General features: G+C 44.3%; 405 protein-coding genes, 9 tRNA genes, 1 pseudogene, 2 riboswitches and 1 other annotated feature (1 of these 418 cut by a window edge). Of the genes and pseudogenes, 156 read left to right on the plus strand and 259 right to left on the minus strand.

The window, feature by feature from the left end:
• From OCV56_RS09595 to nrfB, 14 genes are all read right to left on the minus strand, one after another.
• Window positions 1-356: the 5' portion of a YcbK family protein gene (locus tag OCV56_RS09595; protein WP_086713594.1), read on the minus strand. The gene continues 193 nt to the left of window position 1, outside the view; the window shows 356 of its 549 coding nt (coding positions 1-356); the start codon lies at window positions 354-356; the stop codon falls past the left edge of the window.
• 199 nt (window positions 357-555) lie between these two features.
• Complete coding sequence (locus OCV56_RS09600; RefSeq protein WP_086713595.1) at window positions 556-2,094, minus strand: L,D-transpeptidase family protein; 1,539 nt, start codon at window positions 2,092-2,094, stop codon at window positions 556-558.
• Window positions 2,095-2,175: 81 nt separating this feature from the next.
• Window positions 2,176-3,264, minus strand: a complete 1,089-nt coding sequence (locus OCV56_RS09605; protein WP_086713596.1) for a DUF1513 domain-containing protein — start codon at window positions 3,262-3,264, stop codon at window positions 2,176-2,178.
• Entirely contained in the window at window positions 3,254-4,315 is a 1,062-nt protein-coding gene (locus tag OCV56_RS09610) for an imelysin family protein (RefSeq protein WP_086713597.1), read from the minus strand. The genes OCV56_RS09605 and OCV56_RS09610 overlap by 11 nt, the downstream gene beginning before the upstream one ends.
• Window positions 4,316-4,636: 321 nt before the next feature.
• Window positions 4,637-6,025 carry a di-heme oxidoreductase family protein gene (locus OCV56_RS09615; protein ID WP_086713598.1) on the minus strand — a complete coding sequence of 463 codons (1,389 nt, stop codon included), beginning with the start codon at window positions 6,023-6,025 and terminating at the stop codon, window positions 4,637-4,639.
• 112 nt (window positions 6,026-6,137) lie between these two features.
• Window positions 6,138-7,397: an imelysin family protein gene (locus OCV56_RS09620; RefSeq protein ID WP_086713599.1), complete on the minus strand. Its 1,260-nt coding sequence runs from the start codon at window positions 7,395-7,397 to the stop codon at window positions 6,138-6,140.
• 177 nt (window positions 7,398-7,574) lie between these two features.
• Window positions 7,575-8,171 carry a GTP cyclohydrolase II gene (locus OCV56_RS09625; RefSeq protein WP_009848836.1) on the minus strand — a complete coding sequence of 199 codons (597 nt, stop codon included), beginning with the start codon at window positions 8,169-8,171 and terminating at the stop codon, window positions 7,575-7,577.
• Window positions 8,172-8,418: 247 nt separating this feature from the next.
• Window positions 8,419-8,595, minus strand: coding sequence for a hypothetical protein (locus tag OCV56_RS09630; RefSeq protein WP_017060980.1), 177 nt, complete (start codon window positions 8,593-8,595; stop codon window positions 8,419-8,421).
• Between the two features lie 89 nt (window positions 8,596-8,684).
• The gene (gene nrfF / locus OCV56_RS09635) at window positions 8,685-9,125 is read right to left on the minus strand and encodes a heme lyase NrfEFG subunit NrfF (RefSeq protein ID WP_086713600.1); all 441 of its coding nucleotides are present in this window, start codon (window positions 9,123-9,125) and stop codon (window positions 8,685-8,687) included.
• Window positions 9,122-9,676: a DsbE family thiol:disulfide interchange protein gene (locus tag OCV56_RS09640; protein ID WP_086713601.1), complete on the minus strand. Its 555-nt coding sequence runs from the start codon at window positions 9,674-9,676 to the stop codon at window positions 9,122-9,124. Before OCV56_RS09640 ends, nrfF begins: the two co-directional genes overlap by 4 nt.
• Window positions 9,657-11,573, minus strand: a complete 1,917-nt coding sequence (locus OCV56_RS09645) for a heme lyase CcmF/NrfE family subunit (protein WP_086713602.1) — start codon at window positions 11,571-11,573, stop codon at window positions 9,657-9,659. Before OCV56_RS09645 ends, OCV56_RS09640 begins: the two co-directional genes overlap by 20 nt.
• A 167-nt stretch (window positions 11,574-11,740) precedes the next feature.
• A complete protein-coding gene (gene nrfD, locus OCV56_RS09650; RefSeq protein ID WP_086713603.1) occupies window positions 11,741-12,715 on the minus strand; it encodes a cytochrome c nitrite reductase subunit NrfD in 975 nt (324 codons plus the stop codon).
• A gap of 2 nt (window positions 12,716-12,717) precedes the next feature.
• Window positions 12,718-13,404 (minus strand): cytochrome c nitrite reductase Fe-S protein, encoded by a 687-nt coding sequence (nrfC, locus tag OCV56_RS09655; protein WP_086713604.1) that lies wholly within the window; start codon window positions 13,402-13,404, stop codon window positions 12,718-12,720.
• A 3-nt stretch (window positions 13,405-13,407) separates the two neighbouring features.
• Window positions 13,408-13,992: a cytochrome c nitrite reductase pentaheme subunit gene (gene nrfB, locus OCV56_RS09660; protein ID WP_086713605.1), complete on the minus strand. Its 585-nt coding sequence runs from the start codon at window positions 13,990-13,992 to the stop codon at window positions 13,408-13,410.
• Between the two features lie 481 nt (window positions 13,993-14,473).
• Between nrfB and nrfA the strand changes: the two genes are divergently transcribed.
• Both nrfA and OCV56_RS09670 read left to right on the plus strand, forming a co-directional pair.
• A complete protein-coding gene (gene nrfA, locus OCV56_RS09665) occupies window positions 14,474-15,904 on the plus strand; it encodes an ammonia-forming nitrite reductase cytochrome c552 subunit (RefSeq protein ID WP_190960462.1) in 1,431 nt (476 codons plus the stop codon).
• Window positions 15,905-16,031: 127 nt separating this feature from the next.
• Window positions 16,032-16,376, plus strand: a complete 345-nt coding sequence (locus OCV56_RS09670) for a rhodanese-like domain-containing protein (RefSeq protein ID WP_086713607.1) — start codon at window positions 16,032-16,034, stop codon at window positions 16,374-16,376.
• A gap of 120 nt (window positions 16,377-16,496) precedes the next feature.
• On the opposite strand, the gene OCV56_RS09675 is transcribed toward OCV56_RS09670, so the two are convergent.
• Together OCV56_RS09675 and gyrA are read right to left on the minus strand one after the other, a co-directional pair.
• Entirely contained in the window at window positions 16,497-17,126 is a 630-nt protein-coding gene (locus tag OCV56_RS09675) for a TPR domain-containing protein (RefSeq protein ID WP_086713608.1), read from the minus strand.
• A 188-nt stretch (window positions 17,127-17,314) separates the two neighbouring features.
• On the minus strand, window positions 17,315-19,975 hold the full coding sequence (gyrA, locus tag OCV56_RS09680) for a DNA topoisomerase (ATP-hydrolyzing) subunit A (RefSeq protein ID WP_086713609.1): 2,661 nt from the start codon (window positions 19,973-19,975) through the stop codon (window positions 17,315-17,317).
• Window positions 19,976-20,233: 258 nt separating this feature from the next.
• Between gyrA and ubiG the strand changes: the two genes are divergently transcribed.
• The 4 genes from ubiG (at window position 20,234) to yfaE (ending at window position 25,283) form a co-directional block, all read left to right on the plus strand.
• Window positions 20,234-20,977 carry a bifunctional 2-polyprenyl-6-hydroxyphenol methylase/3-demethylubiquinol 3-O-methyltransferase UbiG gene (gene ubiG, locus OCV56_RS09685; protein ID WP_086713610.1) on the plus strand — a complete coding sequence of 248 codons (744 nt, stop codon included), beginning with the start codon at window positions 20,234-20,236 and terminating at the stop codon, window positions 20,975-20,977.
• A gap of 508 nt (window positions 20,978-21,485) precedes the next feature.
• Window positions 21,486-23,768 carry a class 1a ribonucleoside-diphosphate reductase subunit alpha gene (gene nrdA / locus OCV56_RS09690; protein WP_086713611.1) on the plus strand — a complete coding sequence of 761 codons (2,283 nt, stop codon included), beginning with the start codon at window positions 21,486-21,488 and terminating at the stop codon, window positions 23,766-23,768.
• A gap of 103 nt (window positions 23,769-23,871) precedes the next feature.
• Window positions 23,872-25,005 (plus strand): class Ia ribonucleoside-diphosphate reductase subunit beta, encoded by a 1,134-nt coding sequence (gene nrdB / locus OCV56_RS09695; RefSeq protein WP_086713612.1) that lies wholly within the window; start codon window positions 23,872-23,874, stop codon window positions 25,003-25,005.
• Complete coding sequence (yfaE, locus tag OCV56_RS09700) at window positions 25,005-25,283, plus strand: class I ribonucleotide reductase maintenance protein YfaE (RefSeq protein WP_086713613.1); 279 nt, start codon at window positions 25,005-25,007, stop codon at window positions 25,281-25,283. The genes nrdB and yfaE overlap by 1 nt, the downstream gene beginning before the upstream one ends.
• Window positions 25,284-25,468: 185 nt before the next feature.
• Here the strand turns inward: yfaE and napF are convergent, their stop codons facing one another.
• A complete protein-coding gene (gene napF / locus OCV56_RS09705; RefSeq protein WP_086713614.1) occupies window positions 25,469-25,984 on the minus strand; it encodes a ferredoxin-type protein NapF in 516 nt (171 codons plus the stop codon).
• A complete protein-coding gene (locus tag OCV56_RS09710; RefSeq protein ID WP_086713615.1) occupies window positions 25,984-26,550 on the minus strand; it encodes a TorD/DmsD family molecular chaperone in 567 nt (188 codons plus the stop codon). Before OCV56_RS09710 ends, napF begins: the two co-directional genes overlap by 1 nt.
• A gap of 199 nt (window positions 26,551-26,749) precedes the next feature.
• On the opposite strand from OCV56_RS09710, the gene OCV56_RS09715 reads away from it, so the two are divergent.
• The 3 genes from OCV56_RS09715 to OCV56_RS09725 are packed head-to-tail and all read left to right on the plus strand — an operon-like array spanning window position 26,750 to window position 30,667.
• On the plus strand, window positions 26,750-29,188 hold the full coding sequence (locus OCV56_RS09715; protein WP_086713616.1) for a DmsA/YnfE/YnfF family dimethyl sulfoxide reductase: 2,439 nt from the start codon (window positions 26,750-26,752) through the stop codon (window positions 29,186-29,188).
• 11 nt (window positions 29,189-29,199) lie between these two features.
• Window positions 29,200-29,820, plus strand: coding sequence for a DMSO/selenate family reductase complex B subunit (locus OCV56_RS09720; protein ID WP_004733360.1), 621 nt, complete (start codon window positions 29,200-29,202; stop codon window positions 29,818-29,820).
• Between the two features lies 1 nt (window position 29,821).
• Window positions 29,822-30,667 carry a dimethyl sulfoxide reductase anchor subunit family protein gene (locus OCV56_RS09725; RefSeq protein ID WP_086713617.1) on the plus strand — a complete coding sequence of 282 codons (846 nt, stop codon included), beginning with the start codon at window positions 29,822-29,824 and terminating at the stop codon, window positions 30,665-30,667.
• Window positions 30,668-30,831: 164 nt separating this feature from the next.
• On the opposite strand, the gene OCV56_RS09730 is transcribed toward OCV56_RS09725, so the two are convergent.
• On the minus strand, window positions 30,832-32,070 hold the full coding sequence (locus OCV56_RS09730; protein WP_086713618.1) for a CinA family nicotinamide mononucleotide deamidase-related protein: 1,239 nt from the start codon (window positions 32,068-32,070) through the stop codon (window positions 30,832-30,834).
• 210 nt (window positions 32,071-32,280) lie between these two features.
• Here OCV56_RS09730 and OCV56_RS09735 point away from each other — a divergent pair, with 210 nt between their 5' ends.
• From OCV56_RS09735 to OCV56_RS09750, 4 genes are all read left to right on the plus strand, one after another.
• Window positions 32,281-33,189: a DUF3943 domain-containing protein gene (locus tag OCV56_RS09735; RefSeq protein ID WP_086713619.1), complete on the plus strand. Its 909-nt coding sequence runs from the start codon at window positions 32,281-32,283 to the stop codon at window positions 33,187-33,189.
• Between the two features lie 253 nt (window positions 33,190-33,442).
• Window positions 33,443-33,955: a glycine cleavage system protein R gene (locus tag OCV56_RS09740; RefSeq protein ID WP_086713620.1), complete on the plus strand. Its 513-nt coding sequence runs from the start codon at window positions 33,443-33,445 to the stop codon at window positions 33,953-33,955.
• A 192-nt stretch (window positions 33,956-34,147) separates the two neighbouring features.
• A complete protein-coding gene (locus tag OCV56_RS09745; RefSeq protein WP_086713621.1) occupies window positions 34,148-35,767 on the plus strand; it encodes a DUF1566 domain-containing protein in 1,620 nt (539 codons plus the stop codon).
• A complete protein-coding gene (locus tag OCV56_RS09750) occupies window positions 35,767-36,306 on the plus strand; it encodes an Lcl C-terminal domain-containing protein (RefSeq protein ID WP_086713622.1) in 540 nt (179 codons plus the stop codon). Before OCV56_RS09745 ends, OCV56_RS09750 begins: the two co-directional genes overlap by 1 nt.
• Before the next feature lie 76 nt (window positions 36,307-36,382).
• Here OCV56_RS09750 and nspC read toward each other — a convergent pair whose 3' ends face one another.
• From nspC to uvrY, 10 genes are all read right to left on the minus strand, one after another.
• On the minus strand, window positions 36,383-37,516 hold the full coding sequence (nspC, locus tag OCV56_RS09755) for a carboxynorspermidine decarboxylase (protein ID WP_086713623.1): 1,134 nt from the start codon (window positions 37,514-37,516) through the stop codon (window positions 36,383-36,385).
• Between the two features lie 241 nt (window positions 37,517-37,757).
• Complete coding sequence (locus OCV56_RS09760) at window positions 37,758-39,008, minus strand: carboxynorspermidine synthase (protein ID WP_086713624.1); 1,251 nt, start codon at window positions 39,006-39,008, stop codon at window positions 37,758-37,760.
• Window positions 39,009-39,016: 8 nt separating this feature from the next.
• Window positions 39,017-41,968 (minus strand): pyridoxal phosphate-dependent class III aminotransferase, encoded by a 2,952-nt coding sequence (locus OCV56_RS09765; protein WP_190960461.1) that lies wholly within the window; start codon window positions 41,966-41,968, stop codon window positions 39,017-39,019.
• Between the two features lie 871 nt (window positions 41,969-42,839).
• A tRNA-Gly gene (locus OCV56_RS09770) sits at window positions 42,840-42,915 on the minus strand.
• A 32-nt stretch (window positions 42,916-42,947) separates the two neighbouring features.
• Window positions 42,948-43,034: transfer RNA gene (locus OCV56_RS09775), tRNA-Leu, on the minus strand.
• A gap of 80 nt (window positions 43,035-43,114) precedes the next feature.
• Window positions 43,115-43,190, minus strand: a tRNA-Gly gene (locus OCV56_RS09780).
• Between the two features lie 37 nt (window positions 43,191-43,227).
• Window positions 43,228-43,301 (minus strand) — tRNA-Cys (locus OCV56_RS09785).
• A gap of 266 nt (window positions 43,302-43,567) precedes the next feature.
• A complete protein-coding gene (gene pgsA, locus OCV56_RS09790; RefSeq protein WP_019821134.1) occupies window positions 43,568-44,125 on the minus strand; it encodes a CDP-diacylglycerol--glycerol-3-phosphate 3-phosphatidyltransferase in 558 nt (185 codons plus the stop codon).
• A gap of 46 nt (window positions 44,126-44,171) precedes the next feature.
• Window positions 44,172-46,004, minus strand: a complete 1,833-nt coding sequence (gene uvrC / locus OCV56_RS09795; RefSeq protein ID WP_086713625.1) for an excinuclease ABC subunit UvrC — start codon at window positions 46,002-46,004, stop codon at window positions 44,172-44,174.
• A 15-nt stretch (window positions 46,005-46,019) separates the two neighbouring features.
• Window positions 46,020-46,664 carry a UvrY/SirA/GacA family response regulator transcription factor gene (gene uvrY, locus OCV56_RS09800; protein ID WP_004729778.1) on the minus strand — a complete coding sequence of 215 codons (645 nt, stop codon included), beginning with the start codon at window positions 46,662-46,664 and terminating at the stop codon, window positions 46,020-46,022.
• A gap of 426 nt (window positions 46,665-47,090) precedes the next feature.
• Between uvrY and OCV56_RS09805 the strand changes: the two genes are divergently transcribed.
• Window positions 47,091-49,454: a DNA polymerase II gene (locus tag OCV56_RS09805; protein WP_086713626.1), complete on the plus strand. Its 2,364-nt coding sequence runs from the start codon at window positions 47,091-47,093 to the stop codon at window positions 49,452-49,454.
• A gap of 85 nt (window positions 49,455-49,539) precedes the next feature.
• On the opposite strand, the gene OCV56_RS09810 is transcribed toward OCV56_RS09805, so the two are convergent.
• Window positions 49,540-50,307: a nucleotidyltransferase family protein gene (locus tag OCV56_RS09810; RefSeq protein ID WP_086713627.1), complete on the minus strand. Its 768-nt coding sequence runs from the start codon at window positions 50,305-50,307 to the stop codon at window positions 49,540-49,542.
• A gap of 137 nt (window positions 50,308-50,444) precedes the next feature.
• Here OCV56_RS09810 and efpL point away from each other — a divergent pair, with 137 nt between their 5' ends.
• The 3 genes from efpL (at window position 50,445) to OCV56_RS09825 (ending at window position 51,984) form a co-directional block, all read left to right on the plus strand.
• Window positions 50,445-51,014, plus strand: a complete 570-nt coding sequence (efpL, locus tag OCV56_RS09815) for an elongation factor P-like protein EfpL (protein ID WP_086713628.1) — start codon at window positions 50,445-50,447, stop codon at window positions 51,012-51,014.
• A gap of 10 nt (window positions 51,015-51,024) precedes the next feature.
• The gene (locus OCV56_RS09820) at window positions 51,025-51,354 is read left to right on the plus strand and encodes an HI1450 family dsDNA-mimic protein (RefSeq protein WP_086713629.1); all 330 of its coding nucleotides are present in this window, start codon (window positions 51,025-51,027) and stop codon (window positions 51,352-51,354) included.
• Window positions 51,355-51,501: 147 nt separating this feature from the next.
• Window positions 51,502-51,984, plus strand: coding sequence for an RNA methyltransferase (locus OCV56_RS09825; protein WP_017061495.1), 483 nt, complete (start codon window positions 51,502-51,504; stop codon window positions 51,982-51,984).
• Window positions 51,985-52,204: 220 nt separating this feature from the next.
• On the opposite strand, the gene rluB is transcribed toward OCV56_RS09825, so the two are convergent.
• From rluB to rnm, 3 genes are all read right to left on the minus strand, one after another.
• Window positions 52,205-53,236: a 23S rRNA pseudouridine(2605) synthase RluB gene (rluB, locus tag OCV56_RS09830; RefSeq protein WP_086713630.1), complete on the minus strand. Its 1,032-nt coding sequence runs from the start codon at window positions 53,234-53,236 to the stop codon at window positions 52,205-52,207.
• Between the two features lie 159 nt (window positions 53,237-53,395).
• Entirely contained in the window at window positions 53,396-54,016 is a 621-nt protein-coding gene (locus OCV56_RS09835; RefSeq protein ID WP_076654692.1) for an L-threonylcarbamoyladenylate synthase, read from the minus strand.
• 62 nt (window positions 54,017-54,078) lie between these two features.
• Window positions 54,079-54,933, minus strand: coding sequence for an RNase RNM (gene rnm, locus OCV56_RS09840; protein WP_086713631.1), 855 nt, complete (start codon window positions 54,931-54,933; stop codon window positions 54,079-54,081).
• A gap of 120 nt (window positions 54,934-55,053) precedes the next feature.
• Here rnm and OCV56_RS09845 point away from each other — a divergent pair, with 120 nt between their 5' ends.
• The 7 genes from OCV56_RS09845 (at window position 55,054) to trpA (ending at window position 62,157) form a co-directional block, all read left to right on the plus strand.
• Window positions 55,054-55,179: a trp operon leader peptide gene (locus OCV56_RS09845; RefSeq protein ID WP_009848753.1), complete on the plus strand. Its 126-nt coding sequence runs from the start codon at window positions 55,054-55,056 to the stop codon at window positions 55,177-55,179.
• Window positions 55,126-55,240, plus strand: a sequence feature (Trp leader region). (Overlaps the previous gene by 54 nt.)
• A 125-nt stretch (window positions 55,241-55,365) precedes the next feature.
• Entirely contained in the window at window positions 55,366-56,955 is a 1,590-nt protein-coding gene (locus OCV56_RS09850) for an anthranilate synthase component 1 (protein ID WP_086713632.1), read from the plus strand.
• A gap of 2 nt (window positions 56,956-56,957) precedes the next feature.
• Window positions 56,958-57,548: an aminodeoxychorismate/anthranilate synthase component II gene (locus tag OCV56_RS09855; RefSeq protein ID WP_010438041.1), complete on the plus strand. Its 591-nt coding sequence runs from the start codon at window positions 56,958-56,960 to the stop codon at window positions 57,546-57,548.
• A gap of 9 nt (window positions 57,549-57,557) precedes the next feature.
• The gene (trpD, locus tag OCV56_RS09860) at window positions 57,558-58,553 is read left to right on the plus strand and encodes an anthranilate phosphoribosyltransferase (protein WP_150330741.1); all 996 of its coding nucleotides are present in this window, start codon (window positions 57,558-57,560) and stop codon (window positions 58,551-58,553) included.
• A 25-nt stretch (window positions 58,554-58,578) separates the two neighbouring features.
• Window positions 58,579-60,018, plus strand: a complete 1,440-nt coding sequence (gene trpCF, locus OCV56_RS09865) for a bifunctional indole-3-glycerol-phosphate synthase TrpC/phosphoribosylanthranilate isomerase TrpF (RefSeq protein ID WP_086713634.1) — start codon at window positions 58,579-58,581, stop codon at window positions 60,016-60,018.
• Between the two features lie 142 nt (window positions 60,019-60,160).
• Window positions 60,161-61,351, plus strand: coding sequence for a tryptophan synthase subunit beta (trpB, locus tag OCV56_RS09870; protein WP_086713635.1), 1,191 nt, complete (start codon window positions 60,161-60,163; stop codon window positions 61,349-61,351).
• On the plus strand, window positions 61,351-62,157 hold the full coding sequence (gene trpA / locus OCV56_RS09875) for a tryptophan synthase subunit alpha (protein WP_086713636.1): 807 nt from the start codon (window positions 61,351-61,353) through the stop codon (window positions 62,155-62,157). The genes trpB and trpA overlap by 1 nt, the downstream gene beginning before the upstream one ends.
• A gap of 88 nt (window positions 62,158-62,245) precedes the next feature.
• Here the strand turns inward: trpA and OCV56_RS09880 are convergent, their stop codons facing one another.
• Window positions 62,246-63,043 carry a slipin family protein gene (locus OCV56_RS09880; RefSeq protein WP_086713637.1) on the minus strand — a complete coding sequence of 266 codons (798 nt, stop codon included), beginning with the start codon at window positions 63,041-63,043 and terminating at the stop codon, window positions 62,246-62,248.
• An 82-nt stretch (window positions 63,044-63,125) separates the two neighbouring features.
• Window positions 63,126-64,532, minus strand: coding sequence for an NfeD family protein (locus OCV56_RS09885; protein WP_086713638.1), 1,407 nt, complete (start codon window positions 64,530-64,532; stop codon window positions 63,126-63,128).
• Window positions 64,533-64,942: 410 nt separating this feature from the next.
• Between OCV56_RS09885 and OCV56_RS09890 the strand changes: the two genes are divergently transcribed.
• Complete coding sequence (locus OCV56_RS09890; RefSeq protein WP_370779784.1) at window positions 64,943-66,262, plus strand: dicarboxylate/amino acid:cation symporter; 1,320 nt, start codon at window positions 64,943-64,945, stop codon at window positions 66,260-66,262.
• A 108-nt stretch (window positions 66,263-66,370) separates the two neighbouring features.
• Here OCV56_RS09890 and OCV56_RS09895 read toward each other — a convergent pair whose 3' ends face one another.
• From OCV56_RS09895 to hisC, 6 genes are all read right to left on the minus strand, one after another.
• Entirely contained in the window at window positions 66,371-66,952 is a 582-nt protein-coding gene (locus OCV56_RS09895; protein WP_086713640.1) for a TetR/AcrR family transcriptional regulator, read from the minus strand.
• A 286-nt stretch (window positions 66,953-67,238) separates the two neighbouring features.
• The gene (locus OCV56_RS09900; RefSeq protein WP_086713641.1) at window positions 67,239-67,634 is read right to left on the minus strand and encodes a phosphate ABC transporter substrate-binding protein; all 396 of its coding nucleotides are present in this window, start codon (window positions 67,632-67,634) and stop codon (window positions 67,239-67,241) included.
• Window positions 67,635-67,645: 11 nt separating this feature from the next.
• Window positions 67,646-68,896 (minus strand): hypothetical protein, encoded by a 1,251-nt coding sequence (locus OCV56_RS09905; protein ID WP_086713642.1) that lies wholly within the window; start codon window positions 68,894-68,896, stop codon window positions 67,646-67,648.
• 12 nt (window positions 68,897-68,908) lie between these two features.
• Window positions 68,909-70,528: a methyl-accepting chemotaxis protein gene (locus tag OCV56_RS09910; protein WP_086713643.1), complete on the minus strand. Its 1,620-nt coding sequence runs from the start codon at window positions 70,526-70,528 to the stop codon at window positions 68,909-68,911.
• A gap of 294 nt (window positions 70,529-70,822) precedes the next feature.
• Window positions 70,823-71,596 (minus strand): ABC transporter substrate-binding protein, encoded by a 774-nt coding sequence (locus OCV56_RS09915; RefSeq protein WP_086713732.1) that lies wholly within the window; start codon window positions 71,594-71,596, stop codon window positions 70,823-70,825.
• Window positions 71,597-71,606: 10 nt separating this feature from the next.
• Window positions 71,607-72,740: a histidinol-phosphate transaminase gene (gene hisC, locus OCV56_RS09920; protein WP_086713644.1), complete on the minus strand. Its 1,134-nt coding sequence runs from the start codon at window positions 72,738-72,740 to the stop codon at window positions 71,607-71,609.
• Between the two features lie 181 nt (window positions 72,741-72,921).
• Here hisC and OCV56_RS09925 point away from each other — a divergent pair, with 181 nt between their 5' ends.
• The 6 genes from OCV56_RS09925 to OCV56_RS09950 all read left to right on the plus strand — a co-directional run bounded on the left by OCV56_RS09925 (window position 72,922) and on the right by OCV56_RS09950 (window position 76,582).
• The gene (locus OCV56_RS09925; RefSeq protein ID WP_150330740.1) at window positions 72,922-73,809 is read left to right on the plus strand and encodes a LysR substrate-binding domain-containing protein; all 888 of its coding nucleotides are present in this window, start codon (window positions 72,922-72,924) and stop codon (window positions 73,807-73,809) included.
• 279 nt (window positions 73,810-74,088) lie between these two features.
• Complete coding sequence (locus OCV56_RS09930) at window positions 74,089-74,337, plus strand: hypothetical protein (protein WP_086713646.1); 249 nt, start codon at window positions 74,089-74,091, stop codon at window positions 74,335-74,337.
• Between the two features lie 109 nt (window positions 74,338-74,446).
• Window positions 74,447-75,028 (plus strand): septation protein A, encoded by a 582-nt coding sequence (locus tag OCV56_RS09935; protein WP_086713647.1) that lies wholly within the window; start codon window positions 74,447-74,449, stop codon window positions 75,026-75,028.
• A 266-nt stretch (window positions 75,029-75,294) separates the two neighbouring features.
• Complete coding sequence (gene yciA, locus OCV56_RS09940) at window positions 75,295-75,693, plus strand: acyl-CoA thioester hydrolase YciA (protein WP_017098521.1); 399 nt, start codon at window positions 75,295-75,297, stop codon at window positions 75,691-75,693.
• Between the two features lie 195 nt (window positions 75,694-75,888).
• Complete coding sequence (locus tag OCV56_RS09945) at window positions 75,889-76,185, plus strand: YciI family protein (protein WP_004741234.1); 297 nt, start codon at window positions 75,889-75,891, stop codon at window positions 76,183-76,185.
• A gap of 1 nt (window position 76,186) precedes the next feature.
• A complete protein-coding gene (locus OCV56_RS09950) occupies window positions 76,187-76,582 on the plus strand; it encodes a GspS/AspS pilotin family protein (RefSeq protein ID WP_086713648.1) in 396 nt (131 codons plus the stop codon).
• Between the two features lie 78 nt (window positions 76,583-76,660).
• Here the strand turns inward: OCV56_RS09950 and metE are convergent, their stop codons facing one another.
• Window positions 76,661-79,012, minus strand: coding sequence for a 5-methyltetrahydropteroyltriglutamate--homocysteine S-methyltransferase (metE, locus tag OCV56_RS09955; protein WP_086713649.1), 2,352 nt, complete (start codon window positions 79,010-79,012; stop codon window positions 76,661-76,663).
• Between the two features lie 281 nt (window positions 79,013-79,293).
• Here metE and OCV56_RS09960 point away from each other — a divergent pair, with 281 nt between their 5' ends.
• A complete protein-coding gene (locus OCV56_RS09960; protein ID WP_086713650.1) occupies window positions 79,294-80,205 on the plus strand; it encodes a LysR substrate-binding domain-containing protein in 912 nt (303 codons plus the stop codon).
• 139 nt (window positions 80,206-80,344) lie between these two features.
• Here OCV56_RS09960 and OCV56_RS09965 read toward each other — a convergent pair whose 3' ends face one another.
• Together OCV56_RS09965 and OCV56_RS09970 are read right to left on the minus strand one after the other, a co-directional pair.
• Complete coding sequence (locus OCV56_RS09965) at window positions 80,345-80,545, minus strand: DUF4250 domain-containing protein (protein ID WP_004741624.1); 201 nt, start codon at window positions 80,543-80,545, stop codon at window positions 80,345-80,347.
• Window positions 80,546-80,657: 112 nt separating this feature from the next.
• Window positions 80,658-81,338 carry a hypothetical protein gene (locus tag OCV56_RS09970; protein ID WP_086713651.1) on the minus strand — a complete coding sequence of 227 codons (681 nt, stop codon included), beginning with the start codon at window positions 81,336-81,338 and terminating at the stop codon, window positions 80,658-80,660.
• A 237-nt stretch (window positions 81,339-81,575) separates the two neighbouring features.
• Here OCV56_RS09970 and OCV56_RS09975 point away from each other — a divergent pair, with 237 nt between their 5' ends.
• Window positions 81,576-83,966: a YgiQ family radical SAM protein gene (locus OCV56_RS09975; protein ID WP_086713652.1), complete on the plus strand. Its 2,391-nt coding sequence runs from the start codon at window positions 81,576-81,578 to the stop codon at window positions 83,964-83,966.
• Between the two features lie 119 nt (window positions 83,967-84,085).
• Here OCV56_RS09975 and OCV56_RS09980 read toward each other — a convergent pair whose 3' ends face one another.
• The 3 genes from OCV56_RS09980 to OCV56_RS09990 are packed head-to-tail and all read right to left on the minus strand — an operon-like array spanning window position 84,086 to window position 87,022.
• Window positions 84,086-84,550, minus strand: a complete 465-nt coding sequence (locus OCV56_RS09980) for a GtrA family protein (RefSeq protein WP_086713653.1) — start codon at window positions 84,548-84,550, stop codon at window positions 84,086-84,088.
• Window positions 84,537-86,006 (minus strand): ArnT family glycosyltransferase, encoded by a 1,470-nt coding sequence (locus OCV56_RS09985; RefSeq protein ID WP_086713654.1) that lies wholly within the window; start codon window positions 86,004-86,006, stop codon window positions 84,537-84,539. Before OCV56_RS09985 ends, OCV56_RS09980 begins: the two co-directional genes overlap by 14 nt.
• Window positions 86,003-87,022 (minus strand): glycosyltransferase family 2 protein, encoded by a 1,020-nt coding sequence (locus tag OCV56_RS09990; protein WP_086713655.1) that lies wholly within the window; start codon window positions 87,020-87,022, stop codon window positions 86,003-86,005. The genes OCV56_RS09985 and OCV56_RS09990 overlap by 4 nt, the downstream gene beginning before the upstream one ends.
• Before the next feature lie 125 nt (window positions 87,023-87,147).
• Between OCV56_RS09990 and OCV56_RS09995 the strand changes: the two genes are divergently transcribed.
• From OCV56_RS09995 to OCV56_RS10010, 4 genes are all read left to right on the plus strand, one after another.
• A complete protein-coding gene (locus OCV56_RS09995; protein WP_086713656.1) occupies window positions 87,148-87,825 on the plus strand; it encodes a response regulator transcription factor in 678 nt (225 codons plus the stop codon).
• Window positions 87,822-89,120, plus strand: coding sequence for a sensor histidine kinase (locus OCV56_RS10000; RefSeq protein ID WP_086713657.1), 1,299 nt, complete (start codon window positions 87,822-87,824; stop codon window positions 89,118-89,120). The genes OCV56_RS09995 and OCV56_RS10000 overlap by 4 nt, the downstream gene beginning before the upstream one ends.
• A gap of 92 nt (window positions 89,121-89,212) precedes the next feature.
• On the plus strand, window positions 89,213-90,160 hold the full coding sequence (locus tag OCV56_RS10005) for a pyridoxal-phosphate dependent enzyme (protein ID WP_086713658.1): 948 nt from the start codon (window positions 89,213-89,215) through the stop codon (window positions 90,158-90,160).
• Window positions 90,161-90,362: 202 nt separating this feature from the next.
• On the plus strand, window positions 90,363-91,100 hold the full coding sequence (locus OCV56_RS10010) for a dienelactone hydrolase family protein (protein ID WP_086713659.1): 738 nt from the start codon (window positions 90,363-90,365) through the stop codon (window positions 91,098-91,100).
• Window positions 91,101-91,178: 78 nt separating this feature from the next.
• Here the strand turns inward: OCV56_RS10010 and OCV56_RS10015 are convergent, their stop codons facing one another.
• From OCV56_RS10015 to OCV56_RS10040, 6 genes are all read right to left on the minus strand, one after another.
• Window positions 91,179-92,432: a D-amino acid dehydrogenase gene (locus tag OCV56_RS10015; RefSeq protein WP_086713660.1), complete on the minus strand. Its 1,254-nt coding sequence runs from the start codon at window positions 92,430-92,432 to the stop codon at window positions 91,179-91,181.
• A 296-nt stretch (window positions 92,433-92,728) separates the two neighbouring features.
• The gene (locus tag OCV56_RS10020) at window positions 92,729-93,655 is read right to left on the minus strand and encodes a LysR family transcriptional regulator (protein ID WP_086713661.1); all 927 of its coding nucleotides are present in this window, start codon (window positions 93,653-93,655) and stop codon (window positions 92,729-92,731) included.
• Window positions 93,656-93,911: 256 nt separating this feature from the next.
• The gene (locus tag OCV56_RS10025) at window positions 93,912-94,697 is read right to left on the minus strand and encodes an HAD-IIB family hydrolase (protein ID WP_086713662.1); all 786 of its coding nucleotides are present in this window, start codon (window positions 94,695-94,697) and stop codon (window positions 93,912-93,914) included.
• A gap of 35 nt (window positions 94,698-94,732) precedes the next feature.
• Window positions 94,733-96,016, minus strand: coding sequence for a TRAP transporter large permease (locus OCV56_RS10030; RefSeq protein ID WP_086713663.1), 1,284 nt, complete (start codon window positions 96,014-96,016; stop codon window positions 94,733-94,735).
• Between the two features lie 9 nt (window positions 96,017-96,025).
• The gene (locus tag OCV56_RS10035; protein WP_050651502.1) at window positions 96,026-96,490 is read right to left on the minus strand and encodes a TRAP transporter small permease; all 465 of its coding nucleotides are present in this window, start codon (window positions 96,488-96,490) and stop codon (window positions 96,026-96,028) included.
• Window positions 96,491-96,597: 107 nt separating this feature from the next.
• Window positions 96,598-97,611, minus strand: a complete 1,014-nt coding sequence (locus OCV56_RS10040) for a C4-dicarboxylate TRAP transporter substrate-binding protein (RefSeq protein ID WP_086713664.1) — start codon at window positions 97,609-97,611, stop codon at window positions 96,598-96,600.
• A 273-nt stretch (window positions 97,612-97,884) separates the two neighbouring features.
• On the opposite strand from OCV56_RS10040, the gene OCV56_RS10045 reads away from it, so the two are divergent.
• Window positions 97,885-98,589 (plus strand): glycerophosphodiester phosphodiesterase family protein, encoded by a 705-nt coding sequence (locus OCV56_RS10045; RefSeq protein ID WP_086713665.1) that lies wholly within the window; start codon window positions 97,885-97,887, stop codon window positions 98,587-98,589.
• Window positions 98,590-98,598: 9 nt separating this feature from the next.
• Entirely contained in the window at window positions 98,599-99,351 is a 753-nt protein-coding gene (locus OCV56_RS10050) for a DeoR/GlpR family DNA-binding transcription regulator (RefSeq protein WP_086713666.1), read from the plus strand.
• 50 nt (window positions 99,352-99,401) lie between these two features.
• Here OCV56_RS10050 and OCV56_RS10055 read toward each other — a convergent pair whose 3' ends face one another.
• The 13 genes from OCV56_RS10055 to OCV56_RS10115 form a co-directional block, all read right to left on the minus strand.
• On the minus strand, window positions 99,402-100,379 hold the full coding sequence (locus tag OCV56_RS10055; protein ID WP_050651506.1) for a DHH family phosphoesterase: 978 nt from the start codon (window positions 100,377-100,379) through the stop codon (window positions 99,402-99,404).
• Between the two features lie 58 nt (window positions 100,380-100,437).
• Window positions 100,438-101,244 carry an ETEC_3214 domain-containing protein gene (locus OCV56_RS10060; RefSeq protein WP_373959268.1) on the minus strand — a complete coding sequence of 269 codons (807 nt, stop codon included), beginning with the start codon at window positions 101,242-101,244 and terminating at the stop codon, window positions 100,438-100,440.
• A 2-nt stretch (window positions 101,245-101,246) separates the two neighbouring features.
• Entirely contained in the window at window positions 101,247-101,417 is a 171-nt protein-coding gene (locus tag OCV56_RS10065; RefSeq protein ID WP_086713668.1) for a hypothetical protein, read from the minus strand.
• Between the two features lie 64 nt (window positions 101,418-101,481).
• Window positions 101,482-102,936 carry a transglycosylase SLT domain-containing protein gene (locus OCV56_RS10070; RefSeq protein ID WP_086713669.1) on the minus strand — a complete coding sequence of 485 codons (1,455 nt, stop codon included), beginning with the start codon at window positions 102,934-102,936 and terminating at the stop codon, window positions 101,482-101,484.
• 78 nt (window positions 102,937-103,014) lie between these two features.
• Window positions 103,015-103,626 carry an LPP20 family lipoprotein gene (locus OCV56_RS10075; RefSeq protein WP_086713670.1) on the minus strand — a complete coding sequence of 204 codons (612 nt, stop codon included), beginning with the start codon at window positions 103,624-103,626 and terminating at the stop codon, window positions 103,015-103,017.
• 147 nt (window positions 103,627-103,773) lie between these two features.
• Window positions 103,774-105,174, minus strand: a complete 1,401-nt coding sequence (locus OCV56_RS10080; RefSeq protein WP_086713671.1) for a hypothetical protein — start codon at window positions 105,172-105,174, stop codon at window positions 103,774-103,776.
• Window positions 105,156-106,334 (minus strand): hypothetical protein, encoded by a 1,179-nt coding sequence (locus tag OCV56_RS10085; protein WP_086713672.1) that lies wholly within the window; start codon window positions 106,332-106,334, stop codon window positions 105,156-105,158. The genes OCV56_RS10080 and OCV56_RS10085 overlap by 19 nt, the downstream gene beginning before the upstream one ends.
• Window positions 106,334-107,050, minus strand: coding sequence for a hypothetical protein (locus tag OCV56_RS10090; protein WP_086713673.1), 717 nt, complete (start codon window positions 107,048-107,050; stop codon window positions 106,334-106,336). The genes OCV56_RS10085 and OCV56_RS10090 overlap by 1 nt, the downstream gene beginning before the upstream one ends.
• Window positions 107,051-107,061: 11 nt before the next feature.
• A complete protein-coding gene (locus OCV56_RS10095; protein ID WP_086713674.1) occupies window positions 107,062-108,003 on the minus strand; it encodes a hypothetical protein in 942 nt (313 codons plus the stop codon).
• Window positions 108,004-109,173: 1,170 nt separating this feature from the next.
• The gene (gltS, locus tag OCV56_RS10100; protein ID WP_086713675.1) at window positions 109,174-110,388 is read right to left on the minus strand and encodes a sodium/glutamate symporter; all 1,215 of its coding nucleotides are present in this window, start codon (window positions 110,386-110,388) and stop codon (window positions 109,174-109,176) included.
• Window positions 110,389-110,642: 254 nt separating this feature from the next.
• A tRNA-Ser gene (locus OCV56_RS10105) sits at window positions 110,643-110,733 on the minus strand.
• A gap of 178 nt (window positions 110,734-110,911) precedes the next feature.
• A complete protein-coding gene (locus OCV56_RS10110) occupies window positions 110,912-111,361 on the minus strand; it encodes an L-alanine exporter AlaE (RefSeq protein WP_086713676.1) in 450 nt (149 codons plus the stop codon).
• 248 nt (window positions 111,362-111,609) lie between these two features.
• On the minus strand, window positions 111,610-114,096 hold the full coding sequence (locus OCV56_RS10115; RefSeq protein WP_455432266.1) for an ATP-binding protein: 2,487 nt from the start codon (window positions 114,094-114,096) through the stop codon (window positions 111,610-111,612).
• A 138-nt stretch (window positions 114,097-114,234) separates the two neighbouring features.
• Here OCV56_RS10115 and OCV56_RS10120 point away from each other — a divergent pair, with 138 nt between their 5' ends.
• Window positions 114,235-114,804 carry a UPF0149 family protein gene (locus OCV56_RS10120; RefSeq protein WP_017062064.1) on the plus strand — a complete coding sequence of 190 codons (570 nt, stop codon included), beginning with the start codon at window positions 114,235-114,237 and terminating at the stop codon, window positions 114,802-114,804.
• Window positions 114,805-114,879: 75 nt separating this feature from the next.
• On the opposite strand, the gene OCV56_RS10125 is transcribed toward OCV56_RS10120, so the two are convergent.
• The 18 genes from OCV56_RS10125 to aspS all read right to left on the minus strand — a co-directional run bounded on the left by OCV56_RS10125 (window position 114,880) and on the right by aspS (window position 132,613).
• Entirely contained in the window at window positions 114,880-115,911 is a 1,032-nt protein-coding gene (locus tag OCV56_RS10125) for a potassium channel protein (protein WP_086713678.1), read from the minus strand.
• A 174-nt stretch (window positions 115,912-116,085) separates the two neighbouring features.
• Window positions 116,086-117,147 carry a quinolinate synthase NadA gene (gene nadA, locus OCV56_RS10130; protein WP_017062067.1) on the minus strand — a complete coding sequence of 354 codons (1,062 nt, stop codon included), beginning with the start codon at window positions 117,145-117,147 and terminating at the stop codon, window positions 116,086-116,088.
• A gap of 146 nt (window positions 117,148-117,293) precedes the next feature.
• Window positions 117,294-118,082, minus strand: coding sequence for a tol-pal system protein YbgF (gene ybgF / locus OCV56_RS10135; protein ID WP_029405341.1), 789 nt, complete (start codon window positions 118,080-118,082; stop codon window positions 117,294-117,296).
• Between the two features lie 33 nt (window positions 118,083-118,115).
• The gene (gene pal / locus OCV56_RS10140) at window positions 118,116-118,658 is read right to left on the minus strand and encodes a peptidoglycan-associated lipoprotein Pal (RefSeq protein ID WP_017062069.1); all 543 of its coding nucleotides are present in this window, start codon (window positions 118,656-118,658) and stop codon (window positions 118,116-118,118) included.
• A gap of 111 nt (window positions 118,659-118,769) precedes the next feature.
• Window positions 118,770-120,122, minus strand: a complete 1,353-nt coding sequence (gene tolB, locus OCV56_RS10145; RefSeq protein ID WP_086713679.1) for a Tol-Pal system beta propeller repeat protein TolB — start codon at window positions 120,120-120,122, stop codon at window positions 118,770-118,772.
• 12 nt (window positions 120,123-120,134) lie between these two features.
• Window positions 120,135-121,202, minus strand: coding sequence for a cell envelope integrity protein TolA (tolA, locus tag OCV56_RS10150; RefSeq protein ID WP_086713680.1), 1,068 nt, complete (start codon window positions 121,200-121,202; stop codon window positions 120,135-120,137).
• Window positions 121,203-121,215: 13 nt separating this feature from the next.
• Window positions 121,216-121,659 (minus strand): protein TolR, encoded by a 444-nt coding sequence (gene tolR, locus OCV56_RS10155; protein ID WP_017062072.1) that lies wholly within the window; start codon window positions 121,657-121,659, stop codon window positions 121,216-121,218.
• Window positions 121,660-121,662: 3 nt separating this feature from the next.
• Window positions 121,663-122,346 carry a protein TolQ gene (tolQ, locus tag OCV56_RS10160; protein ID WP_017062073.1) on the minus strand — a complete coding sequence of 228 codons (684 nt, stop codon included), beginning with the start codon at window positions 122,344-122,346 and terminating at the stop codon, window positions 121,663-121,665.
• Window positions 122,336-122,773 (minus strand): tol-pal system-associated acyl-CoA thioesterase, encoded by a 438-nt coding sequence (gene ybgC / locus OCV56_RS10165; protein WP_017067533.1) that lies wholly within the window; start codon window positions 122,771-122,773, stop codon window positions 122,336-122,338. Before ybgC ends, tolQ begins: the two co-directional genes overlap by 11 nt.
• A gap of 172 nt (window positions 122,774-122,945) precedes the next feature.
• Window positions 122,946-123,248: a cyd operon protein YbgE gene (gene ybgE, locus OCV56_RS10170; RefSeq protein WP_086713681.1), complete on the minus strand. Its 303-nt coding sequence runs from the start codon at window positions 123,246-123,248 to the stop codon at window positions 122,946-122,948.
• Window positions 123,241-123,348 carry a cytochrome bd-I oxidase subunit CydX gene (gene cydX / locus OCV56_RS10175; protein ID WP_000270284.1) on the minus strand — a complete coding sequence of 36 codons (108 nt, stop codon included), beginning with the start codon at window positions 123,346-123,348 and terminating at the stop codon, window positions 123,241-123,243. Before cydX ends, ybgE begins: the two co-directional genes overlap by 8 nt.
• A 31-nt stretch (window positions 123,349-123,379) precedes the next feature.
• Window positions 123,380-124,516 (minus strand): cytochrome d ubiquinol oxidase subunit II, encoded by a 1,137-nt coding sequence (gene cydB, locus OCV56_RS10180; RefSeq protein ID WP_086713682.1) that lies wholly within the window; start codon window positions 124,514-124,516, stop codon window positions 123,380-123,382.
• A gap of 14 nt (window positions 124,517-124,530) precedes the next feature.
• The gene (gene cydA / locus OCV56_RS10185) at window positions 124,531-126,117 is read right to left on the minus strand and encodes a cytochrome ubiquinol oxidase subunit I (RefSeq protein WP_061032863.1); all 1,587 of its coding nucleotides are present in this window, start codon (window positions 126,115-126,117) and stop codon (window positions 124,531-124,533) included.
• 552 nt (window positions 126,118-126,669) lie between these two features.
• A complete protein-coding gene (ruvB, locus tag OCV56_RS10190) occupies window positions 126,670-127,686 on the minus strand; it encodes a Holliday junction branch migration DNA helicase RuvB (protein ID WP_017062078.1) in 1,017 nt (338 codons plus the stop codon).
• 103 nt (window positions 127,687-127,789) lie between these two features.
• Window positions 127,790-128,401, minus strand: coding sequence for a Holliday junction branch migration protein RuvA (gene ruvA, locus OCV56_RS10195; protein WP_017062079.1), 612 nt, complete (start codon window positions 128,399-128,401; stop codon window positions 127,790-127,792).
• Window positions 128,402-128,493: 92 nt separating this feature from the next.
• Window positions 128,494-129,954: a methyl-accepting chemotaxis protein gene (locus tag OCV56_RS10200; RefSeq protein WP_086713683.1), complete on the minus strand. Its 1,461-nt coding sequence runs from the start codon at window positions 129,952-129,954 to the stop codon at window positions 128,494-128,496.
• Between the two features lie 210 nt (window positions 129,955-130,164).
• A complete protein-coding gene (gene ruvC / locus OCV56_RS10205; protein WP_086713684.1) occupies window positions 130,165-130,686 on the minus strand; it encodes a crossover junction endodeoxyribonuclease RuvC in 522 nt (173 codons plus the stop codon).
• Between the two features lie 154 nt (window positions 130,687-130,840).
• Window positions 130,841-132,613 carry an aspartate--tRNA ligase gene (gene aspS, locus OCV56_RS10210; RefSeq protein WP_017630636.1) on the minus strand — a complete coding sequence of 591 codons (1,773 nt, stop codon included), beginning with the start codon at window positions 132,611-132,613 and terminating at the stop codon, window positions 130,841-130,843.
• A gap of 314 nt (window positions 132,614-132,927) precedes the next feature.
• Here aspS and OCV56_RS10215 point away from each other — a divergent pair, with 314 nt between their 5' ends.
• The 6 genes from OCV56_RS10215 to OCV56_RS10240 all read left to right on the plus strand — a co-directional run bounded on the left by OCV56_RS10215 (window position 132,928) and on the right by OCV56_RS10240 (window position 139,418).
• On the plus strand, window positions 132,928-133,833 hold the full coding sequence (locus tag OCV56_RS10215; protein ID WP_086713685.1) for a DUF72 domain-containing protein: 906 nt from the start codon (window positions 132,928-132,930) through the stop codon (window positions 133,831-133,833).
• Window positions 133,834-133,972: 139 nt separating this feature from the next.
• Complete coding sequence (cmoA, locus tag OCV56_RS10220; RefSeq protein WP_076652675.1) at window positions 133,973-134,701, plus strand: carboxy-S-adenosyl-L-methionine synthase CmoA; 729 nt, start codon at window positions 133,973-133,975, stop codon at window positions 134,699-134,701.
• A 182-nt stretch (window positions 134,702-134,883) separates the two neighbouring features.
• On the plus strand, window positions 134,884-135,855 hold the full coding sequence (gene cmoB / locus OCV56_RS10225) for a tRNA 5-methoxyuridine(34)/uridine 5-oxyacetic acid(34) synthase CmoB (RefSeq protein WP_086713686.1): 972 nt from the start codon (window positions 134,884-134,886) through the stop codon (window positions 135,853-135,855).
• Between the two features lie 315 nt (window positions 135,856-136,170).
• A complete protein-coding gene (locus OCV56_RS10230) occupies window positions 136,171-136,911 on the plus strand; it encodes an ATP-dependent zinc protease family protein (RefSeq protein ID WP_086713687.1) in 741 nt (246 codons plus the stop codon).
• Between the two features lie 17 nt (window positions 136,912-136,928).
• A complete protein-coding gene (locus tag OCV56_RS10235; RefSeq protein ID WP_086713688.1) occupies window positions 136,929-138,434 on the plus strand; it encodes an inactive transglutaminase family protein in 1,506 nt (501 codons plus the stop codon).
• Between the two features lie 3 nt (window positions 138,435-138,437).
• Window positions 138,438-139,418, plus strand: coding sequence for an alpha-L-glutamate ligase-like protein (locus OCV56_RS10240; RefSeq protein ID WP_026084277.1), 981 nt, complete (start codon window positions 138,438-138,440; stop codon window positions 139,416-139,418).
• Window positions 139,419-139,530: 112 nt separating this feature from the next.
• On the opposite strand, the gene fdhF is transcribed toward OCV56_RS10240, so the two are convergent.
• From fdhF to cmoM, 5 genes are all read right to left on the minus strand, one after another.
• Window positions 139,531-143,760: a formate dehydrogenase subunit alpha gene (gene fdhF, locus OCV56_RS10245; protein ID WP_086713689.1), complete on the minus strand. Its 4,230-nt coding sequence runs from the start codon at window positions 143,758-143,760 to the stop codon at window positions 139,531-139,533.
• A gap of 255 nt (window positions 143,761-144,015) precedes the next feature.
• The gene (gene mukB, locus OCV56_RS10250; protein ID WP_086713690.1) at window positions 144,016-148,476 is read right to left on the minus strand and encodes a chromosome partition protein MukB; all 4,461 of its coding nucleotides are present in this window, start codon (window positions 148,474-148,476) and stop codon (window positions 144,016-144,018) included.
• Entirely contained in the window at window positions 148,473-149,279 is an 807-nt protein-coding gene (mukE, locus tag OCV56_RS10255; protein WP_086713691.1) for a chromosome partition protein MukE, read from the minus strand. Before mukE ends, mukB begins: the two co-directional genes overlap by 4 nt.
• Window positions 149,260-150,597 (minus strand): chromosome partition protein MukF, encoded by a 1,338-nt coding sequence (gene mukF / locus OCV56_RS10260; RefSeq protein WP_017055049.1) that lies wholly within the window; start codon window positions 150,595-150,597, stop codon window positions 149,260-149,262. Before mukF ends, mukE begins: the two co-directional genes overlap by 20 nt.
• A 125-nt stretch (window positions 150,598-150,722) precedes the next feature.
• A complete protein-coding gene (gene cmoM, locus OCV56_RS10265) occupies window positions 150,723-151,508 on the minus strand; it encodes a tRNA uridine 5-oxyacetic acid(34) methyltransferase CmoM (protein WP_086713692.1) in 786 nt (261 codons plus the stop codon).
• Window positions 151,509-151,623: 115 nt separating this feature from the next.
• Between cmoM and elyC the strand changes: the two genes are divergently transcribed.
• The gene (elyC, locus tag OCV56_RS10270; protein WP_086713693.1) at window positions 151,624-152,472 is read left to right on the plus strand and encodes an envelope biogenesis factor ElyC; all 849 of its coding nucleotides are present in this window, start codon (window positions 151,624-151,626) and stop codon (window positions 152,470-152,472) included.
• Window positions 152,473-152,657: 185 nt separating this feature from the next.
• Here elyC and torR read toward each other — a convergent pair whose 3' ends face one another.
• On the minus strand, window positions 152,658-153,371 hold the full coding sequence (gene torR / locus OCV56_RS10275; RefSeq protein ID WP_086713694.1) for a two-component system response regulator TorR: 714 nt from the start codon (window positions 153,369-153,371) through the stop codon (window positions 152,658-152,660).
• A 285-nt stretch (window positions 153,372-153,656) separates the two neighbouring features.
• Between torR and torD the strand changes: the two genes are divergently transcribed.
• The 5 genes from torD (at window position 153,657) to OCV56_RS10300 (ending at window position 157,759) form a co-directional block, all read left to right on the plus strand.
• Window positions 153,657-154,304: a molecular chaperone TorD gene (torD, locus tag OCV56_RS10280; RefSeq protein ID WP_086713695.1), complete on the plus strand. Its 648-nt coding sequence runs from the start codon at window positions 153,657-153,659 to the stop codon at window positions 154,302-154,304.
• Between the two features lie 315 nt (window positions 154,305-154,619).
• Window positions 154,620-155,624 (plus strand): HTH-type transcriptional repressor PurR, encoded by a 1,005-nt coding sequence (gene purR / locus OCV56_RS10285; protein WP_086713696.1) that lies wholly within the window; start codon window positions 154,620-154,622, stop codon window positions 155,622-155,624.
• Window positions 155,625-155,794: 170 nt separating this feature from the next.
• Window positions 155,795-155,880, plus strand: a riboswitch (cyclic di-GMP riboswitch).
• Between the two features lie 127 nt (window positions 155,881-156,007).
• The gene (locus tag OCV56_RS10290) at window positions 156,008-156,598 is read left to right on the plus strand and encodes a TfoX/Sxy family DNA transformation protein (protein ID WP_086713697.1); all 591 of its coding nucleotides are present in this window, start codon (window positions 156,008-156,010) and stop codon (window positions 156,596-156,598) included.
• Window positions 156,599-156,731: 133 nt separating this feature from the next.
• The gene (locus OCV56_RS10295) at window positions 156,732-157,412 is read left to right on the plus strand and encodes a TVP38/TMEM64 family protein (protein WP_086713698.1); all 681 of its coding nucleotides are present in this window, start codon (window positions 156,732-156,734) and stop codon (window positions 157,410-157,412) included.
• Between the two features lie 29 nt (window positions 157,413-157,441).
• Window positions 157,442-157,759, plus strand: a complete 318-nt coding sequence (locus OCV56_RS10300) for a putative signal transducing protein (RefSeq protein WP_086713699.1) — start codon at window positions 157,442-157,444, stop codon at window positions 157,757-157,759.
• Between the two features lie 115 nt (window positions 157,760-157,874).
• Here the strand turns inward: OCV56_RS10300 and OCV56_RS10305 are convergent, their stop codons facing one another.
• From OCV56_RS10305 to topA, 4 genes are all read right to left on the minus strand, one after another.
• Entirely contained in the window at window positions 157,875-158,672 is a 798-nt protein-coding gene (locus OCV56_RS10305; RefSeq protein ID WP_086713700.1) for an alpha/beta fold hydrolase, read from the minus strand.
• 285 nt (window positions 158,673-158,957) lie between these two features.
• Entirely contained in the window at window positions 158,958-160,412 is a 1,455-nt protein-coding gene (gene glgA / locus OCV56_RS10310) for a glycogen synthase GlgA (RefSeq protein WP_086713701.1), read from the minus strand.
• Entirely contained in the window at window positions 160,402-161,619 is a 1,218-nt protein-coding gene (gene glgC / locus OCV56_RS10315; protein WP_017062102.1) for a glucose-1-phosphate adenylyltransferase, read from the minus strand. Before glgC ends, glgA begins: the two co-directional genes overlap by 11 nt.
• Before the next feature lie 536 nt (window positions 161,620-162,155).
• The gene (gene topA / locus OCV56_RS10320; protein ID WP_086713702.1) at window positions 162,156-164,786 is read right to left on the minus strand and encodes a type I DNA topoisomerase; all 2,631 of its coding nucleotides are present in this window, start codon (window positions 164,784-164,786) and stop codon (window positions 162,156-162,158) included.
• A gap of 439 nt (window positions 164,787-165,225) precedes the next feature.
• Between topA and OCV56_RS10325 the strand changes: the two genes are divergently transcribed.
• A complete protein-coding gene (locus tag OCV56_RS10325) occupies window positions 165,226-165,471 on the plus strand; it encodes a YciN family protein (RefSeq protein ID WP_017062104.1) in 246 nt (81 codons plus the stop codon).
• Between the two features lie 62 nt (window positions 165,472-165,533).
• Here the strand turns inward: OCV56_RS10325 and aroA are convergent, their stop codons facing one another.
• Entirely contained in the window at window positions 165,534-166,814 is a 1,281-nt protein-coding gene (gene aroA / locus OCV56_RS10330) for a 3-phosphoshikimate 1-carboxyvinyltransferase (RefSeq protein ID WP_086713703.1), read from the minus strand.
• 162 nt (window positions 166,815-166,976) lie between these two features.
• Window positions 166,977-167,432, minus strand: a complete 456-nt coding sequence (locus OCV56_RS10335; RefSeq protein WP_048664677.1) for an outer membrane lipoprotein — start codon at window positions 167,430-167,432, stop codon at window positions 166,977-166,979.
• A 53-nt stretch (window positions 167,433-167,485) separates the two neighbouring features.
• Here OCV56_RS10335 and aat point away from each other — a divergent pair, with 53 nt between their 5' ends.
• From aat to infA, 3 genes are all read left to right on the plus strand, one after another.
• Window positions 167,486-168,196: a leucyl/phenylalanyl-tRNA--protein transferase gene (gene aat, locus OCV56_RS10340; protein ID WP_086713704.1), complete on the plus strand. Its 711-nt coding sequence runs from the start codon at window positions 167,486-167,488 to the stop codon at window positions 168,194-168,196.
• Window positions 168,196-168,894 carry an arginyltransferase gene (locus OCV56_RS10345; RefSeq protein ID WP_086713705.1) on the plus strand — a complete coding sequence of 233 codons (699 nt, stop codon included), beginning with the start codon at window positions 168,196-168,198 and terminating at the stop codon, window positions 168,892-168,894. The genes aat and OCV56_RS10345 overlap by 1 nt, the downstream gene beginning before the upstream one ends.
• Window positions 168,895-168,975: 81 nt before the next feature.
• Complete coding sequence (gene infA / locus OCV56_RS10350) at window positions 168,976-169,194, plus strand: translation initiation factor IF-1 (protein ID WP_001040192.1); 219 nt, start codon at window positions 168,976-168,978, stop codon at window positions 169,192-169,194.
• Between the two features lie 193 nt (window positions 169,195-169,387).
• On the opposite strand, the gene clpA is transcribed toward infA, so the two are convergent.
• Together clpA and clpS are read right to left on the minus strand one after the other, a co-directional pair.
• Window positions 169,388-171,661 carry an ATP-dependent Clp protease ATP-binding subunit ClpA gene (gene clpA, locus OCV56_RS10355; RefSeq protein ID WP_048616250.1) on the minus strand — a complete coding sequence of 758 codons (2,274 nt, stop codon included), beginning with the start codon at window positions 171,659-171,661 and terminating at the stop codon, window positions 169,388-169,390.
• 39 nt (window positions 171,662-171,700) lie between these two features.
• Window positions 171,701-172,021: an ATP-dependent Clp protease adapter ClpS gene (clpS, locus tag OCV56_RS10360; RefSeq protein WP_004737430.1), complete on the minus strand. Its 321-nt coding sequence runs from the start codon at window positions 172,019-172,021 to the stop codon at window positions 171,701-171,703.
• Between the two features lie 586 nt (window positions 172,022-172,607).
• Between clpS and cspD the strand changes: the two genes are divergently transcribed.
• On the plus strand, window positions 172,608-172,829 hold the full coding sequence (cspD, locus tag OCV56_RS10365; protein WP_004736548.1) for a cold shock domain-containing protein CspD: 222 nt from the start codon (window positions 172,608-172,610) through the stop codon (window positions 172,827-172,829).
• Window positions 172,830-173,151: 322 nt separating this feature from the next.
• Here the strand turns inward: cspD and OCV56_RS10370 are convergent, their stop codons facing one another.
• Window positions 173,152-175,377 carry an NADP-dependent isocitrate dehydrogenase gene (locus OCV56_RS10370; RefSeq protein ID WP_086713706.1) on the minus strand — a complete coding sequence of 742 codons (2,226 nt, stop codon included), beginning with the start codon at window positions 175,375-175,377 and terminating at the stop codon, window positions 173,152-173,154.
• Between the two features lie 321 nt (window positions 175,378-175,698).
• Here OCV56_RS10370 and OCV56_RS10375 point away from each other — a divergent pair, with 321 nt between their 5' ends.
• Window positions 175,699-176,427, plus strand: a complete 729-nt coding sequence (locus OCV56_RS10375; protein ID WP_086713707.1) for a pseudouridine synthase — start codon at window positions 175,699-175,701, stop codon at window positions 176,425-176,427.
• A gap of 133 nt (window positions 176,428-176,560) precedes the next feature.
• Here the strand turns inward: OCV56_RS10375 and OCV56_RS10380 are convergent, their stop codons facing one another.
• On the minus strand, window positions 176,561-177,607 hold the full coding sequence (locus OCV56_RS10380; protein ID WP_086713708.1) for a porin: 1,047 nt from the start codon (window positions 177,605-177,607) through the stop codon (window positions 176,561-176,563).
• A gap of 514 nt (window positions 177,608-178,121) precedes the next feature.
• Between OCV56_RS10380 and dinG the strand changes: the two genes are divergently transcribed.
• From dinG to OCV56_RS10405, 5 genes are all read left to right on the plus strand, one after another.
• Window positions 178,122-180,197 (plus strand): ATP-dependent DNA helicase DinG, encoded by a 2,076-nt coding sequence (gene dinG, locus OCV56_RS10385; RefSeq protein ID WP_086713709.1) that lies wholly within the window; start codon window positions 178,122-178,124, stop codon window positions 180,195-180,197.
• A 128-nt stretch (window positions 180,198-180,325) separates the two neighbouring features.
• Window positions 180,326-181,105, plus strand: a complete 780-nt coding sequence (locus OCV56_RS10390) for a sulfite exporter TauE/SafE family protein (RefSeq protein WP_086713710.1) — start codon at window positions 180,326-180,328, stop codon at window positions 181,103-181,105.
• Window positions 181,106-181,127: 22 nt separating this feature from the next.
• On the plus strand, window positions 181,128-181,676 hold the full coding sequence (locus OCV56_RS10395; RefSeq protein WP_086713711.1) for a primosomal replication protein: 549 nt from the start codon (window positions 181,128-181,130) through the stop codon (window positions 181,674-181,676).
• The gene (gene rsmS / locus OCV56_RS10400; protein WP_017055021.1) at window positions 181,666-181,836 is read left to right on the plus strand and encodes a pleiotropic regulatory protein RsmS; all 171 of its coding nucleotides are present in this window, start codon (window positions 181,666-181,668) and stop codon (window positions 181,834-181,836) included. The genes OCV56_RS10395 and rsmS overlap by 11 nt, the downstream gene beginning before the upstream one ends.
• 50 nt (window positions 181,837-181,886) lie before the next feature.
• A complete protein-coding gene (locus tag OCV56_RS10405) occupies window positions 181,887-183,020 on the plus strand; it encodes a ribosomal protein uL16 3-hydroxylase (protein ID WP_086713712.1) in 1,134 nt (377 codons plus the stop codon).
• 111 nt (window positions 183,021-183,131) lie between these two features.
• Here OCV56_RS10405 and OCV56_RS10410 read toward each other — a convergent pair whose 3' ends face one another.
• On the minus strand, window positions 183,132-185,249 hold the full coding sequence (locus OCV56_RS10410) for a methyl-accepting chemotaxis protein (protein WP_086713713.1): 2,118 nt from the start codon (window positions 185,247-185,249) through the stop codon (window positions 183,132-183,134).
• 554 nt (window positions 185,250-185,803) lie between these two features.
• On the opposite strand from OCV56_RS10410, the gene emrD reads away from it, so the two are divergent.
• From emrD to xthA, 3 genes are all read left to right on the plus strand, one after another.
• Window positions 185,804-187,009 carry a multidrug efflux MFS transporter EmrD gene (emrD, locus tag OCV56_RS10415; RefSeq protein ID WP_086713714.1) on the plus strand — a complete coding sequence of 402 codons (1,206 nt, stop codon included), beginning with the start codon at window positions 185,804-185,806 and terminating at the stop codon, window positions 187,007-187,009.
• A gap of 331 nt (window positions 187,010-187,340) precedes the next feature.
• Window positions 187,341-189,431 (plus strand): S9 family peptidase, encoded by a 2,091-nt coding sequence (locus OCV56_RS10420; protein ID WP_167373176.1) that lies wholly within the window; start codon window positions 187,341-187,343, stop codon window positions 189,429-189,431.
• A gap of 170 nt (window positions 189,432-189,601) precedes the next feature.
• Window positions 189,602-190,408 carry an exodeoxyribonuclease III gene (gene xthA / locus OCV56_RS10425; RefSeq protein ID WP_057621890.1) on the plus strand — a complete coding sequence of 269 codons (807 nt, stop codon included), beginning with the start codon at window positions 189,602-189,604 and terminating at the stop codon, window positions 190,406-190,408.
• Between the two features lie 37 nt (window positions 190,409-190,445).
• Here the strand turns inward: xthA and OCV56_RS10430 are convergent, their stop codons facing one another.
• From OCV56_RS10430 to OCV56_RS10455, 6 genes are all read right to left on the minus strand, one after another.
• Window positions 190,446-193,178 (minus strand): ImpA family metalloprotease, encoded by a 2,733-nt coding sequence (locus tag OCV56_RS10430; protein ID WP_086713716.1) that lies wholly within the window; start codon window positions 193,176-193,178, stop codon window positions 190,446-190,448.
• Between the two features lie 154 nt (window positions 193,179-193,332).
• Window positions 193,333-194,010, minus strand: coding sequence for an ABC transporter permease (locus OCV56_RS10435; RefSeq protein WP_086713717.1), 678 nt, complete (start codon window positions 194,008-194,010; stop codon window positions 193,333-193,335).
• A 2-nt stretch (window positions 194,011-194,012) separates the two neighbouring features.
• The gene (locus OCV56_RS10440; RefSeq protein WP_048659692.1) at window positions 194,013-194,753 is read right to left on the minus strand and encodes an ABC transporter permease; all 741 of its coding nucleotides are present in this window, start codon (window positions 194,751-194,753) and stop codon (window positions 194,013-194,015) included.
• 79 nt (window positions 194,754-194,832) lie between these two features.
• Entirely contained in the window at window positions 194,833-195,603 is a 771-nt protein-coding gene (locus OCV56_RS10445; RefSeq protein ID WP_086713718.1) for an ABC transporter substrate-binding protein, read from the minus strand.
• A 136-nt stretch (window positions 195,604-195,739) separates the two neighbouring features.
• Window positions 195,740-196,510 (minus strand): ABC transporter ATP-binding protein, encoded by a 771-nt coding sequence (locus tag OCV56_RS10450; protein ID WP_004736532.1) that lies wholly within the window; start codon window positions 196,508-196,510, stop codon window positions 195,740-195,742.
• Window positions 196,511-196,747: 237 nt separating this feature from the next.
• Entirely contained in the window at window positions 196,748-198,211 is a 1,464-nt protein-coding gene (locus OCV56_RS10455; RefSeq protein WP_086713719.1) for a hypothetical protein, read from the minus strand.
• A gap of 436 nt (window positions 198,212-198,647) precedes the next feature.
• Between OCV56_RS10455 and OCV56_RS10460 the strand changes: the two genes are divergently transcribed.
• From OCV56_RS10460 to OCV56_RS10480, 5 genes are all read left to right on the plus strand, one after another.
• On the plus strand, window positions 198,648-200,189 hold the full coding sequence (locus OCV56_RS10460) for a DUF3360 family protein (protein WP_086713720.1): 1,542 nt from the start codon (window positions 198,648-198,650) through the stop codon (window positions 200,187-200,189).
• 307 nt (window positions 200,190-200,496) lie between these two features.
• The gene (pflB, locus tag OCV56_RS10465; RefSeq protein WP_086713721.1) at window positions 200,497-202,773 is read left to right on the plus strand and encodes a formate C-acetyltransferase; all 2,277 of its coding nucleotides are present in this window, start codon (window positions 200,497-200,499) and stop codon (window positions 202,771-202,773) included.
• A 200-nt stretch (window positions 202,774-202,973) separates the two neighbouring features.
• Complete coding sequence (locus OCV56_RS10470; protein ID WP_086713722.1) at window positions 202,974-203,975, plus strand: lipid A deacylase LpxR family protein; 1,002 nt, start codon at window positions 202,974-202,976, stop codon at window positions 203,973-203,975.
• Window positions 203,976-204,138: 163 nt separating this feature from the next.
• On the plus strand, window positions 204,139-204,879 hold the full coding sequence (gene pflA / locus OCV56_RS10475; protein WP_010437353.1) for a pyruvate formate lyase 1-activating protein: 741 nt from the start codon (window positions 204,139-204,141) through the stop codon (window positions 204,877-204,879).
• Between the two features lie 221 nt (window positions 204,880-205,100).
• Window positions 205,101-205,601, plus strand: coding sequence for a YfbU family protein (locus OCV56_RS10480; protein WP_086713723.1), 501 nt, complete (start codon window positions 205,101-205,103; stop codon window positions 205,599-205,601).
• Window positions 205,602-205,704: 103 nt separating this feature from the next.
• Here OCV56_RS10480 and OCV56_RS10485 read toward each other — a convergent pair whose 3' ends face one another.
• A complete protein-coding gene (locus OCV56_RS10485) occupies window positions 205,705-206,460 on the minus strand; it encodes a MipA/OmpV family protein (RefSeq protein ID WP_086713724.1) in 756 nt (251 codons plus the stop codon).
• Window positions 206,461-206,814: 354 nt separating this feature from the next.
• Between OCV56_RS10485 and OCV56_RS10490 the strand changes: the two genes are divergently transcribed.
• The 3 genes from OCV56_RS10490 to OCV56_RS10500 all read left to right on the plus strand — a co-directional run bounded on the left by OCV56_RS10490 (window position 206,815) and on the right by OCV56_RS10500 (window position 211,715).
• A complete protein-coding gene (locus OCV56_RS10490; protein ID WP_086713725.1) occupies window positions 206,815-208,749 on the plus strand; it encodes a PrkA family serine protein kinase in 1,935 nt (644 codons plus the stop codon).
• A gap of 102 nt (window positions 208,750-208,851) precedes the next feature.
• Window positions 208,852-210,123 (plus strand): YeaH/YhbH family protein, encoded by a 1,272-nt coding sequence (locus OCV56_RS10495; protein ID WP_086713726.1) that lies wholly within the window; start codon window positions 208,852-208,854, stop codon window positions 210,121-210,123.
• A gap of 11 nt (window positions 210,124-210,134) precedes the next feature.
• The gene (locus OCV56_RS10500) at window positions 210,135-211,715 is read left to right on the plus strand and encodes a SpoVR family protein (RefSeq protein ID WP_086713727.1); all 1,581 of its coding nucleotides are present in this window, start codon (window positions 210,135-210,137) and stop codon (window positions 211,713-211,715) included.
• A 175-nt stretch (window positions 211,716-211,890) separates the two neighbouring features.
• On the opposite strand, the gene sohB is transcribed toward OCV56_RS10500, so the two are convergent.
• Entirely contained in the window at window positions 211,891-212,952 is a 1,062-nt protein-coding gene (sohB, locus tag OCV56_RS10505) for a protease SohB (protein ID WP_004737399.1), read from the minus strand.
• 143 nt (window positions 212,953-213,095) lie between these two features.
• Here sohB and OCV56_RS10510 point away from each other — a divergent pair, with 143 nt between their 5' ends.
• From OCV56_RS10510 to OCV56_RS10530, 5 genes are all read left to right on the plus strand, one after another.
• Window positions 213,096-213,836: a YciK family oxidoreductase gene (locus OCV56_RS10510; RefSeq protein WP_086713728.1), complete on the plus strand. Its 741-nt coding sequence runs from the start codon at window positions 213,096-213,098 to the stop codon at window positions 213,834-213,836.
• A 109-nt stretch (window positions 213,837-213,945) separates the two neighbouring features.
• Window positions 213,946-215,150, plus strand: a protein-coding gene (locus OCV56_RS10515; RefSeq protein ID WP_261901408.1) for an IS3 family transposase whose coding sequence is annotated in 2 segments (ribosomal slippage) — window positions 213,946-214,333 and window positions 214,333-215,150 — 1,206 coding nt in all. Because the reading frame shifts where the segments join, the coding sequence is not laid out codon by codon here.
• 135 nt (window positions 215,151-215,285) lie between these two features.
• Complete coding sequence (gene imuA, locus OCV56_RS10520) at window positions 215,286-215,993, plus strand: translesion DNA synthesis-associated protein ImuA (RefSeq protein WP_086712903.1); 708 nt, start codon at window positions 215,286-215,288, stop codon at window positions 215,991-215,993.
• Window positions 215,994-215,996: 3 nt separating this feature from the next.
• On the plus strand, window positions 215,997-217,469 hold the full coding sequence (locus OCV56_RS10525; protein ID WP_086712904.1) for a Y-family DNA polymerase: 1,473 nt from the start codon (window positions 215,997-215,999) through the stop codon (window positions 217,467-217,469).
• A 114-nt stretch (window positions 217,470-217,583) separates the two neighbouring features.
• Window positions 217,584-220,676 (plus strand): error-prone DNA polymerase, encoded by a 3,093-nt coding sequence (locus tag OCV56_RS10530; RefSeq protein WP_086712905.1) that lies wholly within the window; start codon window positions 217,584-217,586, stop codon window positions 220,674-220,676.
• 310 nt (window positions 220,677-220,986) lie between these two features.
• Here the strand turns inward: OCV56_RS10530 and OCV56_RS10535 are convergent, their stop codons facing one another.
• A complete protein-coding gene (locus tag OCV56_RS10535) occupies window positions 220,987-221,928 on the minus strand; it encodes a chemotaxis protein CheV (RefSeq protein WP_086712906.1) in 942 nt (313 codons plus the stop codon).
• Between the two features lie 168 nt (window positions 221,929-222,096).
• On the minus strand, window positions 222,097-223,314 hold the full coding sequence (mlc, locus tag OCV56_RS10540; RefSeq protein WP_048607464.1) for a sugar metabolism global transcriptional regulator Mlc: 1,218 nt from the start codon (window positions 223,312-223,314) through the stop codon (window positions 222,097-222,099).
• Between the two features lie 319 nt (window positions 223,315-223,633).
• On the opposite strand from mlc, the gene pyk reads away from it, so the two are divergent.
• A complete protein-coding gene (gene pyk, locus OCV56_RS10545) occupies window positions 223,634-225,079 on the plus strand; it encodes a pyruvate kinase (protein WP_086712907.1) in 1,446 nt (481 codons plus the stop codon).
• A 145-nt stretch (window positions 225,080-225,224) separates the two neighbouring features.
• Here the strand turns inward: pyk and OCV56_RS10550 are convergent, their stop codons facing one another.
• Together OCV56_RS10550 and cydH are read right to left on the minus strand one after the other, a co-directional pair.
• The gene (locus OCV56_RS10550) at window positions 225,225-226,439 is read right to left on the minus strand and encodes a patatin-like phospholipase family protein (protein ID WP_086712908.1); all 1,215 of its coding nucleotides are present in this window, start codon (window positions 226,437-226,439) and stop codon (window positions 225,225-225,227) included.
• A 41-nt stretch (window positions 226,440-226,480) separates the two neighbouring features.
• Entirely contained in the window at window positions 226,481-226,570 is a 90-nt protein-coding gene (cydH, locus tag OCV56_RS10555) for a cytochrome bd-I oxidase subunit CydH (protein WP_102308674.1), read from the minus strand.
• Between the two features lie 145 nt (window positions 226,571-226,715).
• On the opposite strand from cydH, the gene OCV56_RS10560 reads away from it, so the two are divergent.
• On the plus strand, window positions 226,716-227,309 hold the full coding sequence (locus tag OCV56_RS10560) for an outer membrane beta-barrel protein (protein WP_086712909.1): 594 nt from the start codon (window positions 226,716-226,718) through the stop codon (window positions 227,307-227,309).
• A gap of 78 nt (window positions 227,310-227,387) precedes the next feature.
• Here the strand turns inward: OCV56_RS10560 and OCV56_RS10565 are convergent, their stop codons facing one another.
• The 15 genes from OCV56_RS10565 to yceD all read right to left on the minus strand — a co-directional run bounded on the left by OCV56_RS10565 (window position 227,388) and on the right by yceD (window position 240,472).
• A complete protein-coding gene (locus tag OCV56_RS10565; RefSeq protein WP_086712910.1) occupies window positions 227,388-227,792 on the minus strand; it encodes a hypothetical protein in 405 nt (134 codons plus the stop codon).
• A gap of 228 nt (window positions 227,793-228,020) precedes the next feature.
• The gene (gene ptsG, locus OCV56_RS10570; protein ID WP_086712911.1) at window positions 228,021-229,451 is read right to left on the minus strand and encodes a PTS glucose transporter subunit IIBC; all 1,431 of its coding nucleotides are present in this window, start codon (window positions 229,449-229,451) and stop codon (window positions 228,021-228,023) included.
• Window positions 229,452-229,895: 444 nt separating this feature from the next.
• The gene (locus OCV56_RS10575) at window positions 229,896-230,663 is read right to left on the minus strand and encodes a TatD family hydrolase (protein ID WP_086712912.1); all 768 of its coding nucleotides are present in this window, start codon (window positions 230,661-230,663) and stop codon (window positions 229,896-229,898) included.
• Entirely contained in the window at window positions 230,654-231,619 is a 966-nt protein-coding gene (locus OCV56_RS10580; protein ID WP_086712913.1) for a DNA polymerase III subunit delta', read from the minus strand. Before OCV56_RS10580 ends, OCV56_RS10575 begins: the two co-directional genes overlap by 10 nt.
• Before the next feature lie 6 nt (window positions 231,620-231,625).
• Complete coding sequence (gene tmk, locus OCV56_RS10585) at window positions 231,626-232,258, minus strand: dTMP kinase (protein WP_086712914.1); 633 nt, start codon at window positions 232,256-232,258, stop codon at window positions 231,626-231,628.
• A 10-nt stretch (window positions 232,259-232,268) separates the two neighbouring features.
• Window positions 232,269-233,285, minus strand: a complete 1,017-nt coding sequence (mltG, locus tag OCV56_RS10590) for an endolytic transglycosylase MltG (RefSeq protein WP_086712915.1) — start codon at window positions 233,283-233,285, stop codon at window positions 232,269-232,271.
• Complete coding sequence (gene pabC / locus OCV56_RS10595; RefSeq protein WP_086712916.1) at window positions 233,282-234,142, minus strand: aminodeoxychorismate lyase; 861 nt, start codon at window positions 234,140-234,142, stop codon at window positions 233,282-233,284. The genes mltG and pabC overlap by 4 nt, the downstream gene beginning before the upstream one ends.
• 104 nt (window positions 234,143-234,246) lie before the next feature.
• The gene (gene fabF / locus OCV56_RS10600) at window positions 234,247-235,491 is read right to left on the minus strand and encodes a beta-ketoacyl-ACP synthase II (protein ID WP_019821243.1); all 1,245 of its coding nucleotides are present in this window, start codon (window positions 235,489-235,491) and stop codon (window positions 234,247-234,249) included.
• Window positions 235,492-235,584: 93 nt separating this feature from the next.
• Window positions 235,585-235,818 carry an acyl carrier protein gene (gene acpP / locus OCV56_RS10605; protein ID WP_004737381.1) on the minus strand — a complete coding sequence of 78 codons (234 nt, stop codon included), beginning with the start codon at window positions 235,816-235,818 and terminating at the stop codon, window positions 235,585-235,587.
• Window positions 235,819-235,984: 166 nt separating this feature from the next.
• Complete coding sequence (gene fabG / locus OCV56_RS10610) at window positions 235,985-236,719, minus strand: 3-oxoacyl-ACP reductase FabG (protein WP_029235138.1); 735 nt, start codon at window positions 236,717-236,719, stop codon at window positions 235,985-235,987.
• 24 nt (window positions 236,720-236,743) lie between these two features.
• Window positions 236,744-237,667 (minus strand): ACP S-malonyltransferase, encoded by a 924-nt coding sequence (fabD, locus tag OCV56_RS10615; protein WP_017630537.1) that lies wholly within the window; start codon window positions 237,665-237,667, stop codon window positions 236,744-236,746.
• Between the two features lie 80 nt (window positions 237,668-237,747).
• Window positions 237,748-238,698, minus strand: coding sequence for a beta-ketoacyl-ACP synthase III (locus OCV56_RS10620; RefSeq protein ID WP_010437276.1), 951 nt, complete (start codon window positions 238,696-238,698; stop codon window positions 237,748-237,750).
• Window positions 238,699-238,703: 5 nt separating this feature from the next.
• Window positions 238,704-239,729 (minus strand): phosphate acyltransferase PlsX, encoded by a 1,026-nt coding sequence (plsX, locus tag OCV56_RS10625; protein ID WP_017062152.1) that lies wholly within the window; start codon window positions 239,727-239,729, stop codon window positions 238,704-238,706.
• A gap of 9 nt (window positions 239,730-239,738) precedes the next feature.
• On the minus strand, window positions 239,739-239,909 hold the full coding sequence (rpmF, locus tag OCV56_RS10630) for a 50S ribosomal protein L32 (RefSeq protein ID WP_004737376.1): 171 nt from the start codon (window positions 239,907-239,909) through the stop codon (window positions 239,739-239,741).
• A 35-nt stretch (window positions 239,910-239,944) separates the two neighbouring features.
• Window positions 239,945-240,472 (minus strand): 23S rRNA accumulation protein YceD, encoded by a 528-nt coding sequence (yceD, locus tag OCV56_RS10635; RefSeq protein ID WP_046222705.1) that lies wholly within the window; start codon window positions 240,470-240,472, stop codon window positions 239,945-239,947.
• Between the two features lie 149 nt (window positions 240,473-240,621).
• On the opposite strand from yceD, the gene OCV56_RS10640 reads away from it, so the two are divergent.
• Window positions 240,622-241,203, plus strand: coding sequence for a Maf family protein (locus OCV56_RS10640; protein WP_086712917.1), 582 nt, complete (start codon window positions 240,622-240,624; stop codon window positions 241,201-241,203).
• Between the two features lie 263 nt (window positions 241,204-241,466).
• Here the strand turns inward: OCV56_RS10640 and rluC are convergent, their stop codons facing one another.
• On the minus strand, window positions 241,467-242,411 hold the full coding sequence (gene rluC / locus OCV56_RS10645) for a 23S rRNA pseudouridine(955/2504/2580) synthase RluC (protein WP_086712918.1): 945 nt from the start codon (window positions 242,409-242,411) through the stop codon (window positions 241,467-241,469).
• Window positions 242,412-243,029: 618 nt separating this feature from the next.
• Between rluC and rne the strand changes: the two genes are divergently transcribed.
• Together rne and OCV56_RS10655 are read left to right on the plus strand one after the other, a co-directional pair.
• Window positions 243,030-246,149, plus strand: a complete 3,120-nt coding sequence (gene rne / locus OCV56_RS10650; RefSeq protein WP_086712919.1) for a ribonuclease E — start codon at window positions 243,030-243,032, stop codon at window positions 246,147-246,149.
• Window positions 246,150-246,407: 258 nt separating this feature from the next.
• Entirely contained in the window at window positions 246,408-247,955 is a 1,548-nt protein-coding gene (locus OCV56_RS10655; protein ID WP_086712920.1) for a SulP family inorganic anion transporter, read from the plus strand.
• Between the two features lie 110 nt (window positions 247,956-248,065).
• Here the strand turns inward: OCV56_RS10655 and OCV56_RS10660 are convergent, their stop codons facing one another.
• Window positions 248,066-248,515, minus strand: coding sequence for a low molecular weight protein-tyrosine-phosphatase (locus OCV56_RS10660; protein WP_086712921.1), 450 nt, complete (start codon window positions 248,513-248,515; stop codon window positions 248,066-248,068).
• An 84-nt stretch (window positions 248,516-248,599) separates the two neighbouring features.
• Here OCV56_RS10660 and cobO point away from each other — a divergent pair, with 84 nt between their 5' ends.
• The gene (gene cobO / locus OCV56_RS10665; RefSeq protein WP_048610567.1) at window positions 248,600-249,205 is read left to right on the plus strand and encodes a cob(I)yrinic acid a,c-diamide adenosyltransferase; all 606 of its coding nucleotides are present in this window, start codon (window positions 248,600-248,602) and stop codon (window positions 249,203-249,205) included.
• A 209-nt stretch (window positions 249,206-249,414) separates the two neighbouring features.
• Here cobO and OCV56_RS10670 read toward each other — a convergent pair whose 3' ends face one another.
• The 3 genes from OCV56_RS10670 to apbC all read right to left on the minus strand — a co-directional run bounded on the left by OCV56_RS10670 (window position 249,415) and on the right by apbC (window position 253,623).
• Window positions 249,415-251,541, minus strand: a complete 2,127-nt coding sequence (locus OCV56_RS10670) for an AsmA family protein (RefSeq protein WP_086712922.1) — start codon at window positions 251,539-251,541, stop codon at window positions 249,415-249,417.
• A 106-nt stretch (window positions 251,542-251,647) separates the two neighbouring features.
• Window positions 251,648-252,289: a uridine kinase gene (gene udk / locus OCV56_RS10675; RefSeq protein ID WP_086712923.1), complete on the minus strand. Its 642-nt coding sequence runs from the start codon at window positions 252,287-252,289 to the stop codon at window positions 251,648-251,650.
• 257 nt (window positions 252,290-252,546) lie between these two features.
• On the minus strand, window positions 252,547-253,623 hold the full coding sequence (apbC, locus tag OCV56_RS10680) for an iron-sulfur cluster carrier protein ApbC (RefSeq protein WP_086712924.1): 1,077 nt from the start codon (window positions 253,621-253,623) through the stop codon (window positions 252,547-252,549).
• 156 nt (window positions 253,624-253,779) lie between these two features.
• On the opposite strand from apbC, the gene metG reads away from it, so the two are divergent.
• Window positions 253,780-255,840, plus strand: a complete 2,061-nt coding sequence (metG, locus tag OCV56_RS10685; RefSeq protein ID WP_086712925.1) for a methionine--tRNA ligase — start codon at window positions 253,780-253,782, stop codon at window positions 255,838-255,840.
• 220 nt (window positions 255,841-256,060) lie between these two features.
• Window positions 256,061-256,540, plus strand: coding sequence for a YehS family protein (locus tag OCV56_RS10690; RefSeq protein WP_010437231.1), 480 nt, complete (start codon window positions 256,061-256,063; stop codon window positions 256,538-256,540).
• Window positions 256,541-256,660: 120 nt separating this feature from the next.
• Here OCV56_RS10690 and fadR read toward each other — a convergent pair whose 3' ends face one another.
• The gene (fadR, locus tag OCV56_RS10695; protein WP_086712926.1) at window positions 256,661-257,500 is read right to left on the minus strand and encodes a fatty acid metabolism transcriptional regulator FadR; all 840 of its coding nucleotides are present in this window, start codon (window positions 257,498-257,500) and stop codon (window positions 256,661-256,663) included.
• A gap of 640 nt (window positions 257,501-258,140) precedes the next feature.
• On the opposite strand from fadR, the gene nhaB reads away from it, so the two are divergent.
• Window positions 258,141-259,733, plus strand: a complete 1,593-nt coding sequence (gene nhaB / locus OCV56_RS10700; RefSeq protein ID WP_086712927.1) for a Na(+)/H(+) antiporter NhaB — start codon at window positions 258,141-258,143, stop codon at window positions 259,731-259,733.
• Between the two features lie 146 nt (window positions 259,734-259,879).
• Window positions 259,880-260,389 carry a disulfide bond formation protein DsbB gene (gene dsbB / locus OCV56_RS10705; protein WP_086713014.1) on the plus strand — a complete coding sequence of 170 codons (510 nt, stop codon included), beginning with the start codon at window positions 259,880-259,882 and terminating at the stop codon, window positions 260,387-260,389.
• A 127-nt stretch (window positions 260,390-260,516) separates the two neighbouring features.
• Here dsbB and OCV56_RS10710 read toward each other — a convergent pair whose 3' ends face one another.
• A complete protein-coding gene (locus OCV56_RS10710; protein ID WP_086712928.1) occupies window positions 260,517-261,137 on the minus strand; it encodes a YecA/YgfB family protein in 621 nt (206 codons plus the stop codon).
• A gap of 211 nt (window positions 261,138-261,348) precedes the next feature.
• On the opposite strand from OCV56_RS10710, the gene OCV56_RS10715 reads away from it, so the two are divergent.
• Both OCV56_RS10715 and dusC read left to right on the plus strand, forming a co-directional pair.
• Window positions 261,349-261,903 (plus strand): type II secretion system protein, encoded by a 555-nt coding sequence (locus tag OCV56_RS10715; RefSeq protein WP_086712929.1) that lies wholly within the window; start codon window positions 261,349-261,351, stop codon window positions 261,901-261,903.
• A gap of 71 nt (window positions 261,904-261,974) precedes the next feature.
• Complete coding sequence (dusC, locus tag OCV56_RS10720; RefSeq protein ID WP_086712930.1) at window positions 261,975-262,931, plus strand: tRNA dihydrouridine(16) synthase DusC; 957 nt, start codon at window positions 261,975-261,977, stop codon at window positions 262,929-262,931.
• A 30-nt stretch (window positions 262,932-262,961) separates the two neighbouring features.
• Here dusC and OCV56_RS10725 read toward each other — a convergent pair whose 3' ends face one another.
• The 4 genes from OCV56_RS10725 to yfbV all read right to left on the minus strand — a co-directional run bounded on the left by OCV56_RS10725 (window position 262,962) and on the right by yfbV (window position 268,393).
• Window positions 262,962-264,428: a GGDEF domain-containing protein gene (locus OCV56_RS10725; protein WP_086712931.1), complete on the minus strand. Its 1,467-nt coding sequence runs from the start codon at window positions 264,426-264,428 to the stop codon at window positions 262,962-262,964.
• A 191-nt stretch (window positions 264,429-264,619) separates the two neighbouring features.
• Window positions 264,620-266,467, minus strand: a complete 1,848-nt coding sequence (gene malZ / locus OCV56_RS10730; RefSeq protein ID WP_086712932.1) for a maltodextrin glucosidase — start codon at window positions 266,465-266,467, stop codon at window positions 264,620-264,622.
• Window positions 266,468-266,657: 190 nt separating this feature from the next.
• Window positions 266,658-267,623, minus strand: coding sequence for an ABC transporter substrate-binding protein (locus tag OCV56_RS10735; RefSeq protein WP_086712933.1), 966 nt, complete (start codon window positions 267,621-267,623; stop codon window positions 266,658-266,660).
• A 317-nt stretch (window positions 267,624-267,940) separates the two neighbouring features.
• Window positions 267,941-268,393, minus strand: a complete 453-nt coding sequence (gene yfbV, locus OCV56_RS10740) for a terminus macrodomain insulation protein YfbV (RefSeq protein ID WP_017099049.1) — start codon at window positions 268,391-268,393, stop codon at window positions 267,941-267,943.
• A gap of 341 nt (window positions 268,394-268,734) precedes the next feature.
• On the opposite strand from yfbV, the gene OCV56_RS10745 reads away from it, so the two are divergent.
• Together OCV56_RS10745 and pta are read left to right on the plus strand one after the other, a co-directional pair.
• Window positions 268,735-269,931 (plus strand): acetate kinase, encoded by a 1,197-nt coding sequence (locus OCV56_RS10745; protein WP_017107306.1) that lies wholly within the window; start codon window positions 268,735-268,737, stop codon window positions 269,929-269,931.
• 147 nt (window positions 269,932-270,078) lie between these two features.
• Complete coding sequence (pta, locus tag OCV56_RS10750; protein WP_086712934.1) at window positions 270,079-272,244, plus strand: phosphate acetyltransferase; 2,166 nt, start codon at window positions 270,079-270,081, stop codon at window positions 272,242-272,244.
• Between the two features lie 103 nt (window positions 272,245-272,347).
• Here pta and OCV56_RS10755 read toward each other — a convergent pair whose 3' ends face one another.
• From OCV56_RS10755 to moaA, 11 genes are all read right to left on the minus strand, one after another.
• Window positions 272,348-273,295, minus strand: a complete 948-nt coding sequence (locus OCV56_RS10755) for a glutathione S-transferase family protein (protein WP_086712935.1) — start codon at window positions 273,293-273,295, stop codon at window positions 272,348-272,350.
• A 206-nt stretch (window positions 273,296-273,501) separates the two neighbouring features.
• The gene (gene oppF / locus OCV56_RS10760; RefSeq protein ID WP_060982296.1) at window positions 273,502-274,488 is read right to left on the minus strand and encodes a murein tripeptide/oligopeptide ABC transporter ATP binding protein OppF; all 987 of its coding nucleotides are present in this window, start codon (window positions 274,486-274,488) and stop codon (window positions 273,502-273,504) included.
• The gene (oppD, locus tag OCV56_RS10765; protein ID WP_012603544.1) at window positions 274,485-275,456 is read right to left on the minus strand and encodes an ABC transporter ATP-binding protein; all 972 of its coding nucleotides are present in this window, start codon (window positions 275,454-275,456) and stop codon (window positions 274,485-274,487) included. Before oppD ends, oppF begins: the two co-directional genes overlap by 4 nt.
• A gap of 42 nt (window positions 275,457-275,498) precedes the next feature.
• Window positions 275,499-276,401: an oligopeptide ABC transporter permease OppC gene (gene oppC / locus OCV56_RS10770; protein ID WP_050647432.1), complete on the minus strand. Its 903-nt coding sequence runs from the start codon at window positions 276,399-276,401 to the stop codon at window positions 275,499-275,501.
• Between the two features lie 15 nt (window positions 276,402-276,416).
• A complete protein-coding gene (gene oppB / locus OCV56_RS10775) occupies window positions 276,417-277,337 on the minus strand; it encodes an oligopeptide ABC transporter permease OppB (RefSeq protein WP_017062174.1) in 921 nt (306 codons plus the stop codon).
• A 114-nt stretch (window positions 277,338-277,451) separates the two neighbouring features.
• Window positions 277,452-279,083 carry an ABC transporter substrate-binding protein gene (locus OCV56_RS10780; protein ID WP_086712937.1) on the minus strand — a complete coding sequence of 544 codons (1,632 nt, stop codon included), beginning with the start codon at window positions 279,081-279,083 and terminating at the stop codon, window positions 277,452-277,454.
• A gap of 653 nt (window positions 279,084-279,736) precedes the next feature.
• A complete protein-coding gene (gene moaE / locus OCV56_RS10785; RefSeq protein ID WP_086712938.1) occupies window positions 279,737-280,192 on the minus strand; it encodes a molybdopterin synthase catalytic subunit MoaE in 456 nt (151 codons plus the stop codon).
• Window positions 280,193-280,194: 2 nt separating this feature from the next.
• The gene (gene moaD, locus OCV56_RS10790; protein ID WP_055319720.1) at window positions 280,195-280,440 is read right to left on the minus strand and encodes a molybdopterin synthase sulfur carrier subunit; all 246 of its coding nucleotides are present in this window, start codon (window positions 280,438-280,440) and stop codon (window positions 280,195-280,197) included.
• On the minus strand, window positions 280,437-280,916 hold the full coding sequence (gene moaC / locus OCV56_RS10795) for a cyclic pyranopterin monophosphate synthase MoaC (RefSeq protein WP_086712939.1): 480 nt from the start codon (window positions 280,914-280,916) through the stop codon (window positions 280,437-280,439). Before moaC ends, moaD begins: the two co-directional genes overlap by 4 nt.
• A gap of 12 nt (window positions 280,917-280,928) precedes the next feature.
• Window positions 280,929-281,441, minus strand: a complete 513-nt coding sequence (gene moaB, locus OCV56_RS10800) for a molybdenum cofactor biosynthesis protein B (protein WP_004734027.1) — start codon at window positions 281,439-281,441, stop codon at window positions 280,929-280,931.
• A gap of 90 nt (window positions 281,442-281,531) precedes the next feature.
• A complete protein-coding gene (gene moaA, locus OCV56_RS10805; protein WP_086712940.1) occupies window positions 281,532-282,521 on the minus strand; it encodes a GTP 3',8-cyclase MoaA in 990 nt (329 codons plus the stop codon).
• Window positions 282,510-282,662: riboswitch (molybdenum cofactor riboswitch) on the minus strand. (Overlaps the previous gene by 12 nt.)
• Before the next feature lie 194 nt (window positions 282,663-282,856).
• Here moaA and OCV56_RS10810 point away from each other — a divergent pair.
• The gene (locus OCV56_RS10810) at window positions 282,857-283,744 is read left to right on the plus strand and encodes a YvcK family protein (protein WP_086712941.1); all 888 of its coding nucleotides are present in this window, start codon (window positions 282,857-282,859) and stop codon (window positions 283,742-283,744) included.
• An 84-nt stretch (window positions 283,745-283,828) separates the two neighbouring features.
• Here the strand turns inward: OCV56_RS10810 and luxU are convergent, their stop codons facing one another.
• From luxU to uvrB, 3 genes are all read right to left on the minus strand, one after another.
• Entirely contained in the window at window positions 283,829-284,173 is a 345-nt protein-coding gene (gene luxU, locus OCV56_RS10815) for a quorum-sensing phosphorelay protein LuxU (protein ID WP_048611583.1), read from the minus strand.
• 24 nt (window positions 284,174-284,197) lie between these two features.
• Window positions 284,198-285,586, minus strand: a complete 1,389-nt coding sequence (gene luxO / locus OCV56_RS10820; protein ID WP_004734031.1) for a quorum-sensing sigma-54 dependent transcriptional regulator LuxO — start codon at window positions 285,584-285,586, stop codon at window positions 284,198-284,200.
• Between the two features lie 303 nt (window positions 285,587-285,889).
• Window positions 285,890-287,920, minus strand: coding sequence for an excinuclease ABC subunit UvrB (gene uvrB, locus OCV56_RS10825; RefSeq protein WP_086712942.1), 2,031 nt, complete (start codon window positions 287,918-287,920; stop codon window positions 285,890-285,892).
• 509 nt (window positions 287,921-288,429) lie between these two features.
• On the opposite strand from uvrB, the gene OCV56_RS10830 reads away from it, so the two are divergent.
• From OCV56_RS10830 to OCV56_RS10875, 10 genes are all read left to right on the plus strand, one after another.
• Window positions 288,430-288,505 (plus strand) — tRNA-Asn (locus OCV56_RS10830).
• A 474-nt stretch (window positions 288,506-288,979) separates the two neighbouring features.
• A complete protein-coding gene (gene rsxA, locus OCV56_RS10835) occupies window positions 288,980-289,558 on the plus strand; it encodes an electron transport complex subunit RsxA (RefSeq protein WP_004734039.1) in 579 nt (192 codons plus the stop codon).
• 2 nt (window positions 289,559-289,560) lie between these two features.
• Window positions 289,561-290,154 carry an electron transport complex subunit RsxB gene (gene rsxB, locus OCV56_RS10840; protein WP_004734040.1) on the plus strand — a complete coding sequence of 198 codons (594 nt, stop codon included), beginning with the start codon at window positions 289,561-289,563 and terminating at the stop codon, window positions 290,152-290,154.
• Window positions 290,155-290,161: 7 nt separating this feature from the next.
• Complete coding sequence (gene rsxC, locus OCV56_RS10845) at window positions 290,162-292,945, plus strand: electron transport complex subunit RsxC (protein ID WP_086712943.1); 2,784 nt, start codon at window positions 290,162-290,164, stop codon at window positions 292,943-292,945.
• Window positions 292,945-293,991 (plus strand): electron transport complex subunit RsxD, encoded by a 1,047-nt coding sequence (rsxD, locus tag OCV56_RS10850; protein WP_086712944.1) that lies wholly within the window; start codon window positions 292,945-292,947, stop codon window positions 293,989-293,991. Before rsxC ends, rsxD begins: the two co-directional genes overlap by 1 nt.
• Before the next feature lie 12 nt (window positions 293,992-294,003).
• Window positions 294,004-294,633: an electron transport complex subunit RsxG gene (rsxG, locus tag OCV56_RS10855; protein WP_086712945.1), complete on the plus strand. Its 630-nt coding sequence runs from the start codon at window positions 294,004-294,006 to the stop codon at window positions 294,631-294,633.
• Window positions 294,633-295,325 carry an electron transport complex subunit E gene (locus OCV56_RS10860; RefSeq protein WP_076656929.1) on the plus strand — a complete coding sequence of 231 codons (693 nt, stop codon included), beginning with the start codon at window positions 294,633-294,635 and terminating at the stop codon, window positions 295,323-295,325. Before rsxG ends, OCV56_RS10860 begins: the two co-directional genes overlap by 1 nt.
• A 183-nt stretch (window positions 295,326-295,508) precedes the next feature.
• Entirely contained in the window at window positions 295,509-296,144 is a 636-nt protein-coding gene (gene nth, locus OCV56_RS10865; protein ID WP_010437137.1) for an endonuclease III, read from the plus strand.
• Between the two features lie 125 nt (window positions 296,145-296,269).
• Window positions 296,270-296,686 carry a lactoylglutathione lyase gene (gene gloA / locus OCV56_RS10870; RefSeq protein WP_086712946.1) on the plus strand — a complete coding sequence of 139 codons (417 nt, stop codon included), beginning with the start codon at window positions 296,270-296,272 and terminating at the stop codon, window positions 296,684-296,686.
• A gap of 200 nt (window positions 296,687-296,886) precedes the next feature.
• A complete protein-coding gene (locus OCV56_RS10875) occupies window positions 296,887-297,321 on the plus strand; it encodes a DUF2753 domain-containing protein (protein WP_004734047.1) in 435 nt (144 codons plus the stop codon).
• A gap of 102 nt (window positions 297,322-297,423) precedes the next feature.
• On the opposite strand, the gene motY is transcribed toward OCV56_RS10875, so the two are convergent.
• Window positions 297,424-298,305: a flagellar protein MotY gene (gene motY, locus OCV56_RS10880; protein WP_017632535.1), complete on the minus strand. Its 882-nt coding sequence runs from the start codon at window positions 298,303-298,305 to the stop codon at window positions 297,424-297,426.
• A 188-nt stretch (window positions 298,306-298,493) separates the two neighbouring features.
• On the opposite strand from motY, the gene rnt reads away from it, so the two are divergent.
• From rnt to OCV56_RS10900, 4 genes are all read left to right on the plus strand, one after another.
• On the plus strand, window positions 298,494-299,138 hold the full coding sequence (gene rnt / locus OCV56_RS10885; protein WP_017061178.1) for a ribonuclease T: 645 nt from the start codon (window positions 298,494-298,496) through the stop codon (window positions 299,136-299,138).
• Between the two features lie 65 nt (window positions 299,139-299,203).
• Window positions 299,204-300,529, plus strand: coding sequence for a Na+/H+ antiporter family protein (locus OCV56_RS10890; protein WP_026084414.1), 1,326 nt, complete (start codon window positions 299,204-299,206; stop codon window positions 300,527-300,529).
• A 689-nt stretch (window positions 300,530-301,218) separates the two neighbouring features.
• Window positions 301,219-302,562 carry a response regulator gene (locus tag OCV56_RS10895; protein WP_086712947.1) on the plus strand — a complete coding sequence of 448 codons (1,344 nt, stop codon included), beginning with the start codon at window positions 301,219-301,221 and terminating at the stop codon, window positions 302,560-302,562.
• A gap of 46 nt (window positions 302,563-302,608) precedes the next feature.
• Complete coding sequence (locus tag OCV56_RS10900; protein ID WP_086712948.1) at window positions 302,609-306,943, plus strand: transporter substrate-binding domain-containing protein; 4,335 nt, start codon at window positions 302,609-302,611, stop codon at window positions 306,941-306,943.
• A gap of 41 nt (window positions 306,944-306,984) precedes the next feature.
• On the opposite strand, the gene OCV56_RS10905 is transcribed toward OCV56_RS10900, so the two are convergent.
• Together OCV56_RS10905 and OCV56_RS10910 are read right to left on the minus strand one after the other, a co-directional pair.
• Window positions 306,985-307,614 carry a DsbA family protein gene (locus OCV56_RS10905; protein WP_086712949.1) on the minus strand — a complete coding sequence of 210 codons (630 nt, stop codon included), beginning with the start codon at window positions 307,612-307,614 and terminating at the stop codon, window positions 306,985-306,987.
• Between the two features lie 98 nt (window positions 307,615-307,712).
• Entirely contained in the window at window positions 307,713-308,051 is a 339-nt protein-coding gene (locus OCV56_RS10910; protein ID WP_004741702.1) for a Grx4 family monothiol glutaredoxin, read from the minus strand.
• Window positions 308,052-308,320: 269 nt separating this feature from the next.
• Here OCV56_RS10910 and sodB point away from each other — a divergent pair, with 269 nt between their 5' ends.
• The 3 genes from sodB (at window position 308,321) to OCV56_RS10925 (ending at window position 310,614) form a co-directional block, all read left to right on the plus strand.
• Entirely contained in the window at window positions 308,321-308,905 is a 585-nt protein-coding gene (gene sodB, locus OCV56_RS10915; protein ID WP_004734050.1) for a superoxide dismutase [Fe], read from the plus strand.
• A 246-nt stretch (window positions 308,906-309,151) separates the two neighbouring features.
• On the plus strand, window positions 309,152-309,655 hold the full coding sequence (locus OCV56_RS10920; RefSeq protein WP_261901409.1) for a VC2046/SO_2500 family protein: 504 nt from the start codon (window positions 309,152-309,154) through the stop codon (window positions 309,653-309,655).
• A gap of 275 nt (window positions 309,656-309,930) precedes the next feature.
• Window positions 309,931-310,614: an SDR family oxidoreductase gene (locus tag OCV56_RS10925; protein WP_086712951.1), complete on the plus strand. Its 684-nt coding sequence runs from the start codon at window positions 309,931-309,933 to the stop codon at window positions 310,612-310,614.
• A 189-nt stretch (window positions 310,615-310,803) separates the two neighbouring features.
• Here OCV56_RS10925 and adhE read toward each other — a convergent pair whose 3' ends face one another.
• Window positions 310,804-313,518: a bifunctional acetaldehyde-CoA/alcohol dehydrogenase gene (adhE, locus tag OCV56_RS10930; protein ID WP_086712952.1), complete on the minus strand. Its 2,715-nt coding sequence runs from the start codon at window positions 313,516-313,518 to the stop codon at window positions 310,804-310,806.
• Between the two features lie 640 nt (window positions 313,519-314,158).
• On the opposite strand from adhE, the gene OCV56_RS10935 reads away from it, so the two are divergent.
• Both OCV56_RS10935 and OCV56_RS10940 read left to right on the plus strand, forming a co-directional pair.
• Entirely contained in the window at window positions 314,159-314,797 is a 639-nt protein-coding gene (locus OCV56_RS10935) for a YchE family NAAT transporter (protein ID WP_004734056.1), read from the plus strand.
• Window positions 314,798-314,946: 149 nt separating this feature from the next.
• Window positions 314,947-315,792 carry an ion transporter gene (locus OCV56_RS10940; protein WP_086712953.1) on the plus strand — a complete coding sequence of 282 codons (846 nt, stop codon included), beginning with the start codon at window positions 314,947-314,949 and terminating at the stop codon, window positions 315,790-315,792.
• A gap of 62 nt (window positions 315,793-315,854) precedes the next feature.
• Here the strand turns inward: OCV56_RS10940 and OCV56_RS10945 are convergent, their stop codons facing one another.
• Together OCV56_RS10945 and asd are read right to left on the minus strand one after the other, a co-directional pair.
• The gene (locus OCV56_RS10945; RefSeq protein WP_086712954.1) at window positions 315,855-316,376 is read right to left on the minus strand and encodes a prepilin-type N-terminal cleavage/methylation domain-containing protein; all 522 of its coding nucleotides are present in this window, start codon (window positions 316,374-316,376) and stop codon (window positions 315,855-315,857) included.
• A gap of 120 nt (window positions 316,377-316,496) precedes the next feature.
• A complete protein-coding gene (gene asd, locus OCV56_RS10950) occupies window positions 316,497-317,615 on the minus strand; it encodes an aspartate-semialdehyde dehydrogenase (RefSeq protein WP_017629874.1) in 1,119 nt (372 codons plus the stop codon).
• A 500-nt stretch (window positions 317,616-318,115) separates the two neighbouring features.
• Between asd and nhaC the strand changes: the two genes are divergently transcribed.
• Window positions 318,116-319,552 (plus strand): Na+/H+ antiporter NhaC, encoded by a 1,437-nt coding sequence (nhaC, locus tag OCV56_RS10955; RefSeq protein ID WP_017063453.1) that lies wholly within the window; start codon window positions 318,116-318,118, stop codon window positions 319,550-319,552.
• A 97-nt stretch (window positions 319,553-319,649) separates the two neighbouring features.
• Here the strand turns inward: nhaC and OCV56_RS10960 are convergent, their stop codons facing one another.
• The 3 genes from OCV56_RS10960 to yejK form a co-directional block, all read right to left on the minus strand.
• The gene (locus OCV56_RS10960; RefSeq protein ID WP_086712955.1) at window positions 319,650-320,828 is read right to left on the minus strand and encodes a chemotaxis protein; all 1,179 of its coding nucleotides are present in this window, start codon (window positions 320,826-320,828) and stop codon (window positions 319,650-319,652) included.
• A gap of 76 nt (window positions 320,829-320,904) precedes the next feature.
• Window positions 320,905-322,305 carry an Hpt domain-containing protein gene (locus OCV56_RS10965; protein ID WP_086712956.1) on the minus strand — a complete coding sequence of 467 codons (1,401 nt, stop codon included), beginning with the start codon at window positions 322,303-322,305 and terminating at the stop codon, window positions 320,905-320,907.
• A gap of 105 nt (window positions 322,306-322,410) precedes the next feature.
• The gene (yejK, locus tag OCV56_RS10970) at window positions 322,411-323,415 is read right to left on the minus strand and encodes a nucleoid-associated protein YejK (RefSeq protein WP_086712957.1); all 1,005 of its coding nucleotides are present in this window, start codon (window positions 323,413-323,415) and stop codon (window positions 322,411-322,413) included.
• Window positions 323,416-323,499: 84 nt separating this feature from the next.
• On the opposite strand from yejK, the gene OCV56_RS10975 reads away from it, so the two are divergent.
• The 3 genes from OCV56_RS10975 to OCV56_RS10985 all read left to right on the plus strand — a co-directional run bounded on the left by OCV56_RS10975 (window position 323,500) and on the right by OCV56_RS10985 (window position 325,793).
• A complete protein-coding gene (locus tag OCV56_RS10975) occupies window positions 323,500-323,727 on the plus strand; it encodes a YejL family protein (protein WP_017068253.1) in 228 nt (75 codons plus the stop codon).
• 28 nt (window positions 323,728-323,755) lie between these two features.
• On the plus strand, window positions 323,756-325,564 hold the full coding sequence (locus OCV56_RS10980) for a DUF3413 domain-containing protein (protein WP_086712958.1): 1,809 nt from the start codon (window positions 323,756-323,758) through the stop codon (window positions 325,562-325,564).
• Between the two features lie 138 nt (window positions 325,565-325,702).
• A tRNA-Ser gene (locus tag OCV56_RS10985) sits at window positions 325,703-325,793 on the plus strand.
• Between the two features lie 697 nt (window positions 325,794-326,490).
• Here the strand turns inward: OCV56_RS10985 and OCV56_RS10990 are convergent.
• Together OCV56_RS10990 and OCV56_RS10995 are read right to left on the minus strand one after the other, a co-directional pair.
• On the minus strand, window positions 326,491-327,675 hold the full coding sequence (locus tag OCV56_RS10990) for an NnrS family protein (RefSeq protein WP_086712959.1): 1,185 nt from the start codon (window positions 327,673-327,675) through the stop codon (window positions 326,491-326,493).
• A gap of 28 nt (window positions 327,676-327,703) precedes the next feature.
• Window positions 327,704-328,147, minus strand: a complete 444-nt coding sequence (locus OCV56_RS10995; RefSeq protein WP_086713015.1) for an RrF2 family transcriptional regulator — start codon at window positions 328,145-328,147, stop codon at window positions 327,704-327,706.
• A gap of 268 nt (window positions 328,148-328,415) precedes the next feature.
• Between OCV56_RS10995 and OCV56_RS11000 the strand changes: the two genes are divergently transcribed.
• Window positions 328,416-328,506: transfer RNA gene (locus tag OCV56_RS11000), tRNA-Ser, on the plus strand.
• 65 nt (window positions 328,507-328,571) lie between these two features.
• Here OCV56_RS11000 and OCV56_RS11005 read toward each other — a convergent pair.
• The gene (locus OCV56_RS11005; protein WP_086712960.1) at window positions 328,572-329,492 is read right to left on the minus strand and encodes a histone deacetylase family protein; all 921 of its coding nucleotides are present in this window, start codon (window positions 329,490-329,492) and stop codon (window positions 328,572-328,574) included.
• Between the two features lie 261 nt (window positions 329,493-329,753).
• Between OCV56_RS11005 and OCV56_RS11010 the strand changes: the two genes are divergently transcribed.
• Together OCV56_RS11010 and OCV56_RS11015 are read left to right on the plus strand one after the other, a co-directional pair.
• The gene (locus OCV56_RS11010) at window positions 329,754-330,440 is read left to right on the plus strand and encodes an SDR family oxidoreductase (RefSeq protein ID WP_086712961.1); all 687 of its coding nucleotides are present in this window, start codon (window positions 329,754-329,756) and stop codon (window positions 330,438-330,440) included.
• Window positions 330,441-330,447: 7 nt separating this feature from the next.
• A complete protein-coding gene (locus OCV56_RS11015; protein ID WP_086712962.1) occupies window positions 330,448-331,449 on the plus strand; it encodes a DUF3080 domain-containing protein in 1,002 nt (333 codons plus the stop codon).
• A gap of 18 nt (window positions 331,450-331,467) precedes the next feature.
• Here the strand turns inward: OCV56_RS11015 and OCV56_RS11020 are convergent, their stop codons facing one another.
• The 3 genes from OCV56_RS11020 to OCV56_RS11030 form a co-directional block, all read right to left on the minus strand.
• Window positions 331,468-333,444: a DNA topoisomerase III gene (locus OCV56_RS11020; protein ID WP_086712963.1), complete on the minus strand. Its 1,977-nt coding sequence runs from the start codon at window positions 333,442-333,444 to the stop codon at window positions 331,468-331,470.
• 115 nt (window positions 333,445-333,559) lie between these two features.
• Window positions 333,560-334,108, minus strand: a complete 549-nt coding sequence (locus OCV56_RS11025; protein WP_086712965.1) for an NAD(P)H nitroreductase — start codon at window positions 334,106-334,108, stop codon at window positions 333,560-333,562.
• A 208-nt stretch (window positions 334,109-334,316) separates the two neighbouring features.
• Window positions 334,317-336,326 (minus strand): NADPH-dependent 2,4-dienoyl-CoA reductase, encoded by a 2,010-nt coding sequence (locus tag OCV56_RS11030; RefSeq protein ID WP_167373163.1) that lies wholly within the window; start codon window positions 336,324-336,326, stop codon window positions 334,317-334,319.
• Window positions 336,327-336,605: 279 nt separating this feature from the next.
• On the opposite strand from OCV56_RS11030, the gene sppA reads away from it, so the two are divergent.
• Entirely contained in the window at window positions 336,606-338,456 is a 1,851-nt protein-coding gene (gene sppA, locus OCV56_RS11035; protein WP_086712966.1) for a signal peptide peptidase SppA, read from the plus strand.
• Between the two features lie 118 nt (window positions 338,457-338,574).
• Window positions 338,575-339,591 (plus strand): asparaginase, encoded by a 1,017-nt coding sequence (gene ansA / locus OCV56_RS11040; RefSeq protein ID WP_048611533.1) that lies wholly within the window; start codon window positions 338,575-338,577, stop codon window positions 339,589-339,591.
• A 145-nt stretch (window positions 339,592-339,736) separates the two neighbouring features.
• On the opposite strand, the gene OCV56_RS11045 is transcribed toward ansA, so the two are convergent.
• Window positions 339,737-340,018 carry a YeaC family protein gene (locus tag OCV56_RS11045; RefSeq protein WP_010437067.1) on the minus strand — a complete coding sequence of 94 codons (282 nt, stop codon included), beginning with the start codon at window positions 340,016-340,018 and terminating at the stop codon, window positions 339,737-339,739.
• A 113-nt stretch (window positions 340,019-340,131) separates the two neighbouring features.
• On the opposite strand from OCV56_RS11045, the gene OCV56_RS11050 reads away from it, so the two are divergent.
• Window positions 340,132-340,938 carry a DUF2989 domain-containing protein gene (locus tag OCV56_RS11050; protein WP_086712967.1) on the plus strand — a complete coding sequence of 269 codons (807 nt, stop codon included), beginning with the start codon at window positions 340,132-340,134 and terminating at the stop codon, window positions 340,936-340,938.
• A 173-nt stretch (window positions 340,939-341,111) separates the two neighbouring features.
• Here OCV56_RS11050 and msrB read toward each other — a convergent pair whose 3' ends face one another.
• A complete protein-coding gene (msrB, locus tag OCV56_RS11055; RefSeq protein ID WP_086712968.1) occupies window positions 341,112-341,549 on the minus strand; it encodes a peptide-methionine (R)-S-oxide reductase MsrB in 438 nt (145 codons plus the stop codon).
• Window positions 341,550-341,868: 319 nt separating this feature from the next.
• On the opposite strand from msrB, the gene gap reads away from it, so the two are divergent.
• Window positions 341,869-342,864 (plus strand): type I glyceraldehyde-3-phosphate dehydrogenase, encoded by a 996-nt coding sequence (gene gap, locus OCV56_RS11060; RefSeq protein WP_017056468.1) that lies wholly within the window; start codon window positions 341,869-341,871, stop codon window positions 342,862-342,864.
• A 241-nt stretch (window positions 342,865-343,105) separates the two neighbouring features.
• Window positions 343,106-343,990 (plus strand): D-hexose-6-phosphate mutarotase, encoded by an 885-nt coding sequence (locus OCV56_RS11065; protein ID WP_086712969.1) that lies wholly within the window; start codon window positions 343,106-343,108, stop codon window positions 343,988-343,990.
• Window positions 343,991-344,092: 102 nt separating this feature from the next.
• On the opposite strand, the gene OCV56_RS11070 is transcribed toward OCV56_RS11065, so the two are convergent.
• Entirely contained in the window at window positions 344,093-345,061 is a 969-nt protein-coding gene (locus tag OCV56_RS11070) for a nucleoside hydrolase (protein WP_086712970.1), read from the minus strand.
• Between the two features lie 206 nt (window positions 345,062-345,267).
• On the opposite strand from OCV56_RS11070, the gene rlmA reads away from it, so the two are divergent.
• From rlmA to OCV56_RS11095, 5 genes are all read left to right on the plus strand, one after another.
• Window positions 345,268-346,083, plus strand: coding sequence for a 23S rRNA (guanine(745)-N(1))-methyltransferase (rlmA, locus tag OCV56_RS11075; RefSeq protein ID WP_086712971.1), 816 nt, complete (start codon window positions 345,268-345,270; stop codon window positions 346,081-346,083).
• Window positions 346,084-346,158: 75 nt separating this feature from the next.
• On the plus strand, window positions 346,159-347,118 hold the full coding sequence (locus OCV56_RS11080) for a ChaN family lipoprotein (RefSeq protein ID WP_086712972.1): 960 nt from the start codon (window positions 346,159-346,161) through the stop codon (window positions 347,116-347,118).
• Window positions 347,119-347,383: 265 nt separating this feature from the next.
• Entirely contained in the window at window positions 347,384-347,737 is a 354-nt protein-coding gene (locus tag OCV56_RS11085; RefSeq protein WP_086712973.1) for a hypothetical protein, read from the plus strand.
• Window positions 347,738-347,859: 122 nt separating this feature from the next.
• The gene (locus OCV56_RS11090) at window positions 347,860-349,746 is read left to right on the plus strand and encodes a BCCT family transporter (RefSeq protein ID WP_086712974.1); all 1,887 of its coding nucleotides are present in this window, start codon (window positions 347,860-347,862) and stop codon (window positions 349,744-349,746) included.
• Between the two features lie 193 nt (window positions 349,747-349,939).
• A complete protein-coding gene (locus tag OCV56_RS11095) occupies window positions 349,940-351,517 on the plus strand; it encodes an alkaline phosphatase (RefSeq protein WP_086712975.1) in 1,578 nt (525 codons plus the stop codon).
• 1,002 nt (window positions 351,518-352,519) lie between these two features.
• Here the strand turns inward: OCV56_RS11095 and OCV56_RS11100 are convergent.
• The 24 genes from OCV56_RS11100 to OCV56_RS11215 form a co-directional block, all read right to left on the minus strand.
• Window positions 352,520-353,437, minus strand: a complete 918-nt coding sequence (locus tag OCV56_RS11100) for a hypothetical protein (protein WP_143691564.1) — start codon at window positions 353,435-353,437, stop codon at window positions 352,520-352,522.
• A 118-nt stretch (window positions 353,438-353,555) separates the two neighbouring features.
• Complete coding sequence (locus OCV56_RS11105; RefSeq protein WP_086712977.1) at window positions 353,556-353,753, minus strand: hypothetical protein; 198 nt, start codon at window positions 353,751-353,753, stop codon at window positions 353,556-353,558.
• A gap of 1 nt (window position 353,754) precedes the next feature.
• On the minus strand, window positions 353,755-354,450 hold the full coding sequence (locus OCV56_RS11110; protein WP_086712978.1) for a hypothetical protein: 696 nt from the start codon (window positions 354,448-354,450) through the stop codon (window positions 353,755-353,757).
• Complete coding sequence (locus tag OCV56_RS11115; protein WP_086712979.1) at window positions 354,441-355,130, minus strand: hypothetical protein; 690 nt, start codon at window positions 355,128-355,130, stop codon at window positions 354,441-354,443. Before OCV56_RS11115 ends, OCV56_RS11110 begins: the two co-directional genes overlap by 10 nt.
• 9 nt (window positions 355,131-355,139) lie before the next feature.
• Window positions 355,140-355,676: a baseplate complex protein gene (locus OCV56_RS11120; RefSeq protein ID WP_086712980.1), complete on the minus strand. Its 537-nt coding sequence runs from the start codon at window positions 355,674-355,676 to the stop codon at window positions 355,140-355,142.
• Window positions 355,677-355,726: 50 nt separating this feature from the next.
• Entirely contained in the window at window positions 355,727-358,195 is a 2,469-nt protein-coding gene (locus OCV56_RS11125; RefSeq protein ID WP_228761213.1) for a phage tail-collar fiber domain-containing protein, read from the minus strand.
• Window positions 358,196-358,207: 12 nt separating this feature from the next.
• A complete protein-coding gene (locus tag OCV56_RS11130) occupies window positions 358,208-358,810 on the minus strand; it encodes a phage tail protein (protein WP_086712981.1) in 603 nt (200 codons plus the stop codon).
• Window positions 358,797-359,984 (minus strand): baseplate J/gp47 family protein, encoded by a 1,188-nt coding sequence (locus tag OCV56_RS11135; protein WP_086712982.1) that lies wholly within the window; start codon window positions 359,982-359,984, stop codon window positions 358,797-358,799. Before OCV56_RS11135 ends, OCV56_RS11130 begins: the two co-directional genes overlap by 14 nt.
• Window positions 359,977-360,324 (minus strand): DUF2590 family protein, encoded by a 348-nt coding sequence (locus tag OCV56_RS11140; RefSeq protein WP_060641563.1) that lies wholly within the window; start codon window positions 360,322-360,324, stop codon window positions 359,977-359,979. Before OCV56_RS11140 ends, OCV56_RS11135 begins: the two co-directional genes overlap by 8 nt.
• Window positions 360,324-362,210, minus strand: a complete 1,887-nt coding sequence (locus OCV56_RS11145; RefSeq protein ID WP_086712983.1) for a phage tail tape measure protein — start codon at window positions 362,208-362,210, stop codon at window positions 360,324-360,326. The genes OCV56_RS11140 and OCV56_RS11145 overlap by 1 nt, the downstream gene beginning before the upstream one ends.
• 25 nt (window positions 362,211-362,235) lie before the next feature.
• Window positions 362,236-362,379, minus strand: a complete 144-nt coding sequence (locus OCV56_RS11150; RefSeq protein ID WP_167332346.1) for a DUF6890 family protein — start codon at window positions 362,377-362,379, stop codon at window positions 362,236-362,238.
• A gap of 41 nt (window positions 362,380-362,420) precedes the next feature.
• On the minus strand, window positions 362,421-362,684 hold the full coding sequence (locus OCV56_RS11155) for a putative phage tail assembly chaperone (RefSeq protein ID WP_086712984.1): 264 nt from the start codon (window positions 362,682-362,684) through the stop codon (window positions 362,421-362,423).
• Window positions 362,681-362,959: a hypothetical protein gene (locus tag OCV56_RS11160; RefSeq protein ID WP_016791732.1), complete on the minus strand. Its 279-nt coding sequence runs from the start codon at window positions 362,957-362,959 to the stop codon at window positions 362,681-362,683. The genes OCV56_RS11155 and OCV56_RS11160 overlap by 4 nt, the downstream gene beginning before the upstream one ends.
• The gene (locus OCV56_RS11165) at window positions 362,960-363,481 is read right to left on the minus strand and encodes a hypothetical protein (protein WP_060641565.1); all 522 of its coding nucleotides are present in this window, start codon (window positions 363,479-363,481) and stop codon (window positions 362,960-362,962) included. It abuts the gene before it with no gap.
• A gap of 5 nt (window positions 363,482-363,486) precedes the next feature.
• Window positions 363,487-363,909, minus strand: coding sequence for a DUF5675 family protein (locus OCV56_RS11170; RefSeq protein WP_053321692.1), 423 nt, complete (start codon window positions 363,907-363,909; stop codon window positions 363,487-363,489).
• Window positions 363,906-364,124, minus strand: a complete 219-nt coding sequence (locus OCV56_RS11175; protein WP_060641566.1) for a TraR/DksA C4-type zinc finger protein — start codon at window positions 364,122-364,124, stop codon at window positions 363,906-363,908. The genes OCV56_RS11170 and OCV56_RS11175 overlap by 4 nt, the downstream gene beginning before the upstream one ends.
• A 12-nt stretch (window positions 364,125-364,136) precedes the next feature.
• Complete coding sequence (locus OCV56_RS11180; RefSeq protein WP_086712985.1) at window positions 364,137-364,592, minus strand: phage protein; 456 nt, start codon at window positions 364,590-364,592, stop codon at window positions 364,137-364,139.
• A 3-nt stretch (window positions 364,593-364,595) separates the two neighbouring features.
• Window positions 364,596-365,717, minus strand: coding sequence for a DUF2586 domain-containing protein (locus OCV56_RS11185; RefSeq protein WP_086712986.1), 1,122 nt, complete (start codon window positions 365,715-365,717; stop codon window positions 364,596-364,598).
• A gap of 15 nt (window positions 365,718-365,732) precedes the next feature.
• Window positions 365,733-366,389 carry a phage virion morphogenesis protein gene (locus OCV56_RS11190; protein ID WP_086712987.1) on the minus strand — a complete coding sequence of 219 codons (657 nt, stop codon included), beginning with the start codon at window positions 366,387-366,389 and terminating at the stop codon, window positions 365,733-365,735.
• Entirely contained in the window at window positions 366,373-366,867 is a 495-nt protein-coding gene (locus OCV56_RS11195) for a phage tail protein (protein WP_032551937.1), read from the minus strand. Before OCV56_RS11195 ends, OCV56_RS11190 begins: the two co-directional genes overlap by 17 nt.
• Window positions 366,864-367,283, minus strand: coding sequence for a head completion/stabilization protein (locus tag OCV56_RS11200; protein WP_086712988.1), 420 nt, complete (start codon window positions 367,281-367,283; stop codon window positions 366,864-366,866). The genes OCV56_RS11195 and OCV56_RS11200 overlap by 4 nt, the downstream gene beginning before the upstream one ends.
• Window positions 367,284-367,406: 123 nt before the next feature.
• Entirely contained in the window at window positions 367,407-368,123 is a 717-nt protein-coding gene (gene gpM / locus OCV56_RS11205) for a phage terminase small subunit (RefSeq protein WP_086712989.1), read from the minus strand.
• Between the two features lie 11 nt (window positions 368,124-368,134).
• Window positions 368,135-369,139 carry a phage major capsid protein, P2 family gene (locus OCV56_RS11210; protein ID WP_029852564.1) on the minus strand — a complete coding sequence of 335 codons (1,005 nt, stop codon included), beginning with the start codon at window positions 369,137-369,139 and terminating at the stop codon, window positions 368,135-368,137.
• Window positions 369,139-370,008, minus strand: a complete 870-nt coding sequence (locus OCV56_RS11215; protein WP_032551934.1) for a GPO family capsid scaffolding protein — start codon at window positions 370,006-370,008, stop codon at window positions 369,139-369,141. Before OCV56_RS11215 ends, OCV56_RS11210 begins: the two co-directional genes overlap by 1 nt.
• Window positions 370,009-370,184: 176 nt before the next feature.
• On the opposite strand from OCV56_RS11215, the gene OCV56_RS11220 reads away from it, so the two are divergent.
• Together OCV56_RS11220 and OCV56_RS11225 are read left to right on the plus strand one after the other, a co-directional pair.
• A complete protein-coding gene (locus OCV56_RS11220; protein ID WP_086712990.1) occupies window positions 370,185-371,963 on the plus strand; it encodes a terminase large subunit domain-containing protein in 1,779 nt (592 codons plus the stop codon).
• Window positions 371,960-372,985, plus strand: a complete 1,026-nt coding sequence (locus OCV56_RS11225; RefSeq protein WP_086712991.1) for a phage portal protein — start codon at window positions 371,960-371,962, stop codon at window positions 372,983-372,985. Before OCV56_RS11220 ends, OCV56_RS11225 begins: the two co-directional genes overlap by 4 nt.
• 38 nt (window positions 372,986-373,023) lie before the next feature.
• Here OCV56_RS11225 and OCV56_RS11230 read toward each other — a convergent pair whose 3' ends face one another.
• Window positions 373,024-373,161, minus strand: coding sequence for a hypothetical protein (locus tag OCV56_RS11230; protein ID WP_158094621.1), 138 nt, complete (start codon window positions 373,159-373,161; stop codon window positions 373,024-373,026).
• Window positions 373,162-373,383: 222 nt separating this feature from the next.
• Here OCV56_RS11230 and OCV56_RS26145 point away from each other — a divergent pair, with 222 nt between their 5' ends.
• A complete protein-coding gene (locus OCV56_RS26145) occupies window positions 373,384-373,824 on the plus strand; it encodes an ogr/Delta-like zinc finger family protein (protein ID WP_086713017.1) in 441 nt (146 codons plus the stop codon).
• Here the strand turns inward: OCV56_RS26145 and OCV56_RS11245 are convergent.
• A complete protein-coding gene (locus OCV56_RS11245; RefSeq protein ID WP_010436991.1) occupies window positions 373,766-373,990 on the minus strand; it encodes a hypothetical protein in 225 nt (74 codons plus the stop codon). The two genes, OCV56_RS26145 and OCV56_RS11245, sit on opposite strands and share 59 nt — an antisense overlap.
• A 235-nt stretch (window positions 373,991-374,225) precedes the next feature.
• On the opposite strand from OCV56_RS11245, the gene OCV56_RS11250 reads away from it, so the two are divergent.
• A complete protein-coding gene (locus OCV56_RS11250; RefSeq protein WP_086712992.1) occupies window positions 374,226-374,582 on the plus strand; it encodes a helix-turn-helix transcriptional regulator in 357 nt (118 codons plus the stop codon).
• Window positions 374,583-374,596: 14 nt separating this feature from the next.
• Here the strand turns inward: OCV56_RS11250 and OCV56_RS11255 are convergent, their stop codons facing one another.
• The 11 genes from OCV56_RS11255 to OCV56_RS11305 all read right to left on the minus strand — a co-directional run bounded on the left by OCV56_RS11255 (window position 374,597) and on the right by OCV56_RS11305 (window position 380,760).
• Window positions 374,597-374,731 (minus strand): hypothetical protein, encoded by a 135-nt coding sequence (locus OCV56_RS11255; RefSeq protein WP_261901411.1) that lies wholly within the window; start codon window positions 374,729-374,731, stop codon window positions 374,597-374,599.
• Window positions 374,732-374,740: 9 nt separating this feature from the next.
• Window positions 374,741-374,932 carry a hypothetical protein gene (locus tag OCV56_RS11260; protein ID WP_086712993.1) on the minus strand — a complete coding sequence of 64 codons (192 nt, stop codon included), beginning with the start codon at window positions 374,930-374,932 and terminating at the stop codon, window positions 374,741-374,743.
• A gap of 13 nt (window positions 374,933-374,945) precedes the next feature.
• Window positions 374,946-377,648 (minus strand): replication endonuclease, encoded by a 2,703-nt coding sequence (locus OCV56_RS11265; protein WP_086712994.1) that lies wholly within the window; start codon window positions 377,646-377,648, stop codon window positions 374,946-374,948.
• Entirely contained in the window at window positions 377,648-377,872 is a 225-nt protein-coding gene (locus OCV56_RS11270) for a hypothetical protein (RefSeq protein WP_086712995.1), read from the minus strand. Before OCV56_RS11270 ends, OCV56_RS11265 begins: the two co-directional genes overlap by 1 nt.
• Window positions 377,869-378,096: a hypothetical protein gene (locus tag OCV56_RS11275; protein ID WP_086712996.1), complete on the minus strand. Its 228-nt coding sequence runs from the start codon at window positions 378,094-378,096 to the stop codon at window positions 377,869-377,871. Before OCV56_RS11275 ends, OCV56_RS11270 begins: the two co-directional genes overlap by 4 nt.
• Window positions 378,097-378,498, minus strand: coding sequence for a hypothetical protein (locus tag OCV56_RS11280; RefSeq protein WP_086712997.1), 402 nt, complete (start codon window positions 378,496-378,498; stop codon window positions 378,097-378,099).
• Window positions 378,495-379,076, minus strand: coding sequence for a 3'-5' exonuclease (locus OCV56_RS11285; RefSeq protein WP_167373164.1), 582 nt, complete (start codon window positions 379,074-379,076; stop codon window positions 378,495-378,497). Before OCV56_RS11285 ends, OCV56_RS11280 begins: the two co-directional genes overlap by 4 nt.
• The gene (locus OCV56_RS11290; protein ID WP_086712998.1) at window positions 379,073-379,651 is read right to left on the minus strand and encodes a hypothetical protein; all 579 of its coding nucleotides are present in this window, start codon (window positions 379,649-379,651) and stop codon (window positions 379,073-379,075) included. The genes OCV56_RS11285 and OCV56_RS11290 overlap by 4 nt, the downstream gene beginning before the upstream one ends.
• A gap of 68 nt (window positions 379,652-379,719) precedes the next feature.
• Window positions 379,720-380,055 carry a hypothetical protein gene (locus OCV56_RS11295; RefSeq protein WP_086712999.1) on the minus strand — a complete coding sequence of 112 codons (336 nt, stop codon included), beginning with the start codon at window positions 380,053-380,055 and terminating at the stop codon, window positions 379,720-379,722.
• Between the two features lie 9 nt (window positions 380,056-380,064).
• The gene (locus tag OCV56_RS11300) at window positions 380,065-380,604 is read right to left on the minus strand and encodes a phage regulatory CII family protein (protein ID WP_086713000.1); all 540 of its coding nucleotides are present in this window, start codon (window positions 380,602-380,604) and stop codon (window positions 380,065-380,067) included.
• A 9-nt stretch (window positions 380,605-380,613) separates the two neighbouring features.
• The gene (locus OCV56_RS11305; RefSeq protein WP_167373165.1) at window positions 380,614-380,760 is read right to left on the minus strand and encodes a hypothetical protein; all 147 of its coding nucleotides are present in this window, start codon (window positions 380,758-380,760) and stop codon (window positions 380,614-380,616) included.
• Window positions 380,761-381,147: 387 nt separating this feature from the next.
• Here OCV56_RS11305 and OCV56_RS11315 point away from each other — a divergent pair, with 387 nt between their 5' ends.
• The 3 genes from OCV56_RS11315 to OCV56_RS11325 are packed head-to-tail and all read left to right on the plus strand — an operon-like array spanning window position 381,148 to window position 383,328.
• A complete protein-coding gene (locus OCV56_RS11315) occupies window positions 381,148-381,747 on the plus strand; it encodes a helix-turn-helix domain-containing protein (RefSeq protein ID WP_086713001.1) in 600 nt (199 codons plus the stop codon).
• Window positions 381,748-381,771: 24 nt separating this feature from the next.
• Window positions 381,772-382,254: a hypothetical protein gene (locus OCV56_RS11320; RefSeq protein ID WP_086713002.1), complete on the plus strand. Its 483-nt coding sequence runs from the start codon at window positions 381,772-381,774 to the stop codon at window positions 382,252-382,254.
• Window positions 382,255-382,269: 15 nt separating this feature from the next.
• Window positions 382,270-383,328, plus strand: a complete 1,059-nt coding sequence (locus tag OCV56_RS11325; RefSeq protein ID WP_086713003.1) for a phage integrase — start codon at window positions 382,270-382,272, stop codon at window positions 383,326-383,328.
• 119 nt (window positions 383,329-383,447) lie between these two features.
• Here the strand turns inward: OCV56_RS11325 and OCV56_RS11330 are convergent, their stop codons facing one another.
• Complete coding sequence (locus OCV56_RS11330) at window positions 383,448-383,888, minus strand: YcgN family cysteine cluster protein (RefSeq protein WP_086713004.1); 441 nt, start codon at window positions 383,886-383,888, stop codon at window positions 383,448-383,450.
• A gap of 159 nt (window positions 383,889-384,047) precedes the next feature.
• On the opposite strand from OCV56_RS11330, the gene OCV56_RS11335 reads away from it, so the two are divergent.
• Together OCV56_RS11335 and aqpZ are read left to right on the plus strand one after the other, a co-directional pair.
• Entirely contained in the window at window positions 384,048-384,296 is a 249-nt protein-coding gene (locus OCV56_RS11335; protein ID WP_017059389.1) for a YkgJ family cysteine cluster protein, read from the plus strand.
• A gap of 100 nt (window positions 384,297-384,396) precedes the next feature.
• Window positions 384,397-385,086: an aquaporin Z gene (gene aqpZ, locus OCV56_RS11340; RefSeq protein ID WP_086713005.1), complete on the plus strand. Its 690-nt coding sequence runs from the start codon at window positions 384,397-384,399 to the stop codon at window positions 385,084-385,086.
• 83 nt (window positions 385,087-385,169) lie between these two features.
• On the opposite strand, the gene recR is transcribed toward aqpZ, so the two are convergent.
• The 7 genes from recR to OCV56_RS11375 form a co-directional block, all read right to left on the minus strand.
• On the minus strand, window positions 385,170-385,769 hold the full coding sequence (gene recR / locus OCV56_RS11345; RefSeq protein ID WP_019823189.1) for a recombination mediator RecR: 600 nt from the start codon (window positions 385,767-385,769) through the stop codon (window positions 385,170-385,172).
• Between the two features lie 77 nt (window positions 385,770-385,846).
• Window positions 385,847-386,176: a YbaB/EbfC family nucleoid-associated protein gene (locus tag OCV56_RS11350; protein ID WP_017062338.1), complete on the minus strand. Its 330-nt coding sequence runs from the start codon at window positions 386,174-386,176 to the stop codon at window positions 385,847-385,849.
• A 150-nt stretch (window positions 386,177-386,326) separates the two neighbouring features.
• Entirely contained in the window at window positions 386,327-388,555 is a 2,229-nt protein-coding gene (gene dnaX, locus OCV56_RS11355) for a DNA polymerase III subunit gamma/tau (RefSeq protein ID WP_086713006.1), read from the minus strand.
• 18 nt (window positions 388,556-388,573) lie between these two features.
• The gene (gene apt, locus OCV56_RS11360; RefSeq protein ID WP_086713007.1) at window positions 388,574-389,119 is read right to left on the minus strand and encodes an adenine phosphoribosyltransferase; all 546 of its coding nucleotides are present in this window, start codon (window positions 389,117-389,119) and stop codon (window positions 388,574-388,576) included.
• 161 nt (window positions 389,120-389,280) lie between these two features.
• Window positions 389,281-389,652 carry a YbaN family protein gene (locus tag OCV56_RS11365; protein ID WP_086713008.1) on the minus strand — a complete coding sequence of 124 codons (372 nt, stop codon included), beginning with the start codon at window positions 389,650-389,652 and terminating at the stop codon, window positions 389,281-389,283.
• A gap of 74 nt (window positions 389,653-389,726) precedes the next feature.
• Entirely contained in the window at window positions 389,727-389,864 is a 138-nt protein-coding gene (locus tag OCV56_RS11370) for a hypothetical protein (protein ID WP_017067606.1), read from the minus strand.
• 148 nt (window positions 389,865-390,012) lie between these two features.
• Window positions 390,013-391,116 carry a response regulator gene (locus OCV56_RS11375; RefSeq protein WP_086713009.1) on the minus strand — a complete coding sequence of 368 codons (1,104 nt, stop codon included), beginning with the start codon at window positions 391,114-391,116 and terminating at the stop codon, window positions 390,013-390,015.
• 228 nt (window positions 391,117-391,344) lie between these two features.
• Here OCV56_RS11375 and OCV56_RS11380 point away from each other — a divergent pair, with 228 nt between their 5' ends.
• Complete coding sequence (locus OCV56_RS11380; protein WP_086713010.1) at window positions 391,345-392,220, plus strand: LysR family transcriptional regulator; 876 nt, start codon at window positions 391,345-391,347, stop codon at window positions 392,218-392,220.
• Window positions 392,221-392,323: 103 nt separating this feature from the next.
• Here OCV56_RS11380 and purF read toward each other — a convergent pair whose 3' ends face one another.
• The 9 genes from purF to OCV56_RS11425 all read right to left on the minus strand — a co-directional run bounded on the left by purF (window position 392,324) and on the right by OCV56_RS11425 (window position 405,969).
• A complete protein-coding gene (gene purF, locus OCV56_RS11385; RefSeq protein ID WP_086713011.1) occupies window positions 392,324-393,838 on the minus strand; it encodes an amidophosphoribosyltransferase in 1,515 nt (504 codons plus the stop codon).
• A 34-nt stretch (window positions 393,839-393,872) separates the two neighbouring features.
• Window positions 393,873-394,364 (minus strand): CvpA family protein, encoded by a 492-nt coding sequence (locus tag OCV56_RS11390; protein ID WP_009848678.1) that lies wholly within the window; start codon window positions 394,362-394,364, stop codon window positions 393,873-393,875.
• 61 nt (window positions 394,365-394,425) lie between these two features.
• On the minus strand, window positions 394,426-394,998 hold the full coding sequence (locus OCV56_RS11395) for an SPOR domain-containing protein (RefSeq protein ID WP_086713012.1): 573 nt from the start codon (window positions 394,996-394,998) through the stop codon (window positions 394,426-394,428).
• Complete coding sequence (gene folC, locus OCV56_RS11400; protein WP_086713013.1) at window positions 394,999-396,261, minus strand: bifunctional tetrahydrofolate synthase/dihydrofolate synthase; 1,263 nt, start codon at window positions 396,259-396,261, stop codon at window positions 394,999-395,001. It abuts the gene before it with no gap.
• A gap of 42 nt (window positions 396,262-396,303) precedes the next feature.
• Window positions 396,304-397,230, minus strand: a complete 927-nt coding sequence (accD, locus tag OCV56_RS11405; protein WP_010436898.1) for an acetyl-CoA carboxylase, carboxyltransferase subunit beta — start codon at window positions 397,228-397,230, stop codon at window positions 396,304-396,306.
• A 176-nt stretch (window positions 397,231-397,406) separates the two neighbouring features.
• Complete coding sequence (gene truA, locus OCV56_RS11410; RefSeq protein WP_004734161.1) at window positions 397,407-398,201, minus strand: tRNA pseudouridine(38-40) synthase TruA; 795 nt, start codon at window positions 398,199-398,201, stop codon at window positions 397,407-397,409.
• Between the two features lie 145 nt (window positions 398,202-398,346).
• Window positions 398,347-403,602, minus strand: a complete 5,256-nt coding sequence (locus tag OCV56_RS11415; protein WP_150330752.1) for a FimV/HubP family polar landmark protein — start codon at window positions 403,600-403,602, stop codon at window positions 398,347-398,349.
• Between the two features lie 207 nt (window positions 403,603-403,809).
• A complete protein-coding gene (locus tag OCV56_RS11420; protein ID WP_010436890.1) occupies window positions 403,810-404,823 on the minus strand; it encodes an aspartate-semialdehyde dehydrogenase in 1,014 nt (337 codons plus the stop codon).
• Between the two features lie 12 nt (window positions 404,824-404,835).
• Window positions 404,836-405,969, minus strand: coding sequence for a 4-phosphoerythronate dehydrogenase (locus OCV56_RS11425; protein ID WP_086715364.1), 1,134 nt, complete (start codon window positions 405,967-405,969; stop codon window positions 404,836-404,838).
• Between the two features lie 86 nt (window positions 405,970-406,055).
• Between OCV56_RS11425 and OCV56_RS26115 the strand changes: the two are divergent.
• Window positions 406,056-406,346: pseudogene (locus OCV56_RS26115) on the plus strand (hypothetical protein).
• Between the two features lie 79 nt (window positions 406,347-406,425).
• Here the strand turns inward: OCV56_RS26115 and fabB are convergent.
• The gene (fabB, locus tag OCV56_RS11430) at window positions 406,426-407,637 is read right to left on the minus strand and encodes a beta-ketoacyl-ACP synthase I (protein ID WP_048660829.1); all 1,212 of its coding nucleotides are present in this window, start codon (window positions 407,635-407,637) and stop codon (window positions 406,426-406,428) included.
• 56 nt (window positions 407,638-407,693) lie between these two features.
• Here fabB and mnmC point away from each other — a divergent pair, with 56 nt between their 5' ends.
• Window positions 407,694-409,844 carry a bifunctional tRNA (5-methylaminomethyl-2-thiouridine)(34)-methyltransferase MnmD/FAD-dependent 5-carboxymethylaminomethyl-2-thiouridine(34) oxidoreductase MnmC gene (gene mnmC, locus OCV56_RS11435; RefSeq protein ID WP_086715366.1) on the plus strand — a complete coding sequence of 717 codons (2,151 nt, stop codon included), beginning with the start codon at window positions 407,694-407,696 and terminating at the stop codon, window positions 409,842-409,844.
• A 146-nt stretch (window positions 409,845-409,990) separates the two neighbouring features.
• Here mnmC and OCV56_RS11440 read toward each other — a convergent pair whose 3' ends face one another.
• From OCV56_RS11440 to OCV56_RS11450, 3 genes are all read right to left on the minus strand, one after another.
• Window positions 409,991-410,512, minus strand: coding sequence for an NADPH-dependent FMN reductase (locus OCV56_RS11440; RefSeq protein ID WP_086715368.1), 522 nt, complete (start codon window positions 410,510-410,512; stop codon window positions 409,991-409,993).
• Window positions 410,513-410,686: 174 nt separating this feature from the next.
• The gene (locus tag OCV56_RS11445; protein ID WP_086715370.1) at window positions 410,687-410,950 is read right to left on the minus strand and encodes a YfcL family protein; all 264 of its coding nucleotides are present in this window, start codon (window positions 410,948-410,950) and stop codon (window positions 410,687-410,689) included.
• Window positions 410,951-410,959: 9 nt separating this feature from the next.
• Window positions 410,960-411,490, minus strand: a complete 531-nt coding sequence (locus OCV56_RS11450) for an elongation factor P hydroxylase (protein ID WP_086715396.1) — start codon at window positions 411,488-411,490, stop codon at window positions 410,960-410,962.
• Between the two features lie 299 nt (window positions 411,491-411,789).
• On the opposite strand from OCV56_RS11450, the gene OCV56_RS11455 reads away from it, so the two are divergent.
• Complete coding sequence (locus OCV56_RS11455; protein WP_004734183.1) at window positions 411,790-412,413, plus strand: trimeric intracellular cation channel family protein; 624 nt, start codon at window positions 411,790-411,792, stop codon at window positions 412,411-412,413.
• Window positions 412,414-412,478: 65 nt separating this feature from the next.
• On the opposite strand, the gene aroC is transcribed toward OCV56_RS11455, so the two are convergent.
• Window positions 412,479-413,564, minus strand: coding sequence for a chorismate synthase (gene aroC, locus OCV56_RS11460; protein WP_086715372.1), 1,086 nt, complete (start codon window positions 413,562-413,564; stop codon window positions 412,479-412,481).
• Window positions 413,565-413,834: 270 nt separating this feature from the next.
• A tRNA-Arg gene (locus tag OCV56_RS11465) sits at window positions 413,835-413,911 on the minus strand.
• A 211-nt stretch (window positions 413,912-414,122) separates the two neighbouring features.
• Here OCV56_RS11465 and folD point away from each other — a divergent pair.
• Complete coding sequence (folD, locus tag OCV56_RS11470; protein WP_017629535.1) at window positions 414,123-414,980, plus strand: bifunctional methylenetetrahydrofolate dehydrogenase/methenyltetrahydrofolate cyclohydrolase FolD; 858 nt, start codon at window positions 414,123-414,125, stop codon at window positions 414,978-414,980.
• A 78-nt stretch (window positions 414,981-415,058) separates the two neighbouring features.
• Here folD and OCV56_RS11475 read toward each other — a convergent pair whose 3' ends face one another.
• The 5 genes from OCV56_RS11475 to OCV56_RS11495 form a co-directional block, all read right to left on the minus strand.
• The gene (locus OCV56_RS11475; RefSeq protein WP_086715374.1) at window positions 415,059-416,864 is read right to left on the minus strand and encodes a cation:proton antiporter; all 1,806 of its coding nucleotides are present in this window, start codon (window positions 416,862-416,864) and stop codon (window positions 415,059-415,061) included.
• 215 nt (window positions 416,865-417,079) lie between these two features.
• Window positions 417,080-418,279 carry a NupC/NupG family nucleoside CNT transporter gene (locus OCV56_RS11480; RefSeq protein WP_086715376.1) on the minus strand — a complete coding sequence of 400 codons (1,200 nt, stop codon included), beginning with the start codon at window positions 418,277-418,279 and terminating at the stop codon, window positions 417,080-417,082.
• A gap of 205 nt (window positions 418,280-418,484) precedes the next feature.
• Window positions 418,485-419,405 carry a LysR family transcriptional regulator gene (locus tag OCV56_RS11485; RefSeq protein ID WP_086715378.1) on the minus strand — a complete coding sequence of 307 codons (921 nt, stop codon included), beginning with the start codon at window positions 419,403-419,405 and terminating at the stop codon, window positions 418,485-418,487.
• A 160-nt stretch (window positions 419,406-419,565) separates the two neighbouring features.
• Complete coding sequence (locus OCV56_RS11490) at window positions 419,566-420,564, minus strand: lytic murein transglycosylase (protein WP_086715380.1); 999 nt, start codon at window positions 420,562-420,564, stop codon at window positions 419,566-419,568.
• A 30-nt stretch (window positions 420,565-420,594) separates the two neighbouring features.
• Complete coding sequence (locus OCV56_RS11495) at window positions 420,595-420,885, minus strand: YcgL domain-containing protein (RefSeq protein ID WP_086715382.1); 291 nt, start codon at window positions 420,883-420,885, stop codon at window positions 420,595-420,597.
• A gap of 220 nt (window positions 420,886-421,105) precedes the next feature.
• Between OCV56_RS11495 and minC the strand changes: the two genes are divergently transcribed.
• The 3 genes from minC to minE are packed head-to-tail and all read left to right on the plus strand — an operon-like array spanning window position 421,106 to window position 422,872.
• Window positions 421,106-421,768 carry a septum site-determining protein MinC gene (minC, locus tag OCV56_RS11500; RefSeq protein WP_017063419.1) on the plus strand — a complete coding sequence of 221 codons (663 nt, stop codon included), beginning with the start codon at window positions 421,106-421,108 and terminating at the stop codon, window positions 421,766-421,768.
• Window positions 421,769-421,789: 21 nt separating this feature from the next.
• Complete coding sequence (gene minD, locus OCV56_RS11505) at window positions 421,790-422,602, plus strand: septum site-determining protein MinD (RefSeq protein WP_009848498.1); 813 nt, start codon at window positions 421,790-421,792, stop codon at window positions 422,600-422,602.
• A gap of 6 nt (window positions 422,603-422,608) precedes the next feature.
• Window positions 422,609-422,872, plus strand: a complete 264-nt coding sequence (gene minE / locus OCV56_RS11510; RefSeq protein ID WP_004737949.1) for a cell division topological specificity factor MinE — start codon at window positions 422,609-422,611, stop codon at window positions 422,870-422,872.
• A gap of 106 nt (window positions 422,873-422,978) precedes the next feature.
• Here minE and rnd read toward each other — a convergent pair whose 3' ends face one another.
• The 8 genes from rnd to OCV56_RS11550 form a co-directional block, all read right to left on the minus strand.
• Window positions 422,979-424,097, minus strand: coding sequence for a ribonuclease D (gene rnd / locus OCV56_RS11515; RefSeq protein WP_086715384.1), 1,119 nt, complete (start codon window positions 424,095-424,097; stop codon window positions 422,979-422,981).
• A 144-nt stretch (window positions 424,098-424,241) separates the two neighbouring features.
• A complete protein-coding gene (fadD, locus tag OCV56_RS11520; protein ID WP_019826145.1) occupies window positions 424,242-425,936 on the minus strand; it encodes a long-chain-fatty-acid--CoA ligase FadD in 1,695 nt (564 codons plus the stop codon).
• A gap of 107 nt (window positions 425,937-426,043) precedes the next feature.
• Window positions 426,044-426,895 (minus strand): alpha/beta fold hydrolase, encoded by an 852-nt coding sequence (locus tag OCV56_RS11525; protein WP_086715386.1) that lies wholly within the window; start codon window positions 426,893-426,895, stop codon window positions 426,044-426,046.
• Window positions 426,896-426,944: 49 nt separating this feature from the next.
• On the minus strand, window positions 426,945-427,505 hold the full coding sequence (locus OCV56_RS11530; protein WP_086715387.1) for a Slp family lipoprotein: 561 nt from the start codon (window positions 427,503-427,505) through the stop codon (window positions 426,945-426,947).
• A 35-nt stretch (window positions 427,506-427,540) separates the two neighbouring features.
• Window positions 427,541-427,846: a chromosome partitioning protein ParA gene (locus OCV56_RS11535; protein WP_086715388.1), complete on the minus strand. Its 306-nt coding sequence runs from the start codon at window positions 427,844-427,846 to the stop codon at window positions 427,541-427,543.
• A gap of 72 nt (window positions 427,847-427,918) precedes the next feature.
• The gene (gene tsaB, locus OCV56_RS11540; RefSeq protein WP_086715389.1) at window positions 427,919-428,620 is read right to left on the minus strand and encodes a tRNA (adenosine(37)-N6)-threonylcarbamoyltransferase complex dimerization subunit type 1 TsaB; all 702 of its coding nucleotides are present in this window, start codon (window positions 428,618-428,620) and stop codon (window positions 427,919-427,921) included.
• A gap of 59 nt (window positions 428,621-428,679) precedes the next feature.
• On the minus strand, window positions 428,680-430,608 hold the full coding sequence (locus OCV56_RS11545) for an ATP-dependent DNA helicase (RefSeq protein WP_086715390.1): 1,929 nt from the start codon (window positions 430,606-430,608) through the stop codon (window positions 428,680-428,682).
• Between the two features lie 161 nt (window positions 430,609-430,769).
• Window positions 430,770-430,970 (minus strand): hypothetical protein, encoded by a 201-nt coding sequence (locus OCV56_RS11550; RefSeq protein ID WP_086715391.1) that lies wholly within the window; start codon window positions 430,968-430,970, stop codon window positions 430,770-430,772.
• Window positions 430,971-431,252: 282 nt separating this feature from the next.
• Here OCV56_RS11550 and purU point away from each other — a divergent pair, with 282 nt between their 5' ends.
• Complete coding sequence (purU, locus tag OCV56_RS11555) at window positions 431,253-432,086, plus strand: formyltetrahydrofolate deformylase (RefSeq protein WP_086715397.1); 834 nt, start codon at window positions 431,253-431,255, stop codon at window positions 432,084-432,086.
• A gap of 290 nt (window positions 432,087-432,376) precedes the next feature.
• On the opposite strand, the gene OCV56_RS11560 is transcribed toward purU, so the two are convergent.
• Window positions 432,377-432,973, minus strand: coding sequence for a VOC family protein (locus OCV56_RS11560; RefSeq protein ID WP_086715392.1), 597 nt, complete (start codon window positions 432,971-432,973; stop codon window positions 432,377-432,379).
• Between the two features lie 347 nt (window positions 432,974-433,320).
• On the opposite strand from OCV56_RS11560, the gene argS reads away from it, so the two are divergent.
• The 3 genes from argS to OCV56_RS11575 all read left to right on the plus strand — a co-directional run bounded on the left by argS (window position 433,321) and on the right by OCV56_RS11575 (window position 436,601).
• Window positions 433,321-435,054: an arginine--tRNA ligase gene (gene argS, locus OCV56_RS11565; RefSeq protein WP_086715393.1), complete on the plus strand. Its 1,734-nt coding sequence runs from the start codon at window positions 433,321-433,323 to the stop codon at window positions 435,052-435,054.
• A 453-nt stretch (window positions 435,055-435,507) separates the two neighbouring features.
• Window positions 435,508-435,936 carry an HIT family protein gene (locus OCV56_RS11570; protein ID WP_086715394.1) on the plus strand — a complete coding sequence of 143 codons (429 nt, stop codon included), beginning with the start codon at window positions 435,508-435,510 and terminating at the stop codon, window positions 435,934-435,936.
• A 137-nt stretch (window positions 435,937-436,073) separates the two neighbouring features.
• On the plus strand, window positions 436,074-436,601 hold the full coding sequence (locus OCV56_RS11575; RefSeq protein ID WP_086715395.1) for a YqhA family protein: 528 nt from the start codon (window positions 436,074-436,076) through the stop codon (window positions 436,599-436,601).
• A gap of 66 nt (window positions 436,602-436,667) precedes the next feature.
• Here the strand turns inward: OCV56_RS11575 and OCV56_RS11580 are convergent, their stop codons facing one another.
• From OCV56_RS11580 to OCV56_RS11590, 3 genes are read right to left on the minus strand one after another with little or no spacing between them, the layout of a single operon-like run.
• Complete coding sequence (locus OCV56_RS11580) at window positions 436,668-436,898, minus strand: FeoC-like transcriptional regulator (RefSeq protein WP_004737929.1); 231 nt, start codon at window positions 436,896-436,898, stop codon at window positions 436,668-436,670.
• Complete coding sequence (gene feoB / locus OCV56_RS11585; protein WP_190960470.1) at window positions 436,895-439,168, minus strand: Fe(2+) transporter permease subunit FeoB; 2,274 nt, start codon at window positions 439,166-439,168, stop codon at window positions 436,895-436,897. Before feoB ends, OCV56_RS11580 begins: the two co-directional genes overlap by 4 nt.
• The gene (locus OCV56_RS11590) at window positions 439,169-439,390 is read right to left on the minus strand and encodes a FeoA family protein (protein ID WP_008221191.1); all 222 of its coding nucleotides are present in this window, start codon (window positions 439,388-439,390) and stop codon (window positions 439,169-439,171) included.
• Window positions 439,391-439,911: 521 nt separating this feature from the next.
• Between OCV56_RS11590 and OCV56_RS11595 the strand changes: the two genes are divergently transcribed.
• Window positions 439,912-441,083 (plus strand): IS3 family transposase gene (locus OCV56_RS11595; RefSeq protein WP_261901412.1). Its coding sequence is split into 2 segments (ribosomal slippage): window positions 439,912-440,194 and window positions 440,194-441,083, totalling 1,173 coding nucleotides; the frame shifts between segments, so codons are not numbered across the junction.
• 255 nt (window positions 441,084-441,338) lie between these two features.
• Here OCV56_RS11595 and OCV56_RS11600 read toward each other — a convergent pair.
• Together OCV56_RS11600 and znuA are read right to left on the minus strand one after the other, a co-directional pair.
• Window positions 441,339-444,701, minus strand: coding sequence for an AraC family transcriptional regulator (locus OCV56_RS11600; protein ID WP_228761244.1), 3,363 nt, complete (start codon window positions 444,699-444,701; stop codon window positions 441,339-441,341).
• Window positions 444,702-444,969: 268 nt separating this feature from the next.
• Window positions 444,970-445,860 (minus strand): zinc ABC transporter substrate-binding protein ZnuA, encoded by an 891-nt coding sequence (znuA, locus tag OCV56_RS11605; protein ID WP_086716352.1) that lies wholly within the window; start codon window positions 445,858-445,860, stop codon window positions 444,970-444,972.
• Window positions 445,861-445,943: 83 nt separating this feature from the next.
• On the opposite strand from znuA, the gene znuC reads away from it, so the two are divergent.
• The 3 genes from znuC (at window position 445,944) to OCV56_RS11620 (ending at window position 448,742) form a co-directional block, all read left to right on the plus strand.
• On the plus strand, window positions 445,944-446,726 hold the full coding sequence (znuC, locus tag OCV56_RS11610; RefSeq protein WP_086716354.1) for a zinc ABC transporter ATP-binding protein ZnuC: 783 nt from the start codon (window positions 445,944-445,946) through the stop codon (window positions 446,724-446,726).
• Entirely contained in the window at window positions 446,726-447,511 is a 786-nt protein-coding gene (znuB, locus tag OCV56_RS11615) for a zinc ABC transporter permease subunit ZnuB (protein ID WP_086716355.1), read from the plus strand. Before znuC ends, znuB begins: the two co-directional genes overlap by 1 nt.
• Before the next feature lie 59 nt (window positions 447,512-447,570).
• A protein-coding gene (locus OCV56_RS11620) for an IS3 family transposase (RefSeq protein ID WP_261901412.1) occupies window positions 447,571-448,742 on the plus strand; the annotation gives its coding sequence in 2 pieces (ribosomal slippage) (window positions 447,571-447,853 and window positions 447,853-448,742; 1,173 coding nt in all).
• A gap of 152 nt (window positions 448,743-448,894) precedes the next feature.
• Here the strand turns inward: OCV56_RS11620 and sucD are convergent.
• From sucD to sdhC, 8 genes are all read right to left on the minus strand, one after another.
• A complete protein-coding gene (gene sucD / locus OCV56_RS11625; RefSeq protein ID WP_004734209.1) occupies window positions 448,895-449,767 on the minus strand; it encodes a succinate--CoA ligase subunit alpha in 873 nt (290 codons plus the stop codon).
• Window positions 449,767-450,933 carry an ADP-forming succinate--CoA ligase subunit beta gene (sucC, locus tag OCV56_RS11630; RefSeq protein ID WP_010436793.1) on the minus strand — a complete coding sequence of 389 codons (1,167 nt, stop codon included), beginning with the start codon at window positions 450,931-450,933 and terminating at the stop codon, window positions 449,767-449,769. The genes sucD and sucC overlap by 1 nt, the downstream gene beginning before the upstream one ends.
• A 206-nt stretch (window positions 450,934-451,139) precedes the next feature.
• Window positions 451,140-452,342 carry a 2-oxoglutarate dehydrogenase complex dihydrolipoyllysine-residue succinyltransferase gene (gene odhB, locus OCV56_RS11635; RefSeq protein WP_086716137.1) on the minus strand — a complete coding sequence of 401 codons (1,203 nt, stop codon included), beginning with the start codon at window positions 452,340-452,342 and terminating at the stop codon, window positions 451,140-451,142.
• 21 nt (window positions 452,343-452,363) lie between these two features.
• Window positions 452,364-455,180 (minus strand): 2-oxoglutarate dehydrogenase E1 component, encoded by a 2,817-nt coding sequence (gene sucA, locus OCV56_RS11640; protein ID WP_086716135.1) that lies wholly within the window; start codon window positions 455,178-455,180, stop codon window positions 452,364-452,366.
• A 97-nt stretch (window positions 455,181-455,277) separates the two neighbouring features.
• The gene (locus OCV56_RS11645; RefSeq protein ID WP_010436773.1) at window positions 455,278-455,991 is read right to left on the minus strand and encodes a succinate dehydrogenase iron-sulfur subunit; all 714 of its coding nucleotides are present in this window, start codon (window positions 455,989-455,991) and stop codon (window positions 455,278-455,280) included.
• Window positions 455,992-456,003: 12 nt separating this feature from the next.
• Complete coding sequence (gene sdhA / locus OCV56_RS11650) at window positions 456,004-457,770, minus strand: succinate dehydrogenase flavoprotein subunit (protein WP_017061947.1); 1,767 nt, start codon at window positions 457,768-457,770, stop codon at window positions 456,004-456,006.
• The gene (gene sdhD, locus OCV56_RS11655; RefSeq protein ID WP_010436768.1) at window positions 457,771-458,118 is read right to left on the minus strand and encodes a succinate dehydrogenase, hydrophobic membrane anchor protein; all 348 of its coding nucleotides are present in this window, start codon (window positions 458,116-458,118) and stop codon (window positions 457,771-457,773) included.
• The gene (gene sdhC / locus OCV56_RS11660) at window positions 458,112-458,504 is read right to left on the minus strand and encodes a succinate dehydrogenase cytochrome b556 subunit (RefSeq protein WP_010436766.1); all 393 of its coding nucleotides are present in this window, start codon (window positions 458,502-458,504) and stop codon (window positions 458,112-458,114) included. The genes sdhD and sdhC overlap by 7 nt, the downstream gene beginning before the upstream one ends.
• A gap of 416 nt (window positions 458,505-458,920) precedes the next feature.
• On the opposite strand from sdhC, the gene OCV56_RS11665 reads away from it, so the two are divergent.
• Window positions 458,921-460,210, plus strand: coding sequence for a citrate synthase (locus OCV56_RS11665; protein WP_017630646.1), 1,290 nt, complete (start codon window positions 458,921-458,923; stop codon window positions 460,208-460,210).
• Window positions 460,211-460,582: 372 nt separating this feature from the next.
• On the opposite strand, the gene OCV56_RS11670 is transcribed toward OCV56_RS11665, so the two are convergent.
• Window positions 460,583-461,341 carry a Nif3-like dinuclear metal center hexameric protein gene (locus OCV56_RS11670; RefSeq protein ID WP_086716133.1) on the minus strand — a complete coding sequence of 253 codons (759 nt, stop codon included), beginning with the start codon at window positions 461,339-461,341 and terminating at the stop codon, window positions 460,583-460,585.
• Window positions 461,342-461,373 lie beyond the last annotated feature (32 nt).

Raw genomic sequence — 461,373 nt, forward strand, 5'->3', positions numbered from 1 at the left:
GCTGCATTCGTCGCCGGAGAACGATAGCCAGATATGATTTGAACTTCTTTTTGAATACCCAGTACATTTTGAATCTGAGTGATCTGGTCAAACAGGTTCTTATCCATTGGGTGGATTTCATTGCGGCGGAAATCACGGCATAGTTTGCTCAGGCGTGCCATCTCGTCACCAACATAGTTAGTGCCATCGAAATAACAAGTCTTTAATCGTTCACCAGTGTGAAGATTATTCATGCTAATCGTTCTTGGTTGATCAGGGTATGAAGCAAAAGCGATAGAAGGAGTAAGAGAGGCGACAACAGCAGTACCACCAGCGTAAGTCAGAAACTGACGGCGTGAAAATAAACTTTGAGACATACAGCAAAAAAACCAATTAGATCGAACGAAAAATGCACGATACATAATGGAATTTGCTGCGTCAACGTACAAAAACCGCGCAAAACGTTAGTATTTGTAACCTTTGCACGGTTAGTTATTGATAGTCATTATAATTTTATCAATAGAAGCTTGGTTGTCATTTTTTGGTCAAGATCACCTTATGAATTAATTAGGTCAATCAGCCCCCTTCTTTGTCGTACTGGTAAACATCGCCACGATACTGGATGCCTTCTTCTTCAAACAACACTGTCTGATAGATGATATGCACGGGGATTCGCTTCTTGAGTCGCACCTTAGTATTAGGAGCAAGGTCATCACTCTGGTTCGGTACTTTCCTTACCTTGGTAGCAAACAACAACTCAGCCAACTCCTCTGCATGTTCAACACGTATGCAACCGGAGCTATAAGCACGGAAGTCGTCATTAAACAAACCTTTACTTGGTGTATCGTGCAGATAGATCGCTCGCTTATTAGGAGTATTAAACTTATACAAACCGAGGGCGTTACGAGATCCTGCCTGCTGACGCATGCGATATGGGAACGAGTTAAAGTTGATGGTTTGCCAATCAATTTCTGTGGTATCAACCGTTTCCATTGTGCGCCAACCGTCGATCACTTGAAAGTCATGCGTCTCTAGATAGCTTTCGTCAGCCTTTACTTTCGGTAAAATGTCTTTCACCATGATCTTCCACGGCACATTCCAAGTCGGATTTAAGATCACTGAATCAAGGTTTATCTCTAAGAGAGGTGTTTTTCTTGATTTCCTACCGACAACCACCTTAGATTCGAAGACTGCCTCCCCATCCTCCCAATACTTCATGTCAAAACTCGGTACGTTGACGACAATAAGTGAATCCCTGTCTCTTGGCCACAAACGAACACGCTCAGCATTCAGAGCCAATGACGTTAATCGATCATCAAAGCCCATGTTGATCCACTTCATCGTATCCGGCCCGACGATCCCATCATCTGTAAGACCGTGCATACGTTGAAAGGACTTAATCGCCGTTTGCAGATCTCGATCAAACTCAGGGAAATCGACCGCGATCATCGAGGTATCAACACCAACCAAGGCAATACGCTCAACAAGAATGGCTTTGTCTGAGAGTGAGTCCCCCAAGCGTTTCAAGCCTTTCTGTCTGTATCGCTTAATATTGAGCTCAGACGCCGTTTCTAACACTGAATAAGTCGCTTTGAATTGGTCGAAGTCCCCTACAGGTGGCGCGTAAGACAACACCATCTCTAACAAGTAGTCATTAGCGACACTGCTTTTCAGTCTCATCAGAATATGGGGAGAAGGCGCTGGCAACTTGGAATGCAACTTACCTGAGAAATACCACTCCTTACCGGCAAGTGGCGCATTTTCAACGTAGCTTAAGTAATAGATAAAGGTATCGGTGAGTAAGATGTCTAACTCTTGCCATTGACCACGAGATTGGTACTGGCGAATTTGTTTCACTTGTCGATCAAAAAGCGGTGCCATTTGCGCTTGTTCTAACAGTGACAGTTGGAACTCAAACGCTTTAACAAGTTCAGGCGAATCCCAAAGGATAGGAAGAGAGGAGTCTTGATAGATACTCTGGGTGAGCTCTGGATAAATCAGCATAAAAGAGAGTTCTGAGTCAGCCGGAATGAATCGGCTCTCGTCAGAACTCGTATAGCTCCATGCATGCACAGAAACTAACACCAATAATCCACAGAAGTATTTCGCTAACATGCTTAACTCCGTCACCAGTAATCCCATAAGTATGGCAAAGAAATGGGAGTAAGCATGTTATTTTTTAAGGGATTTTATGAATCAGATTGCACTCCAGTGATTATCCCACTGGACGGATGATTGCTGGCTTGATTTCTCATAAGGTTTGCGTTGGCTAACCACACTGCCCGCTCCAGAACTGAGTCTAAACTCGCCATCAAGAAGCACAGCACCAGAAGCATCGGATAGCGCAGACAGTTCCACTAACTCTTTCGTCTCTTTAGACCAGATACCGTAGCAATTACCTCGCGGTGAGGTAGCAATAATCCAATCATCTGACGCCGCAATACTTGCGATATAGTGATTAAACCTTGCCCACTGCTCAGGCTCTGCGTTCAATGATTCAAACTGCCCACCTTTAGTATGCATCGCCAACAGCGAAGGATACTCGTCAGGCTCGCCACGATATTGCTGACCACAAAGCACAGTTTCAGCGCCATCATGTGCTAAGTGTCGGATACTCAGTTTCTTGTCCAGCAATTCAACCTGATCAAGTAACACACCCTCAGGAGAAACGTAACTCAAGCTCGGTTGCATTGAATCCAAGTTTTTCGGTGTTCTGCCATCCGTATGAACGCCACCAACACCAATCGCGAGGTTACCATCGGGCATGATGATTACTTCATGAGGACCAATACCAAAACCTGTGAATTCTTCGACCTTACGGTAACCTTGTGCGACATCGTAAACGCCGACCACACCTTGGCTACTGTCCATTTTACCTTCAGTGGCATACAGTAACTTGCCATCTAATGAGTAAACGCCATGACCATAGAAGTGACGGTTGTTCCCTTTCACCACCATTTTAATCTGCTCGCCCTTTTTATAGTCAAACACCATAAAATAGTCACCAGGGCGACGAGCAAAAACCACAGCATGCGATGAGGTTGGGCAAATAGCGACGCCATGACCACGATCGGGAATCGGCAATTGACTCAATGGCATGCCATATTCATCAGCCACAACCGCGGAATACTGGCCTCGACCATTAAGCGCACAACCAATCAACTGGGGATCGTTCGACGCACTCGCCTCACCCTTTCGAGTCGCACAGCCAAATGGAAGTACTGGAACAGCTGCACAACCCAGTGCAGCCTTGAGTAGCGTTCTTCGCGTAGTATCAGTCACCATCGGTAGCATTAAATCCTATTACAACACCAAGCTCTATCGCCACTTCTTCATGAATCAGGTACTTCAAACGTTCTAGTTTGTTGTATTGAGTCAGCACTTCTCGGTAACCTTCTTTGCTCTGCAGTAAACTGAACAAGCTTGAATCCGTTGGCCAAGTCTCTAATGTCAATGTGAACTGGTCAGCAACACGATCAGCAAGGTCGTTTAAGCCTTTCTCTCTCAATAATCCGTCTAGGCCATTGCCATCAGCAAGGTACAAATTCTCTAGAGCAGCAACGTTCGCTTTTAGTTGAGTCATCGAGGTTTGTGCACGCCATGATTCTGAGAAGTAAGGACGCGGATGACCGATTTTCGCCATCGGACGACTCAGCTTTTTCATGCTGTAATCAAGTTGGTTAGTCAATAAAGCAATGTATTCAGACTCCCAACGCATCTCGTCCAGTGCTAACCATGGGTTAACCTGCCAAGCTTCAGCAATAGAGGCTGATTTCATTGCCAAGTTTTGTGCAATCGCTTGTGAAGATAGACAGCCTAATGCTTTATCTTGAAGCAATGGAGATTGCTCGTCGTAAAGGGACCACTCCAAAGCACCAAGCCCTTGAACAGTCACACTCTGCTGTGCGATTTCGTCTTGTGACCAAGCTTTATCTTGCTGAGTCAACTGACGCATTTTTAGGCCTGTAGTGTTCTTTTTGTCTGGCCAGAATTGAACATTCCAGCTCTCTTCAAGTGCCGCTGTTGGGCCTCTTTCTTGGCCTTGCAGTGCCATCCAACTGTTCATGGTTAGCTGCCACTGATTTTTCAAAGTATCTAACTCAACATCATTAGTTTGGCAGTAACCCTGCATCAAGACTTCCAGCTCACTGGTTTGCTTAGCGAATAGGACTGCTGAATCAAACTCTTGCTGGTACACACTACGACTGATGTGATCCGTCGTGTCTGCTTGATAAGACACGCCATTAACCTCAGATGAAGCGGCTTGCTCACCCGATGACTGGCAGCCTGCCATGATTAATACCGATAAAGGCATTAACAAAAATTTATGTGCCATGCTGTTACCTTACTTCCTAGTTTTTCTTTTAATTATATGAGTTAAATACATATGAAACGACCGCTGAGCTCGTATTCCTACAAGTTCAGCGGCTGTGTGTTTTAATACCAATCGTAGTAAATAACTGGTCATCCTAGCTGGTTAAAACTCTCAATAACTGCGTTAGAAATTTTAATTGTAGAATAACTACTTATCGAAAATTTCTGCCTTGTTCTTAAGCCTTTTTCCTGCGCTATTTATGATCACTTACTTACTGTGATTGGTATAAGTTACTTATTATTCGTGCTAACTCAGTCGTTGAGACGCTTAGCTTCCGACTGCCTATAGCGAGTTCAAAAATGCCAGCAATGCTTCGCGCTCATTCGCATTCAAAGACAGAACCTTCTGTTTCGCCATTTCAGCTTCACCACCGTGCCAAAGCACCGCTTCCATAACGTTTCTTGCTCGTCCATCGTGCAGCAAGAAGGTGTGACCATTCACTTCTTTGGTATAACCTAACCCCCACAATGGTGTGGTTCGCCACTCGCGTCCATTCGCTAGATACTCTGGACGATTATCCGCTAGTCCTTCGCCCATATCATGCAACAACATATCGGTATAAGGGCTGATTAACTGCTTAGATAGCGCAGGCAAACCTTCGCGCTTAGCTGTACGAATTTCAGCTTGGTGACAGCTTTGGCAACCAATATCTTTGAACAATTGTTTGCCTTGAACAACTTCAGAGTCATCAACATTACGACGAATTGGAACCGCTAAATGCTGAGAATAGAACTCAACGAAATCGAGGATATTATCGCTAACTTCTGGTTCACCGCCATTGGGGAAATCGTCACAGGTTGATTGGGCTGAGGTGCAGTTTTCGTTCGGGAATAAGCTGCTTGTTAAGCCCAAATCACCGTTAAACGCTGCCGCATTTTGCTGCATTAGGTTTGGCTGCCCGGCCTTCCAACCGAAACGACCCAGTGCCATTTCGTTTGTTTGAACATCAAGAACGTAATTGGCTTTGCCTGATACGCCTTGATTGTCCGCGACTTGTTGCTTCGCGAAGCCAAGAATCGTTTCTTGTGGAATGCTCTCAAGCAAACCGAGGCCAATCATTGGCGGCGCAACACGAGCTGAAAATTCTGTTTTAGGGTGCATCTCACCGAACGCGAGTTCAGTGATTTTTAAAGTTGGTTTACGCAGAGTAACGACCGTGCCATCTTTGAAGGTAACAGGCACATCAGTGTAGCTGATGTTCACTTTACCTTCTGGTTTTACCCCTTGAAGTGCAAAGTCTTGTAGCTGACCGCCGTAAGTTGGCTCAGGAATACCGCCATCTCGAATAAAGGCTTGTCTCTGCTCCGGTGTTTCTGCCGGAATGCTTAGACGAACCAACATGGATACGGCGTTCTCATCACCTTTTTCTGGTGCGTGACCACGACCATCTTTAATGTGACAGTTTTGACAACCGTTGGTGTTGAACAGTGGGCCAAGTCCATCACGAGCATCGGTTGATGACGGTGCAGGCACCCAAGGGTTTCTAAAAAAACTGTTACCTACGCTGAAATCTAAGCGTTTACTCATTGGTAGGTTGGCTGCAGGAAGGGAAAAAGCATTCGCTCCCTCTTTCTTCACGGTTGTTTTGCCACCCGAGTAGGTTTCATGGGCGTGTAACGGAGATAAGAAAAACAGTGCGGTTAATAGTGAGGCTGAAAGATACGACTTCATACATTGCCTTGCTGTGTTTTTGATTTTAGTTTTTATGAGGGAATGACTTTCTTATATAGCAAACAATTAAGGGCTCAATGAGAGCCCTTACATTCGTTTTAGCTTCGGGTTCTTAGAACTCGTGATCAGCCGTGTCTGGGTTTAGGCTATCAATGCCAATCACACCAGCAGCGCGCTCAATTGCAGCAGTTTGAGACACTAGCGCAACAATTGTTTTGTTTACTAGCGCGTTACCTGCGGCGTTGTCAGCAGCGATTAGCTGATCGAAGTGCTGGTTGTTTTTTTCAGCAGATGTTACTAGTTGGCCTACTTGTGCACGTGCTAGGTCAAACTGCTTTTGAATCTCTTTCGCCGCTTGCTCGTCTTTTTGCTCAACTAGATCAAACAGGCTTGGGCCTGAAAGTAGAGTACCGTCTTCACGTTTGTATAAACCCGTGTAAACGTTGTAGATGCCTTGCTCGTTGTAGTAGTGAGAGTTGTGCGTGTTATCAGAGAAACAATCGTGCTCATCTTCTGTAGAGTTTGCTTCTAATGCCACCTTCATACGCTCGCCCGCTAGCTCACCTAGAGAAAGTGAACCCATGCCGAAGAGCATTTTACGTAGACCGTTTTCGCTAGATTCAGAAAGAAGCTCTTGACGGTAGTTACCTTTCTCGCCTTCAGCCCATTGCTTTTCCATCCACTCCAGGTCTTGGATAAGTAGCTCAGCAGATGCTTTTAGGTATGCGCCACGGCGGTCACAGTTGCCGTTAGTACACTCAGCGCCAACAACGAAATCAGTGTAAGCACGCTCACCTGCACCGCTGTTTGTGCCGTTTAAATCTTGACCCCAAAGTAGGAATTCAATTGCGTGGTAGCCCGACGCTACGTTCGCTTCAGAACCGCCAATCTCGTTCAAATCTGCAATTAGCTCTGGAGTAATGTTGGTTGCATCAACGGTAGTCTGACCAATTTGAAAAGTCTTGTTAGCAACGATGTTTGCGCTAGCGCCTTCATTACCAAGCTCATATTGGTAATCAGAAGATACGTAATCAATCAAACCTTCATCTAGCGGCCATGCGTTTAGTTGACCTTCCCAATCATCAACAACAGCGTTACCAAAGCGGAATACTTCTGACTGTTGGTATGGTACGCGAGACTCAAGCCAAGCTTGTTTTACTTGTTCGAAGTTGCCAGCAGAAGGAGAAGCTAAGAAGGTATCAATAGAAGAGTTCAACGCTTTTGCTGTGATTACTGAATCTGCAAATACCGCATGTGCAATATCTGCGTAATGTTCTACAACTTGATCTTGAGTTACTGCAGCGAAAGAAGAAGCAGAGGCAAAAATGAGTGACGAAGTTACGGCTTTTGTCACTAAAGATTTGATAGTCATGAAGCATCCTTGTTGAGCTTTAAATTATTATTCGTAGTAATAGTGCAAACCATTATCATTTGCACTATGGATTCGAATAATACAAACTTACAATTTTATTGCAAGACAAATACAAAAAAACCTCACATTTGTGAGGTCTTTGAACATTTTTGTGTTAAGCGTAACAAAGAAGGCTAATCAGATATCCAAATTATGCTTACCGTGTGAGACTTTTGCCTTCAAGTAGCTTTCATTACCCGACTTGATATGAGCAGAGGTATTCACCACTTCTTCAATCTCAATACCAAAGGACTTCAGCTCGTTGATCTTCTTAGGGTTGTTAGTTACTAAACGGATTTTTGTCGTACCTAAAGCACGTAGCATTTCAGCAGCTTCGGTAAAATCACGTAAGTCATCGCCAAAACCTAGATGGTTATTGGCTTCGTAGGTATTCATACCTTCACTTTGCAGTCGGTACGCATCGATTTTGTTGTATAAACCAATACCACGACCTTCTTGGCGTAAGTAAAGAATCACGCCGCCAGTCTCGCCCATAATTCTAATGGTTTCGTCGAGCTGCTCGCCACAGTCACAGCGAGAAGAATGGAAAACATCACCAGTCAGGCACTCAGAGTGCATACGAACAAGAGGTATGTCTTGTGTCTTGTCTGCTGATTTAAATATCACAGCAACATGCTCTTTATCTGTTTTCAACCCATGGAAAGACAGAAGTTCAGCATCAATACTGCTTGTAACCCCTACTTTGAAATCTATTCTGGCACGCACTTCCGCCATATCTATACTCACTTGAATTAGGTGTGTTTAACATCACTACACTATATGTCTAGGCAATATTTTGTAGCTAACTATCTAATAATAGACACTATGGGGCTGTTAACAATTTTTTTCAAGGTCGACCACGCACAAATTGTTATAATATAACAATAATTTTTCAAGCAAGAAAAAACCCCACATTGGGATGACCAACATGGGGTTATAAATTAAACAGTTTCGGCTAAAACTACACTTTTTTACAGAACGCTTAACTTACTTGAGTTTGCTTCCAGATGACAAGTTGCACCCAAGCATTCTCTAATTCGGTTAACTCTTCTTGCGTTAGCGTAGAAATGCTCGACTTAGCACTGTATCTCTCTGCCCATTTGTCTGACTGGACATGAGTATGGAACTCTTTCTTTAAATTTGAGATTACATTATCCACAGATACATCCTTATATAGCAGTGCTTAGCCTTTATAATTCTTTAATGTTACAAAATACAGATCAATTGGTAAACACCAATGCACAATTTTTATGAGCGCTTTCTAACACTTTTTACTGATAAATATATAAATAAGAGAAATAATACGCTCGGTAGCAACCAAAGTAATAGATTTGAAACCTTCATCGGCGGTTTATAAAGTACAAACTCACCAAACCTTTCTGTCATATATTGAGTAATTTCACTATTACTCTTCCCTGTTTTCACCATATTAAACACAACAAGGCGTAAGTCCTTTGCAATCGGAGAGTTTGATTCAATCAGGTTCTGGTTTTGGCATTGAGGACAGCGCAACGTTTTCGCTAAGCTAATAGCACGTTGTTGTTGTTCTGGGCTTTCAAATTCAAACAACTCAACTTGAATACTGGTGCTCTTATCACTGGGAGTAAACAAATCTTCTGCGACTGCGGGCAAGCTCATCGTAATAATCATAGAGATTAATAATGTTATTTGGGCTAAAGATCGCATCATCCATCCACACCATCAAAATATATGGCGAGTTCATCTTGCCATACAGATTCGTTAATAACGCCCATTAACTTCTTCACAATATTTCCTTTGGCATCAACTAAATATGTCTCTGGGGTCCCTATTACACCGAGTTCTAGCGCCAGCTTACCTTGAGGATCGCTAATTACTTTTGAATAAGGGTTTCCATCATTCGATAGCACGTTAATAGCGGCGGCTGGGTTATCTCTGTAGTTAAGTCCAATAATTGGAATGCCTTGGTCTTGAAGCTCCAATAAATACGCATGCTCCGTTTTACAGATCCCGCACCATGAAGCCCACACATTCACTAACTGGTAAGGGTGCTGAGTTACGTCCTTTAGCGTCAGTTCCTGTTTACTTCTGATGCCTTCGCTATCCACTAACGCTGTAGAGGTGAATACAGGAAAAACTCTTTGTTGTGTCGATACTGTGGTGATTTGCTGTTTGTTATCAAGCGCAAAGACAAACCCCAGCACCACAATTAATGCTAGGACAATTAGACCAATTAACTTGTTACGAACGCTGGTATGCATACTGAGACGCCTTAACTGTTTTCTTTTTACGATGAGCTAATGAGAGTAAAGCGCCGATGATGGAGAACAACCCACCAAACCAGATCCAGCGCGCATACGCCTTGTACTGAACACGAAACGCGTAAGCGGTGGAATCTACTTTCTCGCCCATAGTTATATAAACATCGCCATGCCAGAACCATTTCATTGCAGGTTCACTCATGTTCATGACACGAACTTGGTAGTGTCTTCTTTCTGGCTCGATGAAAAAGCTTTTCTCATCAGCTTCTAAGCCTAGTATCGCCCTCTCTGCGGTAAAATTTGAGGCGACATATAGCTCAGTATTGCGGTGAGAAAGGGTCCAATCCATGAACTCTACTTGTGTACCTGGGCTTAGTTTATAGCTGCGCTCAAACGAGTGGTAGCTATTCATTGCAGCACCTACCGCTAATACCGAAACCCCGACATGAGCAAAGGTCATCACCCAGACTTTACGTTGGAACTTGGTTTGGCGCGTCACCATCAAGCCATAAACATGAGTGAGTAAAACCCAAAATGCCAGTGACCATGTTATCAGAGCCATCACTTGGATCTTCTCTACTTGCAAACCGTAACAGGCGAACCCGAGACAAATAGATACTAGAGCTATTAACGTAATAGCGCCTTTCGATGCTTGAGGCTTGATACTCAACAAAGGCGCTAAGCCCACAACGGCTAACGCAAGCAAAGCCAAAGGTGCAATTAATAGATTAAAGTAAGGAGCACCGACCGAGATATTACCCAGCCCAAGCAGCTCGAATACCATTGGATAAAACGTGCCAAACACCACGATAGCAGTCGCCAGTACAAAAATAAGCACCGCGACTAAACTCAAAAAGCTCTTACTGGCGAAACTGGTAATCGGGCTTGATTCAAAAGACTCTCCTCTGACGATAAGCAGAGAAAATGAGCTCACGAGCACCAAAACCAATATAAGCAGCAGTGCGATACCTTTGGTTGGGTCGACAGCAAAAGCATGTACCGATGTTAGTACGCCAGAACGAACAATAAAGGTACCCAAGATACTCAAGCAAAACGTAATAAAAGCAAGGCTTAGAGACCATTTCAGGAGCTGTTGTTTGCCCTTAGCTACGCCTAGGCTATGGAGTAAAGCTGTTGAAGTCAGCCACGGCAACAAGCTGGCATTTTCAACAGGATCCCAGAACCACCAACCGCCCCAACCTAATTCGTAATACGCCCACCAAGAGCCAAGAATGATCCCTGCGGTTAAAAAGATCCAAGCGACTAAACACCAACTGCGACAATGAGTAACCCAATCAAACTCAATAGGATCAACTAGCAAAGCAGCAACAGCAAATGCCAATACAACAGAAAAACCAACATAACCCAAATACAAGAGAGGCGGATGGAATATCAAACCGACGTCTTGCAGCATTGGGGTTAGGTCACGCCCTTCTAGCGGCAAAATCGAATTCATTTCAAATGGGTTTGATGCGAATAAGGTGAACCAAGCAAATATCGCGAGTAACATATTCATTACCCATAACACACGGCTCTGATACTCCGTAGAATATTGCTTTTGTAAGGCAATCACACCCGACCAACAACTAATGGTTAACACCCAAAATAGCAATGAACCTTCATGGCCTGCCCATACGGCTGCGAGCTTAAAAAATGAGGGCAGTTGAGTATTCGAATGTTCAGCAACATAGAGGATAGAGAAGTCATCAGTGACGAAGGCATAGCCAAGCAGTGCGACAGAAGTGAGAGAGAACAGTGCACTTGAAAGAGAGAAACTGCGGATTAAACCTATATTTTGCGTCCGTTTGCTTAGCATTTGATAAAACGAATGCACACCAATAATGCTACTGAGTACAGCAACCAACACTAAACTAAACAGCCCCAAAGAACCGACCATATCACCTCAATAAGGCTCTACCTAAGCAGAGCCAAGTTAAACCATTATTAGCATTTATTGCTCAACTAGCTCATGTTACTCGACTAGCTGTCGTTACTCAGCGAAAAGAAATTTAGTGAGCAGATGTTCAGTATCCAACATCCACTCACTAATAAACTTGAGCGAAATTAAGCTATCGTTAACTGCCCTGCATAAAGGACAAAAGTTCGTAGCATTAACACGCCCATTAGGCTTAGCGAAGTCACCGAGAAAATATACAGCGAGCTATGGCGAATTGAAGTTGGTGTCACTGCATTCAACAACAATGGTAAAACCATGCCGACACCGATAACGCCGTACCAGAACCAACTCGCCCAGAAACCACTGCCAATTGCGTTCCATACTGCTTGCTCACTTTGACCACCAGCGAAAATAAGCCCAGTAAAGAAAGTAATAAGAACAAACAACTCAAACATCACGACCGGGCGTTCGAATCCGTGGATCCATGAAATACTTGGGCTATGAGGCGACTCTTTAAAGACCAGTACGCCAAATAAAATACATGCTGCTGCACCCGAAGATAAGCTCGAGAATAAGAACAAAATCGGCAGCACTGGGTTATTCAACAGTGGGAAGGTATTTAGAGCGGAAAGCAGGAATCCTGTATAAGCAGCAAGCATCAGAGCAAGAACAGCTAAGAATATTTCTAAAGCATTCTCAAACACTTCTAATTTGCCAATCCAGCTACCAACGAAATCGAGTCGTCCTTTTAACCATGTTTGGTCATTCAAGAACACGACGATTTGATCTCTAAAGATAATGCCGATCCAAAGGAACAAGATCACCATATACACTTGGAATAAGATCACACCCATCGACATCACAGACGTTGGATTATAGAAGATCATGATCTTCCAAAAGGATAACGGTTTTGTTAGGTGGAAAACCAAGATCAGCAGACCTGAAATGATCCCAAATGGTGCAAGAAAAGCCGTGGCCTTTAACACACCATTATGGGCAGGATCACCTTCAATGACTTTACGTTTTAGGTAAATGGAGATCATTACGGCCCCTGCCGACATCCCCGCGAGAAATAGATAGATTGCTATAATCCAGTCCCATACCACGGTACCAGACTGAAAAGCTGTGTCCCATGCACTCATAATCAGATCTCCCCTTTTTGGTGTGGCACTTTATAGAGTTTTGGCTGAGTACCTAGATAAGCTTTATCTCTGTAAACCACCTCAGATTTAAGCACCTGGTTTATCTCACTCTTAGGGTCATTTAAATCGCCAAATATCAGCGCATTGGTAGGGCAAGATTCAACACAAGCAGGCAATTTACCTTGTGCAAGATTGGTATCGCGACAGAAGTTACATTTATCGGCCGATTTATTCTCAGGATGGAAAAAGCGCACTTGATAAGGGCATGCCAATAGACAATAACCACAGCCGACACATTTCTCTTTATGCACATCAACGATGCCCGTTTTTTCATCTTTGTAGGCCGCCCCTGTTGGGCAAACCATCACGCAGGGCGCATTATCACAATGTTGACAAGAGTTACGAGTAAAACGGTAATCAACATTCGGATATTCGCCTTGAGGCTCGCTCTTAATAATTTCTAAACGCGATACACCTTCTGGCACTTTGTTCACTTCGCGACATGCTTCTGTACAAGCAGTACAACCAATACAAGCGGTTTCGTCATGAATCATTCCATAACGCTTGGCACCATCTTCTTGAACATTAGCCAATGTTTTACGACTTGTTACCGCCGCCGTTCCTGCAACACCAGTGGTGAAGATAACGGCACCAGCACCTGCTAAAAAGTTTCTTCTTGAGCAGCTCATAGATTACTCCCCTTCTTTCTTCTGGTTGAAGTCTGAATGGCAATCCACACATAGCTTAATGGTTTGCTTTTTATCTAAGCCCAGCACCTTCGCTTCGGTCGCATGAACATCGTGGCAATTTGAACACGTTAAGTTTTGTGCGTGAACATCGTGAGTCCAGCTAGCTTCACGAAGATCATCCGGTTTATGACAATCTATACATTGACTATTCGCATCTAAAATTAAGCTTGGATCTAGGAAAACCTTCTCAGTTCCCGGTTGTGATTGAGCCGAGCGATACTTCACCACTTCAGGTGCACCTTCACGGTGATCGGGGCCAATAGAGGTATGACAATCAGTACAATTCACTTCGCGGCCAAGTAAAGCGTGTGCGCTTTCACCGTGAGAGCCCAATACCGTTTCTTTGGAATCTTTATGGCATTGAACACACTTGTAATCTTTGTCGCGGATTAATTCGACTTCATGTCTTGTTGATTCTCCTACTGGCGTAACAGCAGGCTCAGCAACAGCATGAATGGAATAACCATAGAGGCAGAATGCTAGAAGGGATTTAAGCATTATGACTATGGCCAATTTAATATTGCCCATTTTATCCTTTCCTTATACCGGCATTATTTAACTCTCAACTAAATAATATTCCGGTTAAACAAAAGTACCCTTAAACGATATTATTACCGCTTAAATGATATCAATTCTTATTTTGGATAAGCCACAACGCTTTCTATGGTTAGAATATACCTCTAATTAGGTAATACGAAATTTGAATGGGTTAATCTGTGAACGCAATCACCCTATTTATACCATGGTCAATTGAGGCAAATGATTGTTATATATGATAATAATTCTCAATTAAATTCCAGTACCACTCGCCACCAATACCCCTAAAGGGGTATATAAACTTCAACGTGATTAAAGTCACTGTCATTAATTGATCTAAAACAAGCAATACCCAAGACGTAACAAAATGTGTTTGTTTATGAATTAATATAAACAGCAATTCTCCAATTCTTAATTTGAATAGCAAACTCACAACGCTTGGTATAAGAATCAGTATATTGGAGATATCACTGTGAAAAAGCATTGGATACGTAATTCGATCACAGCACTATTAATGGTTAGCGCATCACTAGCAAGCGCGACCAGTTTTGCTGCGTCTGAACAAAAAGAAATTGGCGACCCTCGTAACGACCAGTTCGAGCAAAACCACCCAGATCAATATCATTCATGGAGACAAACTTCAGAAAGCGAAACAATAGAAGACGCACTAAAAGAAGATCCCAACATGGTTATCATGTGGGCTGGCTACGGCTTCGCAAAAGATTACAACAAAGCACGTGGTCACTTTTATGCGATTGACGATGTACGACAAACGCTTCGTACTGGCGGCCCAACGGATGAGAGCTCAGGCCCAATGCCAATGGCATGTTGGAGCTGTAAGAGCCCAGACGTAGCACGTGTTATTGAAGAGCGTGGCGAAGACGGTTACTTCGAAGGTAAGTGGGCGCGTCTTGGCAGCGAGATCATTAACCCTATTGGCTGTTCAGACTGTCACGATACCCAAAGCGAAGGCTTTAAAAATGGTGAACCAGCACTGAAGGTGACTCGTCCTTATGTTGAGCGCGCATTTGATGCGATTGGTAAGAAGTTTGAAGACCAAGGTCGTTTAGATCAGCAAGCGTCCGTTTGTGCTCAGTGCCACGTGGAATACTACTTCACAGGCCCAACAAAAGGCGTGAAGTTCCCTTGGGACAAGGGGACTCGTGTTGAGCAAATGGAAGAATATTACGATGAAATAGGCTTTAAAGATTGGACGCACAAAGTATCTAAAGCGCCAATGCTTAAGGCACAGCACCCTGGCTATGAAACATGGCGTGAAGGTATCCATGGCAAGAACAAAGTCGCTTGTGTTGACTGTCATATGCCAAAAGTAACCAAAGAAGACGGCACGGTTTATACCGATCATAAAGTGGGCAACCCATTTGACCGCTTCGAAGATACCTGTGCAAACTGCCACACTCAGTCTAAAGAGACCATGCGTAACATCGTTTCAAGCCGTAAAGCGCAAGTACTGAACATGAAGTTAACTGCTGAGAAGCAAATCGTTGCCGCTCACTTTGAAGCTGGCGCGGCATGGGACGCAGGTGCAACAGAACAAGAGATGGAACCTATCCTGCTGGATATCCGTCATGCTCAATGGCGTTGGGACTACGCTATCGCATCTCATGGTGTTCATATGCACGCTCCTGAAATCGCTCTAGAAGTGCTAGGTACAGCTGTCGACCGCGCGGCAGATGCTCGAACTAAGATAGTTCGTCTACTGGCGAAGAAAGGCATCACTGATCCAATCGAGATTCCAGATATCTCAACCAAAGAAGCGGCTCAAAAAGCGCTTGGAATGGATATGGATAAGATGAACGCTGAGAAACAGCATTTCTTAGACACGGTTGTTCCTAAATGGGAAGAGCAAGCTGAAAAGCGTGAAGCCAACTACGAATACTAGTTTCTTCAATTAGACCATTACGTAAAAACCAGTCACACTATTACGATGTGGCTGGTTTTTTTAGGTTTTAGACATTCAACAAAATGTTTAGCTGAAAATACCCATTTGCTAACTCAAGGAATCAAGAATGAAGACCTTACTTTCGCTTTCAGCATTATGCCTGACACTACTTAGTTCAAGCGTTCACGCCTCTGAGCGCGCTGAAACAGGGTGGGATTTAATAGAGAAAGGCGCATTAGTCGTTGATGTCAGAACACCTGCAGAGTTCGAACAAGGACATCTAGACAACGCCATCAACTACCCTCTTTCTGAAGTGGCGACTCACTTCGCTAAGATAGATAAAGATACACCCATCGTTTTGTATTGCCGCAGTGGTAATCGTTCAGGACAAGCCTATCAATTCTTGCGAGCTCAAGGGTTTACTCAAATCCATAACGCAGGTGGATTAATCGAAATGCAAGAGAGCCAATAGCAATAGAGATTAATGGCTTTAAAGGCTAATCGCCTCAAAGGTAAGTCGTTTCAAAGGCTAATCGCCTCATAGACAAATAGCTTCAAAAGCCAATCAGTAAGAACAGCCGATTAACTAAGCCTAGCGGATCATCTGTTTGGCTTGGTTGATCGAATGAATAATAGAAACACGATCAATCCCCTTTTGATTGGAATCGAGGATTTGAGTCCATGCATCGATCGCTTGTTGATAGCGCATACTGATGAAGTGATCGGTCGCAATCAGCATCAATGCTGTACGATCATTGGGATCAAGCTGCATTGACTGATCCAATAATGCATTCACGTCATCGCTCATGGCTTGAGAACTAAGATAGTAAAGTGCCGTTGCTTTGGCCGCATAGAGACCAGAGGGGGCTTGTGGATCTAAACGAATCGCGTAGTCGTAACAGGTGAACGCTGCATCAAACTCCCCTTTCTGCATGTACACACCACCAAGCTTAAACCACAAATCGGATTGATTCGGGTCTTGCTCTAAGCTTTGCTGAAGCTCATCTTGGAAATCTGTTGCCGTGTAATTATTGTTGTCGTCCAAAGGAAGTTTAGGTACCTCTTGTTTTAGTTGAGACCAAACAAGCACGCTCAAAGTCACAGCAGTAAGCGAAACCACTACATTGCTTTTTAGATGACTGCTGTTTTTATTCGCCGCAATTACGACCACAATCAAAAACAGGCTCATTAACACCAACGCAATCAACAACCAGATGTCCATTCCACACTCCTTTCTATCCAGTCCCTACTCTATCGTTTTCCTCTCATCTCTATATTGATCAAGGTTTGCTATCGAGATTTTAGCGATCACAAATTCAGACCACGCCCCACAAATAACAGGTAATAAAAAACCGAGCACTTAGGCTCGGTTTTTTTAATGGTAAGCTTAATTACTTAACGTAATAGAGATTACTCAGAGTCTTGCTCGCTATCACTTTCAAAGTCAGAAGCATCTGATGCTTGCTCTTCACTTGATTCGGAAACTTCAGCGTTGGTAGTTTCAGCATTAGCTTCTTCAGCTTCGCCTTCTACAATCTCAGCTTCTTCTACTTCGTCGATACGTTGTAGACCTACAACATTCTCGTCTTCAGCAGTGCGAATCAGTGTTACACCTTGAGTGTTACGACCGACTTGGCTTACTTCCGCTACGCGAGTACGTACTAGCGTACCTGCGTCGGTGATCATCATCATCTCATCGCCTTCTTCAACTTGAACAGCGCCAACAACTGGGCCATTACGTTCAGAGACTTTGATAGATACTACACCTTGCGTTGCACGGCCTTTCGTTGGGTATTCTGCTAGCTCAGTACGCTTACCGTAACCGTTTTGAGTCACAGTTAGGATATCGCCTTCGTTAGAAGGAACAATCAGTGAAACCACTTGATCGTCTTCTGGAAGCTTCATACCACGAACACCAGAGGCAGTACGGCCCATTGCACGTACCTTGTCCTCGTTAAAGCGAACAACTTTGCCCGATTTAGAGAACAGCATGATGTCGCTATCACCGTTAGTGATATCAACGCCAATCAGTGAATCGTCGTCACGTAGGTTAACTGCGATTAGGCCGTTAGCACGTACGTTTGCGAATTGATCCAGTGATGTCTTCTTAACGGTACCGTCACCTGTTGCCATGAAGATGAATTTCTCGTTAGAGAACTCAGAAACAGGCAGGATAGCTGTAATACGCTCACCTTCTTCTAGAGGAAGAATGTTAACGATAGGCTTACCACGAGCAGTACGACTTGCTAATGGTAGTTGGTAAACTTTCAGGCGGTATGTCTTACCACGAGTAGAGAAACATAGGATGTTATCGTGAGTATTAGCAACAAGCAGACGCTCAATGTAATCCTCATCTTTCATCTTAGTTGCACTCTTACCTTTACCACCACGACGTTGAGATTCGTAGTCGCTTAGGATTTGGTACTTAACGTAACCTGCGTTAGAAAGCGTTACTACAACGTCTTCTTGAGCAATCAGCTCTTCCATGTCGATGTCATGAACTGCCGCTGTAATTTCTGTACGACGCTCGTCGCCATAGATCTCACGTACCGCTTCAAGTTCTTCACGGATTACTTCCATCAAACGCTCAGTGCTTGCAAGAATGTGCATTAGCTCAGCGATTTCTTCTAGAAGTGCTTTGTACTCGTCTAGAATCTTCTCGTGCTCAAGGCCAGTTAGGCGGTGAAGACGAAGTTCTAGAATAGCTTGCGCTTGTGTTTCCGTTAGGAAGTACTGGCCATCGCGGATGCCGTATTGGTCTTCCAACCAATCAGGACGAGCCGCATCTGTACCAGCACGCTCAAGCATTGAAGCAACGTTACCAAGATCCCAACCACGAGACACTAAACCAACTTTAGCTTCTGCTGGTGTTGGCGCGCTCTTGATCAGTTCAATGATTTCATCAATGTTAGCAAGTGCCAGAGACAATGCTTCAAGGATGTGTGCACGGTCGCGCGCTTTCTTCAGTTCGAAGATAGTACGACGAGTCACAACTTCGCGACGGTGGTCTACGAAGCACTTAAGCATGTCTTTAATGTTGAACAACTGTGGTTGACCGTTGTTCAACGCAACCATGTTGATACCGAAAGTCGTTTGCAGTTGAGTTTGAGCGTATAGGTTGTTAAGAACCACTTCGCCTACTGCATCACGCTTACATTCAATAACAATACGCATACCGTCTTTATCAGACTCGTCACGCAGTGCACTGATGCCTTCTACTTTCTTATCTTTAACCAGTTCAGCAATCTTCTCGATCAAACGAGCTTTGTTTACTTGGTAAGGGATCTCAGTAACGATAATGGTCTCTTTACCATTCTTCTCTACTTCGATATCCGCTTTTGAACGCATGTAAACCTTACCGCGGCCAGTCTTGTATGCATCTACGATGCCTTTACGACCACTGATAAGTGCTGCTGTTGGGAAGTCAGGACCAGGGATATAGTCCATTAGCTCATCAATAGTAATATCTTCATTATTGATAAATGCTAAACAGCCATCAACAACTTCACCAAGATTATGTGGTGGGATGTTGGTAGCCATACCTACTGCGATACCAGAAGCACCGTTTACCAATAGGTTAGGAATTTTTGTAGGAAGTACTGCTGGAATTTGTTCTGTACCATCATAGTTCGGTACGTAATCCACAGTTTCCTTATCAAGGTCAGCCAGGAGCTCGTGAGCAATTTTCGCCATACGAACTTCGGTATAACGCATTGCAGCCGCGGAGTCGCCATCGATAGAACCAAAGTTACCTTGGCCATCAACTAGCATGTAACGCAGTGAGAACGGTTGAGCCATACGAACAATTGTATCGTATACAGCACTATCACCATGCGGGTGGTATTTACCGATTACATCACCTACTACACGAGCAGACTTTTTATATGGTTTGTTCCAATCATTACCTAGTACATTCATCGCGAACAAAACGCGGCGGTGTACTGGTTTTAGGCCATCACGCACATCTGGAAGGGCACGACCAACGATGACGGACATCGCGTAGTCTAGGTATGAACCTCTAAGCTCATCTTCAATATTTACGGGCGTGATCTCTTTCGCTAGATCGCTCATAGAGCCATTTTCCCTCTATAGTCAGATCGTATTTTTGAATACGTATAAGACCGAAAAATATAACACAAATTTACCTACGGAGGCATCACTTTCCCACTCCTTTTACCATCTTGTGACCCTTGTAGCCAATCAATTGATGAGAAATTGCACCTCCGCATCATATCTTGCTGAAACATGGTCACTTTACATCCAATAAACTAGCAAAATTGTAGATCTTCTGGTCAGCGCGAAAAGGCAAGTTATAATGCCTGCAATTTCATGGATGCATTATTTAACTTGGAAATGCCGATTATGACTAAATCACAGAACGTAGACCCAGCAGAAATCAAGAAATTCGAAGACATGGCGTCACGCTGGTGGGATCTAGAAGGCGAATTTAAGCCGCTACATCAAATCAACCCACTGCGCCTAAATTACGTATTAGAGAAGGCTGAAGGCCTATTTGGCAAGAAAGTCCTCGATGTTGGCTGCGGCGGCGGCATTCTAGCTGAAAGCATGGCGGTTGAAGGTGCGATAGTGACTGGCCTAGATATGGGTAAAGAGCCGCTAGAAGTAGCACGCCTTCACGCATTGGAAACAGGCACCAAACTCGATTACATCCAGAGTACGATAGAAGACCATGCAGAGCAGAACCCACACACCTACGATGTGGTAACGTGCATGGAAATGCTTGAACACGTACCTGACCCACAATCTGTTATCACTGCCTGTTCGAAGCTGGTGAAACCTGGCGGCCATGTATTCTTTTCTACGTTAAACCGTAACTTCAAATCTTACTTGTTTGCGATTGTTGGCGCAGAGAAGCTATTGAAGATTGTTCCAGAAGGTACTCATGAACACGATAAGTTCATTCGCCCTGCCGAACTTATCAAAATGATTGATAACACGCCGCTGCAAGAATTAGGCATTACGGGACTGCACTATAATCCGTTAACGGACACTTACCGTTTAGGCACAAATGTAGACGTAAACTACATCGTTCACACTCAAAACTTTGGCTAAAAAATATCGGTAGCCCTACCGTAAAACCTTTTGTAAAAAAGACGAATGAAAAGAGTTGCAATTACCATAAGTTTGCGACTTTTTTCAGTCTAAATTTCGTGCTCTAGCTTCCATTTTGACCATCTCGATTTAAATTTAATCGCCCAAAGTCCATCGCCCATTTTGGCCAAAGATCAAGGGATTTTTTTTTATGACCGTGCAAAAATAAAGCATCATTAAAAGCCGACTTTTATACAATCAAGTGACATCTAACCTCATCAGTTAGTGGTCACTTACAGTTTTTTTTCAATCCACCACTTATCCACAAGCAACCCCATTTCTTTACCTTGAAAAATATCAGTTGTAGCACTATCTTGTAACCCAACAAACAAATGACCCCTATATGTTGTGTTTGAACTACAATATATGGGTAGACCAAGATCACAAAGCCGAAACGTAATTTACAAAAATTACACAGAAATACACAAAAACACGGCCTTGTTCAGTTTTGTTAGGGAAATTAAGCAGAATGAACCAACAACTTACTGTTACCAAGCGTAACGGGCGCAAAGAAACGATCGATTTAGAAAAAATCCATCGCGTGATCACATGGGCAGCTGAAGGCTTGCACAATGTTTCTGTATCACAAGTAGAATTGAAAGCTCACATTCAGTTTTACGATGGCATTACCACTACTGATATCCATGAGACAATCATCAAGTCAGCAGCGGATCTAATCTCTGAAGAGACTCCAGATTACCAATATCTTGCAGCACGTCTTGCAGTATTCCACCTACGTAAAAAAGCGTACGGCGAATACGAGCCGCCTGCACTGTTTGACCACGTTGCAAAACTGGTTGATATGGGTAAATACGATAGCCACCTTATGGAAGACTACACGAAAGCTGAATTCGAAGAGCTTGACGAGTATATCGACCACAAACGTGACTTAGACTTCTCTTACGCGGCGGTTAAGCAGCTTGAAGGTAAATACTTCGTGCAAAACCGTGTAACGAAAGAAATCTACGAGAGTGCTCAGTTCCTTTACATTTTAGTTGCTGCGTGTCTATTCGCTAAATACCCGAAATCGACTCGTCTTGACTACATCAAACGTTTTTACGACGCATCGTCTACGTTTAAGATTTCTCTACCTACACCGATCATGTCTGGTGTACGTACGCCTACTCGTCAATTCAGTTCTTGTGTACTGATCGAGTGTGGTGACAGCCTTGATTCAATCAACGCAACAGCAAGCTCAATTGTTCGTTACGTATCTCAACGCGCTGGTATTGGTATCAACGCAGGTCGTATCCGTGCGCTTGGTTCTGAAATCCGTAATGGTGAAGCGTTCCACACTGGCTGTATCCCTTTCTACAAATACTTCCAAACAGCAGTAAAATGTTGTTCTCAAGGTGGTGTTCGTGGTGGCGCAGCAACAGTGTTCTACCCACTATGGCACGGTGAAGTTCAGTCTCTACTAGTACTGAAAAACAACCGCGGCGTTGAAGAGAACCGTGTTCGTCATATGGACTACGGTGTGCAGCTGAACAAGCTTATGTACTCACGTCTTGTTCAAGGTGGCAACATCAGCCTGTTCTCACCTTCTGACGTACCTGGCCTTTACGATGCATTCTTCGAAAACCAAGACCGTTTTGAAGAACTATACGTTAAGTACGAAAACGATCCATCAGTGAAGCGTGAAACAGTAAAAGCTGTTGAGCTATTCTCTCTGCTAATGCAAGAGCGTGCTTCTACTGGTCGTATCTACATTCAGAACGTTGACCACTGTAATACACACAGCCCGTTTGATTCTGAAGTTGCCCCTGTTCGTCAATCGAACCTATGTCTAGAAATCGCACTACCAACTAAGCCGCTTTCTAATGTAGAAGACGACGAAGGCGAAATTGCACTATGTACGCTTTCAGCATTCAACCTTGGCGCAATCAATGAACTTGACGACCTAGCAGAGCTTTCTGAGCTGGTTGTTCGTGCTCTAGACGCACTTCTTGATTACCAAGATTACCCGCTTCCAGCGGCATACAAGTCGACAATGAACCGTCGTACTCTAGGTGTGGGTGTTATCAACTACGCATACTACCTAGCGAAGAATGGTGTTAAGTACTCTGATGGCAGCGCAAATGGCCTGACTCACCGTACTTTTGAAGCGATTCAATACCACTTGCTAAAAGCATCTGTTGAACTAGCGAAAGAGCAAGGTCGTTGCCCATCTTTCCACGAGACCAACTACGCGAAAGGCCTACTGCCAATCGATACTTACAAAAAAGATATCGACTTAGTATGTGAAGAGCCATTGCACTACGATTGGGATTCTCTACGTGAAGAGATTATGGAGCACGGTCTGCGTAACTCTACGCTAACAGCGCTTATGCCTTCTGAGACATCGTCTCAAATCTCGAACGCCACTAACGGTATCGAGCCACCACGTGGTTACGTATCTGTAAAAGCATCGAAAGACGGTATCCTGAAGCAAGTTGTTCCAGATTTCCTAAATCTTAAAGAGAACTACGAGCTACTTTGGAACATTGGTAATAACGATGGTTACTTGCACTTAGTGGGTATCATGCAAAAATTCGTTGACCAAGCTATCTCTGCAAACACTAACTATGATCCAAGTGTTTACGACAGCGGTAAAGTACCAATGAAGAAGCTGCTTCAAGACCTACTGACAGCGTACAAATACGGTGTTAAGACCCTTTACTACCATAACACTCGTGATGGTGCTAAAGACGACCAAGGCGATGCAGTTCAAGTGCCGGAAGAAGATTGTGAAGGCGGCGGTTGTAAGATCTAAACCGCAATAAATATTAAGACCCCAGAGAAGAGCTATCTTCTCTGGGTTTAAAGCATTAACAGGGTCCGTTTTATTACGGGTCTTTAAAGGATTTGAGGCATTTATGGCTTACAGTACTTTTTCTCAGCAAAAAAATGACCAACTAAAAGAACCAATGTTCTTGGGTCAGTCGGTTAACGTTGCACGTTACGACCAACAAAAATTCGAAATCTTCGAAAAGCTTATCGAGAAGCAGCTTTCTTTCTTCTGGCGTCCAGAAGAAGTAGACGTGTCTAGCGACCGTATCGACTACAACAAACTTCCTGAGCATGAAAAACACATCTTCATCTCTAACTTGAAGTACCAAACGCTTCTAGATTCTATCCAAGGCCGCAGCCCTAACGTTGCCCTACTTCCATTGGTATCACTACCAGAAGTGGAAACTTGGATTGAGACATGGTCTTTCTCTGAAACGATTCACTCTCGTTCTTACACGCACATCATCCGTAACATCGTGAACGATCCAGGTGTAGTATTTGATGACATCGTTGAAAACGAAGAGATCCTTAAGCGTGCTAAAGACATCGCTTTCTATTACGACGACCTAATCAAGCTAACGGCTGACTACCACCGCTACGGTGAAGGCAACCACAGCATCAACGGCGAAGACGTTAAGATTTCACTTCACGACCTGAAGAAGAAACTTTACCTATGTCTAATGTCGGTAAACGCGCTAGAAGCAATCCGTTTCTACGTTAGTTTTGCTTGTTCATTCGCATTCGCTGAGCGTGAGCTAATGGAAGGTAACGCTAAAATCATCAAGCTAATCGCTCGTGATGAAGCACTTCACCTTACTGGTACTCAGCACATGATCAACTTGCTACGTAACGGTCAAGACGACTTCGCATTCATGCAAATCGCTGAAGAGTGCAAGCAAGAGTGTTTCGACCTATTTAAAGAAGCCGCAGAGCAAGAGAAAGAGTGGGCAGAATACCTATTCAAAGATGGCTCTATGATTGGTCTGAACAAGGACATTCTGTGCCAATACGTTGAGTACATTACCAATATTCGTATGCAGGCTGTTGGTCTAGGTACCGCTTACCCAGAAGCAACGTCTAACCCAATTCCATGGATCAACGCTTGGTTGTCTTCAGACAACGTGCAAGTTGCTCCACAAGAAGCAGAAATCAGTTCTTACCTAGTTGGCCAAATCGACAACGAAGTAAAAGCTGACGACTTTGAAGGGTTTGAGCTGTAATGCCAACAATCAAGATCAACAAGCTGACTTCGATTGAATCTAACCCGTCAAATACTCTATTGGAAACAATGGAACAAGCGGGCTTAGAACCAGAATACAACTGCCGAGATGGCCACTGTGGTGCATGCCGCTGTACGTTGGATTCTGGTGAAGTCGAGTACGTTGGTTTTGCTATGGCTTACACGCAAGGCAATGAAATCTTGCCTTGTATCTGTAAAGCAAAAACCGATTTATCGCTGAGTAATGTGATCCATCGAAGTAAACAGAAGCGCGCCTGAACTATTCGGCTCAAGTTCACTTGGCTTTATTTAGAATGACCGTTTAATCAGAGATGATAAGTATTAAAAAGGGTCCGCCTCCAATTGGAATGCGGACCCTTTTTCTATTGGTGTCTTTGGTATAGGAGACCAACTCACCGATAACAAAACCTGAGTCTTACTGGCGTTCACAACCAAACCAACGTTTATTGCTGAGTCAGGTTAAGAGTCACAGAACCAATATAACAAGCGCTTCGGCACTCCCCACAACCATTACACGTATCTTTTTCCACCGTAGGCAACTCTCCTATTTCGATGTGTATCGCACCTGCTGAACACGCGGTCTGGCACGCATTGCAATCCATTTGCATGTAATTGTTACAGCTATCAGCAAAGCTAGGCTTGAGGTCGATATAAGGTGTGACTGTTGGATGAAGTGCGCCAGTCGGACACACTTCAGTGCATTTGTTACACATAGAACAACTGTTGTAATCCAAATTCAGTAGCGCACTGCCCTCTAGCATCTCAATAACGCTATTCGGACACGCTTGCTCACACAACCCGCAACCGTCGCAAAGACGCTCAAACAGCACCTCATCGACCGCTTTTGGTGGTCTTGCATGCAAGCGCTGTGATATCTCTTCATAACTCGCGGCTGCTTTAACCGGTTTAGAAAGTCGAGTTAAGAAACCGCGTCTATTTGAATTTATTTGTTCAGACATTAGTCGATATATAACTTTTTAGTGGCAACGTTTAAATTATATTCAGATGTTAATTGTTCAAGCCAATTTATCACATCAATTGATAGCTTCTTATAAAATGATAAATCTGATGCTGTATTTAATTTGTCTAAATAAGCAGAAGACCAAGGTAATAAGTGACGCTCAAGTAATTCACGAGCTGAATCGATATTATTATTCCCTAACAAATACGCATGAGCGAATAACATTAAACCAAATTGATCTTCCGGCTCTCTTAACCCTGTATCTAATTCAATCTGATTAAATTCTAAAAACTGGCGATACTCTACTGTAGAAGCGCCGAACACAACGCGATCTTTATCTAGGTACACAGAACCCCAAGGCGGAGCTGGCATGTCTCCAACCCCTTCAAATAGGCGACTAAACTCCGCTGAGAGTGCTTCTTCCTGTTCGCTTCTCAGTGCCAGCAAACAACCTTCTGAGAGCACTTTACTCTCCACCAAAGCTTCGACAATGGTGATTAACTGTTCTTTACTTGTCGCTTGATAAAATAGCGAACCCAATAGCTTATGCGTATCGATAATCATTATTATTTATGCCGTAATAGGTTTTAAATACAATTATATTAGTAAAACTATTTCATTCTTTGATCTAATTTATACATTAAATTCATAACCTTTAAATTTAATTCTTATTTGATACCTATCAATCAATATTTAAATATTAAAAGACAAAAACAAAACTACCTATAAAGTGCTAGACTTCAATAACAATAGGCATCTTAGAATGACGAATAAGAAAGAATCTGGGGTAATGAATCTTACTCGAAGAAGCTTCATGAAAGCTTCTTCTGCGGTAGGTAGTGCAGCCGCACTCGCAGGCGGTATCGCTTTACCTTTCAAATCCAAACCAGTAGCGGCTGCGGTTGCTGAAAACGTGGACGAGAAAGTCGTATGGAGTGCATGTACAGTAAACTGTGGCTCTCGTTGCCCGTTACGTATGCATGTACAAAACGGTGAAATCAAATACGTAGAAACAGACAACACCGGTACTGACGAATACGGTCATCACCAAGTTCGTGCGTGTTTACGTGGTCGCTCTATGCGCCGCCGTGTTTACAACCCAGACCGCCTAAAATACCCAATGAAGCGTGTGGGTAAGCGTGGTGAAGGTAAGTTTAAGCGTATTAGCTGGGAAGAGGCTTACGACGAAGTCGCTGGCACCATGCAACGCCTTATCAAAGACTACGGTAACGACACTATCTACCTAAACTACGGTACCGGGACGCTGGGCGGGACGGTCACTAAGTCTTGGCCACCAGCTCAAACGCTAATTGCTCGTCTAATGAACCTAAGTGGTGGTTATCTAAACCATTACGGTGACTACTCAACAGCGCAAATCGCGAAAGGTTTGAGCTACACCTACGGTGGTTGGGCAAACAACAACTCTTTCTCTGACCTAGAGAACACTAAGCTTAACATCCAGTTTGGTAACAACCCTGCTGAGACACGTATGTCTGGCGGCGGTCTAATCCACCACTACGTTGAAAGCAAAAATAAATCAAACGCAAGAACGATCATCATCGATCCACGTTACACCGATACTGCCGGTGGCCGTGAAGATCAATGGATCCCAATTCGCCCTTCTACGGATGCTGCATTGGTTGCAGGCCTTGCGCATGTGATGATCACTGAAGACTTGGTCGATCAACCATTCCTAGACAAATACTGTGTCGGTTACGATGAGAAGACCCTTCCTGCATCAGCGCCGAAAAACAGCGACTACAAATCCTACATCCTAGGTTTAGGTGATGATGGTGTAGAGAAGACTCCTGAATGGGCTTCTAAGATCACGGGTATCCCAGTCGATACAATCGTTAAACTTGCTCGTGAGATGGGTACAGCGAAACCATGCGCTATCCACCAAGGTTGGGGCCTACAACGCACTGCGAACGGTGAGTTAGCGTGTCGCGCTATCGCAATGTTGTCACTACTAACTGGTTCTGTGGGTGTGTCTGGCGGTTCAACCGGTGCTCGTGAAAGTGACATCAACATTCCGTTTGTTCGCTTCCCTACCGTGCCAAACCCAGTTGAAACTTCAATTTCAATGTTCATGTGGACCGACGCAATTTACCGTCACCATGAAATGACCGACATCACCGATGGTGTTCGTGGTGCAGAGCGCCTTAAAAACCCAATCAAGATGATCTGGAACTACGCTGGTAACTGCATCATCAACCAACACTCAGACATCAACAAGACGCACGCGATTCTTCAAGATGAAAGTGCGTGTGAAATGATTGTTGTGGTTGATAACCATATGACTTCTTCAGCGAAATACGCCGATATCATCCTGCCTGACTTAACCACATCAGAGCAAGACGACTGGTGTATGGATGGTAAAGCATCAAACATGCCTTACTTCATCTACGCACAGAAAGCGATTGAACCTCAGTTCGAAGCTAAATCTATCTACGAGATGTGTACTGAGCTTGCTAAACGCATGGGCGTTGAAAAAGAGTTCACTGAAGGCCGTACTCAAGAGCAATGGATTGAGCACCTTTACGCAGAAACTCGTAAGAACGATCCTACACTGCCAACCTTCGAAGAGATGAAAGAACTAGGTATCTACAAGCGTAGCTATGACCACCACTACATCGCTTACGAAGATTTCCGTAAAGATCCTGAAGCGAACCCACTAACCACACCAAGTGGCAAGATCGAGATCTACTCAGAGCAACTGGCTGAGATTGCGAAGACTTGGAAGCTAAAAGAAGACGAAGTGATTCACCCGCTTCCAATTTACGCGGACTCTTTCGAAGGCCATAACGACCCATTAGTAGAGAAGTACCCACTGCAACTAACAGGCTTCCACTACAAGGCTCGTACCCACTCCACTTACGGTAACGTTGCAGAGATCAAAGCTGCGGCACCACAAGAGTTGTGGATCAACCCAATCGATGCAAAAGATCGCGGTATTGAAAACGGCGACATGGTCAGCATTTTTAACGACCGTGGCGAAGTTCATATTCCAGCGAAAGTGACACCAAGGATTCTTCCTCGAGTTGTCGCGCTAGGCGAAGGTGCATGGTACGCACCCGATGGTCAGAAGATCGACCATGCAGGCTCTATCAACGTGCTGACTACTCAGCGCCCGAGCCCACTTGCTAAGGGTAACCCTCAGCATACAAACCTAGTTCAAATCAAAGCGCTAAAGAAAGTATAAGGTAGGTTGGAATGAAACAATACGGCTTTTACATTGATTCAAGTAAATGCACGGGTTGTAAAACCTGTCAGCTTGCTTGTAAAGATTATAACGATCTAGACATCAAAACGAACTACCGTCGCGTATACGAATACGCAGGTGGTGGCTTCACTCAAGATGGCGATACCTGGGTTCAGAAAGATGTCTTTTCTTACTACCTGTCTATCGCTTGTAACCACTGTACTAACCCAGCGTGTGTGAAAGTGTGTCCTTCGGGCGCAATGCACAAACGTGATGAAGATGGCTTGGTTGTGGTTGACGAGAGTGTGTGTATTGGTTGTCAGCACTGTAGCAATGCGTGTCCTTACGGCGCACCACAATACAACGCTAAGAAAGGTCACATGACCAAATGCGATGGTTGTTACCAGCGTGTTTCTGAAGGCAAACAACCTATTTGTGTTGAGTCTTGCCCACTTCGCGCATTGGAGTTTGGCGAAATCAATACGCTTCGCGAGAAGTACGGATCTGGTGCAGACGTAGCGCCACTGCCATCTTCAACCGAAACACTGCCAAACATCGTGATTAAGCTGAACAAAAACGCGAAGCCTACTGGCGATACCAGTGGTCACCTAGCAAACCCAAAGGAGGTGTAAGATGATTTTTCATGAGTGGTCTTTGATCTTCTTTACGGTGTTGGCTCAAACCGCTGTCGGTGGTTACCTGCTTATTGGTGCTCGTGCACTGGTACTTGGTCATGACGAAGAGAAACTGAATAGCTACAAGGTTCCAATGTTCATCCTGTGGGCATTAATGGGTCTTGGTTTTATGTTCTCGACAACGCACCTGGGCTCTCCACTGCGCGCGTTTAATGCTTTTAACCAACTAGGCTCAGCTTGGTTGTCTAACGAAGTGTTCTTCGGAGCGGCATTCTTCGCAGTGGGCGGCTTACAGTGGCTACTGTCTGTGGTTAAGAAAGGTGGCGTGGCTATCCAGAAAGCACTGATGGTTGGCGCTATGGTGCTGGGTGTTATCTTCATGTACGCGATGATCAACGTATACATGATCAATACAGTACCTACATGGGACAACATCTACACACCACTAAGCTTCATCATGACCATGGTTGTGGGTGGCTTGCTGCTGTCTCAGTTTGTGATTGTGTTCGCAAACGACAGCCGCTTTACGGTTGACCGTAACATCACCATGCTGGCTGTTATCGCCGTTGCTATCAGCTTGCTTGTGACCGTAGGCAAGCTGAACCTCATCGGTGACATCCAAACTTCAGCAGCAAAAGCATCTGAGTTGGTTAACGGTTTAGGCAGCTATGTAATTCTTCAAGTGGCATTGCTGATGGCAAGCTTGTTGGTTTGGATTCTACCTATGCTGAACAAAGCGAAAGTGAACCCAGTAAACCTAGGCTTAGCATTGGTACTGTTCTTAGCTTCAGAACTAATCGGCCGTGGCTTGTTCTACAGCCTACACATGACAAGCGGTTTGTAATCACTTACTCAGTTTAAGTGCTAGCTACAAAGCTATTCGCCACTTGTTGGCTTATCTAGAAGGCTAGATAAACAAAAGGCCCCACAACCATATGGATGTGGGGCCTTTTTATTTGTTCTGTCTTAACCTTAGTTCAAGAGAGCTTAGTTAACGACAAGAGTGTCTTACTTGATGATAGCTGAAGGAATAAACATGTCTTTCAATCGCTTAACTGAAGAGTAAGTACCAAACATCGGTTTGTTGTCTAGATGTCTTCTAAGCATGTCGGCTGCTACAGTTTTGATGATGTTTCGTGCATCTTCACGATTGTATTGGCGGTAGAACTCAAGCACTTGCCCCCATTCACCCGCTTCGCTCGATAGTGCAATGCTGAATGTATTACCTTCTAACTTGCCCGTCACCAAGGCTAATTCAGTGCCACACTTTTCTCTTGTTGCGCCAGCCAATGCAAACGTAGCCGCTAATGGATCGCTCTTTTCAAGCTCACTCTCTTTTGGTTCAGCCATCACCCAAGAGTGACCGAAGCAATCTTCCACTTGCTCATTCGACTGTAGCCAAGCCGACAATGCACCTTTAGTCGACACTTCAGATACCGACAAGGTTTTCTTTCTCTCAGCCATAATATGACCGATATGGTCAATCATCGGCTCATCAACACTCACAACGTTGCTCTCTAACAACTTGTACACCATTTGCAGTAGCTTAACGCGAGTTTCTAAATCCGACTTAGGCCCAAACAGTTTCACTTCAATGAACGGCAGATAAGAGCGGTAACCCAGTTCATAACCTTCAGGCAGTTTCAATTGGTCTAACACATCAGAAATGCCAGACTCGGATAAACCAAAGGTAAACAACCGGCTGCATTCAGACGCGACTACTTGAGGATAAGTACGAGCAAGGTCAGGGATAATTTCAAAGCTCACCATACGCTTAAATTCACTAGGTACGCCCGGAGTGAAGTAGAAAGTCGCATCGTTAATCTTTAGTTTAAAGCCACATGCAGTGCCGACAGGGTTATCGACAATTTCTGAGCTCGCTGGCAACAAAGCTTGCTTTAGGTTGCTGTCTGGCATCGGCATGCCACGTCCCGAAAACATCTCTTCCATGCGAGCAAGCCATTCAGGGAACATGACGAGTTTCTGCTCTGATGCCGCCGCTGCTGCAGCCGCGCTCATATCATCGGTAGTCGGGCCTAATCCACCATTCACGATAACCACATCGTAGTTAAAGCTCAGCATCAACAACTCTTCGACTAAGGCATTCATTTGGTCACCAACAGTGGAGCGTTTAGCCAAAGCAAAACCATGTTGGTAAAACTCAGCTGACATCCAAGCCGCGTTCGTGTCTACAATGTCTCCATGAAGAACTTCTTCACCTGTGCTTAACATTGCGATTTTCGTCATGTTTCTATCCCTTGTAGTCATAAAAAGACGCTGCATTATCTACAAACTGGTCTATGTTTGAGTTTGAGCTATTTTGCTTTTTAACAAATATTAATAATGTTAAATCTAAGGTTTTCTTAGGAAAAGCGATAAATTATTAGTTCCCTAAATCAGGCATTTAATGGATAATTGTGACCCTGATCAATTCGAAACTTTCTCATGGAGACCCTTGTGGCCAAATCACCGTTACTAGCAAAGGTTACTGCTGCATTTTCAATGCTAATGTCAGTTAACTCGGTTGCAAGCCAATACGACTTCGACCAGCCAATCAACCTTTCTTATTCGGATGAATGTGCTCAAGATTACTGTGTTAATGATAGCTTGTACACCTACAAGCCTAGTACCAATTACGCACTGAGCGAATCTAGCGAAGAGTATGATTTCTCCATCCAACAACCAAAGCACTTTTTGGTCAGTGAAGAGAAAGATTGGGATTACCTAATGGGTCAAACCTACACCATTCTTGGCTTAAGTGTAGCGACCGTCGGTTTAATGACCTTCTTACCAGAAAGTATCACTAAATGGGACGATGACCAACGTGACTTAAGTAAGCTAGGTCAAAAGTGGAAAGATAACGTATCTGCCGGCCCTGTATGGGACCGTGACGAACACTTCCTGAACTATGTGATGCACCCATATTTTGGTGGTGTTTACTATACAGCAGCACGTCACGCGGGTTACAACGAGTTTGAATCGTTTATGTACTCTTGGACGATGTCGACCTTCTTCTGGGAATACGGCGTAGAAGCATTTGCAGAAGTTCCTTCTTGGCAAGATCTATTCATCACACCGTTCTTCGGTGCGGTTGTGGGTGAAATGATGCTAGAAGCCGAGCAAGATATCGTTGCTTCAGGTGGTGAAGTGATGGGCTCTCAAACCATGGGTGACGTGTCGCTATTCTTCCTTAACCCTGTCGGCCATATCCACTACTGGGTAAGTGATGCGTGGGGTGGTGATGCAGAAGTGAACCTGAATACTAACCCTTGGTGGGATAACCAAGACGCGGCGCGTTTTGCTTACGATGCCGGCGCACCATACGACTCTCAATTTGTTGGTATGAACTTCAAGGTGACGTTCTAATTCGTCTCTAGCAGCACTAAATATAAGTTACTGAATCATCAATCACAGTGACTACTCTTCTAAAAAGCGGCTCTCTAGCCGCTTTTTTTGTGCCCCACTCTTCATTCTCTTTTTTTGCGTCGAAGCTTAGTTTCAAAAATTGACACAGGTCAAACATTGTTCGATGTAACCTTCTACACTGAAATTAAAGAACTTTATCGCGTGATATCAAACATTTAATTAGTAAAGAATAATTGAAACTTTGGGGGCTGATATGAACAGTACATTTATCGTAAACTTTATCGGAAAAGCATCACCAGCAACAATCAAACAGCTTGCTGCGGTTACTCACGAAAACGACGGAAAATGGCTCATCAGTAAAGTTAACTTTATCGAAGACCAAGTCGCAGGCGTACTAAAAGTTCAACTTCCAGCCATCAACGAATCGATTGTTAAAGAGGCTTTCAGCGCTAACCCGGATCTCATCGTGCAGTTTGTCGATTCAGATCATACGCACAATGTTCAAGATACAATCCATCACCTAAGGCTCGACTCTAACGACCGAGCTGGCATCGTCAACGAAGTGACTCATGTATTAGATAGACAAGGGATCAGCATTCTAGATATGGATTGTCATCGTGTCTTTATCGCAGGTGGCGGTGGTGTTAGCTCAAGTTTATTCACCTCCAAGATAGCCGTTAAGCTGCCAGTCGAAATCTTGATTGATGACGTGGTCAATGAGCTAGAAACTCTCAGTGAAGACACTCGGGTTATGATTGAAGGTTAATTAAACTCACCTCCTGACGGTGTCCTTATCGTTGGGAGGTTACCTCATAGCTTCCCCTTCCCTTACATGACTTACAAAAAAACCATATAAAACCACTAAAAATACATAATCAACACATATGAAATTAAGTATTTGTATAATATTTTTGCTACCATAGATTATCTCATATAATTTAGTAGCTTAGGTTTACCCATGGAAAGAAAAAGGTCGAGTTGGCAACTCAATGTCATCTCAACAATCCTTCTTACGACACTGTTGAGCGGTTGCAAAAGTGGTCATGAAAATACGACAAACCCAACCGATCCAACACCATCAGTAGTCGAAATCAGTATTCCTAATTCGATTTCTTTTTCAGAACCATCATCTGGTTCCGTTACACAATCAATTACCGTTTCTCTTTCAGAAGCTCTCAGTCAGGAACTCACTCTGACAATCTCCACCAGCGATGTCACAACACGCTCCACTGGAAGCTTCAAAAACTATGATGCCATCTCAAGTCAAAACGTCAAAATTGCGGCAGGTGCAACAAGTGGAGCTTTGCCGTTAAATCTTGTACACAATAATCTGTATGAGGGTAGTAAAACACTTCATTACACTATTAGTACTGATAACGGTGCAAATTACACTATTTCAAACAAACAAACGGTTGTAACCATTGATGATCGCGATGCCCAACCAACCGTTAGTTTTAGTAATGACTTAAGTACCGTTGTAGAAGGCGACAGTATTATTCAACAAGCTGTTTTGAGTCATTACACATCTCAAGATGTAACGCTCACCCTAGATCAAACTGGTATTGCCGCGTCTGAGGACTTTACTGTTGATATATCAGAGTTAACTCTTAAATTACCAGCAGAAACCCTATCAACAAATATCACTTTTTCTGCTCGTGATGATAGCTTTGATGAAGGTGGCGAATCGGTAATCTACACGATCGCTTCCGTTGGTAACGCGACTATCGATTCGAGCAAAAACACTCTTGCATTCTATATTCCCGGACAGAAAAGTTTCAATGATACTGGGTATGTCACTTATTTTGATGGTACTGACTACGACAGCATCACTCCACCAGCATCACATCCAAATCAAGATGCCGATTTTGGTTTAGATATCACAAATGGAAATGAACATTCGGATGGGGAATATGGCTTCCGCTACACCAAGCTAGATGCTCACGGAAATCCTTTACTACCTAGCGCTACTGATTGGCGCTGTGTTAAAGATGAACACACCGGATTATATATCGAAGCAAAGCAAGATCCGATAGCACTGCCTAGTCAGTCTGAGGTCGATACCTGGGTTAAGAACCACAAAGACGATCCTGACGCCAACCCTTATCCATGGGACAGTCAATCAAGCTCATGGCGAAGCGCTTCATATACATATACTTGGCACGACTCTGACAATACAACCAATGGTGGCTATGCCGGAGCACCCAATGATCTATTGTACAGCGCAGGGCCGATCTCTTCTCAATGTGCGTACATTAATGATGGTTCAGGAAGTAACTACTGTAATACAAGTAGTTATATTAGTAGCCTAAACAGTCGCTCTATTTGCGGTATTACGGATTGGCGCTTACCTTCACCTGTTGAAGCTCGTTCATTTATCAACTTCAATGTCGGCACTGCACCAGCAGGATCCATTGATTTCTTTCCTAATCTTGGAGACCGACTCTTCACGCACTCTAGCTCTGTTAAACAAGATGGTAGTGCCAGATGTATCGACTCTCAAAATGGAGAACTCGAGCTTTGTAATAAAAACATCGCAGGCTCGACAGGAATTGTGGCTGTAAGTGGAGGTATTGAGTAATGAAACTAAAACTATGCTTAGGCGTAATTGCCTCTCTGTTAAGTGCAAATACCGTCGCGCAAACCTGCGTGCAAACTCAAACTCCCTCTCACCAAGATGGTCAATTTATAGACCGTAAAGATGGCACATTACTCGACGTAACGACTAATTTGCTTTGGTCAAAATGCAACCTAGGCGAAACCTACAATCAATCCAATGACACTTGTGATGGTACTGCGATTAAATATCAAAATTGGCAGGATGCGCTCATCGCTACTGAAGATTCGAGTCTGACCACCATCGCTGGTCAGGTTGGTTTTAGGTTACCTAATATCAAAGAGTTAAGTTCAATCGTTGACTACAGCTGTACTAGGCCAGCAATCAACCTGACACACTTCCCGACAACAACCAACGAACCATATTGGACTAACACTCCTGACGCTCATAAAATCAACAGTGACTATGATGGTCTAATTATTGATTTTGAAGAAGCTTTAGAAGTCATTACCGACCCAGGTGATATTCCACATCCTCTTGTTCGATTAGTGAAAACGTTTTAATTAGTTTTTACGGCACAAACAATCAAAAAGAGCAGCTCATGGGCTGCTCTTTTTATTGTTCTAATGCAATGTTCAGTTACTTAACCGACCATTGTGACAATGAACGTTTAAAGTCTTCATAACCGAATTCATTCAGCTTTTGAACGTCACCATTGCTGCGCTCGCAGTAGATTGATGGCATCTTCAAGCCATTGAACCAGTTAAGTTTCACCATGGTGTAACCCGCACTGTCTAACAGGTGAAGTTTTTGACCAATCTTCAACGGCTCATCAAAGCTTGTTTCACAGAACTGATCGCCCGCAAGGCATGAACACGAACCAATCACGTAGTCATGACTGCCGTTTGCAGAGGCTTCTAATACCGATGCTGGTTCGTTGTAGATAAGCGTGTCAAGACGGTGTGCTTCGGTTGCTGAATCCACAATCGCCGTTTTCTTCACGTTCTCAACAATATCCACCACTGTCACAACCAAGTCTGTCGTTTTAGTGATGATGGCTTCGCCCGGCTCAAGGTACATTTGTACGCCGTGTCTTTCAGAGAAAGCTTTTAGCGCAAGGCCAAGTTTCTCAATGTCGTAGCCCGGCCACGTGAAGAACACACCACCGCCCATGCTCACCCAGTCTAACTTATCTAGATGTTCGCCAAACTGTTCTGAGATTGAATCAAGCAAACCGATAAAGGCGTCGACGTCTTTGTTCTCACAGTTCATATGGAACATCACGCCATTAATCTCGTCAAAGATCTCAGGCTTAATGTGGTCAGCTTGAACACCTAAACGAGAGAATTGACGCGCAGGGTTTGCTAAGTCTTGTCCTGCGTAGCTTACGCCCGGATTTAGACGTAAACCCAATGAAGCCTTACCTTCAACAATATGACGGTAAGCAGTTAGCTGACTTTGAGAGTTGAAGATCATCTTGTCACAGATGTCAGCAACTTCTCTCACGTCATCTTCGCTGTAACCCACACTGTATGCGTGCGTCTCACCACCGAAAGTTTCATGACCAAGCTTTACTTCGTATGGGCCAGAGCTTGTCGTGCCATCGAGATAAGGCTTGATGATGTCAAACACACCCCATGTAGAGAAACACTTCAAAGCCAATACCAGCTTCACACCCGAAATCTCTTTCAGCTGCTGAGCTATCTCTAAATTCGCAATCAACTTGTCTTCGTTGATCATGAAATAAGGCGTTTTTAGTTCGTTGTTTTGCATGTTAATACCTTGCGGCCCTCGAGTTCACGAAGGCACATGATAATCGAACAAAGCCGACGCTAATGCATCGGCTCGATATAAGTAAGTACATTGGAAGTCTTTAAGTGCATTAGAGATTCCCTATTACACTCGTCCCTCGCTTTAGGGAATGACGGTGTTCTTAGGCATCTCATGGAAGAAGTACCCATCACCTTCATCATTCCCCCACTAATTCAAAGCGAGGTCAGAGCCTAACTATGTATTACTTCAATTTGTGGATCAGAGGTAAACCGGCTGTCGGCTCTAGCTCTTGAACATGCCAATCCAGACCGATTTCTGGCATGGTTGCTAGAAACGGGTCTGGGTTTAGCTGTTCCATGTTGAACACGCCTTTATCAGCCCATTCACCACGGAAGAACTGCAGTGCAGCGGTAATTGCTGGAACACCTGTTGTGTAAGAGATCGCTTGGTGCTCTACGTCTTCGTAAGCCACTTCGTGGTCTGCGTTATTGTAGATGAACACGCTGCGCTCTTTACCATCTTTCTTACCTTGAACCCAAGTACCGATACACGTTAAACCTGTGTAACCCGGAGCCAAAGACGTTGGGTCTGGCAGTAGTGCTTTAAGAACGTGTAGAGGTTGAACCACAGTGCCATCGTGCAACGTTAGCGGATCTGGGCTAAGAAGACCGATATCACGCATGCAGTTGAAGTAGTTCAGGTAAGCATCACCAAAGCCCATCCAGAATTCGATTCGCTTAGCTGGGATGAATTCCTTCATTGAGCGAACTTCATCGTGCGCCATTGAGTAAACTTTGTGAGAACCACAGTTAGGGAAATCAAACTCAAGCATACGAGAGTGACAAGGTACTTGTTTCCACTCTTCATTTTCCCAGTAGAAAGAATCGCCTTGGATCTCAAGCATGTTCGTTTCTGGGTCAAAGTTTGTCGCAAACTTCTTGCCGTGATCGCCAGCATTCACGTCCATTACATCAATTGAGTCAATCTCATCGAACAAGTGCTTAACCGCGTACGCGGCAAAGATTGATACCACACCTGGATCAAAACCAGCACCAAGAATACCTGTGATGCCCGCCTCAGCGAACTTTTCACGGTAGCCCCACTGCCAATCGTAAGCTTGTGGTACTTGTTGGCCTTCAGAACATAGGTCAACCGCAACTGATGTATCTAAGTAAGATACTTTCGATTGGTAACACGCTTCCATGATCGCCATGTTTACCCAAGGAGGACCAGCGTTGATCACTAGATCAGGCTTAACTTCTTTAATCAAAGCAACAAGTGCATCAACATCGTCAGCGTTTACTGCGCGAGCTTCTAGCTTTTTAGTTGAGTCTTTAAGGTTGTTTTTACCTTTAATCGATTCGATGATTTTTTCACACTTCGCGATTGTACGAGAAGCGATTGTGATATCACCCAGAACTTCATTATTTTGCGCTGCTTTATGTGCAACAACCCAACCAACGCCGCCTGCACCAATTTGTAGAATAGCCATAGTATTAATTACCCTTGTTGTTCTGCTAGCTCAGTGGCTAGAGTTTGAATTTTATTAATTAGAGATTTGAAATCTGAAGTCTTTAAGCACGGATTTAAGATAGTAAATTTAAGCGCGCTCTTACCATCCACGACCGTTTCACCCAATACCGCAACACCACGAGTCAGCGCTTCCAGTCTTAGCGCTTGGTTCAGTTTGTCTAAATCTAGATCACCGTTTGCTGACTGCTTGTTCTTCGGCTTAGATCGGAACAGCACTGTCGATAATGAAGGCTCCGCGAGTAGCTCTAAGTCTGCTTGGTTTTGAATCAAGTCAGCCACTTCTAGCGTTTGCTCAAGAAGATGATCGTACATGTCGCCCAACTGCTTTGGTCCAACGCTTTGCATCGTCATGAAGACTTTCAATGCATCAAAACGCTTGGTCGTCGCGATAGACTTGTCGACTAAGTTCGGCAGCTCATCGTGTTCACGGTTTAGGTAATCTGCGTGATGCAGAAGGTACTTAAAGTTCGCTTTGTCTTTCAACAACACCGCGCCGCAGCTGATTGTTTGGTAGAAAAGTTTGTGGAAATCGACACTCACAGAGTCCGCTTTTTCGATACCTTGTAAACGAGCTTTATGACTACTCAAGATAAGCGCGCCACCGTAAGCACTGTCGACATGGAACCAAAGGCCTTGTTGGTTTGCGATATCTGCAATCGCATCAAGGTCGTCGATAGCACCATGATCAGTTGTACCTGCCGTACCCACTACAGCAAAAGGAATCAAGCCTTGAGCTTTAAGTGCTTTGATTTCTGCATCCAACAAATCCGGTTTGATGGTGCCATTAGCGTTTGTCTCAACACAGCACACCACGCTCTCGCCTAAACCAAGCAGTGAAGCGGATTTTTGAACCGTGAAATGAGATTTATTTGAACATAAGATGCGAAGCTTGCTCGCGTAATCTGGCAAACCCAGCTTTTGGATTGAGTGACCATCGTGCTTATCCGCCACCCAGTCTCTCGCGAGCAATAAGCCCATTAGGTTACTTTGCGTACCGCCACTGGTGAAAACACCGTCCGCTTGATCGCCAAGTTGGTACTTGTCACACATCCAGTCAACCACTCGCTGTTCAACGTAAGTTGCAGCCGATGCTTGATCCCATGAATCCATTGATTGATTCAGAGCCGCGATGATTGATTCCGCCGCTACCGATGCCATAAGAGGAGGAGTATGCAGGTGTGCTATACAGTCTGGGTGTTGCACGAAGATAGAGTTAGCTGCAACTAGGTCTGCAGTGCTATCTACAACGTCCACCAAAGCGTGTTGGTTGTTGTCTAGGTCGACAGCCTTGATCGCGGCTTCCAGAACCTTTGGTTCTAGACCTGAGTAAGGAGCTTCAACCTGCTCAAAAACGGCCTTCATTGCTTGAGTCGTTTGGTTCATAACGTTAGCGAACTCGTCACTACCGCCTAAACCGGTGTGGATAAAGTGCTTGTTCCACTCTTGGTTTGCTTGCTCACTTGAAGCTTGATCGTCTTGAGCACCTCCGCCAGCAGCAATGATGGCTTCTTCCATCACGCGCAGCGCAAAGTCTATCTGTTCGAAAGAAATAATCATTGGCGGAAGGAAGCGAATCACAGAGCCATCACGACCGCCCTTCTCGACCATCAAACCACGCTCTAATGCTGCGCGTTGAATCGCTAGAGTTAATTCACCGTCTGATTTAGGCTCACCAAATTTATTAAGTTCGCCGCTTGGTTGCTTGATCTCAGCGCCAAGCATTAAGCCTTTACCTCGAACTTCCGCAATGCAGTTCACGCGAGATTGAATCTTCTCTAATCCATGACGTAGATATTGGCCTGCAATGTTCGCATGTTCAACCAAACCGTCTCTTTCGATGATTTCTAACGCTTTCGCACCAGACACCATTGCCAGTTGGTTACCACGGAAAGTACCCGTGTGTTCACCCGCTTTCCAAGTATCGATGCTCTTATCGAATACCAGCAGCGACATAGGCAGCCCGCCACCAATCGCTTTAGATAGACATAAGATATCAGGATTAACGCCTGACTCTTCAAACGCGAATCGATGACCTGTTTTGCCAACACCACACTGGATTTCATCAAAAATCAGTAGGATGCCATGTTCATCACAGATGCGACGTAAACCTTGTAACCAAGAGGCCGGAGCTGGAATCACACCGCCCTCACCTTGTACAGGTTCAACGATCATCGCAGCTGGTTTCATGATGCCAGACTCATCGTCATTCAACATACGCTCGATGTAACGAATGCTCGCGTTGGCGCCCGCTTCACCACCAATGCCAAACGGGCAGCGCAGGTTGTATGGGAAAGGCATAAAGTGCACATCAGACATCAAGCCGCTACGACGTTCTTTAGTGCCGAGGTTACCCATCATGCCCATGGTGCCGTTGGTCATGCCATGGTAAGCACCACGGAAAGCAAACATGGTGTTACGACCTGTAGTTTGCTTCGCTAGCTTGATTGCCGCTTCAACAGCATCAGCGCCTGATGGGCCACAGAATTGAAGAACCGAGTTATCTGAAAAGTCTTGAGGAAGAAAAGCTTTAACTCGCTTGATAAACGTCTCTTTTGCTTGAGTCGTGATATCAAGAGTTTGGTATGGTAAACCAGAATCAAGTTGATCTTTGAGCGCTTGGTTAATTTCTGGGTGGTTGTAACCCAAAGAAAGTGTACCAGCACCGGCTAAGCAATCGAGAAAGAGTTGGCCACGAGTATCTTCAACTAAAGCACCACATGCTCTTTTAATAGCAATAGGCAGGCGTCTTGGGTATGAACGAACATCCGACTCATGCTGTTCTTGCTCAAGCAAAATAGCATCAGGTGTTAGGTCGTACGTTCCCTCTAAGATAGGAACCATAGTTGAAAATGAATTTGCGATAGTATTGATATCGACTTCAAAGGCGGTAGTCATAAAAGTCCCCTTGAATGTGTTCATACTCACCTCCATCAGACGCAATTGCACACCGTCCCTCTATTGATTTAGAGAGAACTCATAGTGAAACACGCGTATTGTCTAGAAATGAGATATAGCTGTACGCTCGCATAAGTCAAATGACGAATACGAAATTAGGCCGTCTTAAGACAGCGAAAAATTATTAGCGAGAGCTCAAGGTTCAGTAATGCTACTGTTTTGAAGAATTGGACATTTTTGCAGGATCGGGCAGCTATGAGGAGCTGATCCCTTTGGAAATGCAGAGCTGATTAGCAATGTTGTAGTTAGTATGTTCAATGTTGGGTTTCCCATTAGCATGGCGAACTGCGCCATAAGTATCCCGTCTATCAGCTAAAGAACTAGCCGATACCTACCCTACGTAATGTCCCAATCAGCAAGAATGGTCACTACGCGTATCCCCCAGAAGCAATCACGGCTCTTTTTGAGCATCGGTCATTCCGAGATTGCGCGGGAAAGTAACATAAAGTGAAACGAACTATCAATAGTTTTTAATGATGGCTTAATAAATAACGGAAGTGACGGAAAGATCGTTGAAAATATCATCAGTGCGGACTTTCATGATAGAGACCCCCGATTCGCTCGTTCCTCACGCCCGAGGATGACGGTGTGGGGGGTTATAACCATTGCTAGAGAAGCTTTGAGCCATTGTACCTTTCCGTCATTCCCTAGAACGAGGAACGAATTCATAGCGAATCTCGCTTTTAAAAGCTGAGTGATATAAACGTATTTGATAGCGGAGGTTTTGATATAAAAATGATGCTTGGGCGCAGGTTCGAAGAAATGAATACAGATATGGAAACGCTGAACGGCAGAAACCAAAAAGCCCGAACATTTCTGTTCGGGCTTTCTAATTTGGAGCGATACATCGGGTTCGAACCGATGACCTCAACCTTGGCAAGGTTGCGCTCTACCAACTGAGCTAGTATCGCATTTGCTTTATCGAAATAAAGACTTTAATAGATGGTGCCCCGGGCCGGACTTGAACCGGCACAGCGCGAACGCCGAGGGATTTTAAATCCCTTGTGTCTACCAATTCCACCACCAGGGCACGCAATTCTTTATTGCGATGCCGATTACTGAAAAGTAAAACACCATCTTAATGCTGACGCCAATCAACATTACAAAATTTGGAGCGATACATCGGGTTCGAACCGATGACCTCAACCTTGGCAAGGTTGCGCTCTACCAACTGAGCTAGTATCGCATTTTCATTCATCAACTTTCTAAAATGAAAGAGAGAATGGAGGCGCCTCCCGGAGTCGAACCGAGGTCCACGGATTTGCAATCCGCTGCATAGCCACTCTGCCAAGGCGCCTTAGTAACTCCAATCGAATCGCTCATTGCCATCCTCTTGGGTACGGGATGCATTCTACGGATTCAGACGATTGAGTCAATATTATTTTTGTATTTTTAATTCGTTTGAATAGATTTCATACGAAACAGGCCAAATAGCTGACTTTATGTGCAAAAGACACTGTGAGCAGGTTATTCAAAGGAGATCTATATCACATTAGATATCCAGTATTGATAACTTAGCCTTAGGTTAAAGATCAAAAAAGCGAGCCTCAGCTCGCTTCTTCATCAATGATGTTTTTCGTCTAACAAATCATCTTTGGCTGCCATCAAGTATTGCGCCATCGACCAGTAGGTTAGAATCGTTGCAACATAAAGTGCGATGTAGCCAACCCAAACCATCCAATCGTCATAGCGCCAGATAAGCACCCACAATGCGAACATCTGAGAAACCGTTTTGACCTTACCGACCCAAGATACAGCAACACTCGCGCGTTTACCTATTTCAGCCATCCATTCACGAAGCGCTGAAATGATTATCTCACGAGCTATCATAGTCACTGCTGGGATAGTCACCCAAATCGAGTGGTAATGCTCAGTAATCAGGATAAGAGCCGTAGCAACCAACACTTTGTCAGCTACCGGGTCTATGAATGCACCGAAGCGAGACGTTTGCCCTAATTTACGAGCTAGCATGCCATCTAGCCAGTCAGTGAAACCCGCTACCCAAAACACCATTGCAGCAGCAAAAGGAGCCCATTGATAAGGTAGATAGAAAACGACAACGAATACTGGGATCAAAAATAGTCTCAGTAAGGACAAAATGTTAGGTATATTCAAACGCATATTATTGGGCTCTTATTAATTGCGCTTTAATGGTGCGGGATTTTTACTATTGTTTCAATGCTTGATAAATGTTTTCTGCCAAAGAATGACTAATGCCCGGCACTTTGGCTATTTCTTCGACAGTTGCACGCTTAAGTTCTTGTAAGCCACCCATATATTTCAACAAAGCTTGACGACGCTTTGGCCCTACCCCTTCAATTCCTTCCAAAGCACTGGTTCTTCGCGTTTTACCACGTTTCGCCCTATGCCCTGCAATCGCGTGATTATGGCTTTCGTCACGGATGTGTTGGATAAGGTGCAGCGCTGGTGCATCACTTGGTAAGTTAAACTCTTCACCTTCTAGGGTTACCAAGGTCTCTAAACCAGGTTTACGGGTCACCCCTTTCGCAATACCCATCATTCTCGGTCTAAACGGCCAATCACCCCAATATTGGGAAATTATCTCATGAGCGCGGTTAAGCTGCCCTTTACCACCATCGATGAAGATGATGTCTGGGATTTTGTCTACATCGAGTTGCTTCGAATAACGTCTCTCAAGTGCCTGTGCCATTGCCGCGTAATCATCACCACCGGTAATGCCCGTAATGTTGTAACGGCGGTATTCTGGTTTCACAGGGCCTTCCTGATTGAACACTACACAAGACGCAATCGTGCTTTCACCCATGGTATGACTGATATCGAAACATTCCATGCGTTTAATCGCATCCATCGACAGCACTTCTTGTAGCTCTTTGAAGCGCTGATTAATCGTCATCTTGTGATTAATCTTGGTCGTAATTGCCGTTAACGCATTGGTGTTCGACAATTTAAGGTAACGCCCACGAGTACCAGAGGGATTAGTGTTGAAATGGATTTTACGACCTGCAACCTCACACAAAGCTTCTTGGATCGGTGTGACGTCTTCCATTAAATCCGCGTTCAAAATCAAACGGGTTGGGATGGTTCTCGCTTCATTATGCGCTAAGTAATACTGGCTTAAAAAGCTCGAAAAGACCTCTTCGCGTACCGTATTGTTTGGAATCTTAGGAAAGTGGCTTCGGCTACCTAAGACTTTGCCTTGGCGGATCATCAAGATATGAATACACGCCACGCCATTCTCTTGAGCAAAGCCCAACACATCCATATCTTCCATAGAGTCGTCAGATACATACTGTTGTTCTTGCACACGTCGAATCGCTTGGATTTGATCGCGGAAAGCAGCAGCTTGTTCAAAGCGAAGCTCTCGGCTTGCCTTGTCCATTTTTTCGATAAGCGTTTCAAGGACGAGCTTGTCTTTCCCTTGCAGGAACAAACGAACATAGTCGATAAGCTCACTGTACTCTTCATCAGAGATGATCGAACTGACACATGGCGCAGCGCAACGACCAATTTGATACATCAAGCATGGACGTGTTCTGTTGGCATAAACCGTGTCTTCACACTGACGAGCAGGAAAGATTTTTTGAATTAGGTGTAGCGTCTCACGCACAGCGCCGGAGTCAGGATAAGGACCAAAGTATTCACCCTTTTTCTTTTTAGCACCACGGTGCATCGACAAACGAGGATGCTTGTGACCGCTAATAAAGATATAGGGATACGACTTATCATCACGCAGAAGTACGTTGTATTTAGGTAAGTACTGCTTGATGTAGTTGTGCTCAAGAATGAGCGCTTCTGTTTCCGTGTGCGTTACGGTGACATCGATCTTGTCAATATTACTGACTAGAGCGCGTGTTTTTTCACTGTCGACTTTTTTACGGAAATAACTGGAAAGACGTTTTTTGAGGTTCTTAGCTTTGCCGACGTAGATAACGACAGCCTCGGCGTTATACATTCGATAAACGCCGGGCTGCTCTGTTACTGTCTTGAGGAATGAGACTGAGTCAAACAAGTTGGTCACTATACGATCTCAGTGTTAAAGGGTCTCAGTGTCTAACATTCCATGTCTAATCGCTAAATGCGTCAGCTCTACATCGCCACTGATATCCAACTTGCTGAACAAGCGGTAGCGGTAACTGTTGACTGTTTTAGGACTTAGATTGAGTTGTTCTGAAATATCCGTCACTTTCTGACCTTTGGTAATCATCATCATGATTTGAAGTTCACGTTCAGATAAGTCTGCGAATGGATTTTCAGACGCAGGCGAGAATTGGCTCAAAGCCATCTGCTGCGCAATTTCTGGTGAAATGTATCGTTGGCCACTGTTGACCACTCGAATTGCATTGACCATTTCATCCGGACCTGCACCTTTAGTAAGGTAACCAGCAGCTCCAGCTTGCATCACTTTAGTTGGAAACGGATTTTCCGTATGAACAGTTAAAACGATGATTTTAACATCAGGGTTGAAACGCAAGATCTTCTTGGTTGCTTCTAAGCCACCAATACCAGGCATATTCATATCCATCAAAATAACGTCAGTATTATTAGTACGACACCATTTTGCAGCATCTTCACCGCTTTCAGCTTCCCCTGCTACGTTCATTCCACGGACGTCTTCAATAATACGTCGTATCCCTGTGCGAACCAGCTCGTGATCATCTACAAGGAAAACATTTATCAAACTTGTATCTCCACACTATTAATTGGCTCTGCAACCACTGTGTCGTTTCATCTGTTTGAAACAATAGGACAAAGGAACAGTGGATCGCAGCATTGAGTACATCTTAACTTAATTACTAAAAAAAAGCTCTGTTGAATATGTGCTGAAACACGAACTTTAGCAAGTACTTATTAACTAATAAGCTAACTAAAACAACAAGCTTTTTCTAAAAATCAATCAGTTAAAACAACACCCAATAAAATTACATAAGATAAAGATATTTTCAATACCATTGAATAACCATTCGCAACAATTTCACTTATTTGCTTATAGAGTCCCGTTATTTGGCTCTACTAACTAGAATTTAGTTAGTATTTTTACTGCCTGTTGTGCGCAGAGGGTCGCTAGATGGTAGTATTCGATTCCCCATTTCAATAGGTTACTACATTGGATATTCAGCAAGGCTTTGTACTCACAAGACAAGCAAGAGATTTTTCAGGGCGCACACAAATCGACTTGTGGTTAAGCACCCCTCAAGGCCCTACTCTGCTGACGATTCAAAATGAAAAACCTGTATTTTTCGTTGCTCAATCTGATGTCGAAGCATGTCAAACCATCGCAAAAAAAGAGTCGATCGACTGCCAATTTAAGCCTCTAAAACTAGCCACATTCGAGCAAACACCTCTCGCCGCTTGTTACACCTCACAGTCCAGAAGTAGCTTTGGTTTGGCGCAAGCCTTTCACAACGAAGAAATCCAAACCTTTGAAAGTGATATTCGACTCGCCGATCGATTCTTGATGGAACGTTTTATAAAGGGAAGTATTGAGTTCACTGGAACGGCGGTGCAAAAGAATCAGCATCGTAGAGTCTCCAGCGCAAAATGCCGAGCAGGTGACTACTTACCCAATCTATCTGTAGTCTCGCTTGATATTGAGTGTTCGGAAAAGGGTGTGCTTTATTCTATTGGCCTAGACAGCCCGATGGACAGCCGAGTGATCATGGTCGGTGAACCACAACAAGCCGACACCAATATCCAATGGGTTACTAACGAGAAAGCTCTACTCGAAGCAATGGTTGCTTGGTTCTCTGAATTTGATCCTGACATCATCATTGGTTGGAACGTTATCGACTTCGATTTTAGACTGCTACACAAACGTTCAGAATGGAACGAAGTGAAGCTCAACATCGGAAGAGACAATCAACCGAGCTTTTTCCGTAGTTCTGCACAAAATCAGCAAGGCTTTATCACCATCCCAGGGCGCGTTGTCTTGGATGGCATCGATATGCTCAAGACGGCAACCTATCACTTCCGTTCTTGGTCTCTCGAATCGGTATCGCAAGAGCTGCTTGGTGAAGGCAAAGACATCCATAACGTTCATGACCGTATGGATGAGATTAATCGAATGTTTAAGTTCGATAAACCTTCACTCGCTAAGTACAACCTGCAAGACTGTGTGCTGGTAAACCGCATCTTTGAGCACACTCACCTACTCGACTTCGCGATTGAACGTTCTCGATTAACCGGTGTTGAGCTGGACCGTGTTGGCGGCTCTGTTGCAGCCTTTACCAATTTATATTTACCTCAGATTCATAGAGCGGGCTATGTCGCCCCTAACCTAGAACCAGAGAACTGGATCGCTAGCCCCGGTGGCTACGTGATGGATTCGATACCTAACCTTTACGACTCGGTTTTAGTTCTCGATTTTAAGAGCCTGTATCCATCGATCATTCGTTCGTTTTTGATTGACCCTATGGGGCTTATTGAAGGATTGAAACTGGAACTAGGTCCAGACGAAAACCAAGCGGTTGATGGTTTTCGCGGAGGACAATTCCACCGTTCTAAACACTTCTTACCTGAGATGATTGAAAACCTGTGGGCAGCACGTGATGTTGCGAAGAAGAACAACGAAAAAGCATTCTCTCAGGCGATTAAGATCATCATGAACTCATTCTATGGGGTGTTAGGTTCGTCTGGCTGCCGTTTCTTTGATACCCGATTGGCGTCATCAATTACGATGCGCGGTCATGAGATCATGAAACAAACTAAGGTTTTGATTGAAGACAAAGGCTACCAAGTGATTTATGGGGACACGGATTCAACCTTCGTGTCTCTGAACGGCAGCTATGATCAGGAAAAAGCAGACGAGATCGGAAACGCACTGGTCGCTTACATCAACGATTGGTGGACGAATCACTTAAAAGAAACCTACAACCTGACTTCTATACTCGAATTGGAATACGAGACTCACTATCGCAAGTTTCTAATGCCAACTATTCGAGGTTCAGAAACAGGCTCGAAGAAACGTTATGCCGGATTAATCACTCAAGGTGACCAAGAGAAGATCATCTTTAAAGGACTAGAGAGTGCACGCACCGATTGGACACCTCTCGCGCAGCAATTCCAACAAACCTTGTATGAGATGGTATTTCACGACCAAGATCCGACTGACTATGTCAGACAGTTTGTCGATGAAACCTCGGCCGGCAAGCATGATGATTTATTGGTGTATCAAAAGCGTCTGCGTCGTAAGTTACATGAATACCAAAAGAACATTCCGCCACAGGTTCGTGCAGCTCGTATGGCCGATGAAATTAATACCCAGTTAGGACGCCCTCTTCAATACCAAAACAAAGGACGTATTGAGTATTTGATTACTCTGAGTGGCCCTGAGCCCAAAGAGTATTTAAAGAGTGGTATCGATTATCAGCACTACATCGATAAGCAGATTAAACCCGTCGCAGAGGCAATATTGCCCTTTATTGGCTTAGATTTTGAAAGAGTCAGTGGGCAGCAGTTAGGTCTATTCTAAAACTACTTTCGAGCTGTAATAGAAACAAAAAAGCAGAGGAATGTTCAATTCGCTCTGCTTTTTTATATTGATAGATTACGAAACTCTATCCGATTCGAAACTCTGTTTTCTGGTACTGCTTAACCAGCCACTCTCCAAAGCCGTCCAGAATACCAATAACCGAACGTTTCGGAATCGCTCTTCCAGAAAGTAAGATGCCCAATCGTTGGATTTCAACTTCTCGATCTGGGTGATACTTCAAAAACTGTTGGCCACACTCTACTGGATCATCGAACCAATATTTATCTCGGTACATCACCAAAGAGTAACTCGCTCGCAGAAGCTTCTTGGCGATAATCACCTGCGCAGCCACTTGCTGCTCTGGCGTTGTCGCTCGTACGATCTTGTTGCGATATACCGCCAGCCAGTTTTCCGCATCCATATTCCAGTGTTTAGCGATTTCCCAACTTGTTTCAAAATCACCATAGCAATCCGATAAGTCTTCACCGTACACACACACCGACAGATGCTTGAGCATAAAGCCCCATGTAAAGATGTTATCGAAGTCGACCACTTCACTCACCAAGGTGGTTTTTATTGCCACTTGGGTGACTTGAGGAAAGCTCTTTTGGAAACGCCATTTGATGGTGTTTAACAGCGTGGTTCGCTGCTCAGGAAACGGACGGTGTGTCACCACAACCACATCAATATTTGAGCGACCGGCTACGGCTTGCTTGCGAGCAACACTGCCATAAATATAGACACTGTGTAGATTAGAACCTAAACCACCTTTTAAGAAGGTAATCAGATCGTTAACCACAGGTTGGAATTCAGGTTGAAATGGCTGTGTTGGGTCAATAACAGGTAGCTGCATAGGTCGTTTCGGCTAATAAAATCATGATTTAACTATAACTCTATGATCGCCTAGGTGACTTTATGATTCAAGCTATTCCTATTTATAGCATCTCCGAGATATAATCAGCGGATAGACCCAATAAGGACAAACACAAAATGCCTAGAGCAAGTGAAATTAAAAAAGGTTTTGCTATCACAGTAGAAAGCAAAACAGTGATCGTTAAAGATATCGAAGTAACAACACCAGGCGGCCGTGGCGGCCAAAAAATTTACCGCTTCCGTGGTAACGACGTAGCAACTGGCGTTAAAACTGAAGTTCGCCACAAGGCTGACGAAATCGTTGAAACTATCGACGTAACTAAGCGTGCAGTAATGTTCTCTTACGTTGATGGCAACGAGTACATCTTCATGGACAACGAAGATTACACACAATTCATTTTCAACGGTGAAACAATCGAAGACGAACTACTGTTCATCAACGAAGACACTCAAGGCATGTACGCGATCCTTATCGACGGCAACGCTGCAACGCTTGAGCTACCAACATCTGTTGAGCTAATTATCGAAGAGACTGATCCTTCAATCAAAGGTGCATCAGCGTCTGCTCGTACTAAGCCTGCGCGTCTTTCGACAGGTCTTACCATCCAAGTACCTGAGTACATCGCAACTGGCGACAAAGTAGTAGTAAACACTGCTGAACGTAAATACATGAACCGCGCAAGCTAAGATACTTATTATGACCGAAGCTAACAACCTAATGTCTTATGACGACGCAATTGACACTGCATACGACATCTTCCTAGAGATGGCACCTGACAACCTAGAGCCTGCAGACGTGATTCTTTTCACGGCTCAGTTTGAAGATCGTGGCGCAGCAGAGCTTGTTGAAACTGGCGATGATTGGGTTGAACATGTTGGCTTTGAAGTCGACAAAGAAATCTACGCTGAAGTGCGCATTGGTCTTGTGAATGAAGCTGATGACGTTCTAGACGACGTATTTGCTCGCATGCTAATCAGCCGTGACCCAGAACATAAGTTCTGTCACATGCTATGGAAACGCGACTAATACCGCTGTCGACGCTCATCTGCATGAGTAAACAAGTATTCATGTAAGCGAGTTAGAAGTTAGCCGAGCCCATTGCTCGGCTATTTTTATCACGCTATTTTCCATTGTGATTCATCACTTTCATCATCAACGTTAGATTCACTGATTATGACCAAAGCAAAAACAGACACACAATCAAAAGGCTATGCCTGCATTGGCCTAGTTAACCCAAAGACGCCTGAAAACGTAGGCTCAGTGATGCGAGCAGCTGGCTGTTACGGCGCCAACTCTGTGTTTTACACGGGCACACGCTACGACCATGCGCGAAAATTCCATACCGACACCAAAGAGAAGCACCTAGCCCTGCCTTTGATTGGTGTTGAAGAGCTGAAAGATATTATTCCAGTAGGCTGCGTGCCTGTTGCTGTTGATCTAATAGAAGGTGCTAAACCTCTGCCTGATTACAAGCACCCACCACGCGCGTTTTACATTTTTGGTCCAGAAGACGGCACGCTAAAGAAAGAGATCACCGACTTCTGTCGAGAGACGATTTACGTTCCGACCAACGGCTGCATGAATCTAGCGGCATCAGTGAATGTTGTGCTTTACGACCGATTGGCGAAAGGCGACAACTTTTCGAATCATAAGTAGAAGATACGAGATACGAGATACGAGATACGAACAGATTATAAATGCGCGCGTACACGAAAGGCACGCTTACTGTCGTTTATAACAGCATGTTTTCGATACTCGGTTACTCGCATCACGCATCTTCTATTTCTTCAGACGTAAAAAAACCTGCTAAGTTAGCAGGTTTTTTAGTATTCAGTGCTTTAAGACAATGAAGCTTTAAGCTTGAGAACTTACGTAATTACTGACGTGTTCTTGGCTTCGCTGGTTTAGCCGGACGACCATTGTTCAGTTTAGGCTTACTTTTGTTAGCCTGAGGCTTGCCTTTCGCTGCTGGAGCACTACGACCTGAATCAGGAGTTGTAGTTCCGCGAGTTGCAGGCTTCTTGCGCTTAGTTTGGTTGCTACGGCCTTTTGGTGCGTTTGCACGCTCTTCGTGACGCTTGACAGCACGACGAATTTTTTGGCTACGAGAACGCTCACGCTTACGAGAAGTATTTGAAGGATCAAGATCCAACAATGTCTCTTTTTCAGGTTTAAGCTCAACAAGCTCACGCAGGTAGTTAACTTCTTGAAGGTCTAGCTCTTTCCAACCGCCACGAGGCAGTTTCTTATCAAGGTAGATATCACCGTAACGTACACGTTTCAGGCGGCTTACTGTTGTTTCTTGTGATTCCCAAAGACGACGAACCTCACGGTTACGACCTTCGTTAATCGCTACGTAGAAAGTATGGTTCATACCTTCACCACCAGCGTAAACCACATCTTCAAAACGAGCCATGCCGTCTTCTAGTTGCACGCCACGAGTAACATTTTTAACTTTCTGTTCAGTCACTTCACCGAATACACGTACCAAGTACTCACGCTCAACCTGACGGCTTGGGTGCATTAGACGGTTTGCAAGCTCACCATCAGTAGTGAAAAGCAAAAGACCCGATGTGTTTGCATCAAGACGACCAACTGAAATCCAACGAGAACCACGAATCTTAGGTAGACGATCGAAAACAGTACGGCGGCCTTCAGGATCGTGACGAGTACAAAGCTCACCTTCAGGTTTGTAGTAAGCAAGTACACGACAAACCACTTCTTCAGAAGCCTTGCCTGAAACAGTATGGCCATCGATACGGATCACTGAGTTCTCGTCTTCAAGACGCTCGCCCAATTTCGCAACTTGACCGTTAACACTTACACGACCAGATTTGATTAAACCTTCTAGTTCACGACGAGAACCATGACCAGCTCGCGCTAAAACCTTCTGTAATTTTTCGCTCATTTACTCTTTTCTACCTAATTGTCGTCTTCACAGACGTCGAATGAATTTTTCGCGACCAAATCGCGGTCGCGTATTATCGCAAATAACCTGCCAAAAAGCACTTGTTATTTACTCTGGCAGGTTTGCTGTATCGTTACAGACTGTTAATCAGTAAAGCGATTATTCAAACGGCGCTGGATCACCTGCACCACGACGTAAAATCACAGCATCATCGTCACTGAAGTCAATAACCGTAGTCGGTTGCTCACCTAAGTAGCCGCCATTCAAAATAACATCAACCGCATGCTCTAGGCTGTCACGAATTTCTTCTGGATCCGATTCTGTCGTCTCGTTACCCGGAAGAATCAGAGACGTCGACATCAATGGTTCGCCCATCGCTTCCAACAGGTCTAGAGCAATCTTGTTGTCTGGGACACGAATACCAATAGTTTTACGCTTCGCGTTCATCAGACGCTTTGGCACTTCTTTAGTGGCTTTAAAGATAAACGTGTATGCACCTGGTGTGTGTGCTTTCAGCAGACGAAAAGCCACGTTATCGACTCGTGCATACAGGGATAACTCAGAAAGATCACGGCATAGCAACGTAAAGTTGTGCTTGTCATCGATGCGACGAATTTTACAGATGCGTTCAAGTGCTTGTTTGTTTTCAAGCTGACAGCCCAGCGCATAGCCGGAATCTGTTGGATAAACCACAACACCGCCATTACGAATAATCGCAACAGCTTGAGTAATTAAGCGTGCTTGTGGGTTATCTGGGTGTACATAAAAAAACTGGCTCATTGTTGATCCTCGTTATCGAATCTCTCGACTCTATCATCAGAAGGAGCTGGTTCACCTAAAGACTATTCAGATGGTGAAACCGTTTGAAACTCCCAATCTTTCCATACTTCTTCGACCCCAGAAGGTAGCCAGAGATTACGTCCAAGTTCCATCCACGGAGATGGGTAATGGAAATCACTGCCTTGGGAGGCTAATAGTTTGTATTGTATAGCATAATCTGCAAGTGTGCGTCTTTCTTGTTGCGCTTGCTGAGGTTGAGCGACTTCCATCGCATCCCCTTTCGCTTCAACAAATGCAGCTAGCAAGCGCTTAACCCACTTGGCTGTAAGGCCATATCGCCCAGGGTGAGCGAGGACAGCTTGGCCACCAGCAGCATGAATCGCCGTGACAGCATCACTCATTGAACACCACGTTGGCGGCACATAACCTGGGTTATTGCGAGTAAGAAACTTTTTAAACACCTGCTGCATGGTTTTCGCATAACCATTATCGACGAGCCACTTAGCGAAGTGAGCTCGAGTAATAGGCGCATCACCCGCAATCAATTTAACTTCTTCTAACACCCCTTCTCGAGTCGCTTTCTCAAGACGTTGAGCAATCATCTCTGCACGTCCAATACGGTGTTGTTTCTGTTGCTCAATGAGCGCTTTAAGATCTGGTGATTCAGGATCAACGTTTAACCCAACAATATGGATATCTTTGTTTTGCCAAACAGTCGAAATCTCAATGCCGTTGATCAGCTGAATAGGAAGGTTATTATCAGCAATATAGTTGCGTGCTTCAGCAAGCCCATCAGTCGTGTCATGATCTGTAATCGCTAACGCTTCAATGTTAAAGCTTAGCGCTCGGTCAATTAGCTCAGGTGGAGTAAGTCGGCCATCTGAGGCTGTTGTATGACTATGTAGATCAATTCTCATATATTCTTTTTCATTGTTTTCAATTTTTATCGTTATATTTGTGTCAACACACTTGACCCGCAAGCTTAAAACTAGTTAACTAGTACACAAATACGAAGTATCACATTTGATAGGTTCACCATGTTACAAGAATTTAACCAAAACCATAAAGATAAAGTTTTAGAACTTTCTTCAGTAGAAGCAAGTTCAGAGCTTAATTGGTGGCGCACTTGGACAAGTTCTTGGTGGGCTAACGTGTACTTCTAGTTAAACAGTTTGTTTATAAAAAAGTTATCACTAAGCCCGCTTTCATAGCGGGCTTTTTAATTTGTCGAACATCTCACATTCAACTGACTAACAAATCATCGAATTGACCATATTCTAGATTGGGTGAAAGGTATCTTTATGCGACTATGTACGACAGGAAATTTAAAGAATCATAAAGGAGGTCTTGTGAACAAGGCCATTGAAATCAAAAAGCTGGGAACCATTGAGGTCATCAATTCATCAGTTCCTTACTCGCAAGATCCAACCAGCGTTTTTCATACTTTGTGTGAAAACAAAACAGACAGTTTGCTGTTGGAATCGGCTGAGATTGAATCCAAACAGAACCTAACAAGCCTACTCCTTATCGACTCTGCTGTTCGCATTGTATGCCGCGAACATGAAGTAACCTTTCAAGCATTGACTGAAAACGGTCAAGCGCTTATCGAACACCTAACTCAAAACGTGAAAGCAGAAATCAAATCTGACCTGACTGATAACGTTTTGACGCTCACTTTTGTCGAGCCAAGCAACGAATTAGACGAAGACTCACGTTTAAGAGAAGCCTCTTCATTCGACGCACTGCGTTTGGTTCAGCACAGTTTTGAGCAAGACGCTGATAACAAGCACGCACTGTTCATGGCTGGCCTATTCGCTTACGACATCGTGGCAAACTTTGAACCGCTAGGTGATGCTGAAGCAACCAACAACTGCCCCGATTTTGTATTCTACGTAGCTGAAACACTATTGCGTTTCGACCACCAAGAAAACGAAGGTCTGCTACACGCAAGCTTGTTCGCTCAAGACGACAGTATTAAAGCACAGCTAACTGAGCGCTTAGCCGACATTCAAACGCAATGTCAGTCACTGAAAGCCATCACAGAAGTTACGCCACTAGACAACGTTGATGCAGTACCAAGCGTTTCAGATGAAGACTTCTGCCAAACGGTTCGTGACTTAAAAGAATACGTAGTAAAAGGCGATGTATTCCAAGTAGTACCATCACGCCGTTTTACGCTGCCTTGTCCTGCTCCATTGGCAGCCTACAAAGAACTTAAGCAAAGCAACCCAAGCCCTTACATGTTCTACATGCAAGATGAGCTATTTACTCTGTTTGGTGCTTCTCCAGAAAGCGCGCTGAAGTACGAAACTGAAACCAACCAAATCGAGATCTACCCAATTGCGGGCACTCGTCGTCGCGGTAAGCGTCCTGATGGTCAAATCGATTTCGACTTAGATAGCCGTATCGAACTTGAGCTGCGCACCGACAAGAAAGAAAACGCAGAACACATGATGCTTGTCGACCTAGCGCGTAACGATGTAGCACGTATCGCGGAAGCTGGCACTCGCCACGTAGCAGACCTGCTAAAAGTAGACCGCTACAGCCATGTGATGCACTTGGTTTCTCGTGTTGTTGGTCAGCTACGTGAAGACTTAGATGCCCTACACGCTTACCAAGCTTGTATGAACATGGGTACGTTAACGGGCGCACCAAAAATCCGCGCAATGCAGCTTATCCGTGACGTAGAAAAGACACGTCGTGGTAGCTACGGTGGTGCGGTCGGTTACCTAACCGGTGAAGGCACGTTAGATACGTGTATCGTGATTCGTTCCGCTTACGTTGAAGATGGTGTTGCACAAGTGCAAGCGGGCGCTGGTGTAGTATTCGATTCAGACCCACAAGCAGAAGCAGATGAAACTCGCGGCAAAGCACAAGCGGTAATCTCAGCGATTCAAGCTGCACACACTAAGAACATCTCAAATAAGAAGGAGTCGTAATCATGGCTGATATTGTATTCATCGATAACTTCGACTCGTTCACTTACAACCTTGTAGACCAGTTCCGTTCATTAGGTCACAGCGTGAAGATTTACCGTAACAACATTCCCGCTAAGGTCGTTGAAGCAGCGATAAACGAATTAGACAACCCTGTTGCCCTACTTTCACCGGGCCCTGGCGCTCCAGCAGACGCGGGCTGTATGCCTGAGCTGATTCAGCTGCTAAAAGGCAAAGTGCCAATGATTGGAATCTGCTTAGGTCACCAAGCTATCGTTGAAGCTTATGGCGGTACCGTTGCAGGCGCAGGCGAAATCATTCATGGTAAGGTGTCGATGATGGAACATCAAAACCATGCGACTTACCAAGGCTTACCTTCTCCACTGGCTATTGCTCGCTACCACTCTTTAGTAGCAACGCATGTATCAGATAGCCTAACGGTGACAGCTGAAGTCGATGATTTGGTCATGTCTGTGGTTCAAGAACAAGACAAGGTGTGTGGATTCCAATTCCACCCTGAATCAATTATGACGACCTACGGTGCAACGCTTCTTGCGAACGCTATCGAATGGGCTCTTGAGAAAAAGACGATATAGGAAACGATCATGGAACAGATTAATAAACTTTACGAGCAGCAGTCTCTTACTCAAGAAGAAAGCCAACAGTTATTTGATGTTATCATCAAGGGCGAACTAGACCCAATTCTGATGGCTTCTGCTCTGACTGCACTTAAGATCAAAGGTGAGACGCCAGACGAAATTGCTGGCGCGGCGAAAGCACTGCTTGCTAATGCAAACCCATTCCCTCGCCCTGATTACGATTTTGCAGACATCGTAGGTACAGGTGGTGACGGTCACAACACCATTAATATTTCGACGACTTCAGCATTTGTTGCCGCTGCTTGTGGTTTAAAAGTTGCGAAACACGGTAACCGTAGTGTATCGAGCAAATCAGGCTCTTCTGACTTGCTGGATTCATTTGGTATCAACCTAGCGATGACGGCAGAAGACACTCGCACAGCTGTCGATGAGCTTGGCGTCGCGTTCCTATTTGCTCCGCAATACCACGGTGGCGTTCGTCACGCGATGCCTGTTCGTCAAACCATGAAAACACGCACCATCTTCAACATCCTTGGCCCACTGATTAACCCTGCTCGCCCTAACATCGAGCTTATGGGTGTTTACAGCAAAGAGCTAGTACGCCCTATCGCAGAAACCATGCTGCAAATGGGCATGAAGCGTGCAGCGGTTGTTCACGGTAGCGGACTTGATGAAGTAGCGATTCACGGCGAAACCATGGTTGCTGAAATCAAAGATGGCGCAATTCACGAATACACAGTGACACCGGCAGACTTTGGTTTGAACACTCACCCTCTTGAAGCAATTAAGGGTGGCGAGCCAGAAGACAACAAAGCTATCACAACAGATATCCTGACGGGTAAAGGCACTGAAGCCCAAGTTGGCGCAGTAGCCGTGAACGTTGCTTTATTGATGCGTCTATTTGGTCACGAAGACCTAAAAGCCAACGCACAACAAGCCATTGATGCGATGAACTCTGGCAAAGCCTACGAGCTTGTACAAAAGCTTGCTGCGCACGCCTAACGAACGACGAATTGAGACAAAGAACATGACACAGACTACCGATAAACTGTCGACCCACGTTTCCGTCAAAGAAGCTGAAATGGCGGAAGTACTAGCAAAAATCGTTCGTGATAAATACCAATGGGTTGAAGCGCGTAAGCAAACTCAACCGTTGGAAGAGTTTAAAGCAGAGCTAACCGCAACAGACCGCAGCTTTTATGATGCCCTGAACGGCGAACAGACGGTTTTCATCACTGAATGTAAGAAAGCCTCTCCGTCAAAAGGTTTGATCCGTGACGAGTTCGACTTGGACTACATTGCATCGGTTTACAACAATCACGCTAACGCGATTTCAGTACTGACCGACGAGAAATACTTCCAAGGTGACTTTGAGTTTTTACCTAAGGTTCGCAGCATTGCTAAGCAGCCAATCCTGTGTAAAGACTTCATGGTTGATACCTACCAAGTTTACCTAGCGCGTCACTATTCAGCTGATGCTATCTTGTTGATGCTATCAGTATTGGATGATGAAGAGTACAAAGCGCTTGCTGAGGTTGCTCACTCACTTAACATGGGTGTGCTTACTGAAGTCAGCAATGAAGAAGAACTTCACCGTGCTGTGGCTCTAAACGCTAAGGTTATCGGTATTAATAACCGTAACCTACGTGACCTTTCGACTGATTTGAATCGTACCAAAGAGTTGGCTCCACTGATTCGCGAACTGGCTCCAAACGCCATCGTGATTTCAGAGTCTGGTATCTACACACACCAACAAGTACGTGACCTTTCAACATTTGCCGATGGCTTCCTAATCGGCAGCTCTCTTATGGCTGAAAAGAACCTTGAACTGGCCGTTCGTAAAGTAACGCTGGGCGAAAACAAGGTTTGTGGTTTAACGCACTCTGACGATGCCGCGAAAGCGTATCAAGCAGGTGCGGTATTCGGTGGTCTGATTTTCGTTGAAGCGTCTAAGCGTCATGTGGATATCGAAGCAGCTCGTTTAACGATGAGCGGCGCGCCATTGAACTACGTGGGTGTGTTCCAAAACCACAGCGTGGCAGATGTGGCTAACACGGTTTCTGAGCTCGGTTTGTTTGCAGTACAACTGCACGGTGATGAGTCTCAAGCGTATGTTAATGAGCTAAAACAATCACTGCCTGAAAACGTTGAGATTTGGAAAGCTTACGGTGTGGCTTGCGGCGCTGAGAGCGCGTTACCAGAATTACTGGAAAGCAACGTGACTCGCCACCTTCTAGATACTAAAGTGGGTTCTCAAACAGGTGGTACAGGTCAAGCGTTCGATTGGAGCCTGATCAACAACCAAAGCGCAATCATGTTGGCAGGTGGTCTAAACCCAGAAAATGCTAACCAAGCCGCTAAGTTGGGCTGCTTAGGATTAGACCTAAACTCTGGTGTTGAATCTGCTCCGGGCAAAAAAGACGCAGACAAACTACAACGCGCTTTTGCAGAGATTCGTAATTACTAATCTGGCTTTTAAAAGCAAAATCCAGAACTAGAGCTAGAAAGCGGAAACTAAAACATATTTGTGAGCTTTGCCTTAGCGAGGCTCAAACAAGACTAAACGACTTGGTGTGAAGACACGCCAATAGAATTGAAGGAATAAGATAATGGCTAAACTCGATGCCTACTTCGGTGAATACGGTGGTCAATACGTACCGCAGATCCTAGTGCCAGCACTAGACCAACTTGAACAAGCATTTATCGATGCACAAGCCGATCCTGAGTTCCGCAGTGAATTCATGACGCTTCTTCAAGAGTACGCGGGTCGTCCAACGGCACTAACGCTAACTCGCAACCTAACTAAAGGAACAAAAACTAAACTGTACCTTAAGCGTGAAGACCTACTTCACGGTGGCGCGCACAAGACGAACCAAGTACTGGGTCAGGCGCTACTTGCTAAACGTATGGGTAAGCAAGAAATCATCGCTGAAACAGGCGCTGGTCAACACGGTGTTGCGACGGCTCTAGCGTGTGCTCTATTGGGCCTTAAGTGTCGCGTTTACATGGGTGCGAAAGACGTTGAACGTCAAAGCCCGAACGTGTTCCGTATGAAGCTAATGGGCGCAGAGGTTATCCCTGTTCATTCTGGTTCTTCTACGCTAAAAGACGCGTGTAACGAAGCGCTTCGTGACTGGTCTGCAACTTATGAAGATGCGCACTACCTACTAGGTACGGCTGCGGGTCCTCACCCATTCCCAACGATTGTTCGTGACTTCCAACGCATGATCGGTGAAGAAACCAAGAACCAAATTCTAGCTCGCGAAGGTCGCCTTCCTGATGCCGTTATCGCTTGTGTTGGCGGCGGTTCAAACGCTATCGGCATGTTCGCTGATTTCATCGAAGAAGAAACGGTTCGCCTAATCGGTGTTGAGCCAGCGGGTAAAGGTATTGATACCGACCAACACGGCGCGCCGCTTAAGCACGGTAAAACGGGTATATTCTTTGGTATGAAAGCACCACTGATGCAAGATGAGAACGGCCAAGTAGAAGAGTCTTACTCTGTATCTGCGGGTCTAGATTTCCCATCAGTGGGTCCTCAACACGCTCACCTGAACGCAATTGGCCGTGCTGAATACGAAAACGTAACCGATGACGAAGCGCTAGAAGCGTTCCAATCTATCGCACGTAACGAAGGTATCCTCGCAGCGCTAGAGTCATCTCATGCTTTAGCTCATGCAATCAAAATGGCTCACGACGAACCAGAAAAAGAACAACTATTAGTTGTTAACTTGTCTGGCCGTGGTGACAAAGACATTTTCTCTGTACACGACATCCTTAAAGAGAAAGGAGTATTATAATGGATCGCTATCAATCACTATTCACTCGCTTAGCTGAAAAGAATCAAGGTGCATTTGTACCATTCGTAACGGTTGGCGATCCTAACCCTGAACAATCGCTTAAGATCATGGAAACTTTGGTTGAAGCGGGTGCAGATGCGCTTGAGCTTGGCATCCCATTCTCTGATCCACTGGCTGATGGCCCAACGATCCAAGGTGCGAACATTCGTGCGTTAGACTCAAAGGTAACACCTGATGTGTGTTTTGATCTTATTGGTCAAATCCGCGCCAAATATCCAGAGCTACCAATCGGCCTACTGATGTACGCGAACTTGGTGTACGCACGTGGTATCGAGAACTTCTACGAGCGTTGTGCGAATGCGGGGATCGACTCAGTATTGATTGCTGACGTACCGACTAACGAAAGTGCTGAGTTTGTTGCAGCTGCTGAGAAGTTTGGCGTTCACCCAATCTTTATTGCGCCACCAACAGCAAGTGATGAGACGCTTAAGTCAGTGTCTGAACTAGGTGGTGGCTATACTTACCTACTTTCTCGTGCTGGCGTAACGGGTGCAGAAACAAAAGCAAACATGCCTGTAACGGCACTGCTTGACCGTCTGAACAAGTTTGATGCGCCACCAGCACTGCTTGGTTTCGGTATTTCTGCTCCTGAGCAAGTAAAAGAAGCGATTGAAGCTGGCGCTGCCGGTGCTATCTCTGGCTCAGCGGTTGTGAAAATCATTGAAAACAACGTTGAACAACCAGAAGCAATGCTTAAAGCACTGGCTGAGTTTGTTACGCCAATGAAAGCGGCTACGCAGAAGTAATCTACGGTCAATAAATAGAACCAACAATTCAAATATCAAAAGGCTCCACAGATGTGGCGCCTTTTTTATTGCTTGCCATCCACGCTAGCTAATCATCCACTTTCATCGCTTTCTTAATCGCGGACTCATTAAGTGTTGCTTTGATCGGGTCGGTTATCTTCTCCACTAGATCGATTGGCATTGGGAAGATGATGGTGGAGGTTCTTTCGTTAGCCACCTCAGTTAGCGTCTGCATATATCGCAACTGAATAGCATTAGGTGCTTTGTTCAGCACTTCAGCTGCCTCACTTAACTTAGTCGATGCTTCTAGCTCACCGGTCGCGTGTATCACCTTGGCTCGACGAGAACGTTCCGCCTCGGCTTGTTTAGCAAGGGCTCGCACCATGCTGTCATCAAGATCAACATGCTTGATCTCAACATTGGCAATCTTGATGCCCCAGTTATCGGTGTGTTGATCCAGTATCGCTTGTAAGTCTCGATTGAGTTCTTCTCGCTCTGACAACAACTCATCCAACTCATGCTGACCGAGTACTGAACGCAGCGTTGTTTGCGAAAGTTGGCTGGTGGCCTCAAGATAATTCTCAACATTATTGATAGCCATCTTCGGATCGAGCACTCGAAAATAAACCACAGCATTGACCTTCACCGACACGTTATCTCTAGTGATCAAATCTTGTGTTGGTACATCTAGCACGATGGTTCGTAGGTCGACTCGCACGATTTGTTGGATGAAAGGAATGATAATGATTAACCCCGGCCCTTTCACACCGTAAAAGCGCCCAAGGAAGAACACCACTGCACGTTCATATTCGCGCAGTACTCTGAACATACTGGCTATCAATAAGATAACGAGCACGATGACAATACCTATAGTGTGTATAAACATAACCGCCCCCTAATGGTAACGATGGCTAAGCAATTAATAATTCAATCAAGTTTGTCCTAGCATTCCGCGCTAACAGTCCGCACTAACCAGATTTCGATGGTGTCTCATCGGGCAGCGCTTCCACATCCAAACAAAGCCCAGTTAACTTGGTTACTCTGATACTCTGCCCCGCTTTCAGTTCATTGGCGCATTTAGCTTGCCAGATCTCACCTTCAACCAGCACGCGCCCTGAACCGGGGAAACCGCTTACAACTTTACCTATCTCGCCAACCACCGCTTCCATCCCGGTGGTCACCGGCTTATTTCTGACTCGGACTAGCATTGAAATTGTTACGACAATAAACGCTACAGAGAACAAACTGATTCCGATAATTAATGGTAATGCGATTTGGTAACCCGGAACTTCGGTGTCCATCAGCATGATTGAGCCCAATGTAAATGCAGCAACGCCGCCCAAACCGAAAATACCAAAGCTCGGGCTAAACGCCTCTGCGACCATCAAGGCAATCCCCAATAGGATTAAAGCAAGGCCTGCGTAACTCACAGGCAGCATTTGCAAAGAGTACATCGCCAATAACAGACAGATGCCACCCAACACGCCCGGTAAGCCGACTCCAGGGTTATAGAACTCAAGCAGTAAGCCGTAGATACCAATGAGCATGAGAATGTAAGCGACATTTGGATTGGTGATCACTGAAAGCAAACTGAAACGCCAGTCTTGTTCTCGTTCGACAAACGCCACATCACTAAATTGAATTTTCTGACTGACGCCGTTGATTGTAATGGTGCGCCCGTTGCTCATTTCCACCAATTGTTGAAGGTCACTGGCAATAAAATCAATTACGTTAAGTTCAAGCGCACTCTCTGAATCTAAACTCGCCGCTTCTCTTACCGCCTTTTCTGCCCACTCTTCGTTACGGTTGTGCAATTTGGCCAAGCTAACAATGTAAGCGGACGCATCGTTGACCACCTTCTTCTCCATCGCAGTGGTGGCTTTTACTTGCTCGGACTTCTCTTCTTTAGGTGAACTTTGCTCACTGGCTGTGGCGTTGTCGTCTTTATTGGCGTCTTCTTGTGGGGATAATGGATTAGAAGGGCCTTTACCTCCGCCAAGTGACACAGGAGTTGCAGCGCCCAAATTGGTTCCGGGAGCCATAGAAGCGATGTGGCTAGCAAGCAAAATGTAAGTCCCTGCACTTGCTGCCCGTGAACCTGCGGGACCAACCCAAGTCGCTATCGGAATCGGTGAGGTGGTGATGGATCGAATAATGTCGCGCATCGACGTATCTAACCCGCCAGGCGTGTTCATTTTTAATATGATGAGCTTGGCTTGCTCGTCGTGAGCTTGTTCTATTTCTCTCGTGAGGTAATCACTGGTCGCTGGACCTATACCTCCATTCACCTCTATCACCCAGACATCATCGGCCTGAACATTCGCAGAGGTGAACAACAGAAGAAACGCGAACAAGTACTTTATTATAAAAGTCATAGCCCCTCTCCTTACAACTGAGATGCTAGATAGACGTTTTATTTAAAGCGTAGAGGTAACATCTTGGTAATAAATAGATACCTTAAGCATAGTTCAGGCTAAATTTCACACAACACACTACTCAAAATCCAACCTCGATCGTAACGAGCAAAAAAGCGCAAAAATGAAACGCAAATGTTAACAAAACCCACCAAACACCGAAGTGCAGAAATCATTCACAAAACACCAGATAGATTTACATTTATAAACTCGACAAATAACCAACTAAGAAAAAACAAAAGCAAACGTTTGCATTGGTACAAAAAAACGACAAATAACATTAGGCCTCCTATTTTTAGACGTCTTTCACCTCTGCTCATATTGATAAATGTAAAGGATACGTGTAAAACTCCTCGCGAAATATTTATCCAATGGTACATCGTACATTGGTAGGTAGTTCTGGGATTTTTATATTTAGTAGCACAGAGGTTATGGAAGTGTTAAAAGAAAAGAGTTTACTAAGCAACATCGGCGTTCAAGTCGTTATTGCAATGATCATCGGTACCGTAGTCGGCGCGATGATGGGTGACAGCGCAACTATGTTCGCTCCACTGGGTGCTATCTTCATCAACTTGATCAAGATGCTGGTTATCCCTCTAGTCGCGGTTGCCCTTATTTCAGGTGCTGCTGGTCTAGGTAATAGCTCATCGGCTGGTAAAGTCGGTGTAACAACACTGGGTTACTTCGCACTAACGTCTGCACTTGCTGTAGCACTAGCGCTTGTAATGGGTGAAGTATTCGAACCGGGTCGTGGTATCGATGTTTCTGGCGTAGAAGGCATGTTCTCTTCTGAATACGCTGCGAAAGGCGAACTTCCAACGTTCTGGGCAACCATCACTGGCATGATCCCTACCAACGTTTTCCAATCATTGAATGAAGCAAACATTCTGCAAATCCTAGTTTTCTGCTTATTCTTTGGTATCGCGCTTTCTAAGCAAGCCAAAGAGAAACGTGACCCTATCATCAATGGCGTAAACGCGATTGTTGACGCTATGGTTTGGATGATCAACAAGGTTATGATCATTGCACCACTTGGCGTATTCGGCCTAATGGCAGAAGCAGTAGGTACGTTCGGTTTCGGCGCACTAATGGTTGTGTTCAAACTGTTCATCGTTTACATCGCTGCGATCCTGATCTTCGGCTTTGTTGCTTACCCGCTGATGATTCAAATCTTCACTAAGACTTCAGCTAAAAAGTTCCTAGTAGCAATGAAGAAGCCTCAAGCGGTTGCACTATCAACTGCTTCATCAATGGCAACACTACCAGTAACAATGGAAACTGTAGAGAAAGAGCTTGGTGTTCGTAACTCTACGGCTTCGTTCGTTCTGCCTCTTGGCGCGACGATCAACATGTCTGGTAACGCGATCTACTACGGCCTAGTGGCTATCTTCTTCGCACAGCTATTCAACATCGACCTATCTATGGGGGCTTACGTTGCTATCATCGTAACGTCTACGCTAGGTGCAGTTGGTCAAGCTGGTGTTCCAGGTCCTTCTTTCCTAGTGGTTGCAGTTCTTCTAGCGGCTGGCATCCCTATCGAAGGTCTACCTCTGTTGTTCGCTCTAGACCGTATCTTCGACATGATCCGTACTGCTCTGAACATCACCGGTGATGCAGCATGTGCAGTAATCGTTGATTCTCTAATCGAAGACGAAGCAAAAGAAGCTGAGCTGCAAAAACAGCAAGCTTAAGTTTCGTTTACATCGAAAAACAAAAAGCCACTCCTAGAGTGGCTTTTTTGCATCTGTCGCTTCTGTTTCCAGCTCAGTTGTTCGAGCTCGACGCATCATTGAGGAGCGCTAGCATGCGTAGCTATTCTCCTCTTTAAACAAGCTCGCAATCACTTGCTGATAATGCATCAAATTAAACGTAGAACTACCAGAATTGTACTTCTGCTGCCTGTTAACTAAGTAAGGCTGAGAAACCAGTGAGTTCACCAGCATGTGATAATAGTGGAAATTGGATTCGTTACAGCCATCTACCAAATAAAGGAGGTGTTCAAGAGTTTTGTTATAGATGAAGCCGAACTTTGATTCTTTCAACCTGAGTACGTTTTCGTGATTAAACGAACTGCCACCAAGCGTAAATAATAAAAATATATTAGGTGCGCTCTCCCAGAACTCAATCAGTTCAGAAATCAGCTGTTGCAACTGTATTCCCTCAACTCGTTGATACTTGAAGAACTGATCTTGAAAACGACTAGCATGCTCCTCTATAAGTTGATCAAAAAGTTGCTCTTTGTTATTAAAGTAATAAAGAATTAATGCCGGACTTACGCTAGCTGATTTAGCGATGGAGCGAATTGACACTTTATTATAAGGCTGAGAAGTAAATAGTTTTTCTGCTGCGCTTAATATTTCATCTCTTTTCTCATTTGGCATCAGATTGTATTCCCATCCGCTTGTTTATATTTCCTGCGTATTCTACAACTCGACGTTTCAATCTCAATATGCATAAATACAAATTTAATACACCTTTAGAAAACCAAAGGTAAAAAAAACTAAATTAGATACTATTTTTTCGCATACACTCAAAATTAAACTGAATAATTACTCTAAAAATCAATTACATAAAACTTAATCAAACTATGTAAGGGTTAAGTAAGAGTAATCGCTTGAACGTAAGCCAATGTAAGTGTGGCGCTCAAATTGAGCGCCACACTTAAAATTAAAGCTTTAGAATCACTTTCACTGAGCTATCAACCAAAGATTCATCGATATAAGCGATGGTATTTGAAGAGCTGGCAACCATATCCTTCGCTAAGCTCTCTTGAGCAACAGCCTTAGGAGGCTGACCTTTACCAGTAAATACTCGCTTGGCCCAATAGGCTTGGAGTTGTGCTTCTGTTTTTTGGGTTATCGCCTGGTGGAAGGTCTCTTTCGCAGGATTTCCATCTTCTAGATCAACCGCTTCAATTTGCAGAGACTTCGCCTTACCTAAGTACAGCTTCTTAACCGTTGAAGCATCGAGTTCACCCATTGAAGGGTTACCAATGACAACCAGCCCAGCGAATGCATTCATGCTGCTAAGAAGAGCAGCGACTACAAGTGTTTTTTTCAACATGATTCTGCTCCTTAAAATACCGCGTCGACTTTTACTGTGTACAAGATGTTATCTTCATTCTTGTAGCCTGATGCTACGCCGCCATTGGTTGAACCGAAATCGGTAAGGTAGCTAATATCACCTTTCAATGCGATGTTAGGCATAAAGTCCCAACGAGTGCCGATGCTGTAGGTGGTGCGCTTCACATTCAAATTATCTGCGATCGCTTTTGCTGAACCATAAGCGTATTTTGCTGAAACACTGCTAGGGTTTTGCACAACAGCCGCAAGCTGGCGGTTTACTTGATCATTACGCTCAGAATCGTCTGTAGTTTCCATATGTGCAATGGTCATGTAAGGCGTTAGCTCATTCACGCGATAAGCAGCGGTGAGGTAAGCTGCGTCAACATCGTAGTAGAAGCCTTCAACTGTGGTACGGGTCACTTCTGAAACCAGCATCAAGTTGCCATTCTCGTATCGACCACCAACACCGTAAAACTTCGCTTTTTCATCTTTGAAGGTCGTATTAAGCAGAGGCTTGTGGTCCACATTCCAGTTGGTATCTGAACTCACGACAGCTTGAGCATAAACTGCGCGTAAGGTCCAAGTATCATCGGTCCAGTTGATCACACCACCAGCGATATCGTCAAATTGCGTATCGACATTGTAGCTGTGCTTAGACGAAGAAAGCTTTTGTGAGCCAACAAAACCTTGGAACGATAACGTGCTGTCTTCTAGTTCCATATCGTAGATAACATCACCACCAGTTAGAGATGTTAGCACCACTGAACCATATACTTCGTTAGGTACTCGTACGCTTGTTTGCGCATAACCTACTTCTAAATAATCAGAGTACATGAACAAAGGTAGACGCAGTTTACCACCGCGAAGCGTCAGGTTCGGGGTGACTTTGTGGCTTAAAAATGCCCACTCAATATCAGGAGACCAGTTTTCTTTCTCTGTACCTCGCGCCACCATTTGAACAACAGCCGATGTAGATTCATTTACCTCGAATTCACCCTGTAAGCCGAATAGAGAACCCTCATCAAAACGCACTTTGTTTTCTGACTTCATAAAGCCGTGGTTATGATTACCCACTTGCATGTTCAAAGACGCAAATCCGTTGAAGCTAAATTTATCAGCAATTGAGTTTTGCTCTTTCGCTTCAAGAATAGTGATTTTCTTCTCTAGCTCAGCCAATTTTTGCTCATCCGCAGCGTGTGTTGCGAATGAAGTCGCAAGCGCTACCGCTATAGGCAATAAGCGAAAAGAGGGGTTAGTCATTGTTATTCTCCGTTATACTTTGAATTGTGATGTTGACTTACTCAGCTCAGTAACGATGCCACTCAATTGGTGACTAAGCGCTTCTAGCTGATCGGTAGACTCAGACACTTGGTGAGAGCACTTTCTAAAGTCATCCATATGGGTATGAATCTGTTTCGAGGCACGAGCTTGGTGTTCAGTGGTGCTCGCTATCTGTCGGTTGAGATCAGTAATCTCTTCAACCTGACCACTGATTTCTAGTAAGCAATCGCCAGCATTTTGCGCATCTCCCACCGCTTGAGACGAGCTCGCTAACCCTTGGTCCATCGCACCGACTGCCGCATTTGAACCCGACTTAAGCTCACCGAGTAGAGCGTTTATTTCAGTTGCCGATTGTTGAGTATTGTTCGCAAGCACACGTACTTCGTCAGACACAACAGCAAAGCCGCGTCCGTGTTCGCCTGCTCTCGCCGCTTCAATCGCTGCATTTAAAGCAAGTAAGTTGGTTTGCTCAGCGACGCTTTGAATCGTGCTAAGAATTGAGCCCACATTGCTGGCATTCTGATCGAGCTCTTTTAACTTACCTGCCGTATCGCGAATATTGGTGGCAAGCTCTTCAATCTCTTGGCTTGTTTTCAGAACCACTTGGGTTCCAGTTTGTGCACTGGCATTGGCCTTCTGTGCTTGAGAGTCAGCATGTGACGCAAAGCCAACGACTTGTTCAATCAAACCAATGATATTATTAACCGCATCTGTAACATCTTCGATGTGGTCACGTTGACTGCTATTCAGCGCTAAGGTTTGGTTCGACTCACTACGGATCTTGTCACTGACAACCTCAAGTTCTTGTCCGATGCTCAATGTGCTCGCGATAATGCCCTGAAGCTTCTCTATAAACTGGTTGACGCTTTGTACCAGCGTCGCGATCTCATCTTTGCCTGAGTAATCAATACGCACAGTAAGATCACCGTCGCCCGTCGCAATCGCCTGCATTTTTTCTGTCACTAATAGAATCGAACTGATCACCGATTTGAAGATCGCATAGCCCACCGCAAATACAGCCAACACAAAGAATATACCCAGCCAAATCGACTGCTGAGCCGCCTCGTCTGCGGCGTTTTCAGAGTGAAAAATGGTATCCACAACCTTCCGGCTAACCGATAAGCGTAGTTGTTCACTTAACGTAACTAATGAATCATATTCGGTGCTAAGTCGGTTGGCTCTTGAGGTCAGTTTATCGAACGAGTCATTGAGGTTAATGAAGTCTGTACTTAACGCGTATGCGGAGTCGGTGTACTTTTTTAGCTTGAGTGCCAATTTGTTGAAGGCCTGTGCTTGTGAAGGCAGAACCGTTGCGCCTTTGCCCGCTTCAACTTGCAACTCAGAGGAGATTTGACGTGCGTAATCGAGAGCTTGTTCATCTTCCATGATCACAGCAGCTTCAAACTGTTGCTTCACATTGGGTAAAAGAGAATGAATTTTAGTTGCGTGCTCTAATGCAGGGTAATAACTTAATTCTAATTGCGTTAGTCGCTGGCTATTATCACGGTGAATAAATACATTGATCGTAATTATTGCTGCTAAGCTGAGCGAAATAATGGATAAAAGAACAACGAATTGTACTTTTATATTGATGTAACGTGACAGGAGCATAAGAATCTATTGATTAGAGCAAATTGATAATTATGTTACCGTCAGTTCACTTTTATTAGTGAACATATTCACTAAACAAATGACACGTTATGTTTAAACTATCGTTCCATGTTTAAGTCATATTGAATTAAACAACTCTTGTTCATAAAAGCTTTTTACTGTTTATCTCAAACAAAAACCCCGGGAGCGTTTGAACTCTCGGGGTTTTATTACTGGCTACTATAACTCTTTCAACACATCGATTTTATTCCCATAAAGCCGTTGGATTCGTTTCCATAATTTGACAATGCGAATCTACAAATCACTACCATAAATATCAAACGTGAAGTACTTAGAAGCAATCTTGTCGTAAGTACCGTTCGCTCTGATCTCTTCGATGGCGGTATTGAACTGTTTTGCCAGTTTTGAATCCTGTTTTCTTAGGGCTAAAGCCGTGCCTTCGCCAATGTAGGCTTTGTCGGTTACCGCTTTACCTTTGAATTCAAAGCCCTCTCCTTCTTTCTTATCTAAGAAAGCGAGCGACAGTTGATCGGAATTGCCGAAGGTGAGATCTAAGCGGCCATTCTGCAGATCCAAATACACTTCATCTTGCCCAGTGTAACGCTTAATGTTGGCAACACTGCCAAACTTATCCGTTACGTAGCGATCGTGAATCGTGCCTTGTTGTACACCTATGGTTTTACCTGCTAAACCCGATTCATCAATTGCAAACTCTGTGCTCTTAGCTGCCACAAACACAGCTGGTGTTTGGTAGTACTTATCAGTGAACAAGATTTTGCGCTTACGCTCTTCGGTAATACGCATAGAAGCCATAATCACATCTGACTTTCTTGCCAATAGGCTTGGAATCAACGAATCCCAGCTTTGTGATACCCAAGTACAATCTAGTTTGGCTTGCTCACATAGAGCGTCAGCTATCTCAATATCAAACCCGACAGGCACACCATCACTATTTTTGTAGTTGAATGGCGGATAGGTAAAGTCTGACGCCAAACGGATTTCTTTCGCCTGTACCGTTGTACCAAGTAAAGCGGCCGCACAAGCAAGTCCTAGTATTATCTTTTTCATCATTGCCATCCTAGATATGATCTTTGTCGAGTTGAAATTGAGGTTCTTTATCTTGAAGCTGTTGGTTTTGTTGGTTGTTTTCTAATTCGATTTGGTAACTTGTAAGTGACGCTATCACTTCCGCCATGCTTTCTGGGCTACCAATACTGATTCGAACGCAGTGACGTAACGCAGGCTCATGGTGTTGGTTCCTTGTCACAATGCCATCTTTCGCCAATACACTAAACAATTCATGTTCAGGCTTGTGGCGTAATAAGACAAAGTTGGTAGAAGACGGATAAACCTGTTCAACGAAATCAAACTGATTCAGTTCAGAAGCAAAAAGGTTTCGTAATTCAACCAGCTTCGACGTGGCTTCTTGCATCACGGCAACACGCTCAGTTGATAAGGCCTCTAAGACTATCTGAGACGAGCAATCCGGCATTGGGTATGGCGGAACGAGCTTAGCGACGTACTGCATCACATTTTGACTCGCTAAGATAAAGCCACAACGAACCGCTGCAAGTCCAAATGCTTTAGACAAGGTGCGAATCACAACCAAATGTGGGTAGCGTTCAATCAAGCTGACGGCTGATGTTTGAGGTTCAAACTCAATATACGCCTCATCCACCACAACCAAAGATTGACCTTGAGTCCCTTCAAGCACCTGAATCAAGTCCGATTTAGGAATCACATTGCCGGTTGGGTTGTTCGGTGAACAAAGGAAAATGATATTAGCCAACTCAGCTTTATTCACGATGTCAGCGACGTCTAAGCTGAAATCTCCCTGCAAAGGAGAATCGAGCGTTTCAATCGCTAGTGCATCGGCGCAAAACTCATACATGGCATACGTTGGTGAACAGATAAGGATATTGTCTTGAGCGGGTTTGCAAAATGTTCTGATCAGTAAATCAATCGCTTCATCGGCACCACGCACCGCAATGGTTGCAGCTTCAGTTCCACAATAAGCTTGGTAGGCCTTGGCAATGTCTTGCGGTAAAAAATCGGGGTAACGATTATGGCTGAGTTCCCCTTGAAACAGAGCGCTTTCCAATTCGTTCGCGTTTAACCAGACACGTCCATCACCACCAATTCTTCTTGCTGATTGATAAGGTATTAATTTTTTTACAGCCTGAGGCACTAAGTTATCAATAAAAGATGTCAAGAAGCTATCCCTTTCACATAATCACATTGTCTTCACCACTGCTTTCATATTCAAAAAATGTAATTTATACACATATTGAATCACTAATGATGAGTAAGTATTTACATTCAAACAGAACACTATTGATAAATGAATCGAAATAATCACATAATAGCCATGATAAAAAGTCATAGGTAAAGATATGAAAAATACACTCCCTTCAACCAAAACCTTGCTCGCATTCCTGTCTACGGCAAGGCATCTCAACTTTACACGCGCGGCACATGAGCTCAATGTGACGCAAGGTGCGGTGAGTCGTCAGGTGTTGTCGTTTGAAGAAAGCCTTGGGTGTGATCTCTTCTATCGCCATGCTCGTGGTTTGTCATTAACGCCTAAAGGAGAAGAACTGGTTCCTCTCATTCAAGGGACTATTCAACAACTGCAATCGGCACTTAATCAGGTCGCGAGCTCTCCCTCTAAGATAAAACTCAATGCCCCGAGTTGTATTACCTCTTGGCTATTACCTAAGTTGATGTCGTTTCAACAAGCCTACCCTGAGATTGATGTCGAGCTCACATCAACTATCAAACACGTTTTTGAGCCAAGCTTTGATCCCTTCGATGCGGTGATCACCTATGGCAAGAAACCAAGCCAGCACTCAATTGTTAGTCAACTGCTGTTCAACGAACAACTCGCCCCCATCTGCCAAGCTCAGAGTATTGTTCCAAGCCACCTGATCGACAGCACTTCAACTATCATCAAGCCACACAAGCTTGCTCAGTACACTTGGTTACATGCCAACAATGAGCAAAGTGACTGGCGACTTTGGTTAGAACACATCGGTAGCCATGATCTTTCAAGTAAGAACAACCAGCAATTTGCCACGCTCGATCAAGCGATGAATGCGGCCATTCAGGGCTTTGGGATAGCGATAGGCGATATCACGCTCGCTAAGCAAGATATCGATTTGGGTAGATTGGTAAAAGTGAGTGAAGGCAGCGTATTCTCCGGCAACGGTTACTTCTTGTTGCAACCTAAGAATCGTCAAAATGCCTCATTATCGACTCTGGTTGATTGGCTCGTTGATTAGCGAGCAATGCTCTGCTGTGTATACCCAACAGAGCATTGTCATAATGAGAATCTGGTTAATTCTCAAAATAAAACTATTTCGCTACGGCAACACATTGCTCAAGCGGGAGAAGAGCAAGCGGTGTATTAACTGATTGAAAAGAATTATCAATTCAATTTTTTAAGTGAATGTTCTGCCTAGAAACTTAAAATGGCATCTGAATTGCTTTGTCATAGATAACCCAACCAATATACAGCAGGTTGCATCATTATCACTGCAGCTTGTCACGGAGGATAGGCTATGACCTTACAAAGACATACGTATTACGGCTTAATTCACCACGGAATTAAAACTCTATTGATCGACAGAGTTGGTCACTTTACTGAACGTGAATATCACGAGTATCTAGACCTTACGACAGGAAAATCGACGTGCTTTGCCATGAGTGAGCAAGAACTAGAGAACACTTTAGATAATCTTAAAAGCGAAGGCTACTTAGAAGATATTAAGAAGTTGATTCCTCGCTACCAAACATCGTCAATTCGCTGACGAGGTCTTAAAGAAAATTAGTTTTGCCGCCAATTGCCTCGAGCTATTTAGCATCGAGGCGATTTTAGTTAGACTGTTTGCATCTCAACTAACTGGATAGTCAGTCCACATGAAACAAATTCTTGATTTCATCCCTCTCATCATTTTCTTTGCGCTCTACAAGATGTACGACATCTACACCGCGACAGGTGCTTTGATTGTTGCCTCTGCAGTACAGGTTGTTTTGACGTACTTCATCTATAAAAAAGTAGAGAAAATGCAGGTGGTCACGTTTCTTATGGTTGCCGTATTTGGTGGCATGACCATCTTCTTGCACGACGACAACTTCATTAAATGGAAAGTAACGATCGTTTACGCTCTATTCGCTATTGGCCTGACAGCCAGCCACCTTATGGGAAAATCAGCAATTAAAGGCATGTTGGGTAAAGAGATCACACTGCCTGATGCCGTATGGGGCAAGATTAACTGGGCTTGGACTCTATTTTTTACCCTATGTGCCATTCTCAACGTTTACGTTGCTTTCAGCCTACCATTGGATGTGTGGGTTAACTTCAAGGTGTTTGGCCTGCTAATAGCAACATTACTATTTACGCTGCTTACGGGTGTCTACATCTATAAGAATTTACCAAAAGATCAACAGCTACAAAAAGAGCAGCAAGAGCTAACTGATAAAAATACTGACGAGAAGTAACCCCAAGGGGTGAGTCCTCATTCCGTTTTTGTTACAATTCTTGTCAATATGCTATACCTAGCGGCCAATGATACTCGTGATCATTGGCCGTTGGCTTTTCTGTGTTGCGGAAACTGGTCAAAATAAAGCCTATTATTTAATGACAATCTCACTAAATTAGCGGCCATCTGGTTTCTTGCTGTTCATTGCACTTATTTGCCAATGTGCTTAACCAGTCAACACATCAGTTTTTATCTAAGATAATCAATACCACCAAGAGTACTACAATGACGATTCAATCAACTTTGAACCCTATTGGTTCTTTACTCCTTCGCACATTAGCGATGCCTTCTGACACTAATGCAGCAGGTCAGATCTTCGGTGGTTGGATAATGTCTCAACTCGACCTTGCTGGCGGTATTTTGGCGAAAGAGATCTCTAATGGCAAAATAGTCACCGTTTCGGTATCAAGCATTGAGTTCAAACAGCCCGTATCGGTTGGCGATGTGGTGTGTGTTTATGGCGACTGCACCAAGATTGGCCGCAGTTCGATGAATATCGACCTAGAGGTATGGGTTAAGCCGGTACTTGATCACGGCATCGGCGATCGTTACAAAGTTTGTGGTGCAACATTCAACTACGTGGCGGTTGATGAAAGTGGTAAGCCTCGCCCTATCAAAAAATAGTACTTTTCACTAAGCCATACATGTCTGTGGTCTTTAGTTTCAGCAAATGAAATTACTAAAGACCATACTGCTCACTCGCACCATTTCACAATTTCTTATCATTAGCCCTTCCAATACCAATTAGTTCGCGTAAATTAGCAAGATAGCGAATTTAAACGCCCCCAATTCAGTGAAGTAAAATAAGGATATCTCAATATGTGGTACGTGATTTTTTCTCAAGACGTCGAAAATTCATTAGAAAAGCGCCTAAGTGTTCGCCCACAACATCTAGAACGCCTACAAACACTTCACGATGAAGGCCGACTTTTGACAGCAGGTCCAATGCCAGCCATTGATTCGGATAACCCTGGCGAAGCTGGTTTCACAGGTTCTACTGTAATTGCTGAGTTTAACTCTTTAGAAGATGCACAGGCATGGGCAGACGCAGACCCGTACATTGACGCAGGCGTTTACCAAAATGTCATCGTAAAACCATTCAAGAAAGTATTTTAACGTGAAAAAATGGATTATTGGCTCACTGGCAGCAGCCCTGCTTGCAGGCTGTGCTTCAAGTGAGCAAGACCAACAAAGACAACTCGAGATGATGGCGCAGCACCGTGCTGGCGTTTTATCTGCAGGCCTGCCGATTGAGTATGGCCCACTGTCAATTATGCGAGTTCTGGCGAAAAACACCGTGATTGAAATCATGATGATTTACAACCAAGATGCTAAAGGCGCTAAGCCTTTAAACCAAGTTGTAGATATGAGCGTGAATAGCTACTGCACCAACTCAGAAGTAAGAGCAAACCTAGATATGGGCTTGGCTTACAACATCAAGATTCGCAACACACGCGGACAACTGATGGTCGAGAAGCTTATCAGCAAAGATACGTGTCAGACCGACAGCTAGATTCGAACAAGTATATAATCAGAAGGCCTCGCATTTGCGAGGCCTTTTTTTATTAAGCAATCAAAATCCTAGACTGAATTATGCCTCAGCGGATTCCCACTCTTTTCGTAACGTCTTAGTTGCAGAAACAAGATTAGTCAATGCCGCTTCCGTCTCTGCCCAGTTACGAGTTTTAAGACCACAATCTGGGTTTACCCATAAACGCTCTGCTGGGATTTTCTCTGCCGCTTTCTTAAGTAAATCAATAATCCACTCTTGTGATGGGATGTTTGGTGAATGGATATCGTAAACACCTGGGCCTATCGCATTCGGGTAGTTGAACTCTTCAAACGCTTTCAGCAGTTCCATGTTCGAACGAGACGTCTCAATCGTAATAACATCAGCGTCTAGTGCAGCCACAGAATCAATGATTTCGTTAAATTCGCTGTAACACATGTGAGTATGAATCTGAGTCTCTGGCTGAGCACTCGCCGCAGAGATCTTAAAAGCATCTACCGCCCACTCTAAATATTCTGCATGGTCACGCTTTTTAAGTGGCAGACCTTCACGAATAGCAGGTTCATCGATTTGAATAATGTTGATTCCTGCATCTTGCAAATCTGACACTTCATCTCGCAGCGCAAACGCCAGTTGGTTGGTGATCTCTTTACGTGAGATGTCTTCACGTGGGAATGTCCAACATAAGATAGTAACAGGGCCTGTCAGCATCCCTTTCATCTGTTTTGAAGTCAGAGATTGCGCATAGGTCGACCATTCCACCGTCATCGGTTTTTCACGCTCAATGTCCGCTATCACAATCGCAGGTTTCACGCAGCGAGAGCCGTAACTTTGTACCCAACCAAACTTAGTGGTTTGGAAACCGGCTAAATTTTCTGCAAAGTATTCCACCATGTCGTTACGTTCCGCTTCACCATGCACCAACACATCTAAATCGAGAGCTTCTTGGCGTTTCACCGCATCCGCGATGTGACCTTTTAGTGCGGTGGTGTATTCCGCTTCGCTCAACTTTCCGGTTCGATAAGCGCTTCGTTGAACTCGGATCTCCCCTGTTTGTGGGAAAGAGCCAATAGTAGTCGTTGGCAGTCGTGGTAAGCCCAACACCTCTGATTGATGCGCGGCGCGTTCTGCATAAGGTGCACTACGTTCTGCTAATGCTTTAGTGATTGTATTAATACGAGCCTGCACCTTCGGCTTGTTTACGTGAGTCGCGCTCTTGCGAGCAACAATCGGCTGGCTATAAGTCTCACACGCTAAAATGGCATTTTGATCGCCGTCTAGCGCCGCACCCAATAAGCTAACCTCTGTGACTTTCTGTTTCGCGAAAGCAAACCAGCTTTTCACTTCTTCGCTAAGCGAATCTTCTAGCTCTAAATCAACCGGACTGTGCAGCAACGAACATGAGCTTGCCACCCAAAGTTTGTCACCCAACTTCTCTTTCACGGGTTGCAGTTTCGCTAACTGAGTAGCCAAGTCTGCTCGCCAAACATTGCGTCCGTTGATGACACCTGCAGACAGAACCCACTCTTCCGGTAATTGACTCACGACTTCATCGAACTGTTGTGGCGCAGCGGCTAAGTCGATATGTAAACCATTCACTGGCAGTTTGACGATTTTGTCTAAGGTGTCTGTCACCGAATCAAAGTAAGTGGTCAATAGCAGCTTCACGTCACCTTGAATCACTTGATAAGCCAACTTGAATGAATCAGCCCACTGTTTTTCAAGCTCAAGCGACAGGATAGGCTCATCGATTTGCACCCACTCAACACCTAACTTGGACAGTTTAGCCAAAATCGCTTGGTAGGCAGTAAGAAGACGAGGCAACAAAGTTAAACGGTCAAAGCCCTCTTCCACTTCTTTGCCTAGGTACAAGTAAGACAGCGGGCCAAGAAGGACAGGCTTAACTTTGTGTCCTGCTTTTATCGCTTCGTTCACTTCATCAAACAGTTGCGGCCAGCTCACTTCAAACGAATCATCTTTACTGAACTCCGGAACAATGTAGTGATAGTTAGTATTGAACCACTTGGTCATGTCAGATGCCGCAGCACCATCTTTGGCACTTTCTAAACCATGTTTCCCGCCACAACAGGTTGGCTGCTTTTGAGATTGAGATTGCCCGCGACCAACACGGAACAAGGTATCTAAGTCTGGGAAGGCTTTCTCTTCTTCAGATCCACCAGCGTGACGTTTTGGCACATGACCTAAAAGCAAAGTCGTTGTTAACACATGGTCGTACCATGCGAAGTCACCCGCAGTTGCAAAGCTTAGATTCGCTTCGGCTTGTACATTCCAGTTACGATTTCTCAGTTCGCTGCCGAGCTGTTTAAGCTGTGATTGGTCAATCTCGCCACGCCAGTACTTCTCTAGTGTGAATTTCAGTTCGCGTTTTTCACCGATGCGTGGGTAGCCAAGAATATGCGTTGTCGTGGTCATGAACCTGTTCCTTATTCAATAATTATTAGTATCTTTTCAGACTGCCTGTTGAAAATTGCGCTGTCTCAACAAGGCGTCTGGATGGCTAAACTATCTACCGAATCTGAATAATGAACAACGTCCAAATATTCATCTTGTTTATTAAAAATATTCATCTTGAATAAACCAAAGATGAGGAACTTAAATCCATCTGGACATCTAGACGTTTACAAATGATAAAAAACCCCGTAGGGTGATTATTAAGAAATATTGAATTGGCTTAGGGAATATGAGGAATACTCATGATAGAGCTTAAACACCTTCGAACATTGACCACCTTGAGAGACAGCGGCTCATTGACAGCAACCGCAACCTCTCTTCATCTGACGCAGTCGGCACTTTCTCACCAATTGAAAGACCTTGAGGCGCGTATTGGCGGTCAGCTTTTCCTGCGTAAAACTAGGCCAGTTAAATTCACCTCTGAAGGTGAGATCTTGCTTAAGCTAGCCGATGAGATACAGCCAAGAATCGCTAAAGCAGAGAACGAACTCGCAAGCCTGAAAGAGGATGTGAATGGTCGTTTGCACATGGCGATCGAGTGTCACTCATGTTTCCAATGGTTAATGCCCGCTTTGAAGGAGTACCAAGTTGCTTGGCCAAGCGTGACACTAGATTTTTCATCAGGCTTTGGTTTTGAACCCTTACCCGCATTAATGGCTGGTGAATTAGACTTGGTGATCACCTCAGATATTCAGCCACGTTCAGAGGTTCACTATGAGCCACTCTTTGATTTCGAGATGCGTTTGATCACTGCAATTAACTCGCCTTTGGCTGATAAGCCAAGCGTTGATCCGCAAGATCTTAGCGATCTCACTATGCTCTCCTACCCTGTTCAAAAGCAGCGCTTGGATGTAGTGAAGCACTTTTTACAACCTGCTGGCATTGAACCGAAGAAGTGGAAGCAGGCGGACAATACATTGATGTTGGTACAAATGGTATCGGCAGGATTAGGTGTCGCGGCATTGCCAAATTGGGCGATCAGTGAGTTTTCAAGACAAGGCTTAATCGCCAGTAAGCCTTTAGGCAAAGGGCTTTCAAGAAGACTGTTTGCAGCGGTAAGAAACTCAGAAAAAGACAAGCGTTACCTGCAAGCTTTCTTTAGTACAGCAAGGCAGCAGAGTAAGAGTCACCTTGATGGCATTGAGGTCGTTTAACAATAACCATCGGCAGTTAACTCGGCTTACGCCAAGCGCAAAAGACAAATGTCAAAAACAAAAAAAGTCACAGATTATCTGTGACTTTTTAGTTTCAGTACCGATGATTATCGACATCTGTTGATTCGCGAAAAATAGACTATCTTGCGTAAGATTTAAACTGGTTAGTCAGTGGGTCGTATTGATAGCCAAGCATATCCAGCTTACCGACGACACTTTCTATATCCATCTCATACATGCTAATGAGCTCTTCAAAACTGTCGCACTCTAAGCGCAGTTTTTCATTCACTATTCCCAGCAAGATAATGCTATCCAGACTTTTAACGTTGCTTAAATCCATCTCGTACTCCTTACGAACACACTGACTAGATTAAGTTTAGGACGCTTACTAAGGTCACGCTAAAAAACAGATCACACTTCTTAAATCAGATACGTGGTTACCATACCCAAAGTTACAGTGCCCAAACTGGCGTTAAACCAACGGCGGCCGCTAACAACATCAACAATGAAACCGTAAGTTGAAGCTTTTCAGGTGTCTTAACAAACAGTAGATGCCAACACCACACCACGATAGAAGAGATCAACAAAGCAAAGCTAAATAGCAAGGTGGAAATTACTGGCTCTAACTGAGCTTCAGAGAGTGAGTAAACGTTCACGACTGTCGCCAGTACCACCAACATTCCCGTCAATACACCCACCACAGGCAAAACACGGTGGAACGCTTGCAAACGCGTTCTTGCAATCGTCAGCAGTAAATGGCTAAACGCCGCACCCAATAATACCACCAACAGCAGAGTCGTAATGATACCGACTGTCGTTGCTTGCTCAGTCGCTTGAATAGCAACGTACGACAACGCCAAACCACACGCCAAATACATTACCCAGATAGGGCCAGAATCACGAGTCTTCTTGGTTTGAACTTGAGAATAGAAATAAAAGATCGCGAACACGACCAGAAATGCTTCAATTTTCACTGAGGCAACCGCCAGCCACAGCACGCCAATTGCTGGCAACATCTTGTGAATACGGCCACGTTGTCCTGGACAAATATCCCCTTTCACCAAGATGAGAGTTAAGATCAGTTGGGCTCCTAAAAGCATCGGAGCAAATTGTACTAATAACGTTTCGACCATTGTGGATCTACTTCTTCAGACTTATTTTCGCGAATAATATCAAAAACTGCTACGAACACTAATCAAAATCACAAATTAGCGACGTTATTCAAGGCTTCAACTATGCTGTTGTATGGTTCTTTTACTGCTTTTAAAAGCGATATAGGGAAAGACACCAGAACTAACAGGGGCATGTTCTACTGGCTAGTCAGGGCGCATGCCGCTATAATTCCCGCCTCAAAAATCAGAGGTCGAAATATGTACAGCGATATCACTCCTATTCATGAACACAAAAAATACTGGGCCGAGTGCTACGGAACTGCACCCTTTTTGCCTACCAGTAGAAAGGAGATGGATGCTCTTGGATGGGATAGCTGTGACATTATTATTGTAACTGGTGACGCGTATGTCGATCACCCGAGCTTTGGTATGGCTATCATTGGCCGTCTTCTTGAAGCTCAAGGTTTCCGCGTTGGTATTATTGCGCAACCTAAGTGGGACAATAAAGATGCCTTTATGAAGCTAGGTAAACCTAACCTATTCTTCGGCATTACAGCGGGTAACATGGACTCCATGATCAACCGCTACACCTCTGATCGCAAATTACGTCACGATGATGCTTACACGCCAAATAACGAAGGTGGTAAGCGTCCTGACCGTGCAACTCTAGTTTATTCTCAGCGTTGTCGTGAAGCCTACAAAGGCACGCCAATCGTTCTTGGTGGTATTGAAGCGAGCTTGCGCCGTGTTGCGCACTACGACTACTGGTCAGATAAAGTTCGTCGCTCTGTATTGTTTGATGCGAAAGCAGACATCCTTCTTTTTGGTAACGCTGAGCGTGCACTGGTTGAAGTAGCACACCGCATTGCTGATGGCGAAGACATGTCAACGCTGACAGACATCCGTGGTACAGCAATCAATCTTGCTGCAGCGCCTGAAGGCTTCAAAATCATCGACTCTTCTCGTATCGAAAAGCCGAACAAAGCTTACGTACCGGTGAACCCGTACGAAGTGGAAACGCAATGTGATACTAAGAAAGATGAGAAAGAAGAAGTCAAAGCACAGCCAATTACTGTTCGCCCTTCTCGTCATGATGCAAAGACAACTGCAGTTCGTATTCCAGCTTACGAAAAGCTAAACAACGACCGTATTCTTTACGCTCACGCTAGCCGTATCTTGCACCTAGAGACAAACCCGTATTCAGGTCGTGCTTTGATTCAACGTCACGGTGACCGTGAACTTTGGGTTAACCAAGCACCCATCCCATTGACGACTGAAGAGATGGATTACGTGTTTGGCCTTGCTTACAAGCGTGTTCCTCACCCTATGTACGGCAAAGCGAAGATTCCTGCATACGACATGATCAAAACCTCGGTGAACATCATGCGCGGTTGTTTTGGTGGTTGTTCTTTCTGTTCAATCACAGAGCACGAAGGTCGTATCATTCAGAACCGTTCAAAAGAATCTATCTTGGATGAAATCGAAGACATTAAAGATAAAGTACCTGGCTTTACCGGTACTATTTCTGACTTGGGTGGCCCAACGGCGAACATGTACCGTTTAGGTTGTTCAGATCCGAAAGCAGAAATTAACTGTCGTCGCCCATCATGTGTTTTCCCGAAAATCTGTGAAAAGCTAAACACAGACCACCAACACACGATTGACCTATACCGCTCAGCAAGAAAAGTACCGGGAGTTAAGAAAATCATGATCGCTTCTGGTGTTCGTTACGACTTAGCGATTGAATCTCCAGAATACGTACGTGAGCTTGTGACTCACCACGTAGGCGGTTACTTGAAGATTGCTCCAGAGCATACTGAAAAAGGCCCACTGGATCTGATGATGAAACCGGGAATGGGCACTTACGATCGTTTCAAAGAGATGTTCGAAAAGTACAGCGCTGAAGCCGGTAAGAAACAGTACCTAATTCCTTACTTCATCTCCGCTCACCCGGGCACAGAAGATGAAGACATGCTTAACCTTGCAATGTGGCTTAAAAAGCACAACTACGAGTGTGACCAAGTACAGAACTTCTACCCATCGCCAATGTGTAATGCAACGTCGATGTACTACTCAGAGACTAACCCTCTGAAGCGCGTGAAATATAAGAAGCGTGAAGATGTGCCAGTGCCTAAAGGTGACCGTCAACGTCGTCTGCATAAAGCACTGCTTCGTTACCACGATCCTGAAAACTGGAAGATCATCCGTGAAGCTCTGATCAGCATGGGTAAACAGCACTTGATCGGTGATAAAGCAAACTGCCTAGTACCAGCAGAAGACTTTGATGCACAAACACCAGCACAACGTCGTAAGTCTGGTCGTCACGGTTCACAGCGCTTTGCTACTAAGCACAGCAAGTCTCAACCGGGTTTAGGTGGTGAGAAGCCACGTAACCACTCTGGTAAGAAGCCAGGTGTCAAGAAACCGAATGCTAACGGCAACAGCCAAGGCAATGCTAACCAAGGTAACGGAAAGCAAAACGGTGGCGGTAATGGCAACGCTCGTAAACCAGCGACTGGCTTCATTAAGAAAGCTCCTGGTGGTCAATCACAAGGCAATGGCGGCGGAAACCGCAACAAAGCGGGTAATGGTCAAGGTGGCAAACCTGCTGGCAACGGAAAGAATCGCCAACGCGCGACACAACGCTAATATTGTGAGCCAATAACTTAATAGTAATGAAATAAAAAGCGCAGCTATTTAGCTGCGCTTTTTAATGTCTGTTATCAATGATTAATCAGGTTTCACTTGGCTATATGATTACAAGCAGTTTAACGAGTAAAGACCCAATATTGACTAAACAGGTAGTTAGTCACCATACCGACCAATATACCAACTGCCATTGCGATAAACACAGCGCCAGTAAACACTGGCAGTAGTTCTGCCATCAACTTAAAGCACAGTAGATTAGGTACCGCTGATATCGATGCGGAGAACATGAATTTTTGCCACTGAATCAGTTTATCAGACCAACTACCCTTCCCCTTGAACCCAAAAGTCAGCACGCGATTACCAAACCACGTTGTCGTTGCAGCAGCAATGAACGAGCCTATTCTCGCCGTCATTAAAGGCAAACCAACAATGTAATGCAGCAAGGCGAATACCGCACAATCAACAACAAACCCACCAGCACCAACCACAGCAAATCGAACCATCTTGTGATGGGATTGGAGCTTTTGACTGTGTGCCTGAAGCTTGTTGTTGACCATTTGCAGTCCTGAGTTAACGCTGAACATCACTTTCACTTCGAATGTGGCTCAACGACAAATTTGGTTTGATATTTTGGCTATGACAGCTAAACAAAGCACGCTTTATTTTCACCGTTGGTTCCAAAATACAAGTTAACGCGTTGTCTTTAATCTTGGTTTCTACTTCTGCTCTTTTACCAATCAAGTAGAACTTGTCGATGCCATCTAGTTGCTCGATATCGAGCAGTTTCTTTGCTTGCCCATGGCTATAAAATTGACCTGAGAATGGTCGCTTACCCACATAGAAGCTTGGCGCAGAATCCGTAATCTGTTCAAAGATGATGCGGTCACTCTTCTCGTTCGCCTTACCTAGGTTTAGGTAAACCATCGCAATCATCAGCAACACTGGCAGAACTAAGGCCACGCTGGAGAACCACTTCTTATCTTTTTCCACTACGAGTATAGCAACCAACAAACCAAGAGCAGGAATACCTGGTAACACGTAAGCAGGAAGAATATTGCCCGCCATAGTGAAAAGAATCAAAGGTGAAATCAACCAACACACAAGGAAGGAAAACAACCCGCTATTCTCAGCGTTAATTTCTGCAATTCTCTTACGTCGAGCAAATGCCAATATCGGCAATACAATCGACCAAGGCGCAGCGGCTTGAATCCAGAAGACCCAGATCATGCCTCGTGTTTCATCATGAGCAGATCCATAAAGATCCCCCTCCCAGCCACTCACAACAAAACGCTTAAAATGTTCGCCAACAATAAAGTAATCAATGAAACCCGGTGTCGCCATCTCTGCCATGATGTACCAAGGCAAAGCGATAGCTAACATCACACCTAAACCAGACAACAATGGGAAACGTTGCCACAGCACTTTAAAAGCACCAAAGAAACCGTGTTGTAAGACCAACCAAGGGAATACTGCGATACCCATGATGACAATCGCTACTGGCCCTTTTGCAAGTAAGCCTAATGCCAAACCAATAAAGCCAACGTAACCCCAGTATCTATTAGTCTTCGCACTCCCTTCACCCTTCCAACACAGGTAGAAGCCTAGCATGGCAATAGTCATCGCTAAGGTTAACGCAATGTCTGTCATCACAGCACCCGCAGCGATAGAAAAAATACCGCATGTCGCCAATACAACGGCTGCAACTAAAGCGCTTTGTCCTGTTCGCTTCGCCATGTAAGCCGTCAGCAAAATTGTTACTACACCCGCTAACCAATGAGGAGCTCGAACGGCAAATTCACTTAGGCCGAACAACTCAATACCGGCAGCACTCATCCATGTAAACAGCGGCGGCTTACCCCAGAAAGGAATACCATAATCAAACTGCGGCGTTAGCCAATTACCCGTTTCCACCATTAGACGAGCCATTTCACCGTAGCGTGCTTCGGTGGTGTCCATTAATGGGTAGGTTGCCAAAGATAAAAGCCTTAAAACCAATGCAAAAGCCAACAAATACCATAGGTGCGTTCTGTTCAGGCTCATGCTGACTCCTCTAATTTAAAATGTGTTTTTAACGCAGGTGTATCAACCACAGACTGGATCAGATACAAAGGGCGATTCTTGGTTTCGATAAAAATACGACCTATGTATTCCCCCATTAAACCAATACTCAGAAGTTGAATGCCGCCGAGGGCAAGCTGTACAACCATCATTGATGGGTAACCGGAGATTGGCTCACCAAACATCAAGGTTTTGAACACAATGACCATCCCATAAACAAAAGCCGTTAAGGCAACGAGGCCACCAACTGCTGTCGCAATGCGCAGCGGTCGGATAGAGAACGAGGTGATGCCATCCATCGCCAAGCCAATCAGCTTCAAGTAGTTCCACTTGGTCTCGCCACAAAAGCGAGCGTCACGCTTAAACTGAATCGTCGCTTGTCTGAACCCCGGCCATGAGAAAATGCCTTTCATGTAACGATTACGTTCAGGAAGCTGGTTGATATGGTCGACGACTTCACGGCTCAACAGTCTGAAGTCACCCACATTTTCAGGAACATCGATCTTTGCTGCCACATTCATGACTTTGTAGAAGCTTGCCGCTGAAAACTTCTTGAACCAGGTTTCACCGTCACGTTGACTGCGCTGCATGTTGACGACGTCATAGCCTTCGCGCCATTTGGCAACCATTTGTGGAATAAGCTCCGGCGGATCTTGCAGGTCTGCATCTAACAGGATCACCGCTTGTCCGCGGCAATGCTCGAGGCCAGCGCTCATGGCTGACTCTTTACCAAAATTTCGACTTAAACCAATCACAGAGATTGAGCTATTAATTGAAGTGAATGAGCTCACTAAGTCCAAGCTGTTGTCTTTGCTACCATCATCGACATAAACGATCTCGCTGGTGATGGGTAAGCTATCGAGAACTTTAGTTAGGCGAGAGTGAAACTCTTCCAACACCTCTTGTTCATCGTAAAATGGCACAATGATAGACAGAGATACCGCAGGGTTAATCTGCGAAGTAGACATCTTAGGGCGGCTAATATGAAGTTCAGACATAATACAATCTTCTATTTTCTAATCTGGAGCCAATCTACCCTCCCATAAGTGAAAGTTATGTTATTGACATATTTTTCACGCTCACTCAGGATAATGTTACTGCCTATTTCTGTATGAGAATCAAAATGAAACGAGTTCTATTAGTCGAAGATAACCGTGAGATTGCAGGTGTCTTGTTTGATTACTTTGAGTGTATTGGTATGGAACTCGATTATGCGGACAACGGCGAACTGGGCCTGCAACTCGCAATGGAAAACTCATTTGATATCATCATATTAGATCTAATGCTGCCGAGAATGGATGGCCTAACCGTTTGTAATAAACTGCGAGACCAAGGCAACGCAACACCCATTTTGATGCTCACGGCACTGGATAGCCGCGAAGACATGTTAAAAGGCTTTGACCACGGTGCAGATGACTACCTCACCAAGCCTTTTGACTTGGATATTCTAGAAGCGAAAATGAACGCGTTGGTTCGTCGTTACCGCGGAAAAGTCGCCTCTTCTAAACTTCAGTTCGATGAACTCACCATCGATCAAAAGACACGCAAAGCGTACCGCCAAGACAAATTACTTGCACTGAACCCAACCACTTACACCATACTTGAGATGCTGTGCCAAAACGCACCTGAAGTGGTTACTCGCGAAGATATCTCATACAAGCTATGGGAAGAAGACGAACCAAACAACGATGTGTTACGCAGCCACATCTATCAACTGCGCAATCAACTCGACAAGCCTTTCGACACCCAGATGTTGATTACTGTGCCTAAAGTTGGATTCCGTTTGGAGTCGTCGAATTGATCTTAAATGTTCTCACAAGCACCAAATCCTTGACGGGCCGCCTAGCGCTTTTCTTTGGGTTAATGGCCGTGATTGTGTCGGCATTCGTCTATGTGGTTTTTGTCGCCGCACTGTACTTATCAGAAGACCGAGTCGGTGAAAGACGTATCCTGATTGACCGCAACTACGCCGTTGGTTTATTCCAAGCAGGTGAGAGTGGCGAGTTAAGAATTGATGACCTTACCATTGCTTACAACGACCCTTCGTTCATACCTCCGGAGTACCAAAAGTACATTGAAGGCAAAGAGAGCTTTGTTGGCGAGGTAGGTGAAGAACCCGAATCACGAATGGTGTATGTAGGTGAGTATTCTGACAAGGGTCAAACCCATCCAATCATCCTACTTTCCGAGATCGACCGTGTCGAGTTTGACATTTACGAGCTGGTTTATGCGACCACCTTTGTACTTACCCTACTCTCTATTCTGATTTTTAGCTTTGGTGCTCTGCTCTATCGATTATCTAAACGACTGATTGAACCCTTCAATTCTATCTCCGAGCAACTTGAATCAAATAAGTTAAACCTCAATGAAGAATTTAGTGTAAGTGATGATGCCGCGGTTGAGTTTCGTCAGCTAACTGACCAACTCAATCAGTATCGAAGAGAAATCAATTCCTTGCTCAAGCGCGAACAGGCGTTTGCTCGTTACTCAAGTCACGAATTAAGAACGCCGTTAACCGTCGCTCGTGGCGCAAATAAATTGCTACTAAGAAGTGAAACCACCGAGTTTCAATCTCGCCAAATTGAGCGCATTGATGAAGCCATTGTGCAGATGTCAGAGATGGTCGACGCCCTGCTTGGTCTGGTTCGTTATGAAAGAAACAGCGACGATGCACCGTTACGTTTGTTTAGCCAGCAAGAGCTAGAAACTATCGTTTCTAAAAATTCGTTGCAGGCAGACGAGAAAGACGTCGAGGTAGCCTTACAACTAAAATCAGAACCAACCATTCAAGCTACCAGCGCGATCATGAATATGTTGGTCGGAAACCTGTTGAGAAACGCCATTGCAGCAACTAATAGCGGTACAGTAACTGTCACCCTTTCTCAAGACAGTCTTGTTATTGAAGACCAAGGCGAAGGCCTGCAAGAACAATACAACCCAAATGGACACGGGCTGGGGTTATTGATTGTCGATGATTTGTGTCAACGCTTTCATTGGGGTTTTGAATTGTTCAATCGCAGCTGTGGTGGATGCACTGCCAAGATTACTTTTCAAGAAGATTCATCCGCGTCAATATCGAACCAAAACTTGATTTAGTTGGTTTACAGCCGCTTCTGGCTGCTAGATACTTGTTTGTCCTATTTGATTTAAAAATGCTGGCTCTTTAGTCAGCATTTTGTTTAAGTGCGATGAAACTAAATAATAGCCCTGTAACTCAGCATCAATACAACGACCACACCTTTTTCTTAAAGCGTGACGATCAGCTTCACTCCCACTTTTGTGGCAATAAAGCGCGCAAATTTATGAAGCTGTTGGAAGACGAGCACCCAGAAACCACAACCTTGATCAGCTACGGCTCAGCGCAAGCAAACTCTCTGTTCTCGCTCGCTGCGTTGGCAAAGATTAAAGGTTGGACGCTGGAATTTTACGTCGACCACCTACCTCAATGGTTACAAGATCGCCCAATCGGCAATTACCGTGGTGCCATTGACCTAGGCGCTAAAGTCATTTCAGTCAAAGAAACAGGCTCAGAACTTCATCCACAAGAGTATATTGATCAAGTGAGACAACCAGACTCACAGTGCATCGTGTTACCTGAGGGGGGGCGCTCTCAACTTTCCGAATATGGCGTAAAGCAACTGGCAATGGAAATACTGAGCTGGACGCGCTTTGAAAACCAACACGATTTTGTGGTCGCACTCCCCGCAGGGACAGGCAGCACTGCTCTCTATCTTCATAAGCATTTAAAGCTGCACAACATCCCAGTATTAACCTGTGCTTGTGTTGGTGGCAGCGACTATTTAACGCAGCAATTTAATGAACTAGGTGAAACCGATCATCCACAGATCTTATCACTCGAAACCAAACACCACTTTGGAAAATTGTACCAACAGGATTATCACACTTGGTTGGATCTACAAGAGCAAACCGACATCGAGTTTGACCTGCTGTATGACCCATTAATGTGGCAATGTTTAGAACAATGGCAGGCAGATAACCAAACCAAAACCATCATCTATATCCATCAAGGCGGCATCTTAGGAAACGAATCGATGTTACCGCGCTACCAACGCAAGTATCCTGATATCAGAACAAGTCGTTGTAACAGTGATAGCAACACCACCCCCACTTGGTAATGGTTTAAATCTCCTAAACTTGTTATCCGAACAATCACAGTGACGGGTTACTGTGATTGCTTCCTTCCGTTTAAGCTTCTTTCCATTTAGGACTGCCCCCTTCTTGTTTCACTCATCAAAGCCAAGCTGACAATCTAGCGAGAATCATAACGTTATCTATACTTTCCATTGGATTGCCACTCGTCATCTGAAGGAATAACGTATGCGAACACTCACTACGCTAGGTCTGTTTTCGGTTTTACTTCCCTTTTCAGCACTGTCTGGAGAAAACGTCATCTACCAGGTTGAAGACATGGAATATGAAGGTTATTGGAGTGAAGCCAGCGATCAAGCGCCCTTAGTACTTTTAATACACGATTGGGATGGTTTGACCGACTACGAGAAGAAGCGCTCTGAGATGCTCAACGAACTCGGTTACAACGTGTTTGCTATCGACCTGTTTGGAAAAGACATTCGCCCAACAGAAGTGAAAGATAAAAAGCAACACACAGGCGAGTTGTATAAAGACCGAGAAAAAATGCGCGCACTCCTCAATGCAGGAGCCTTGGAAGCACAAAGGCTTGGCGGTAACTTAGATAACAATGTGATGATGGGTTACTGTTTTGGTGGTGCTGCCGTATTGGAAGCCGCGAGAGCAGGAGTTCCATCCAAAGCTTATGTCACCTTCCACGGTGGTCTATCGACACCGAAAGGACAAGACTACTCACAAACCAAAGCGCCAGTTGTCGTGTTCCATGGAACGGCTGACGCCATGATATCAATGCAGGATTTTGGCAGCCTTGCCACTGAACTGGAGTCAGCCAAAGTACCCCATGAGATGATCACCTACAGCGGAGCCCCTCATGCGTTCACTGTGTTTGGTTCCAATAATTACCAAAATGAAGCTGACCAAAAATCGTGGCAGCGATTCACTCATATATTAGAGACCACCACCAGATAAACTGAAACACTAAAACCTAGTTAGCCCATGCTTATAACTAAGCATGGGCAAATTCGTCTGTACACGTTTTTTGATGAGTTACATGTATCGGTGAATACTCAAGTCGTCTGATTGAATATCGCTATTAGAGCCACTAACCATACTCGCTAGCAACTTTCCTGAACCACACGCCATCGTCCACCCCAACGTACCATGACCAGTATTGGTAAACAGATTCTTAATTGGCGTCTTGCCGATAATGGGCGTGCCATCTGGCGTCATTGGCCTCAACCCAGTCCAGTACTCTGCCTTGGAAAAGTCCCCCGCCTGCGGGAACAGGTCTTTTATCACCATATCAATCGTCGCTTTGCGTTTTTCAGGAATCAGGTAATTGAAACCAGCAAGCTCAGCCGTCCCAGCAATACGAATTCGATCATCAAAACGCGTCATCGCCACCTTATAGGTTTCATCCATAACGGTTGATGTTGGTGACTTATCCGCACTCACGATTGGCAATGTCAAAGAGTAGCCCTTCACTGGATAAACAGGAATCGACAAGTCGGCTTGTTTCAGCAGATCTCGAGAATAACTTCCCGAAGCCACCACGTAAGCGTCCGCTCTGAACTCTCCTTGAGTCGTGGTAATGCTCTGAATATCTTGATTTTTACGGTTCAGCTTGAGAACTTCCGTATCAAACACAAACTGAACACCAAGCGCCTTAGCTTTCTCGGTCAGAGCTAAACAGAATTGATGACAATCTCCAGTTTCATCATGAGGTAAATATAAACCACCCACCATCTTGTCTTTCACGTCAGCTAATCCCGGTTCAACCGACAGGCACTGATCAACACCAAACAGCGAGTGTTCGATGCCGCTTTCTGTTAGTAGCTTCATATCCTGCTGAATCACGTCCAGTTGTTTCTCGCTTCTGAATACCTGTAAGGTACCTTTCTGCCTGCCCTCATAAGCCAAATTCTCACTGGTTCGAAGGTGGGTTAGACAGTCTCGGCTGTAGTTTGCCACTCTCAACATGCGCGACTTATTCACGGCGTATTTAGCTTCGTTACAGTTAGCGAGCATCTTAGTCGCCCAGGCTACCAACTCTGGAGAAAGGGATGGCTTAACTTTCAAGGGAGCATGTTCTTGGGTGAGCCATTTCATCGCTTTCAACGGAATACCCGGCGCTGCCCAAGGTGAAGAATAGCCATAAGAAATTTGCCCGGCGTTCGCAAAACTGGTCTCTTTACCACTGCTATCCTGGCGGTCGATAACCGTTACTGAGTGGCCCTCTTTCGCCAGATACCAAGCACTGGTCAAGCCAATAACACCACTGCCAATTACAATAACTTCCATTCTATATTCCCCTGCACTCGCCACATCAGCCGAGCCTTACTGCCTGTTTGAAACTTCTGTCGTTAATAGTTTGTAACGTATTCATCAAGCGTTGACTTAACAATTCAACATGTGTTGATAAAAAGTCAATTTAGTCGTAAATCGGGAGAATGAGTTTTGGAAGTGTGATGTTGAAGGGCTTCAGAGCACAAGACATTGCGTGGCCCCAAAGGGTAACGACACCCAATAAATAAGTTCATTGGCGGTAACAAGTCGAGCCAAGAGTAGGACTCTACGTTTCACCAACCCTGATCTATTTAGATATTGTGAGCATCATGACTTAAGAATGTGGCGTTCTCGATGAGAAAGTCTAAAAAGGTTTCGGCTTGCAATGAGAGCGCACGGCCTTTGAGAGATTGAACTTTCACCGTCGCTTTAGAGAAGGTATCTAGCTCAGTCGCAACTACTTCAATTTGTCCCGATTTGATCTCATCAAGCACAGTGAGCTTAGGCATAAAGGTCACGCCTAGGCCTGCCGAAACAAAGTTAGTGAGTGCGGTAACAGAGTTAGTTTGAAGCTTAGGTTGCAAAGTGAGATGAGAGTTTTGTTCGGCCTGCTTTACGAGCCTACCCATGCCTGTCGAGTTGTCGATCAAAGCAATAGAAGCCTCTCTAATGTCTTGCAGTGTCACTGGTGCTTCTTGGGTCGTTAGTACGTGCCCTTTTGGAGCGATAAGCTCTAAAGGGTGGCTACGCTCGACGTGTGAATGCAGTTTAGGGTGAGGAGCAGACGCATAGGTAATCGCGAAATCGATCTGTTGATCTTCCAACATTTTTACGGCATCCAATGCACCCGCTATCTCAATCGATAAATTGATATCAGGGTATCGCGCCATGAAAGTCTGCATGGGTTTAGAGACCAAGTTAGTGATAAACCCTTCTCCTATCGCGATGCTAACGTTACCGCCCTTGAGGTTTTTCAACTTGGTTAGACGAGCCAGCACCGCCGTTTCGCTGCGAACGATGGAGCGGTAATAGTTCAATAACTCGTTGCCCGCTTCAGTCAGCAGTGATTGACGATTATTGCGTTCCCACACTTTCATTTCTGCTTGTGCTTCAAGCTGCGTCAGCATTCTACTCATTGCCGCCGGGTCAACGTTCATCATCTTAGACGCTTTACGCAGTGACCCATATTTTGATAACGCATTCAGGTACTCAAGCGCACGAAGATTAAAATGGTGCATGCAACTTCCTTGTGATTCGACAGACACAACACAAGCGTCTCACAATTTTTCTATTTGCCCATCTAGGAATTGAGATACCGACAGAACAAGTTTGCAAGTTGTGGGCTGAGTCACCAACACCAGCACTGAAAAGCAATAGGCGCGATATAGAAGAAGTAAGTATTCGCCTCTAATAAAAAAAACACAGCTCAATCCAACGAAGAAAAGAGCTGTGTTTGATGTTCGCTATCAGCTGTTTGAAGCCGCTAAACAATCGCTATTTTAAGGCAAGCAGCTTATCGACAAACTCTGAGAAGCCGTATCCTCCGGGTTTGCTCATCACCACTGATGGGTGATGCTCTAGTCGTTCCCAGTAATGCTGAATATTGGCGACCCCAACACTGTTGGGCAAAATTTCAAACATGTATTGGTCGTTCATCGAGTCACCGACATAGCAACTACGCTCGACTATTTCTTGGTCAGACAGCCCCTTCTCTTTGAGAAAAGCAGTCGATGTCGCTTTCTTAGAGTGCTCACCATACCAAGCATTAATGTGAATGGAGCTTGCTGTGGCGTGTGCACCTAACGCGTGAATCTTAGAGACTACCTCTTCAATAATCGCATCATCAACTTTCGGACGGTTTTGACCGATGTCTATCGCAACTTCACACAAGCGGTACGACTGATCGAGCGTTAAACTGAGCTCTGGATAATCGCTCAAAATAGCTAAGACTTGTTGTTTCAATTTGCTCTGATTAGCGCTAACTTCTGGCAAAGGAATATCAGAGCGCAATGTCAGATAACCGTTTTTCTTTTCCATAATGAAGGCGCCATTCTCGCCGAGAACTGCATCAACAGGCCACAGCTGAGCAATGTGATCACACCAGCCTGCACAAGCCCCCGTTACCGCAACCACTTTCTTGCCCGAATTTCGAAGCTTACTTAAAGCGATCAAGGTTTCAGGCGGCAATTGACCTTGCCACGTTAAGGTGTCATCCACATCGGTTAACACCCAATCTATCTTTTTCCAATTTTGGTTCAATTCATTCGATACCGAATTCATTTCTACACCTCTAAATAATCAATCACTAAACAGTGTTAAAGCAAATTCGGTAAAAACATCACTAAGCTTTCAGAGAAAGTCAGCAACATCAGAACCGTGAGTAGTGCTAGCAACAACGGAGCCACTTCTCTTACGAAGTCGACCATACGAACTTTTAAAATTGAGCAAACCGTAAACATCATCGAGCCAAATGGCGGAGTCACACCACCAATCATGATATTCACAATCACGATAATGCCGAAGTGAACCGGGTTAACGCCTAGGTTAAGCACAGCTGGCAATAGTAATGGCGTGAGTATGATCATCGCGGCACCACCTTCGATAAACATACCAACCACTAACAGCAGCACGTTAATCAACAACAGCAAGACGAGCTTATTGTCTGTCAGCTCAATCAAAGCCGAAGCAACATTGTGTGGGATCTGCTCTAGCGTCATGTAGTAACCAAAGACCATGGCACCGATAATGATAAACATGACACTACTGGTGCCCTGCACTGTTTCACGCATGATGAGCGGGATATGGCGAAAGCCCAGTTGACGATAAACGAAGACGCCAATAATCGCGCAAAGTAATACTGCGATAGCGCCCGCTTCAGTAGGCGTGAACAAGCCAAAACGCATACCTAAAATAATGCCGAATGGGATCAACAGTGCCGGAATCGCTTTCAAGAAGTAGTGAAAACGCTCTTGGGCAGAAGCAGGCTCAGAGCGCGACGGTTTGTAACGGCGTTTACGAGCGATGAACGCGATCGTCACCATCAGCGACAGCGCCATCAAAAATGCCGGAACGTAACCCGCAATAAACATTTGATGAACCGACACGTTCGCTAATAAAGCAAAGATGATTAGGTTAATACCCGGTGGGATCACAGGGCTGATACTTGATGACGCAGCTGTTACCGCAGCCGTGAATGGCAAGTCGTAACCACGCTTAGTCATCTCGGGAGCAAGAATCTTCGACTGCATCGCCGCATCCGCGTTTGCAGATCCAGAGATACCCCCCATAAGAGTACTCAATGCCACATTCACTTGAGCAAGACCACCGGTTTTATGGCCAATCATAGAATCGGCAAAGGCGAGTAAGCTCTTACTGATCCCTGCATAGTTCATCACCGAACCCACCATGATAAAGAACGGGATGGCCAACAACGGAAAAGACTCAGCAGAACTAATAAAGCGCTGCATTACCAAGCTCACCGGAATAGAGTCATTGATAAAAAGAAAGTAAACCATCGCCGATGCAATCAGAGAAAACGCGATGGGGATGTTCAAAAGAAACAGAACAAACAGAATAAAGATTGGAAGATAGCTTTCCATGAATCGTACCTACTTAGAAGAGCGCTTTAGAGAAGCGACATCGTTCGCGATAAATCGAACGGTGTGGATCGCCATCAATGAGAAACAAAGCAACAACACGCCATTGATAACAAAATATGATACGCCCATGACCGGCGTTACCTTGTTAGATAGCATGAGATATTGATAACTCAGAACCGCCATTAAAATGTTCAGAGCCAGTAGGAAAACGGAAACACACAATCTAAATGGGATTTTTGCTTTTTCTGGCAGCATGGCAACCACCACATCCACACCCATGTGAAGCTTGTGTTTGTAACAGGAGCTAATCCCTAAGTAGACAGCCCAAATGAAGCAAATAACCGACAGCTCTTCACTCCACGGGACAACAAAGCCAAATCCATAACGCAAGACGACGTTAACGATAACAACCAAAACGGTGATCGAAATAGCGATAGAAGCGAGGATTTCTTCAATATTTTTCAATAAAAACAAAAGACTTCTCCAACGAAATACCTAATACAACGTGGGTATTTCAGGAATAAAACGGCCTAAGAATATTTAGGCCGTAATCATTAACTAATTAATTTGAGTATGCAGGACTACTGTGCAGCTCGGATCGTTTCTAGCTCTTTCATGATCGTCGCGTGTATGCCTTCACTCCAGCTTGGGAACTGGTTGTACACATCTGCCGTCAACTGGTTGAACTCTTCAGAATTCACTTCATTGAAGGTAACGCCTAGCTCTTCAAGTTTCTGAGTGTATTCAACATCCAGTTTAACTAGCTCAGCAGTGTTAGATTCAGCACCAGCCTCTAGCTCTTCGTTGATGATCTGTTGTTGCTCTGGCGTAAATTTGTCCCAAAGCGTTGGTGAAATGTAGATACCCACTGTGCCAAGGAAGTGCTTAGTCAAAGACATGTTCTTAGCCACTTCGTAGATCTTGGTTGAGTACATGGTCAGGATAGAACCTTCAAGACCGTCAACAACGCCTTGTTGAACACCTGCATAGGTCTCAGGGAATGGAAGAGAAGCTGGAGCTGCGCCCATTGCTGAAAGTGTGCTGATGAACAGCTGACTTTGTGGAACACGAATACGCATGCCTTTCATGTCATCAGAGTTAACGATCTCTTTATTGGTGATCATGTGGCGGAAGCCAAACATGTAGTCTGCATTCAATACTTTGATGCCTTTTTCTTCCGCTTTAGCCTTAAGGCCAGCAACGAAATCAGTGTCCATCATCGCTAAATATTCATCGTAAGTGTTGTACAGCATTGGACCTGCCAGTGCAGCGAAGTCAGGCACGTAATCACCTAGATAAGTCAAATCCTCTACGGCAATCCAGTTGGCACCGTTAACCACTTGTTCCAAGTTATCTTTGTAAACAGGTAATTGACCACCAGGGAAAACTTTAATGTTTACCGAGCCATCGGTTCTTTCTCGAATTTTGTCGGTCGCTTTGATTAGCTCTTGTGTAAGCAACTCATTTTGAGTGAACACAAGACTCATGTTGATATTGATCGGCTCGTCTTTAGCTTCAGAACCAGCCTTGTCAGCTTCACCACAACCAACAAGCAGCGTTGCCGCCATAATTACTGTACCTAATAGCTTTTTCATTTTTAATCACCTTTATGTGGCTATCGTTTTCTAAATATAGAGGGTGTTATTAAGTTTTCGTAGAGTATGTGAGTGAATTATTACATTCATATGAACATTTATCTTAGCGATTTGAACATAGTGAGTATAAGGTCTCACTATTGTACAAACTCTATCCAACTCTTTTTAACTAGTTCTCATTTAAAACAGCGCAATATGGTGGAGAGTTAATAAATCTGTAATAAAGTGGAGCTACTGTTTCCTGAATTTTCAAATGAACATCGAGATTGAATTATGATCACAGGCCACCGCGGTGCCGCTTCTTTAGCACCTGAAAATACGTTAGTGAGTATTGAACACGCAGCGAAAGCTGGTGCTAAATGGATTGAAATTGATACCCAGTTGAGCGCTGATGGCATCCCTATGGTTTTTCATGACAAGACAGTCAATCGTTGTACTAACGGAACGGGCAATATCGCCGATTTAGACTTAACCACACTCAAGACGTTAGATGCTGGTAGTTGGTTTGGTAGCGAGTTCGCGGGGACCACGATTCCTACTTTGAGCGAAGCGTTTGATAAATGCCTAGAACTTGATGTAACTCTGAACCTTGAAATCAAAATTTATGACGATAAAGCTATTCAGCCTCTAGTTGAAACAGTGATCGCACTGGTTGAGCAAAAGCAGTTCCCTATTGAAAAACTGCTCATCTCAAGCTTCAAAAAAGAAGCGCTAAGTCTTTGCCAGCAAATGATGCCTGAGGTTAAACGTGGTTTTATCTGCGAAGTGTGGAACGATTTCAGCCTGGAGTCCCTTCAATCACTCGATCTGTACAGCATTCATATTGATCACCGCATCCTTGATGAGAAAACAGCAAAAACGATCAAAGCTTCAGGCGCAGTTCTGAAAATATGGACCCTGAACGATCCACAATTGGCGGCTAAATATTTCAATCTGGGTGTCGATAACATCATCACCGATGTACCAAACCAATTTTAGTGAGCATCTATGGAACTGAACCATCGCCAGAAAGAAATACTCGCAACGCTTAAAGCTAACCAAGATATTCAGATCGACCACTTAGCCGAGTTGTTTTCTGTTACCACTCAAACCATTCGTCGTGACGTAAACCACCTGTGTGAGCAAGGTCTAGCGCGAAGAGTACACGGAGGCGTCAGCCTACCTACTACGCTCACGAATACGAGTTATCGATTCCGCGCTGGCGTTGAGTCAGAAACAAAAGACAGTATTGCTATAGCAGTTGCCGATGCGATACCTGAAGGCTCAACGGTCATGATGGGCATTGGTACCACCGTCACTCGAATCGCACAGTACTTATTGGCAAAGCCAGCGCTAAGAGTGATCACCAATAACCTTCAAGTGGCTCGTATCCTTGAGGCAAATGAGCAGATTGAAGTGTATTTGGCGGGTGGTTTGTTTAGACGAGAGCATCAAGATATGGTTGGCAGTAGCGTGGTCCACTTCTTCTCCGACTTTGAAGCAGACATCGGCATTTGTGGTTGTGGTTCAGTAACAGACAGTCATTTCGCTATGGAGCATGAACAAGTTGAAGCTGACCTATCCAAGTCAATCATAAAGAACAGCCGTGAAAGTTGGCTAGTCGCAGACTCCAGTAAATGGGGACGCTTTGCGGCTCTGAAGGTAGCGTCACTGAGTGATTTTGATCGTATATACACTAATAACAGCCAGTTACCTTCGGAGCTAAACATACACTTAGTAGAGGACGATACTCATGCTTAGATACAAAGTGCTAACTATTTCAAAATGCCGAGCAATCTAAACAAGTAAATTTAAGCGTCAAGTACTAGGCTTGGTCGAATTAAATCATAAACACAAGCAAGTTCACGACTGAATTCAAAATGTTTGTTGATGATGCCGCCAGCCATATGAGGATGCCCGCCGCCAAAACCAACCCCTTTTTCATTAAGAGCGCTTCTAACTATCTTCGCGACATTGTTTTTTGAACACTCAGAACGGAGAGAGATAAAGGTCTTCTCTCTATTTCTAGCAGTGAGAACAACAATATCGAGCTCATCAACGCTCAGCAAGAAATCACCTAACACGCCAAGCATATTTTTAGGGCAACCTTCAGGAAGCACAGCAAATGCTGCATTTTTTTCACGACGTAAGCTATCGAGCATAGAATAGAATAGTTTTAATTCATGGAACTCTACTTGATTACGACAAATTTTGTTAACCATATCATTATTGGCCTTCGCTTGAAGATACAACAATGCTTTTAGATCTGCCGTCCCTACCCCTCGGGTAAAGTTTGCGGTATCAAAACTCAAACCAACCAATAGTGCTGTCGCAATATTTTGGGGCATCTGCAGAGAAAAATAACGATAATACTCAACCATTATGGTTGCTGTTGAACCATAGTTTGAACGTATATCGGAATACCATACAAAATCAGGTGCTTTCACTTGGTGGTGGTCGATCACTCCTACCTCAAGCCCCGGAAAGTCGATGACATTTTTCTCACCAATACAGCCATCAACAACAATAATCTTGTCATCCGGTTGTAGTTTCAAATCTTTTGGCTGATAGATTGGAATATCTAGCCAATCTATTAAGTTCCTGAGTGACACTCGATCTATATAACCATGAAACGTAATATATGGGCGCAGCCCTTTACTTTTTAATAAGTATGCCAAGGCGTATGCGGAAGAAATCGCATCATGATCAGGGAAGTCATGAGCTTGAATAATGATTCTGTCATCACCCTTAAGCCGTTCTAGAAAGCTTTCGAACTTTAAATTTGCCATAATCCCACTGCTAATAAAGTTCTAGCTTGATAGAAAGCTAGAACTGATTTGTTAATGGTTAACTCTTATGAATTAAACGATATTCGGTGTTAGACAAAATAGCTTCTTCTAAAGCCCCCACACCTAATGTACTGTAACCATAGAAATTAGGTTTCGCATTCAAACGTAAAGACTGTACGCTCTTTACGACGTGCTCATCCATAGTCAGCGAGTCAACTACGTCGGAAAGCAATTTCCGGTTGTTTTTTGTCATAGGTGCAATGAACTCACTAGCTCCGCTGATTGAAGAATATAAGTAGCCAAACTCACCGCCATTATTTTCTTCAATGTAATAATTGCCAGTTCTAGAGAACGACGCTCGAATTTCATTGACACTTTCAATGGCGTTAAAAGGTTGATTGAAAAACTCCGAACCACCTGCATGTTCTAATGTTTCAGGGGCAAAGCCTTCATCTGGAAATACAAGATAAGCAACAATGGCATTATCTCTGGTAATCGATGAGAGTATAAAGTTATCGTCTTTGTAGTATTTGATAACGTCATCGCCACTTGAACGCTTAATATAAACGGGGGCACCAAATGTCTGATCTAATATTTCAGCTGATGAGCGGATATACACTTTTTCAAGCTTTTTGTGTGATGGAATATCAGTCATTTGTGAAAGACCAAAATCCACCATCTTTTCGATTGCATCAAAACTATCGTTAAAACCACCCAAAGCAATTGAGACGACTGACAACAAACCAATAGTGCGCGCTAAGTTTCCTTTACTTTGTGCTTCTAACAACGATTCTTGATTATCTTGGAGCTCTTTCAGTTCATCTTGAATTTCTTTTGGAACGTCATTTTGTTGTTCTGCAGACATCATCAACCTTTAATATCGTCTATTGTATCCATCAATGCCTCTTTGCCGTCTTCAGCTCGTTCTTGTACTCGCTCAAAAGCATCTGTATCCATTATATTTTTAATTTCATCGTCGTAATTAAGGCCTAGGTAAATACCAATGGCGATGAAAAATAAAGCAAAAATCTTAAACATTGTTACTCTCAAAAATTCTATAAGAAATTAAAGCACACGCCTTCCCATGTGCTTACTACAAGTATTATTTATATAGTGCGATACGGCTGTTTACTTTCTTCAAGTAGTTCTTTGTTTCATCGTATGGCAACTTCGCAACCAATTGGTTATACACTTGTTCCGGGGTCATCTGATTGATCACTTTAGATGCTTTACCAATGCTAGTTGAGCGGTCTTTATTAAACGCACGAGCAACGTTTCCTGCACCAGTGTTGTAAGCCGCAATCATGCAATACAAACGACTTTGATCATTCTCGATCTTACGTAAATATTTGCTATTCAAGATATCTAAGTAAGCAGTACCAGTTTCAACGTTAATGACGGGTTGATATAGATCTGAAGCTTTCATTGGCGCATCTATATTTCGAACTTGTTTGTTAACATCATGCCCCGCACTGGTTGGAACCACTTGCATAAGACCAAATGCTGGTACGTGAGATTTAGCGTCAGGGCGAAAAGCAGACTCAGAGTGCATGATCGCCATAATCAATGCCGCATCTATTTCCCAGTTCTTGCTTTCTTTCTCTGCGAGAGGTGTATATTTGCTCGCACGAGATTTCAAACTATTCTCTGGCAGCTTAACTTTATAACTGACCACTTTTTTAGGCTTCGTCGAAGAAGAAACTACTTCCGTAGTAGGTTTTTTCTTCACCGCTTGAGTTTTAGGTGCCACTTTCTCAACTACTGTCGGAGAAGCTTTTACTGGTATTGACTCTGTGCTAGCAACTTCTTGCACTTTTTCATCAATAACCTCTGATTGCTCTCCTGATAAGCCATGTTTAGTTCGCATTTCGCTGTAAAGCTTAGTTTGAGCAGCAATACGCTCTTGTGCTTTAGTAAGCAGTGCCATTTTCTTATCATGAGCGCGTTGGTAAATGAAGGAATCTGGGATACCAGTATCTGATTGAATCAGTCGTTCAGCTTGAACATCAAGTTCATTCATTTGGCTTTGCGTTTGTTCAATAACGAAGTTCTTCTCTTCTTGTTCTTTATCTAAAGAATACAAAACCGCATGGTCGACCGCTTTCAGCTTGGCTAGATCAACCGTTTTCCCCTCAACTTCAACAGGGATTTTTCTTACAAGCGCTTCTATTTCTTCAGGGCTGCTGTCTTCATCAACTAAAACAGAAACCGTAGCGGTATTACTTTCATAATCCACTGCTGTCTTAACTTGATCGTTTTGTGAATAATCGACCTGTTTTGTTTGAGAAGATACCTCTCCTTCCCCCCAATTTTTAATAAGATCTGTACGGCGCTCATCAAGTTTATTGGTATATTCGTCACGCCATTGTTCATACTCGTCCAAGTAAGCATTTACATAAGCATGAAATTCTTTAAGTTTTTCTTCTTGGGACTGACTTGCTTTTACAACCGCATTATTAAGTTGTTGTTTTTGACTATCTGACACTGCGTGTGTTGGAAAGCTAACAGCTGCTGAAATTGCAATAGCCAGCCCTGTCTTGGTGATCGTTTTATACATAACTAACTCCGAGAGAGTATAGAAACAAAGGCCACTCTATAGTGGCCTTTTTCAATTTAACTAATCGTCAAGCAACGATTATTTTTTCAAAGAATCGAATACGGCAGCAAGATCTGCGGCAGCTTTTTCGTCGTTAAATTGATTCCAAAGAGTTGAGTCTTCGCCACCAACTTCGTCGATAATTTTATTCATATTTGCATCATAAGCTGCTTGGTCCATACCAACTAATACATACAGCCCACCAGCTGGACTTGTTTGGCTTACTAAAACTCGGCTATTTGTAAGTCTTTTACTCACTACCGATTTAGTAATATCTTCAAATGCCTCTTGAACATTTTCCGTTACCAGCGTTACGCCTTCCCCAGCGGATGTTGACGTAGCACCATCAGTAGCAGATTGAAATAGATTACTCACATCTGATTCAAAAGCCGAAGCAAGGTTTACACGAGCATCGCTCATCGCGATTTTACGCATGACGCTCATACCTGCTGCACTTTTCTTCGCGTAACCTGTTGCACCAATAGCTACATCAGTAGGGACCACATCACAGATCCAACCAGGGGCTTCGACAGTCGGTGCATCTGGGAACGTACATGACGCAAAATTTTGAGCTTGCTCTAGTGTATCGTTGTTGCTTTGGCAGCCAACGAGAGCGGTAATTAGTGACGTTGCAATAATTAGTTTTTTCATATCTTAAAAGCTATCCATAACGTTTTTTGTGTATTATTTCCAATTAGTAAATCTGCAAATAATCATTTGATATTTAATGCATCAACCTCACCTATTATTTTAAAAAACCATATTTTTAAAATATAACAAGTCCTATAGGAGTGACGCTTAAAGCACTCTGATTTGGTATTCATTCAGTACATCAACTTTCGAACGGTAGTTTGGTTGATGGGTACGCAACATGGGTTCAATATCTTGGACTAGTTCACTTGCACCGCTAAGTGACCTTAGCTGAATAACGATATTGCCGCCCTGTTGGCTTGGTTTAATATCAGAAACCCCGCTCATATCACCAATCAAACGATAAAGTTGCCCCTGTTTGCCTGCCGCTTGCTGTGAAAAAATAAGTTCTCGGATAGGCCCACCGCGGCTTACCATTATTTGCACCGACGCTTGAAGTTCACTCTTTAAGGCAATTTGGTTACCTTCAATAGCTAGGTGAACAGCTGCAAGTTCATTGAGCATACCTGCTTTGTTCGGTAGCGTCATAAAAGTCGGGTCGTTGTGCCAACTACCATAACGATTGCCAGCACGATCGACCACGGTCGCCGATAGTTCAAGCTGAAGACCAGAAGAGGTCACTTTTGGGGTTTCTTGAACATTAAGAATGACACTAGACTGCTCCGGGTTAGAAGCAAGATCAAAGCCCATCTCTGCGAGTGCATTGGAAAATGTATCTTTTACGACTGGGAGCTCTGCATCAACATAGATTGAAGGTTGGCCAAGGCTTTTTATCAAACTTGCTATTTTCGCTTCCACCTTCTGTCGTTCAACAAACACATCAAGCGTGACTGTTACATAGCCGTTAGGCTTTTCCTGATAAGAGATTTCATTCCAACTGGAAACCATGCCTTGAGGTTCCATCGAAAGTGATTGCATTGCGATTTCTTGTAAGTCGAAATCATTGCTACTTTCTGTTCCCGACAGGGTACCGTAAGACTTTTGCATATAACCAGAATTGACCATAGCGCCTAATACTTGGCTAATAGCGCGGTTAAAGGCATCTTTTTCCGCCACTTGCCTTGCACTCAATGCCAATTTTTTACTTTCACGGCCTTCACCGACAACCACGACAGACATAACTGGCGTGTCATCCCATTCGATACCGTCGTCAGCGCTGTTAAAGCCAGTACTAAGCTTCGGTGCTAAGCGCACTGTTACACAAGTATCATCCCCTTGAATTTCAGGCGAGCTAAAATCGGCATTGATATCGTTAGCATTAATATTTGTTATCAATAATTCCCGGACTTGTTGATCAAATTGCTCCTCAACTAACGCATTATCTTCAGTCGTAAAAGAAACTGAGGCCTTACCTTGCAAAAACAAACGAAGATTATTTAAACCATCGGCTTTGGCTGACTCAACAGCCATCGCCCCTCGACCATATGCACAGCCTTGTTCAATAAGAGCCAACGTTGGCTGACTCTTATCTAATTCCAATGCAGGAATGGACATACATACAAATAAGGTACTAATGGCAAATCTTTTGCTTAGCCTTTTGCCGCCCATGTACTGCGCTCCTTCATAAACTCCATAGGCACACCAACACTTACAGCGAAAATACGACGCTGTCGATCAGGGCGATAAATCCCGTCTTCAGCAATTTCTTTCACTTCGTCAGCTATGCTGCTGTCTTTCCATCGAACAATTTTTCCTTGAGCGCTTTGTTGGCTTGGGTTAACAATAGCAACACCAATAGGCTCAACAAAACCTGCGCTGTATTCGAATACAACCATGGTCTCATTCGGCAATACGCCTGCATTTTGGCCACGGTCTAACGAAATTCGGTCGCCTTTAATTCCATTAACCTGCGCGGTAGCTGGCATTTCTTTGAGCAAACGCGTTAACATAATATCGAAACCGCGTGATGACATTTCATTAAGAACTGCATCAACATCTTTGCCACTGGTATAGTTAAAACCACGATAATAATCGCCATTCGCAATCACGGTTGTGTAACTGTCTTTATCGCGGACATCAAAGTTAGAAACACGGATCTTACCGATGTTTGGGTAGCTCACTTTTTCACGCGTATATGGGTCAATCACACCCGTCGTCATTTCCATCGACGTTTGAAATAGAGACTGAGTTGAACCAAACAACATATCAGCGGTTTTGAGCACATCGACTTTCATCATGTAATCGGGAGATAACTTACCGCGACTGCCTGCTTTTTTCGCGACATTTGCAGCACCGCTATATACCATAATGTCTTCCATAGCTTTGTTAACAGCATCGGTATCTCGAGTCAAAATCCGGAAACGGTTAACGCCCGCAAACTGGTTTTCTAAAGTGTTTTCTAGCGCTTTAGTTTGGAATTTACTTATGCTTGAATGCATAGAGTTGAAAACATCAGCAGATTTTCCCTGAAGATTTTCATTCACATCCGTTTTGACATCACCAAAATACAAAAGAATTGTTTTTTTCGCGAGTGGACAGCGAGTGTCTTCTTCATTTGCATCGTAAGTGCAATATTGAAGGCCCTGAGTACTGAAGTACGCTGGTACTTCTATATCGTCGCTGCTAAATTCGTATGCTGATTTGCCGATAACCAGCGATGAATTTCCTGCATTACTTTCTACCGAATACGTTTGGCTACCTTGGTTACTCTGGCAACCCATCAGCGCAATAGCAGCGGTTACTAAACCGGCAATTCGAGAAAGTTTCATTATGATTTCACTTTATCAGCAACAACTTTATCTAGGTTCTCAAGTTGTTCGATAGTATTTTTATCTATTGAAATAAGTGAGTTGGCATCCAACGCAAGTATCGAGCGAGCTTCCATCTCGTGGTAAGCTTCAACAACTGGTACAGTTTCCTCTTCACCTGCTTCACCTTCCTCATCGCTTGAGACAACCGCTAGAAAACTATCCATTGCGCCACCAGCAGAATCTTGTGCAAGTGCAGATGCATGTTGAGATGCAATGTAAGTTAATTCTCCGGCTTGAACTGCAATGTCTGCTGCCAATTTTAGGTTTTTCTGGAAGATTTCGTCAGAGGCTTTTTTGTAAGCTTCTACTTGAGGTGTAATCTTTTTATTATCAGGTTTGCCTTCATCGAACTCCTTCATCGCAGCACGAAGTTCTTCATCAGACTTGTCTGCGTTTACTGCTAGGAAACCGGCAACATCACCATGTTTAGATGCAAGTGTACGGTAGTCATTAAACACTGAACATTGGCGCTCTTGCAGTGACACCATTACTTTTGATGCTTTATCAACAGCGAATGATACAGGGGTGAAATCTGTTCCTAGTTCTTTACAGTTCTGAGTAAGTGCCTTACTTGTAGCTTCACGGTCTACCGTAGCTGATTCCATACCTGAAATTGATGAACAACCAGCCATAACTGATACGACTAAACCTGCAAGGATTGTTTTCTTAAGCATTTTCAAAGCCTTTAATTCAAGAGTGTATAAATTGAGTTTTCATTAAGTGTTGCTGTTATTTTTCTATGAGCGTCATCAAGTGCTAGCTCTTTACTAATCGGAGACTCTCCTATCTCCGATAAAATGCTCTGACTAACCACCACATTGGGACTTTTAGCTTCAAAGACTTGTAGTATTAGGTCTTGCTTAGCTTTGTAAGTGTTATTTTTTTTACCGTGCCTTACATTACCTTTGATATAAACAATGATGTCGCCTTCCGAAGTCGTTGCTACATTTTTAGCTAGTATTGATTTTGTTTGGGAGGAATACATATCAGAAGCAGAACGGACAGAAACACTGAAATTCTGAATACGCTTAATTACATTTCTTTCGAGAACCAGTTGTCGTTCATTGAGTGTTTTTGCAACATCATGGTCAAACGATGACAACACCAAAAGCGATTGTTGATTACTCTTCAATAAGGTGTGAGCTTTGTGTGTAAACACAACATCCTTCCAGTTGCTCCCTTGGGAACTTAAATATTGTTGGGCGAGTTGGTGCTGTTTATCAATATCAATCGACAAATAGTCAGCCCACGCACCGACATTAACTCTAAATAGGTAAGTACATCCAAGTTCATCACATCTTGATGTCACTTCGTCCATATTTCTAATACTGATAGGTAGAGTGGAGATTCTTGATTCGATAGTACCTTCCTTAATACACTCCTCTTCGCTCTCCGTAACTCCCCCTATATCTTTACTAGATCCCCTACAATAGTCACTATATTCTTCTGACAATTCAATTTTGCTGTAGATTCTTTTAGATAATTCTTCTTTCGCATTTTTTGTTGCTTCTGACTTATTTTCACCAACCCCTTCAACTTCCCAATAGGACTGAGAAAAAACTGGGACTGACAAGAAAAGGACACATCCAGCGACCAAAACATTATGTACTAATTTGTTTTTTTTCATGTGACCTTACACCAATACTTTCTAATTGAGTTACAGATTCAAACTTCAACATAAATATAAACTTTGACATCAACCCTAGGTCGAATAAGTCAACAGCTCTTGGTCTACTAACAGTCCAAGCAAGCAATCAAATAAAATAACTAAGACACCAACATGAAATGTGCACCTTACTTTTGTAACCCAATGAATAATCTCTAATAAACCCGTAAACCATATTATATCCACACTTAGTTTCAATCAAATATGCACACTCCAGATATGTTCAAAAAACCCACCAAATCATTATTCCCGCACCTCATCACCATTTAAGTTTAAAAAACAATATTGATAAAAAAAACAATATAAGGCGCCGTAAACAATGAGATTAAAAATAATCAAAAAATAATTAACGTAAGATAAAGGAATTATCAAAAATCGATTTATCTAAGATAAAAAGAAAATAAACAAAATAAAAACACACAATAAACATTCAATTAATTTCAATAAGATTTAATCACCAAAAACCTAAAATAAAAGTATGATCAAAGTCTAAAAACAGTTCAGGAATAAAAACCATAATGATGATTTAATACTGATTGCCTAATCCTCCTCATGATAAATGCCACATAAAAACCAACGGACAATAAAAACATCAGAACATAACCTTGTCTTCGAAATCGTATTGAGCGTTACCTGCAATATGATTTGATTCTTTCCGAGGATTCAAATGAGCATCGGAATTGTAGATTCGTTAACTCAAAGCTTGAAGAAGCACTTACTCTGCCAATGTTAGGGGTGTGACTATTTGAGCAAAAGAGGATCTGGTTGAGCTTGTACATTTATTACGCATACACAGAAATGAACTCGAAGGTTGCAATGAGTGCCGTGGAGTCGTTCGTACAATAGGGGGGAAGTCAGTGAGCATTGGAACTTTGATAAGTTCGCTTTGAAAATCTGAAAACAAGGCAGTCTAAAGCAAACAGCGAGATGAAGGTGGGGATCACAGTTATTAAGTATGAAGTTATCGGTATTAAGTTAACCTCTTCACGCCTAAACATGTGAACGTTCATTACGCTATCATATACCCAACAGATTGTGTCTAACGTTACGTACCGAAACAGTGGTGTGAAAAAGTAACTTGGCCATTAAACAAGCTACTTTTCATATTCTCTTTCAAAGTTCAAGCTTCGCTTACATACCAACAAAAAAGCTAATCACAAGCGCATTAATCAAATCGACGAAGAAACCACACACTAATGGCACTACGATAAATGCTTGCGGGCTTGCACCGTAGCGGTGAGTCACGGCTGTCATGTTCACAATTGCTGTTGCTGTTGAGCCTAGAGTGATGCCACCAAAGCCTGAACATATCACCACTGAGTCGTAGTTTCTTCCCATCAAGTAATAAACAACGAATATCGTAAACAGAAGCGAAAGTAGGATCTGAATACTCATTACAACAGAGATATAGCCAAACAATCCATCGAGATCCCAGATACGTAGCCCCATCAACGCCATCGTTAAGAACATACCCAGGCAGATATCAGATATCATCGCCAAGCCTTTGCGGCCTTGAGCAATTTTCTCTTTTGTACGACGCTTTTTGAACAGTGCACGACCAATATTGCCGATTAGGATGCCAGCAATTAAGCAGCTAACGAATAACGGCAGTTTTAAGCCCATTGAGTCGATAACTTCGCTCAGGCTGTAACCAAGCATCAATGTTAGGTTTAGAATCAACCATGCCCATAACACGCCGTAATGGCTCAATTCAGTGCGAGTTTCACTCTCTTGGTATGCTCCGACCGTCACATCTTCTTCTTTGGATGGACTCACCTTATGCTTATTGAGTAGGTAGTTGGCAATCGGGCCACCAATCACACAGGCTGCAATCAAACCAACCGTGTTGGAAGCGACACCAAGCTCGAGCGCGTTAGAAATACCAAACTCTTCCACAAACATTGGCGCCCATGCGAGGGTCGTACCTACGCCGCCAATTAGGCTGATAGAACCTGACAACAAACCCGCTTTCGCATCCATACCAAAACCCGACGCGACAGCCATGCCAACTAAGTTTTGAAGGACAATAAAAGCCGAAGCCAGACAGAGCAGGATGAACAAAGGCCGCCCACCTTTTACCAGCGTCTTAATGTCTGCTTGGAGCCCGATGCCAGCAAAAAAGTAGAGAAGCAAAAAGTCTCTAACATCGAGACTAAAGGTAATTTGGATTTCAAAGAGATAATAAAGTGCCGCTACAGTCGCTGCACAAACAAAGCCGCCAATAACTGGCTCTGGTAGTGAATACTTCCTTAATACTTCAGAGCGCTCGATTAACCCTTTACCAATAAACAATAATGCAATCGCAATAGTAAAGGAGAGCATTGGAGAAACGAGGGTTTCTGTCATGATGCTATAGATTCCTAAGAGTAAGATTATTCATAATGTTGCTTACTCTAAATCTTGTAGATTCATGACAATAAATCAAGCGTTTATCGGTGACATCAATCGCTAATCTGGATCAAAATGCTTCAACATAAACAGTGGGGGTGACGAACACAAAAAGGATTTGAGAAAGTAATGTTTCGAAAGGAAGAATGGTATAAAAATTTAGGAGCCCAAGAACGAGAAAACCCCAGCATTTCTGCTGGGGTTTAGAATAGTGGTGGAAGGATGGGGATTTGAACCCCAGATACGCTATAAACGTATACTCGCTTTCCAGGCGAGCGCCTTAAGCCACTCAGCCATCCTTCCACAAATTGTGTTGAGCTCGTCACTCAACGAGGCGCTACTTTATTGATTCTGCTTGCTTTGGTCAAGGGGCATTATCAAAAAAAGTGCCTTTTTAAGTTTGTTCGATTACAAATTAACTCATTAGATCAAAAACAAGCCAATTTTTATTCTATCGCTGTGCTTACGCTTGTTGCTTTTCTTAAGCTTGTTGATAGTAGCCCGGAACTCGAAACCATTTACGGCACATATCTAAGAAGTAACCGTACAGAACGCCCATACCGCATGAAATAACAGCGTTACTGGTCACGGCTGTAACGATCTGATCACTAGAAGCACCAACGGCCAATAGAATGCCAGCGTATACTGGTGATTGGAACAGCACATAAGCTAAAAGGTCGGATATATTCTTCATCAATGAGCTTTCTGATAGCTTTGCACCATTTCGCAAGAACCAATCACGAAAGACACCATAAGGCCATGCGATAGCGATGTTTACCGGAATAGATAACGTTCGTGAAGCAAGAGATTGCTCAAACGTCATACCGGAGATGAACACTTCTACGATCATGCCTGAGATAAAACAGAAAACTACCATAGCAAATGTATCCGCTGCTGCGTTACGAATACAAAATGGACCACGAGACTTCATTGATGCCAAACCTAAAATATATCACTACCTATTTAGTGATTTAGTAACATATAAACAAGGTGTTTTTACACCCTACCAGATAATGTCGCTATTAAATCACAAGAAAGGCAGTCATAGATTCCAAATTAAAAATCAAGTTGTAAATTAACAACCAAAAAACTCTTAGAAAGCAGTCGCTTCAACCAAAAAATCAAACCAAGGTCAAAAATCGAACAACTTGTCATTTACTTACCGTAATTAAACAACATTTAGGCCATCGGTATATTTACAGTAATGATATTAATGACATCCTGTGCAGGTGGTGCTCCTAAAGCAACCTGCTCTAGCGCTTTATCTACTTGATAATTAAGTTCATCGTTATTCATAGGCTCAACGTGGACACGTAAGCTCTCTAGTGTAAATTGAATCCGTTCTAGATTTTTGTCTTCTAGCGCCACGTACAGCGCCACTAACAAATCTTCGGTGTTATCTTTGTTTCGTAGATCAGGTTTAGGCAGTGACTCACTTTTACTTTTCGAATCGTGTGGTTTTACTTCTTGGGTTTCGAGATCATCCGCTTTTACTTCATGGTATTGATAAAGCTTATTTGAATAACGGAACAACGCATCGTCCAATTCACGCTCATCAATCGGCTTAGCGATAATATAATCCACCCCCGCTCCGAGCATGCGCTCACGAGTCTCTTTAAAAACATCAGCCGTACAACCAAATATCAAGACCGATGAAACATCGCCTATCAAAGCACGAATTGCAGTGGTTGATTCAACGCCATCCATCACTGGCATATGATTATCCATGAGTACTAAATCAAAACGCTCTGCAACCACTGCTTGTATTGCAAGCTCACCATTTTCTACGCTCTTACATGTGAAACCTTTATTGCTCATGAAGGTCTCAATGATCACTGTATTAGTTCGGTTATCCTCGACAATCAATACTTTTAAGCCTGAGTAGTCCAACTTCTTATGCGGCAAACTCTCTATCTCGCCAGGCTGACATGGCTGAATCTTCAAGCGAACGTCAAAGCTCGTACCTATCCCTTCTTCACTGGTGACAGTGATACTGCCATCCATCAACTGGGCAATTTTCTTCACAATCGCTAAGCCAAGACCAGTACCGCCAAAACGCCTTGTCGTCGAAGACTCTGCTTGTTCAAATGGTTTGAAAATACGCTTTTGAGCTTCTTTAGAGATGCCAATTCCAGTATCACGAACTCGAATACTAAGGTAAGTGTTACTCCCATCTATGACTTCTTTCAGATACACCTCAACAAAGCCTCTGGAGGTAAATTTGACGGCGTTATTCAATAGATTAAACAAGATTTGTCTTAGACGTGCTTTATCTGAGAAGTACCAACGATCAGAAGGCACCTCAGAGTACACTTTGAATTGAAGACCTTTCTCGGAAGACAATGTGTAGTAGACACTGTTAATACTGCCGATGATCGAATCAAGCGGGAAGCGAGTTTCATCAAGATCCAACCTGCCCTGCTCGATTTTCGAAAAGTCTAAGATCTCGTTGAGCAGGGTCATCATGTGATCGCCGGACTCATACAAGCTCTTTAGGTGCTTCTCTTGTTCAGAATTTAGAGGCGTTTTTAATAGGATCTGAGCGGTACCCAATACACCATTCATAGGGGTACGAATTTCATGTGATAGGGTCGCCAAGAAAGCAGTTTTTGCATTGGTGGATGCCTGAGCTTTGACCTTTTCAGCTTCGAGATAAATGGTCTTTTCGTTGAAGGTTTTAATCAAATGGCCGATCTCATCATCACTCGAGTAATCTACATCAATGATTTCTCCGGCTTTCGAACTATCAACCTGTGCGGCAATCCTTGTGATTGGGCTAATCAAATAACGGTTCAATAAGTAATACCCTGCCATTACACAAAGCAGCAATAGCGGAACGATACCGCCTTCAATGCTCATCACCTGACGAAAGACTTCATCTGCTACCCGTGATTTTGAGTTAACCACATCCACTTGCCAGCCGAAATCACCAAATTGGTTGCTGCTGATGTAGATCCCTTCGACGAGATTGAAGTTATGAGAAACCAACACTTGGTTGAGCTTATCTCTAAGAGTAATGCCAAGGTTATATTCTTCGGCGTGGTTCTTGATAAAGCCAAGCAACTCTTCGAGCGAGAGATCCACCGTCGCAACACCGGCGAAAGTACCGTCGTAATAATAAGGGGAAGACGCAGTAATCATTCGGACGTGTGTGTATGGATCGATATATACATCGCTCCAAGAGATCGTTCCTTGTTTTTTGTTGACAACAGAGGTGTACCAATACTCTTCCTGATACGGGGCATTTTTAGGGTTGTTATAAGAAAATATCTGATCAATCTTTTCATCGTCGGCTTTATTGAAAAAATAGCTGTTAAGAAGCTTTTTAGAATCGAGAGCATAAGGTTCAGGCCAAATACCGGCACTGACGATCGTATCGTCGCTCGCCGCCAACATTGACTTAAAGAGCGGAATAACGTCATCACCGTTGCGATGCGCTTGAGCAAACCCAACGAGACTGTCTACAAAGCCTTGAGAACTACTGAGCGGCTCAGTAATCAATGCGGACAACAGTTGTGTACGCAAGTCGAGGTTTTGTTGTAATTTGGCGCGCACAGGAGATTCTACGACGTAATACGTCACACTACCGACAATGGCAATAAACATCGCTAAGTATAATCCAAGCGCTACCATGCTTTTTTTCTTTAAAGACGACCGTATCTGCATAATTCTTTTATTGTTTTCTTTTCTGTTAAACCTAGTGTTTATCATCCATGACATCAAGCCTTTTTAGATTGAAGCTTGATTGGCACAAGTTCATTGGTACTATAAGCGCAAATATGTTCCCTTTTACGGTACCTCACTTTGACTTTACAAGATATTCTTGCGCTTCCAGAGTTGGAAGGAAAGCTAATCACAGAGCACAAAACAATGGGCTTTGTCACTGCAATGGCAGCGGCACCTAATGTGTTAACCCCGCATGAGTGGCTACCGTTCTTATGGGGTGGCGAAGAAGTCGCGCCTTTTACGGATGGTGAACAACTAGAAAGCTACATTGAAGTTATCATCGAGCTTTGGAATAAAACCCGCCCAGAACTGATTGAAGGTACTTGGGTTTGGCCTGAAGCTTGTCAATTAGATGACGAAGAAGTGGTTAACACGGCCGCTCGTGATTTCTGTGAAGGCTTACTTCAAGGTTGGCAGATTGCTCGCGACGATTGGGAAACACTAATGCCTGAAGAGAGCGAAGATAATGCGCTCGTTGGCGGTGTACTGCTTTCACTGAGCATGCTTTACGATCCAGAAACTTCAATTGCTACGCTTGCAGAGCAAGGCATCGAAGGCCTAGAACAATTTGAAGAAATCTTCAATGCGGTTCCTGTGATGCTTTGCGGTCTGACTCAGCGTGGTATTGCACTGGCTGAAGCTCAATAAAAATTAGCTTTTACGTACTAAAAAGGCCTCATAGTGAGGCCTTTTTAGTTTTTAGGCGCAATGGAAATAGTAACTCTAAAAGCCTTTCCAATCGAAGTCATCAATTCGCTCGTCGGCAATATAAAACAGCTTAGTACCGCTGCTGACAACTTGGTTTAGCTCTGGGTTGAGTTCAATACCGTTGCCGGTATCAATCGCAATTAACGTTGCTTGATACTTCTCTTTAAACACAGAGAAAACCGGCGCGACGGTGACAGGCTCGGCGTCCTTAGGAAAATACGTTGAATACTGCGTCATACCTCGTGTTGAACTTAATAGCTCTTGATGAAGCGCACTTGACCCTGGATCGACCGCAGCCTTTGCTAGCATCTCAGCACCGACCGCTGGAATACACTCTGAATTAGGGCAATGCTTGTGCAGCAAATCGCTCAGTGCTTCGTCTTTAAAGTAAACAAGAAGATGCGCCTTAGGGTTTCGGTTGGCGCAGTAAAGCGCCGCAGATAACGTAATATCGTCTTCAGGATTATCAATGAGGATGCAACTGGCAGACTCGATGCCCGTTTTTTCCATCTCTTTGCCATCGGTGTAGCTGTTTACTTTAACGAAATTGATTTCACCAGGTAACGGGTTCTCGATATCTGAACGAGTACATAACACGATTGGTCGCTTGCCCGTTTCTTCATGCTGTAACATACGAATGAGGTGAATGGTTCTTTGCTCATTCCATCCAAGCATCAAAATGTGGTTGTCCACTCTAACTCTCCTTTTTCCTAGCAAGCCCGCTCGCCAATATTCAACACCTTCTGTCGCTACCTTACCAAGCAAAGCCGCGAAAAGACTCAGTCCACCCGGAATCACAAACAGTATAACTATCCATTGTCCAGCCTCGGTCGTTGGTGATAAATCACCGTAACCCACCGTAGACGCAGTCACGACTAGGTAGTAAGCGAACGTGGTAAACGAGCTGGTTAGAGCTGTTTCACCTGCTAAATACAAACTCGACCACGACAGAAATACGTAGCCTAAGAAGGTGAACAGTAAGTTTTTTCCATTCAAAACAAAGATATTTGCTTTGACCCAACGTTTGAGTTGTAACCAGATTATCATTCGAGCCTCAAATCCTTCGATCTTACTTACATGCTAGAAAAAATACCTGATATCAACAAGATGTATCATCAGAAAAAGATACATGACCACAAGATTGATAGTAGCGAGCTATCTTTAAATACAAAAAAACCAGCACTATTGGCTGGTTTTTCGTTGGTTAGATAAAAGAACTGCTTACGCGTTACCTTTTACCTGCACATTTAACTGCTCAGCAAAATCTAGCATGCGGTTCAGTGGGATAAGAGACTTCACACGTAGTTCGTCAGAAACGAAGATCTCGTGTTGCTCACCACCGTTCTCAAGCGCATTTTCAATTGCTTCAAGGCCATTCATCGCCATCCAAGGACAGTGTGCACAGCTACGACAAGTTGCACCAGCACCCGCTGTTGGCGCTTCAATCAGTTCTTTTTCAGGAACCAATTGCTGCATCTTGAAGAAGATACCTTTGTCTGTAGCAACAATCATCTGTGGATGAGGAAGCTCTTTCGCCTTCTTAATCAGTTGGCTTGTTGAACCTACAGCGTCAGCCAATTCAACCACACTTGCTGGTGATTCTGGGTGAACCAAAATAGCAGCTTCTGGATATACCGATTTCATTTTCTTCAAAGCATCAGCTGAGAATTCATCATGAACGATACACTCACCTTGCCAAAGCAACATGTCAGCGCCAGTTTGATTTGCGATGTAAGAACCTAGGTGACGGTCTGGGCCCCAAATAATTGGTTTGCCTTCAGCGTCTAGGCTTTCAACGATTTCTAAAGCGATACTCGACGTAACCACCCAGTCTGCACGAGCTTTAACAGCCGCAGAGGTGTTCGCGTATACAACCACTGTGTGGTCAGGGTGAGCATCACAAAATTCTGTGAATTTATCAGCAGGACAACCAAGGTCTAGTGAACATTCAGCTTCAAGTGTTGGCATTAGAATGCGTTTTTCAGGAGTAAGAATCTTTGCAGACTCACCCATGAAACGAACACCAGCGATGATCAAAGTGCTTGCTGAGTGACGGTTACCGAATTTAGCCATTTCTAATGAATCGCCAACGAAACCACCAGTTTCTTCTGCCAGAGCCTGAATTTCAGGGTCTGTGTAGTAGTGTGCAATTAGAACTGCATCTTTTTCTTGAAGTAGTTTTTTGATGTTTGCGATGTGGGCCTGTTTCTGAGCGTCGCTCAATGGAACTGGCTTAGGCGGAAACGGGTAAACTGTATCGATTTTATCTAGTATATGACTCATTGCTCTTGCTCTACGCAACTTCTTCCGAGAATCCGAGTATTCTACACAGGACAGCGATTGGGATCAAAAAGGATTGGTTGTAAGCAAGTACGGATAAGTATTAGAGAGGGTATAAAAAAGAGGCGCCTAAGCACCCCTATTTTGTTTTATAAGTGGGTTTTCGCCACTTTTGCCGAAGCACTATTTGGGTACTCGGTCACGACTTGTTGGTAATATTTCTTAGCTTGCGTCGCGTTATTGTTGCGCGCCGCTATGTCACCAAGCTTAACCAGTGCATCTGCTCGCTTGTTTGAGTCTTTGTACGACACAACAGCGGCAAAGCTCTTCACGGCTTCTTTATCTTGCTTCTTAGCGAAATAAAGCTGACCTAACCAGTAATGTGAGTTAGGTGTGAAGGTTGAATCTGGGAAGTCTTTTTGAAACTTTTGGAATGCAGCAATCGCACCCGTGTAGTCTCGTTGCTTTAGAATCATATCTACAGCATTTTGATAAGCGGTTTGCTCATCGACATCAGTACTAAACGTACCAGAAGCGTCTTTAGAGCCTTCGCTCGCTGCCACTGCTACCGTTGCGGTTCCTGCTGCCTTCACCTCACCTCTTACACGATCCAGTTCAATGAACAGTTCACGTTGGCGCTCTAGCATTTGCTTCATATCGTAGCTGTTTCGTTCTAGCTCACCGCGAAGTTCACTGATCTCCAGTGCCATGTCGTCGATTTGCTGTTGCATTTGAAGCTGAACAAGGTTGCGATTTTGAAGCAGGCGCTCTAAACGCTCAATATCTGATTCGTTAGATGCAGACGCTGCTCGAGAGGAAGATGATGAATTGGTTGCGGTGCTATTGAGATCGGATACTGGAGCTGGTGCAGCGAACGCAGTGTTCGCTGCACTTGCCAGTAACGAAAGCAAAATGACTCGCTTTGTGTTACTGAACATGAGGCAATTCCTCAATTATATAGCCTACTAAAATTAGTAAACTAGTACTGCGCGACGGTTTTTAGCGTACACATCTTCAGATTGACCTAGAAGAAGTGGCTTCTCTTCACCGTAGCTTACGATAGAGATTTGGTCTGCTTGAACACCTAGAGCTTGTAGGTATTTCGCTACAGCTTGTGCACGACGCTCGCCAAGTGCGATGTTGTACTCAGGAGTACCGCGCTCATCTGCGTGACCTTCGATAGTAACGTTCATGTCAACGTTCTTAACTAGGTAAGCTGCGTGAGCTGCTAGCATTTCTTCGTAATCGCCAGCGATAGTAGAGTTATCGAATGCGAAGTAGATTGTTTGAGTTTCACGTAGCGCTTGCTCTTTAAGCTCTTGCTCAGACAGTTGACCGTTAGCGTCAATTGGCGTTACAACAGTTGTGTCTACGTTGCCTTCTGAACCTGAAGTCGTTTGGTTACTTTCTGTACCAGATGTTGCAGATGTCGCTTCATCAGTTGAGCTACATGCCGTTACTGCCATCACTGGTAGTGCAATCATCAAGCCTTTAAGAACTTTGTTAAGTTGCATCTTTTTTTCCTTACGTTATCAAACTTAGTTTCTACAGCGACTAAGTGCTATAGATAGTTAAATGCCACAATAGTTAACACTATCAATAGCTAAAAGAATATATCAAATTAACTAGAGAAACGGTGACCACGCAGGCGCTCTTACGCGTCCGTTAGTTGCCGGTAATCTAGCTTTAAAACGGCCATCGATAGAAACCATCGATAGTACGTTTGTTTTGTTGTAAATAGAGCTATAGATAACCATACCTCCATTCGGTGCAATACTTGGAGATTCATCTAACAATGTTTTTGTTAGCACCTGAACCGCACCCGTTTCCAAATCCTGCTTAGCCAAGTTAAAACCTGAGTTGCTGCGATTTACCATGATCAGGAATCGTCCGTCAGGGGTGATCTGGCCACCTAAGTTTTGGCTACCTTGCCAAGTAATACGAGATGTCGAATTATTTGACAAATTTACATTATAAATCTGTGGTTTACCACCACGATCCGACGTAAAAATAAGAGACTTGCCATCTGGGTGCCAGAATGGTTCAGTATTATTAGAACGGCCTCGGGTAATTTGAGTCAGCTTACGGCTAGCAAGGTCAAGTGTGTACACCTGAAGGCTACCTGTTTTCGACAATACTAACGCCAATGTTTTACCGTCTGGCGAGAATCTTGGCGCACCATTGTGACGAGGGTATGACGTCACTTTCTCACGTTCACCGGTGTAAATATTCATGATGAATATTTCCGCTTGGCCATTTTGAAAACTCACATAAGCAAGCTTTTTGCCGTCTGGTGACCATGCTGGTGACATGAGAGGTTGCTTAGAACGAAGTACCAAGCGCTCGTTGAAACCATCGTAATCAGCAACACGAAGTTGGTATGGGTACTTATCTTTGTCATTCACGACTACGTAAGAAATACGAGTCAAGAACGCGCCTTTCTCACCAGTTAATTCTTCATACACTAAGTCAGAGATGCGGTGCGCATATTCTCTTAAGCGTTTACCTGGAACTGTCGCTTTTTTGTTAAACAACACGTGATCTTTAGAGAGTACCAGTTGGCCTTCATCGCTTAGAGCACGACTTTGCCCTTTAGTCAGTTGACCACGAACAATGTCGATCAATTGGTAGTTCACTACGTACTGCCCTTCGGCATTTTTAGTGATGCTACCTGTTAGCAACGAATCAACGCCTAGGTTAGTCCAAGCATCAAAATTCACCTCACCTTCGCTGTAAGGTGTTTGAGGCATTTTGCTAGTTGCAACTGGGCTGAATTTACCGCTGCGTTGTAAGTCAGAAGCGATAACCGCTGATACATCGTGTGGTAATGGCTCTGCGCCGTCCCAACGGAAAGGTACAATAGCGATAGGTCTTGCAGAGTTAATACCATCTGTAATAACCAGCTCCAGTGCCGCATGTGCAAACTGGCTGCTTGTAGCTATTAAGAAAACAAAACTCAGTAGTAGTTTCTTTAACACAAGTTCGTCCTTTTACTCTGGTGATACAGTTAAGTTAATGTCTTTCAGTGAGTTCACAATATCTGGGTCTTTAGGCAATGGATAAGATTGCACTTGTGCCACCGCACGCTTGGTTGCTGCACACAAACGGCTATCGCCATCCAAAATGCTTAAGCTACCCAAAATAGCATTTGAGCCCGTTGGAATAAGCTTCAAGTTCACTCGGCACGAGCGCCCTCTGTAGCTGTCTTCTAACAATAGGTTCTGCTGAATCAGCTGGGTATAAATAGCGCCGTAACGCTGTGCTTCATCACTAATAAATTGTTGTCTTGCCGAAGAGTTTTGAGTCGCTTCAGTTTCAAGGCCAGCAAAGATGTCGTTCAATGCAGCTTCTTGCTGTTTACGCTCTTTTTCTGCTCTTGCTGCAGCTTCTTTTGCCTTACGGGCTTTCTCTGCTGCGGCTGCCGCTTCTTTCTCTTTCGCTATACGTTGCTTTTCTGCGCGTTCAGCAGCTTCCTTCTCTTTACGAGCTTTTTCAGCGGCCTCTTTCGCGGCTTTTTCTTTTGCCACGCGTTCTTGTTCAGCTTTTGCGATTGCCGCTTCTTTGGCTTTGCGCTCGTTCTCTGCTTTCACCAACGCAGCTTCTTTTAGCTTACGATCAGCTTCTGCTTTAGCGGCTTTCTTTTTCTCTTGCTGTAAACGTGCTTCTTCAGCTTTGCGTTGTTTCTCTTTCTCAACTCGGCGCTTTTCAGCTTCACGAGTCGCTTTAGCCTCTTTCGCTTGCTGTTCTTTTAGCTTACGAATATTTTCTTCTTCCGCTTTACGATTTTTTTCAAGTCGCTCGCTTTCACGTCTGAGTTTGTCTAGACGCTCTTGCTCTTTCTTGCTCGCGGCTTCTCGTTGTTGACGAATCTGTTGAGCTTGTTGGCGAACCAACTGAGGATCAATCACCACAGCCTGAACCATTTGCCCTGTAGGCTTAGGTTCTGACATCGTGAAATCCGCTCCCCAAATGAGCGCAACGAATAAAATGACGTGCAGCCCAAGTGAAATAAGAAGCGGTTTTCTGAAACTATTGGATTTTTTATTAGTCGCTTTCATGAATGCTACGGAGCTATTCCCTTATATCCGTTAAAAGGCCAACCTTTGGCACACCTGCACGGCTTAATTCATCAAGTAATAAAACCACTTCTGCGTATGGCGTTGCGGCATCACCACCAACCGCCACTGGAGAGTTTGGTTTCAAAGACAACTCAGCCTTCACTCGGACGATAATATCTTCCATGGATAAACCACGCTGTACTTCTTCGTCATTAACGCTCAAACCAAGCTCACCGTCTTTGTTCACTTCAACGATGATGAAGCTCGCGTTGTCGTCACCCAAAAGATCTTGTGCAGACTTAGCTGTTGAAGCCTGAGGCAATTCAACGTCGACACCTTGAGTCACGAACGGTGAAGTCACCATAAAAATGATCAACAAAACAAGCATAACGTCGATGTAAGGTACAACGTTAATCTCTGCCGTCATTTTACGTTTTTTAGGTTGGTATCCAGCCATCGATTATTCCCTGCCAGCCATCGCTTGACGGTGAAGAATACTGTGGAACTCTTCAGAGAAAGTCGCGTAGTTATGCTCTAGCTTGCCTACTCGGCTGCTGAAGCGGTTATACGCCATTACTGCAGGAATTGCGGCGAATAGGCCCATCGCTGTTGCGATCAGTGCTTCAGCAATGCCAGGGGCAACCATTGCTAGTGTCGCCTGCTTTACTTCACCTAATGCGATGAATGAATGCATGATGCCCCAAACCGTACCAAATAGGCCGATATACGGGCTGATCGAGCCAACAGTCGCCAAGAAAGGTAAGTTAGTTTCTAGTTCATCGACTTCACGAGCAACGGCGACACGCATCGCACGGCCAGTACCTTCCATGATGAAATCAGGAGACGTTGCATTCGATTTACGAAGGCGAGCAAACTCAGTAAAGCCTGCGTAGAAAATTTCTTCAGTTCCAGAAAGCTCGTCTTTACGTTTGTTGCTCTCTTGGTACAATTTTGCAAGATCAACGCCAGACCAGAACTTATCTTCAAACACTTCAGTTTGTTTAGAAGCTTGAGATAACACTTTACTTCTTTTTATGATCATCGCCCAAGACACAACGGACATGCCCATAAGAGTCAGCATGACCATCTTAACTAGTAAACTAGCTTCTAAAATTAGGCCTAAGATTGAGATTTCAGCAGTCACTATTCGTTAGCTCCGTAAGAATAAATGTTGGCATTGCCTTTGGTTTCATTTTTTGATTGTCGATACATGCTACCTTAACCATTGCTTTACACAATGCTTTGCCATCAGGATTTACGATCTCTTGACAGAAGACCAAGGTAGCTCGCTTCAACTCGTAAATATTTGTAATGACTTGTAAAGAATCATCAAGGCGCGCGCCTTGAATGAAATCAATGTCCATATGTCGGACTACAAAACCGATGTTTTGTTCTAACAATACTTGCTGAGAAACGCCAATTGAGCGCAACATCTCAGTTCGAGCGCGTTCGAAAAACTTAAGATAGTTTGAATGGTATACAACGCCACCCGCATCGGTGTCTTCGTAATACACTGTCACTGGCCACGTAAATGGCTTAGATAATCCCTGCAATTTGATACCACAATCCAAAACGATAAAGATCTCACTATAACCTAACTCCTTATCATTAATAGTATATCGCTGTGAATTTTTTGATTTAAGAGACGAAAAAAAAGGCCATCTGTATAAGATGACCTCTTTTTGGCTAAAAACCCAACAAGCATAAAGGTTCACGTCGTTATGAACCTAGTTCCTTTGCCGTCTATAGAAGGCGCAGCACCGTTAGGTAGAGCAAAATTGTGAGTGAAACGTATGGACTAAACAGTAGCTGCCACATCCAAGCTCTTGGCTTAAATCCGACACCGTAAACCATGCTCGAGCATACTGCCCAAATAAACATTGGTCCGATGATCGCGTTAAAGCCACCGATGCTTGTTGCATACGCTTCAGGGTCCCACATCACTAAACCCACATGCATGAAACCCAATATTAGTGACAAGGCTCTAAGCAGAGTCTTATCCATTGGTTGATGCAGTTTAGAGATTTGCTCCGCGAGATTACTCACTGTCTTTGTCCATCATTTCTGAATGCTCAAGCCATAGAGCATTGATGATGCCGAATGCACATGCTAGAAGTACACCCAAAATCCATGCGAAATACCACATAAAATTTCTCCTAAGTTATTTCACTTCTAGCTTAGTAAGCTGAAACGTCGTTATCTTCAATGTGCTTCTTATCTAGACGACCGAACATTTTGTAGTATGTCCAAGTTGTGTAGCCAAGAATCACAGGAACCATTACCGCCGCAACAGCAGTCATAAGACCAAGTGTTAGCTCACTCGCTGTTGAATCCCACATAGTCAAACTATGGTTAGGGTTCAGGCTTGATGGCATTACGAATGGGAACATTGCAAAACCAGCCGTTAAAATAACACCAGCGTTAGATAGACTTGAGAACAAGAATGCGAAACCACCACGCTCAAAACGAGATGCAATCACGGCAAGTAGTGGCATTGCGACACCAAGGATAGGCGCAGCCCACATTGCTGGATACGTTTCGAAGTTTGTCATCCACGCACCAACTTGAAGTGAAACTTCTTTGTTTAGTGGGTTTGAGTCTGCAAACGTATCGATAGTGCTCGTGATTACATAACCTTCGATAGATTGAACCCAGAAGCCACCAATAACGAACAGAGCAATAGCAATTAGGCCAGTGATTTGAGCAACGTTGCGAGCACGGCGATGCAGATCTTCTGTTGTCTTCATTTGAAGCCATGTTGCACCTTGCATAACGAACAGCATTAGAGCCAACACGCCACATAGTAATGCAAATGGGTTCAGCAGAGCGAAGAACGTACCGTGGTACTTTGACATCATTAGATTGTTCAGATCAAATGGTACACCTTGTAGTAGGTTACCAAATGCAACACCAAAGATGATTGGTGGTACTGTGCCACTAAAACAAAGTGCGTAGTCCCAAGTTTTACGCCATTTTGGGTCTTCAATCTTAGAACGGTAATCAAGTGCAAGAGGTCGTAACCAAAGCGCTGCTAACGTCGCGTACATTGCGAAGTAGAAGCCAGAAAACGACGTTGCGTAAACCAGCGGCCATGCAGCAAATAATGCACCACCAGCAGTGATCAACCAAACTTGGTTGCCATCCCAGTGAGGGGCAATAGTATTGAGCATAATACGACGTTCAGTGTCGCTCTTACCGATAACAGGAGAAAGAGCGGCAACACCCATATCGAAGCCATCAGTTACGGCGAAACCAACCAGTAGAACACCGATCAATACCCACCAAATGAGTCGTAAGCTTTCGTAATCAAACATTAATATTCCCTCACTTATACTTCAACTGAACGGCTAACTTTGTCTTCAACAGAGTTATCGTTTTGTTCGAAGTGGTAACGGCCTGTCTTCAAGCTACTTGGACCTTTACGTGCGAATTTCAGCATTAGGTAAACTTCAGCAATCAAGAACACTGTGTACAATGCCAGGATAGCGAATAGAGAAGTCCAAAGCTGTTCAATAGTTAGTGCTGATGCAGCAACGTTAACCGGTAGGATTTCACCAACCGCCCATGGTTGACGACCAAACTCAGCAACGAACCAACCTGCTTCAATCGCAATCCAAGGTAGTGGGATTGAGAATAGTGCAGCTTTAAGTACCCATGGTTTCTGTTCGATCTTCTGACGACATGTTTGAACAAACGCCGCACCGAATACAAACAGCATGATGAAGCCACAAGCAACCATCAGACGGAATGACCAGAATAGAGGCCAAACTGTTGGGATAGAATCATCCGCAGCCATTTGGATTTGGTCTTCTGTTGCGTCAACAACGTTGTCTGTGTAGCGCTTAAGAAGTAGACCGTAACCTAGGTCACCTTTCACTTCATCGAAAGCTGCCATGTTTTCTTCAGACTTATCGCCTGCACGCAGTTTCTCAAGTAGTTCGTATGCATACATACCTGTACGGATGCGATCAACGTGATCATCACGTAGGTCACGTAGACCCGTTACTTCTTTATCAAGAGAACGCGTTGCAATAATACCCATCACGTAAGGGATCTTAATTGCGTAGTCAGTATCCATTGTTTCTTGGTTAGGAATACCAAAAACAGTAAATGCTGCTGGTGCTTCTTCCGTGTGCCACTCTGCTTCTACCGCAGCCAGCTTCACTTTTTGAACTTCACCAAGCTCGTAACCAGATTCGTCACCTAGTACGATTACTGACAAGATCGCCGCCATACCGAAAGATGCTGCAATCGCGAAAGAACGACGAGCAAAGGCAAGGTCACGACCTTTAAGAATGTAGTATGAGCTGATACCAAGGATGAACATCGCACCCGTTGTGTAACCAGACGCTACTGTGTGTACGAATTTAACTTGCGCTACTGGGTTTAGTACAACTTCAGCGAAGCTCACCATTTCCATACGCATAGTTTCAAAGTTAAATTCCGCACCCACTGGGTTTTGCATCCAGCCGTTTGCTACCAAGATCCAAAGCGCTGAGAAGTTAGAGCCTAGTGCTACTAACCAAGTTACCGCTAAGTGCTGACGCTTTGACAGTCTGTCCCAACCGAAGAAGAAAAGGCCAACAAAAGTAGACTCTAGGAAGAATGCAACAAGCGCTTCGATAGCTAGCGGAGCACCAAAGATGTCGCCAACATAGTGAGAATAGTAAGACCAGTTAGTACCAAACTGGAACTCCATGGTTAAGCCTGTCGCTACACCAAGAGCAAAGTTAATACCAAACAATTTACCCCAGAACTTAGTCATGTCCTTGTAAATTTGCTTGCCAGTCATTACATAAACTGACTCCATAATGGCAAGTAGAAATGCCATACCTAGTGTCAGTGGAACAAATAGGAAGTGATACATCGCTGTAAATGCAAATTGCAATCGCGACAGATCAACAACATCAATCATGGTAACTCCTTTGTGTCGGCTGAATGACACTTGTGTGATTATTCACCGCAAAAATCCATGTTAAAACAATTTGTGCAATTGTTATTACAAATTGAAATTTGTAGCAAAAACGTACCGTTATAGTTAGATTATTGTTAAGTATGAGCTAATATAGCTGGCGCTAATATTACTGGTAAAATCAGTATGTTTCAAAAGGTTTATAGGAGAACCTTGCGTTGATTTGTATCAATTTTATTCGAGCAAATTAGAGTTATTTTTGAACAATCATGATTAAAATCACACCAATTTAGCCTCTGTTAATAACAGCGCATGATATCTGTGACAAAAGCTCATCACCGCCTCAACATACGAATTACAACTACCTATAAAGTATTAACAAAAAATATGACAGTTTATTTCATTTTTTGTTAGCCAAATCAAACCTGAAATCAAAGTTTTCATTTTTGATGGCCGCTATTCAATCTTTTTATCGACTCGCTCAAAGAGTTGTTATTCAGTAAAAAGCAAAAAATCCCAGCGCTTATGCAACTGGGATCTTTAAAAATGAATAATTTAGCGATTAGACGGTTTATCTATTCCGAAGTGTAAATAGGCTCTGTCGGTCGCAATTCGACCTCTTGGCGTTCTTTGTAGGTAACCTTGTTGAATCAAGTAAGGTTCTAACACATCTTCAATGGTGTCTCTCTCTTCACCAATCGCGGCAGCCATGTTGTCAATACCCACCGGGCCACCACCAAACTTCTCCATGATCGCAAGCAGAAGCTTTCTATCCATGTAGTCAAAACCTTTAGCATCGACATCCAGCATGTTTAGTGCTTTGTCAGCAACCTCAGGGCAAATATGTCCGTCCCCTTTTACTTCCGCATAATCACGAACACGGCGCAGTAGACGGTTAGCAATACGTGGCGTACCACGAGCGCGACGAGCCACTTCTAACGCCCCTTCAGACTCCATCGAAAGACCAAGGCAATCAGCGCTGCGCTGAACGATGTTTTGTAGGTCTTCAACTTTATAGTACTCAAGACGCTGGGTAATCCCAAAACGGTCACGTAACGGCGATGTCAGTGAACCAGCTCGAGTGGTTGCGCCAATCAAAGTAAAAGGAGGAAGGTCGATCTTAATAGAGCGTGCCGCAGGCCCTTCACCAATCATGATATCCAGTTGGTAGTCTTCCATTGCTGGATACAACACCTCTTCAACCACAGGGCTTAAACGGTGAATCTCATCAATGAATAGAACATCATTTTCTTCAAGGTTAGTTAGCAACGCCGCTAGGTCACCCGCTTTTTCTAGAACAGGACCTGAAGTCGTGCGAATATTGACATCCATCTCATTGGCAACGATGTTCGCCAACGTGGTTTTACCCAAGCCTGGAGGACCAAATATCAACAGATGATCGAGCGCCTCATTGCGCAGCTGGGCCGCTTTGATGAAAATTTCCATCTGGCCACGAACGTGATCCTGACCTTGATAGTCGGCAAGTGCTTTAGGGCGTATTGCACGATCAATGACATCTTCATCTTTGAATACTGGGTTATCCGGTGCGATAAGGCGATCGGCTTCAATCATAAATTCTGCTATTCCTAACTATGCTCTTCTTGACTCTGCGCTTCTTGATTCTGTGTAAAGGCAAAGTGAATGAGTCTATTTTGTAGAACAAGTATATGGGGTATTAAACCATCGATTTCAGAGCTTCGCGAATCAACTGTTCGCTGGTCATGCCATCTTTAGCCACCTGAGAAACCACCTTAGAAGCTTGAGTAGGCTTGTAGCCTAATGCAAGTAGTGCACTTACCGCTTCTTCTTCAGCATCATGAACAGTCGGCATAGAATCAATAGGAGCAGCATCTGTTGCTGGAGTAAATAGGTCACCCGCACCCCACCCTTTCAGACGGTCTTTCATTTCGACAACTAGACGTTCTGCTGTTTTCTTACCAACACCAGGAAGTTTAACCAGTGTAGAGATGTCTTCACGTTCAACACTCTGAACAAACTGGCTAGCCGTCATACCAGAAAGAATGCCAAGGCCAAGCTTAGGACCGACACCGTTTGCTTTGATGACTTCACGGAACAACGCACGCTCTTTAACCGTGTTGAAGCCGTAAAGCAGTTGTGCATCTTCACGAACAACAAAATGAGTGTAGATAATTGCCTCTTCGCCAACGTTTGGTAATTCATAAAAACAGCTCATTGGCATTTGAACTTCATAGCCAACACCACTTACTTCAATTAGTAATTCTGGTGGCTGTTTTTCTATTAATGTACCGCGTAGACGTCCGATCACAATTCACTCTCTTGATGGAATATAATTTGAGGGACAGAATATAAAAGAACTGGATGCTTATCCAGTTCTTTGTGTTTGTTTGGGTAATTTATTTATGCTTGTTTAGCTTGTGAAACCACGCGGTTTAAGCTTTCGACTAGTTCCTTCACAGAGGTAACATGTCCTGTGAGCTCAGAACCATAATTAGCCACTAAGCCTGAAACCGATTTAGTTTCCGCGACACTTTGTGCCACTTCTGAACTCGCGAGATCGAGCTCTTTCAAAGAATTCATCTGCATCGCCATAATGTTGGTGAGCTGATTGACGTCAGTCGAGATAGTTTGAACCTCGGAAATGATGCCGTTCATCTCATTCGCCGTGGTTTCGATTATCGCTCTGCCATGTTCCACTTCGTCTTTACTGCGGTCCAACAAGGTTCGGATTTCTATCGCGGAATGACTGCTTTTTGCCGATAACTCTCTCACCTGATCAGCGACAACAGCAAATCCTCGCCCTTGCTCACCGGCACGAGCTGCTTCTATTGCTGCGTTGAGTGCTAATAGGTTGGTTTGCTCAGCAACCGAGGTAATCAAATCAGCGACTTTCATGATCTCTTGATTACTTTGGATGATCTGAGTGATTGCACTGGTTGACGCTTCCAGTGATTCTGAGCTCTTTTGCGCTTTCTCGCCGACCGCTTCGCTGCGCTCTTTCAGTTCACCCACAAACGAATTAGATTCCTCGATGCCTTGAGTCATTTGATGTAGTTGCTGGCTCATCTCCTCGGCGGCACTCGCCTGAGATTCACAATTGATATTCAGCACCCCAACTTGATCATGCAAATCCTGAGACTGCTGTTCTAAATGGACAGATACGCCCTGTAAGCTTTCAGAGTTTGAGTTAGCTTGGTCAAGGACAATGGAAAGTCGCCCTTCGCTTTGCGTCGCTTGATTGGCGATCTGTTGGCTTTCCGAGATCGCCTCTTCTGCCATCTCGATAGCTACCTCTTTTTGTTTAGCGGTAAACGCTTGAGCAATACAGATCACCACCAGCGGCATAATCACACCAGACCACGTTTCAACCACAACGGCTTCTGGAGTAAGTACTAACTGCGGAAATTCAAAGCCATCAAGATGAGCCGAAGTCATCACCAATGAAACACCAATCACTAGCCCGCTCCATACCAAGGCGACAATTCGAGTTCCTGACAGGAAAAAAGCAACCACTAACAAAGGTACCCAATAAGCCTGAGTAGACTCAACTACACCACCGCTTTGGTATATGATGTTGAGTGCGTGAACCGCCATACCAACAAAGCCAAAGTTCAATGCCAAACTAGGCTTTTGGGTAATACGTAATAGAAGTGCAGAGACTAATTCAAAGACGATAAGAAATACGGAAGTGGCAACCAGCAACGGCTCTTCATGCTTGGTCCACTTGATTAGACTATATACACCCACGAAGAATGCGATAAAAGTGAAGAGTAGTAAGATATCGGCTTGTCTGACTTCGTTACTATTCCATCCATTACTTTTGGTTAGAAACAGCGCGCGCCAAAGCTTGATAGGGTTCATCAGTGATCATCCTTGATTAACTTGTAAGACCTCTGACCAATGTTAATAACATGTTAAATGATACGCAATGTTATTATCTAGGTTCTGTTCGAAAGATCTCATTTCGTCAGGGGTTTAGCCGCATATTGCTTTGATATGAGCCTAACCAAACGCGAGGCTCATCGATATAAAAAGAGGAGGTAATATAGAGAATTTAACTGGAGGAGAGAACTAACGATAACGCCCTTTTCTTGCGCCTGTCGCTTTGCCTGCAAGTGCTATTAGAGTTTTATTGGTGTTAGCATGAGTGATTGCTACGCCTAGAGCATCGGCAGCATCGGCCTGCGGTTTAGCAGGTAACTTGAGCATGCTCATCACCATGTTCTGAACCACAGACTTATCCGCGCCGCCATTACCCGTGACAGCTTGTTTAATCAAACGAGCCGCATATTCATGTACAGGCAAATCAGCATTCACCGCTGCTACAATCGCACTGCCGCGAGCCTGACCAAGCTTGAGTGCTGAATCGGCATTCTTCGCCATAAAGACCTGCTCTATCGCAAACACATCCGGTTGGAACTGAGTGATGATTTCACTCACGCCTGCATAAATTTGCTTTAATCGACCCGGCAGCTCTTTTTCTGAGGTGCGAATACAGCCACTCCCTAAGTAATATAGGTGGCGACCATTTTGACGAATGACACCGTAACCGGTAATGCGTGAGCCAGGGTCAATCCCTAAGATAATAGACATAACTTCAAATACTGATTATTTATACATGCTTTATGAGCTTAGTATATCGAACGCAAAAAAAAATGCCCGTCAAATTAACGGGCATTTTATTGTTCTACTGCAAAACTAAGTTCTAAAAAACTAAGCTCTTTAGAAAGTTAGGCTAATCGTTTGATTAGTCTTCTTTCTTCGCGAGTTTAACTGCGATTGCTAGCTCTTCCAGTGATGCTGGGTTCGCTAGGCTTGGCGCGTCTGTTAGTAGACATGCTGCAGCTGTTGTTTTCGGGAATGCGATAACGTCACGGATGTTCTCTGTACCACAAAGTAGCATTGCTAGACGGTCAAGACCGAATGCTAGACCAGCGTGTGGTGGAGTACCGTATTGAAGAGCATCTAGTAGGAAGCCGAACTTCTCTTGTTGCTCTTGTGCTTCGATACCTAGGATACCGAATACAGCCGTTTGCATTTCTGCGTTGTGAATACGTACAGAACCGCCGCCTACTTCGTAGCCGTTGATTACCATGTCGTATGCATCAGAGTTTGCTGCTGCTGGGTTCGCTTTTAGCTCTTCCGCGTTCACACCTAGTGGCGATGTGAATGGGTGGTGCATTGCGTGTAGGTTACCTTCGCCGTCTTCTTCGAACATTGGGAAGTCAACAACCCACAGTGGAGCCCATGCAGAAGTGTCTGTTAGCTCTAGATCTGTACCTAGTTTAAGACGAAGTGCGCCCATTGCTTCAGCAACGATACCCGCTTTGTCTGCGCCGAACAGAATGATATCGCCAGATTCAGCTTGGGTGCGATCTAGAATACCGTTGATTACGTCTTCGCTTAGGAATTTAGCAACTGGAGATTGAATACCTTCCATGCCTGCAGCACGGTCGTTAACCTTCATCCAAGCTAGGCCTTTCGCGCCGTAGATGTTTACGTGTTCAGCGTAACCGTCGATTTGCTTACGAGTTAGCTTAGCACCACCTGGTACACGGATAACCGCTACGCGACCTTTTTCGTCGTTAGCAGGGCCTGAGAATACTTTGAACTCAACGTCTTTAACTAGGTCAGCAACGTCCACTAGCTCTAGCGGGTTACGTAGATCTGGCTTATCAGAACCGAAACGACGAATCGCTTCAGAGAAAGGCATTACTGGGAATTGACCTAGTTCAACATCTAGAAGCTCTTTCCACATATCGTGAACTAGCTTTTCAGTGATGTTACGTACTTCTTGAGAAGACATGAACGATGTTTCGATATCGATCTGAGTAAATTCAGGCTGACGGTCAGCACGTAAATCTTCATCACGGAAACATTTAACGATTTGGTAGTAACGGTCAAAACCAGACATCATCAGCAGTTGCTTGAACAGCTGAGGAGATTGAGGAAGTGCGTAGAAGCTACCTTTGTGAACACGGCTTGGTACTAGGTAGTCACGAGCACCTTCTGGCGTCGCTTTAGTTAGCACTGGAGTCTCAATGTCTAGGAACAGGTTCTCATCAAGGAAACGACGAACGAAGCTAGAAGCACGTGCACGAAGCTTAATACGATCGCTCATTTCTGGGCGACGAAGATCGATGTAACGGTACTTAAGACGCTGCTCTTCAGAGTTCGTTTGGTTGAAGTCTAGTGGAAGCGCTTCTGAACGGTTGATGATCTCTAGACCAGTCGCGTAAAGCTCTACTTCACCAGTAGCCATGTCTTTATTTACTTGGCTGTCCGGACGAACGCGTACTTCACCAGTAAACTTGATACAGAATTCATTACGCAGTTGGTTAGCGATCGGGAAGATATCTTTCATATCTGGATCGACAACAACCTGAACGATGCCTTCACGATCACGCATATCAATAAAGATAAGACCGCCTAAATCACGGCGACGGTTTACCCAGCCGCACAATTCTACAGTTTGTCCCGCCAGGGACTTGTTCAGGTTACCACAGTAATGGGTACGCATAATGAATTTCCCAATCTCTTAATTATTTACTAATTTCCAAGCTGTCAGTGGTCATTCCACACAACAGAGCAAAGGAACATTTATACGCGGAAACTCGCTTAAAATCGACCTTCCACATTCGAATTTATTGTGTTTTATCTGGCTTTGCTGCTTTTTAGCCCATCAAGTGCGCAAAGATTCATCAAAACCGAAAAAATTGCGATAATTATATCTCGAAAGTACCTTAATCAGCAAAACTCTCGTAAAGTAGATTTTCGTTTCAATCCAAAAACTTTTTTTGATAACTAATGGCGTGATGAATAACGGTGTAATAGATGGATGATCGTGTAATAACAACAGAAACTTTACCTCTAAGACTTGGATTAACCATGTGGTCTCACTCTGAGTGGCAAAGTCAGTTCTATGGCAGGGGAACAAAGCCTGCGGAACGCCTAGAAAAATACACCCAAGTTTTCCATACTGTTGAAGGCAACACAACCTTTTACGCCACGCCAAGTATGTCTACCGTTCATAACTGGAAAGCGGCGAGTCACGATGATTTCAGGTTCACGTTTAAGCTACCCAAGTTCATCACCCACCAGCAACAACTGAGACACTGCCAAGCCGAACTCAAAGAGTTCTTAATGACCATGTCACCACTGCATGATCGTATAGGTCAATGGACGATTCAGCTACCACACAGCTTCGAACCGAGCATGCTCCCTGCTTTGCAAAAGTTTTGCACCTTATTCCCAAAAGACATGCAGCTTGGTGTTGAAGTACGCCATTTGGGTTTCTTTGACAAAGGTGATGCTGAAAAAAGTTTCAATCAATGGCTGGTTGAAGAAGGCATCAATCGTATTATTATGGATAGCCGCCCTGTTTTTTCCGCGCCGCCAACCACGGAAGCGGTGATCGATGCTCACCAAAAGAAACCGCGTGTTCCCGTTCATGCGATTGCGACCGCCAACAACCCGATGATTCGTTTTATTGGTCACCCAGACCAAGCTCCGAACATCGAATTTTTTAAGCCTTGGTTCGCGAAATTACCGACTTGGCTAAATGAAGGAAAACAACCTTATTTAATGATCCACACCCCAGACAATAATCATGCACCTGAACTTGCGATGGCTATTTATAAACAGCTGCAAAAACAAGTGACTGAAAATACGTCATTATTATTACCCGACCTAGCTCAGTTTCCGGCACAAAAAGGCAATCATCAAATCTCGATGTTTTAACCCTTCACCTATAAGTAATTTTGAACCTTTAGCTAAATCTCAGTTTTCGTGACAGTGGCGCTTTTTTTACGTAAAATACGTCCCCTTTTATTTGGTACGAATTTTGTGCCAATTACGCTGACTGTCGAGAGAGAATGCCATGAGCAACACAGACAATATCTTTTCCGCTCCTATTGATAAAATTGGAGACTTCACCTTCGATGCAAGGGTTGCTGAAGTATTTCCGGATATGATTCAACGTTCGGTGCCTGGCTATAGCAACATCATCTCTGCAATCGGCATGCTAGCGGAGCGCTTCGTAAAGCCGCATTCAAATATTTATGACCTTGGTTGTTCACTTGGTGCTGCGACACTTTCTATGCGTCGTCACATCCAACAAGAAGGCTGCACAATTTTCGCTATCGATAATTCAGAAGCGATGGTTGAGCGCTGTAAACTGCACGTTAATGCTTACCGCAGTGACACGCCGGTAGAAGTCATCGAAGCTGATATTCGTGAAGTGGAAATCAAAGACGCTTCTGTTGTGGTGCTTAACTTTACGCTGCAATTCTTGTCTCCAGACGACCGATACGCTTTGCTTGAGAAAATTCACGCAGGCTTGCGCCCAGGTGGCATCTTAATCCTGTCAGAAAAATACGTATTCGAAGACGAAAGCTCAAATGAGCTGCTTATCGACCTGCACCATGATTTTAAACGTGCTAACGGATACAGTGAGCTAGAAGTGAGCCAAAAGCGTAGCGCGATTGAAAACGTGATGCGCCCAGACTCGATCCCTGTCCACAAGGAGCGATTTAATAAGATTGGCTTCTCAAGCAGCGAAGTTTGGTTCCAGTGTTTCAACTTTGGTTCGATGTTCGCAATCAAATAGAGCACAAACTCGGTCAGTTCGTACTAGAACGTCTCCTCAAAAGCGAGGCACGAATGAGTTGGGGTTCTCTTATCAAACACGATAAACCGAGATTCCCTATCATGTTCGTCCCTCACTGTAGGGAATGACAAATTTAATTTTTATTTTAGGGTTTATTGCCCCTATTAACTCAGTGAAAAACTATGTTTAATTTTGCCAATTTTTATCAACTTATTGCCCAAGATACTCGCCTTCAGCCGTGGTTAAATATTCTGCCACAACAACTGACAGATTGGCAAAATGCAGAGCACGGCGACTTCGACCGTTGGTTACGCGCACTAAACAAGATTCCACAAGGTGTGCCAGACCAAGTTGACCTGAAAAACTCAGTGACTATTGGCAGCTCAACACCGTTTCATACTGGTGAGCTAAAAAAACTAGAAAGCCTGTTAAAAACTTTCCACCCATGGAGAAAAGGCCCTTACACAGTTCACGATATTCATATCGATACCGAGTGGCGCAGTGACTGGAAATGGGATCGTGTACTTCCACATATTTCTCCATTGAAAAACCGCTCGGTGCTTGATGTGGGTTGTGGCAATGGCTACCACATGTGGCGCATGCTGGGTGAAGGTGCTCGTCTAACCGTGGGTATCGACCCTTCTCACCTTTTCTTGGTTCAGTTTGAAGCGATCCGTAAGTTAATGGGCGATGACCAACGTGCACACCTATTACCTCTAGGTATTGAGCAGTTGCCAAAACTAGAAGCCTACGACACGGTATTCAGCATGGGAGTGCTTTACCACCGTCGTTCACCGCTTGACCACTTAATTCAACTGAAAGATCAATTGGTGTCTGGTGGTGAATTGGTGCTTGAAACCTTAGTCATTGAAGGCGATGAAAATGCTGTTCTAGTTCCTGTAGACCGTTACGCACAAATGAGAAACGTCTATTTCTTCCCTTCTGCTCGCGCACTGAAACGCTGGTTAGAACAAGTTGGTTTTGAAGACGTACGAATCGTTGACGAAAATGTCACAACGATTGGTGAACAACGCACAACAGAATGGATGACACACAACTCTCTTCCTGATTATCTAGATCCAAACGATCCAAGCAAAACAGTAGAAGGTCATCCAGCGCCAAGACGTGCGATTTTGGTAGCAACAAAGCCATAGATTCTCGACCCAGAAAACGGCAGCGTCATTGAGTAATAAACCAGAAGTATATCAGGGCTGTAAAAGCCTTGCTTGCCATGGTCAAAAAGCCACCGCTTACCTTGCTGTGAGAACTTTGCTTACTGAGCTCACTAATTGAACGAAAATTGACTTATGTTTAATAAGTGAGCTATTTCAAATAGCAATAATTGGCGTAGCGCTCACATTGCGATTCAATATGACCAGACTCTTACAATAGGATGCTTCACGCATCCTTTTTTGTGGGCTAAACTTCTAAATAGTCTGAACTATTCTCTAATTTCCAAAGGTTTTTTTATGTTTAAGCGATTATCGCCTATCGTGGCGGTTGGTTTGCTCTCTGGTTGTACCCTTACTAACGGTGCCGCCTACCACCAAGAAACTCTCGATGCTATTGCCCGCTCAGAGACAAACATCGCAAATAAAGTTCAAAATCTTGAACTGCAACTAAGCAATCAAAGTGATTATATTGAAAGCTTAGAAGACGAAATCACCACCCTTTCTAGTCAATTAGATGTCCATTTAACGAGCATGGAACACAAAGTCATTGAAGAGCTAGAGGAAGAAGAACCCGTGGCAGTTGCAGCGACTCCTATCGCTCCTACCTCACAACCGACTATCCTTGGTGGAATCGAAAAAGTGTCTATCGACTCAATCAAACAAAGCTTTGATGCTCGAGTTGATACTGGCGCAACCACCTCTTCTTTAAATGCAGTCGATATCAAAGAATTCGAGCGAAATGGTAAGAACTGGGTTAAGTTCCACCTAGACGATCAAGGACAAGCTGCAGAAGACAAAAAATGGATTGAAGCGCCTGTTGTACGTTATGTAAAAATCCGTCAATCAACGAATGATCAGACAGAACGTCGAGCTGTGATTGAATTATGGGTTAAAGTTGGAAAAATCCATGAAAAAGCGCAATTTACATTGGCGGATCGCTCTCAAATGAGTCACCCTGTATTACTAGGGCGCGAATTTATCAAAGACATAGCGCTAGTAGATGTAAGTAAAAAGTACGTACAAACGGAAGTTAAATAACAATAGTAGGGTAAGCTATGACGTCAAGAATTCCATTTTATATCTCTATATTCCTGCTTATCGTGGCAGGAATAACACTGAGTATGTTCAGACATACGACCTACGGTGTGCCTTGGACTCCAGGGGAAACCAGACAGGTTTGGGACGTTGAAGCTCGTATTGAGTTCAACGCAGTAGGCAAAGAAGCAAAAGTTTCCTTAGCGGCTCCTCATACTCAGTCTAACTACACACTTATCGGTGAATCGGCTTCATCTCCAGGTTACGGTATCTCTTACTTGAATACCGAATCAGGTCGCCGCGCAGAGTGGTCTATTCGTTATGCGGATGGCCCTCAAACCATCTACTACAAAACACAATTCCTAGTCGACAACCAAGCAAAAGTTGATGCTATCCCACCAGAAGGTGAAGTTGCACAGCCAAGCTTCGACGGCCCTGAAGAGGCGGCTTCTCTTGCATTGATTGATAGAGCGACAAAGCGTTCTGCAGACAACCTCACGTTTACCCGCGAGCTCATCAAAACACTTAACGATCCAGACAGCCAAAACTCAGCGCTGATTCTGAATAACATGACCAAAGTGGAAGCAACACACAAGCTACTTTCAGCGGCGAAAATACACAACAAAGTGGTTGGAGTTATCGAGCTAGAAGACGGTCGTCGTCGTCAGTCTATTCAAAACATGATTCAGATCTGGGATAAGGACGAGTGGATTCTGTTCTCTCCTGAATCAAGCGAACAACAAGTTCAACCAAACCTACTCATCTGGGACGAATCAAACGTTTCTCTACTGGATGTTGTTGGCGGTCAGAACAGTAAAGTTCACTTCTCTATGATTGCTCAAGAAGTTTCACCAACTGAAGCAACCAACAGTAAAGTCTCGGCGGACCAACTGCTAAACCTTTCAATTCACAGCCTACCGCTAGAAGAGCAAGCGATGTTTAAAACCATCATGCTGATTCCTATCGGTGCTCTGATTGTTGTGTTCCTACGTGTCATCATCGGTTTGAAAACGTCTGGTACCTTCATGCCAGTACTGATTGCAGTGGCCTTTGTACAAACACAACTGGTAACGGGTATTGTCGGCTTCCTACTTATCGTAGGTACGGGTCTAATTATTCGAAGTTACTTGTCCAAGCTCAACTTGCTGCTAGTAGCCAGGATCTCCGCCGTAATCATCACGGTAATCATGATTATTTCTGTGTTCACTGTGGTCGCGTTTAAAGTCGGTCTAACTGAAGGTCTTTCGATTACGTTCTTCCCAATGATCATCCTATCTTGGACTATCGAACGTATGTCTATCCTATGGGAAGAAGAAGGCGCGAAAGAAGTAATGCTACAAGGTGGTGGTTCTCTATTCACTGCGATTCTTGTTTACTTAGGCATGACTAACCCGTTCATTCAGCACTTAACGTTTAACTTTATTGGTTTACAGCTTGTTATTCTAGCGACCATCTTGCTACTAGGTAACTACACAGGCTACCGTCTAACTGAGCTTCGTCGCTTTAAACCGCTAGCGGAGGACTAAGTTATGTTTGATCAGTTTACTTCACCGTTTAGGTTGAAAGACAAAGGCATAATGGGAATGAACAAGCGCAACCATAGTTACATTGGTCGCTACAATGATCGTTCCAAGTATCCACTCGTTGATGACAAGCTTAAGACTAAGATCATCGCTGAGCAGGCTGGCGCTACTGTGCCAAAGCTGATTGGCGTTATTGGTCACCAAGCTGAAGTAAAAACAATCCACAAGATGGTGAAAGAGTGGCCGGGTTTCGTAATCAAGCCAGCTCAAGGCAGTGGTGGTAAAGGCATCCTTGTTGTGACTTCTCACAAGGACGGCGTTTATACCAAGCCATCAGGTTCAACTATCAATGAAGAAGACGTAGAGCGTCATATCAGTAACGCTCTTGCAGGTCTTTTCTCACTTGGTGGTAAGAACGATGTTGCGGTAGTTGAAAACCTCATCAAGTTTGATGAGTGTTTCGATGGCTTCAGTTACGAAGGTGTGCCAGATGTACGTATCATTGTATTCAAGGGCTACCCTGTGATGGCGATGATGCGTCTATCTACTTCTGCTTCTGACGGTAAGGCTAACTTACACCAAGGGGCCGTGGGCGTAGGTATTTGTATTGCGACTGGTAAAGCCGTTCGTGCGGTTCAGTTTGATCACCCAGTGACTCACCACCCAGATACGGGGAAAGAGTTGGCGCTACTTCAAGTGCCGCATTGGGAAAAACTGCTAACACTGGCATCAAGCGCTTGGGAAATGACAGGTCTTGGTTACATGGGTACTGACATGGTTTTAGACCAAGAAGAAGGCCCGATGGTACTTGAGCTTAACGCACGTCCAGGTTTGGCTATCCAAATCGCGAACGGTGCTGGTCTGCTACCTCGATTACACCATATTGAGAACCTTGGTACGCCGGCTGAATACCCGAAACCCGCAGAGCGCGTCGCATACGCTGCTAAGCAATTCGGCGTTCATGGTAACGAGATCGTTCCGAACTAAGCTATTTGCGGAATAGGTCACTTGATCCCTAATTAACGCTCAATAAAAAGCCGCATAACTCTGAGAGTTACGCGGCTTTTTAATGTCTGTCGCCTTAATCTAGTTAATTTGATTACGCCTCTGCTACTTCAACCTCAGGCTCACAAATGGGATCAATACGCACCGCCGCTACCTTAAACTCTGGGATCTTCGCGTGAGGGTCAGTCGCTGTGGTGGTCAAACGGTTAACCGGTGATTCAACGAAATGGAATGGAATAAACACCACACCCTTTTGCATTCGCTTAGTCACAAATGCCGCGATTTCGATTTCACCACGGCGTGTTGATACTTTTAGCATCTGACCATTCGAAATACCTAGCGCCTCAGCATCATGAACACTCACCATAGCACGCGGCCCCGCTAAGTTATCAAGCCCCTTTGTTTTACGTGTCATGGTTCCGGTGTGGAACTGTTCTAGAATACGGCCTGTCGTTAATACTAACGGGTATTCCTCATCAGGTAACTCAGCTGCGTATCTAAACGGAATTGCCTCCATTTGACCACGCCCACGAGTGAACTGAGTCTGGTGCATAATACGCGTACCATCAGGGTTGTTTTTATTGCTTGGCCATTGCACGCCATTGACCGTGATGTTTTCCCAACGTAAACCACCATATTGTGGCGTGACGCGAGCGATCTCATTGGTAATATCGGCAACAGTTTTATAGTCCCAGCCACCGCCCATTGCGTTTGCAAGCAATTGGATAATCACCCAATCTTCTTTCGCTTCACCGGGAGGCAACACCGCAGGATTAATACGCTGAACACGACGCTCGGTGTTAGTAAAGTGGCCAGATTTTTCAGCAAATGAGCAAGACGGAAGAACCACATCAGCATACTGTGCCGTTTCGGTTAAGAAGATATCTTGAACCACAAGAAAATCTAACGCTTCAAGACCTTCAATAACATGCGCTTGATTCGGGTCGCTCAAAACTGGGTTTTCACCCATCACGTACAGGCCACGTACATCTCTATGACACGCACCATCAATAATTTCAGTCAGCGTTAAACCAGTTTCAGCCGGTAAGTCAGAAACGCCCCACTCCATCGCAAATTTTTGACGAACCATTGGGTTATACACTTTCTGATAACCCGGAAGGTTGTTTGGCAATGCACCCATGTCGCACGCACCCTGAACATTAGATTGACCACGTAAAGGGTTAATACCACCGCCTTCGATACCAATGTTGCCACACAATAGTTGTAGGTTAGCGATTGAACGAACATTATCGTGACCCGTTGTGTGCTGCGTGATACCCATCGAGTAGTACACTGCTGTGCGTGCTGCAGTGCCGATCAATCGTGCCATCGCGAAGATATCTTCGGCTTTCACACCGGTGACCAGTTCCACTTTGTCTAGCGAATAGCTTGGTGACATGACCTCTTGAAGCAAGGTATCAAAACCATCAACACGGTCTTCGATATACTCTTGGTCATACCAACCGTGTTTGATGATCTGCTGCATCACACCATTAATGAGCATCACATCGGTACCCGGTCGGTGTGCTAAGTAAAGTTCAGCATGGTCTGCAATATCGATTCGTTTTGGATCGGCAACGATCAATCGTGCTCCACCATGCCTCACCGCCTGCTTAATGTGCGAGCCAATAATTGGGTGTGCCGACGTGGTATCTGAACCAATAATAAAGATCACATCTGAGTGCTTGATACTTGGAATATCATTGGTCATCGCACCACTACCCAACGATGCCTCTAAACCAGTAACCGTAGAGGCGTGACAAAGGCGAGCACAGTGATCGACGTTATTGGTGCCAAGTTCACGACGAATAAATTTTTGGAACGCATAGTTATCTTCGTTGGTGGTTTTAGCCGAGGAGAAACCTGCTAAAGCATTACTGCCAAAACCTTGCTTGATAGCCGTGAACTTATCAGCAATCAGTGTAATGGCTTCTTCCCAGCTAGCAGGTTGTAACCAGCCATCTTTACGAATTAAAGGTGTTGTAAGGCGGGCATCACTGCTGACGAAGTCGAAACCGAAGCGCCCTTTAACACACAACATACCCTCGTTAACCGGAGAATCACCGCCCTCGATATAACGGATTTTGTTCTTCGCTTCGTCAACATGCATGGTCAGCTTACAACCCACACCACAATAGGTGCAGATAGTGTCGACCTTTTTGAGAATGTCGGTGTCGCCTTGTTTTCTATCTCTTGCATCCACCATCGCACCAGTTGGGCACGCCTGAATACAAGAGCCACATTGAACACAATTCGAGTCACCCATTAAGGTTTTATCCGCCCCAAAGTTAGGGCGACATTCAGGTCTTGAAGCTGGCTTGCCATCAGCCTGATTCATAAAACTTAGGACGCCATGAACATTCTGTTCGCGACACGCTTGGATACACTGACCACAACTGATGCAACGGTTGGCATCAAAGATGATGAATTCAGAGCTATTGTCGACAGCAAACTTCTGCCTTGTCGAACCAACTTTGGATTCCTCTGCGCGAATAGCTTGCCAGCTCTCATTAGAAGCGACATCAATTTTGTATTCTGGGTGTGTTTGCGTCGCCTTGTACTCCGTTGAGTAATCTCGTAAGTCGCAGTTAGTGTTGGCTTGGCAACCACACTCTAAACACCTTGCCGCTTCTGCTATAGCATCAGCATTATCAAAGCCAGTTTCGACTTCTTCAAAGCTTTGCTCTCGCTGCTCTGGTGTTAGCTCTGGCATAATCTGACGGGCCATGCGCTGTATCGACTTATATTGCTCAGGATCGACCGCTTTGAGCTGCTTATGCTTTCTCGAGTTAAATGGTTTAGCCGGAATATTTTCCATATCACCGTTGAAGAATCTGTCGATCGCTTGCGCAGCAATACGCCCGTCTCCTACCGCTTCGACTGCAGTCGCTGGACCACGTCGGAAGTCACCGATACTAAAAATATTTCCGGTTCCCGTGTACATGGTTTGCGGATCAGCGTCCGCGGTGTTCCAACGTGTTAGTGGGATATCAATCTCTTCGTTATCCATGAAGCTTAAGTCTGGCTTTTGTGACACCGCAGCGATAACCGTGTCGAACGCTTCAACAAAGAACTCACCCGTTGGTTTTGGGCTGCGACGACCAGAAGCATCTGCAGGACCAAGTGCCATACGTTCTAATCGAATCTCAGAGACATGGCCATTGTCATCAGCAATATTCTCAGCCGGATTGGTCAAAAAGTGGAACTTCACACCTTCGTGTTCAGCTTCTTCGATTTCGTAATCTTCAGCTGGCATTTCATCTCGTGTACGACGATAAATCAACGTGGTGTCCGCACCGTCACGCACAGCGGTTCGAGCACAGTCAATCGCCGTATTACCTCCGCCAATCACAGCAACTTTTTTGCCCGTAGTGAAGTGTTTGTCAGTCACATAATCTTTCAGATAATCAACACCTAAATAGCAGCCATCAAGATCACTACCGGGATAATTCATCTCAACGGCTTGTGACGCACCAACCGCTAAACAAACCGCATCGAAATCACGACTAAGATCTGACAAGGTGAAATCGACACCAAGCTTCTTATCGCACTCAACTGCCATTCCGTTACGACACATCAGTTCGATTTCTTTATCTAGAATCGACTTAGGTAAGCGATATTCAGGGATGCCATAACGCAACCAGCCACCAGCTTTAGGCATCGACTCATAAACACTGACATCATAACCTTCATTAGATAGGTAGTAGCCTGCCGTAAGGCCTCCAGGGCCACTACCGACAATCGCAATGCTCTTGCCTTTGCTGGGTTTCTTCGCTGGCGTGTAGCTTTCTTGAGCAGCCAAATCGGCATCGGCTGCGTGTCGCTTGAGTTGGCGAATCGCAATAGAATCATCGACTAAGTTTCGACGACACTCGGTTTCACAGAAAGCAGGACACACACGACCAATCGATAGCGGCATTGGCAGTGTTTTCTTAATCACTTCGATGGCTTTGGTATGATCATTTTGCGCAATGTGATGTAGGTAAGACTGGATATCGACTCCCGCCGGGCAAGCGGTTTGGCATGGTGCCTCACAGTCAGCATAATGGTCAGTCATGATGCGGTTCAACGCTTGTTGTCGATGATTCGTTAGCTGTTTTGACTGAGTGGTAATATTCAGCCCATTAGACACTTCAAGCTCACAAGAACGGGTTACTCCCACACCATCAACTTCAACCACACACAAATCACACGGTACCTTGTCCGCTGTTTTATTCAAACCGCATAGAGATGGGATCTCTAAACCACATGTTTTTGCCGCTTCAAGCACGGTCTGCCCTTGTTCGACGATTCGAAATTTCCCATCAATGACGATTTGAATCATATTGAATCCTACCTTCCAGTTTGCGTTATAGCCACGCTCAAAAAATAATTATCGGCACGGTATTGCATGAGTGCCGCCACTCATCACCATACATTAATTGTGGTTTTGTGCGTGTGACTTCAAACAAGTTCTATTGAGATTAACCATAAGGCATGAGTGGTCTTATCAGTCGTTCAGAAAAAGTTAGATTCGAGGCATAAAAAAGCCCCTAATGATTAGGGGCTTTGAGTTAGTAGTAATAGGTCAGCTTATTGCTTATTGCTCAGCTTCCTCAATCAGCTCTTGCACTGGCGATGCAGGTTTGTTTTGTGCAAAACCACGTAGGCCAACAACGTGTACGTGTTCGTGATCTTTAAAGACCTTACGTACCAGTTTGTAGGTTGTACCCTTCTCTGGGCTGATATTCTCTGGCGCTGCAATCAGAAGCTGCATACCTAGACGGTCACACAGTTCAAAGAGTGTAGAGATAGACTTCGCATCCAGACGTGCTGCTTCATCAAGGAACAACAAGCGACATGGAACAATGTCTTTGCTACGAAGTCGACGAGATTCTTCTTCCCAGCTCTGAACCACCATCAGTAGGATAGATTGACCAGTACCAATCGCCTCACCAGTAGACAGTGCGCCCGATTCTGCTTGTAGCCAGCCGTCTGAACCACGGTTAACTTCAACACTTAGCTCTAAGTAGTTACGGTAATCCAGTAGCTCTTCACCCAGAACTTGCGGAGAACGTTGTCCCATGTCGATGTGTGGGTTCACACGTTGGAACAACTTCGCCATCGCTTCTGAGAAGGTGAAACGAGTCGTTTCGAACAAGTCTTTATGCTGCTCTTGTTGAGTCGCTAGGCCCGATAGCAAGATTTCGTGGCTTTCACGGATCTTAACGTTCAGACGTACGCCCTTAACTTGACCAAAGTAGATGTTCGACAAGCCTTGGTTTAGCATACGAATACGGTTCTGCTCGCGCTGAATCGTCTTCTTAATGATGCTTGCTACCGACTCAGAGCTGATCGCTAGGCGGTTTTCACGCTGCGTCAGTTCTTCAGTTAGTCGAGCTAGCTCAACTTCCATCTCTTCGATTGCTTCAACCGGATCATCCGTATGAATGATGTCTTGGCGAATACGCTCACGAAGGTGTTGGTAAACCGCGATGTAGAACAGAACCTTACGCTCTGGATGTGCGTTGTCTTCCGATAGGCGCAGCGAATCACGTAGGTCTTCATTATCAGCGACAGCCAGACGTAGCGCACCCAGTGATTTATCCGACATTGAACGAAGTTCGCCAGCCGTTAGGTAAGCCAGTTCACGCTTGTGTAAACGACGTTCAACGTCATTCTCACGAGCTAAACGCAGTACTGAACACCAACCTGCTTTTGCTGCAACCACGAAGGTACGAAGCTCTGTGTACTCTTTCTGTACTTTCTTAAGACGCTTAGCCAGTGCTTTCATCTCAAGTTCAGTTGAGGTAATCGTGCGTTCGTATTCGCTCTTGCGGCTACGAGACGTATGCAGACGCTCTTGAAGCTCGTCACGACGACGAACCGCGCGTTCTTCAGCGCCTTCATCAGCGTTAACACCGAACTCTTGAAGCTCTTGTTTGAACTCTTGAACCGTTTCTTGCTTCGCTTGGTGCGAGCTCTTCAGTGCAGCCAATACTTGGTTGTACTGGTTCATCTGTTCACGAGCTTGTTTCAGGCCATCACGACCTTTCGCTCTTGCTTGTTCCGCTTGAACCAGTTTCGCTTTCAACTGCTCACTTAGTTCGCTGCTCTTGTTAAGCAGGTCAACAGAGTCTGCGTAAGCAAAGTAGTGACGACGCTCAATCAGGTCAGACAGTGCGAACACTTTGCCTTTTAGCGTTTGTAGCGCGTTATCAGCTTGACGATATTCGGCTTCCAAAGCTTCAAATTGCTCAGGGTCAGCGTCTAGTGCAGAAACGATTTGCTCTAATGAAGTAAGCGCTTTGCCATGAGTGTTCAAGTAAGACTTCGCTTCGCTCAGGCGCTCTAGTTGTGCTTCTAATTCAGCGAGGCGCTCAGCTAACGTTTCGTCTTCAAGAATACGAACCATAGGCGCGAGTTTATCTAATGCACCAAGTGCCTGTTTGCTTTGTAGAAGCTGACTGCGTTGTTGTTGCTCTTTAGAGTTAAGCTCTGCCAGAGAACGAACAATTTGGTTACGCTTATCGCGAATAGACGCTAGCGCCTGCTCAGGATCAGCGTTGAACGCAACGTGCAGGTGCTTAGCAACAAAACTGTTGAAGGCTTGGTATAGACGATTCAGCTTTTGAGAGTCAAACGCAGCTTTCGCGTGGTTCTCAACCACAACGTCACGCTCTTCGCGCAATTTCTCAAGACGTTGTTCACGAGCTGCGCGACCAAACAGTGGGATCTCAGGGAAACGAGAGTAACGCATTTGGCGATCATTCAGTTGAACACACACCGCGCCTTCTAATTCATCGGCGTTGAATGAGCTGTCATCAAACGCGTCTACATCACCTTCTAGGATGTAAAGGTCTTCTGGACAATCATCAAGATCGATCAGCTTCTCTTTGATGCCATCAAGATCCGAAACCACAATCGCATGACGAGCCGGGCCGTACATCGCACTGAAGTAAGGTGCATCACCAATCGTGATGTCATCGTAGATCTCAGAAAGCAATACGCCCCCAAGGGTGTCCGCTAGGCCTTTCAGGCGAGGATCATTTGAACCACCAGGAGATGCTAGACGCTCAATTTCTTGCTCAAGTTCAGCTCTGCGCGTTGCCAATTGATCCTTAGCAACCGCTTGAGATTTTTCATCTTCAAGAACTTGCTGCATTTGCGTCATCACCGCTTGGCTATCTTCTAGCTCAGCTTCTGTTTGATCTCTTAGTGCTTCAAGGGCATCGTTTGCTGTGATCCAAGCAGGAGCAATAGACTCTAGCTTTTGAATCTCTTGGTCGTGGTTTTGTTGCACACGACGTTGTTCACTTTTCGCTTCACGCAGCTCTTCTTGAGCATACTCAAGCGTTTCGATCTGCATTGCATGACGTTCGCGTTCTTCGTCGAAAACCGCTTCGTCAGTCAGTGAAATGTTGTGTTGCTTTTGGTATTCATTCGCAAGCTCTTTTGCTTGGCGCTGCTGCGCCACATCACGAGCCATGTCGCGATGCTGGGCACGCCATTGCTGTTCGTTCTCAACAACATGTTTAGCGTTGCGGCCTTTTTCTAGAGCTTGCTTAGCGCTGTGAGACGCTTCTTTACGTTCAACGTCACCAACGATGCTCTTAACCAAAGACAGAGCTTTGTCGAACTGTGCAGAAGCTGCAGAAGACATGTCTAGCTTGTGCTTAGTAGACAGTAACGTCTGCGTGCTTGATTCTTCTTGTGCTTTTAGCTCAGAAACTAGAGTTAACGCACTTTCTGCAGTAATCGATTCATCACCCAATAACTGCTTGGTTTTCTCTAATGCTTGAACCGCTTGCTGGTATTGAAGTGCACGAGTCTGCTGAACATCCAACGCTTGTTGGTAGTCAGCAAGCTGAGTTTTCAGGCTATCCACTTCTTCTTCAGTAATGGTTGCCTGCTCTTCTGCAAGAAGTACTCGCTCTTGAGCTTCCTCAACCACCATCATCTGCTCTTCTAGACGCTCATTAAGCTCTTCTAGATCTTCGCTGTAGCGAGCAATTTTCTCTTGCTGACGAAGTGCAGTTTGTACCAATTGAAGATGATCCGAAGCTGCTTGGTAATCTTGCTCTAGCGCTGATTCTTGATCCACCAGCAGCTCGAGCTCTTCTTGAACACGATTCAACAGGTTGTTTTGATCAAGCAAAGTTTCGCGAGAACCAAACAGTTCCCCACGGAACTTCATGGTTTGATCTAACTTGTTACGACGATCGTTGGCATGGCGCATGTAGTCTGCTGCCACGTAATTCGTCGATTCAGTGATCAAGTGTTTGAACAAGTCACGATCCGACTGAGTTGTCTTGATCGCTTCTAGCGTCATGCGGTTCTCACGCAGTGCCGATTCCATATCTTGGAATGCTTTCTTCACACCACCATTTTGCGGCAGAAGGTAATCACGCAGAGAACGTGTAATCGCACTTGAGATACCACCGTAAAGTGATGCCTCAATCAGGCGGTAGAACTTAGAACGGTCGCTGCTATTACGCAGTTTCTTCGGTACGACACCGTACTCAAACATCTGTGAGTGGTAATCAACAATCGAAGAGAAGGCTTTGAAATGTGCGCCTTCGTATTGCGCTACCGCTGCTTTCACATCGTTCAACTGACATACACGAGCGTGGCTGTCTGAAACGTTTTGAATCAGTACATCCGTTGGTTTCACATGGCTAGGAAGGCCTTGGATAACAAACGGCTTGATGTCGACTTTCTTATCACGGCCCGCCACTTGCTGCAGTTTTACTGCAAACAGTAGGCGCTGGTTACGAGAGTTCACTACATCCAGTGCGGCATAACATGCGCCTGGCTGAAGCTTACCGTAAAGGCCTTTATCACGAGATGACTGTGAGCTACCCGCTTCCGTAGTGTTACGGAAATGCAGAAGGCTTTGGTCTGGGATAAGTGCTGTAATGAATGCCGCCATCGTGGTCGACTTACCTGCACCGTTACCGCCAGAAAGCGTTGTAACCAATCCATCAATATCAAAAGTACGCGCGAAGAAGCCGTTCCAGTTGACCATGGTTAATGATTGATACTTACCTCTTTCAATCATGCTTCACCTTCTACTTTTGTTTGTTCGCCGTCGTTTGACCCAAGGTCAAAGTCAGCTTGATCGTTAAAAATGTCTTGTTGACCGTTTTCGTCTACGTCTGCATCTACTTCTGATAAGGCTTCCGCTTGCTCTTCATTCAACAAGCTACCTTGATTAGGCTCTTGAGTATGCACCACAGCTTCACCGTCACGGATCAGACGCAGTTGAGCTTCTTTCATATCATCGCCAACACGTACGTCAGCACCAAAGCGGAATACTGCTTCGCTGATACGGAACTTGCCCGTCTCACCAATCGCAATCAGCATGCCGATACGGCGTAAACGACGCAGAGAAGTACGCACTTTTTCAAACAGCTTTTCTTTGTCTAAGTCAGAACCAGATGCGCGGTTGGTTGCTAGCTTCATGAGTTTTTTCTCATCTGCTAGAGCCATTAGCTCTTCGAACAGTTCTTGGTTAGTAAAGATGCCTTCGTGTGCTAAACGCTCTGGGCTTAGGTATAAGAAACACAGAACCTTACCAACAAGCATGTCTAGCTCAGACAACACACTACGGCCGATTAGCGACGTAGAACGCGGACGCAGGTAAAAGAAGCCTTCTGGCGCTTTCACCAGCTCGGTGTTGTAACGTTGGTAGAAATGCTGAAGCTCAACTTCAAAATCAGAAAGTAACGCGTGGTTATCTAGGTCTTCTGTTGAAATATGCTTACCTGAACGCAGCATGCTGTCTAGCGCAGGGAACAATGGGTTCGCTATCGCTTTTACCAGTTTCTCTGGCATGTAATCATCAGTACTTGTTAATGACATTTGCTTGTACCTTTGCACCGAAATCGTTGATTGCCTGCCAATCTGGCTGAATAGCCTGATAGTCAGACTCTGAGTAACCTAAGCGCACCGCTTGGTCGACAACAATTCTGGCTAAATCAAAATGGTGTGTGCGAGGGTGTGCTGCGAGGTAATCGCGTAGCACAAGGCCAAGATCAATTGGCGCACCTTGCTGTTTGTGAGCTTTCAACATCTCTGCAATTCGGTCTGAAAGCAGATCATTCACTTGCTCAAATTCTTCATATTCTACGTCGATTGGTGCTTGGCCCATTACTTCATCATCACGAAGTACCAAGGCTTCATCACGCAGATCGGTGAGCTTTTCAGCATCGGCGTAGGTCAGTAACCAAGGCGCGTCAAAGTAGTCGGTAACCGACTGACGCAAGCGTTGGCTAAAGGCACGGTTTTTATCCATATCAATCGCGGTACGGATAAACTTATGAACGTGGCGGTCGTAGCCGATCCACAAATCGATCGCTTGTTGGCCCCAACTAGTGATTCGGTCGAGCTTCATCTGCAAGCCAAACAGGGTTTCACCAACGAACTCGAGTTCATCGTCACCGTAAACAATTTCTTGAATATCGAGGATCTGTGTTTGCAGTTCATCACCCGCCGCTTGCAAGGTGTCTTGTAATTCTTTTAGCGTGGACGAGGTTTCTGATAGCAAGGTTTCACAGTTGTTGATCGCTTCTCGCCAATCTTTGTTTAAAAGGTCAGCAATTTGCTGCTTAACGGTTTGCTGCTGCTCATCCATAACACGTTGGTTAAGATCGATCTGATCGAAAATTTCACCAACAGAATACTTGAGCACGCCGTAAACGTTCTTTCTCCAATGTCCTGGAGTTCCACCTTTTTGCGCTGCTTCAATGGCTTTAGCCATCTCGTCTGCAACCATAGAAAGCTGGATAGACAATTTTAATTTAGAGAACTGACGGTGGCGTAAGTAATAATCTGAGATACCAATCGCTAATGGCGACAAACGGTAAATGCTCGCACCATCGGTGATTTCGCTCGTAAAGCGGCTAATCAACTTCTGTTTAACTAACTCGTTGATAGCGTTGTTGGCACGAAACGCAGATGCTTCGCCAGTATCTTCAAACAGTCGAGTGACGATGGTAAATGCATCGTGCAGTTCACCTTCGCCCAACTCTTCATCGAACCTTTCATTGCTTAGTACTGCGATAGCAATCAAAAATGCTAAGCGCTCTGGTGGCAAGTTTAATGAAAAATCATGCTGCTTGACCCAGCCCACCAACTCATCAATTGGCTGCTCTTCGGCAGTTTGAGTCATTTCACTCATTGTGGTTCCTGTTACTGTTCTTCGTCATATCGAACATGTTAGATATGACGCCTATTTCTTTATGACGCGGGCTTGTTACGATTGCATAGCGCATGTTGTGGCTTCTTTTACCACATTCACCGCTGTTATTGCGCAGGTTTTTGAGCCCAAACGTGAATATAACGGCCTAGCGACAGATATGGCTCTTGGCGACATAGCTGTTTTTCTAGTTCCAATACATCTTCAAATTGGTAATCGCCCATGTACTCCATATTACCTATGTAGTCACTAAAAGAGCGAATGCCTGATTTACCACAGATTTCTAGACCAGCGTCTTCTATCCATTGATAAACCTCTTCTGGCTTCAAGCCTTTTTGTGGTTGCAGCTTAAACCGTTTTCGATGTGGCATCCCATTCAATACATGAGGAATGTTGCCACAAATCACATTTTTCAGGACTAATCCGTGGTGGTTGTAAAACATTATCGAGGCGACGCCACCCGGTTTCACTTGTTCAAGTAATAAATCAAGCGCCTCTTTAGGGTCGGCTAGCCACTCCATAACGGCATGAAACATCACAAAGTCGACTTTATCGTCGAGATGCTCTGCCACTTTTTGTACCGGAGAATGGATAAACTGATATTGCTCTAACAGCCCCGCTTCGGTGATCCCTTCTTGAGCTAGCTTTAGCATCTCAGAAGAAAGATCGCATAGAGAAACCTTATGACCAAGCGCCGCAATTTTTTGCGACATCTGTGCCAACCCGCCCCCAGCATCAAGCACATGTAGTGGGGAAGCGGAATCTTTAAACTTGTTCAAAGCTTGTTCTAAATCTTCCCATACGATGATCTGACGGATCTCTCCTTTGTCGGAGCCGTAAATATTTTTTGCAAATTTGTGGGCAATATCGTCGAAATTACGGTCTTCAGTCACGGCTACTTGAGTTATTATGTCCTATCGTGCCTGCTATTCTGTCACAGGAATTTCAGGAATAAAGAGGCGATGTCTCTTTTTACTACTAAGTGATGTTTTTTCGGACTATTCGGATATGTTTGAGCTGAAAAAAGTAGTGTCTTCACTATTGATGCCACTACCAGCAATGTTAATTCTCGCTTTTCTGGGTTTAGCCCTAGTGATGTTTACTACCAAAAGGAAGACTGGTTGCCTAATCACCCTTTCAGCCCTATGTGGTATTTTCCTAATCGCTTTCCAGCCAGTTTCTAGTCAACTTTTAATGCCAATGGAAAGGCAACACACCGCTTTTTTACCTGTCGACGAAACCGTCGATTATGTAATGGTCCTTGGAAGTGGTCATGTCGTAGACGACCAAATCCCACCAACATCAGAGCTTAGCCGCACAGGTTTGATGCGTTTGAGTGAAGGGATTCGTATTCTACGCCTTTACCCTGGTGCAAAACTCATTTTATCTGGCTATGGCGGAGCTACTGAAGTCAGTAATGCAAGAATGATGGCCAAGGTTGCGCTAGCTCTTGGCGTTGCAAAACCAGACATCATTTTACTTGAAACAGCAAAAGACACTTGGGAAGAAGCTCGTCAAGCTGCAGCATTTGTTAAAAACAAAAGGATGGTGTTGGTGACATCTGCGAGCCATATGACTCGCGCACTCAATGAATTCCATGCTGCAGGCATGAAACCATTACCAGCTCCAACCAACTACCTCGCTCAGAAAGGGGTTTTGCAACCTTGGAATAAATACATGCCTAAAGCAGCCTATCTTGAACAGACTGAGCGTTATTGGCACGAAACCATGGGATTGGTCTGGCAAAGCCTACGCGACTGGCTAGACACCAGTAACGATATTTCGGAAGAACCAGTTGTTGTTACTGAGCCTTCGATCTTGATAGAGACAGACGGTGAAGTTTCTGCGGCTCAGTAAACTCAACCTAATATTTCTCTTTGCCTTATGTTTAACTCAGCCTATTGGCAGGTGGAATCGCAAAACAATTCGTAGGCTGTCAGTTCAATAACGACAACCGAGAAGCAATAAAAAAGCCGAGACATCAATGATGTCTCGGCTTTTTCGTTCACATGTCGTTGCTGACTAAAGGTTCACGAAGAACATTAGTCACCAGCGAACATGTAACCTTCACCATGAACCGTCACAAAGATTTGTGGGTTCTTAGGGTCAAATTCCATTTTTGCACGCATGCGACGGATAAGTACGTCGATGGTACGGTCATTAGGTGCGTCTACTCGGTGGCTGATCATATTCAGAATACGTTCGCGGCTTAATACTTGGTTAGGGTAAGAAGACAAAGCCACTAGCAGTTCGTATTCTGCTTTAGTCAGTTTCACCGGTTCGCCGTTTTTGCTTAACGCGCGACGAGGGATATCAAATGTCCACTCACCAAAACGAACCACAGACTCATCTAATGTTTCTTCTACTGCGCCCGCTGCTGTTTTACGAGCGGCAGAGATGCGCCAAAGTAGGTTTTTAACTCGAACCAATAACTCGCGAAGTTCGAAGGGTTTAGTAACGTAATCGTCAGCGCCCATTTCAAGGCCAACGATTTTGTCGATGCTATCCGTGCGTCCAGTAACTAAAATAATTCCAATGTCTGATTGACTGCGTAATTCGCGAGTTAGCATCAATCCATCTTCGCCTGGTAAGTTGATGTCTAGCATAATGAGGTCAACGTTGTTTTCTTCTAACACGTTTCTCATTTGAGCACCGCTTTCTGCTTCGCTCACTGTGTAACCTTCGTTCTGGAAGTACCCAACCAGTTTACTGCGGGTTACCACATCATCTTCTACGACTAATACGTGATAGCTCATCTACACCACTTTTCTTATTTAATAGTTTCAGTGACCATTCTATTCATAACTCGTAACAATTCTAGTGGTACACGAGATAAAAGCCAGAAAGATGAATCTTTTTTGATACAAGACAATCTTAAACCTTGCTATTTATCGTCCATCGCAATTCAATATAGGCATTACTACTAACGAGTAACTTTGCTTTTCGCAAATAACCTTGTTATTCAGCCTTGGTGTGCTTCTACACAAGTAACTTCAAGATACATATAAGTAACACCGCAAGACTAAATCAGGATCTAAGAAATGAAAGATACGAAAGCATTCAACGAGCAAAGAGCAGAAATATACTGGTGGCTATCAAGCTTATTCGCTAAAGAGCTCACTCAAGAAGAACTCGATCACTACCACTCTGTTGAAATTCGTTCTTTCCTAACTGGTTTAGGCGAAAATCAAACACTAAAACCATCGATAGATAAGTTAGTAGATGCGCTTAACCGTCTACAAACACGTGAAGATGCTCAGCTAGAGCTGTCTGCAGACTTTTGCGATCTTTTCTTAAAGACAGATAAACACGGCGCTCTTCCTTACGCTTCGATGTATATCGGCGAAACTGGCCTTTTGAACGATAAACCAGCAAAAGATATGGAAGAGATCATGGCTAAACACAACTTAGTGGTGAACCAAGACCTAAAAGAGCCAGCAGACCACATCGCTATCGAACTCGATTTCCTTGGCAACCTGATCATCCGTTCTAACGAAACTGAACTTGAAGAAGAACTAGAGAAATCGTTCGCCATTCAACAGCAGTTTATTGAACAGCAGCTGCTTACTTGGGTACCAAAGTTCAATGTAAAATGTCATGACATTGATGAATTCGGTTTCTACGCTTCAGTCTCATCTTTGCTACTCGCATTCTGTCAATTAGACACTCAATATTTAGCTGGTGAATAGCTTATTGGATGACTAGGTAAATAAATTCAGTAGAATGTGACAATTCACCCGGATTTCTGGGTGAATTTTATTGCGAGTAATTTCTAGTCAGTCTAAAATTGTGACCGCAAACGATAAAATATGAAACATTCACGAAATGCTATGCTTATTAAAGTTCAGAGCATTTCGGTGTTAAGACAAGCCGCTCAATAGCGGTTTTTTGTTTTTTAGCACTTTAGTACCCAAAGAGCCCTACAAATTTAAGCTCTTAGTTAGGTAGCTTAACGGCTACTTTATTCCGTACTTTGGGAAAGTAGCTTCTAATAGGATAAAACCATGGCCACTATAAAAGATGTCGCTCGCTTAGCCGGCGTATCAACAACAACCGTTTCTCACGTAATCAATAAAACTCGCTTTGTTGCAGAAGCAACTCAAGAAAAAGTAAACAAAGCGGTAGATGAACTGAACTATGCACCAAGTGCTGTTGCTCGTAGCTTGAAGTGCAATACAACACGCACTATAGGTATGCTAGTGACTCAATCAACTAACCTATTCTTCTCTGAAGTTATCGATGGTGTTGAGAGTTACTGCTACCGTCAAGGTTACACTTTGATCCTGTGTAATACGGGCGGCATCTATGAAAAGCAACGTGACTACATTCGAATGCTTGCAGAGAAACGTGTAGATGGCATTTTAGTTATGTGTTCTGACCTAACTGAAGAACTAAGAGAGATGTTAGACCGTCATGCTGACATCCCTAAAGTTATCATGGACTGGGGACCAGAGAGTTCTCAAGCTGATAAGATCATCGATAACTCTGAAGAAGGTGGCTACCTAGCGACCAAATACCTTATTGAACGAGGTCACTCTAAGATTGCATGTTTAAGTGGCCACTTAGACAAAGCAGCATGTGTTGAACGTATTGCCGGTTACAAGCGCGCACTCAACGAAGCTAAGATTTCTGCCGATGAAAATATGATCATCGAAGGCAACTTCGAGTGTGATACGGCAGTTCTTGCTGCAGAACAAATCGTTGAGATAGAAGATCGTCCAACGGCGGTATTCTGCTTTAACGATACAATGGCTCTCGGCCTAATGAGCCGCTTGCAAGAAAAAGGCATTCGCATTCCTGAAGATATCTCGGTGATCGGTTACGACAATATCGAACTGGCTGAATACTTCTCCCCGCCGTTAACCACCGTTCACCAACCAAAGCGTCGTGTTGGCAAGAATGCATTCGAAATTCTATTAGAGCGCATAAAAGACAAAGATCACGAAAAACGTGTCTTCGAAATGCACCCTGAAATTGTTGAACGAAGTACAGTTAAAACGTTAAATTAATTGACAATTTGAGTTTAATTTCATCAAGCGCACCTTTAGGTGCGCTTTTTTTATCAGCAACCATAATGAACCCAGATGCACAACAGAAAGATCATTAATTGAAGCAACATCACATTTTGAAATATCAACTGTGAGCTTCATTCAACAAAAACTTTATTCTATTTAATCAGTCACGCACAGGGCAAACCACTCGAAAGAGTGAGACGCAAAGCTTCCGGCCTAAACCACTTGTTGGTATGGTAGCGGGGTTACCGATGGCAAAATGCAGTAACTACTAATAATTTAGTAATTTACGGCTTATTGACAATTTAATTGCAACATTTTGCTAATCTCTCGGACCTGCTTATTTGGTGGCGTAGTTCAAATACACCGAGATAAATAACATGGATAAACCGATACTAAAGGACTCGATGAAGTTATTTGAGTCCCTAGGAAAAATAAAATCACGCTCAATGTTTGGTGGCTTCGGTCTTTTTGCTGATGACACTATGTTTGCTCTGGTTGTAAATGACCAGTTGCACATACGAGCAGACAAATGCACAACGAAGCAATTCGAACAACAAGGGTTTCAACCGTACGTCTACAAAAAACGTGGTTTCCCTGTCGTTACTAAATATTTCGCTTTACCTGAAGGCCTGTGGCAAGACCAAGAGAAAATCTTGGAACTCGCAACGACGTCTCTGGGTTTTGCTAAAGAAGAAAAAGCTGAACAGTCTTCTGCTAAGCCAACCCGACTCAAAGATCTACCAAATCTTCGACTCGCCACTGAGCGTATGTTGAAAAAAGCAGGAATCGATTCCGTAGAACGTTTATATGAATCTGGCTCTGTAAACGCCTTTAACGCCATCAAGGAATCGCATGCGTCCTCTGTCAGTATTGAACTACTGTGGGCGCTAGAAGGTGCAATCAATGGAACACATTGGTCTGTCATACCGCAGCAGCGTCGCGAAGAGCTTATCAATCGCGTCAATTAACATTGTCAGTGCAAACTATATACATAACTAAGCCGCATTCACTGCGGCTTTTTTTATATCTGGTGAAAGTTAATCTATGCTTTGCCTGTCTATCTATACTAATGGTATGCATTGAAAATTTGAGGAAGTATCAATGAGTAAGAAAATGATATTGGGTATTGTATTGGTCATAACGATCGTTTTATTAGGCATTAACTTTGGCCAATACCTCACACTGGAAAATGCCAAAGCACAGCAAGCGGTGCTAAATGACTATATTGGAAGTAACTTTATTGTAGCGGCAGCGACTTACTTCATTGCGTATGTATTGATCACCGCCTTTTCCATTCCTGGGGCAGCAGTTGTTACACTTCTTGGTGCTGCATTGTTTGGCTTCTGGAATAGCTTACTTTTGGTCTCTTTCGCCAGTGCGATCGGTGCAACTCTTGCCTTTTTGAGTAGCCGTTACCTGTTACGTGACTGGATTCAAACCAAATTTGGTGACAAATTAGCGACGATTAATAAGGGTGTTGAAAAAGACGGAGCATTTTATTTATTTTCTCTACGTCTGATTCCTGTATTTCCGTTTTTCCTTATCAACCTGTTGATGGGTCTAACACCGATGTCGGTGAGTCGTTACTACATTACGAGTCAAATCGGGATGTTGCCGGGGACTGCGGTTTTCTTGAACGCTGGTACTCAGCTCGCAGAAATTGATTCACTTTCGGGCATCGTCTCCCCTTCAGTACTATTGTCATTTGCGTTATTGGGGATATTCCCAATTGTTGCTAAATGGTTGATGAATAAGTTTCGCTCAACACCCGTAGCTGAATAACGCATATAGTCGAATAAGGTTCTATTTCAATGAAAATCTTCAGTGCATCGAATCCGACAGAAGCTCATATCATCTGTGGATTGTTAGAAAGTGAGAATATTGCCTGTGAAGTCCGTGGTGAGGGGTTGTTCGGTTTGAAAGGGGAAATCCCATTCACGGAAGAAACTGACCCTTACGTGTGGTTATATGAGCCAGAATTGGCCAGTAAAGCTCGCACGATCGTTAATGACTACCAAAAACAACAAGATTCGATCATCTATGAAGAGTGGCGTTGCGGTGAGTGTCATGAAGTCAACGAGGCGCAATTCGGTTCTTGTTGGCAGTGCGGAGCTAACTCTCCTGAATAAGTGGACTTAATGAAGCCTTAACCGCTTCACCTGATACCTCCTCTAAACAAAAACGGGAAGCTAACAATAGCTTCCCGTTTTTATTTCAATTCTGTTCAGATCACTGACTTAAAAATCATTGAATTTGCTTTTGGATAAACTCGATAGAGTGCTGATTAAATTCTTCAGGATTTTCGACATTACATACATGCCCACAGTTAGCTATTTCAACTAACTCGCTCGACTCGTGCGCTTCGACCATCTCTTTAACAGGTTTGATGAACATGTAATCTCGCTCCCCCATCAAATACAAAGTCGGAATCGGCAGCTCTCTGTCTTTGAAATACTTCATCAATGGGTTCACATCAGCCGTTAGGATAAACCAGCGTTTAAATTCTTTCTGGCACAATTTTTTGGCTTCACGGATAAACAGGTGGCGTGATTCTTTCTGACTCTTTTGCGGCATCACAACATAAGCAAAAAGGCTGTATAACCACATGTAAGGGATGATGTGCTTGCTAAGGTTACCCAACTTGATTAAGACTTGAGAGCGAGTGTTAAGTTTAGTAACGGCCCCCCCCAAGACCATTGAGCGTACACGGCCAGCAGCAAGCTCCGCGACATTTCGAACAATAATAGTGCCTAAAGACATGCCGACGAAATGTGCAGAACGGATTTTGAGGTGATCTAATACTTTAAGAATATCAAGCGTCACCGATTTGAACGTATAACGATTCGAAATCAGTTCTTTAAGTATGTTGTCTGATTTACCATGCCCTCTCAAGTCAATGAGCAGCAAGTTGAAATGCTGTTTATACGCTTTGATCTGCTTGAACCAGATGGAGGAGCTACCTCCTGCGCCATGCACAAATACAACCCACTCATCGCTCGTAGGGTGAGTAAATGTTTTATGAAATAGTAAACTCTCAGACATACCTATCGCTTTAATTATTAGAATGGAGCTATGCCTCATCACGAGGCAATGACTAAGGATATCACGCTATTAAGAACTTTAAGTGATAATAGTGTCAAACCTATCATTAATCATATGAATATCTACCTCACCTGTTCTACCTGACTAAAATGAGTTTGCAAGCTTTGTCTTCGTAAACGTGATGTGCTCTGACCAGAAAACAAAAAGGCACTCTACAATGAGAGCGCCTTAATTTACCACATGCTGTTATTGTGTTCCGGCTAGTTTTAAAACTGAATCAATAAGTTAAAGTGCTGAATGGTACATAGCGAGATATTCTTTAGCCGCGTCTTCCCAACTAAAGTCTTGCTGCATCGCGTAAAGCTGAACACGCTTAATTTCAGAAGGGTTTTGCGCGTAAAGCAACAATGAACGATGCAATACGGCCAGTAACGCTTGCGGTGTTGGCTCTTCAAAAGCAAAACCAGTCGCAAAGTCAGGATCCTGATCGTAATCATTCACACTGTCTTTTAAACCTCCAACAGAACGAACAATCGGTAAAGTACCGTAAGCCATGCTGTAGATTTGGTTTAAACCACAAGGCTCAAATTCCGAAGGCATCAAGAAGAAATCGGAGCCCGCTTCAACCAAGTGCGCAAGTTCATTATTGTACGCTTCTACGAACGAGAACTTGTCTGAGTGAAGTGCTGATAGCTCTTTCAATTGACTCGCCAAAACCGGATCGCCAGTACCGACAATCACAATCTGAAGGTCGTTTTTCAAGAACTGCTCGATGATAGGCAGTAAGTAGTGAACACCTTTCTGATTCGTTAAACGACAAACCATGCCATAAACTGCGCAATCAGCAACGGGTAAACCAACGTCTTGTTGCAGCTTTTGCTTACAAGCTGATTTTCCGCGAGCCATGCTGTGCTTCGTTGCTTTGTATTTACGAGGTAGGAAAGCATCCGTTTCTGGATTCCAAGCACCGTAATCACAACCATTCAAAATGCCAAAAAGATCAGCCGATCTGTATTGGAATTCTGCCGCCATACCGTGGCTACCTAATTCCGTTTTCAACTCTTCTGCATAAGTAGGACTTACTGCGTTCACCTTATCCGCGCACAGCACCCCAGCTTTTAGCATAGTCACATGGGTATCACTGACGGCCGCCTCCGGAACATTACGACTGTGCATTTCAGGAAGGAATTGCAGTTCATCATATGCGAACACACCTTTGAAAACTGCATTGTGAATCGAGATTACACTGCGCGTATTTTCAAAGAAGTCGTGTTGTTGATAACGCGATTTAAGCAAGAAAGGAACGAAACCAGTATGCCAGTCATTTACATGAACGATATCTGGTTGAAAACCAAGCTTAGGAAGCATATCAAGACAGGCTGCACTGAAGAACGCGAAGCGCTCTCCGTTATCGGCATAAGCTTGATTGTTTTCTGCGTACATTTCTGGTCGGTCGAAATACTTAGCACATTCAATACCAAACACTTGAATGCCTTCTACATTCAGTTTTTTAACTTGGTAAGCCGTATGAGGCCAATGATCGAGTTCAGTCGATAAAATAACTTCTGCTGAATCAATGTTTGGAATGTTTCTATATGCGGGGATAGTCACTCGAACGTCCTGTTCGAGTGTTTGCAACGCTTTCGGCAGTGCCTTGGCTACATCAGCCAAGCCACCACTTTTAATCAAGCCTTCAACTTCAGACGCTACAAAAAGTACCGAGAGAGTCTTAGTAACCAACTCGTGCTCCTTTAGAAATCACTACTACGCCATCATCAGATACGTGGTAATGCTTTTTATCTTCTGTCAGGTTTACACCAATTTGAGTGCCTGGTGCAATATCTGCATCTTTATCAATAATAACACGACGTAGTATACAACCTTCGCCAACCTTCACATCACCGAGTAAGATACTCTCACTGATATCACACGCTGATGCGATATTGCTTCGGAAGCCCAGTACACTCTTTTCAATACGCGAACCACGTACATAACTACCGCTACACACAAGGCTATCAATGATCTGAATTCGCCCATTTGCCGAATCAGTAAACGTAGCTGGTGGTAGTGGTGGGTAATATGTGTGTAGAGGCCATTTACGGTTGTATAGCGAGAATGGCGCATCTTTCTTAAGAAGATCCATGTGTGCTTGCCAGTACGCGTCAATCGTACCTACATCGCGCCAGTAAACTTCTTCTTTTTCACCGGTAATACGGTTAGTGCTGAAATCATAAACAAACACATCACCACGTGGGAACATATTTGGAATAATGTCTTTGCCGAAATCGTGTGTCGAACCTTCTCTATCAGCATCTTCCGTTAGTTCAGCAAAAAGCTCTTTAGCTTCGAACACGTAATTGCCCATTGAAACGAGCGCTGATTCTGGATCGCCCGGTATCGACTTCGGATTTGCAGGTTTCTCTTCAAAGCCAATCATACGACCGTCAGCATCAACCTCGATAACACCGAATTCTGATGCTTCAGCAAGAGGCATGCGCAGTGCAGAAACTGTTAGCGCTGCTTTCTTCTCTTTATGGAAATCAAGCATCTGTTTTATATCCATTTTATAGATATGGTCAGAACCGAAAATACATACTTGATCAGGTTCTTCTAACTCCATAAAGCCCATGTTTTGGTAGATAGCATCTGCTGTGCCTTCGTACCAACGCTTTCCTTTACGCATTTGCGCAGGAATTGGGTCGATAAAACGGTCTGTTATACCACTGATATTCCAACCTTTTTTCATATGGTGGAACAGTGACTGTGACTTAAATTGTGTTAATACGTAGATCTTCATTAGATCTGCATTAACGAAGTTGTTCAAAGCGAAATCAATTAAGCGGTAACTACCACCGAAAGGAACCGAGGGTTTGCTGCGAGATTCAGTTAAAGGTCTTAAGCGAGAGCCTTCACCACCAGCAAGAATCATTCCCAATACACCAGCCATTTTATTCTCCATATATCTATAGCTTGTCGATGTCAGTACTCGTAGAGGTATCTTCCTCCGGGGGATGAGCACTAACACTTATTTCGGTATTTAGCGAATATCCATTCACATACAGTGACAATATCCTAAGCCAAACGTTGTTATGTGTGCACTATTCTTTGCACTTGGTTTTATATACGTTATCGACTTTTCGGTCGAATTCAATTTTTAATACGCCATTCTGTGGTAAGTCAGCTGATTGCTTTCCTAAGACTTAAAGCAGCTCACATTACACCGTCTAGACGAAACATTACATTAACACCCGACACACATCAGGTATACAACTAAACACTGATCTTTGAGTTACAATATTTTAATTAAGTTACATTCTCGTTAAAGTTGCATAAGAAGATGTGATTAATTTCCACCATTTATTTTCCGGTATGAATTTAATATATTCTCGCAGGCGAAACACCGAATCAACAAGTTGCATAATTACTCATATTTAGATCAAAAAAAAGCAGCCATTAGGCTGCTTTTTCATCAATAACGTTCAGTTACTTCTCTTTAGGCTTTTTACGCTTATCCGTAACTTCCCACTTACCGTCAATGTACAACGCAGTCCAACCGGATGGTTTTCCATCAACTTCAGTACGAACGTAGTTTTCTTTAGTCTTACGGCTAAAACGAACCACTGTCGGCTTACCATCAGGGTCAGCAACCGGCGCTGACGTTAGGTACTGGAACTTAGGTGAGATACGATCTTTAAAACGAACCAACTCTTCCACCAATGGTGCACGTGTTTCACGTGATTTAGGGAAGTTGCTAGCAGCCATAAATAGGCCAGACGCACCATCACGAAGAACAAAGTACGCGTCTGAGTTTTCACACGGAAGTTCAGGGAAATGCACTGGATCTTCTTTAGGTGGCGCTACTTCGCCATTTTTCAGAATCTTACGAGTGTTCTTACAATCTTCACTCGTACAGTCCATGTATTTACCGAAACGGCCATTCTTCAGAACCATATCTGAACCACATTTGTCACACTCAACAAGCGGTCCATCATAGCCTTTTACTTTGAATTCGCCGTGTTCAACCACGTAACCTTCACAGTTCGGGTTGTTACCACATACGTGCATCTTACGCTTATCATCAATCAGATAAGCATCCATTGCCGTTTCACAGATAGGACAACGCTTTTTAGCTCGAAGTGCTGCGGTTTCAACGTCTTCTTCTAAAACGTTGATAATGCCTTCTTCATCACCAAGGTTGATTGTTGTCTTACAACGCTCTTTTGGTGGAAGTGCATAACCAGAACAACCAAGGAATACACCAGTCGAAGCAGTACGAATACCCATTTTACGGCTACAAGTCGGACATTCAATATCGGTTTCCACGATATGATTTGGCTTCATACCACCAGCGTCTTCGTCTAAATCTGCTTTTTCTAAATCGCCAGTGAAGTCTTCGAAGAAGTTGTCTAGCACACCTTTCCAACTTGCTTCGCCTTCTGCGATTTGGTCCAACTTCTGCTCCATACGAGCAGTAAAGTCGTAGTTCATTAGGTCATTGAAGCTGCCGTCTAGACGGTCAGTCACAATTTCGCCCATCTTCTCAGCATAGAAACGACGCTGCTCAACTTTTACATAACCACGGTCTTGAATCGTCGAGATGATTGATGCGTATGTTGAAGGACGGCCAATACCACGCTTCTCAAGCTCTTTAACTAGCGCCGCTTCAGTGAAACGAGCCGGTGGCTTAGTGAAGTGCTGTTTAGGGTCTAACGCAATGAGATCAAGCTTATCGCCGATCTGTACTGCTGGAAGGATCGTATCTTCGTTCTTGCCCATTGGACGCTGAACACGAGTCCAGCCATCAAATTTAAGAATACGACCTTTCGCTTTTAACGTGTACTCATCTGCTTTAACGCTTACTGTCGTTGAATCGTATTGAGCTGGTGTCATTTGACACGCAACGAATTGATTCCAAATTAGCGAGTAAAGCTTGTGTGCGTCTGCGTCTACGCCGTTTAGGTCTTCCGACTTAACATCTACACTTGAAGGACGAATCGCTTCGTGAGCCTCTTGAGCGCCCTCTTTGCTGCCATATACAAGTGCTTTAGGTGGAAGATATTGAGCGCCGAACTCAGAACCAATGTATTCACGAGCAGCTTCTACAGCTTCTGAACTCAAATTCGTTGAGTCAGTACGCATATAAGTGATGTAACCCGCTTCATACAGGCGCTGTGCCAGCATCATGGTTTTCTTTACGCCGTAACCAAGACGCGTACTTGCCGCTTGCTGCAGCGTCGACGTAATGTAAGGTGCAGACGGCTTGCTCTTGGTTGGGCGGTCTTCACGCTTACATACTTCGTATTGCGCTTTTTCTAAAACGCTCACCGCAGCTTGTGTTTGCGCTTCATTTTCAGGTTTAAACGCAACACCGTCTTTTTGTGCGACTTGCAGTCTAAAGTCGGTTTTCTCTGCGGTTTTGGTATCAGCATGCACATCCCAGAACTCTTCAGGGATAAAGGCGTTGATCTCGCGCTCACGTTCTACCAATAGTTTTACCGCTACTGATTGAACACGGCCAGCGGATAGGCCTCGTGCTACTTTTTTCCAAAGCAGAGGTGACACCATAAAGCCAACAACACGGTCCATAAAACGTCGTGCCTGTTGTGCGTTTACGCCATCAATATTTAGCTCACCTGGAGTTTCAAAGGCTTGTTGAATAGCATTCTTGGTGATTTCATTAAAAACCACTCGCTTGTATCGCGTTTCATCGCCACCGATGATCTCACGAAGGTGCCATGCGATAGCTTCTCCTTCGCGATCCAAATCGGTTGCGAGATAAACATGGTCTGCGTTCTCAGCCAGTTTTTGCAATTCAGCAACGACTTTCTCTTTACCAGGTAGGATTTGGTAGTTCGCTTCCCACTCTTTGTATGGGTTGATACCCATCTTTTTGATAAGAGCTTTGCGATCTTTTTCTTTCTTGATACGAGCTTTATCTTCTGGGCTCATACCCTTGGTTGAAACTGCAGCAGCCTTTTGACCAGTACTTTGACCCGCCGTTGGTAAATCACGTACGTGACCTACACTCGACTTAACGACAAAGTCTTTGCCAAGATATTTATTGATAGTTTTAGCCTTGGCTGGCGACTCCACTATAACGAGCGATTTACCCATATTGACTCTAACGTCCTTAATCACGATGCTTCAGCACCAACAATTTAGCTTGTGGGCTTTTACGCATGATATTCTAAATTCATTGCTTCTTTTTTTACTATTGTGCGAGATTACTAGAAGATCAACCGCTTTTTTCAAAATTGGATCTGATCGCTCGACAATTCGACGACTCATAGATAAAAGGGTCACAATATAAAGAAGCTATAAAGTACTCACTAAGAATACTTGCAAGAGCCTATTCATCAGGCATTACGTCTAAACGGGCTCATACTAAGCTTGTCCGCGAATCTAACGCGAGCCCCATTCAATTATTTTTGCCGTAAATCACAAAATAAATTGTGGATGTTTGAAAAGACTCTCTTAATCGGTTGCGAAATCATTGAATTTCTAGTTCGACACAATAAACTCAACGTTATATTCAGTTATCAGAGATAAACTCATGACAAAGAAAGTAATAGCAGAATTTGATTTACTGCTTATCGCAAACCAAATTATCCAATCACATGATGACTACATTGAAGGCATGCGCGCAAACAGCGTAGTAGAAAAAGACGATGTACTCGTCTTCAAAGGTGAATACTTCTTAGACAGCAATGGAATGCCGACCGAGAATACAACCGCGGTATTTAACATGTTTAAATACTTAGCGCACCACCTTTCGAAAGAATTTACAATTCAACAATAATTAAAAAGCTTGCCCTGTAGGCAAGCTTTTTTTGTTCCTGAACCTTTACATACTGAGCATTTTTATAGACTTAGCATTTTCAGCTTGTCGAAGTAATCAGGGAATGTCTTTGACGTACAACCTGGATCATTAATCGTCACAGGCGTATCGCTCAAGGCAACCAGCGAGAAACACATCGCCATACGGTGATCATCATAAGTATCAATCGCTGCATGGGTCAGTTCTGCCACTGGGTTAACAATGATATAATCTTCACCCTCTTCAACCTCAGCACCGACTTTGCGTAGTTCTGTTGCCATTGCAGCCAATCGGTCTGTCTCTTTAACACGCCAGTTGTAGACATTGCGGATTGCCGTTGTCCCTTTAGCAAACAATGCGGTCGTCGCGATAGTCATCGCAGCATCTGGGATATGGTTATAGTCCATATCAATGCCTTTCAGTTCGCCACAACGAGAAATAACGTAGTCGTCACCCCATTCAATTTCCGCACCCATTTTCTCAAGTGCATCAGCGAATTGGATATCACCTTGGATACTGTTTTTACCAATACCAGTGACCTTAATTTCACCACCTTTGATAGCAGCAGCTGCAAGGAAATATGACGCAGATGATGCATCACCTTCAACCAAGAAATCACCTGGTGCCGAGTAAGATTGTCCAGTAGGAATTACAAACTCTTGGTAATCATTATTGATCACGTCAACACCAAATTGTTTCATGATGTGCAGCGTAATATCGATGTAAGGTTTAGATACCAATTCACCTTCAATTTTGATGGTTACGTCACCTTCAGCTAAGGGCGCAGCCATTAAAAATGCTGTCAAGAATTGACTAGAGATAGAACCATCGATTGAAACCGTACCGCTCTTAAGGCCAGTACCTGTGATCTTCAATGGTGGGTAATTTTCGTTTTCTAAGTATTCAACGTCAGCGCCGGCTTCTCGCAGTGCTGTAACTAAGTGGCCAATTGGGCGCTCTTTCATACGAGGCTCGCCAGTCAGAACGTATTCGCCACGACCTAGACATAACGCAGCCGCTAGTGGACGCATTGCCGTACCTGCATTACCTAAGAAAAGTTCTAGGGCTTTATCACTTGAGAATGCACCACCAACACCCGTCACTTCACAAACGGTTTTGTCTGCAGACAACTGGTAATCAACACCTAACTGCGTCAATGCATTCAACATATGACGAATATCATCACTGTCTAGTAAGTTTGTTAGGCGGGTTGTTCCCTTTGCAAGTGCAGCCAAAAGAAGTGCACGGTTGGAAACACTTTTTGAACCAGGTAGGTTAACTTCCCCGTTCACTTTTTGAATTGGTTGTAACGTAAGGCTTTCCATTAAATCTCATAGTCCTTGTACCACCCGAAGTCACTGCCGCGTGTTTATTTTCGGGTGATGAATAATTCTTCGTACTTGCAGACTAACGAACTTTTCCAACGAACTCCAGAGCTAATCCCGCTCAAACAGCTGATTAATTAGCCAACCAATCGCATTTATATACTAGTACGCGAGATCAACCCGAACACCATCTGAAAAATAAAGAATTCGCACATCATCGCCTCGGTTAAACAACATAGAGTTATCGACATCTTGGATTATGTTAACTAGCTTGTCATCTTTGGTTTTCACTAATAACTCGACCAGTTTGTACTCTACTTTATATTGAGTGTTGCCTCGATTACGAGCAATACCTGCACCTGCTACGGCGCCGACAGCCGTCGCCACTTCTTTACCGGTGCCGCCTCCAAACTGATTACCAATTAAGCCACCAATCGCCGCACCTAATAAGGTTTCCCAGCCATTTGCTTTCGACTCGACGATCTCTTGCTGAGTAATATATCTGACCGTATCAATCTCACCATAAACGACCTCGTTAACAGGACGAGCTTCGTTCCGGTTGTAAGCTGCATTTGCCAACATAGGCAAAACAAGTAAAATCCAAAGCAACTTTTTCATGGTAAAACTCCTGAAGACCTCTTGGTCATTGATTAATCTGTAATGCGGTACTTATGACTATATACCTAACCGAACTTGATACTACTAGTATAGAGTTTCCTTCGCCTTTCGACGCGCTTGATGAACCTAACGGTCTGCTCGCCTTCGGTGGTGATTTGTCACCGATGCGAATTTTAAACGCTTATAGCCAAGGTATATTTCCATGGTATGGCCCAGGGGAGCCTATACTTTGGTGGAGCCCAGCACCACGAGCGGTATTTAATCCTAAGACATTCGAACCGTCAAAAAGTCTTAAAAAGTTTCAAAGAAAACATAATTACCGTGTCAGCATCAACCAAGCGACGGACAGAGTAATTGGTTATTGCTCTTCACTAAGACCCGAAGAAGAAACCTGGCTAAACAGCGACATGCAGTCAGCCTACCGCAAACTTGCTTCATTAGGTTTCTGTCACTCAGTTGAGGTTTGGCAAGATGATGAACTTATAGGCGGACTTTATGGCTTACAGAGAGGCCAAGTCTTTTGCGGTGAATCGATGTTCAGCCTAAAGACCAATGCCTCTAAAATTGCACTGTGGTACTTTTGTGAACACTTTACACAATTCGGCGGACAGTTGATTGATTGTCAGGTAATGAACCCTCACTTGGAATCCTTAGGCGCTATCGAAGTTGATAGAGATGAATTCCTAAGTTCCCTGCAATTACTCAAAGAATTCTCCGTTGACGATGCATGCTTTAAAACCCAATGGCTAAAGGAAATGCCTTAATGAATCCAGATTTACAACAAATCAGAATTGGATTAACAGACAATCACGCTTGCAGTTACTTACCTCACCTCGAAGAAAGAGTCGCGGTCACGCTTGATGAACACATGCACACCTCAGATAACTATGAAGTTCTGCTTGCGAATGGATTTCGCCGCAGTGGAGCAACAATTTATAAGCCACATTGCGATAATTGCTCAGCATGCCAAGCGATTCGGCTTTCAATTCCTGAGGTAAAGCTTTCCAAAAGCCAACGACGAATCCTTAACAAGGGAAAATCACTGCGTTGGGAACTTAAAGATGAGATGGATGACAACTGGTTTGACTTATACAGTCGCTATATCACCGCTCGTCATCGTTCGGGAACCATGTACCCACCTAAGAAAGAGGAGTTTCTACAATTCTCTAAAAATGAGTGGCTTACTACAAAGTTCATGCACATCTATGATGAGAACAAGTTGGTTGGTATCGCAGTAACTGACATCATGTCTCACTGTACGAGCGCGTTTTATACCTTCTTCGATCCTGATATAGATATTTCCATGGGGACACTTGGCGTTTTATTTCAGATCCAACATGCCCAGAAAGAACAAAAACAATGGTTATATTTGGGTTATCAAATCGATGAATGCCCTGCGATGAACTATAAAGTACGATTTCAACGTCATCAAAGGCTAGTAAATCAGCGGTGGCAAGGGTAGAATACGCGACAACTTTACATATTTTGATTTTAACGGCACAATCAAGCCGTTGAAAACCGCCAAATTTCGAAAGAGGATTAGATGGCTAAAGAAGACGTAATCGAGATGCAAGGCACTGTCCTTGATACTCTACCAAACACAATGTTCCGTGTTGAGCTTGAAAACGGTCACGTAGTGACAGCACACATCTCTGGTAAAATGCGTAAGAACTACATCCGTATTCTTACTGGTGATAAAGTAACTGTTGAGATGACTCCATACGACCTTTCTAAAGGCCGCATCGTCTTCCGTGCTCGTTAATTTTTAATTAGCGAATACAATAAGAGACGGAGCTTAATGCTCCGTTTTTTATTGCCTAACGTTTGGCACTTTGTTTTAACCGCCTTTCTTTATCTCTCTTCGTATCTCGTATCTCGTATCTTCAAAACATAAAAAAACGCACAACCGAAGTCATGCGTTTTATATTTAAACCCTTGAGTTATCAATCATCTCGTTAGTGCATAACCTCTTCTTTAGCACCAACATAGATAAAATCCAGTTCGTCTTTTTTCAGGGATACTTTAACCGTACCGCCATCAACCAAACTACCGAACAGTAATTCATTAGCAAGTGGCTTCTTAAGCTTCTCTTGAATCACACGTCCCATTGGACGAGCCCCCATGGTCTTGTCATAGCCTTTGTCTGCTAACCAGTGACGAGCATCTTCAGAAACCTCTAGAGATACACCACGTGCGTCCAGTTGGACCTGAAGCTCGACAATGAACTTATCAACAACTTGGCTAATCACAGTTGGATCAAGACTGTTGAACCAAATGATATTATCAAGACGGTTACGGAACTCAGGAGTAAATACCTTCTTAATTTCGCCCATCGCATCTGGAGCGTGATCTTGTTGGATCAAGCCGATCGATTTCTTCTCGGTTTCAGCAACACCAGCGTTAGTCGTCATCACTAGGATCACATTGCGGAAATCGGCTTTGCGACCATTGTTGTCAGTTAGCGTGCCATTATCCATTACCTGCAGTAGCAAGTTAAAGATATCTGGGTGAGCTTTTTCGATTTCATCCAGTAACACAACAGAGTGCGGATTCTTGATGACGGCATCAGTTAGCAAACCACCTTGATCGTAACCAACATAACCAGGAGGAGCACCGATCAAGCGGCTCACAGAGTGACGCTCACCGTACTCAGACATATCAAAGCGTAGAAGCTCAATACCCATCAATTTAGACAATTGAACAGTCACTTCTGTTTTACCGACACCAGTAGGACCAGCAAACAAGAATGAACCAACAGGTTTATTGTCTGCGCCCAATCCAGCACGGGTTAGCTTAATGGCTTCACTCAGTACATCGATTGCAGGATCTTGTCCGAACACCAACATTTTCATGCGGTCATCCAGTTTCTGCAATGTATCTTTATCTGAAGACGATACTGACTTCTCTGGGATACGAGCCATTTTTGCAACCATCGACTCAATATCAGCTACGCTGACCGTTTTCTTACGACGGCTTGCAGGTGCCAAGCGGCTACGAGCGCCTGCTTCATCGATTACGTCAATTGCCTTATCGGGTAGGTGACGTTCATTAATGTATTTAGCTGACAGCTCCACAGCGGCACGCAACGCTTTGTTGGTGTAGCGCACTTCGTGGTGAGCTTCGTATTTTGGCTTCAAGCCAATCAGAATCTTGGTTGTATCATCTAGTGATGGCTCAATAATATCGATTTTCTGGAAGCGACGAGCTAAAGCACGCTCCTTCTCAAAAATACTGCTGTACTCTTGATACGTTGTTGAACCGATACAACGTAATTTTCCACTGCTTAATAGCGGTTTAATTAAGTTTGCCGCGTCAACCTGGCCACCCGATGCAGCACCCGCACCAATAATGGTGTGGATCTCATCAATGAACAGAATTGCGTCTTCTTCTTTCTCTAGTTGCTTGAGAATTGCTTTAAAACGCTTCTCAAAGTCACCTCGATACTTAGTTCCTGCCAGCAGTGAACCAATATCCAAAGAATAAATCACGCTGCTCTGAATGATTTCAGGCACTTGTCCTTCAACGATGCGCCATGCAAGACCTTCTGCGATAGCTGTTTTACCCACACCCGCTTCACCCACTAACAGAGGGTTGTTCTTACGCCGACGACACAGAACTTGGATAGTACGTTCTAGCTCTTTATCACGACCGATTAATGGGTCAATATTGCCCTGCTTGGCTACTTCGTTAAGGTTGGTAGCAAAGTTTTCTAAACGGTCTTCGGAATTAGCTTCTTCAGCATTCTCTGCACCACCAAATGAATCAGATGATGAAGGGCTATCGCCTTCGTTGCTGGCTTTGGTAATACCGTGTGAGATGAAGTTAACGATATCTAAGCGGCTAATGTCGTTTTTCTTAAGAAGATATGCAGCGTGAGATTCTTGCTCACTAAAAATAGCCACAAGTACGTTAGCACCAGTTACTTCGCTGCGACCTGAAGATTGAACATGAAAAACAGCGCGTTGAAGTACTCGTTGAAAGCTCAACGTAGGCTGAGTTTCGCGAGTTTCGTCACTTTCAGGGATAAGTGGAGTCGTTTGATCGATAAAAATATCGAGCTCATTACGAAGAGCATCGAGATCAGCCTGACAAGCTTGAAGCGCTTCCTTGGCCGCATCATTTTCTAATAACGCTAGTAGGAGGTGTTCGACAGTCATGAATTCATGTCGCTTGTCTCGCGCACGAGCAAATGCACCATTTAAACTCGTCTCTAATTCTTTATTTAGCATAAGTACCTCCTAAGGGAACAACAGTGTTGTTCGAGCAATTTATACTTGCTCCATTGTACATAGTAGCGGATGCTCATTTTCCTTTGAGTACATCGTGACCTGCGCTACCTTTGTTTCCGCTATTTCAGCACTGTATGTGCCGCATATAGCTTTACCTTCATAATGAACCTTGAGCATCACTTCCGTTGCTTTTTCGATATCTAGTGAGAAGAATCGCTCTAGGATCTCGATTACAAAGTCCATGGGCGTGTAGTCATCGTTGTTCAATACAACGTTATACATTGCCGGTGGCTTTACTTTTGTTGCTTCTTTCTCCAGTAAATCTGAGCCTGGAGATGCCCATTCAAAGTTTCTGCTCATATCGCTTTGCTAAGGGTTATTTTTTTGGAAATCGTGAGTGTTTACCTAACTCAAATTTACCACATTCACGCTTTACGGTGTACTAAGAAACTGCACCGAGAAACAGTACCAAAAAATATTCCTCTATACTGAGCCTAATCCACCATTTCCATCGCTGCAAATAAAAGATCTCGATTAACAGGATTAACATATGTGATTGATTAAAAAGACACCATAACTATTGATACTGACGATAAGATCACCGCTAAGTTACTATTTAGTTAATAGTTTGCAGTTAATCTCGAATGTGATTTGTTATTAAAATTGATCACTTTTATACCAATTTACTATTGACTGCGCTCAATCATTAGCTACATTGGAGCTAAAAGGTTTTTTAATACATTTTTGCAACATAATTTAAAACCAGTGATACGCTTTAAAAATTAACAATAAGGAATAATTACGCAGGGTAGCGTTAATTTCCGTAAGCAATGTACGAGATTCAAGCTATTAGCTGAAATTCTTTAGCTGGTAGGAATGATATCAATCGCACTTACAACAATTGATATAACAACGTTAGTAACAAAATGCATGAGGGATGTATAGCATGGCTACAGGTACAGTAAAATGGTTTAACAATGCCAAAGGGTTTGGCTTTATTTGTCCAGAAGGTGAAGATGGCGATATTTTCGCGCACTACTCCACAATACAAATGGAAGGTTATCGAACCTTAAAGGCGGGTCAGCAGGTCGACTATGAAGTAGAGAGTGGACCTAAAGGCTCGCATGCTAGCTCCGTTGTTCCTGTAGAAGGCAGCGCCGCAAAATAGGCGAATGCCAACTCATGTAACCTCTATTAGTCGTCATTAACGACTGACAGGTAAGACAGCATATTAAAACCGCTCATTTAATACCTGTAAACAGGATTACGTGAGCGGTTTTTTTGTTCTGATATATTTAGAGTTTCTCATTGGATAATCAGCTCGAAGCTCTATCTCAATTAAGCTAGATCTTAGTACAAAGGAACAAAAAAGACGCTTTAACGTTATCGTTAAAGCGTCTTTCATCTTGACTTTATCTATGACTTAGCTGTCAAACTAAGCAACTCGCTAGCAAATCACGTTAAGGACTTACTAACGATAAGTCCAATCACTATGCATCAATAAATGCGTTTAGCGTTGAGCTTGGGCGCATTAGTGTTGAAACCAGTGCATCGTCAAGTAGGTAGTAACCACCTAAATCACCAGCGACACCTTGAGCGTTGTTTAGCTCAGCAACAATCGCTTCTTCACTTTCAGCCAATTGACTTGCCACACCTGCGAACTCAGCAGCAAGATCAGCGTCAGCCGTTTGTTCAGCAAGCGCCTTAGCCCAGTATGCTGCTAGGTAGTAGTGACTGCCACGGTTATCAAGCTCACCGACTCGACGTGAAGGAGACTTGTTGTTGTCTAGGAATTCACCTGTCGCTTTATCAAGCGCGTCAGCTAGAACTTGTGCTTTAGCGTTACCCGTGACTACGCTTAGGTGCTCTAGAGATGCCGCCAATGCCAAGAATTCACCTAGAGAATCCCAACGCAGGTGGTTTTCTTTCTCTACTTGTTGAACGTGCTTAGGAGCAGAGCCGCCAGCACCTGTTTCAAACAGGCCGCCGCCGTTCATTAGTGGAACAATCGATAGCATCTTAGCAGATGTACCAAGTTCTAGAATCGGGAACAAGTCTGTTAGGTAATCACGTAATACGTTACCTGTAACCGAAATAGTATCTAGGCCTTCTTTGATACGAACCAGTGAGTATTGAGTCGCTTCTAGTGGAGCAAGGATCTTAATTTCAAGACCATCGGTATCGTATTCAGGAAGGTACGTTTCTACCTTCTTAATAAGCTGAGCATCATGCGCGCGTGACGCATCTAACCAGAATACAGCTGGAACACCCGAAGCACGAGCGCGAGTTACCGCAAGCTTAACCCAGTCTTGGATTGGTGCATCTTTAACCTGACACATACGGAAGATATCGCCTTCCTCTACGTCTTGCTCAAGAAGCACAGAACCTGAAGCATCAACCACTTGAACCTGACCAGCAGCTTCTAGAATGAATGTCTTATCGTGAGATCCGTACTCTTCTGCTTTTTGAGCCATTAGGCCTACGTTTGGCACGCTACCCATAGTTGTAGGATCGAATGCACCGTTCTCTTTACAGAAATCAATAACCGCTTGGTAGATGCTCGCGTAGCTACGATCTGGGATCATTGCTTTTGTATCTTTTTGCTTACCTTCTGGATCCCACATTTGACCAGAAGAACGCAACATTGCAGGCATAGACGCATCTACAATAATGTCACTTGGTACGTGTAAATTGGTAATACCGCGGTCGGAATCAACCATCGCTAGCGGTGGCTGTGTCTCGTATACCGCTTGTAGATCAGCTTCGATTGCCGCTTTTTGATCTTGAGGAAGCGCAGCAATTTTAGCGTAGACATCGCCGATACCGTTGTTAACGTCAACACCTAGCTCTTCAAACAGCTGACCATGTTTAGCGAATACGTCTTTGTAGTAAACCTTAACCGCATGACCAAAAATCACTGGGTCAGAGACTTTCATCATCGTTGCTTTCATGTGAAGAGAAAGCAGTACACCTTGCTCTTTAGCCGATGCGATTTCTTTTTCGAAGAATGCAACCAAAGCGGCCTTATTCATCACTGACGCATCAATGATCTCTTTATCTTGCAGTGCAAAAGCTGGCTTCAGTGTTTTCTTCGCGCCATCTTTGCCAACGAATTCAATGCTAACTTCTGTCGCACCTTCAATTGTTACTGACTTTTCGCTACCGAAGAAGTCTTTATCTTCCATGCTTGCAACATGCGACTTAGAGTCTGCAGACCAAGCCCCCATTGAGTGTGGGTTCTTCTTCGCGTAGTTTTTAACTGAAAGTGGTGCACGACGATCTGAGTTACCTTCACGTAGTACAGGGTTTACTGCACTGCCTTTGATTTTGTCATAAGTCGCTTTAACTGCTTTCTCTTCGTCAGTGTTTGCTTCTTCTGGGTAATTAGGAAGAGCGTAACCTTTCGATTGTAGCTCTTTGATTGTTGCTTGAAGCTGAGGTACTGATGCAGAGATGTTTGGAAGCTTGATAATGTTTGCTTCTGGTGTCTTAGCCAATTCACCTAGTTCTGCTAATGCATCACCAATACGTTGTTCTTCGTTTAAGTAGTCAGGGAAGTTGGCAATAATGCGCCCTGCAAGTGAAATGTCGCGAGTATCAACGTTAATACCAGAAGAAGCTGTAAAAGATTGAATAATTGGTAGCAGAGAGTAAGTTGCTAGCGCCGGAGCTTCGTCTGTAATGGTATAGATGATCGTTGGTTTTTCAGTAGGCATGAAATTTCCCTATAGTTCTTACAAGCTCATTTAAAGTAGTGAGCATGTTATAAATTGACCAGTAAGCCACTCCAGGAGTGAAAACTGCTTACTCGATAGTCGTACTCTATCTTATTTTTCATGCAATCTTGATGACAGCATGAACCAAATCCGTGAGTGCGTTGTTATAATAAAACACGAAGGTATAATTAAACAAATCAGGCTTAAGAGTCCATCAACTTGTTCTATTTTGTGTCTTTTAGGCGCGCAAATGATAGCTCAATTCCGTTTCAGTGAAAACTTTTCAGCACACTTCGTTTACATTTTTGCAAGGTAGTTAACATGTCTACTCGCTCACGCAGCGCATCTCGTTCAGACAAACCGGCTCGTTCTGGCGCCACATTAAAACAAAGCGGCAACAGACAAGGCCGAAACAATGATAAAAATAACACTGGTAATTCGCATAAGAAATCGCATTCAAGTAAACACAGATACAAAGCGAAACCTGCAAACGCAAAACCTAAGGTGGCACTCGAAGATCGTAAAGTAATTTTGTTCAACAAGCCATTTGATACCTTAAGCCAATTCACCGACGGAGAAGGCAGAAAGACACTGGCTGATTTTATTCCAGTGAAAGACGTTTATGCTGCAGGTCGACTTGATCGCGATAGCGAGGGGCTAATGGTTTTGACCAATGATGGAATCTTTCAAGCTAAGCTAACTCAACCAAACTCAAAATCCCCAAAGACTTACTGGGTGCAGGTTGAAGGCGCACCTTCTGAGGAAGATTTAGATAAATTGAGAAAAGGTGTCGAACTAAAAGACGGCATGACACTACCGGCTAAAGTAGAAGTGATGCAAGAACCTAAAGTGTGGGATAGAAACCCTCCAGTCCGCTTCAGAGCCGCGATACCGACAACATGGTTAACTATTACGATAATCGAAGGACGTAACCGCCAGGTCAGACGAATGACAGCGAATATCGGCTTCCCTACCCTGCGTCTTATTCGTTATTCAATGGGCAACATGAATGTGGGGCAGCTACAGCCTGGTGAGTGGAAAGAAATCTAAAATTACACTACAAAGAATGTGAAAACGGCCGCTAATTTAGCGGCCGTTTTTATGTGCGTTGAAAAATATCAGACACAAAAAAGCCAGTCATAAGACTGGCTTTTACAACGTTACTTAACTAAAAATTAAGCTATTAGAAGTAGTAGTAAGCTGCTGCGAATACGAAAGTCTCTTCATCAGAGCTTTCAGCACGAACGCCGTTTGGTACGTCAAGCTCTTGCTTGATATCGATACCCATGTCCATGCGGTCGCTGTGCTTGTACATTACAGCAACGTTCATGTAGCTGTAGTCAGCGTCAGCTTCGTTTTTCTTCTCAGTAGTGTTTGCACCGTAACCAGCAGCAACAGTCACTTGCTCAGAAGCATCGAATGCACCAGATAGGTAGTAACCAGTGTTTTTCTTCTCAGAAGCGTTAGTACCTGTTAGGTCTTTCTTATCACCGTCATCAACCCAAGAGTTGAAACCAAGTTTAACAGTATCACCAACTTTAACGTTACCAGAAACAGAAGTTACTGAGTAATCTGCTTCGTCACGATCTTCGTAACCAGCGTAGATATTGAAGATTTCATGTTCGAAACCAACGTAACCGTTCACACCTTTATCTGCAGCAGCGTGGCTTTCGTTTGTTTCAAAGTAAGAAACACCGTAAGCGAAACCAGAAGTAGAGCCTTGGAATTTAACTACGTTGTAAGCATCTGAAGCATCGCCAGCAGAAGCACCAAACTCGTAAGTCATATCACCAGCGCCATCTACTTTATCAAGAGCTGTATCGTTTTCCCAACCGAAAGATGCAACACCAAAACCAGTGTCAAAACCTAACCATGCTTTATCCACGTCAGTGTTTGGACCAGATTCAATACCACCGTACACTTCGTCTACTTTAGCGAAATCGTTAGTATCAGAGATGTAGTTCATCATTAGGTCAGTTTCAAAGTAACCAACCCAACGGTTGTTTTTGTAGCTTACTGCTAGTGTTAGACCAGTTGCCCAGTCATCGTAGAATGCACCAGAGTAAGAATCGTAGTAACCACCAACACCCCAAGCACCAGATACTGAGAATTGATCTTTGTGCATGTCTTCAAACTCAAACATTGGTTTAGAGTTTTGAGAGCTAGTTTCTACTGCGAATGCAGAAGTTGATACTGCTGCGATAGCTAGCGCTAATAGAGTCTTTTTCATAATAAATCCACTGCCTTTTCTAAGAATGGGAGATCCTTGCCCGGTTCCCTTTTATTTATTGTGACTGGTCATTACCACTCTTTGTTGGTTAATCACCGTCACTAAATTTCGAGGTCTAGATTGCAAAAGATTATCCTGCGTGTCAAATAAACTAAAAACAAACCTAAAAAAAACACAAACCAATCAAAATCAATCACTTACATTTTTTTTCATTGTTTTACGAGCAACTTATCCTTAGTTTTATCATAAAATATAATAACCATAAAAAAGAAAAAATTAGAACTTAACACCATATACCACCCAACAAACGACCAAACTTCAGAACTTAACACCTGTGAGCCAGTCTTTTTTAATATTTATATTTCACAACATAAATAAAATCGTTAAGTTCCTGATGGTTCAGTTTTTTTTTGTGAACAAGATCTACCTTTGATTCAAAAGCAAGGTGTTTCACCATAAATGTACCGACTAGTGATATGTGCTACTATCCTCGCTCCGTTACGTAGGTCACAGTATGCTAACTACTAAAATCCAAAAATCCATTCGCACCAGTTATCAAAATCTCCAAGAACAGTTGGATAACTTTGTACCTAGGCGTGCTCAAAATTACCTTGTTGCAGAAATAGCGAAAACACTTTGTGGTCAATACCACAAAAGTAATCGCATGATTGTTGCTGAGGCGGGAACAGGGATCGGGAAATCGCTTGCCTATTTGATGGCGACGATCCCAGTTGCCGTTTTAAACAACCGAAAAATTGTCATTTCAACGGCGACAGTCGCGCTACAAGAACAACTTGTAAACAAAGATCTCCCTCTATATAGAAGACTTACAGATAGAGAGTTTTCTTTCATATTGGCGAAGGGAAGACAACGTTATTGTTGCTGTGAAAAGTTAGCCGCCGCGTGTGGGGTTGATGGCGGTCAAATGGCAATGTTTGAATCTAAGCCAAAGAAGAAGGATATCGACCAGCTTCAAACTATGTACCGTAGCTTGACTCAAGGTAAGTGGGATGGTGATCGTGATTCGTGGCCAAAGCCAATCGACAACATGATTTGGCAAATGATCGTCAGCGATAAGCATAGCTGTAACAACAGCATGCCAGCTCACCGAGATTGCCCTTTCCAAAAAGCACGCTCAGAGCTAGATAAAGCAGACGTTATCATCGCCAACCACAGTTTAGTGATGGCAGATGCTGATCTAGGCGGCGGTGTAATACTGCCCGAGCCAGAAAATAGCATCTATATATTCGATGAGGCTCACCACTTACCGCATGTCGCAAGAGATCATTCTTCCGCCGCTGCGAGCTTAAAAGGCGCGGCATCGTGGTTGGAGCGTTTAAATCAGTCAATCACCAAGCTTTCAGGTCTCGCAGACGAAAAGCGTGTCCATCGATTTAGAAATGAACTGCAAGACTCAGTGCAACAGCTAATCCCTACCCTGACTCAAATGAGCAAGCAGTTTGACGCTAACCACTTTGAAGACGGCCTGTACCGCTTCGAACATGGCGACTTGCCTGAGTGGCTAGAGAATGAATCTAAAGACCTCAAGCAACTCACACAAAAGGCAAGCCAAGCCGTTGCGAAGATTGCAGACCTGATTGCTGAGCGAGTTAAAGATGGGGAGCTTTCTGCCAAACTCGCAGAACCTGCGCTCGCGGAAATCGGCTTCTATATACAGAGAACCGAGAACCTAGCTCAAGTTTGGCGCTTAATGGCTGAACCAAAACGTGAAAAAGGTGCACCTTTAGCTCGCTGGTTGGAGCTTAATAAAGAGAGCGAAGGCGATTTCGTCGTTAATGTTTCACCATTAGAGGTTGGTTGGCAGTTAGATCAACAGATCTGGAGTCGTTGTGTCGGCGCTGTGTTAGTGTCAGCGACCATGAGAGCGCTTAACTCCTTCAGTTTTTTCTGTCATCAAGCTGGTATCAGCCAGAAAGCTGAGGATGGCGTGCAATTTTTAGCTTTGGCATCACCGTTTGATTATCAGAACCAAGCGGAACTTGTTGTGCCAGCGATGAAATATGAACCGCAAGCACCTCAGTTTACTGAATATCTTATTGAAATTTTGCCTAAGGTAATAGAAGACAACAAAGCCAATCTCGTTCTATTCTCTTCTTACTGGCAGATGAACAAAGTTGCAGAGGCTTTAGCAACAGATTTCGTTAAAAAGTCATGGGCGCTGCAGGTTCAAGGTGATACTTCACGCTCTGAAATCCTAAAAAAACATAAAAACCTAATAGACCAAGGTAAAACTAGCGTTCTTTTTGGAACTGGCAGCTTTTCTGAAGGTCTTGATCTACCTGGCGAACTTCTTGAAAACCTAGTTATTACCAAGATTCCTTTTGGCGTTCCTACCTCTCCGGTAGAGCAAGCACACTCAGAATATATTGAATCACGCGGCGGTAATCCTTTTATGCAGATTACTGTTCCAGAAGCGAGTAAAAAGCTTATTCAATCTGTGGGTAGACTACTGCGTAAGGAACGAGATTCTGGTAAAGTCACGATCCTTGATAGACGCATAGTAACGAAGCGATACGGAAAATCCCTACTCGATTCACTACCGCCTTTTAAAAGAACAATAAAATACTAATTTTCCTACCCTTGAGGTAGTTATGGGCCTGTTATCGCTAGGCCCTTGCATTCACAACTAAACATGACTAATCCATCGATTCTTCATGTGGCTGCCCTATCAGCCGATAACGAGAACACAAGCTATTTATGGAAATGATTGAGCCAACCATGTTGGTCATACTTGCTCTGGTTGCATTTGCAGCAGGCTTTATTGATGCTGTCGCAGGTGGCGGAGGAATGTTAACCGTTCCAGCTTTGCTGTCGCTTGGCCTACCGCCACATATTGCATTAGGGACGAACAAGCTTGCAGCGACTTTCGCTTCATCTACAGCCGCATTCACTTACTACCGTAAAAAGCTGTTCAAGCCTGAATGTTGGATTAATGCATTCATAGCGACATTAATCGGCGCAACAATCGGCACCCTAACTGTTGATGCTATTAGCACAGAGTGGTTAGAGAAAGTATTGCCGTTAGTCATTCTTGCCGCAGCGGTCTATACCATTTTTCATAAGACACCAAATGCCAATCACAACGTGTCACCTAAACCTTGCCCTGTACTTAAGAGAAAGCAAAAGTACCAAGGATTCATTCTTGGTTTCTATGACGGTGTTGCCGGTCCAGGGACTGGCGCATTTTGGACTGTGAGTTCTATGGCGCTTTACCGCCTAAATATCTTGCTTGCTTCTGGCCTGTCAAAAGCCATGAACTTTACCAGTAACTTCACTTCTTTAGTGACCTTTGCAATTCTTGGTCATATTGATTGGGTTCTTGGTTTAACTATGGGTGTTTGCTTAATGGCTGGAGCATTTGTGGGAGCTCATTCTGCAATTCGTTTTGGTGCGACGTTTATACGACCGGTTTTTGTTACAGTTGTAAGCGTACTTGCAATTAAACTGGCTTACGAAGCATGGTTTGTAAACTTATAGCCACCAGCAAACGGGAAGCACAATGAATCAGTTTTCAAAGCTAAAAAGTGTTATTGATACCTTGATTGGCCATTGCTCTCATGTCGATAAGTCTCGTGGTGCTTACCATCAACCGCTGTTTGATCGATCTTTATTTAAATGTGGTGCCTCTATTTTACTTCCCTATGCACTTGAAACTCAGGCAACTTATAACACCATAATTCGTGAACAGCGCACCAATCAACTGACCGCATCTCGAGCCAACTACCTGACGGAAAAACTGACAAATCAGATTGCAGCAATCCAAAGAGAGTTAGCCAACCACGATTTGCGCCTAGATAGGAAAAGTAAATCAGGGAAAAGCTTAAACGACTTGTACAACGAACTCGCACAACACCAAGATTGGCAAAAGCGACTGGTCGATTTAGTTCAAACACGAAAGTTAGCGTTTGATTCAGCGCCACGCCACCATAAGAAAAAAGCGGAACAGGCTTGGCAACTCGCAAAAGAACGATTGGAACGCTGTGAAGACTCAATGAAAAATATTGAGAGACTGATTAACTTAGAGAACCCTAAGCGAAATGAACACTGATAACACACCATCACCACTGGATAACGCACCAGAAGAAGTTAAGTTAGCTGTCGACCTGATCTATCTACTCGAAAGCAACGAAATCGACCCAAAAGTAGCGTTAGAGGCAATTAAGATTGTCCAGCAAGATTTACAAGCCAAGCTAGCATCTAGCATCTAGCATCTAGCATCTAGCATCTAGCATCTAGCATCTAAATATACAGGATTCACATGTACCAACTTAGCTTTTCTATGCCCGAATTTCTTGAACACTACTGGCATAAAAAACCAACCATCTTAAAAGGTGGCTTCCAAAACTTCGTCGACCCAATTTCGCCGGAAGAACTTGCTGGTTTATCGATGGAAGAAGAAGTGGATTCTCGCTTTGTTTCTAACCTAAACAACCAATGGACAGCAGAACACGGCCCATTCTCTGAAGAAAAGTTTGGCGAGTTAACCGAAACCCATTGGCAGTTAATCGTCCAAGCAGCGAACCATTGGCATCAAGGTGCAAACGAACTGACGAAAGCATTCCAACAGTTACCAAACTGGTTGTTCGACGATCTCATGATTTGCTACTCAGCACCGGAAGGCGGTGTTGGCCCGCATATTGATCAATACGATGTATTCATCATTCAAGGCCAAGGTAAACGTCAATGGAAAGTGGGCGCGAAAGATGTTGGTCAATACAAAGAGACCGTTCAAGCGTCTGCTCTACGCCAAATAGAAGGCTTTGAGCCAATCATTGATGAAACCTTAGAGCCAGGTGATATCCTTTATATACCGCCAGGCTTCCCACACGAAGGCAACACGCTTGAACCATCAATGAGCTACTCGATTGGCTACCGTTCTCCTAAAGAGCAAGAGCTAATCAGTAACTTTGCCGACTTTGTACTTGCTCATGATATGGGTGACGTTCACTTACATGACCCTGAGTTCAAAACGCAAGATGGCTACGGCAAGATCCGTTCGTCAGATTTGAATAGCCTAACAGATATGTTGATGTCGGCATTAGAACAACCAGAAACAGTGAGTGATTTCATGGGTTGCCTACTGAGCCAATCACGCCATCAGCTTGATATCGTTGCCCCAGAGCCACTATGGACTCAAGAAGAGATCGCTCAACACTTGGAGTCAGAAGGTGAAATCCACCGAGTGTCAGGCTTAAAAGCGCTCTACCACGAAAATGAAAGCAACACTGCTTACATCAATGGTGAAATGGTTAAGGTTGATGAAGCAGACTCTTCATTACTCAACACACTTTGCGATGAGACTGTAATTACTTCGGCTACTGCCCTATCTCCTTCAGGCGTAACGGTCGTGACTGAATTAGTGAACAAAGGCTACTGGTTCATCGAAGAGTAAGCAGTACCAACCGCTCGTTTTTGACCAGCTTTGGTAGCAAGATATAAAAAGGGACAAATGAGATCTTCATTTGTCCCTTTCTCAATTCAAGAGTTGGTTAAGTCTTAATAGTTATACTTTGAACTGATTAACTAATTTCTGCTGCTGTTGAGACAGTTGGTCTATTTCCGCGCCTACTTGCTCAGAAGCCGCAGCTTGCTCCAAGATCTTCGCACTCAAATCGCGAATGTTAACCACACTTTGATTCACTTCTCCGGAAACCGATTGTTGCTCTTCGGCTGCTCGAACAATCTGACTATTCATATCACTGATTGCTTCAATAGAAGTAAAGATCGACCCCAAGTCTTCAACCGCATTTTGAACATGTAACGCCGTATCGTTTGCTAGAATATTACCTTCTTGTATCGCTTCGACGACATCTTGAGTTCCAGCATGAACCTTGTCGATCACCGCTCTGATTTCACCAACCGATGACTGTGTGCGACTTGCGAGGTTTCTTACCTCATCTGCAACGACTGCAAAGCCACGACCTTGCTCGCCAGCACGAGCCGCTTCGATCGCCGCATTTAATGCTAATAAGTTAGTTTGCTCAGAGATCCCTTCAATAACACTTAAGATCTCGGTGATGTTACCGTTATTTTTAGCCAATTCCTCAACAATAGGAACCGCGCTCGACATACGCTCCACCAGCTTTCTCATTTCACCAGCGGAAAGCTCGATAACTTGTTGCCCTTGCTGAGCTGAACGATTTGCTTCACAAGCTGCGTCCACAGCAACTTCTGCGTTTTGTACCACCAAACCTGCAGTTTGAGTCATCTCTTCTGCCGCTGTTGCTACCAGATCCACTTCTTTAAATTGAGACTCACTACTTTCTCGGGTGCTTGATGCCGATGCTTTAGCCTGGCTTGTCGTGCTCGCCACTTGTTCAGTGGTGTGAATAACTTCTTTGATCGTGTGCTGTAACTTATCTAAGAACAGGTTAAATCCTTTAGATAACTGACCAATTTCGTCTTGAGACTTGACCTCTAAACGCTGTGTCAAATCACCTTCACCAGAAGCAATGTCATTAAGTCTCTCGACCACCTGTCGAATAGGTTTAACAATTGAAAGTGAAGCGAATGCGATAATAGCTAAACCGAATAAAATGAACACAGTACCTGCAATCACTTCTGTCTTAATGCCTTCACTTAGCTTAGTACTAATGATGGAATCCAATTCATTTGCATCAGCGACGACACTTTCTCTCGGTATCTCAAACAACACACCCCAAGTTTGATTAGCTGCAACAACAGGTGCAAACGCAAGTAACCACTCGCCATTCTCACTCCATTGCGTTGTTACTTCACCGCCGAAGATAAAATCGGTCATTAGGTCACTGTTGGTATTGTCGCTTTGGAAATTCGAACCGACTGCAATGCTAGAGTCGTCTGAAGCGATAACTGAGCCATCTAAGCTAACCACGTAAGCTTTACCTGCACCGTTAAACAAGCTCTGGTCAGATTGAGTAATCACACTCGTTAAACCATCAAGTCTTAAGTCGATACCAAGAAAGCCAATCGCGACATCGTCAACTAAAATTGGTACTGAAATAGAGGACGTCAGCAGTGCTGTTCCACCGCTGTTAACCACTCGTGGGGTGCTAATACAGGTTTGCCCTGAAGATAAAGGACAGTAAAAACGTTCGCTATTGCTGTTGTCATTCAATGTTGATTCCGAAAGCACGTTCGATAGAACATTCTCACCATTATCCGCCACCTTCCAGTAAGGAGCGAAACGCCCTTTTTCGTTAGAGCCAACGTAATCAGCATCTACATAATTCGCATCTTCACCATCGAGTAAGTCTGGCTTAAAGACTAGGTATGCGCCTTGAATCGAATCGAAGTTTAGTACTGAGCGACGCACCATTTCATCCAAGGCGGTACGAAGCTCTTCACTTGGCGTAAAGTTTTCGTCTGCATTGTTCTTTAGAAACTGAGCACTGGCCGCTAACATCTCAGCGCGATAGATCGCTTCGTCGACGTAACGTTGAGTTTCTTGAGCATTAAGCTGAGAAACAGACGCCAACAACTGCTGAGTTTTATTGATAACTGATTCTGAGCTTTGAGATTTGATGACTTGTTGATTGCTCGTCGCGTTGTAGATAGAGAAACCAATAAGAGACAGTGAGGTAATAATCAAACAACAACCAGCTAAGAGGGTTATTTTCCACTGTACCGATAGAGAGCGCATTTAATATCCTTATTTAAGCCAAAAGACTTCCATAACCGTAACTCTCACATTGATAACTAATTGCTGTACACAATGTTAATGAGTTAGACGAATAGCTTAGCGGATGATTACAGCACAATTTGCGCACATATAAAACGAAAGTTTACATAAATGTTAATAGGACGTGTTTATTGTCTTTCGTTGTTGTGATTTCAAGAGCTTTCAGCTTATCGCGCCAAGTTAAACTATTGAAGGCAGTGCGCTCAACTTACGCTGCTTGCTACTTAGCGTGATGTTTAAACTATCATCATTAAAGGGGATATTTCTTTATCGAAGCGATGTTTCAAAGGAGCCAACTCCACAACCTTACATCTTTAAAACACAGAATTTCGGATTATTTTTTCTAATCCACGCTATAGATTTTTATCTTGATCAAGTTCACACTTTTTGATTGCTAAGTCGGCAATCAAGCTCTAATATCTCGCGCCTAGATTCCCTGAATACTTTATTCTTTTGGCTCTCCTTAATGGAACGCTAAGGTTTTTCACGTCTTTAATTTTTGGAGAAATACGCAAATGTCCGCCTCGTTTCCATTAGCGAAACTTACCTTTTTAATCGCAATACTGACTGCCGTAGGTCAAATGACTCAAACGATGTACGTGCCTTCTATCGGTCATATGGCGGGTGAGTTCTTGGTTGCTGCGTCTTCACTGCAAGCTGTGATGGCGTGCTACTTGATCCCTTATGGTCTGTCGCAATTTGCTTACGGTCCTCTCTCTGATCGCATCGGTCGTAAACCAATCATCATCGCTGGCTTGGTAATCTACATCGTAGGTACCTTGGTGGCGTTGTTCGCACATGAGTACCAATGGTTCTTAGTGGGTAGCTTCATCCAAGGTTTGGGGATTGGTTGTGGTGGTGCGATGTCTCGTACATTGACTCGCGACTGTTTTGAAGGCGCTGAACTGCACCGTGCAAACAGCTTAATCAGCATGTGTGTGATTTTCTCACCACTGATGGCGCCTGTTCTAGGTGGTTACCTAACAGAAGCTTTCGGCTGGCGTTCTAGCTACCTGTTCCTTGCGCTATTTGGTATCGCTGTTGTGATCACCATGATGACGAGCATGATGGAAACTCTGCCAAAAGAGCGACGCAAAAACGAATCGGTTTTAAACAGCTACAAATTCGTTCTGTCTGACAAACGCTTCCAAGGTTTCTTACTAGTACTAGTAGCAACATTCGCGGGCGTCGCAGTATTTGAAGCAGCGGCAGGAGTGCTACTTGGTGGCGTACTGGGTTTACCTGCAACTACAGTAAGCTTGTTGTTTGTTTTGCCGATTCCAGGTTACTTAGTCGGTGCTGGCCTATCTAGCTACATCGCACAACGTCGTTCTGAGCGCCGCGCACTGAATGTTGGTCTAGTGTCGATCTTAGTCGGCTCAGCCGTGGTGCTGATACCAGGTCTGTTTGGTCAAACAACAGCATTAACTTTGATTGGCGGTGCAACGATTTACTTCTTGGGCGCTGGTATCTTATTCCCAGCAGCAACAACGGGGGCACTTTCGCCATTCCCATACCACGCAGGTACAGGAGGCGCGATCTTAGGTGGTATGCAGAACCTAGGTGCTGGCATCGCAACACTGTTGGCATCCTTCTTCCCAGCTCAAGATCAACTGCCACTGGGTTGTTTAATGATTACAATGTCACTTATCGTGATGCTTGGTTTACGCTGGGTTAATCGTAAGCCTGACCACTCAAACGAAATGCCATTGGCTATCTAAAACAAACTCGAATCTTGCCCAAACAAAGAAGAGGGACATGCTGAAAAGTGTGTCCCTTTTTATTGCCCGTTTTTCCTCGCCTGATGTCTGCCATCAATTTCATCAAACATTACTTTGATTTTTTGAAAACAATAACAGACACTTACGATGAAAGTGCATATCCAGAATCCAATTATAAATAACATCAATGGAAGAAAACTAACAACTAAAGGATGCTGGCATTAAAACGAGTAAGGTGCACACTAAGGATATACAGATGCGTTTCGCTTTAACCACATTAGCCGTATCGGTGGCGCTTGTCACCGGGTGCAGCAATCAAGGAATAACAACCATGAACCATTACTCTCCATCGCAACTCGTCGCTCAACAAACCCAAGCTCCCGTTGCTAAGAAAGTCCCTCATACAATGACGATTCATGGTGATACCCGAATCGATAATTACTACTGGATGCGTGATGATGAACGCCAAGACCCAGAGATCTTGCAGCATCTTGAACAAGAGAACCACTACGCAGAGACCGTGCTGAAGCATACCGAATCAACACAAAAGCAGTTATTTGAAGAGATCAAAGGCCGAATCGCGAAGGACGACAATTCGGTACCGGTGCGTAAAGGCAGCTACTACTACTCGAATAAAGTCACAGGTGACAACGAATACCCAGTACACTTGCGAGAAAAAGACTTTTTAGGTAAAGACAAGCAAGTCATCTTAGACGTTAATGAACTAGCAAAAGAACATGAATTCTTCAGTATTGGCGGCTTAACGATCAGCCCAGACGAAAACTTGTTGGCCTATGGCGAAGATACCCTGAGTCGCCGCATTTACACCATCAAGATTAAAGACCTCATGACAGGTGAATACCTAAACGACGAAATTGAAGGTGCTTCGAGTGCTATCGCGTGGCAAAACGACAACCAAGCCTTCTACTACATCAAGAAAGACCCACAAACACTGCTGGGTTACCAAGTTTACCGCCACGTTTTAGGCACACCTCAAACTAGCGATGAGTTAATCTACGAAGAAACCGACAGCGCTTACTACACCTCATTGAGCAAAAGCAAAGATGGTGAACAGGTCTACATTTGGCACTCGAGCACAGAAACCAGTGGTGTTTCAGTCATCGATGCCAACAATCCACAGGCTAAAGCCGAAGCTTTCTACCCAAAAGAGACCGGAATTGAGTACAGCATCGCTAAACTGGGTGATTGGTATTACATCTACACCAACTACCAAGCGGTCAACTTTCGTTTAATGAAAGTCTCAGCTGAAGACATGCATGACCGCTCAAAATGGGTCGATGTCATTGCAGCAGACGATAACACTCAGCTTGTTGATTTCGAGTTGTTTGATGATCATCTTGTTTACGAGCAACGTACGAATGGCTTGTCGACAGTCAAGGTTCGCCAACTCACAACAGGTAAAGAGTTCCCACTTGAATTTAACGACACCGCTTTCGCCGCTTACCTAACGAGTAACTATGAATTAGATAACTCAAAAGTTCGAATCTATTACAGCAGCTTGACTACGCCAGGAACTTACTATGATTTCGACCTCAGTACGGGTGAGCCTGAAATCAAGAAGCAAACACCAGTATTAGGTGATTTCGAAGCGGATAACTATCAATCAGAGCGAATCATGGTTACGGCTCGCGATGGCAAGCAAATACCTGTCTCTTTGGTTTATCGCAAAGATTTATTCAAGAAAGACGGCACTAACCCAATCTACCAATACGGCTACGGATCTTACGGGTCAACCATTGAGCCGACCTTCAGCTCGACTCGTCTCAGCCTGCTCGATAGAGGCTTCGTTTTTGCGATTGCTCACATCCGCGGTTCAGAAATGCTGGGGCGTCCTTGGTATGAAGACGGCAAAAAGCTAACCAAGCAAAACACGTTCAATGACTTTATCGATGTAACTAAGGGCTTAGTTGAAGAAGGCTACGGCGCTAAAGATAAAGTATTCGCGGTGGGCGGTTCAGCTGGTGGTCTACTAATGGGAGCGATCATCAACCAAGCGCCTAATTTGTATAAAGGTATTGGAGCACATGTTCCTTTTGTTGACGTTGTAACAACCATGCTTGACGAGTCGATCCCTCTTACGACTAACGAATACGACGAATGGGGCAACCCGAACAATAAAACCTACTACGATTACATGCTGAGTTACTCACCGTACGACAACATTAAGGTACAAAACTACCCGAACATGTTGGTGACAACAGGCCTACATGATTCACAAGTACAATACTTTGAACCAATGAAGTGGGTGGCGAAACTGCGTGAAATGAAAACAGATAACAATGTACTGGTGTTCAAAACCGATATGGAAGCCGGACACGGCGGCGCTTCTGGTCGATTTAAGCGATTAAAAGAAGATGCTCTTGAATACGCCTTCTTTTTAGACTTACTAAAAACTCAATAGACTCAGCGTAACTGTAGGTATTCACACAATTTAACGTCGCCATTTAGTCTCGACAAAATGGCGACAGAAATTATTAAGCATGGTTAAATACGATGAACCATGAAATCCACCAAATCAAAAAACCTTTGAAAACTCGCAGTGGCAAAGGTTTACGAGAGGTATAAAAACAAATGAAAGTAATTAGCTTCAACATCAACGGCCTAAGAGCCCGCCTTCATCAACTGCAAGCGGTTATCGACAAACACCAACCGGACGTAATTGGTCTGCAAGAGATAAAAGTACACGATGAAGCCTTCCCTATTGCTGATGTGGAAGCAATGGGCTACAAGGTTTACTTTCACGGTCAAAAAGCACACTACGGTGTGGCTATGCTGTGTAAGCAGGAGCCAATCTCTGTTCAGAAAGGTTTTCCAACCGACAATGAAGACCATCAAAAACGTATGATCATGGCAACGTTTGAAGATGAAAACGGTGAAAAGGTTACAGTACTAAATGGTTACTTCCCTCAAGGGGATAACATCAAGCATGAAACCAAATACCCGTACAAGCGCGAGTTCTACAAAGACTTGATGACTTACCTAAACGATTACCACAATAAAGATGAACAAGTGATTGTGATGGGCGATATTAATATCAGCCCAATTGATGCTGACATCGGCATTGGTGAACCTAATGCAAAACGTTGGCTGAAAACCGGTAAGTGTTCTTTCCAACCAGAAGAGCGCGAATGGTTGAAAACATTGATGGATTGGGGTTTTGTGGATAGCTTCCGTTTACTGCACCCTGAAGTAAACGATCAATACTCGTGGTTTGATTACCGCTCAAAAGGTTTCGTGGACAACCGTGGCCTTCGTATTGACGTGGTACTAGCAACTCAAAAGCTTGCTGATAAATGTACTGAAGCAGGCATCGACTACGAACTACGTGGTATCGAAAAACCGTCTGATCACGCGCCAATTTGGTCAACTTTTAAATAGAAAATAGGGAGCTCATGCTCCCTATTTACTTTTTAGGTTAATTGATTGGCCAAACAGTTGTTCCATCGACATTGATAGGTATTTTAGCAAACTCATCGACACAGTAGCCTTGGTTCGAACTTGCAAAGTACGTTAATGGCATTGGAGCCAAATTCAGTGTCACGACTTGTTGCTTAGCCTTATCCGTAAAATTAAAGCCCCACATATCTAAATAGTTCCGCATATCCCGTTCGTTAACGTAACTCAGAGCTATAACTAACCAATCGTCGTTAGTGATCTGATTGGCTTCATCTCTTGAGTAACTGTCAAAGCCAATGGTGTGCCTATTCGCATTCCATAACTCATCACTCGACCGCAAACGGTTAAACTCTCGCTCGATCAAATGCAATCGCCCTAGCATATGCCAACCCGAATCTAACACACCTTGCTCTTGTGCCAACATCATCATTTGGATGAAGACTCTGGCTCCCCAGCTCCAACTGGTTTGATTCTGCTGTGCCATATAAGCATTTGGGTCTGCCTGTTTACGACTCTCTTGTAGCAGCTCATACTGCCCTTTAAAATCTAGGCCTTGGCAAGACGATACTTTTCCGGTGTCTTTGTAATATGTTGATTTACTAAAATATGAATAGTAGTTAGTCGTTGAGTGACCATCCCAACCACTAAAACGGAATCGGCCCTTTTCTAAACCATGCCCTAACTCATGCAAGTCACCATGACCGAGTGGATGAAATGCCCAATAGGCATCATAAGGGTTACCCGAACAGCCATAACCACAAGTGGCTTGATCAGCGTTCATATGCTTAACCATATCTATCGTCTCAACTTGCCAACCTTTGCTGTCTCCATATGCATGAATTTCTGCAATTTCATTTATACCTGGCCCTCTAAAGCCAGCCAACGCGTGAGGGAAGTTGTGCATGTATCGCTCGGTAGCGAGAGCCATATCCTGCGGCTGATTCCAGTCGCTCGAACCGATTGATGTTTGCATTTTGTCTAACTTCGAGTGCACCTCAAAGCCCGGAGTAATCAATTCAGCCCAATCAAATTTCGCTTCTTCGAGCTCTGCGACAAAACGCTCGTTATCCTCTTCGCTTCGCCATACTGGGTGCTGAGCAACATTCTCGAACTTAAGCTCGACGTTGATATCATTCTTATCAAAGTGAACCTGTAGTGTTCCGCCGTATGCAGAAGTCAGAGTGATGGTTTCTCCGGGTTTTACCGAATAAGCGACTGATGTTAGGAACTTAGGTCGTGCATAACCTCCATCTTTTGAAAACTCATGGGTTGCACCACTGCGTAATGAGTTAAATACAATTGAAGTGCTTACATCGTTAGTATCGACGCGCGTTACTTTGATTGTTTGACCCGGCAGAGCATACAAACCCGCCGAGCGGAAATTTCGTTTTGATTCCAACGTCACCGTTTTATTAGTCAGCTGGACGTCTTCAAAGGTTTTGGTATTGAAATTACCTAAACTTGGCTGTGCGGCATTCAGAGAACGGCTTTGATACTGAACATAATCACTGAAATAAGACTTGAGAAATTCAATGCGCTCAGTACTGGTCTTATCCATCGGATAAAGCACGTCTTGTCGATAGCTATCGGCCAACAGCAACATAAGTTTTTCGTATTCATAGTCATCGCTCGCAAACAAGTCGACTTTTTGTTTATCTAAGTTAGTCAAACGAGTGCGGATGGTATTTGCCGCTTGATAAAACTCTTCATCCATCAATGATTCATCGGTACAGGACTTGTCATCACATAGTTTCAGATCAACATTAAAACTGTCATCTTTAAGACGACTCAATAAATCTTGCTCAGCAATTACCGACTCTGGAAGCTGATCAACTAACTGATTTGGGTCCCAATCCGATAGCCCAAGCTTACGCCAGTAGTTATCTCCCACGTAAGTAATATGCATTTCAGCGAAAAGGGCATTCCCTAGCTCTGTCATTCCGCCATCTAAGTGCAAATACAAGACAGGGATCTGATGTTCGAATGCGTACTTTAGACCTTCGAGCACATCGTTTAGGTTGTCACCATCATTCAGCTTCTGGGATATAATCAAAAGATCAGGCTTATCTTCAAGGCATGCCTTTAATTTTTCAGCATCACAAATGTCGTCATCATTGATCAATACTTTTGGATTGATGTTATTTTTGATCCAGTCACGCGTCGCCTGGTCATCTGGAAAATAATGAGACTGGTCGAGTTGAGCTAACACGATCTTTGCTGGTTGTTCTGTCCCACTCGTCCAGCTGAGTAAGTTCTTTAACCATGTTTCCATTTCTTCATTGACTGAATCAGAAAAACGGTACTGAGTTCGAAAGGGATTACTTGCCAGTGCCGCATATCGTGTTTGTGAAGACGTATAACCTGCTACACCAATCACAAGCTCTTGATCGGTGTAGCCATCAATCATCGCTTTATTGGTTTTAAGGATGGTGTCATTAAAGCCAAAGGTCGGCGAGATAATCGCAGTGTCGTGGGTTGGATCCCAATGTAGTCTCTGCAGTGATGATCCATTGTCACCCTGCAATAAATGGCTTTTTATTTGATTGAACTGACGATTTAGATCGCTGACTAAGGTTTCGCTCGCCTCGATAAATTCATTAGTGTTTTCAACATATGTCGCATCGCCACTCTCTAAGGCTTGTTGAACCGCCGTTTTTGGCTGCGTCGAACCACCAGAATCACCGCCGCCACACGCAGACAGCATAGTAAAGGCAGGCAGCGCCATGCTTAACATTAATGTGCTTTTTTTCATTATTTTATGACACTCCAAAAAAATCGAGCTGAGTGTATCTATGGTTGGGCTTAAATCAATCTATAAAACCAATAACCTAACGATATCCTGAATGGAGTTAACGCTTTTTAGAGAAACTGAATAATAAAAAACGGCGCTCGAAAGCGCCGTCTGGTTAACTTAATGGTCTTAGGTAAGCTAAGAATCGTTTCTCAGCGTATTTAAATATGGCGATGATGATAAACGTCAGTGCCATATAGAACAGACCTGCCGTCAAGAAAGATTCGAACGGTGCATAATAGCGCGAGTTAACTAGTCGAGCAGCACCCGTTAAATCCATAATTGTTACGATACCGGCAACAGCTGAACCGTGAAGCATAAAGATAACTTCGTTACTGTAGGCTGGCAGTGCACGACGTAGAGCACTTGGTAAAATGATGCGACGGTAAGTCTTCGGTGTACTCATGCCATATGCTTTTGCCGCTTCAACTTCCCCTTTAGGTAAGCCGTTAATTGCACCACGGATAATCTCGGCCGTGTATGCGGAGGTGTTCAGGATGAATGCCACTAGGGCACAGAACCAAGCGTTTTCCCATAGTGTGTCTTTTACTGGGAAGAATTGGTCCATACCGTAGTAAATCAGGTACAACTGCACCAGTAACGGTGTTCCACGGAAGAAATAGATGAACGACCAAGCCGGTGCATTAATCAGCATATTTGGGCTATTACGAGCGATAGCTAATGGTATTGCTACAAATAAGCCAATAACCAAAGCAACACATACCATCCAAGCCGTTGTCCATAAACCACCAAGGTAAATCGGCAGGCTTTCAATTATCAATGAAAAGTCCATAACTACCTCGCGTGGATACTGAATTTACGCTCAACCAGCTTAAGCAAGCCCGTCGAAACACTGGTGAAGAATAAGAAAATAAGCGCCACTGTCATGTAGAAGGTAAATGGCATTTTGGTTGAACCGGCAGCTAGTGCGCTAACACGGACCATGTCTTCTAGGCCGATAATTGAAACCAACGCCGTCGTTTTAAGTAAAACCAACCAGTTGTTACCAAAACCTGGCAGTGCGTGACGAATCATTTGCGGTAATAGAATACGACGGAACGCTAAAACAGGTCCCATGCCATAGGCCTTTGCCGCTTCCATTTCACCGCTATCAACTGCCATGATCGCACCACGGAAGGTTTCAGCCATGTAAGCGCCAAAAATAAAGCCAATGGTTAAGACACCAGCAATAAATGGGCTGACATCAATATAATCAGGTAAGTAAGAGGTCCATTCGTGATTAGGATCACTGGATGTGAACCACTCATTGAGCCACTCATTGATGGAATACAAACTGTTGTTTAAAAGGATTTGTCCACCAAAAAAAATCAGCATCATCAAGACGAGATCAGGAATACCTCGAATGACAGTTGTATAGAGGGTTGCAATAGCACGAGCCCAGCGATATGGCGCTAGTTTTGCTAAGGCACCTAGCATACCAAGAACCATAGCTAAAATTAGCGACAGCAAGGCAACTTCGATTGTAAGCACCGCCCCTTTCAGGATCGACGCTTCATATCCTTGTAAATCAAACATAATGAATTCCAACAGAACTGCGAAAAAGTTGGTAAGACAGGGAGAGGAGAGCCTCTCCCTTAAGAAGTGACGCTAGAGATTACTGACCGTATACGTCGTAATTGAAGTATTTAGCAGCGATATCTTGATAGATGCCTTTTTCACGTAGCGAAAGGATTGCAGCATCTAGTTGCTTGGTCAGATCTTTGTCTTGCTTACGTAGAGCAATACCAAAACCTTCACCGAACCACTTAGGATCTGTTAGTGATGGGCCAACAAACTCGTAAGCTTCACCACCAGCTTTGTTTAGTACGCCTTCTTCTAGAGCAGATGCATCGCCCAGTACAGCAGCAACACGACCGTTAGCTAGGTCAAGATAAGCTTCATCGAATGAACCATAACGAACGATCTCTACTGTGTCACCATAGTTATCTGTTAGGTATTTGTCGTGAGTTGTTGCACGTTGAACGGCAATTTTTTGACCACTTAGATCATCAAAGTTAAGGCCTGCACCTTTTTTGGCGATGAACTTGTTCGGGATAAGTGCGTATTTACCAGTGAAATCGATCTTTTTCTTACGCTCTTCCGTGATAGACATTGCCGCGATGATCGCATCATATTTACGAGCAAGTAGAGAAGGAATAATGCCATCCCAGTCTTGTGCAACAATCTTACACTTCACCTGCATTTCAGTACAAAGTGCGTTAGCCATATCGACATCGAAGCCTTTCAGTGAACCGTCAGCTTCTGTCCAGCTAAATGGAGGATAAGCACCTTCAATACCGAAACGTACTGTTTTCCATTCTTTTGCTTGAGCTACGCCCGTTACAGCAGTTGCAGCAAGTGCCGCGACTAATAACCACTTTTTCATATCCCTACTCCTGTGATTTAGGTTTTTATGTTTTGCTAGTTTTAATATTGTGTTTGTTGTTACTTATTAACTTACTTGTTGTGTTTTATTGTTCACACCGTCGCAATTTACCTTAGCAACGGTATTTCAATTCTGATTAGTAAATCGATGAGATAAATTGTTGTAATCGCTCAGATTCAGGTTCCGTAAACAGTTTAGCTGGATCGCCCTGCTCTTCCACTAGACCTTGGTGTAGGAACATGACGTGGTTTGATACGTCACGAGCAAAAGCCATTTCATGAGTCACCACGAGCATGGTTCTTCCCTCTTCGGCTAGATCACGCATTACGCCAAGTACTTCGCCTACTAGCTCTGGGTCTAATGCCGATGTTGGTTCATCAAACAGCATAACTTCAGGGTCAACCGCTAGCGCTCGCGCAATAGCAGCACGCTGTTGTTGTCCTCCTGATAAGTGACCTGGGTAGTAATCTTTACGCTCATACAGACCTACTTTTTTAAGTAGTAGCTCTGCATTTTCAATCGCTTGTGCTTTAGGTACACCTAAGACGTGAACAGGCGCTTCGATAACGTTTTCGAGAACGGTCAGGTGAGACCACAGATTGAAACCCTGAAAAACCATCGCCAAACGAGAACGGATTCGCTGTACTTGTTTTTCATTGGCAGGAACAGAAACACCTTGGCGGTTGTTTTTCATTTGAATCAATTCGCCATTAACCCAAATTTCGCCTGCAGTAGGTGTCTCTAATAGATTGATACATCTAAGAAAAGTACTTTTACCCGACCCTGAAGAGCCGATAATCGATACTACATCGCCTTTATGCGCAGAAAGTGAAATTCCCTTTAAAACTTCATTTTGACCAAACGTTTTGTGTAGATCCTTTATGTCCAGCGCTGGTACATCTTTCATGCGCTTTCTCTCCCAAGTTTGTGAAAATGCAAGGTACTCCGACCTTTTCATGCGATACAAACTAGCACCCCACGGAGCAACATGCAACAAATTATTAACCTGTCAATTGGGAATAAATAGCGATTCACTCTGACTTATTATGCACTAGGTAGCGTTTTCCTCTCAATTCCATGAATAAGAATCATAAAAAAACCCCGATTGACGGGGCTTTTATGTTTCGCTTTTGTTAACTCAACACTATTTACTAATCATTAAATAGTTTTGATTCTGGACCTTCACACCTGTTTTATTTAGGGCAACTTCATTAATAACAAGCCCGTCCAAGTCTTCATCCAAATCAGTGACGTTACCGTGCGCGAATGCAGTCAAGAAGTCGTAACCTGTAATGTCTGACTCTTCTGTTTCGATTAGAACTGTCTGGTGGATAGGATCTACAGATGGATCTAGCTGTAACTCATTCTTTATAGTATTAGAGTAGTCATAGTAATAAAGTTCGGGAACTACTAGTGTATTTTCTAAGTGAGTAAACAGCTTATGTGTCAGTTTATGGAGGCCGCTACTTAAGCTTTCTGTCGTATAAGCGACTCTCATCTTTCCGACTTCATCCGTAAAGCTAAAATCAAGATCTAAATTATTACCCGATAGTGTCGGCAAGTTAGCTGGCAAAGAATTCAAGTCAAATAAAGAATCAGTCGCAACGCTTACATCCCAAGCGCCTTCAACATACAACTTCTTGTTAAGATCAATATTCCAACCATTTAATGGAGTATCCGACTCAACACTCAAGCTCCAACTTTCAGTACTTGGAGTATCTGGATGTGTAAAGTCTGCCTGAGTGCTAGGAATCGTTACTATGTCGTAGCTAAATTCGCCCTGACTAACCTTAATCTCAACACTCGAGTAATCAAAGTCATTTGTGTGCGTCAGTTGAGCTTTGTTTCCTGCCATACTTACCAAATCTAAAGTACTAGCGTTACTCCAATCACGCACACCGTATTGATGCAAATAATCACCCTTGAACTGCGTAACAATAGTTGATTCAGTTGTCCCATTCGGTAAGGCACGCGCATCTAGACTATCAATCGAATATGTCGGTACTGACTCTTCAGCTAACTGCGATTGAAAAATATAGTTTCCGCCTTCAGATACTACAGCACTATAAGACAAGTCATTACGTGTGGTTCTACTAAAGTTCTCACCTTTGTTACAGCTACTAACAGCTTCGCGATTCATACCAAATGTCGCATTCCTAAGCGTTAAGTCTTCTAAGTACTCTTTAGAAAATGTATTCGCAGTAAAATGCGTATTGTTAGCTTCACGAATTTGGAACGTAATAAAGCCATCATCAGGTATACCTTCCAAAGTAAATGATAACTTCAAGTTACTAGGAGCAATTAAATCACCAACCCTTGCCCCCGATGCATCCGAGTAGTAGGCAATCACATTTTCATTATTTAGTTGTGACTCAATCGCAGGTTGGTAAGTCAATACCGTTGTCTGTTGACTACTATTCTCTCCGCGCTCATAGACTGTGCAGTTTGAAGTATTGTTACTCTCAAGAATTGTGTTCGGGGCAGAAAACATAAAGTCAAACTTTGTTGATGGCGCACCACCGCCACCACCACCGCCGCCGCTTCCACCACAACCAACCAGTAGTCCTGAGATCATTGCCGCTAGTGGCAACATTTGTCTATTTTTCATCGATTTCCGTCCTGTTTGTGGCAACAGCGCGCCAAAATTAAGTCTCTGCGGGTGATAAAGCAAAAAACACGCCAAGCATTTAAAAGACTTACTTGTTTTTCTGATAGAAATGTAATGAAGTGGGATAAACGTCAATTTGTGAAAATAAATTACACGATTCATCAATGGGAAGTTAATGAATCGCTGCGTTTTGTAGCTTTCTTTCACATACACTCATAAAGTGATCAAGATCAATCACCCTAAAGGGTAAGCTTGTTAGACTCCTCAGCAAAGAATAAGGCATTAAAAATGCCAAACATTTCTTTTAACTTAGCTGCATAAAGCACATCAAGACCGTGCAACATAATGTTAATAAGTTATAACTAAGAAATAACGCAATTACGCGAACTTATAGAATTCAATTTTAGAATTACTAACATAAAAATATGAGGAATCTATGTCAGACGTTGTGAATAATGCGAACTCTGAAGTAGAAGAGAAAAGCTATAAAGAACTACACCGCCCTGCTTCTGAATTTGAGAGCCGCTCAGATTATCTAGATCATGAGCTTCAAATCATGAAGCCTCGACGCTTCGGTTTAAACCTTCCTGGTCGTGATTTCCGCTTCGAACTTGAAGACCTTGTTCCTGCACTTGCTGGTACCATTGGTATTATCGCGATGTACTCAGCAGTAATGATGTCTTGGGCTGATGGCCTTACTCAAGCTTGGGATCACGTAAACCTCGGCAAAGAGTTTGCGATTGAAGTCGCTCGTGTAGAAATGCTTATCCCTGCACTGCTGTTCTGTATCCTTGCTTCTGGTTTCTTTAACCCTAAAGCAAACCTTGCCGGTAACCACGGCCCAATGATTCCTCTTATTGGTACCATCGCTTTAGCTGGTGCTCACCCTCTTGCATTGGCAATTCTTATTGGTGTCTTCGGTCTAATCCTAAGTTTCCTAAAAGGCGGCTCCAAGCTGGTTAATCTTACTTCGGAAGGTACCGCTGGTGGCTTGCTCATTTTCTTAGGCCTAACGGGCACCATGAGCCAAATTAACTCGATTCAAGCATGGGCGGTTGGTCTTCAATCTTCTACTGTAGAAGCGGGAAGCATGGGCTACGTTGGTTTAATCGTTCTTGCTATTACTATTGCTATCTACGCTTTCTTAGCAAAAGTGAACAAGCGTTGGTTAGCTATCCCCGTTTGTGCATTCACAGGCCTTGCTATTGCTTTAGCACTAGGTGCTGGTTTCGATATCGTATTCGAAACTGAAATGGGTATTCCAAACCTAAATCCAGTTTACTGGTGGGGTTCTACTTCTGAAGGTTGGATGCTTGGCTTGCCAAACGTTGAACACTTCATTGCATCTCTACCATTTGCAATTCTTGCAGTAGCTATGTGGTCTCCTGACTTCCTAGGTCACCGTATCTTCCAAGAACTTAACTACCCTAAGAAATCTGAAAAAGTACTTATGGACGTAGATGACACAATGACTATGTGTTCAGTTCGCCAAATGGTTGGTACTGCAGTTGGTGGTGGTAACATCACATCTTCTTGGGGTACTTACATGATCCCAGCAGCAATCGCGAAACGTCCAATTCCTGGCGGCGCAATCTTGCTTGGTTCTCTATGTATTATTGTTGCGATTCTTGGTTTCCCAATGGACGTTGCAGTATGGCCACCAGTGATGCGTGTAGCGCTACTTGTAGGTGTATCTCTGCCTCTACTGGAAGCGGGTATGCAAATGGTTAAGGATTCAAAAGATTCTCAAGCAGCTGGTATCTGTATCTTCGGCTCAGCGGTTGTTAACCCAGTACTAGCATGGGCACTGACTATGCTTCTTGATAACAACGGTCTAATTGGTGATAAAGAACGTGCGAAGCGTCTATCATTTGTAGACAAGATTGTTATCCCAGTTGGCGTTTTAGTTATCTGTCTAGTAGCAATGCTTGCAGTTGGTATGCTAGAAAGTCAATATGGCCTAAAAGCTTGGCTATAATGGTTCTTACTACACAAAAGTAGTATTGGGATTAAAAAAAAGTTTGGGTGGCAACCCCTGTCACTCAAATTTTTTCAACTTTTTTTGGCATTTATTGATTTAGTTTAAGGTTTGCAGGAATTTTTTAGCGTAGTCTTGAATACATAGAGTAAAGACAACATATAAAATGTAGTGACAATATATATAACCATATGAATCTAATATGCTCATATATATTGTTATTAATAAGAGTGTACTACCCTTTCGAGGGGCGCTGGCTCAACAGTGTTAATGTACGTATTTTTTCTACTAAAAAGGTAGGTATGTCATGGCAGAGCAATTTGCTAAAGCTTGGGAAGATTTTGCTGCAGGTGAGTGGCAAAGCGAAGTAAACGTTCGTGATTTCATTCAAAAGAACTACACGCCGTATGAAGGCGACGAGTCTTTCCTAGTTTCTGAGGGTACTGAAGCAACTAACAAGCTTTGGTCTTCGGTAATGGAAGGTATCAAACAGGAAAACGCAACTAAAGCACCTGTAGATTTCGATACTTCTGTTATCTCTACCATCACTGCTCACGATGCAGGTTACATTGAGAAAGATCTTGAGACTATCGTTGGTCTACAAACTGAGAAGCCACTAAAACGTGCAATCATCCCTAACGGTGGTGTACGTATGGTTGAAGGTTCTTGTAAAGCATACGGTGAAACTCTTGACCCAATGGTTTCAAAAATCTACTCAGAATACCGTAAAACACACAATGCTGGTGTTTTCGATATCTACACTCCTGATATCCTAAAATGTCGTAAATCTGGTGTTCTGACTGGTCTTCCTGATGCTTACGGCCGTGGTCGTATCATTGGTGACTACCGTCGTGTTGCACTTTACGGTATTGATTTCCTAATGAAAGATAAAGCTGCTCAATTCGCTTCTCTACAAGAGCGTTTCGAGAATGGCGAAGATCTTGCTGCAACTATGCAATTGCGTGAAGAGATCTCTGAGCAACATCGTGCTCTAGGTCAAATCAAGCAAATGGCAGAGAAATACGGTTTCGATATCTCTGAGCCAGCTCAAACTGCTCAAGAAGCTATCCAGTGGACTTACTTCGGCTACCTAGCTGCTGTTAAATCTCAAAACGGTGCTGCTATGTCTCTAGGTCGTACTTCGACTTTCCTAGACATCTACATCGAACGTGATATCGCTGCTGGCAAAATCACAGAAGACCAAGCACAAGAAATGATCGACCACTTCGTAATGAAGCTGCGTATGGTTCGTTTCCTACGTACTCCTGAGTACGATGAGCTATTCTCTGGCGACCCAATCTGGGCAACAGAGTCTATGGGTGGTATGGGTATCGACGGTCGTACGCTAGTAACGCGTTCGAACTTCCGTTTCCTAAACTCTCTATACACTATGGGTCCTTCTCCAGAGCCAAACATCACTGTTCTTTGGTCTGAGCAACTACCTGACGGCTTCAAACGTTTCTGTGCGAAGGTATCTATCGATACTTCTTCTATCCAGTACGAAAATGATGACCTAATGCGTCCTGACCTTGGTTCTGATGATTACGCTATCGCTTGTTGTGTATCTCCAATGATCGTTGGTAAGCAAATGCAGTTCTTCGGAGCTCGTGCTAACCTTGCGAAAACAATGCTTTACGCAATCAACGGCGGTGTGGACGAAAAACTTAAGATGCAAGTTGGTCCTAAAGAAGCGCCAATGACTGACGCAGTTCTTGATTACGATAAAGTAATGGACCGTCTAGATCACTTCATGGACTGGTTAGCTAAGCAATACGTGACTGCACTAAACAGCATTCACTACATGCACGACAAGTACAGCTACGAAGCGTCTCTAATGGCTCTTCATGACCGTGACGTTCGTCGTACTATGGCTTGTGGTATTGCTGGTCTATCTGTTGCAGCTGACTCACTGTCTGCAATCAAATTCGCGACTGTTAAACCAATCCGCGACGAAGATGGCATCGCAACTGACTTCGAAATCGAAGGCGATTACCCTAAATACGGTAACAACGACTCTCGTGTAGATGACATTGCTTGTGAACTAGTTTCTACGTTCATGAACAAGATCCGTAAGCTTAAGACTTACCGTGATTCAATCCCTACACAGTCAGTTCTTACTATTACGTCTAACGTGGTTTACGGTAAGAAAACAGGTAACACTCCAGACGGTCGTCGTGCTGGCGCTCCTTTCGCTCCTGGTGCTAACCCAATGCACGGTCGTGATGAGAAAGGCGCTGTAGCTTCACTAACGTCTGTAGGTAAACTACCGTTTGCTGACGCACAAGATGGTATCTCTTACACGTTCTCTATCGTGCCAAACGCACTAGGTAAAGAACAAGACAGCCAACGTGCTAACCTTGCAGGTCTAATGGATGGTTACTTCCACCACGAAGCTGGCATTGAAGGTGGTCAACACCTTAACGTTAACGTTCTTAACCGCGAAACTCTTGAAGACGCAGTTAAGCACCCTGAGAAATACCCTCAGCTGACAATCCGTGTATCTGGTTACGCTGTTCGCTTTAACTCTCTAACTGCAGAGCAACAAGCTGACGTAATCGCACGTACATTTACTGAGTCTCTATAAGCTCACGCTCAATAGACAGTAAATAATATTAGCCCCGCCAATGTGCGGGGCTTTTTTATATCTGTTGTAAATCGCACAAGCTTAACCCATCCCTCGAAGTGTTAGATTGAGCAAAAAAGCACCCTTCCATTCACTTTTTTTCCACAAATTCTGTCAAATTACGGTAATATCGCGGTTCATAATTTAAGAGTAACTGCTCCATGAAATACCTGCGTTGTTTACCCCTGATTCTTCTCTCCTTTTCATCTTTGGCATCTGATCGTTCTACAGTCACTTTTGCTTTAGATAATGATGGTATTTTTGGTGTCGACCAAGACTATACCAACGGCTTATTTCTGGGTTACACATCATCAAGTATTACGCCACACAACTGGGTAAAGCCATTGAGCCTTTCTTACTGGGGCGCAAGCTCTCTAGATAAGTGGGAGGTCACGATTGGCCACAAAATGTATACGCCTTCAGATATTGAGTTGGAAACACCATCTGCCAATGATCGCCCGTATGCTGGCTACTTACACACAGAGTTCAATTACATCAGCTTGAATCCACAACAAGCTCAGCGCTTTAACATCACATTTGGTACAACAGGCGAACGTGCACTTTCAGAAGATGCTCAAAAGCTGGTTCACTCGATCACTAAATCGGATGAGCCTATGGGTTGGGAATACCAAATTGATGATGAGTGGGCGGGAAGCGTTGGTTATTTAAGCCATTTCAACCTGATGCGAAATCAAGCGTTAGTGAATACTGACTACGAAATCTCTAACGTTTCTGAAATCAACGTGGGTAACTTTAGAAGTGATATCTCGACTGGCTTTATGTTTCGTTGGGGTACAGATTTGGGCGGTAACTTTGGTGCTGCTCACATCACCACGGAAAACCCATTCAAACCCGGCATGATCGGTGCTTCAAATTCTGGCTGGTTTACCTACGCAGGCCTTGAAGGTCGTTACCGATTCAACGACCTGACTATCGAAGGCGATCGCTCAGGTGTTGATGAGTACGCTCATAAAAACAACGAAGATCCTGCTATCTACGATGTAACATTAGAGAACATTCAAGCGACAGCTGTGCTTGGTGTGGCTTGGTATAACCGATACGTTGGTGCCTCTTTCGCGCTAACAGCAAAAACACCGGATTACGAAGAAGCAAAAGAGTCGGTATACACCACTGGCGGTATCACAATGTTTGCTTTCTTCTAGCCATCAGCTGGGCTTTCATCCTTTACTTTTCAAGTTTAATAAGGGCAATCATCTTCACAGGTGATTGCCTTTATTTTTAAAGACCTCGTTACCATTTGACCCTATTTTATGTACCGTTTTTGTAATAAAATAAAGAGTATAAATTCCTCTACGAGAATAGCTCATGTCTACAACTGGTCGCATTCACTCATTCGAATCTTGTGGTACTGTCGATGGCCCTGGAATCCGCTTTATTGTGTTTCTTCAAGGCTGCTTAATGCGTTGTATGTACTGTCATAACCGTGATACATGGGATCTTCATGATGGAAAGGAAGTAACGGTTGAAGAGATCATCAACGAAGCAAAATCATACCGTCATTTCATGAAAGCATCGGGCGGTGGTATTACCTGCTCTGGTGGTGAAGCGATGCTACAACCTGAGTTTGTACGTGACTTTTTCCGCGCAGCTCAAGCTGAAGGCATCCACACTTGTCTTGATACTAACGGCTACATTCGTAAGCACACTGAAGTGGTTGATGAAGTACTAGAAGCCTCTGACCTAGTGATGCTCGATCTTAAGCACATGCGAGATGAGATTCACCACGATTTCATTGGCGTATCAAACAGACGTACTTTAGATTTTGCACGCTACCTACACAAAATCGGTAAGAAGACGTGGATTCGTTATGTGATTGTTCCTGGCTACACGGATACGCCTGAAGATGCTCATCTTTTGGGTGAATTCATCAAAGACATGGACAACATTGAAAAAGTAGAACTGCTTCCATACCACAAGCTTGGTGCTCATAAATGGGAAGCGCTTGGTTTTGACTACCCGCTTGAAGGAACAAATCCTCCAAGCAAAGAGAAAATGGACGAGATTGTTGCTGTTCTAAGCCAGTACCATTCAAACGTAAAATACTAATCTAGACTTACGTTCATAGTGATTTCAAACGCCTCAATTTCGATTGGGGCGTTTTCTTATTCGAGCCAAACAGCCCTTTCACTTTTCTTTACAACTTTTGTTTATCAATTCAAAAAATCATATTAAATCTGTGTTGAGATCATGTTTCCACTCGTAGGAATGCTGTTACTCTTACTTCAACAAAAGAATACAACATTTAGTTTTTTAGTGAGGCTTCTCCCATGGAAATGACCAATGCTCAGCGTCTAATTCTATCAAATCAATACTACCTAATGTCTCAAATGGATCCTGAGAACTCAGCTAAATACCAACGTCTACAAACGATTGTAGAGCGTGGTTACGAACTCCAAATGCGTGAGCTTAACAAAGAATTTGGTTGTTTGACTGAAGCAGAATGTCGCGAAATTATCGACATCATGGAGATGTACCATGCCATGCAAGAGTCGAACAAAATGCTTGAAGAAGACGAGCGTAAAGAGGTTGATCAACGTCGTCTTCAGTTCTTAGGTTTTGACATTGCGTCTGAAGCACAAATAGTACACTACGTGCGTTTCCTTGTTGATTCTGAAGGTCTTTACCCTCAATTCGACAAAGCGGATCACCACTTCAATAGCCAAATGCCAATGCTAGACAAGTACCGTCGCATGCTAACAACATGGCGTAACTGCCCTCGTCAGTATCACCTATGTGCAACAGAGCTATCTCAAATCTTTAGTGCTTAATACATTTATAGATTAGTTCTAACTTTTAAAAAGTTTAAAAAAAGGGTTACTCATCATGAGTAACCCTTTTTTAATGTTCGTACTAAGCGAGAAACCAAAGCAACTAGAAGACGTAAGCAACGCCGACGTTCGCGGCCATATTGATACCACTTTCAAGTATCGGACTGTTTTCAATATCACCCTCAAGATTAGTATAACGCACACCGCCCGTCACACGGATATTTGGAGTAACGTGCAAATAGCCACCAAGACCAATAAAATACTGACCATCCCAATCAGCATCAAACTCTTCTAAGTTAGTTCGTGAAGCTTCCGCCGAACTCACCCCATAAAGATGATTGTTTAAACGCTCACTATTGTATGCATAACCGATAGACGGTGTAATCGCCCAGCCATTGCGACGAATAGGAAGGCGCCAAGCTGCTTCAGCATAGATACCGTTATGTCTAAAGCCTAAGTCAGAGCCTGCTGTCGCTTCAAACATCCCCACCAGCGTAATCACTTGATAGCTGACGCCACCTAATACCGAAGCTTTACGTTCATCTAACTTTTGGATATCGACGTTATCAGAGTCACTTGGCTTCAATGTTCTCGGATCATAAACCGCTCGGAAGATGATATTCTGTGGAGAGCCCGCAGGAAGTAAGCGATAACCTGCACTGAACCCACGCATAAAGAAGTGTTCACCTTCATACCCGATCATAGGAATCACGGCACGGTTTGAGGGGGTCTCTTTATAAACAGCTGGAGAATAGGAAGCGGCAACGCCTAGTGACCACTGCGAGATTCTTGCATGTGTCGCTGATGAAGCCAGTAACGCAGCACTGATAGCCACTATTTTTAACCCATTCTTCTTCACTACATCTACCTATTTATTGAGCAAATTTTGATAACGCTACGCATTATATGGTACTTCATTCCAGAAAATCAATAGAGCCCCGTTATACATCCAATACACATAAATCCAGTCTGAGTATTATTAAGAGACCTAAAATCTCAAAACAAACGGCCAGATACCCTAGAATGTAAAATAATTTGATTCTACACGCCTCAAGTTGCCTATTGCGCTCGTCACGTTTTTCGCACGCAAAATTGTAAATAAATACATAATTGTTAAGCAAAATTGTGGAAGCGGGTCTAACCTTAAAATGTAGGGAGAGCCTATTTTTCAATCGCTCGTCAGTTTTGACTGGTTAACAAGGGGAATGTGACTATGAGTATTTTTGACCACTATCAATCACGTTATGAAGCAGCCAAGGAAGAAGAGCTGACATTGCAAGAGTTCTTAGGGCTGTGTAAAGATGATAAAAGTGCTTACGCTAATGCTGCCGAGCGCTTATTACTAGCCATTGGCGAACCGGAGATCATTGACACCGCTCAAGATCCTCAACTGAGTCGCATTTTCTCGAACCGTGTCATCTCACGCTACAGCGAATTTAAAGATTTCTACGGCATGGAAGATGCGATTGAACAGATTGTTTCTTACTTAAAACATGCTGCGCAAGGTTTAGAAGAACGTAAACAGATCCTTTATCTACTTGGCCCTGTGGGCGGTGGTAAATCTTCTCTCGCAGAAAAACTTAAAGCCCTAATGCAGAAATTACCAATATATGTATTGTCTGCAGACGGTGAGCGAAGCCCAGTAAACGATCACCCATTCTGTCTATTCGATGTTAACGAAGACGGCGACTTATTGAAGAACGAATACGGTATTGAGAAACGCTATCTTCGTTCGATTATGTCTCCATGGGCAGCGAAACGTCTGCACGATTTTGGCGGTGATATTTCCAAATTCAAAGTCATCAAACTGCGCCCTTCTATTCTCGATCAAGTTGCGATCGCGAAAACAGAGCCAGGTGATGAAAACAACCAAGATATTTCGTCTCTGGTTGGTAAAGTTGATATTCGTAAACTTGAGCACTTCTCTCAAGATGATCCTGATGCCTACAGCTACTCTGGTGCGCTATGTAAAGCCAATCAAGGTGTTATGGAATTCGTGGAAATGTTCAAAGCACCAATCAAGGTATTGCACCCTCTACTAACGGCAACACAAGAAGGTAACTTCAATGGTACCGAAGGGCTTTCTGCACTGCCATTCGACGGCATGATTCTCGCTCACTCTAACGAGTCCGAGTGGCAGACCTTCCGTAACAACAAAAACAACGAAGCCTTCCTTGACCGTGTGTACATAGTAAAAGTCCCTTACTGTCTGCGCGTCTCTGAAGAAGTTAAGATCTACAAAAAGCTGCTTGAACACAGTGAGCTATCTAAAGCCCCTTGTTCACCAAGCACACTCGATCTGCTGTCTCAATTCAGCATCCTTTCGAGATTGAAAGAGCCTGAGAACTCATCTCTGTTCTCGAAAATGCGCGTTTATGATGGTGAGACTCTAAAAGACACCGATCCAAAAGCGAAGAGTTACCAAGAGTACCGCGACTACGCAGGTGTAGACGAAGGCATGTCTGGGCTATCGACTCGTTTCGCCTTCAAAATATTATCTCGCGTGTTTAACTTCGATCAAGCCGAAGTAGCCGCAAACCCAGTGCACCTGTTCTACGTTATTGAGCAGCAAATCGAACGTGAGCAATTCCCTCAAGAGACCGCTGAGAAATATCTAGAGTTCTTGAAAGGATACCTAGTGCCACGTTACGTAGAGTTCATCGGTAAAGAGATTCAAACTGCTTACCTAGAGTCTTACTCTGAGTACGGTCAGAATATCTTCGACCGCTATGTAACCTATGCAGACTTCTGGATTCAAGACCAAGAGTACCGCGATCCAGAAACAGGCCAGCTATTTGACCGTGCATCTCTAAATGGTGAGCTAGAGAAAATCGAGAAAACAGCCGGTATCAGTAACCCTAAAGACTTCCGAAATGAGATTGTTAACTTTGTGCTTCGTGCCAAGGCAAACAATAACGGTCAAAACCCAGTTTGGACCAGCTACGAGAAACTGCGCACTGTGATTGAGAAGAAAATGTTCTCCAACACAGAAGAGCTGCTTCCTGTTATCTCGTTCAACGCTAAGACCTCAACGGATGACCAGAAAAAACACGACGACTTCGTTGCTCGTATGATGGAAAAAGGCTACACCGAGAAACAAGTGAGACTGCTATCCGAGTGGTACTTAAGAGTTCGTAAATCCTCATAACCAAACTGTATTGAGCTGCTCAAATGGGCAGCTCGTACAAACCAATAACTCTTATACCCTAATTAAAAGTAGGATCGCGACATCACCTGAGAGGGAGTTCTTATGGCACAATTTATCGATCGGAGGCTCAATGGCAAGAATAAGAGTGCTGTGAATAGACAGCGTTTCTTACGACGTCATAAAGAGCAAATCAAAGAATCTGTGGCCGATGCAGTTAACCGACGCTCAATCACCAATACTGAAACGGGTGAAGACGTCGCTATTCCCCATAAAGACATCAAAGAGCCAAGCTTTCACCAAGGTCAAGGCGGCGTAAGAGAACGCGTTCACCCAGGTAATGACCAGTTCATCACTGGCGACAAAATTGAACGCCCGAAAGGCGGCGGTCAAGGTGGGGGTTCTGGTCAAGGTGACGCAAGTCCTGATGGCGAAGGCCAAGATGAATTTACCTTCCAAATTTCAAAAGATGAGTATCTTGATATTCTCTTTGAAGATTTAGCTCTACCTAATCTAGAGAAGAATCAGGTCAATAAAATAACCGAATGGAAAACGCACCGCTCTGGTTATCAAAGCGCAGGGATTCCATCCAACATCGCTATTGTTCGTTCACTGCAGCAATCACTCGCTCGCAGAACCGCGATGACAGCAGGAAAAAAGCGCGAGCTTAACCTACTAATGGAACAGCTTGACCAAGTTAAAATGACGGAGCCGGCACAGCCTTTTGAAGAAAGTCGCTTGAAAGAAGAGATTGCCGAGTTACGCAAAAAGATTGAAAGCGTGCCATTCATTGACACCTTCGACTTACGTTTTAAAAACTACGAGAAGCGCCCTATTCCATCTAGCCAAGCCGTGATGTTCTGCTTGATGGATGTATCTGGCTCAATGGACCAAGCCACTAAAGACATCGCAAAGCGTTTCTATGTGCTGCTGTATCTATTCCTTAATCGCACCTACGAAAATGTCGATGTGGTGTTTATTCGTCACCATACTCAAGCCAAAGAAGTCGACGAGCATGAGTTTTTCTACTCGCAAGAGACTGGTGGCACCATTGTATCAAGCGCCTTGAAACTGATGAAAGAAATTGTCGCAGACCGTTACCCTGCAGGTGAGTGGAACATCTATGCGGCACAGGCTTCTGATGGCGATAACTGGGCAGATGACTCACCTCGCTGTAAAGAGCTGTTGGTCAACACGCTTCTGCCAACTTGTCAGTATTACTCTTATATCGAAATCACACGCCGCTCTCACCAAACGCTTTGGCACGAGTATGAGAAGTTAGAAGCAAGCTTTGACAACTTCGCCATGAAAAACATTAAAACGGTGGATGATATTTTTCCTGTGTTTAGAGAACTGTTCCAGAAAGAGACAGCGTAAGGGGGCTTGCCATGACAGCAAAATCAAACGTTGCAGAGAAATCAAATGTTTTAGATGGAGATAAGTCTGCACCAAAGAAAAATGACAAGATGCTGCCTGATGGTCCAGATTGGACATTCAACCTCTTGGAGAAATATCACGTAGAAATAAAACGTGTAGCGCAGCACTACCGTTTAGATACTTACCCAAACCAAATTGAAGTTATTACTTCCGAGCAGATGATGGATGCATACTCGAGCATTGGTATGCCTATCAATTACAACCATTGGTCCTTTGGTAAGAAGTTCATTCAAACCGAGCAAAACTACAAGCATGGGCAAATGGGCTTGGCGTACGAAATCGTGATCAATTCTGATCCTTGTATCGCATATCTGATGGAAGAGAACACAGTAACAATGCAGGCGCTGGTAATGGCTCACGCTTGTTACGGCCACAACTCTTTCTTTAAAGGTAACTACCTGTTCCAAACATGGACAGACGCTAGTTCCATCATCGACTACTTGCTGTTCGCTAAGAAGTACATCAGTGGCTGTGAAGAGAAATATGGCGTCGCTGAGGTCGAGCAACTCCTTGATTCTTGTCATGCATTAATGAATTACGGCGTAGACCGATACAAACGTCCTGAGAAGATTTCCATAGCTGAAGAAACCGCAAGGCAGGAAGAACGAGAAGCTTACCTGCAATCTCAAGTCAACGAGTTGTGGAGAACTGTACCTAAAAATCAAGACAAGGAAAAAGAGACCAAAATCCGCTTTCCTAGCGAGCCTCAAGAGAACATTCTCTACTTTATCGAGAAGAACGCACCACTACTTGAACCTTGGCAACGTGAGTGTGTTCGTATTGTTCGCAAGGTGAGCCAATACTTCTATCCTCAAAAGCAAACTCAGGTAATGAACGAAGGCTGGGCAACCTTCTGGCACTATACCATTCTCAACCACCTTTACGACGAAGGCTTGGTAAGTGATAAGTTCATCTTAGAATTTTTACATAGTCACACCAGTGTCGTCGCGCAACCCGCCTACAACAGCCCTTATTTCAGCGGGATAAACCCTTATGCGCTTGGCTTTGCGATGTTTAGAGACATCCGACGCATCTGTGAAGAACCAACCGATGAAGATCGAGAATGGTTCCCAGATCTAGCAGGAAGTGATTGGCTAGAAGCGGTGCACTTTGCGATGCACAACTTCAAAGATGAAAGCTTCATCAGCCAATATCTTTCTCCAAAAATAATTCGAGACTTTAAGCTGTTTGCTGTGCTCGATGACGACCGCAAAAATACCATTGAAGTAAGTGCGATTCATGATGACCCAGGCTATCGCCTGATTCGTGAGAAGCTTGCAGCACAATACAACCTCAGTAACCTTGAACCGAATATTCAGGTGTTTAACGTTGATGTTCGTGGCGACCGCTCAATGACGCTGCAGTATGTGCCTCATGACCGTATCCCGCTTGATAAAGGCTACGACGAAGTAATGAAGCATCTCTATCGCTTGTGGGGCTTTGACGTTATTCTTGAGGAGCTCAAAGACACTGGCCATCGAGAGATTCTGACCACTTGCCCGAAACGCAATGATTACGGAGCCAAGATTTAATACACATCACAGTCAATAGGTGATGGGTAGAAAACTCCGCTCCCCCTACAACATAGTGGTCACCCGCTCGGAAGTGGAGCAACAAAAAAGCGCATAAGTCATCGACTTATGCGCTTTCCTTTTAAGCTTGTTTTAGAGCTTTATTCTTGAGCTCTAGCGTCTTATACGAACACTATTAAACAATTGGCTTTTGACCGCGTTCAATCAGCTTCATCAGCACGCTGTCTGCAGATTTACCTGCCACGCCTGCTAGCTTGTCTGACAGCTTTTTCTTCTGTACATAGTGAATCGCTAGCACTGTCTTGTCTTTGCATGCTTCAACAACTAGGTCATCAGAAGTGCGAATCTCATCCACTAGCCCAAGTTCATGAGCTTGCGTACCAAACCAGTGTTCACCCGTCGCTACTTTATCAAGATCTAGTGCTGGGCGATGGTCGCGAATGAAGTCTTTGAATAGACCATGTGTCTCTTCTAGCTCTTCTTTAAACTTCTCACGTGCTTTATCGCTGTTCTCACCAAACATAGTCAGTGTGCGTTTGTACTCACCTGCTGTTAGCTGTTCGAACTCGATATCGTGCTTCTTAAGCAGTTTGTTGAAATTTGGCAGTTGAGCGATCACACCAATAGAGCCAACGATAGCGAAAGGCGCTGACACAATTTTATCTGCAATACAGGCCATCATGTAGCCGCCGCTTGCCGCCACTTTGTCTACCGAGATAGTCAGAGGCAGACCTGCTGCTTTGATACGATCAAGTTGAGAAGACGCCAAACCGTAGCCGTGAACCATGCCACCACCAGATTCAAGTTTAAGTAATACTTCATCGCCTTCACGAGCAACAGCCAGAACCGCCGTTACCTCTTCACGTAATGAAGCTACTTCTTTCGCATCAATGCTGCCATTAAAATCAAGAACGAATAGATGTGGTTCACGCTTGCTATCAAGCTCACCCTCTTTCGCTGCTTTTTTCACTTCTTTACCGCGTGATTTTACTTTCTCTTTTTCCGCTTTCTTTTCTGCTTTATCACGGGCTTTGATGAAAGCATCATCATGTAGATGGTGCTCTAATTGTTCAATTGTCTGTTTATGGTGTTCAGATAGGTTCGTGATTTCCAGCTCACCTTTAATCGCGCTTGATTTTCCACCCACAGATTTAGCAATGACTAAAATTGCGATGATGGCGATTACAACGGTCGCAATCTTGGCTAAAAACAAGCCGTAGTCCAACAAAAATTCCAATGTCATATCCCCTAATGTATGAATTAGTGTATTGTAACCATCTTGTCACGATTACCAAGAATTTCTCATCATTCCTGCGGTTATCTGTGTGATTAAACATCAATGGAATGGCGAACATAATAAAAGAAAGAAGGATAAGCACAGTGGATTACCCAATCTCTACAGATGCCCTCAAAGATAAAGTAATTTTGGTTACTGGTGCTGGTGCCGGTATTGGACGCCAAGCAGCACTAAGCTTCGCTCAACATGGCGCGACAGTTATTCTGCTAGGCCGCAATGTTAAAAACCTTGAATTTATTTACGATGAAATCGAAAGTGCTGGTTACCCACAGCCTGCGATCATCCCACTGGATCTAAAAGGCGCGACAAAGCAGAACTACATTGATATGGCTGAAACCATTGAGTCACAGTTCGGTCGTTTAGATGGTCTACTACATAACGCTGGCGTTCTCGGTACTCTGAGCCCGTTTGAGCAGATTGATGAAGAGACCTTTGATGATGTTATGCAGATCAATGTGAAGTCTGAGTTCTTGATGACTCAAGCGCTGCTACCTGTACTGAAGAAAGCGGAAGCCGGCCGTATCGTATTTACGTCTTCTACCGTTGGCCACTCTGGCCGTGCATTCTGGGGCACTTACGCGATCTCTAAGTTTGCAACCGAAGGTATGATGCAGATCTTAGCGGATGAGCTTGAAGACACCAACATCCGTGTTAACGCGATCAACCCAGGCGGCACTCAAACACGCATGCGTGCAAAAGCGTACCCAGGTGAAGATGCGAACAAGCTGAAAACGCCACTGGACATCATCCCACTGTACTTACACTTAATGAACCCAAGTGTGACAGACATTAATGGTCAATGTATCGACGCTCAACCTAAGTAGTTGATATTATAACCAATCGTAAAAAGCCGCTTTAATAGCGGCTTTTTTTGTATCTATGTACCGTCCTAAATATGGTTGACACATTTCCAACATGAAATTGGAGAGTGTCATGAAAACAACAAGTAGACGTACTCAACGAGATTATTCTCTTGCCTTTAAATTGGCAGTCGTAAGCCAAGTTGAAAAAGGCGAAATGACTTATAAGCAAGCTCAAGAACGTTATGGGATCCAAGGGCGCTCTACCGTTTTAGTTTGGCTTCGCAAACATGGTCAACTAGATTGGTCTAAAGGAATAGAACAATCGAGAGCGTTAGGAGCGACTATGTCAAACTCTTCCTCAACTCAAACCCCAGAGCAACGAATCAAAGAACTCGAGCTGCAATTAGAAGAAACTCAGCTCAAAGCTGAGTTCTTCGAAGCGGTTGTAAAAGTCATGGATCGAGATTTCGGAGTCCGAATTTCAAAGAAGCGCAAGGCCGAGTTATTAAGGAAAAAACGGTCAGAAAGTTGACCGTTACTAAAGCTTGTCACTTTATAGGTATTACACGACAAGCTTTCTACAAGCGCTGTGTTGCAGAAATTCATCAGACAAAGAAAGATGAATCCGTACTCGGTTTTGTGAAGGAGCAAAGGATGATGCACCCTCGAATAGGGACTCGTAAGATCAAGTATTTACTTGCTCAGAACGATATTGAAATCGGGCGAGACCGCTTATTCTCTCTGCTGAGAATGAATCGATTATTAGTACAGAATCGAAGGGCTTACCATCGAACCACAAACAGTAATCATCGCTTTTACTGCCATCCAAATCGAATCAAAGAAGGCTTAATACCGGAAAGACCAGAGCAATTATGGGGTGCCGATATTACTTATCTAGCAACGCGGCGTGGTAGTACTTATCTCAGTTTAGTGACGGACGCTTACTCAAGAAAAATCGTGGGCTATCACATAAGTGATGATATGAAAGCTCGCACGGTCAAGCAGGCCTTTTTAAACGCGTTGAAAGAGCGGAAGAATACAGGTGAGCTTGTTCATCACTCAGATCGAGGTGTTCAGTACTGCTCTGTTGAATACCAAGAGTTGCATCGACAGTATGGTGTATCTTGCTCAATGACTGATGGCTATGACTGTTATCAGAATGCGTTGGCAGAGAGGAGCAACGGAATACTGAAGATGGAGTATCTGTTGAATAAGCCTAATGATTTAGATGAAGCAAAGAAAATGGTCGCTGAATCAGTAAAAATCTATAATGAATATAGGCCTCACACAGCTCTAAAATACAAAACGCCCGATGAAGTACATCGAGCGTTTTAGTCAATCAAGTGTCAACCTATATCAGGACGGGTCACTAGATCAATCAACTAACACTGACTCTCGTTAATTTTCATCATTTTTCTTTGCATCTTTTTCATTGTTAAATATACTGTATAAATATACAGGTGTTTAATTATGCATGAACTCATAAAAAACTTACAAGACCGCCAGCTAATCTGGAAAGGGCTACAATCAACAACGCTAGGAAGTACCACTTCAACAGGCTATCCGCAATTGGATAAACAGCTTGATGGTGGCTTTCCGACACACGGCGTTATTGAAGTTGAATCACAACAAGGGATCGGCGAACTACGCCTACTTACGCCCTATTTAGCTCAGCAAAACTCACAAAAACTGGCCATATTCATTAACCCGCTAGGGAAGATCTGTGCCGAGTTCTTTAATAGCCAAGGAGTCGAACTTGATAACATCTTAGTGATCGAGCCTCAACGCGATCTCGATGCATTGTGGGCTGCTGAACAATGTCTCAAGAGTGGTGCTTGTCATTCTGTACTGTTATGGGGAGCCGATCTCGAAATCCACCAAACCAAGCGCCTGCAAGCTGCAAGTGAAACCGGTAAATGCCTGCAGTTTCACTTTAAATCCACCAGCCATAACCAATTATCCCTTCCCGTTTCTTTAAGCATGAAGCTCTCTTCTCATGCTCAGGGGTTAAAGGTTGAAGTCACAAAAAGAAAAGGTAGCTGGTCGTATGGCAGCTTTATTCTCGACATGACCCATAATTGGCCGTTGCTAACAGAGAAAATCATCAGCATCGACAGCTCACACCGTGCCTTGTCTGATAATACTGTGCTGGCTTTTCCTATTGCGAAGCAAGGCTAGCGTATGCTGTGGCTGTATCTGCACTTTCCATCTCTGCAATTGGATACCTTGTTTAACTCAAGTGAATCGGGCTCCAACAAAGAATCACATGAGCAACCAATTATCATCGTGGATGAAAAAGATCATCGTGTGTTACAAGCTAATCAAGCCGCACTAGAATCAGGTATCACACTGGGCATGGGACTAGGGTCAGCGGCGGCGCTTTGCCATCACCTACACGTTCACCCATATAGCATTGAACTTGAGAAAAACAAACTGAAAGAGATAGCTCAATGGGCCTATCTGGTGACTTCCGATATGACCCTGTTGCCACCCAATGGCTTGTTGATTAAAGCTTCTAACATGCTATCGCTTTACGATGGGCTGGATAACTACTGGCATGAACTCAAAAGCCATATTGAAGCTCTCAACATTAAGCTCAGTTTTGCCACGGGTTACTCACCGCTTTCTGCGATCCTTCTGGGCAAACAATCGATCAACCAAGTAACAGACAATGTTCAACAGATGAAGGCTTGGGTTAACCAACAAGCATTGAGTTCTAGTGAATTGCCACCTAAGCAAGTTGAGCGCTTAAATCGTGTCGGCATTAATATCGTTGAAGAGCTATTGAAGCTGCCTTTACAAGAGGTCGCACGTCGCTTTGATATCGACTTGGTCAATTATGTTGGTCGTCTTAATGGGCAGTTCAAACATCCTATTGATTTCTATCATCCACCAGAAAGCTTCCAGCAATATCTGGAGTTGTTGTTTGATATAGAAAACATTCTTTTTATCGAAAAGCCACTGCTGAAGTTATTGAATCAGCTGGAATGCTTTTTGAAGCTACGTGACAGAGTCGCGTTTGAGCTAACACTGACTCTGCACCTCAGGGATAAAGACGACCACCATGTCTCTTTCTATTCAGCACAAGGCGACTACCTTGCTGAAAAATGGGCTAACCTTACCCATCTCACCTTAGAGTCACTCAAGCTCACTGCCCCCGTTCAAGGGCTTACTCTCTCGTTAACTCGTCATGGTGAACCTCAAATGGCCTACCATGATCTTTTTGATGGCAATACCGGGACACTTGCTGCGTTAGATCTACTGTCACTGTTACAGGCAAAGCTCGGACAGGCATGCATTCAAACACCGAAAATACAGCAGGATCCTAGGCCAGAAAAAGCCAATCGCTACTCGCTTCCAATCCTGAGTAAAACCGTAGCAAAGAAAAAAGCCACCGTTGAGGTTGGGGAACAAACAGCGCCCACTCTCAACATAGGTCAGCAGCGACTCAGGCCCAGCATTTTGCTGCCGGAGCCAGAAGCCTTAACCGAGAACGTCACCTTATCTCAGGGGCCTGAGCGGATTGTTTCTGGATGGTGGGATGGTAAAAAAATCATTCGTGACTACTTTATTGCTCACAGTGAAAACGGTCGATGGTTGTGGGTATTTAGAACACCAGATAAACAGTGGTTCTTACACGGCTTATTCAGCTAATCAACACTTATTCAACTAACCAATAAAGAGTTGAATCGCCAATCCGCACGATTCACTCAATTTAAACGCCCCTTTCAATCATGTTTACTCGTAATGATTAAGTGAGATTACGTCATGTCTCAGCAATACTCAGAACTTTTCTGCCAAAGTAATTATTCCTTTCTTGAGGGAGCTTCACACGCGGAAGAGCTGGTTTTACAGGCCGACTTTTTACGTTACAAAGCACTCGCGGTCACCGATGAGTGCTCAGTAGCGGGCATCGTTAAGGTTCACTCTGCAATCAAACAACACAAACTGTCGCTCAAGCAGATTGTCGGGAGCATGTTTTGGCTAAATGAAGAGTGCCAAGTGGTTTTGCTGTGCCCAAATAGAAAAGCCTATGCTGAGCTGTGCCGTATTATTACTAACGCGAGACGCCGTAGCAGCAAAGGACATTATCAGCTCTCTGAGTGGGATATCATGTCGGCTAAACATTGCTTCATTCTATGGCTTCCTCAACAAAAAACTGAAGACGCCCATTGGGGGCAATGGCTTTCACAACATCACTCGGGTCGATTGTGGATTGGTTTACAACGACACCTGAAACAGACCGATCAACAGTACATCGATTACTGTGTGGAACTGTCACATCATCATCACCTGCCAATAACAGCTTGTGGCGGTGTGTTGATGCACAATGCTAATCGTCTGCCCTTACAGCACTCACTCACTGCGATAAAATACCAAAGGCCCATTACCGAGGTGGGTACCCACCTGTTGGCAAATGCCGAGCGCTGTTTGCGAAGCATCAATAAGCTCTCTCATATCTTTAAAACAGAGTGGCTAGAAGAGAGCAATCGTATCGCTGAACTGTGTGACTTTGATTTGGATAGCCTGCGATACGAATACCCAAGTGAGCTGATCCCTCAAGGTGAAACTCCCATGAGTTATCTGCGTATGTTGGTCGAGAAAGGCAAACAGGCTCGCTTCCCACAAGGTGTGCCTGGTGACATTCAACAAATCATCGATAAAGAGCTAGGGCTCATTGACGAGCTCGACTACCCTTTCTTCTTTCTTACGATCCACGACATCGTCATGTTTGCCAAAAGCCAAGGCATTCTTTATCAAGGTCGAGGTTCAGCGGCCAATTCAGTGGTTTGTTACTGCCTAGAGATCACCTCTGTCGACCCAAGGCAGATCTCAGTACTGTTCGAACGCTTCATCAGTAAAGAGCGTGATGAGCCGCCCGATATTGATGTCGACTTTGAGCATGAACGCCGCGAAGAAATCATCCAGTACATCTATAAAAAGTACGGTCGAGAACGTGCAGCGCTTGCTGCTACGGTCATTTCTTATCGCTTCAAAAGTGCAGTAAGGGATGTTGGCAAAGCATTAGGGCTACAAGAAACTCAGCTCGACTACTTCATTAAGAACACCAACCGCAGAGATAAAAGCCTAGGGTGGCAGGCTCAACTCACGCTATTAGGGCTACAACCTGACTCTTTAAAAGGTCAGCAGTTTATCCATTTGGTTAATGAAATCATCGGTTTCCCACGTCACCTATCCCAACATGTGGGCGGCTTCGTGATCTCCTCTGGTCCCTTGTATGAATTGGTACCTGTCGAGAACGCCGCAATGCACGATCGCACTATTATTCAATGGGATAAGGATGATCTTGAAACTCTGGGGCTGCTTAAAGTAGATGTACTTGCTCTTGGTATGTTGTCTGCGATTCGAAAATGTTTCGACCTGATCAAACGTATTCATGGCCGCTCACTAACGATCGCAGAGATCACTCGTCTTAAAGATGACCCTCAGGTTTACGGCATGATTCAGCGCGCAGACACCGTTGGCATATTTCAAATTGAGTCACGAGCGCAAATGAGCATGCTGCCAAGACTCAAGCCAAGGACGTACTACGATTTGGTGATTCAAATCGCTATCGTGCGTCCAGGTCCGATTCAAGGTGACATGGTGCACCCTTATCTCAAGCGTCGTGATGGTATTGAGCCAATCAGCTATCCATCGAAAGAGGTTGAATCCGTCCTATCGCGCACTATGGGAGTACCTATATTCCAAGAGCAAGTGATAAAGCTCGCTATGGTCGCCGCTGGCTTCACAGGCGGAGAAGCGGATCAACTCAGACGTGCGATGGCCGCTTGGAAGAAGAATGGCAACGTCTTTAAGTTCAAAACTAAACTCATCGAAGGTATGCAAAAGCGCGGCTACGAAACCGAGTTTGCCGAACAAATATTTAAGCAGATATGCGGCTTTGGTGAGTACGGCTTCCCGGAAAGTCACTCCGCTTCGTTTGCAGTACTCGCATATTGTTCAGCTTGGTTAAAATGCTATTACCCAGAGTGCTTCTACGCCTCCTTACTGAATAGCCAACCTATGGGGTTCTACAGCCCATCGCAATTGGTACAAGATGCTCAGCGACACAATGTGGCGATACTTCCTGTATGCGTGAATGCCTCTCAAGACAACCACACAGTTGTCTCTCAGCAAAATGGTTTAGCGATACGTTTAGGGATGAGACAAATCAAAGGCTTGAGTGAACATGGTATCCAGAGTGTGCTCGCTAACCGGCCGAGCTCGGGTTATCGCCACCCTAGCCAGGTAAAACAGTTATCAATCAATAAGAAAGACATTGAGCTACTTGCCTCAGCGAACGCTCTGCACAACGTTTCAGGTGACCGCTTTCAAACTCGCTGGGCGATAATGGACTCGGCCTCTGATCTACCCTTGTTTAGTCAAATCGATGACAGCTTTGGAAAGGGTCATGACGAACAAGGATTGCAACAACCCAGCGAGATGCAGGATTTACTTGAGGATTTCACCAGTGTTGGGATCTCCTTGAATAAGCATCCCATCACGTTACTGGAAGAAGCCAACCGATTAGGTCGATTCACTCATATGAAAGACTTAATACAACAAAGACACAAATCCATGGTCACCGTTGTCGGACTTGTCACAGGCAAGCAATCACCCGGAACCGCAGCTGGCGTCACCTTTGTCACACTGGAGGACAGCACTGGCAATATAAATGTCGTGGTATGGGGAGCAACAGCGCGCGCTCAACAGCAAGCGTACCTCACGGCCAAGGCGTTGAAGGTGCAAGGCATTCTAGAAAAAGAAGGGGAAGTGGTGCATATCATTGCTGGAAAGCTTATCGACATTACCGATGAAATTGTTGGATTAAAAACTAAATCACGAGATTTTCATTAACGCTTCAAACAGCCCTTTCATAAACGCCAGAAACGAAAAAGGGAAGCACCTGCCTCCCTTTATTTCAAATTGTTGAGTTATACCTCAACGTCAGCTTCCGTACGTCTTTTCTTAAATTCCCTATATAGTAATAAGCTCAAAGTCATGACGACTTTAGACGTTAACCATATCATTAAGAGGAACTACCTTAGATTGTATGTGAAAAGTTACGCTAGTAGTTGGGCATATTTCGTTAAGAAAAATATGCGGTATGAATATTAGCAAACGTTTCCTATAAGATCACTTACAATAAACCGTACGGCAATCTTCATTATAAAATCTGACGCATTCGCTCTTGAGTCACTTCAACCAATAAGTCTGGTTGGAATTTAGAAATAAAACGGTTACACCCTACTTTCTCAACCATGGCTTCATTAAAACTTCCACTTAATGAAGTATTTAGCGTAATAAATAAGTCATGCATTCTAGGGTCAGTACGCACTTCATGAGTCAGTTTATAGCCATCCATCTCAGGCATTTCAGCATCAGTGATCATCAACAGTATTTCTTGATTGATGTCTTTGCCTTCATCACACCACCTCTTAAGTAAGGTCAGTGCTTCTAAACCGTCACAACATTCGATAATGTTCAAACCCAATTGCGACAAGGTACCTTTGATTTGGTTACGCGCGGTTGAAGAGTCATCAACGATAAGTACATTACGTCCTATCATCTCTTGAGCTAACTGTTCATCTAATACACCTTCAGAGATCGATACATCGTAATCAATGATCTCAGCTAGCACTTTCTCAACATCGATGATCTCGACGATCTTATGCTGCTCTTCTTCTTGAATGTGCGTAATAGCGGTTAGGTAGTTTGCGCGGCCTGTTGTCTTTGGCGGCGGCTGGATTTCTGTCCATGTCGTGTTCACGATATTACGAACTTGCCCAACCAAGAAGCCTTGTACGGTTCGGTTGTATTCCGTAATGATCAGGTTGCTCTCTTGAGATTCTGCACGTGACGGCGGAAAACCAATCGCGCTTCGCAGGTCAATCACAGGTACCGATTCACCACGTAGAGAAGCCACCCCTGTAATATGGTGGTGAGAGCCTGGTAAGCGAGTAAGTACCGGCACTTTTAGCACTTCTTTAACTTTAAATACGTTAATCGCAAATAATTGACGACTATTTAAGCTGAATAACAAGAGTTCCAGACGGTTTTCACCAACCAGTTTCGTTCTCTGATCAACCGAATTTAAAACGCCAGACATACAACACCTTAGTGACAAATAATAACTGTGGCTACAATAGCCTACTTCAATGGGTTAAAGCAAAGCGCGAATGCACAGAATGCTTAAACTAAGTACAACAAATGATGTTATACAAAGCTTAAGTACATGGAAAGGTTCAGAGTAAGGCTACAAGACAAGAAAAAGGGGTTAGCCTTCAATAACTTTCATTAACAATTGGCCATCATATAAAGCCTGCTTGATGAGCGCTGCACCTGGCATGGTTGCCTGCTTATAAAAACGAGATTCCACCAGCTCTAAGTCTTTATGGTAAACAGATAGACTCTGCTCTTCGATGCACTTTTGAATCGCCGGATATAACACGCTCTTCGCCTGATTGATCACACCACCCACCAAAATTTTCTCGGGGTTGAATAGGTTAATCACAATCGCAATCGCAGAGCCTAAGTAACGGCCTAGCTGTTCAATCACTTCGACAGCCAATGGATCCCCATCAGCAGCAGCCGCGCAGATTTGTTCAATTGTGACATCTTCAAACACAGTAAGCGTTGATTCTTCACCATTTGCCAGTCGCTCTTTGACTTGCTCACGGATCGCTTGAGAACTCGCGACAGTTTCTAAGCAACCTCGGTTGCCACAATGACAAAGCTTGCCTTCTTTATCGATCTGAATATGCCCCAACTCACCGATGTTACCGTGACGTCCTTGCAGTACGCGACCATCAAGAATGATACCGGCACCTAGACCATGGTGAATAGAGATAAGAACAGAGTTGTCGTTATCTTGTGAGTTACCAAACAGCTTTTCTGCCAGTGCCCAAGCGCGAGTATCATTCGCAATAAAAACTGGCAGACCTGTTTCTTTGTAGATCTCCGGCCCTAACGCTAAGTTTTCAACATTATAGTGCGGCATCTGCAACACAATACCTTGCTCTGAATTCACCAGGCCTGGCAGTGTGATAGCGATACTCGTCACCCTGTCGAGTTGCTCGGCATAAGTTTGGAAGAACTCATCGATTTCATGGAGAAGACGCGCAAGCACATCATCTTGATCACGTTCATGGATATCAATTTTGGTATCGATAAGCACGTCGCCGCCCAATTCATGAAGCGCTATCGTCAAGTATCCACGACCAAGACGCATCGACAAAAATTGCCAACCTTCATTATTGGTTTGCAAACCGACAGCAGGACGCCCACGCGTCGTGGCTTCTTGAACCGTCGTTTCGTGAATAAGGTGAGCTTCAATGAGTTCACGGGTAATTTTAGTAATACTCGCCGGAGCCAATTCACTTTGCTTGGACAGATCGATACGAGAAATAGGACCTTTAAGGTCAATTAGTTTATATACACGACCAGCATTGACCTGTTTGATATGATCAATATGGCCCGGTTGAGCCATGTACATTTTACGCTCCAGAAATCATCAACGAGGTAATTTTTTTACTTTGCGAAGTAATTGTGAAGTCACTTGGTATATCGCCGTGACCAGTATCACGTATATACATGAATCTTTGTGTATCGAGTCAAATAGTTCGAGGAAAATTAACACCCATATCGATAATTTGCGACTTAATTTTCAGAATAAAACATCGCGTTTGAGCCCTGAATTCAATAATTAAAGGGAAATCAAGAAATATCCTCCTAGCTCCCAATAAATTATCAATTAATGCATATACTTAATTCAGTCTTTTAAAAGATTACTTGGCCTCACTCTAGGAGTATTCATGACAGCCGAATTAAGAAAAACGAAAATCGTCACAACGCTAGGCCCTTCTACTGATAAAGGTAACGTGCTTGAAGAGATCATCAAAGCCGGTGCCAATATCGTCCGTATGAACTTCTCTCACGGCACTAGCAATGACCATATACAACGCGCAGAAAAAGTCAGAGCAATAGCAAAAAGACACGGCACTCAAATCGCTATCCTCGGTGACTTACAAGGTCCCAAGATTCGTGTGTCGACATTCAAAGATGGTAAAATCCAATTGGCCGTTGGCGACCAATTTACTCTCGATAGCAGCCTAGGTTTAGGTGAAGGCAACCAACAAGCTGTTGGCCTTGATTACAAAGAACTGCCTAACGACGTATCCGCCGGCGATATCCTGTTGCTTGACGATGGACGTGTACAACTGAAAGTAACCAAAGTGGAAGGTTGCCGTGTTCACACCGAAGTTATCATTGGTGGCCCTCTCTCCAATAACAAAGGCATCAACAAAAAAGGCGGTGGCCTTTCCGCGGAAGCGCTAACAGAAAAAGACAAGCGCGATATCGTCACCGCAGCACAAATCAAAGTGGATTACCTAGCCGTGTCTTTCCCACGCAACGGTGAAGACATGCACTACGCTCGTCAGCTTGCACGGGAAGCTGGTTTAGAAGCTCACTTAGTGGCAAAAGTGGAACGAGCAGAGACGGTAGCCACTGTTGAGAACATGGATGACATCATAATGGCCTCAGATGTGGTCATGGTGGCTCGTGGTGACCTCGGAGTAGAAATTGGTGACCCTGAGTTAGTCGGTGTGCAAAAACAGCTTATACGCCGTGCTAGAGCGCTTAACCGAACAGTGATCACTGCAACTCAGATGATGGAATCAATGATTTCAGCGCCAATGCCAACACGTGCAGAAGTAATGGACGTTGCCAATGCGGTACTGGATGGCACCGACGCGGTGATGCTTTCAGGTGAAACCGCGGCAGGTGATTACCCAGTCGAAACCGTAAAATCAATGGCAGAAGTGTGTATTGGTGCAGAGAAAATGGCGGGTGTTAACCAATCTAATTACCGTATTGATCGCACCTTTGTTACCGCAGAAGAAACCGTTTCTATGGCGACTATCTACTCTGCAAACCACATGGAAGGCATTAAAGGCGTAGTCACTCTCACCGAGTCAGGCCGCACTGCTCTTATGATGTCTCGATTAAGTGCTGACATGCCTATCTACGCACTGTCTCGCAACGAAGGAACGCTTAATCGCTGTACCTTATACCGAGGCGTGACGCCTATCTACTTCGAGACAGAAGCCAAAGACAGCTTTGACATTGCACTATCTACGCTCACCTGTCTTAAGGAGAAAGGACACCTTAAGTTTGGCGACCTAGTGATCGTCACTCAAGGCGATATTATGGATGTGGCGGGGTCAACCAACTGTATGAGAATCTTACCTGTCACCTAATGTTTGACCATAAGGCAAAGCGATTTACCTAATCTCAGAGGCAAAAAAGGGTTATCGAACCAAGTTCAATAACCCTTTTTTCATTTCAGAACACGACTCACTAACCATCTGGTTAAACAGCATGCTAACTCATCAACTTCGAGAATTACTTGCCAGCAGCAATGGTGGCTAACTGGGATATATGCGAGTTACGAGCATTTTCCGTTGAGGTGTAGGTTTCTACAAACCGGTAACCAGCTTCTAAGCCCAATTCATAATCGTGCAACAGCTCTTCTTTGTCGCTCATTAATGAACTCGATTTTAGCGGCTGGCTTGGTGCTATCTGCACCACAAACGCATCGTCTGGTGGAGAATTCAAAAAATCCTGAGTTAATGAATATGTCTGATAATGCACCATCAGCATATCAGCTAACCCTGAATCAAACTTATCTCCAATTAAATGACTTAAGCGGTAAATATCATCAGCGCCAAACAACCATCGCCCACCATTAAGTAAATCCAAATGTCCACGGTCACGTTTCTGCTCTTTCGATCGCATAATTTGTTGTTGGAAGAAAGAGGTCCAGTCGGTTTTCCACTGTTCCACCTTCTGCTGCCAATGGCCTTGAACACTATCGAAAGATTCGCGGAACCATTCAAGTTCTTCCGCAGATATCGGTTTAGGTACTTTGACTGAAGATCCCTTGACTGGTGCTTCAACCAAATGACCATTATCTTCTTCAACCACAGGCTCAGTGCGAATCACTACAATAGAGCGAGCTTGTCTTCTCCACGCTTCCTGAACCGGTATGCATGCTGATACACCACCGTCCACATAAGCACTGTCACCAATAAAGATTTCATCATTATACAAACGAGGAATGGCGCAGGTCGCAATCATCACTTTGTACCAATCTTTGCCCAGTAACGGGAAGTAATGGTCTCGTAAGTCTTTAGAATCCGTTACAGCCGCATAGAAATGGCGATCGCCTAGCGTTTGTCTCCCTAAATCCAGATCGAGCTTATAAGGGTAAGCCATAATTTGTTCTAGCGCCCATTCCAACCCTAGATTTTTTCTATGTCGAATATAAGAAAAGAGATTGAAAAACTCTGGTGAGGTTGTGAGGTCGAGAACAAAAGAACGGCCAAGGCCTTTATCGCGGCATAGATAAGCGCATAAATTAAGCGCACCTGCTGAGGTACCAAAAAATTCGTCGAAAGGATCAAAATTAGAGAGAAGAAAGGAATCTAGCACTCCAGAAGTAAAAATACTTCGCTGTCCGCCACCTTGAGCGACCAGTGCTGTTTTTCCAGCAATAAACTTAGCGTAATAATCTAAGTCTATTGCTGAATCAATATTGGTTATAATCCCACTATTCATTATTCCCTGAGTATAAAAACTCAGCCTCGCAATAAATGGTATTAACTACCAATCGCAATAAAGCCAAATGAAAGAATGATTGTGTAGATAAACACGGTTATTTGTAGGGCATTTTTCAGATTATGGTCCATAGACACCTCTGGCTTATTATTAATTTGTCGAGTCTCTATTTAAGTACTATCAGGTGTGTGAAGTATCTTCAAGAATCGTCGAAATTAGTCGCACAATATTGATGTAACCATCACAATTAGTAAGTGTATGGATAAGGATATACTCATGAATAACAAAGCAAATATGATGGCACTGATTACGCTTCTCTCTGTTTCAAGCGCGTATGCTTCGCCAGAGATCATCATTACTCCGATGGTGGGTTATACCGGCGGTGGCAGTGTCGAAGATCAAGACGGTAAAACCTATGACATGAAAGGCTCTGAAAACTATACCTTTGCGATTGAAACACCACTTGAGAAAGGACGTATTGGCTTTTTCTACTCCAATCAAAGCTCCAACTTGGAAACGCTAAACCTTAGCTCTTCAATCCAATACCTGCATTTACAAAGCAGCATCTACTACCCTGCTTCGCCTGTGTTGTCCGGTTATCTAGGGTTAGGCCTTGGTGCATCTTACGTCGATGTAGACTGGGCAAAAGATAAGTATGGATTCTCAACGTCTATCTTTGGTGGTTTAGAATACAAATTTAGCGACCGCTTAGCTTTAAACACTCAAGTACGTTGGCTTGGTACGGTTGTCGATAACGACACCTCTGGTGTTTGTAACATACCAAGCACTGGGCAAGACTGCATTATCCGCTTTGATACCGATTGGATGAATCAATTCCAAGCCAATGTCGGGTTGAGTTTTACGTTCTAGTTACTTACTGTCCCTAACAAAATGAAAAAGTCAGCTCAATGCTGGCTTTTTCATTATTAAAACGTGTTTTAGTTCGGGTTAGAACTTATAGGTAACACCCAGAGCACCGCCTACTTGCAACTCAACACCTTTATACATGTCGAGCTCAGGATGAACTTGTGCGTAAGCATTCCAGCCTTCATAGAAATTCACTTTTACACCAAGAGGCACACGTAAACCAAAGTCGTCATTCCATTCAGCCCAAGCACCAGCACCGACGTACCAGCTTAACGGAGCTTCAGTCTCGAACTGACCACGCTTCCATATGTAGTCGAATGCCGCGCCGTCATTACCAACAGTCGCACGGTATTTCTGATCAAATTCCACAACGACACTCAGGTCTTGGTCAATGGCGAGTCCAACTTCCAAAGCTGGAGCTTCAGAAGCGTGAGCAAAAGAGGCTCCGCTGCAGCACATAAGGCCGATCAAGTAACGTTGTTTCATAATATTCTCAGACTTTGTTTAAAAAACAGTAGATTACTTAAATCACAACTGATGTTGTCATCATAAAGTTAAAGATAAGAATTACCCAAAGCAGGTAATTGAGCATCAGTACATTGAGCTAGTCGATAACTGATTGAGTGGAAAAGAATAAGTGTAGGAAGAACTTCCATAAGGCAGAAACAAAAAAGGAGGCCTTTCGGCCTCCTTTCAATCTATTGAATCAGTAGATTAACCGTTGTTACGAATCCACTCATCCATGTCTGTCTTAAGGTTGTCAGACTTAGTACCGAAGATAGCTTGAACGCCACCAGCAACTACAACAACACCTGCAGCGCCTAGTTTCTTCAGTTTGTCTTGGTCAACAACTGCTGTATCAGCAACTGCAACACGTAGACGAGTAATACAAGCGTCAAGACCAGTGATGTTAGCTTTACCACCGAATGCAGCAACTAGCTCACCAGCAAGTTCAGAACCAGTCGCAACTGACTCTTCTTCTGTCTCGTCTTCACGGCCTGGAGTTTTAAGGTCTAGAGCTTTAATCACAGTGCGGAATACGATGTAGTAAATTGCAGCGTAAGCAATACCACATACAACCATTAGACCCATCTTAGACGCGTGGCCAGATAGAACTAGGAAGTCGATTAGACCGTGTGAGAAAGATGTACCGTGTACAAAACCTAGAGTGTTCGCAAGAACGTATGCAGAACCAGCTAGTAGAGCGTGGATTGCGTACAGTACTGGAGCAACGAATAGGAAAGAGAATTCGATTGGTTCAGTGATACCCGTTAGGAATGAAGTCAACGCAGCAGAAGCCATGATACCCATTACTTTAGCGCGGTTTTCAGGCTTAGCTGAGTGTGCAATCGCGATTGCAGCAGCAGGTAGACCGAACATCTTGAACATGTAACCACCAGCTAGCTGACCGAAGCCATTGCCCGCTGCACGAGATGCGTCATCAGCAACTAAGTAACAAGTAAGAACACCGTTTTGAGTTTCGCCAGCAGCGTTTACACAAGTACCAGCTTCAAAGAAGAATGGTACGTTCCAAACGTGGTGAAGACCAAATGGAATTAGAGAACGCTCAACGATACCGTAGATACCAAACGCCACTTGTGGGTTTTGGTGAGCAGCCCAATCAGAGAACGCAGAGATTGCGCCGCCAACTGGTGGCCATACTACAGATAGTAGGATTGCTAGACCGATCGCAGAGAAACCTGTGATGATTGGCACAGCACGCTTACCGGCGAAGAAGCCAAGGTACTCTGGTAGTTGAATACGGAAGAAACGGTTGAATGCCCAAGCAGCAACACCACCGACTAGGATACCACCTAGTACACCAGTGTCGATTTTATCAACGCCCATTACACCAGCCATTACGCCAAGTGTAGCAGTCATGATGCCGTAACCAACGATAGCCGCTAGACCCGCTACACCATCGTTGTTAGTAAAGCCAAGCGCAACACCTACTGCGAACAGTAGTGCCATTTGACCGAATACTGAACCACCAGCTTGTTCCATTAAGTTTGAAACGATTTCTGGAATGAAAGGAAGATCTGCTGCACCGACACCTAGCAAAATACCCGCAACTGGTAAAACTGATACTGGAAGCATCAGAGACTTACCAACTTTCTGCAGGCTAGCAAAAAGGTTCTTAAACATGTTTATGCTCCTGATAAAGATAAAATAATTATATGGGTTCTAACGGCACACCCCCGTAGCCTATATGTTAGCACCCAGTGAAAATGTAACCATGTATTGCATTATATTTTCTGCCGCTAAATATATATTGATGGGGAACTAACTTTCTAGTCACTTACGAAATTTAGTTTCAAAACACGTCTTGGATCACATGTCAAATTTAGAAATGCAATGCTTTACAAGCATTTAATTAACTGAAATATATAGATATTTTTCAAGAGCTCTATTATTTTACTGGGTAAATAAAATAGGAGTGAATGTTATTTTTAGTAACAAAATTACAAATGTTATAATTGGCGCTCTCAAGTTCAACATAATTCGTAAACATTAAAAAAATACGCACTTTTGGTGATCAAAAACACAAAAAGGGAGCTTTCGCTCCCTTTTATTTGTTTACTTGGTTTTTTATCGCAAAAAAAGTTTTTGATAATTTTTGGTCGTTTGTTCAGCAACCTCTTTCATCGACACACCTTTCAACTGCGCAATATAGGCTGCCACTTCCACAACATATGCAGGTTGATTCTGCTTTCCACGATATGGAATTGGCGCTAAGTATGGCGAATCCGTCTCGATCAGCAACCTGTCTAGTGGTAAATTTTTAACCACTTCTTTAAGTTCTGTAGCTTGCTTAAAGGTCACGATACCTGAAATTGAGATATAGAAACCTAATTCCATTGCCGCTTCAGCGAACGCTTGATCTTCGGTAAAGCAGTGAATCACACCACCACACTTCTCAGCTCCGCCATCACGTAAAATAGCCAATGTGTCTTCACGTGCGTTACGAGTGTGAATGATCAAAGGTTTATTCAGCTCAACGGCCAACTCAACGTGCTGCTTAAATCGTAGCTGTTGTAGCTCCGCAGTCTCTGGCTGGTAGTGATAATCTAAACCTGTCTCACCAATCGCCACGACCTTAGGGTTGCTCGCGTACTCACGCATTGTCTCTAGGCAGAAATCACTTTCAACATCCAGAGGGTGAACGCCACAAGAGGCTTTAACGTTATCAAACGGCGAGATCATCTCGAGCATATTTTCAAACGAATCCAGTGTCACACCGACAGAAAGCAATTGGTCTACATTGGCAGCCTTCGCCTTGTTAACCACGTCTTCTACGCTTGTGTGTAAATCTTGGTAATCCAATTTGTCTAAGTGACAATGGGAATCTACGAACATGTTTCCTCGCAAGTGGCTATCAGCCAATTCATTATGAGTAGCTCCGTATTGAGCCCAGGGTGTTGCTTTAACTGCTCAATCAATATCAGCAGCTTATTTGATGCTGCATAAGCACTTTGATAGGACATCACCTCACACAGTGCTTTCGCACTAGGAGTGATAGCCTGATTCGCCAAACCAAAATGCAGCTTCTGTACATCCGACAACAAATGCCATAGCCAACCCAATTGAATCAAAGGATCTTTGCTAAGCTCTGTCGACAATTTTAGCATGTCAGGTTGAGTGCCCTTGATGACATTAACAAAGCCATCGAGCGCTTTAGTTGAAGCCTCTACTCCGCCCTGCTCGAACATCGCCTTCGCTTTTAAAGGCGCGTAGTCATTGAGCGCTAAAATATATTGTGGAACGGCCTTACCAACTTCGCCACCTAACCAAGCCGACCCTGCCTCCAACTGTGGGCTAACCACATTGAATTGCTGACAACGGCTAATAATAGTCGGCATTAAGCGATTACTATTGCGAGTAGACAGGATGAAGATGCACTTACTTGATGGCTCTTCCAGAGTTTTCAACAATGCATTGGAAGCCGATTCGTTCATTGCTTCAGCCGGATTAAGCAAGATAACGCGCAAACCACCTAACTGAGAAGACTCTTGAGCCCATCGGTTACTGGCACGTACTTGATCAACCGTGATCGACTTGCCTTCTTTTTCTGGAGAGATCACATGAAAATCAGGATGACTACCCGACTTCATTAATTCGCAACTGTGACAAAATCCGCACGACTCGCTTTCATAGTTCGTACACATCAACGCGTCGGTAAGTTGGCTAATCAACGCATCAACGCCGAGCCCTTCCGGTGCATTCACAATTACGGAGTTAGGAAAACGCTCCGCATCGAGACTTTTTTTCCACTCACTCCATAATGGTGTGAGCCAAGAATACACTTCAGCCATGACTACCTACTGTTTGCCGAGCCAAGCAGTTAGCGCGATTTTAATATCAGCGGCTACTTGCTCAATTTCTTGCTGCGCATTAATCACGAGTACAGAATCATCTTGTTCTGCAATTTCTAGATAGCGCTCACGCGTGCGGTCAAAAAACGAGATATCCATCTTTTCAATTCTATCAAGTTCACCACGGCCTCTAGCACGCTCTAGCCCTACTCTAGGGTCTAGGTCCAAATATAGCGTTAGATCTGGCTTAAAGCTGCCTAGTGTGGTTGATTTCAGTGACTCCATAGTTGTGCGAGCGATCTGACGACCACCACCTTGATAAGCCTGAGAAGACATATCATGGCGATCACCCAATACCCACTTACCACTATCGAGTGCAGGCTTAATCACGTTTTCTACTAATTGAACACGTGCTGCGTACATCAATAGTAATTCAGTCATGTCTTGAAGCTTCTCGCCTTCGTGCTCTTCTTTGACCAACGAACGCATCTTTTCAGCCAAAACTGTGCCACCCGGCTCGCGAGTATTAACAATGTCCTCAACACCCGATGCTTTTAATGTCTCAACGATGGCATTGATTGCTGTGCTTTTGCCAGCGCCTTCAAGGCCTTCAACCACGATAAATTTCGACTGATTCATAATTATTTCTTTATCTATTTTTTCTTAATTGCTTTAAGTAAGCTCGTACTGCACGGTTATGCTCAGTCAAACTCTTTGAAAATACGTGACCACCCGTGCCACTCGCAACGAAGTACAAATAGTTGCTCTTCTCAGGATTCAACGCTGCGTTGATAGACGCTTTGCCTGCCATGGCGATAGGTGTCGGTGGTAAACCACTCATTGTATAGGTGTTGTATGGTGTTGGCGTGCGTAAATCTTTCTTACGGATATTTCCATCGTAGCTGTCACCCATGCCGTAGATAACCGTTGGGTCGGTTTGCAAACGCATACGCTTGTTCAGACGGTTAACGAACACAGAAGACACACGCTCGCGCTCAGAAGCTACGGCCGTCTCTTTCTCAATAATAGACGCAAGAATCAGAGCTTCATAAGGTGACTTAAGAGGCAGTTTATCTGCTCTATTTTCCCACTCCTCATTCACCACGTTCATTAGGTCTCGATGCGCGCGCTTCAGCAAATCTAAATCGGTTGTGCCGTAGGTGTAGTGATACGTTTCTGCTAAAAAAAGACCTTCAAGCTTTTCATTTTCAATACCCAACTTTTCAGCGATCTCTTTTTCAGAAACACCATCCAACGTTTGTTGAATGAATTCGTTGTCCTTTAGCTGCACAAGCCATTCATCAAAGCGGCTGCCTTCAACAAAGGTAATAGTGAATTGATGCTCTTTGCCCTCAACAAGCACTTGTAATGCCTGCTCTAAGGTCAAACCCGGCTCTAGCAGAAATGTACCCGCCTTTACGTCAACAAGCTCAGGATGTAACTTACGGATGAGTTTCTCGTAAGGAGAAGCCTCAAATAGCCCCTCATTTATCAACTGTGCCAGAACACGATTAAAACTGCTGCCTGAAGCAACGGTTACGACCTGTGGTTTTTCTAATTGGATGACTTGTTTCAGGTTATCTTGCGCTTGGTTGTAAACATAGAATCCAGCAGCACCAGCTGTGATTAGACACAAGATAAGAAAAATAATTAACTTTTTGATCACGAGTTTAGTTGTCCTTGAAGGCTACGAGTAACGGTTCCAATGTTAAATTGGGTTTCACTAATACGGGTAACTGGGGCAACCCCTAAAATGGAGTTGGTCATGAAAACCTCATCAGCTTGCATGAGTTGAGATAGGCAGTAGTCGCTAATTGTAACGGAAAGTTCAGCTTGATTCAGCGCGGTTAACACTTGCTTACGCATAACCCCTGCGACGCCACTTTGCGTCAGTTGAGGTGTATAAATGATCTGCCCTTTTCGCCAAAACAAATTAGCCATAGTGGTTTCAATCACATTGCCTGAGATATCAAGCACCACACCATCGACTTCATTGACCTGATCCATTTCGTCTTTCATCAAGATTTGTTCAAGGCGATTATTGTGCTTATGCCCGGCAAGCAATGGGCTCAAACCTAAAGCTTGTTGGCAGACACCGAGTTCAACACCAGAGTCTTGCCACGCTGAATAATGGCTTGGAAAATCAAACGTACTGATGGTGACCGTAGGTTTAGCGATATTCTTGGTGCTATAACCTCTGCCACCAGCACCGCGGCTAACGTGCAGCTTTATCCCTGCTTTTTCATCATGAGGCTTGTTTGTCTCATGGCGGTTCTCTGTTTCATGAAGCGCATTGTTTTGGATGTGTTGAAGTGCGCTATCGAGCCAAACATTGACCACATCCCAATCAAGTTCAGAAATGCGTAACGCTTTCAGGCATTCATCGACACGACGCTGATGATCGTGAAAATGTTGAATCTGGCCACCTTGAACAAGCATGGTGGTAAAACAGCCGTCTCCGTATTGAAACGAACGGTCCAAGATATCGACAGTTTGCTGGCTTTCTCCATCAACCCAAAACATGTTTTTCCCCATAAAAAGAAACGGCTCAATGCTAAAGCATCAAGCCGTTTAAAAACAAGTCTAATTGTGACTATCTACGAGTGTTTACGTCTTTAATAAGATGATTAAATCTTTTTGAAGATCAAACAGCCGTTTGTACCACCGAAACCGAATGAGTTACATGCAGCATATTCCATGTTGCTAACTTCACGCGCAGTGTGAGGTACTAAGTCAATATCTAAGCCTTCTTCAGGATCATCTAGGTTGATTGTTGGTGGAACAATTTGGTCAACCAGAGACATTGCCGTGATGATAGCTTCAGCAGAACCTGCAGCACCTAGAAGGTGGCCTGTCATCGATTTCGTAGAAGAAACCAACACTTGCTTGCTACCTGCTTCGCCAAGAGCACGCTTGATGCCCTTAACTTCCGCTACGTCACCAGCTGGAGTCGAAGTACCGTGTGCGTTCACATAACCGATTTGTTCACCAGTAATGCCAGCATCACGCATAGCCGCTTCCATTGCTAGTGCGCCACCTGAGCCATCTTCACTTGGAGATGTCATGTGGTAAGCGTCACCCGACATACCGAAGCCAACTAGCTCACAGTAAATCTTAGCGCCACGAGCTTTCGCATGTTCGTACTCTTCAAGAACCATCATGCCTGCACCGTCACCAAGAACGAAGCCATCACGGCCTTTGTCCCATGGACGAGAAGCTTTTTGAGGCTCATCGTTACGAGTAGACAGTGCTTTAGCCGCACCAAAACCACCCATACCTAGTGGCGTTGATGCTTTTTCAGCACCACCCGCTAGCATTGCGTCAGCATCGCCGTATGCAATCATACGAGCCGCGTGACCAATGTTATGTAGGCCAGTCGTACATGCAGTAGAAATCGCGATGTTTGGACCGCGTAGACCACGCATGATAGACATGTGACCAGCAATCATATTCACGATCGTCGACGGTACGAAGAACGGGCTGATCTTACGAGGACCTTTTTCAGTTAGAGCTTGGTGACCGGCTTCGATCAAACCAAGACCACCAATACCAGAACCGATAGCAACACCCACACGTGGAGCGTTTTCTTCAGTAATAGTTAGGGCTGAATCATCTAAAGCTTGAATACCTGCTGCGACGCCGTACTGGATGAACAAGTCCATCTTACGAGCATCTTTTTTAGTCATATACTCTTCGCAGTTAAAGTCTTTAACTAGACCTGCAAAACGAGTTGAGAAATTGGTTGCATCAAAGTGCTCGATATTAACGATACCACTTTGACCAGCTAGCAGGGCTTTCCAAGAAGATTCTACAGTGTTGCCTACCGGTGACAACATACCCATGCCAGTGACAACTACACGACGCTTGGACACGATTTTACACTCCGGGGATTGAGGTGATTTAAGATGAGGATAGATGAGTTAGATAAAACACAGGCGGTCGAGGTGACCGCCTGGGAGAGATTATTACTGAGCGCTAGTTACGTAATCGATAGCTGCTTGAACAGTAGTAATTTTCTCAGCTTCTTCATCTGGGATTTCAGTGTCGAATTCTTCTTCTAGAGCCATTACTAGCTCAACTGTGTCTAGAGAATCTGCACCTAGGTCATCAACGAAAGAAGCTTCGTTTTTAACTTCAGCTTCGTCTACACCTAGCTGTTCAACAATGATTTTCTTTACGCGTTCTTCGAGGTTGCTCATTTTTTCTTTTCCTTTACAGAGTTCGCTTTATGCGATGTTTTCCGTAGTTTATTCAATCTATTGAAAGTTGCAAGGTCAACTTTTCTGGTCAAACCACAATTTTCACGATTTTAACCGAAATTACGTATGATCTTGACTTAAATCATGCACAAATGTTGCACATAATTTACACCATGTACATACCGCCATTGACGTGAAGTGTTTCACCTGTGATATAAGCTGCCGCAGGTGACGCCAAAAATACCACAGCTTCAGCGATTTCGCGAGGGTCACCTAGTCGACCTGCTGGTACATTCGCCAAAGTTGCTGCACGTTGGTCATCATTTAGCGCTTTAGTCATGTCAGTTTCGATGAAACCAGGAGCTACAGTGTTCACTGTAACGCCACGAGACGCAACTTCACGAGCCATTGATTTAGTAAAACCAATTACGCCTGCTTTTGCAGCTGCGTAGTTAGCTTGACCAGCGTTACCCATAGTACCTACTACAGAACCAACGTTTACGATACGACCTTGACGCTTCTTCATCATGCCACGCAATACAGCTTTAGACATGCGGAAGATAGGCGTTAGGTTAGTATCGATGATATCATTCCACTCGTCGTCTTTCATACGCATAAGTAGGTTATCACGAGTGATACCTGCGTTGTTAACTAGAATGTCAATCGCACCGAATTCATCGTTGATGGTTTTCAGTGTAGCAGCAATTGAGTCAGTATCAGTGACATTAAGAGCAAGACCTTTACCGTTCTCACCAAGGTACTCGCTAATTGCAGCTGCGCCGCCTTCAGATGTAGCAGTACCGATAACTTTAGCACCACGCTCAACTAAAAGTTCAGCGATTGCACGACCGATGCCACGGCTTGCGCCTGTAACTAGTGCAACTTTGCCTTCTAAATTCATCATAACTTCTCTATTAAGTGGTTATTACTTAGCAGCTTCTAGTGATGCAGTGTCATTAACTGCAGCAGCTGTCATAGTTTTTACGATTCGTTTTGTTAGACCAGTAAGAACTTTACCAGGGCCTAATTCAAGTAGCTTCTCAACACCTTGCTCGTTCATCGCTTGTACACCTTCAGTCCAACGAACTGGGCTGTATAGCTGACGAACAAGTGCGTCTTTAATTTTTGCAGGGTCTGTTTCAGCAATAACATCAACGTTATTGATAACAGGCAGTGCTGGCGTGTTGAACTCTAGAGCTTCTAGAGCCACCGCTAGCTTGTCTGCTGCTGGCTTCATCAGTGCACAGTGAGACGGCACAGAAACAGGTAACGGAAGTGCACGCTTAGCGCCCGCTTCTTTACAAAGTGCACCAGCACGCTCTACTGCCGCTTTGTTACCCGCGATAACAACTTGGCCAGGAGAGTTAAAGTTAACTGGAGACACAACTTCGTCTTGCGCAGCTTCTTCACACGCCTTAGCAATCGCTTCATCGTCTAGACCGATGATTGCGTACATTGCACCAACACCTGCAGGAACCGCTTCTTGCATCAGTTGACCACGTAGTTCAACCAACTTGATCGCTTCTTTAAAGTCGATAACGCCTGCACATACTAGTGCAGAGTATTCGCCTAGGCTGTGACCTGCTAGATTTACAGGTTGCTCTAGGCCAAGTTCTTGCCATACACGCCAAATAGCAACAGACGCTGTTAATAGAGCCGGTTGAGTGCGGAAAGTTTCATTTAGATTTTCTACTGGACCATCTTGAACCAATGCCCATAGATCGTAACCAAGTGCTTCTGAAGCTTCAGCAAATGTCTGTTTAACAACATCATACTGTTCGCCTAGGTCAGCAAGCATACCGATAGCTTGAGAGCCTTGGCCTGGGAATACGATAGCAAACTTGCTCATTGTAATTATCCTTTAAGCAAAGCAAAAAATTGAATAAGGCACATAAGTTATGTGCCTTGTTTGTTGATTATCGCTTGAGGTTAGAATTTAACTAACGCAGAACCCCAAGTGAAGCCGCCACCAAAGGCTTCAAGAAGAAGCGTTTGACCACGTTTAATTCGCCCGTCGCGAACAGCCTCATCGAGTGCTGTTGGCACGGTAGCTGCTGACGTATTACCGTGCTTATCAAGAGTAATAACTACTTGATCAAGCGACATTGTCAGCTTTTTAGCCGTTGCCGAGATAATACGGTAGTTCGCTTGGTGTGGAACTAACCAATCAAGCTCTGACTTATCCATATTATTCGCAGCTAATGTGTCTTTAACTAGCTTAGAAAGCTGAGTTACCGCCACTTTGAATACTTCGTTGCCTGCCATGTGCAGCCATTTGTCAGCATCACCGCCGCGCTCTGGTACTTCTAGGCTTAGAAGCTCACCGTATTTACCATCAGAGTAAATGTGAGTAGACAAAATACCTGGCTCTTCGCTTGCGCCTACAACCACCGCGCCTGCTGCATCACCAAATAAGATGATAGTAGAGCGGTCAGTCGGATCACAGGTTTTTGACAGTGCATCAGCACCAATTACCAAAACGTTCTTACACATGCCAGTCTTGATGTGTTGATCAGCAACAGACAGTGCGTAAACAAAACCAGAACACGCTGCAGCCAAATCAAACGCAGGGCAGCCTTTAATTCCAAGCTTACCTTGTACCTGACATGCCGAAGACGGGAATGTGTGGCTACTGCTGGTTGTCGCAACGATGATTAAATCAATATCTTCTTTGTCGATACCTGCCATTTCAATGGCATTCTCAGCAGCGTAAAACGCCATATCAGCAACGGTTTCGTTTTCCGCTGAAATACGACGCTCTTTAATACCTGTTCTAGCAACAATCCACTCATCGCTAGTCTCTACCATTTTCTCTAAGTCTGCGTTTGTACGCACCTGAGATGGCAAGTAGCTGCCAGTACCTAAAATTTTGCTATACATGAAGACTAATAATGCCTCTCGAGTAAAACCGCTTCCAAACGATCGCTAATGCGGCTGGGGACTTGTCGTTTGACCTCGTGTACTGCCTCACCAATCGCGTTGACGACTGCAGACACATCAGCACTTCCATGACTTTTAATGACAATGCCGCGCAATCCTAACAAACTTGCGCCGTTATACTGGTCGGGGTTCAAGGTTTTTAATTCAGTAAATAGCTCAGAAAACAACATTCTGGCTATCCAACCCTTTATTGTTGAAGCCATCATGCGCGTTTTTAGCTTATCAATAAAGAGCTGAGCCGTACCTTCGCACGTTTTTAAGCAGACATTGCCCACAAAACCATCACATACGACGACATCAGCAGCATCTTGAAGTAATTGATTACCTTCAATATAGCCTATGAAATTCACAGACTGAGTATTCGACAACATTTCAGCGCATCGTTTTACAAGGTCATTGCCTTTAATTTCTTCTGCGCCGATATTCAAGATAGCGACACGTGGCGCGCGACCTAAATGTTGTTCCGCTAATGCACTGCCCATTACGGCAAACTGAAACAGTGAATCTGCGTCACTAGAAACGTTCGCCCCTAAATCAAGCATCCATGTACGGTTGCCAGAAGCAGTAGGCAAAGCTGAAACCAATGCAGGCCTATCAATGCCGGGAAGAAGTTTGAGTCTGAAACGAGATAGCGCCATCAGTGCGCCGGTGTTGCCACCACTCACACAAGCATCAGCCTGTGATTCAGCAACCAAATCAATAGCAGCACGCATAGAGCTACCCTGACTGTTACGTAAGGCTAGTGACGGTTTTTCAGAATTGGATATAACTCGATCACAATGCTGGATACTCAAACGAGAATCAGGCATTCGACCTAATGAAGATAATTGAGATGTGATCGCGTTTCGATCACCTATGAGAATGACTTTTAGCTCTGGGAAATACGACAGTGCCTGCACGGCGGCAGGCACTGTTACACGAGGACCGAAGTCCCCGCCCATTGCATCAAGCGCAACGGTTAGATTTTGCAAAGGTCAACCTTACTTGTTGATAACCTTTTTGCCGCGGTAGAAACCTTCGGCAGTCACGTTGTGACGTAGGTGAGTTTCACCTGAAGTTGCGTCTACAGAAAGTGCAGCTGTAGTTAGTGCATCGTGTGAACGACGCATGCCACGCATTGAACGTGATTTCTTGCTCTTTTGTACGGCCATTGACCCTACTCCTATGTAAATTCTTAAAGAAGCAGTTACTTCTTTAAGCTTTTTAAAACATCAAATGGATTCGGCTTTTTATCTTCCTCAATTTCTTCAGGAAGTTCACCAAATACCAAATTATTTGAGTTAACGCTACAGTCCGCATCGTCGTGCATTGCTATTTGTGGCAATCCAAGGATGAACTCGTCTTCAACTAATTGAATCAGGTCTAACTCACCGTACTCGTTCAGATCTACCAAATCGTACTCTTCCGGTGCTTCCTCTTCACTTTTCTCACTGTAAACAGGAGTATAAGTAAATTGGACATCGCACTCATGTGCGAAAACCTCATTACAACGTTGACACTCTAAATCGACTTCGACGTTAGCTTTACCAGAGATAACGACTAATCGTTGTTCATCAAGCCCAAATGACATTGAGACTTGCGCGTCACGTTTTACGCCTTCAGTTGCTTCGGTTAAACGCTTTAAAAGACTGACCTGAATGATACCATTCACATCAAGTCGTTTTTGAGCCGTTCTTGCCGGATCAACTGTACGCGGTATTTTTTCCTTTTGCATAGGGCGCGAATCTTATCTTCCAAATCATGTTTAGTCAAAGGAAATGGCAAAAAAAATGTACTTTCCTACCTTTCCTGTTCAGAGCATTATGAATAGCAGGATAAGTTACGTTATCCTGAACTAAATGCTTACTCGAATTGTAAATTAAAATGAGAAATTACCAACTAGTTTTAGCTTCTACGTCTCCATTTAGGCAAGAGATCCTCAAAAAACTACAGTTAAACTTTGTCACAGCTAAGCCTGACTGCGATGAAACGCCGCTTCCCGAAGAGACACCTCAACAGTTGGTGATGCGCCTTGCTGAGACCAAAGCTAAGTCTTGTGCTGTGGATCTGCCTAGCTTAGTCATTGGCTCTGATCAGGTTTGTGTCATTGACGGAGAGATCATAGGTAAGCCTCATACTCGAGAAAAAGCGATCGAGCAGTTATCTCGCCAAAGCGGCAAGAGTATTACTTTTTATACCGGGCTTTCGGTTTGGAACAGTGAGGCTAATAAAGCTGACACGCGTCTCGACACCTTTGTAGTGCATTTCCGCGATTTAACAGAGCAACAGATCATTAGTTATGTTGAGAAAGAACAGCCTTATTACTGCGCCGGTAGTTTTATGTGTGAAGGGTTAGGCATCGCGTTGTTTAAACAGATGGAAGGCAAAGACCCGAACACCCTTATTGGTCTGCCACTGATCGACTTGGTCGATATGCTGGAAGTACAAGGAATGAGTGTGCTGTAACGGGTACGCTCTCTTTGTTAGAGATTCCCTACTCCTTCCTTCGTCAGTCTAGGGAATGACACCGCACGCAACTTTATCTCATCAGCGAATAATATAGAACGTGACTTTAAAAAGCCGTAATCCCCAAGAGCGCAAAACGAGCGAGTTGGGGATCTCCTACAACACGCACAAACAAAAAAGGTTGACGATATTCGTCAACCTTTATGATTCTATGTACACACTCAATTTGAAAAGAATATCTTCTTTTCGTATCTCGTATCTTCTTAGATCTTACGTAATCCAGTAAGAGCTTTCTCTAACCTTCTTTCCATTGGCGCCGAAATATCCATCTTCTCTTCACTACCTGGGTGTGTGAACTTAATGTTTGCTGCATGTAGAAACAGACGATCAAGACCAACCTTGCCCGTGTAAGCGTCAAAACGACGATCACCGTAGCGATCATCCCAAGCAATTGGGTGACCAGTATACTGAGCATGCACACGGATTTGGTGTGTACGGCCTGTAATTGGACTAGCTTGAATCAACGTCGCCTCTTGGAATTTCTCTAAAACCTTAAAGCGGGTTTCAGAAGCTTTGCCGTTTGGGTTCACGCGAACAATGCTGTTTACTTCATTCTTCAACAAAGGCGCGTTTACGACTTTACAGCTGTTCTTCCATTCGCCCATCACTAAAGCAAAGTAGTATTTTTGAACCGTTTTTTCACGGAACTGTGCTTGAAGGTGTCTTAGCGCCGAGCGCTTCTTAGCAACAAGCAAAATGCCAGACGTATCTCTATCGATACGGTGCACTAATTCAAGAAAGCGAGCATCGGGACGAAGTGCTCTTAACGCTTCAATTGCGCCGAACTTAAGTCCACTACCACCATGAACCGCAGTGCCTGATGGTTTATTCAAAATCAGCATGTGATCATCTTCATAGATGATGCACTGTTCCAATTCCGAAACCTTATTGAGTTTCGTACTTGGTACACTGTCTTCTGTTTTCTCTTCAATAGTGACTGGCGGGATACGAACTAAATCACCTGCTTTTAGTTTGTATTCAGCCTTGATGCGTTTTTTGTTTACGCGGACTTCGCCTTTACGCACGATTCGGTAAATCATGCTTTTCGGGATATTTTTTAATTGGTTGCGTAAGAAGTTATCAATACGCTGACCAGCCATATCTTCGTCAATGTCGACGAATTGGACTTGGGTTCTAATTTCGCTCATTGGGCTATTGTATCACTGTCACTTTTGATAATTGAGATTTTCTTAGCTCTATTCCGAACTTATTTATCCTTAATCCCTGCCGATCTATCCTCAAATGCTCGTTGAAGTTCTATATTTCTTTGATTCTTCGAACAAAAAAGCACCAAGATTCCTGCAAATTAAAATATCAATTGATAAATTATTTATAGACAGTGAGTTAGAGCTATCAAAACCCAAACAAAAACTGTTTTTTTTACAGCATTCCGACAAAGCAGATTGCTGTGTTTACCGACCGCTGCTATAGTTCACAGCTGCTATCAGTGGTTTGACTATTATTTAAACAGCTAACCATTCATAAGCAAGTAAATGAGTAGATAACTCAGATTAGACAGTGCTGCAATCGGCGTAAGACACGGTCAACTGGGTTCCTTATCGCTCTACTCACGTACGCTCATGTTGAGTATTCACCGCCACATCGCGGATCATAGGCTAACTCCCTATGATGACTGACGTGCCCCAGAGCATCCCTCTCCAGCCGGGAGGCTGCACCGATAAAGCCATGGGATCTGGCACCATGAGAAACGAAATAAAGCGATAAGAACAATGATGAAAATAAGAAAAGACAATGAGAATTTCTAAATGAAAAGAATGTTAATTAACGCAACTCAAAAAGAAGAGTTGCGTGTCGCTTTGGTTGATGGCCAGCGACTGTTCGATCTAGATATCGAAAGTCCAGGTCACGAGTCAAAGAAAGCGAATATCTACAAAGGACGTATTACCCGTATTGAACCAAGCCTAGAAGCGGCATTCGTTGATTACGGCGCAGAACGTCACGGTTTCCTCCCTCTTAAAGAAATTGCCCGCGAATACTTCCCTGAAGGTTATACATACCAAGGCCGTCCTAGCATTAAAGAAGTGCTAAAAGAAGGCCAAGAAGTAATCGTACAAGTAGAGAAAGAAGAACGTGGTAGCAAAGGTGCTGCACTGACAACTTTCATCTCTTTGGCTGGTAGTTACTTAGTTCTTATGCCTAATAACCCTCGTGCAGGCGGTATTTCTCGTCGTATCGAAGGTGATGAACGCACTCAACTGAAAGCAGCATTAAGCACTCTTGAGCTTCCTCAAGGTATGGGCCTAATCGTGCGTACAGCGGGTGTTGGTAAAAGTGCAGAAGAGCTAGAGTGGGACCTAAACGTACTACTGAATCACTGGGGCGCTATCAAGCAAGCTTCTGATTCAAATGCAGCTCCTTTCTTAATTCACCAAGAGAGTAACGTTATCGTTCGTGCGATTCGTGACTACCTACGTCGTGATATTGGCGAGATTCTAATCGACAGCAATACTATTTTTGAACGTGCACAAGCGCACATTCAATTAATACGCCCAGATTTCATGAATCGCGTTAAGAAATACGATGGTGAAGTGCCACTATTCAGCCATTACCAGATTGAAAGCCAGATTGAATCTGCTTTCCAACGTGAAGTTCGTCTTCCATCTGGTGGTTCTATCGTAATCGACCCAACAGAAGCACTGACTTCTATCGATATCAACTCTGCTCGTGCAACAAAGGGCGGCGATATTGAAGAAACAGCACTTAACACTAACCTAGAAGCAGCTGATGAAATTGCCCGTCAATTACGTCTGCGTGACCTAGGTGGCCTTGTTGTAATCGACTTTATCGATATGACTCCGGTTCGCCACCAACGCGAAGTAGAAAGCCGTCTACGTGATGCCGTTCGTTTAGATCGCGCACGTGTTCAGATTGGTCGTATTTCTCGCTTTGGTCTTCTAGAGATGTCTCGTCAACGTTTGAGCCCATCACTAGCAGAAGCAAGCCACCACATTTGTCCTCGTTGTACAGGTACTGGTGTTGTTCGTGATAACGAATCTCTAGCGCTTTCTGTTCTACGTTTAATTGAAGAAGAAGCTCTAAAAGACAACACAGCACAAGTACTTGCTGTTGTACCTGTTCCAATCGCTTCTTACCTTCTGAACGAAAAACGTCGCTCAGTAAACCACATCGAGAAGAACCAAGAAGTTAAGATCACTGTTGTTCCTAACTCAGACATGGAAACGCCGCACTTTGAGGTTATCCGTGTTCGTGAAGGTGAAGAGTTCGATCTGCTGTCTTACTTGCTGCCTAACAAGCTAGAAGCTCTAAAAGAAGCGGAAAGCAAAGAGCCAGCTGAACAGACTATTCGTCCTAAGAAGATCGAAGAACCTGCTCTGAAAGGCTTCGCAGCTCCGGCTCAATCGGCACCAACTCCCGCTCCAGCACCTAAAGCTGTAGAAGAGAAAAAAGCTGAGCCATCAGCAACTCAAGAATCAGGTCTAATTGGTCGTTTCTTCAAAGCTATCGGTAGCTTCTTATTTGGCTCTTCAACTCAAGAAGAGAAGAAAGAAGAAGAGAAGCAAGAAGAAAAACCTAAAAACAATCGCAACAACGGCAACCGTCAACGCCGTGATCGTAACGATAACCGTCGTCGTAACCAACGTGGTGAGCGTGGTGACAATCGTAACGAAAACCGTGACAACAAACGTCGTCGTAAGCCTGCACGTGATGAGAAACCTGAAGAGCAGAAAGAGGCAGCTCCACAGCAAAATCGTCAGCCTCGTAAGCCTAAGCAAGACCGTCGCAATAAGCCACGTGATGAGCAGAAGCAACGCGAAGAGCAAGCACCATCTAAATTAGCAGAAGAAGGTCTACAGCTAGCGGCAGAAGCACAAGCTGGAAAACCGGAAGCGCCTAAGGCTAAGCCTGAAGCGAAAGCAGCTAAGATTAAAGAGCGTCGTCAGCGTCGTAAACTGAACAAGCAAGTTCGTGTTAAAGACCAGCAAGCTCAAGCTGAAGATAATGCTTCAAAAGAGCAAGTTGCTGCTAAAGAACTATCTGTTTCAAAAGAACAATCAGTAGCTCAAGAGCAAAAAGTTGCGGAACAAGTAGAAGCAACTCAAGCGAATGCAGAGCAAACTGAACAGGAAGAGCCGAAACAACGTCGTAACCGTCGTTCTCCACGTCACCTACGTGCAAGTGGTCAACGTCGTCGTCGCGGTCGTGATCGTCGCCCTAACCCATTCCGCCTACGTAAAGGTGGTGTAGCTTCTCCAGAGATGGCTATGGGTAAAGTGATGCCTCGCTTCATTCCAAAACCTCACCACAAGCAGACAAAACCTGAAGTGGCTGAAGTTCAAGTAGTAGCTGAAGCTCAAACATCTGTTCAAGAGCAGAGTGTTGCTCTAGAGACGGCACCACAAAGCAACGTAGCAATGACTGGCGGCTTCGCATGTCCTGAACTAGCTATGGGCAAAGTGATTATCCGTCGCGAAGAAGCTGCTGTTGAAGCTCAAGTAGCTGAGACTCCTGCTGTAGTTGAAGCTCCTGCAGTCGTTGAAGAGGCACCAGTGGTCGTTGAAACTGCGAAAGTTGAAGCTCCAGTGATTGCAGAAGCGACGAAAGTTGAAGCGCCTGTTGTAGCAGAAGCAGCACCAGTTGTTGAAGCTGAAGCGCCTAAAGCTGAAAGTGCAAAAGTTGAAGAAGCACCTGTTGTAAAAACAGAAGCTCCTAAAGCGGCACCAAAGGCAGCAGTTGCTAAGAAACAAGCCGGTTCACCAATGACTAAAGCTCCTGGTCCTCAAGAGATCAAAGAGATTGAAGTGATTGCAGCTCCGTTCCGCACTGAACGTTTTGTATCGAAAGGTGCTGGCAGTCAGGCAGCGTCGAACAAAGCTGGCGCGGTGATGACAAAGCCAAACTACTAGTGATTACTGATAGATAACCGCAAGTAAATAGAATCAAAGGCTGCTTATTAAAGCAGCCTTTTTCATATCTACTAATCGAATAAAAATTAACAGATATATTACTCAAAGTTAGGTTCAACCTTGAACTTAATCACATTTTTGGGTAGCATTCGCGCACTTATCTTTTCGACACTTCGCTATTGCCGCTCTTTTCCATCACTGTTTGGCTACGCAATACACCCGTGTCGGTAAATCCATCTTAAGCATAGCTGAGCAAACATGTTCGAATTCCCACAATTTTCAAAGCACTCTGTAAAGAATGATGTGCTTTCAGGTCTTACAGTAGCCCTAGCTCTGGTACCTGAAGCCGTAGCATTCGCCTTTGTTGCAGGCGTTGACCCAATGGTTGGTCTATACGCAGCATTCATCGTAGGTTTAATTACTTCTGTCTTCGGCGGTCGTCCAGGTATGATTTCTGGTGCAACTGGCGCAATGGCTGTTGTAATGGTGAGCCTAGTGGCAACCCATGGCGTTCAATACCTATTTGCGGCAGTTATGCTAGCCGGCCTTCTGCAAATTGCAGCGGGTGTATTTAAGCTAGGTAAATTTATCCGTATCGTTCCACACCCAGTAATGATTGGTTTCGTGAACGGTTTGGCAATTGTTATCTTCCTAGCTCAGCTTGGTCAATTTAAAGCACCAGACGTAACAGGTGCACTAACTTGGTTACCAAGCGGTCAAATGACACTAATGCTGGGTCTAGTAGCCCTTACAATGGCTATCATCCACTTCCTACCTAAGCTAACAACAGCGGTACCATCTTCATTGGTTGCTATTGTTACAGTAACAGCTTTGGTTGTAGGTCTTGACCTTGAAACTCGAACTGTTGTCGACTTCCTACGTACGATGTCTGGTGACGAAGCTGCAACGCTAGCGGGTTCTCTACCAACGTTCTCTATTCCTGCTGTTCCGTTTTCTTTTGAGACACTACAGATCATCCTGCCTTACGCAATTATTCTTGCGGCTATCGGCCTGATCGAGTCTCTACTGACACTGACAGTACTAGATGAAATGACAAACACTCGTGGTCAATCTAACCGTGAATGTGTTGGTCAAGGTATGGCTAACGTAACGTGTTCAGTATTTGGCGCGATGGGTGGTTGTGCGATGATCGGTCAATCGATGATCAACGTAAACTCAGGCGGTCGTGGTCGCCTTTCAGGTATTGTAGCGGCAGTTGCACTACTCATGTTCATCCTGTTCGGTTCTGCACTGATTGAAATGATTCCTCTAGCAGCACTTGTGGGCGTAATGTTCATGGTTGTTATCGGTACATTTGAGTGGGCAACCTTCAAGCTTGCACGTCGCGTTCCTAAGCAAGACTTCTTCGTTATCGTTCTTGTTACCGTAGTAACAGTACTGACTGACCTTGCTGTCGCAGTAGGTGTGGGTGTTGTAGCTTCAGCGCTGATGTTTGCTTGGCAACATGCTAAACACATCTACGCAGACACGTCTGTAAACGCTGAAGGCTCTAAAGAGTACAAAGTTAACGGTCCAATCTTCTTTGGTTCAACGGCTAACTTCCTAGAGTTGTTTGACGCATATAACGATCCACAAGATGTAGTCGTTGATTTCGCAAACTCACGCGTTACTGACCACTCTGCAATTGAAGCGATCGACACGATTGCTGACCGTTACGCGGCACTAGGTAAAACACTTCACCTTCGCCACCTAAGCCAAGACTGTGTTGCTATGCTGCACAAAGCCGGTAGCTTAGTTGAAGCGAACGTTGCAGAAGACCCAATCTACAAAGTAATGTCTAAGTAAGCTTAGTCATAGCTTAAAGCTAGATTTAGAAAGGTCGACATTCAATGTCGGCCTTTTTTATATCGATGAACCTTGATACTTTATCGCCCACCAAGAACACAGCCTCTACACTATATTGAACGCAGTATCGCTTCGCTCGACTCTTCGATTAAATCCAACACCAATTCAAAGCCATTTCCCTCACCATAATAGGGATCGGGGACCTCTTGATATTGTGACTCTCCAAAGCTTAAAAATAACGCAAGCTTGTATTGGAAGTGAGCTGGACACTGGCTCATTAAGTCGTCTAAATTGGCTCTATCTGCCGCGAGTATCAGGTCAAATTCTTCGAAGTCATTATCAACCACTTTACGAGAAATAATCCCCTTAAAGCTGTAGCCTCGCTTCTCTCCTGCAGATTTCGAACGCGAGTCTGGCGGGTTGCCTTGATGAAAACCAATCGTCCCTGCAGAGTCAACCACAACGTCAATATCCAGTTGTTGCGCTTTCTTCCTTAGTACCGCTTCACCTGTTGGCGAACGGCAAATATTCCCCATACAAACCACAAGTATCTTTTTCATCCCTAATCACCTGTTCTTCCGATGGTTTTTGCTATCGTTAAGTTAGGCTATGATAGGCGCAATCACAACTTAAAAGGATTTGTTATGTCGACTGAAGACAACAAAGAACAACGCCACAAAGCAAGACAACAGAAAGTAAAAGAACAAGTCGATGCTCGTGTCGCTGCAGCACAAGAAGTAAAAGGCCTATTGTTGGTTATTACTGGTAACGGTAAAGGTAAATCAACATCCGGTTTTGGTACGATTACACGTGCAGTCGGCCATGGTAAGAAGTGTGCCGTCGCTCAGTTTGTAAAAGGAACTTGGGATAACGGCGAAAAGAATGTCCTGCAAAAGCTCGATGTAGAGTTTCAAGTGATGGGTACTGGCTTTACTTGGGAAACTCAAAACAAGGCTCAAGATATCGAAGCCGCACAGCGCGTGTGGAAAGAGTGCCAACGCATGCTAGCCGATGAGTCGATTGATGTGATTCTGTTTGATGAACTGACTTACATGGTGAGTTACGGCTACATTGAACTGGATGAAGTGGTAGAAGCACTGAATAACCGTCCGAAAATGCAATCCGTGATCATTACTGGCCGTGGAGCACATCGTACTTTAACGGACATGGCCGATACCGTGTCTGAAGTTCGTAACGTAAAGCACGCTTTCGAGTCTGGAGTTAAAGCTCTGCAAGGCGTTGACTGGTAATCACATTAAACCAGAGATCCCCTTCTCGCTCATTCTTCCCTCTCGAGGATGACGCCCACTAGACTGTCACGCTCTTAACCACCTATCGTCATTCCCTAGAGCGAGTGACGCGTGTCATAGGGAATCTTTCGAAAGTATTATAAGCACCCAAACAAAAGCGCCATTCCTACCGTAGGAATGGCGCTTCTTTATATACGAGTTAAAAACGTTTAGTTAAAGAAACCTTTCAATAAACCATCAACTGCTTCTTTAGTTTTCTCGTCTTTGATCTTGTCCGTTAGCTTGTTCACACCACGGTCAATTTCTTTCTGTGCTTTCTGCTTCAACACATCATCAAAAACAAGTGCGAATTTCGGGTCAGCCCACTGGCCAGTTACCTTAATTGGGATTGTCACATCTTTCAGATCGTCGATACTCTTACCGCCCTGACCTTCAAGTGAACCCACAATTGATGTACGCACAAGGAAATCGACCGTTTCATTGATGAAGTTTGCTTTACCTTGACCTGTCACGCGTAACAATGGCGACTGTGCTGATAAGTCGTTAGTTGAAACCCAACCTTTATCCACTTTCAGCGTCGCTTTCATTGCACTGAAGTCCGTTTTTTGAGCTTCATTTGTGCTTTCAACTTTCTCGCCCTTGATCTTAGCGTAGTTTTCTCGAATCAGTTGAGCTACGTTGATGCCGTTAACTGCACCATCTTCAAAGTTAATCGCGATAGTACCAACTAGGTTCTTCTTAATACCCGTCGGAGTCAGGCTCTTACCTTTCACATTAACATCGATATTGCCCGTACCTTCCAGCATATCGTTATCCGCAACATCAATCAGTAACGGTTGTACTTTCACGCCTTTGATTTTCTTCTTAGCCGTGTAAGTCGCCGGTGTTTTACGAGCGTCTAGCTTAGCCGTAGCTGAAATAGAACCTTGGTAAAGATTCGATGTGAATGAAGTCAATTCAGCCACACCGCGGTTAACTGAAAATGCCGTTTTAACATTCTGCATTTTCGCGTTGTTCGCCTTGAACTTATCAATCGTGATGTCACCTTTCACGTCTAACGTTTTCAGAGCCGACAGATCAGGTTCCACTTCTTTAGCTGGAGCTGAACTACCAGAGTTTGACGTTGAGCCACCAGCAGAACCAGAAGGAGCAGTGCTCGCTGTTTCTGTTGTATTGCCTAAGCCTAGTAACTCGTCCAAATCAATATTCGGGCTATGAAGAGAGAAACGAACCTTTGGTATTTCAGATAGGGTTACGTCTGCTTTACCGTCTAATGCAATAGCGTTAGCTTGTAGCTTCTCTAACACAAAGCTCAGGTGGCTCTTGTTAAGATCGAAGCTTAAGTCAGACAGCATGTCGACTTTCATTGGAGACTGAGGAAGCGTGTCGCCTTTGAATGTTGAGTCTAACGTTAATTTGTTCAGCGTTACTTTTGAAATCGCGCTATCAACAGTAAGTTCTCCGCCACCTTTAAGATCAAGGTCAAGGCCAGCCGCGTTACCGATTACAGCGTAAGTCAGTTGGTTTACCTTATCGAACTCAAACGTATTCAAGCCAATTTTTGCTGACTCAATCGACGTCGATGGATCATTGAACTTAGCGTTTAAGTCAATATTACGAAGTGCGTAACTTGCGAAGCCTTCAGCTAACTTGAATTCTGCACTGCCTTGTGCAGAGAATTTCTGTTGATTGTTTTCACCAGAAGCGGCGAAGGTTGCCGTTGTCCATGTATCCACAGCGAACTCAGATAAGTTCAAAGACACATCGTATAACTTAGTGAATGAACCCGCTTGCTTGTCGTCCATTTCAAACAATGCGTTTGATACAGTGACACCTGCAAGGTTGATCGTCCAACCCGATGCGTCTGTGGTAGTTTGCTCTTGAGGGGCAGGCGCTGATTCAGAACTTGTATCTGCTGCAGGCTCAGATTCTTGAGGCGCTGACGCTTGTGTTAACGCATCAATGTTCTTGCGACCATCTTTAAGCGTTTCTAAATAAAATTCTGCACCGTCTAGAGTGATGTTGCCGATCTCTAGTTGGTTGCTAAATAGCGGAGTAACCGAAACATCAACGCCAACGGTATCAACCTTGAATAGATTTGGTTGAGTGAACCCTTCTGGGTTACGTAATTCAGTTTGACCAAGTTCAAAGCCAATAGATGGGAAGAATTGCCAGCTGATATCGCCCTCGATCACGAGCTCTAGGCCAGTGTGTTTTTGGGCTTGTTCGACAATTAATGGCTTAAATTGGTTGGGATTCACTAACAGCACTAGTGCCAGAATTGCTGCAATGACAACAGACACTGGTACAGCTATGAAAATGAGTAGTTTCTTCATCCGCATATTCCTTGCTTAGATTCCAAAAGAAAGTGGCACTATAAAAGTGCCACTGATTCGGTAAAAAATAAAGCTAAGTGAGTCACTTAGGCAAAATTTTATTCGATTAAGACTTCAACAACTTCGCAATGTGCGCTTTTAGCACATCAATCGCAATACGGTTTTTACCACCACGAGGAACGATGATGTCTGCATGTTGTTTTGAAGGCTCGATAAACTGCATGAACATTGGACGTACTGTTTGTTGGTATTGCTTAAGTACAGTGTCCATTGTACGACCACGCTCTTCTACATCACGCTTAACACGGCGTAGTAGACAGATGTCTAATGGTGTATCCATAAACACACTTGCGTGCATTAGTTTACGAAGACGCGGGTCTGTTAGAAGCAGAATACCCTCTAAAATGATCACTTTCTTAGGAGTAAGTGTAGTCGTTTCAGAAGTACGTGTGTGCTCTGTGTAGCTGTATTCAGGAACTTCTACGGAGTTGCCACTCATTAGCTGCTGTAGATGTTCACATAAAAGATCATGATCTAGTGCATTTGGGTGATCGTAGTTAGTTTTAACACGCTCTTCCATACTCAAGTGGCTTTGGTCGCTGTAATAGCAATCTTCCGTGATAACACCAATTTGATGGTCGCCTACTTTTTCGCGCAATTCATTATAAATTGTACTAGCAATCAGACTTTTTCCTGAAGCTGAAGCGCCAGCGATACCTACGATGACACATTGATTATTATCAGACATTAATTTTGCACCCGATATGGTTTGGTGGTGGGAAGAGATAAACCGCCTGATTATAGGGGCTAAAGCACATAGATTCTAGTCGCGATTTTAGCTAATTGCAGTCAAATTGATGATCTTAATACATTTACTTAAGACAATCGTTTGCTTTCAAATAACTTGCCTACAACTATTTGCACAACCCCAATGGCTATCAGCCTAAATCCAACCGCTGTTTATCTAATCCAACAAGATTTACACGACATTAAGAGTGGCCAACTTTATTCAACCATCGAGAAGTTAATCGCTTCTGGTCTCGCCTTGCCGGTCCAGAACATCTTCGCAGCCACATTCTCAGCAAGCTCTAAGTAATGACGTGTATGTTCACTATCTGGACGACGAATCACCGTCGGGCAACCTGCATCGATGTCTTCTCGCACATCAATATGAAGAGGGATCTGTGCCAAAATATCGAGGTAAAACTCTTCTGACATGGCTTCAGCACCACCAGCACCAAAGATATGCTCTTTCTCACCACAGTGACTACAAATATGATAGCTCATGTTTTCAACTAAGCCTGCGACTGGCACACTCACCTTATCAAACATCGCTACGCCTTTACGCGCATCCGCTAATGCCAAATCTTGAGGTGTAGTCACCACTACCGCGCCTGTCACCGGGATCTGTTGTGACAATGTCAGTTGAATATCACCCGTACCAGGTGGCATGTCGATAACAAGGTAATCCAACTCTGGCCATACGGTTTCATTAACAAGCTGCCCCAAAGCCTTAGCTGCCATTGGGCCTCGCCAGATTGCCGCATCGTCTTTCGACACAAGATAGCCAATAGAGTGAGTGAAAATACCGTGCGCTTCGATTGGCATCATCCACTTATTGTTCTGAACTTCTGGTTTCGCATCTAATTGCCCAAGCATCATTGGTACAGAAGGGCCATAGATGTCCGCATCCAATAAACCCACTTTTGAACCAGACTTAGATAAAGCCAGAGCAAGGTTTACAGAAGTGGTCGATTTACCCACCCCACCCTTTGCGGATGTCACGGCGATGATGTTCTTCACGCCTTTGAGTGGCGTTGATACTGTCGTTTCAAGTGCCGACGGCTTTACCTTCACTTCAAATTGGAAAGCACTAACAAGCTGTTGCTCAATCTGAGCGTTAATCCAACTTTCAAGGTCAACAGCAAGCTGATTGGCAGCAAACGGTAAGGTAATAACAAATGATCCACGCGGATCAACAGATACAATATTTTGGTGTAGCGCCCACTCTGGGATGAGGATTGGTGACTCGAACTCATTCAACCATGAACAGAAATCTTGCTTAGAAGTAAAGTTACGCATTGGGGCTCCTTTTTTATTTATGCTATCACCCACGAGATGAAGACTGAACCCCTAAAAAACTAGGGGAATCCTTTGTCTGATACCTTGGCGTATCACACGTTATAAAGTAGTATTACCAATCAAATTTATACCTATCAAAAAAGCGAATTATTAAGTATGGCAACTGATCCAAGACAACTTTTGGTAACTTGTGCGCTTCCGTACGCTAACGGCTCTATTCACCTTGGCCATATGCTTGAGCATATCCAAGCTGATATCTGGGTTCGATACCAGCGTCTGCGAGGCAACACTGTAAACTTCATCTGTGCTGACGATGCTCACGGCACGCCAATTATGCTTAAAGCTCAACAGATGGGTATCACGCCAGAAGAGATGATCGCTGCTGTTAGTGAAGAGCACCAAAAAGACTTCGCTGGCTTTGATATCAGCTTTGATAACTACCACAGCACACACAGCGAAGAGAACCGCGAACTGGCTTCTCATATCTACCTAGAACTAAAAAAGAACGGCTTCATTTCTAGCCGTACTATTTCTCAGCTTTTCGATCCTGAGAAAGAGATGTTCCTACCAGACCGCTTCGTAAAAGGTACTTGCCCTAAGTGTAAGTCAGAAGACCAGTATGGCGATAACTGTGATAACTGTGGTGAGACATACAGCCCAACTGAACTGATTAACCCGAAATCAGCGGTTTCTGGCGCAACTCCAGTAATGAAAGACTCTGAGCACTTCTTCTTCGACCTACCTCAGTTCGAAAGCATGCTTAAAGAGTGGACTCGTTCTGGCTCTCTACAGAACGAAACTGCAAACAAAATGCAGGAATGGTTCGAGTCTGGCCTACAGCAGTGGGATATCTCACGTGATGCGCCTTACTTCGGCTTCGAAATCCCAGGCGAAAAAGACAAGTTCTTCTACGTATGGCTAGATGCACCTGTTGGCTACATGGCTTCTTTCAAGAACCTATGTGACAAGCGTGACGACCTAAACTTCGACGAATACTGGAAGAAAGACAGCACAACTGAGCTTTACCACTTCATCGGTAAAGACATCGTTTACTTCCACAGCCTATTCTGGCCAGCAATGCTGGACGGTGCGGGTTTCCGTAAGCCAAACAACGTATTTGTACACGGCTACGTAACTGTGAACGGCGCGAAGATGTCTAAATCTAAAGGCACATTCATCAAAGCAAGTACGTACCTAAACCACCTAGACCCTGAGTGTCTTCGTTACTACTACGCTGCGAAACTAAACAGCCGTATCGATGATTTAGACCTTAACCTTGAAGACTTCACTCAACGTGTAAACGCTGACGTAGTAAACAAGATTGTTAACCTAGCTTCTCGTAACGCAGGTTTCATCACTAAGCGCTTCGAAGGCAAGCTATCTGCTGAATTTGCAGAACCAGAGCTTTACAACGAATTCGTTGCTGCCGCTGAGCGTATCGGTGAGCTATACGAATCTCGAGAGTTCAGCCGCGCTATTCGTGAAATTACTGCACTAGCAGACAAAGCGAACCAGTACATCGATGAGAAAGCACCTTGGGTTCTTGCAAAAGAAGAAGGTAAAGAGAAAGAGCTTCAAGAAGTATCTTCTGTTGGCATCAACCTATTCCGCGTACTAATGGCTTACCTGAAACCAGTGATGCCTGAGCTTGCGGCCCGCACAGAAGCTTTCCTAAACGAAGAGCTAACATGGGAAGGTGTTGCAACGCCGCTAACTGATCACGAAATCACTAAGTTCAAAGCGCTATTTAGCCGTATTGACCCTAAGAAAGTGGAAGCGATGATCGAGTCTTCTAAAGAAGATGCAGCAGCTGAAGCAGCAGCGAAAGAAAAAGCAGACGCTGAGAAAGAGCAAGCAAGCCAAACTGAGCTAGACAAAGAGCCAATCGCAGACGAGATTGAGTTCGATGCCTTTGCAGCAGTGGATATGCGTATTGCTCGTATTATCTCGTGTGAAGAAGTACCAAAAGCGAACAAGCTACTGAAGTTCCAACTGGACATCGGTGGTGAGACTCGCCAAGTATTCTCTGGTATCAAGTCAGCATACAAACCTGAAGAGCTAGAAGGCAAGCTAACCGTAATGGTAGCAAACCTAAAACCTCGTAAAATGAAGTTTGGTATGTCTGAAGGCATGATCCTAGCAGCGGGCCCTGGCGGCAGCGATCTATGGATCCTTGAGCCACACGAAGGTGCTCAGCCTGGTATGCGTGTAATGTAATTCTGACTCAAGTCAGATAACAAGCACTCATAACTAAATCCCTAATGCACTTTTAACTTGAAAGAGTTAATAGGCATTGGGGATTTTTTATATCTACCGAAAATAAGCGTTCTCTGTTAGAGTCCCCGTCAACTATGCTATGTAGAGTAGAAATTGGTTTGTCGACGATACTGGACTAACCAACACACCTTTACTCTAAAACCCTTTTTAGGAATCCCCAGTGACTAACAACGAAATCTTGCGTCGTATTCAACACGCACTAAACCTTAAAAATGCACAAATCATCAAAGCGATTGAACAAGCTGATGTGACCGTTGCTCATGACCAAGTAATTAACTGGCTAAAAGACGACAACGACAAGTCATGCTCTAAGATGAAAGATAAAGAGTTAGCGGTATTCCTAAATGGTTTCATCAACCTTAAGCGTGGTAAAAAAGAAGGCGAACAGCCTAAACCTGAAGTTGCACTGACTAACAACATGATTTTCATGAAGCTTCGAATTGCATTAAACATGAAAGCAGAAGATGTTCTGGACGTACTAGAAGTGGTTGGTATTAGCTTGAGCAAGTACGAAATCGGCGCTTACTTCCGCAAGCCAGAGAACAAAAACTACAAAGTATGTGAAGACCAACTGCTTTGCGACTTCCTAAATGGCGTTCAGTTTACCAACCGTCCAGATTCAGAAGAGTTTGCGGGGTAAATAACGACCTACTGATAAATCAGTACAGACTCTTAATAAATAAAAAAGCGGTGAGATAATTCAATTATCTCACCGCTTTTTTTGTTCTTACTCTAAAGACTTATTAAGTTAACCAAAAAATTAGCTATCGTCTTCAGTGAAGTTCGTTGGCAATGTCGTTTTCATTTCATTCCAAACTTGCGCACTTGCGATACCGTAGTTACGGATCACTAATGGCAAAGTTTCACGCTCACCACTTTCACAGATAATGAATAACTCTTTATAAAAATCCATCGCTAAACGTCGAGCTTCTGGGTTAGAGAAGTAGTAACTACCGATACGGTCATACAGTTTACGTACACCGTTAAAGATCAGGCCGTAAATCTGATTGCCAGAGTGGAATGCCAAGCGTTGGAACAGCATGTAGTCATAAAAGTTAAACGTCTTAGCAATTAAGATCGTCTGACGTTTCGCTTCATCTTTTTCTGAATCTTCTTTTACCGCTTGTTTGATCTTGTCAGCGTATGGCGACGATTCCAAGAAATCATCCCACGTCGGTGCCGCAAGTAGCGCTTCACAAGATTCAATCACGTTACTGATTGTGCGCTCTGAAGCTTCTTTGTTTGCTTTGAATGCATAACGCATAAAGATCGGGCTGATATTAGTACGAGCCGCAAGCAGGTCTTCTACCATTTTGCTTGCGTTATCCACGTCCAACGTCATTAACGTATCAAGGATATGAAGACCTGAGGTTTCCATAAACTGGTTAACTTTAGTTGGTTTGCCGTGTTGGATTGTCAACCAACCATCACGAGCAAGACGCTGTAGTACTTCACGAAGTGTAGTACGTGTAACACCAATCAGCTCAGAAAGCTCACGCTCTGCGGGCAAGATAGAACCTGGAGGGAAACGGCCATTCCAAATACTTTCAATGATATACTTTTCTGCAAATCCTGCCGGGCTCTTCGCCTTAATGACCATCTACACTTCAATCCAATTTAATTATTCTGTTCTAATTTACTCATCATACCACTAGTTCACACCTAGCGGAAACACCCTCAAAAATTTTACTCACCTAAAACCCAGGTAGAGTTAAAGCTCTAAAGTTCAGCACGCGTTTGCACCTTAGCTTTGGAAAGCAAGCGACTATAAACCACCATTTCAACAAACCATTAACACAATAAATTTTCTTTAAAATCAACGAGATTGGTCATATTTTCAAAGTTATTAATTTGCAATATTAAGTTGTAATAATCATATATAAACCGTCGTTATTCTGTAAATTTCAATCATTTCGCTGAAATATTGATTCTAGTCGGTTTTTATCACATTTTAAGTGGTATGCTTGCGCTACTTTGATCGCGTTTCTCAACAAAAAAGAGGTATTTTTAGGGCTACAGGGCTTTTCCTGTTGACTAAATGTTATCTAAGAGTAGAGTTGCGCTCAAAAATAAGCAGTGCTTGAGTTTCTAAGGGAGTGACTTGGCAAGACCACAGAACATTACATGGAATGTAGTTTTTCTAAGTCACTGTTAGTTATAGTTTTTAACAATTTCTATAGCTCGATTCTCAAAATGTTGTATTGCTTGTCTATTCATAATCAACATAAAAGAGTATTAACATGCCGATGTCTCTCGGAAACGCTTTTATCAAGAACTTCCTTGGTAAAGCTCCTGATTGGTATAAACTTGCCATCATTTCCTTTTTAATCATCAACCCGTTTGTTTTCTTCCTAGTTGACCCATTTGTTGCGGGCTGGCTGTTGGTGGTTGAGTTTATTTTCACTCTAGCTATGGCTCTCAAATGCTACCCTCTTCAACCGGGTGGCTTATTGGCAATTCAAGCCGTCGCCATTGGCATGACCAAACCAGAAATGGTTTATCACGAGCTACAAGCAAACCTTCCAGTATTACTCTTACTTGTATTCATGGTTGCTGGTATCTACTTCATGAAAGAACTACTTCTGTTCATTTTCACGAAGATCTTGCTTGGTATCCAATCTAAAATCTTACTCTCTGTCGCTTTCTGTGTTGCTGCCGCTTTCTTATCAGCATTCCTAGATGCACTAACAGTAATCGCCGTAGTTATTAGCGTTGCTGTTGGCTTCTACTCTATCTATCACAAGGTTGCATCAGGCAAAGGCACAACGTCTGCACACGACCATACACACGATGAAGAAATCTCTGAGCTAACTCGTGATGACTTAGAAAACTACCGCGCTTTCCTACGTTCATTACTAATGCACGCTGGTGTTGGTACAGCTCTGGGTGGTGTAATGACCATGGTAGGTGAACCACAAAACTTGGTAATTGCTAAGCAAGCGGGCTGGGAATTCGGTGAGTTTATTATCCGTATGCTGCCAGTAACACTGCCTGTTTTCTTCTGCGGTATTCTAACTTGTGCACTTGTAGAGAAGTTTAAAGTGTTTGGTTACGGCGCAGAATTGCCAACGAATGTTCGTCAAATCTTAGTTGAATTTGACAACAAAGAACGTGCAAACCGCACCAAGCAAGACGTAGCAAAACTATGGGTTCAAAGTGCAATCGCAGTTTGGCTTATTGTCGGCCTTGCGCTTCACGTTGCTGAAGTAGGTTTGATTGGTCTATCTGTGATCATCTTAGCAACTGCATTTACGGGTGTTATTGAAGAGCACTCTATGGGTAAGGCTTTTGAAGAAGCACTGCCATTTACCGCTCTTCTTGCCGTTTTCTTCGCGGTTGTTGCTGTAATCATCGACCAAGCTCTATTCAAGCCGGTAATCGATGCTGTACTTCACGTTGAAGATAAAGGTGCACAGCTCGCCCTATTCTATGTAGCCAACGGTATTCTATCGATGGTTTCAGATAACGTATTCGTCGGTACGGTTTACATCAACGAAGTGAAAACAGCACTGGTTGAAGGCATCATCACTCGCGATCAGTTCGACCTACTTGCTGTTGCTATCAACACTGGTACTAACCTACCTTCTGTTGCTACGCCAAACGGCCAGGCTGCATTCTTATTCCTATTAACATCAGCACTTGCTCCGTTAATTCGACTGTCTTACGGTCGCATGGTTATCATGGCGCTACCATACACCATCGTATTGGCCCTTGTTGGCCTGGCAGGCATTATGTTCTTCGTAGAGCCAATGACAGCATGGTTTTATGATGCAGGTTGGATCATGCAACGCACTGGTGAAGTCGTTGCTCCCGTTATCTCAGGTGGCCACTAATCCAACTTTGTGTTGTAAAGCACAATAAGTGTATCTAACTAATCAAAAATATTAGTTGATTAGGAAACTTATCCAAGATAAAAAGCTCTGAGTAATCAGGGCTTTTTTATTTTATAAACGGGATTAAATTCGTGAACTTTTTTGCAATGCTCAAAGACTTCTCTAAGGGACGTTTATCTTGGCTTTTACTGTTGGCTTTTATTGTCTTTTTTGAGGCATGCGCTCTCTTCTTTCAACACGTAATGATGCTTGGTCCTTGCGTAATGTGTATCTATGAGCGCGTTGCTATGCTTGCTATCGGTCTTGCTGCAATCATTGGTGCTATCGCCCCTCATAACCCAATATCACGCTGGTTAGGTCTTGCTGGGTGGGGACTTGGCGCATACAAAGGTTTGATGCTGGCTTTAGAACACGTTGACTACCAGTTTAATCCTTCTCCTTTTGCTACTTGTGATCTGTTCGTAACCTTCCCAAGCTGGGCGCCTTTAAACCAATGGGCTCCGTGGATGTTTGAAGCTTACGGCGACTGCAGCAAGGTTGTGTGGCAGTTTTTAGAGCTTTCAATGCCACAATGGTTAGTGATTATCTTTGCGGGTAACTTGATTGCTTTCGGTTTTGTTGTCATTTCTCAATTCGTTAAATCAAAGAATGACTAACAATTAGCGCATCATGTACAGAAACTAAAAAGTCGACCCAAAGGTCGACTTTTTTATCGCTTAAGCTTTTTATCACTAAAAGAAAGTCTGTTACTCACTCAAACTTAGTCTATCGAAAAAATCTCGATTAGCTGTTTTTACCGCAACATTGTTTAAACTTCTTACCGCTTTCACAAGGGCAAAGGTCGTTTCGACCAATATCTTTAAACGGGTTCACGCTCTGCGACTTATTACCCAACATAGCTTCATCCGCCGCCATGGCCACTTCTGAAATCATCAGATCGACTTGACCCACTAAGTCGGCAAGTGATGGTGGATTAGTAAGCCCTGCAGCGATCATTTGTTGCTGAGTTTGCTCTTCATCAATCGCTAGCATTAATGTAGTCAACAGAGCTTGCAGCATGCGCAGAGTTCCGTCCGCTACCGTAATGCTTTGCCACTGCTCTTCCACTGTCGGCCAAACCATCATAAAACCTTCCGCAAAATCTGCGAACTGCTCATTGAAGTCACCTTCTGCAAACGCGTCAGTCAGTAAGTATTCACTACGCTGAATCAGGTTGTGCTGACGGTTAATCTGTTCCGTCACTAATGTTACAAGCTCTTTGCCCGCTTCAGGCGCAACGATAGCAATCCATTCTTCAGGATCGAGTGGCTTTGTCGCTAAGTTGGAGGCAAGGATTGCACCTTCGATAAACTGCGGAGTAATGTCAGTGATTGATTCTGGTAGGCTTAATAATTGATATGTCATGAAAGCTCTGGATATTTGGGCATTTTAGATATTATAACGTTATCCCCGCTAAGATGTCGCCAACCACTTCCCTCTGTTTTCTAACCGATAACGATACGCAAACCATTGCTATTCAAATATTGGCGATATTTCACTTATTTCGCTTTGATAATCAGAACCTTGGGTGTAAAACGCTTCCATAAACATTTAGTTACATTTAAGCGAGATCAACATGAAATCAAAATCCCAAGGTTTTACATTACTCGAACTTGTCGTTGTGATCGTTATTCTAGGCATATTGGCGGTGACCGCTGCGCCTCGGTTCCTTGGTGTGCCGAGAGACGCTCATGAAGCACTGGCACAAGGTGCATTTGCCGCGTTCAGAAACAGCATTGATATGTACCATTCTCAATGGCTTGTCGATGGTGAACCTGCTTTTGATCAAGTGGTGAATTACGGCGAAGGCGATGTTTACCCGTCAGAAACTGGTTTCCCAATTTCTGTTCGAGAACAACCACCCACAGGAGCTCCGCAAGTTGCAGGTGACCAATGTGTTGCACTCTGGAACTCTTTGATTGATTCTGATTTAGTCGCCCGCTCCCAATACGATACTGGCTTTATTTTGCCTTCCGATGAAGCCATTGTTAGTTGGTACACTGGAACACCTGAGTGTTATTACTACTACACTCCAAGCTTCACGAGCTCTGAACGTTTACCCATTCTCTATTATTCACCGATTACCGGAGAAGTAAGAATAACTCGAGAAATGGCAAACACCGCTCCTTAGTGACAATCTAACTAACACGCCGTACAATCACGCCTCGAATTTTTCGGTTCACTCAGTTTCGGTAAAACAGCATGCGCGTAATACTTGGCCCTATGGAGGGCGTTCTAGATCACCTAATGCGTGAAATTCTCACAGAGATCAATGATTACGATCTCTGTGTAACAGAATTTGTGCGCGTCGTTGATCAACTTCTTCCTCCACATGTGTTCCACCGCATTTGCCCTGAACTGCATCAAGGCTCTCAGACCATGGCAGGTGTACCAATCCACCTCCAGCTTCTAGGACAACATCCAAATTGGATGGCCGAAAATGCTTTTCAGGCTGCTAGCTTAGGCGCTAAAGGCATTGATCTTAATTTTGGTTGCCCAGCAAAGGCGGTCAACAAAAGTAATGGTGGTGCGTCACTGCTAAAAGAGCCAGAACTCATCTATCAAGTGGTCAAGTCTTGTCGAGAAGCAGTACCTGCACACATTCCTGTGTCCGCAAAGATTCGATTGGGTTGGGAACATCCGGAAGAGTGCTTTGAAATTGTCGATGCCATCGAACAAGCGAATGCTGACGAACTCACTGTACATGCAAGAACCAAAGTTGGCGGCTATAAAGCCAGCGAAATCAAATGGGATTACATCAATCAAATAAGAGAAAAGACTTCTCTACCATTGATTGCTAATGGGGAAATCTGGAACTATCAAGATGGTCAAGATTGCATAGAAGCAACAGGCGTCGATTCATTGATGGTCTGCCGTGGTGCTTTCAATATTCCAAACCTTGGTAACGTCGTTAAGCACAACCACCAAAAAATGCCGTGGGATAAAGTCATTGAACTTTTACTGCGTTATTCAGAGTTTCAAATTAAAGGGGACAAAGGCATGTACTACCCTAATAGAGTGAAGCAGTGGTTTGTTTATTTAAGCAAAGGCTACCCTGAAGCGAACGAACTATTTAAAGAAATTCGTACTTTCAAGAAGGCGCCACCAATTGTAGAACGCCTTCAGCGTTATCAAGAAGAACGCCGCCAAGCTGTTTAAGATTACGCGCTTAACGATTCAATAACGTGGCTAGAATTCAAGACGGTCTTTACCCGTCGTCTTAGCCACGTACAGCTTTTCATCGGCGTACTTAAATATCTCGTCGAAGTTAAGTTTACTCTGCTCAGTTTCAACAATGCAGACACCGCCAGATACCGTAAATCCATTTGGAATAATGTCGGTTGAAGTAGAACAAATCGCATTCTTCACTCGCTCTAATGTTCTCATCAAAGTGTCACGATCTTCACCTTTCATGTAAACGACAAACTCTTCACCGCCAAACCGTGCTGCTACGTCACTGCTTCGTACACTGTTACTTATCTGACGAGACATATAACGAATCACATCATCCCCCCTATCGTGCCCGTAGGTATCGTTGATTGACTTAAAATCATCGATATCAAATACCGTTAAGGCAAACAGTTGATCGTGCTCTACGCTGCGCCAAAACGCTTCTAAGCCACGACGATTCAACAACCCTGTCATAGGGTCTTTGGCTGCAAGGTCTTTGAAGTAACCGCGTTCAATATTGGAATTTACATAGAAAAAGATAGTTACAGAGAAGAGATACACAATGATGGCAACAATAAGACTGTCTTTCTCATACACGAAAAAGTGCTCAACCTCTTTCGCGATATCTAACTCGTAATACATCGCATGGTGAGATGCGACACCGTCCAGATTAATCTCATGGTAGAAGGCCGCACTATCATTCGGCATAGTACGAGTAGTATCTATAATATCGATCCGGCCTGCCAAGTGTTCGTTGGAATTTGCAAGCAATCTACTTGTATTAATATCAACCGACAGCATCCCTTGGTGAACGCCCTTATGGAATACCGGAATAGTCATGCTGATTGTACGATTGACGGACTCAAAACGAAAACCAGGGCCAGAGAGCGTCAATTGGTCAGGGTTGTTGGCCGTCTTCTGCCAATAAGGGCGGCTCTTTATTGTCGAAAGCAGCTCTTTGCTGATCCTCTTGGCAAAATCTTCTGGCGAAGATATCACATACCCACGCGTATCAATAAAGTGGACACCGTCATGGTATTCATCAAGCTGGGATAAAAATGAAAGAATGGGGGCTAGAGCAATCTTTTCTGATGCACTTTTGTAGCTATTACTGGTTTCAGAACAAAGGGATTCTTCACCAACCAACATGTAGTCAATGTCGACAGAAGGAATATCTGAGGTTTTGCCATCCGCAAGCAGCAATACATCAATCGGCCAGATTTGACAGAGCCCATCCACAACTTGTTTGTTGTGATCGAGAAAGAGAGGGTTTCCTGATTTGTAGTAGTTGGAGAAGCTGTAGTCTAGGGCAGTCACCACTTTTGTGGTTCTTTTGAACACCTCTTCGATACGATGGAACTCACTGTCGATGTCTTTTTTAACCGAATCAAAATGGTTCTTTCCTATTAGGCCAAGTAACATTGCGGCGATCACAGCGGGAAACCCGAAGACAAAGGTTAGGCTAAAGTGCCTATTTACTTTCATATAATGTGCTCTTAGCGGTCAGCTATTTTCATTTACCCCATTAATATTATTACATTAATTGTCATTTTCCTCGAGGTAAAAGAGTGTAAATTGATATGAATCAGGCCTAAACATTAAACAGCGAATTCCTTTTAAAAAACGAACCCCGCATCAAGCGGGGTTAGCTGAGATTATTTGAGTCAGTATAAAATTCAACGATTTACCACATCAAAGATCTTGGCTTGCATCGCTGGAGCGGTGATATCAACTGCACCATTAGCAATGAGCGCCCCCTTCATTTGACCTGACAGCTCGACCAACTCTCCTTGTTCTTGTCCAAGCATCCACACAGGTAAAGACAACTCTTTTTCATCTTGGGATAGGTTTAGAACAACCAGTGTGTTTTCGCCATTGAGACTACGGGCAAACACTAACGTCTCGGTGTCACAATATAATTCGAGATAGGCTCCGTTTTGTAAGCTGTGACGTTCTGTTCTCAGTTTTATCAACGCTTGATGAAATGGGAACCAAGACGAAGAACCTTCCTCTCCCCATGGGAAGCACCTGCGATTATCCGGATCTTGCCCCCCTTCTAAACCCACTTCTGTCCCGTAGTATAAGCACGGGGTTCCGACATAGGTAAACAATAACGTCAGAGCCAGTTTTTGCTTAGCTTGGTCACCATTTAACAGCGTTAGAAGTCGAGCTGTATCGTGACTATCCAATTGATTCAGTTGCGATAATTGGTTCAACCAAGGGACTTTCGCCCTAGCTTCAGCTAACCAGTCAGAGAAAGCGAGCATATCAATGTCAATAGAATCGTATGCGATGTCTTGCTTTGCCAACAGCGCACGTACTGGGTGAGCGAAACCATAATAGTTCATCGACCCATCTTCTTGTGTGCCTTGTAGCCATGATGTGGCCTCAAAGAAATGCTCTCCCAAGATGTAGGCTTCAGGGTTCTCTGCTTTTGCTGAATTCCGAAATGCCTCTACGTAATGCGCATTGTTATACGCGCCCTCACCCTCGCCTAACATATGAATCACATCGAAGCGCCACCCATCGACATTATAAGGCGCTTTCAGCCAATGCTTTATCACAGAGTCTTGCGACTGATATATGTAATCTCGCACGGATGCATTAGAAAAATTTAAGACAGGAAGCGAGCTAATGCCTTTCCAACCCACATATTGCTTTGGATTGTCAGGATCGAAAAAATAGTAGTTATGATATGCCGAGCCTGGATGGTCATAGGCACCCGAGCTAGTGACTTTCAGCTTATCGAACCAAGGGTGCTCGACAGAGGTATGATTAAACACAGCATCCAGAACGATTCTCATATCACGACTGTGGATGTCCTCTGAAAGTGCAGCGAACTCGTCATTGGTACCGAAATGCGAGTCAATGTTGTAGTAATCAGTTGTGTCGTATTTGTGATTACTAGGCGACTGAAAAATTGGATTAAGATACAGGGCGGTGATACCAAGATCTTGTAGATAATCTAACTTGCTATGAATGCCTGCAAGATCGCCACCGAAGAACTCCGCAGCACCGGTTCCATTATGCCCTTCTACAGCATCGCCCCACTCTTTCACCACAACATCTAAGGTATTTTCTTTTAAGCGATATTCCCCAGATTTGACGCTAATACTCGGGTTTCCGTTACAAAAACGTTCTGGGAAGATTTGATAGAAAACTTGCTCTGATACCCATGATGGTGGTTGATGTAGGCTATTAAACTTAAAGTGAAATTCACGACTCGGAACACGACAGTGAACCCCTTTCGCATCCAGCCAGTACTGCCCTTTTGAATCGACAAGCTTGAACGCATAGTGAGTAACGCTTCTATCTGTATTTACTGGAAAAGAAGTCTGCCAAAGCGTCAACCGACCTTGTGTGCCGACCTTTGTCATACCAAGCAGATACTCTTCGTTATCTGGCTCGTGCCTCAGCTGAACCTTTTGCCAGTCATCACGTTCAGACATTATTGTTACGGTTAATACGCCATCTTTTTCATGGAAGTAATCAGAAGTTTGAGCATGAAAGATAAATGGTTTCATAGCGTTTCTCGAGCAATGTTCAATTTGCTTAAGATATGAAAAATTTCATTGACCACAATGAGAAAAATAACATCCGTTAAAGTAGATCACGTTTTGTAGATCCACTTTGTTTTCAGTAAGTCGATATCTCTCAAAATGAACAAATGAATTGCTCGTTTTTTATAGGGAGATCTAATTTGGAATTGTTATATCAACGGCTAACTATCGCACGATCGATCACAGACTGAGGTACAGTCACGCCAAGCTTACGAGCAGCATCTAGGTTCACCACCAGCTGAGAACTCTGCGCAGTTTTGACACTCAGCTTCCCTGGCTTCTGTCCGTTCAGAATTGCAGCCACATAATCCGCAGTTTGAATCCCAACATCATAATAATCTAGGCCTAAACCAGCAATCGCCCCCTTGCCCACATAAGACGTCGCACCTGCAACCACAGGTGTGCCAGCTTGGTTTGCAGCGTCTATCAGCCCCTCCATACCGCTAGCAACCGTATTGTCGGTCAACGCATAGATAACATCAGATTTCTTCGCGACGGATTCTGCTTTTGCTTCTACATCATCGATGGTCAGCACTTTTTCAGTATGAAGTGTATAACCGAAATCTCGGGTCGCCTTTCTCAATAACCCAACTAACGCAACGGCATTCGCTTCGGCAGGGTTATAAACCACACCGATTGAACTAGCCTCAGGAAGAAGCTCTTTGATCAAAGATACATGTTGGACTATTGGCGAGAGATCAGAAAGACCCGTGACATTTCGGCCCGGCTTATCTAACTGTTTGACAAGCCTTGCACCGACGGGGTCAGTTACTGCGGTAAACACAATTGGTATCGAGCGAGTTGCTGAAACCAAAGCTTGAGAAGTTGGTGTTGCGATACCAACGAGTACATGCGGGTTTTCACTGACCAACTCTCTGGCAATCTTTGCTGCCTGAGCCGGGTTGCCATCAGCCATTTCATAGGAAAATTCTAAGTTCTTGCCGGGTTCATAGCCTTTAGCTCTTAATCCTTCAAGAAGCCCTAAGCGCGTTGCATTCAAATCTGGATGATCGACAACTTGTGAAACCGATACCTTGGCAATATTTGCTGCCACGCTACTAGCCCACATCAACAGACAACCACTCAACGCAGCCGTTAATACTCTTCTTACAGAACCCATCAATACTCCCTTCATCAAGCGCTCGTTGTTATTGCTCGATCTAGAGAGAACACAACATTAAATTCACTATTGATATTATTACCAGTAAGTTTTGATAACTTGAAGTGATATTTAACAAAAACACAACAAAGCTCGAATTATGCGTCAAAAGGCTGGTTGGGTTGAATCCGTAAGTAAGAAACGAAGTGAATAACAAGAGGCAAATGAAACGAACAGCAAAAAGTAAGACAAACAAAAAGTGTCATGGGAACGAATCTGAGAACATGCCATCAACTAAGTATAGCTGTTCTCAGACGATAGGGAGCTGTGAGGTTTTCTTAGAACCAACGTTCCATTGAAGATTTGTCTAACTGACGGAATGCGCGATTCAGGATAATCGCCAATTCCTTATAACGAGGGCGCGACTTCATCGGTTCTAACGCAAAACCCGTTTCAGTGATCTTTTCATGCAATTCACGGTACCAAGATACTAGCGCTGGAGGAAGTTGTGTATTTGAGCGATTGCCCAACCACCACATGCCTTGAAGCGGCAAGCTGATTGCAAACAAAGCCATAACCACAGCCTGTGGCATCGCTTGGTAATTATTAAAAACCATTTGTGTAAGAACACTAATAGCGGCAATCGCAGGCATCACTTTCACGCCAAAACGCGTCGCTTTAATAATGCGCTGTTCTGGGAAGATCGCGTTTAACTCTTTTCGGACGGGCCAGAGATCCATGTACTTTTGGCCATCTTTTAAACTACTAGCTAAACCAACTCTATTGCTCATATGAGTCTCCCATTAAAAAAAAGTTGAAACCATCAACTAAAAACACAAAAATTTGACGAAAAATAATATTCTTTCAAATTTTTTTGTTATATTTGCACAATATCGCTATTATTTGCAGACCTCAATCTCATTGTTGCCCTTATTTACAATTTAAGCAACTTTGGGAAGACTTCTGCAAGGAATGCACAAGCCTCTTTTTGATAAAGAGCGCTTTCACTTTATACGGAAATTAACGTTTTTTTGACCAAGGTTAGTACGCAAGCCTATGTGCTTCGACTATTCTTGAGATTAATTTTCATCCTTAACTGATTTCGATCAGAAAAATAAACAGGTAGTCATTAATGTCTAAGCTAGTTTTAGTTTTAAACTGTGGTAGTTCTTCTCTTAAATTCGCTGTTGTTGATGCAGAAACAGGTGCAGAGCACCTAACTGGTCTTGCTGAGTGTCTAGGTCTTCCAGAAGCTCGTATGAAGTGGAAACTTGATGGCAAGCATGAAGCACAACTAGGCGCGGGCGCAGCTCACGTAGAAGCACTATCTTTCATGGTAGAAACTATTCTTGCTTCTAAGCCTGAGCTTAAAGCTAACCTTGGCGCTATCGGTCACCGTATCGTACACGGTGGCGAGCAGTTCACTTCTTCTGCACTTATCACTGATGAAGTTCTTAAGGGTATTCAAGATGCTGCGACTTTCGCACCTCTTCACAACCCAGCTCACCTTATCGGTATCGAAGCAGCTCAACAGAACTTCCCTGGTCTACAAAACGTTGCTGTATTTGACACTGCGTTCCACCAAACTATGCCTTCAGAGTCTTACCTATACGCTCTACCGTACAACCTGTACAAAGAGCACGGCATCCGTCGTTACGGCATGCACGGTACTTCTCACCTATTCATCACTCGTGAAGTTGCAGGCCTACTAAACAAGCCAGTTGAAGAAGTTAACATCATCAACTGTCACCTAGGTAACGGCGCTTCTGTATGTGCTATCAAGAACGGTCAATCTGTAGATACTTCTATGGGTCTTACTCCTCTTGAAGGTCTTGTAATGGGTACTCGTTGTGGTGACCTAGATCCTGCGATCATCTTCCACCTACATGACGCTCTTGGTTACTCTGTTGAAGAAATCAACAACATGCTAACTAAAGAGTCTGGCCTAGCTGGTCTAACTGAAGTGACTTCTGACTGTCGTTTCGTTGAAGACAACTACGGTGAGAAAGAAGAAGCAACTCGTGCAATGGACGTGTTCTGTCACCGTCTAGCTAAGTACGTTGCTGGCTACACTGCAACTCTAGAAGGTCGTCTAGACGCAATCACTTTCACTGGCGGCATCGGAGAGAACTCTGGCCCAATCCGTGAAATGGTTCTTAACCGCCTAGGCATCTTCGGCATCGAAGTTGACGGTGAAGCTAACCTTAAAGCTCGTTTCGGCGGCGAAGGTACTATCACTACAGCTAACAGCCGTATCCCTGCAATGGTTATCTCGACTAACGAAGAGCTAGTAATTGCTGAAGACACTGCGAAACTAGCAGGTCTTTAATTGATTTTCCTGACTAGCTTCACTTGAAGCTAGTCAGTTTTTCATATTAAGAAAATGGGGCTCAACTTCTATTCCTACCCCAATTTAAATATCGGTGGGAATAGCAGTTGAGCTTTTTTTATTTCCAATAGTCAAAGGTGTTCGTCAATGTCACGTACTATTATGCTTATCCCTACAAGCGCTGGTGTTGGTCTTACTAGTGTTAGCATGGGTGTTCTTCGCGCTATGGAGCGTAAGGGCGTAAGTGTTTCTTTCTACAAGCCAATCGCTCAGCCTCGTAGCGGTGGTAACCAACCAGATCTAACGTCTACAATCATCAGCGCAAACAGCGACATTAAGATTGGTGAGCCAATCGCAATGACTAAAGCTGAAGCTTTGATCGGTAGCGAGAAAATGGACGTACTTCTTGAATCTGTTGTTGAGCAATACAACAAAATCAACAAAGACGCAGAAGTAACGCTAATCGAAGGCCTAGTACCTACTCGTAAGCACCCATTCGCTAACCAAGTAAACGCAGAAATCGCGAAAACACTTGGTGCAGAGATCGTATTCGTTGCGACTCCTGGTACTGACAATCCTACGCAACTTAAAGAGCGTATCGAAGTAGCATGTTCTAACTTCGGCGGTACTAAGAACAAGAACATCAAAGGCGTAATCATCAACAAGCTTAACGCTCCTGTTGATGAAGCTGGCCGTACTCGCCCTGACCTATCTGAAATCTTTGATGATGCAGACAGCGCTCAGCAAGCGAACCTTGAAGTAATGCAAATCTTCAATTCTAGCCCTATCCGTGTTCTTGGCTGTGTGCCATGGAGCATCGACCTAATCGCAACTCGTGCGGTTGATATGGCTAAGCACCTTAACGCTGAAATCGTTAACGAAGGTGAAATCTCAACTCGTCGTATTAAGAGCATCACTTTCTGTGCACGTTCTCTACCGCACATGATTGAGCACTTCAAGCCAGGTTCACTGCTAGTAACTTCTGCAGACCGTCCTGACGTTATCGTTGCTGCAGCTCTTGCTGCGAAAAACGGTGTTGAGATTGGCGCAATCCTACTGACTGGCGGTTACGACATTCCAGAAAGCATTGCTAACCTTTGTGCACCAGCATTCGCTTCTGGTCTACCGATCTTCAAGGCTCAAGGTAACACTTGGCAGACGTCTCTTAACCTACAGAGCTTCAACCTAGAAGTTCCTGCAGACGATAAAGAGCGTATCGAGTTCGTTAACGATCACGTTGCAAGCCACATTGACGGCCCTTGGATTGATTCTCTATCTGAAGGTACTCAAGGTATCCGTCGTCTAAGCCCACCAGCATTCCGTTACCAGCTAACTGAATTTGCTCGTAAAGCAGCTAAGCGCATCGTACTTCCTGAAGGTGATGAGCCACGTACAGTTAAAGCTGCGGCTATCTGTGCTGAGCGCGGTATCGCAACGTGTGTACTTCTAGGTAACCCAGAAGAAATCCGTCGTGTAGCTGCACAGCAAGGTGTTGAGCTTGGTGCTGGCGTTGAGATCATCGACTCTGCATCAGTTCGCGAAAACTACGTAGCTCGTCTAGTAGAACTTCGTGGCGCTAAAGGTATGACTGAAGTTGTTGCTCGTGAGAAGCTAGAAGATTCAGTATTCCTAGGTACTATGATGCTTGAAGCTGGCGAAGTTGACGGCCTAGTTTCTGGTGCTGTTCACACTACGGCGAACACTATCGTTCCTCCGTTCCAGATCATCAAGACTGCTCCTGATGCTTCTATCGTATCTTCAATCTTCTTCATGCTTCTGCCTGATCAAGTTCTTGTATACGGTGACTGTGCGATCAACCCAGATCCAACGGCTGAACAGCTTGCTGAAATCGCTATCCAATCTGCAGATTCTGCTGCGGCATTCGGTATCGACCCACGCGTTGCTATGATCTCTTACTCTACTGGTGAATCTGGTAAGGGTGCAGACGTAGATAAAGTACGTGAAGCAACAAAACTTGCTCAAGAGAAACGTCCTGATCTAGTGATCGACGGTCCTCTACAGTACGATGCTGCTATCATGGAAAATGTTGCTGCTTCTAAAGCACCAAACTCTCCAGTAGCTGGTAAAGCGACTGTATTCGTATTCCCAGACCTAAACACGGGTAACACGACTTACAAAGCTGTACAGCGTTCAGCAGATCTAGTGTCTATCGGTCCAATGCTTCAAGGTATGCGCAAGCCAGTAAATGACTTGTCTCGTGGCGCTCTAGTAGACGACATCGTTTACACTGTAGCTCTAACGGCTATCCAAGCAGACCAAGCAGCTCAAGCTGAAGAAAAAGTAATTAACTAATTTTTCTTTTGTAGAAAGCAAAAACCCTAGATGTTTATCTAGGGTTTTTTTATGTCTGACAGATATCTTTGTTTTGATTTAGAACGGCTTGCTCGCCGGTAAGTTAGCCCAAATTTTCACGACCGTGCGCTGATTCAAGATCTAATTCAGGCCCTTTAGGGACAACTTGAGTTGGGTTGATACCTGTATGGCTGTAGTAGTAGTGACGCTTAATGTGATAGTAATCGGTTGTCTCTTTGATCCCCTCGACTTGATACAACTCTTTTAAGTAACCTTGAATATGTGGGTAGTCAGCAATTCGCTGCTTGTTACACTTGAAGTGCCCAACATAAACCGCATCAAATCGAACTAAAGTGGTAAACAAACGCCAATCCGCTTCTGTAATCTCGTTACCCGCTAAATAACGATGTTCGCTAAGATGAGCATCTACTTTATCTAATGCTGTGAATAGCGCATCGTACGCCTCTTCATAGGCTTCTTGTGTTGTTGCAAAGCCCGTTCGGTACACGCCATTGTTGATATTCGGATAGATATAATCATTCCAATGATCAATCTTGCTCGCCAATTCCCACGGGTAGTAATCATCAGTGTTGCCCGTAAGCTCGTTAAATTCTGAGTTAAACATACGGATAATCTCAGACGACTCATTACTCACAATGGTATTGGTCTTCTTATCCCATAACACAGGCACCGTTACTCTGCCTGAGTAATCCGGTTTAGCTTGGGTGTAAATTTGATGCATGCGGGTATGACCGAACAGAGGTTCAGGTAACCCCATTTGCCAACCTTCGCTCATCATGTCCGGGCATACAACCGTCACGTCAATGTGATCGGTTAGGTCTTTAAGTTCACGGAAGATCAGCGTGCGATGCGCCCACGGACAAGCTAACGATACATATAGGTGGTAACGACCACTTTCTGGCTTAAATTGCGCTCCGGCTTTATTTTCAACCCAGTTGCGAAAGCCCGCATCTTCACGAACGAACTTACCACCGCTTTCTTTGGTGTCGTACCACACATCGTGCCAAACACCTTCAACTAACTTGCCCATATCCAAACCTCTGTGATGCTAACTTTTCTTTAGTATAAAAAAAGCCAACTATTTCAAAACTAGAAGAAGTTGGCTTAGTTGTTCGAATATTTTGATGAAGCTTGTTGAGCGGAAATCAATACACTTAAACCTAGGACAAAAAAAGCGCGACTCTAATAACTAGTCGCGCTTAAGCCTGTCACAGGCTGAACCGTTTTAAATAGGCTCTAGACTTGTACGTGCAAGCAAGATACTGCGTGAACGTCATCGCCTTGAATCGTTGGCTTAGTTTGCGCACACGCCTCTGTTGCTTGTGGGCAACGAGTACGGAACACACAACCAGATGGCGGGTTGATTGGTGACGGTAGATCACCTTCCAACATCTGAATGGTTTTGCTGCGCTCTAAGCGTGGGTCTGGAATTGGAACTGCAGACATCAAGGCTTTGGTGTACGGGTGCTTAGGATCAGAGAACAATGCATCTGATTCACCAAGCTCTACCGCATTACCTAGGTACATCACCAATACACGGTCGGAGATGTGTTTAACCACCGACAAATCGTGCGCGATGAATACCAAAGACAAACCTAGTTCTTTTTGTAGCTCCTTCAGAAGGTTAACTACTTGAGCTTGGATAGATACATCCAATGCCGAAACAGGTTCATCACAGATGATCATCTTAGGTTTCAAGATGAGAGCGCGTGCAATGCCGATACGCTGACACTGACCACCTGAGAACTCATGCGGGTAACGGTTGATTACGTTTGGTAGTAGACCAACCTTTGCCATCATCTCTTTAACTCGGTCCTTCACTTCCTGTTTAGAAAGCTCTGGATAAAAAGTCTCTAGAGGCTCTGCAATGATATCACCAACAGACATACGCGGGTTAAGCGATGCTAGTGGGTCTTGGAAGATCATCTGAATCTCTTTACGAGTTTCACGGCGCTTCACTTCCTGCATCTTAGTTAGGTCTTGACCTAACCACATCACTTGCCCTTCAGTCGCTTCAACCAAGCCGATAATCGCGCGTGCAAAAGTAGACTTACCGCAACCAGACTCACCAACTACACCTAATGTTTCACCTTCATAAAGATGAACATCAACACCATCAACCGCTTTAAGGTTCGATGGTTTCGCCCAAGGCCAAGCTGACTTAGCCGCAATGCTAAAGTGAACTTTCAGGTCTTTAATATCTAATAGTAATTCTTTACTCATTTTGTCCAAGTCTCCCAATCAGAAAAACAAGCACGCTGACGGTCTTTAGCAAATGGCTGCAAAATCGGTGCTTCTTGCTTACAACGGTCCATTACACGGTGACAACGGTCTTGGTAAGGACAACCTGTTGGTAGGCGAAGTAAGTTAGGTGGGTTACCTGGAATCGTCGGTAAAATTTCACCTTCAGTATCCAAACGAGGAATCGCTTTAAGCAGACCTTCTGCGTATGGGTGGCTTGGCTCGTAGAAGATTTCATCAACCGTGCCGTACTCCATTGTACGGCCCGCGTACATCACCAGTACTTTGTCACATGAGCCAGCAACAACACCCAAGTCATGGGTGATCATGATGATTGCCGTATTGAACTCATCTTTAAGTTCGTTCAGCAATTCCATGATTTGCGCTTGAATGGTTACATCCAGTGCCGTTGTTGGTTCATCCGCGATAAGCAATTTAGGACGACACAGTAGTGCCATTGCGATCATCACACGCTGACGCATACCGCCAGAAAATTCGTGTGGATACATAGTAATACGTTTACGGGCTTCAGGGATTTTCACCGCTTCAAGCATACGTACTGATTCTTCAAACGCTTCCGCTTTACCCATGCCTTTATGCAGCATAAGTACTTCCATCAACTGATCACTTACTTTCATATAAGGGTTCAGTGAGGTCATTGGGTCTTGGAAGATCATCGCGATCTGTTCAGCACGAACCTTGTTCAGCGCTTTTTCAGGCAGGTTGAGGATTTCATTACCTTCAAACTTTGCACTGCCTGAGATGATGCCATTCTTAGCCAGCAGCCCCATCAGTGCAAATACAGTTTGTGATTTACCTGAACCCGACTCACCAACAATGCCCAGCGTTTCGCCTTGGTTGAGTGAGAAGTTCAGATCGTTTACTGCGGTTACGATACCATCTTGCGTGGTAAATTCGACGCGCAGATCTTTGACATCTAATAAGCTCATTATTGCTTCCTTAATCTTTTATAGCTTTTAATTGCTATTTCTTTATCTGTCTTTTGGATCAAGCGCGTCGCGCAGACCATCACCTACGTAGTTAAAGCAGAACAGCGTTACTACCATGAATGCCGCAGGGAATGTTAGTTGCCAAATTGCAACTTCCATTGTTTGCGAACCTTCTTGAAGCAATGCGCCCCAGCTTGTCATAGGCTCTTGAACACCAAGACCAAGGAAAGATAAGAATGATTCTGTAAGGATCATGCTTGGAATAAGCAGCGTAGAGTAAACCGCTACGATACCCAGTACGTTCGGAACGATATGACGTGTAATGATCTTCCATTTGCTTACACCACATACGTGTGCAGCTTCAATGAACTCTTTACTGCGTAAGCTTAACGTTTGACCACGTACAATACGCGCCATATCTAGCCAAGCAATCGCACCAATAGCAACGAAGATTAGGATGATGTTACGACCAAAGAATGTCACTAGAACGATTACTAGGAACATGAATGGTACTGCGTACAAGATCTCTAGGATACGCATCATCACTCGGTCAGTACGACCGCCAATGAAGCCTGAAGCTGCACCGTAAAGCGTACCAATCAGTACCGCTACGAATGCCCCCATCACACCAACCATCAATGAGATACGGCCACCGATAAGAGTACGAACGTACAAGTCACGACCTAAACTATCAGTACCAAACCAGTGATCTGCATTTGGACCAACATGCATTGCGTACCAGTCAGTATCGTCATAAGTGTACTGAGCAAGCATCGGCAAGAAGATAACTGCCAGTACCATAAGCGTAAGAATGAACAGACTCACCATTGCTGCTTTGTTTCGCATGAAACGAATGCGCGCATCCTGCCACAAACTACGACCTTCGATCTCTAAGCTCTCAGAGAACTTTTCGATCGCTTCTAAATTTTCTTTTTTCTTCAACATAACCATGCGTCCCTGTTAGTAGCGAATTTTCGGGTCAATCAGCGCTAGCAAAATATCAACGATTGCGTTGAACAAGATGAATAGGAAACCAATCAAGATGGTTACACCCATTACTAGCGAGTAGTCACGGTTAAACGCGGCGTTAACAAACAGCTTACCGATACCTGGTAGGCCGAAGATGGTTTCAACAACAACAGAACCTGTGATAATACCCACAAACGCAGGTCCCATGTAAGAAACAACAGGCAGCATTGCTGGCTTAAGTGCATGTTTTAGAATGATATAACGGTAGCTTAAACCTTTTGCACGAGCAGTTCGGATAAAGTTACTGTTTAGCGTTTCAATCATGCTACCACGAGTAATACGAGCGAAAGTTGCTACGTACAGAAGAGACATCGCGATAACAGGCAGCACGATGTACATGAATGTACCGCCATGCCAGCCACCTGCTGGGAATATGTTCCAGTGCAGGGAGAAAAGGTAAATAAGTGCCGGTGCCAACACGAAGGATGGCATCACCACCCCCAGCATGGCGGTCGACATAATGGTGTAGTCGACCCAGGTATTATGCTTCAAGGCGGCAATTGTCCCGACGGTGACCCCCATCAATAGTGTGAAGATAAAGGCAACGAAACCTACCTTCGCAGATACTGGAAGTGCAACCGCGATCAGCTCATTTACTGTGTAATCTTGGTATTTAAAAGAGGGACCGAAGTCACCTTGTAAGATATTTGTCAAATACGTGGTGTATTGTTCAAATACTGGTTTATCTAAGCCGTATTTAGCTTCGATGTTAGCCATAACTTCTGGCGGTAATGGACGCTCGCTTGAAAACGGGTTACCCGGTGCGAAACGCATGAGAAAGAAAGATATAGTGATCAACACCAACATGGTTGGAATCGCTTCAAATATCCTTTTCATAATGAATTTAAGCATAAACTCACTCTTTCAGTCTGTGACAATTAAAATTAGAAAGACGCTACATGCGCGCCCTGCGCATGTAGTGTCTGTATCGTTATAGTTATATTAACTTTTTAGAATCGAAGCTTATTATTGAGCTTTGATGTATAGGTCTTTCGAGAAGATCTTGTCTTCCGCGTTGTTGATTGGGAAACCACCAACATGCGGGTTAAGTAGACGTGATTTCACGTATTGGTAGATAGGAGCGATTGGCATATCCTTTGCCATTAGCGCCTCAGCTTCTAGGTAAAGTGCTTTACGCTCTTCTTCTGAAGTTGAGTTAAGTGCTTTATCGATGATTTTGTCGTAAGCCGCGCTGTCGTAGTGAACACCACCAGTTGTGTTGTTACTCTTCATTAGCGTTAAGAACGAAGACGCTTCGTTGTAGTCACCACACCAACCAGCACGTGCTACTTCGAAGTCACCAGAATCTTTAGAAGATAGGTACGTTTTCCACTCTTGGTTCTCAAGTGTTACAGAAAGACCCAGTGTTTTCTTCCACATAGAGCCTAGCGCTACAGCAATCTTCTTGTGGTTCTCAGAAGTGTTGTAAAGAAGGTTGAAGTTCAGTGGGTTATCTTTGCCGTAACCTGCTTCTTCAAGAAGACGTGCCGCTTCTGCGTTACGCTCTTTTTGAGACATCTTACCGTAAGCAGGTAGCTCAGGGTCGAAGCCAGCTGTGATTTCAGGCGTTAGGAAGTACGCAGGTTTTTGACCTTGCGCTAGGATCGCACCTGTTACGATATCACGGTCGATTGCGTAAGAGATTGCTTGACGAACTCGAACATCATCAAATGGTGCTTTCTTCGTGTTGAAGATGTAGTAGTAAGTACATAGGTTACCCGCTACAGATACATCTTCCGCGTATTCTTTTTGAAGGCGCTTGAAGTGTTCAGTTGGAAGTTCGTTTGTGAAGTCGATTTCACCAGATAGGAAGCGGTTCATTTCCGCTACTTGGTTTTCGATTGGCAAGAAGGTTACTTTATTTAGAACCGTCTTATCGTTGTTCCAGTATTGGTCGTTACGTTTTAGAACTAAACGCTCGTTAACAACCCATTTATCAACAGAGAATGCTCCGTTGCCAACAAAGTTTTCAGGCTTAGTCCACTGATCACCGTATTTTTCAACAGTCGCTTGGTGTACTGGCTTCATTGTTGTGTGGCCCATCATCATTACGAAGTATGGTACCGCTGTTTCTAATTCAACAACAAGAGTGTTTGCATCTACAGCTTTAACGCCTAGCTCGCTCTTGTCTTTCTTGCCCGCTACGATGTCCTTCGCATTCGCCATCTTGGTATATTCCATGTACCAAGCGTATGGAGAAGCCGTTGCAGGATCCACTGCACGTTGCCAGCTGTAAACGAAATCTTCAGCTGTTACAGGATCGCCGTTAGACCATTTTGCGTCTTTACGTAGGTGGAAAGTGAATGTTTTGTTGTCTGTCGTTTCCCAGCTTTCAGCAACACCAGGGATAGTATTGCCGTCGCCGTCTTGGTTCACTAGACCTTCTAGAAGATCACGAATTACGTGAGATTCTGGTACACCTTGAGATTTGTGTGGGTCGATAGTCGCAACTTCAGTACCGTTACCGCGAACAAGTTCCTGAACTTTTGCTAGTTCTGTACCTGCTGGAACTTCAGCAGCGATAGAAAGAGTAGACGTGGCAGCCACTGCCAAACCAGCACCTAGAAGAAGGGCCTGAGTGATTTTATTCTTGTACATTTAATAAACTCCAAGTTTTTCCGTATTGCATCCATGACTTCTTTGCTAGGTTCACTGAACGGCAGTGATTTAGATTTATTTAGCTCAAAATTTAAGCATAAAAATCTAAAACCTTACAAAGATTGAGGCACACACTATCAACCATTGAAGTAATTTGCCATAAACAAGTCGCAAAAAATCGGATAATTCTCCGAATTACTTAATGTAATAGTGTAAATCTCTAATAAAAACCTAATGAATAGTGAGTTACACATAAGGATTAATTAAAAAACAGCCTTTAGTGTTGATGTATCTGTATTGATACTTTTTTTTAGCATCTTATGCTAGAACACCGCCAGCAAATTAACATTAATGCCACATGAAATCTAATTGCACATCACATATCCCCTAAATAGACTCCACTATTTGTGAGGGTTATCACTTTATACAAAACAGCATAATGCACTGCACCAAAACGGAAAATTCGATGCACTAATTCAGACAAAATTGATGGTTGAATTTATATGCAACAGCAGTGATTAACAATTTATTAAAGCACTGGTCGTTTATAAATCAATTAATGATGGGTACAAAAAAACCGACCTAAATGGTCGGCATTTGACTGTCTCATATACAAATGAGTAAATATTGAAGCAACATCACTTTAAGAGAAATTACTTCTCCCAGCGCTCTGCTGCTTTTGCATCTGAATCACGAGAATCTACCCAACGAGTCGCCTCGGTGGTACGTTCTTTTTTCCAAAACGGCGCTTTGGTTTTCAGGAAGTCCATAACAAACTCACAAGCTTCAAAGGCAGCACTTCGGTGCGCACTCGATACACCAACGTAAACAATCTGGTCACCGATATCTAGGTCACCAACGCGGTGAATCACTCGCATTTTCAGGATAGGCCAGCGTGCTTCAGCTTGATCACAAATCTCGCTCAGCGACTTCTCTGTCATCCCCGGATAGTGCTCCAGAGACAAACCAATCACATTGTCGCCAAGGTTCATGTCGCGAACTTTACCAACAAAGGTCACAACAGCGCCTGCAGAGGTGCCTTCAGAGAGAAATGCGTACTCATCAGCAACAGAGAAGTCTTCAGTAGTCACTACTACTCTTGAATCCATGACTAGCCTCCAGTTACAGGTGGGAAGAAAGCCACTTCGTCACCGTCTTTCACTTCAGTCGTCAAAGGCACGATAGATTGGTTAAGCGCAGCCAGAAGCTTACCCTCTTCCAAAGCGATATCCCATTTGCCTTCTTGTTCTACAAGGTGACTGCGAATCGCTTCAATCGTCTTGAACTGTGCATCAACTTCAACGCTGTCCACACCAACAAGTTCACGAGTTTGAGCAAAGAAAAGTACTGTAATCATGATTCCACCTTAAAGTGACCAGATTTACCACCCGTCTTCTCTAACAAGCGTACATTCTCGATAACAATGTCTTTCTGAACAGCTTTACACATATCGTAAATCGTTAACGCAGCAACAGAAGCAGCCGTTAGCGCTTCCATTTCTACGCCGGTCTTACCTGCAAGCTTACAAACAGATTCGATGCGAACCTTGTTTTCAGACTCGATAGCTTCAAGCTGCACTTCTACTTTGGTTAATAGTAGAGGGTGACACAGTGGAATCAGATCCCACGTCTTCTTAGCCGCTTGAATACCCGCGATACGTGCCGTTGCGAAAACATCACCTTTATGGTGGCTACCAGAAACAATCAGCTCTAGCGTTTCAGCCGACATGTGTACGAAAGCTTCCGCTCTCGCTTCACGTACTGTCTCAGCTTTAGCCGATACATCGACCATGTTTGCTTCGCCAGACGCGTTAATGTGTGTAAATTGGCTCATACTCAAACCGCCTTATACAGAAAGGTGTGGCATGAAGTTACAAGGGCGGTGGCTAGCATCCATCTGTTGCTTGATGATCTTAGTCCAACCTGTGCGACAAGCACCTGTAGAACCTGGCATTGCAAAGATTACTGTGTGGTTAGCAAAGCCCGCAATCGCACGAGATTGAATTGTCGATGTACCGATCTCTTCGTAAGACACTTGGCGGAATAGCTCACCAAAGCCTTCTACTTCTTTGTCGAATAGTGGCTTAAGCGCTTCAGGAGTGCTGTCACGAGAAGTGAAACCCGTACCGCCTGTGATCATGATTGCTTGTACGCTTTCATCAGCGATCCACTTAGATACGATCGCGCGGATCTTGTACATATCGTCAATAACGATTTGTTTATCAACAACGTTGTGGCCCGCTTCTTTAGCATGTTCAGCTAGGTAACCACCTGACGTGTCATTTTCTTCTGTACGCGTATCTGAAACCGTTAGTACTGCGATGTTTGCTGCTTGGAATTTGCTTTCTGCGTGACCCATTTGTTCACCTATATAAATTTTTCAATGATTAGACTGATTCGCCCAGCCTAAAGAAGCAGAGCGATAAAATGCTTTAGAGTATATAGCGGGTTAGCCGCCGATTGACGCCAAGTTTGGAGTCATTCCGCTGTTGCCATCATGCAAGAAGTGGCTAACAGACTTGGTTTGAAGCTGAGCCTGAATTCGGTCAATGAGTGCTTGCTCTTGTTGATCTTCTTGAATCAGATCTCTCAGTTCAACACCGTGGTCGCCAAACAGACATAGGTGAAGCTTACCGGTCGCAGAAACGCGCAGGCGGTTACAACTCTCACAAAAGTCTTTCTCGTAAGGCATGATCAAACCAATTTCACCCTTATAGTCTGGGTGGACAAACACTTGCGCTGGGCCATCATTAACGGCTTTGACTTTTAATAGCCAACCATTAGCAATTAGCTGATTACGAATCGCAACGCCAGACAAATGGTGTTTATCAAACAATTCGTCCATCTCGCCAGTTTTCATCAGCTCGATAAAACGTAATTGAATAGGTTTGTCTTTGATCCAATTAAGGAAGGCTGGTAATTCCTGACTGTTGAGGTCTTTCATTAATACGACGTTCACTTTGACTTGTTCAAAGCCAACCTCAAACGCTTTATCAATGCCTCGCATAACCTCAGTAAACTTATTCTCACCAGTGATCTGATGGAACATGCGTGAATCTAAGCTATCCACGCTCACGTTTATATGGGTTAAACCAGCATCACGCCATTGCCCTACTTGTTTCTCCATGCGGTAGCCATTGGTTGTCGTGGCTACTTTTTCGATGCCTGGAGTAGAAGCAACGGTATGTATGATTTCAGGAAAGTCTTTACGCAGACTCGGCTCTCCGCCTGTAATGCGGATCTTTGAGGTACCACAATCTGCAAACGCTTTAACAACGCGTTTGATCTCGGGAACACTTAAAAAAGACGAGTTTTTTTGCCCTGACGGTTTATAACCATCTGGTAAGCAGTAAGTACATTTAAAGTTACAGACGTCTGTAACCGACAAGCGCAAGTAATAAAACTTGCGATGGAATCTATCTTCGAATTGTTGCGCCACGGAACACCTTTCCAAACACGGGAGGCATAATCATTTCCAATTAAGCCCTTGTGACAACATGTCACTGGCTCTTGATGCGTATCGGTACAGCAAATACCACTGTGCGACTTAGCATGCGAGAGCTCGGAGTTATGGCAACTGGGCGTTATATTCACACGCGCAGTAGCTGAGTAATAAAATACTTAATATTTGTACGTGAATCTAGCTTTGATGACAAAAAACGGGTCACATCGGCAAAAAAAACGTATCAAACCCTCAAAATAACTCTTGTTGAGTATCTGACGAGAAGCATTTAACCTAAATTATAGTTGGTAATAACCTAACAAGAACAATAAATGAATATTTACTCTTCAAAGAAAGTCGTAGCAATCGGCGGTGGCCATGGCTTAGGTCGCATGCTAGCTGCATTAAAAGACTTTGGGAACAACGCAACTGGCATTGTTGCAACGACAGATAACGGTGGCTCCACCGGACGCATTCGAGATTGCCAGGGCGGCATCGCATGGGGAGATACTCGCAACTGTATCAACCAATTAATCACTGAACCGTCGATCAGTTCGATGATGTTTGAGTATCGCTTTCGCGGACAAGGTGAGTTAGACGGCCACAACTTAGGTAACCTAATGCTAACGGCGTTAGACAATCTTTCCGTTCGCCCATTGGAAGCGATTAACCTAATTCGTAACATGCTCAAAGTCGATGTCAATATCGTCCCGATGACCGAGCATCCTTCGGATCTCACAGCCCTATCAATGGACGGCCGTTGGGTAACTGGCGAAACCAACGTTGATGACATGACAGAAAAGCTACGCATGATGGACTTGTCTCCAGAAGTGCCTGCAACCAAAGAAGCTGTTGCTGCCGTTGAGCAAGCAGACTGTATTGTCCTTGGCCCAGGAAGCTTTTTAACCAGTGTTATGCCGCCACTGCTACTGCCAGAAATTGGTAAAGCAATCGCAGAAAACACCACGGCAAAAGTTATCTTCGTTGAAAACCTTTCTCCGGAGCACGGTCCTGCAGGGAAAATGACGCTTCAAGAGCAATTGGAGTGGTGTGAACGTACCTGTAAGGCAAGAAAAATAGACATTGTGTTGGGCAATGAACCACACCCTGAACTAGAAGGGCTATGGAATTGCGTGACCACTGATCTTGCCTCTCCAAACCGAGATTGGCGACACGACCGCGTAAAACTCCAACAAGCGATTAGGGAGCAGTTGGCTTAACTTAGTTAACTGAATCTGATTTCCAAATCCCAATAAAAAAGGAGCATCACGCTCCTTTTTTAATCTCAGTAATAACTCGCCGTTTTAGAGATCCGTCATCAACTGCTGATATTCAGTGTACGTCGATAACAACAGTTCTTGCATATCTTGAAAATCAACCTCAGTGACAGGCAGCGCTTGCTTCACTTTTGCGTCTAAGCTAATCGCAAAGCTACACAAAGAATCCGCACCAAAGCTCGCTGCGCTGCTCTTAAGTGCATGGCTGATATCGGCCAAGTACTTAGATGTATCCGACTCTTTATTTATCTCTAGGTGTTCGTAGTAACCTTTCAATTCACCTAAAAAGATTTCCAGTAAAACTGGGACATTCTCTTGCCCTATTTCACCGGCAAGCTCATCAACTTTTTGCTGATTTAATACTTTGGTCATTATTATTTTCTTATTGTTTGGTGATTACTGCTTCGCATTCCACGTTTGCAACTTACGGTATATCGTCGACGGACTGACATCTAAAAAACCTGCCGCACGAGGGATGTTACCATCACATGCTTTGATGGCCTGTTCGATAGCCGTTTTCTCAGTGATCCACAATGGGAAAATATCTTTTACCGTGATGTCTTCATTCTGCTTCTCTTTCAATCGCAGACTGTTTTCAATCGGTTGGTTCAAGGGGGGGGGAAGCATGTTAAGAGTAATCTCTTTACCATTATTCAAAACCACCACGTTTCGCAATACGTTTTGCAACTGACGAACGTTACCCGGCCACTCATATTGATTAAAACGATCCAGCACTTCTTGAGCAAAACGTACAAACGCCTTCCCTTCCTCGACCGACATATAACCTAGTAGCGAGTAGGCAATCTCGATGACATCTTCTCCGCGCTCGCGCAATGGCGGCAAGTGCAGCGGAATCACGTATAAACGATAGTATAAATCTTCTCTAAAGCGACCTTCTTGTACTTCTTTCCAAGGGTCACGGTTGGTTGCACAAACAAAGCGCACATCAACACTCTTCATTTTTGAAGAGCCGACTTTTTGGAAGGTACCGGTTTGAATGAAACGAAGAAGCTTAGTTTGCAGCTCAAGATCCATTTCGCACAACTCATCGAGGAACAGTGTCCCACCATCAGCAAGTTCAGCAGCCCCTTGGCGGTCAGTTGCCGCACCAGTAAAGGCGCCTTTAACGTGACCAAACAGCTCACTTTCAATCAGATCTTTAGGAATCGCCGCACAGTTAATCGCAATGAAAGGCTTGTCACCACGCTTGCTCGCCGCATGAATCGCTTCTGCACATACCTCTTTACCCGTACCACTTTCACCAGTAATGAAAATGCTCGCCTTACTTGATGCAGCAGAATCGATAGTTCGGTAAACCTGCTGCATGGTTTGGCTGCTACCAATGAAACCTTGATAGTTCTGATTTCCCGGATGTTCAGAGCTGTTTTTAAGCTTGGTGGCTTTGCGGATCGCGTTGTTCACCGTAATACGGAGTCGGTCAGCTTCACACGGCTTGATAAGGAAATCTTGAGAACCATGACGCATGGCTTCTACGGCGGTATCGATAGAGCCGTGAGCCGTCATGAAAATAACAGGAACTTCAGGGTATTTTTGTTTTACAGCAAATAATACGTCCATACCCGTCATATCAGGCAAACGTAGATCTAATAAAATAAGGTCTGGGATTCGATGATTCAAACTCTCGATTGCATCGCGGCCAGTGCCGACTATGTTGATATCAATTTCGAGCGGTGTAAGATACGAGCGATATAACGCTGCTACCGAAGCCGTATCCTCTACCATCAACAAATACTTCGATTTGTTATCTAGCGTTTTTGATTGCATATCCTAGCCATTTATAATTTGCATTTCTTATTATAGTCGCATTCCGCTTTGCATTATGCAAATTAGCCACAATATTTGTAGTGTGTTTTTTTACTTACTTCAAAAAATCAATGTTTTATCTATCTGGCACGAACGATGCAACTGTGTAAATGACCTTCGGGTCACCTAGCCAACTGACGTTGTTAGTGGACCGTGTGTTCACAAACGTAAGCCAGTAGAACATTTACTACTGGCTGTTTTTTTGTCTGAAACACACTCAATTCTTGTCTTAAGGGTATGAAATTATTGAGTAAGAAATTGAGATTAGCTATTGGTAATAAACTGCTTTCTCAGCTGCTCAATCTCATCACGCTTCTGTGCTGCCAATTCAAATTCCAAGTTCTGAGCATGCTGATACATCGCAGCTTCGAGCTTACTGATCTCTTTATCAAGCTGTTGCGGCGTAAGTACGGCATAACTTTCTGAAGGCTCCGCCACCTTAGACAGCGGAACTTGCTTAGATTGACGCTGCTGTTTCGACTTGGTGATATCACCCAGCTCCATAATGTCTTTGATATTACGCTTAAGCGCTTGCGGCGTAATGCCTTGCTCTTTGTTGTAGGCCTGCTGTTTCTCACGGCGACGATCGGTTTCATCAATCGCTTTTCTCATCGACTTAGTAATCGAGTCACCGTATAAGATCGCTTTACCTTCAAGGTTACGTGCAGCACGACCAATGGTTTGGATCAGAGAGCGCTCAGAACGTAAGAAGCCCTCTTTGTCTGCATCAAGAATCGCCACCAGCGAAACTTCAGGCATATCCAAACCTTCACGAAGTAAGTTAATGCCCACTAACACGTCGAACTCACCCAAACGCAGATCTCGAATGATCTCTACACGCTCAACGGTATCAATATCCGAGTGCAAATAACGCACTTTAACACCATGCTCGCTTAGGTATTCGGTTAAGTCTTCCGCCATTCTCTTCGTCAACGTAGTCACCAAAACACGCTCTTCTTTCGCTGAACGGATTCTGATTTCAGACAGCAGATCATCAACTTGAGTCGCGACAGGTCTTACTTCAATAATTGGGTCTAACAGGCCAGTAGGACGCACTACTTGATCCGCAATCTCGCCATCTGATTTTTCAATCTCGTAATTACCCGGCGTTGCCGACACAAAAATCGTTTGTGGAGCTATAGACTCGAACTCTTCAAACTTCATTGGGCGGTTATCTAACGCTGAAGGCAATCTAAAGCCAAACTCGACCAAGGTTTCTTTACGAGAGCGGTCACCTTTATACATAGCGCCTATTTGCGGCACAGTCACGTGTGACTCATCGATAATCAACAGACCATCATCAGGTAAGTAATCAAATAATGTCGGAGGTGCTTCCCCTTCCGCGCGGCCGCTCAAGTATCGTGAATAGTTTTCGATACCAGAACAGAAGCCGAGCTCTGTCATCATCTCAATATCAAATTGAGTTCTCTGAGAAATACGCTGCTCTTCCAAAAGCTTGTTGTTGTCTTTTAAGTATTGAGCTCGGTCTCGAAGTTCATCTTTAATGTTCTCAATCGCCTCAAGAATTTTCTCCCTTGGCGTTACGTAGTGCGTTTTCGGATAAACGGTAAAGCGCGGTAAGTCTCTTTGCTTAACCGCACCAGTTAGAGGATCAAAGATACTGATGCAATCCACTTCGTCATCGAACATTTCGATTCTCACTGCATCTTGGTCAGATTCAGCCGGGAAGATATCAATTACTTCACCACGAACACGGAACTGACCACGCTCAAACGCAACATCGTTTCTGGAATATTGCAGTTCAGCCAAGCGACGTAAGATATCTCGCTGATCCATAACTTCACCACGACTCAAATGAAGCATCATCTTCAAGTAAGACTTAGGATCACCAAGACCATAAATAGCCGAAACAGATGCAACGATAATGGCGTCTTTTCGTTCTAGTAAGGCTTTGGTTGCCGAAAGCCTCATCTGTTCAATATGAGCGTTTACAGACGCATCTTTCTCGATGAATGTGTCTGTTGTCGGAACGTAAGCTTCTGGCTGGTAGTAATCGTAGTATGAAACGAAATACTCAACGGCATTGTTAGGAAAGAAGGATTTCATCTCTCCATATAATTGCGCGGCCAATGTTTTATTGGGCGCTAACAAGATCGCAGGTCTTTGAGATTGAGAAATGACGTTGGCAAGCGTAAAGGTTTTACCTGAGCCCGTTACCCCTAATAGAGTTTGATGTGCCAAACCAGAATCCAATCCATCTAGTAATTTGGTTATCGCTGTCGGCTGATCACCGGACGGGCTGTAGTCCGATACCAAGTCAAAGAGTTTACTCATAGGTCGCCATTTCCATACTGTTTTTTTAATCAGGTCATTGTCACTCTAGGAGGAGTGTCGTTGCAACTATTATCTAGAGAAATGCTTCTTAAGATTCGAGATCAGTTATAGCTTTTATTTTTAGAACTTGGTATTATCCGTGCCCCTGCGAAGTTTCCCCAGCTAAATTACTCGAATTTTAATCCACTACTTTTCCCCAAAAAACCTAAAAATACCGCTTGTTTTACTGTTTAATTTATAATCTAGAAAAGTTATACATTCGTGATTTTTTGATACTATTTCTTTAAATACATCAAGTTACATCCATTTTTTACATTTTCAGATTTATCCCAATTATTGTTGTTAAAGTTTCACACACACACTTATCCACAATTTTGGTGGATAACTAAAGCAAAGCTAAATCCAATAAGGCGTTCCAGAAAGTAAAGTTTTTTATCTTACTTTTTTCTGCTATTTTTTGTTGACAGAAAAACGGACTATTATTAGAATTCGCGTCGCTAACAAGCAATTCCCCTTTAGTTCAGTTGGTAGAACGGCGGACTGTTAATCCGTATGTCGCAAGTTCAAGTCTTGCAAGGGGAGCCAAATTCTAGAAAAAAGCTCAATCGAAAGATTGGGCTTTTTTCGTATATAACTGCGACTAACTTGTTCCAAGTTAATGTCACAAACCTAGCCGCCCGCGTTCAAGTCTCGACAAGGGGGCAAAATTTAAAGAAGCCGCATCACTCGATGCGGCTTTTTGCGTTTTGGTCTGTTTAAGGTCTGATTTACCCCTCATTTCAATTATTTCGCTCTCCGGAAATCAGCAACAGTCTCTGAACCATTAACGGTAAGCGTCAATCCAATTTAGAATGATCTTACGAAGGCTCCACTCCAAACTCTCATATTAATCTGTCTCACCGATTAAATTTGTACGTCTATACTTACTGCAGCTTTGATAATCAATCGATTACCTGGTGTTTTTTTCACCAAGTGTCTAAATCCCTAGTGATCCTTGGTTGTTATTAGGTGAGCAAAGCAGGATAATATCGGGATCGGAATCTCAAGAATTAATCCATTATGACCGAATACCTTTTGTTGTTGGTTGGCACAGTGCTGGTCAATAACTTTGTGCTAGTGAAGTTTTTAGGACTATGTCCATTTATGGGAGTCTCCAAGAAACTGGAGACTGCGATTGGCATGGGCCTCGCGACGACTTTCGTTCTGACGTTAGCGTCGGTATCTGCATACCTAGTAGAAACCTACATCCTTACCCCTCTGGGTATTGAATACCTGCGTACCATGAGCTTTATCTTGGTTATCGCGGTGGTTGTTCAATTTACGGAAATGGTCGTTCACAAAACCAGCCCAACGCTATATCGCCTATTAGGGATCTTTCTGCCGCTTATCACCACCAACTGTGCGGTATTAGGTGTGGCACTTCTGAACATCAATGAAAACCACAACTTCATTCAGTCGATCATCTATGGTTTCGGCGCAGCGGTTGGTTTCTCTCTTGTATTGATCCTATTTGCTGCAATGCGTGAACGTATTGCGGTTGCTGATGTTCCAATGCCATTTAAAGGCGCATCGATAGCGATGATCACAGCAGGCCTAATGTCTCTGGCATTCATGGGCTTTACCGGGTTGGTGAAATAAGCATGAGTACCATTTTAATTGCGATCATTGCGCTAGCTGTTTTAGCCGCTGTTTTTGGCGCTATTTTGGGCTTCGCTTCTATCCGCTTTAAAGTAGAAGCCGATCCTATCGTCGATCAAATCGATACCATTTTACCGCAAACTCAATGTGGCCAGTGTGGCTACCCAGGTTGTCGCCCATACGCAGAGGCGATCGCTAACGGAGACAAAATCAATAAATGTCCTCCTGGCGGCCAAGCAACCATTGAGAAGCTAGCAGACTTAATGGGCGTCGAAGTTGAAGACTCCGCTCATGACTTAGATAACAAAGTAAAAACCGTTGCTTTCATTCATGAAGATATGTGTATCGGCTGTACCAAGTGTATTCAAGCCTGCCCTGTTGATGCCATTGTCGGTGGTACCAAGGCACTGCACACAGTAATAAAAGATGAATGTACTGGTTGTGATCTTTGTGTCGCACCGTGCCCTACTGACTGTATTGAAATGATTCCAGTGGCAACAACGACTGAAAATTGGAAATGGCAGATGAACATCATTCCTGTTACAGATATCACTAACCAAGCAACTGATGCGACCGCGTCAGAGCCTAAGGCGTAGGGTTAGTATGATCTCTTTAATTGAACAAATCCGCACGGGCTCTATTTGGACCTTCCCGGGCGGCGTGCACCCTGCTGAGAACAAGAAACAGTCCAACACCACTGACATCGTTCATGCAAGGCTTCCAGAAGAAATCGTCCTTCCGGTAAAACAGCACATCGGTAAACCTGGTAACTTATTGGTTGCCGCGGGTGACACAGTACTGAAAGGCCAACAACTAACGGCTCTAGATACCGGTTTTACATTGCCGGTACATGCACCTACATCAGGTGTGATTACTGCTATCGAACCAAGAACTACCGCTCACCCTTCAGGCTTGAGCGAACTCAGTGTAGTCATCAAACCTGATGGCCTAGACGCTTGGATTGAAAGAAATCCCGTTGAAGACTTTTCAACGAAAACCTCAGACGAGCTGCTTGATGTGATTCGCCAAGCCGGTATTTCAGGTATGGGCGGTGCGGGATTCCCTACCGCCAAAAAGCTCCAATCAGGCCTAGGCCGTACTGATATTCTGATCGTCAATGCGGCTGAGTGTGAACCTTACATCACATCAGATGACAAGTTGCTTCAAGAACATGCCGAAGAAGTATTAAAAGGCATTGAGATAGTTGAACACATCCTTCAACCAAAACTGACCGTTATCGGTATTGAAGACAACAAGCCAGCGGCAATAAAAGCACTTGAGGTTGCCGCGAAAGACAAAGATATCGTCATTCGTGTGATCCCAACTAAATACCCTTCAGGTGGTGAGAAACAGCTGATCAAGATCCTCACCAATAAAGAGGTTCCTGCTGGCGGCATCCCTGCTGACATCGGTGTATTAGTTCAGAACGTTGGCTCTCTCTACTCAATTAAGAGAGCAGTAATCGACGGTGAACCCGTAGTTAACCGCGTTGTGACTTTAACCGGTAAGACTTTTAAGCAACCTCGCAACGTTTGGGCACTATTAGGTACACCTGTACACGAGCTGCTTGAGGAGTTTGGCTATAAAGCCGATAAAAAACTGCCGCGTTTGATTTTGGGCGGCCCGATGATGGGCTTTACCTTGCCACATGCCAATGTGCCGATTACTAAAACATCGAACTGTATTTTAGCGCCAACACGTCGTGAGATTGCACCAAGCACTTACGAAATGGAGTGCATTCGATGCAGTGCTTGTGCCGAAGCTTGTCCTGCCTCTCTACTGCCTCAGCAGCTGCAATGGCACGCGAAAGCGAGTGAGCTGGACAAGTGTGAAGAGCTAAATATTAAAGACTGTATTGAATGCGGTGCTTGTGCATTTGTTTGCCCAAGCGAAATCCCTCTTGTTCAGTACTATCGCCAAGCAAAAGCTGAAATCAAAACTCGAAAAGATGAAGCCGCTGCTGCAGAGCGCGCTAAGATTCGCTTTGAAGAGAAGAACGCTCGTATGGAGCGTGATAAAGCCGAGCGTGAAAACCGCTTTAAGAAAGCCGCAGATAACCGCCGTAAAGATATGAAAACGTCTGGCGGTGATGATGCGATTGCAGCTGCGATTGCTCGTGTTAAAGCACAAAAAGCCGCTGCGGATCAGGCTCCGAATGAAGAGCCAGCAGTGAAACCTGCGGTAGCCGCTGCGATTGCTAAGGCAAAAGCGAAACAAGCTGCAGCTCTGAAGGAAAACGGCGCTAAACCAGACAACTCTGAAATGTCGAAGCTACGTGAAGAGCGTAAACGTCAAGCTCGAGAACGCAAGGCGCAACAAGCTGAGTCAGCTTCTGACGCTCCCGCTGAAAGTACTGGCGATGCCAAGAAAGACGCTGTTGCTGCCGCTATCGCTCGTGCTAAAGCGAAGAAAGCTCAACAAGCGGAATCAACTTCTGATGCCCCAGCTGAAAGCTCCGGCGATGCTAAGAAAGATGCCGTTGCTGCCGCAATAGCTCGCGCTAAAGCGAAGAAAGCTCAACAAGCGGAATCAGCTTCTGACGCTCCAGTTGAAAGCTCTGGTGACGCTAAGAAAGACGCCGTTGCTGACGCTATTGCCCGTGCTAAAGCCAAGAAAGCAAAACAAGCAGAATCAGCTTCTGATGCTACTACTGAAAGTTCTGGCGATGCCAAGAAAGACGCTGTTGCTGCCGCTATCGCTCGTGCTAAAGCGAAGAAAGCTCAACAAGCGGAATCAACTTCTGAAGCTCGAGCTGAAAGTTCTGGCGACGCTAAGAAAGATGCCGTTGCTGCAGCCATTGCACGCGCTAAAGCGAGGAAAGCTCAGCAAGCGGAATCAGCTTCTGATGCTCCGGCTGAAAGCTCTGGCGATGCTAAGAAAGATGCTGTAGCTGCCGCTATTGCTCGTGCTAAAGCAAAAAAAGCACAGCAAGCTAAACAAGCAGAAACGCCTGAACCAGTGATTGAAGTTGAAGCCGAGTCTCAATCGGAGCAAGTCGACCCTAAGAAAGCTGCTGTTGCTGCGGCCATCGCTCGCGCTAAGGCTAAGAAAGCACAACAAGCCAAACAAGACGAAACTGCTGATATTCCTGAGCCAGTACTTGAAGTCGAAACTGAAACTTCACCTGACACAGTCGACCCTAAAAAAGCTGCAGTTGCTGCCGCTATTGCACGCGCTAAAGCGAAAAAAGCACAGCAAGCTAAGCAGGTCGAAGCTGAAGAAATCGCTCCCGAACCTTTAGCTGAAAAAGAGGCTGTGGTTGAATCTGAGGCTCAATCAGAACCCGTCGATCCTAAGAAAGCAGCCGTTGCTGCCGCTATTGCTCGTGCTAAAGCAAGAAAAGCGCAGCAAGAGCAAGATAAAAAGAACAATGAGGAGAAAGAGTAGTGGCCTTCTTTATCGCCAGCTCACCGCACGCGCACAGTCGTAGAAGCACCCCAGATCTCATGAAATGGGTGGCTATTTGTGCATTGCCAGGTCTACTAGCTCAAACCTACTTCTTTGGATGGGGTACGCTCATCCAATTAGTATTTGCTATCGCACTTGCTGTTACCTTTGAAGCCGCTGTAATGCTGTTAAGAAAACGCCCGCCAGTAATGGCACTGCGTGATTACAGTGCTGTTGTGACCGCTTGGTTACTCAGTGTCGCTATTCCCCCGCACTCACCGTGGTGGATTCTAGTGATTGGTATGTTCTTCGCGATTATTATTGCGAAACACCTATATGGCGGCCTAGGGCAAAACCCATTTAACCCAGCTATGGTGGCTTACGTTGTTTTGCTGATCTCATTCCCAGTTCAGATGACCAGTTGGAATGCACCAGCTAGCCTAACCGCTGAAGCAACAAGCTTTGTTGACTCCTTCTTGATGATCTTTACGGGTTTCAATAACGAAGGTTTGTCTCTTCAACAAGCGCGCCTTGGTATTGATGGCACCACAATGGCGACGCCACTCGATGCCTTCAAAACCGCACTAACGGCAGGTAACACCGCTTCTGAAGCTCTGTCTCAACCTCAATTCAGCTGGCTAGCTGGCGTAGGTTGGGAATGGGTGAACCTTGCTTACCTAATTGGCGGCTTGGTACTTATCAAGCAACGCGTGATTCAATGGCATATTCCTGTGGCGTTCATCGGCAGCCTTGCTCTGTTTAGCCTAGTGTTCTTAATCCTAACTCCAGGTGAAACCGCTTCTCCAACTATTCACCTATTGTCTGGCGCAACCATGCTTGGTGCATTCTTTATTGCAACCGATCCTGTTTCAGCTTCAACGACAGTAAAGGGTCGATTGGTATTTGGTGCTCTGATTGGCGCGTTGGTGTTTATTATCCGCAGTTGGGGTGGCTTCCCTGATGGCGTAGCGTTTGCTGTATTGTTAGCCAACATGTGTGTTCCACTGATTGACTACTACACCAAACCTCGTACGTACGGTCACTAAGGAGCGGATACCATGCTAAATGCTATTAAGAAAAACGGCCTTGTACTCGCGATTTTTGCTTGTGCTTCAACAGGTTTGGTAGCGGTAACGCATTACCTAACCAAAGATCAGATCAAACAGCAAGAACAGGCACAGTTACTGTCTGTTCTTAACCAAGTGATCCCACACGATCTGCACGACAACGAACTGTTTTCATCTTGCACTCTAGTTCAAGCAGAAGAGCTTGGAACTGAGCAAACGATGCCAGCTTACATTGCTAAAATCAATGGTGAGCCGAGTGCGATTGCAATCGAAGCGATTGCCCCAGACGGCTACAACGGCGCGATTAAAGTGATTGTTGGAATGAAGATCGACGGTACTATTTTAGGTACTCGCGTGCTTTCTCACCAAGAAACTCCAGGTTTGGGTGATAAGATTGATCTACGTGTGAGTGATTGGATTCTTTCGTTTGCAGGTAAGCAAGTGACGGATTCTAATCTCGACCGTTGGAAGGTTCGTAAAGATGGTGGTGACTTCGACCAGTTTACTGGCGCAACCATTACTCCTAGAGCGGTAGTGAAATCTGTCAAACAAGCGGTTCAGTACGTTAACCAAAACAACCAAGCATTGCTTGCTCAACCTCTAAATTGTGGTGGTGAATAATGAGTGATCATAAAACACTAATCAAAAATGGCATGTGGGCCAACAACCCTGCCCTAGTACAACTGCTTGGCTTATGTCCGCTGTTGGCTGTCTCTTCAACGGTGACGAACGCTCTTGGGCTAGGTATTGCTACGCTGCTTGTATTGGTCGGTTCGAACGTTGCTGTTTCTCTGGTTCGTAACCACGTACCAAAAGAAGTACGTATTCCAGTCTTCGTAATGATCATTGCATCACTGGTAACTTGTGTTCAGCTTCTGATGAATGCTTACGCATATGGCCTTTATCTATCTTTGGGTATCTTCATCCCGCTGATCGTAACCAACTGTATCATCATTGGCCGAGCTGAAGCTTTCGCGTCTAAAAACGAAGTATTGCCTGCTGCTCAAGATGGTTTCTGGATGGGCCTTGGCATGACATCGGTACTGGTTGTGCTAGGTGCAATGCGTGAGGTTATCGGTAACGGTACCCTGTTTGATGGTGCAGACCTGCTTCTTGGTGATTGGGCTTCTGTATTACGAATCCAGATATTCCAATTTGATAACAGCTTCTTGTTAGCCCTGCTTCCACCGGGTGCCTTTATTGGTGTTGGCTTCTTAATTGCGTTGAAAAACATCATCGACAACCAAGCAAAATCTAGACAGCCTAAACAAGAAAAACCTGTCATTGAACGCGCTCGCGTTACCAATGCTTAATAAGTTACAGTAGCTTAAACCCTGCTGAGCAGCTCAACCGCTCAGCAGGATGTTAGATTGACCAAGTACACATAATAATGACGCTCATAAGAGCGCGTAACCGATGATAAAGCCTGAGCATTTAGAGTTTATTGAATATCCACTCTGGAACTCAAGCCCTAACTATTTGAAAGTAATGTCGCTATGAACAATGTAAAACGAGTAGAAATACTTGAGCGTTTAAGAGAAAACAACCCTAAGCCAGAGACTGAGCTTAACTGGAACAGCCCTTTCGAATTGCTGATCGCCGTGCTCTTATCTGCACAGGCAACCGATGTCAGTGTCAACAAAGCAACGGATAAGCTTTACCCCGTTGCTAATACTCCACAGGCTATTTTCGACCTAGGTGTCGATGGTCTAAAAGAGTACATCAAGACAATCGGCCTATTTAATTCAAAAGCAGAAAACACCATCAAGACGTGTCGTATGTTGCTTGACCTACACAATGGTGAAGTACCGGAAGATCGTGCGGCATTAGAAGCCCTTCCTGGCGTTGGTCGTAAGACTGCCAACGTAGTATTGAACACCGCTTTCGGTTGGCCAACCATTGCCGTTGATACTCATATCTATCGTGTTTCAAACCGCACCAAGTTAGCAATGGGTAAAACAGTCGACGATGTTGAAGCCAAGCTGCTCAAAGTCATTCCAAAAGAATTCAAACTGGATGTCCACCACTGGCTCATTCTTCATGGACGTTACACCTGTGTCGCGCGTAAACCACGCTGTGGCAGTTGTATCATTGAAGACCTATGTGAGTTCAAAGAGAAAACGGACGTCTAGGCTAATAAGCCGTTAGGCCTAAGCGAAAGAAGCTAACAGGCCTATTGGCTGAAAAGCACCGCGTTTTTCTCGCGGTAAAAACAGAATTACAAAAACGTAAACATAGTTAAAGCTAGGAGCAAATCATGTCAAACGGTCGTATTTTACACACCATGCTGCGCGTGGGTGATCTAGATAAGTCTATCGAGTTCTACACAAAAGTAATGGGCATGCAGCTATTACGTAAGAACGAAAACAAAGAGTACGAATACACACTGGCTTTCGTTGGCTTTGGCGACGAATCTCAAGGCGCAGTAATTGAGCTGACTTACAACTGGGGCACCGCGGAATACGATCTTGGCTCTGCTTTTGGCCACGTTGCTATCGGTGTTGATGACATCTACACAACGTGTGACGCGATTAAAGCAGCAGGCGGTAACGTGACTCGTGAAGCAGGCCCAGTAAAAGGTGGCTCTACGCACATCGCATTCGTTAAAGATCCTGACGGCTACATGATTGAGCTGATTCAAAACAAACAAGCAAGCGCAGGTCTAGAAGGTTAATTCCTAAATACCTTTGCAAGATTAGGCTAGAACGCCTGATGAAATGAACACAGAAGCGAGCACTATGCTCGCTTCTTTTTTATCACTCTCCCCATAATCGATATTCTTCACCAATTATTATTAACAATCTCACTGATGAAACTTTACATGATAATGATTATCATTTAAATTAACCACCTATTGATTAGTGAGGTAATACAATGATTAGCGAATGGGAAAAACACACGTTACTCGCCGATACGGCATTGCAGCTCGATGATCCTGTACGAAGTATTCTTCACTATCAGCAGGCATTGAACTTAAGCGAAGAAATTACAGAACGTACCGATATTCAGGCCGATGAACGTCTACTTATCTCAGTGATTTCTTGTCACAACCTTGCGCAATTCTGGCGTTGGGCGGGTGATACAGAGTACGAACTTAAATACCTCCAATTAGCTTCAGAAAAAGTGCTGACTCTGATCCCTCAGTGCCCTAATACGCAGTGTTCAAGCTTTATCGACTCTATTGGTTGTTGTAAGAAAGCGCTTATCGATTTCATGAAACGCCATCCCAACCCTAAAATTGCTTCTATGGTGGAAAAGATCGATACCGCGACCAACTGTGAAATGATTGCTCGTTTCCGTCTTAACTAGGAAAGCTCCTTTCACAGACGCATTGTTTAGTTTGTTAATTCAGATACAAAAAGCCCGTCATGACGACGGGCTTTTTAATTTGAGCTTTAGATTTTATTGGAGTTAAACCTGCGTTCTACCTAATGAGATAACAACGCGTCGGTTCTTGTCTTTACCAATCGGGGAGTTGTTATCGGCAATTGGACGACGCTTGCCATAACCTTGCACTTGAATACGGTCTTCTGGCAAACCTAGAGATTTAAAGTACTCCCTTAACGATTCAGCTCTGCGCTCTGATAGGTTTTGGCTAATGCCTTTGCTGTCGACAGAGTCGGTGTACGTTGCCACCAGCACAAGATCAATATCTTGGTTGTAGCGAACATAATCGGCAATCTGGCTCAGCCTTTTACGCGACGATTTATTCAGCTGATCGCTGTTACGGTCGTAATGCAAGATAGTAAAAGAGATATCTTCAAAGCTGTAAGGCAATAAGTTAGCAACACAATCACTGAAGACATTGTATTTTTCTTGGAACAACACCGACGATAACGACACTTCGATACGCTGATCTCGGCTTTGCCACTCTTGGTAACTGAATGTCGGGTAGCGCCCTTTCTCCAGTTCACTCAAAATGCCCCAAGCGGTTTGTCCGCCCACGTAACCATCAAATTGTTGGAAGAACTTAATGGTTGTCATGCGGTCGGCACTTTCGCCGGGACGCCAAGGTGGTGGCATGGAAATCAAGCTGACATTGCGAGTCGCACCCATTGGGCGGCGCATTTTAAGCTCAAAGTCCAAAATGATTTTTTTACTCGCACGAGATGAAAACTCAGCGTCACCAAAATTTGGGATTGGATGAACTAAGCGACATTCTAGTGGCGTGTTAGCCACCATCTCCCACGTCGACTGTTGAGGAGATGCTCCATAACGCTTTTCTTGTGCCATTACCGATGACGACATAAGAAGCGAAAATAGCATTGAACCTGTTATGAGTTGTTTCTTCATAAAGTGGAGTATCTCTTAAGCAATTCGTTTAACAATGCAGCCAATTGCCGCATTTTTCTCTCGCGTTTAAATATGCAATTATCAAGCCGCAATGGGTTGGCTAATTTATGATTTATTGCCCTTCCCTAGTTTTTATCACTGCTATTATCTGCAATAATGCAGCCTTAATCACACTTATTTGGGCTAACATGACTGTAGAAAACGAAGCTCTGACCCTAAAAAAACGCTTTCGCGGCTATTTTCCAGTGGTCATCGACGTGGAAACCGCAGGGTTTAACGCTGAAACCGATGCATTATTAGAAATCTGTGCCATTACATTAAAAATGGATGAGAACGGAGATCTGCACCCAGCATCAACGCTTCATTTTCACATTGAGCCTTTTGAAGGCGCAAATATAGAGCAGGCAGCATTAGACTTTAACGGAATTAAAGACCCATTTAGCCCATTACGTGGTGCTGTGTCGGAACAAGAAGCCCTTAAAGAAATCTACAAGCTAGTGAGAAAAGAACAAAAAGCTTCAGATTGCAGTCGTGCAATCATGGTCGCTCACAATGCTACATTCGATTTGAACTTCGTTAATGCGGCAAGTGAGCGTTGTAAGCTTAAACGCGTCCCGTTTCATCCATTTGCAACTTTTGACACTGCAGCTCTTAGTGGTCTTGCCTACGGTCAAACCGTTTTGGCTAAAGCTTGCCGCACTGCAGGGATGGAATTTGACAACAAAGAAGCACACTCTGCTTTGTATGATACGCAAAAAACCACAGAGTTATTTTGCGGCATAGTAAACAAATGGAAAGCCCTTGGTGGTTGGCCTCTTGTTGACGAAGAATAAAAAATAGAGTCGGTAAACGTTTTTTCGTATTGCCTTCATAAAAAACACAACATCCCGAGAATAATATGAATCCTGTTGTAATTTCAGTTTGCATCATGCTTGTTTTAGCTTTGATGCGTGTAAACGTAGTCGTTGCTCTGACGTTCAGTGCAATTATCGGTGGCGTAGCCTCTGGTATGAGCTTGAACGACGCAGTCGCGGCTTTCGAAAGTGGATTAGGCGGCGGTGCAACGATTGCACTTAGCTATGCCATGCTTGGTACATTCGCTGTTGCTATCTCTCGTTCTGGTATCACAGACCTACTTGCTCAAAGCGTTATCAAACGCATTCACGGTAAAGAGAACAGTGCAGCATCGACCGGTCTTAAATACGGCATCCTTGCTTCTTTGATCTTAGTGACCATGTCTTCGCAAAACGTGATTCCGGTACATATCGCCTTCATCCCAATCTTAATTCCACCCCTATTAGGCGTATTTGCAAAAATGAACCTAGACCGTCGTCTGGTTGCGTGTGTGCTGACTTTTGGTCTGATTACGCCTTACATGGTTTTACCTATTGGTTTTGGTGGCATCTTCCTAAACAACATCCTGCTTAAAAACCTTCACGACAACGGTCTTGAAAACGTAGTAGCAAGCCAAGTACCAATGGCGATGTTGTTACCAGCTGCGGGTATGATCTTCGGCCTTCTAACGGCAGTGTTCTTCACTTACCGTAAGCCTCGTCAATACAAAGAAACGTCTCACACGATTGTTTCAACTGAGACAAAAGAGATCAACAAGAAGCACATCCTAGTAGCAGCAGCGGGTATCGTTGCAGCACTAACGGTTCAACTATCGACGGGGTCTATGATCATCGGTGCACTTGCTGGTTTCATGGTATTCACCTTCGGTGGCGTAATCGCTTGGAAAGAGACACAAGATGTCTTCACTAAGGGCGTTCACATGATGGCAATGATCGGTTTCATCATGATTGCAGCGGCAGGTTTTGCAGCGGTAATGAAGCAAACAGGTGGCGTTGAGTCTCTAGTTGAAGCGCTTTCAACAAGCATCGGTGACAATAAACCTCTAGCAGCACTGCTTATGCTCATCGTTGGTCTATTGGTAACAATGGGTATCGGCTCTTCGTTCTCTACGATTCCAATCCTTGCTACTATCTACGTTCCACTAGCAGCAGCATTTGGTTTCTCACCAATGGCAACAATCGCTCTAGTAGGTACCGCTGCAGCACTTGGTGATGCGGGCTCTCCAGCTTCTGACTCAACGTTAGGTCCAACATCGGGTCTTAATGCTGATGGGCAACACGAGCACGTATGGGAAACCGTAGTACCGACGTTCCTGCACTACAACATCCCACTGATCGTATTCGGTTGGATTGCAGCGATGGTTCTGTAGTTAAAGAGTCCTACGCTCACTTTTATAAAGACCGCCTCGTGCGGTCTTTTTTGTATATTGGGTCTGTTGACCTTTCGAGCTGATTTTTGCAGCGTTTTGTGGGAAGTTTCTACAAGGCAGAGGCTTTGAAGTGTAGCTAGCCTACATGAGAAGCCGATAACGCAGTAGAAATGAACCACAAAGGCTGCCCGAAGGGTGCGGCTAGAATCGTTTTATGCTTTGTTAAGAAGTATTTACTTAGAGTAACTAGGCTACATACTCCTTGCCGCGCCTAAAACGATTCTATCTCGAACAAAATTTAACCGCGAAAGGTCAACAGACCCTAGACTCTTTCCCCTTTTATTTCTAACTCTAGAAACACGCTAACCTTCTGAACCAACGTCACTTTCTATACATTATCCCGTGCGCATTGATATGCAACTTGTGGCTATTCATTAAATTAACCTCTACACTTAAGTGTTTAATAAATAAGCCGCTAATTCATAGAGAATACCAATCACAGTAAGTAAATGATCAGAAATAGCGCAGGAAAAAGGTTCGAGAACAAGGCAGATTTTTTGGTAAGTAGTTATTCTACAATCAAAAATTCTAACGAAGTTATCGAGCGTTTTAACCAGCTAGGATGATTAGTTATTTACTACGATTGGTATAATAAAGCGGCGAGGCTCAATACGTCAGAAGGCTACTATATGGATATACTCGCCCGATCTCGCTACCTCATCATTGATGACAGCAGCGTCATTCAAAGTGCGACACGCGCACTGCTTATCAAACTAGGTGTTCCGAACAACAATGTAATCAGCGCCTCCAATGCCCAAAATGCGATTGAGGCTTGCCGCGCACATCGATTCGATATCTTACTGATTGACCATGATTTAGGCTCAGGTAGTAATGGCTTACAACTGCTTGAGTTTTTGCAGCAAAAAGAATTAATTAGGCCACAAACCCTTGTGTTTATAGTGACGGGTAATGATAGCCAAGACATCTTCTTTGGTTATGCTCACTTCGAACCTGATGGCTACCTGATCAAGCCCATAAGAGCCGATGACATCATAAAACGAGTGACATCGGCCCTGTGTCGACAGCAATACTTTTCGACATTAGAGCAAGCCTATCTTAAGAATGGGCTTAACGCGGTAAAGCCACTCTTTGGAAAAGCCCCTGACCCATCCACATTAAAAGATGCCATTATCTACATGGCGAACATTCTGATTAAGAATCAACATCTCGATGAAGCACAAGCCATGTTGAATGGGTTGTTGCAGCTCCATGATTACTTGCCTGCCAAGGTTAAGTTGGTTGAAGTCCATATCGCTAAACAGAATTATCACAACGCGCTAAGTCAGGTCGACGGGTTAATAGAAAACAACCCTCGCAATATCAAATTGCAACAGCTTAAGGTCAAGATCTGCCTCAATACCAGTGACTTCGAATCTGCTAACGAGCTAATCGACCAAGTGCTCACCGTGAACGGCAGTAATATTGAGCTAACCAACACCATGGTTTGGCTACAGCTGTTAGATAAAAACGTCGACCAAGCAACCGTACACCTCAAATCACTTGCTCAACTCATTCCCCACTCGATCTGGGACTCTGCAGGTAAGCGAGCACTGATCTTATGGGCCGACAGTTTAACCCTCACTCAAAAAGAACTAGCACTTTGGAAACCTGAAGGTGCATGGCAAAGGCTATCTCATTCGGAAAAGTCATACGCACTCAGTAAGCCGTTGTTGAAGCTTTGTCGTACCTTGCAACTGATTCAACTCGAGCAGCATGAAGTGGCAAAAGAGCGCATTGAGAGCATTTCAATGAACGAATACTCAGACAACGATGTCGAAGCCTTCTTCTTGTTGGCACTGTGCTATCAAGCCTTGGGTTTACAAGATAAAGTCGATCAAATAAAGCGCCAAATTGAGACCCACCTAAAAGCAGACCACACCAGCCTCGCCCTTTTACAGCGTATGGCTTTACAGCAAGCAGACAATTTTGCATTACCCACACTAACCAAATCGCCTTTGGCCGCAGTTAGTTGAGCACGCCGTCAAACCCAAATGAGTACGTAAACGACAGGATGTCTTTATGCAAAACAATGCTTCAAAAACGAAAACGTGGTGTGTCGCCTTTCTATTGAGTTGCCTTACGGTATTTATGTGGCCACTGCACAGCTTTGCTAAAAGCACACCTCTAGAAAACTCGACGAATAACCAAATTGTATTGCGTGTAGGCCTGCCGTCTTACAATATGGTTCCTTATAGCTACCAACATCAAACTCCCTCTGGGAACATTGTCGCTGAAGGACTACTCATCAGTATGTTAGATGAGGTATCGGCAAGCGCAGGCTTCAAATATAAAATTGAGCTGTACCCAACATTTAGCGGCGTACTCAGTGCATTTGAAAAGGGAGAATTAGATTTGTTGGTCGGTGTTTCCTCGACCAAAGAGCGCCAAGAATACATGACCTTCAGTGAACCGATGTTCTCGATTCGACGAGCGGTCATTACTCAAAATCTGAAAATAAACGACTTGAGTGAGCTGGCAACCGCAAATTTAGCGCTAGAGAAAGGGTTTGCGCTCAATGATCTCCTTCCAAGTTTGCTTCCAGAGAGTCGAATCACCACCTTAGACAGCACACAAGCGGCCTTCACGGCGATTCAAGAGAATCGTGTTGACGCTTATATTGGTGATGCACTTGCGCTTTCTGCGTTACTGCGAGAGCAACCTAAAGACTCACTCACACTATCAGTCCTTCCTGACTTGCCAGCCGATCACTTGCACTTCGCGGTCAAAAAAGGAAAGCACAAACTACTCAGCCGAATCAATTTCGCTTTAGAGGACATCAAGGAGAGTTCACTGCAATCGATTTACAACCAATGGCTTGCTCCCTCTCAACACTCTATGTTGCTGGATTATGGAACATTGAACTTAACTCAAGACGAAAAAAACTGGCTTGATAACAACCCTTCCATCCCTGTAGGCACACACGCCAATTGGTCCCCTTACGACTTTACCAATGAGCAACAGCAACACTCAGGCTTATCTGCTGACGTCTTAAATCTAATAAGTAATGTGCTTGGTGTGTCATTTGAAAGTACCACTTACCTAACCCCAGAAGCGGCAGAAGTCGCGTTCAATAATGGCGAGACAATGGTGCTAACCAGCATCACGCCAACCAGAGATAAAGCGCGATACATGGACTTCACTCAAGCTTACAGTTTTGAACCTTGGGTGTTATTGAGTCGCTCTGATCGATTAGGCAACTTTGCACCAAGTGGCACCGAAGTGATTGGTGTGATTGAAGGTTCTGGAGGCACAACGGTTCTACCTTCTCTCTGCCTGACTTGCCAAACCATTCCTTACATCAATCAAGTTAGCGCTTTCCAAGCATTACAGAAAGACGAAATCAGTTTCGCGCTCGCTTCACTTCATCATGCAGCCCCTTTATTGCATCAAGACTATGTAGGGCAATTCAAAATCACAGGCACCATTAATGAGCAAAACAGCGCTCCTTTGGCTCTCGCAGTCAACTTCCGCCACCCCATGCTGTTGAGCATTCTCAACAAAGCCATTGGAGCATTGCCTGCCAATGAACTTGAGCGCTTGGAGAACAAATGGCTGACCTATGAATACCAAGAGGGTTTGTCGCCACGTGAAGTCGCTAAATGGTCGGTGACCATCGGGCTTGGGATCTTTGTGGTTATTTTCGTGATCGTATTCTGGAACCGTAAAATGGCAGCGGAAATCGAGCAGCGAAAAGTCGCAGAACAACGCGCCAAAGCCGCAGAAGCTCATTTGCAAACATTGGCCGACAACATTGATGGGGTAGTACTTAAACATATTCAAACACACCCTCAACAGCCTTTGAATATTCAGTTTAGCTTCGTCAGTGCTGGTGTAACCGATATGTTCGGTTTATCGGTGGATAACGTAAAAGAGCATCCTCAACATCTTTTCGAACTTATCTCGAAGGATGACTTACCCCAGTTTGAAACCAGTATGCTCGATGCCATTAAAACCGGGCATTGGGAAAGCGAGCAGCAAGTGCAGTTAGAATCTGGTGAAGTGAAATGGGTGAAATTTAATAGCCAAGTATCGAACAGCAAGGCTATCGAATGGAACACGGTGATTACAGACATCACCCTATTGAAAAAACAGCAACAGGCTTTAGACAATGCTCGCCAGAAAGCAGAAACTGCCACCGCCGCTAAGTCGCAGTTCCTAGCGACTATCAGCCATGAGGTTCGCACCCCAATAAGCGGGATCTTAGGGTTACTGGAATTAATGCAAGAGCATCAATTGAGTGAAGAGTTGCTCAACTTACACGGAGGATTGAATCAGTCGGCTCGTAACTTACTGCACATCGTTAACGACGTACTCGATTACTCCAAAATTGAAGCAGGGAAATTAGAGCTCAACCCGACTGAAATTGAGCTTGGCAAAGTATTAGCGCGCATCGTGCAGCCACAGTCCATTCATGCGCAGCAAAAAGGCTTAGCCTTTCACTATTGGCAAGATCCGAACCTTGCTAAATGGTTGCTTGCAGACGACATACGACTCCACCAAATTCTGAACAACTTCCTCAATAATGCGATTAAGTTCACCGAACATGGCACTATTTCGTTACATGTCGACGTCATTAAGAAAAACGAACATCAACAAACAATTAGCCTCACCGTCTCAGACACGGGTATTGGTATCCCGAAAGGCAGACAACAAAGCTTATTTCAGCCTTTTGAACAAGCTGACAAGACCACCAGCCGCCGTTTCGGTGGCACAGGGCTTGGACTGTCTATCGCTTTGAAGTTGATTGAACAGATGGACGGCACCATAGAGTTGTCGAGTGAAGAAGGAAAAGGCAGCCAATTTACCGTTACGGTTATTCTGCCAACCTGTCATTCTGAAAATACGACTGGCAACGCTTTAGCCCTTCCCCACACAGTATCAAGCGAGTCAGAGGCTAATTCTGAACTTGATGTTAGCAATCACTCACACGAGGTATATGTCGTTGGTTTCGTTCTTCAACAAGAGGAGTTGTGTCGATATCTAATACACTTCGGCCTTAAACCAAAGGTTCTGCATATTAATCAAAAGCACCTACTCAAAGAGATGGTCGTCAAATACCAGCCAAAACACATCTTTGTGGCGATGTCTGTATGGCAACAGCTTGCGATTACCGATGCATGGATTCAACAACATACGAGTTCAACACGATTCACCGTGATCAACCAAAACCCAATGCTCTCGCCTGAGCCGTTAGGCAACTCTTGGTGTTTGTCGGTCAACCCATTGCTGCCCGATAACTTAGTTCACGTTCTAACGAAGCCCGTCAGTCACGACAATCTAATCTCGCCATTAGACAACGAAACTAAAACACCGATCACCACAGAGACTCGCGAGCAGGCTGAAATCAACGGCAAGCTGATTCTGGTCGCTGAAGATCATCCCATCAACCAACAAGTCATCGCTAAGCAACTTGAAAATATTGGTGTTCACGCCGACATCGTTGATAACGGAGTGTTGGCTCTGAACGCCTTAAAAGATAAACACTATGGCCTATTACTAACCGATTGCCACATGCCCGAAATGGACGGATACACACTTGCATCAAGCATTCGTCAAATAGAGCAACGCAAAGTGGAACTTAACCAAGAAACTCAAAGACTTCCAATCGTCGCGTTGACAGCAAATGCCGTTCAAGGTGAAGACGCCAACTGCTACGCACACGGCATGGATGACTTCTTGGTTAAACCCGTCTCTATTAAGCAGATGAGATTAACCATTGAGAAATGGTTACCCGCAATCGACGATTCCAGCCCAGTTCATGAAACTGATGTTTACGATGTAGAGGAATTAAATACACAGAATCAGGAGGTAAGAGCTTCATCAAACTCCTCACCTCAAGACGAAGAAGCCAATGAATTTTCGATGCTGTTCCAAGATATAGAACAGAGCTTTGAGGATAATCAGAGCCGAGCACGAAGCGAAGATCTCGTTCCTGCAATCAATCAAGACTCCTTCAATAATACAAACAATCAAGTAATCGACTATGCCGCACTCTATGATCTCTTCGAAGATCACGATGTAGTAATGACCTTACTTGATGAGTTTGCCATAAGCTTCATGGAAGATAATAAACGGATAAACGAGCTGTGGGCTAACAAGGAATACCGAGAACTTAAAACCACGGCACACCGACTTAAAGGCGCAGCAAAAATGGTGGCGTGTGACACGATTGCTTCGCCGCTCGCAAACATTGAGGCACACGCAAACGATCTATTAACCGAAGCCACGGATTTAGATCAAGTCGAATCAGAAATTGAAGCTTCAATCGAAGAAGTGGTGGCTACATTCGAACGGTTTGAAGATGAGATAAACCAGCTACGTCAGACAAAAGAAAAGGCTTACTCTTATGAGTAAGCCTTAGAGGTCATGCGTCAATACAGACAGCTCTCGCTGGATTATGCAGCGGGAGCGTTATTCACTAGAATTTCGCGAATAGACTTAAGCGTCGCTTCAGTTGAATGGTAATCCAATTCAACTTCACTAAAAATACCATTTACTTCAAGCATTAAGGTCGGGTAAGAAAACACCCCCATCGCTTCTTTAAAGCCTAACTGGTCATCTAACTCACTTTCCAATAACTTACTAGAAAGGTCATTTTCAAACTGTTGTACATTCATGCCTAGCTCTTCAGCCAACTGCAGATGCGTTTCCTGGCTGTGTGGCAACATCGCGCGAAGGTAGTACGCGTGTTGAATCGCTTCAAGCATCGCTTCGTAGTGATCTTGAAAACCTGCGGCGATCACAGCACGGCACGCAGGGTAAGTGCTGCGAACAGGTTGACACTCAGTCCAAAACTCATGATTAAACTCGGTACCCAGTTTAGCTTCAATCTGCTTCCAAATCGCTTGCAGCTTGCCTTTCATCTCTTCTGACATTGGCTCATCAGAATCCGGCGCCAAACCGCCAACTACGTAATTAAACTCAATGCTCGCGGGTAATTGCTGTTTCAATAACTCAAGTGTTGGCTTGTAACCCCAACACCAGCTGCACATTGGATCATGCACATAATGAAGTTTTACGTTCATTGTTCGTTCCTTATCGAGTCGACTCTTCTATCAATTCCAACAAAAAAGGAGCCTGATTAAGGCCCCTCATTTTAACTATTCAGCACAAAGGCTAGAGCTTACTCAGCGTCATCACCAGCAACTTTAGCAGCCGCTTCTTTGATGATTGGCTGAAGTTCGCCTTTTTGGAACATCTCAAGAATGATGTCACAACCACCGATTAGCTCACCTTCAACCCAAAGTTGTGGGAAAGTTGGCCACTGTGCGTAAGCAGGAAGCTCTGCACGAATATCAGGGTTTTGTAGGATATCTACGTAAGCAAATTTTTCGCCACATGCCATTAGAGCTTGAGACGCTTGAGAAGAGAAACCACAGCTAGGTAGCTTAGGAGAACCTTTCATGTACAGTAGAATAGTGTTTTCTTCAATTTGCTGTTTGATTTTATCGATAGTTTCCATTGCTTCCTCGTTAATGGATTACGGCTTTTATTGCCTTTATTCTACCCCAAACTAAAAGAATAAAAACCATACAAAAAAAGAGGTTAATAGACTAAGCTAACAATTCACACAAAAGTGATGAAATAAGCTTTTAATAAAGTAAAAACTTGCTAAACTATATCGCAAGTCAGCAAATTGACCATGGTTGGCAGTATAGCGAGCCATGAATAATAATATCACTGGAAGCAATCGAAAGAGTTAACTCTTTCATATCAATGGAGAATTGAGCAATGGCATTTGAACTACCGGCTCTTCCTTACGCGAAAGACGCGCTAGAACCACACATCTCAGCAGAAACGCTAGATTTCCACCACGGTAAGCACCACAACACTTACGTTGTTAAGCTAAACGGTCTTATCCCAGGTACTGAGTTTGAAGGCAAAACACTAGAAGAGATCGTTAAGACTTCTACTGGTGGTGTTTTCAATAACGCTGCTCAAATCTGGAACCACACGTTCTACTGGCACTGTCTTGCTCCTAAAGCAGGCGGCGAACCAACTGGCGCTGTTGCAGAAGCTATCAACGCTGCATTCGGTTCTTTCGAAGAGTTCAAAGCGAAATTCACTGATTCAGCAATCAACAACTTCGGTTCTTCTTGGACTTGGTTAGTTAAGAAAGCTGACGGTTCTCTAGACATCGTTAACACTTCTAACGCTGCGACTCCACTAACAGAAGAAGGTGTTACTCCACTTCTAACTGTTGACCTATGGGAACACGCTTACTACATCGATTTCCGCAATGTTCGCCCTGACTACATGGCTGCATTCTGGAACCTAGTAAACTGGTCTTTCGTAGAAGAGAACCTAGCGAAGTAATTATTACTTACGCTGCGCTATTTTATAGCGAGTTACCTATTGAAAGCTCATGCCTCGGCGTGAGCTTTTTTGCATCTGCCACATTTTAGTCAATGCGAATATTACGGGACGAATTAGCCCATCTAGCCAACTGTAACCTATTCTTACTTTTCTAAACCATCCTGCAGAAATTATCTATTCGCCTGTAACTAAACACTAAAGTTTGCCGACCTCATGCCGTTAAAGGTGTATCAAATGAGAGGCGTCATGCAGATACATACTTTAGACAAAGCAGGAATCATCAACGAACTGAAGTTCGGCATCGGGATCAGCCAAGCGGTTGAACAAGGTCGCCGTGCAGATTTCGCGTTGCTGTTATCTATGTTTTCTAATGATGTTCGCGATTGTACGCCCATCGACACGATAAAAGTCACAGAGACAAATGAAGATCGCCTACGCAGGCAATTCGGCGTAGCAAAACCGCAGCAACTACGCTCAGACCAATCGTCGTATGAGATTTCAGCTCAGCAATCTAATCATTTTCATCAGGCTAGCCTTGCCAGTGCCAAACTTAGTCATTACTTGAAACCTGAAGCGCTTGCCTTCATGCCAGAAGATACGGCTGACTTACCCGAAGAGGTTTACCAAAACCTTTCCGGTCACGATCGTCGTAAGCTAGCCAACAAAAACCATCCAGACCTTCCGTCAGCGACGCTTTACAATGAGTTATCTACTGCTCAGCGTCAGTATCAAATTCTGGCTCAGGTATAACTTCAGCCTCTCTTTTTAGCTGTATTACTGTCCCTCTATCCACTTTGTTCAATTCATGCCTTTAAATGATTCACATTAGTGATATGAACCACCAGCCTTGGGCATGCTCAAAACTCCCATTGTCGATTACCGCTTGAAGTTACTACAAAATGTGACCTGCCACTAAGTTCATAAAAACTTATTAATTGGCGCACCTTAGTTTGAACCAATTCACACCCATTGTATGAAATTTAACCCATTCTTATCCGACACGGATGATTTGTTTAGGTACTGGGATGGAAATAAAAAGCTCAATCATATTGGTGACATCTGCCGGCTCGCGACTAGGAGGGACAATTGCGAACCACTTTGTTAACCTTGGAGCCACAGTCATCCTTTGCGATAAAGACACGGAAGCGCTTCAAGCGACGTATCTACAATGTGCCCGCTTTTCTGACTCGGTTTACCACTACACACTCACTGGCAATGACAGCCAAGCGATTCTCAGCGTATACGATTTTATTCAAACCACCTTCAACACCACACCGGATGTGCTAGTCAATAACTGGATAAGCTCCCCGATGCCCAGCCTAATTGGCGATCAGCCTGTGAGTAGCTTTATTGATGATCTCTCATCGATGGCATCGACCCTTTTCGCATTTGGACAAATCAGCGCAGAGAGATTGAGAGAGGAAGATAAGGAAGGCGTGATTGTAAATGTGATATCCCACGATGACTTTCATGATGTATCCGGCTTAGAGAGCGCGAACTCAATGATCACCGGCTTTACCCATAGTTGGGCGAAAGAACTCACTCCATTTGGTATTCGAGTCGGTGGCGTAGTACCCGCAGTACATAATTCCGATGGCAAGCTCAACCGATGTCACTGGGCGCAACTGCAAGATGAACTGACCAGAACAACGGAATACATTGTCTCTAATGATTACTTTAGTGGACGGGTTGTAGCTGCTGAGGTTTAGCCCTCCTCTACTCCAAGTAAATACACGCAATTCATTTAGAATTAAGTCGTATAAGTTGAGCCTTTCAAAGTCTGTAGAATAGCCAGCAAACATAAAAAAAGCCCCAATCTCTCGACTGGGGCTTTTATCTTTTCCCGATAGATAAGTATCGTGCTAGCGAAAACTTATCTCAAAACTAATGCTTACTTATTATGCGTTAGCTTTTTCTTTTTTAGCTTTTGGCGCTGCTTCTGCTTTCACTTCAGCCGGCTTTTGGTCTGCTTTCTTTAGGATAACTGTGGTACCTTCGAAAGTTTCGCCTTCAACGTATGGTTGGCCGAAGTAAGAAGTTGTTAGAACTTCTTTTAGCTCAGTGATTAGAGGGTAACGTGGGTTAGCACCTGTACACTGGTCATCGAATGCTTCAACAGCTAGCTCGTCTAGTTTAGCGATGAAGTCAGACTCGTTAACACCCGCAGCTTGGATAGATAGTGGGATGTCTAGGTCTTTCTTAAGCTCTTCTAACCAAGTCAGTAGACGTTCAATCTTCTGAGCAGTACGGTCACCAGCTTGGCTTAGGCCTAGGTGGTCAGCAACTTCAGCGTAACGACGGCGTGCTTGTGGACGGTCGTACTGAGAGAATGCAGTCTGCTTAGTTGGGTTATCGTTCGCGTTGTAACGTACAACGTTTGAGATAAGTAGCGCGTTAGCAAGACCGTGTGGTAGGTGGAACTCAGCACCAATTTTGTGAGCCATTGAGTGACACACACCTAGGAATGCGTTCGCAAATGCTACACCAGCGATAGTTGCTGCGTTGTGCACTTTCTCACGAGCGATTGGGTCAGCCGCACCATTTTTGTAGCTTGATGGTAGGTATTCTTTAAGCATCTTAAGAGCTTGAAGAGCTTGACCGTCTGAGTATTCGTTCGCTAGAACAGATACGTAAGCTTCAAGAGCGTGAGTTACTGCATCGTAACCACCGAACGCTGTTAGAGACTTAGGCATGTTCATTACTAGGTTCGCATCAACGATAGCCATGTTTGGCGTGATTTCGTAGTCAGCTAGTGGGTACTTAGCACCAGTCTTGTCGTCTGTAACAACAGCGAATGGAGTAACCTCTGAACCAGTACCTGAAGTTGTAGTGATACATACAAGCTCAGCTTTTTGACCCATTTTAGGGAACTTGTAGATACGTTTACGGATATCCATAAAGCGCATTGCTAGTTCTTCGAAGTGAGTTTCTGGGTGCTCGTACATAACCCACATGATCTTAGCAGCATCCATTGGAGAACCGCCACCTAGAGCAAGGATTACGTCAGGTTGGAAGCTCTTCATTGCTTCAGCGCCTTTCTCAACAACAGATAGCGTTGGATCCGCTTCTACGTCGAAGAAAGTTTGAACTTCGATGCCTTGTGCTTTAAGCAGGCTAACTACGTCATCAGCGTAACCGTTGTTGAATAGGAAACGGTCAGTTACTAGGAATGCGCGTTTCTTACCTTCTAGGTCGCTCATTGCGATTGGAAGGCTACCACGACGGAAGTAGATAGACTTAGGTAGTTTGTGCCACAACATGTTTTCAGCTCGCTTCGCTACAGTTTTCTTGTTGATAAGGTGCTTAGGACCTACGTTCTCAGAGATAGAGTTACCACCCCATGAACCACAACCTAGAGTTAGAGAAGGTGCAACGTTGAAGTTGTACAGGTCACCGATACCACCGTGAGTAGTCGGGATGTTGATTAGGATACGAGCAGTCTTCATCTTGTCACCGAAGTAACGGATGCGGTCTGCGTTAGTATCTTGGTTCGTGTAAAGACCAGATGTGTGACCGATACCACCGATTTCAACCATAGTTACCGCTTGAGCAACAGCGTCTTCGAAATCGTCTGCGCGGAATAGACCTAGAGTTGGAGATAGTTTCTCGTGAGCGAATTCGTCATCGTAAGAAACTTTACCAAGACCTTCACCTACAAGTACTTTTGTATCAGCAGGAACTTTAACACCCGCCATTTCAGCGATTGCTGGAGCAGGTTGACCTACGATTTTAGCGTTTAAGTTGCCATCGATAAGCAGCACTTTACGTACTTTATCAGCGTCAGCTTTAGATAGAACGTGAGCTTTGTGAGAAGCGAAACGCTCTTTAACTTCTTCATATACATCGCTAACAACGATTGCAGCTTGCTCAGAAGCACATACAACGCCGTTATCGAATGTTTTAGACATTAGGATAGATGCTACAGCACGTTTGATGTCTGCTGTTTCATCGATAACTACAGGAACGTTACCAGCACCAACACCGATAGCAGGCTTACCAGAAGAGTATGCTGCTTTAACCATGCCTGGACCACCAGTAGCAAGGATAAGTGCGATACCGTCGTGCTTCATAAGCGCGTTAGAAAGCTCTACAGATGGTTGGTCGATCCAACCGATGATGTCTTTTGGAGCACCCGCTGCTACCGCTGCGTCTAAAACCAGCTTCGCTGCGTCGTTAGTAGAGTTCTTTGCACGTGGGTGTGGCGAGAAGATGATGCCGTTACGTGTTTTAAGAGAGATTAGAGATTTGAAGATTGCTGTAGAAGTTGGGTTCGTTGTTGGAACGATACCACAGATGATACCTACAGGCTCAGCGATAGTCATTGTGCCTAGGTTGTCATCTTCTTCTAAGATGCCACATGTTTTTTCGTCTTTGTATTTGTTGTAGATAAATTCAGAAGCAAAGTGGTTCTTGATAACTTTATCTTCAACAATACCCATTCCAGATTCAGCAACTGCTTGTTGTGCTAGTGGGATACGAGCGTGGTTCGCTGCAAGAGAAGCTGCGCGGAAGATAGCATCAACTTTCTCTTGAGAGAATGTTGCAAACTCTTCTTGTGCTGCTTTAACGCGAGCTACTAGAGCATCAAGTTCCGCTAAGTTAGTTACAGGCATGGTGGATCTCCTAAAATAATAAATATTAAAAACTTTTTATTAAATTCGCTGCTTGCCTTAAACCCTTTAAAACAGCGTTCTTAGTAAATTGCTTTCAGGGCTGAGTATATTATTTCAGTGTGTGAAAAAAATTGACCCAGATCAGTTACCCAAAAAGAATTACCCAATTAGTGGTAAGGCAATCGCAAAAATAACCATAAGCTAATGATTTATATGGATTTAAATCACACTTTACTATCGAGCAAAAAACAAGCAATTAGATAATTATTTTCTACTTCGTGTCATAAACTGTAAAAAAGTTTCATTTTTAATCAGTTCACTTACATGTATACGGCTAAAACTGTGCTACTGAGAGTATATCCATACCGTTGCAACGAGCTAGAAACTGTCATAATTTTTATTAAAAGCGTGCGTGAGGTAACATTACGTTCAAATTAAGTTACAACACGAAACACGAGAAAACACCTTGTAACAATGGTATTACAGACATGACACTCAATTAGTTTTTCTAAAAAACAGCCCCCTGTTCAGGTTAGTTTTTTTCATTCGCTCTCATTGAATTTGTCCCTTACATTACGCACTCTGACAGAGGTCAGATCAAACCCACTATCCTACTTTACGTTACTTGGAGATCGCTCCCATGCAAGGTTTAGAACTCGCAATCTTTATGCAATTCTTCCTTGGGCTTGTTGCAGCCGTAAACCCAATCGGCATCATGCCTGTTTTTGTTTCTCTAACTGCTCATATGCCACCAGAAGAGCGAAACAGGACGGCCTTACAAGCCAACATTGCTGTTGCCGTTATCTTGATTGTGTCGCTTGTTGCAGGGCAAATGCTTCTTGATATGTTTAGCATCTCGTTGGATTCATTCCGCGTTGCAGGTGGTTTACTGTTATTGAGCATCGCATTTTCGATGATGAGCGGTAAACTCGGTGAAGATAAGCAGAACAAGCAGGAAAAATCTGAGTACATCAGTAAAGAGCAAATCGGCGTTGTTCCACTGGCTATGCCTCTAATGGCTGGTCCGGGTGCAATCAGCTCGACGATTGTTTACGGGTCTCGCTACCCTGCAGCTATTGATACGGTAGGCATCGGCATTAGCATCATCGCATTTGCAACATGCTCTTGGCTTCTTTTCCGTTCAGCGCCAGTTATCGTTCGCTTCCTAGGTCAAACAGGTATCAACGTTATTACACGTATTATGGGTTTGATTCTTGGCGCATTAGGCATCGAGTTCATCGCCAATGGCCTGCGTAATCTGTTCCCAGGTTTGGCATAACGTTTATCGGCATTTCAGTAGCTCTATAAAGGGCAAAAATATTCAAATATAGATGAGGCGAGTAAAGCGATTGGGCTTTCACTCGCCTCGTTATTATGAAGCTTGTATAATGACTGTTAATACATTTAACAGAAGATGAATCTCACCTTATGTCACGCAAGCCACTCAAGCATCATTTGTACGTCATTATCTTTGGTACTCACACGCCAGCTGGACGCGCATTTGATATCTCTCTGATCGTTGCAATCTTGGCTTCGCTGTTGGTACTGATTCTAGAGTCCATCCCTAATGTTATGACTGAATGGTCACAACAGCTTCGTTACATCGAGTACAGTTTCACTGCCCTATTTACTATCGAGTATCTTTTAAGGCTCTATTGTTCTCCTAAGCCGAAATCTTATGCCACCAGCTTTTATGGTGTCGTTGACCTATTGGCGATTCTTCCGACCTACCTAGCGATCATCTTCCCAGGCGCTTCGTTTATGGGTGTAGTAAGACTGCTGCGTGTAATGCGTATTTTCCGAATCCTAAAGCTGGTGCGCTATCTGCAAGATTCCAATATCCTATTACGCTCACTATTAATGGCACGACGAAAGATACTGATTTTCTTTAGCACCGTCGGCATCTTGGTCGTTATCTTTGGCGCTCTGATCTTTGTTATTGAAGGTCCCCACAATGGCTTCACAAGTATTCCTCACAGCATCTATTGGGCTATCGTGACCATCACAACCGTGGGTTACGGTGATATGGTGCCGCAAACCGCATTAGGTAAAGCTATCGCATCTCTAACTATGCTCTTGGGTTACTCAATCTTAGCCGTACCGACTGGGATTATTACCGCAGAACTCAGCAATGAAATGAACTCGCACAAAGAGTTGGTCAAGTGCCCAAACTGCAACCGTTCAGGCCACGATTCTGACGCCATCTATTGTAAACACTGTGCCAGTGAATTAGCCGATCCCGACAAACGTGTCGTGACTGAAGAGAAAGAATAGATACCCATAAAAAAGAGCTCCTAGGAGCTCTTTCTGTTTTTTTAACTATCTAACTACAGCAATTAACAACCGTCCGTAAACACTTCGACTTTATAGTCATCGTTCGCTTCCATCGCAGCCGTATACTTCACGTAACACTGCGTTTTCTCGATCGCGGTATTGAAATCATTAGGAAGAACATCCGACAAATATTCCGATCGGGTAATCAGCCATAGGTCTGGGTCGCTCACCGGCCCATTATTATGCGCAGCCCATGTCCACTCTGTAGTCAGATCATGAAACCCTGAATCAATCGCTAAAAAGTTTTCCATTCCTCCCTTTTCAACAGCGGGGTAACCAAACTTCACACGTCCATACTCAGGAATCAAATATGATTCTTGGTCTTCCATACCTTCAACTGCGGCTTTTTCAAATGCAAGATCGGAAGCTGTATGAACGGATGCTCCTAACCCTTCAATCACCGAAGCTCTGGCATCATGTTGTATATTTAAAAACCTAGGTGCCGCAACAACCGCTAAAACACCAATAATGACGATAACAACAATCAACTCGATAAGAGTAAAACCTTTAAGGTTTGCTTTCATTTTCTAGCTCCAACTTTAAGACGCACGAAATGTAAGGTTTTAAAGTCAGGCTTCTGTCATCAGAAACAAAAAAAGCGCCCTAAGGCGCTTCTTCGTTAATTATTCTCAAAAATGAGGCAGTTACGCTTTCTCAGCAAGAATAATACGCAGAGTACGACGTAATGGCTCGGCTGCACCCCAAAGCAGTTGGTCACCAACCGTGAATGCGTTTAGGAAGTCATTACCCATTGACATCTTACGTAGACGACCGACTGGTACAGACATCGTGCCTGTTACTTTAGCTGGCGTCAGTTCTTGCGCAGTGATGTCACGATCGTTAGGAATCACTTTAACCCAATCATTGTGCGTCGCGATGATCTCTTCGATTTCGTCCATTGGAACGTCTTGCTTAAGCTTGATCGTTAGTGCTTGAGCGTGACAACGCATTGCACCGATACGTACACAAGTACCATCGATAGGGATTGGCTGACCATCTAGGCCAAGAATCTTGTTCGCTTCAACACCGGCTTTCCACTCTTCTTTACTTTGACCGTTTTCACGCTTCACATCAATCCAAGGAATCAGTGAGCCTGCAAGCGGTGCACCGAATTGGTCTGTTGGAAATGAAGATGAACGAATCGTATCAGCAACTTTCTTATCGATATCAAGAATTGAACTTGAAGGATTCGCTAGCTCAGAACTTACGCTGTCGTTGATCACACCCATTTGTGAAATCAGCTCACGCATATTCTTAGCACCCGCACCAGAAGCCGCTTGGTAAGTCATGGCACTCATCCACTCAACCATGCCTTTCTCGTATAGACCGCCTAGAGCCATAAGCATTAAGCTCACAGTACAGTTACCGCCAACGAAAGTGTTGGTGCCGCTGTGAATGCCTTGCTGGATTTGAGCCAAGTTAACAGGATCAAGAGTGATGATTGAATCAGCGTCCATACGCAGAGTTGAGGCTGCATCGATCCAGTAACCTTTCCAACCAGCTTGACGCAGTGCTGGGTATACTTTTGATGTGTAATCGCCGCCTTGACAAGTAATAACCGCATCAAGCTGTTTTAGACTATCAATATCAAAAGCGTCTTGAAGTAGACCCGCATCTTTACCACCTAGAACAGGGGCAGGAATACCAATCTGAGATGTGCTGTAATAAACAGGCTCAATCAAGTCGAAGTCTTTCTCTTCAACCATACGTTGCATCAGTACAGAACCAACCATACCGCGCCAACCAACTAGACCTACTCTCATCGCTCACTCTCCATGTATAAATTAAAAATCGCTCTCCCCCATCTATAAGTTTTTCAGAAACAGAACTCAAGTGCTTTTTGTCAAAAAGTGTAACTTTTTCGTTTCTTTTAAGTGAACGTAATGAATCGAGTAGTTATCTCTGTATCGACATTCCATCTCCACCTCATTGATTCCGCGCCCGTTATCGTCAAATTCAAACATTTACATCGCCAAAATCGATTCAAACGACGCTCATCACAAACAGTAAATCCCTCTTTCAAACCAAGGTTGAACAGAATTTTATTTTACAAAACGAAAACAACGTGCGACAGATTTCAACATGTAACAATCATGAATTTAACAAAATTTTAGATTATGAAACCACAATTGATTGAGTTAACAGTCAAATATCACAACTTTGGTGTATTTTTTCGATATAATAAACTAATTACTGTAGTGTCCGTTTTGCACCACACACTATAACGAAGCACTATAAATGCTCGAAATCACAAGAGGCTTTTATGAAGCAGAGTAAAACTCGCCTACCGAACCTATTGCAGGTATTCATCGCGTTAGGACTATTTCTATCCCTTGCTTTTTCCTTTACTGCAAAGCTTGACCTTCCAATTCAACTTGCCTTGTATATTGGCTGGTTCATTATCATGGTTCTTGGTATTCGTCTTGGACACCAATACAAAGACTTAGAAAAAGCAGCACTCAAAGGGATATCCAATGGCTTAGGCGCGGTTTTAATACTTTTAGCCGTTGGCGCTCTTGTTGGTACTTGGATCTCAGGCGGGATCGTACCTACTATCATTTACTATGGTCTGAAAGCTATCCACCCTTCTATCTTCCTTTTAGCGACCATGATCATCTGTTCTCTAACCGCATTGGCTACTGGTACTTCTTGGGGCGCTGCGGGTACAGCAGGTATCGCGATGATGGGTATCGGCCAAGGCCTAGGTGTTCCAGCTCCGATTACTGCAGGTGCGGTGCTATCAGGTTGTTACTTCGGTGACAAGATGTCTCCGCTTTCTGATTCGGTGATTCTGGCTTCTTCAATGTCTGGTGTTGAAGTGGTTGAACACATCAAAGGTATGCTTCCAGTTGCGTTAATCAGCTACGTGATTACGGGCATCATGTTTACTGCGTTTGGTTTCCACTACGCGGGCAACGTTGACATGAGCCAAGTAGACTCTGTCATCAAAGCGATGGAAGTTCAGTTCTACATCACGCCTTACTCATTCGTTCCGGTACTTATCGTGCTTGGTCTGTTGGCTTTCCGTATGCCTTCATTCCCGGTAATCAGCTTTGGTTCTCTGTTGGGTATTATCTGGGCAGTCATGATCCAAGATATTGACTTCCTAACGGCATTCAACACAGCTTGGGCACCGTTCTCAATCTCATCTGGCGTAGAATTCATTGATTCAATTCTTAACCGTGGCGGCATGTCTTCAATGCTGGGTTCGGTTGCGGTTATCGTATTTGGTCTAGGTTTTGGTGGCTTGCTGGATAAAGTGGGCGTACTAGAGACGATCGCTAAGGTGTTTGAACGCCGCGTAAACAGCGCTGGCTCACTAGCAACGAGTACAATTGGTACTGCTTTCATGGGCAACGTGTTCGGTTCAGCAATGTATGTATCGCTTATCCTTACTCCAAAAATCTGTGCGAAAAACTACGACCGTTTAGGCTACAAACGTAAGAACCTTTCTCGTAACGCTGAGTTTGGTGGCACGCTAACGTCGGGTATGGTTCCTTGGAGTGATAACGGTATCTACATGGCGAGTATTCTCGGCGTTGCGACGCTGTCTTACGCGCCGTTCATGTGGTTAAGCTTCATCTGTATCATTGTAACTATCGTGACGTCTTATATGGGTTGGTTCGTTGATAAGTGTGAACCAACAGCACCAGCGTTTGAAGCTGAAGAAGCGACAGAGCTAAGCAAGCAACAAGCTTAAGTTCATGGGCTAACACTTTCGAACGTAACCCAAAACGTTAATGGCAGAAATGCAAAAAGAGCGCCCTAGAGCGCTCTTTTCTTATCTGCTGATTTGTTTATTTGTTGGCGGTTCGTTTACCCAACCAATAACCGATACCTAACGGTGCAAAGAACACGACTAAAATAAACAAGATGAAGTAGATAATTACACCTTTGATTAGCTCCATCAACTTATCAATCGCAAGCACGACCACCTCTTGAGAGACACGGTCTAAATCTTTGGTGAACAGTTCTCTTTCTGATGTCACAATACCTGCTATCTCAATGCGCTCTTTCGCGATCATCTCCACCAATGCTTCTCTCTCGCGCGTCACCATTTTTTCTAGTGCCACACGTTCATCACTCAGCATCGCTAACTTTTGGTCGGTTTTATCGCTAAGGTCGTTGAGCAATGGCTGCATTTCTGTCGACATAATCGAAGCCAGTGTTTGCATGTATTCAGGGTTGTTCTCAATGAAATCCTGCATGCTTGCTGATGTTTGACGAAGGCTTTCCAACGTCATCGACAAATCTTCACCCGTGAGTGAACTGTTCATCGCAACCAACTCGGCCTTCCACGTCATCAGTTTTGGCGTTTGATCAGCCATTAGGCTTAAGCGATCTGATGCATCGCTCATAGCTTCAGGCATGGTGCCTAGGCTCTGAACAATTTGAGATTCGTCTTTGCCAAGGTAAGCTAGCCATTCTCGATAGGCAGGCGTACTTCTGAAGGTAAGGTCTTTAAAAGGATTGCTCGCAGCAAACTCTGCGACGAATGCTTTGCTCTTTTTGAAATCAGTTGAGCTCAATACGCCCTTTGCTAGCTTCTCAGCTTCTTGATCAAGAAAACGCGCTGTTTCTATAGCATCATCGGTCACGAACAAATCAGCGCCATTGCCTTGAGCGTAAAACTGATTCATTTGCGCGGTGAACACCCATGAATCAATTAGTGCGGACATAGGGGAGGTTTGGTAAGCCGCTTGCTGTAAGCCCTGCTCTGCGTGGATCTTCCAAAGCAACACATAAGATTGATGTAAGGTGTCATCAGCTGGGTAAGATTGCGCGATTACATCCGCTGAATCTTCCACTCGTGTAAAAAACAACTTAGCGAATTCACGCGTCATGAGGCGAGCATTAAGCTCTTGTTGAGTGAGAGGGGTCGTCTGACTATCTAACTTAACTTCTAAGAGAGAACAACCACTTAGCACAATGCTAAGCACCAACACTATCCAACTTCGACTCGAAACTCGTAACATATAAACCTCTGACAAAGACTAAGGGCGCGGATTGTATGAGCGCTTCGTCAGAGTATTGTCAAAATTCCTGTAAAAGTTAATGCTGACGGTCTAAATATTCATGAGCAGAATCCACAGAGGCTTTTATCGCCTGATCTAGTTCAGTCAAATCATGATCACTGATCGCCCGGGATTGCTTCATTGTCATCTCAATACTTGCTGCAATGATGGCTAATCGAGACGCTTTGATACTGCCAGCCACACCTTTTAAGCTATGCACAATGCGAGCAGCGGAGGTTTCATCTTTGGTCAACAAAGACTTAAATTTCTCGTAGTCACCAGCGTGGTCTTGTACAAATACACCAAGCAACAATTCAACCGACTCAGCGTCACCATCAAGCGTTTCCAACATTTCTTCGATATCAATCGCAGGCTTAGAGTCCGTCACACTGGCAATGTGTCTCTCCGCTAATGGCGCTTCTACCGTATTAGATTGGCTTATAGATCCCATGTGAGGTTGATATTCTGGTTGCTGATTCAATACAGCTTCAGATACCTCAGGTTCACTCTCAGATTGCTTAGTGACAGAGGAGGAAAAATCAACGCTGCTTTCTGAAAACAATTCATTTTCCTTATCGGAAAACTGAACAACCTTTTCTTTATTTGGTTCAGGGGCAACACCCAGTTCTCCTTTGGGTTGCTGAGCCGCTTTTCTCACACTAAGCCCCCACACAACCAAAGTGCTCATTGCTACCAAGCCTAAACCTAGCATCACCAGTAATAGGTTGAACTGACGTTCGTGAAACTCAGCTTCAAGTTTAATGATCTGCTCATTCACTGAGTTTTTCTTAATTTTATCGACCAAATAGTTAAGCTGAGCATAGTCACTCAACAATGCTGAAGCATCAGCCAGTAACTGTTGGAGTGCATCTTGCTCTTCGGTTTTTAGTGAATAAGATTTTTCCAGAATGGAATCAAAGGCACGATAAGTCGCTGAGGAGCTCTGACTGTCAGAATACATCGCTTCAAATACCACAACCCCGAATTCGTTGAGTAGCGGTTTTAGCTTAGGGGAAAGCTCTTTATCAGCACGTAACATCTTAATATTATCAACAATGTCTTGAACTTGGCTTTCGATTGGGATGAACTCATCAAACTTTTCTAGGAACTGATCGGCTACGTAAAGCAGTTGGTTGACATCAGGACGAAACAAAGCGTGTTGGAAGTCAGATTCAATCTGCAGTCGGATCGAATAAACCAACTGAGCATCAAGTGCTAGATCATTGATACGAGAGACTCGCAGCGGCTCAGAGAAATAAAGCGATTGCCTCAATTCGTTGACGCGAATACCGAGTTCTTCGATTTGAGCAAGAGAATTGGTGTAGGAACGGCTTAGATTAAGAAGAACCAATGAAGGAAGTAGCCACAGAGCCAAGAGCACAACCAAGAAGGTGGCTGGTTTTTTAAAACGTTTGGGCTTTGCTACTGATTGTTCCATCTATATTCCTTGTGCGTGTTAACTTGAAGCCATTATGGTAGCTAAAAGATTAAGCACAAAATAAGCGACAACATCCTGCTGCCGCTTCTATCCGTTTACTTCGGACTATGACTTATTACGAGTCAGTTGGTCACGTAAGTTCGGTGGTGTGCCTTTAATCGTTAGCGTGTCGGTCTCCGGATCGTAAAAGATACGTTCACCGAGAAGCAGACTATCAAAACTAACATTCAAACCGCCACCAGCACCAACAAATTTTGTTAGTTTACGCATAGTTGCGCGATCTGGTGGGAAGCTGTCTTCTAACTCGTAGCCTTGCTCACTAGTATAGTCAAAGAAGCTTGTTCCATCTGTGCTTGCAGGCAATTCACCGGAAAGTTCACGAACTTGCACTTCATCGCCCGCTTTAAGCTGTTCATTACAGTAATCCGCAACCTGCTTTTTGTAGCTGATTGCTTCTTCTTTCTCTAGTTTAGAGTCGGAAACAAAATCTTCTACCGCTTGCATCAGTACTTGGTTTTGCTGTTTCGCATCCAGGCCCACTTCAGCTTGTAAGAAATCTAAGAAGAAATCCGCGACTTTACGGCCAACACGTCCTTTAATGTAAGTTAAGTAACGGTTTGACTCTTTGTCAGTCTCATAAGTAGAAAGGTCTAGGCGAGCCGCGATATCCATTTTTGAGATATCAAGGTAGTCAGTCGCACTAATATCAAGTCCTTCCGTTACCTTTAGGCTTTGGTTTGAAGGCAACAAACCAATGAAAAGGTAATCTGTTGCAAGTGACTGATATTCAGCCATTACCAAGATGCCTTCATCGGCAAATGGGTATTTTGATAGCTCGTCTTTTAGACGTTGCGCACTCTTTTGAGAAAAATCGTAAAAGTTTGTCTCACCAGCACGAAGTTGATGCAACCACTGCTGGAATTCACTGTCAGATTTGAAAGAACCAAACCCTTTGCCTGCTTTTGAATTAAAAACACGGTGAAGTTCAGCAACTAGGCTTTCAGATGAAGCATCGTTTTCTAGAGATTCAGCACGATAGTTAACAATCAGCTCATCCTGATCGTTCTTGCTCAGCTGGTGTAAAATTACGTTGGAAAGGTGAAGGCTCATAGTGAAAATATTACCGTTCAGGTTTCAGTTGTCGTGCATAGTAGGTTATCATAAGCCGCTTTTACTATCATTATTAGAGTCCTTATGCCGATTATATCTAAATACACAGATGATCAAGTTGAAAAAATCTTAGCTGAAGTAGGTGCTGTACTATCTAAGCACAAAGCTTCACCAGAACTTTCACTGATGATCGCTGGAAATATCGCAACCAATGTCTTAAATCAGAACGTTGCTGCTTCACAACGCAAAGGAATTGCTGAAAAATTTGCCGAGGCTTTAATTTCTTCTCTTGAAGATAAAAAGTCTCACTAAATTTGATTGACGGATAAAAGAATTATAAATGGTAGACAGCGCAAACTCATATAGCGATCGTGTATCTCGACTGGTTGGTTGGGGTCACTGGTTTGCATTTTTCAACATCATTGCTGCGATGTTGATTGGTACTCGTTATATCACTCAATCTGCTTGGCCAGAAACCTTGCTGGGTCAATTCTACTTGGCTGCTTCATGGGTTGGTCATTTCGGCTTTTTGGTATTTGCGCTCTATCTATTAGTGCTGTTCCCGCTCACATTTATTCTTCCGTCGAGGAAGTTATTACGTTTGGTTGCCGTTTGCTTTGCGACCATAGGTTTAACTGTCCTGTTGATTGATACTCAAACGTATCAAAATATAAACCTCCACCTGACGCCTGTCGTGTGGGAGGTTTTATTCAGTGGAGAGGAGTCTGCATTTACGTCTGATTTGCAGCACCTCTTCATTGTTATGCCGCTTATTTTCTTATTACAGCTTGGCCTATCTGAATGGGTTTGGCGTAAGCAGCGAAAACTTTCTCATAAACACATCGGCCGTCCAATTACCGCCGTCTTCTTCTTGTGTTTCATCAGTAGCCACCTGACTTACATGTGGGCTGATGCGTACTTCTATAACCCAATTACGAGCCAAAAAGCGAACTTCCCACTGTCTTACCCAATGACAGCGAAAAGCTTTATGGAGAAACATGGTCTGTTAGACCGTGAAGAATATCTAGAGCGCTTAGAAGCGAACAAAGGCAATGTAAACCTTGTTAGCTACCCGCTCGAAGAAATTCAGTACAACCGCCGCAGCGATGATCTTAATATCCTGATGGTGAGTGTGAACAACCTTCGCTCTGACGCACTTAATGCCACGGCGATGCCAAACAGCTACGCCTACGCACAACAGTCGATCAACTTCACCAATCACTACAGTTCAAGTAACGATATGTTTGGTATTTTCGGCTTGTTCTATGGTTTGCCGAGCAGCTACGCAAGCAGTATCGAAGCTCAAGGGTCAAGTGCAGTATTACTCGATGTTTTAGATAATCACGATTATAAGTTTGCAGCTTTCAGTGGCGACAACTTTAGCGATGCACTTTACTCGGATATCATCTTCCGAGGCCGTAATATAATGCCAGAACAGGCAACTTATGATGACCAAAGTGCAATACAAGCTTGGTCTGACTGGATTCAATCACCAAAAGCTAAACGCCCTTGGTTTAACTTTATTGAACTGACCACACTGGATAATTTCGCCAGCTACGATTCAAATTCAGAGTCAGACTCAACGTTAACCACAGCAGAACGCTTTGCTGCAGACTATCAGAAATCTGCTACGGCGGCCGACGATCAGTTAGCAACAATCTACGCTGAACTAGAGCGCTTAGATCTTATCAGCAACACGGTGGTTATCATTACTTCTAATCACGGTACTGAGTTTAACGAAACCAAAACCAACAGCTGGGGTGCAAACTCCAACTACAGTCGCTATCAACTGCAGGTTCCTCTATTTATCAGCTGGCCTGGTAAGTCTGCTTCTGAATACACTCACCGTTCTAGTCACCTAGACGTATCAGTAACACTGATGCAAGAACTATTAGGCGTGTCTTCAAACCCAAGTGATTTCAGTAGTGGCCGCAGCCTATTTAATGAACGTAAGAGAAAGTGGATCCTCGCGGGTGACTCTCGTGAACTTGCTCTTGTTACTGACCAGCAAACAACGGTGTTAGATAAATTTGGTAACTACAAATTGTACGACCAGAATTACAAACGCCTGAAAAACGTCAGCCCTCGCTTACCTGTGTTAATGCAAGGCCTGACTGAGCTACAGCGTTTCTACACAAAAAATGACTAAATAATCAGCAAACAGAAAAGGGAAGCCAGTGGCTTCCCTTTTTTATTGCCATGGATGATTAGAAAACAAGCAACAAAACAAAATTATGGAAATTAAGGGTTTACAAGATCCTCTGCCCCTTATATTATTCACGCCACTGGAGGGATGGCTGAGTGGTCGAAAGCACCGGTCTTGAAAACCGGCAACCGTTAATAGCGGTTCTAGGGTTCAAATCCCTATCCCTCCACCACATTAAAGAAAGCCGCTGAGAAATCAGCGGCTTTTTTGCATCTGATGTACAACCAATCGCCCCTAAGATCTGATCTTCCACAATCCCTAGGGACCTTCTTTGGTTACTTGATTGGTATCTGCTCCTACAACAAATCTGCTCCTAACGACACATTGAATACTTCAAGGCGCTGTTACTGCTCTGTTGCTGTTTGACTATCGTCCTTCCCCCCTAGTTCAATGCATACTCCCCGCGTTTCAGCCACCGATACAAATGTTAAACCACACTTACCTACACGCACGTTCATTGAATGTGATTAGCGAGCTATACATACCATTTAGGTAAAGTCATTAATTGGATGGGTTAGGATTAACTGAAGAATCGAATCAAGTTTAGGGTTTTCTCGGACTCTCACTATGGCTCCATAACAATAAAAAAATCCAGAGGCTTCATCGAAATCTCTGGATTTTTAAATTTGGCTTGAGCGCTGCTTCAATTAAGCGTTTTCTTGCTTAGTCTCTTGCTGCTCTGCTTGTTTCTTTTGTTCAGCTTCATTTGCTTTTTCTTCATGGTTTGAACCACCACATCCGCCACAACAGCTCATAATAATGTTCTCTTTGGTTGTATTTAAGTAACTCAGTAAGGTCATAATATTAAAGATGCATTTTAAATACAACTTTAATATTGGTCGAATTACCTACTTGTTATCTTGGCGTATTTAAGCTTTTGGTTTTATTAGAATTGGTAAGTACAGCACAGCGAAACAACTGTATGCGGCAATCCACAGAGCACTGGATAAGGTGATAATATAAACAATATTATGGGTAAAGTACCCGCCAAACACTCGCACAATAAAGGCAAAGACAATGGCGATTAACGCCGCAGTCATTAATTTGCCAATCGCGATAGTTCGACCGGTATGCCCTAGCGACACACGTGAAATCATGGATAAAATCATCACTCCCATTCCACCCACGGTTAGTGCATGAATCGCTTGTGACTGCGTGACCAATGGCGAAATGATCGAAACACCAAATAAAATAAGCCCTAACGAAATTGCCCAATAGCTTAAATGTAAAGTCCACACGAGGGGTGTCTTGAATGCTACCCATATTTTCCACCTTACCGCCCTAAGCGAGTTTGCCAAACCACTGATAATAAATACGGTAGCAACGATGCCTTGTGCAACGGGAAGTATCTGAAAGCTCAACACAACGGCGAAAATCGTGCTGACTATGCTCAACTTTTCAAGCCATGGTAATGCAGGAGTTCGTGGTGTCTGTGTGCCATTAGCGGTAAACATAGGAAAGACTCGTCCACCCATAATGCACATTACTAAGGTCACCAACAGCACCATGCCAGTACTCGCTTGCGAAATTAAGACAGGCTGCTGAAATAGAACACCATAATGCATCGCGGCATTGGCAAAAGTCATTAGCAGCAGAATAGGAATGAACAATAGATTTCGCCAAAGTTTCACACTGACAATATTGTGAGCAAGAGAAATCATAGCGATAGGTAAAAACAACAAATCGATTCCAGCCACCAACCAAGGGCTTAGTATTCCTGGCAAGAACATAGCTACTCTCGCGCACAGCCAGATAGCCAGAAGTAACATTAACCCGCATCCGTTGATGCTGCGGACACCCGTCCAGTTTTGTACGGCCGTAAGTAAAAAGCCCACCACGACGGTGGCTGCAAAGCCAAATAACATTTCATGAATGTGCCACCACATTGCTCCGCCATAAACATTCAGGGTTGCGCTGCCATTCCAAAACGCAGCCCACCCGACTAACGCTGCAATACTGAAAAGTGACGCAAACAAGAAAAACGGTCGAAACGCGAGTTCAAAAAATGCTGTCATTGAGACGCCACTATTGAGGTTTGCATTTAAATCTTTCATCATCATAAACCTAGTGAGTTAACCAAAATTAAATAACTTCAACCGCCAAGAGTTGTCCCAGCTTGTCGTTGTGCTCTTCGCCTAGGAGATCTTGTAAGCTATAAGCGTCTAAGCTTTTGTAAAAACACTCTTGAGCTTCAGCAAAGATAGTTTTCAATTGACAATTTGGTGTAATGACACAGCGATTATCCTCACCAAAGCATTCAACCAAGTTACGCTTATCTTCTAATTCTCGAACTAACGTACCAATATTGATCTGACTTGGCGGGCAACTCAGTTTCAAGCCACCATTTTTGCCGCGGGTAGCGATCAAATGCCCTTTAAGGTTGAGCTGTTGGACAATCTTCATTAAATGGTTTTTAGAAATACCATAGCTGTTAGCAATGTCGCCGATGGTACTAAGAGATTGGTTGTTGATCGCTAGATAAATCAGAACTCGCAGGGAGTAATCAGTGTAACGTGTGATATGCATAGTGGGATATTTCACTTTATAAGATGCATTCATTATGAATCTTATAATCATTAAAGGCAAGATTAACCCTTGAGAGAGATAAGGACGATACAGCAAGAAGCTAAATCTATACCTTTGCCTGCACTCTTAACTTCGTCTATTTCATCTCTTGTATTAGATGAATTTTCACTCTAGCAATATATAAACACACAAACTTGTTCATAAAAAAAGCAGTCAGTTAATAAGGGTATTTACAAGCCAAAGCCACCCTTATATTATACGCGGCATCGGAGGGATGGCTGAGTGGTCGAAAGCACCGGTCTTGAAAACCGGCAACCGTTAATAGCGGTTCTAGGGTTCAAATCCCTATCCCTCCACCACATTAAAGAAAGCCGCTGAGAAATCAGCGGCTTTTTTGTATCTGAAGAAAACCTGGCTCAGCAGGTCAGCTATTCATGGCTAGTGCTGCTTTCAAAAGCTGCATGTGAATCGGTACCAAATCTTGGTGTTGGGTACGATAGCCTCCCCCAACAACACACGCCATTGGAATAGACTCTGATTTTGCTAAGTTAATCATGAAGCAATCGCGTTCAAAGATCCCTTGCGTCGATACATTCAAGTAACCCAACTCATCGTCTTGGTGGATATCGACCCCTGCATCATAAATGATCAGATCAGGTTGGTGATGCGCAATCGCCAGCTTAGTCACTTGCTCAAAACAACGCAGAAACTCTTCATCTTCCGTTTTGCGACTTAATGGCACATCCAGATCCGATAATGGCTTTCTTGCTGGGAAGTTTTTGTCGCAGTGGAATGACAAAGTGATGATTTCATCGCTCTCTTGGCAGAGTGTCGCTGTACCATCGCCATGGTGTACGTCACTGTCTACGATCAGCACCTTATCAACCTGCTCAAAGGTAAGTGCATGCTTTGCTGCTAACACCAAATCATTCAACAAACAAAATCCGCTGCCGAAATCATGGTGCGCGTGGTGATAGCCTCCGCTCAAGTGAATTGCCAAACCACTCTCAATGGCCATGTCAGCTGCTAAGCAGGTGCCGCCGCTTGAATAGAGCGTCCTTTCAATCAACTGTTCGCTCCACGGAAACCCAATACGTCTCATCTTCGCCGCCGGCAAGCTACCAGAAACAAGCAAATCGACATAGTCACTGTCGTGGACCTGTTTGACTTGTTCAACCGACACCGGCTTTGGTTCAAACACTTCAAACATATTCTTCCAGAGTGGATCGCTATCCATTAGCGCCTCAACCGCGCTATGTAACAACTGGTATTTGTTGATTGGGTAACGATGGCCTTCTGGTAAAGGCAGCTGCGAATAAATTGGGTGGTAAATTAAAGGAATCATAATCGAGTTAATTGCTTATCTTTCTCAAAATCATAACAGCCTCAGACTTGGCGACAACCCAAATTAATGATAACAATTATCATTATCTTTAAGTGTGTTCAGAGAAAGTAATGAAAAACCTAATACTTACCCTTGGGGTGATCTGTGGCTCAGCGACAGCAGTAATGATTTTTGTCGGAATGCTAATGGCCAGTTGGTGGGTCGTTGATTTTCTGGTGTTAAGCCATCACACTTAACTAATTGAACTGAAAAGGAATCACCATGAGCGTTATTTTTATTACTGGAGCAAACCGAGGCATTGGTTTAAGCCTTGCTCAGCAATACCTAAAAGACAATCACATCGTTTATGCTACCTATCGTGATACCTCATCGGCACATGAGTTACTGGCACTCGCAGAACACCACAGCAACTTGACCTGCATTCAATTAGACATCACTGATTACCAAGCCACCAGCAGGCTACCTGCTCAAATACAGCGCATTGATATTCTGATTAACAATGCAGGCTATTACGGCCCTAAAGGTTACGGACTGGGTAACACCGATGTAGAAGAGTGGCGACGCGTTTTTGAGGTCAACACCATTGCGCCATTGAAGCTGGTTGAAACACTTCTTCCTATGCTAGAAGACAGTGACGTGAAAAAGATAGCTTGCTTGTCTTCCCGAGTTGGCAGCATGGCAGAAAACACTTCTGGCGGAGGCTACATCTATCGCTCTTCTAAAGCGGCTCTCAACTCGGTAGTAAAAAGTTTAGGCAACGATCTGACCAGCAACGGCTTTACGGTATTAGCACTGCACCCAGGCTGGGTACAGACAGAAATGGGCGGTCCTAATGCCCTTATTGACACAGATACTTCAGCGTCTGGTCTTATTAAAGTCATCGAATCTGCCAGCACTGAAGTAAGTGGTCACTTCTTCAACTTCGATGGCAGTGAAATAGACTGGTAGGTAACCCATGAATCTTCGCCTTCTTACAAACTTCGTACAACGCTCACCACTGCTTTTAATCACTGTGGTGCTCGGAGGATGTTTTGGGGAAGGCCCTGGAGACTTGTTCGATGACTATCAGACCAAGGTAGCCAGAGTACAAGATGCTGAGGAGCTCAAACAAGAATGGGAGTTTGAGGGGGTACCAAGAAAGCGAGAGTTATTGTTAAACGTCCCATCACTTTCTATTGGGCTCATCGACAGTTATCAGCTTCGCCGGTGTGGACTTTTCAACCTGATTGCTGAGCGTAACTCAGTGCTGGGAAAAGTCGCGGACGAGTTCCGCAATTACGATTATCAAGTTGCTCTACTCGAAGGCGTGGGCAAGTGCTTATCCAGTGATGAGCTAGACCCAGAGATCATCGAACTCTTGAGAGGGATCGAACAACAAAAGCTCGCACAATTTCCACTGCATCAATGGAACCTGATTTATGCTAGCGATGCGATGCAGTCACAAATGCGGGGTAGTCAGTGGCTGCGTCATAATATTGGTCAACAAGTAAGACAGACGAGCGACGCCTTAGAGCATCTTAACCAATCGTTAAATACACCACTTGTTTCGGGTAAGACTACAAAGGTGCAAGAGGTGTTAGAGAAGAGCTCTACCCTTGGGGATCTGTATTATTCGCTTGCTCGCGCGTCGGTTGAGCTTGATACCATTACCAAACAACTCACTACTTTTGATGCCAACATCATCTGCGGAAAGCAGCGAGACACCACTAAGTTCCGTTACCTCAACAACGTATTCGAACAACAATATATTGGCAAGGTACAGCCGTACATGGCGAAACTCGATGGCTATTATCAACAGCTCGCTCCGCAGCTGGCAATGTTTGATGCTCAACCAGAACTGCACAGCTACTACTTCCCCATCCAAGATGCACATCAAGCTTTTCGAGCATCAACTCGTCGCCATGTCGACTATTGGCAACAGTTGTTTAAGCGTTGTGGCCGCAAGGTCGGACGTTAATCCTAACCTCAATAAGTCTTAGCTTTTGGCGCCCTTCTTAGCGTACGTACCTTTCTTGGTATAAGACTTCTTCGCTCCACCGCCTTTACGACGTTTAAAAGCGGGTCTTTCGACTTTAGGAAGATGACGGAGTGATTCCGGCACTTCCCCTGTTTTCACTCTCCCCATTAAGCCATCAATCTTGCTTTCTAGCGCTTGCATGAAAGGTTGGTACGCTTGGTTACGCTCAGCCATACCTTGTAATTGGTGTTCCCAATGTGCTGTCATGTCTGGAAAGGTCGAATCCTCAGGTAGGGCATGAATCAAGCCTCTACCTGCTGGGCTACTGTGAATACTTTTACCTTGGCGCGTTAGCAGCTGCCTTTTGAATAGCGTATCCAGAATGCCCGCACGAGTCGCCTCTGTCCCAAGACCATCAGTCTCTTTCAAAATAGCTTTCAGGTCCTTGTTCGCAACAAAACGCGCGATACCTGTCATCGCTTGAAGCAATGTCGCTTCAGTGAAATGCTTTGGTGGTTCGGTTTTCTTATCACCGATGACACCTTCACGGCAGGTCAACACAGTTCCTTTCTCTAGCGGTGGAACCGTATCAGTACCATCACCTTTCTCTTCGGTGTCCGTTTTGCCCATCAACACTTTCCAGCCTGGGTTGATAAGCTGACGTCCTTTCGCGATGAACACACCACCAGCGATATCAAAAACTAACTTAGCATCCGCAAACACAGCCGGTGGGTAGAACTGCATCAGATATTGGCGAGCGATTTGTTGATAGATTTTCATCTCATTCGCAGACAAACCATTCACCGATGATTTCTTCGGTGTTGGGACGATTGCGTGGTGAGCATCGACCTTACTGTCGTTCCATGCTTTTGATTTCAGTGAGAGATCTGCACCTTGAGCACCACGTTGTAGCTCTTTCGCATTGTTAGCGATGGCATCGACGACTGACTCTCGTTGCGAGTAGTGATCTTTAGGCAGGTATCGGCTATCAGAGCGAGGGTAAGTAATGAGCTTGTGCTTCTCATATAAAGATTGACAAGTGTCCAACACCTGCTGAGCACTCATACCAAAACGTTTAGAGGCATCAATCTGTAAGGCAGACAGAGAGTAAGGAAGTGGCGCAGCTTGTTTACTTTGCTTCTGCTCAGACTCTATAACGGTTGCAGGTTGGTTCGCAATTCGCTGTGCGACGTTTTCAACCAACTTTCGATTGAGCACACGACCTTCTTCATCTTGCCACGGCTTACATGCTTCACTTGGTTTCCAGCGAGCACGAATATCAAAGCTCTGTCCGTTATTTTGGTAAGGAATCAAGGCATGCAAAGTGAAGTAATCTTTTGGAATGAAGTTTTCGATTTCTTCATCACGTCTCACCACCAAACCAAGTACTGGTGTCTGCACACGCCCTACCGACAATACGCCTTGGTAACCGGCTTTTTGACCAAGCAAGGTATAAGCGCGAGTCATATTCATGCCATACAGCCAATCGGCTCTAGAGCGTGCCAATGCTGAAACAGAAAGAGGGATAAAATCGCGGTTGCTGCGCATTTGAGAGAGCGCACGTTTTACGGCAGGTAAGTTCAAGTCGCTGATAAGCAGCCTTTCCATCGACTCTTTCTTAGTCTTAGATACTTTGCAGTAATCGATCACTTCATCAACCAAAAGCTGCCCTTCTCTATCTGGGTCACCTGCATGAACGATTTGAGTCGCATCCTTCAGTAGCTTTCGGATCACCGTGAGCTGTTTACTGGATGTCTTGCGCGGTCTTAGCTGCCACTGCTCTGGCACGATAGGTAAATCGGCCAAGTTCCATTTCTTGTATCGGTCGTCATAAGCATCCGGCTCAACCTGTTCCAATAAGTGTCCAATACACCAAGTCACCACATCACCGTTACCACATTTGATGAACCCTTGGTCTTTCTTCTGTGGATTAGGCAATGCAGCGGCGATCGCGCGGCCGAGGCTTGGTTTTTCAGCAATAATAAGGCGAGACATGTTTTTCCAGATGCTACAAACAATTAGGGCCACATTATCTAATGTGGCCCCTAGAAATCAAGAAAAACTGGTTGTTTATACAGTTAGCATTCCACTATTCAAGCTTCAGCTTTCTTTACAAGAACTCAACAAACTTAGAGAAGTCACGCTCTGGCACTTTCATTGGCGTACAGCCTGGAGTGCCTAGGTATAGGAAACCAACAATTTCGTCGTCGCCTTCTAGGCCGAATGCTTGGTGAACTTCTGGGTGGAACATCCATTTACCTGAGCGCCAAAAGCCTTGAAAACCTTGAGCAACAGCCGCCATTTGCATCGCTTGCGCCGCGCAGCCTGCAGAAAGGTGTTGTTCAAGCGCTGGTACTTTCTCGTGCTCGGTGACTTTAGCAATTACAGTGATAACCATAGGAGCTCGGAACGGCGCCTTTTTCACTTTCTCGATCACTGGTTCTTCGCTTTCTTCCGCTTCAGCGGCACGAACCAAGATATCAGACAGCTTCTGTAGCCCTGAACCTTGCGCGATAACAAAGCGCCATGGTGTGAGTGCACCGTGGTCAGGGGCACGCAAGCCCGCTTTAATGATATTTTCTAACGCGACACCTTCAGGTGCTGGATCAGAGAGTTTTGCGATAGAGCGTCGGTTGAGCAATAGATCCAAAGCATCCATTTGAAGTCCTTACTATTTCTTTATTATTTATATACTTGAACTTTAGCACAGAATACAAACGATAATAAATCTCAACGACTCCTCATTTGGCCTAGATTGGACACAATAAAGGCTCCTAAATCTACGACTTAGGAGCCTTGTGCAAACATCTAGCTAGGCAGATTAGATAAGCATATCTACCGATAAGATTACGGCTTGATAACTGTTTCTATAACTTAATAGCTAGCTCAACACCTTGACGGATAGCGCGCACAGCATCTAGCTCACCAGCATAATCAGCACCACCAATCACGTGCAGTTTGCCACCGAACTCTTGCCACATATCTTCAAACGGTCTCACCGAGACTTGACCTGCACACACAATAACGGAATCGGCATCTAACACCTGATCTTGCTTACCAACGCTGATATGCAGACCTTGGTCATCAATTTTGTTGTAACTCACGCCGCCCAATAGATTCACGCCGCGTTTTTCTAGCGTACGCTTATGAATCCAACCTGTGGTTTTGCCTGGGCCTTTACCAACACGACCCGCTTTACGCTGCATTACCCAAACGGTTTTATCGCTGAATGAGTCAGGGTAAGGGTACAGACCACCTGGGTGTTCCATATTTTTATCGATACCCCACTCATGCAGCCAATCGTCTAGACTGTGTGACGTCGGCTCGGTGAGCATGGTTGCCACATCGACACCGATACCACCAGCACCAACAATCGCGACCTTTTCTCCTACTGGTGTCTTTTCGCGAATCAAGGTTTGGTAATCCACCACGTTCTCATGATCAATACCTTCAATATTCAGTTTTCTTGGTTCTACACCGGCCGCCATCACGACTTCATCGTACTTGAGCAGCATCTCAAACGTGGCTTCGGTATCCAGTTTCAGATTCACGCCCGATGCGTCGATTTGGTTAGCAAAATAACGAATCGTTTCTCTGAACTCTTCTTTGCCCGGGATCTGCATTGCCAATCTAAACTGGCCGCCGATACGGTCATTTTTCTCAATCAAGTCAACCTTGTGTCCACGCTGCGCTAGTGTTGTCGCACAAGCTAAACCTGCAGGGCCTGCGCCCACAATCGCAATAGTCTTAGTCGCTTGCGCTGGCTGAACAACAATTTCGGTTTCGTAACAAGCGCGTGGGTTAACCAAACAGCTCGCGCGTTTACCTTTAAACACGTTATCCAGACAGGCTTGGTTACAACCGATACAAGTATTGATGAACTGTGCTTGATCTTGAGCCGCTTTATTAACAAAGTCAGGATCCGCCAAGAATGGGCGAGCCATCGAAACCATGTCGGCCTGACCAGAACTCAAAATACGTTCTGCCTCTTCTGGCGTGTTGATTCGATTACAAGTGACGACAGGGATCGACACATATGGTTTTACTTTTTCCGTCACCCAAGAGAATGCGCCTCGTGGTACTTGTGTTGCGATAGTCGGAACACGCGCTTCATGCCACCCAATACCGGTATTGATGATAGTCACGCCCGCTTCTTCTAGCTTCTGAGCCAAAAGAACAACATCTTCAAACGTGCTGCCTTGCTCAACCAAATCAAGCATCGACAAACGGAAAATAATAATGAAATCCTTACCTACCGCTTCGCGAATCGATTTAACAATCTCTAACGGGAAACGCATACGCTTCTCGTAAGAGCCACCCCATTCGTCGTAACGCATATTAGTACGCTTACAAATGAATTGGTTAATCAAGTAACCTTCCGAGCCCATGATCTCAATGCCGTCATAGCCAGCAACCTGAGCTAGCTCCGCACTATTGGCAAAGGCACCGATGGTCTTTTTAATTTGACGAGGACTCATCTCACTCGGCGCAAACTTAGCGATTGGCGCTTTGATACCGGAAGCACTTTGCGCGAATGGGTGCATCGCATAACGACCTGCATGCAATAGTTGAAGCGCAATTTTACCGCCGTGCTTATGGACGGCTTCGGTAACAACTTGATGCGCTTTGGCATGCTTTACTTTACTGAATTCAGCACTGAATGGGGTTAATCTGCCACGTAAATTAGGAGAGAAACCACCGGTAACAATAAGGCCAACGCCTCCTTTCGCTCGCTCTTCATAAAACGCGGCGAGTTTGTGGAGACCTTCTTTATTTTCTTCTAAACCTGTGTGCATTGATCCCATCAACACACGGTTGCGTAACTGAGTAAATCCAAGATCGAGTGGTTCAAGTAAATGTGGGTACATGGCAGACATCACTTCTATTATTTTATCCTTGTGGTCTGACCACAGTATAGTTCAATTACCAAAAGTTCAAACAACCGTTTACATTTTTGTAACACCGATCATAATGCAGAGCGTATTAATCGTTCAGAAGCCCTTAATTTGACTACACTTAATGAGAATATATATCGATTAACAATTCTTGGTGTAGTTTGAGCTTGGGAATTATCGTAGGATACTAAGCAGTTCATATTATTGAGATTAATGGTACTACGGCTTGTTAAAGCGACGTGATCTCACTGCGGAGACAGAATGAAAAAAATATTCAAATTTATAGGTATGATCTTTAAAGGGATTTGGAAGCTCATTACGTTTGTGCGTCTTGCGCTTGTTAACATCATCTTTTTACTCAGTATTGCCATCATCTACTTTGTGTACTTCCACTCAGATACGGCTCAGCCGACTGTTCCACAACAATCCGCTTTGGTGCTTAACTTATCTGGCCCTATTGTGGAACAAAGCCGCTATATCAACCCGATGGATTCCGTGACAGGTTCACTGCTTGGCAAAGACCTTCCGAAAGAGAATGTTCTGTTTGATATCGTTGAAACAATTCGCTATGCCAAAGATGACGAGAACGTAACGGGTATTGTATTAGCACTTAAAGAGCTACCAGAAACCAACCTGACTAAGCTTCGTTACATTGCTAAAGCGTTGAATGAGTTCAAAGCGGCGGGTAAGCCAATTTATGCGGTAGGTGATTTTTACAACCAAAGCCAATACTACCTAGCAAGTTACGCAACAAAGGTATACATGTCGCCTGATGGTGGTGTGCTTCTAAAAGGTTACAGCGCCTATTCGCTTTACTACAAAACTTTGTTAGAGAAACTCGATGTAAACACGCACGTATTCCGTGTGGGTACGTACAAATCAGCTATCGAACCTTTCATTCGTAACGACATGTCGGATGCAGCGAAAGAATCCGCATCTCGTTGGTTAAATCAACTGTGGGGTGCGTATGTTGACGACGTCAGCCACAACCGTCAGATCGATGCTAAAACACTGAATCCAAGCATGGACACGTTCTTGAAAGAACTTGAGTCTGTAGACGGTGACATTGCCAAACTGGCTGAAAAACTTGGCTTAGTGGATGAATTAGCGACACGCCAACAAGTTCGACTAGAGCTCGCAGACGTGTTCGGCAGTGACGGTCAAGACAGCTACAACGCGTTTGGTTACTACGAATATCGTACCACTATGCTTCCAGACATGAACACTGAATCACACGATGTTGCTGTGATTGTGGCAAGCGGTGCGATTATGGATGGCAAACAACCTCGTGGCACAGTCGGTGGTGATACCACTGCAGCCCTACTTCGCCAAGCTCGTAACGACGACAAAGTAAAAGCAGTTGTACTTCGTGTAGACAGCCCTGGTGGCAGTGCATTTGCTTCTGAAGTTATTCGCAATGAAATCGAAGCGATCAAACAAGCGGGTAAACCTGTCGTGGTTTCTATGTCTAGCCTTGCGGCTTCTGGTGGTTACTGGATATCGATGGGCGCAGACAAGATCTTAGCTCAACCGACCACACTAACAGGCTCGATTGGTATCTTCAGTGTTATCACGACCTTTGAGAAAGGCTTGAACGATATCGGCGTTTACACCGATGGCGTGGGCACGTCCCCTTTCTCTGGCCTTGGTATCACTACTGGTTTAACTGATGGCGCTAAAGACGCCTTCCAAATGGGTATTGAAAATGGTTACCGCCGTTTCATCAGCTTGGTTGGAGAAAATCGTGGCATGGACGTGAATGCTGTCGATGAGATCGCTCAAGGCCGAGTATGGACCGGTCAAGATGCGATGCAGAAAGGCTTAGTCGATGAGATTGGTGACTTTGACGATGCGATTGCAGCAGCAGCTTCACTTGCAGAGCTTGAAAGCTACAACATTTACTGGGTAGAAGAGCCACTTTCAGCCACTGAGCAGTTTATTCAAGAATTTATGAACCAAGTTCAGATGTCGGTAGGCCTTGATATTCAATCGATGATACCAAGCAGTTTACAGCCTGTTACTCAACAGTTAGCTCAAGATAGCCAACTGTTAGGCAACTTTAACGACCCACAAGGCCGTTACGCTTTTTGCTTAAACTGCCAAGTTCAATAAGATAAGCTCAACGCTTTGTAACCAAGAGGCGCCTCTGTGTGAGGCACCTCTTTTTATTGCATGATAATTCGCTATAATCGCCCTCCTGTTCCCTATATCACACTAAGTATTAATCGCCATGGAAAGAAAACACATCTATATCGCGTACACCGGCGGCACAATTGGCATGCAGAAGTCTATTGACCACGGCTATGTTCCTGTTGCAGGTTTCATGGACAAGCAGCTAGCTGGCATGCCTGAATTCCATCGCCCAGAGATGCCTGAGTACACCATTCACGAATACTCTCCATTAATGGACTCTTCAGATATGACGCCACTTGACTGGCAGACTATCGCTGATGATATTCGCGCGAACTACGATAAGTACGATGGTTTCGTTATCCTTCATGGCACAGACACTATGGCTTATACTGCCTCTGCACTGTCTTTCATGCTTGAAAACCTTGGCAAACCTGTGATTGTTACGGGCTCTCAGATTCCACTAGCAGAGCTTCGCTCAGACGGACAAGCAAACTTGCTAAATGCACTGCATATTGCAGCAAACTACCCAATCAACGAAGTGACACTGTTCTTCAACAACAAATTGATGCGTGGTAACCGCAGCACTAAATCACACGCAGATGGCTTCAATGCATTTACTTCACCAAACCTAAACCCATTGCTAGAAGCGGGTATCAATATCCAACTTAGCAATAACGTAAAGGTAAACGAACAACCTGAAGGTGCTTTCAAGGTTCATAACATTACCCCGCAACCTATCGGCGTAATCACAATGTACCCAGGCATCTCACACGAAGTGATTCGCAACACGCTACTGCAGCCTGTTAATGCGATGATTTTGCTTACTTTTGGTGTTGGTAACGCTCCACAGAACCCAGAATTGCTTCAGCACCTTAAAGATGCCTCAGAGCGCGGCGTTATTGTGGTAAACCTAACTCAATGTTTGGCAGGTAAAGTGAACATGGGTGGTTATGCGACAGGTTGTGCGTTAGCTGAAGCGGGCGTTGTCAGTGGTTATGATATGACACCCGAAGCGGCACTGGCGAAGTTACATTATCTATTAAGCCAAAACCTAGGCTACGAAGAAGTGAAGACTCAGATGCAACAAGTGTTACGTGGTGAGATGAGCTTATAAAACAGTTAAAGGATACACGTTAAACCCAGTTATGCTATCAACGTAACGGCGACTTAACGTGAACTAAATCGTTTTATTACTTATAAATAAACGAGTTAAACTAAAAGGGGTGGCACTGCGCCACCCCTTTGTTGTAATTTAAAGCCTAATGATTTGGGTTAACTCTCACAATGTCTTCTTGATCTGACTTAAACTGTTTTTTGAGTTCAGATTTAGACTTAAAGCTAATTTCGCCACCAGCGGCAATTGTCATGTGTTGAGCTTCAGAGTTATGTTTAGATTGGTATAACATAACCGCCTGCATACACGAATCGCGCTGCTCTTTAGAAAGCGCTGTTCCTTCTGGCCATTTACCCGTCTCAACTGCGTAAGTTAAACGTTCGTAGACCTCGGGTGTCATTGCGCTAAGAAGTTGTTCTGCATCCATGGTAGAGCCTTAGTTTTAACAATTTTCACCAGAAAATAACTCGTAACAGAATTGAGTCAAGAACCTGACCGATAATAAGTGCATTTGATCACAAGTGAAGGAATATGAAAATTATGAAATGGTTGGCGATTAGCCTATTGCCTTTCACTCTGGTTGGGTGTCTTGAAGGAAACAAAAATACCGATCAACTGTGCCAAAGTAACCCGGGCCTTCAGTGTGAACAATTGAACATGAACGATGGGCAATGTCGTGTCGCACGTACCGACCTCATCTGGCATCGATTTGAAGTTCAGAAGCAACCCACCGAAATCAACAAAATTAAAGAATTCGAATTAGTCACTGCCTACAAAAAGTGCCTAGAGCTCGCGGCTCAGATCGAAACTATTGACCAATCTAAACTGCAAGAGCGCCGCTTTACCTCTTTAATGCACAGTATTGAAGAGTCTGAGCGTATTGTTGGTGAGCTATCGCAATCTGATACACCGGAAACACTTTACTTCTTGTGGTCGCAAACTGGAGACACCAACGCAAGACGCAGTTTCCTACAACTGGAAGGCACAGACGCGTTAAACACGGCAGAGATGCAATATGCCTTAGCTACCTTCTATACCACCAGAGATCATGCTAAAACACTTAAGCTACTTAATAATGCCTTAACGCTATCGAGCAACTCTGCCGTCAATACAGAGATCTTTAAGTCAATGGCCAGCATCAACCACAGCTTGGGCCATATGGAAAAGGCGTATGTCTGGGCGATGGTTGCCAAAGAGTTTGATGTACCAATTGCATCAGAAGCGGAACTGGCCGTTCTCTATCGCTTTGAAGATTCAAAATACAAACAGTTAGATAAAGACGCAGACAAAATTGTCGAAGCTATTGAGGATGGGGTCTACAGCCCAGCGATCGTCCCAAGTTATTGATCGCATCATTTCTTGCTTTCTAATTTAATCTTCCGATTTATCAGCTTTCAAAAAAACAGCTACCTTTCTGGTAGCTGTTTTTATTTGTACTAGAGTTAATTCTGAGATCTTGGGCCGTTCAGCATTCCTAAATCGACAAATGCGATATGTAAGGATTAGACAATAGTTACAAGTTATTTCGTACTTTCGTCATTTTTGTTGAAAATTAACGACACCGAATTAACACAGAATCGTTCGCCAGTTGTCTTCGGTCCATCAGGAAAAACGTGACCTAAATGGCTATCACAGGCGCTACAACGGATCTCTACACGCTTCATTCCGTGACTTAGATCTTCTATATAGCGTACTGCTTCATCATTCACTGGTGCATCAAAGCTTGGCCAACCACACCCAGAATCGTATTTATTATCAGACAGAAATAAAGGGCTTTCACAGCATGTGCAGCTATAGACGCCAGTCTTATGGTTATGCAGTAATTTGCCGCTATATGGGGCTTCAGTACCACGCTCACGACACACTGCAAATTCGTCGTCCGTTAGGCGCTCACGCCAGTATTCATCAGGCTTTATCATATTTCCTCCCTTTTGAATCACGTTAATATCTCTCCACATTCTCAGTTATTATATTTACTTTTTTCTATAAAGGCTTGCATATGAGTCGTTTTGTAGCACATACTTTCTCACCAGGAAACATTGTACATATACACTCATAAGTGAATCATCATTTAGGGGTATTTTACCCAACTGGAAGGGTACAGAGCCACTTGCAATGGTCAATTTTCAACCACTTACACCCAATTGTTAAGAAAAGCGTCGCTTTTTTTTGACATTAAACAAGTTAAGTCGGATTATCTATTGCAGATGTATACTGGATTCTGTAATTTTACTACCAGTTATCTTTAATCAGAAATTAAGTTGTGGAGCAACTACAATGACTATCAAAGTAGGTATTAACGGTTTTGGCCGTATCGGCCGTTTCGTATTCCGCGCAGCTCAAGAGCGTGCAGACATCGAAGTAGTAGGTATTAACGATCTAATCGACGTAGAGTACATGGCATACATGCTTAAGTACGACTCAACTCACGGCCGTTTCAACGGTACTGTTGAAGTTGAAGGCGGTAACCTAATCGTTAACGGTAAAACTGTACGTGTTACAGCTGAACGTAACCCAGAAGATCTTAAGTGGGATGCTATCGACGTAGACGTAGTTGCTGAAGCAACTGGTCTTTTCCTAACTGACGAGACTGCACGTAAGCACATCACTGCTGGTGCTAAGAAAGTTGTTCTTACTGGTCCTTCTAAAGATGCAACTCCAATGTTCGTAATGGGCGTTAACCAAGCATCTTACGCTGGTCAAGACATCGTTTCTAACGCTTCTTGTACTACTAACTGTCTTGCACCTATCGCTAAAGTACTTAACGATAAGTGGGGCATTGAGTCTGGTCTTATGACTACAGTTCACGCTACTACAGCAACTCAAAAAACTGTAGATGGCCCTTCTGCTAAAGACTGGCGCGGTGGCCGTGGTGCTTCTCAAAACATCATCCCATCTTCAACTGGTGCTGCTAAAGCTGTAGGCGTTGTTCTTCCAGAACTAAACGGCCTTCTAACTGGTATGGCTTTCCGTGTACCAACTGCTAACGTATCTGTAGTTGACCTAACAGTTAACCTAAAAGAAGCTGCATCTTACGAAGAAATTTGTGCTGCAATGAAAGAAGCTTCTGAAGGCGAAATGGCTGGCGTTCTAGGTTACACAGAAGACCAAGTTGTTTCTCAAGACTTCATCGGCGAAACTCAAACTTCAGTATTCGATGCTAAAGCTGGTGTTGCTCTAACTGACAAATTCGTTAAAGTTGTATCTTGGTACGACAACGAAATCGGTTACTCAAACAAAGTTCTAGACCTAATCGCTCACATCTCTAAGTAATTTCTTTTTAGAAATAGCTTTAGATAAGCATTAGCGAAGACTGTTTTGAGCAGACTTTGAAAAAGGCGACCTTAGTGTCGCCTTTTTAATACCTGCTATCTTTTAAACCGCGTCAGCCTTAGTTCATCAAGATAGCCCAAACGCAAAATTCAATTCTAATACTGACTCTGCTTATTAATCATGAAAAAAAAGCATCACTCTAGTCAGCATTTGAATTCAATTTCCTTAGAAGGATCATGTAATGGATTTATCTACTCTACCTGCACTCGCTGTACTTTCTGACAACGTCACTATCGTTGAACATGAAGGTGTAAAACTGGTTCGCGTTATCCACGATAAAGCAAACGCAGCGATTTCGCTGTTTGGCGGCCATGTGGTGTCATTCCAACCGCAAGGTCAAGGAGACCTTATCTGGATGAGCCAACAGGCTAAATTCGACGGTAAAACTGCTCTACGTGGTGGTATTCCAGTATGCTGGCCTTGGTTTGGTCGCATTGCAGCACCTGCGCATGGTTTTGCTCGTTCAAGTGAATGGCAGTTGGTTGAACACCGTGAAAGTGAAGCTGGCGTGATTGTTAGCTTAGGTCTGAAGCCAAGTGAAGAGACTCTAGCAGTATGGCCTCATCAGTTCGATGCACGTTTGAATGTTGAGATTGGCGATGAGCTGAAAGTAACATTAGATGTGAAAAACACAGATTCGCAACCATGGACTTTCTCTGGCGCGCTGCACACTTACCTAAACGTTGGCGATATCCACAGCACAACGACCACAGGTATGGGTGCTGAGTACATCGATAGCCTACAAGGTGGCAAGATCTGCCAAGGCGGTGCTGAGCTTGTACTAACCGATACCATTGACCGTGTTTACACTCAACCAGAAGTTCAAATCTTGGTTGCGGACAAAAAACTTGAGCGTACTCTATCGGTTGAAAACCAAGGCCATAACTCTGCAGTTTTGTGGAACCCGTGGGCAGAAGGTGCTGCTGGTATGGGTGACATGCAAGACGACGGTTACCTAACCATGCTTTGCGTAGAATCAACACTGCATGCACCAAGCCTAGAGGCAGGAAAAACACTACAGCCTGGCGAAAGCCACCAGCTGATTACAACGATTTCTGTTCAGTAACCTGTTCAGAATCCTGTTCAGTAATCAGTTCGCTACGCAAGATACATTAAAGGCCGGTTCACTCCGGCCTTTTTATTGCTGTCAATCGGCTAACGATCAAGCTTAACTCTGGGAATATCGAACTAACGTCTCTCTATAGAGTGACAACAGCGCCTCATCGTCTACTTTAACGCCGACCTTCTGCGCCGGGAATGAACTCCACTCATCATTCATGTAACTACGCTGGTCGCTTTTCTGGATCGTCATACCTTCCGCAGGGCCATCAGTGACCACTCTAATCGCACCACTGCGACATTCGAACAAAGAAGGCTGGATGACATAAGCAATGGCTGATGGATCGTGAACATGACAGCCTTCCATTCCCACTTTTTCCGAATAGAACTTCAAATAGTAACGACTAACATCCCAGATGAACTGCCCTACTTCTCCAGCTTCATCTCTCAAGTCATCAAGGTATTGGCGAGTAAAGAAGCTCTCCTCTGTCACATCAAGCCCGATAACGGTCACAGGCCATGATGCCGTAAATACCTTGTCTGCAGCATGAGGGTCATCGTGTATATTTGCTTCCGCAAATGGAGTCACATTACCTCTATGGTCGTTTTCACCAAATGCGCCACCCATAATGACCACTTCCTTTACTAAGTCGACGATTTCAGGGGCAGCTTCCAGAGCAAGCGCAAGGTTAGTAAGAGGGCCTACAGCCACAAGAGTGATCTCTCCCGGTTCAGCTCTAACACTGTCGATAATGAACTGATAAGCTGGCTTCTCAATCGCTGAAACATCTAACGAGCTTGGCGCTTTCACATCACCAAAACCGGCTTCGCCATGTACGACCACGGTTGCCCCAACTGGATCTCTTACTAAAGGCTTATCGGTCCCCTTTGCCACAAACGCATTCATACCAAACTTTTGCTTCAAATAAAGCGCATTCTGAGTACCGTTCTCTATCGTTGCATTACCATAAACCGTAGTAATACCCATCAGCTCAATCTCTGGGTGAGCTTCTGCAAATAGAATTGCCATTGCATCATCAATGCCCGGATCAGTATCTAGAATGATTTTCTTTTTCATATCACTTTCTTATTCAACGCTAGGAAAGAATGAACAATACCCAGAAAAATCACAGATAAACGTGACCTAAACCGAAGCAATGATTTTTATTGTAGTAAGCCGAAAAGCTCAGCATTTCCTTAGCCTTTATTGACGGCTTTTTTGTTTAGCTTGGCGGAGACCTTTTTGATAGAATTTGCCGCCCTACTCTATGCTCTGAGATCGTCATGCACTACCAATGCCCTTTGTGTCACCAACCTTTATCTCAACACGATCGTACGTTTAAATGTGAAAAGAACCATCAGTTCGACCTAGCGAAAGAAGGCTATGTCAATTTGATGCCCGCACACCACAAACGCTCAAAAGATCCAGGTGACAATAAAGAGATGATGCAGGCGCGTCGTCGCTTCCTTGAAGGCAACCATTACGATCCAATGCGCCAAGCGGTAGTCGGCTTATGCTCAAGCTACCTGCCAGATACTGATCCTAGCCTGTTGGATATTGGCTGTGGTGAAGGGTATTACACCAACGAAATCGCCTTGAATCTTCAAAATCAAAACGGCGCGATTTTTGGCCTAGACATTTCTAAGATTGCTATCAAATACGCCGCTAAACGCTACCCTGCTGTCGACTTCTCTGTTGCTTCTAGCCATCGTCTACCCTTTGCTGAAAACAGCTTAGACGGCATTCTACGCATTTACGCGCCTTGCAAGGCTGAAGAGCTGCAACGCACCATCAAAGACCGTGGCGTCGTGATCACCGTAACACCAGCCAGCCGACACCTATACCAACTGCGTGATGCTATTTATGATGGCGTTCGCTTACACGATGAAGACCCTGAAGTGATCGAAGGTTTTACTCTTGAGCACCAAGAGCAGCTAAACTATATGATGGAACTATCGGGGTCAGATGCATTCGACCTGCTACAGATGACGCCGTTTGCTTGGAAAGCAACTGAGGAGTTTAAACAACAACTCACAAACGCAGAGCAATTCAACTGTGAAGCGGATTTTATGCTGAGAGTGTATCGCAAACAGGTTTAACTGATATTGATTATCGTTTGCATTGAAATCTCATCTTGCCTCCTTTAGTATGCGTGTTCTTCAAGGAGGCATTTCATGCAACGTATTATTCTTATCGGATTAGCTACCCTGCTTACGGCTTGTGCTAATCAACCTTCAAACAGCACTTCTCAACAAGTGACTAACACGCAAACGGAAACCGTTTCCACATTCTATGAATACCAGTTTGCTTCTCCACAAGGCGAAACGCTTTCTCTCAATGCTTTACCCGAGCAGCTGATTGAGGCTGATGTGGTTCTTATTGGCGAATGGCACACTCACTCGGCAATTCATCGTTTCCAAACCGACTTCTTAAAAGCGCGCCGCAACGCAACATCAAACATTGCGCTTTCAATGGAACAATTCACTCGAGAACATCAAGACACGCTAAACCAATACTTAAACGGTGAGATTGGTGAGCAAGTGCTTATCTCCAAGGCAGCTGCTTGGCCAAATTACGAAAGTGATTACCGCGCACTGGTTGAGTTTGCTAAAGCGAATGATATAGATGTTATCGCAGCAAACGCTCCAAAGCCCTTCGTTCAATGTATTGGCCGTAAGGGATTACCTTACCTAGAACAGCTTTCTTCAGAACAACGAGATTGGGTTGCGACTGAGGTTAATATTGGCGATAGCCCTTACAAAGAAAAGTTCATGGCTTCCATGCATCACGGTACGCCAGAGCAAACAGAAAAGCAGTTTGCCGCTCAGGTTACTTGGGACGAAACCATGGCTGAATCAATTGTTAACTACCTAGCATCTAACCCTGATAAACAAGTGATTCATGTAGCAGGCAAGTTCCACACAGAAGGAGGTTTAGGCACGGCGGCTTCGATTCTACGTCGTAACCCGGATCTAAAAGTGGCAGTTATCAGCCCGGTTGCTGAGTTCTCATCGGATGCTACTGATTACCAACTAAAAGTACTCTCTCCACCGGCGCGCTTTGTTCAGAAAGAGAACCGAATGAAGGCATACAAACACCTATCAAAACGCAGTGCTAGTCTAGAGTGTGACTAAACCATTCTTCTAAGCTAAAGAGTCGTTGGGCTAATCCTAGATAATTAGCCCATCGTCAGAACTCGATCACGTTCCCGTCATTCATCCTAACTCTATCTAAAATCAAACATTCTTATCGGCACAGGACTTGCTTAGTAAATAGGCAGTTTAACCAAGCAGAAGAAAATGTAATGTGCGAATATAAAACATCACTATCGATGATTAATTGCACAAGTTTTTCACACCTCTGCCGATACTATATTTAAGGATAGGTAAGGAGAGCGATATGACGCCAGTAGGAACGAGTAATACTCAGCTGTATTCACCTTCGCAAATGAATGCACAAGCTAAAAGCACTGAAGCTGAAAAGCCTGCACCTCTTAAGGTTGAGCAAAATACCGTTAAGCTTTCTGATGAAGGCAAAGCCCTATTATCTGCACTTAAAGAAATCGATAAAGAAGCCAAGAAAGCCGAAGCTGAAAACGAAACCGTTACTGATAAGGTTGAATCATTCGCTCACGGCGCCTTAGGCATGGATCACCCAGATAAGATTGAAGAAGAGGACGATGGTTCTTATTCAGCAGGGCAATACTTATCCGCAGCGGCAACCGTTGGTGGCATCCTACTCGCTTTAATCTAACTTTCTCCCTGCTACCGCCCCCTCAACATTAAAGCGATTTGTCGTCACGATAACAGACCTGATTTGGTCTAAAAAACGAGTTCATTCCATAATTTCGCTCTCATTTTAATGGAATAATACTCGTGAAAAACACTTTTGAGCTTATCGATAAGCCAACCTTCTTTGGTGCTATTGCACTACTCCTCACGATAGTTTTCCCGCTCATTCTGTTTCCAGCTCAAGGTGCAGATTGGATTGCGATTGCGAAAACATTCATGACTGACCAACTTGGTTTTCTATACCTTGCGCTAGGTCTCGCGGCTTGTGCATTTATGGTTTACGTTGTGTTCAGTGATATGGGACAAATTAAACTGGGCGATGCCGATGAAGAGCCTGAGTTTAAAACAGCATCATGGGCTGCAATGCTGTTTTGTGGCGGTATCGGTGCAAGTATCTTGTACTGGGGCTGTATTGAGTGGGCTTACTACTACCAATCACCGCCTTTCCAACTAGAACCCGGCAGTGAAGAAGCGGTTCGTTGGGCTGCAACTTACGGTTTGTTCCACTGGGGGCCAATCGCTTGGTCTATCTACCTGATCCCAGCGATTCCTATCGCTTACTTCTTCTATGTGCGTAAACAGCCAGTTCTAAAGATTTCTAGCGCGTTAATGCCAGTTCTTGGTGAACACCGCAGTAAAGGCGTACCTGGAAAAATCGTCGATATCTTATTCATTTTCGGTCTACTTGGCGGTGCAGCGACAACATTAGGTTTAGCCGCTCCTCTTATTACTGAAGGTCTGAATCACCTATTCGGTCTACCTAAAAACAACCTAACTCAAGTGATGGTGCTTTTAGTTTGTACTGCGATTTTTGCTTACTCTTCTTATGCCGGATTGGAAAAAGGCATCAAGATCCTAAGTAACATCAACTTCTGGGGTGCGATGGGTCTACTGGCTTTCGTTCTGATCGCTGGTCCAACAATCTTCATGCTAGAAACAGGTTTAGACTCAATTGGTCGTCTACTGTCTAATTTCTTCGTGATGGCAACGTGGGCTGAACCATTTGGTGGCTACGGTACCTTCGAAAACACTCACTTCCCACAAGACTGGACGATTTTCTACTGGGCATGGTGGTTAGTATTTGCACCAAGTATGGGTCTGTTTGTTGCGCGTATTTCTCGCGGCAGAACCATCAAGCAAATGGTGTCAGGTTCGATTTTCTTTGGTTCTCTAGGTTGTTTCCTATTCTTCATGATCTTAGGTAACTACGGCCTATCACTGCAACTTTCTGGTGAGCTAGATGTAGTTGCTATCCTGAATGCAGAAGGCGCAACAAAAGCGATCTTCTCGATGCTAGCGCAGCTGCCGATGAGCACTCTAGTCATCGCGGTATTCACTTTGCTCTGTATTATCTTTACAGCAACGACGTTTGATTCCATCTCATACATCCTTGCGTCTGTGGTTCAAAACAACGTAACTGAAGAGCCAATGCGTTGGAACCGTATGTTCTGGGCATTCACTCTGTCGTTCTTACCAACGATTCTGATGTTCTTGGGTGGCCTAAGTACGCTACAAACCGCAGCAATTGTTGGTGGTTTACCGCTATTGGCTATCTCTGTGATGCTGATGATCTCTGCAGTTCGTGCAACTAACCTCGACCTGCGCCATCAAGACGCATACATCGAACCAACGATTAACATCGAAGAACTGCCAGACATGGATCCATGGTCTGCTGAAGGTATGGCGCTGGCTCAGTTTGAGAAAGAAAGAGATGCAGCACAAGAAGCCGCAGAACTTGAGCGTGTTGCTTACACAGAACTCGCTGCAGTGAAAAAAGAAATTCGCGCTTATGTGCTAGAACAAGGTTCACAAATGGAAACTCACGAGTTACCAGAGAACCTACAACAAGCACTTGAGCAGGCCGAGAGTAATCTTAGTGCCGCACAAGCGAAAAAGATCGAGTTATCTGAGCAAGCTCAGAATGCTCGTATCACGTTCAACCAGGTGGTTGCAGACTTACCGCTTGCTTGACATTAGCCATGACGCAGTCCATTGATTTGGACCCTCCTAAATACGACAAAGGCTCACAGAAATGTGAGCCTTTTTTTATGCATTTCTAAAAATTTGAGTTATTGCTCAATTTCATATTGATGAAATAAATATGAAACGACTTTGACACAAATCGATGTTCTAATCATCCCGCTTATATAAAAAGGGATAACTAATGAAGCACATTATAAAACCAATCATTGCCGTAGTGGCAACCTCAACACTATCATTTAACGTACTTTCGGCAGAAATCAAAAACGTCATTCTGATGATTGGCGATGGTATGGGGCCTCAACAAGTTGGCTTATTGGAAACCTACGCAAACCAAGCGCCAAACTCCATCTATAAAGGGAACAAAACCGCCCTTTATCAACTTGCTCAAGAAGGGGTTATTGGTTCATCCCTAACTCATCCAGAAGATGCAATCGTGGTCGATTCTGCTTGTTCTGCCACCATGCTTGCGACTGGAATCTACAGTGGTTCAGAAGTAATAGGCATTGACTCTCAAGGTAATCATGTTGAAACAGTACTTGAGAAAGCGAAAAAAGCAGGTAAAGCGACTGGCTTAGTATCCGACACACGCTTAACGCACGCGACCCCTGCTTCCTTTGCCGCTCACCAACCTCACCGCTCTTTAGAGAATCAAATTGCATCCGATATGTTAGCAACGGGCGCTGATGTGATGCTTTCAGGTGGGCTACGTCACTGGATTCCAAAATCAACCAATGACAAAGGCGAAACTTACAAGCAACTTGAGCAACTGACTCAAGGTGACGTTTACCTAAAATCGAAGCGTAAAGACGAACGTAACCTGCTAACTGAAGCAAAGAAAGGCGGCTACCAACTGGCGTTTAACCGCAGCATGTTAGAAGGTGCTCAGGGCGATAAGTTACTTGGCCTGTTCGCCTACTCAGGCATGGATGACGGCATCACTTACAGCAAAAAGAAAGGGAGTGACGAACGAACTCAACCGAGCTTGAAAGAGATGACACAAAAAGCACTCAGTGTCCTATCCAAAGATGAAGACGGTTTTTTCCTAATGGTCGAAGGTGGCCAAATCGACTGGGCCGGTCACAGTAACGATGCAGGTACGATGCTGCATGAACTGCTCAAGTTTGATGAAGCGATCCAAACTGTATATGAATGGGCGAAAGATCGTGAAGACACTATCGTGATTGTAACCGCAGACCACGAAACAGGTTCTTTCGGCTTCAGCTACTCTTCTAACGACTTACCAAAGCCACAGAAACGTTCTGGCGAAGCCTTTGCCGATCGCGACTATGCACCCAACTTTAACTTTGGCGCATTCGATATACTTGATGGTTTGTACAATCAAAAACAAAGCTACTACGGCATGATCAGCGAATACCAGAAATTGGATAAAGCTCTACAAACACCTGAAAAACTGGCTGAGATCGTCAACAAAAACAGTGAGTTCCCTATCACAGCTGAACAAGCGAAAAACGTCTTAGCAAGTAAGCCGAACCCATACCGATTGGCTCAGCACAAATACTTGTCGGCAGAAGAAGTGCCTGCTATCAACGATTTCGATGCTTTCTTCCCATATAACGACCGTGGCAACCTACTTGCTCGAGAACAAGCAACAGGTCAAAACATCGTTTGGGGTACAGGCACACACACCCATACACCTGTGAATGTGTTTGCTTGGGGGCCTGCCGAAAAGATATTGCCAGTATCAAAAATCATGCATCACTCAGAGCTTGGTGAGTACATCAAGCAACAAGTAAATTAGCCTGAGATTTTTTGCTAGCTTCACTTAACGCCCTGCGGGGCGTTTTTTTGTTTTAAGAGTTAAAGCGTTTAAGAATTTAAGCTAAGTAAGTTTCAAATTTAGGTGACGCCAAATAGCAAAACAGCCGCTGTTGAGCGACTGTTTTTAAATCATTAACGATTTGGGTGATTAAGGATGTGGTCTTACTAAACACAAGTTAATTATCAATTTAAAATCAAGCACTTAATAAGGAACCAATCGCAACTTGTCCCAAAAATGTCCACACCGTGAATTTATGGGATCTGGCAAAATCGAGTTTTCTGTCATTGCTTTGTTCTCTTTTCCGTTCACTTTTCCAGCTTCATCCAATGAACAAATTTGAAAAAACAGTTTTGCGGTCAGATTAGCGCTAAAGCCTTGCTATACCTGGCTTAGCTGCCAACTAAAGAGATCTTTAATTTTCCACACTAGATCTTTAAAAAACTGACAGAAAAAACATAAAAACACTACAAATCAACAACTTACAAAAAGCACTAGATCTTTAAAGATCGTCATTATTGCAATTTATCGAAATAAAGCGCAATTGTTGAAATTCTTTTAGGCGCAATATAAGCCTTTTTCAGCGGCTTTTCATATTACTCGAAGCCCTTATAGCAAAAGGCTTTATCGCGTGTTCTACGCCTTTCCTAGCCCCGTAGATTTTCACTAAATCAAAATTGCGAAAAAACCAGATCGAAAACGTCGCAGGTGGGGAGGAGGAGTGCGGATTCCGTCACTCTAATTCCTCTTACGCCAAGTGGTAATTTTTTACCGGGTTACTCTTAAACTCACACGTAGATAATCCCAAGTGTACACATTGTAGGTAGCGCAACAGTTTCGGAGATAAACTCTAGGTTTCACGATGGGTTTTGGTTTGATGTTCATCTACATGTAAAGTGTTATTTCTAATGCGACATAACAAAAAAACACAGCCAATGCTGTGTTTTTCTAAGGTATGTACAGTTAGAAATAAAAACCGATAGTCTACGGGTTAGCTTTCATAACAAAATCAATAACGAAACATCCTGAATTAAGAAACCCTACAAATATTGCAAATATCCCCAATGATGTGGGCAACCAAAAATCAATAATTTCATTTCTTATTGTGGGGCGAGATGAATTTTCTAATATCTTAAGTACTTCTTTATAGTAAAGCTCATTCGCTCCAAGTTGTTTTTCTATATACAACTTCCAGTCTTCATTTGCGTTTACGATTCCTTTTATAGTACTTTCTTTATTATAATTTGTACCATTTAACAACCCTGAATACTCATTCACAAAACGTTCAACCTCTTGGCTCTTTGAATTCTCTTCAAACGCCTTGGCTTTCTCAGGACTTAAATCTCCAGTATTAATAGCATTTATTGCTTGCCATCCAATCTGCTCCATTTTTTCACGGAAGGTCATCAGTGAACAACTTAAAACATCTAATCTTTCATCTATTATAGATTCCACGCCACTTGAAACTTCTTCAATTTCAGAAAGTATTTCATCCTTGCTCTTAAATGAATACTTAATTTGCTCTATTTGTTTTTTTAGCCCTTCAAATTCAGAATCATCGTCTTCCTTTTTATTTTTCCTTGTAAGCATCCCCTTACCAAACCAATGACTATCACATTGTTTTTTAGATAAAACCAACATCAACAATTCATAAAAACAAACAATAGACAATAGAAATAAAACAAACTCAATTGCTATACCTTTGTCCCCATTCACTCTAAAACCAAGTAAAGTGGTAAAGCTGTCTACAAGATTGTAATACTTACAAAAAGACAGCACTAATACCGCTGTCAGTGTGTACATTAAATTTCTTTTGTACTTCTTTGCACTTTCTGTTAAATAATCTTCAACTCCAGAAAGAAAGTACATATCTTTAAGCTTATATTTCCCAAACAAACTCATAAACCACCACATCAACCCCAAAATTTAGCTCTACTATATCTTGATGCAATACTAATTGTACATGCGACTGGAGTCTTTTAGTGTACAGATCATTTACTAACGTATGGATGGGTGCCATTCAAGTTACTTTGTAATTTCCTGCTGAACTGCCGCCTGTTACAGGCACTTGAGCATTCTGAGTAATTTCGTCCACTACTGCGTTAGCAATAGCTTCTGCCATCTTACCAGCCATAGCGAACTCACCGTCAAGAACAAAGCCTTGTGCTTTCAATTCGTTTTCTAACTTCTGTTTCAGTGATGCTTTGCTTAGTGCCATCTTACTTACCTGCAAATACGGTGGTTGATACGTCTACATGTGGCTTACCCATAAACGGGCAAATGCTTGCACCTGTGCATACTCCTTTACCACCATTCATTTTTATAGAGTCTGCATCCTCGGTGATATTTTTAGCCGTGGTTGTCTTATCACCTTTGACGGTTTCTGTATGATCTCCTTCAATTTCAGCTAAACGGTTTTCCAGTACTTTGATGCGTTGGTTAAGACATTCCAACTTGTCGTCTTTATCTGTCTTTCGTTCAAAGTTACCTTCTTGGTCAACCAACTGATAAACACCTTCGCGTTGTTGATATCGGCTTTCACCTTCTTTGATACCTGGTAGCTTGAAGCCAAGGGGAAGAACGCAACGAATAAAAGGTTTATCTGGTTGTCCGAACATAAAGCCTAACTCTACGATACTGCCAATTGCAGGCGGCTCTAATCGGCCAGCATGATCACCAAGACCTGGAACCGGAAGTGGTATCGCCTGCAGTGGTGGTTTATCTTCGTATTCCATGCCCTTTTCATCGAGTAGCTGAACATCTACGGCATAGTGAGGATAAAAGCGGTCGGACAAATCCCCTTCTTCTGGCAGCTCTGGCAATGCGACCACCTTTCCCCATCTTGGCAAATGCCACTGGCCTGTGAATTCTGGAAACAACCGAAAGATAATGCGCTTAATAGTATTCACATCCATGTTAGCTTTGCCTCCGTTCCTTCAAACTCTACACCGACTAATCGCAGTCCATTCACGACAACACCTGGCTTCAATTTTGGAATAGCCGGTATCTTTACCGACTTGTTGGCTGTGTGGTTTGTCATGAGCTCATTAGGTATGGTGACGGACTTATCTGCCCAGAATGAATCTTTCCAACTGCCTACATAAATTTGCCCATTGCCTTGTTGCTGCCAGAATAAGCCATCAATACTGAACGCTTGAGCTAGTTCGTCTAAGACTCGATAACCGTTGCCATCGCTATAAAAACATGGAATGGCCGTTTTGCTGTAGGCTTTCTCTGGTACCACAAATTGAAGGCCCGTTTTATTGGTGACTTCGCTTAGTAGCTGCATGAGTGTTGGGTGACGCATGATGATGTTAAGTGGCTTGTAAAGCATTGCCGCTAATTCGCGGCAAAACACTTTTGACCAACCTTTTTCTGCAGGTTGAACACGTTCGATGTAACCAAGGAAAACCCGATCGATTGAATCACCCCAACCCATATCCACCGCGACAATAGTGTTTGCCTCGGGGCTTCCTTCAAGCGCCAGCTCACATCGTCCTGGCGTATTTTCACTAAAGACAATGCGGTGGCTTTTTACTCTGGCTTTGTCTTTGCCAACGTAAGCCCGACACAAGAATTTATTGTTCGCTGTCATAGTCCACCACTAAGCTAAAGCATTATCGGCAGCTTTAAGTATTTTCATAAAGCCTGTTAGCTCCACGTCGGTACCTGGCGGCACATCGTCACTTTGTCCGATTTCAACCGGAGTATTCACACCTTGCACTTTTTGCTGTGCCGCAGGTTTATCCGGCTGGCGTTGTTCCACTCGTTCTGGTACCGATAGATGCTCTATCAGTTCAAATGAAACGCTCCATTGCCTGTGAGAATCTTGCTCATCGGCACGAACAGCACCTTGGAATTTCACTTGTCGGATTTTCAAAGCTTCTGCCGTTTTGTTGCTAATGCGGTAGATTTGGCGAGCGCCGCTATCTTGTGCTTCCGCCATGCTGAACAAATTGGTTAGTAGCTGTTTTTTGGTAAATGGGATCACGCCTTTCACGGTCAGAATTTTACCTTTGCTACCTGTTTCCGCTTGGTCGGTAGCCGAGGTCTGGCCGGACATATCCTGTCCGGCCAGTTGCTGACGAACGCTAATGCGTAGGTTCTTTAATGGGAGTTGAGTGCCGTTTAGGGTTAGCATATGACTACTCTTTACGTAATTGTGTGGATTATGTGGGGCATAGCATTAACTTAAACGGATTCAATACTATTCACAGAATTAAGTCCGATAATCCAATTTGCATCACTCCAGTAATTACCACCACCAACTTGAGTGAATATTTCAGCATCAAAATAGTTTGTTGTGAGCATGCCATTAGGCCCCTGACCAGTGGTTAATGATTGTACAAAGTTCTTGCCTGTAATAGGTGTGGTACCGAGGTAAACAACTGTGTTTCCAGAAATGACATGACCATTTTTAGCTGGATTCAGGCCACCATCGGTTGGTTTTCCTGAGATTCGAACTACACCATCATCACCCGTATACCCCTCAACCAGACGTAACGTATTATCTTTAAAAGTAATAGGCATAGAATAAGTGGCTATTCCACACTCAGAAACAATACCCGCATTACCTTCAACATATACTCGAGCATCTTGAGTAGCGGAAACGAGTTTAGCCGTCGAAACCAATCTCTTAGCTACGCCTCCAGAGTGAGTGTTATTTCTGATAGCTGCATCGATAATGGCTCCTGTTTGAACAACCAGATCAAAGTCTCCGATGAAGCTGTTATTTTCAATAACAACACCTGTGACACCGTCCAACACTCTGACACCAGCAACTTCAGGTTTATCAGAAATAATTACGTTATCTTTAACAATGACATTAGAAGTTACAGAGCCGATAGCCCCTCTTAGCGTAGGGTTCGTATAGTCAAGATCAAGAACTGGATAACATAAGTTCCCATAGATTTGTAACGCACCACGGGCACCATTGATGGCATTACGTTTTTGCGAATGGATAATGTTATTACTAATGATGTTTCGGCGTTCGCCTGTCCCCTCTGAGTGAATACCTACAGAAAAGCCTTCTCCAACAATGCAACTATCAACAATGCAACCTTCGGCATCAGCATCCAAAGTGATGCCAACACGGCACCTCGCCGTTTCTCGCTTAGGGTTATTAACCAGGGTGATTCCGTATGGATTAGTTTCATCATAAACTGCACCAACAACGTTACGAACTATTGCATTACTGGTTTTCCAAACAACAACTATGTCATTTGTCCAGGCAAAATTATCCCTGTCTGTAACTGTGCCAAAGGAGTCTACGATTTGGTTATTACTGCTACCATCTTTACCAATTCGATACGGTGCAGTGAAGTTCCAAACCTTTGAATCTTTGACTCTGTTGCCTTTACCAGCAAGATAAATTCCAGTGTTATGATATTCCTTTGACTCGGTTGCTAATTTCGTCGGCACCTGGTCAATGTTATGCATATTGACTCTAAATTGATTATTATTCCCTGTCACATGAATCATGTGACCACCTACGAAGCCTTCAGAGTTGGGTAACCACTTTAAATATCCAAGCATCTCACAGAAACAATCGTGCTTATCCCACAATAGCAACGATGCATCGGTTTCTGCTCGAACAGCATAAGCGACATTAGGCAAAGGAAAGAACAAGCGATCACCATTTGACATGGCATTGTATGCAGCTCTTATAGCAGCCGTATCATCAGTGACTCCATCACCAACAGCTCCGAAGCATTTCACATTTATCGTGTCGCCAAAGTACTCACTAAACGTTCTTGGGGTCATGGCTTTCTTGGCTACCACTTTCGCCGATTTTTGAACCCACTCTTTATCAGCGCTCTGTCCTTCCGGCCGTAAATCACTCACCGAACCATCCCCCAACACCTGAGCAATCTTGCAAACAAAGTGCTTCACACCATTTGCATCGGTGTAGTCGTCTTTCTCATCTGAAGTAACCACGAAATCAAACAGGGTGACTTGCTCACCTGTTGGCGTTCCTTCGCGGTGCGCATCTACATAGATGAATGAAGGCTTGTTAGGTACTTGAACATTGCGATCAAATTCGAGTGTGACACGATTGCCCGACACATAACCGGCACCCGCTTTGATGTTGAATGCGCTCGCTTGAGGTGTAATCAAGAAACCGTCGTCGATAAACCAATCTTTACCGTTCTGGTCGATGATGGATTGCGCGACATCGTCATCCATTTTCTTCATACGTGGCGTGGCGTTGTACTGCCATGTTGAAGCATCCACCGTAATATTGGTGATTTCGGCAATATCTTTGTACTCAAGAACCACTGAACGCACCAATGTGTTGCCTGCAACACCTGGTTCATCGGCTGTCTTTGGTGTTAGGGCATGGTGATCAATCGTAACCAACACGCCATATTCTGAACAGTAAGCACCTGTCCAGTTAAATTCGAACGGGCCTTCTTGACTGGTGAGCGTTGTGCTGTAAATAACCGAATCAACCGAAAGGCGACCACGTTGCTCTACTGCAGATTCATGAACCACATCATCACTTGGTACCATATCATCAGGCTGTGGAAACTCTGGGCGGTTCGGTACGTTGGCAAAAATCATCTTGTCGATTACAAGCGGCTTTTCTTCTGCATTAAGCTGAGCCAATAACGCCTTACCTGCGGCGGTCAAAATCGACTTATCAGTGGTGTTTGTCATTCTTCTAGTTCCTTAGCCTTTCGCAGTGGCTTGGTAATATTCACAATCGACATTGAGCATATTCGGTAACATGCCAACGTTTATCCGTGTCTTAACGTGTGACGCTGAGTATTGCGCTTCGACATTCTTGCTTCGCGCGGCCAACGGCATTTCGACATAACTAGTGTATTGATAACGACGACAGGTGCGCCCGTACTGGCGGATCACCGTGTCTAATAATTTCGGGACATTGGTTAAGTCACCGTCTCGAATCTTCAGACTGATCACATCCCAATCAACATTCACTAACCTTTCATCTTGAGCTATGTGCGGATAGCCGAGCTTGTCGAACATGTCTTCCCAACCAGATACCGAACCCGCATCACGAGAAAATCCGTAAGCATGAGCCACACGAATTCGAAACAACTCTTCGGGCTCTTGGCCGAGTTTTTCTACTCCACGCTGCCAAGCCAGAATATTGACCAATCCAATAGGTGCGGTCAGTGGGTCATGCTGCTGCAGTGGCATTTCGAATGCGGCTTTCACATGTTCCCAGTAGTTACGAACAGCTCTAACGAACTTGGCGAGTTCGCCTCTACCCATCCAGTAACGAAGGTTTATCTCAGGTATTTTCAATGGATACCTCCAACGTCTGAATGCGTGGCACCGTTAGGTTGTTAATGATGTCGGCGTTATCGAATTCGAGTGATTCAATCTGTGCAAACTGGCCGTGCAGCTCTTGGCCTAATTTGGAGAAACTAAAGCGCAATACCGGATTGGTCACGGTTGGCGAATAATCGGTGTTCTCTCGGAATGCAGCACCAATGAACTTTTCAACCGCAGCTTTAAGTTCTGTTCGTTCATCCATCGTAAGAGAACGAAGCGGCCACACACGGCAAACAATGTCTGTTTGAGTTTCTGGCATTGCCATCACCTGCAGATCATCACCATGGCCGTGTTGCCCTTGCTCACGAATATAGGCGTTCAGATCAGCAAGCATTTCTGGAGATGGTTCACCCGTATCAAGCAAAATGTAGGAATTGGCGGTACCTGGCCCACGTGGTGCGTTATGCTCGAAATACACGTTGTCGTCGTTAATGCCTGCACGACTCGTTAACAGAGAACGGTAAGCTGCATCAATGTGCCATTTAGCAACTGCGCTCCACTGATTACGGATACGCAAGCGAAGTTCATCGTTACTTTCTTTGTCTGCACCTGCAGCGGTTAGCCATTCGGCTGGGTTCGTTGCTGCTGCAATACCTGGTATCGCAGTAGGCAGAATATGGTAGTAACCTTCGCCAAGGTTATAGGCCGCGCCTTCACTTTCCGCTTCCACTTCCACCAAGATCATCGTTTCGTTTTCTGGCAGCGTGGTATCAGCAAGCACACGAACGCGGTAGATATTGCCGTTAATGGGTTCGGTCTGAATCCACGTATCTTTTGGAATGACTAACGCTGGCCCTTTTGCGGCTGCTCGTTGGAAGGCGATCAAACCTTTGGCTTTGGTTGCCTCTTTACGAGTGAGTTTGCACTGCCATGCGAGTAGGTCTAACCATTGGTCTACAGCGGTTGCCACAAACATGTTCGGTAGAACGTAGCCCACCAATAATGTATTGATGAGCCACAAGGTCACTTGTACCACTGCCGATTCAATCAAGCGCCAGAACGGTGAGAAAAGCGAGTCGTTAGAGATAATGCACTCTTCCTTTTCCATTTCCTCTTTCAGCACTTTTTTCCAACTGGCCGCATCGGTAGGGATACCGGATTGCTTTACCAGTTCGGCGTAATCTGGCTTAGGAATATCAGACATTGGTTGTCTCCGAAGTTGTTATATCAAGAGTTACATCGCCAAAGTCTGCAGTCGTGGCGAAAACATAAATCGTGCCTTCTGTCGGTTCTTCTAATCTCACAGTACCCGGCACTAGGCGCACATCTTCTTCAACCAACAATTCCAACTTGGTGCGAATATCCGCTTTCTTTGATGGGCTGCGCTCTGCAATAAGATCAACCGCTAAATTGCTTTCAATGATGGCGTGTTTAATGTCTTGGGCGATCACTGCTCGGTCTTGAATCAATACAGGGTTTCGGCCTGCATCGAGTACCACGTCACCGTTTTCAATTAGGATGTCTTGATAGAGGTAATCCGCCATTAGCCTGCCGCCATTTCTAATTCACTTGCCATGTCTTGTGGGCTATTCATGTAGGTTGGATAAATCGCCACACCACCGTAATTGGTTGAGCTCGTTTGGTAGCTAGCAATGCTTCGGGCCGCGCCACCTGGCTGGATTTGGGCATGTGGTGTTGCTCGTTCTACTGACTTCGATTTCACCGGAGCCGCTTCATCATCACTGCCGAAACCTGGTATCCAGTCAATTAGCCCTTTCATGGTTTCCCAGATACCTGCCAACTTGTCAGTGAACCAACTAAATACACTTCCAAAGATGTTTCGCATCGAGTCGGCCATTTGCCCAATGAAGGCAAAGCCACTGGTATCGGTAAAGCCACTCATAACCCATTGCCAACCTGCTTTGATGAACTCAAACATGGCTCTAAATGGCATCGTGATTAACGTGATTGCGCCTTCTAATACCTGGAACCATGTTGTGTCACCAAATGAAGCTTTGAGATCATCCCAGTAGTAAATCAATGCCCCTACTGCGGCGATTGCTGCAACCACTGCACCAACGACCAAAATGATTGGGTTAGCCGCTATCGCAATATTGGCTGCTAACACGGCCACACGTAGTGCTGCCATGCCCTTGGTTAATAAGAAACTCACACCCGTGAACATCTTCATAGTGAGCATGTAAGTTGCCATTGCTTGCTTACCCACACCCATCATCAAGGTAAATGCACCGCCAGCCGCTGCTGCACCTAAAATCGCCATAGCAGCAAAGCCAATATATTTGGTCAGGTTCGGGAACATCTCTGTCCATTCGATGATTTCCATCGCACCATCGGCCAAACTCGAAACCACAGGCAAGAGAGAAGGCAACAGCGCCGCACCAAAGGCGGTTCGAACGGCAAACACACCCTGTTCGAGTCTTTCCCATTGGTCGGTCATGGCATCAGCCATATTGACCGCGTTATCTAAATTGCTTGCACCGTTCAACTGCTGAATATTCGCTTGTAAATCTCCAGACTTTGAAATGAGATCAGTAATAACCATTGCAGCCTCACTCCCACCAAATGCAGTTGTAAGTTCTGCAATTTCGACAGATTCCAAATCTCCGTATCTACTCTTCAATTGGTCCATGATTTCAAACATAGGTAGCATTTTCCCGTTACTATCGGTAAACGACATCCCTAGTTGATCTTGAGCCTTAACAACCCCGCCTAAAAAAGCTTTATAGCGCGTACCAGCTTCTGAACCTGACATACTGCCTTGCAGCATGCCGAGCACTGCCATTTGCTCTTGAACAGCAACACCATGAGTTTTACCTAAAGCACCTATACCTTTGAATGCATCAGACATACCTTGTCCGGTGGTCTTGAACATCTCAACGGATTTGGCTGTCATACCTGCTACTTGTTCAGCCCAATTGTCTTTACCAATCCGATCAGCTTTGTCTTTGAACACCGAGTACATCGTGCCCATGTAGTTGGTAATAGTTGCGGTATCCGCTTTAGTAGCCGCGGCCAAAATAGCCGAGCTTCTAGTAACACCTGCCAACTCATCACCTGTCATGTCACCCATAGCAGATTTGATGTCATAAGACGCAGCCACAAACTCTGTAGCTGACTTGCCGTAGTCAACGGAGAATTTCATTGCTGTAGAAGCTAGAGTTTTCAACTCATCGTTAGCTACACCTAACGATTTTACTTCACCTAATGCCCTATCCATCTCAATGGCTGGCATCAAGGCTTGTTGTAATGCGAAACCAGCACCCACCATGCCTGCCGCACCTGCCACCATGGTATGAGTGCCTTGGCGATAGGTGTTGGTGACATCGGTCATTTGTCGTTGAATATTGCCCAGAGGTTTTGAAATCTGGTCAATCAGTCCAACTTGAAATCTGAGTGCTTCTGGTAACATCAACAATTCTCTATTTGCTTAGTGGCTAACCGCCAAAGGCTTTGGCAACACCGCTAGCGGTGACGGCTTGCATGTTTTCCCAATGGTTCTTCTCTAACCAAATCGCATAAGCAAGGTTCTGATCAGTATCCGGTTCATTGGGTAGCCACTTTCGCCGCCACGCATACATTTTTTGCCTGTCACTGCTATCGATGGCAGCGACAAGCCCATCTATTTTTTTACCGAGATGGAAAGCTTAGGCGCGTACTCTTTAATAACGGCACCGTAAATCTGCGTTGCTGCACCTGGGTTCTGTTTAGTAATTTCGCGCAACGCATCTTTTGAACCTTCACTAACGCTACTCATCAAGAAGTTATGTGCTGCGCTGCTCGCATCACCTTGCAAAATTGTATTTTGTGCTTCGTCGTATTCGGCTGGCGTTGGGTTGAATTCAAGGTCTGTCGTGCCAACGGTTAAAACAATTGATTTTGTCATGCTACTTCTCGCTCTTTATCTAACTTGTTTTCCAAACGGTCGAACCGTCCATTAATTGAATCTTTCAAATCGTCTACGGCTTCCCGTAGCTCATGCTTGGTGGCGTATTTCTCTGCAACATCCGCACGTTGGTTGGCAATTGCCAGCTCGTTTTTGTGAGTCCGCTGTTCGAGATCTCGGGTTGTGGCTGCGGATTTCTCAGCGCGGGTATACACAAAACCGATCAGCGTTAACAGGAAGCCTCCCAATCCCAGCAACACGCGCCAATCTTCCATCTAGCCCCCTTGCAAATTCAGTTTTTTACTTTTATCCGCACTGCCCTTGCTGCTACCCAACCAAAAAGCTACCCCTGTACCAAACGCACCTAGTACGGTACCGGAAATCATGATCAGCACTTGGGCATACTCTTTCGATGGTTCACCGAAGAACAAAGCGGCAAACATTCCAGCGACCATGGCACAAAGCAACAAAGCTAAAAGGCTTGGCATCCAGTGATCTTTATGCTGCTCACGTGCATGCTGCGTATCTGCTAAATTGGCTCGTTTGGCTTCCAAAGCTAAGCGACCTTCTTCAATGGAGAGACGTTTAAGCTCTTGCTCGTGCTCTTTCTCCAATTGACGCAGTTTGAACAATGCTTCAGTGTCATTGACCAACGCCTGTTCAATAGCTTCTGGCGTATTTTCAACATCAAGGGCATTAGCAACTAATCCACCTACCGCGCCCCCTGCTGGGCCACCAATTAAGGTGCCAACCAAAGGTGCAGCCGAACCAATAAGTGATTTCACTTTTTCCCACATATCAATCAGTCCTTTAGAATTGTTAGGCTTGCTGGCTCTCCGCCAAGCTCTGCCATCAGGTTGTTAAATGCAGCGGTTGAGTTCATCACTGCCCATTCACCACCCACAAAACCAAAATCCACACCAGGAGCCAAACAACCTTGAAGCTGCTTAGGCGAATTCGCTTTGTGAACCAAAATATGAGTTCGTAGGCTTGGCCCTTGTCGAGTCACACCAAGGTCTTTGCTTTCCAGCGCATAGCACTCACCAAACTTTGGTGATTTATGTGGGAAAAGCGTGTAGCTACCTTCTGGAATACAGGACTTAGATGGCGCGTTGTTCAGCCAAGGTCGCTCAACAACACAACAAACCTGGCTACCATCAGCACGGTGTAACGTTGAATAGGTACCGTGTGGAAAGTAACGGCGCTTTAAAACAAAATGCTTCATCGCTTAAATCTCTCTATGTTGCTTTGGCACTGGGTGCAGTACTTACACCCTGGTACTTTCTGGCGGCGTTCTTCGGGTATTGGGTCGCCACATTCGCCGCATTCCTGTGCGCTTTCCCGTTGTTCAATTCGCTTAGCCCTTGCCAGTTGGTTGGCAAGCGCCACTTCTGTGAATTGGGTTTCAAGGCCACTGGCATGGTCGATAACATCAGACATCACGCCCCCTTATTACTGCACCAAGTCTTCGGTTTCATCTGAGCGCAGGTATGGAACACCGTTAATATTCACAAAATCTGGGCTTGTTACTTCAAACGGCAGTTTGTGAACCAGTGCGCTACCACCATTGGAATCAACATCAAGCAAATCAGAAATTTTGATTCGACAACTAAAGGCTTCTACTTTCAGCTCATCTTTATCAATCTTGCCGTAGAACAGAGCGTCAAAGGCAGGCAGGCCACGCCAAGAACCGGCTTGTTTTGCGGCCTTGCTCAACTGGTTAAACTGCTGCGTTGTGAGCTCCATTTCACCACTTGCTTCTACATCACCATCGACATAACCATCTGGCACACCAGAGGTTTTATTCACGGCGGAATTGTCGGTAATAGATAAGGTGACTTTTTGCGCTTTCAACTTGTAGTCGCCCATTGAAAAGTGCATGTTCTTGCCAGAAATACGCATGCTCATTGGTTACGCCTCCGAATCTGCAGGGTTAGAGAGATCAAGCCCAATGTTGACCACAATGTGTTTCGGGCAGTTATGAGGACGAACCATTAAGCCAATGTTTACTTTGGTTTTGCTCATCCACTGAATTGACACATCTTCATCACGTGGTGGCATGATTTCACCAGGGAACGGAATGCCGCCAATCTCAGTGGTCTTCGACATGTCGCGCATGTCTTTACTGAAGTAAGTGCGGTTGAGCTCGATACTTGGTGGTGTTGAATTAAGAATGCGGTCAGCAATACGACGAATCGCTTTAATTCGAACGCGGCGATTTAGCTTGTGAACGGGGCGAACATATTCAAGGTATTGATAGTCTCCGCCTTTCGCTTCCAGAGTGGTGGCGTCTGTCCAGTAAACACCTTCCATATCGGCGTACCACTGGGGCAGTGAATAACGCGCATCGGCTAGCGCTGAAATAGTGCTCATTTCAAGTGGTTTACCTGCGCTATCCACTGGCATTTCACCAAGACCTAATAGGCTTCCCGTTGCGACTCGCATTGGGCTATCGGCTACAGTGACAGCGCGATCACATAATCGACCACCAAGCACACCGACATTATTGCCGTTAAGCATTGGCACTGGCGTTACCATATTTGCTGCCACATCTTTCACTAGAGCTAGCATGGCGGTTTCATAGTCCGACCACGTTTGGGTATCTGCATCAATACCAGCACACGCAGCAAGGAAGAACACCCAACGACCAAGTTTGCTCGTTAGCTCTGTTGCTTTGTCTTGCATCGTTGTGAACTCGGCTTTGTCGGCCACAACATCAACAATACAAATACCTTCGAAAGAGTCGGTAAGGTTGGCAGTGTCTACAGCGTCTTCCCAAGAATCACCATCAGCTAAACCGAAGATGGCACCCGTCCAGTTTTGTTTACCATTAAGCTGTGCGGCTTTGACGTTTGCGCCTAGCGCATCATCAGCGACCACTTCATCAAGGTTGGTCATGTTGTTTACACGGGTAACTTTGCCTTGCAGTTCGGCTTTATCCGTTCGCCCGATGTAGAGCAGGTGGCGTTCAATCTCTGGAATCCCACCTTGCCCTAAATTGAGGTTGTTTACCTCTACCTTTCCGGTTGCCATTGGTTATTTCCTCGCTTATGTTCGCGTCTTGGCCTGCTCAAAGATCTTTATGAGTTGGCGGGTTACTTCGCGTTCGTTACTGCCTAATATCTGGCGTTCTGCTAATGGGATATCCCAAGCGGTGACATTGGGCTGATTGCTCAGCTCCCGGATAATTTGCCCTGCTTGCCCATGGGTAACGGTTTCCATCAATAGACGAAGACTTGGCTTTTTCCGTCCTTTGCCGCTTTTTCTCGGTACCGTGTAACCCAGTTCCCTTAGCTTTCGCGCTTGCCCTTTAGAGCAAGGCGCGGAATAGTCTGGTGTTCCCCATCGCTTTTGCATTTGGCGCTTGGTCATTTTTTGCTTTTGACCAACGTGATGCCTGGCTGCAATTCTTGCGGTGAGCTTGTTGCTCCAAGTTAGGTCGAGCATGTTGGCGTTTCGTACATAAGGGGTTAACCCTTTCGCCATACGGCGCATCACTTTGCCGCGCTTCTTCCCTTTTTTGGGCTCTAATGCTTGCCCGTGAATATCTTTCTGTTGCTGAATGCGTTTGCGTGTATTGGTCTTTTCCCAACGGCCAAGGGTTTTCAGTATCCAAACTCGCTTTTTTGGTGGTAGTGCTAACATGGCAAGCTTTTCTTGCATGTTGAGCACATCCCTTTTATTCGCACTAATCGTCGGTTTCATTCACCAACTCCGCTTCTTCTGCGGTGTAAATCTCTACGGCTTGAACTCGGTATTTAATTCCGCGCCAGGTAATCATTCCGGCTTCTGAATCTGGTACCAACTCGATAGGCTCCATCAGCTCAAGCTCTATGCTCACATCAGCGACTTCATTGCTGATCACATCCACCGATAGCGTTGGGTCTTCTAATTCCTGTTCGTTTCGGTCTTCTTCATGGTCGCTTAACCAACATGCAACCAGAGCTAACAAACAGCGTGGGTCTAATAACTGGTGAGGAAACTCCTCAACCGACACCACCGCGTTGTATTTCCAATAACAGGCGATATAGCCATCGTTTCCACGGTCTTCACCGCTTGGCACTATCGAACCGTTCTCTTGCCAAGCATCAATTTTGTTATCAAGCACATTGCTGTTTAGGTGGCTAACGATGTAATCCGTTAAGTGCTCCAGCTTAGTTTTGTTGTAAGCTGTTTCACTCATATCGAAGCAATCCCATTGGCACTACGGCCAAGTAACAAGCGCACATCTTGATTGCTTTGGGTGACAAAGCGTGCCTCTTGTTCTGGTTCATCTGTCGCTACGCTTTCACCTTCTTTGCGGCGGTCTTGCGTGGCAAACTCTGGCAATAGGTCAGCGTGGGCCAAACCATAAACCGCGCGTTTATATACCGCCGTTTTAGCGGCACTCAGCACAGGCGGATTGCCATCAACTAGCAGGCTTTCAAGCCGCTGCTGAATATTCAAAGCTGCAATGGTCACGGCTGCAGCCATAGAATCGTTATCAAACGTATGGGGAATACGGCGCAGCTTGCGGAATTCATCGGTTGATAAATCCGGCCAACCTTCACCAGGTATGGCGGTATTGGCTGCACTGTTAACTTTTCCACCAAAGCTCATCACGATTCCCTTGTTTTTCAACGTAAGTAAATAAGTGCGCCTCTTGCCACTGGGTCGACGGTATCGAGTTAGCCTATTGGCTTCTCTTACCTCACCAGCCGAGGCGCGGTGGCGTAGGAGTCTTTACAGATTCTTGCCGTCTTTAATGGCACGAATTCGTTGTTCAATTTTCTTGATTTGGGTACCCACACCCACTTTGCTATGCTTATCGTGGGCGTGTTGAAGCAGAGCCAAAGCCTTTTCCAACGTTTCCAAGTTGCCGATTGCTGTCGCTTGCGGTTGGCCTTCTTCATTTCGAATCAGGTATAAGCCTGCGAACTTGAACCACTTGGCGTGAACCTTTTCGTGTAAACGCCAATCTTTTTCGATCTTCTCAAACACATTGGAGAAGTAAGGTTCAATCGAGTTACCACGTTCAGATTCGCTTTCGGCCCAATCCAGTACTTCATCAGCACAGAATGTCGGCCAGTCACGGCGGAAGTTCTCTGGCGTTGGTAAGTCACGTTCGATTGCCGTCATACACCACTCAATCGCGGTATCTAGCTCTTTAATATCAAATAGCCAGATCACCATATTGGTGAAGATTGGGTTTTCGAACTGCTCACCACTTTCTAAGTAGGCTTGAACATACGGCTTGTATTTCGGCACCAAGACATTGCGCTTATGCTCGACACGATCAGCAATCGCATTGAAGGAACGCAAATGCTTGCGGTCTTCTTCGAAGTCAATCAGTTTGATGTGCAGGCTATCGGTGTCTACACCAGAAAAGGTTTCTGGTGCAGACTGGTTAGCTTGCATTTCAAGTAATTGCTTCCGCTGTTTTGCTAATGGGCTAACCATTTTTCACTCCATTAAACTGCAGGTTCTACAACGGTGACCGATTCAATTGCAGCGAACTTTTTAAGGTTGCCCACTGCGTAGCCTTCCATGCGAATATGGTTAGCTTCGAAGCGCAATTCGTCATCGTTGTTTTTCTGGCGACGCTGTTGAGTATTGGCTTGCGTAAGAACTTGAAGGTTCTTAGTGTTCGTAACCCAAAGCTGATCAGCAGGGAAGAACGGCGGTGTATATGCCTTTTTACCCGCAATGGTTTTCGCTAGCGCTTGAGCAGCTTTATGCTCTGTTGGCGAATTTGCCGCATCAAGTAAGCGGTGCTGTTCGGCTGCTACCAAATCCGAACCGACCAGCACAACAAGATCAGGGTCTTGGCGGTGTTCTGGCGCAATGGTTGTGTTGATAAGGTCTTGTGCCAACGAGTCTAAGTTCTTGTATGAGTCAGCCGCTGCACCTGTTGGGTCAAGTTTTGCAGATGCTAATACTTGGCTAGCTTTCTTCTCTTTAACAATGGTTAACCAACCTTTGTTAACGTCTTGACCTAGCGGGTTAGCATCTGGATCTGTTGGTGTGGCAATAGAGGTACCGTTAAAACCGACACGCAGAATATCTAAAGCAAAGATGCGTGAAATCGCATTTAGCATTAGTTTAAGCCACTCGCCTTTCTTGCCAGAGTTAGCCCATTGCGTCATGGTTTCCCACAAAATGTGAGCACCAGAATCTGTTTTTGTCAGTTCGTACGTATTACCACTTTGGCCCATTTCACGGCTAAAGCGACCTGATGACGTGCGACCAGTGGAAAGACCATCGTTACCAACATCAACTACTTGGCCTTTAATTTGCTGAACTGGCAACAACGAGATCATGCCAAGGAATTCATGCGATTCTAGAATCGCTTGGCGCAATGCCGTTTCCATTGGTGGTGTGATATTGAAAGTACCGTAAGGGACTTCTAGCCCAGCAGCTTTGGCTACTGAAAGGCTAAATTCGGCCAGATACTTAGTTGAAACAGCATTTAGCATTAAAATACCCCTTGCATTGTGTCACTTGCACCCGAATCACCTGGCTCTTGGCCTGGTACTTCTTGCGAAAGTTCGTTGAATTTCGTTTCTAAGCCAGTCACTTTTTCAACAAGCGGTTTAAGCTTTTCGTCTAGCGTTGCAGAGAATTGCTCTACTGTTGCACCTTCCGGTTTAACTTCCGGCGCTGGCTTTGGTTCTGGTTTTTGCAAGCCAAACTCTTCTACGAGTTCGCCTTTAAGTGCGCCAAATTTCTTATCAAATAGCGCTTCTAGTTGCTCTGGAGTCACGTCAATGTCCTCTGGTTCAGGCTCTACAGGTTTAATTGCTGGCAGTTCCCCACCAGTTTGGAAATGCTTTGCCAAGTCCGAGAAAAACTTAGATATGGGATTTGTCGTGAAGCACTCTGACACGTCTAATTCTTCAAGGTCGCTACACTCAATCTTGGTGACTTCACCTTGCTTACGTGAGAACTCAAGGCGGTCTGTTCCTGTAGATGCTGGGGAGTCAGTCACAGCTAGGCCCATTAGGTAACAGCGCCCTTCGCCCTTGTAATCTGGATTCGGTTCAATAGATGTGAATAGCTTCTGGCCGTCTTGGTTAGCATCTAGCAAATATTGGTTAGGCGTAATCTTGGCGAACAAACGCAGCTTGCCGTCTTTCTTCTCAGCTTTGAGCTCTTCGACAACACCCCAGTTCTTACCTTCAAACACGTTCCAATGAGAACGAGCATGCTCAGGCCAAATCATTGCTGTGTATTCAGAAGTTGAATACAGCGATGCCATGTCTTTAATCCATGCTGCTGTAATCTGGCGACCGTCTACGGTTGCGCCTTCTGTAGCAACAATTTTCCAATCACTGGTTTTACTCATGCTTGTTGTTTGCCTAATTAAATTACGTCAAATGAATCTTATGTACGGCAAACAATACGCCTTTGAATGACTGCTTTCAGCCACTTCAATTCCTAGAAATTCGGATTTTGGCTAAATCCGAATTCATCCGAATTTCACTTAGCCATTTGAGAGTTTTCGGGGCGTATGATGCAGCTATGGCATATTCAGACGAAATAAAAGAGGCCGCGAAAAAGCTTTATTTACGCGGGGTACCTCCAAAGGAAATAGCGGCGCAGCTTAACCTAAATAGTGACCGCATCATTTATACCTGGGCGGAGAAATTCGGCTGGGCTTTGTTGTTGAACGAACTTTCTGTAGAGGAAATGATTAACCGCCGTTTGGCCGTGTTAATTGATAAGGACGAGAAAACCGATCAGCAGCTTAAAGAGATGGATAAACTCATAGACCATCACGTTAAGTTGCTAAAAGCGAATGCCGATGCAAAAGCCAAAGCTGAACGCATGCTCTCGCAAGGCAGCTCGAAGGCAAATGATTCTGAACCAGCCAACCAAGGCCGTGATGGTAACAGCAATCGCAAAAAGAGTCGTAAGAAAAACAGCATTGAGCACTTAGCCGAAGAAGACTTTAAACGCTGGCATGAATCGCTGTTCGAATATCAGCATGTCATGCGTAACAACATTAAGCAGCGTATTCGCAACATTCTTAAATCACGCCAAATCGGTGCGACTTACTATTTCAGTGGTGAAGCGTTAGAAGATGCAATTCTAACTGGCGATAACCAAATATTTCTTTCTGCTTCTCGCGCTCAAGCAGAAGTTTTCCGCAGCTACATTATTGCCATTGGTAAAGAGTTTTTAGACATCGAGTTAACCGGCAACCCGATCATTCTTTCTAACGGCGCAGAACTACGCTTTCTATCAACCAACAGCAAAACAGCCCAGAGCTACCACGGCCATGTTTATGTTGATGAATATTTCTGGATACCTAAGTTTGATGAGCTGAACAAACTCGCGTCAGCAATGGCGACGCATAAGAAGTGGCGTAAAACCTACTTTTCTACACCGTCTTCAAAAATGCACCAGGCTTACCCATTTTGGACAGGCGACCAATGGCGCAAAGGCAAAGAGTCTCGCGCCAAGATTGAATTTCCAACCTTTGAAGAATATCGCGATGGTGGCCGACTCTGCGACGATAAGCAGTGGCGTTATGTTGTCACTATTGAAGATGCCGCTAATGGTGGTTGTGACCTATTTGACATTGACGAACTTCGAGAAGAATACAGCCAAGACGACTTCAACAACCTATTTATGTGTGTATTTGTCGATGGCTCGCTTTCTGTTTTCAAGTTCTCTGACCTTGAAAAAGGCATGGTAGACGCTGCCCACTGGCAGGACTTCAAACCAAACAATAAACAACCCTTTGCCCGTCGAGAGGTTTGGTTAGGTTATGACCCATCCCGAACCCGAGACAATGCCTGCTTGGTGGTTGTGGCACCGCCTGCCGTAGCGGGTGAAAAATTCCGTGTATTGGAAAAGCACTATTGGAAAGGGCTCAACTTTCAGTATCACGTTTCAGAAATCGAAAAAGTATTCCAGCGTTACAAAGTCACTTACATTGGCGTCGATACCACGGGCATTGGTGGCGGTGTTTGGGATTTAATTTCTAAGAAATACCCGCGTGAATCTCACGCTATTCACTACAGCAACGAAAACAAAAACCGCCTTGTGATGAAGATGATCGACATTGTAGAAGCAAAACGACTGCAATTTGATGCCGAACACAAAGACATTGCTATGGCATTCATGGCGATTAAGCGAGTACCAACCGCCAGCGGCAACGCCATGACATTCAAAGCGGAGCGCAGCCAAACCACAGGCCACGCCGATGCATTTTGGGCAATTTCTCACGCCATTATTAATGAGCCGTTAGACCACTCAACACCAACTAAATCAACTTGGGCAACCGCAGCATGACCGAGCAAACAGAAACTTTAGTCAAACAAGAAGAACAAGCACCCGAGTCGGTCTACCACATCGACTCCGCACCCGAAGCTATCGACTCAAATAGTTGGATGACTTCCTACTCAGATTTGTTTTACAACGATTCCGATAACTATTGGGAACCGCCAATTTCACGCACTGGATTAGCCGATATTGCCAGAGCCAACGCCTATCATGGCTCTTTGCTGATTGCCCGGGCCAACTATGTGGTTGGTCGATTCCAACAAGGGGCCTCAACTCGCCGCAGGCATATTCAAGCTTTTTGCCGCGACTACTTTACCTTTGGTGATGGCGCTTTCTTAAAAATCCGTGATGGCTTTAAACGTGTAGTACGTTTGCACCCGTTACCTGGCATGTATTTACGTAGGCGTAAAAACGGCAACATTGTCATTCTTGAACGAGACAACCAACAGCGAGAATACCGCAAAGAAGATGTGATCTTCTTACCTCAGTACGACCCACAACAACAAGTTTATGGGTTACCCGATTATTTAGGCAGCATTCAGAGTAGCTTACTAAATAAAGATGCCACACTATTTCGTCGCCGTTATTACAAGAACGGGGCTCATATGGGCTTTATCTTCTACGCTTCTGACCCGAACCTAAGTGAAGAAGACGAAAAGAAAATGAAGGAAACCATTGCCAGCTCCAAGGGTGTGGGTAATTTCCGCAGCATGTTTGTGAACATTCCAAACGGCAAAGAGAAAGGTATTCAGTTAATCCCCGTGGGCGACATTGCCACTAAGGATGAATTTGAGCGGATTAAAAACATTACCGCCCAAGATATTCTAGTGGGCCATCGCTTCCCAGTAGGTAAAGCTGGGATCATCCCTCAAGGTACCACCAGTTTAGGTGACCCGATTAAGATTGGCAGTGAATATGCCAAAGATGAAATCATTCCAGTTTGTGAACTGATTATGGATGAAGTGAACAGTGACCCAGAGATCCCCAAACGGCTCCATTTAAAGTTTGACGTTTCTACAGGTACCGAATAGAAGAAAGCCCCTAATCAACGTTAGGGGCTTGCTTTTGGTTAATCTGCAGCTTCCTGCTCTGCCTTTCTTAATGCTTCAAGCACCAAGTTCCTTTCTTGTTCAGTGATAAAGCCTTGTCGTTCCTCCTCTTCCAGTACTACATCAATTTTTGAGATCAGCGTTTTTGTTACAGCCATGGGGTACATCTACCTTTTGTCGACGATGGTAGGCCGTCCTACCATCATCTTTTCCAAGTCATCACGACTACCTCCTATAAGAATTGATGAAAATTCAGCTCTTTAAGCAGAGCACCCGACAAATATGTAACACAATATTTGTATAAAAAGAAAGTCAGCACTGTACATAAACACAGCAACCGTTTTAATATTGTTGAGTCAGTCAAAAAGTTAGGTCAAAGTATGCGAGTTTATTGCCAGTGCGGTGAACGCGCGATTGTTAGCAGAAGCAAAGCAGCGGATGCGAATTGCGCGGAATTATCCTGTTCATGTTCCAACCCAGAGTGTGGCCACTCTTTTGTGAGTGCCATTGGTTATCGCCATTCATTAAAAAAATCAAAGATTCACTGGGGAATTGGGGCGAGCCTAATTGGGACTCGCATTCACTGTGGATGCGGGGAACGGGCGGTGATAAACAAAACCAACCGCCTGTCTAATGATTGTGCTGATCTATATTGCGAATGTAAAAACTTAGCATGTGAACATCAATTTGTTATGTCGTTATACTTCAGCCACACACTAAGCCCATCATCACACACAACCAACGATTTAGCGGGTTGCCTCATCAAGGCTTTATCTCCTGACAAGCGTGATCATTTGAAGCAACAACTAGCCTTGTTTTAGCACTTAACTCTTCCACTGGGGCAGCAATTAGCTGTCCTTTTTTATGTCCGAGAATCAGCGACAACAAAAACAGTCCGACTTCGTTGGCGTGGTCGCAGTCGCTGCATGTATCGTCTGCAAGCGCACACAAAACCAACTCCTCTGCTTTTTGATGTAGTTCAGACATTTAGCCTCCTAACTGACGATTTACTGTATATTAATACAGTACTTTTTATCTAACAAATTTATTATTGATTTTTGTTGCCTATACTTAATCGGTGTGCCACACCCTTCGACAACGTGGGCATACTATATAGATTTCATAATAAGAAAATTGATGTGGGCGGGTGTTTCATAACTCCTAGCCATGGTTGGCATTTCCTTTGCGCTATAACGCCATATTTGGCGTATGGAGATTGATAATGCCTAGAAAAAACAAGCCGATAGAGCCAATTGTTTTATATTTAACGCAAGAGCGCCTGCGAAATCGCATGACGCAAAAGCAAATTGCCGACCTATCAAACATCCCTTTACGAACCTACCAACGGATTGAACAAGGTAAAAGTGAGGCCACCATCAGCCAAGTAAGGCGGATCATTGAAGTGTTCGATATTACCTGGCTCGACGTTGCTTGGGGTGAAACTGGCAGACGTTACATTGATACCAATGATATTTCGGCATCTCTGAAACATTTACCAGCTAGCTTGAGACTACCTCTGTTCGAAGTTATCAAAGCGGTCATTGAAGAACTGGAGCAAACAAAAAGGCCAACCTCGTAAGGTTGACCTTCTTGTTAGCCTAGCGGGACTCGCAAAGTAACTTTCACGACATCCATGAGAATCCATGCGAGTTGCCCACCAAATTCAAAGGCGAAACCGATGAAGAATGCTAACAGCATGTATTGTTGAGTTTGTTTTTTCATGCTCATTACTTCTCCTTACAAACATGTTAATTCTTGATAGGTGCGCTTTGAATTTCCGCGCAGCTTTTCAAGGATTGGCTCTTCCAACATCCAAATATTATTCGGATTGAAATTCTTGTACCCGATATTGGAAAGGTACTTTGATACACGTGATACCACTTCAATTTCGTGTGATCTGTTTAATTCTTCAAGTGGGGTTAATGCCATAGCTCTAGCTCTCCTACGCTAACGGCCAATCGCTTTCCAACTCAGGGAAGAACGAAAGGTCTGGTTGTTGGTATTCATCTTTGACTTGTTCAGGTTGGGTAAATAGTTGGTCCCAACCCTCAAAATCCATCCATTTCAGATCATCTGCAGGTGCACGGCTGACTTCGACAAGCTGTGCAGGGCGTTTATTGCCATGTTCGTCTACCTCCGCTGGGCGGATTTTAAGACTTGTCTCGTTATCTACTTTTAGTGAGCTGCCTTTTAGCAATGCAGTTAAGGCAAAGTCATCAATATTTGGTGGGCTATTCGCCAATATTTCATTTGGAGCTAATAACCTGGTTAGCTGATCGCAGACCTGTACTTTCTCTGGCTCCGTACAGTTATTGACAGAACTCCGAGAGGAGCCAGAGGCTCCAGAAAGAGCAAGAGCCCCCGTTTCAGCTTCTTCGTCAACCTTGGATTTCTTCTTAATCGTCCAGACCTTGAGGCGTGTTTTAACCACTTCATCGGGTGTTTGGAACCCTTCCAACTTGCGAACGGTTTCGCCGTGTGGAGAGGCAAAAGGAAGCTCTTGATATACGTTCACGATCAGCAAATCGTCACGCTTAACGAACGGGCCACCTTGCCCCATGATGTAACCTTGCCAGTTACCATGATCAGCAGCTGCTAATGTTCCTGCGACACTTGATTGCTTTGAATCACCTCTCGCTTGATAGCTATCACCGATCACTTGCATTAACTCTTTATTGGTTATCAACTTGCTAGGTTTGATAGGCCCAACTAAATCACGCTGCAGCATCGAGTAGATAGTAAGTAGGTCGACACGCTCTTGCATGAAGAGGTATTCCATAAACGCTTTTTTGTTCTGATTGGCAAAGCGGCGTAGCTCTCGGTAAGTGGTAACCGGTGCGCCACCAAAGAATTGAAACTGGCGAATGTTCCAGCGACTTTTCCAAGCACTAACATTTTTCGCCATGTCTTTTACTAACTTGCCAGTTTCGTCGGACACTTCATCATCCATTGCGAAACCGTCGATATTCTTAGAAATGTATTTGGCAATGTAGCCAGTTGCCGTGCCTTGCTCTGGGTCGATAAAACCCACATCGCAACGCGCTGAATAATCCACGTTTAAAGTGGTTAGTGTTTTTTCAGCAATAGGAAGGCGTTGCGCTGAATCTGGGATCACAACTTCTGGGCAGTTGCGTTTCATCTTCACTGGGAAGTTATCCGCATACACTTTTGAGTAAACCTTGAAAGGGTTCACGGATTTATTCACACGCACAAAGCTATCAACAGACGGCCATTGCTTTTGCGGTAGCAACTCATGCATATCAGCTTTAACAGCGTAACGAATGAAAATATCGGTAACGCGTAGCACTTCCTCTGGTTTAACCCATAGAAGCAAATGCCAGTGTGGTGTGCCGTCATGGTGTGGCTCGGCTACGCGAACACCAAACCAACGGATTTCCTCACGGCCAAGCTTGGCGCGAATACGTTGCCACACATTATTGAGGTACGCTTGCGCATCGCGTGGGCTTGCTCCGTTCCAGTGACCAATAAAGCCACCTTTCTTGTAGCTATTGTGGAATTGAGCAGGCGTGGTCAAAGTTAAGAACAAACCTTGTAGACCAAGTGAAGTGGCAATGTCTTCGCAACCACGACAACGCACCATTAATTCATGACGGCGAATGGCAGGGTTAGACACGCTTTTCAAAACCATATCGGCAAGATCAGCTTCTTCACCTGTTTCTTCATCAAACAGACTCATGTTTTGAATCGCTTCCCAGTTACGCTTTTGCTGTTCTTTGTGTTCACGAACACAATCCCAAGACGCATAAGGAGAAGCTTTTGAAGATACTTGGCCCATCGCAATGGCTAGGTGCTCACGCATGATTTTGCGAGCTTTAGATAAACGGCCAAACCACCACTTTTCACAGCGCATTTTTGAAATGAACTGAAAGATGTTATCTGGCTTTAGCTTCTTACCCGCACCTGGTGCTTTAATGCCAAAGTCTTCAATCAAGTCTGCACACTGCCTGTAAACCATCAGCGCAGCCATGCTTTCGCCTTCTTCTGTATCACACTCGATAGTTGAGGTAAGCGTTGCTTGGTAGCTAATGATGATTGAAGAAAGCTTAAACGCCATTTCTTTTAACTCATCTTGTTCTAACTCGGCCAAGATGCGGCTTTTTACTGGCTTGCGGTTTTTCTCGGCTTTGTCGAAGTCAAAACGGATTTGTTCAGCTTTAGAATTGGCTTGGTGTGCAAAGTCGCTTTGCTCAGTGTCATCATGTTGTTCACTTAGCAAAGCCACCTTTTGAGTGGTTGGGAGTTTTTTATATTTGGCAAGAACCATGCGAACGCGATCACTCGCAGGGCTCATTCTTTCGCGTAGAAAGATGTTAGCCGCAGCTCGACCGCCACCTTTTCCTTTCTTCTTAAAAATATTGATGTAACGAGTCGCAAAGTACTTAACCAAGTACTCTGGTAATTCAGCAAAGTATTGTTTACGCCATGCATGATCGTCTGGGTTGATGTCGTAAAGGTTACGCTCAATAACGCTCATGCCCTCCGGCTCACGATCAAACACTGGGCGTTCTGCCAAAACCTCTACCGCTTTAGGTTTTTGCGGATAAACGTGCAAATGCCCCCATTGCTGACAAGCGATGGAGGCTGCACGTTTTTGTTTAGTAGTGAATGTGATTTGCTCGGCCATTAAGACTTAATGCCTTCAGGAGTCCAGCCGTGGATATCACGTTGCGTACCAAGAACTTCCGCCTTGGTTTCGCCAGCTAGCAAACCTTCGATTGTGCTTTGGCAATATGGGCAACCGCAGAAGTCACCACCGCATTCACACAGTTCTTCACTGCAATGACGGGCGTCTGTGTACGGCTTCAGCTTTAGGCAGTCTTGGCAAAGGACGTGTTTTGGATCGCTCATACTTCCCCCAACTCTTGAGTTGTAACCAACATGAAACCACCTTTACCTTTGCCTTTGCTGATCACCCCTTTGTGGAGGTGAGTGCAGCTTAGGTCTTGGCATGCTTGTTCAATTGCCACTTCCATTGATTCAAAGTCACCAACCAAAACATTGGCTACTTCTTGTGTTTCTTCATGGCGGATAACACCGCCACCAGAGCAAAGCATTACTGCTGCGTATTGCATTTAACCCGCCTCCACTGTTGGATAACCATGTAGCGGCTCACAGTCTCGCCACCACATTTGCATGGTTGCGTTTTGGCTAGTGCTTTTTGTGCAAGCTGAAACAAAGAAAAGTGCGCGAATTGCACCTAAGGCTTGATGATGCATTGCGCTATCAGTTGATTGGTTGAATACAACAACCCAGAAAACCCACCAAGCAGTAATAAAATCTTCAAGACATAACCCTTGCTCAGTGCCGTTCACGTTCACCAACATAGCGCGAGTAGAATCAAGCTGAAGCATTGCGCCCTGGCTTGAATCAACGCCTTTGAACACACGAATGAACTGCTCAATTTTGCGAGTGGTAAAGCCTTCACCACGAAGGCCGTGCTCTAAATCTTTACGAAATACGGTGATAGTGCTCATGCTTCCACCTCTGCTTGAGTTGGAACAACAAAAGACTGCCAAATAGCTGAAACGTATTTAGCTTGAAACTTCGCATCATCTAGCGCGGAGTGGTGAACACCCTGACGGGTAAAGGTTGCTTTAGGGTCAATACCAAGAATTGAACGCCCCATTTCAACAATGGTTCTAACGTCTCTGTCATTCCAGTGAGAGAAATTAGGCTTGATGCGAGCAGCTTTGAAAGCATTCGCTAAGATCACGTTATCGAAGCCACTACCATTTCCCCAAACTTGAATTTCTCTTGAGTCACCAAGATCAGCGAACCACTGATTTAGTTCTAACAGTGCGTCTTTAAGTGAAGACTTTGGTGTGTCTCTTTGGAAAATAGCTCTCGCTTCTTCACTCTGTGTCAGCCACCAAGTAACGGTTGAAGCATCTATGTCGCTGTAATAAGCAGAACTATTCAGGTTTACAACCACTTCGAAATCGGCACCTAGTGCACCAGTAACAGGTGAGAAAACAACGGCACCAATAGAAACAATCGCTGCATTACTGGTGTTGCCCATTGTTTCTAGATCTAACATTACATGCGTGCTCATGCTTCCACCTCCGCAACAGTTTCAGAGGCTTCACGCGCTTCTGCGATTAGGTCAATCAGCTTATCTTCTAAAATAAGCAACTCATTTAAAGGACGGTCTTCGTGGTCAAGTTCGTAACGTTTTCCAAGCGAGACATATTCGTGTAGCAAGTAAGGTACATTTTTAAAGTTGTACTTCTTCAGATCACCTATCTTGCGAACCAAAACGCTGAAATGTTGATTGTGGCTATCGTAATCCACTGAAAATTCGAGCACATCGCCGTTAGCTATTGCTAGATTTATGATGGTATTCATCACATCGGCTTCTTTACGCTTAGAGACTTGTTCAACAATGCTTTGGGCTTCATCTTCTAAAGCTTCTGGGGAAATAGCTTTTAAGAAGTCGCCTTGGTGTGGTTTCGGTAACAGCGTACTAAATGCAAGACAAACACGACGTTGGCTTACCAACATTGCATCGTGCATTTGACGGGTTTGAGCCATGCGCTCTTTGGTTTCTTCATTTAACTTTTCAGCTAAGGCAAGAGACTCTTTTGCCATGCTCAAAGCTTCTTGCGAGTTTATATTTGTATCGTTCATCTTCTATGCTCCTACGCTAAGACGAAAAAAAAGCCCCCTGTTACAGGGGCAAATGGCTGGCTAGGCTGTTAAATAACTTTGCTGATATCGGAATGTTTTAGACGGCGAACATCACCCACTTTGCGGTCGAACTTCATCACCATCTCTTTAAGTAGCTGCATTCCAGAACGGACTTTTTGCAACTCAAGGTCATCGAATGAATCAAACTCGCGGCTGTAATCTTTTGGTGGCATACCACCTGCAATCAGAATTAAGCCACGGCTACGATCATTCATTTCGTTATACATATCGCGTAGCTTTCTACGCTTTGCACTTTTATCGAAAAGTGACTTACACGCGGCAATGCTATCTGCTGCGCTCGGTACTTGGGGCTGCGTTTCTTGTTGTCTGGCTAACTGACTCATGGTTGCTCCTTAGGCTAAGCCTGGAATAGGTGCACCATTAGCCAGAAAATCTGTGCCAAATTGCATTAGTGGCTGTAGGCCTGTGGTGCGGTGTTCAAGGTCATTGATAAGCAAAACCAGATTGCCCAAAGCAGCTTGCGCCTTGGCTAAGGTTTTGCGTTTAGTAGATCGCGGTAAACGCTCTGCGGTGCATATGGCTAACGCATCGCTAGAAAGCTCACCAGAGTGGGCGTTTAGCTGAAGAACCCTTTCAAGCAAGTTGAGTTCGTCTTCGTCTTTTGGAAGTGGAATGGTTACGACACCATCATTAGCAAATAACGTGTTTACGATTGAATAGTCACCAGAAACGCGGCTGATTAACGCCAACTCAACCGGCTTAAGAACGTGCGGTTGATTTGGGTTCAGCTTATTGCGAAGCATCGTGCCACTTAGCTCTAACTTACGAGCTATCGCTTCAACATCGTGATTGACGACAAAATCACAACAAGCCGCATCAAAAGTTTGTTGTTTGCGTTCGCGTAATACACACATTGAGTTATTTGCGTCCATAACCAATACTCATTTAAAGAAGAAAGGAACGAAAACGAATGACCAGCCGATGATATTCAGCCAAAGCGGACATTTGTTTGGGTAGTTTTCTTCCCAAGACTCACTCATTGCATTTTGCTGAGTGAGTTTGGTTTTAGGTGGGATAGCAGGGCTCATACTTGTTGCTCCGCTGCGCGTTGGTAGAGCTTGACTAGGTTGATAAGAACGCTGCCGCTTCTGCCCTTCTTCTCTAGAACTGGGATTTCACCTGCAGTGATAGCGCGGTCTAAGGAAGATTAAGACCAGCCAGTGCGACGGATAAACTCTTTTTTAGTACAAAAAGGTGCGTCTACCGCTATTTGAATAGTTGCCATAAGTGGTATCCTACTTGTTTGAGTGTATTTGATGGCGATTGAGTGAGATTGGTTAGCCATCATCTTGTATGAGATAAACTTACGATCAAATTCTTTCATTTGCAAGATTTAAATCTAAAAGACAGCTTTAGATCTCATATGAAGGTATTTTCAGGATTGTTTGTCATTTAAGTAAAAGCAGGTTTGCTATATGAGTAGATTAAAAGCAAAAGTTCCTCCATTTGAGTACTTGAAGGGGCGGGAATTTACCGAAAAGCTAAAAGAAGTGACTGGTTGTAAGACTTATGAGCTTATGAGTGACTACTATGGCGTACCTAGTTCTACGTTTTCGACTTGGCACCACCATGATCGGACTGGATTTGAATTGATTGTGAGGGAGCACCTAAAGTCTGGGGCTTCTGTTAGGTACCTTGCCCTTGGCGAAGGTAAACCATTCGATGACGAGCAATCCCCAGCCGACTCCATTTCAATTAACATTATTCTCAATGGGAAGCTTGAAGAAAGAGGCTCTATTTCAATCGACTCACTTACGCTTGATGGGTATGGGTTGAAAGCAAGCAAAACCATTATCGTCGAGCACGATGGTCAACGATGCTTTATTAACTCAGAAGAAACCCACGCTACTTCTGGTCGCTACCTGATAGAAATAGACGGCGCTCACTCTATAAACCAAGTTCAAAGATTACCAGGTAAGAAGCTCGCAATAAGCTTTGGGAACTCGACTATTGAAGCAACAGAAGAAGATATAAATGTGCTTGGTCGAGTAACAATGAGCATGATTAAAGAATAAAAGCAGTTGGCTAGAGAAATAACAATGAAAAGACTCTTTTACCCACTTACAGTTTTGTTCTCATCGGTATCTTTTGCGAATGATAACTTTGAGGTTTCGTTCATATCTGATGGCTTCACCATGAACGAAAAGCCTGCGATCAGTGTGATTTATTGTGCGAAAACAAATGAGGATGACTGCCTAAGCTTTAACCTCAATTCAAGCAGCATTGCTAATCTCAAAACAGACGGAAAAATTAAGAACTTCAGACAAGACAACGCTGATTTTAATGTAAATGGCACAATGTCGGGGAAAAACATTTCCCTCTCTTCCAAGCACGAAACAGGCGCTGCTTTGAAGTTAAAGCTCGATAACAAGCAAGCAAAGATGCTTGAACTCAACTATGTAGCTCAGTTGTATGCATTACCTGATGCTGAATATCCCGAGGGCTCTTACATGAAGTTTGACCTATCAACTTTTACCATCGAAGGCGAAGACTACGATACGTTTTTTGATATCGTTAAATAATAAGTTTTCACTGATATGACAGTTCGAAAGTTAGAAGACGGCAATAAAAAACCTTGGATATGCGATGTTCGTCCAAATGGCCGCAATGGTAAGCGTGTAAGAAAGCGCTTCGCGACTAAAGGGGAAGCTCTTGCGTATGAGAAGTTTGTTTTAAAAGAAACCGACGACAAACCATGGTTAGGTGAGAAAAGCCAAACTCGTAGCCTGTTGGATATGATCGACTTGTGGCAAGAACGCCACGGCCAATCACTTGCCCATTCCAAATACACTTACAATAAGTTGAAGGTTATTGGCTTGGCGTTAGGCGACCCGCTTTATCATAAGCTCACGGCAACGATGTTTACTGAATACCGCACTCGCCGCCTTGCAGGTGAAGTGGCTGATTTGAATGGCCGAAAGGTTGAAGTGTCTTTTCGTACTTGCAACAACGAACAAGATCTGCTGAATGCTGTGATTGTAGAGCTGCAGCGCATGGGAGAGTGGAAAGGTGAAAACCCTTTGAAAGCTGTCCGCCAATTCAAACTGCATGAACCTGAAATGGAATTTCTCACCGTTGAGGAAATGCAGAACCTTATCACTAAGGCAGAAGCACACGAATTCCATGATGACATGCATAAGATTATTAAACTGTGTTTGGCTACAGGTGGTCGCTTTCGCGAAGCATCCCGACTAACGGGCGCTCAAATCACAAAATACAAAGTCACGTTCACTCAAACGAAAGGTAAAAAGAATCGCTCGGTACCGATCAGCCCCGAACTTTATGAAGAGATTTACAAGGAAGGTTCTGGCCCATTGTTTAGCATTGGCTATTCGACCGTTTACCGATTCATTGTGAAAAATGTCCCGCGACTAAAGCAGCAAGCGGCACATGTTCTGCGCCACACTTTTGCGTCTTACTACATGATGAACGGTGGCAACATTATCGCCCTGCAACGAATCCTTGGTCATAGCGATATTAAGCAGACCATGCGATACGCACACCTCGCCCCAGATCACCTAGAAGATGTGGTCACAAAGAACCCATTAGTGAATATCAAACAAGCGGTTTCTGTGGACACTAAAAAGGCAGAATGACCACCCTATGTGGACACTTTAATGTCCACATTGTGTCCACAAATTTTCAGAATATAGATAAATATTGATGATCATTGATGGATAAGCTTTTGATAAAGCCCCGTCACGTCTTGTGTGGCCTAGTTCCTATTGGGATGATTTAAAATGTGGTCTTCCCAATCCACCACATCAATTTCATACACGACTTTGTTGCGAACGCTTTCACCTGCTGCGTGCATCTCTGATTTTGATCCGGTGATCAATGGGTGCCATTCTGGGATCGGCTTAGATTCTGATAGTAGACGGTAAGCACAAGTGTCTGGTAGCCAGTGAAACTCATCGATCTTGTCACGAGTTAGCTTCAAACACTCTTCACCTGAAGTGAAGCGATTTGGGTAGTCCTTACACGAACATGTTTTGTCGTTTAACCAGCTACACGCCACATTGGTGTAGTAAACTTCATCGCTATCTTCATCCATAAGCTTATGTAGGCAGCACTTACCACAACCGTCACACAGAGATTCCCACTCTTGCTCGGACATCTGCTCTAGTGTTTTTTCTTGCCAAAATGGATTCGTCATAGGATTACTTCTTACTCTTTTACTGGGGTGCGTGTTATACCGCTAGCCCATAAAAAGTTCAAGGATAATAATTGTTCATTCTTTGATCCAATCAATAGCTGTCACTGCCATTATTTTTTGCTACTATCGCGCACCCTGTTATTTAGTGAGTTTAATTTGATGGAATGTCGCCTAGGTTGTGGAGCTTGTTGTATCGCTCCGAGTATTACATCTGCTATTCCTGGAATGCCTAATGGCAAGCCTGCTGGCGTACGCTGCATCCAATTAAATGAGCAAGATCTATGCAAGTTATTTGGTCAACCTTCACGCCCGAAGGTATGTCATCAATTCAAAGCTTGCCCTGTCATTTGTGGTAAAACCGACCAAGAAGCCCTTGATAACCTGATCGAGTTAGAAGCAATTACCTAAGATTATCTGACCTTTTCTTTCTCCTATATGCTCAAGATTTCACAATTCTGCGAAATCTAAACTATCTTGTTGATACTGGTACAGATTAATAAGGATCGTTATGAATAGGTATATCGCAGAAATGTTTGGTACATTTTGGTTGGTATTAGGTGGTTGTGGTAGTGCTGTCTTAGCAGCCGCTTTTCCCGATGTCGGTATTGGCTTGCTCGGGGTCTCTCTTGCCTTTGGTTTAACCGTGCTCACCATGGCTTTTGCTATCGGGCATATATCCGGTTGTCACCTCAACCCTGCTGTTACTATCGGCCTTTGGAGTGGCGGACGCTTTGATGCCAAAGATGTCGCACCTTATATTATTGCCCAAGTAATTGGCGGTATTATCGCAGGTGGTGTGTTATTTGTGATTGCTTCAGGCCAAGCTGGCTTTGATGCTGCGGCGTCTGGTTTTGCTTCCAATGGTTATGGAGAACACTCACCGGGCGGTTACTCGCTCACAGCGGCTCTCGTTTGTGAAGTGGTCGTGACCATGGTGTTCCTATTCGTGATCATGGGCGCGACTGATTCAAAAGCACCTACTGGGTTTGCACCTATCGCGATTGGCCTCTGTTTAACCTTGATTCATCTTATCAGTATCCCTGTAACGAACACTTCTGTGAACCCAGCTCGAAGTACTGGAGTAGCAGTATTTGTCGGTGATTGGGCTGTTTCGCAACTATGGCTATTCTGGGTTGCACCGATTATCGGTGCCGTGATTGGCGCGATGATCTACAAAGCAGTGAGAGGTTCAGATTAAGCTCAGAGAAGTGTTTTGAAACAGAAACCTTTGAGAACCATAAAAGAAAAAGCCGCTCAGTGATAATTCACCAAGCGGCTTTTTTAGATCTTATGACGACCGAGTAAGGAGTGCGAAAGCGTGGTGCCATCCACCAGCTCTAGCTCACCACCAACGGGAACACCATGAGCGATACGGCTTGCGTTCACTTCATGGGCATTACATAGCTCAGCAATGTAGTGCGCTGTTGCTTCCCCTTCAACTGTCGGGTTGGTCGCTAGGATTACTTCAGAGATATCACCACGACGCAGACGGTAGTCCAAAACATCGAGACCGATATCGCTTGGACCAATACCATCAAGTGGTGAAAGGTGACCCATAAGCACAAAGTAACGACCAGAATATTGGCCTGTTGCTTCGATAGCTGCAATATCTGCAGGGCTCTCTACTACACAGATTTGACCATTTTCCTGACGTTTAGGATTGGTACAAATGTGGCAGGTATCTTCTTCAGTAAAAGTACGACACTCATTACAGTGACCAATTTCGGTCATTGCTTGGCTAAGAGCCTCAGCCAGCTGTAGGCCGCCTTTTCTATCGCGCTGTAACAAATGAAAGGCCATACGCTGCGCCGACTTGGGGCCAACCCCAGGTAGACAACGTAAGGCCTCCATCAAATGCTCCAGCATATGACTGGTACGCATATTTAACCGTTCTAATTTTCAAGTAACGATTTACTCAAGATAAACCGCAGCTTGAATAAACCCTTAGAAGTAGTTTCTTAGAAAGGCATCTTCATACCTGGTGGAAGTTGCATTCCGCCAGTTACGCTAGCCATTTTCTCTTTTTGAGTTTCTTCAACGCGACGAGCCGCATCGTTGAAAGCAGCAGCGATAAGATCTTCAAGCATCTCTTTATCGTCTTCCATTAGGCTTTCATCGATATCAACACGGCGAACGCTGTGGCTACCAGTGATCGTTACTTTTACAAGGCCAGCACCTGACTCACCTGTAACTTCCATATTTGCGATTTCTTCTTGAAGCTTTTGCATGCGCTCTTGCATTTGCTGGGCTTGCTTCATCATGTTGCCCATACCGCCTTTACCAAACATGTTAATACTCTCTGGTCTAATTGGTTTATTAAAATTAATTAAGCTATAGGAGCTTAAATGGGGGTTAAACTGTGTGATTCAACCCCTCGATGTTCAGTTCTCAGATTTGCTTATCTGGGATGATACGTCGGTCACTCAACGAGAAACACTCTAGATAGGGCGAACACTGTCTCTGTCGAGCTCTGCAGCAAAACGCCTTTCAATAAACTGTACGTTGGCATCGTTTTCCAAAGCGGTAAACGCGTCTTTCAACTTACCTTGATACAATCTTTCTCGTAACTCTAGTGGCGTTTCTCCACCATCACCGATTTCAACACTCAAATGGTACTCTTCTCCAAGCACAGTATTGAGTGACTGCAATAGCTCACTCTGCGCACGGTCCGTATTCAAGTGAGCTTGGCTCGCTCTTAACGTTAGGGTGATTGATGTGTCGTTTTTAGCAAACACTGAGTTCAACGCTAACTGTTCAACAAGCTTGGCTGTCTCTAGCTTTTGAATCGTGGCGGACCATTCATCTTGAGCAATCGACTCTTGAAGCAATTTATCGACCATTTCTGGTGTCTTAATATGCTCTAACGCGCGCTTGATCTGAGTAGGTGTAAGCTCTTTATTCACCTCTTTTACTACAGGTTTAGACGGTTTCCAGCGATAAGGTTCATTATCATTGGTTACATTTTCTGTCGAAGAGGCTGATAAAGAAGCTGGCGACACCCGCTCAGAACCACCGTGTTGCTGAGCAACTCGATCAAGAACTGAAGTTTTAGCTGGTGTCGCTTTAGCCTTTTTTGGCGCTGATCCTTTGTTTTCTGCGGCACTGCCTCTGCGTTGAGAACGCAATTGGTGGCGTAAACCACTGACAGGCGAAGCCGGACGTTCTGATTGTCCTTGCGGAGCAGTCGAAGCAGGTGGCGCTGAAGGTGCAGCGTTTTGTGGCTGAGCTGGAGCTTGATTCTGATAATTCGCTTGTTGAGGCTGTTCTGCACCGTAGCTAGGACGTTCGTCATAAGCCGGTGGCGCATCATACTGACTGTGCGGGTAATCCTGCTCAGGATAACCTTGGTTGCCAGAATGGTCAGCGTAACCTTGCGAATCTGAATACTGTGCTGGATTCTGCTGCGGAGCCTGTTGTACTGGTTGCTGCTGCATAGCTTGCTGTTGAGGCACCTGTTGTTGCATCTGCGGCTGTCTCGGAGCTGCCATTGGCGCAGGTTGACTCACAGGTTGAGCAACGTTCTGAGTCGGTGCGACAACAGGAGTTGTCGACTGAGTAGAGATAGCCGTTGCTACATTTTGCTCTGCAGGTCTAAATGCCAACATACGTAAAACCACCATCTCAACACCAACACGAGCGGTTGGCGATAATGGTAAATCTTCGCGACCTTTCAGCACTATCTGGTAATAAAGCTGAATATCTTGTGGGCTTAATGCTTTGCTAAGCAGTTCAAGCTTCTCTGCGTCAGGCTGAGCTTTGTCTAAGGTAGACGGCAACGCTTGATACATAGCTAGACGATGCAATTGAGCTGCAAGCTGATTCAACAAACCATCCCACTCTACGCCATTCTCAGCAAGGCTTTGGATACACGCCATCGCTTGTTGCGGCTGCTTACTGCTAATCGCTTCAAGTAAGTGGATAGCTTGGTCGGTATCTAGCGTCCCAAGCATGTGGGCAACAGTGTCTGTTACTACATTGCCGTTACCTAAAGCGATAGCTTGGTCAGTGAGGCTTAACGCATCACGCATACTACCGTCAGCAGCATGAGCGATCATTCCAAGCGCACGAGACTCAGACGTTACATTCTCTTGTTCAAGAATATGGTCGAGCTGCTCGTGAATATTATCAACGCTGATCGGCTTAAGGTGGAACTGCAGACAACGCGACAAGATAGTCACTGGCAGCTTTTGCGGATCAGTCGTTGCGAGCAAAAATTTCACATACTCAGGCGGCTCTTCTAGCGTCTTTAGAAGTGCGTTGAAACTGTGCCTAGAAAGCATGTGTACTTCATCGATAAGGTAAACCTTAAAGCGACCACGCGCTGGCTTGTACTGAACATTGTCCAGAAGCTCACGGGTATCTTCTACCTTGGTACGTGATGCCGCATCGATCTCTAATAGGTCAACAAAGCGACCTTCATCGATTTCTTTACAAGTTGCACATTCACCACAGGGGGTTGAAGTAATGCCTGTTTCACAGTTGAGTCCCTTAGCAAACAAACGGCCGATAGTCGTTTTACCGACACCGCGCGTTCCGCTAAATAGGTAAGCATGGTGCAACCTATTTTGGCTAAGGGCATTCTCTAATGCTGTTAAAACATGGGCTTGACCAACCACTTCTTTGAATTTGGTTGGTCGCCATTTTCGCGCTAACGCAAGATAGCTCATGAATAATTCCGAAAAGGATTAGTGACCGTCGAATTCGCAGATGCTAAACACTTCTAGACCTAAGCCTTGTAAGCGCTTGTCACCACCGATTTCTGGAAGATTAATAACAAATGCAGCGTGTTCTACCACACCACCAAGTTGACGAATCAACTTTGTTGTTGCTTCAATCGTACCGCCCGTTGCTAGCAAATCATCAACCATCAAGACTTTATCGCCTTCAACGATAGCGTCAGTATGGATTTCTAGCGTATCTGTACCGTACTCAAGCTCATAAGATTGTGCCACAGTTTCACGAGGCAGCTTGCCCGGTTTACGAACAGGGATAAAACCAACACCCAGCTCTAGTGCCAAAGGCGCACCAAATAAGAAACCACGAGCTTCGGTACCAACGATCTTAGTAAAGCCCATGTCCTTATATGTATCCGCTAACAGGTCGATAGTCGCTTTGTAAGCTGCTGGGTCTTCCATCAAGCTTGTTACGTCACGGAACAAAATACCCGCTTTAGGGTAATCAGGAATGCTTTTGATGCTTGCTTTGATCAGAGAGATTTTTTCTGTGTTCATAATCTTATGCACTTCATTAGGCCGCTTTCCAAACTCTCGTTAACGAATCAAACATCAACGCTTGGAATTAAGGAAAGGTACGATTGGTATTCATTGCAACGAGAGTCATAACTCTGATTGCTGAAATAATAAACGCCCGCTATACAAGCAGGCACACTGGCTTAATGGTAGTGATTTTCTTTGCTGTCAGCAACCAACTCATGGGTTGGAAGCCGCATAAACCATGTGAGAAGAATAACAAGTACGCAAATTAGGAAAACCTTGACCCAAATGATGGGGGCAAAGTAGATGGATAACGCGAAACTCAACAAGATAAAGAATACGCCACGGGTTTTAACTTGTTTGGTGACGGCACCGTGTTGGTACCAATTGTTCAACAAAGGACCCAACGTTTTATGTTCATGCATCCATTTGTGAACTTTCGGATTGCTTCGCATGAAGCAAGCGCTAGCAAGAAGGAGAAAAGGAGTGGTTGGCAGAACGGGCAAAACTATCCCTAGAACTGCGAGAAAGATACAAAGGCCACCAGCAATATTGAGGCTTAAAACTCGAACGCTAATTGTGGCCTCCTTGAGTTAGCTATCACCAGTCGGCGACGACAGCGTAACTAGAATGTTGCGTAACCATTGAATACACGGATCAACGTAAGCGTTGCAGGTAGTAATGGAATCATTAAAAATGCGGCTAAAAATCCTAAAAAGTAGAATACATTAAACGGGTCTTGAAAGTCTTTGTTATCTGCCATGATTGCTTCTTGTTTTTGTTAGTAAAGGTAAGTATCCGGCGAACCAAACCCGCTTTGCTAAATAGACATTTAACAAAAAAGGCATAGCCACACCATTTGCGCAACTATACCTTAATCAATTATTCACAAAAACCGAGGAAATATAGGGTTAATCAGTAGACCCTTGGTGTATGTCTAAACTAAAACTTGCCGATCCAAGCAAGCTCAACGAAAGTTGGCAGCCCTTTTCAATCGGAAGATCTCTTGTAATAAAGTTCTTCTTACAGTTCTCACCCAAGCGTTCGCCCGCTGCAATATGTTGATTCAATTCACCATTCGACCATTGCCCATCTAAGCCCGCAGGCAAAATGGATATGGTTCCCTCAGCGAGGTTAGCAACACCAAACAGAGCATTAACAGGGGTGGAGCATTTCGAGCAACGTATCCCCTTTTCTAAGATTTCAGCAATATCTTTGAGATCAACATTAAAATCTTTTCTGTTTCTTATGTAATCGTGGAACAACGCTCTCACCAACAGTGTTGTCGCGGAGCCACCATTATCTGAAGAGGATGAATCGACAAGGTAAAAAGCAAACTGCCCGTTCATCATCCACGCATAATCAAAAACAAGTGGCATCATCTCTGTGGATTGCAATAAACGGTAACTGCAGCGCCAAGAACCTTGTCGTGTATCTTTTTCTGGAAGCAGCGCATGCAGTAAGTCTTTTGCTGCGCTTGGATTATCTTGAAGGTAATTCAGGTGCCAATGCAATTCCTGGTCTTCAGGGATCTCTCCCCCATCATCCACACAGAACCACTGGCTTGAAAAATCTCGTTGGTCTGAAATGTTATCAAACGAATCTGTCAGTGTGTTCGCAATCGCACTTCCTAAGTGGCTGTGATCCTCTAAAGGTTTCGCTAAAAAATCCTTAATGCCAAATCGCAATGCTTTCGCTACATCAGACATATCATCAGTGCCGGACACAACGATCATAGGCAATGATGGGTACTCTAAACTGAGCTCTTCCACAAGCTCTATGCCATCAAGTATCGGCATTGATAAGTCACACACAATTAAATCTGGCGCTGAGTCTCTAAGCTTTTGCAGTGCGTCCAGTCCATTTTCAGCCTCAACCACTTTATAACCGACCTTATCTAGGTACGCGCTGGTTATACGGCGAAAAATAGGATCATCATCAACCAACATCACGCATTTTTGGTTAATCACTTCCTGAGCCGAGGTCATTACTGGCTGACTGTGAGTTTTGTACATAATCTATAACCTCACAAAACTAAGTCGAATTATTATTGTTATCTGTTCTAAGAACTAATATAAAACTTAGTAATAAAATGCTAAATACACAAATTTGCACTCTTTACTGGTAATTCGTGACGAGGGTTGGAATACTTGTAAATAGTGCAACGAGTTGACGTAACGCAAACATTGATCTCACTGTTACGTATAAATTAGATGAGATTGTAAACAAATGTGTCTGGATTTATGAAATTAGATGATTTAAACCTCTTTCGACTCGTCGTTGAAAATGGGAGCTACACCGCAACATCGCGCAAGACTATGATTCCGGTTGCGACCATCACACGACGCATCCAAGCCTTAGAAGATTCTTTGAACCTTAGGCTTCTCAATAGACACGCGCGTAAACTTTCTTTAACAGAGGCAGGCGAACGTTTCTTCAATGAATGCTCTCCGCTATTGCAGCGTCTCTCTTCTACTGCAGAAGAGTTAACTGACGTGTGCAAAGGTGCTTCCGGTAAAATTCGTATTACGGCACCCTCCAACCTGACCAAGCGCATGATGATGCCAATGTTCAGCGATTTCATGACTCAATACCCTGATATCAATATTGAGCTGATGATGAACAACCAAGCGGATCAGCTGGATCCAACTGAGTGGGACGTAATTTTCCGTGTCGGCCCACAGCGTGATTCAAGCTTAATCGCTCGAAAAATCAGTGAAGTAAAAGATATTCTTATCGCCAGCCCTGAGTATTTAGTGAAGAACCCAGCACCAAGCCATGCTGAAGAGCTAGCGAACCATTCGCTGCTCAAAGGCTACCCGCTGATTAAGTGGCAGCTGAGTAATTCGAATGAAGAGACGGTGGTGAATAGTGAAAAAGGCCGTTTCAATGCCAATGCGCTTAATGTTGTGAGACAAGCGTGTTCTGAAGGCCTAGGAATCACCCTAATGCCTGATGTGATGATTCGTGAATACATCGAAGATGGCAGCTTGGTACAGGTCTTAGAAGACTGGAGCGCTAACCCTCGTGATATTTACATGCTTTATAACCACAAAGACCACCTACCAGAGAAAGTTAGATTGTTTATTGATTTTGTGATCGCATACCACATTCATTAATGATCAATCCCCTTCTCCACAAACAAAAAAACCAGAGCATCTGCTCTGGTTTTTTATATTCTGTATCGCTAGCACTAATGAATCATTGCTAGCGTAACGCTAACTAAGCGCCTTCGTTGTGTAATTCTAAGTTAGCGAGGTCTTGTTGAATCTCTCGCTGAACCTTTGAGTCATCATTACGCAAAGAGTCGAGGAAATCGAGGTAAGCTTGGTCGATATCGCCTGTTACATACTCGCCGTTAAATACAGATGTATCAAAACGAGAAATGTCTTGGTTACCCATGCCCACTGCAGAAATCAGGTCTGGTAGTGTTTGGAAAATCAATGCGTCCGCACCAATCTGCTTACAGATCGTTTCGTTATCACGACCATGAGCAATCAGCTCTGTCGCGCTCGGCATATCAATGCCGTAAACGTTAGGGAAGCGAACCTCTGGAGCTGCTGAAACCATGAAAACCTTGTTTGCGCCAGAATCACGAGCCATCTCAATGATCTGCTCTGATGTTGTGCCGCGAACGATAGAATCGTCAACCAGTAGAACGTTCTTACCTTTAAACTCAGAGCGGATTGCGTTGAGCTTACGGCGAACCGATTTCTTGCGCTGTTGCTGGCCTGGCATGATGAACGTACGTCCAACATAACGGTTTTTTACGAAACCTTGACGGTATGGCTTATTGATCGCTTGAGCGATGCGTAGCGCAATATCATTCGATGTTTCAGGGATTGGGATAACCACATCAATATCTAAGTCTGCGTACTCTTCTTTAATACGCTTACCTAGCATCTCACCCATTTCAACGCGTGCGCTGTAAACCGAAATTTTGTCGATGAATGAATCTGGGCGTGCAAAGTATACAAACTCAAAGATGCATGGGTTTAGTTGTGGGTTGTCTGCACATTGTTTAGTGAAAAGTTCACCGTCGAACGTTGCGTAGATAGCTTCACCCGGTGCTACGTCGCGCATGAAGTCGAAACCAACAGCATCAAGTGCTACCGATTCAGATGCAACCATGTACTCTGTTTTACCATTAACTTCACGCTTGCCAAGACACAATGGACGAATACCATGTGGGTCACGGAATGCGATCATACCGTGGCCGATGATCATCGCGGTTACGGCGTAAGCGCCACGAATAGTACGATGCACGTTTGCCACAGCGCGGAAAACGTCATCTGAAGTCACGTTACCTTTAACAATATCGATCTCATGAGCCAATACGTTCAGTAGAACTTCGGAATCAGAGGTTGTATTTACATGACGACGGTCTTTTTCGAACAACTTCTCACGAACTTCGTTAGCGTTCGTCAGGTTACCGTTGTGCGCCAACGTAATGCCAAAAGGAGAGTTTACGTAGAAAGGCTGAGCTTCAGACGCACTTGAACTACCCGCAGTAGGATAACGAACATGGCCAATACCAACTTCACCTTGTAGGCGCTGCATGTGTTTGGCTTCAAAAACATCTTTTACTAAACCGTTCGCCTTACGCAGACGGAAACGATTGCTTTCTATGGTACAAATACCAGCGGCATCTTGGCCACGATGCTGCAATACCGTTAAAGCGTCATAAATAGACTGGTTTACAGGTGTTGAACCCACGATTCCAACAATACCACACATGTCCTAATCCTCGATTTTTCGACATTAACTGGCGCTAGAGCGCGCCAGATAAGAAACTAGATGTTGCTTGTAAATGCTCGAAGAACGGCGCAATGATTCGACTAAACTCCGGAACCAACTGCGAATTCTTCCACCACTCAGAACTTGGGAATGCAGTAAACGCATCCATGAAAAACAACACTGCAGAAACAATCAAAACACCACGTAAGCCACCAAAGACGACACCGAGGATTCTGTCTGTACCTGACAGGCCTGTTTTCTGAACTAGCTGACCGATGACATAGTTAACTAAGGCACCAACAACTAACGTTGCAACAAACAATGCTGCTATCGCAGTTCCGTTTCGAAACATCTCATCTTCGATATTGGTGAAGTACATCGCTAATTTAGCGTAGTACTGGCTAGCAATGAAAAATGCTCCAAACCAAATTACGAGTGACAAGGCTTCTTTAGCGAAACCACGAACTAAACTGATCACGGCAGAGAAGCCGATCACGCCTAAAATGACAAAATCTAACCAATTCATGAATTCTTCATCTTAAGTTGGCGCGCATTTTAACAGAAAAAATGCTGACGCAAACGTTTTCTTATGGATTTAGCGGTTTAAATTTGAGCAATTGGCCTTTTGAACCCGTAATTTTTTCTAATTCCTTAATTTGTCGCTCAAGTTTGGATTTAGACACATCCGGGCCAATAATTACTCGCGTAAAAGTTTTTTCTTGCTTGGTGTGAGCTTGGTAACCACGCTTTTGCAAATCCTTAACCACGCTTTTTGCGTTGTCAGCATTCTTTAAAGCCATCAATTGAATGATCCAAGCGCTGTCTTGGTATTCATTTTTTTCTGGTACCGGCTTAACCACCACTGCCACTTTGTCTGCTTCTTTTTCAGAAACCGACGCCGTTTGCGTATCTGAATTATCATCAACGCCACTTTCGACCACTCGCTCAACCGGAGAGTCCGGTAGTGCGATCTGATCTTCAACGGGATCGAGCACTTCAAACACTTCAACATTACTATCAAGCTCTGGCTTAATCGGAATGCTTGCAAACTCTTCTTTATAGTGGAGCTTCTTACCATCGAGCACATCTGGCAATACTATCACGCCAATGGCCACTAAAATGATGGTGCCGACTAATCGGCTTTGGAATTTACTTGCCATTTAGTTTCCTTTTTTCTGCCAATGCTCCAAGACTTCGCCTACGGTATGGAAAGAACCGACCACCAACACAACATCGTCGCCTTGAACAGAAGCTAAAGCCGCTTCAAACGCTGCGACAGGGGTTGAATACTGCTCTACGCCTTGAGGTAGGCTTTTACACAATTCAGCCGCTGTTGCCGCGCGTGGGCCTTGCAATGAAGCTGGATACCAATGTGTTGTGATGGGCGCTAATACTTCCAATGTCGCTGGAATATCTTTGTCATGAAGCATAGCGACTACAACGTGTAAACTTTTGCCTGAGTATTTCTTCGTTACTTGCTGTGCAAAGTACTCGGCTGAATGTGGGTTGTGTGCCACATCAAGAACAATCACGGGTTGATCGCTAATTTGCTGCATACGCCCAGGAAGCTGTGCGTTCTTCATACCATTAACGACATTCACATCACTGATGCTAAGTTCTGATGTACCTAATGCCATCAACGCGGTTGCTGCGTTCGGTAGCGGGAGGCTTGGAATAGGTAGAGATTCTAATTGGAATGCACCGCTGTGCCAGTTCCACGTATCACCATCCACATCATAAGTGTATTGAATACCAACCTGGTAAAACTCAGCCTTAATATCATCAGCGTGCGCTGCAACCGTAGCCGGGGGCTTAGGTTGACCGCAGATAGCTGGCTTACCACTACGATAAATACCCGCTTTCTCGAAGCCAATCACATTAATATCATCGCCAAGCCAATCAACGTGGTCGACAGCCAAGCTCGTAATTACAGATACGTCATGATCAACGATATTCGTTGCATCTAAACGACCGCCTAACCCCACTTCCAATAGCACGACATCTACCGCTTCCGTTTGAAATGCACGTAACGCCGCTAAGGTGCCGTATTCGAAAAAGCTAAGACTGATTTCGCCACGCTCTTTCTCAATGAAATCGAAAGACTGAACCATCTTCTCATCAGAGAGATCTTGGCCATTGATACGAACACGTTCGTTATAGCGAATCAAGTGAGGAGAGCTGTAGACACCGACAGAGTAACCAGCATCCAATAGAATCGCTTCCATCAGGGCACACGTTGAGCCTTTGCCATTGGTTCCGGCAACAGTAATGACGTGTTGAGCAGGTTTGGTGAGGTTTGCCTTAGAGGCGACGGCCTGAACTCGGTCTAATCCAAGATCAATAGCGCTGGTGTGGATGTTTGATAAATAATCAAGCCACATCTCCAAAGAGGATGTGGCTTGAGGAATAGGTTGTTGACTCATCTAACTCATAACCATAATAAAGTTGGTTTGTTAGAAGGTACTTTACCCTTTTTCTGGCGCTTCTGGTACTTCATAAGTAGCTTCATTCGGTGAATCGTTCACAGAAACTACTAATGGTGAAGGCTGGTTGGTCATTTTAGCAACAAGGCTTGCAACGCGCTGACGCATCTCACGACGGTCAACAATCATGTCGATAGCACCGTGGTCTAATAGGAACTCACTGCGTTGGAAACCTTCAGGAAGGTCTTCACGTACAGTTTGTTCGATTACACGACGTCCAGCAAAACCGATCAGTGCTTTTGGTTCACCAATGTTGATATCGCCAAGCATTGCCAAACTTGCAGAAACACCACCCATTGTTGGATCAGTCATTACTGAAACAAACGGTAGGCCTTTTGCAGATAAACGCTCTAGAGCAGCACTGGTTTTCGCCATTTGCATTAGAGACATAAGAGCCTCTTGCATACGCGCACCACCACTTGCAGAGAAACAAACTAAACCACAGTTGTTTTCAATCGCAGCATCAACCGCTTTCACAAAACGAGCACCTACAACAGAACCCATTGAGCCGCCCATGAATGAGAATTCAAAAGCACACGCAACGATAGGTAAACCAAGCAGTTCGCCTTTCATTGCAACTAGTGCATCTGTCTCACCACTGTTCTTTTGAGCAGCAGAGATACGTTCTTTGTAACGCTTAGAATCTTTAAATTTCAGCTTATCTTGTGGCTCAAGATCAGTGCCTAGTTCAACACGCTCACCTTTGTCTAGGAATGTATCTAGACGGCGACGTGCTTTCATGCGCATGTGATGGTCACATTTCGGACATACTTCTAGGTTACGCTCTAGTTCAGCATGGTACAGAACCTGCTCACAAGAAGTACATTTAGTCCAAACACCCTCAGGGATAGACGCTTTACGAGATGTTACGATGTTGCTTTTTTCTAAAATCTTTTCAAGCCAACTCATGGAAGACCTTTTTGTTTCGATTCTTCCGCTTGATTGCGAAAGAAATAAATTTGGGAATTATGCGTGGGAATTAAAGCACATAAAACAGCGACTGTAGATAAAAAACTGGTTGTACCTATTTTCTGGGACTATCTTACGCACTAAACCGTAATAATTTTTGAACCTAAGTCTCACATTTAGTTCAAATTATCCGGCAAAAATAGAGGACCGATTGGCTCTCGTGGTAGCTCAAAATGTTCTGGATAATCAACATCCACCAGATACAAACCTTCCGCTTTTGCGGTTGCGCCGGCTACTTTTCGATCTTTAGCTTCTAAAAGCCACTGGATCCACTCTGGTTTCTGCTCACCTTTACCTACGGCAATAAGGCTACCAGTGATATTCCTCACCATGTGGTGAACAAACGCATTCGCTTTAATATCGATCACAATGTAGTGTCCATGGCGAGTCACGTTCAAGTGAATCATGTTTCTCCATGGGCTACGAGATTGACAATGTGTTGCCCTGAACGAAGTAAAGTCATTCTCACCAAGTAAGTACTGACCTGCTTCGTGCATTTTTTTCTCATCAAGATGACCATGATAATGGCTCACGCCTGAATTCAAAATGCCAGGGCGCAGTGCATGGTTAAAGATAATGTAACGATAACGGCGAGCAGTAGCAGAGAAACGAGCATGGAAATCCTCATTCACTTCTGTCGCCCAACGAACCGCAATATCTTTTGGCATATTGGCATTCGCGCCCATTGTCCATGCCACCATTTTACGATCGACATTAGTTTCAAAGTGAACGACTTGTCCCGTACCGTGAACACCTGCATCTGTACGACCTGCGCACATAACTTCTACAGGATGATTCGCGACAACTGAAAGAGCCTTTTCCAATTCTTCTTGGACACTTTTCACGTCTCGTTGGCGCTGCCAACCAAAGTAGTGGGTACCGTTATATTCAATACCTAAAGCAATTTTCATGTTCTTGTTCTCTTTGAAAATGGGCGAGAAGTATATACGGAAATGAGTGCTAGCCCAAATAGGAAGGAGCTAAATCTATAATATTAGAAGAACGACTCACCAAAAATAAAGGGTAGCCAATGCTACCCTTTATATCTCGTTCAGTTTATCGACCGTTTAACGTATCAATAAGATTCTTGGCCTCGCGGCGAATGTCATCGCTTCCGTCAACTATCGCCTCCTCAAGAAGCTTAATAGCCCCTTGCGAATCGCTCATCTCGATATAGATTTTGGCTAAATCAAGCTTACCTGCAGCCTCTGCATTGCTATCAACATCATAGTTGCCAATATCACCGATAACGTCTGGGAATTCATTTAGGCCAACATCCAGCTTCAATTCTTCGTCATCGGGATTAATAACGTCTTCACCTTCTTGCTCTACTTGAGCCATCAGTTCATCAATCGTCATATATTGCTTATCGCGACTGTTATCTGATTCGGTTAGATTGTCTTGTTGAGCCCAATTCTCTTGCTTGATTTTAGGTTCAGCTTGCTGTTCTGCCGACGCCCAAATCTCTTGTTGATCATCAGGAACATCATTGTGCATGCTCGATTGTTGCTCTGGAGCTAAATTAAAACCTTTCCAATCTTCACCACCGACTTCAAGCATCGCATCAATGTCTAGCCCTGCACTATCAATCGATGTTGCATCCAATGGCTTATCGAACATGTTGTCGACAGAGTCTTGAACATCTTCAGAAAGCAACTCAGCCAATGCTGTTTCATCGAAATCATCAAAACCTTCTAGTGGCTCGTCTTGAACCGCTGTAGGCGCTGAGTTTTGCTCTGAAGCCGCGCTCAGTGATTCTTCTGGCTGCGTAAAGCCAGCCAATTCAGACTCTTCTACATCCGAGAAATCATCAGAATGACTGAAGCTTTGCGGGTTTGAGAACAAATCGTGTAACGCATCTTGCTCTTCGCCTTGTGGGCTGAAAGATGTCAATGGTGTCAACTTCTCTGCAAATGCATCAGAGATCGCTTCGTCTTCACCATATTCAGGCAAATCAAACTCATCAAACTCTACGCCTTCATCTTCTGCTACTGGCTCAGCACTGCTTTGCTCAATATCATCTAAGACAGAGTCGGCTTTTGCACTTTCTTCATCGTATTCAGGAAGGTCACGGTCATCGAATTCGAACTTCTCAGTGCCATCAGATAAGTCTTGCTCTAACTGCGCTTCATCCGGTTCACTCACCACTTCAGCTAATGCATCTTCTTCACCGAACTCTGGCAGCTCAAAGTCATCAAACGAGAGCTCTTCTTCGCTTTCTGGTTTCGCAGTTTCAGTCTGTGGTGCTGCTTCAGATTGAGGCTCAACGGTTGGTTGAGAGTCAATAGCTGGCGTTACGGGTTCTGGTGTTGATTCAGCATCAGCTTCCGCTAATGCATCTTCTTCGCCAAACTCTGGCAAATCAAAGTCGTCAAACGAGAACTCTTCTTCGCTGTCCTGTGTGGTAGTTTCAACTTGCGGTGCCGATTCTGCTTGAGGCTCAGCATCCAGTTGAGAGTCAACCATAGGAGCAACTTGCTCTGGTATTACTTCAGCATCAGCTTCCGCTAATGCATCTTCTTCGCCAAACTCTGGCAAATCAAAGTCGTCAAACGAGAACTCTTCTTCGCTGTCCTGTGTGGTAGCTTCAACTTGCGGTGCCGATTCTGCTTGAGGCTCAGCATCCAGTTGAGAGTCAACCATAGGAGCAACTTGCTCTGGTATTACTTCACCATCAGCTTCTGCCAATGCGTCTTCTTCATTAAACTCTGGCAACTCGAAGTCATCAAACGAGAACTCTTCTTCGCTGTCTTGTGTGGTAGCTTCAACTTGCAGTGCCGATTCAGCTTGAGGCTCAGCATCCAGTTGAGAGTCAACCATAGGAGCAACTTGCTCTGGTATTACTTCAACATCGGCTTCTGCCAATGCGTCTTCTTCATTAAACTCTGGCAACTCGAAGTCATCAAACGAGAGCTCTTCTTTGCTGTCTGGCGTGGCAGCTTCAACTTGCGGTGCCGATTCAGCTTGAGGCTCAGCGTCTAATTGAGAGTCAACAGTAGGAGCAACGGGCTCTGGTGTTACTTCAGCTTCAAACAATGTTTCTTGTGCAGATGCCTCGTCTTCAATCAGCCAATCATCGTCTTGTGGTACGCCAAATTCATTCGGAATGATCTCTGGCATATTTGCAGCTCGAACTGGCTCTGGCTCTGGCTCTGGCTCTGGCTCTGGCTCTGGCTCTGGCTCTGGCTCTGGCTCTGGCTCTGGCTCTGGCTCTGGCTCTGGCAAGGATTCAACGACATCTTCAAACTGATCGCTACCTTGGATTTTCGGTTCAAAGTCAAAATCAGAGACAACGTTCGCAGGTGACTCTACATCTTCGATGGCTTCAGCTAGCCAGTCTTCAACCGTCTCTTCATCATCCTCAGAGATATCATTTAAAGACGATGGCGAAGCTTGATCTTCAAAACTAGCAGCGATGTCTTGATGCTGATCTTGTACGTCGGCTTCTTTCGGTTCTGATTCTAGTGACGCAGTTTCTTCTTGAACTCGCTCTTCAAAAGCTGGTTTGTCAAAATCAGAATTCTCAGATAACAGCGAGTCGATATCCAGTTCATCATCTTCGGCCGATGATGCGGCTTCTTCCGGTGATACTTCTTTGCTGTCTGAAAGAGACACTTGCTCTGGTTCAACAGCATTTTCAATTGATGGTTCAGCAGGCTCTTCTGTCGCTGGCAACAAATCATTGTCATCAGAAGTCATCAACTCATCAATCAACGCTTCGTCTGTTGTTTCTAGCGAGTCATCAAGCAAAGCATCCGTTGCCGGTGCGACACCGAACAAATCATCGATAAAGTCATCACGATTAAAGGCATCATCATTTTCGGGTTTAACGTCAGGACTGTCTTGAATCACTTCCGAATCTAACGGTTCATCAGTAACGACTTCAGGTTGTGGTGTTTCACTAATATCCAACGCTTGCTCAGGCTCAACTTCGGATGTTTCTGAGGTTAACGGAGTAAGCTCAACGTCTGAATCCTTTACAGGCTCATCGTTGGTGTTGTCAAAACCAAAGGCTGCGTCTAACTCTTTATCAAACACCTGCTCTTCAGATTCAAGCTCGTCTTCAATACCACTTGTCAGTAAGTCATCAAACGGGTCTAAAGATTCTGATTTTGATGCATTCGTCGAAAGCTCATCACCTGACAATTCACTATCAAGTAAATCATCCAGTAAGTCGGTACTTTCAGCGTCAAGTTCGAAATCATCATCAGAGTCACCTATCAATTCATCCAACGTTTCCGTGCTGTCTTCTGCGATGGTTAGGTCATCATCGGTCGATAAACCAGAAATCTCTTCAAGTTCAGATAAGGAATCAAAACCTAAAGGCTCACTTTCAGACCCATCATCCGATTCATCTTCCAACATTTCATCAAGAAGTTCTGTCGAGTTACTTAGATCTACATCATCGCCAGCCAATTGCTCATCAAGTAGGTCAACGCTGTCTTGAGGTTCTTCATCTACAATTGGCTTATCGAACTGAGACAGAATATTTTCAATATCATCATCAGACGCCAAACCACTGTTTAGGTTAGTGGCAATTTCATCATCGCTATCGAGGTTAAACGAATCATTCGCTTGATCGTTCTGAGCGGCAACCTGCGCAAAGATGTCATCAATATCATCATTTGCTGTCGGCGCCGCTGGCTCAGGATTCTGCTGTTCGGAAATTAGAGCATCAATATCAAAGTCGTCAGAGCTCAAATCAGCCGGTTTAATATCGCTTTGTTGCTCTGAGATCAGCGCATCAATATCAAAATCATCGCTTGCAGGTGTTTCAGTGCTAGAAGGCGAATCACTTTGCTCTTCCGAAATCAGAGCGTCAATATCGAAGCTATCATCATCTTCGTCATCAAGAGCAAACAGATCATCTAACAAAGATTGGTCTAATTCGTTGGAACCGAGATCTTCAGTTTCAGACTCTTGAGATAGTAAAGCTTCAATGTCATCAGCAGACATTGCGTTATCATCAGAAAGATCAAAATCGACCTCATCAGTATCGCTTGCGGTTTCCGCTGTTTTGTCTAGTGCACGCTCCATCTCTTCAAGACCAAGCGCCTTCTCTTCACCATTGACACTGATACCGTTGCTGCTGTCTAAATCTAAATCGTCGAAGTTCGTATCTAAATCACCGTTTTCACCAATGCTGGCAAACGGATCATCGTCTTCACCATCTAGATTGAAATCGAGATCAGATTCATCTAAACCGGCAAAGACATCGTCGTCTTCTTCAGCTAACGCTTGATCGTCAAACAACTTGTTGGCTTCATCTTCCGTACCAAACAAGTCATCGTCTAAAGACAGCTCGTTAAGGTCGTCCATCTCGTCGCCCAATGCAATAGGCGCAACGCTGCTTGGTTCTGGCTGAATCGGCTGTTCTTGAGCAGCTTGCTGTTGCTCATCATTTTTAGAACGACGGCCTAACAGCATCACAATGATCAAACCAAGTAGCAGACCTGGAATAATCGCAAGAGCCGCTACTAACCAACCATTCGATAGCAGTTCGTCCATGGCACTTGGTGCCATTTTTTCAATTTCGGCATTCTTTCTGCGCTCTTCATCAAGCAGCTTTTCCACTTCGCTACGAATGCGGTCTTCATCACTGAGCTCAGTTTTAAGCTCATCAACTTCTGATTGAACATTCGATAACATCAAACGAAGTTGGTGATTTTTCTCTTCAAGTGACAAGAGTTCAGTTTCTGAAAGCTCTAGCTGCTTCTCTAACTTGTTCATCTCTTGAGTTGGAGCGGATTGAGCTAGAGAAGATTGAGTTGAAGACAATGGACTTTTGGCGGTTTCAGCAGTGCTTACTGACTTGGTAGGTGCCACATTTTTTGTATCAGAACTCAACGCTTTTGGTTTTGAAGCGACAGGCTTACTCGCAGGGGCATCAAGCTTAGCAAGGTGCGAGTTCATGATGTTGATGGCTTGCTGCGTCGAGCTTGCACGTGCTTGCTCTAAAGAAGGCACACGTAAATTACTGGCTGGCAACAGGCTATGGATATTTTGGTTTTCAAACGCTTGTGGGTTTAAGCGATAAATAGCCAACAGGGTTTGTTGGACGGAAACGGAGTTATCAGGGCGTAACTTTGAAGCAATAGACCACAATGTTTCTGAGCCACGAGTTGGACCATAGAAACGTGAAGGCTCAGCGCTGGTTGATTGCGCTCTTTGAAGAGGTTCTGAAAACGTAGGCGCTGATTGTATCTGGCCATCAGGCCCAACAACTCGAATGGAATCTGCACGAACAACGGAAATCTGAGTCGCAATGATAAAGGCAAAAGGCATTAACCACGGCTTGAAAATTTGAAACATAAAAGGCTCAGCTAGGTGCTTAAATTCGGAAAAGTGATGATCTATTAAATATATCGGATAAATGACGTAAAACTATAGAGATGAAAACAAAAAATGTGTTGCAGCAACAATATTCGCAGCAATTTCACACAATTTGACTAACAATATTTTCAATCGATTAAAAAAGCCCCACTAAAGAGTGAGGCTTGTTTATCAAAGCAGTAAAGCTTAGAAGTAATCGCGAATCAGAACTTCAGCGATTTGTACTGCGTTTGTCGCTGCGCCTTTACGAACGTTATCAGCTACAACCCACATGTTCACGCCGCTGTGATGGCTGATGTCGTTACGAATACGGCCAACCATTACGTGATCTTTACCGCCTGCATCACGAACTTGAGTCGGGAAATCTAGCGCTTGGAATACTTCAACGCCTTCTGTGTTTTCTAAAAGCTGAACCACTTGCTCAGCACCGATTGGTGCACGAGTTTCAATGTGTAGAGATTCTGCGTGACCGTAGAATACTGGTACGCGAACACAAGTCGGGTTCACCGTGATTGAAGAATCAGCAAAGATTTTTTGAGTTTCCCAAACCATCTTCATCTCTTCACGCGTGTAGCCATTCTCTGTAAATTCATCGATTTGAGGAATACAGTTAAACGCGATCTGTTGTGAGAATGCTGAATTTTCAGCTGGCATACCATTAAGAAGCTTAGCCGTTTGACCAGCTAGCTCATCGATACCAGGCTTACCTGCACCAGACACAGATTGGTAAGTGGAAACGTTAATACGCTCAAGACCCACTTCATCGTGAATTGGCTTAAGTGCTACTACCATCTGAATAGTAGAACAATTAGGGTTTGCGATGATGTTACGGTTACGGAACTCAGCAATCGCTTCAGGGTTCACTTCAGGCACAACCAGAGGAACATCGTACTCGTAACGGAAACGGGATGTGTTATCGATAACAACCACACCTTCATCCGCAGCGATTGGAGCCCAACGCTCTGAAAGTTCGCTACCTGCAGAGAAAAACGCAATATGTACTTGAGACCAATCGAAGTCTTCTACGTTTTGTACTTGTATTGTTTTGCCGTTAAAACGGGAAGTTTTGCCTTCACTACGTTCACTTGCTAGTAAGTGCAGTTCACCGACAGGGAATTTACGCTCTTTAAGTACTTCAAGAATGGTTTCACCAACCGCACCAGTCGCACCTAAAATAGCAATATTAAATTCTTGGCTCATTGTTTCTCTCTTTTATAAAGTTGGCTTTACCATAAAACCGAGTTTAGATAACGGCGTTAAATTACAAGATTCGTCGCCCGTTAACTCGACTGCACTGTACTCTCTGCGGTCCCAATATTCTTTACGCATCTTGTCAAAAGAACCCGGCGTAGCGATATTGCGACGGAATAAGGCGTCGTCTTTGCGCACATCATAGATCAACTGAGTCAAATTGTGCAGTGTTGCTTCATCCCAAGCTCTATCTAATTTCATTTGAGGCACGGGAGCCGTCGGCAGAAGATCGCTTGCATAAGCACGCTGTTCCTTACCTAAAAACTCACAATAGCTGTTGAAGATCATCGTCGTACCGCGCGCTTTGCCCTCTAAACCGTAGCCCGCTACGTGAGGCGTTGCAAAAGCGAGTAGCGGAAGCAACTCAAAATCGACTTCAGGTTCAAATTCAAATACATCAAGAACCGCAGTAAAACCGTCGGCTTTTAGCAAGCGAGCTTTTAGCGCCTGGTTATCAACCACAGGACCACGAGCTGCATTAATCAAGATTTGATCAGCACGTAAGTTGCTAAGCACTTGCTCATTGATCAAATGATGGGTTGGGAACTCACCCGTCTTAGTGATTGGTGTATGCAGCGTGATAACGTCAGATTGCTCAAGTAGAGTCTCAAGTTCCGTAAATTCGCGAGTATCACCTTCTTGCTGTTTTAGAGGGTCGTTTAGCAGAACTTTAATACCGATACCTTCTAGGCATTTCGCTAGGTAGCTGCCCACTTGACCACAACCGATAATACCGACCGTTTTGTCAAAAACCGAGAAGCCTTGTTGCTGCGCAAGCACCATCATTGAACTGAACACATACTCAGCTACACCTACCTTGTTACAGCCTGGTGCCGCGGTAAAGAAAATCCCACGCTCTTTCATCAGCTCTTGGTCGACGTGATCCATACCAGCCGTCGCAGTACCAACAAACTTCAGTTTATTAGCTTTGCTGATCAACGACTCGTTCACCTTGGTGACTGAGCGAATCATTAATGCGTCTACGTCAACTAGGTCGTCAGCAGTGAGTGTGCGACCAGACTTCATTGTCACTTCCCCTAGCTGGCTAAAAAGCGCTTCAGCATAAGGCATATTTTCGTCGATTAAGATTTTCATTTGGCGAGTACTTTTGTTGAGGTCTATCGACCTAAATGTGAATTGAAATGATTGTGCAAAATTCCACACACGGTGTCGAGTAGCAAATGGAATACATTATGAATAAAGGGCTGAATCGCCGAGTCTGCGCAAACAACAGACATAAGAGTCCACGCAAAAAATCAAAAGACTAAAACGAAAAATGCCCGATTGAATAAACAATCGGGCAAACATCCAGAACAAAAGGATCCTATCTCGCTCTCCAGGAGACAGAGTCTTGCGTCTGTTCAACCAGTAGTAACTAAATCACTACTGATCAAGCTCTGGAAACCTTTCAACTTTTAAACCGAGATTTAAAACCCATGTTTAAAAAGCTTTGTTCTGTGGTTCATGATTAACGAGTTACCTGTGCGTGTTGAATCGACACTCGCGTAACCCTTTAATGACTAACCTTTATATATCTAACTCAAGCCTGAATTAAGCTTGGTACTTTTTGATGACTAGCGTTGCGTTCGTACCGCCGAAACCAAAGCTGTTAGACATAACCGTTGTTAGCTCTTGTTCACGAGCTTCAGTTACGATGTCTAGGCCAGCAGCTGCTTCGTCTAGGTTAGAAACGTTAATGCTTGGAGCGATAAAGCCGTTGTCTAGCATTAGCGTTGAGTAAATCGCTTCATGTACACCAGCAGCACCTAGAGCGTGACCTGTCATCGCTTTAGTTGCAGAAATTGCTGGGCTGTTACCACCAAATACTTCTTGGATAGCACCAAGCTCTTTCACGTCACCAACTGGAGTTGAAGTACCGTGAGTGTTCACGTAGTCAACGCCATCAACGTTTTGCATAGCCATTTTCATACAACGAACCGCGCCTTCACCAGAAGGAGCAACCATGTCGTAGCCATCTGAAGTTGCGCCGTAACCTACGATCTCACCGTAGATCTTTGCGCCACGAGCAACTGCGTGCTCAAGCTCTTCGATTACTAGCATGCCGCCGCCACCAGAAATAACGAAACCGTCACGGTCTGCATCGTAAGTACGAGAAGCCAGTTCAGGAGTGTCGTTGTACTTAGTAGAAAGTGCGCCCATTGCGTCGAACATCATAGTCAGAGACCAATCAAGTTCTTCACCGCCACCAGCGAATACTACGTCTTGCTTACCAAGTTGGATAAGCTCCATTGCGTGACCGATACAGTGTGCAGATGTTGCACATGCAGAACTCATAGAGTAGTTCACACCACGGATTTTGAAAGGAGTTGCTAGACAAGCAGAAACCGTTGAAGCCATTGTACGTGGAACCATGTATGGACCAACACGCTTAACGCCTTTCTCACGGATGATGTCTACCGCGTTTACTTGGTTTAGAGATGAAGCACCACCCGAACCCGCAACGATACCCGTGCGGTCATTAGATACTTGATCTTCAGTTAAACCAGAATCAGCAATTGCTTGCTCCATTGAAAGATAAGCGAATGCCGCTGCATCACCCATAAAGCGCATTTTTTTGCGATCGATATGGTCAGCAGGGTTCATTTTTAGGTTACCCCATACTTGAGAGCGCAAGCCATTTTCCTTGAACTGCTCTGAAGCGGTAATACCAGATTTACCCTCTTTCAATGATGCTAAAACTTCTTCGACGTTGTTACCGATACTTGAAACAATACCCATACCGGTGATTACGACTCGTTTCATGTGACATTCCTATAATTCTAAATTCAGCTAGATGATAACTAAGAAGCCTAACAAAAGTGGTCAGCTTTCCTAGAAATTCGTACAATCCCTACCAACATATCGCTTCAAATCACAAAATGATAGATTTTATGACTTCAATTACGAATGCAGAACTGGAATGGAATGAGTCTGGCACGCCAGTTTCAGACCAATTTGACGACGTTTACTTCTCTAATGTTAACGGTTTAGAAGAAACTCGCTACGTCTTTTTAAAGCAAAACCACCTTCCAGAACGTTGGCTTGAGCATAAACAGCGCCGTTTTGTGATTGCCGAAACCGGCTTTGGCACAGGTTTGAACTTTCTTGCGGTTTGGCAATGGTTCGATGCTTTTATTAAAGATAACCCACAAGCGATGACTAGAGAGTTACATTTCATCAGTTTTGAAAAATATCCTTTAAATAAAGAGGATCTCATCAAAGCACATCAATCGTGGCCAGAATTAGCCGAGTATGCGACGCAACTCCAACAACACTACCCTATCGCTCTACCTGAGTGTCACCGTATTGTGTTGGGTGATGGCGCAATCACGCTTGATTTGTGGTTTGGCGATATTAAAGATTGCATGCCTAACGTACCAACCCCATATGAAGGTTTAGTCGATGCTTGGTTCTTAGATGGTTTTGCTCCAAGTAAGAACCCAGAGATGTGGAATCAAAACCTATTCAACGGCATGGCCAAGCTAGCTAAGCAAGATTGTAGCTGCGCCACTTTCACCGCTGCTGGCTTTGTTCGCCGTGGCTTAATTGAAGCTGGCTTTGAAATGAAAAAGGTCAAAGGCTTTGGTACTAAGCGAGAAATGATTGCCGGTCGACTTGGCGAGAAGCATCCTCATACCAACATCAAACCTTGGTACGGTCTATCAGAGCATAGTAACTCACAAGACATCGCAATCATCGGTGGTGGTGTTGCCAGTGCGGCGTTAGCCAAAACGCTGAGCCGTCGTGGTAAAAACATCGCACTTTATTGTGAGCATCCACAAGCTGCAGGCAATGCCTCCGGTAACAACCAAGGTGCGATTTACCCATTGTTGAGTGAAGCGACCTCGAACGTGTCTCGCGTGTTTGGCCCAGGGTTACTGTTTGCTCGACAATTTATTGATCAAGCGGCTCAGTCAATCCAATTCGATCACAGCTGGTGTGGCGTGAACATTTTGATGTGGGATGAAGGCTCCACTAAAAAGCTCAACCGCATGTTGGAAGGAAACTTCCACACCGACCTGATTCAGCGTTTAACGCCAGAGCAAGCAAATGAAAAGATCGGTTTGCCTGTTGATAAAGAGAGTGTCTACTTTCCTCTAGGTGGATGGTTAAGCCCACTTCAGCTGACTCAAGGTTTGATTGGCAAGTTAGAAGAGACCAACCAAGTCAGCACACACTATCAACATCAAGTGACTCAGTTAGAGTGGCTCGATAAAGAACAACAATGGTTGCTAACAATTGATACGCCGCAAGGTGAAGTTCGAGCAAAACATGACCAAGTGATTGTTGCGAACGGGCATAAGTTCACCCAATTTGAACAAACTCAACCCGTACCTCTTACTCCAGTTAAAGGCCAAGTGAGCCATATTCCAACCACGGAAAATCTCAGTAAGCTAAAAACCGTATTGTGTTTTGATGGCTATCTAACGCCGCATAACCCAAACAATGGACACCATTGCATTGGCGCAAACTACGACAAAACAAACATTGACCAAGAGTTTGATATTGCGGTTCAAAAGCACAATGGCGAGCGCCTTCATGGCTCACTGCCAGATCAAACATGGACAAAAGAGGTCGATACCAGTGGCAACCTAGCGCGCCAAGGCATTCGTAGCGTAAGCCGCGATCACCTTCCGTTTGTCGGCAACGTTGGCGACTTTGAAGCCATTAAAGAGCAGTACCAGAACCTGCATAACTTTAACCCTCAGCGTGACTCGGTTGAGGATGTTGAAACGGTAACAAGCTTCCCTAACCTATACTGTTTTATCGGTTTAGGCTCACGTGGCTTGAGCTCCGCGCCATTACTGGCTGAGGTTTTAGCATCACAAATTTGTGGAGATCCACTGCCTTTACCTGTCGATGTACTAGAAGCCATCCACCCCAGCAGAATGTGGGTTCGCAGACTACGTAAAGGTAAAGCATTAACCGCTGGCTGGGTTGCAGATAAACACTCAAAAACAAACCAGTAGTTTCTAGTTCAACTATTCTGAACATCTAAAACATCTGAATATTGGAAGTACCTGAAACTAAAAGCTAAAAAGCCCGAGCGACGTTATGTCCCTCGGGCTTTTTTTGATCGTGTGGTTCTAAACTGATGTTCTAAATTGAACGATGTTTACAGCTTAGCAACCGCATCTTTGATCTGCAGAGCAATCTCTTCGTTGCTGATAGAGCCGGACTCAAAGTCAAAGTTATCGTAGAAGCTTGGTACTGAAACTGACGCTTGTACGTTGCCACCGAAGTATGGCGCTGAACCTGTTGCTGCACCAAGTACCATTTGAGCACCACCAGGGCCCGGAGAAGTCGCTAGGTAAACCGCAGGCTTCTCGCCAAATACTGAGCGTTCAATACGTGTCGCCCAATCAAATAGGTTTTTGTACGCTGCAGGATAGTGACCGTTGTGTTCTGCAAACGAGATAACAAATGCGTCCGCTTCTGCTAGGTCACGCAAGAATGCTTGAGCGCCTTCCGCTTGGCCAATCTCTTTTTCAGTGTCTTCACTGAACATAGGAACATTGTAATCGTTGATGTCTAGGACTTTTACGTCAGCACCTTCAATCAAGTTTGCTGCGTAAGTTGCTAGTGTTTTGTTGATTGAGGTAGAGCTTGTGCTTGCGCCAAATGCGATAACTTTCATGATGTGACCTTTTCTGTAATTCCGTTAAGTGGGATTAGAATAACGTAGTCAGAAAATGTAACCATCACAAGAAATGAACGGACTCATTCAAAAATTTCGAACGAGTCTCAAATAACAATTCGCTCAGCTAGATGGAAAGGAAAGGACTGAGCGGATAATATCAATGTATCGAAATTAAGCTTGGCTTTGTAGCTCAACCCAAAGGTCATTAACAATAGTGCGGTCTGCTGGCGTTAGTTCAGAGCGAGCGTCGTCTAGGCTCTTTTCAATGCGAGCTTTTACTTCTGCTACATCTTCAATGCCTTCTTCTTCACATGAAGCCACAGAAAGAGAAATATGACCACGTAAGTAACCACCAGCAAACAATTCATCGTCTGATGCGTTTTCAATGCGAGCATCAATTACTTCAAGTAGTTTTTCTTCAAATTCGATAATCATAATATTCTCTTATTTCACAATAAATTGGCTAGTACATAAAGGTTCAACATCGTAGAAGCTGCGTAATGCTTCAGAGAGCATTTTCACGCGAGGCGGAAGACCAACTTCAAAGATACCCATGACTTCGCTGTGTACTTTATTCATAAAAGCCAAACGATCTGGCTCAAAATCGCCGTGTAGATTGTCACAGCTAACATTAAAAGGAAAGCCCGCACTCATCGCAATGATCCATTCATACGCTTGTGGGCGAATTTCTACTTTTTCGAACTCAGCTTGAACCGACTCAGTTCGACCATCAGGCTCATACCAATAGCCAAAATCTTCCAACAAACGACGCTCAGAACCAGCCACACACCAATGTGCTATTTCGTGAAGTGCAGACGCATAAAAGCCGCGAGCGAATACGATACGGTGATGAGAAACCTGTTCATCGGCTGGCAGGTAAATCGGCTCATCAGCCCCCAGTTCAAGCTTGGTATTGTAGCTCTCGAAAAAGGTTTGATTGAAAATATCGATGATGTCTGGGTATTGGTGCGTCATAAAATCAAATTTAAGTAAAAAGAACTCGGGCATTTTGCGTTTTTTTAAGCGCTTGGTAAAGCCCTATCATGGGCAATGACATTAGGTTCATCCTAATACTTTACTGTGACAATCGATTGCTGTTCCCAGATTACACCACTTTAAGGTGAGTGATTAGTTTAGCTAATCTGAAACGCTTATTCACGGTACAAATATTCATTCGTCAATTGGCGTTTTTACTACTACACTCGCGCTTCATTTTTATATCCCTAAGGCCTATAAGACTCCAATTTATAGACCTATATTATAGAGCTACAGCAATGCTACTAAGTGTTTTGTATATCATTGGCATCACGGCAGAAGCCATGACCGGCGCTCTCAGTGCTGGCAAACAAAAAATGGATTGGTTTGGTGTAATGTTGGTTGCGAGTGCAACGGCAATTGGCGGTGGTACAGTACGAGATATCTTACTTGGCCACTACCCTTTAGGCTGGGTTGAAAACCCACAGTATCTTGCGATCACCTGTATCGCAGGTGTTATCACAACGGGTCTGGCTAAGTGGGTAATCAAACTCAAAGGCTTATTCATTCGTTTGGATGCTCTAGGGCTTATCGTGTTCAGCATCATTGGTACTAAAGTAGCGATGACAATGGGTCTCCACCCAATGATTTGCATGGTGTCGGCACTAGTGACTGGCGTGTTTGGTGGTTTGCTGCGCGATCTTATCTGTCGTCAAACACCATTGGTGTTGCATGAGGAACTGTATGCGTCTGTCGCACTTGTTGCTTCAGGTTTGTACCTAGGTTTGCTTGAGCTTGGCATTAACGACGTAACCGCAACGATTGTGACGCTTGTGGTCGGCTACTTGCTGCGCATGGCAGCGGTGAGATTCAAGTGGCGCTTGCCTTCATTCCAGCTTGATCCTGAAAGCTCCGTGCATTAAATACCACTAGAAAACAAAAAGGGTTGCTCCAACAGGAAGCAACCCTTTTTTCATTCACTCAATCGTTAGATTTGAGGAGTACTCGTGGTCACGCCATGGTTCTGACCACGATGGCGTAATAGGTGATCGAGTAGAACAATCGCTAGCATAGCTTCTGCAATTGGCACCGCACGAATACCAACACATGGATCGTGACGACCTTTCGTGATTAGCTGTGTTGCTTCACCGTCTTTAGTAATCGTGTCACCAGGAACCGTGATGCTTGATGTTGGTTTAAGCGCAATGCTTGCCACAATATCTTGGCCCGTAGAAATACCACCTAAGATACCGCCAGCATGGTTGCTAGTGAAACCTTCCGGAGTTAATGGATCACGATGTTCACTACCACGCTGATTAACGACATCAAAGCCATCACCAATCTCAACACCTTTCACCGCGTTGATGCTCATTAGAGCATGAGCAATATCAGCATCTAAACGATCAAAGATTGGCTCACCAAGGCCTACAGGCACTTTAGTCGCAACCACTTGAATCTTCGCACCGATCGAGTTGCCTTCTTTTAGCAAGTCACGAATCAGTTGGTCGAATTCAGGCACTTTGTCGGCATCTGGACAGAAAAAAGCGTTGTTTTCGATCTCGTTCCAATCGACTTTATCAATTGAGATATCACCCATTTGAGAAAGGTATGCTTGGATTTCAACACCAAATTCTTGTTTTAGGTATTTCTTCGCAATAGCACCCGCAGCAACACGCATTGCAGTTTCACGAGCTGAAGAACGACCACCACCACGGTAATCACGCACACCGTACTTTTGATGGTACGTATAGTCAGCGTGTCCAGGACGGAACTTGTCTTTAATTTCGGAATAGTCTTTAGAGCGTTGGTCTGTATTTTCGATCAATAGACCAATAGAAGTACCCGTAGTTTGGCCTTCAAATACACCTGATAAAATCTTTACTTCATCGGCTTCACGGCGAGCCGTTGTATAACGTGAAGTACCAGGGCGACGACGATCCAAATCTCTTTGAAGGTCTGCTTCGGTAATTTCTAATCCTGGTGGGCACCCATCTACGATACATCCTAGTGCGATACCGTGACTTTCTCCGAACGTGGTCACGCGGAAATGTTGTCCGATACTGTTTCCTGCCATTACTTCCTCTAAATCAGCTATTGAGCAGAAGGTTTGATTCCTAAACCGGCTGGCTAATAGCTTTACTTGTCTATTCTTCGTGAATTCATAGTGGCTTTATTACCAAATGATGTAAACCCCAAAAAACGAACAATTTTAACTTTCTATTACATGAGCCGAATGAAATGAATAACGTAGGAAAATGAGTGGCGCTTTAACAAGAGTATTTTTATTATGGTAGGAAAGCAAAAAACCCGACAACTCGGAGAGTTATCGGGTTTCTTTAAATAATGGCACGCCCTGAAGGATTCGAACCTTCGACCACCTCCTTAGAAGGGAGGTGCTCTATCCAGCTGAGCTAAGGGCGCGCTACAGGAACGAATTATACGAATTCGAATCAGTAAAGCAACGGCTTTATGTAACATTCTGATCTAAGTGAGTAAAAAAAGGGCAACAAACATATAAGTGTTGGAAAATAGAACAAAGCAAACGTTTGCTTGATGGTAATCAAAAAGATTTTCTGGAATAATGCGCCAAAAACATCAGCCACTAACTTGAATATCAATACTAAGGAAATTCATGACTGCTCAAAATATTGATGGAAAGCTAATTTCTCAAACGGTTCGCTCTGAAGTTGCTGCACGTGTAAAAGCTCGTACTGAAGCTGGATTACGCGCTCCGGGCCTAGCGGTTGTTTTAGTGGGTGAAGACCCTGCTTCTCAGGTTTACGTTGGAAGTAAACGTAAAGCATGTGAAGAAGTTGGCTTCGTATCTAAATCTTACGATTTGCCAGCCACTGCGACAGAAGATGAACTGTTAACATTAGTAGACCAACTGAACCAAGACCCAGAGATCGACGGTATTCTGGTTCAACTGCCTCTACCTGCTGGCATTGATAGCACTCACGTTCTTGAGCGTATCACGCCAGAGAAAGACGTTGATGGCTTCCACCCATACAATGTCGGCCGTTTGGCTCAGCGTATGCCTAAGCTTCGCTCTTGCACGCCAAAAGGTATCATCACGCTGCTTGACCGTTACAACATCGACTTACGTGGTAAGCACGCGGTTGTGGTTGGCGCTTCAAACATCGTGGGCCGTCCAATGACCCTAGAATTGCTTCTAGCAGGTTGTACAACGACAACGTGTCACCGCTTCACCAAAGACCTTGAAGGCCACGTACGTCAAGCAGACGTTGTTGTGGTTGCCGTTGGTAAGCCTAACTTCATTCCAGGTGCTTGGATTAAGAAAGGTGCCGTTGTGGTCGATGTTGGTATCAACCGTTTAGAATCTGGCAAGCTAGTGGGTGACGTCGAATACGACGTAGCGAAAGAGAGCGCAAGCTTCATCACGCCAGTACCGGGCGGTGTTGGCCCAATGACAGTGGCGAGCCTAATCGAGAACACAATGATCGCTTGTGAGCAATTTCACTCCAAATAATCTGCGACCGACAGTACAAATAGAATTAGAAAGCCGCAACGTGAAGAACGTTGCGGCTTTTTTGATAAAGAATACTTGCTACTTATCTGGAGTCTCGACCTGCTCTGACGGCGGCAACAAACTGATGATCTCGCACTCCGTTGATATCAGTTTTTCCAAATCGGAACCTTGTGTTATTAATCGGAAATCACCACCAGAAATCACCCCAAGAGGAATCGCTTTCGGGTACAGCGCATTAAACTCATTCAGATCAAATGCCTCTGTTAGCCCTGTGCTCTTAATTTGACTGCCTTGAGCCATTAACGAATTAAGCTTGGAGTAAGTAACCCCTTCCGAAAACAGACTTCGGTTGCCATCGCGGCTCACTTGATGCCTTTCATGCTTAGTCTCTGACGATTCAAGCTCAAACACCTTATTGGCACCAAATTCATCTTGGTAGTGCATGCTGACTAACGGGTTGGTTTGACGATAAGGCGAGACGATCATTGCACGCCCTATCCCATCCAATTCCAAATTGTTTTCCGCATGGCTTGAGGCTGGGTTACCAAAATAGACATTCAAACTCTCCATACGAGCCAAGCGAATGCTTTCCCAGTTGGTATCGGCAAGCACACTATTGATATTGTGAGTCGCGAGTACCTTGGCAAACTGCCTAGCAAAGTGAGTCGCGCCAAAAAAGATCACCCCTTGTGCTTTCTCTTGAGTCACACCTAACCTTCTCGCCCACCAGCTTGCGGTTAAACTTTGAATAACAACCGTGCCGATAATGACCAAGAACACCATTGGCACCAGTAAATCCGCACCTTCAATTAATTGCTTCTCTTGAAGCTTGATTGCAAACAGAGAAGAAACCGCGGCTGCAACGATCCCGCGCGGTGCCATCCAGCTCAGAAACCACTTATCCGCAGAGGTAAGATTTGTGCCGATCCCGCTGATCCACACACTTAAAGGGCGCGCCACTAGCATCACTACCGCTAACAGACCAACCCCACCCCAACCTATCGAGAGAAAGGTTCCCGAATCGAGTCGGCTGGCTAGCAAAATAAACAACGCAGAAATGAGTAGTACGGTAAGAGTTTCTTTGAATTCGATGATGTCTTCGATGTCCAAGCCCTTCACATTAGCAAGCCAGATCCCCATGATGGTCACCGTTAACAAGCCTGACTCTTCACTCAAATCATTAGAGAACGAGAACGCCGCCAACATTAACGTCAGCACCGCCACATTACGTAGATAGTGAGGCACCCAATGCCCTTGCAGCATCTTGGCAATCAAATGGCCACCGATAATCCCTAAGCCTAAACCAATGGCTAAGGTTAATCCTAGAGCTAACAGTACATGTCCTGTAGGGTCGGCTGAAGAGACAATGTATTCGTAAACAAGGACTGCAAACAGAGCGCCAATGGGATCAATCACAATCCCTTCCCATCGCAAAATGCTGCCAAGAGAAGCCTTGGGCTGAATACTACGCAGCATGGGCACAATCACCGTCGGCCCTGTCACCACTACCAAGGCACCGAATAGCGCCGCTAATGGCCAACTGAAGTTAACAAAGTAGTAAGCACCAACAACAATGCACGCCCACGTAATTAACATGCCGAAACTCACAAGGTGAGTCACCATGCGACCATGACCTCTGATTTCCTTAAAATTCAGGGTTAACGCCCCTTCAAACAGAATGATGGCGACACCTAGTGAAATCATAGGAAACAGAACATCACCGAAAATAGCATCGGGATTCAGGATATTCAGGCCAGGACCTAACAACAGGCCGACGATAAGGAGAGGAAGAATAGCAGGAAGACGTAAGCGCCAACCTAACAATTGACACGTTAAAGACAGCAGCCCAATTAACGCCAAGGATGAAGTAATCGACAAATCCATTTGTGCCCCTAAAAGGTTTGCACCACACCCTGTGGTACAAACTTATTAACTGAATAAGAAAAACTACGTCATTACACTATAGGATCTCTTTATCACACTAACCGAATATTATTGTGATTAATCAGTCACTTTACTAATGGGCAGCACAGTATTAAAGATCTAACTGGGTACTTAGAACCCAGCTAGAAAACACTTATCAATTAACGAGGAGGGGCTTAAAGAGAAAGCACCACGCCAGCAATCGCTGCGCTCATTAAGTTGGCAAGTACACCCGCACAAATCGCTTTAAAGCCGTATTGTGAGATGAAAGAACGACGCTCTGGAACTAAGCTACCCAGACCACCAATCAGAATGGCCATTGTAGAGATGTTGGCAAAACCACATAGTGCAAAAGTAACGATCGCTTTTGAGTGCTCACTCAGTGCGTCTTTTACGTCCATTAACTGGATAAAAGCCACAAACTCGTTCACAACGATCTTGTTACCGATCAGCGAGCCTGCAACAACAGCCTCAGACCATGGCACACCGATCAGCCATGCAACGGGTGCGAACACATAACCTAGGATAAGTTCGAAGCTTAGGTTTACGCCGAACCAGCCACCAACAATACCTAATAAGCCATTCAGCATCGCAATCACACTGATAAAGGCGAGAAGTGTCGCACCCACCGCAACGGCAATACGAAGTCCAGACATAGCCCCATCTGCCATTGCCTCAACTACGTTTGTTGCTCGTGGAATTTCAACATCAGATTCAATGTTTTCTTGTGCGTCATCTGGGCTACCAGGTACTAGGATTTTTGCCATCAATAGACCAGCTGGTGCTGACATGAATGCAGCTGCAATCAGGTAGTTTAGGTCTACACCTAGTGACGCATAACCCACCAGCGTGCCACCCGCTACAGATGCCAAACCACACACCATCACAGCAAACAATTGTGAATCCGTCATATGCTTTAGATAAGGTTTAACCACCAATGGCGCTTCAATCATGCCCACAAAGATATTCGCAGTCGCAGACAGTGATTCCGCACGACCTGTGCCCAAGAATTTTTGTAGAGCACCACCAATAAGGTTGATCACCTTTGGCATAAAGCCGATGTGGTACAAACCAGAGATCAATGCAGAGAAAAAGATAATGATGCCTAAAACATTAATCGCGAAAACAAATCCGTTATTCGTTAGGCCACCAAATAGGAAGTTAATCCCTTCTTGACCGTAGTTGATCAAGCTAGATACCGCACCTGTAGCTGCATTCAACGCTTCTTTACCCATTGGTACATACAGAACCAATAGCGCGAATGAGATTTGTAATAAGAAAGCCAAAGAGACTGTTCTTAATGGAATATTTTTTCTGTCCGTAGATAGTAACCAAGCGGCAACTAAAATAGTGATAATTCCAAGTAGGGAAGCCATGTGCGTCAACCTAAAAGTTGTAGATAGGAAAGGCGACGCATTCTATAGAGGAAATCGTTTGCGGCAAGTCTCGGTTGTTAACGCGATGTTGGGGTAATCATCTTTAAGCAGTGATATAAATTAAGCTGTTGAATTTTAACCAATAACTTTGATTAAAAAGCATACTTTTTCCATATGGAAATTATATTTATAGGTTTGGAAACAGTTAACGATGCAGTTCCACGCACGTTTTGAGGTTTTTGTCCCAGTACGTCGGCGATCCGATATGATCTTTAATGAACTCAATCACCGCAGAAAGCTTCTTCGGCATGTTCTTTCTACTCGGATACACGGCATAAAATGGCATTAATTGGCTAGCTCGCCATTCAGGCAATACTTGAATTAATTTGCCCGTTCTAAACTCTTCTTTAACTAAGTAAGTCGCCAGATAAGCAACGCCCCACCCTGATACAGCCGCGTCTCGTACTGCCTCAGCTAAATCGACTGAGTAATCGCCTGCCACTTTGACGCTGAGGTTTTCTTGCCCGTTATCAAACGCCCACGATGTGTAGTCCCGTTCTCGGCTACGATAGATAAGACAGTTGTGGTCAATCAGATCCGACGGTACGTGCGGGGTCCCAGCCTTAATCAAATAATCCGGTGATGCGGCCACCACAAACTGACTATCTGCTAATCGCTGCGCAATGTAACCTTCAGGCAAGTCTTCATTATTGGTGATCCAGAGATCCAAGCGCTCTTCAATCATATCCACTTTGTAGTCGAACAAGTGCACCTCGATTCTCAACTGAGGGTAAAGCTGTCTGAGCTCATCAATCGCCGGAATAATATGCAAGGTGCCAAATGACTGCGACAATCCAACGCGCAATATTCCAGAGATATCATCACGCTGGCTGTCCATATCCATTTGAGCCGCTTTTACCGTGTTAAACAGTTGCTCACAGTGCTTATAGAACACTTCCCCCGCTTCCGTTAGCGTGAGGCTACGTGTGGTTCGTTGTACCAACTTGATACCAATAGAGTCTTCAAGCAAAGCAACTTGTTTACTGATATGAGACACCGAAACGTTCAAGCTTTTCGCAGCACTGGTAAAACCTTCATGCTTGATCAGCGCATGGAATATCACCATCTGCGCGGCTCTATCTGTTAGCACAAGACCACCTTTAAAATCTCTGAAATATAAAATTAAATAAAACAAAAAGGACTCCGAAGAGTCCTTTAGTTCGTTCTGCCTATGGTAGGCCAAATGCTATCAAAGCGAGCCATACCAATTAATAAAATTCAGTCTACTAATCAAACTTGATTCTGTCTGCTAGATGGCTGACTGCCAAAGCAAAGTAGTAAGAACGATTCCACTTCATTAATACATTGTAGTTGTTGTAAACGAGGTAAGAACGACCCGCTTCGTCATCTGGCATGATTAACCAAGCTTTAATGTCTTCATTGAGGTTTGGCAATGGGCGATCGTCATAACGCTTGATACCTAGTTCAGACCACTCTTTTAGGTATTTCGCTTTGTCTTCAGATCGACCTTGCAAATCAATAGACACCGTTGATGGTACGTGAACCTGACGGCCCCAAGTGTACTTGTCATCCCAACCAGATTGACTCAGATAATTCGCCGCCGAGGCAAATACATCTTCTTCAGTACCCCAGATATCTTTCTTACCATCGCCATTACCATCTGCGGCATACGCTAAGAATGAGCTCGGCATAAACTGAGGCTGACCCATTGCACCAGCCCAAGAGCCTTTCATCTCTTTAGGTGTGATATGGCCTTGGTCAAGAATGGTTAACGCCGCCATCGCTTCGCTGCGGAAAAACGCCTCTCTGCGCCCTTCGTAAGCCATGGTCGTTAAAGCGTCGATTACGCTGTAATTACCGGTGAACTTACCGAAGTTACTCTCAACACCCCATAGCGCGACAATGAATCGCGGCTGAACGCCATATTCATCACCAATACGTTTTAACGCTGTATAATGCTTCTTATAAAGTGACCTTGCTTGCTTCACTTTCCAATCTGGTACCGCTCGTGGAATGTATTCATCCAGAGTCAGCTTTTTCTCCGGTTGGTTTTTATCCGCTTTGACCGCTCTTGGTTTAAACGTCACACCATCAAAGGCTTCATCAATGATCGCTTCAGAGATGCCTTCTTCACGGCCTTGTTGCTTTAGTTTTTCTACATATTGCTCGAAACTCAGTTCTTGAGCGTGTACTGAGCCAATGGCCAAGCTATTACCTAAAAGTAATGCCGACACCGCCAATATGCTTTTCGAAAATTTACTCAACGATCACTCCTCCTTGAATTGAGGTGGCTATCACTCTTCGTCTTCAGATTTCTGTTGAGCTTTACGCTCTTTATGAAGTTCAAGTTCGTTAACTGGTGGTGGCGGAACTTGCAAAAAGAAACCATCGGTATTCAGTGATTCTTTCACTTTTTCGATGTTTACTTGAGCCAGTTTACGGCCATCCATTTTAATTACCATTACAAAACTAGGTTTACCAAACATTTGCATCAATGCGTCAGGAACTTGTGAAAAATCATCCTTCTTTGGAATATAAAGGTATGTTCCTTCTTTCTTTGAGCTTTTATATATAGAACACAGCATGACAAACCTTTTTAAATGTTTATGACTACAAAACTCTCACTTGCGAGATCAATAGTTTATGTTAGGGAAATATTGGGAACAAAACGTTCATTTGACAACAAGATTACTTGCTGTGCTTGGTCTGGGAATATAACATGATAAACCTAGTTTCAGGCAATGCCCTTTATTTTATTAATAAAGAAATTGTACCAATTCGCTATTGAGGTCCTGTAGTTTTTCGATGTCTAGTAACCCAGATCTAAAAGGTAGCAGCTTTACGCTATCTGTTTTGCACTTATCCGATGATCAAGTCGAAAATGCAGTCTCTTTTCTTCAAGAGAAAGTAGACCAAGCACCCACGTTTTTCGCTGCAGCTCCTGTTGTTATCAACATCAGCAAAGTCGCAGGCGATATCGATTTTGTGCAACTGAAAAATGGTATCTCTCAAGCGGGTATGATTCCGGTTGGCGTGGCTGGCTGTTCAGATAAACGTATGCAAAATCTAGCGAAAGAAGCCGGTTTTGCTGTCATGACGGCAAGTAAATCTCCGTCACAAGCACCAGCCAAGATGGCGCCGATTAAAGTGATTAGAACCCCTATTCGTTCTGGTCAGCAGGTTTATGCGAAAGATGGCGATCTATTGATTCTCAGCCATGTGAGTGCAGGCGCGGAAGTGATTGCCGATGGCAGCATCCATATTCATGGCACACTACGCGGCCGCGCAATTGCCGGTGCAAGTGGTCAAACTGAAGCAAAAATAATTTGTAATGATTTACAAGCCGAGCTGGTATCCATTGCGGGAAATTACTGGCTCAGCGATCAAATTGAAAGCGAGTACTGGCAGAAGAAAACCATGTTCAGTATGGCAAACGATGTATTACACGTTGACGTCCTCGCAATATAAGAGAAATAAAAGGAAAACAGAATGGCACGCATTATCGTTGTAACGTCAGGTAAAGGCGGGGTAGGCAAAACGACCTCTAGTGCAGCTATTGCCTCGGGTCTGGCTTTAAAAGGGAAAAAAACCGCAGTTATCGACTTTGATATCGGTCTGCGTAACCTAGATTTAATCATGGGTTGTGAGCGTCGTGTTGTTTACGATTTCGTTAACGTTATCAATGGTGAAGCAACGCTGAACCAAGCGATGATCAAAGACAAGCGCACAGAAAACTTGTTCATTCTTCCTGCTTCTCAAACTCGTGATAAAGACGCACTAACCAAAGATGGTGTTCGTCGTGTATTTGATGAACTGGATGAAATGGGCTTTGATTTCATCATCTGTGATTCCCCTGCAGGCATAGAGCAAGGCGCTCTAATGGCGTTGTACTTTGCTGATGAAGCGATTGTAACGACTAACCCAGAAGTATCTTCTGTACGCGACTCAGACCGTATTCTAGGTATTCTTGACTCTAAATCTCGTCGTTCTGAAGACGGCTTGGAGCCTGTGAAGACTCACCTTCTACTGACTCGCTACAACCCAGCACGTGTAACTCAAGGTGAGATGCTAAGTGTTGAAGACGTTGAAGAGATCCTACACATCTCTCTACTGGGCGTGATTCCAGAAAGCCAAGCGGTACTGAACGCATCGAACAAGGGTGTTCCAGTTATCTTTGACGAAGCAACCGACGCAGGTATGGCTTACAATGATACTGTAGAGCGACTACTAGGTAGCCAAGTGGACTTCCGTTTCTTAACGGAACAGAAGAAAGGCATCTTCAAAAGACTGTTCGGAGGCTAATACGCAATGTCATTACTAGAGTTTTTCAGACCACAGAAAAAGACGACCGCAAACCTAGCCAAAGAGCGTTTGCAGATCATTGTTGCTGAGCGCCGCAGTCATGACGACCCTGCTCCATCGTACTTACCGCAACTGAAAGAAGACATCTTGAAGTGTATTGCAAAGTACGTTGAGGTAGACCCATCAATGGTTGATCTTACTTTCGAACACAAAGATGACGATATTTCAGTATTAGAGCTGAACGTTAAGCTACCAGAAGACGATAAGTAGTCTCGCGATTTGGTATGTTGATTGAATAAAAAAGAGAGCCTAGGCTCTCTTTTTTGTGTCTGCAGTTTATAGCTACAACTAAGTTAGATTTTATAGCAGCGAGCGGTTATTTGATTGCTTTACTCAGTTTTTCGCCAACCACATCTAAACGCCAGCCTTGCATAACATCAGGTAGCTTCTCTGGGTTACGATCGTGCTTCCACACCCAGCTTAACACCTGGTTAAGTTGCTTCTTAGATGCCAAAAATTCCGTCGCTAAACCACTGTGTTGGGATGCGGTTTTCACTTCATCTTTCAACACTTTGAACAGCTGCTTGTAGCCAGGGAAGTCCATTAGACGTTCGACTGGTGCTGGGTACTCTTCTTCTGGTGTATGTTCAGCTAATTTAACGATTGAGCTGATTTTGGCACCGTGGCGGCGTACAGAGCGGTAATCAAAACCTTCTTGCTCCATGTGCTTAGGATCTTTCATTGCGAAACGTGCCACTGCCCATAAATCTTGCTCTTTGAAGACAAAGTTCAGCGCCAAATCACGCTTAATAGCTTCTTTTAGACGCCACGTTGCTAGAGGTCGTAAGATCGCTAGCTGCTTAGGTTTTAGCTGCCATGCCCCTTTAATATCAAGGTAAGCCGTATCTGGATTTACTTTACGGATTCGCTTGGAAACTTGTAAATCAGACTCTTGTTGAGCCGCTTCCCACCAGCCTGCTTCCATCACTTTCTCAAGAAGCTTGTTGTACATAGGCATTAAGTAGTGAACATCTGCAGCCGCGTAGTCGAGTTGCTTTTGAGAAAGCGGACGCGCCAACCAGTCAGTGCGAGATTCACTTTTATCTAGATCGACACCGACAAACTCTGAAACCAGAGCAGCAAAGCCTGTTGATAAACCATGACCTAAGAAAGCTGCCATGATCTGTGTATCAACCATTGGTGTTGGTGTGCAGCCAAATGTGTTTTGGAACACTTCCAAATCTTCACCGCAAGCGTGTAGCACTTTCAGAACAGAAGCGTCTTTCAACAATCCAACAAATGGTGTCATTTCACCAAGAGCAATAGGGTCAATCAGTGACAGCGTTTCACCATCAAATAACTGAATCAAGCCTAATTGAGGGTAATAGGTTCTTGTACGAACAAACTCCGTATCAAGCATAACGACATCGGCTTCACGTGCTTGTTGGCAAACTCGCTCAAGGTCTTTCAATTGGGTAATGATTTGATAATCCACAAAAACTCTCACAGGTTTCTATTTGATCGCCGGATACAAAAATGCCGACATTAACTGTCGGCATTCTAACACCATTTTTCAATGCTCGCTTAGATTAAGCGCTTCAATGGCTTTGGCCTAGTGGTTACGAGTCCACTGACTAGTCTATTCGCTCGCGCGTTTAGCCAATTCTGCATCGTTTTCTTCACGCAGCACGCGGCGTAAGATCTTACCTACATTAGTCTTTGGAAGGTCATCTCTGAACTCGACTAATTTAGGGATCTTGTAACCCGTTAGGTGCTCACGACAGTGCGCGATAATGTCTTCTTTAGTCAAGCTAGGGTCACGCTTAACAACGTAGATCTTAACTAGCTCACCAGACACCTCATGAGGTTGGCCGATAGCCGCAACTTCTAACACTTTGCCATGCAGAGCCACCACGTCTTCGATCTCGTTCGGGTAAACGTTAAAGCCTGACACAAGAATCATGTCTTTCTTACGGTCTACGATGTACAACAAGCCTTCGTCATCAAATTTAACGATATCACCAGTCGATAACCAACCATCTTGGTCGATCACTTCTTTGGTCGCTTCTGGACGTTGCCAGTAGCCTTGCATCACTTGAGGACCACGAACTTGAAGCTCACCCACTTGGTCATTAGCAATAACTTTGCCTTCATCATCAACAATACGAACTTCTGTCGATGGTACTGGTAGGCCAATCGCACCTGTATAGTCTTTCAGATCGTATGGGTTACCCGTTACCAGTGGTGAACATTCGGTTAAACCATAACCTTCCAATAGGTGGACGCCAGTCACTTTCTTCCATTGCTCAGCAACAGCTCGTTGAACCGCCATGCCGCCGCCAACAGACAAACGCATGTTACTGAAATCCAATTCGTGGAAATCTTCGTTGTTCACTAACGCATTGAACAGGGTGTTTACACCAGTAATCGCGGTAAACGGAACTTTTTGCAGTTCTTTGATGAAGCCAGGGATATCACGAGGGTTAGTAATAAGAAGGTTACGGCCACCCATCTCAACAAACAGTAAGCAGTTCACTGTTAGGGCGAAAACATGGTAAAGCGGCAGTGCTGTCACAACCAACTCACGGCCCTCTTGCAAAACAGGACCATACGCCCCTTTCGCTTGAAGTACGTTCGCAATCATATTACGGTGCGTTAGGATTGCGCCTTTCGCTACACCCGTTGTGCCGCCCGTATACTGCAGGAATGCAATGTCATCACCCGCCATAAACGGCTTCACGTATTGAAGGCGACGGCCTTTATGAAGCGCTTTTCTGAATGAAATCGCACCCGGTAGATCATACTTAGGCACCATACCTTTTACGTATTTCACTACGAAGTCGACAATTGTACCTTTCGCACGAGGTAACATTTGACCTAGGCTAGTTAGAACAACGTGTTTCACTGGTGTGTTATCAACTACTTTCTCTAGCGTGCTTGCAAAGTTAGATACGATAACAATCGCCTTTGCACCAGAATCGTTCAGTTGATGTTCAAGCTCACGAGGTGTGTAAAGTGGGTTGACGTTCACTGCAATCATACCGGCACGTAATACACCAAACAGTGCAATTGGGTATTGCAGTAGGTTTGGCATCATAAGCGCGACGCGATCGCCCTTCTTCAGTTTTAAGTCATTCTGCAAGTAAGCGGCAAAAGCACGGCTGCGCTCTTCAAGCTTACGGAATGTCATAATCGAGCCCATGTTCTCGAATGCAGGTTGGTCCGCGTACTTCTGTACCGACTGTTCAAACATTTCTACAAGAGATGGGTACTGATCTGGGTTGATCGTTTCTGGTACGTCACTTGGATAACGTGAAAGCCAAGGTTTATCCACGATGTTACTCCTCGTTTATCAGCTGACGACTGCTTCGCCGCTTTTTTATCATTGCGGTATTACAGCACAGCTTTAGTGCATGAGCACTAAAAGGCTCAAACACTTGTTTAAATTTTGTTAACTACACCAAGAATTAGCTCTGAAACTAGCTCTGGGCTCTCTAAATGGCAATGATGTCCGCCAGGAACAGTCTCTACTTGCAGAGGACTATGCGCTGATTTGTAGCGATTATGCTGCAAATGTCGGAATCCATCATTCCCTAGGATTATTAATTGAGGGCATTCAATAGCCGCCATAATCGCTTCAGCGTGCGCCTGTGACATTCGATATAACGAGTCACATTTTAGATTAGGGTCGCATCGCCATTGCCAAGAGTTATCGAACTCGACAATACCTCGCTCAACAATAGGAGCGATTAATTCGGCATTAATTTGATTGGCGTGAGCTCTCAGCTTAATAGCATCCTCAAGGCTTGCCAGAGGACGTGAAGGCTTTCTTCGCTGTCGAAGACGACTGAGTACCCCATCTCTCAAGCGAGAAACCGTTTCTTGGGGAGCTTCTGAAAGAGGTCCGTGACCTTCAATTTGAATTAATCCTGACACCTTTTCAGGAAAGGCGGCACTATAGCAACTTGCTATCAATGCACCAAGTGAATGTCCTACCAGTACCAGTCTGTTTGACGATAATTTAGTCACCAACTGATGCAAATCATCAATATAATCATGAAATGGGTAGTAACTTCCCGACTTGTGCGACGAGAAGCCGTGTCCGAAGAGGTCGATAGCAACAAGGTGAGCATTGGGATCAAGCTTGGCGACTTGCTGCATAACCTGATTAAAGCTGGACGAATTATCCAACCACCCATGAATAAAAACGACCGTCATTACGGTCGTTTGTGGGTTGCCTATCTGTTGTGTGGCAAGCGTCCCGCTCGCAAGGGAGTATGACTTTTCAATCATCAAACATCTCATTCCATCTGATTGCGAAATCAACGTCTAATAAAGTTAATTACTCTACGTCCTGTATCACTCGGCCTTGTCTTGGCATTGTTTGAAAACTACGACAATGTAAACTTCTGCACGAGTAGTAGGTTGGTGCGAAATCGTTAACAACAATGCGCTCTGTAATGTTCCACAGTCGTTGGTTATCTACCTTCATCACAGGGAAGGTGTAAGGGAACTCGCCGATTTTGCCATCTTCACTACCACTTGATTGGCCAACCAAAGTAATCAGACGACCTTCTGCAAAGCTTAGAGGCTCAACATATCCTTCGATATAACCAACAAAACGTCCGCTTGGCTCTGCGTCTAGATCTGGTTTGCCGTTACTAGAGATCGGCATATTAGCGACTTCGATTCGAGTCTTATCTTTCAAGTTGGTCACTTTCGATATTACGCCGCCTAGTCGAACACTTTTCGCATCCGGTAGTTGGTCGACCCATTGTTGGTAATCGCTAATAACAGGCTCTGATTTTGCTTCGAGTTCGCTAGGTAGTGATGAACACCCTGCAAGCATCAAGATACCAAGAGAAAAGACAATTAAGCGTATTTTAGAGAGATAATTTGACATGGTTCAGATCCTTAAGCAGGCATTAACAATAAGCTCTAGATGTAGATATCGACACCGATAAGCTTTGCAAGTTCTTCTTTCTTCGCCTGATTCATTACATCCATATACTCTTCCATTGCCCTACGTCCTCGGCCTTCTGGAAGATCATACTGGATTTGAGCCTTGTGTAGTTCAGACTCTTTAACTTGACGAATAGAGTGAGAAACAGCATTAGCCACCTTCGTTGGTTGTCCAACCGCAGTGCTAGCATCAGATTTTTTTGCCTGCTCCTTCTTTTTGATTCGATTAGGCTTAGACGTGCTGCCTATCGAAGAAGGAGGTAAGTTGTTAATTGATACCATGACTAATTATCTGCCCTCTCAAATCTAAATAATACGCATTTAGACCTAATTTGCATCAGAACCTTGTAAAAATTATTCGCGACCTGGCAATTTCTTCCAAGTCACTTTATCACGAAGATAAACTGGCTCAGACTCTTCAGCTGCAACCGCTTTGCCTTCTGCGTAAGCAAATTGAGCGAGGAAAGCCATATCTTGAGCTTCTGGGAACAGAACCTCACACGCTTTGGTGTTGATCGCTAGAGTATCCATGTGTTCTGAATACGCTTCCCAACCTGTCCCTACTTTTGCCCATGTTTCGGAGTCAGCTTTAAGCTGCGCAGCCAATTCACTTGGTGGCGTTACACATTCGGCATCAACCGCTGTCCAACGACCATCTTGTTCACGGCTGTAACGAGCCCAGTACACTTCGCTCATACGCGCATCAATCGCTGTTGCTACGTGAGTTTCACCAAATTTGCGGTAGCTGCCTTGTGCCATCGCTGCCAAAGTAGACACACCGATCATTGGTAAATCCGCACCAAAAGCCAAGCCCTGAGCAATACCAATACCAATACGCACACCCGTGAAGCTGCCTGGGCCTTGGCCAAACGCGATAGCATCGATATCGGTTAAAGCGACATTCGCTTCTTTCAGTACTTCATCAACCATAGGTAGAATTTTTTTCGTATGGTCTCGAGGAGCCTCTTCGCTACGTGCGAACACCTGGTCACCCATTACTAATGCCACTGAACAGTTTTCAGTGGCGGTATCTACTGCAAGAATTTTCGCGCTCATTTGTGTCTCAAATATTCGTTATCTAATCTAAAAATAATGGCTAAGCTCAACAATGCCAATTACTCAGCAGCGGTTGAATGGTCTTTAGCTAAGAATTCTTTAATGACCCCTAAGTCACGTGTACGAGGAATAGGCGGTAAACTCGCCAAAAATATGCCACCGTAATCGCGAGTCACCAATCGGTTATCGCAAATAATCAAAGCGCCATTATCGCGCTTGTCACGTATCAATCGGCCGACACCTTGTTTCAAGGTAATCACAGCGTCTGGCAACTGTACCTGTGCAAAAGGATCACCCCCTTTTAGCTTACAGTCCTCGATTCGAGCCTTAAGTAAAGGGTCATCAGGGGCCGTAAAGGGCAATTTATCGATGATAACACAGCTTAATGCATCGCCCCTAACATCTATCCCTTCCCAGAAAGCGCCTGTCGCTACCAGTAAGGCATTACCCAATTCCATAAACTCAGCCAAGGTTTTTTGCTTGCTTGTCTCACCTTGCAATAGCACCGGCACGGTCAAGGTTTCACGAAATCGCTCCCCCAACTCTTTCATCATGCTGTGTGAGGTGCACAAGAAGAAACAGCGACCTTGGTTCTGCTCGATTACCGGAGTCAGCATTCGAACTAGCTTATCCGCCAAGCCTGGGCTATTGGGCTCTGGAAGATAGCGAGGCACACACAAGCGCGCCTGATTTGGATAGTCAAACGGGCTTGGCAGTGAAAACTGTGCTGACGGTTTTAGTCCCAAGCGTGAGGTAAAGTGGTCGAAATCGTCCGACACCGCCAAGGTTGCTGACGTAAATACCCAAGCGCCCGGCTTCAGCTCAATCTGCTCGTGAAATTTATCGGCAACTGAAAGCGGCGTAATGTGCAAAGCAAAGTGGCGCGGTGTGGTGTCATACCAATAGGAATAACCGGTAATCGACACGTCACATACACGTTCAATGCGCGACTTAATCATGTTTGCACGTTCGAAAGCGGTATCTAACAGCTGACTTCGTCCGAGTGCTAATTTCAATACATCAACGGCCAATTGCAATGCATCTTGCAAACGAACTAACTCTCTTGCAATTGATTCAGATTTTAAGGCTTCCCGCCAGTTACCACGAAAGCCTGTATCACCCAATACGATACGTAAATCGGCTGAAGATTGAACGAGCCTATCCCCTACTTTTTGCAACTGACGCATATCTTTGGCTTCAGTTCGGTAAGCGATTTCAATATCTTTGGCTAGCTCTTGAATCTGTCGACTGGAAACTGATTGTCCGAAGTACTGGCTCGCAATATCGGGAAGTTGGTGCGCTTCATCGAAAATAAACACATCGGCTTCAGGTATCAGCTCACCAAATCCGGTTTCTTTAATCGCTAAATCCGCTAAAAACAAGTGATGGTTCACTACAACAACATCGGAATCCATCGCTTTTTTACGCGCTTTCAGTACAAAGCAATCGGTATAACTTGGACACTCTTTGCCCAAGCAATTGTCGTTGGTCGAGGTAATCGTTGGGATTACAGGGCTATCTTCAGCAATATCATCACAATCACCCAAATCACCGGTTTGTGTAGATGACGACCAGCTACGAACTTTCACTAGCTGAGCCAGCAATGTTGGATCAGTATGAGTGCCATGACTTTCGATCATTTGACGACTCAGTCTATCCAAGCACAAATAATTCGAACGGCCTTTGAGCAACGCTACCTGGCCATAAAAGCCAAGCGCATCGACCATCAGTGGTAAATCGCGATGAAACAACTGTTCTTGAAGGTTTTTAGACCCCGTACTAATGATGGTTTTCTTGCCGCTCAGCAGTGCTGGTACTAAGTAAGCAAAAGTCTTACCGGTACCGGTTCCCGCTTCAACGACTAACTGACTCTGTTGCTCAATGGCTTGTGAAACCGCTTCAGCCATGTCTAGCTGAGCTTGTCGTGGTTGAAACCCAGGGATAGCTTTACCCAGAGCACCATCAGCAGAAAACGTTTTAGATATCATAGAGTACGAAGTTTAGAAAAATAGAAGGCGAATTATGGCAGGTTTAGTGAGCCGGCGCGAATCAAGAATGACTTCGCACCGGAGGTGTTTGGGTTATTTCAAATTACCTTGAGAACGGAAATGAAAATCGAGATTGCTGTTATAGTTTGAACGTTAATTGCTTATTTTCGGTTGAGATAACGAGATAGCCAAGGAGCGCCTTCAAATTCATTGTCATTTGGCTGTATGGCTTTTACAGCGTCGGTTGGCGAGGTTTTGCTTTCCCACATTTCATCGAGAACATTTCCATCTAGCTCTGTGCTGCCAGCCAATGAACTCACGCGCTTGCAGTACAGCTTTTTTGCTAGTAACTCTTTATCCATAAGTATCACCTCTATTTTTGGCCAAGGCGAAAATGCCTCGGTTGAAGTTCAAATGCGTACTACGGTCAAAACTTTAAAAATGAAGCTTCTGCCTGTTTTGCTATCTGAAAACTGATATTTCGACATCAAACAATTTATCAAAGCGATAAATGAGCAGCAGAATTTGTTGAAACCAACTTGATAATAGATTAATTATAACGGTGATATTGCGGCTCAGTTCACCGTTCGACGGCCTGTATTTAATTTGAAGAATAAAAAATATTTCATGGAAGTAAGATGCAAATGGAAAGAAAAACGTTACTAACACACTGTACTGATGCCCCGGGCCTCATCTCAAAAATCACCAACATTTGTTACAAACACCAACTCAATATTGTGCACAACAATGAGTTCGTAGATAACACCAGCGGCCACTTCTTTATGCGCACCGAGCTTGAAGGGTATTTCAATGACGAAACCTTACTAGCCGATTTAGACCAAGCGTTGCCAGAGAATGCAAAACGCAAGCTAATGAGCTCTTCTCGCAAGCGTGTTGTGATTCTTGTGACCAAAGAAGCACACTGCCTTGGCGACATTCTAATGAAGAACTTCGATGGCAGTTTAGACGTGGAAATCGCAGCGGTTGTCGGTAACTACGACATCCTACAAAGCCTAACCGAACGTTTTGACATCCCTTACCACCATGTTTCTCACGAAGGACTAAACCGTGAAGAACATGAGCAAAAAATGCTAGAAGTGATTGACCAATACCAGCCTGATTACCTTGTTTTGGCTAAGTATATGCGAGTGCTGACTCCAGGGTTTGTTGAAAAGTACAACCACAAGATCATCAATATCCACCACAGCTTTTTGCCAGCCTTCATTGGCGCGAAGCCATATCAACAAGCGTATGAGCGCGGCGTAAAGATCATTGGTGCTACAGCGCACTTTGTGACTAATGATTTGGATGAAGGCCCGATCATTAAGCAAGATGTTATCCCTGTGGATCACAACTTCAGCGCGAAAGACATGGCGCAAGCCGGTCGTGACGTAGAGAAGAACGTATTGAGTAAGGCGCTAAACAAGGTGATCAATGATCACGTGTTTGTTTACGGCAATAAGACTGTGATTCTGTAAGTCGGGGATTCGATTTCCGGTAAGGCTTCCAGTTAGAACCCAATAAAAAACGCGCAATAGGGTTTACCCATCGCGCGTTTTTTGTATCTGATGATCAGACCAACTTTAAGAGATTCCCGACTACACTCCTTCGTCGCTATCGGGCATGACGGTGTTTTCTAATCTAGCAAAAGCTACAACTCGAAAAACGTCGACCAAACCGAGTGACTGCATGGCACAAGTCCAATTCGTATCCGTCATTCCGACGAGTCTAAGCGAGATCAGGAATCTCTTCTTAGAACAACCTTAGGTTATGCCAGCTCTGACTCCACAATCTTCTTCAACGAATGTGGGTGCAGCTTGATACAAACCCCTTGATGCTTAAATGCAACGGTTGGGTTGTTCAAACGTTCACCCTCGCCTTTCGGGCTAGATAGCTTGATCTTAACACCTTGCTCAGTCAGCGTTTCAAAGTTAGCAGCGAACTGCGGGTAAGTTTCTTTCAGATCCGCTAGGTACTCATCAGCCGTTTGGGCGTGAGACGGAATCACAAACTCAACATGTTCCCAATCTTGGTGTGGGTAAATCTTACCTTCTGCTGGATATGGCAGTTCTAAGCACTCAATGTTCCAACCAAGACTTTGCAATGGCTCATCGAAAGCCAACACCACAATTGGACGACCATTGATCATCGCCTCTGAAATCGTAGAGCCGTACTCAGACCATGCTTGATGCGCAGATTTTGCGAGTTCAGTTTCATTGATTCGAAGCGCAATATGATCCGCTTGAGCAAAGCTTAAATCCAAACCCAATGTATTTCCTAGATTCTCAATTTTTGCCATAAAGGTATCAAGGCGTGCGATCATTTGTTGTGGTTCTAATTCAGCTTGTTTCAGGCTCATCGTCATTGTCTGTGTTCTCCAAATAATGGCGGCATGTTATCAGTTTTGTCTCCAGCAACAAGCGTTGCTTTTACAAAAAACACTCAATAAGTATGCTCATTCCGCTCCTTAAACATGCAAACGCGTCTTGGTAAAAGTCGATTGTCAAAAACCACTCAGGAAATGTTAAATTTCTATCAATTCGACCTATAAGAAACCCCACAAAATTGGTATGATTAACGCCATTTTTGTGAACTTAAACAGTGTCTGTTGTTCATTTCGGCATTAAATCGTTAACTAGACGCATAATTAACCAATTTAATGACCTCGAAATAACGGCCACTCTTATCATCCTTGAATTGAAGGAAACGCGTGTGAATATCCAAGCACTTATTAATGACAAAGTATCTCAGGCTCTAGAAGCCGCTGGCGCACCTGCAGGCTCTCCTGCCGCTGTTCGCCAATCTGCAAAACCACAATTTGGTGACTACCAAGCAAACGGCGTTATGGGCGTTGCTAAGCGACTAGGCACTAATCCTCGAGAGTTTGCTCAAAAAGTATTGGACGTTCTAAACCTAGACGGTATCGCTTCTAAAGTTGAAATCGCTGGCCCAGGTTTCCTTAACATCTTCCTAGATGAAGCTTTCCTAGCACAACAAGCAGACGCAGCATTAGCTGATTCTCGCCTTGGTGTAGCCGTTGCAGAAACACAAACTATCGTTGCGGATTACTCTGCACCAAACGTTGCGAAAGAGATGCACGTTGGTCACCTACGTTCAACGATCATCGGTGATGCGGTTGTTCGTACTCTTGAATTCCTAGGCCATAACGTTATCCGTGCTAACCACATCGGTGACTGGGGTACTCAATTCGGTATGCTTATCGCAAACCTTGAGCGAGTTCAAGCTGAGTCTGGCGAAGTTTCAATGGAACTTGCTGATCTTGAAGGCTTCTACCGTGAATCTAAAAAGCTTTACGACGAAGACGAAGAGTTTGCACTTAAAGCACGTGGCTACGTTGTTAAACTGCAAAGCGGCGACGAGTTCTGCGCAGAGATGTGGAAGAAGCTTGTTGACGTAACAATGATTCAAAACCAACGCAACTACGATCGTCTAAACGTATCACTAACTCGTGATGACGTAATGGGCGAGAGCATGTACAACCACATGCTTCCTACCATCGTTGCAGACCTAAAAGAACAAGGTCTTGCTAAAGAAGATGACGGCGCACAAGTTGTATTCCTAGACGAATACAAAAACAAAGATGGCGACCCAATGGGCGTTATCATCCAGAAGCGCGACGGCGGTTTCCTTTACACAACAACTGATATTGCTTGTGCAAAATATCGTTTTGAAGAGTTAGGCGCAGACCGCGTTCTTTACTTCATCGACTCACGTCAGCACCAACACCTAATGCAAGCTTGGACTATCGTTCGTAAAGCAGGTTACATCCCAGAATCTGTTTCTCTTGAGCACCACGCATTCGGCATGATGCTAGGTAAAGATGGTAAGCCATTCAAGACTCGTGCGGGTGGTACTGTCCGTCTCGCTGATCTTCTTGATGAAGCAGAAGTTCGTGCAGCACAGCTAATCGAATCTAAGAACCCAGAACTTGCAGAAGACGAGAAAAAAGCGATCGCGAACACGGTTGCAATGGCAGCGGTTAAGTACGCAGACCTTTCTAAGCACCGTACGACTGACTACGTGTTCGATTGGGATAACATGCTTGCGTTCGAAGGTAACACAGCACCTTACATGCAGTACGCATACACTCGTGTTGCTTCTGTATTTGCTAAAGCTGGCATTTCTATGGACTCTCTTGAAGGTGAAATCAAAATCACTGAAGAGAAAGAGAAAGCGCTTATCGCGAAACTTCTACAGTTTGAAGAAGCGGTACAGTCTGTTGCTCGTGAAGGTCAACCACACATCATGTGTAGCTACCTATTCGAACTAGCAGGTCAATTCTCTAGCTTCTACGAAGCATGCCCTATCCTAGTTGCTGAAGACGATGCTGTTAAGCAGAGCCGTCTGAAGCTTGCTGCACTAACAGCGAAGACAATCAAGCAAGGCCTGTCGCTTCTAGGTATCGACACTCTAGAACGCATGTAAGCGATTCGAGATTCGAGATTCGAGATTCGAGATTCGAGATTCGAGATTCGAGATAATTAGAAAGGTTGACGTGAAAGCGTCAACCTTTTGTTTTATCTAGAGGTTATATCTACTTAACTATCGAGCTACCCGCTGACTTCCGTCGCAGAGATCTCCTACTACGCTCCTTCGTTGATGAACGAGCGTGATAGGAAATCTCTTAAAGCACGTAACAACAGTAAACCAATTCGCTATTCCTCCCCTTCACGCTATTCCCTACATTGAAGTACGAGCTTGTTAGGGAATCTCCTAAAGCATGCAACCACCGAAAACCAATTCGTTATCCCTCTTCTCACCGTCATTCCCTACAGTGAAGTACAAACGTAATAGGGAATCTGCTTATTGAGATCGTAAGCGCTAGCCACATTCCTATTCCAACCTTATACTCAACTAAAACAATTAATTGGAAAGATCATGGGCTTCGAACTTCACCCGCAACTTGCAAAAGACACTACGCTTATCGGCGAGTTTCCATTGTGTCTAGCACTACTAAGTAAAGACAGCGCTGTACCTTGGGTTATCTTGGTACCAAAACGTGCCAAGCTAAAAGAGCTGCACCACTTACCAATGAAAGAACAGCAGCAGTTCTTACACGAATCTCAAGCAGTAAGCCAAGCATTAGAAGCGACGTTCCAGCCAGATAAGCTCAACCTAGGCGCACTAGGTAACATGGTTCCACAACTGCATATCCACCACATTGCACGCTTCAAAGATGATATTGCGTGGCCTGGCCCGGTGTGGGGAAACACTAAAGGTGAACAACGCAGTGAAGAAGATCAAACAGCTATCCTGACTCGTATTCAAAATGTGCTGTCACTAAGCTCTATCTTTAAAAAAGCTTAATGTTGTGAGTAAGGTAATGCCTAACCTCTAGGCATTACCATTATTACCAATACGTAATAATAATTCACAAAAACACACCATTATCACAACAAAGACTCCCGCGTATACTCTCTTGCACACAACATAGAGAGAGCATCATGAAACAAACCTTCAACTTATTTCGTCATATCAGCTGGATCGCCATCATCTGCTCTATGCTTGCTTCCCTACTCTTATTCTTTATGGGAGCAACCAAGACTTACTCTGCTTTTGCGATCTTCATGCTCAATCAGGTGCCACCGGAATCGCTTGCGCATTTAGACACAACAGATATCGCTATCTCGTACTTAATTAAATCTCTGGATACATTCTTGATTGCTTTTGTACTCTTCATATTTTCTCACGGTGTGTTCACTTTATTCATTTCGGACAAAAGTAATGCAGCGAAAAATGACCAACAAATAAAAAAGAGCAACGTACTTAGCTGGATAAAAACACCCAACATTGGCCACCTGAAGAATATTTTGGCTGAAGTGATTATCATCATTATCTTCGTGAAGTTCTTGGAACTTGTACTCGTCAATTTCGACAGTATTGGGTGGGACATACTGGTTCTTCCAGTATCCATACTGTTACTGAGTATCGGCCTTAAGGTTCTCGGGTTAGGTGAAACCAAAGAGTCCTAAATAGATAGGCACAAACAAAAAAACCGCAGCTCATAAGCTGCGGTTTTTTATTAGATATTTTCCAAACTACATCATCACATTCAGCGATAAACCATCTTGTTTACTGATGGTGTAGCGAACACGTGTCGTATGACCATGTTTGTTAGTATCGACCAAGCGAGATACTTTGCCCTTCTTGACCCATACACTCAACATCGCATCCACGCCATCTTCACTCATACCAAATTTCGCTGCAATCTCTTTACGAGCTGCGACACCTTGGCTGTCAATGTACTGATGAAGTTCGGTTAAAATCATACGACTTGTACCTCTAATGCTTTTTGCTTACTGCCAACTTTCTTGAACACACGGTAGGTGATCACAAAGCCACCAGCAATCACTACCATCCACACTGAACTTGTCACAGGGTGTGCTGCAAAGTTTGCAGCTTGGTAATAGAAAGTCGCACCAAAGTAGCCAAGCGCCATTGTCCAAACCGCAATAAAGCGTGCAAACATTTGACCAAATTCACGAACGTAAGCACCCATCGCTGCCACACAAGGCGTGTAAAGTAGGATAAGGATTAAGTAAGCAAACGCAGCATGACCAGAAACGAATTTGTCTTTCAGGTTACCAAAGATAGACGAGTCAACCTCTTGCTCTTCAGCAACAGCACCAGAATCGCTTAAGTCACCAACCTCAATACCTAGGGGATCTGAGTAGCTTAAACCTGATAGATTTTCAGGGATCGTCATCACCGCTTCTTCTAAACTCGCTGCTAAATCAAACTCAGCAGCTTCTTCATCAGAAGGTGTTGTGTAAAGGCTATTCAACGTACCTACTACCGCTTCTTTCGCGAAGATACCAGTAATGATACCTACCGTTGCTGGCCAGTTTTCTTCTGTTATACCAATTGGTTGGAATACAGGAGTCACAACTTGAGCTGCCTTAGAAAGTACTGAATTTTCGCTGTCTTCGTTACCAAAGCTTCCGTCCATACCTAGTGAGTTCAAGAAGCTTAAGATTGCGACAACAACCACAATCGTTTTACCTGCACCAAGCACGAAACGCTTTAGTTTCTGCCACGTTTTCAGCATCACGTTTTGTACAGTTGGCAGCTCGTAGTCTGGCATCTCCATCACTAAGCTGTCGCTGCTACCTGGGTAGATAGTATTTTTAAGGAATAAGCCAGTAAATACAGAAGCAAGAATACCCATGATGTACAGAGCAAATACCACGTTTTGGCCAGCACCTGGGAAGAACGCCGCAGCAAACAGTGCGTATACAGGTAGACGAGCACCACATGACATAAATGGCGCCATAGATGCAGCCAGCTTACGCTCACGCTCTTGATCAAGAGTACGAGTTGCCATGATTGACGGTACGTTACAGCCAAAACCCAGAACAAGCGGTACAAATGCTTTGCCCGGCAGGCCAATCTTTTGCATCACTTTATCAAGTACAAACGCAGCACGCGCCATGTAGCCTGAGCTTTCAAGTACCGCTAAGAACAAGTAAAGCGCCGCGATAACCGGAATAAAGGTCGCAACAGTTTGGATACCTCCGCCGATACCATCTGCAAGAATAGTGACTAGCCAAACTGGCAGGTGTCCGTCTAATAGGTGGTGCCCACCATCAACTAATATTGCACCAACACCAATGTCAAAGAAGTCGATAAACGCACTACCGATATTGATAGAGAACATGAACATTAGGTACATGATGACAAAGAAGAAAGGGATACCGACCCATTTATTCAGAATGAATTGGTCAGCTTTCTCTGTGAAGTTACGGCTTAGTTTGCCTTCACTGCGGCGAACACGCTTACACAGGTCGTGTAAGAAGGTGTATTTCGCGTCTGCAACTGCAAGGTCAATATCAAACTCAGCGCCAAGACGTACGTTGTCAATTTGAGTACGTGTTTGCGGAGCCAATCCGTTCAGTACCAAGTAATCATTTTCTAGAGCACGAATAGCTAGTGCTCGGTGAGAAACATCAGCATCATCAAAGTGTGATTCAACAGAAGGAATAAGTGCTTCTAATGCTTCGTCATAGTTAATAGAGATAGGGTCAAGGCTAACACCTTGAACAAGAAGCTTATGTAGGCGCTCTTTGAAACGAGCCACTTGGCCTTTATCGTTTGCAGACAAGCTAAGAACTGGACAACCTAGCTCTTTCTCTAGCGCTTTCAGGTTAATTACCTGACGCTCACGCTTTAATACATCCATCTTGTTCAATACAACGATCATTGGACGACCCAACTCTCGCAATTGCAATGTCATGTATAAGCTTCTTTCTAAGCAGCTAGCATCAACAACATTAATGATCACATCAGCTGGGTGAGTCAGAACAGCTCGCGACGCGATAGACTCATCAATACTATTCGCATCATTACCACTATCTAGCGCGTAGATACCTGGTAAATCAGTTAGCTGAAATTGGTCACCCGCATGTGAATAGACGCCCGTTTTCTTTTCAACGGTTACGCCTACCCAGTTACCAACATGCTGCTTCGCACCTGTTAGTGCATTGAATAACGTTGTTTTACCACTATTTGGGTTACCTACGGTAAGAACTTGATAATCCATTTAGATAACCTCGATTTGTTCTGCGATGCTTTCACGAATGGCGATAGAAACACCTCTCACCTCAACTTGAAGCGGATCACCCATAGGTGCACGGCGGATAAGCGTCACCTCAGTTTTTGGCAACATACCCATGACCATTAGCTTTTTTCTAACTTCTGGTGTTAAGCCGGTTAAGGCAACTATAGAAGCCGCTTTTCCTTGCTCTAGTTGTGAGAGTTTCATAAATACCCAATTCGTGATTGATAATGAGAAAGATTGTTATTAACAGCATAATACACATACATGACCACAATTCTATTGTGTGAAATCAATGTTTTCGAAAATATATACTCGTAAGTTTCGTTAAAAACGTTTACGTCAAAACCGTTACTTTCAACAACTAGTGAGAACTACCTCACTAGTACACCGTAACAAAAAACACATCAAACACTTAAATATCAATAACTTACAAAGATGTCGCTTTTCTCATAGCCTTCTGTCGTTAATTTTATAAGTAAAATAAGTCACTAATCGTATAGTTACTCCATCGAAGAGAAACTCCTTCTCTTTAATTTAATTCCAGAGGTGATGTGGCTTGCCATATCACTCCGGCAGCAAGCGAAGGTGTCATTGACACCCGTGGTATAGTCCCCCCGGCTATACCACGATATTTTTTTTCTTATCTTGTTTAATCCCTGCAGAACACTCTTCAAAACTGATGTGACCCCATAAAAGTAGACACTTAATACAGAGCATTGAGTGTCATGAAAGTAAAATCACAAAGACAATATACAGACGAATTTAAACGAGAAGCTGTTCAGCGATCTCTCGATTCTTCTGACACCGTTAAGTCAGTAGCACTATCCTTAGGAATATCGCCGGTGCTACTTTCGAAATGGAGATCTCAAATGACGTCGAAGAAGATTAATTCCCTCCCAATACCTAATCAAGGCCCCGAGAAATCCGTTGCTCAATTGGAAAGAGAGAACCGTCAATTGAAGAAGAAACTAGAGATGGCGGAGCTGGAGAATGATTTCTTAAAGGAAGCGAAGGCTTTCTTCGACAGCCAAAAAGAATAAGGTTCGAGTACATTCTAAAGAAAACCTGTGTGAAGCTTCCTGTTATTCGGTTATGTCGATGGTTAGACGTTTCTACAGCGGGTTACTACAAGTGGCTCACGAGACAACCCTCGAAACGAGAGACAGAAAATGAGTCCTTAAGTAACTACTTGAGGAGAGAAAGCAAAGCTCAGCACTGTATTCCTGGTTATCGAAAGCTTTGGGAAGCAGCAGTCGCTAACGGCTTTATTTGTAATAAAAAGCGAGTACAGAGGCTTCTACAGAATATGGGCTATCGCTCTTGCGTGAGTAAGAAGCGATATGGACGAGCGCCAAGACAAAATACACTTATACCTGCCTATAACATTCTTGCCCGTCAATTTAAGGTGGATAAACCCGATCGAGTTTGGGTGTCAGATATAACTCAGGTGCGCTGTACTGATGGTTGGCAATACCTGTGCGTTGTCTTAGATTTGTTTTCACGCAAAGTGATTGGTTGGTCGACAAGTCGCATTAATAACGCAAAGTTAGTGCTAAGAAGCCTGAATAAGGCTTGGGAACAAAGGCAGCCCTTAGGTCATGAGCTTTTGTTTCACTCCGATCAAGGTATACAGTATCGAGCGTTGGAGACGATCCGTTGGCACCGTAAACGAAAGATTAAAGTCAGCATGTCGAGAAAAGGAAACTGTTGGGATAACGCTTGTTCCGAAAGCTTCTTTGCGCAATATAAGAAAGAGTGGATGAACAAATTAGATCAGCTTTCACGACAAGAAATGACGATGCAGAGTCGAATTTATATCGATACCTATTATAATCCAGTAAGAAGACATGGGACTCTAGGTGGAGTGAGTCCCATGGACTTTGAACTAATCAACTAAACCCCTGTGTCTACTTTTTAGGGGCCATATCATATCTCGTATCTCGTATCTCGTATCTCGTATCTCGTATCTCGTATCTCGTATCTCGTATCTCGTATCTCGTATCTCGTATCTCGTATCTCGTATCTCGTATCTCGTATCTCGTATCTCGTATCTCGTATCTCGTAGAAGCATAAAAAAGCCCCAACACGAATGTCGAGGCTTCAATAAAACTATCTGTCGTTAGCGTAGACTAGCTGGTTGATATTGTTCGCTCTAGTCTTCACTGTTTTCAGCAAACTTAGATGGAGACATGCCAAAGTGATGCTTAAACCTTTGGCTGAAGTAGGACGGGTCATTAAAGCCAGAGTCAAAAGCAACGTCTGAAATCTTCTCTCCCGCGAGTAATCGCTCACACGCATGCTCTAAGCGAACCTCATTCAAATGTTCTTTAAAGGTCTTGTTGTAAGCCATTTTAAAGCGTCGCTGTAGGCTTCTCTCAGACATAAACAAATATTTGGCAGCAGTAGCAGTACCGAACTCAGCATCAGCATAGTGCTCACTAACAAGCTGAGTAACTCTATTCTTCCACTCCTGCTCTGCACTGAGCTTTAACTGCTCAGGTGAGCTATTAGCGAGCTTGATAGTCTCAATCTGTTCTATTGTATTGGTTTCGAGATTATCTAATACCTGATAGTCAATTGGCCAAGTAAGCTGCACCTTATTCTGAGATTCCGACACAAAAGCATTGAGCTCTCCACCACTCTGATTCACCAGCAATGGTAACTTTTCTATATTTAAGTCGGTCGACTTTCCACTATTATCACTGATGCTAGAGGTTAGTTTAGGGAAAGGCATACCATGGTCTAAAATCGTCACGACTAGGTGCTCTTTTAGCTCTTCGACCATAACCATCATGCCCTGCGACTTAAAGTTACGCTTGATGATGCTCGCGATCAGGCTATTGAAGATAATATCGAGATTAAAATACAGTAAAGATACATGTCTGTGTTTCGTCTCTATTTTTATCTCTAGCTCAATACCAGCTTTTGCTAAGTCCTCTTGCCACGCCTTGAGTACAGACTCCAAGATTAAGATCATATCGTAACCAACCACACCACCATCTTGTCGGCTATTGCTCAATTGAGCCAAGCCATTCTTTAGCGCAAGAATCGGCGATTTACCTTGGTCATCATTCCAATTAGGGAGCATCGCTGCAACTTGGTTGACCTCTGAGGACAGTTCATCGGCGGTATGAGAAACGAGCGCATTCTTAACCGATAACTGCTTCTTAAGCTGCTGATTAGTTGTTAGTAATATCCGGCTTTGGTGTCTCAACTGATCAGTTTTTAAAGCAACTTGCGCCTTTAGGTGTCGGTTGGCAAAGGTGACATAACGCGAACGCCAAAAAACCAAGATAGTGACGACACAAATAAGCAAAATCAAAGAACTTGCTGCCGCCCAGTTACTGAGGTACCAAGGTTCGGCTATTGAGAAGCTTTGATTGGTAGACACAAAACGGTAGTGAGAGTCCTTAACGGGCTTAACCTCAAGTGTGTAATCGCCGGGCAGCAAGTGATCGAGGGTTAACAAGCCCCCTTCAAACTCACTCCAAGATTCATCACCATTGAGCCTATATTCCATCGCAGGTGCAAACGTAGCAGGCAAAATACCGAGCTTAAACCCAATCGATGAGCCATAAGGTATCTCGGCTAAATCAGCAGCCTTGCCGCCAAGAGACACAGTCTTTTGATTAACACTTATCTTACTCAGTAAGGCGCGACTATGAGGCGTAGTAGACACCAATAGCTCATTAGATAACGCACTCACCACACCGTACTTAGAGCCCAGTACTAGCCTTGAGGATTGGCTCTGTTCACTGTTGAAGAGCTCACATGCGCCGGCCGCAAGTTCATTGATGATCAAACCAAACGGTGAACCAATATGTTTATGAAGCTGTCCGTCTAGTCCGTAATAGCTCAGCCCTTTTGAAGAGCCTAACCAGACACCATTTTCATCGCTGATTAAACAGCTAGGACTGATGTTCTCTTCAACAAGCGGGATCTCTTCAATGACTGCACGATCGTAAGGGATCCGATAGACACCATAGCTGCTCGCAAACCACTGAGAACCATCGCTGGATTTTTCTATATCAACAACCTTGCCAAATCGCTCACTGGAACGACTAAAGCTGATTCGCTTATCAACAAAAGAATAAAAACCATGGTCTGTGCCTATGTAGACACTGTCTTGTAGGCCAATATTCAGGTCGGTGATTTTTGCTGGCAGAAATTTGTCTACGAGCCAATCCATTCCATAGCTTGTCAGCGCCATGGTACCTATCGACAAGGAATAGAGACTCTGCCCAGAAGTCATCCAAAGTGTGTTGTCGCCTTGAAGCGCCAAGTTCTCAATATGAACACCTTCAATGGCTCTTGGCAGAATAAGGGCTTCACGCTCTAATGTCTTGGTGTTAAAGCTAACGATACCCTCTTCGGTCGCTAACCAAATAGACGAACCAAAAATCTGGAAATCTCGGACCGATTTCGGGTATACGCGATTAGGCCGCTCTTCACTCTCAGAATCAACGAGATAGAACCCCATTGAAGAAGCAACCCAAGACAGGTGATCACTAATTGGCTCGACTTTATTGATCACCACGCTGCTAGAGTGCATCCCCATACCAGTTAAAGGCGTTCTTGAGAATGTCTTACTAAACAAGGAGAAATAGCGGATACCATTATTGGTCGCGACCCACATACCACCGGCATGGTCGTTAATTAATGAATAAATCTTCTCGCCCGGTAACGAAAAATCTTGATTCACGGCTTGCTCAAAACGAGTGATTTCACCTGTTATAAAGTTATAGCTAATCAGACCGTGCTCAGTACCAATCCAATATTGATCTGTTGTTTCAGCAAGAGAGAGAACATGCGAGCCACTGATCTTGGTCTCTTTCTCTGAATTAGCCAAATCGACAATCACAACACCATTTAATGTACCAATCAGCAATTCGCGTCTTGCCTTCGAAAAGTAGAGCGTCTCGATATAATGTTTATCCGATGCGGCAACATGAGTAAATTCTTGATTTTCAGAAAGGTAGGCACCCGAACTGGTTGCCAGTACCCATTTGGATAGCACCCATTCCGCATCATTGATCGTAATGTCACTGCTGTTATTGTATCGGTACAGTTTGAGGAGTGAATAGGTATTAAATTCCAATGACTGAGTGTTGTAGGTGTAGAAGTTATTGCCGTCTGTCACCCAGATATAATCAGCCGATGCACCAATATTCGATATCTCTGCGCCAGGACTCAGACTAAAGGCGAGCTCGTTACCAATCCCTGGAGTATGTCGATACACCTCATTATCGAAGAACGTCCAAAACTCATCGTTCAGAAAAGCGACACGCTCCGATGAGAACTGTAACAGGCTGCCTTTGCGTGGCAGTAAGGCTCGACCATCATAAAATAGAACTTTCCCATGCACATCATGAATCCAAAGCCCACCACCGGCGCCTAAATAGAGATTTTTAGCCGCAAGAAAATTCCCTTGCGCTTGAACAGGCAAAGGATAAAAAACAGACGGTGATGTATTTACCGCGATAGCGCTAAATGAAATGCTCATTAACATGAACATTCGGAAGACAATTCGATACAACTTCTGATCCTGAACAGCAACAGCGAATGAAGTTTTGGTAGTCACAACGTTTTATCATTGCTCAACCATAAACTGAGTTTTTTTGTGCTTATTATTATCTTTCCATTTTAGCGGAAATTAACCAAGGAGAAAGAAGGTTTGCCATTTGTTGAAAGGTTTTATCTTAGCGGTCACGAAAATGCCGCAAAAAGCGGCACTATTCATACAATATCGAGAGCAAAGTGAAGTAAAAGATACTTTCTACGAATTACTTTGCGTTTAAGCAGCTTGTGTAACTATCGGTAAGTTGCTGAAGAAAATCGAAATAACTTCCGATCTTCACTTCAACATCAGAACCAACAGGGTCTAGCTGACCTTGCTTAGCGTTGCTTCCACGAGTCACAGATTCAATCACTGCAGGCGTAAACTGAGGCTCAGAAAACACACACTGGACATTTTCTTGTACGATCGTTTTCTTAATCGCAATCAGGCTTTTTGCTCCCGGTTTACGGTCTGGACTTACTGTGAAATGACCCAAATTATTCAGACCAAATTCTTCTTCGTAATAACCATAGGCATCATGGAAAACGTAGTAACCTTTATCTTTTATTGGCGCCAGTTGTTCGCGAATAGACTGCTTCTTCTCTTCCAGTGCAATCAAGAATGAATCTAGGTTCTCTTGATAAGCCATTGCGTTGTCTGGGTCACTTTCAATCAACTTATCTGAAATGTATTTCGCAGCAACTTCGACCTGATCGATACCCAACCAAAAATGCGGATCGTGGCTGCCGTGGTGGTGACCTTCATGCGCATCATGGTCATGCTCTTCGTGTCCATAAGCGCGTAAGTTGATTCCCGGAATAGAACTGATCTCAATAACATTTTCATTCGAGCTCACAACCTTAGTTAAAAAGGCTTCTAAGTCGGGGCCAAACCAAACGACCATATCTGCACTATGAACTTTTTTGACATCTGATGGTTTGAGCGCATAATCGTGCGGCGAAGCATTACTGTTCATCAACACATCCGGTTCACTAACACCTTGCGTTAGCTCTGTCACAATCATTTGAATTGGTTTGAAACTTGTTAGAATAGTATTAGCACTTGCAACACTTGGCGCTAAAAGCAAAGTAGCAAGTATAAAAGATGAACGTGACATAATTCCTCGATAATAGAAAAGTAGCTTAGGCTTGAGGTAAATGTTACATTATAACATTAGCGAATTGCAAATGAGTTCTATTCATGGATAACTTAATCCAACTCGATTCCGTGAGCGTCGAGTTTGACGGTCGAAAAGTTCTAGATAACATATCCCTTAATCTAGAACGCGGCAGGATCACTACCCTAATTGGGCCTAATGGTGCAGGCAAGTCGACCTTAGTTAAGGTTCTACTTGGACTTCAGCACAAATATTCAGGGAAGATCACCAAATCAAAAAAATTAAAAATTGGTTATGTTCCTCAAAAACTAAAGCTGAACGACTCCCTACCACTCAATGTAGAACGTTTTCTCAAGCTCACCAGTAAATTCAGTAAACAAGAGATCTTAGAGGCTCTAAAACTTGTTGGCGCTGAGCATCTGATAACGAGCAACATGCATCAATTGTCTGGTGGTGAGAACCAACGCGTACTGATTGCTCGCTCTCTTCTGAAAAGACCCGATCTACTGGTTCTGGATGAACCTGCACAAGGCGTTGATGTACAAGGTCAAATCGACCTATACGAATTGATTGATTCTATTCGCCATCGCTTTGGTTGCGCCGTGTTTATGGTGTCACATGATTTGCATTTAGTAATGGCAAAAACAGATGACGTGATCTGTTTGCACCACCACATCTGTTGTTCCGGTGCCCCAGCTGATATCAAGCATCACCCTTCTTACATCGCTCTGTTCGGTACAGCGGTACAAGAGAGTTTGGCTTTCTACCATCACCAACATGACCACCATCACCATGACTTGGCAGGCCAACCTGTGTCTGGAGATGTGCACGAATGTTCTAACCACAAACACGGACATCATCACTAATGCTTGAGTTTCTTTTACCTTCTATCCTTGCAGGCTTAGGCATTGCTCTTATTGCCGGCCCGCTAGGGTCGTTTGTAGTGTGGCGTAAGATGGCGTACTTTGGCGATACACTGGCTCACGCATCGTTAATGGGTTTGGCGCTTGGCTTCCTATTCAATATTAATCTTTATTTTGCGCTGCTGATTTGCTGTTTGATGCTGGCAGTGCTGCTAGTGACGTTACAAAAACAAAAGCTGGTCGCGACTGATACCCTGCTCGGTATTTTGGCGCACAGTGCTTTGTCTTTGGGTCTTGTCGCCGTAAGTTTCTTAGATAACGTTCGTGTTGACCTAATGAGCTACCTATTTGGTGACCTGCTTGCCGTTTCGCCGACTGATTTAGTGTTCATTTATGCGGGTGCCGCTGTGATTGGGGTAGTGCTTGCTATCTTCTGGCGACCGCTGCTATCAACGACAGTTAATGAAGACCTAGCAGCTGTTGATGGCATCAACATCGATTTAATGCGTCTGATTTTGATGCTATTGATCGGTATTGTGATTGCGGTAGGTATGAAGTTTGTTGGTGCGTTAATCATGACATCATTGCTGATCATCCCTGCAGCTACAGCAAGGAAATTCGCGAATACGCCGGAGCAAATGGCCTTCCTAGCATCAGTTATTGGCTCTATTGCAGTATTCGGTGGATTAAGCTTGTCTTGGTTCTATGACACACCTGCAGGCCCTTCTGTGGTCATCAGTGCAGCTGCGATGTTTATGCTATCTCAGATGGTTAAGACCCGAGCGTAATCATACGACTTTGATGTGACCCCATAAAAGTAGACACTTAATACAGAGCATTGAGTGTCATGAAAGTAAAATCACAAAGACAATATACAGACGAATTTAAACGAGAAGCTGTTCAGCGATCTCTCGATTCTTCTGACACCGTTAAGTCAGTAGCACTATCCTTAGGAATATCGCCGGTGCTACTTTCGAAATGGAGATCTCAAATGACGTCGAAGAAGATTAATTCCCTCCCAATACCTAATCAAGGCCCCGAGAAATCCGTTGCTCAATTGGAAAGAGAGAACCGTCAATTGAAGAAGAAACTAGAGATGGCAGAGCTGGAGAATGATTTCTTAAAGGAAGCGAAGGCTTTCTTCGACAGCCAAAAAGAATAAGGTTCGAGTACATTCTAAAGAAAACCTGTGTGAAGCTTCCTGTTATTCGGTTATGTCGATGGTTAGACGTTTCTACAGCGGGTTACTACAAGTGGCTCACGAGACAACCCTCGAAACGAGAGACAGAAAATGAGTCCTTAAGTAACTACTTGAGGAGAGAAAGCAAAGCTCAGCACTGTATTCCTGGTTATCGAAAGCTTTGGGAAGCAGCAGTCGCTAACGGCTTTATTTGTAATAAAAAGCGAGTACAGAGGCTTCTACAGAATATGGGCTATCGCTCTTGCGTGAGTAAGAAGCGATATGGACGAGCGCCAAGACAAAATACACTTATACCTGCCTATAACATTCTTGCCCGTCAATTTAAGGTGGATAAACCCGATCGAGTTTGGGTGTCAGATATAACTCAGGTGCGCTGTACTGATGGTTGGCAATACCTGTGCGTTGTCTTAGATTTGTTTTCACGCAAAGTGATTGGTTGGTCGACAAGTCGCATTAATAACGCAAAGTTAGTGCTAAGAAGCCTGAATAAGGCTTGGGAACAAAGGCAGCCCTTAGGTCATGAGCTTTTGTTTCACTCCGATCAAGGTATACAGTATCGAGCGTTGGAGACGATCCGTTGGCACCGTAAACGAAAGATTAAAGTCAGCATGTCGAGAAAAGGAAACTGTTGGGATAACGCTTGTTCCGAAAGCTTCTTTGCGCAATATAAGAAAGAGTGGATGAACAAATTAGATCAGCTTTCACGACAAGAAATGACGATGCAGAGTCGAATTTATATCGATACCTATTATAATCCAGTAAGAAGACATGGGACTCTAGGTGGAGTGAGTCCCATGGACTTTGAACTAATCAACTAAACCCCTGTGTCTACTTTTTAGGGGCCATATCATATCTCGTATCTCGTATCTCGTATCTCGTATCTCGGGAACATAAAAAAGGCTTGGTCAGTGACCAAGCCTTTTTTATATCGTTCAGTTAGCTTCTATCTCATTCGATAAAAGTTAGCTGATTACCAACCTGTGATTTCACGTAGGCCTTTACCGATGTCAGCAAGAGACTTAACTGTCTTAACGCCTGCTGCTTCTAGTGCCGCGAATTTATCTTCAGCAGTACCTTTACCGCCAGAGATAATTGCGCCTGCGTGGCCCATACGTTTGCCCGGAGGAGCAGTAACACCGGCGATGTAAGAAACAACTGGCTTAGTTACGTTCGCTTTGATGAACTCAGCCGCTTCTTCTTCCGCAGTACCACCGATTTCACCAATCATTACGATTGCTTCAGTTTCTGGATCTTCTTGGAAAAGTTTTAGGATATCAATGAAGTTTGAACCCGGGATAGGGTCACCACCGATACCAACACATGTAGACTGACCAAAGCCTTCATCTGTTGTTTGCTTAACTGCTTCGTACGTCAGAGTACCTGAACGAGAGACTATACCTACTTTACCCTTCTTGTGGATATGACCAGGCATGATACCAATCTTACACTCGTCTGGAGTGATAAGACCTGGACAGTTAGGACCGATCATGCGAACGCCAGTTTCTTCTAGCTTCACTTTAACATCGATCATATCTGTTGTCGGGATACCTTCTGTAATCGTTACGATCAGTTCGATACCTGCATCAATCGCTTCTAGGATTGCATCTTTACAGAAAGGAGCTGGTACGTAGATAACTGTTGCAGTTGCGCCAGTTACTTCTACTGCTTCACGTACTGTGTTGAATACTGGAAGGCCTAGGTGAGTTTGACCACCTTTACCAGGTGAAACACCACCAACCATTTGCGTACCGTATGCGATCGCTTGGTCTGAGTGGAATGTACCTTGACCGCCAGTGAAACCCTGACAGATTACTTTAGTGTCTTTGTTAATTAATACAGACATTATTTCGCCTCCGCAGCAGCAACAACTTTCTGAGCAGCATCTGTTAGAGATTCAGCTGCAATGATATCAACATCAGAATTAGCAAGTACTTCGCGACCTAGATCTGCGTTGGTACCTTCTAGACGAACAACTACAGGAACTGTTACGCCAACTTCTTTAACCGCGCCGATAATACCTTCAGCGATCATGTCACAACGAACGATGCCACCGAAGATGTTTACTAGTACAGCTTTAACATTGTCATCAGAAAGGATGATCTTGAATGCTTCAGCTACACGTTCTTTTGTCGCGCCGCCGCCTACATCAAGGAAGTTTGCTGGCTTGCCGCCGTGTAGGTTTACGATATCCATCGTACCCATAGCAAGGCCTGCACCGTTAACCATACAGCCAACGTTACCATCTAGTGCTACGTAGTTCAGTTCCCACTGAGCTGCGTGAGCTTCACGCTCGTCTTCTTGTGAAGGATCGTGCATTTCACGAAGCTTTGGCTGACGGTACATTGCGTTTGAGTCAATGTTGATCTTGCCGTCAAGACAAAGCAGGTTGCCTTCGCCAGTAATTACAAGCGGGTTGATTTCTAGTAGAGCTAGGTCGTACTGAGAGAACATTTGGCCAAGACCCATGAAGATCTTAACGAACTGTTTAATTTGATCGCCAACTAGACCAAGTTTGAACGCAAGTTCACGGCCTTGGTAAGCTTGAGGGCCTACTAGAGGATCGATCGCTGATTGGTGAATCAACTCTGGAGTTTCTTCAGCGATTTTCTCAATGTCCACACCGCCTTCAGTTGACGCCATGAATACAATTTTGCGCGTTGCACGGTCAACAACAGCACCTAGGTAAAGTTCGTTAGCAATGTTCGATGCTTCTTCAACTAGGATCTTTGTTACAGGTTGACCATTAGCGTCTGTTTGGTAAGTCACTAGGTTTTTACCTAGCCACTTTTGTGCAAACTCTTTAACGCCTTCTTTCGTGTCATGTAGCTCTACGCCGCCCGCTTTACCGCGACCACCAGCGTGTACTTGACACTTAACGACTTTCTTGGCTGTACTGATACGACCTGCAGCTTCAAAAGCTTCTTGTGCAGTATCACATGCGAAACCTTCTGGTACAGGCAAACCGAATTCTGCAAACAGCTGTTTGGCTTGGTATTCATGCAAATTCATTTTGATATTCCGTTTATTTTCCCTTAAGGGATTATTATTTCCATAACGACACAGTTTCCTGTGTTACGTCTGTAGGGTCTTCTCAAATCAACTGCTGTCCATTTTCTAATGGCTTTACAGTTCAAGTGAAGGCCAGACGTTGAGCAGCCTAGCCTTTGAAACTTTTTACGTCTAGCTAACGAGGTTAACTAGACGTTTTAGCGATACTAAACGTCTAATAGCAGACGTGCAGGATCTTCTAGAAGCTCTTTGATGGTCACTAGGAAGCCAACTGATTCACGGCCATCGATTAGACGGTGGTCGTAAGAAAGCGCTAGGTACATCATTGGTAGAATCTCTACCTTGCCATCAACAGCCATTGGACGATCTTGGATTTTGTGCATACCCAGAATTGCCGCTTGAGGCGGGTTGATGATTGGCGTAGACATTAGAGAACCAAATACACCACCGTTTGTGATAGTGAAGTTACCGCCCATCAATTCATCAACAGTTAGCTTGCCATCACGGCCTTTGATTGCTAGCTCTTTGATGCCCTTCTCGATATCAGCGAAACCTAGTGTGTCACAGTCTTTCAGTACTGGAGTCACAAGACCACGTGGCGTAGATACCGCCATGCTGATGTCGAAGTAGTTGTGGTAAACGATATCTGTACCGTCGATAGAAGCGTTCACTTCTGGGAAACGTTTTAGCGCTTCTGTTACTGCTTTCACGTAGAAAGACATGAAGCCAAGACGCGTGTCGTGACGCTTCTCGAATTGGTCTTTGTACTGCTTACGAAGGTCCATGATTGGCTTCATGTTCACTTCGTTGAAAGTAGTCAGCATTGCTGTGCTGTTTTTCGCTTCAAGAAGACGGTTTGCAACTGTCTTACGTAGACGAGTCATAGGCACGCGTTTTTGGCTACGAGCCGCTGCTGGCGCTTCAACTGCTGGTGCAGCTGCCGGAGCCGCTTTCGCTGCTGCTAGGTGTGCATCGATGTCTTCACGAGTGATACGGCCACCAACACCAGTGCCTTTAACATCAGCTGGTTGTAGGTTGTGCTCTGCAAGCAGACGACGAACAGCAGGGCTTAGTGCGTCGTTGCTCTCTTCTGTTAGCGCAGCTTTATGGCGCTTGTCAGGAGAAGCTTCTGTATCTTCCGTTGTATCTTTCGTTGGTTCACCAGCGACAGCACCCGGCTTGATTCTAGCCAGAAGCTGTTTAGAAAGCACTGTAGCACCTTCTTCTTCGATGATAGCTTCCAGAACACCCGCTTCAGGAGCCGGTACTTCTAGAACTACTTTATCTGTTTCGATATCTACAATGACTTCATCACGCGCAACCGCTTCGCCCGGTTTTTTGTGCCAAGTAGCAACTGTTGCATCAGCCACAGATTCAGGTAAATCTGGAACCAGAATTTCAATTGTCATGTGCGTATTTTCCTTTTACTTCTAGTTCTTAAGTAGGGTCAAAGCGTCGTCAACTAACGCTTTTTGTTGTTTCAAGTGTACCGACATATAGCCAACAGCTGGCGATGCTGATGCAGGACGACCTGCGTATTGAATATCAGCACCTACTGGGATAGCAGCTCGGAAATTATGTTGGCTACTGTACCAAGCACCTTGGTTTTGTGGCTCTTCTTGACACCAAACGTAATCGACTACATTTGTGTATTGCGCGATTGCAGCTCTCACGTCCTCATAAGGGAACGGGTAAAGTTGCTCAATACGTACAATAGCGACATCGTCTTGCTCGTTCTTACGCCTTTGGTCAAGTAGGTCAAAGTAAACCTTACCTGAACAGAACACGACGCGTTTTACGTTCTCAGGTGCCAGATCATCAATTTCTGCGATAGCTGGTTGGAACGTACCTTCTGCCAAATCTTCAAGAGAAGAGGTACACAGAGGGTGACGAAGCAACGACTTAGGTGACATTACAATCAGTGGACGACGCATTGGTCGAACAACCTGACGGCGAATCATGTGGTAAACCTGTGCTGGTGTTGAAGGAACAACAACCTGCATGTTTTGTTCAGCACATAACTGAAGGTAACGCTCAAGACGTGCAGAAGAGTGCTCTGGGCCTTGACCTTCATAGCCGTGAGGAAGCAGCATAGTTAGACCACATAGACGTGCCCACTTTTGCTCACCTGACGAAATGAATTGGTCGATAACTACTTGCGCACCGTTTGCGAAGTCACCAAATTGTGCTTCCCAAAGGGTTAGACCGCTTGGCTCTGCTGTTGCATAGCCATACTCGAACGCTAGCACTGCTTCTTCAGATAATACCGAGTCAAACACTTGGAATGGCCCCTGCTTATCGTGAATGTTCGCAAGAGGAACATACGTGCTCGCATCTGATTGGTTGTGCAGTACTGAGTGACGGTGGAAGAACGTACCACGACCAGAATCTTGGCCAGAGATACGAATACGCTTACCGTCGTCAACAAGTGTTGCGTAAGCCAGAGTTTCAGCCATACCCCAATCGACTTGCTTCTCACCATTCACCATGGCAGTACGATCGTTGTACAGTTTATTGACTCGGCTTTGCAGCTTATGGCTGTCTGGGTATTGGCAAAGTTTGGTACCAAGCTCTTTCAGACGCTCGATATCAACCTTATTGTCCCATTCGATGTTCCAGTCGTGACCTAGGTAAGGAGACCAGTCCACTGAGTGAAGTGCCATTGGGCGCCACTCTTTAACCACAACTTCACCGTGATCAAGTGCATCACGATATTCGTTAACGAGTTGAGTTGCCGTATCAATACCAAACTCACCGCGCTCCATTAACACATCAGCATAAAGCTTACGTGGTGTTGGGTGCTTCTTGATTTTTTGGTACATCAAAGGCTGTGTTGCATTCGGCTCATCGGCTTCGTTGTGACCGTGGCGACGGTAACAAACCAAATCAATAACAACATCACGCTTAAACGTATTACGGTAATCCAATGCCAAACGAGCGACGAAAGCGACCGCTTCTGGGTCATCAGAGTTAACGTGGAAAATCGGAGCCTGAACCATCTTCGCGATATCAGTACAGTACATCGTAGAACGAGTATCGCGTGGGTTAGACGTTGTAAAACCAACTTGGTTATTTACAACGATACGAACCGTACCACCCACACAGAAACCACGCGCTTGAGACATGTTAAACGTCTCTTGTACTACACCTTGGCCAGCGATAGCTGAGTCACCGTGGATAGTAATTGGAAGTACACGGCTACCGTCATTATCACCAAGGCGATCTTGACGTGCACGTACTGAACCGATAACTACCGGGTTTACGATTTCTAAGTGAGATGGGTTAAAGGCTAGTGCTAAGTGAACGTTGCCGCCTGGGGTTGCGAAGTCTGCAGAGAAACCTTGGTGGTATTTCACATCACCAGTACCCCACGTGTCATCGTGCTTGCCCGCAAATTCGTCAAACAGGTCTTGTGGCTTTTTACCAAGCACGTTAACCAACATGTTTAAACGACCACGGTGAGCCATACCAACAACAACTTCACGCATGCCTTGTCCGCCAGCATGACGAATAATTTCTTTCGTCATTGGGATAAGCGCATCACCACCTTCCAATGAGAAGCGTTTTGCACCTGGGAATTTAGCACCAAGATAGCGCTCAAGACCTTCAGCAGCGGTTAGCTCTTCTAGGAAAGCTTGCTTTTCTTCTTTATTGAAAGAGGGTTGACCAGATACAGACTCTAAACGTTGTTGGATCCAACGCTTTTGCTCTGTATTTGTCATGTGCATGTATTCAGCACCAATAGAGCCACAATAAGTTTGCTTTAGAGATTTGTAGAGATCTTTAAGCACCATCGTCTCTTGGCCAATAGCGTAAGAGCCGACGTTAAACGTCTCATTGAGGTCATCTTCGGTAAGAGTGTGGAAAGAAGGGTCCAGTTCATCAACTGTCGCTCTTTTCCATAAACCTAGGGGGTCTAGATTTGCTGCTTGATGCCCTCGGAATCGATAGGCATTAATAAGTTGCAGAACCTTTACTTGTTTCGCATCGACATCTGGATCACTAACTTGGACACTGTAATGCTTTGTTTCTTGAGCGAGTCGACGGAAGTATTCACGAACACGAGAGTGTGGTTGTTCCACTGTCTCTGAAGCTTGCACAGGCAGTTCTTCAAAAACACTTCTCCATTCGTCACTTACCGAATCTGGGTCACTTAGATACAGTTCATAGAGTTCTTCTACGTACGTTGCATTGGCGCCAGCCAAGTGTGAAGACTCGAGCCATGCCTTCATCACGCCGTTGTGCATATTTTCCCTTAACCAGTAGTTTTCACGTTTGCTGCGGTCTATGCCGAGCTATTAAAAGGCCGCCCCAAAACTTCTAGGGCGGCAATTTTTATATAACTTAAACCGAACGATTCACTAGCATGGTCTTGATGTGACCAATCGCTTTCGTCGGATTTAATCCCTTAGGACAAACACTTACACAATTCATGATGCCATGGCAACGAAAAACGCTAAATGCATCATCAAGATCGGACAAACGTTCATCTGTCGCTGTATCTCGGCTATCAATTAGCCAACGGTACGCTGCAAGCAGGCCTGCTGGTCCGATGAATTTGTCAGGGTTCCACCAGAACGATGGGCATGACGTTGTACAACATGCACACATAATACATTCGTACAATCCATCTAAATGAGCACGTTCATCAGGGCTTTGTAAGTTTTCACGAGCCGGTGGCACATTGCCATCAGACACTAAGAATGGCTTCACTTTTTCGTAGTTATCGTAGAACTGAGTCATGTCTACAATCAGGTCACGAACAACAGGTAAGCCAGGCAGTGGACGAATCACTATCTTGTCTTGGCCAGAAAGCGCAGACAACGGAGTGATACACGCTAGGCCATTTTTACCGTTCATGTTCAAACCATCCGAGCCACATACACCTTCACGGCATGAGCGACGGAATGAGATTGTTGGATCTTGCTCTTTCAACAGAATAAGCGCGTCCAAAAGCATCATGTCTGAACCTTCATCCACTTCTAGAGTGTATTCCTTCATATAAGGCTTCTGGTCGACATCTGGATTGTAACGGTATAAAGAGAAATTCAGTTTCATGGTCATATCTCCTTAGTACGTACGTGCTTTGGGTGGGAACGCTTCACGATGGATCGGTTCCATATTTACACCACGCTTAGTCATGCTCTCTGACTCTGGGTTGTAAAGAGAGTGGCATAGCCATTGCTCATCATCACGGTCAGGGAAATCGAATCGAGCGTGTGCACCACGGCTCTCTGTACGGAAGTTTGCAGCAACCGCTGTTGCGAATGCCGTTTCCATCAAGTTTTCAAGCTCTAAACACTCGATACGTTGAGTGTTGAACTCTGTCGACTTATCAGATAGGTGTGCATTTTTCAGACGTTCGCGAATCGCTTTAAGCTCTTCTAGGCCTTCAGCCATTGCTTTGCCTTCACGGAATACTGAGAAGTTGTTCTGCATACATTGTTGAAGATCTTTACGGATTTGCGCTGGATCTTCACCGTCAGTACTGTTTTCCCAACGGTTGTAACGCTCTAGAGAACGCTCAATGTCTGCTTCAGTAGCTGGTTTTGCTTCGTCTTGCTTCTTCAGAGTCTCACCTAGGTGCAGACCTGTTGCACGACCAAATACCACCAAATCAAGTAGTGAGTTACCACCTAGACGGTTGGCACCGTGTACTGATACTGATGCGATTTCACCACAAGCAAATAGTCCTTGGATTTCAACATCATTGCCATCTTCAGTTTGCTTAATAGCTTGACCAGAAACTTGTGTTGGAACACCACCCATCATGTAGTGACACGTTGGAATTACTGGGATTGGCTCTTTTACTGGATCAACGTGAGCAAAGGTACGAGACAGTTCACATACACCAGGAAGACGAGATTCAAGTGTCTCTTTACCTAGGTGATCAAGTTTCAGCTTGATGTGCGGACCCCAAGGGCCATCGCAACCGCGACCTTCACGAATTTCAACCATCATTGAACGAGCAACAACATCACGACCCGCTAAGTCTTTAGCGTTTGGTGCGTAACGTTCCATGAAGCGTTCGCCGTCTTTATTGAGAAGATAACCACCTTCCCCACGACAACCTTCCGTTACCAATACACCTGCACCAGCGATACCCGTTGGGTGGAACTGCCACATTTCGATGTCTTGCATTGGAACGCCAGCACGAATCGCCATACCAACACCGTCACCAGTGTTGATGTGTGCGTTAGTTGTCGAAGCATAGATGCGACCAGCACCACCAGTAGCAAGGATTGTTGCCTTCGCTTTGAAGTAACAAACTTCGCCTGTTTCCATACAAAGCGCGGTTGTACCTAAGATTGCACCGTCTTCATTCTTAACAAGGTCCAGTGCATACCACTCAGAGAAAACCGTCGTTTTGTGCTTAATGTTTTGTTGGTAAAGCGTGTGAAGCAGGGCGTGACCAGTACGGTCGGCTGCAGCTGCGGTACGAGCCGCTTGCTCACCACCAAAGTTTTTAGATTGACCACCGAAAGGACGCTGGTAAATAGTACCGTTCTCAAAACGAGAGAACGGTAGGCCCATTTTTTCAAGTTCGATTACCGACTCAGGACCGTTTTTACACATGTATTCGATAGCGTCTTGGTCACCGATGTAATCAGAACCTTTTACTGTGTCATACATGTGTTGTTCCCAGTGGTCTTCATGCGCGTTACCAAGAGCAACAGTGATGCCGCCTTGCGCTGAAACCGTATGAGAACGAGTAGGGAAAACTTTAGAAAGCAATGCACAAGATAGGCCTTGCTCAGAAATTTGCAGTGCGGCACGCATACCTGCACCACCAGCGCCGATAACTACGGCATCAAACTCACGAACAGGAATAGTCACTTACGCACCCCACAAAATAAACAGACCAGAGAAGAAATATCCAAGAAGAACTGCAACAACACCGACTTGAAGACCAACACGCAGTTTTGCGCATTTGATGTAGTCAGTTAGTACTTGCCATAGGCCGATCCACGCATGAACCAAAACAGAAGTAAGCGCTAACATGGTGAAGACTTTAGTGAAGGTTCCACCAAAGAATTGCGTCCAAGATGCGTAAGAGATATCACCAGAGAAAGCACAGAAGCTCACTAGGTAGATAGTGTAAAGAGTCATAATGATGGCAGTTGCACGAATCAGTAGATAATCATGAACACCATTACGACCAAAAGTAGAAACGTTGTTTACCATACTAAGATCCCCGCTAGTAGAGACAATACCGCTGTTGCTGCGAATGCAACCTTAGCGCTCTTAGCGCCAGATTCCAGCTCTTCAAAGTGACCTAAGTCCATAAGAAGGTGACGAATACCACCAGCAATGTGGTAAGCCAAAGCGGTTAGAATGCCCCACAGAATAAACTTCACGAAGAAACCGTCGACAATGTCGCTAGCTTCCATAAAGCCTACTGGGGATGAGAGGGATGTGGATAGTAACCAAAGCAGAATTCCAATCGCGACAAAAGTTATCACCCCAGACACACGGTGTAGGATGGAAGCTATTGCTGTGATTGGAAAGTGGATGGTCTGTAAATCTAAATTAACAGGTCTTGTCTTTCTTTCTTTCACGGGCTTGCTCACTCAGCTCCATTGAGCATTATGGTCATTAAATAACCTTATGATATTGTTATGGACAAAATTTGATCGCAAACCTTCAAAATTTAACATTAACTTAACAAATAACTGAAGTTGAGCCTTAGATAATTGTAAAATAATTGTTAACTGCCAGATTAAGAAAGACACCTCACATTTCTTCTTAGCCTTGCATTTATAAGGTTTTAACCAAACTTTTCTGCGCCACTATACGGCTGGCAACATTCTAATACAATTGATGTAACAAATAATGCTACACAGACCAGATTTTTAACGAATTTAATGTAAAAAACACTAACAAGTGCACACAAAGCTGTAGAAAAATTGACTTTCCCACGTAAGACCAGTAAAAAAATGGCACATAAACATCCTGGACGGATTAATAATAAACAAAGGAGATTGTTATGGCGGATAAGAAAGCTACCCTTCACATTGAAGGTCAAGCGCCAATCGAGCTGCCGATTACAGAAGGTGTACTTGGTACTCCAGTGATCGATGTTCGTACACTAGGTTCTAATGGTTTTTTCACTTTTGACCCTGGTTTTCTTGCCACTGCATCTTGTGAGTCTCAAATCACTTTTATTGACGGTGGAAAAGGTATTCTTTTACATCGTGGTTATCCAATTGACCAACTTGCCAATAACGCTGATTACTTAGAGGTATGTTACATACTTCTTTACGGTGAAGCCCCATCTCGAGCTGAATACGAAAAGTTCAAGACTACCGTGACACGTCACACTATGGTGCATGAGCAGATTGCTAGTTTCTTCCACGGCTTCCGTCGTGATGCTCACCCTATGGCTGTAATGTGTGGTGTTGTAGGCGCTCTAGCAGCGTTCTACCACGACTCACTTGATATCAACAACGATACACACCGTGAAATTGCGGCTTACCGCCTGATTTCAAAAATGCCGACACTGGCAGCAATGTGTTACAAATATTCAATCGGTCAGCCGTTTATCTACCCACGTAACGACCTAGGCTACGCTGAAAACTTCTTACACATGATGTTTGCAAACCCATGTGAAGAGTACGAAGTGAACCCTATCGTTGCTCGTGCAATGGATAAAATCTTTACTCTACACGCTGATCACGAACAAAACGCTTCAACGTCTACAGTTCGTCTTGCTGGTTCATCTGGTGCTAACCCGTTTGCGTGTATCGCAGCAGGTATCGCGTCACTTTGGGGACCAGCTCACGGTGGTGCAAACGAAGCATGTCTGCGTATGCTTGAAGAGATCGGTAGCGTAGATAACATCGAAGAGTATGTTGCAAAAGCGAAAGACAAAGATGACCCATTCCGTTTGATGGGCTTCGGTCACCGCGTTTACAAGAACTACGATCCACGTGCAACAGTAATGCGCGAAGCGTGTCACGAAGTACTTAAAGAGCTAAACATCCAAGATCCACTACTTGACGTAGCAATGGAACTTGAGCGTATCGCCCTATCTGATGAATACTTTGTGTCTAAGAAGCTATACCCGAACGTAGATTTCTACTCAGGTATCATTCTGAAAGCTATCGGCATTCCTGTATCAATGTTCACAGTAATCTTCGCGATGTCTCGTACTATCGGTTGGATTGCACACTGGAACGAAATGCACAGTGACCCAACAAACCGTATCGGTCGTCCTCGTCAGCTATACACTGGTGAAGAGCAACGTGACTTTAAAGCACTTCACGAACGTGAATAGTTGCGATTAAAGTACAATTGTTAAAAAGGGTTGATGTGAAAGCATCAACCCTTTTCTTTTATATGCTCGCTACTCTGTCATCCTCAAGAACAAGGAACGAGTGAGTTGGAGATCTCATTTAGTTATAAATAACCATACGAGATTCCCTACTCCCTCCTTCGTCAGTCTAGGAAATGACGGAATCGGATATAATCTTTGATGGTCTGACTGGCGCGCATCACATCGACGGATACAAATTTATAGTTGCTCGTCATATCCAAGAGCGAGGGACTAGCGAGTTGGGGATCCCACGAAGCGTATAGAATAACTTACGAAGTTCCCCCAAGGTTTAAGGGGCACTCTCTACACGCATCCCTCATCTCGAATCTGTTTTTAAACTGGATTATCGATATCGATAAATTCAACATCCAAACCATGCTCTTCCACTAACCAATCACCTAGCGCCTTCACACCGTAGCGCTCTGTTGCGTGGTGACCCGCAGCAAAGTAATGAATGTCTTGTTCACGTGCTGAGTAGGTAGTGCGCTCTGAGATTTCACCAGAGATAAATGCATCTATACCTTGAGAAGCTGCAAGCTCAATGTAATCTTGGCCACCGCCAGTACACCAACCTACTGTTTCAATCATTTTATCGGCGTTCTCCGGGGCAATATGTAACGGCTTACGATTCAACACTTGATCAATTTTTGCTGAAAACTCAGCTCCTGTCATTGGTGCCTTCAATCTACCAAACATAGCAACTGACTGAGGGTGCCCTTCCAAACCACCTTCAACATCGATCTCAAGTAACTCTGCTAATTTCGCGTTGTTACCCAGCTCAGGATGAATATCGAGAGGAAGGTGGTAGCCCAATAGGTTGATATCATTTTTGATCAACGTACGAATACGCTTACCTTTCATACCACGAATCGGTTCCGGCTCACCTTTCCAAAAGAAACCATGATGAACTAACAAAGCGTCAGCCTTTAGCTCAACGGCTTTATTGATCAAAGCTTGTGAAGCCGTTACACCAGTAACAATACGCTTTACCTCAGCAGTACCTTCTACTTGAAGACCGTTTGGACAGTAATCTTTAATCTGCTGTGGCTGCAGTTTTTCGTTAAGTAGCTTTTCTAATTGTAAGTTATTCATTTTTATTTCCAGCTTACCTTTATAATAACGTC

The organism is Vibrio gigantis (genome assembly GCF_024347515.1).
Taxonomy (GTDB): domain Bacteria; phylum Pseudomonadota; class Gammaproteobacteria; order Enterobacterales; family Vibrionaceae; genus Vibrio; species Vibrio gigantis.

What these genes read in the sequence shown, in the direction of transcription:
- OCV56_RS09600 (WP_086713595.1), bottom strand. Translation starts at nt 2,094, where the DNA reads ATGTTAGCGAAATACTTCTGTGGATTATTGGTGTTAGTTTCTGTGCAT.
- OCV56_RS09605 (WP_086713596.1), bottom strand. Translation starts at nt 3,264, where the DNA reads ATGGTGACTGATACTACGCGAAGAACGCTACTCAAGGCTGCACTGGGT.
- OCV56_RS09610 (WP_086713597.1), bottom strand. Translation starts at nt 4,315, where the DNA reads ATGGCACATAAATTTTTGTTAATGCCTTTATCGGTATTAATCATGGCA.
- OCV56_RS09615 (WP_086713598.1), bottom strand. Translation starts at nt 6,025, where the DNA reads ATGAAGTCGTATCTTTCAGCCTCACTATTAACCGCACTGTTTTTCTTA.
- OCV56_RS09620 (WP_086713599.1), bottom strand. Translation starts at nt 7,397, where the DNA reads ATGACTATCAAATCTTTAGTGACAAAAGCCGTAACTTCGTCACTCATT.
- OCV56_RS09625 (WP_009848836.1), bottom strand. Translation starts at nt 8,171, where the DNA reads ATGGCGGAAGTGCGTGCCAGAATAGATTTCAAAGTAGGGGTTACAAGC.
- nrfF (WP_086713600.1), bottom strand. Translation starts at nt 9,125, where the DNA reads ATGATGCGATCTTTAGCCCAAATAACATTATTAATCTCTATGATTATT.
- OCV56_RS09640 (WP_086713601.1), bottom strand. Translation starts at nt 9,676, where the DNA reads ATGCATACCAGCGTTCGTAACAAGTTAATTGGTCTAATTGTCCTAGCA.
- OCV56_RS09645 (WP_086713602.1), bottom strand. Translation starts at nt 11,573, where the DNA reads ATGGTCGGTTCTTTGGGGCTGTTTAGTTTAGTGTTGGTTGCTGTACTC.
- nrfD (WP_086713603.1), bottom strand. Translation starts at nt 12,715, where the DNA reads ATGAGTGCATGGGACACAGCTTTTCAGTCTGGTACCGTGGTATGGGAC.
- nrfC (WP_086713604.1), bottom strand. Translation starts at nt 13,404, where the DNA reads ATGAGCTGCTCAAGAAGAAACTTTTTAGCAGGTGCTGGTGCCGTTATC.
- nrfB (WP_086713605.1), bottom strand. Translation starts at nt 13,992, where the DNA reads ATGGGCAATATTAAATTGGCCATAGTCATAATGCTTAAATCCCTTCTA.
- OCV56_RS09670 (WP_086713607.1), top strand. Translation starts at nt 16,032, where the DNA reads ATGAAGACCTTACTTTCGCTTTCAGCATTATGCCTGACACTACTTAGT.
- OCV56_RS09675 (WP_086713608.1), bottom strand. Translation starts at nt 17,126, where the DNA reads ATGGACATCTGGTTGTTGATTGCGTTGGTGTTAATGAGCCTGTTTTTG.
- gyrA (WP_086713609.1), bottom strand. Translation starts at nt 19,975, where the DNA reads ATGAGCGATCTAGCGAAAGAGATCACGCCCGTAAATATTGAAGATGAG.
- ubiG (WP_086713610.1), top strand. Translation starts at nt 20,234, where the DNA reads ATGGATGCATTATTTAACTTGGAAATGCCGATTATGACTAAATCACAG.
- nrdA (WP_086713611.1), top strand. Translation starts at nt 21,486, where the DNA reads ATGAACCAACAACTTACTGTTACCAAGCGTAACGGGCGCAAAGAAACG.
- nrdB (WP_086713612.1), top strand. Translation starts at nt 23,872, where the DNA reads ATGGCTTACAGTACTTTTTCTCAGCAAAAAAATGACCAACTAAAAGAA.
- yfaE (WP_086713613.1), top strand. Translation starts at nt 25,005, where the DNA reads ATGCCAACAATCAAGATCAACAAGCTGACTTCGATTGAATCTAACCCG.
- napF (WP_086713614.1), bottom strand. Translation starts at nt 25,984, where the DNA reads ATGTCTGAACAAATAAATTCAAATAGACGCGGTTTCTTAACTCGACTT.
- OCV56_RS09710 (WP_086713615.1), bottom strand. Translation starts at nt 26,550, where the DNA reads ATGATTATCGATACGCATAAGCTATTGGGTTCGCTATTTTATCAAGCG.
- OCV56_RS09715 (WP_086713616.1), top strand. Translation starts at nt 26,750, where the DNA reads ATGACGAATAAGAAAGAATCTGGGGTAATGAATCTTACTCGAAGAAGC.
- OCV56_RS09720 (WP_004733360.1), top strand. Translation starts at nt 29,200, where the DNA reads ATGAAACAATACGGCTTTTACATTGATTCAAGTAAATGCACGGGTTGT.
- OCV56_RS09725 (WP_086713617.1), top strand. Translation starts at nt 29,822, where the DNA reads ATGATTTTTCATGAGTGGTCTTTGATCTTCTTTACGGTGTTGGCTCAA.
- OCV56_RS09730 (WP_086713618.1), bottom strand. Translation starts at nt 32,070, where the DNA reads ATGACGAAAATCGCAATGTTAAGCACAGGTGAAGAAGTTCTTCATGGA.
- OCV56_RS09740 (WP_086713620.1), top strand. Translation starts at nt 33,443, where the DNA reads ATGAACAGTACATTTATCGTAAACTTTATCGGAAAAGCATCACCAGCA.
- OCV56_RS09745 (WP_086713621.1), top strand. Translation starts at nt 34,148, where the DNA reads ATGGAAAGAAAAAGGTCGAGTTGGCAACTCAATGTCATCTCAACAATC.
- OCV56_RS09750 (WP_086713622.1), top strand. Translation starts at nt 35,767, where the DNA reads ATGAAACTAAAACTATGCTTAGGCGTAATTGCCTCTCTGTTAAGTGCA.
- nspC (WP_086713623.1), bottom strand. Translation starts at nt 37,516, where the DNA reads ATGCAAAACAACGAACTAAAAACGCCTTATTTCATGATCAACGAAGAC.
- OCV56_RS09760 (WP_086713624.1), bottom strand. Translation starts at nt 39,008, where the DNA reads ATGGCTATTCTACAAATTGGTGCAGGCGGCGTTGGTTGGGTTGTTGCA.
- OCV56_RS09765 (WP_190960461.1), bottom strand. Translation starts at nt 41,968, where the DNA reads ATGAACACATTCAAGGGGACTTTTATGACTACCGCCTTTGAAGTCGAT.
- pgsA (WP_019821134.1), bottom strand. Translation starts at nt 44,125, where the DNA reads ATGCGTTTGAATATACCTAACATTTTGTCCTTACTGAGACTATTTTTG.
- OCV56_RS09810 (WP_086713627.1), bottom strand. Translation starts at nt 50,307, where the DNA reads ATGCAGCTACCTGTTATTGACCCAACACAGCCATTTCAACCTGAATTC.
- efpL (WP_086713628.1), top strand. Translation starts at nt 50,445, where the DNA reads ATGCCTAGAGCAAGTGAAATTAAAAAAGGTTTTGCTATCACAGTAGAA.
- OCV56_RS09820 (WP_086713629.1), top strand. Translation starts at nt 51,025, where the DNA reads ATGACCGAAGCTAACAACCTAATGTCTTATGACGACGCAATTGACACT.
- OCV56_RS09825 (WP_017061495.1), top strand. Translation starts at nt 51,502, where the DNA reads ATGACCAAAGCAAAAACAGACACACAATCAAAAGGCTATGCCTGCATT.
- rluB (WP_086713630.1), bottom strand. Translation starts at nt 53,236, where the DNA reads ATGAGCGAAAAATTACAGAAGGTTTTAGCGCGAGCTGGTCATGGTTCT.
- OCV56_RS09835 (WP_076654692.1), bottom strand. Translation starts at nt 54,016, where the DNA reads ATGAGCCAGTTTTTTTATGTACACCCAGATAACCCACAAGCACGCTTA.
- rnm (WP_086713631.1), bottom strand. Translation starts at nt 54,933, where the DNA reads ATGAGAATTGATCTACATAGTCATACAACAGCCTCAGATGGCCGACTT.
- OCV56_RS09845 (WP_009848753.1), top strand. Translation starts at nt 55,054, where the DNA reads ATGTTACAAGAATTTAACCAAAACCATAAAGATAAAGTTTTAGAACTT.
- OCV56_RS09855 (WP_010438041.1), top strand. Translation starts at nt 56,958, where the DNA reads ATGGCTGATATTGTATTCATCGATAACTTCGACTCGTTCACTTACAAC.
- trpD (WP_150330741.1), top strand. Translation starts at nt 57,558, where the DNA reads ATGGAACAGATTAATAAACTTTACGAGCAGCAGTCTCTTACTCAAGAA.
- trpCF (WP_086713634.1), top strand. Translation starts at nt 58,579, where the DNA reads ATGACACAGACTACCGATAAACTGTCGACCCACGTTTCCGTCAAAGAA.
- trpB (WP_086713635.1), top strand. Translation starts at nt 60,161, where the DNA reads ATGGCTAAACTCGATGCCTACTTCGGTGAATACGGTGGTCAATACGTA.
- trpA (WP_086713636.1), top strand. Translation starts at nt 61,351, where the DNA reads ATGGATCGCTATCAATCACTATTCACTCGCTTAGCTGAAAAGAATCAA.
- OCV56_RS09880 (WP_086713637.1), bottom strand. Translation starts at nt 63,043, where the DNA reads ATGTTTATACACACTATAGGTATTGTCATCGTGCTCGTTATCTTATTG.
- OCV56_RS09885 (WP_086713638.1), bottom strand. Translation starts at nt 64,532, where the DNA reads ATGACTTTTATAATAAAGTACTTGTTCGCGTTTCTTCTGTTGTTCACC.
- OCV56_RS09890 (WP_370779784.1), top strand. Translation starts at nt 64,943, where the DNA reads ATGGTACATCGTACATTGGTAGGTAGTTCTGGGATTTTTATATTTAGT.
- OCV56_RS09895 (WP_086713640.1), bottom strand. Translation starts at nt 66,952, where the DNA reads ATGCCAAATGAGAAAAGAGATGAAATATTAAGCGCAGCAGAAAAACTA.
- OCV56_RS09900 (WP_086713641.1), bottom strand. Translation starts at nt 67,634, where the DNA reads ATGTTGAAAAAAACACTTGTAGTCGCTGCTCTTCTTAGCAGCATGAAT.
- OCV56_RS09905 (WP_086713642.1), bottom strand. Translation starts at nt 68,896, where the DNA reads ATGACTAACCCCTCTTTTCGCTTATTGCCTATAGCGGTAGCGCTTGCG.
- OCV56_RS09910 (WP_086713643.1), bottom strand. Translation starts at nt 70,528, where the DNA reads ATGCTCCTGTCACGTTACATCAATATAAAAGTACAATTCGTTGTTCTT.
- OCV56_RS09915 (WP_086713732.1), bottom strand. Translation starts at nt 71,596, where the DNA reads ATGAAAAAGATAATACTAGGACTTGCTTGTGCGGCCGCTTTACTTGGT.
- OCV56_RS09925 (WP_150330740.1), top strand. Translation starts at nt 72,922, where the DNA reads ATGAAAAATACACTCCCTTCAACCAAAACCTTGCTCGCATTCCTGTCT.
- OCV56_RS09930 (WP_086713646.1), top strand. Translation starts at nt 74,089, where the DNA reads ATGACCTTACAAAGACATACGTATTACGGCTTAATTCACCACGGAATT.
- OCV56_RS09935 (WP_086713647.1), top strand. Translation starts at nt 74,447, where the DNA reads ATGAAACAAATTCTTGATTTCATCCCTCTCATCATTTTCTTTGCGCTC.
- yciA (WP_017098521.1), top strand. Translation starts at nt 75,295, where the DNA reads ATGACGATTCAATCAACTTTGAACCCTATTGGTTCTTTACTCCTTCGC.
- OCV56_RS09945 (WP_004741234.1), top strand. Translation starts at nt 75,889, where the DNA reads ATGTGGTACGTGATTTTTTCTCAAGACGTCGAAAATTCATTAGAAAAG.
- metE (WP_086713649.1), bottom strand. Translation starts at nt 79,012, where the DNA reads ATGACCACGACAACGCATATTCTTGGCTACCCACGCATCGGTGAAAAA.
- OCV56_RS09960 (WP_086713650.1), top strand. Translation starts at nt 79,294, where the DNA reads ATGATAGAGCTTAAACACCTTCGAACATTGACCACCTTGAGAGACAGC.
- OCV56_RS09965 (WP_004741624.1), bottom strand. Translation starts at nt 80,545, where the DNA reads ATGGATTTAAGCAACGTTAAAAGTCTGGATAGCATTATCTTGCTGGGA.
- OCV56_RS09970 (WP_086713651.1), bottom strand. Translation starts at nt 81,338, where the DNA reads ATGGTCGAAACGTTATTAGTACAATTTGCTCCGATGCTTTTAGGAGCC.
- OCV56_RS09975 (WP_086713652.1), top strand. Translation starts at nt 81,576, where the DNA reads ATGTACAGCGATATCACTCCTATTCATGAACACAAAAAATACTGGGCC.
- OCV56_RS09980 (WP_086713653.1), bottom strand. Translation starts at nt 84,550, where the DNA reads ATGTTCAGCGTTAACTCAGGACTGCAAATGGTCAACAACAAGCTTCAG.
- OCV56_RS09985 (WP_086713654.1), bottom strand. Translation starts at nt 86,006, where the DNA reads ATGAGCCTGAACAGAACGCACCTATGGTATTTGTTGGCTTTTGCATTG.
- OCV56_RS09990 (WP_086713655.1), bottom strand. Translation starts at nt 87,022, where the DNA reads ATGTCTGAACTTCATATTAGCCGCCCTAAGATGTCTACTTCGCAGATT.
- OCV56_RS09995 (WP_086713656.1), top strand. Translation starts at nt 87,148, where the DNA reads ATGAAACGAGTTCTATTAGTCGAAGATAACCGTGAGATTGCAGGTGTC.
- OCV56_RS10005 (WP_086713658.1), top strand. Translation starts at nt 89,213, where the DNA reads ATGAAACTAAATAATAGCCCTGTAACTCAGCATCAATACAACGACCAC.
- OCV56_RS10010 (WP_086713659.1), top strand. Translation starts at nt 90,363, where the DNA reads ATGCGAACACTCACTACGCTAGGTCTGTTTTCGGTTTTACTTCCCTTT.
- OCV56_RS10015 (WP_086713660.1), bottom strand. Translation starts at nt 92,432, where the DNA reads ATGGAAGTTATTGTAATTGGCAGTGGTGTTATTGGCTTGACCAGTGCT.
- OCV56_RS10020 (WP_086713661.1), bottom strand. Translation starts at nt 93,655, where the DNA reads ATGCACCATTTTAATCTTCGTGCGCTTGAGTACCTGAATGCGTTATCA.
- OCV56_RS10025 (WP_086713662.1), bottom strand. Translation starts at nt 94,697, where the DNA reads ATGAATTCGGTATCGAATGAATTGAACCAAAATTGGAAAAAGATAGAT.
- OCV56_RS10030 (WP_086713663.1), bottom strand. Translation starts at nt 96,016, where the DNA reads ATGGAAAGCTATCTTCCAATCTTTATTCTGTTTGTTCTGTTTCTTTTG.
- OCV56_RS10040 (WP_086713664.1), bottom strand. Translation starts at nt 97,611, where the DNA reads ATGAAAAAGCTATTAGGTACAGTAATTATGGCGGCAACGCTGCTTGTT.
- OCV56_RS10045 (WP_086713665.1), top strand. Translation starts at nt 97,885, where the DNA reads ATGATCACAGGCCACCGCGGTGCCGCTTCTTTAGCACCTGAAAATACG.
- OCV56_RS10050 (WP_086713666.1), top strand. Translation starts at nt 98,599, where the DNA reads ATGGAACTGAACCATCGCCAGAAAGAAATACTCGCAACGCTTAAAGCT.
- OCV56_RS10055 (WP_050651506.1), bottom strand. Translation starts at nt 100,379, where the DNA reads ATGGCAAATTTAAAGTTCGAAAGCTTTCTAGAACGGCTTAAGGGTGAT.
- OCV56_RS10060 (WP_373959268.1), bottom strand. Translation starts at nt 101,244, where the DNA reads ATGTCTGCAGAACAACAAAATGACGTTCCAAAAGAAATTCAAGATGAA.
- OCV56_RS10065 (WP_086713668.1), bottom strand. Translation starts at nt 101,417, where the DNA reads ATGTTTAAGATTTTTGCTTTATTTTTCATCGCCATTGGTATTTACCTA.
- OCV56_RS10070 (WP_086713669.1), bottom strand. Translation starts at nt 102,936, where the DNA reads ATGTATAAAACGATCACCAAGACAGGGCTGGCTATTGCAATTTCAGCA.
- OCV56_RS10075 (WP_086713670.1), bottom strand. Translation starts at nt 103,626, where the DNA reads ATGAAAAAACTAATTATTGCAACGTCACTAATTACCGCTCTCGTTGGC.
- OCV56_RS10080 (WP_086713671.1), bottom strand. Translation starts at nt 105,174, where the DNA reads ATGGGCGGCAAAAGGCTAAGCAAAAGATTTGCCATTAGTACCTTATTT.
- OCV56_RS10085 (WP_086713672.1), bottom strand. Translation starts at nt 106,334, where the DNA reads ATGAAACTTTCTCGAATTGCCGGTTTAGTAACCGCTGCTATTGCGCTG.
- OCV56_RS10090 (WP_086713673.1), bottom strand. Translation starts at nt 107,050, where the DNA reads ATGCTTAAGAAAACAATCCTTGCAGGTTTAGTCGTATCAGTTATGGCT.
- OCV56_RS10095 (WP_086713674.1), bottom strand. Translation starts at nt 108,003, where the DNA reads ATGAAAAAAAACAAATTAGTACATAATGTTTTGGTCGCTGGATGTGTC.
- gltS (WP_086713675.1), bottom strand. Translation starts at nt 110,388, where the DNA reads ATGACAGAAACCCTCGTTTCTCCAATGCTCTCCTTTACTATTGCGATT.
- OCV56_RS10110 (WP_086713676.1), bottom strand. Translation starts at nt 111,361, where the DNA reads ATGAAGTCTCGTGGTCCATTTTGTATTCGTAACGCAGCAGCGGATACA.
- OCV56_RS10115 (WP_455432266.1), bottom strand. Translation starts at nt 114,096, where the DNA reads ATGCAGATACGGTCGTCTTTAAAGAAAAAAAGCATGGTAGCGCTTGGA.
- OCV56_RS10125 (WP_086713678.1), bottom strand. Translation starts at nt 115,911, where the DNA reads ATGATAATCTGGTTACAACTCAAACGTTGGGTCAAAGCAAATATCTTT.
- nadA (WP_017062067.1), bottom strand. Translation starts at nt 117,147, where the DNA reads ATGAGTCATATACTAGATAAAATCGATACAGTTTACCCGTTTCCGCCT.
- ybgF (WP_029405341.1), bottom strand. Translation starts at nt 118,082, where the DNA reads ATGTTCAGTAACACAAAGCGAGTCATTTTGCTTTCGTTACTGGCAAGT.
- pal (WP_017062069.1), bottom strand. Translation starts at nt 118,658, where the DNA reads ATGCAACTTAACAAAGTTCTTAAAGGCTTGATGATTGCACTACCAGTG.
- tolA (WP_086713680.1), bottom strand. Translation starts at nt 121,202, where the DNA reads ATGAAAGCGACTAATAAAAAATCCAATAGTTTCAGAAAACCGCTTCTT.
- tolR (WP_017062072.1), bottom strand. Translation starts at nt 121,659, where the DNA reads ATGGCTGGATACCAACCTAAAAAACGTAAAATGACGGCAGAGATTAAC.
- cydX (WP_000270284.1), bottom strand. Translation starts at nt 123,348, where the DNA reads ATGTGGTATTTCGCATGGATTTTGGGTGTACTTCTAGCATGTGCATTC.
- cydB (WP_086713682.1), bottom strand. Translation starts at nt 124,516, where the DNA reads ATGTTTGATTACGAAAGCTTACGACTCATTTGGTGGGTATTGATCGGT.
- cydA (WP_061032863.1), bottom strand. Translation starts at nt 126,117, where the DNA reads ATGATTGATGTTGTTGATCTGTCGCGATTGCAATTTGCATTTACAGCG.
- ruvB (WP_017062078.1), bottom strand. Translation starts at nt 127,686, where the DNA reads ATGATTGAAGCCGATCGCCTTATCGCACCGGATAACCCAGTATTCAAA.
- OCV56_RS10200 (WP_086713683.1), bottom strand. Translation starts at nt 129,954, where the DNA reads ATGAACCCTATCAAGCTTTGGCGCGCGCTGTTTCTAACCAAAAGTAAT.
- ruvC (WP_086713684.1), bottom strand. Translation starts at nt 130,686, where the DNA reads ATGTCTATTATCTTAGGGATTGACCCTGGCTCACGCATTACCGGTTAC.
- aspS (WP_017630636.1), bottom strand. Translation starts at nt 132,613, where the DNA reads ATGCGTACCCATTACTGTGGTAACCTGAACAAGTCCCTGGCGGGACAA.
- OCV56_RS10215 (WP_086713685.1), top strand. Translation starts at nt 132,928, where the DNA reads ATGGATGATCGTGTAATAACAACAGAAACTTTACCTCTAAGACTTGGA.
- cmoA (WP_076652675.1), top strand. Translation starts at nt 133,973, where the DNA reads ATGAGCAACACAGACAATATCTTTTCCGCTCCTATTGATAAAATTGGA.
- cmoB (WP_086713686.1), top strand. Translation starts at nt 134,884, where the DNA reads ATGTTTAATTTTGCCAATTTTTATCAACTTATTGCCCAAGATACTCGC.
- OCV56_RS10230 (WP_086713687.1), top strand. Translation starts at nt 136,171, where the DNA reads ATGTTTAAGCGATTATCGCCTATCGTGGCGGTTGGTTTGCTCTCTGGT.
- OCV56_RS10235 (WP_086713688.1), top strand. Translation starts at nt 136,929, where the DNA reads ATGACGTCAAGAATTCCATTTTATATCTCTATATTCCTGCTTATCGTG.
- OCV56_RS10240 (WP_026084277.1), top strand. Translation starts at nt 138,438, where the DNA reads ATGTTTGATCAGTTTACTTCACCGTTTAGGTTGAAAGACAAAGGCATA.
- fdhF (WP_086713689.1), bottom strand. Translation starts at nt 143,760, where the DNA reads ATGATTCAAATCGTCATTGATGGGAAATTTCGAATCGTCGAACAAGGG.
- mukB (WP_086713690.1), bottom strand. Translation starts at nt 148,476, where the DNA reads ATGATTGAAAGAGGTAAGTATCAATCATTAACCATGGTCAACTGGAAC.
- mukE (WP_086713691.1), bottom strand. Translation starts at nt 149,279, where the DNA reads ATGTCATTAACAAGTACTGATGATTACATGCCAGAGAAACTGGTAAAA.
- mukF (WP_017055049.1), bottom strand. Translation starts at nt 150,597, where the DNA reads ATGAGTGAAATGACTCAAACTGCCGAAGAGCAGCCAATTGATGAGTTG.
- elyC (WP_086713693.1), top strand. Translation starts at nt 151,624, where the DNA reads ATGTTTGAGCTGAAAAAAGTAGTGTCTTCACTATTGATGCCACTACCA.
- torR (WP_086713694.1), bottom strand. Translation starts at nt 153,371, where the DNA reads ATGAGCTATCACGTATTAGTCGTAGAAGATGATGTGGTAACCCGCAGT.
- torD (WP_086713695.1), top strand. Translation starts at nt 153,657, where the DNA reads ATGAAAGATACGAAAGCATTCAACGAGCAAAGAGCAGAAATATACTGG.
- purR (WP_086713696.1), top strand. Translation starts at nt 154,620, where the DNA reads ATGGCCACTATAAAAGATGTCGCTCGCTTAGCCGGCGTATCAACAACA.
- OCV56_RS10290 (WP_086713697.1), top strand. Translation starts at nt 156,008, where the DNA reads ATGGATAAACCGATACTAAAGGACTCGATGAAGTTATTTGAGTCCCTA.
- OCV56_RS10295 (WP_086713698.1), top strand. Translation starts at nt 156,732, where the DNA reads ATGAGTAAGAAAATGATATTGGGTATTGTATTGGTCATAACGATCGTT.
- OCV56_RS10300 (WP_086713699.1), top strand. Translation starts at nt 157,442, where the DNA reads ATGAAAATCTTCAGTGCATCGAATCCGACAGAAGCTCATATCATCTGT.
- OCV56_RS10305 (WP_086713700.1), bottom strand. Translation starts at nt 158,672, where the DNA reads ATGTCTGAGAGTTTACTATTTCATAAAACATTTACTCACCCTACGAGC.
- glgC (WP_017062102.1), bottom strand. Translation starts at nt 161,619, where the DNA reads ATGGCTGGTGTATTGGGAATGATTCTTGCTGGTGGTGAAGGCTCTCGC.
- topA (WP_086713702.1), bottom strand. Translation starts at nt 164,786, where the DNA reads ATGGGTAAATCGCTCGTTATAGTGGAGTCGCCAGCCAAGGCTAAAACT.
- OCV56_RS10325 (WP_017062104.1), top strand. Translation starts at nt 165,226, where the DNA reads ATGACAAAGAAAGTAATAGCAGAATTTGATTTACTGCTTATCGCAAAC.
- aroA (WP_086713703.1), bottom strand. Translation starts at nt 166,814, where the DNA reads ATGGAAAGCCTTACGTTACAACCAATTCAAAAAGTGAACGGGGAAGTT.
- OCV56_RS10335 (WP_048664677.1), bottom strand. Translation starts at nt 167,432, where the DNA reads ATGAAAAAGTTGCTTTGGATTTTACTTGTTTTGCCTATGTTGGCAAAT.
- aat (WP_086713704.1), top strand. Translation starts at nt 167,486, where the DNA reads ATGACTATATACCTAACCGAACTTGATACTACTAGTATAGAGTTTCCT.
- OCV56_RS10345 (WP_086713705.1), top strand. Translation starts at nt 168,196, where the DNA reads ATGAATCCAGATTTACAACAAATCAGAATTGGATTAACAGACAATCAC.
- infA (WP_001040192.1), top strand. Translation starts at nt 168,976, where the DNA reads ATGGCTAAAGAAGACGTAATCGAGATGCAAGGCACTGTCCTTGATACT.
- clpA (WP_048616250.1), bottom strand. Translation starts at nt 171,661, where the DNA reads ATGCTAAATAAAGAATTAGAGACGAGTTTAAATGGTGCATTTGCTCGT.
- clpS (WP_004737430.1), bottom strand. Translation starts at nt 172,021, where the DNA reads ATGAGCAGAAACTTTGAATGGGCATCTCCAGGCTCAGATTTACTGGAG.
- cspD (WP_004736548.1), top strand. Translation starts at nt 172,608, where the DNA reads ATGGCTACAGGTACAGTAAAATGGTTTAACAATGCCAAAGGGTTTGGC.
- OCV56_RS10370 (WP_086713706.1), bottom strand. Translation starts at nt 175,377, where the DNA reads ATGCCTACTGAAAAACCAACGATCATCTATACCATTACAGACGAAGCT.
- OCV56_RS10375 (WP_086713707.1), top strand. Translation starts at nt 175,699, where the DNA reads ATGTCTACTCGCTCACGCAGCGCATCTCGTTCAGACAAACCGGCTCGT.
- OCV56_RS10380 (WP_086713708.1), bottom strand. Translation starts at nt 177,607, where the DNA reads ATGAAAAAGACTCTATTAGCGCTAGCTATCGCAGCAGTATCAACTTCT.
- dinG (WP_086713709.1), top strand. Translation starts at nt 178,122, where the DNA reads ATGCTAACTACTAAAATCCAAAAATCCATTCGCACCAGTTATCAAAAT.
- OCV56_RS10390 (WP_086713710.1), top strand. Translation starts at nt 180,326, where the DNA reads ATGGAAATGATTGAGCCAACCATGTTGGTCATACTTGCTCTGGTTGCA.
- OCV56_RS10395 (WP_086713711.1), top strand. Translation starts at nt 181,128, where the DNA reads ATGAATCAGTTTTCAAAGCTAAAAAGTGTTATTGATACCTTGATTGGC.
- rsmS (WP_017055021.1), top strand. Translation starts at nt 181,666, where the DNA reads ATGAACACTGATAACACACCATCACCACTGGATAACGCACCAGAAGAA.
- OCV56_RS10405 (WP_086713712.1), top strand. Translation starts at nt 181,887, where the DNA reads ATGTACCAACTTAGCTTTTCTATGCCCGAATTTCTTGAACACTACTGG.
- OCV56_RS10410 (WP_086713713.1), bottom strand. Translation starts at nt 185,249, where the DNA reads ATGCGCTCTCTATCGGTACAGTGGAAAATAACCCTCTTAGCTGGTTGT.
- emrD (WP_086713714.1), top strand. Translation starts at nt 185,804, where the DNA reads ATGTCCGCCTCGTTTCCATTAGCGAAACTTACCTTTTTAATCGCAATA.
- OCV56_RS10420 (WP_167373176.1), top strand. Translation starts at nt 187,341, where the DNA reads ATGAACCATTACTCTCCATCGCAACTCGTCGCTCAACAAACCCAAGCT.
- xthA (WP_057621890.1), top strand. Translation starts at nt 189,602, where the DNA reads ATGAAAGTAATTAGCTTCAACATCAACGGCCTAAGAGCCCGCCTTCAT.
- OCV56_RS10430 (WP_086713716.1), bottom strand. Translation starts at nt 193,178, where the DNA reads ATGAAAAAAAGCACATTAATGTTAAGCATGGCGCTGCCTGCCTTTACT.
- OCV56_RS10435 (WP_086713717.1), bottom strand. Translation starts at nt 194,010, where the DNA reads ATGGACTTTTCATTGATAATTGAAAGCCTGCCGATTTACCTTGGTGGT.
- OCV56_RS10440 (WP_048659692.1), bottom strand. Translation starts at nt 194,753, where the DNA reads ATGTTTGATTTACAAGGATATGAAGCGTCGATCCTGAAAGGGGCGGTG.
- OCV56_RS10445 (WP_086713718.1), bottom strand. Translation starts at nt 195,603, where the DNA reads ATGAAAAAGTGGTTATTAGTCGCGGCACTTGCTGCAACTGCTGTAACG.
- OCV56_RS10450 (WP_004736532.1), bottom strand. Translation starts at nt 196,510, where the DNA reads ATGAAAGATGTACCAGCGCTGGACATAAAGGATCTACACAAAACGTTT.
- OCV56_RS10455 (WP_086713719.1), bottom strand. Translation starts at nt 198,211, where the DNA reads ATGAAAAATAGACAAATGTTGCCACTAGCGGCAATGATCTCAGGACTA.
- OCV56_RS10460 (WP_086713720.1), top strand. Translation starts at nt 198,648, where the DNA reads ATGTCAGACGTTGTGAATAATGCGAACTCTGAAGTAGAAGAGAAAAGC.
- pflB (WP_086713721.1), top strand. Translation starts at nt 200,497, where the DNA reads ATGGCAGAGCAATTTGCTAAAGCTTGGGAAGATTTTGCTGCAGGTGAG.
- OCV56_RS10470 (WP_086713722.1), top strand. Translation starts at nt 202,974, where the DNA reads ATGAAATACCTGCGTTGTTTACCCCTGATTCTTCTCTCCTTTTCATCT.
- pflA (WP_010437353.1), top strand. Translation starts at nt 204,139, where the DNA reads ATGTCTACAACTGGTCGCATTCACTCATTCGAATCTTGTGGTACTGTC.
- OCV56_RS10480 (WP_086713723.1), top strand. Translation starts at nt 205,101, where the DNA reads ATGGAAATGACCAATGCTCAGCGTCTAATTCTATCAAATCAATACTAC.
- OCV56_RS10490 (WP_086713725.1), top strand. Translation starts at nt 206,815, where the DNA reads ATGAGTATTTTTGACCACTATCAATCACGTTATGAAGCAGCCAAGGAA.
- OCV56_RS10495 (WP_086713726.1), top strand. Translation starts at nt 208,852, where the DNA reads ATGGCACAATTTATCGATCGGAGGCTCAATGGCAAGAATAAGAGTGCT.
- OCV56_RS10500 (WP_086713727.1), top strand. Translation starts at nt 210,135, where the DNA reads ATGACAGCAAAATCAAACGTTGCAGAGAAATCAAATGTTTTAGATGGA.
- imuA (WP_086712903.1), top strand. Translation starts at nt 215,286, where the DNA reads ATGCATGAACTCATAAAAAACTTACAAGACCGCCAGCTAATCTGGAAA.
- OCV56_RS10525 (WP_086712904.1), top strand. Translation starts at nt 215,997, where the DNA reads ATGCTGTGGCTGTATCTGCACTTTCCATCTCTGCAATTGGATACCTTG.
- OCV56_RS10530 (WP_086712905.1), top strand. Translation starts at nt 217,584, where the DNA reads ATGTCTCAGCAATACTCAGAACTTTTCTGCCAAAGTAATTATTCCTTT.
- OCV56_RS10535 (WP_086712906.1), bottom strand. Translation starts at nt 221,928, where the DNA reads ATGTCTGGCGTTTTAAATTCGGTTGATCAGAGAACGAAACTGGTTGGT.
- mlc (WP_048607464.1), bottom strand. Translation starts at nt 223,314, where the DNA reads ATGTACATGGCTCAACCGGGCCATATTGATCATATCAAACAGGTCAAT.
- pyk (WP_086712907.1), top strand. Translation starts at nt 223,634, where the DNA reads ATGACAGCCGAATTAAGAAAAACGAAAATCGTCACAACGCTAGGCCCT.
- OCV56_RS10550 (WP_086712908.1), bottom strand. Translation starts at nt 226,439, where the DNA reads ATGAATAGTGGGATTATAACCAATATTGATTCAGCAATAGACTTAGAT.
- cydH (WP_102308674.1), bottom strand. Translation starts at nt 226,570, where the DNA reads ATGGACCATAATCTGAAAAATGCCCTACAAATAACCGTGTTTATCTAC.
- OCV56_RS10560 (WP_086712909.1), top strand. Translation starts at nt 226,716, where the DNA reads ATGAATAACAAAGCAAATATGATGGCACTGATTACGCTTCTCTCTGTT.
- OCV56_RS10565 (WP_086712910.1), bottom strand. Translation starts at nt 227,792, where the DNA reads ATGAAACAACGTTACTTGATCGGCCTTATGTGCTGCAGCGGAGCCTCT.
- ptsG (WP_086712911.1), bottom strand. Translation starts at nt 229,451, where the DNA reads ATGTTTAAGAACCTTTTTGCTAGCCTGCAGAAAGTTGGTAAGTCTCTG.
- OCV56_RS10575 (WP_086712912.1), bottom strand. Translation starts at nt 230,663, where the DNA reads ATGTTCGTAGATTCCCATTGTCACTTAGACAAATTGGATTACCAAGAT.
- OCV56_RS10580 (WP_086712913.1), bottom strand. Translation starts at nt 231,619, where the DNA reads ATGGCTGAAGTGTATTCTTGGCTCACACCATTATGGAGTGAGTGGAAA.
- tmk (WP_086712914.1), bottom strand. Translation starts at nt 232,258, where the DNA reads ATGAATCAGTCGAAATTTATCGTGGTTGAAGGCCTTGAAGGCGCTGGC.
- pabC (WP_086712916.1), bottom strand. Translation starts at nt 234,142, where the DNA reads ATGTTTTGGGTTGATGGAGAAAGCCAGCAAACTGTCGATATCTTGGAC.
- acpP (WP_004737381.1), bottom strand. Translation starts at nt 235,818, where the DNA reads ATGAGCAACCTCGAAGAACGCGTAAAGAAAATCATTGTTGAACAGCTA.
- fabG (WP_029235138.1), bottom strand. Translation starts at nt 236,719, where the DNA reads ATGAATTTAGAAGGCAAAGTTGCACTAGTTACAGGCGCAAGCCGTGGC.
- fabD (WP_017630537.1), bottom strand. Translation starts at nt 237,667, where the DNA reads ATGAGCAAGTTTGCTATCGTATTCCCAGGCCAAGGCTCTCAAGCTATC.
- OCV56_RS10620 (WP_010437276.1), bottom strand. Translation starts at nt 238,698, where the DNA reads ATGTATAGCAAAATTTTAGGTACTGGCAGCTACTTGCCATCTCAGGTG.
- rpmF (WP_004737376.1), bottom strand. Translation starts at nt 239,909, where the DNA reads ATGGCCGTACAAAAGAGCAAGAAATCACGTTCAATGCGTGGCATGCGT.
- yceD (WP_046222705.1), bottom strand. Translation starts at nt 240,472, where the DNA reads ATGCAAAAGGAAAAAATACCGCGTACAGTTGATCCGGCAAGAACGGCT.
- OCV56_RS10640 (WP_086712917.1), top strand. Translation starts at nt 240,622, where the DNA reads ATGAGAAATTACCAACTAGTTTTAGCTTCTACGTCTCCATTTAGGCAA.
- rluC (WP_086712918.1), bottom strand. Translation starts at nt 242,411, where the DNA reads ATGAGCGAAATTAGAACCCAAGTCCAATTCGTCGACATTGACGAAGAT.
- rne (WP_086712919.1), top strand. Translation starts at nt 243,030, where the DNA reads ATGAAAAGAATGTTAATTAACGCAACTCAAAAAGAAGAGTTGCGTGTC.
- OCV56_RS10655 (WP_086712920.1), top strand. Translation starts at nt 246,408, where the DNA reads ATGTTCGAATTCCCACAATTTTCAAAGCACTCTGTAAAGAATGATGTG.
- OCV56_RS10660 (WP_086712921.1), bottom strand. Translation starts at nt 248,515, where the DNA reads ATGAAAAAGATACTTGTGGTTTGTATGGGGAATATTTGCCGTTCGCCA.
- cobO (WP_048610567.1), top strand. Translation starts at nt 248,600, where the DNA reads ATGTCGACTGAAGACAACAAAGAACAACGCCACAAAGCAAGACAACAG.
- OCV56_RS10670 (WP_086712922.1), bottom strand. Translation starts at nt 251,541, where the DNA reads ATGAAGAAACTACTCATTTTCATAGCTGTACCAGTGTCTGTTGTCATT.
- udk (WP_086712923.1), bottom strand. Translation starts at nt 252,289, where the DNA reads ATGTCTGATAATAATCAATGTGTCATCGTAGGTATCGCTGGCGCTTCA.
- apbC (WP_086712924.1), bottom strand. Translation starts at nt 253,623, where the DNA reads ATGCGTAACTTTACTTCTAAGCAAGATTTCTGTTCATGGTTGAATGAG.
- metG (WP_086712925.1), top strand. Translation starts at nt 253,780, where the DNA reads ATGGCAACTGATCCAAGACAACTTTTGGTAACTTGTGCGCTTCCGTAC.
- fadR (WP_086712926.1), bottom strand. Translation starts at nt 257,500, where the DNA reads ATGGTCATTAAGGCGAAGAGCCCGGCAGGATTTGCAGAAAAGTATATC.
- nhaB (WP_086712927.1), top strand. Translation starts at nt 258,141, where the DNA reads ATGCCGATGTCTCTCGGAAACGCTTTTATCAAGAACTTCCTTGGTAAA.
- dsbB (WP_086713014.1), top strand. Translation starts at nt 259,880, where the DNA reads ATGCTCAAAGACTTCTCTAAGGGACGTTTATCTTGGCTTTTACTGTTG.
- OCV56_RS10710 (WP_086712928.1), bottom strand. Translation starts at nt 261,137, where the DNA reads ATGACATATCAATTATTAAGCCTACCAGAATCAATCACTGACATTACT.
- OCV56_RS10715 (WP_086712929.1), top strand. Translation starts at nt 261,349, where the DNA reads ATGAAATCAAAATCCCAAGGTTTTACATTACTCGAACTTGTCGTTGTG.
- dusC (WP_086712930.1), top strand. Translation starts at nt 261,975, where the DNA reads ATGCGCGTAATACTTGGCCCTATGGAGGGCGTTCTAGATCACCTAATG.
- OCV56_RS10725 (WP_086712931.1), bottom strand. Translation starts at nt 264,428, where the DNA reads ATGAAAGTAAATAGGCACTTTAGCCTAACCTTTGTCTTCGGGTTTCCC.
- malZ (WP_086712932.1), bottom strand. Translation starts at nt 266,467, where the DNA reads ATGAAACCATTTATCTTTCATGCTCAAACTTCTGATTACTTCCATGAA.
- OCV56_RS10735 (WP_086712933.1), bottom strand. Translation starts at nt 267,623, where the DNA reads ATGGGTTCTGTAAGAAGAGTATTAACGGCTGCGTTGAGTGGTTGTCTG.
- yfbV (WP_017099049.1), bottom strand. Translation starts at nt 268,393, where the DNA reads ATGAGCAATAGAGTTGGTTTAGCTAGTAGTTTAAAAGATGGCCAAAAG.
- OCV56_RS10745 (WP_017107306.1), top strand. Translation starts at nt 268,735, where the DNA reads ATGTCTAAGCTAGTTTTAGTTTTAAACTGTGGTAGTTCTTCTCTTAAA.
- pta (WP_086712934.1), top strand. Translation starts at nt 270,079, where the DNA reads ATGTCACGTACTATTATGCTTATCCCTACAAGCGCTGGTGTTGGTCTT.
- OCV56_RS10755 (WP_086712935.1), bottom strand. Translation starts at nt 273,295, where the DNA reads ATGGGCAAGTTAGTTGAAGGTGTTTGGCACGATGTGTGGTACGACACC.
- oppF (WP_060982296.1), bottom strand. Translation starts at nt 274,488, where the DNA reads ATGAGTAAAGAATTACTATTAGATATTAAAGACCTGAAAGTTCACTTT.
- oppD (WP_012603544.1), bottom strand. Translation starts at nt 275,456, where the DNA reads ATGAGCTTATTAGATGTCAAAGATCTGCGCGTCGAATTTACCACGCAA.
- oppC (WP_050647432.1), bottom strand. Translation starts at nt 276,401, where the DNA reads ATGTTGAAGAAAAAAGAAAATTTAGAAGCGATCGAAAAGTTCTCTGAG.
- oppB (WP_017062174.1), bottom strand. Translation starts at nt 277,337, where the DNA reads ATGCTTAAATTCATTATGAAAAGGATATTTGAAGCGATTCCAACCATG.
- OCV56_RS10780 (WP_086712937.1), bottom strand. Translation starts at nt 279,083, where the DNA reads ATGTACAAGAATAAAATCACTCAGGCCCTTCTTCTAGGTGCTGGTTTG.
- moaE (WP_086712938.1), bottom strand. Translation starts at nt 280,192, where the DNA reads ATGGATTCAAGAGTAGTAGTGACTACTGAAGACTTCTCTGTTGCTGAT.
- moaD (WP_055319720.1), bottom strand. Translation starts at nt 280,440, where the DNA reads ATGATTACAGTACTTTTCTTTGCTCAAACTCGTGAACTTGTTGGTGTG.
- moaC (WP_086712939.1), bottom strand. Translation starts at nt 280,916, where the DNA reads ATGAGCCAATTTACACACATTAACGCGTCTGGCGAAGCAAACATGGTC.
- moaB (WP_004734027.1), bottom strand. Translation starts at nt 281,441, where the DNA reads ATGGGTCACGCAGAAAGCAAATTCCAAGCAGCAAACATCGCAGTACTA.
- OCV56_RS10810 (WP_086712941.1), top strand. Translation starts at nt 282,857, where the DNA reads ATGAATATTTACTCTTCAAAGAAAGTCGTAGCAATCGGCGGTGGCCAT.
- luxU (WP_048611583.1), bottom strand. Translation starts at nt 284,173, where the DNA reads ATGACCAAAGTATTAAATCAGCAAAAAGTTGATGAGCTTGCCGGTGAA.
- luxO (WP_004734031.1), bottom strand. Translation starts at nt 285,586, where the DNA reads ATGCAATCAAAAACGCTAGATAACAAATCGAAGTATTTGTTGATGGTA.
- uvrB (WP_086712942.1), bottom strand. Translation starts at nt 287,920, where the DNA reads ATGAGTAAACTCTTTGACTTGGTATCGGACTACAGCCCGTCCGGTGAT.
- rsxA (WP_004734039.1), top strand. Translation starts at nt 288,980, where the DNA reads ATGACCGAATACCTTTTGTTGTTGGTTGGCACAGTGCTGGTCAATAAC.
- rsxB (WP_004734040.1), top strand. Translation starts at nt 289,561, where the DNA reads ATGAGTACCATTTTAATTGCGATCATTGCGCTAGCTGTTTTAGCCGCT.
- rsxC (WP_086712943.1), top strand. Translation starts at nt 290,162, where the DNA reads ATGATCTCTTTAATTGAACAAATCCGCACGGGCTCTATTTGGACCTTC.
- rsxG (WP_086712945.1), top strand. Translation starts at nt 294,004, where the DNA reads ATGCTAAATGCTATTAAGAAAAACGGCCTTGTACTCGCGATTTTTGCT.
- OCV56_RS10860 (WP_076656929.1), top strand. Translation starts at nt 294,633, where the DNA reads ATGAGTGATCATAAAACACTAATCAAAAATGGCATGTGGGCCAACAAC.
- nth (WP_010437137.1), top strand. Translation starts at nt 295,509, where the DNA reads ATGAACAATGTAAAACGAGTAGAAATACTTGAGCGTTTAAGAGAAAAC.
- gloA (WP_086712946.1), top strand. Translation starts at nt 296,270, where the DNA reads ATGTCAAACGGTCGTATTTTACACACCATGCTGCGCGTGGGTGATCTA.
- OCV56_RS10875 (WP_004734047.1), top strand. Translation starts at nt 296,887, where the DNA reads ATGATTAGCGAATGGGAAAAACACACGTTACTCGCCGATACGGCATTG.
- motY (WP_017632535.1), bottom strand. Translation starts at nt 298,305, where the DNA reads ATGAAGAAACAACTCATAACAGGTTCAATGCTATTTTCGCTTCTTATG.
- rnt (WP_017061178.1), top strand. Translation starts at nt 298,494, where the DNA reads ATGACTGTAGAAAACGAAGCTCTGACCCTAAAAAAACGCTTTCGCGGC.
- OCV56_RS10890 (WP_026084414.1), top strand. Translation starts at nt 299,204, where the DNA reads ATGAATCCTGTTGTAATTTCAGTTTGCATCATGCTTGTTTTAGCTTTG.
- OCV56_RS10895 (WP_086712947.1), top strand. Translation starts at nt 301,219, where the DNA reads ATGGATATACTCGCCCGATCTCGCTACCTCATCATTGATGACAGCAGC.
- OCV56_RS10900 (WP_086712948.1), top strand. Translation starts at nt 302,609, where the DNA reads ATGCAAAACAATGCTTCAAAAACGAAAACGTGGTGTGTCGCCTTTCTA.
- OCV56_RS10905 (WP_086712949.1), bottom strand. Translation starts at nt 307,614, where the DNA reads ATGAACGTAAAACTTCATTATGTGCATGATCCAATGTGCAGCTGGTGT.
- OCV56_RS10910 (WP_004741702.1), bottom strand. Translation starts at nt 308,051, where the DNA reads ATGGAAACTATCGATAAAATCAAACAGCAAATTGAAGAAAACACTATT.
- sodB (WP_004734050.1), top strand. Translation starts at nt 308,321, where the DNA reads ATGGCATTTGAACTACCGGCTCTTCCTTACGCGAAAGACGCGCTAGAA.
- OCV56_RS10920 (WP_261901409.1), top strand. Translation starts at nt 309,152, where the DNA reads ATGCAGATACATACTTTAGACAAAGCAGGAATCATCAACGAACTGAAG.
- OCV56_RS10925 (WP_086712951.1), top strand. Translation starts at nt 309,931, where the DNA reads ATGGAAATAAAAAGCTCAATCATATTGGTGACATCTGCCGGCTCGCGA.
- adhE (WP_086712952.1), bottom strand. Translation starts at nt 313,518, where the DNA reads ATGCCTGTAACTAACTTAGCGGAACTTGATGCTCTAGTAGCTCGCGTT.
- OCV56_RS10935 (WP_004734056.1), top strand. Translation starts at nt 314,159, where the DNA reads ATGCAAGGTTTAGAACTCGCAATCTTTATGCAATTCTTCCTTGGGCTT.
- OCV56_RS10940 (WP_086712953.1), top strand. Translation starts at nt 314,947, where the DNA reads ATGTCACGCAAGCCACTCAAGCATCATTTGTACGTCATTATCTTTGGT.
- OCV56_RS10945 (WP_086712954.1), bottom strand. Translation starts at nt 316,376, where the DNA reads ATGAAAGCAAACCTTAAAGGTTTTACTCTTATCGAGTTGATTGTTGTT.
- asd (WP_017629874.1), bottom strand. Translation starts at nt 317,615, where the DNA reads ATGAGAGTAGGTCTAGTTGGTTGGCGCGGTATGGTTGGTTCTGTACTG.
- nhaC (WP_017063453.1), top strand. Translation starts at nt 318,116, where the DNA reads ATGAAGCAGAGTAAAACTCGCCTACCGAACCTATTGCAGGTATTCATC.
- OCV56_RS10960 (WP_086712955.1), bottom strand. Translation starts at nt 320,828, where the DNA reads ATGTTACGAGTTTCGAGTCGAAGTTGGATAGTGTTGGTGCTTAGCATT.
- OCV56_RS10965 (WP_086712956.1), bottom strand. Translation starts at nt 322,305, where the DNA reads ATGGAACAATCAGTAGCAAAGCCCAAACGTTTTAAAAAACCAGCCACC.
- yejK (WP_086712957.1), bottom strand. Translation starts at nt 323,415, where the DNA reads ATGAGCCTTCACCTTTCCAACGTAATTTTACACCAGCTGAGCAAGAAC.
- OCV56_RS10975 (WP_017068253.1), top strand. Translation starts at nt 323,500, where the DNA reads ATGCCGATTATATCTAAATACACAGATGATCAAGTTGAAAAAATCTTA.
- OCV56_RS10980 (WP_086712958.1), top strand. Translation starts at nt 323,756, where the DNA reads ATGGTAGACAGCGCAAACTCATATAGCGATCGTGTATCTCGACTGGTT.
- OCV56_RS10990 (WP_086712959.1), bottom strand. Translation starts at nt 327,675, where the DNA reads ATGAAAGATTTAAATGCAAACCTCAATAGTGGCGTCTCAATGACAGCA.
- OCV56_RS10995 (WP_086713015.1), bottom strand. Translation starts at nt 328,147, where the DNA reads ATGCATATCACACGTTACACTGATTACTCCCTGCGAGTTCTGATTTAT.
- OCV56_RS11005 (WP_086712960.1), bottom strand. Translation starts at nt 329,492, where the DNA reads ATGATTCCTTTAATTTACCACCCAATTTATTCGCAGCTGCCTTTACCA.
- OCV56_RS11010 (WP_086712961.1), top strand. Translation starts at nt 329,754, where the DNA reads ATGAGCGTTATTTTTATTACTGGAGCAAACCGAGGCATTGGTTTAAGC.
- OCV56_RS11015 (WP_086712962.1), top strand. Translation starts at nt 330,448, where the DNA reads ATGAATCTTCGCCTTCTTACAAACTTCGTACAACGCTCACCACTGCTT.
- OCV56_RS11020 (WP_086712963.1), bottom strand. Translation starts at nt 333,444, where the DNA reads ATGTCTCGCCTTATTATTGCTGAAAAACCAAGCCTCGGCCGCGCGATC.
- OCV56_RS11025 (WP_086712965.1), bottom strand. Translation starts at nt 334,108, where the DNA reads ATGGATGCTTTGGATCTATTGCTCAACCGACGCTCTATCGCAAAACTC.
- OCV56_RS11030 (WP_167373163.1), bottom strand. Translation starts at nt 336,326, where the DNA reads ATGTCTGCCATGTACCCACATTTACTTGAACCACTCGATCTTGGATTT.
- sppA (WP_086712966.1), top strand. Translation starts at nt 336,606, where the DNA reads ATGAAAAAAATATTCAAATTTATAGGTATGATCTTTAAAGGGATTTGG.
- ansA (WP_048611533.1), top strand. Translation starts at nt 338,575, where the DNA reads ATGGAAAGAAAACACATCTATATCGCGTACACCGGCGGCACAATTGGC.
- OCV56_RS11045 (WP_010437067.1), bottom strand. Translation starts at nt 340,018, where the DNA reads ATGGATGCAGAACAACTTCTTAGCGCAATGACACCCGAGGTCTACGAA.
- OCV56_RS11050 (WP_086712967.1), top strand. Translation starts at nt 340,132, where the DNA reads ATGAAATGGTTGGCGATTAGCCTATTGCCTTTCACTCTGGTTGGGTGT.
- msrB (WP_086712968.1), bottom strand. Translation starts at nt 341,549, where the DNA reads ATGTGGAGAGATATTAACGTGATTCAAAAGGGAGGAAATATGATAAAG.
- gap (WP_017056468.1), top strand. Translation starts at nt 341,869, where the DNA reads ATGACTATCAAAGTAGGTATTAACGGTTTTGGCCGTATCGGCCGTTTC.
- OCV56_RS11065 (WP_086712969.1), top strand. Translation starts at nt 343,106, where the DNA reads ATGGATTTATCTACTCTACCTGCACTCGCTGTACTTTCTGACAACGTC.
- OCV56_RS11070 (WP_086712970.1), bottom strand. Translation starts at nt 345,061, where the DNA reads ATGAAAAAGAAAATCATTCTAGATACTGATCCGGGCATTGATGATGCA.
- rlmA (WP_086712971.1), top strand. Translation starts at nt 345,268, where the DNA reads ATGCACTACCAATGCCCTTTGTGTCACCAACCTTTATCTCAACACGAT.
- OCV56_RS11080 (WP_086712972.1), top strand. Translation starts at nt 346,159, where the DNA reads ATGCAACGTATTATTCTTATCGGATTAGCTACCCTGCTTACGGCTTGT.
- OCV56_RS11085 (WP_086712973.1), top strand. Translation starts at nt 347,384, where the DNA reads ATGACGCCAGTAGGAACGAGTAATACTCAGCTGTATTCACCTTCGCAA.
- OCV56_RS11095 (WP_086712975.1), top strand. Translation starts at nt 349,940, where the DNA reads ATGAAGCACATTATAAAACCAATCATTGCCGTAGTGGCAACCTCAACA.
- OCV56_RS11100 (WP_143691564.1), bottom strand. Translation starts at nt 353,437, where the DNA reads ATGAGTTTGTTTGGGAAATATAAGCTTAAAGATATGTACTTTCTTTCT.
- OCV56_RS11105 (WP_086712977.1), bottom strand. Translation starts at nt 353,753, where the DNA reads ATGGCACTAAGCAAAGCATCACTGAAACAGAAGTTAGAAAACGAATTG.
- OCV56_RS11110 (WP_086712978.1), bottom strand. Translation starts at nt 354,450, where the DNA reads ATGGATGTGAATACTATTAAGCGCATTATCTTTCGGTTGTTTCCAGAA.
- OCV56_RS11115 (WP_086712979.1), bottom strand. Translation starts at nt 355,130, where the DNA reads ATGACAGCGAACAATAAATTCTTGTGTCGGGCTTACGTTGGCAAAGAC.
- OCV56_RS11120 (WP_086712980.1), bottom strand. Translation starts at nt 355,676, where the DNA reads ATGCTAACCCTAAACGGCACTCAACTCCCATTAAAGAACCTACGCATT.
- OCV56_RS11125 (WP_228761213.1), bottom strand. Translation starts at nt 358,195, where the DNA reads ATGACAAACACCACTGATAAGTCGATTTTGACCGCCGCAGGTAAGGCG.
- OCV56_RS11135 (WP_086712982.1), bottom strand. Translation starts at nt 359,984, where the DNA reads ATGTCTGATATTCCTAAGCCAGATTACGCCGAACTGGTAAAGCAATCC.
- OCV56_RS11140 (WP_060641563.1), bottom strand. Translation starts at nt 360,324, where the DNA reads ATGGCGGATTACCTCTATCAAGACATCCTAATTGAAAACGGTGACGTG.
- OCV56_RS11145 (WP_086712983.1), bottom strand. Translation starts at nt 362,210, where the DNA reads ATGTTACCAGAAGCACTCAGATTTCAAGTTGGACTGATTGACCAGATT.
- OCV56_RS11150 (WP_167332346.1), bottom strand. Translation starts at nt 362,379, where the DNA reads ATGTATGCGTGGCGGCGAAAGTGGCTACCCAATGAACCGGATACTGAT.
- OCV56_RS11155 (WP_086712984.1), bottom strand. Translation starts at nt 362,684, where the DNA reads ATGACAAAATCAATTGTTTTAACCGTTGGCACGACAGACCTTGAATTC.
- OCV56_RS11160 (WP_016791732.1), bottom strand. Translation starts at nt 362,959, where the DNA reads ATGGAAGATTGGCGCGTGTTGCTGGGATTGGGAGGCTTCCTGTTAACG.
- OCV56_RS11165 (WP_060641565.1), bottom strand. Translation starts at nt 363,481, where the DNA reads ATGTGGGAAAAAGTGAAATCACTTATTGGTTCGGCTGCACCTTTGGTT.
- OCV56_RS11170 (WP_053321692.1), bottom strand. Translation starts at nt 363,909, where the DNA reads ATGAAGCATTTTGTTTTAAAGCGCCGTTACTTTCCACACGGTACCTAT.
- OCV56_RS11175 (WP_060641566.1), bottom strand. Translation starts at nt 364,124, where the DNA reads ATGTCTGATGTTATCGACCATGCCAGTGGCCTTGAAACCCAATTCACA.
- OCV56_RS11180 (WP_086712985.1), bottom strand. Translation starts at nt 364,592, where the DNA reads ATGAGCATGCGTATTTCTGGCAAGAACATGCACTTTTCAATGGGCGAC.
- OCV56_RS11185 (WP_086712986.1), bottom strand. Translation starts at nt 365,717, where the DNA reads ATGGCAACCGGAAAGGTAGAGGTAAACAACCTCAATTTAGGGCAAGGT.
- OCV56_RS11190 (WP_086712987.1), bottom strand. Translation starts at nt 366,389, where the DNA reads ATGAAACCGACGATTAGTGCGAATAAAAGGGATGTGCTCAACATGCAA.
- OCV56_RS11195 (WP_032551937.1), bottom strand. Translation starts at nt 366,867, where the DNA reads ATGAGTGAAACAGCTTACAACAAAACTAAGCTGGAGCACTTAACGGAT.
- OCV56_RS11200 (WP_086712988.1), bottom strand. Translation starts at nt 367,283, where the DNA reads ATGAGCTTTGGTGGAAAAGTTAACAGTGCAGCCAATACCGCCATACCT.
- gpM (WP_086712989.1), bottom strand. Translation starts at nt 368,123, where the DNA reads ATGGTTAGCCCATTAGCAAAACAGCGGAAGCAATTACTTGAAATGCAA.
- OCV56_RS11210 (WP_029852564.1), bottom strand. Translation starts at nt 369,139, where the DNA reads ATGCTAAATGCTGTTTCAACTAAGTATCTGGCCGAATTTAGCCTTTCA.
- OCV56_RS11215 (WP_032551934.1), bottom strand. Translation starts at nt 370,008, where the DNA reads ATGAGTAAAACCAGTGATTGGAAAATTGTTGCTACAGAAGGCGCAACC.
- OCV56_RS11220 (WP_086712990.1), top strand. Translation starts at nt 370,185, where the DNA reads ATGGCATATTCAGACGAAATAAAAGAGGCCGCGAAAAAGCTTTATTTA.
- OCV56_RS11225 (WP_086712991.1), top strand. Translation starts at nt 371,960, where the DNA reads ATGACCGAGCAAACAGAAACTTTAGTCAAACAAGAAGAACAAGCACCC.
- OCV56_RS11230 (WP_158094621.1), bottom strand. Translation starts at nt 373,161, where the DNA reads ATGGCTGTAACAAAAACGCTGATCTCAAAAATTGATGTAGTACTGGAA.
- OCV56_RS26145 (WP_086713017.1), top strand. Translation starts at nt 373,384, where the DNA reads ATGCGAGTTTATTGCCAGTGCGGTGAACGCGCGATTGTTAGCAGAAGC.
- OCV56_RS11245 (WP_010436991.1), bottom strand. Translation starts at nt 373,990, where the DNA reads ATGTCTGAACTACATCAAAAAGCAGAGGAGTTGGTTTTGTGTGCGCTT.
- OCV56_RS11250 (WP_086712992.1), top strand. Translation starts at nt 374,226, where the DNA reads ATGCCTAGAAAAAACAAGCCGATAGAGCCAATTGTTTTATATTTAACG.
- OCV56_RS11255 (WP_261901411.1), bottom strand. Translation starts at nt 374,731, where the DNA reads ATGAGCATGAAAAAACAAACTCAACAATACATGCTGTTAGCATTCTTC.
- OCV56_RS11260 (WP_086712993.1), bottom strand. Translation starts at nt 374,932, where the DNA reads ATGGCATTAACCCCACTTGAAGAATTAAACAGATCACACGAAATTGAA.
- OCV56_RS11265 (WP_086712994.1), bottom strand. Translation starts at nt 377,648, where the DNA reads ATGGCCGAGCAAATCACATTCACTACTAAACAAAAACGTGCAGCCTCC.
- OCV56_RS11270 (WP_086712995.1), bottom strand. Translation starts at nt 377,872, where the DNA reads ATGAGCGATCCAAAACACGTCCTTTGCCAAGACTGCCTAAAGCTGAAG.
- OCV56_RS11275 (WP_086712996.1), bottom strand. Translation starts at nt 378,096, where the DNA reads ATGCAATACGCAGCAGTAATGCTTTGCTCTGGTGGCGGTGTTATCCGC.
- OCV56_RS11280 (WP_086712997.1), bottom strand. Translation starts at nt 378,498, where the DNA reads ATGAGCACTATCACCGTATTTCGTAAAGATTTAGAGCACGGCCTTCGT.
- OCV56_RS11285 (WP_167373164.1), bottom strand. Translation starts at nt 379,076, where the DNA reads ATGAGCACGCATGTAATGTTAGATCTAGAAACAATGGGCAACACCAGT.
- OCV56_RS11290 (WP_086712998.1), bottom strand. Translation starts at nt 379,651, where the DNA reads ATGAACGATACAAATATAAACTCGCAAGAAGCTTTGAGCATGGCAAAA.
- OCV56_RS11295 (WP_086712999.1), bottom strand. Translation starts at nt 380,055, where the DNA reads ATGAGTCAGTTAGCCAGACAACAAGAAACGCAGCCCCAAGTACCGAGC.
- OCV56_RS11300 (WP_086713000.1), bottom strand. Translation starts at nt 380,604, where the DNA reads ATGGACGCAAATAACTCAATGTGTGTATTACGCGAACGCAAACAACAA.
- OCV56_RS11305 (WP_167373165.1), bottom strand. Translation starts at nt 380,760, where the DNA reads ATGAGCCCTGCTATCCCACCTAAAACCAAACTCACTCAGCAAAATGCA.
- OCV56_RS11315 (WP_086713001.1), top strand. Translation starts at nt 381,148, where the DNA reads ATGAGTAGATTAAAAGCAAAAGTTCCTCCATTTGAGTACTTGAAGGGG.
- OCV56_RS11320 (WP_086713002.1), top strand. Translation starts at nt 381,772, where the DNA reads ATGAAAAGACTCTTTTACCCACTTACAGTTTTGTTCTCATCGGTATCT.
- OCV56_RS11325 (WP_086713003.1), top strand. Translation starts at nt 382,270, where the DNA reads ATGACAGTTCGAAAGTTAGAAGACGGCAATAAAAAACCTTGGATATGC.
- OCV56_RS11330 (WP_086713004.1), bottom strand. Translation starts at nt 383,888, where the DNA reads ATGACGAATCCATTTTGGCAAGAAAAAACACTAGAGCAGATGTCCGAG.
- OCV56_RS11335 (WP_017059389.1), top strand. Translation starts at nt 384,048, where the DNA reads ATGGAATGTCGCCTAGGTTGTGGAGCTTGTTGTATCGCTCCGAGTATT.
- aqpZ (WP_086713005.1), top strand. Translation starts at nt 384,397, where the DNA reads ATGAATAGGTATATCGCAGAAATGTTTGGTACATTTTGGTTGGTATTA.
- recR (WP_019823189.1), bottom strand. Translation starts at nt 385,769, where the DNA reads ATGCGTACCAGTCATATGCTGGAGCATTTGATGGAGGCCTTACGTTGT.
- OCV56_RS11350 (WP_017062338.1), bottom strand. Translation starts at nt 386,176, where the DNA reads ATGTTTGGTAAAGGCGGTATGGGCAACATGATGAAGCAAGCCCAGCAA.
- dnaX (WP_086713006.1), bottom strand. Translation starts at nt 388,555, where the DNA reads ATGAGCTATCTTGCGTTAGCGCGAAAATGGCGACCAACCAAATTCAAA.
- apt (WP_086713007.1), bottom strand. Translation starts at nt 389,119, where the DNA reads ATGAACACAGAAAAAATCTCTCTGATCAAAGCAAGCATCAAAAGCATT.
- OCV56_RS11370 (WP_017067606.1), bottom strand. Translation starts at nt 389,864, where the DNA reads ATGGCAGATAACAAAGACTTTCAAGACCCGTTTAATGTATTCTACTTT.
- OCV56_RS11375 (WP_086713009.1), bottom strand. Translation starts at nt 391,116, where the DNA reads ATGTACAAAACTCACAGTCAGCCAGTAATGACCTCGGCTCAGGAAGTG.
- OCV56_RS11380 (WP_086713010.1), top strand. Translation starts at nt 391,345, where the DNA reads ATGAAATTAGATGATTTAAACCTCTTTCGACTCGTCGTTGAAAATGGG.
- purF (WP_086713011.1), bottom strand. Translation starts at nt 393,838, where the DNA reads ATGTGTGGTATTGTTGGAATCGTGGGTTCAACACCTGTAAACCAGTCT.
- OCV56_RS11390 (WP_009848678.1), bottom strand. Translation starts at nt 394,364, where the DNA reads ATGAATTGGTTAGATTTTGTCATTTTAGGCGTGATCGGCTTCTCTGCC.
- OCV56_RS11395 (WP_086713012.1), bottom strand. Translation starts at nt 394,998, where the DNA reads ATGGCAAGTAAATTCCAAAGCCGATTAGTCGGCACCATCATTTTAGTG.
- folC (WP_086713013.1), bottom strand. Translation starts at nt 396,261, where the DNA reads ATGAGTCAACAACCTATTCCTCAAGCCACATCCTCTTTGGAGATGTGG.
- accD (WP_010436898.1), bottom strand. Translation starts at nt 397,230, where the DNA reads ATGAGTTGGCTTGAAAAGATTTTAGAAAAAAGCAACATCGTAACATCT.
- truA (WP_004734161.1), bottom strand. Translation starts at nt 398,201, where the DNA reads ATGAAAATTGCTTTAGGTATTGAATATAACGGTACCCACTACTTTGGT.
- OCV56_RS11415 (WP_150330752.1), bottom strand. Translation starts at nt 403,602, where the DNA reads ATGTTTCAAATTTTCAAGCCGTGGTTAATGCCTTTTGCCTTTATCATT.
- OCV56_RS11420 (WP_010436890.1), bottom strand. Translation starts at nt 404,823, where the DNA reads ATGAGCCAAGAATTTAATATTGCTATTTTAGGTGCGACTGGTGCGGTT.
- OCV56_RS11425 (WP_086715364.1), bottom strand. Translation starts at nt 405,969, where the DNA reads ATGAAAATCTTAATCGACGAAAATATGCCTTATGCTGAAGCGCTTTTT.
- fabB (WP_048660829.1), bottom strand. Translation starts at nt 407,637, where the DNA reads ATGAAACGAGTCGTAATCACCGGTATGGGTATTGTTTCAAGTATCGGT.
- OCV56_RS11440 (WP_086715368.1), bottom strand. Translation starts at nt 410,512, where the DNA reads ATGAAAGTTATCGCATTTGGCGCAAGCACAAGCTCTACCTCAATCAAC.
- OCV56_RS11445 (WP_086715370.1), bottom strand. Translation starts at nt 410,950, where the DNA reads ATGATTATCGAATTTGAAGAAAAACTACTTGAAGTAATTGATGCTCGC.
- OCV56_RS11450 (WP_086715396.1), bottom strand. Translation starts at nt 411,490, where the DNA reads ATGACGCACCAATACCCAGACATCATCGATATTTTCAATCAAACCTTT.
- OCV56_RS11455 (WP_004734183.1), top strand. Translation starts at nt 411,790, where the DNA reads ATGCTACTAAGTGTTTTGTATATCATTGGCATCACGGCAGAAGCCATG.
- aroC (WP_086715372.1), bottom strand. Translation starts at nt 413,564, where the DNA reads ATGGCAGGAAACAGTATCGGACAACATTTCCGCGTGACCACGTTCGGA.
- folD (WP_017629535.1), top strand. Translation starts at nt 414,123, where the DNA reads ATGACTGCTCAAAATATTGATGGAAAGCTAATTTCTCAAACGGTTCGC.
- OCV56_RS11475 (WP_086715374.1), bottom strand. Translation starts at nt 416,864, where the DNA reads ATGGATTTGTCGATTACTTCATCCTTGGCGTTAATTGGGCTGCTGTCT.
- OCV56_RS11480 (WP_086715376.1), bottom strand. Translation starts at nt 418,279, where the DNA reads ATGGCTTCCCTACTTGGAATTATCACTATTTTAGTTGCCGCTTGGTTA.
- OCV56_RS11485 (WP_086715378.1), bottom strand. Translation starts at nt 419,405, where the DNA reads ATGGTGATATTCCATGCGCTGATCAAGCATGAAGGTTTTACCAGTGCT.
- OCV56_RS11495 (WP_086715382.1), bottom strand. Translation starts at nt 420,885, where the DNA reads ATGCTGTGTTCTATATATAAAAGCTCAAAGAAAGAAGGAACATACCTT.
- minC (WP_017063419.1), top strand. Translation starts at nt 421,106, where the DNA reads ATGTCTAGTAACCCAGATCTAAAAGGTAGCAGCTTTACGCTATCTGTT.
- minD (WP_009848498.1), top strand. Translation starts at nt 421,790, where the DNA reads ATGGCACGCATTATCGTTGTAACGTCAGGTAAAGGCGGGGTAGGCAAA.
- minE (WP_004737949.1), top strand. Translation starts at nt 422,609, where the DNA reads ATGTCATTACTAGAGTTTTTCAGACCACAGAAAAAGACGACCGCAAAC.
- OCV56_RS11525 (WP_086715386.1), bottom strand. Translation starts at nt 426,895, where the DNA reads ATGATTGAAAAGTCATACTCCCTTGCGAGCGGGACGCTTGCCACACAA.
- OCV56_RS11530 (WP_086715387.1), bottom strand. Translation starts at nt 427,505, where the DNA reads ATGTCAAATTATCTCTCTAAAATACGCTTAATTGTCTTTTCTCTTGGT.
- OCV56_RS11535 (WP_086715388.1), bottom strand. Translation starts at nt 427,846, where the DNA reads ATGGTATCAATTAACAACTTACCTCCTTCTTCGATAGGCAGCACGTCT.
- tsaB (WP_086715389.1), bottom strand. Translation starts at nt 428,620, where the DNA reads ATGAGCGCGAAAATTCTTGCAGTAGATACCGCCACTGAAAACTGTTCA.
- OCV56_RS11545 (WP_086715390.1), bottom strand. Translation starts at nt 430,608, where the DNA reads ATGATATCTAAAACGTTTTCTGCTGATGGTGCTCTGGGTAAAGCTATC.
- OCV56_RS11550 (WP_086715391.1), bottom strand. Translation starts at nt 430,970, where the DNA reads ATGGATAAAGAGTTACTAGCAAAAAAGCTGTACTGCAAGCGCGTGAGT.
- purU (WP_086715397.1), top strand. Translation starts at nt 431,253, where the DNA reads ATGGAAAGAAAAACGTTACTAACACACTGTACTGATGCCCCGGGCCTC.
- OCV56_RS11560 (WP_086715392.1), bottom strand. Translation starts at nt 432,973, where the DNA reads ATGACGATGAGCCTGAAACAAGCTGAATTAGAACCACAACAAATGATC.
- OCV56_RS11570 (WP_086715394.1), top strand. Translation starts at nt 435,508, where the DNA reads ATGGGCTTCGAACTTCACCCGCAACTTGCAAAAGACACTACGCTTATC.
- OCV56_RS11575 (WP_086715395.1), top strand. Translation starts at nt 436,074, where the DNA reads ATGAAACAAACCTTCAACTTATTTCGTCATATCAGCTGGATCGCCATC.
- OCV56_RS11580 (WP_004737929.1), bottom strand. Translation starts at nt 436,898, where the DNA reads ATGATTTTAACCGAACTTCATCAGTACATTGACAGCCAAGGTGTCGCA.
- feoB (WP_190960470.1), bottom strand. Translation starts at nt 439,168, where the DNA reads ATGGATTATCAAGTTCTTACCGTAGGTAACCCAAATAGTGGTAAAACA.
- OCV56_RS11590 (WP_008221191.1), bottom strand. Translation starts at nt 439,390, where the DNA reads ATGAAACTCTCACAACTAGAGCAAGGAAAAGCGGCTTCTATAGTTGCC.
- OCV56_RS11600 (WP_228761244.1), bottom strand. Translation starts at nt 444,701, where the DNA reads ATGTTCATGTTAATGAGCATTTCATTTAGCGCTATCGCGGTAAATACA.
- znuA (WP_086716352.1), bottom strand. Translation starts at nt 445,860, where the DNA reads ATGTCACGTTCATCTTTTATACTTGCTACTTTGCTTTTAGCGCCAAGT.
- znuC (WP_086716354.1), top strand. Translation starts at nt 445,944, where the DNA reads ATGGATAACTTAATCCAACTCGATTCCGTGAGCGTCGAGTTTGACGGT.
- znuB (WP_086716355.1), top strand. Translation starts at nt 446,726, where the DNA reads ATGCTTGAGTTTCTTTTACCTTCTATCCTTGCAGGCTTAGGCATTGCT.
- sucD (WP_004734209.1), bottom strand. Translation starts at nt 449,767, where the DNA reads ATGTCTGTATTAATTAACAAAGACACTAAAGTAATCTGTCAGGGTTTC.
- sucC (WP_010436793.1), bottom strand. Translation starts at nt 450,933, where the DNA reads ATGAATTTGCATGAATACCAAGCCAAACAGCTGTTTGCAGAATTCGGT.
- odhB (WP_086716137.1), bottom strand. Translation starts at nt 452,342, where the DNA reads ATGACAATTGAAATTCTGGTTCCAGATTTACCTGAATCTGTGGCTGAT.
- sucA (WP_086716135.1), bottom strand. Translation starts at nt 455,180, where the DNA reads ATGCACAACGGCGTGATGAAGGCATGGCTCGAGTCTTCACACTTGGCT.
- OCV56_RS11645 (WP_010436773.1), bottom strand. Translation starts at nt 455,991, where the DNA reads ATGAAACTGAATTTCTCTTTATACCGTTACAATCCAGATGTCGACCAG.
- sdhD (WP_010436768.1), bottom strand. Translation starts at nt 458,118, where the DNA reads ATGGTAAACAACGTTTCTACTTTTGGTCGTAATGGTGTTCATGATTAT.
- OCV56_RS11665 (WP_017630646.1), top strand. Translation starts at nt 458,921, where the DNA reads ATGGCGGATAAGAAAGCTACCCTTCACATTGAAGGTCAAGCGCCAATC.
- OCV56_RS11670 (WP_086716133.1), bottom strand. Translation starts at nt 461,341, where the DNA reads ATGAATAACTTACAATTAGAAAAGCTACTTAACGAAAAACTGCAGCCA.